Raw genomic sequence first — 461373 nt, 5'->3', positions numbered from 1 at the left:
GAGCTTGGGGCAGGTCTAACTTCAATGACCTGTGCAGACTTAGGCATTACTTGCTTTGCCGCTTCAATTTGCTGACTCAGCTTATATGGCGTTTGGTCTTGTGGCTCAACATACAAAACATCTTTATAAATGGCTTGTTCAAGTTGAGGTGTAATTGCATAGAGTAGACCAGTAATTGCTGCGACCAATATAAATGGTGCAATAAAAATACCAGCGTAAATATGAATTAAACGGTAAAGACTACGCCAGAAGGATGAGTGGTTAAGCATCAGAAGATAATGTCTAGCAGATTTTGGGCTGGATTATAACGACTTATTTCTTTTGATGTTGATTGACTTGTAAGCGCTATTAAATTATTTGAACAGCGCTTAGGCAGAGTGTTTAGCTTAATAATTGGACAGTTTTTATTGTTTGGTAAATTTGGCGCTTTTTTTGCTTAGTATTTAAGATCTTATCTACCAATTCTTGAGCCTAATTCTATTATTAAGTTTTCTTAAAACTCTAATATATTTACATCTCCATACTCCAAATTTTATGTCTTAAATGGCTTTGAAAAAAGTTTAAAAATTAGACTTGCAATATATAGTGGCTTTGTGCCACTATATATTCATCGAAGGTCATCAGACAAAAAGAGGATGATATGGCTATCCAGCTTTTAGATGCGGCAAGAAACGAAATTCCAGTGAAATTTACGCAGTTTTCTGGTGGCGAGCGTCATGTTCAAATTGATGAGACAACCTTAGGTTCACTATCTGGCAAGGTATTGGTTCGTGCACACATGGCCTCAAGTCACGATGTGATGGACTATTTACTGCTTGAAAATATATTGCTGACTCAGGGTTTAACCGTTGACCTAGAAGTTCCATATTTTCCATATGCACGTCAGGACCGTATTTGTGCAGTGGGTCAAGCGTTCTCACTTGATGTGATGACCAAATTACTCAACATCAACGCAGACAAAAAAGCGGGCAAACAAGGCCAGATCACTGTTTGGGACTGCCATAGTGAAGTCACTACAGCATTACTTGCTGCCAATACGTCTTTTAGCGAAGTTGTAAATGTGAGTTCAGTCGAGATCATCAAAAAGAGTGAAGCGCTGAGTGCACTTTTAAAAGATGAAAAAACAGTGCTGATTTGCCCAGACAAAGGCGCAAAAGCACGTACACAAATGGTTGCAGACGCTTTTAACCGCGAGCGCAAACAACCCATCACTATTGTTCAGTGTGATAAAAAACGTGACCCAGTGACTGGCAAAATTTTAGGTACACATTTACATGCGACTGATTTATCGGGTCTAACTGCGGTCATTACCGATGACATTTGTGACGGTGGTGCAACCTTTATTGGTATTGCCAAAGAACTCCGTCGTCTCAATTGCCATAAGGTCGTTCTATACGTGACCCACGGTATTTTTAGTAAAGGAATTGAAGTTTTTGATGGACTGCTTGACCAGCTATTTACCTCGGACAGCTTTCCACAACAACCAACAGACAAAATTTCAGTAATTGCTTTTGCAGCAAAATAAAGAGAATAAAGATGACGATTAAACTTAATCCATTAAACGCTATCGATTTTTATAAAGCTGATCACAGACGTCAGTATCCGGCAGGTACAGAGTACGTGTATGCAAACTTTACGCCGCGTTCATCTCGACTCGCAAAAATGTTGCCGGACTTCGACGATAAAGTTGTGTTCTTTGGGCTTCAGGGTTTTATCAAACACTTTTTAATCGATACGTGGAATGAAGGCTTTTTCAAACAACCTAAAGACAAAGTAGTAGCTGCATATAAACGCCGTATGGATAGTTCATTAGGTGAAGGCGCAGTACCGGTTGATCACATTGAAGCGTTACATGACTTGGGTTATTTACCATTACGCATTAAAGCATTGCCAGAAGGTAGCCGTGTCAATATGCGTGTACCCGTGCTTACCGTCATTAATACCGATCCACGTTTCTTTTGGCTGACCAACTATATTGAAACTGTGTTAAGTGCTGAGCTTTGGAAAAGTTGTACTACAGCCACCATTGCTTATGAGTACAAACGTTTATTAACCCAATATGCCGTAAAAACTGGCGCACCACTTGATTTTGTACCTGTGCAAGGACACGATTTTAGTAGCCGTGGCATGAGCGGAATTTATGATGCTGCGCAATCTGGTGTAGGTCACTTAACCAGCTTCATTGGTACAGACTCAGTTGCTTCAATTGATTATGCCGAAGAATATTACAACGCAACTGGCGTGATTGGGGTTTCTGTACCAGCGACCGAACACAGTGTGATGTGTATGGGCACAGAAAACAGTGAGCTAGACACATTTAAGCGTTTAATCTGTGAGCTTTATCCGTCTGGTGTTGTCAGTGTTGTATCTGACACTTGGGATTTTTGGCGAGTGATTACCGAGTTTACGGTGGCGTTAAAATCTGAAATTTTGGCGAGACAACCCAATGCTTTAGGCTTGGCTAAATTGGTTTTCCGTCCAGACTCTGGTGACCCTGTTAAAATTATTTGCGGTGACCCAGACGCCGAAGTCGGCAGTCCCGCCTACAAAGGTGCGGTTGAATGCTTATGGGACGTGTTTGGTGGAATAACCACAGACCAAGGCTATAAAGTACTCAATGACCGTGTCGGTTTAATTTACGGCGACTCGATTACTCTAGACCGTGCACAGCGTATTTTGGAAGGGTTGGAAGCCAAAGGTTTTGCATCAAACAACTTAGTATTTGGGATCGGCAGCTTTACCTATAACTACTTAACTCGCGATACCTTTGGGTTTGCTGTAAAAGCGACTTGGGGTCAGGTAAATGGAGTAGGCCGAGAGCTGTTTAAAGACCCAATTACTGACTCAGGTGTAAAAAAATCTGCGAAAGGTCTTTTGCGCATCGAAGAAAGTGAAAATGGCTTTACCTTGTTTGATGAACAAACAGCGGAACAAGAGCAAGGCGGGGCGCTAAAAACCGTCTTTGAAAATGGTAAACTTCAATATGAGTGGACTTTGGATCAAATTCGTGAGCGTTTATCCATCGCATAACTGAGTTTAGATGAGTCGTTACATGGGTATCGGCTCATCATTTTTATTGAGAGGCTGAACGTGACTATTCAAACTGAACAAGAATTTCTTGCCAGTTATGATCGCCGAGATTATGACGCACCTTTACTCACGGTCGATATGGCTATTTTCTCGGTGTTGAATGGTCAGTTGCAGGTATTACTCATTAAGCGCCCTAACTTTCCAGCCAAAGATCAATGGGCTTTACCAGGTGGTTTTGCTGATTTAACCCATGACCAAGACTTGATGGCAACGGCATATCGCAAGCTGGTCGAAAAAACAGGAATTGCTTCACCATACTTGGAACAAGTTGCTTCTGTCGGTAACGCGAAACGTGATCCGCGTGGTTGGGCCGTGACCATTTTGTATTTTGCTTTAATCGATTTTAATGCCTACCAACATCAAGCGTTGGCTGAATACAGTGAATGGGTATCTGTTGCAAAAGCACAAGATTTAGCATTAGCTTTTGATCATAACGAATTACTCAATTTGGCATTAGAGCGTTTAACCAATAAAACCCGCTATACCGCATTGCCAGCGAGCCTGATGCCTGAATTATTTACGCTGACTGAGCTACAAACCATTTATGAAATTATTCTTGGGCAATCTTTAGATAAAAAAGCGTTTAGACGCCGTATGATAGAAGCAGGTGCAGTTGAAGAAACCAATCACAGTAAAATTGTGGGCAAACGACCAGCTCAGCTTTACCGTTATGCACTCGATTCTTTTGATTTTATCTTTCCTCGCTCACTCGAATTACCCAGAAATAAAGAGGGTGAAGATAAGCAAAACAATGAGCTTTCTGACTAGCGCATATTGAGGCACTTTTGATTTATAATGCCGCGCTTATGATTGATGTCATGTTTTGATCAGCACTTTGCCTATGTCACACGTTTCTCCCTGCTTCCAACAAAATCGGTTTTTTGTGTTGGTGGAATATCTTACTTCACTGCATGAAATTTATCCTGTGAAACATGAGTTTGCAGGATATCCAGCTGCAATGACATTGGCAGATCGCGTACATTCAGATCATGATATCGCGCCACTTGAAGCCAGCAAAAGTTACCCAGACTCAATCGATAAAGTCTTACACTTTTCAGGTAAGGCGCGAGACATACAAGACTTTGAGCAATTTTTAGAACAAGCTCAAGCAGCCAATATTCAAAACTTGTTATTGCTTACAGGCGATAAACTCAAAGAACACCATAATGGTCGAGATGGACAGCCTCGTAGTCGTTACTTAGAGTCAGTAAACGCCGTAATGGCTGCCAAGCAGCATGGTGGTTTCCGTATTGGGGTTGCTTTTAACCCATTTAAATATGTCGAAGCTGAGCGTGATGCACAGTACTTAAAACTACATAAGAAAATTAAAGCAGGTGCTGACTTTATCATTACCCAATTGGGCTATGACATTGAAGCCTTAAAACAAGCCAAATCATTTTTAACCAAGAACAATTATTCACAGCAAATACTGGCTTGTGTCATGCCTCTGACTTTAGGCCGTGCCAATTTTATGGTAAAGCATAAAGTCGCAGGTATTGTGATTACCCCACACATGCTAAAAGTCTTGGCAGAAGAAAAACAGGCAGGACATACAGACCGTGTTTATTTACGCTGCGCTTTACAAATTTTAATATGTAAACATTTAGGGTTTGCAGGAATTCACTTATCTGCCTGTCATAAGCCAGAAGAGCAAATGCTGCTTGAAAGCTACATTGAGCAATACAGACATCTGGAGCTTAAAGCTTTAGAAGAGCTTTGGAATTCACTTTGGCAAGTCACGACTGGCAAAGAGTTTTCACCTGAAATTACTCGTTTTTCACGTCAGCCAACGTCTAAACAATTAATTAAATATCGCCAGCTACATGTTATGCATGAAGCAATGTTTGGATCAAAAATTGCGAAAGGCGTTGGACGGTTTATTTTTAAAGCGTCTTTTTGGGAAAATGCTTTGGTCGCCAAAGTCTTACTTAAAACAGAAGTATTGAGTAAACATAGCCTAGTGGGATGTGAAAGCTGTGGTCAGTGCCGCTTAGGTGATACTTTATATATTTGCCCTGAAACTTGTCCAAAGGGCTTGGCCAACGGTCCATGTGGCGGTACAACTTTAGACCGCTGTGAATTTGGTGACCGTGAATGTATTCATTCCGTTAAAGCAAGACTTGCCAAAGCTGTTGAACAAACCGAAATATTAAAAGAAAAACTGATTCCAACTGTGCCTATTGAAACTAGGGGAACCAGTTCTTGGAAAAATTGGTATTTAGCGACTGAGGCTTAAGTTTTAAAACTTCCTTGATTTGATTTTGTTAAAAAATCAATACATATGCTAAAGCACGGCGATAATTTAAAAATAACAATCGTTTGTCTTAATTATGTTCAATCAAGATGATTATCGAGGAGTATACTTAAAGCAAATCTTTTGCGTTAAAAGAAAGGCTGTCTCGATGAAAAAGTTGGTTGCTGTACTTACTGTAATTGTTGTTTTAACTGGATGCGTTTACGACCCTGTTAATTACGACAAAATACACGACCAAGAGTTTCAAGACCACCTCAGGCAAAACGGTTAGCAATAAAAAACCCACTCAATGAGTGGGTTTTAGTTTTTAAAAAGCGCACTGCGCCATTTGTGTCCCAAACAGATTCATATCTTCACACAAAAACTCTCACAACATCCTGAGTTCGCAAGCCAGTTTGCAGCCGAAGCGGAAAGTTACGATCAACTCGCAGCATGTATAGCTGTAAAACTTAGCGATCCAGCTCAGGTTAAATAGCGGGAACAGTATCCAAGCAAGTTGGGTTCAAAAGCTCATTGCGGAGGCAGCTTTTAGAGGCGGTTTTTTTTTAATTCCGTGTTTATTTATATGAATTAGCTAAAAGTATATATTGTATTTATAAGTTAACTTATTGTTTACTTCATTAGAAAAATATTCCTTCTTAGAAGTTAATAAAATGAAAAATTATTTAATAGGGTTAGTTACTGCTTTAGGTTTAACTGCATGTGTGGCATTACCAAACATCGATTATTCACAGCAAAAAGTTGAACGGTTTAATCCAGTTAAGAATTGGATTAGTGTAGATTCTGCTTCAGTTAAAGATATACCTAATGGTAATGAAATCTTTAATTTGAAAGGGGGGAGCGAAGTTTATGTGTTCAGATATCAAGATGAATGGGCATTAATAAATCCAAATTCTAATAGACAACAGTGGATTGATACTAAGTATTTATGTAGTTTTTCTGGTTGTTATACTCCACCCATTGTTTATAGAAACACTAAAAGGGGGCTGGATAACAGGCAACCTATTTACTCAGTTCAACAACATGAACCTAAAAGATATAGCAATACCAAGATTAGAAGCACATCTACTAACACTCGTACTTCAAGAAGCTATAGTCAAACGACCAATAGTTCTTGTTATTGTACTTCGGGTACATATTGTGTTGGGCCTAGAGGTGGACATTATTGCCTTAATAGCACCGGTTCTAAAAGATACCTTCCACGATAAATAGAGTAAACTTTGGAAAGCCTCGCTAAATAGAGCTTATTTTCGGACATAGTCTTTAAAAAAATATTAGATATTCTAAAAGATTAAGTTTGTTTTTGATATGATAAAGAAATCATTTTAGGTTTAAATCATGCTTAAAAGTTTAATTATTTTTACTTTATTTTTTTCTTTAATTAGTTGCGCCACAACTAAAAATGAAATTTTTCTAGATCGTATTTTAGGATTAAAGACTAAGTCTATTCTGTATAATGGGAAAGAGTATAATTACATTGATAAAGGGGGAATTTCCTTCAACCCTTGGCTGCAATTACCGACTATTAAATATAACCATACTCTTTTAGGAAATAAAAGTTCAAGCTTGATAGCACTTATTTTAATAGATACAGAAGGTAAAGTTGAGAAGGTAGAAATCGTTAAAAGTTCTGGATTTACTGAAATAGACAATGCAACAATAGAACAAGTAGTAAATACTGCAAAATCAAAAGTATGGACTATAAAAGGTAAGCCTATCAGATTTGCGACTTATCAACGATTTGTATTTTATCCATTTTAGAGTGCCTGAAAGATCACCTTTAATTCGATTTTTATTTGATTAGCTTAGGACTCTTTAATAGGCATCTTTATGACCTGTAAAGTCGGTTTCTAACATCTCAGTTGAAAAGATACGCTGTTACCAAAAGCTAAACAAGTTTATTTAGTAGTAGATTAAACATGAAAAGAATAAGATACGGAGTAATAGTTTTTTTATTAAAATTATATAAAATTTACGTATTCCACTATTTTGTAATGAGCGCATTAATTTTATGAATAGAATATTATTATCTTTTATAAGTTTATTGATTATTAGTCCAGTGTACAGTGCTGATGATTTTTTCGAAAAAAAACCTTCTATTTTAATTGCTAAAGATGAAGAGGCTCAAAATACTAAAAGTGGTGAGAGTGTTGTTTTTTTTGAGTCAGTAATGCAACAAAAAATAGATCGTACAAATCAACTTTTTAGAAGGGCTGAGCGAGATAAAGATGTTCTATTCCAAACGTCAAATATGACTGATTATGATAAATCACAATATTACAGAGAAAATAAGTTTGCTAATTATAGAGGTTATTCTCCATACATTGAATCTACACCTAATAGAAAAGTAATTTCAGAAGAAGAATATGAACAGCTAATGGAGCAAAAAAGAAAAGAGAGAAAAGTTGATCGAAGCCTTTGGTACCTATTAGATAAGTAATTTCAGAAGAGGAATTTCAATAGTTAAAAGCGCAATAGGAAAACTAGAAAATTAATATTTTTACGGAAAAATATAGCTATTGCCTACCAAATCAAAAAATAGATATGTTATAGAAAGGATGGGATGGGTATTAAGCTCAAAGGAAGCACTTAACCGATCTTTTTAAAATTTGATGGATTTCGTTAAATAGGTAGACGATGATCGCACTTTTAGAAAAGGATTTCAGCCCATCTGAGTTTACATTGTTTTCTGAAATATTATGGAAACTTGGCTCAGGAAAAGGGCAATATAATTTACGTGAAAATATCATTGCAGATATTGCCATCTTGTTGCGGGCTGATTTTGCCGCGTCTTATATTTGGGATTCAACACATAATTTATCGAAAGAAGGTGTGATATGGAAAATCGATCCAAAAGCGATGGAGGATTATGAGTGTATTTGGCAATTTAATGACCCCATTACTGCACAGCTTCATAAGCTCCAGAAACCGACATTTGTAAACGAAGTCATGCCTCTCGCAGACCTGAAAAAACAGGCTATTACAATGAGTTTTTAAAAACCTATGGTTTGTATCACGGTATAAATATTTATTTTGTCCGAAATGGTATGGATATTGGTGATTTGCGAATTTGGCGTGCGCAAGACGCTGACATATTTGGTGAGCGTGAAAAAAGAATATTAAATCTGCTTGAACCTTATTTTACCCAAGCCTTACCACTAGATTTATCAACACAATATGGTCTGACTCCACGTGAACAAGAAGTGGTTCATTTAGTCTCTAAAGGTTTAAGTGATAAAGAGGTGGCAAGTTTACTTGGTATTGGTTTTACCACATTAAGAACCCATCTGAATAATTCTATGAGAAAAATAGGCTGCAATAATCGTACTGAAATGGCTTTACTCATTCAACATTAAAGCAAAGCAATCCTCAATTTTGAGGATACGAATTATCGAGCAATTTGTACTAAGTTCTTAAGATCACAACTTAAATGGATTTTAAGTCACCATGTCAAATGCAGTTGAAAAAAATAATTGGATTGAGTCACAGGGTTTAGCAAATGCTTCAGTAGATGCCATCACTAAACTGATTCATGAAAGAAAAGTATCTTGTGAAGAACTTGTGCATCATTACTTCGACACTATTGAAAAACAACAGTCTTTAAATACTTTTATTAGCACAGATAAAGCTTCAGCAATTCAACAAGCTCAATATTGGGATAAATATCTACTGAGTGGAAAACCATGTCCAGCTTTAATGGGTATTTTAATTGCGGTTAAAGATAATATTCATGTTGCTGGTTTCTCAAATAGTGCAGGCACACCAGCTTTAGCTGATTTTAAGCCTCAAAGTTCCGCACCGATTATTCAAAAGCTCATTGACCACGGCGCAATCATTGTTGGTAAAACCAATATGCACGAATTGGCCTTTGGGGTAACAGGTTATAATACTGCTATGCACATTGAAGGTGTCGTGGGTACACGAAATGCCGTAAACCCATTACACATTGCTGGTGGATCTTCTTCTGGTAGTGCTGTGGCTGTTGCCGCTGGTATGGTTCCAATTGCGATTGGTACAGATACAGGTGCTTCGATTCGTTTGCCAAGTGCCTTAAATGGTTGTGTCGGCTTTCGTCCAACGGTAGGAAGATACTCACAAGACAGTATTACTCCAATTTCACATACTCGCGATACCGCTGGCCCGATTGCACACACAGTATCTGACATTATCTTAATTGATCAGCTTATTACTCAAGAGCCAGAGAAAGAACCATTACAGCCTCATCAAATTAGGCTCGGCATCAATCCATATTTTTGGAATCATTTAGATGAAGATGTTCATGAACAGGCACATATTGCACTTGGACTTTTAAAAGAGGCAGGAGTCGAAATTATTAATGTCGATATGCCGAATTTAGAACAGCTCAATCATGCTATTTCATTTCCAGTGGTCGTCTATGAAGGCAAATATGACCTTATTCAATATTTGAAAGATCATCATATAAATTTAACTATTGAAACTGTAGTTGATCAGATCTCAAGCCCAGATGTTCAGGCAATTTTTAAACAGAATATTCTTCCCCAATTAATTCAAGATCAGACGGGGCAACCTGTTTCTGTTTTACCTTTCTATGAAAAGGCCATCAGTGAAGCTCGGCCTCAATTGCTTGAACTCTACCAAAACACATTTAAAGCGCATAACTTACATGCTTTATTACTGCCAACATCACCGATTGTTGCACCGCTAGCAAATGAACAATCCAATTCAATTGAAAATTTCCAGACACTCATTCGAAATACAGATCCCGGCAGTAATATCGGATTACCAGGGCTGAGTTTGCCGATTGGAAAGGGAGCGAAATCCAAACTACCAGTTGGATTAGAAATTGATGGTTTACCTCATCAAGATGGTGAAATACTTGCGATTGGAGGGACTTTAGAAAAAATATTTAAGGTTTTAAATAAGTAAAAAACAAATTGATAATTCTCTATTTTCTAAATAAAAAAGAGTTAAAAGTAACTCTTTTTTAGATTAGTTTTATTTTTGAATGATGCTTGGTTTCTTAAAAATAAGTTGGATTGGTTCGGAAAATTTTTATGTTATTTTATTTAATATTGTTAATCATAAATACATCTTTAATAAGCTATGCTTTACTATGGTTGATAAATCTTCATATTTATATTTTATGCTTCTATAAATATTATAAAAATTCTCGAAGAATTTCTTTAAATTACATATTACTTTAATTAAATCAACATAAGCTATACAAAGTAAAAGCCAATTTTTAATATTAATGCAATAATTTTTTCTATCAATTAATCATTTTTATATAAATAATTTTAATTGTAAGTTGTTGATTTTACTTGTTTAGATTAATTTTTAAAAAAAGGTTTTATAATTACATTTTTTAAAAAATATAAAATTACATAATTTTTAAACATATTTTTTATAGCATGCAGTGTATTGGCGTAAATAGAAAAAATATATGTCAAAACGGTCAATGATATTTAATCGACTTAACAATCATAATTTGCACCAAATTTTACGCTGTCACGATTCATTAAATAAACCAAGTGAAAAGTTACGTAAAAAAGACGCCAATATTTTATTGGGGTAAATAAAAAATCGAATATTACAAATACACGGAATGAATATGGATAACGTCGCTCAGCTAGAAACTGACACTAATTTCCAAAGTCGAAAGAAAATAACTTGGGGTGTTTTTAGTGTCCTGCTGTTATTTTTAATCGCAGGCATTATATATTATTTTTTTGTATACCGATTTTATCAATCTACTGATAATGCTTATGTGCAAGCAGATGTCACTTGGGTCATGCCAAAGATTTCAGGTGAAGTAATTGAGTTATTAATTAACGATAATCAGGTTGTAAAGAAAGGGGAAACTTTAGCGGTATTAGATCACCGCGATTACCAAGCCCGTTATGATCAGGCGAGTTCTGTCGTGAGCTTAAAAGAGGCGGCGCTTGGTGTACAACAACAAAATGAAAAGTCTGCAAAATCTTCCATTACTGAAGCAAATAGTGGGGTAGTGGCAGCACAAGCTGATTTAACTCGTTTAAGAAAAGATTTTGAACGTTATCAAGATTTACTAAAAGATGGCGTGATTACTCGTCAAAACTTTGAAGGCATTCAATCTCAGTATTTAACGGCTCAAGCGCAACTCAGCAAAGCACAAGCTGCCGTAAATGCAGCAGAAGCTCAGTTGGGGAGCTTACAAGCCAACCGAGCGCAGCTTTTAGCAGATATTCAAAGTGCTCATGCAAACCTGAACCTGTATCAGGTCGATCTGGCTTCATCAAAAGTAGTCAGTCCTGTAGACGGCAAAATCGGTAGTCTTGCAATTCAGAAAGGCTCACGTGTTTCTCCGCAAACTCGCTTAATGGCGATCATTCCTGAAAATAGTTTGTATGTACAAGCAAACTTCAAAGAAACTCAAATTGAAAAAATGCATATTGGTCAGAAAGTTGAACTCAAACTTGATGCCTACCCAAGCCTAACCTATAGCGGAAAAATTGAGAGTTTTTCTCCAGCTTCAGGCGCGACTTTCTCACTCATGCCACCAGACAATGCCACTGGAAACTTTAACAAGGTTGTACAACGTATTCCTGTACGTATTGCCATAGATTCAAGCCCGCATATCGATTTGATAAAACCTGGAATGTCAGTCAGCGCTACCGTTGATTTAAGAACTTAATAATAAAATTTTAGGTAATAACAAATGTATAAGCACCTTGAAGCCGAGTGGAAGTTTCCCGCAAAAACGGCGTGGGCAATTTTTGCTGCCATGATTTTTGGCAACTTTATGGCGATTCTTGATATTCAGATTGTGGCGAGTTCGTTAAACGAAGTTCAAGCCGGCATGAGTGCAAGTCGCTATGAAGTGACTTGGGTGCAAACGGTTTATTTAATTGCCGAAATTATTGCAATTCCAATGTCGAGTATTGTCTCGCGGGTGCTATCGACACGGGTGTATTACACCATGTGTGCAATTGGCTTCACGGTCAGTTCATTACTTTGCGCATTGGCATGGAACTTAGAAAGTTTATTGGTTTTTCGTGGTATTCAAGGTTTTATGGGCGGCGGAATGATTCCGACCTCCATGACGGCGTTGTACTTACTGTTTCCTGAAGAAAAACGTTCATTGCCTTTGGTGATGTTTGGGATGATTAGTACTTTGGGGCCGGCCATCGGCCCAACCATTGGCGGCTGGCTCACCAATAATTTCTCTTGGCACTGGATGTTCCTGATTAATATTATTCCGGGCATTATCATTGCTACGGTGATCTATTCGGGTCCAAATATTGACCGTGCGAACCATTCACTCATCAAAAGTATGGACTGGTTTAGCCTGATTGGTATGGCGATGTTTTTGGGTGGGCTTGAATATTTCCTTGATGAAGGTGCGCGGCATGACTGGCTTGCCGACGCAGGCGTTCGAGTTGCATTTATGATCTGTGTTGTGGGCGGCATGATTTTCTTCTCAAGAAGTTTCACCCAGCCTAAGCCTTTGCTCGATTTATCCGTATTTAAGAATAAAAACTTTACCTTAAGTGCCATCACGACTTTTGTGATCGGCATGGCGCTCTATGGCTTGGGCTACATGATTCCCGTGTTTCTTGGGCAAGTCCGCGAAATGAACAGTAGCCAAATTGGTCACGTCATGATGGTGACAGGCATTGTCATGTTCTGCTTTGCGCCGTTTCTTGCGTGGCTGATTCCCAATTTTGATACCCGAAAAACTGTATTTGTCGGAATGATTCTGGCTGGTTTTGGTGTATGGCTCAATTCGCACCTCAGCATTCACAGCGATTATGACTTTATGTTTTGGCCGCAAATTTACCGTGGTATTGGTCTCATGATCTGCCTGATTGTGGTGTCGCATTTAGCCATGAGTACTTTGCCACTCAGCAAAGTGGCTGATGCCAGCGGTATTTATAACCTGATGCGTAATATCGGCGGCGCGGTTGGATTGGCGCTGATTAACTCATCATTAGATTGGCTCACTGCGCTACATGTCACTCAGATTAATCAGTCGATGACGCCGCAGAATTGGATTTTTACAGAACGACTCGATCAGCTCACGGCGCAATATCAAGAAGTCGGTGCAAATGCCCAGCAAATCGCACTCAGTGTGATTTATCGCGACATTCATTTTCAGGCACTGACATCGAGTTTTAATGATTTATTACGCATGCTCGCAATCATTATGTTTGTGACCGCCTTTTTAACCATCTTTATGGATCGGGGGAAGAAAATGAATATGTAGCGATTTAGAAATAAAGAGCAACTTTCAAAGAATGAAAAACAATAGGGCATATCAAAACATATCCCTTCATAGAAAAAGAACATTGAGATGAGTTTTCTAAAATCGGTTGATGAGATCGGGGAACTCGCAAATTAGAGGTGGAAGGTTAAAGGATTATGATTAATACAACGTATAAATTGATTTCAAAATTGAACCTGAAAAACACGACTTATGGTCAATATTTTGAAAAAGAGCAAATCGATACTGAGCGATTAAAAGTGATGTATTCCATTTACGAACAGTATTATGAAAATACGAGATTTTCTATTTTCGTAGATGATTTCCAAAATAAAAGCGGTGCAATCTTAATTTTTGATTCACAAACAAATGAGATTGTGGGCTTCTCTACCGTTGTGGTGCAGCATTTTTACTTAAACGGGAAGGACTACACCGTATTATTTAGCGGTGATACGGTCATTTTGAAGAAGTTTTGGGGTACGCGTAGTCTACAAAGTACCATGCTCAAACTCATGATCAAGTTAAGAGTGAAATATCCATTTAATGAACTCTATTGGCTCTTAATTTCTAAAGGCTATAAGACCTACCTGCTTCTTGCCAATAATTACTATGTGTATTACCCAAATATTAAAGATGAAAACCAACATCTTTCAGAGGTCGTCGAACACTACTGTGAGAAATTCTTTGGGGAGTACTATGACCGTGAAGCTGGCTTACTCAACTTTGGTGATGACTATCAACCATTAAAAGGCGAAGTCGCACCAATTACTGCCGAAATGAGAGAAAAGAACCCGAATATTCATTTCTTTGAGCAGTTGAATCCGACATGGAAAGCAGGTACAGAACTGCCATGTATTGGTCGATTAGGCTGGAAAGATATTGCCCGTTTCCCAGTGAAGCTCATTACTAAACCTACAAGTAAGGGGAAATTTGAAGCCTGTGTAACGTCTAAAACAAAACGTAGAGAGGCCATCCAATGAAATCTAATGAATGGCTAACTTTGGGTTCGCATCTGATTTTAAAAAAATGGTGTGATGCATCTGACCGTAATTTTCAAAAACAGTTTAACGCCTTAGAAGCGACACAACGTCAAATTTTGCATTCGATTTTACAGACCTCTACGTTTGCGAAAGATAAAAAAGTTCAAAACTATGAGCAGTTTGTAAAATCATTCCCTGCGACACGTTATGGCGCATGGCGAGAAGACATACAACGTTACCGTGATCAAAAGCTGTCATTGTCTAGCAGTAAACTGGTTCGTTTTCAGCCGACCAGTGGTTCGAGTGAACAAATCAAGTTTATTCCATATACCAAGCTTTTTTTAGATGAGCTTGACCATGCGATTGCGCCGTGGATGGCGAGTTTATACCGTAAATGCCCACAGTTGAGTTCGGGCACACATTACTGGTCGGTGTCATGGTTACCTGAAAGCCAGCGTGAAGTTTTAAAAGACAAAAACCTAAATGATGATAGTGCGCTACTCGGTGTAGGTAAGCGAATTTTGTCTAAGTTTACCCAAGCGGTTCCAAGTAATGTTGCCTTTGCTGCCAATGCTGATGACGCACTGTTTGCCACTCTTTGCTATTTGGTCGCGAACCGTAACTTAGCCATGATTTCGGTGTGGAGTCCAACGTTTGCGTTGCAATTGCTGGAACGTTTGGAGTCACTACAACAAGATGTGATTGAGGTTTTACAAAGTGGTTTATGGGGACATCGTCAGGCTTCATTAAAAGAAGTCACTGCACCGCATAGCCCTGAAAGTGCTCAAGCCTTAAGTGATGCTTCAAACGGCGAACAGATCGACTTTAAAAAGCTCTGGCCAAAGTTAAGTCTGGTTTCGAGTTGGGATACCGCAGGTTCAAAAGCTTGGGCCGAAAAATTACAAGAGAAGTTACCCAGTGTTCAGTTTGAAGGCAAAGGGCTATGGGCGACGGAAGGTGTAGTGACTATTCCCTATAACGACCAATACCCACTGGCGTATCAAAGTCACTTCTACGAATTTGAATATTTAGAAGGCGAGAAGCAAGGGCAAATCATTCCCTCGTGGCAGCTTAAACAAGGTGATGTGGTCAGCCCGCTGATTACTTCTGGTAATGGCTTACTTCGTTATTGTCTGGATGACTGCTTAAGAGTGACTGGCTTTATAGAGCAAATCCCGTGTTTTGAGTTTCAAGGCCGCCGTTTTGGTGTCGATCTGGTCGGTGAAAAACTTGCACCTGAAACTGCTCAGCAATTATTGTCGCAGTTAAATGAAACTGAATCGAAAGCGATTTCCTTACTGGCGATTGATACCCAACAACAAGTTAAACCATTTTATTGCGTGCTATTTGAAGGTGAAATTCATCACAGCATTAACGATGAATATATCGACAGTATCTTGCGTCAAAACTTCCATTATGAACTTGCTCGTAACTTAGGGCAGCTTGATCAACCTCAAATTCGCCAAGCCAATAATGGTTGGAATGCCTATAAAAAACTGGTCATGTTTGATGGCATTATCGAAGGTAATATCAAGCCTGAGCCACTCAAAAAAGTCACCCTCAATAGTTTGGAACAACTATGAAAGGGATGAAGCCATTTAATACTCGGTTTTTAACACTTCGACACGTCTTATATCTAGGTGTGTTGTTGGTGTCGAATACGCATGCCATGACTTTAGACGAGGCTTTGTCTGCCAGTTTAAGGCATGAAAGTCAGCTTGAAGTGAGCCGTTTAAGCGTGAACCAGTCCACTGCAATGCTTGAACAGGCAAAACAGCGCGATGGACTTAAAGTCAATTTAGTCGGCCAACTGGACTATGAAAGAATAGATACGCCTTCACACGTCCTGTTTCCAACCGAAGGAAACCGTAAAGGTCGAAGTTTACAATTGCAGGCAGATTATCCGATCTATACGTCTGGCAGACACCGTTTAGGAATTGATGTTGCCGAAAACCAGCTTTCTGCACAAAACCAAGGTTTGTCAGATCAAAGATCGGAAACTATTTTAAACACTGTGATGGTCTATACCGACGTATTAAAAAAGAAAGCGATTTTAGAACTCAGACAAAAGACCATGTCAAATCTGCAACGGTCTTTATATGAGTCAAAGCGCCGTTTCGACGTAGGAATGATTACCCGTGCGGATTTGGCTCAGGTTTTGGCACAAGTCGCGCAAGGCCAAGCCGATATTACACAAGCTCAATCTAACCTGACCGTAAGCGAAGCACAGTTTTACCTAGTGACAGGTGTAACGCCTGAAAACCTTGCTGCCATTAAACAACTACCTGCTATTCCCACGAGCTTAGATGAAATTTTGGCGCAAACCAGAAACCATCCCGCTTTAATGCGCAGTAAATACGAAAAGCAGGCCGCAGAGAAACAATATGCTTTAACTAAGCGGGAACTGTGGCCAACGGTGATGCTCACCAGCCGTGCCGGAAAACAAGATGAAGCGAGCTATATCGGTTCCGAAAGTAATAACTATATGGTTGGGGTACAACTCAATGTACCGCTCTATGACGACGGCTTAAATCGGGCCAATGTTAAAAAAGCACAGGCCGATATAGATTTGGCTAACCAAAAAACGCGAAGTCTTGAACTGGATTTAAATAAGCGTACACGCACGACCTATGCACAGCTTCAAACCATTCGACAAAATAAAGAAGCACTGGCAAATGCCATAGAAGCAGCGTCTATTGCCTTTGTCTACACGCGTAAAGAGTTCGATGTTGGCACCAAAACCACGTTTGATTTGCTCAATACTGAACAAAAGTTACTCGATGCAGAAACCCAAAAAACCGTGAATGACCAAGACGAAGTCGTGTTTGTCTATCAGCTACTCGACCAAATGGGGCGTTTAAATAACTTAGTTCCCGTACAGACCGCACAACAGGTGAATAATGAATAAAACAAATCCACCACTTGCTGACAATACGCTGATTACCCGTGAAGCAACTTTGGCAGATGATCAGGCTTTAAGAGATTTAATCGCTGTACCGATGACCACCAAAGGCATACAAATTAGCTTTCAGCGCGAACCGAGTTATTTTAGAGCGTCCGACATTGTCTATCGACATAAATTACATGTGTTGATTGAAGACACCGAGAGTCAAAAAAATGTCGCTTGTTATAGTAATGGTTACCGCCCATGTTATGTCGATCGGAACGTTCAAAACTTACGGTATGCGGGTGATTTACGGGTAGATCACAACTATCGGGGTAAATCACTGGTGAAGGTTTTGGCGAAGCATGTAAAACAGAGCATGCATGAACCGAACTATAGTCAAATGATTATTTTTGATGATAACCATGCCGCGCGCGCTGCCATCCAAACAGGCAAAACGGGAATGCCTGATTATTATGATGAAGGGCTTATCGAGACATTAAGCCTGACGAGTACAGGCACAAAACGAAAAATCACCGCTTTTTTAAAGCAGAGTTCTCAGCAGAGTGACATTCAAGAAATCCGTACATGTATTGCTGAAGCTCAGCATGTGGAAGCCATGAACCAGTTTATTGCCGACATGGCAGAGTTTTATAACTTTATTCCTGCCTATAACTTTGAAGAACTGGCTCAAGGTCATCGGTATTTTTCAGGAATAAAACTTTCAGACTTTTCACTTTACTTTAAGGGTGAAAAACTGGTGGGCATGTTTGGTTTATGGGATCAGCACAGTATTAAGCAAACCAAAATTTTGCATTACAGTTCAGCCATTAGCGTGCTTAGACCTATTTATAACTTGTTGACTCCGCTAACTAAAGGCATGCGTTTGCCTAAACTGGGCGACTCTATTAAATACCATGTGCTGCATACGCTGATGTGCCATCCACAAGATTTAGCTTTGCATCATAAAATGCTCGAAGATGCCTATAACAAATCAAAACAGCAGGGCGTTGGTGTGGTGAGCTTTACGCTTTCCCATAAAGACCCGCGCTATCAGTTAAACCAGTTTTATAAAGGCGAACGCTTAACAGGAATGCATGGTTTTATTAGTTATGAAGGCGACCCACGACCACATTTTGATAAAAACTTGATTCCATATTTAGAGGTTGGACGTATTTAATTTAACGCTTGAAGTGATACTTTGAATGAAGCCCACGGAAGTGGGTTTTGTCATTTTGAATATGAGTACCAAAGTTGAAGGTCAGTTTATAAAAGAAAACTTAGCAATAATTTATAATATAATTATTTAATTTTTAATGGAAAAGTATTTTAATTTTTATTGATGCGTAGTCACTAAACGTACATATAGCGCAACTACTATACAAATCGAAATTTATTAACATGGTAGTTAAGTGATGAAAAAAAGTTTATTGGGCGGCCTTATTCTGTCTTTATGTACAACTCCAGCTTTTGCACTAAATATTTTATTGGTTAACGATGACGGTCTAACCAGCAATGTCAAAGCACTCTATGATGAATTAAAAGCAAATGGTCATAACGTGCTTGTGTCTGTACCGTGTTCACCACAAAGTGGTCGTGGTGGCGCAATCGTGATGTACAGCTCAACGACGATTACCGCGGATAACGATAAGCAAATTGCGGCTGAAAACGGTTGTCACAACGGCGCTGCACCAATTGGTGCACCTGCTGCGGGGACGTTTACCAAAGCGGGGTATACCAATGGTGACTGGAACTACACGCATGGCACACCAGTCATGGCAACAATTTATGGACTAGATGTGGTTGCACCAAAACGCTGGGGTAAAGCGCCAGACTTAGTTTTATCTGGCCCGAATGAAGGACAAAATGTCGGAAAAGTCGTTGTGCACTCTGGCACGATTGGCAATGTCCAGTTTTCAGCAGGACGCGGGATTCCATCTATTGCCTTAAGCGCCGATACCAACACGGTAGATGATAAGACTTTAAACAACCCTAACTCTGCGATTGTGGCAAAGCAAACCGTAGTGTTATTAAAAGAATTACAAGCTAAGGCTGGTAAGGGCCAATTGTTGCCAAAAGGCATCACGCTTAATGTTAATTTCCCTAAAAATTTAACTACCAGCACACCTTTTGCATTTTCAAAAATTGGGACGTATGACTTATATAAGTTGAAATTCCAAGTGACGAAAGACAATAAAGGCAATAACCAATTTGGCCTAGGAATTGATGCGGCACCTTCGGCTCCAACAGCCGCTCAAATGTCGGATGAAAGCGCCGTAATGCAAAGCAAAATTGCTGTGACTGCCATGCAAGTGGCTTACGATCAGCGACCAGCAGCTCAAGAATGGCTCAAAATTCGTTTAAAAAGCCTATTTAACAAGTAAGGGGAAAGACCATGAAACGTTGTTTGTTGGTTTTACTTCTTGGGCTTGGCTTGGCGGCTTGTAATGACAATGATCATGATGACCAAGTCTCGACTGAAAAACCTGCACTGGCTCCGAGCTTAGATGTCGGCACTTATATTATTAGTACCGAAACTGATCAAGAATTACCTATGGCGGGTAAATACTATTCTGGCGCAGATGGGACTAAATTATTGGTTTTAGATGATGATGAAAACCGTGCCAAAATTGTGATGAGCTACGACGCAAAAACAAAAGCTTGGCGAAGCAATCAGTCTAATCAAGCCCTGACAGTTGAATTGGCACATTATGAAAAAATTGATGATCAAAAACTTTTGCTTAATCAATTGGTCGGCAATTACGATTTATCTTTCCCAGATGGAACAACGGTAAATGCCGAGGTGAATGCACAAGGCAAAATTATCTCGAAAGATCCAAATTGTGTGTTTACAGGTGTTATTACTGAAAATGCCTTAGCGAATACAGCAAATTATCAACTGACCGATAATAAATGTGATGCGCTAAAAAATAACTCGAAAGGTTATGTTGTGGTAGATGAAGACTTAGAGCCTATGAGTTTTAGACTTGTATCTGACATGGTTGCATCAAAAGACATTTGGGCATTTGCACAATCTTAAACACAAAAGACAACGGATTCATTTCGTTGTCTTTTCATCCCAACCTATCTTGCGCCGTTGAAACAATTAACATGGTTTGAAGATAATAATCTACACGTGATTGATTATTTTCTTTATGTGAGTTATGCGCATTAAAGGCTGCGTCATGAAGTTTTACGACTCGAGCGATCGGATTCGAACTACAACGAATTAAATATTCTTCGCGTGTTTCACTTTCTCGTTTAGTTAATGCATCAACGGCATCACGGACTTGTTTTCCAAATAAACTTTCGATTTTGGCTAGCGTAAGAGGTGTGTCTTCAACGCTATCGTGTAGAAGGGCGGTAATAATATAAACTTCTGAAAATCGATGCTCAATTAATGAGTTGACCACACCTTTAATATGGTAATCAAAGTAATCATGAGAACCATACTTTTGGCTTTGATGCGATTCTTTTGACAATCTCTCTGCTAATTCAACTTTATTTTGAGTCATTTTTTGCTCTTATCACTTTAAGTATATGACATGGCCTAATTTGTGAAATGGATCGCTTAAATAACAAGTTTATACTGAATACTTAAATTAGGCATACTCGTTTTAAGATTACCCATGACCAAATTTTGATAAAATCCTGATTCAGTAGCTAGATTTTGGTCGTATTTAAGCCTGAGATAGGTTCGCTGTAAGTGATTAATGCGCAAAAAGTCTTTTTAGAAGAAATTTACTTATTTTAATTAATGAAAAAAATTAACAATAAATGGGATTTATAAATAGAATAAAGTTTTCTAAAGTCAAATAAAAAAAATTCCTGTAAAGGCCTTTTTATAAGACAAAATAGATATAGCTAATGATAAAATAACGTACTAGTTCATCAACATTTAGAACTTTAAAACAATTTGTTAACACTATAATTTAGAAATATTCTGGAAAACTTATGGAAATTTTTGAACTTGTCAAAAAAAACTTATCGGCCTTTATTGCTTCATTTGCTGTCTCTTTCCCAGCTTGCTTATTCCTTGTAAATCAATATGTGAGTGCTCCTCAAGTTGAATCGTTAAAATTGGCTAATGCAAGTTTGCAAACATCCTATAATCTATTGCAAAAAGACTATGAAGATAAAAAAAGTGAATCCAAAAGCTTAGATGAGACAAAAGATATTCTAACTACTAACTTAAATAAGAGTAATAGTGAGCTAACAGTAAATCATTACAATGTGCAGAATTTAAACAATAAAATTCAAGAATTGAATAATGAAAAAGATACTTTGAACTTAAAATTAGACCAAGCCTATGCTGATAACCGAAAGTTGCTGGTACATCTTAAAAACTATCAGGAAAATGCTGATATTCTCCAAAAAATTAGTAATCTTGAATTAAAGAAACAAAATGCTAGAAATGGCCATTCAAGGTCAGTTTTTGATAATAAGACAGATCAAGAAATCAGAGCAGATAACGAAGTAATAGCTAAAGAATATCAACAGCAAATACTCAATTTGCAAGATAAGTTAAAGTGTGTGAATCAGTCCTAAAAATACGCCCTTAAGGGCGTATTTTTATAAGGAGAATATTATTTTTCTAATAAATATTTCTTATTAGGTATTTATAATAACTTTTTACAAGAACAATTAAGTCCTTAGGTTTTGAAATTTTAAACTTTAACTTAATGATATAAGGGTAGACTAAAAATATTACTTAAGAATATCCTTAATTATGTAATTAAATGAAAAACAATAATTATTTAAATAAATTCTAGCCAATTTTACATTGACACTTCAAATATTGGAGATTACCATTTGCGGGCTGGCCTACATTGCCAGTCGGTTGTCGCAGACCGATTCACACCCGTATCAGGATTATTTCTCTGAGGAATAATTTTGTGCGGCCTTCTCGTTCCCTCCCGTAGCGGTAGGACGGGAGAGGGACACCCTCGGGTGTGCTGGTTGTGTGACCAGTCTGCGAACCCTCTTTCGTTCTGCCACCATAATTTTAATGTTTTGGCAGAACTCCATATATAAGGAGTTGGCTTTGCACATCCATTATTTCTTGGCAGTCCTTGCCAAAAGCTATAACAACACAGCTTAAAACATTTAACGCAGCTTGATCATCCAAAGGTTTTCAAGCTTTAAGTCATTTCGACTAAAAACTTAGCAACAATTAAAACTTGAGATGTGCTGTGCACAGTCTTTACGGCTTTGCTATGCCTTTTTTCCCAAAAAAAAGTATCTCTTTTATATACAACAATAATTTTTTATAACGGTAAAAATATGCCACATTCAGATCTTCCATTTCGTGCTTTAGGTGTGCTTCATACGGCAAGATACTTATTTAACAAATACGGTTTTCACAACGTTGGAATTGACCGAATTATAGAGACAGCAAAAATCCCGAAAGCCACGTTTTATAACTACTTTCACTCAAAAGAACGTCTTATTGAAATGAGTCTTACCTTTCAAAAAGATGGCCTTAAACAAGAGGTCATTTCAATTATCTATGTTCAAAAAGAATTAAGCGTAATTGAAAAGCTCCGCAAAATTTATTACTTACACACCGACTTAGATGGACTTTACCATTTGCCGTTTAAAGCGATTTTTGAAATTGCTAAAACAAACCCAAAAGCTTATGGAGCCGTAATTGACTATCGAAACTGGCTCATTAATGAAATCTATAATTTGCTTTTAAAAAGCAATGAAAATGCCTCAAAACAAGATGCGCACATGTTTTTGTTTGTGATTGATGGGGCAATGGTTCAACTTTTAGACCCAAACAAACCAGATGAACGGAAAAGATTGCTTGAGTATTTTTTATTGGGGTTAGGAAACACCTTTATTCCTGAAATAGCTAAACAAGAGCACCTTTGAATTCTTTATTTTTTATATTGAAATATACAGAAGGTTCTGTATACTTTGCCAACACAATATATATTAATAATATTTTAAGGAGTAGAATATGGATAATATTAATCAATTTTTATATTCAAAAACAGCAGCTTCAGAAGAATTTCTAGGAATTAACTATAAAAATTCTTTTTTAGATTTAAAAAGTACATTCGAAAAAAATGGTTTCTTACATTATCAGGCAGCAGAGATTGATTCCGATTCAAAAAGAGTAATCTTTGATGAGTTTCAAATGTTAGAAAAAGATCAATTTGCGCCCTCAGACACCCAACGTTTTCGCCGATATGGAAATGCTTTAATATTGCCATGGGAAAAAGAGCTAAAACCAATTTGGTTACCTCCTGTAGTCAATGATAAAGGTGAATATTTATCAGGATACGACCAAGGCGATAACAACCCTGAACATAGCGCTATAAGATACTTTAATGCTTTAAGTGAAGATGTAAAAAATACTAAATATTTAAACCAATTGGTTATAGATGATTATAATTTAACATTTGGGTTGAGTAATCATTATCTTCCATTATATGTGGGCGTGCATTTTGTCAAACTAACATCTAGTTCAAGTAATATCTTAGGAATTAGTTCACCTGATTGTTTTCATCAAGATGGCGAACCTTTTACTTTTGCTCACTTAATTTATCGCAGTAATAATATTATTGGTGGGGATAATTATATTGCTCATCCTAGTGAAAGAAATAAAAGTTTGAAAGATGTTAATGCAGAAAATATTTATAGTAGTTTTACATTAAAAAATATTTCTGATAGTTTTGCGGTCCATGATTCTTCTGTATGCCACTATGTATCTCCAATTAAAAAAATTGAAACCCATCAAGATGATTTAATTGGTGAAAGATGGATAATTTTAATTGATTATTCTTTAACGAAACAAAAAATATGATAAATAGCCTTATATTTTCATTACTCCCTATCTTGTTAGCGCTAGTCTCAGGATGGGGAGTGGGACAAGCCGCAAATAGTAATACTAGAGATAAGTTAGTCAGCTATATATCTTTCTTAGTTTGGTTGCTTTTAATATCTATAGGATTTCAATTTGGTAGTATTCTTTTTGATAAGCAGTTAGGAACTAAAGTAATTTTAGAATCTTTTGTTTATTCTACAATAATTACTTTAGTTACTTTTATCTTCTTATTTAAAAGAGTTAAGAATATAAATATCCATAAAAAATCTTTATCTGAGATTTTTAAACCTATTAAAGAGTGTTTAATAGCAATCACTATGGTTGTTATTGGAATGTTCTTATATCTTTTATTGCCCAAAGGTTGGAGCAGTGAAACTATAAGTAGTATTCTTTTATATATTTTAATTTTTTTAGTGGGTATAGATTTATCAACTATTAAAATACAATCTTTAACGATTAACCACTTTAAGGTTCCACTCGTTACAATATTTTCACTATTTATTGCGGCTTATTTAACAACATTTATTTTAGGAAAATCTTTTTTTGAACTTGTCGTTTTAGGAAGTGGCTTTGGATGGTTCTCTCTATCGGGACCATTAGTAGGAAAAATCTTAGGACCAGAGCAGGGTACTTTTGCTTTACTTACTGATTTAATCAGAGAGTTCTATGCCATAGGGTTGTTATATCTTCTTGGAAGAAATTATCCGAATCCTGTGATTGGGGTGTGTGGTGCTACCGCTATGGATTCAACCCTTCCATTTGTAAAAAATAATTGCTCACAATTAGATGTTCAAATTGCTATTTTTAGTGGTTTTATCTTAACAGTACTAGCGCCATTTTTTATCATATTCTTTTCAATATTCATTTAAAAAATATGATAAAAATTAGATAGATATTTACTAAATTTCAATTAGTTTGTAAAAAAATAGCCAGTAGTTAGACGATAGAAATTGTCTCTGCTGGCTAAATTTTTGAGTCAATAAAGTTATAACGATAGAAAATATTGATACTTTTCAATTTATCTCTAAAATGAACTACAAAAAATGTAGCCTAACTCTCCCTTAATTTCTATATAAATATTTTCCATAAATTAGCAACCATAGGATGTTTCGCATCTTGAATAAGTTCTCATTTGCTTTTAACAACAGAGACACATGCTGTCTTAAACCGCTATAAAATTCTGCTTGGTGATTTTATAATACACAGCAATAACGAAAGTTTAAGCAGCGTACTAATAAGTAAGATTCAATAGGTACAGCGGTTTTTATAGACAATAAACATAGAAAATTGAGTACTGGATGCCAAATCAATTTGAAACACATACTTCAGATGCGGGAACTACGATTAATTTAAAAATGAATGGTGAGAATTTAGAAAATTTAATGATTTGGGACCGTGTAATAGTAACTACATATGACATTTTCTTTGTATGTATCGCTTTTGAAGCATATATAGAAAATGAAGGGATTCAAACATTTATTGTACTACTATTATTTTTATTATTTCTTTTCTATAAGCACTATGAATATAGAAAAAATAAACGATGGGCTAAGAATGCCGAGGAAACATTTTTTATTTCCAAAAATAATCTTCGCATTTCCAAAGACTGCCTTGGGAAAAATTTGTTAACAAAGGATATTAATACTCAGAAGATTATAGAGATTGTCTACAGACCTTGGAGTGGTGGAGCGTATCCACCTTTTTTGCCAGAGTTCCATCAAGGTACTATTCACTTAATTGGATATAATGATGGTTGTTCATTTGGTATTAATCTTAACAAAGAAGAAGCGGAGGCATTTATTACCGAATTGCGTTCATTAATTATGCAATATCAAGAACCTCGACATTTTATTTTTGCCCCGCATCTGCATTTGGCAAAAGATTGAGTTGAACTAATTGAGAAAAAATATGAAAGACATTGAAGTTTTAGAGATCAATGAAATTGGTGATTATGAAGAAAGCTTATCACTACTGTTAGAAGATTCTGTAAATAACTGAGCTTCAATAGGTTTTCTAGCTCCTATAGAAAAGAACGAAGCCTTAAATTATTGGCATGAGGTCAACAATAAATTAGAGCAAGGTAATAGTCGCCTATGGATTGCTATTTAAGAAGTAAAGATTGGGCAGCTATATTTTTTAGGTATTTGGGTACTCTAGATATAGTAAGTTTATTAATGGCTAACAATAAATCTTGATCAATGCTATTGAAGCCATATGTGTGACAAATATTCGTACAAAGATAGTTGAATAATTGAGCCGTAACTTCAGCATCTGCTTCTGCACGATGAGCTGTGCCATTAAACTTAATATTGAAAAAGTCTGCCATTGCCCCAAGTCGATAACTGGGTTGATGAGGTAAAATACGGCGAGCAAGTTTCAAAGAACAAATGAGTCCAGTGTGTGATGGACTTAACTCCTGTCGAATACTTTCTGCTTTTAGGAATTTCTCATCAAATCCTGCATTGTGAGCAAGTAAAGGATCTGTTCCAATAAAGTCCAATAGAGAAGGAATGACTTCTTCCACAGAAGGAGCATGGTTAACCATATCTTGAGTAATACCAGTCAACTTTGTGATGTAGTATGGAACATTTACACCACAGTTTATTAATGAAACAAAACGTTCTGTGATTTCACCTTCTACAATACGTAAAGCCGCGACTTCTGTAATACGATCGCCAGCCTCAGGGCTGACTCCTGTAGTCTCGAAGTCAAGTACAATGATTGGTGAAACATTCATAAAACGCTTTCTCTATTAGAAATTGAGTATTAAAAGCACAACACTTTTCATCATAATAATAGCTCTAAGTCAAAGATATCACTATACGAAAGGTGATTCGAACATCAATTTAGGCGCTTTTCGGCCAAGCACATGGTCTGTTTAAGCTGTTTACGATTAAAACCTAAAAACTCAATCACATTTCTAAAAAGTGCTGGTGCTTTAGCAATCGGAGTATTGATTTTAGGTACAACGGTCATATCTTTACGCCGTTCTATGCTTTCAACTACACCCGAAATAACCTCTTCAATAGATATATATTTCCAAATACCCGAGTTACCTTTCCACACAGCTTTACCTGCTGGGTCATTTTGAATATTGTCCATTAATGGTGTTTTAAAGAAAGTTGGGTGAAGGCTGCCAACGCCTATATTTAAATATTTTAATTCCAGACGAAGGCTATCGCATAAAGCCCAAACACCAGCTTTACTCGAAGTGTAGTGCGTGTTTAACGGGGAGTGGACGAAAGCGGCCATTGAAGACACCGCCAGTAAATATCCTTGAGTTTGTTTTACATACGGTATAGCTGCACGGAAAGTACGAAATACCCCTGTAAGGTTAATATCGATGGTTCGCTCAAAAGTTTCAGGAGCCATATGTTCTAGTGCTTCTGTTGTAGCTATGCCTGCATTTGCAATCACCACATCAATTTTACCGAAGTGTTGAGCTGCATTTGACATCGCCATTTCTAGGCTTTCCAAAGAACGGACATCGGCAGCCCAGCCTGCGGCAATGCTTTGCCCACCTAGCTGTTTTGCCTGACTTTCAACTTTGTTAAGGTCTAAATCTAGGAGTGCTAGTTTTGCGCCTTTCGCTTGTAATGCTTGGGCAATCGCAAGTCCTAGTCCACCTGTTGAACCTGTAATTACGACAACTTTATCTTTTAATTTGTATTTAGACATATAAGATTTCCAGACATTTTAATAATTGAGCTTTAAGCTAATGGATTATTTCTGGGCGTGTTCAGATTCAGTTTCGAGTTGTTGAAGTAAACCCTGCAATTTCTTGTGGCGTACTACCAGTGCATCACTAGCTGCACTAAAGATTCCGCGTAATAACGAAAACGGAACCCAACGCACTGGAGCAAAAATACGTGGCTGTCGGCGCTGTACACCTTTTACAATTGCTTGCGCCATATATTCCGGAGAAATAGGCTTGCGTAACCATGCCGGAAATCCTGCTTCAATCATCTTCGTTACAGTTGCGTTTCCTCCAAAGGCAACTTTAGCGATCGGTGTTGCTGTCCAGCCTGGATAGACAACACTGGCTGTTGCGCCGGTATATGCAATCTCTGTACGGAGACAGCGTCCGAGCATTTCTACTGCCGCTTTTGAAGCCGCATATGGAGCGTTTGCCATTCCATTGACGAAGCAATAAACAGAAGAGGTTATGAGGATTTGTCCTTTATTACGGGTCACCTCTGGTAAGGCAGCACGGACTGTGCGCCAGACACCAAGTAAATCAACTTCAACAATCTTATCGAACTCAGCTTCATCACAGCTAGCAATTGTCGAAGCACCATCACGCCATGAGATACCTGCATTGGCAAAAGCTATATCAAGGTGTCCAAAGTGTTTTATTGTTTTCTGGACTACATCTTTTGTGGCTACTGCATCAGTAACGTCTAGCGCTAATGGTAATACACGAGATGCCTCAAATTCAGATGCAAGTTTATCTACAGTTTCCTGTTGCATATCGGTGAGTACCAAGTTTGCACCTAATGCATAAAATTCACGGGCTGTTGCTGCACCAATCCCTCCAGCGGCTCCTGTAATTAAAACAACTTTTTTGTTCAGGTCATATTTCATGGTCTTTCTCCAAATGTTTTAAATTTACTGTTACTTGACTGGAACGATGCGTTTAAGAAAGTCGATCTGATCACTCACAACACGCTCAAAAGCTTCACCAACGTAAATTTCAAAATGACCATCGGCGTAGTGTTTAACTTCATGATTGGGTGTATGGCTCGCATGACGCAATGTTGTTTTTGAGGGCGCCACCGAGTCGGTATCACAGACACAAAACAACACGGGCGCTTGAATACGTGATGTCTTACGGCCCGGGTAATAGCGTATGATGTCGAGTACAAAACGTGCAGCGACATAGTTTGGAATATTTGATCCTGAAGGCATGAGTGCGAGATAGCCTGAATAAGCGTCAGGTGCATTCATTAATGCTGTATGTCCTGATGGAGCTGCAAGAGGCACCATGACTGGCTTTGCGCCGAGCATTGATCCAATCTTGTCTTTTAAAGCAAGTCCCGTGAGCTTGAGGGTAGTTATCGGATTCATGGCCATGCTGGATGAGAAACCATCAGTGAAGGGGCATTGTGATATAACAGCAGCAAGTCGATTATCGTCAGCAGCTGTTGCCAGCACATGACCTCCACCGAAAGAAGTTCCCCATATAACTACGCGGTTTGGATCAATTTTGTCTAGGCTACGTGCATAGGCAATGGCGGCTTTCCAGTCTTCAAGCTGACTTTTTATATCTAGTAATTGTCGAGGTTGTCCTTCGCTATCACCAAAATAGCGATAATCAAACACTAAACAAGCATAACCCTCTGCCACAAAGCGCTCTGCAAAAGCGGTTAAACGCATTCTACGAGTACCACCCAGACCGTGCGCCATCACAATAATTGGTGTAGTGGCCTCGGTCGCTGGACGATATAAATAGGCACTGCATTCCATGCCATTTGAATCAAACTGAACATCAAGTGGTGCTTGGGGCACATTATTTAGACTTTTACCCATCGTATTTTTCTCAATATTTGCTATAACGCTATCTTCTGAAAAATAACGAGATTGGGCTTGATGAAAGCTGCCATATTGCTTGACACTTTGCGCCAAAATTTGGATTGAGCAGGTGTTTTTAGTTATTTGCTTTTGTTTAAAAGCTTTAAGTACACTAATTGATATTTGGCGCCAAATTAGAACTATACGGAATGAATGGATTGAATAAGCCGTTGTATAGAAGAAGGATTTCTGAAATCTATGTTCATTTATTATTTGAATATCTGGAAAAACTAGGACATGACCCAGAAAAGGTGCTGGGTGAGCCTTGGCCTAAAGCAGATTCAAATCATTTAGAAGGCGTAGATATTGACCATTGGGAAAATCTTCTCATTATTGCTAAAGATTATTTAAATGACCCTTTCATTGGTTTACATGTGGGTCAAACCATTACAGCTCAGCATCTAGGTGTTTTAGGGTCAGTATTTCTTGCCTGTGAAAATCTGGGAGCGGTTTTAGAAAGGTTTGAACGATATCAGCGGCTTGTCTATGATGTTTATCCAGCCACTGTTCACATTCATACTGAATATGTAGAGCTTTCATGGGATACAAAAGGTGAGCAAGTCGGCCCTTTATCGGATGAAACTGGCCGTACCGTTATAGTTCAGTTTTGCCGTAGTCTCATTAGAGGAAAAGAAAGACTCAAAGAAATACATTTTATTCATGAACAGCCTGAAAATGTTCAGCCTTATGAGGAGTATTTTGGTTGTCCTGTGCTTTTTGAGCAACCCGTGGCACTTATGCGTTTTGATAAGGAAATCTTAAGTCTACCGCTTAAAAACTCCGACGCCGCCTTAGTCGCCATACTAGAAAAACATGCCGACAAATTACTGGCAAGCCTGCCACATATTGATGAAATTACAGATCAAGTTCGTAAACAGATTGCTTACTTACTTCATCAAGGTGAGCCAACTATTGAACAGCTTGCAGAGCGCTTAAATTATTCACGTAGAACCTTACAACGCCGTTTAACCGAAGCAGGGACGAATTTTCGAAAAGAATTAAATACTGTCCGTTACGAATTAGCAAAATCGTATTTAAAAGATCCAAGACTACAAATTGTGGAAATAGCATTGCTGTTAGGTTATGCCGAGCACAGCCCATTTACACGGGCTTATAAAGAGTGGTCGGGTAAAACACCACAACAAGCCCGCGAGGAAATGAATAACTGAGGGTAGAACCTCTTAAAATAAGATGTGCATATGTTTTGAGTGTTCATTCATCGTTTAATACACATTCAAAATTACTTGGGTTTTCTTTACATCTTACTTTTTTCAAAAAATTCATCATTTTAGGGTCATAGATACCCGCCTTGGTTAGCTGTATACGTGCCTCACGCATCATTTTCATATAATTTAATTGTTCATTTTTAGGAATATCCATCCAATATTTTGAAGGAATATCACTTTCATATTTAGCAATAATGCCAAACGTTCTATTTAATTGGCTTGCTACCCAAGTGCGCGACTTTTGTCCAAAACCTGCTGGAAACTGGTCTTTACGAATAATGAAGTTTGCTGAAATTTGAGTCAAAGGAAAACGAACAATTGCCCCTTTCTCACCTAAACCTTTGTAGAGTTCAAAAGGTTTAAATGCAACAATAGGAGCGGGCACAATATCAATTTCATGGTTATTAAACTTCGCACCGGCATTGGTCACATCTACAGATACAGCCTGACCTCCAACATGTTGCACAAGCTTGGGTTGGGCTTCATCATATTTAAATACCCCAATTTTTTTACCAGCAGCCTTTGCGAGTGTATTGATGCTTCGATCATTTACAAATAAATATGCAGGGCCAATTGTGCCTAAACCTGCAATTTCGTAAGGGCCTACCACCATATTTTTTGCGGCCATAGGTGAAGACAACAGCTTATAAGCATTAATCGCCGTTTTCATATTTGTTAATGCGCCAACTGCATCTAAAGATCCTGTATATTTATTAAACTGGCGGCCACGTAAACCACTAATAATAGCGCCATCACATTTGCCAACTTTTAAATCTTCAGCCGCAACGCGTTCATCAACATACGCTTTTAAAGATAGATCTGCTCCCCAATTTTTGGCTTCAAGTGCATAGTCTTTGGCTAAAGCGAAAGCGTCTCCCGATTTACCAATTGGGTCAAACACACACACGACTTGTTGCTTGGCATAAAGAGTTGTTGTTAAACATGTGCTTGCAATAAGTAAAATAGTTTTAAAACGATCCATATTTAATTATCCATTTTTTAAATTATAAAAATTATTTTATAAATCTAGGTTAGATGAGATATGACATTTAAATAAGAATTTAAAGAGAAAAGGTCAAAAGACAGCCTTGGTTCAGGAAGTCATTTAATGATTTATTAGAATGTTTATTGTCCGATTTGCGGAAAAAAAACTCATAAATCGGTATTTTCTCTATTCTTTTTATATCCTTAAATAAACTTAAAAATTAGTTTATCCATTCCACAATGGAGATTAATTTATGGAAATCTTAAAAACAAAAATTGTAATTATGGACTCAGGGCTAACGAACTTCCCTAACAGTGAAATAGAGATTTTTGCGAGTAGTGCAAGGCATCGTATAGGCCTATCTAAGTGTATCAAGAGTAACAAAACTGTAGTCAATGGATAGACCTCAGTACTCAAAGACTTGATGCAAACAGATCAACAAGAAGATTAGAAAACGATTATTAGAATTTAAATGATTTTTGGAGTTAATAATGAGATTTAGAAAAGGATTTTTAGCACTTAGCCTAGGTTTACTCTTTATAAACTTAGGATGTGCAAACAATGATAGTGATGACAATAATGCTGCCGCAAGTATTTATATTAATGGAAAAATTTATACTGCCAAAGATAAAGATTCCCTTCAACAAGCTATCGCAATTGCCCATGACGGAACCATCCTAAAAGTAGGTAGTAATGAAGAAATTAAAAAAATTGCAGACAACAATACACAAGTTGTCGATCTAGAAAATAAAGTTCTAATGCCAGGTTTAATCGATAGTCATATTCATGCTTTAGCTTCTGGTGTAGAGGCGATATTAGCCACTATGGATAGCGGCGATACCACCATAGATATTGCTAAAGTTGAAGCAAAACTTAAACAAGCCAGTCTCGATGGTACGGGAGTTGCTGGAGATGTTCTATTTTTAAATGGTTTGTCATCAGAATATTGGGAATTGGCCGACCAACTCTCAAATGTATTTAATAATAATGAATGGAAAGATCGTCCCATTGCATTAATTGGTAGTGACCACCATACGGCATGGGTAAACCAAGCACTTCTAAAGAAAGCTGGTATAGATGCAAACTTCATTCAGCAATTAAGCCCAGATGACCAGCAAAATGTTGCACATAATGAAAACTTTGAACCAACTGGATTTGTGATTGATTCTGGCTGGGATATGGTGAGTGATAAAATTCCATCTGTATCACATGATCTGCTTTATAAAGGCTCTAAAGAAGCAGTCAAATACTATAACAGTTTGGGGCTCACTGCGTGGATGGACATCGCTGCAAACGCCAGTCCGAATAAGGGAATTACCAATATTAAAAATACAGAGGAAACCATAGGGATGATTCCAATGTATAAAGAATTATCTCAAAAAGGAGAGTTAACAGCACGAGTTTCTGGGTTACATGTCATTAATTCAAAAAGTACGCCGCAAGTTTTTAACATTATTGAGTCAATCAATAGTAAATACAAAAACATAGATAACTTTAATTTAGTCGGTGTGAAAGTATTTGCTGATGGTGTATTAGAGATTCCAGCCCAATCAGCTGCATTACTTGGTCGGTACTCTAATAGTAACAAGCAAGGCACTTTATTATTTGACCCAAATACTTTTAAGTTAGTTGTTGATGAAGCGGATAAGCGAAATATGATTGTTCATATTCATGCTGTTGGGGATAGAGCTGTACAGGAGTCTTTAAATGCCTTTGAGTACGCTCGTTCAAAGCGTCAAAGCAATGTCCCTCATAGCATTACTCACCTTCAGCTCGTAGACCCTAAAGACTATAAGCGCTTTAAACAAAACAATGTGATTGCTTCTATGCAATTGGCATGGGCCTATGAAGACAGTTTTAACAGAGAACTGGTAAAACCTTATATCGATGCAACTTCTTATAAGGGTATGTATCCTGCACATTCGTTGTTAGTTAACGGCGCAACCATTGCGGGTGCAAGTGATGCACCAGTTTCAACAGCCAATCCTTTTGTTGCTATGGCGACAGCAATTACCAGAAAAGGTAATGAAGGAGATGTTTTAAACCCAGCAGAAGCCATTGATCGAGATACAGTATTTAAGGCTTATACGATTAATTCGGCAAAAGCGCTTTATTTAGATAAAAGCATCGGCACGCTCGAACCGGGCAAAAAAGCCGATATGATTTTAGTAGATAGAGACATTTTTAAAGTTTCACCTGAACAGTTGGCTGAAACAAAAGTGGTATGGACCATTTTTAATGGAAAGAAAGTTTATCAACAATAAACTCGTTATTTAGAGTTTGAGGTGAGCTGAAGAAAAATCAGCTCACTTGCTGGCCCGTTTTATACAGCTGTATTTATATTTCCTGCTATTAAAAATCAATAATTTGCTTAAAACTATTCGACCTCTTAAAAATTTTTACTCAGTAAAGAAAAAATGAGTAACATGAAACCTTAGAAGATTTATCACACATAACATCTATGAAGAAAAACTCAAAGCTTGACCAAGATAGGCTCTTTATTAAATTGTTATTTAAGTCCACCTCTGAAGTGACGGAGGATGAAATTGAGTACTACCGAAAATATCCCGATCAGATCGATCAAGTCACAGCTCCTCTAAACATTCATAAAATATTCTTGTGGGCTGGTGCTTTATTGGGCGTTATCGTGGTGGCTATAGCTAAATTTCTTAAATTTTCTGGCACCTTAGATTTCCTATCTGAAGGCGTATTAGAGTTTGTTATAGATATTATTTATGAAACGGGCATTGCCTTAATTGGCGCAGCCGCGACAGCCTTTATGCTGGGTGTTTTATTGAATAAGCAACAAGAAAATGCCACAAAATGGCGTGAAGAAATTCGTAGAAGAGTAAAAGAGAGTGAAGAATAAATTTATAACTCAGCGTTTTACTTATCCATCAAAATTTTTATGGTGAAAGTGCTTTTTGAGCCATGATTGCTATAGTGAATAGAACCTTTAAGCGCAACCACGATCGCATGTACAACAGCTAATCCCAAACCTGTGCCACCAAACTCTTTATTTCTTGACTCTTCTAATCGAAAAAAGGGTTTAAACAGATCGTCTTGGAACTCAGTTGCAATACCGGGGCCTTCATCTTCAATTTTTAAGATCCAGTTGTCTGTAACCACTTCTGAAGAGATTTTAAGTTTTCCTGCATTTGAATAACGAATTGAGTTATCAATTAACGCAATTAAGACTTGCTCAATACGGCGGCGGTCACAAAATACCGGCAGCTCTGTTAAATCAAGTTCTGGCACTAAGTTCGCTTGTTCTAAGCGGTCTTCAAAGGCCTTGAGAACTTTTTCAATCACAGATTTAAAGTCTAATAACTCATAATTTAATCTTAACTGTTGATTCTCAACTAAACTTATCGTTCGTAAGTCTTCAACTAAATGAGATAAACCTTCAACTTGATTTAAAAGACTTTTAAATAGAATTTCATCAGGCTTAAAAACGCCGTCGATGATGCCTTGCAGGCGGCCTTGTAAAATTGTGATTGGAGTTCTTAATTCATGAGCGATGGCAGCATTCCAAACTTGCGCATTTTTAACTGATACTTCTAGCTTTTGCGCCATATCATTAAAATTATGTAAAAGTTCGGACATTTCAGCTGAATGAATTCTGTTGTCGTAAGCTCTGGCAGAGAGATCACCCTGACTAATTTTGTTTGCTGCTTCGGCTAAGAAATTAATGGGTAGAATAAAACGTTTTGCGAGGTGCATGCCGATCACGAGTGAAATCATACAACCACACAAGATGACGGTAGACAACCAAATCCAATCTATGAAATGAAAATTTGTCCAATCCTCTTGTAGGGAATCTAAAGTGAGCCAACCTTTTTCAATGGCATAGTTATAAATTAGGTAGCCTAGCAACATAGAAAACAGAGTAACGCTTAAATTAACAATACTGAAAGCAATAAAAAGCTGCTTGCTGATTCCTAACTTATTTTTCATAAAATATTTCCTAGCCATATTTTTAATATTATTTAGATATCATCTTTTACAGCTAGTGGATTATCGAGTCGATATCCTACACCACGCACATTAATTAACATGTGGAGTATTCCTTGTTCCTCCAATTTTTTTCTAAGCTTACTTACATGGCTGTCTACGGTTCGTTCTAGGGCATCGCTATCGTTCATGCAATGATTCATGAGCTCACCGCGTGTAAAAACTTTATGGGGCTGGTCAATCATGAATGAAATAATTTTATATTCAGTCAGCGTCAAATTAAGCAATATTTTCTTATTTTGAGCGTGAATATAAACACCATGAGTATCGGTATCAATTTCAATATCTTTGTAGACCTTATTTTTGTTAAATGGCTTGTTTGTTAACTGAGTACGTCTTAAGACTGCCTGAACTCTAGCGATCACTTCATTTGGGTTAAATGGTTTAACAACAAAGTCATCTGCACCAACTCGTAATGCCATGACCTTATCAATATCTTGATCTAGTGCAGTGAGCATAATGACAGGTGTTTGAGCTTTCTGGCGTATTTTATTCAGTACTTCCCATCCGTTTAATTCGGGTAATTTAATATCGAGTAAAATTAAATCAATGGGTTGACTAGCGTGCAATTCAATAGCTTGCTTTCCATTCATGGCACGCAAAACACTCATTCCTTCACGTTTCAAATAATTTTCAATAATGTCACCAATATCATAATCATCCTCTACAACAAGAATAACTTTATCGCGACAATCAAAAGAAAAAGAATGATCAAACATAGAAATTTGGCTATATAAAATGCTTCAACTCATCATACGCTAAATTATCTCTATTTCTCCACAGTTACTCCACACTTTAGTGACGATCGCTACACACTCATCAAAAATAATGTCAGCATCAAAAACTCACTTGGTCTGGACAGTATGCAAAAGCATCTTTTACTTCCTTTATTTTTATCTATTGGGCTGGTATTACAGGGGTGTGGTTCACAAGAAACGGCTCAAGCTGAGCCACCGCCAGCTAAAGTTAGTGTATTAAACATCCAACCACAATCGGTTAATTTTAGTGAAAATCTCCCTGCACGTGTACAGGCATTTCGTACTGCTGAAATACGTCCGCAAGTCGGAGGAATTATTGAAAGAGTTTTATTTAAACAAGGTAGTGAAGTTAGAGCAGGGCAAGCTTTATATAAAATTAATTCAGAGACTTTTGAAGCCGACGTAAATAGTAATAGAGCTTCACTTAATAAAGCTGAGGCAGAGGTTGCGAGACTGAAAGTTCAGTTAGACCGTTACGAACAACTCTTACCAAGTAATGCAATTAGTAAGCAAGAAGTGAGTAATGCTCAAGCTCAATATCGTCAGGCGCTCGCTGATGTCGCGCAAATGAAAGCGTTACTTACTAGACAAAAGTTGAATCTGCAATATGCCACTGTACGAGCGCCGATCTCAGGTCGTATTGGACAATCTTTTGTCACTGAAGGGGCATTGGTTGGTCAAGGCGATACAAATACCATGGCAACCATTCAACAGATTGATAAAGTCTATGTCGATGTAAAACAATCGATTAGTGAATATGAGCGTCTACAAGCTGCCTTAAAAAGTGGTGAGTTATCTGCAAACAGTGAGAAAACGGTTCGTATTTCTAATAGCCACGGACAAGAATATAACGTCACAGCAAAAATGTTGTTTGAAGATATTAACGTTGACCCTGAAACAGGTGATGTGACCTTCCGTATTGAAGTAAATAATACCGAGAGAAAACTACTTCCTGGTATGTATGTGCGAGTCAATATTGACCGAGCTTCTATTCCACAAGCCTTGTTAGTTCCAGCTCAAGCGATTCAGCGCAATATCAATGGTGAGCCACAGGTCTATGTGATTAATGCCAAAGGCTCGGCTGAGATTCGTCCTATCGAAATTGGACAGCAATATGAACAGTACTATATCGCCAACAAAGGTTTGAAAGTCGGTGACAAAGTCGTTGTTGAAGGTATGGAGCGTATCCAGCCAAATCAAAAACTGGCAATGACGACGTGGAAAAAGCCTGCATCAGAAAATAGTGCTTCAAATGTAGAAACAAAACCGTCTACAAATCAAGGAGCTCAACCATGATGTCTCAATTTTTTATTCGACGTCCTGTTTTTGCATGGGTGATCGCAATTTTCATTATATTGTTTGGGTTACTTAGTATTCCAAAATTGCCGATTGCTCGTTTCCCTAGCGTAGCGCCTCCTCAAGTGAACATTGGTGCGACGTATCCGGGAGCAACAGCAAAGACTATTAACGATAGTGTTGTTACCTTAATTGAGCGAGAGTTATCGGGTGTAAAAAACTTACTTTACTATAGTGCGACAACCGATACTTCGGGCACAGCAGAAATTTCTGCAACCTTTAAACCCGGTACAGATGTCGAAATGGCTCAGGTTGATGTTCAGAATAAAATCAAGGCTGTTGAAGCACGCTTACCACAGATTGTGCGGCAGCAAGGTTTACAGGTTGAGGCATCATCTTCAGGCTTCTTGATGCTGGTCGGTATTAACTCTCCGAATGGCCAATATTCAGAAGTAGACTTAAGTGATTATCTGGTTCGAAATGTCGTAGAAGAGCTAAAACGTGTTGAAGGCGTTGGTAAAGTCCAATCTTTCGGTGCAGAGAAAGCCCTACGCATTTGGGTCGATCCAAATAAATTGGTTTCTTATGGTTTATCAATTAGTGATGTAAACAATGCAATTCGTGAAAATAATGTTGAAATTGCACCGGGGCGCCTAGGCGATTTACCTGCCAATAAAGGTCAACTGATTACGATTCCATTGTCAGCGCAAGGTCAGCTATCAAGTGTTGAGCAATTTAGGAATATCAGCTTAAAAAGCAAAACGAACGGAAGTGTAATTCGTCTGTCCGATGTTGCAAATGTTGAAATCGGATCACAAGCCTACAACTTCGCTATTTTAGAGAATGGTAAACCCGCTACAGCTGCCGCAATCCAGTTAAGCCCGGGTGCGAACGCCGTAAAAACAGCAGAAGGTGTTAGAGCAAAAATTGAAGAATTAAAGTTGAACTTACCAGAGGGCATGCAGTTTAGTATTCCTTACGACACCGCGCCGTTTGTTAAAATTTCAATTGAAAAGGTAATTCATACATTACTTGAAGCGATGGTTCTGGTTTTCATTGTGATGTATTTATTTTTGCACAATGTACGCTATACGCTTATTCCAGCGATTGTTGCACCGATTGCTTTACTCGGTACTTTTACCGTGATGCTGCTTGCCGGCTTCTCAATTAACGTACTCACCATGTTCGGTATGGTGCTCGCCATCGGGATTATTGTCGACGATGCGATTGTTGTCGTTGAAAACGTCGAAAGGATTATGGCGACTGAAGGATTAAATCCGAAAGAAGCGACATCTAAAGCAATGAAAGAGATTACCAGTCCTATTATTGGTATTACCTTAGTGTTGTCTGCTGTGTTTTTACCAATGGCTTTTGCAAGTGGTTCGGTCGGGATCATTTATAAACAATTTACGCTGACCATGTCCGTGTCTATTTTATTCTCGGCTTTATTGGCGCTCATTTTAACACCTGCACTTTGTGCCACTATTTTAAAACCAATTGATGGTCATCATCAGAAGAAAGGTTTCTTTGCATGGTTTGACCGTAGCTTTGATAAAGTGACGAAAAAGTATGAACTGATACTCCTTAAAATCATCAAACATACAGTTCCAGTCATGATGATCTTTGTGGTGATTACAGGCATTACCTTTGCAGGAATGAAGTACTGGCCAACAGCATTTATGCCAGAGGAAGATCAAGGCTGGTTTATGACGTCTTTCCAATTACCATCAGATGCAACGGCAGAACGTACTCGAAATGTAGTGAATCAATTTGAAAATTCGCTTAAAGACAAACCCGATGTCAAAAGTAATACGACGATTATGGGATGGGGTTTTAGCGGTGCAGGACAAAACGTAGGTGTTGCATTCACGACCTTAAAAGATTTCAACGAGCGTACTTCTTCGGCAACTGAAATGACAAATGCAGTCAATGCATCAATGGCGAATAGTTCGGAAGGTGAAACAATGGCGGTACTTCCACCTGCTATTGATGAACTGGGTACATTCTCTGGCTTTAGTTTACGTTTACAAGATCGTGCGAACTTAGGTATGCCTGCATTATTGGCTGCCCAAGACCAACTTATGCAGATGGCTGCCAAGAACAAAAAGTTCTATATGGTGTGGAATGAAGGTTTACCACAAGGCGACAATATTTCTTTAAAAATTGACCGTGAAAAGCTTAATACCCTTGGTGTTAAATTCTCAGACGTTTCAGACATCATTTCAACCTCAATGGGTTCAATGTATATCAATGACTTCCCGAATCAGGGTCGTATGCAACAAGTGATTGTGCAAGTTGAAGCTAAATCACGTATGCAACTCAAAGATATCTTGAACTTGAAAGTGATGGGTTCGAGTGGTCAATTGGTTTCTTTGTCTGAAGTAGTAACGCCTCAATGGAACAAAGCACCGCAACAATATAATCGTTACAACGGACGACCGTCTTTAAGTATTGCCGGCATTCCTAACTTCGACACATCTTCGGGTGAGGCAATGCGTGAAATGGAACAGTTGATTGCTCAGTTGCCTAAAGGTATTGGCTATGAATGGACTGGTATTTCTCTACAAGAAAAGCAGTCTGAATCTCAAATGGCCTTTTTACTTGGTTTATCAATGTTAGTGGTGTTTCTTGTATTGGCTGCACTCTATGAAAGCTGGGCGATTCCACTATCTGTGATGTTGGTTGTTCCACTTGGTATTTTCGGTGCAATCATTGCCATTATGTCGAGAGGTCTAATGAATGATGTGTTCTTCAAAATTGGACTCATTACGATTATTGGTCTATCCGCAAAGAATGCCATCTTGATTGTTGAGTTTGCAAAGATGCTCAAAGAGGAAGGAATGAGTTTGATTGAAGCTACAGTTGCAGCAGCCAAACTTCGCTTACGACCAATCTTGATGACTTCTCTTGCTTTTACATGTGGTGTGATTCCTCTCGTAATTGCAACTGGTGCAAGTTCTGAGACTCAACATGCTTTAGGTACTGGTGTATTTGGGGGCATGATCTCGGCAACGATTCTGGCTATTTTCTTTGTTCCCGTGTTCTTTATCTTCATTTTGGGCGTCGTGGAAAAGCTAACTTCTAAGAAAAAAATCTCATCTTAAGTTAAATGCGTCAGGGGAAATACTCAATTTCCTCTGATGCGTCCTATGCTCAACTCATTTTATTATTTGGAGAATACTATGTCGAAAGCGGCAATCGTATCTCGTGGACTCGTTGTTTCTGCACTTTCTGTTGCACTCGTCGCATGTGTAAATATGCAAGCACCACAGCCGACAGCGATTTCTCATATTCCTCAAAATTTTGCTCAGAATTCTTTAGGAACCACCATTGCTGAGAAAAGTTATAAAGAGTTTATTTCTGACCCTAAATTATTACAGGTCATTGAAATCGGCCTAAACAATAATCGGGATTTACGGACTGCTACGCTGAATATTGAGCGCGTACAGCAACAATACCAAATCACAAAAAATAGCCAGCTCCCGACCATTGGCGTAACGGGAAATGCAGTACGGCAGGTTAGCCCATCGATTAACCCCAATAACCCAGTTTCTACATTTCAAGTGGGTTTAGGAATGACTGCCTATGAGCTAGACTTTTGGGGACGTGTTCAAAATTTAAAAGATGCTGCATTAAATAACTATCTTGCAACTCAAAGCGCGAAAGAAGCTGTGCAAATTGGTTTAATCAGTAACATCACGCAGGTCTGGTTAAATTATGCTTTTGCACAAGCCAATTTAAACCTTGCTGAACAGACCTTAAAAGCACAAGTCGAAGCTTATAACCTAAACAAGAAGCGCTTTGATGTCGGTATCGACAGTGAAGTTCCATTAAAACAAGCACAAATTTCGGTAGAGACTGCTAGAAACGATGTCGCAACTTATAAGACCCAAATTCTACAGGCAAAAAATCTACTGGATTTGTTAGCTGGTTCTCCTGTTCCTCAAAACTTACTTCCAAATGATTCAATTAAAAATATTACCCTTGAGAAGAATTTTGCAGCGGGTTTACCAAGTGATTTGTTAAATCATCGTCCTGATCTTAAAGCGGCTGAATATAGCTTACGAGCGGCAGGGGCAAATATTGGTGCTGCGAAGGCGCGAATGTTCCCAACCATAAGCCTTACTGGTTCTACGGGTTATGCCTCTACTGAACTTAAAGATTTATTTAAGTCGGGTAATTTTGCATGGTCAGTTGGACCAAGCGTTGATCTACCAATTTTTGATTGGGGAACAAGAAAGGCGGGTATCAAAATTGCTGAAATAGACCAAAAAATTGCTTTATCAGAATATGAAAAAACTATTCAAACAGCCTTTAAAGAAGTGAATGATGCTCTTGCTACACATGCACATATTGAAGAACGCCTAGATGCGCAGCGCCGTTTAGTCTCTGCTACAGCTGCAACATATAAACTCTCAATGGCACGTTATAAAGCTGGGGTTGATAGTTATTTTACGGTTTTGGATGCACAACGTTCTGCGTATGCAGCACAGCAAGGGTTACTTGCACTTGAACAAGTCAAATTAAATAATCAGATTGAAATTTATAAAGTTTTAGGAGGGGGATTATCTAAAGAATCATAATATTTTTAATTCATATTTCTAGTTGAAGCTTGTTCCAATCTCTTAAATCAGCGCAAATGAAAAAAGAGTGTCTTCAACTAGAAAACTTAAAAAAACAAAATGATTATTCACATTTACTTAAGACTTTCCTTAATTATGTAATTAAATGAAAAACAATAATTAATTAAATAATTTCTAGCCAATTTCACATTGACACCTTAATTATTGAAGATTACCATTTGCCTGCTGGCCACATTGCCAGTCGGTCGTCGCGGACCGATTTTTTCGACCACATCAGGATTATTTCTTCTGAGGAATAGTTTTGTGTGAGCATCTCCTCGTTCCCTCCCGTTGCGGTAGGACGGGAGAGGGACACCTTCGGGTGTGCTGGAGTCGAAACCAGTCCGCGAACCCTTTCTCGTTCTGCCACCATAATTCCTATTAATGTCTGGCAGAACTCCCAATAAAAAGGAGTTGGCTTTGCACATCCATTATTTCTTGGCTCTCGATGCCAAAAGCTATAACGATACAACTTAAATCATCTTTAAACAGTCTGACGAGCTTTAAGCTTTTCGGGCTTTAAGTTATTACGGCTCAAAAAACTTGCATTAACAATAAAACTTGAGATGTGCCAAGCACAGTCTTACGGCTTTGCTATGCCTTTTTTTCTCCCAGAAAAGTATCTCTTTTAGAAACAACAAGAATTTATAACGGTAAAACTATGTCAAATTTAGAAATCTCTTCCAAAAAATTACAGGTTATTCGTACGGCGATACACTTATTTACCACCCATGGTTTTCACACGGCGGGAATAGACCTGATTGCCAAAGAATCCAAAATACCAAAAGGCACCTTGTACAACTACTTTCACTCAAAAGAGCGCCTGATTGAAATGTGTATCGCCTTTCAAAAGAGACTGCTTAAAGAAGAAGTACTGTCAATTATTTACTCAAACCGCTACCGCACCTCAAACGATAAACTCAAAGAAATTGTTCGTTTACATGTCTGTTCTAATAGCCTCTATCACTTATTACTCAAAGCCATATTTGAAATTAAACTCGTTTATTCGCAAGGTTACCGCATGGCGGTTGAATATCGAAAATGGTTACTTCATGAGATTTTTGATCTGGTTTTTAGTCTAGAAACTTCTGCAATAAAACCCGATGCCAACATGGTGTTAAACCTAATTGATGGCTTGATGATGCAGTTTCTAAGCTCGAACAGTTTAGAAGAAAGGGATGTGATGTTAGAGCAGTTTTTTAAAACAAATACCTGAATATAAAAGAATAATTTAAAAATATGGTGTGATGAGTAGACAATAAGCGCCGTGCGATAAATCAAAAAATAATCTTTTGACTTTGTGGGGATAATATTGTTATTTTGTTTTACGTTATTCGTAAATTAATTATGAATAACGTAATTAAAATGAGAATAATTTAAAGCGCAACATGGAGAAGGGATGACCATGAAAGAAGTTGCATTAAGTGATTTGATCAATCAGCAAAAAGTTGGACGTTATCAAAAATTTATTTTGTTCACATGTTTATTGCTGATGATTATGGATGGGTATGACATTCAGTCTATGGCTTACGCAGCCCCAATGATTATTGAAGAATGGGGTGTTCATAAAACCATGCTAGGTGTTGTGTTTAGCGCCAGTTTATTTGGTTTATTTGTCGGATCATTTTTATTAAGTTCACTTTCCGATCGTTTTGGCCGCCGTCCAATATTACTGATCTCAACCTTTATGTTCTCCATATTGATGCTGGTAACACCACATGTCGGCAACATTGAGCAATTGACTGCAATCCGCTTTATTACAGGAATTTTTTTAGGAGGTATCATGCCAAACGTTATGGCTTATAGCTCCGAAATTGTTCCATATAAATCTCGTATTTTTACCATGATGGTTATTTCTTGCGGCTATACGGTCGGGGCAATGTTGGGAGGAGGCATATCCGCCTTATTAGTTCCTTGGGGAGGATGGCAGGCGATTTTCTATTTTGGCGGTATTGTTCCTTTAATTATTTTCTTTATTACATTCTTTAAGCTGCCAGAGTCTTTATATTTCTTAAGTGAAAATAGTAAAAATACGCCCAAAATTTTGTTTTGGTTAAAGAAATTTTATCCTGCATTAACCTTCAATTCAGAGATGAAAATCATCAATACGACTGAAGTTCAGGTTAAGAAGTCACCGCTTGAGTTATTTAAAAATAAGCGTGCGTTTTTTACCTATTCCATCTGGATTATCAGTATTTTAAACATGATCAGTCTCTATTTTCTGGCGAACTGGCTACCTACTTTGTCTAAAGAGTCTGGGCTGTCATTAAATCAGGCACTCATGATCGGCTCTACTCTACAATTAGGCGGTACGATTGGTAGTGTTGTGATGGGCCTTAAAATCGATAAGACTGGATTCTATAAAGTATTAATTCCTATTTTTTTGGTTGCAGTGATTAGTGTTGCTGTAATTGGCTATGCTGTTAGCCATATCGTTTTATTATTTGTCATCATTTTTATTGCTGGCTTTGCGATTGTGGGCGGGCAACCTGCCATTAATGCGCTATCTGCGAGTTATTACCCAGTTTCACTTCGTACCACTGGTGTGGGCTGGAGTATTGGCATTGCCCGTTTAGGTTCGGTCATTGGTCCGTTATTTGGTGGTTATCTTTCTCAATTTTTGGTCATTACCCATTTATTTGTGATTGCTGCAATACCTTCGTTGTTCGTTATTATCATGCTGGTGATTCAGGCCAAGTATCGGTCATAAGGTTATCTATATAAATAAAAATTATAGAGATAATGGCTGCAAATAAGCTGATTAGATATATTCCTAATCAGCTTATTTTCATATGTTTATGCAGGACTATAAAATTTTATTTCGCCTTTGGATGGCTTAAAACTTTGGATAAAAAATTAATTTGGTCCTCTAAAATTTTTGTTTGCCATGTTCCGCTGTAAAAATCAAAATGATCAATTGGGTATTCAAGCAATTTAGCCTCTCCATTTGCTAAGTTTGCTGACTTGCGAGCAGCTTCAGGTGGAGTGACTTGATCATTTGAACCTACTTGTACCAATAAAGGGCAATTTATTTTATGGGCGAAATTAATCGGTCGATTTCTTGCAACTTCTAAAGCAGTTCGCGCACATACTTCATTCCGCCACGTTGGCCCAGCCATTGCTTTATATGAGACCTCTGAGCCAGGTGTGCTAATGATTGCCGTTGTGCCAGGTTGCCCCACAATTGGAATAACATGTGCTTCTTGACCTAACAGTGAGCGGGCTACGTCTTTTAAACCGTGAGCTACAGCAACTGTTAATTGCTTAAACCCACCGTAACGTAAGATCTGGGTAAGGGCAGCTAGGCCATCTGTAGCTGGATTCATAGATATTACAGCTGAGATTTTTGGATCTTGAGCTGCAACGACCATCACATGTCCACCAGAATAAGACGTGCCCCAAAGTGCTATACGGTGTTTATCTACATTGGGTAGGCCTCGTACAGCTGCGATTGCTGCATGATAGTCTTCACGTTGATTTTTATAGGAAACATTCTGTCTTGGAAAACCATCAGATTCTCCAAAACTACGATAATCAAATATAAATGTATCAAAGCCTGCTTTGCTAAATGGCTCTGCAAAATGTAATAACCCTGTATCTTTTGTACCTCCGAAGCCATTTCCCATGATAATGCAGGGGCGCCCTCGAGAGCTTTTATACTTATCGGATGTGGTCGGGATATACCAAGCCGAACATGTAATTCCTTTACTGGTAAATTTAATATTTTCCATAATGTTTACCTAATATATTGAGTCTCTTATTTAGTTTTTACTTAAATAAGAGACCTTAATTTTGAGGGTAGTATTAAGCTTTGATCTTCAATTCATCTGAGTTTGACTCTGGAACAACTGCCAATTTTTTCTTAGGCAACAGAGCAGTGAACTGTAATGCTTTATCAACCACAGGACCTTTATTGAGTCTTTCTAAATCAAACTCATAATCATGTTTAAATTGCCATGATCCTTCGGTTCCAGCCATTGGGAACTGTGCTAAACCACGTTGAACATATCCTGGACTCAAATCAATAAAGGGAACTCGCTTCATGTCTTTATTAACAATCACTGGCGTAAATGTTCCGTATTTATTCTCATCCATATAGTCAAGTAGACGGCAGAAGTATTGCCAAACTAGATCTACTTTTAAGGTCCATGCAATGTTGGTATAACCAAATGCAAAGGCAAAATTTGGGATATCAGACAGCATCATAGATTTATAAATGGTGGTATCTGGATAATCGATTTTCTTACCATCAACAGTGAGTTGAATCTTACTGAATGCCAGCATGTTTAAACCTGTTGCAGTAATAATAATATCTGCTTCAAGTGTTTTACCTGACTTCAGTAAGATTCCATCTTTAGTGAATCGGTCAATATGATCGGTTACAACAGAAGCTTTACCGGAAGAAATTGCTTTAAACATGTCTCCATCTGGTACAACACATAAGCGTTCATCCCATGGATTGTATTTTGGTGAGAAATGAGTTGCGACATCAAAACCTTTAGGCAGTCTGCGTTTTACATCTGCAATGAGTAGGCGACGCATGACCTTTGGAAAACGATGACTTAGTTTGTAAATTCCGCGACTGATTGCAATATTTTTCTTGCGAATAATTTCATAGGCGCGTTGAGGCGAGAGAACTTTATTTAAAGCCAGTGCAATAGGGTCGACTCCTGGCATAGCAACCACATAGCCAGGTGATCTTTGAAGCATAGTAATATGCTCAACGTCTTTTGCCATAGCTGGAATTAAAGTTACCGCTGTAGCACCACTACCAATTACGACAACTTTTTTACCTGAATAGTCGAGATTTTCTGGCCAGTGTTGAGGATGAACGATTTGACCTTTGAAATCCTTACTTCCCTGAAACTCAGGCGAATAACCATTATTATAATCGTAGTAACCTGTGCCCATTAGTAGGAAGCGCGAACGTAAGGTGACTAAATTTTTTTGGTCTTTTAGTTTGACTTTAACAGTCCAAATGCCTTCACTTGATGAGAATTCTGCACTCGTGACATAGCTGTTAAATTGAATATGTTGGTCAATACCATTTTCAGTCACAGTTTCTTGCAAATAATCACAAATCATTTGCGCGCTACCGAAAGTCCTTTTTTCGGTCCATGGTTTAAAGCCAAAAGCAAAAGACTGCATATCTGAATCGGAGCGGATGCCAGGGTAGCGGAACAGGCTCCAAGTACCACCGATTTTTTCTCGACCTTCAAGAATTAGGAAAGTCGAATTAGGACGATATTTCTTTAAATGGTACGCTGCACTTATACCAGCAATTCCTGCACCAATAATGAGAACTTCTGCATCTAAAGGTTGAGTAAAACCAGTGTTCTTGTTCATGATATTCACCCTGCTAATTTTTGAGCCATTGCATGCGTTATGTTTGCAGCAGCTTCAATGCCAGACTCTACAGCACCTTCAATCCCACCCATGGTCATCGTTGCGATATCACCACCAGCAAAATGAATATTTCCATGAGGTTTACGTATGAGGGGAGCAGCACCTGTTAAATTACCAGGGCGATGATGTACCCAAGTTCCTTGTGCGAAAGGATCTGTGGCCCAGTTGTGTGACGCAACTTCAAGTACTTCAATCTCTGGACTAAACATCTGTAAAGCTTTTTGAACAGCTTCAACATCATTCACATCAATAGTTGATTCATCAGAAATGAAACATACTAAAAGTGAATCATCTCCATGTTCATATTCAACACGAACGGTATTAATTGGGTTTTGCCCAACAGGAGCGAATGCAACAAAAGGCTCGATTTTTCCACGTACACGTGCCCATAATTTAGCGGTACGCATTGGATGTTTTGCATCAATCATGTCCTGAACAGGTTTATTAACCTCAGGTGTAATTTTGATATCAGATAAAACATTTAATGGAACAGCAATCAGAGCTTTTTTTGTCACAATCTTTTCACCAGATTGCGTAGTAATTACAACTTGATTACCTTGATCATCTATCGCTGCAACTGGCGTAGTAAGTCGCAATTCAGCACCTGAATCATTGTAAATCGCTCTTACCAGTTTTTGTGTGCCGCCTGCAATTGGCCAAGACCCTGCAACTTCAAAGAAGGCTCCCCAATTTCCAAAATATGTAGCTGCCCAGAATAAGATTTGAGCGACACCTTGTTCATCCCAAGAATAAACGAGAGTCGATAACAATCCATCTAAAACGTCACGTTCATAAGTTGATAAATTTAAGGCATCAAGACGATCTCTTAACGTTTGTTTTTCAATCTCACTGGTATCAATAGCATTTACATCATATGGAAGAGGGAACCACTGACGAGCATCATTAAAGAAAAGTGTCAGTAATGGTTCAGCAACAGCTGCATATTCAGCTTGAGTACCCGTATGTAATTTTCCGTCAGCAAACCAAACCGTTTTATCAACTTCTGTAGGAGGATTTAAGCCAATGCCGTAGCGTTGTAGTTCTCTCCAAATATAAGGTTGAGTCCAGTGTGCGTAACCGCCACCAAATTCAACTTGTCGACCAAATGCTTCACCCGTAAAAGTTCGCCCACCAATACGGTCACGCGCTTCTAATAATACAACCGTATGTCCAGCATTACTTAAATCGCGCGCTGCAACGACACCTGCACACCCAGCCCCAATCACGGCTATATCGTAATCATATTTGTTCATAGTACACTCTCCACGATTTCAGCACGTGGCGTACCTACGCGTTCAAGTGCAGTATAGAAAGATTCTGGTTCAGCCCAATCTTCTGGGGCAAAAGTCCCGCTACGCTTACCAGTTTCATCAAGAGCTAACACCATAAATGCTGCACAAGCTGTACCTGTAATCGATGCCATATCTTTAAATAAATATGAATCTTGTTTTGCTGTGCCCGTACGTCGAATTGCGACAGCAGGTCTACCATTTTTTGTTCCAGATACTCTTGCTAATAACCCGCCTTTATATTGATAAGTTTGCCCAACAGCAGATTTTGTAAGAAACTCAACCATTGCAGCGAATGTAGATTCTTTACGTTTAACTTGGCCCATCATGCCACTGATAGCAGCTTTCCATCCTTTAACCGATCCAAGTCTGTTGTTAAGTAAATCTTCTAGAAAGTCGACGCCTTCTTTAACGGTCATTTCACCACTGTGAACAGCTAAGCCAACACCTCGACCTAATCCATTAAATGGCGCTGGATCAAGACCGCCCAAACAGCGGATACGTTGAGCATTTGGATATTTACGCGGTAAAGTGACTGGCTCTGGATGAGCAGTTTCATATAAAAGGGTATCACTATTACCGCCAAGTGGTGCGTATCCAACTTCGACGAAGGTTTCATGATTTACACGTTTTCCACCTTCCCAAGTCAAACAATCTCCTGCGGTAATATGAAGAAAATGTTCAAGTACGGCACGACCAATCCCAGGACGTTCATCACCTACAAGCCAGCAACAATCAATATTTTCAACGGTATCTAACTGATTTGCTGCATCAACAACTAATACATTTGCCATGCCTGGTGAAGCACCACAACCTACATATATTGGAATACCAGCTGCTTTCGCTTTTTCATGAAGAGTAAGTGCATGTTCAGTACTTTCAACGTCATCATCAAAATCTAAATAGGGAACTTTTGCTTCTAGACATGCTTCAATAACAGGCGCTGAGGTTCGAATATATGGACCAGCTCCGAGTACGACTAAAGCCGCACCATTAACGACAGCTTGTAGCTTTTCCTTGTCATACAAATCTAAATGTTGTGTAGTTGCCAGACCTTTAGGAAGTTTTTCAATAAGATTTGAAAGCAATTCAGGACGAATGTCACATAGTACAAGTTCCCAATCACCTTCTGCCTTAGCAAAACGTTCGATCGCTAATCGACACATTTCACCCGCTGCACCAATAAATACAATACGACGACTCATTTGAATTCTCCTTAGAATCGGCAACCCATGCCGATTACAACTTTATTTATTTCCATAGTTCCAAAATTCCCTGGAACGATCGTTCATGACGCTTCACTTAGATCAAAATTAGATCGAAGAGAGACGCTGTGAATTATTTTTAAAACAATAATTACACTCTGTCAATGACGTTGTGTAATTATTGTTTTAAAGAAAAAAATATTGTTAGTACTTCTTTGCTTAACGAGTGCAATTAAATTAAGAATAATTTTTATGTTAATAATTTAGATAAATCAGATGGTTATGATTTATTTTTGAAATTGTTTTTAAGCACTAAATATAAATATTTACTAAGGGCGAAATTCAATAAATATGATGATTTCAATGAATTAACTTGTTTGCTCAAGATTGATTGTTCTACACTTACGTTGTGTCAACGAAGATAAAGATATTTATGACTACACAACGAAGACGCCCCAAACACGATCCGAAAGAGTCGGAGCGAGAAATTTTAAATGCTGCTGAAAAATTTTTAAGTGAGCATCCTTTTCGTGAATTAAATGTTGATGAGGTTATGAAACTTACTGGGCTTAAGCGTCCAGCTTTTTATGTTCATTTTCGTGATAAATACGATTTAGCTTTACGTGTTGTAGAGGATATTAGTCAGGAGTTATTTACATTAGCCAATCATTGGTTAAAGGGAAATAATTTTCCTGAAGATTCTCTTCAAGCATTAGAAGGGATAGTCAATGTTTATCAGAAACATGGGGCTGTTTTAAGAGCTTTATCAGATGCTGCGGTAGCGGATGCGAGAGTTGAGCAAATTTATCGAACTTTGATACAGGATTTTATAACTGCCACAGCTCGACACATATATGAAGAACAGGAGGTTGGCCGTATCACTAGAGATATGAATGTTGAAGAAACCGCACGGGCACTTGTATGGTTAGAAGAACGGTATTTATCCGAAGCATTTGGTCGCTCAACCCAATCAGATCCAAAAGTTGTTGTTCAGGTGTTGCATAACATTTGGCTTTCTACACTTTATGGAACTTATTAAAATTAAAATATACGATAAATTTTGAATGTTTAAAGGGATTTTTCATTCATTATTTAATTCATATAACGACTTATATATTTGATATTAAAAATATAATATTTTTTCACTATCAATTTTTCTAATCTCTTTTTTTGAAAATAATCAAAGCTAAGCATAATTTGTGCTATTAATTACACCATGTCATTGACACTATGTAATTAATAGCACAATATATATTCAGCTCTAGTGTTTTTACGTAATGCTAAAGAACAAATTACATTTTCTCAGGGAAGAGATTATGTGATGGGTTTGCAATGAATCTCTATCTTTTCAAAAGATGGAAAATTGAAGTGTTGCGTATGGGAGCTAAGAAAAATCGAATATCAAAGGAAGGAGCATTAGATGAATAATATTCCACATGCAAATAAGTCATTCTGGTTAGCCCACTCAGGCGAATACATTCCTTCACCACCTCTTAAAGGTAGCATCGATGTAGATGTGGTGATTATTGGAGGAGGGTTTACTGGATTATCTACCGCCTATCACATAAAAAAAGCCGACTCTGCTGCATCAGTGGCTGTTCTTGAAGGCGAATGTGTGGCATTTGGTGCCTCAGGCCGTACATCTGGTTGGGTTGTTCCAGTTCCAGTACTTGATCCCACTACTGCAAAAGTACTTTATGGCAAAGAAAGATTAACTGAGCTTCAAAATTTCGCATGGAATGGTCTGGACTATGTACAGGACCTCATCAAACGCGAAAATATGGATAGCGATTTTGAAATGCCAGGTGTGACATTTACGACACTTCGCGGCCATGAAAAACGATTAGAGCAATTTACTCAATATTGGCACGATCAACCTCGCTCAAAAGACAGTGTCTATATGGATCGAGCTACGGTAAGTGAAGCGCTAAATAGCGATGCATTTTCTGGTGGATGCCGAATGCCACATTCTGGGCAAGTCAATCCTGTAAAGCACTCTCGAGAGCTCAAGCGAATAGCTGAAGCGGCGGGCGCACAAATTTTTGAGCAAACGCCAGTACTGGATATCGAAGATAAGGAAAAGTTCTTTATTCTCAAAACCCCAGAAGGTGAGGTTAGAGCGAAACATATTGTATTGGGAACAAATGGTTTTACCCATTTATTGCAACCAGAATTGGGGCTTAAACGCGCACAACTTCCAATGTTTGTATATCAGTTAATTACTGAACCTTTAACTGATGAAGATTGGAAAGCACTTGGTTGGAAACATCGTGGTCAGTTTTATGACAAAACAACTTATTGTCCTCCAACCTGTAGAACGACTGTAGATGGAAGATTGCAATTTAACCTATGTGATATTTACGTGGGTGAAGGGCGCTCTATGGACGAAGCTCAGAAAGTGCAATTTTATGATGCCGCTGAGCGAATGTATAAAAAGGTATTTCCTGCATTTCAGAAATTAAAAATTGCTCAACGTTGGAGTGGCGCTTGTTCTATTCCTTTTGACGTAAGGTCTCAAGTGGGCACACTCCATAATGGTCGTATTTCTTATGCCTATGGATACAGTGGTGCGGGCGTAATGATGTCACAAAATTATGGTCGAATTTTAGCTGATCTTGCATTGCAACGTAAAACGGATCTTACCGAGCATTGGTTTGTTGCCAATGGAGAAAAAGGACACGCTAAATTTAAACGTTTCCCATTAATTCCGGGTCTCATCGCTGCGCTACGTACTTATTTCGAATACGAACGAGTATCTGCACTTTCTAGGAGAAGACGCCTTGGACTCGATTAAACAATATGATGATGGACACGTATTTACAGCGTGGGTTGCATTAATCGGTACGGTAATGGCTGCCACTTGCTTACTTTGTTTTCTTGCAGTTACAGGGTTTGATTTACATCAAATATTTAAACCTGAATTTGCATTAACTTTGTCGGCAAAGGACCAAGCCCTTTTCAGAACCTCAATGATTTCTGATTGTTTTGGGTTTTATCTTCCTTTTCTGGCTGTGGGCGTATATCTGTGGCGAAAGTTGCGCTCTTCAGGAGGGTTGTTGTCCGATATCGCTATTTTATTCCTTGTCATTTCAACCATGTTAGGTATAGCAGGAGCTGTTTTACAGGCCTCTGTATTAGGGCCACTTGCTGAAACATATATGTCTGGGAATGAAATGGCTAAACAGGCGGCGGGCACTGTGTGGGCAACCATTTCGCAAGGCTCTCAAAATGGCTTATGGCCAATGGAAGGACCGACAATCGGTTTCTGGGCAATAGTTAACGGACTACTTCTGAGAAAAAACAAATCCGCATTAGGTTTCCCATTGGTTTTGGTTGGGTTGGGATATTTTGGATTTGCTGCGCTTCTTTTCTCAGGCTTTCCTAAAGCGGCCTTACTCCTTGAACTGTTCTTATTGCCAGTACAGGTCCTGTGGCTAAGTCTTTTTGGTTTGGGTTTATTAAGAAAATAGATGTAAAGAATTTTAGAGCCATGTTGTGAAATATGGCTCTAAAAATAAAAAACTATCCTAAGGATTTAGGGAAATAACAACGAAAAAGGATATAGGTATGAATGGAATGCCAACTAATAGGACAAATCCGATTTTAATAGGAATGCTTGGCGTATTTGTGAGTAACATTGGTCACGCTTCAGCCTTGGAACAATCAGGCCAATCTATCTTGCCATTTCTAGAAAACGGTAATTATGCAGAAGCAAATTTATTTGCAGTCGATTCATCTGTTTCTGGCATAATCAACGATAGAGCAGATCTGGTACGAGATCATCAAAGTCGTGATACAGGCGATATTGCAGAAAGTACGCAGTTCTATACAGCTGCACTAAAGTTACAACTCACAGATCGTTTAAGTTTTGGTGTGTTATACGATCAGCCTTTTAGTGCTGACATTAAATATCCGGCACGTTCTAATAATAGTTATTTTGATAATGATGTTAGTCATCAAGGTACATTCGTAAAAGCCGATACTCAAAATTTAAGTATGATTGTGGGTTACTCACCAGTTGAACATTTTCAGATTTACGGTGGGCCAGTTTATCAAACAGTAAAGGCTAACCTAGGTCTTAGAGGCAATGCCTATACTCAGGCTTTTAATGGCTATAATGCTAAATTTAAACAAGAAGGCGAAGTCGGTTGGTTGTTAGGAGGAAGTTATCAATTACCCGATCTTGCATTAAAAGCAGCGGTAACCTATCGGTCCAAAATTAAATATAAATTTCAAGTAGATGAAGATATTTATGGTCAACCATTACAACTTGTTGAAAATGAGAAAACCAAACTAGAGACTCCAGCATCATTAAATATTGATTTTCAAACAGGTATTTCTGAACAATCACTTGTTTATATGAATTTAAGATGGGTGAATTGGAAAGAGTTTGAAACACGTCCTCCGCAATATGGCGCTCTATCTGAAATTATTATGAAAGAGGTAACTGGTGGAACTTATACCCAAGGTTTTAAGCTCGATTCTTATCAAAAAGATCAATATAGTGCGACTGTCGGTCTCGCACATCAATTTACAGAAAAATGGGGTGCTTCATCAGATGTAAGTTGGGACTCTGGTACAGGTGACCCTGCGTCAACAATGGGACCCATAAAAGGTTCATGGTCGCTTGGTTTAGGTGTCCAATTTAACCCTGCTAAAAACTACTTTATAGCCGGCGGAATAAAATATTATTGGTTAGGTGATACAAAAACCGAAGATGGAACTTATTACTTGCCAATAGAAGGAATTAAACCATTCGCAGAACAGGCAGATTTTAAAGACAATCATGCAATTGCTTATGGTTTAAAATTTGGATATCGGTTTTAAATTTAAATGGAGTAGTTGAATTTAACTGCTCCATTTATTTATTCCTTGATACATGCCGCTCTGCTTCAAGCAAAATCTGATTCACTGTTGTGCCAAGCTAGTCAATCAAATCTTCACAGTTCTAGATATTTTTTCAAATATTGACCTGTTAAAGATTTTTCTGCAGAGAGTAGGGAGCCGACTGTTCCAGAAAACACCAATTCACCACCTTTGTCACCAGCCAAGGGACCAATGTCAATAATCCAATCTGCTTGACTAATAATGTCTAAATTATGTTCGATAACGATGATCGTATTGCCTTTTTCAACTAAATTATTTAACAAACTAATCAATTTTTCAGTATCTGAAGGATGTAAGCCTGTACTCGGTTCATCTAATACAAAAATATTATCCGTTTCATTAAGTTCTTTTGAGAGTTTTAATCTTTGGCGCTCACCACCAGAGAACGTATTTAAGCGTTGGCCAATTGCAATATAGTCTAACCCTAAGCTTACCAATGAATTAAATTGCTGCTGTAAATTACGATCTTCAAAAAATTGACTTGCTTCTGTAACAGTCATTTTCAAGATTTCAGCAATGTTTTTACCTTTATAATGATACTTTAACACCTCAGGGGAATATCCTGAGCCATGACAAAGGTCGCAAGTCATTTCAACATCATCTAAAAATGCGAGTTCAATTTTCTCCATACCTGATCCTTTGCACTGAGGACAGGCACCTTCGCTGTTAAAACTAAAGAGCTTAGTACTTACTTTATTGGCTTTCGCAAAGAGTTGACGAATCGGATCAAGAAGATCTAGATAGGTCAGTAAGTTTGATCGAATACTTGCAGTAATTGCAGATTGATTAATGACTTTTGTTTCGGGGTATTGTTGCGGTAAAACTTTACTGATTAATGTACTTTTTCCAGAACCTGCAACGCCTGTAATAACGGTTAGGCAGTTCTTGGGAATATCGACATCAATATTTTTCAGATTAAATAAATGCGCATTTTTAATTGAAATCCATTCATTACCCATACGTGGTTCTTTCTTATAGATATTTGGCCTTCTAAAAAACTGGCCTGTTAAACCTGATGAGTGCTTTAACTCTTCGAAAGTCCCTTGGTAAATAATTTGACCGCCGTTGATACCAGAAAGAGGGCCCATATCAATGACATGATCAGCTGTTCTAATCAGATCGGGGTCATGTTCAACGAGTAAAACACTATTTCCTTTATCTCTAATCTTTTGAATAATTTTAATAATATTATCTAAATCTTTTGGATGAAGACCAATACTTGGCTCGTCAAAAATATAGAGTAGATCAACTAAACTATTACCCAAATGCTTAACCATCTTGATTCGTTGTGATTCACCACCAGATAATGTATTGCTCACACGATTAAGACTTAAATAACTGAGACCAACCAAATTTAAGTTATTCAGCTTATTGATAATTTCATGCAGAACAGTTTCAAATTTTTCACTTTTTATCGATTCTATAAACTCTAAAAGCGTTGAGACAGATAGAGCTGTACATTCAGCAATATTTTTACCGTTAATCTTACAAGATAAAGATTTCTGATTAAGCCGTTGTCCCTTACATAAAGAGCATTCTTTGGTGGTAATAATATCCTCAAGTTTATTCCGATAACGATTTCTTTCCTGCGCTTCACCTTTTAAAAAGTTCCGTTCAAATCTGGTCACTAGACCTTCATAAAGTGCCGTTTTTCTCCATTTACTTGTTGGATTTAAAGGCTTGTGCTGAGGAGCATACAACAATAATTCCCATTCTTTTTCACTATAATCTTTTAACTTTTTATCTAAATCAAAGTAACCTGAATCTGCATATCGGGTCCAACGCCATGCAGTGGGTTGATAGGTAGGAAAATTGATAGCACCTTCTTCATTTAAGGATTTATCTAAATCTAATATTTTATGAATATCAATTGTTTGCTCTAAACCAATACCTTCGCATTGTGGGCACATGCCATTTGGGTGATTAAAAGAAAAAACATTCGAATATCCTACAAACGGTTCTCCCATACGTGAAAATAACAAGCGAAGATTGGCATAAATATCTGTAATTGTTGCAACGGTTGAGCGAATGTTACCCGTTAAAGGCTTTTGATTAATAATGACAGGTACATTTAAATTCTCAATTTTATCAACGTCAGCAACCCCAAAATGTTGTAAACGATTGCGCACAAAACTATCTTGTGTTTCATTGATTTGTCTTTGAGCTTCTGCGCCAATAGTTTCGAAAACTAAAGAAGATTTACCTGAACCAGAGACTCCAGTAAACACAACGATTTCATGTTTAGGAATCTTTAATGAAATATTTTTAAGATTATTTTGTCTGGCTCCGTAAATATTTATTGTTCTTTTAGTCATGTGTAATCACTTGAATTTAGGGATTTATGGTAAAGGTAAAATAAAATTTATGAAAAGGATGTATATGTTTCTTAAATAAATAGTTTAAATATTTAACTTATAGGGCTTAGTTGTTAGTACGCTGTCTAGAGAATTATTGAATAGATATTTTTTACTAAAAAGGTCTTAAGAGTAGACTAAATTTTTCTAGGAGAGTGGTGGTAGTCCACCACTTATTAAAATGCTAAGGCTAGGATTCTGATAGCTACGATTTTTGTTTGTTTTTTTGGCGTAAGACATACAAATATAAGTTTTCTACTTTTTCACGTGCCCATGGTGTGGTACGTAAGAATCGTAATGATGATTTAACACTTGGATCTATACAAAAACATCTAATTTCAATTTTACGACTTAAGCCTTCAAATCCACCGTAGTAATCCAATAATTCATCCAAAATGTCAGCAAGTTTTTTGCCGTGTAAAGGGTCATTGGCGGCGTTCATAATAAATCAACAATATTTTGGGAGTCCATTATTATAACCTGAGCTAGTTGGAAAGTGAGAGGAATTGCGGAAACACATCCCGAAGCGTATTAGGTTGTAATTGATTATCGAAACTGGCTGATTTCAGTTTTTAGACTTAAACAAGCCAGATAAAGGGAAGATTTCTGGAATATTTTTTAATGCCTTAGTGTGAGTATTTGAAATACTGGCAGCCAGTAGTAGTCACAAAATATAGCTCGTAAAGGTGATGTGCAGTTCACTAGGGTAAATATAAAAATGCAATTACAACTTATCGGAAGTTATCTAGAGAATTATTCTGGCGAAGATTAGAAATAGAGTTAAATCAATTTAAGCCGTTAAGAGTACCAAGGTTTAGTAAGTTGCTTGAGCAACAAATACAGTTGGGAAAGCTTTTAACAATTCAGTGTAATGAAGCATAGATAGATGGCGTAGTAACAATGCAGAGTAGCCAGAGCCTTATATATGGTAGGTTTCCAAATATTCTATTTAACATAATATACATTATACGAACAGCTATATAATTCGGTAATAAGCCCTTAGTACTACGCTTTATTTAAACTCTAATAGTTATTTTTTCTCGTGCTAGCGCTTAAGCAATGCTGTACGTCGATGACAGCTTTAAAGGATGTTTATTTTCCTAAGATAATTTTTATCAAGAATAAAGACTTCATCATCCAAATAAAATTTAAGTAAATGGTGATCTTCATCTGATTTGAATCTTACTATGCTTTTTCTCTAGCTCATATTTCAACTTGATATAGTTTGATGTTGAAAATATCGTGCATGTTTGACTGCATAAAAATTTAAAGAAATCTTAGAAGCTAAAATTATCTTTCTTTTAGTGTCCCCGTATATTTAAATACTGAAAGTATGTGATGAATTTCAATTTATAAGATATAACTTCCACATATTTAACTAATAAGGTGAATTTAACTAATAAATTTAAATAAAAAGTATAATTAATCACATTTTAAATTAAATAAGTATCTTATATCTCTGTAATAGCCTTGTAATACAACACCTAAAATCTCAATATATAATTTACATATTATTTAAATATTAAATTATATATCATTTAGTCCTTTAATTCTATTCTGTTGTTATATTGAACTATTGTTTTTATATTTGATTAAATATCAATAACTTAAGTTGGTATGATTAATTTTACGTCATTATGATTATTATATTTATTAATATGGTTTAATAAATTTTAACCATTACATTATTTAAAACAATTAATGTGATTTATATCACGCGAAAATTAATAATTTTTTATTGAATTAAACTTAATTATTGTTTTTAAATTAAAAATATTGTATCAAATATATAAACTATTTTATAAATAGGCATATAAAATGAAAAATAATATTTTTAAACTTCTTATTCTGATGGTTGTTTCCACTTCCCCACTATTTTGTTATGCAAATAACACAATAATGATAAGAGGAAATATTGTTGAAGATACATGTTCAACACAACATAGCGAAATAGAATGTGTTGAGGTAAACAATTTAAATATTAAACTTGATAGTGAATATTTAAATAGAGATAGTCTTTTTAAGTTGGCTCAACATACTGAGAAAATGGATACTAGCATTGAAAGCATAGGTTCAAATCACAAAGTCGTACTTATCAACTATCATTAACTTATTACCCATATCATTGAGGCTATTCCTGCAATAAGCTCAAAATTAAAGAGTGATTTGTCGAACTCATCGCATATCTTGATGAAATAGATGAATCGCTCTTTTTCTATAAAAAATGACTATTTGTTTATTTCTTCTGTATACATATGCATAATTTATTCTATATAATTGTATTCTAAGAATTTAAGCTTATTTTTCACATAATTTGTTCAATTCTTTTCTATTTACATAGTGTTCTTATGTAACTTGCTTATCTTCATAGCTTTTCTTTTTCATAAAACAAAAAACTTTCATAAACAGCTATATAAGCTGTATTTACCCACTCTGCATTCTAAATAAAAAAATGTGGCTCAATTAAAATTATGAAAAAATAATGTGATCTAGTTTGCATTTTGTTTAAGAAGTGTTAATATCGCCGCATTACTTTTCAAGATGTCAAACACTGGAAAAGTAAGGAATTAAAACTTTTATCCAGACTTTTGAGAAAACACTATGAAAAAACTTGCTTTGATCGCTGCTCTTTCGGTTGTAGGGATTGCGAATGCTCAAGCTGCTGATGGTACAATTACAATTAATGGTTTAGTTACAGACAAAACTTGTGACATCGTTACCCCTGCTGGTAAAGACTTCACAGTTACTCTTCCAACTGTTTCTAAACAAACTTTAGCTGTTGCTGGGGATGTTGCTGGTCGTACTCCTTTCCAAATCAACTTAGCTAACTGTTCACAAGGTAAAGTAGCTACTTACTTCGAACCAGGTGCAACTGTTGACTTCAATACTGGTCGTTTACTTAACCAAGACGCTACTGGTGCTAAAAACGTTAACGTTCAACTTTTAGGTAGCAACAATAACTTCATCCCAGTACTTGCTGCGGGTGCAAACGGTGCTCAAGCTAACTCTCAATGGGTTGACGTAGCTGAAGGCGCAAGTGCTGACCTTAACTACTATGCTGAATACTATGCAACTGGCGCTTCTACTGCTGGTAAAGTAACTACTTCTGTTCAATACACAATTATCTATCAATAATTAATTGATAGCGGGGTTTCTATGTCCGCATGGAAACCCTGTTTTTTTGTGTACCGCTTTCCCGAATCTTTCTTGGTTGAGAACTCGAAAAATGAAATTGAACAGTTATAATTTTTTGTTAGGTTTGGCATTTGCTTCAGCAGTTGTCGCACCTGCTACTCAAGCAGAAATTGTAATTCATGGCACTCGTGTAATTTATCCGTCGGATGCTAGAGAAGTTACGCTACAAGTTAGCAATAACGGTTCAAAGCCAGCACTTGTCCAAGCTTGGATTGACGAAGGTGACCCAAAAAGTACACCGGACCAATCAAAAGTTCCTTTTATGATTGCTCCACCAATTTCTCGTGTTGAAGCAACGAAAAGTCAGACCCTTCGTATTACTGCTTTGCCAAATGCTTCTCAACTAAATCAGAAGCAAGAAACGGTTTTGTGGTTGAATATTTTAGATATTCCGCCTAGACCAACTTCAAAAAGTGAAGATACGACTCCTGATAATTTCCTGCAACTTGCAATTCGTTCACGGATTAAATTCTTCTATCGTCCATCATCGATTAAAGAAGACGCGAATTTAGCATCAGATAAGCTTCAATGGATTAAATCTGGTCAAAGTTTAACGGTAAAAAATCCTACCCCTTTTCATATCACGCTGACTTCTGTTTACCAAAAGGCTGGTGATAAAAAAGTTGATTTATTACCTCAAGGGCTAATGATTAAGCCTTTTTCTGAAGCGTCAGTTCAACTTAAGAATGGCAATCTTCAAGATATGAGTTTTATTAATGTCAATGACTACGGTGGTCGAGTCGAACACCCAATAAAACTTCAGTAATCAGATTTATCTTTTTAATAAATTTAAGCACCTATATGTGTAGGCGGACTTAGCTATGCCAAAAAAAAGGCAAGAATCTTATAAATTATTAAAACGCCATATTTGTTACTACTTGGCTTCTGGTGTTGTCACAATGACAATGCCTGTATTCGTGCATGCTGAAGAAACAACTACGAGTGCTCCAGTAGAGGCTGAATTTGATTCTGCTTTTTTAATTGGAGATGCTCAAAAAGTTGACATTTCTCGTTTTAAATATGGTAACCCTGTTTTACCGGGCGAATACAACGTTGATCTATATGTAAACGGTCAATGGTTCGGTAAACGCCGCATGGTCTTTAAAGCCTTAGACCCAAATAAAAATGCAGTAACTTGCTTTACAGGAATGAACCTCCTCGAGTACGGCGTTAAACAAGACGTTTTGTCTAAGCACACGACCCTTCAAAAAGAAAATAATAGTTGTTATAAAATTGAAGAGTGGGTTGAAAATGCATTTTATGAATTTGATACTTCTCGTTTACGTGTAGATATTTCTATTCCACAAGTTGCATTGCAAAAAAATGCGCAAGGCTATGTCGACCCAAGCGTATGGGATCGAGGCATTAATGCTGGTTTTCTATCTTATAGTGGTAGTGCCTACAAAACATTTAATCAGTCTGGTGACCGAAGCGAAACTACAAACGCATTTATGGGCGTTACAGCTGGTTTAAATGTTGCTGGTTGGCAATTACGTCATAATGGTCAATGGCAATGGCAAGATACCCCTGCTGAAAATCAATCAAAATCGAATTATCAAGAAACAAGTACATACTTACAAAGAGCTTTCCCTAAATACCGTGGTGTTTTAACGCTAGGTGATAGTTTTACCAACGGCGAAGTATTTGACTCTATTGGTTATCGCGGTATTGATTTCTCAAGCGATGATCGCATGCTACCAAATAGTATGTTGGGCTACGCCCCTCGTATTCGTGGTAATGCAAAAACTAATGCAAAGGTTGAAGTTCGTCAACAAGGCCAACTTATTTATCAAACAACGGTTGCACCAGGTAACTTTGAGATTAATGACCTTTACCCTACTGGTTTTGGTGGGGAAATTGAAGTTTCTATTATTGAAGCAAATGGCCAAATACAAAAATTCTCGGTTCCCTATGCTTCAGTTGTACAAATGTTGCGCCCAGGTGTAAACCGTTACTCTTTAACTGTAGGTCAGTTCCGAGATCAAGATATTGATATTAATCCTTGGGTTGTTCAAGGGAAATATCAACAAGGGATTAACAACTACCTAACAGGTTACACAGGTATCCAAGCAACGGAAAACTATGCTGCTGTCTTATTAGGTGCTGCTTTTGCTACACCAATTGGTGCCGTCGCGTTAGATGTTACCCACTCAGAAGCTGACTTTGAAAAGCAGTCATCACAATCTGGGCAAAGTTTCCGTTTAAGTTATAGTAAGTTAATTTCTCCGACCAACACAAACTTAACCCTTGCTGCGTATCGCTACTCAACAGAAAACTTCTATAAATTACGTGATGCTCTGCTTATTCGCGATTTAGAAGAAAAAGGCGTAAATACCTATGCTGCTGCGGGTCATCAGCGTAGTGAATTCCAAATTACTTTAAACCAAGGTCTTCCTGAAGGTTGGGGTAACTTCTATGTAGTGGGTTCGTGGGTTGACTATTGGAACCGTAGTGAAAGTACTAAACAGTACCAAATTGGTTATAGCAATAACTATCATGGCTTAACTTATGGTTTGTCTGCAATTAACCGTAAAGTTGAGTACGGTTCAAATGATACGTCTCATGATACTGAATATTTAATGACGCTTTCATTCCCAATTAACTTTAAGAAGAACTCAGTTAACGTCAACGTTACTGCTTCTGAAGACAGCCGTACTGTTGGCGCAAGCGGAATGGTTGGTGATCGCTTTAGTTATGGTGCCTCTGTGTCACATCAGGACTATGCAAATCCATCATTTAACGCAAATGGACGTTACCGTACTAACTATGCAACTGTTGGCGGCTCTTATAGTATTGCTGACTCTTACCAACAAGCAATGGTTAGCTTAAGTGGTAGTGTGGTTGCACATTCAGACGGTATTTTATTTGGACCTGAGCAAGGCCAAACAATGGTATTAGTGCATGCACCTGATGCAGCTGGAGCAAAAGTGAATAATACCGTTGGCTTAAGCGTAAATAAGGCTGGTTATGCGGTTATTCCGTATGTAACACCTTATCGTCTAAACGATATTACGCTTGACCCACAAGAGATGTCGAGCCAAGTAGAGCTTGAAGAAACAAGTCAACGTATTGCACCTTTTGCTGGCGCAATTGCTAAAGTAGATTTTACAACCAAGACAGGTTATGCAGTTTACATTAATAGTAAAACTGCTGATGGCAAAAGTTTACCGTTTGCAGCTCAAGTCTTTAACCAAAAAGATGAAGCTGTAGGTATTGTTGCACAAGGTAGTATGATTTACTTACGTACTCCACTCGCTCAAGATCGTCTCTATGTGAAATGGGGCGATGAAAGCAATGAGCGTTGTTCGGTTGAGTACAACATCAGTAATCAGTTGCAAAATAAGCAACAAAGCATGGTAATGACTGAGGCTATCTGCAAATGAAAAAATTACTCTTAAATAGTGGTGCTTTAGTTGTATTAGGTTTTTGTATTAATACAGAGGTTCAAGCGGCATGTACGACTAGTCTCGGTTTCAGGACAATTGATGTTGCGATGCAAGTTGGACGAGTTGTAGTTCGCCCAAGTGATCCTGTAGGTAAAGTTTTGGTTAAATCACTTTTTGAGATCAGACCAGATCCTTATACCACCTATACCTGTAGTCTTTCCGACATGTTGACGGCTCAGTTATTACAAAGTTACCCACTGAGTGTACTTGGTGATAGCATCTATTCAACTAATATTCCAGGGATAGGCATCCGTCTCTATCGAGAAGCGTTTAATGCCGGAAATTTCTCTGGTTATTATCCTTATACTCGTCGTGTCCCATCAACCAACTTTCGTCTTGCGGAAGGTTATTTTGTTGTAGAAATTGTAAAAACAGCTGAAAATACTGGATCAGGAACTTTAGTCCCTGGTGTTTATAGTAGTTATTATGCTGGAAACCGACGTGATCGCCCTTTTTTAACCAGTACAGTTAATGCTAATGCAATTACTATTGCATCTTCTTCTTGTGAATGGCGTGGGGCTATTAATAAGCAGGTACAGCTGCCAACAGTTACAAAAGCTGGGTTTAAAGGTGTTGGCTCAACTCAAGGAGATCAATCCTTCGAACTAAATATTCTCTGTAATGGTGGTATCAACCCAACAGGTTATGAAGAGAAAAACCTCATTAGCTTAAGTTTTGATTATCAACAAGATGGCACTAACACCCAAGTTTTAAAAAACCTTGAACCAAATGCAACTAAAGCAAATGGTGTTGGGGTTCAACTTGTATGGAATTATCAAAATAAGAATCAAGTTATTGGTCTAGGTAATAAACTAGAACTGGGAACTGTGAAATCAAATCAAACCATTCAATATGATGTTCCTTTAACAGCGCGTTACTATCAAACTGCAGCCAATGTTACACCTGGTAAAGTGCGTGCAATGGCTACTGTAACTATTGAATATGATTAATCATATTCAATAGTCTGTAAACTTAATAATTTCAAATATTTAAATATTAATAATAAATTTTACTTTATCACTACTTTCTAAAAACTTAATACTTAACTTAATAGGAATATTTATGAAAAAAATAGGTATAGTTGCTGTTAGTGCAGTGACATTATGTTGGGCTATGTATGAGGTATCTTCTGATAATACCAATACAATAACGCATAGCGAATCTAGCCAAAAAGTAGCATCTAAAAAATTTTCATCAACTGCAAAGGATGAAAAATTAGCACCTCAAATGCTTTTGGCTCAAACTACCTCCCTTAATTCTTCTGCCCCAGTCTGTAAATACAATTTTGATGTGACTCAGGAAGATCTCGATCTATGGAATAAAGAATACCCTGATTTTCCTATGAAAATATTCCCATTGATAACTGGTCAAAAATTTGGTTTTAAAGTAGAACCTACGCCAGAAAGTCAGTATGGCTACGTAGATTATGTAGCTACAAGTAAAGTAGATAGTCTGAATTCGGTTAATGAAATTGGTGATTTAACGATACCTCATACAGGTATTATTGCATTTGAAATGGAACTTAAAATTCCAACATCAACTCTTGGAAGTTCATCACTTGGAAATTCTACTTATTACTCCGCTAGCATTGGATTTAGTGGGGTAACAAATAATGGTTATACAGTTAGATCTGGCTATTGGTTTGATATGGGTGGGTATGATCCAGATTTTGGTGAGAATCCTGCTAGATTAAAATATTATGTAGCTTATCGACTTAGTGATAATAGTGGGCCTAACAATCCATATTATAAAGGTCAAAATATGACAAATAATTCAAATGAATACCAAAGATTAGGGATGTATATTAATCAGAACACTAAGCAGGTTGGCTTTATTGTAAATGGTGTTGATCACGGGTATCAATCTACTTTACCTGCTCCACTAGAGAATATACGTTTTTCTGTCTCAAGTAGTATAGGAATATATTCTAATCAATTATTTGGACAAGAGTTGTCGAACGAACTCATTACTGACCGTAATGCGCTACAGTTTAGCTACCCTCAGGGTACAACAGACATGTGTGGTAATGCCATTTAAGATATAAAACTATAAGTCGTAAAAAAGGGCTGAATCACAGCCCTTTTTTTATTTCATTTAGAAATGAATAACTGTACGGATTGATTTGCCTTCGTGCATTAAATCAAAAGCGGTATTAATGTCTTGTAGAGGCATAGTATGCGTTACAAAAGGCTCAAGTTGAATTTCACCTTTCATTGCATCTTCGACCATTTTAGGAAGTTGTGAACGGCCTTTTACACCACCAAAAGCAGTACCCAGCCATTTACGGCCTGTAACTAGCTGGAATGGACGAGTTGAAATCTCTTGACCTGCACCCGCAACACCAATAATAACGGATTGTCCCCAACCACGATGTGCACACTCTAGAGCCGAACGCATAACATTGACGTTACCAATACATTCAAACGAATGATCTACACCCCAACCTGTCATTTCTACAATGACTTGTTGAATTGGCTTATCGTAATCTTTAGGGTTTAAGAAATCTGTAGCACCAAACTGCTTAGCGAGTTCAAATTTATCTGGGTTGGTGTCTACCACAATAATTTGCCCTGCTTTCGCTTGACGTGCACCTTGTACAACAGCTAAACCAATACCGCCTAGACCAAATACGGCAACAGAATCACCTTCTTGTACTTTTGCTGTGTTATGCACGGCGCCAATACCAGTCGTCACGCCACATCCAAGTAAACAAACTTGTTCGTGATTCGCTTCAGGATTGATTTTAGCTAAAGAGACTTCCGCAACTACTGTATATTCACTAAAGGTTGAACAACCCATGTAGTGGTAAATCGGTTCACCATTGTAAGAAAAACGTGTGGTTCCATCTGGCATTACACCTTTTCCTTGGGTTGCACGTACTGCAACACACAAGTTGGTTTTTCCAGATTTACAGAATAAGCATTCTTTACATTCAGCTGTATAAAGTGGAATCACATGGTCACCAGGTTTAACGCTTGTTACGCCCTCACCCACTTCAACCACAACACCTGCGCCTTCATGACCTAAGATAGCAGGAAAAACACCTTCTGGATCATCGCCAGATAATGTAAAAGCATCGGTATGACAAACGCCCGTATGGGTAATTTTTATTAAAACTTCACCCGCTTGAGGCGGTGCAACATCAACTTCAACAATTTCTAAAGGTTTTCCTGGGGCAAAGGCGACAGCTGCACGAGATTTCATCTTTGGGTTTCCTTTAAATCATTCGGTATTTATAGTCGAGCAAAATAGATTATGTAACAGTAATACAAGAGCTTAATTTTGCTTAAATTAAAATTGGCTTTCATGACAATCCATCACAGCATAGCCAGTCAAGTACGTCTAAGCAAGCCTACATTTAAAAAAGAAGAAAACCTCTTACTTGAAGAGGTTTCTTATCAAATCACTTATCTTATAAGCAGCTTATGTTTACTTAGAGGTAAATATCTGGTGGATATGGCGTGTTATCACTAATTGACGAATACAACGTATTTTCAACAAAGAAGCCATTTGGAGCTTGATTAGTATCAATGGTAATCGAATCAAACATGACTTGTGGATAGGCCCAGATAAATTGCTTCATTAAACCTAAAGAAACATTGTTTTTCATGTCACCAAAAATTCTTTGCCAGATGGGTGTTCGATATGGCTTGGTTTTATCAAATCCATAAATATAAGCAATCGATGCATCAGGAACGAATCCTGATAGATAAACCACTTTATTTGCGGGATAACCTAGACCTTGTATAGGGATTTGGGAAACAGCCTGATGTGCCAAGTCTAAGCGAGCTTCTAATAGCCAGTCATAGGCTTCTGTCATCATATAATCAAAATTTGGATATGAATAATGCTCACTTGGATAGTTAATATAAGTGGCTAAAGTCTGAATCGGAGATTGAATAGAAGGAAAGAAAATAAGGGGACTAACTTTGGCAGTGGAGTATTTTGCTTTGATAACGGTACGAATGTCTTGACAGGTTTGTCCTAATTTATTTCTAAGCCACGTTTTAAACTCATCATAAGGCGTGCCTGTTTTATTCATTGCTTCATAAATTGTGCCTAGATCGGGCGCATATAAACCTGTATCAGCATTAAATGCCAGTTTAGTTGGATAGTCATATACACAAGGTAGATTTGTGCCAGTGTTATACCACCACCAAGGCTCACCAATCTGCATGTTTACATCACATCCCCCTGCAACCATTGCATCTGCAAACTCAATAAAGACTTTATGTAGATATGCCAATGCATTTTTGTCACTTAAACTAAAGAAATAACTGGGAGGCTCGTAACCTGTACGACCTAAGTTATTATTCCAGTCACGCTGTGCCCAATATTCATTGGCCCCCAAGGAATACATTTCAAAGCTTACCCCAAAGATGGGTTGCATACTTGCGCTATGTAATGCCTGAGCATATTTCTCATGCCATTTACGGGTACATGAGTTAACAACTGTCTCACCTGTTACCAATGTATCTGGTATTTGCCATTTATTAATATCGCTTTTCCATGTCATTTCCGGATAATGCGACATACCACAATAGTGATTCACCAAACCTTGATATCCCAAAGCAGCCATATTATTGACGAGGCGCTGCGGATTTAAATCGTAATGGTCGTCATAGCTTGTACAGATACCATAATTATGCGGAGGTACAACAACGCGGCTCAAATTTAACTTTGCATTTGTTCCAGTCACGACTGAGTTGGTCAGACGAATGTAACCATCTTTTGGTTGGCTTAAAGGCGTGGCGGATTGGCTATTGTAGTCACTGGTAAATCCTGAAAATGAAATTCGCTGAATATTGGTTACCGGAAAGCTATCTGTAGCAGAAAAACCAGCTTTTACTGAATCCCAATTAATATGAATATGCGCCGTGCGAGATGAAGGATTATTTGCATAATTAAATAAGACAACATAAGCAACTTTATCTACGCCATTGTCTTGATAGTACACTGTTAAAGTCGGCGTTAAACTGCTGTTGTTAAGAACAGGCATAGAAGCCGATAATTCAATATCAAAATCCCAAATTACCCCTGCATAGCTGTATTTAGTTTCATAAGCTAAAAATTTATGATCTTTAGTGTCATAAGAATCCCAAGTAATTCCTACTAGATCATTTGTCATACGCGATCTAAAAGATGCTTCAAAACCATTGCCATAATTGGTAATGGCGAAAGACATTGTTTGTGGACCGTCTATTCTCCAATAAATAGGACTAAATCGATCAATAAGTGTATTTTGAGTGATTGGATGGGGTGATGAATTAGAATTATTTTGCACATTTTGTCGATTAATTATCATGTCGTCATTCTCTTAATGTATTAAGAGGTTTCATATTAAATAATTCTTCTTCTTTTATTGTTCGGATAAGTAACAAGGACGTTTAAATTATTTACAGTTAATATTTTTTATAAAGATCAAAATAATATTAAAGAAGAAAACCTAATATTATCCTGAAATATTTTTGCACTATGGAGATAATAAATGTCAAGTTTTATGCAGCCTATATACTTTAGGGCGTTGTTTGTATTTACTCCTCTTGTGATTGCACTAACAGGTTGCAGTGAAGCTTTACATTCCCAAAGAGTGACACCAATAAAGCTATCTTCAGAAAATATCGCTTATCCAGACGTTGATACTTTTTTAGGAGAAAAGTTACAGCCTCATGAAGAAGCCTTAGCCCAGAACATAGCTCAAGTCATTGAAAAGTCAATTCGTGAACAATATACGGCGGGAAATGCTTTACGTGATGCACATCCTAAAGCACATGGGTGTGTTCGAGCCGAGTTTCATGTCTCAAAAAATATACCTGCTCAGCTTGCTAAAGGAGTTTTTATTCCAGATCAAAGTTATCAAGCATGGATTCGCTTTTCCAATGCTTCTAAGGATGCCTCTAGTGCCGACATTGACAAAGATGCACGTGGCATAGCGATAAAACTTTTAGGTGTATCTGGGCAGAAAATTTTAGAAAGTGAAAAGCAAGCAACTACCCAAGACTTTATTATGATTAATCATCCGGTCTTTTTTGCCAACGATGCTAAACGATATCTTTCATTTATGGATGATGTGAATAGCCACAATATGATCCGAAAACTTCATATTCCGTTTGCCTTAGGTTTTAAAGGAACAATGAATGCACTCGGAGCACGTAACTCACAAATTGCAAATCCACTCTATGCGCGTTATTGGTCTATGGTTCCTTATCAATTAGGACTTGGTAGTGATCGACAAGCAGTTAAATATTCAGTTCGTGCTTGTTCAGTGACACCAAATAATCTACCTAAAAACCCTAGTCATGATTTTTTAAGAGAGGCTTTAAAGACTACTTTGCAACAAACAGATGCATGTATGGAATTCCTTATTCAGCCACGAACCTCAAATAAATTGTTAGTAGAAGATTCAATGACAGAATGGGATGAGAATGCAGCTCCTTTTTATCAAGTAGCCACTATTCATATACCAAAGCAGGACTTTGATACGCCTGAGCAAAATAAATTCTGTGAAAATCTGTCTTTTACGCCGTGGCATGCCCTTCCTGAGCATAAACCCTTGGGTGCAGTAAATAGAATGCGTAAAATCATTTATGAAAACATAAGTAGAGTTCGACATGATATGAATTCAGCGCCTAGGCAAGAACCTTAAATACTTTATCTATCTTGGTATGAAAGTTAAAAAATATTTTAAAGATGGCAGTTTTCAAATGTTCTTGCCTTGGAGGCACCTTTTACTTAATAGATTCTTTACTTGTATCTATGGTGATTCGATCAATAAAGTCTGCTAACCATAAAATAAAGTCATCTTCACTTTTATGTTTTGGAATCAAGCTCATATCTAATTTAATGGGTAACTCATTTTTTACACTCACAACTGTACCTTCAAAATTTACAAAGTTATATAAAAATTTTAATTCTGTACCAGTAATGGCTTTTTTAATTTCTATAATGAGATTATTTAAGTTTTTAAAGTGATTGTTTGAAGACTTACTTTTAATATTTTTATTAATTTTTTCTGCTAATAATAAGTATTTTGGCATTTCTATCTCCTTATTAAATTAATTATTAATAGAATTTAAGTATAAGTTTAAAGTTATAAAAATAAGTATTTAATTTTAATTAAATTGTTTCTATTTTTTTAATTTTTATTGGTAAATTCTGCCGAATCTAACTATTTATTCTTTTAAAATGTGATTTAGTTTGATTATTTTTCTGATTAAAACAGTAGGTTTTTTAATACCAACTGCCGCACTCAGATTTAATTTGTATTAAATAGGCTCAATATACTTAAATTATTAAGCCTATTTAATTTTTAATATTACTTAAGATGGAAAGTAGGCTAAATCTTAAGTAAGCTTTTGGAAACTTTTCATTTTATGAATCTTTCCGCATTTTCTACATTCTTTAATTTCGTCATGGGCAATATCAAAATCATATTCCCAGATGTGAATACAGAAAATTTGTCTAAGATTGCTGAGCATAGACACCTCCTTATAAAAAACCAACTCATTAGCAAGTTCTTTAGGAATGTACTTCGCTTATTTTGATGAATTTTCCTCTTTAGCTTTCTCATCCTTGTGTTTACAGCAATAACCGAAAACAGCACCAGCACTAAAGAAAAATATAGCTTTGAACATCGGTATCTCCAAAAGTTAGTTAGGTAAATTTAAAATTAACATTGAAAGATGTATCTGTTTTTAGGCCATTCAGACTGATTCTGTGCGTTATGCAAACTTTTGTGACAGGTTATAACAATATATTTTATAAAAATAAGGCGGGGTGAATTAAAAAACCGCCCCAGAAGGCGGTTGCTGAATTTACAGCGACATATAGAAGTGTAGTGGACGATCACTTCTATATTTTTTATAAACTTATTTTTCTTCTTTTATAATTTTAGTAAAAGCATCTGATTTGAAATAATTAATAATCATCTCACCATCATCACCTGTGGCGGGTGACACTTTAGGAGTTTCGTCATAGTTAAATTTAAAGTCTGGCGGAATAAATTTTGAGATGGGTGGAAGTTTAGCCTCTCCTCCTGTCGTAATTCTTTCAATAAAGCCTGCGAGCCAGAGTATATACTCATCTTTATTTTTATATTTAGGCATGAGGCTCATGTCCAACTTAATCGCACATTCCTCTAGCGGCTTAGTTAAGCACTCCTCAAAATCTATAAAATTATATTTAAGTTTAAATTTGGTACCTTTAATTTCATTACGAATAGTACTCACTAAATGATTTAAGTTCTCTGCTGAGCTTTCAGAAAATAATTTTTTGTCCTCAATCTTTTTGTACACGTTCTCAGCGATGATTAAATATTGTGGCATTTCTATTTTCTCCCTTTTATTGTCAAGCTACTCACTCAGCCTTTTAAGGAAGTATGATAGATATCATGTTTTCTAATGTAATTGTTGTGCTGCCAATTGTAAGTAATGTGTTTTTGTGAAACCTGCAAGCATAACCATCCGAAAAAAATAAAATTAATGCAAACAGAGTCACATTTTTTTGAAAATTTATTTTAATCAAAAAATAATTTTAGCTCATCTAAAGTTGGAAGCTGGGAATAAGATTGATCTGCATCTATTGTATTTGCCCAGTTTGTCTTTGAAATCATACAAAAATTGAGCTTTTTTAGCACAGTAATATCTTCATCTAATAAACCCAATGGAATCCACATAAAATGAGTAGTTCCCACTAAGTTGGGTACTGACGATCCGCATTTACTACAAAATGATGATGTGAAGCCTGTTTCTTTTTTATAAGTCCGAATCAACTCAAAACCTGATAGCCATTCAAATTTATCCTTACTCACTAAAGTGGCTGCATTTGCTCCTGTTCCAGTTTGTTTACGGCATAGACTACAGTGGCAATGATAGACCGTGTTTATTTCATTGTTTATAGAAAATTTGACTTCATTGCATAGACAAGAACCCACATGACTCATCTCGAGCATCCTGTGAAAAATAATATCGAATATAGCATTTGGCTTAATAGTGTTAAATTTAACTTTCAAATTTTAAATAGATATCTTTTCTTTAAGAAGGTCTATAAAAATAAGGAATTGCTAGAGTTGAGGGTTGGCAGAATGCACTTATACTGTTTAATATGAATTTTGACATATAAATTGAATATAAAAATGCTGTGATGTATTTATCTTGGATGCGACTTAAAAGCTTACATGATTAATCAACTCTATCAGCAGTACAGTAGTATGGCATTAAATGCTTGGGGCTTTACACATACACCTTCGTATAACGGTACATACGACCCTGATGAGAATGAAATAGTGACGAAAAGATTTAATTGGTTGAATGATGAGCAAGCTACAGAAAAAACTAAACAAGGATTAACTGCTTTTGTGGCATTAGATGATGCCTTTATCAGTATCGCTTCTCGTATGTACTTGATTAGAAATGCAAAAGAAAAAATCGATTTACAATATTATATTTGGACAAATGATTTTGTTGGAAACTTAATGCTGCACGAGTTGTTAACGGCGGCAGATCGTGGTGTAAAAGTTCGGTTGCTCATTGATGATCAAAATGGAATAAAGCTTGATGGTGTTCTAAGAAGCCTTCTCCACCACCCTAATTTCGAAATTCGTTTATTTAACCCATACAAATTTAGATACTTAAGAATTTTAGACTATATTTTTCGGTTCAAAAAAGTAAACCATCGTATGCATAATAAATTAATTATTGCTGATGGCGTGATTGCAGTAACAGGCGGCCGAAATATCAGTAGTGAGTATTTTGACGCAAGCAGTAAGTTTCAGTTTACAGATTTAGATATTTTATTTTATGGGCATACGGTACAGCACGCTCAAGCGGTTTTTAATGATTTTTGGCAAAGTGAGCTAAGCCAAAACGCAACTGAGCTGATCGGAACTTGTGCTGTCCACCACCTGCAATCTTTACGAGAGCATTATCATGACCTGCTTCATGAAAATGAACATCATACTCAAACCGAAGATAAACTTTACAATGCGCAAAGTTATTTAAAAGAACTTTTAGAACACTATCCAATTCAATGGTCAAAAGCATATTTTGTTGCAGATTCGCCTAAAAAAATCTTAGGGCAAGCCTCTAAAGAAGAGATGCTGTATGGGCAAGTCATGGCCATTATGGGGGAACCAAAGCAGCATATCGAATTAGCTTCAGCTTATTTCGTTCCTACACAGCAAGGAGCTTACTATTTAAACCAGCTAAAGGTACAAGGAGTTAAAGTCAGGGTTTTAACCAATTCTTTTGCTGCAAATGACGTGGCAATTGTGCATGCTTTCTATAGTCAATATCGAGTTGAAATGCTAAAAAGCGGTGTAGAACTATTTGAGTTTAAGCCATTTTTGGAACGTAGACGTAGAACATGGTATGAGGTAGTGACCGGAAGCGTTATTCCCGCAAAAGGTAAAAATAAATCAAGTTTACATGCCAAATTTTTTGATGTAGACGGTAAAGTATTTATTGGTTCATTTAATTTTGACCCACGTTCGACTTTTTTAAATACTGAGGTTGGCCTTGTGATTGAATCGAGTCAATTACAGGCTCAAGTTTCGGTTATGCTCGATCAGCACCTACCACAAGTTGCTTATCAACTTAAGTTAAATAGTGAAGGAAAAATCATTTGGTTAGATTATCAGTCGGATGGGAAAATTGTTGAATATGAAAAAGACCCGGATACGAGCCTGTTCCAACGCACAATGATTAGAGCGGTTTCATATTTACCCGTTGAATGGATGATGTAGGAGCGCTCTAGCTCTGCTTATAAAATTCCAATCTCTTTAAAGAATTTTTGATAAGCCTCTGCTTTTTTCTCTAGTGCCAATGGATAAGCTCTAGAAGAAGATGGTAAGCGATATAAATTAATATCCCGCCCTGCAAAGTAAGTCGACGTAGATGTCCCTATAAGCGGTTTTTCAGTGTTTTCTGGTAAAACAGAAATTAAAGTGTCAGTGGCTTTATCGCCTGTAGTCATAATGGTCTGACAGAGCGGGATCTGCTGAAGCAGTACAGCAAGATCTGTTGGCGTTACGATTTCAAGAAATTTATCGGCGGCATTCCCCTTTAATCGCTTAATTTGGTAAGCCGTGTCAAAAATCGCAATACCAGTTTCAATTAAGAAGTTTCGGATACGTTCTTCATTAAAGTTTTTTTGGTTTTCACTTAAAAAGTAAGTTTTGTCTTGAAAAAAGATCAAACCAAAAATTCGCCACATATCATTTTGGAAATTCGGATAGTAAAAATCCATCTTCCATTTATTACGTGGTGGTGGAAAGCTACCTAACATTAATAAACGGGCATTCTCTGGCAAAAATGGTTCAAGTGGATGTGTTTCTATCTCGATTATCATAAAAAATCAGTAGTTACTTAAAAAATTTATAATTAAATTAACCTATTTTTGAGTTAATCACGAGTCATGAAATGCAATTTCTCTTAATTAAAGCGTTAATGGGAAGAATTAACTCTTACTGAAAAACATTGAGGTGATACCTCTGTAGGAATCACCTCAATAATTTATAACGTGTAAGTGAGCTGGTGAACTCAAACTTATTAAGAGTTCAAGACTTTAAAAACCTTACCTGTTCTTGGATGAGCAAAACTGTTATCCGGATCTAAATTAATGACTTTATCCGAAATCACAATTTTAGAAAGTGGCAACCAATTTTGCTCTATTCCAGCTTCGACAAAGTTTTTTTCATAAATATTTTCATAAATTTGTTCAACAACGATTTCCATACCACACATACTTTTGGCACTTACTTCTTTTAAAATATGGCGCTTTGACATTCTAGTCTCCATTTTTTTATTATCCGCATCGATAATAATAAGGACTCCACTGATACAATATGTAAATTTTAATAATGAAAGTGTTTTTTTTGTTTTAATCACATTTTTGTAATAATTAAATGAATAGTTGAGTAATAATTTAATTTAAATCTTATCTTTAAGTTAATCTATACAAAATAATTATATGTCTTAATAAATATTAAAGGGCTCATTAACTGAACCCTTTTTATTTAATCTTAAACTTGTACAGCATTATCCACTGAACCGTCATCTTGATTTTTAGCACTGTCTTTACTAATCACTGAGTCAGTATCGCTATCTGTGTTAAAACTCTTACTGTTTTTCTGCTTTTTCTTGTACATACACATCCCAATCGCAATACCTGTTCCTATCACTAAAATTGACTTTAACATTTTGCACCTCTTCGATTGACGGAGTAACTTTTGAGAAATCAGCTTAAATTAATAGCACATAATTTGTTATTTAACGGCGTTCATTTGCTCCGCTTTTGTAAGGTATTTAATTTTTATGTTAATTGAAGAGCGTAATAGTTAAAAAAATAAATTTTGATACAAAGCAAAAAGCCTATTCTGTTTTTGAATAGGCTTTTTACTGTATTTCAGGATTAAGCAGTATTATGAATTGCTTTAAGCAATCTTATTATCTTTAAATACACTACAAATGTATTTAATGCTGAACTTTTAGTCAAGATAGGATTGAGGGGGTTTACCAATAATTAGTGATTATTGTGATGAGTATCACGTTTGTATTAGGTGGGATAAGAAAAAACCCATTTCTACTTCTCATAAAGAAATGGGTAATGTGAAAACCACAAAAGACCTGAAATACTAAATGTTCTTACATTCAGTAAGGTAGAGTGTAATGAATGCATTAGGTGGTTAACAATTAATCTATTTGCATTTTCTTTAGTCATTTCGGTCAATAAAAAAATACCATGAAATGATTAATTTCAGTATATTTAAGTCTTTGGACTTATTTTTCAAGAATTTTAGAAAGCACGTTTAGCCAGTTCGTAAAACATAGATTTTCAATAAGTTTGCTTGAGTAAGCTCTCTGTTGCATGCGATTAATAAGTTTATGTAGCCCCATAACATCATCAAGCTCTGTACCAATCAGTGCGCCGTCAAAGTCAGAACCAAAACCTACGTATTCTTCGCCCAAATGATCTATCAAATACTCTAAATGATCTAAAATTACATCTATAGATGTATCCGCATTTCGTTGTCCATCCGAACGTAAAAAAGCAACGTCGAAATTCACCCCGACCATACCTTTGCTTTCTCGAATTGCTTTAAACTGGTGGTCAGTTAAATTGCGTGCTTGGGGACATAACGCATGCACATTGGAGTGTGTTGCTACAATTGGCTGCTGCAATATATCAACCGTATTCCAAAAAGCTTTCTCATTCATATGTGAAACATCAATCACCATCTTTTTATCGGCACAGCGTCTTATAAAATCTTTGCCATCACTCGTGAGACCTGCTCCTGTGTCGGGTGAATGAGGAAACTTAGCATTTAAACCATGCCCAAAGCGGCTAGGTCTATTCCAGAGTGGGCCAATACTACGCAAACCCCTACCATAAAACACATCGAGTAAATCCGGATTTTGCTGTAAAGCTTCAGCACCTTCCATATGCAATACAATGCCTAATTTCTGCGTATCTACACAACTCTGAATATCCTGAACGGATGTGCAAATTTCAATATTTTTAGAGCGCTCAGCGAGTTGGTGAGCTAAATCGAGTTGTTCCAAGCAAATTTGTTCAATTTGCTGTTGGGTAAAATCAGCAGCATTTGGATCAAAGAGTTTATTAGGATGATGCTGTTGAACATAGCTATATGGCGGTAAAAAAATAGCAAACATTCCCCCGACAAAACCAGCTGCTTGACAGCGTTTTAAATCGAGATGGCCCGCTAAACGGTCATGAATAAAAGCATGTACAGGATCTGGATGATCACTTAGCCATAGACGCGTTAAAGCATCATTATGCCCATCAAAAACTGGAATATGGCTAGGCTTCATGAGTATCCCTATTGATTGCTATATATCGGTAATCGTGTGGACCGGAATATTTTGTGTAGCGCTTAAAGATCTAGAGTTTCGACTATTACGGAACACGAGTTGTTGCAGAGGTGCAGCCAAATGGCTTTCTGAACGTGCTTCTTCAATCATTTGATGATACGGCGATTTCCCACATACAGGATCGGCATTAGCCGCATCTCCAGTCAACATATAGGCCTGACAGCGACATCCGCCAAAGTCTCGATCTTTATCTGGGCAGCTACGACATCCTTCTGGCATCCATGCATCACCACGGAAATGGTTAAATCCAGTTGATTTGTACCAGATATCAGACAATTTGTGTTCACGGATGTTTGGAAACGAAATTGGCAACTGTCGTGCTGCATGGCAAGGCAGTGCCATACCGTCTGGAGCGACCGTAAAGAAGATTTTACCCCAGCCATTCATACAGGCTTTTGGACGTTCTTCATAATAATCAGGCACTACAAAAATGAGTTTGCAAGGATGATTTTGCGCTTTTAATTTTTCTCGATATTCATTGGTAATCCGTTCTGCACGGGTCAGTTGCTCTTGTGTTGGTAATAAACCTTGGCGGTTTAGAAAAGCCCAGCCGTAAAACTGACAAATTGCCAACTCGACTGTGTCTGCATTCAGCTCTAGGCAAAGCTCAATGATTTGTTCAATCTGGTCAATGTTATGTCGATGAATAACAAAGTTAAGTACCATTGGATAATCATATTTCTTAACCAGTCGACACATTTCATACTTTTGTTCAAAAGCATGCTTTGAACCTGCTAAGGCATCATTTACAACAGGGTCACTGGCTTGGAAGCTCACTTGAATGTGATCTAGCCCCGCTTGCTTTAAATCAGCAATACGTTGTTCGGTAAGGCCCATACCTGAGGTAATGAGGTTGGTATAAAACCCTTGTTGATGGGCATGTGCAACAAGCTGTTCTAAATCCTGACGTACCAATGGTTCACCGCCAGAAAACCCCAGTTGAACAGCACCCATCTGACGTGCCTGATCAAAAACATCAAACCACTCTTGGGTGGTTAGCTCATTTTTATGCTGAGCATAATCTAATGGGTTTGAGCAATATGGGCATTGTAGCGGACAACGATAAGTTAACTCCGCTAATAACCATAAAGGCAGGCCAACACCTTCTGTCATACTAAATCAATCCAGTGTTGCTGCTTGGCAACGAGCATGTAATCCACTACATCTTGATCAATCTCAGCAATTTCACCAAATTTTTGCTTTAACTGAGCAATAATTGCAGAAACATTTTGCTGCCCATCAATATATTGTCCGATTGCCCCTGCACTTTCATTTAACTTGATCATGCCTTCAGGATATAAAATCACAAAACCATTTTGAGCTGGCTCGAACTGAAAACGGTAACCCTGTCGCCATGTTGGCACAAGGTTTAAATCAAACTGCTCTTTATTCATTTAAATAGTCCTTTGTGCCAAACTCGTTTGCTCGTCACAGTGTGATATGGTGCTTCGTTGTGAACATATGCCAAAGTTAAAGCATCTAAAATGCTCCATAAAATATCCAGCTTAAACTGCAATATTTCAAGCATTCGTTCTTGTTGCTCAAAAGTTGTAAATGAATCAAGCGTAATTGTTAAACCATGTTCAACGTCACGGCGTGCCTGACTTAAACGAGAACGGAAATACTCATAACCTTTATCATCAATCCATGGATAGTGTTGTGGCCATGAATCAAGTCGTGACTGATGAATTTGTGGAGCAAAAAGTTCAGTTAAAGAACTGCTTGCTGCTTCACGCCATGAAGCACGGCGTGCAAAGTTCACATATGCATCTACTGCAAAGCGAACACCCGGTAATACCAGTTCTTCAGAAATAACTTGTTCACGACTCAAGCCCACAGCTTCGGCTAAGCGTAACCATGCTTCTCGACCACCGCCATCTGGATATTCACCATCTTGATCGATCATGCGTTGAATCCATTCTTGACGGACTCGCTGGTCGGGGCAATTTGCCATAATTGCCGCATCTTTAAGCGGAATATTAATTTGATAGTAATATCGGTTTGCAACCCAAGCCTGAATTTGTTGCTGGGTGGCTTTACCTTCATACATCATCACATGGAATGGATGATAGATATGATAATACTGGCCTTTATCGATAATGGCTTGTTGGAATTGTTCGGTCGTTAAAGCTTCAGGTGTTTGAGTCATGTTTCACCTTAGAGTTCAATCTGCATGCCGTCATAGGCAACTTCTACACCATTTGCTTTAAGCTCAGCAAACTGGCTAGAGTTTTCATTTAAAATTGGATTGGTATTGTTAATATGAATCAGCACTTTTTTAGGTGTACTCAGCTGATTTAAATAAGACAGTGAACCACCTTCACCACTAATATATAAATGCCCCATTTCTCGGCCAGTTTTAGTTCCAACCCCTGTTTGCTGCATTTCATCGTCTGTCCAAAGCGTACCATCAATCATAACGCAATCTGAACTCTGCATGATCTGCATGATTTGATCGTCAATTTTTCCAAGACCCGGTGCATAGAACAACTGTTTTTGTGTTTTATGATCTTTGATAATTAAAGCAATATTGTCACCGTCATATGGGTCGTTTCGATGCGGTGAATATGGTGGCGCAGCACTTTTAATAATTAAAGGCAAAAATTCTAAATTTTCGAAACCATCAATTTTAAAAGCTTGTTTAGGATTGATTTCATTGTATTGAAGACCGCCATTCCAGTGTTTGAGCATATTAAAAACTGGAAAGCCGCTCGTTAAATCTTGGTGGACCATTTCTGTACACCATACATTCATTGGACAACCTTCACGTAAGGTTAAAAGTCCCGTCGTATGGTCTAATTGACTGTCCATTAAAATAACGCTCGTTATTCCTGTATCACGCAATTTACGCGCTGGTTGAGCTGCTTTAAATTCGAATAGTTGCTGACGGATATCAGGTGATGCGTTTAATAAAACCCAGTCTGTCCCATTTTCAGAAACAGCAATTGATGATTGAGTACGAGCTTTGGCTTGGATTGTACCTGTGCGTACACCATGACAATTCGGGCAATTACAATTCCACTGCGGGAACCCGCCTCCGGCAGCTGAACCTAAAACATAAATATACATAAAATTAATATCTTATTAGAAAGAGATAAGCCCTAGAACAAGACTAGGGCTTATGACATATTTGGATGAAACTGATTAACGCGCTTCGAAGTACATCGTAACTTCAAAACCAATGCGTAAATCAGTAAAAGCTGGTTTAGTCCATTGCATAAATTATCTCCGGTTCATATTAATCTCGTGAAATGAATCACTTGATTAAATCTTATAAGGTCATTAAAAATTTATTCTAAATAAAAAATTCGGGTTTGTAGACCACCCCTAGCCAAGATATTGTTCGATAATTGTGTTTTTTGTCCAAATTTTAATATTTCGAACATATTTGCTTATGGGAGGTTTCATCAAACATTCATACTAAAAGCGTATTTTTTATCCGTCTTAATTGATCAAATGATAAAAAAATGAAAAATTTAACAATACTTTTTAAAGTAACAACACTTTCTCTGGCAGTAGCGTTATTGGCGGGATGTAATGACGATGATGATAATGACACCGCACCACCTGCTCAAAGAAGCAATCAAACCGTAAATATTTTAGCTTTTAATGACTTTCACGGAAATCTTGAGCCGCCTAAGCGTTATATTGAGGCACCAAATCCAAATGATGCTGCTCAATCTGTTCGTATTCCTGTGGGTGGAGTGAGTTACTTTGCCGATGCGATTAAAAAACTTAAAGCAGAAAATCCAAATAATGCTGTGGTTTCGGCAGGCGACTTAATTAGCGCCTCTCCGCTCACTTCTTCTTTATTTTTAGATGAGCCGACCATTGAAGTGATGAATGATATTCAAATTGACTTTAATGCTGTAGGTAACCATGAATTTGACCGTGGTACAGATGAATTACGCCGTTTAAAGAACGGTGGATGTCAGCAATATACAAGTACTGCACCTTGCCAAATTAATAAAAACTTTAGCGGTGCAAAATTTGATTTCCTTGCAGCTAACGTAGCAATGAAAAATGATGCAAGCAAAACGATCTTTCCTGCCTATAAAGTCAAAACTTATGGTGGAATTCCAGTTGCATTTATTGGTTTAACCCTTAAAGCAACACCAAGTATTGTTTCAGCTGCTGGCATTAAAGATGTTGAGTTTCGTGATGAAGCAGATACGGTAAATGCTTTGATTCCTGAGTTACAAAAACAAGGAATTGAAGCGATTGTAGTGGTTGTACATGAAGGTGCAGCACCAAGTACGAAGTTTAATGAAAAAACATGTGATGGCTTAAGCGGCCCGATTTTAGGAATTTTGGATAAGCTTAATCCGGCAGTGGATATTGTTGTTTCAGGCCATACACACCAATCTTATATTTGTGACTATTCTACAAAAAATCCCGCAAAACCATTCTTACTTACTTCGGCTGGACAATATGGCACGCTCATTACTGACATCAAGGTTGAGCTAGATGGTAAAACTGGTGATGTGATTAAGAAGGATGCTAAACAAGTTCCTATACAAAGTGAGGCCTATACGTCTGGCACAACCACGGTAAGCCTTACCGATCTCTATCAAAAATTTAGTAAAACCCCAAGCATTGAAGCCATTTTAGATAAGTACCGCCAAGCGGTGACCACCATTTCAAGCCGCGTGGTTGGAACTGCAACAGCAGTAGTAAGTCGTACTCAAGTTGAAAGTGGTGAAAGCCCGCTTGGTATTATGATTGCTGATGCTCAACAAGCGGCTGCCTTAAAAGCAAGTAACCAAGGCTCTGACTTTACCTTAATGAACCCAGGTGGTGTCCGTGCCGACCTACTCATTAACAGTAGTAACCAGATTACATTTGGCGATGTTTTTGCAGTGCAACCTTTTGGTAACTCTATTGTGACTCTGAGCTTAACTGGCAAACAAATTCGAGATGTAATTGAACAGCAATGGTCTGGTGCAAATGTAAACTCACCTAGAATTTTACAGCCGTCTAAAGAATTAACTTATCAATATGCGGCAAATGTGACTGTTTCGCCACGAGCAAGTAACATCATGGTTGCTGGTTCACCATTGGTTGACAGTAAGGTATACCGCGTGACGGTAAATAGCTTTTTGGCAGATGGTGGTGACAACTTTACGGTATTAAAAGAAGGCCAAAACCGTGTAGGTGGTGGTCAAGATATTGATGCCCTTGAAAGCTATGTCGCTAAGACTTCACCTTTAATTATTCCAGCGACTACTCGAATTAAAGTCATCAAATAGCAAATTTAATAAAAAAAGGACAGTTTAGGCTGTCCTTTTTTCTCTCTAAACTTTTTATTCTGTATAGAGATTAAGTTCAATACTACTGATATTAGTTCCTGTATTCGCAAAAATAACATCTATGACCTCATGCAGTAGTTCTTTCACTTTTTCATGTTCATAGCTAGTTGCTTCTGCGGTTTTAAGACAAATCAAGTTACAGCTCATTTTATCTTTTCTGATTTTGTAGATACTTTTGCTTTTTCCTAAGAATATTCTTTTGATGAGCTTGCGATTTTCAAATTCAGATAAAATACGATAAATCGTTCCGAGCGTTATTTTATGTTCATTTTTAATTTGTGCATAAATACTCACAGCGCTTAAGCCTTGTGGATTTTGATTTAAAATTTCAAAAACCTGTATTCTCGATTTTTTTATGGGTAGTCCATTTAATAATGATTTTGAAGTTGCCGTCATGATTAATTAGCCTTAATAGTTAAAAGTATAGAAATTCTTAAAATTATTTTGTCTATACTGCCTTGAAAATTATGGATATCTGTTAATTAAAAAAGCAAAGCCTATTCCCCTACGAATAGGCTTTGCACTTCGTTTTAGCTTAGAAACTATAAGTCGCTTTTACAAAGTAATTGCGGCCATAGAGTTTGGTGTTAAAGGTTTTGTTTTTATCTTCAAGGTCAACATCTGTCAGGTTTTTTACGCCATAGTCCAATGTTAAACGTGGTGAAAGTGGTGACGTAAATGTCACATCGTAAGTGGTATAAGTTGGTAACTCTTTAGTTGCGGAGTACATTTGCTTACCCACATAGCTTACACCTGCATTTACACGGAAGTCTTCAACGGGTGCCCAAGAAATTGAACCATTAGCCAGCCATTCTGGTCGTTCAGTTAAATCTTTACCTGTGGTTTTATTTTTTGCATCTAAGTAAGTAGCGTTTGCCTTAACACCTAAATTATCCGTGAAATCATAACCACCTGTAAGCTCAACTCCTTTGAGTTCTGCACGGCTTACATTAGTCCAGATTTTTCTAAAATCACCTACTAAACGTGGGTCTCCATTACTTAAAGTAATGGCTTCAATCAGATTCTTCACATCATTTTGGAAAACGGTAACACCCGCATTCCAGTTTGGACGAGTCACAATTAATGATGCTTCGTAGTTGGTGCTTTCTTCTGGTTCTAAGTCGGGATTGCCTCGAATATGGCAACTACCTCCACATGAAATCATTGAGTAGTTAATGTCTAACTGAGCTGGAGCCGGAACTTTATAAGCTTGGCCTACACCACCTTTTAAGACTACACCTTCAGCGAGTTGATAAGCTAAATAGGCTTTACCAGTCGATTTGCCATCAAAGTCATCAAAGTCGTCGTAACGACCACCTAAAGTTAAGGTCAGCGCATCGTTAATATGGGTATCGTTTTGAACGAATACACCGTAACTTTTTTGCTGGTTTTTCCCTGTACCGATATAACTCACAACGTCTGTAATTTTTTGATCTTTATAATCAAAACCAGCTGTGGCGTTATTCATGAGCCAGTCAAAGTTTGCGAAAGCACGGCCAATTAAATTTTCTTGCTTATAATTACGATTTTGTGGCGCATCATATTCACTGTCGTAGTCAGAAATTTTAGCTGTTTCTTTTCCAATATAAGCTTCTGTTTTACCCCAACCCCATTTACCACGGTGAGCAATTCCCACATTGGTTCGTTTCATTTCTGATTCTTGAATTGAAGTTGCCGCATCTTGGGTCAGTGGGCGTTTATCGTTGTTATAGCCCAAATCTAGGTCTAAAGTTTGTTGGTCATTAATATTCCAACTTAAAGTACCATTTACGTTTTTAGTATCTTTTTCTACAAAGTAAGCGCCATCTGGATCTGGTTTACCATTTCGATACCACGCATCGCGGTTATAAGCATCTCCAGCCAAAGTAAAACTTACATTGTCGGTTAAACCACCATATAAGTTAAATCCATAACGGAATTGATCTTTACCATTCCCACGGTCTGCTCGGTTATATTGCCCAAAGACCGAACCATGAAGCTGCCCGTCTTCGGCTTTTTTGGTAATAATATTAATTACGCCACCCATGGCATCTGCCCCATAGAGCGATGACATTGGCCCGCGAATGACCTCAACACGTTCAATACTATTTAAAGGAATTGCACTCCAGTCAAAGTCATTACCACGCCACATGGCACCATTAGATGACATGCGCTTACCGTTAAGTAGGATGAGTGTGTAGTTTCCCGATGTGTTGAGCATTCCTCGTATAACGATTTTATCTTGCCCACTATTGTAGTTATAAACCCCAGCTTGTTTTTGTAAAACATCAGCAAGGCTCAGCGCCGCACTACGTTCAATCTCTTCACTCGTGATCACACTAATGGATGCGGGTGCTTTATCTACGTCTTGTTCTTTTAATGCAGCAGAAACCACAATCGTTTTAAGTTTTTGAACTGGTTCACTATTACCCTGCTGTTCAATATCTGTATTTGCTTGAACGGCGAAAGGAAGTAGTGTTGAGATGGCGACCACCAGCGCCTTTTTCGTTAACGTCATTTCTCGGCCCTTATTCTGGATAATGATTAACACATGATAATTATTATCATTTATGATGTGCCGAGCATCATATACGCATGACTTTTACTGTTCAAGATAAAAATAATTATTAGTTATATAATGATAATCATTATTGTTTGTAGTTTAAAAAAGCGTTACCATTACACTTTAGTGTGCCTAAAAACCTATTTAAAACAATCTCAAAGTAGACATAACAATGCTCTCTCGTTTTTTTATCTACCACCCTATCTTTGTTTGTGTCATTGCAATCACTATTCTTATTTTTGGTTTTTTTGCCACTTTAGCCATGCCTGTCGAACGCTATCCAAACCTTGCACCGCCCGGTGTAACGGTTGTTGCAAACTATCGTGGTGCAGCTGCTGATACAGTCGAAGAAAGTGTGACCCAAATTTTAGAACAACAAATAAAAGGTCTGGATAATTTGCTTTACTTTACGTCACATAGTGAATCGTCCGGAACGAGCAGCATTGATATTCATTTTAAAATTGGCACAGATATCGATAAAGCGCAGCTCCAAGTACAAAACCGAATTAATGGTGCTTTAAACCGTTTACCTGAGGAAGTTCAAAGACAAGGCGTTAACATATGGAAAACCACGGGCGATATGCTACTTATTGTGGGGCTATATGATGAAACTGGTAAAACCAGCAATATTGATTTGTCTGATTATATGGTGAATCACTTTGAACAACCTTTAAGTCAGTTGCAAGGCATTGGGGAAGTTAATGTTTTTGGTTCAAGCTATGCCATGCGCATTTGGTTAAATCCAAATCAGCTTAGAAATTATCAACTTGTGCCGAGTGATATTGAAAAGGCCCTAGAAGATTATAATACCCAGATTGCTGCGGGTTCGATTGGTGCAATGCCCTCTGCTTCTGACCAAAATATTTATGCAAAAGTAAAAGCAGGTTCACGTTTAAAAACAATAGATGACTTTAAATCGGTAGTGGTTAAAGCAAATGTTGACGGTAGCCTTGTTTATTTAAAAGATGTCGCGAGAGTTGAATTAGGGGCAGAAAATTATGAAAGTATTAATACGCTTAATGGCTACCCATCGGCAGGTTTAGGAATTTCTCTAAGCCCTGATGCCAATGCAATTGAGACTTCTGCTCTTATTAAAGAAAAAATGGCTCAGCTTAGCCAGCATTTACCAGCTGGATATAAAATCGTTTATCCACGAGACAATACACCATTTATTGAAGAGTCAATTAAGCAGGTCATGATCACTTTGCTTGAAGCAATCGTGCTTGTTGTTATTGTGATGTATCTCTTTTTACAAAATTGGCGTGCAACTCTTATTCCAACCATTACGGTTCCCATCGTCATAAGTGGCACATTTGTAGTGTTGTATTTATTTGGGATGAGCATTAACACACTTACGCTATTTGCTCTAGTTTTAGCGATTGGGTTATTGGTTGATGACACCATTGTAGTCGTGGAAAATGTTGAACGTCTCATGCACGAACAACAGCTAAGTGTACGTGAAGCTTGTTTGATGTCGATGCAAGAGATTAGCGGCGCATTGGTGGGTATTACGCTGGTCTTAACCGCGGTATTTATTCCAATGGCTTTTTTTAGTGGTTCGACGGGTATGATTTACCGTCAGTTCTCTATTACATTAGCAGCAGCCATGTTGTTATCGCTATTTGTAGCCATGACCATCACGCCAGCAATGTGCGCAGTTCTATTAAAAAAACATAATAAAAAACCAAAATGGGGACAAATGCTTGAGCTTGCTCTTCAAAAAGTCAGATCAGCTTTTAGTTTTTTATCTGTTCGTTTAATCCAATTCAAAGTATTTTCCAGTCTATTGGTTGTGGGCATCGCGGTTATTCTATTTATGATTTATCGCAGTTTGCCTACAAGCTTTATTCCAAATGAAGATCAAGGATTACTTGCTGTTCCCTATAGTTTGCATAACAGTGCTTCAATGAGCCAAACCGAAGAAATTGGAAGACTCGTCAATAATTATTTCTTTGAACACGAAGGCAAAAATATTAATACCGTACTGGTCGTGAATGGACAAAACTTTTCAGGGAGCGGTCCAAATTTAGGTATGGCCTTTGTTTCGCTTAAACATTGGAATGAGCGTAAAGGAGAAGCCAATACGGCGAGTACTATTCGTGAACGTGCCCAAGCATATTTACAAAAAAACTTGCCAGCTAAAGTCATGGTAGGAATGCCACCAAGTGTATCTGGTTTAGGTCAGTCTGATGCTTTAGAACTTTGGCTTAGAGATGTAAATGGTCAAGGGCGCGATGAATTAATTAAACAATATAAAGCCTTAGAAAAAGAATCTCGAAATTATTCGGCCTTTGAAAATCTAAGTCCTCTTGTTAGTGAAGATAAAGCCGAAGTATTTATTCAACTCGATCAAAATAAAGCCAAAATGTTAGGAATTGACCAACAAGCAATTCGTTCAACACTATCGACGGCTTGGGGTGGAAACTATGTTGGCGATTTTGTTGAACGAGGTCGAATTAAGAGAATCATTATGCAAGGTGATTCAGAGTTTCGTTCTAAACCCGAAGATTTAGCATATTGGCATGTGCGTAATAACTCAGGTGGCATGCTTTCTCTCGCCCATTTTGCACAAAGTCAATGGACTGGTGGCCCAGAAGCTCTTACCCGATTTATGGGACTGGCTGCCATTCAACTTGAAGCAAATGTAAGTTCTGGCTTTAGCTCAGGTCAGGCAATGCAACAGTTAAATGATATGGTCAGTAAACAGTCTGGTATAGATGTCGCATGGAGCGGTCTTTCTTTACAAGAGCAACAATCTAGCCGCCAAGCAATTTATTTATATCTCATTTCTATTTTGTTTATTTTCTTATGTTTGGCTGCCTTATATGAAAGCTGGAAAGTTCCTTTTATTATTTTATTAGGGCTTCCTCTAGGCATTACAGGCACTATTATTTTTGCTTGGATTTTTAAGCTACCTAACGATGTTTATTTTCAAATTGCTCTATTAACAGGTATTGGCTTATCTTGTAAAAATGCGATTCTCATTGTTGAGTTTGCGACTCAAGCACTCAAACAAGGGAAAAGTAAAATCGATGCGGCAAGTGAAGCTTTAAAGCTACGCTTACGTCCGATTTTGATGACATCCCTTGCCTTTGGTGCGGGCGTGGTTCCTTTGATTTTTGCAACTGGTGCAGGCGCTGCGAGCAGATATGAAATTGGAATGAGTGTATTTGGTAGTGTCGTGTTTGGTACATTACTGGTACCGTTATTTACTGTGTTCTTCTTTGTTGTGGTTCATAGTTTACCGAGTTTTCAGTGGTCAATAAGCAAACCATGGTTGAGTAGAACTTTAAGATTTAACAGCCGTATTAAAAAGGACAATACATCCTTTTAAAGCTTAGAACAAAAAAAGCAGATATTAAATCTGCTTTTTTTGTTCTTTCAATTTAAGCGACTAGCTTCTCAATCCAAACTTCTAGGGTTGGTTGTTCAGCTAAATCTTCAAAACTCACCTGTGCACCGTAAGCCTGCCATTTACCCACTAATGTCATGAGGCGTACCGAGTCAAGCCCAAGCATGAGCAAATCATCATTTAACTGAATGTCTGATGCAGGAATCTGAAGCTGTTCACTCACCGCCAAAACAATACCTTCTTGAGTGAGTGGTGATGCCGCTTGTTCAAGCGCCCAAGCTCGTGTGACTTGCTGAGTTGTCATGACTTGCCCACAACGTGTACTTGCGTATTTTAAAGCCATATCGTGTTCTTCACGGCTAAAGTCAGCGAGCGCGTCTCCACATAAAAATGGCTGGATATTTAGCATAAAGGCTTCTGCGGCACTCATGAGGCAGCCAATATGGGCATAAACACCACAAATGATGAGCTGGTCGCGGTTTGACTCACGCATGAGTTGTTCAAGTGGAGAAAACTTAAATGCGCTATAACGCCATTTTGTTAAGACAGTATCATTTTTTTGAGGAGAAATTTCCGGCAAAATTTGGGTAATATATGGGTCATCTTTTAAACCAGTTCCCCAAAAGTCCGTTAATAACTGGCGATGTTCAGGTGTCTGATTACCAGGCTGTGCAGTATAGACCACAGGAATATTAAACTTACGCGCAGTTTCAATCAGTTCTTTGGTATTTTTAATGAGCTCTGGAATAGGCGCTTGAGTTTGATCATAAAAATCTAAAAAATATTGCTGCATATCATGTACCAATAAAACGGCGCGATTGGTATGCAACTGCCAATGTGTTTTATTCGCTGTAAATTCATGCGCTTGTGGCATGTTGTAACTGGCAATTTTAGGAATACTCATCAAATTTTTCCTTTTTTATCTTTAAGCAAGAATATTAGTGTTGGTTTCAAATTGTTGACGTAATCTTTTTTTGTCGATTTTTCCAAAGGCTGTATATGGAAATTGCTCGATAAATTCGACTCGATCGGGAATTTTGTAGGTAGCAAGTCCATAATCTTTCAGATGTTGACGAACTGACATTGCAAGACGAATTGGGCTTGGGTCATCACTTTGTGCTTGCCATGCAATAAAGGCACAGCTTTTTTCCCCCATAATCTCATCAGGCATAGCAACTAGTGCTGCTAGGCGAATTTGTGGATGAGTTAATAACGCTTGTTCAACCTCCTCAGTCGCAATTTTTTCACCAGCGCGATTGATTTGTTCTTTTGAACGCCCTTCCACAACAATGCATCCATCTTCGCGAATACGCACTAAATCGCCTGTTCGATAAAAACCATCTGGGGTGAAAGAACGTGCATTGTGCTCTGGTGCTTGATAATAGCCGCGAATGGTATAAGGCCCACGAGTCAGCAAATGCCCTACTTCTCCAGCGTCTACTGGCTGATCGTTATCATCCAGCACCAAGATTTCATCATCTTGCGAGATTTTTAGACCTTGGGTATGGATAATTTGCTCTTTCGTCATGTCAAAACGGGTGTAGTTCACCAGTCCTTCTGCCATGCCAAAAACTTGTTGTAGATTGACTTGGAACTCATCAATTAGGCGTGAGGCAACGGCATCGGGTAAACGTGCTCCTCCGACTTGCAAGCAACGAAGAATCGACAATATTGGATCTTGATCTTTCGCTGCTTTATCCATCCATGGTCGAACCAAAGCAGGAACCAAACAAGCATCAGTCACACCGTGTTTTTTGATTAATGAAAAAGCAGTTTCAGGGCTTGGATCAGTTCCTAAAACCACAGCACCACCCGAATAAAAAATGCCTAAAGAACCAGCCGAACTCATTGAAAAATTATGCGCCGCTGGCAAAACCATGAGTAAGCGTGATGACTGATTGAGACGACAGATTTTTGCGCTTTCGCGTACGCTATATAAGTAGTCGTCATGGGTACGTGGAATTAGTTTAGGAACACCAGTACTTCCACCTGAAAGTTGTAAGAAAGCAACCTGATCTGCCGTAGTTGGCGAAATCACCTCATCTGAAATATGGTTTTCTTTTAATAGATCTTGAACCGCTACAAATTTATCGGCATTTCCAAGGACAAATACATGTTGTAAGCAAGGAGCAGTTTGCTGAAGCTTTTCGGCAAGCTCTCGGTAGTCAAATTTTTGTGCTCCAAAATCAGCACAGAAATAAGCTTTTGCTTGAGTTTGTTTAAAAAAACTACTAAGTTCTGCAAAGCGATGTGCAGGTAAAGACATTACAGGTAAAGCACCAAGCCGAATCAGTGCAAAAAATAAAATATAGAACTGATAGTGATTCGGCATTTGTACAACTGCTTTATCACCCGCTCTTAGTCCATATTGATATAGATGACTTGTACAGCAATCGACTAAATAATCAAATTCAGTGTAATTTAGGGCCTTATCACCATCATATACCGCAATATTTTGTGGGTATTTTTGAGCACTTTCACGCAAGAAATCACTCAAGTTTTGTCCAAACCAATAACCTTTTTTACGGTAAATCTCAGCAAACTCTGCTGGATAAGGCACGGCGCCATCTAGATAAACCTGTGTTGTCATGTGTTTGGTCCTTGTATTGGCAATTGATTGGGTGAAATCTGGAATCCATCCAGTACAGTACGAAATTTAGCGGCAGTTTCAGCATGTTCAGCTTGCGGACGAGACGCTTCCACAATTCCTGCACCAGCAAATAAACGGGCAATATTCTGATAAATTCGGGCACAGCGAACAGTCACCGACCATTCACCATTACCTTGTTCATCTGCCCAGCCCATAGTTCCTGCAAATAATTCACGGTTAAATGGTTCAAGTTGCTGAATTAGTTCTTTCGCAATTGGACTAGGCTCCCCACAAATTGCAGGTGTTGGGTGTAAACGTTCAATTAAGTCAAAAACATGTGTATCGGCTTGCTTAAGTTCGCCGGTAATATGTGATGCCAAGTGCCAGAGACGTTTGGTACGAATGAGGGATGGTTGTTTAGGTACTTTTAACTGCTTACAAAAAGGTGTGAGCTCATCGGCAATCATTTCGATGACGAGTGCATGCTCATGTTGATCTTTTTGTGAAGCCAGTAATGCTCTGGCATTGTTTTGGTCTAGGGTTGGGTCGTCATCACGAGCCAATGTACCAGCAACCGGTTTACTCCAGATTTTTGTATTTTGCTTTGCAATTAAAAGTTCGGGACTTGCACCGACAAACCATCCTTCACTTTGAGGATGCCTCGCAACTGCATAGTTATAACCTTCGGGATTATGCTTAGCTAAGTTATAAAATAAGTCCGAGACAGGAATATTTTGTTCAAACTCAAGTTGTAAAATACGAGCAAGTACTGCTTTATCAAGTTTTTTTGCTTGCATTTGTTGAACTAAATACTCAACTTGCTGTTGGTAATGTTCACCTAAAGGGAAATAATCCGCCTTTTCTAAAGATAAAGAACCAAAATCAATATCGGATTGTGCATAGAGTACTTTCTGATAGATTTTTGCATTTTGCATGAGCATTAAATTGACATCGGCTGCCGAGCAAAATGGTAGTCCACCCATAATTTTGACGTCTTTATAACCGTCATTTATTGCAAGCTGTAATTGAGCTCGCGCTTCATCTAACCAATCTTTTAAAAGGCTATTTTTTGTGACTTGAATATCTCGTAATTTTTGATGACTATTGATGGTGTATTCTGGCGTTGTGAAAATAAAACCTGCGTCATTTCCACAATTTAAAATTTCTTGTGCTAATGCAACGCGGCTTTCAGTAAAATTTTCTCGTTGGATAAAATACGGATGCTGTGCCGACATCTCGCAACTCCTTATACAGTTATTTTGTTGTAATGAATGGATGTTTAAACGCCTAAAGTGGCTCCTCCATCAACCACAATTTCTTGCATGGTAATTTGTGCAGCCTGATCAGAAAGTAAAAAACTCACCGTATTGGCAATATCTTCAGGTTGGGCTAATTTTCTTAAGGGAATGCCTGTACGGTATTGGCTTAAATCTCCATCGATTACCGCAGGCGGAGGCGAATTATCTGTCCAAAGCTGCTGCTGCATTTGAGTTAGCGTAGAGCCTGGTGAAACAATATTAAGCCTTACCTGGTGAGGTGCGATTTCAAGCGCAAGATTACGGCAGTAATGGCTCAATGCAGCTTTTGTCGTTGCATACATGCCAAGTTGTATACGTGGCATTCGTGAGCTATTCGAGCTAATCGTGACAATACTTCCCTGCTTTTTTTCACAAAAATGCTTGGCCAGTTGTTGACTAATCGCAATAGGTGCCATGACATTTACTGCGAAAAGTGTTTGCCAGTCTTCTGTGTTTGCTTCAAGCATAGAACGCATAATCAAAACGCCCGCCGCATTCACTAAACCTGTCACGCTATATTTGTTTAAAATATTGTTAATGAGCTTTGCTGTTGTTTCTTGATCAGTAATATCTTGCTGAAAGCCTTGCCAAAGCGATATTTCACGTTCTTCTAGCTTTTGAGTGATTTCCCATTGTTCTGGGTTTTCCTGTCGGTCGATGCCGATCACTTGATACCCTTGCTGCAATAATTTTTTTGCAATAGCAGCTCCAATACCTCTTGCAGCACCTGTGACTACGATGGTAGAGCTCATGTTTTACTCCAATTTGACTCGAATATTAAATTGCGCCACATAATTGCAAATAATTATCATTATTATCAAGTGCGATAAATATCAAACATAAGATTACAATCTAAATCAAGTTATTTATTAACCATAAATCCAGATTAAATTATTGTTTTTAAATAATATTAATAAAACTCATCTTTTTTTATTGATTATAATGATAATTGTTTTCATTTACTAATGAGAATCATTCTGATAATTTGACCGCGCTTTCTTGTCGAGATGGACTCAAAATGAAGCCATTTTCTCAGCCCTTACATCCCCTATTTCAACAAATCAATGTTGGGAGTGAAGTCTGGTGGAATACCGTAAAAAAACTAGGTAGCCCGCTGGTCAACCTACAAAAAAATAAAGCGCTATGTACCTTTATTTGGCGTAGTTCTGAACTCAAAGAAAGCCTTTTTGTTTATATCGATATCTATTCACAAAGCCCTTCTATCTATCAAAAGTGGAATCGTTTTAGCCGTATAGCTGGGACAGATGTGTACTTTTTTGAAATAGAACTGCCTCTAGCTTGGGCGGGTAGTTATGTTGTAGTTACTGCTAGTGAGGAAGCCCCAGAAACAGATTGTGCAGCAAAGCGACGCGCATGGTGGCAAACCCAGCTTAAACAGAGTGCTCAAATTGATCCATTCAATCAACATCGGTTTTACACGGGACATCTGGCTCGATATATCAATCAAATTCAACTTGAAAACACGAAATCTTTAATAGCCGATTGCCCGATTACAAAAACATTTCAATGGTCAAGTCGCTTATGCCAGCAGGACTATTTGGTCGACATTTTTATTAGTCATCAATCAACTCAAGAAGACTTGCCACTCATCATTTTGCTTGATGGCCAAATCTGGAGCCGAGAGCTTTCGATTATTCCCGATCTTCAGCATTTAACTGATTCAAATAAGATTCGTCCAGCAGTTTATGTTTTTGTTCATAGTTTAAATAGTCAACAACGCCAACAAGATTATGGTTGTCATGATGCGTTTAGTCAGGCGCTGGTTGATGAACTTATTGAAACGCTTCTAAAAGAATATTCCTTTATTTCTAAAACAGACATTACGTTATGTGGTCAAAGTTTAGGTGGATTATGCGCTTTACATAGCACTTTGTTGTTCCCGACCATTTTTACTTCCCTGATTTTGCAATCTGGATCTTATTGGTGGTCAGATTTTTCAAACAGTATTTTAGGGCAAAAACATAAAGGTAATATTTTAGAACTGCTTCAAAACCTATCTCATCCATTATCAAAAACAACTCAAATTTATATCAGTGCCGGCACGTATGAAACCGATATGCGGGACGATGCCCTTCAGCTTTATCAACAATTGCAATCATTCAATCAAGTGAGTTTTCACACTTTTCAGGGCGGACATGATGCCGTGAACTGGCGTACCGACTTGCTTAAGGCATTGCAAAAAACTCTTTCACTATAACCATTTGTTTCATCAAGGATAACAATATCATGAGCAACTTACAGGAAAACTATATTAATCCTTTCGATAACGAAAGTTTGTCTTTTCAGGTTTTAAAAAATCAACAAGGTGAGTTCAGTTTATGGCCTGCTCAACATCAAGTGCCGTCGGGGTGGGATGTTCAGCATGGACCAGATACGCGGGCTTCGTGTATTGCATATGTAGAAAAGCACTGGCTTGCAATTAACCCCTTTCAACAAGCGTAAAGGAGTATTGTCATGAATCAGGCATTAAATAATGAATTTACTCCGGACCTTTCACAACCCGCTCGTTTTGAATTGGCCTCTATTCAGCTCGGTATTTTTCTTGCCGATCATTTAAGTTCAATTGAAGACTTATATACCATTGCACATTGTTTGGAACTACCAAAAACTGTCGATATCCCCACATTTAAAAAAGCAATTCAAATCGGCTTAAATGAAGCCGATACGGTCATTGCTTCGTACTCATCTGACCCGTCTCAACCGTTTATTGAGCTTAATAACCAAGTTCAGTTTCAAATTGAAGAATTTGATTTTTGTCATTTAACGCCAAAAAAAGCTCAGCAACGTTTATGGGACTGGATGCCATCAGATCGTCAATGTGCTAAATCACTTAAAGCGGGTGAATCTCAACTGTTCCGTCAGGTGTTGTTTACGACCCATGACAAAGTGTATTGGTACCAACGTTATCACCACATCATGCTTGATGGTTTTAGCATGATTAACCTAACCAAACGTATTGTTGAACTCTATCAACAATTACAAGAAGAAAAAGACCTTTCGATTTCTCCGTTCATTGGCGTCAATGAAGTTATTTCTGAGCGTCAGGCTTATGAAAATAGCCATCAATTTAAAATAGACCAAGCTTTCTGGATGGCATATTGTGAAGATTTACCTAGTCCAGTTAGTTTAAGTACTCATCATTTAGCGGCAAAAACCACAGCGACGTTTATTAAGCATCAGCTGCGTTTTTCGACAGGAATTTTAGAGCAGATTCAAGCTTTAGCGGCGCAATCCAAATTAGCTTTGAATGACATGATGATGTCATTGTCATTACATTATATTTACAAAATGACCGATAAAGCTGCTTTGGTTAACGGTATTCCATTTATGCGCCGTTTAGGTTCAAAAGCGATTCGCTCAACCTTACCTACGGTAAATGTCTTGCCTGTGAAGTTTAAAGTTGCTGAAAAAGACAGTTGGGTGAGCTTAGCTCAACATGTACAAGAGCAATTACGAGAAATTCGTCCGCATCAGAAATACGATGCAGAACAAATTTTAAGAGATTTAAATAGTATCGATATTCATGAACGAATGTACGGTCCTATTTTAAATTATAAAGCTTTTGACCAAGACTTGGTTTTAGATGGTGAAAAGGTCAAAACACACCATATTTCTACAGGACCAATTGATGATTTTGAGTTTTCCTTTATTGTTCAAAATCATGAACTCATTATCGAACTACGTGCGGATTCGCAGCGTTATACACAAGATGAGCTATTTAACCATGGTCAACGCCTAACGTTATTGCTCGAACAAGCCTTGATTCGTCCAGAACAGCCATGTAGCAATTTTAATATTACAACATCACAAGAGCTTGCTGCCCTGACCCAAAGTGGTATTGGTCCGCGTGTTAGTCACCCTGAAAAATATAATAATGTTTTAGATATTTTTTATGAGCAAGTGAAAAAATATCCTGAACGTACCGCCATTGTGAGTGGTGAACGTCCAAACCTTCAGCATCTCAGTTTTGCTGAGCTTGCTGTAAAAGTGAATCAACTGACTCGTTTTTTACAAGAAAATGGAGCCAAAAAGCAAACTGTCATTGCTGGAGCTATTCCTCGTTCAATTGACTCAGTTGTGGTGATGTTATCCGTATTAAACTCTGGTGCGAGTTTCTTGCCTCTCGATTTAGATTACCCAATCGATCGTATGCAGATGATGTGTGAAGATGCCAATCCATTATTTGTATTAACTACACAAGCACTTGCACAGCAACTACCACAAAATATTCAACAGCTATATCTTGATCATGAAGATGTTCAAACACAAATTCGCAAGCAAGATGCGAGTGATATTCCTACCGAAAATCGTAAATTTGATTTTCAAGATGTCGCGTATGTAATTTTTACTTCAGGAAGTACTGGTCGTCCTAAGGGAGTAATGAATACACATGGTTCTTTACGCAACCTCATTTTGTCGCATAAACCAACTATTTACTGGCCTGTATTAGAAGCTGTAAATCAGCGTTTCCCTGAGCGTCCGTTACGTGCAGCGCATACACACTCTTTCTCATTTGACTCATCTTGGTTGCAAGTTTTCTGGATGTTATGGGGCCAAGAGCTACATATTTTTGATGAAAACATGCGTCGTGATGCATTTGGCTTAGTGCAAGAAATTCAACAACGACAAATCGATACACTCGATTTACCGCCATCTTTTTGTGCGCAAATGATGACGAATGGTTTATTTGCTGAAAATCAACATCAACCAAGTCTTATTTTGATTGGTGGTGAAGCTGCACCGTTAGCTTTATGGCAGCAGCTGAATGCTCAGCCAGAACTTTTTGCTCATAACTTGTATGGCCCAACAGAATATACGGTTGATACTTTCCGAGCAGAATTAAAGCAAACAGCTCGCCCTGTCATTGGTAACCCTATTGGTAATACACAGGCCTACGTACTAGATCGCTACTTGCAACGATGCCCAACAGGCGTGATTGGTGAACTTTATATTTCTGGCTTTGGGATCGCCAATGGTTATTTAGGTCGAGCTGACTTAAGTGCTGCCCGTTTTGTAGCGAATCCATTTGAACATGGACAGCGCATGTACCGCACAGGTGATTTAGTCCGCTGGAATAGCGCGGGTAAACTTGAATTTATGGGGCGTTGTGATGACCAGATTAAAATTCGTGGTTATCGAGTTGAAATTGGTGAAGTTGAAAATGCGCTTTCGATTTTAGCCAATGTTGAAAGCGCAGTCGTGATTGCAGAACCGATTAATAACAGTCATCGTTTACTCGGTTATTGTGTGGTCAAAGACATTGAACTCGATGAAAAAACCAGTGAGCAATTAAGTCAGCAATATTTAAGTCAGTTACGTCAAAACTTACCTGAATATATGGTGCCTTCTGCCCTGACTGTTATGTCCGAATTTCCACGAAATGTAAGTGGCAAAGTCGATAAAAAAGCACTGCCAAAGCCTCAAATTCGTACCCATAGCCGAATGGCCGAAACGTCTGAACAACAACTTTTATGTCAAATTACTGCATCTGTTCTTAAGCTTGACGCAATTGGAATTGATGACGACTTCTTTATGACAGGTGGCGATAGTATTTCGGCCATTATGCTTTGTACTCAATTACGCCAACGTGGTTACGGCTTAAGACCAAGTGATGTATTCCAATGTAAAACAGTTGCCGCTATGGCACCGCAACTCACCCGTTTAGATGAACAACAAACGGCTGTTTCAAAACCGTTATTTTCAGCAGACCTAGAACAAAAGGTTCAAGAAAAATATGGAAAAAACAGCACTATTTTACCTTTGCTACCTTTGCAAAAAGGCATGCTATTTTTATCTCAAGTAGAAAATCAATCGAACTATAATGCCTTTACTCGTCTTAGTTTAAATGGAGACATTGATCCGGTACGTTTACAGCAAGCGTTGATTACCGTATTAAAACGTCACCCACAATTAGGCGGACATTTTGATAGTGAATTAGCTGAAGAACCTGTTTTTATCTATTCATTACATCCTACTCAAGCTTGGCCAGTTCAGTTTTGCTCAGTCACTCCCGATCTGCTTGAGCAAACCATTCAAGAAGTATTGCAGCAACCGATTCATCTCGACCAATCCTATGGCTTAATTCGGGCAACCTTAATTCAACATGCTCCTGAACAGTCAGAACTATTGATTATGGTGCATCATCTGTTAACAGATGGTTGGTCAACTCCGCTGTTTTTACAAGACTTTATTAAAGCCTATCAGCAAACTAATCAACAATTGCCTGGGCTTGAATATAGTTATGAACAGGTAATTAAAGCTTTATCTGGACGTGACCATGAAACATCAAAAGTAATTTGGCAACGTGATTTAGCAGATTTACAGCCACTTATTTTATTTAATCAAGCACAGCAAGCTGTACAGGAAACTTCATATCGTTTAAGTGCTGAGTTGGGTGCGAAACTTCAACACAAATTACGCCAGCAAGGCATCACGCTCAATGTCTTCATGCAAATGATTTGGGCAATGACTTTAAATATTTATGCTCATCGTGAAGATATTGTGTTTGGCACACCTGTTTCAGGGCGTTCAGCACCTATCAATGGCTTAGATCAGCAGATCGGATTGTTTTTAAATACGATTCCAGTGCGTGTAAAGCTCAACATGCAACAAACACTTTGGGAACAATTGACTCAGTTACAGCAATTGCATGTTGAACATTTAGAGCATGATGGTTTGGGTCTGGGCGCAATTCAGCAATTAGTGGGGCAAGGCAATCTTTTCGATAGTTTGTTGGTCGTAGAAAACTACCCAGATAACCAGTATTTACAGCAAAAACTTGGCGATGCTACTATTTCCAAACTCACAAATCGTGGTTATAGCCATTACCCGCTTGCTTTGTTGGTTATTCCTGATCATCAAATTGAGCTATTGCTCGAACAGCGTGGTGTAATTGATCAACCAGAGCATTTCTTAGAGCGAATGGTTCAATTGATTGAAATTGCATTAAATGAACCAGAGACTTCTCTAGCTCATTATCGCTTACAACTGGCCGAAGAACGCGATTTAATCCAGAAAACAAATCAAACCCAATACTATGTTCGTCAGAGCACATTACAACAATTACTCAGAGAACAAGCTCGAATTACGCCTGAACAAACGGCGTTATCTGATGAAAATCATCAGCTCAGTTTTAGTGAAGTACGTTTGCAAGTTTCTGCATTAGCGCAGCAATTACAAAGTGCAGGTGTACAGGCTGGAGATATTGTTGCGGTTGCCCTATCAAGATCAGTCAAACTGAGTATTGCTATTTTAGCGGTGATTGAAGCAGGTGCAGCTTATTTACCTATTGATTTACAACATCCGTCTGAACGCATCAAATTTATGTTGCAGGATGCCAAATCTAAACTTGTGATTGGTGAACAAAAAGATCTAGCTGCTATTGCCCCTCCATCAATAGCCACCTTTGCTTTTAATGAATTGTTTGATGAAACAAAGGTTGATTTAAGTAGCTATAAAACGACAGTTATTACCCCACAGCATCCGGCCTATTTAATCTATACATCGGGTACAACAGGCCAGCCAAAAGGTGTCATGGTTTCTCACCAAGCCATTGTGAACCGTATTTTATGGATGCAATCAGAGTATCCACTGACAGCAACCGATACGATTTTACAAAAAACGCCATGTACTTTCGATGTCTCTGTATGGGAGTTTTTCTGGTCATATTTAATAGGTGCACGATTGGTTATGGCACCAGTAGATGCACACCGTGACCCATTGGCATTATTAAGCCTCATTCAAAAATATCAGGTAACAACATTACATTTTGTACCGTCGATGTTGGCCGTTTTTGAAAATGCTGCTACCGAAATTTTGTCATCTGCTCAGCGTCAAAGTTTACCAATCCGCCGAGTGTTCTGTAGTGGTGAGGCATTACCAACGGCTTTAGCAAAATCATTTACCGAGCACTTTAGCTGTGAGCTACATAATTTATATGGCCCAACGGAAGCTGCGGTAGATGTGAGTTATATGGACGCAACACTGGGATTACATCCTGAAGAAAGTAGCGTCGCAATTGGTTATCCAGTCTGGAATACCCAGCTTTATATTTTAGATCAATACTTACGCCCTGTTCCTATTGGAGTGGACGGTGAGCTTTATTTAGCAGGTCATCAATTGGCAATGGGTTATTTGCATCGAGCAGACTTAACAGCAACACGTTTTGTGGCAAACCCATTCGCAGCAGGTCAACGCATGTACCGCACTGGTGATATTGCCCGATGGCATGCAGACGGCAGTATTCAATATGTGGGCCGTGCTGATGATCAGCTAAAAATACGTGGGCAACGTATTGAACTGGGTGAAATTGAACAGCAATTACGCTTAATCAGCGGTCTTGATGTGGTTGTACATCCTATTTCTTCTGAGCAAAATAAAGCTGATGTTCAATTGGTTGCTTACTTGCAAACAACAACACCTGTAAACGTCGACCAGTTAAAGAAACAATTGGCAAAACAGCTTCCTACATATATGGTGCCTACACACTATGTGTCAGTTGAGAAATTCCCATTAAGTCATAATGGTAAGCTGGACCGTAAAGCGCTGCCGCAACCACAACTTACTCATTCAGATACAGAAAAACGGTACGCCACCACTGCTTTTGAACATGAACTGACACGTATTTTCCAACAAGTTTTAAACACCGATCAAAATATTGGCGTGAACGAAGATTTCTTTGCGATTGGTGGACATTCCATTTTGGTGATGAAGCTTGCAATTGAAATCCGAAAAGTATTTAAGCGGACCATTTCAATTGGTCAGTTGATGAGTCATGTCACGATTCAACGTTTAGCAGCTTTACTGCTTACACAAGAACGTTTGGCAGAAGTTGAACAAACTGGCATGCAACCTATTTTACCCATCCGTTCTGGCTCTGGGCATCCATTGTTCTGTTTCTACCCAGGTTCTGGTTCAGCATGGCAATATACGGTTCTGAATCGTTATCTGCATTCTGATTTGCCTATTATCGGTTTGCAGTCTCCTCGACCAGATGGCCTATTGGCAAATAGCAATGACATGGACGAACTGGTTGAAAAACAACTTGAGATTATTCGCAAGCAACAACCAACAGGCCCTTATACTTTATTAGGTTATTCACTTGGCGGTACAGTGGCTTATGCGGTTGCAGCGAAGCTCACTGAACAAGGTGAAAAAGTTGATTATCTCGGCTTATTGGACACTTACCCTGCTGAAATTCATCAGTGGTTAGATTTGTCGGTAGAGGAAATGAATGCTGAAGCTGAACAAGAACAGCTTCAATTCTTCAATGATATTTTAGCCGATGCAGATACGGCATTAAATGAAGAAACTCGTCGTTTACAAGAGGATATTTTTGCAAACTATCGCGATGCCGTCCGTTTATTAAAACCCTATAAAATGCCGCACTTTGATGGTGAACTACACTTAGTTGTCGCTGAAAAAGACTTGCTGCCGTATATCCAACCAGAACAACAATGGTCACCTTTAGTTAAAAAACTCCATATTGTTCGACTGAGTGAAGCGGACCATACCGATATATTGTCTCCGCAGCAGCTTGAAACACTTGGTCCGATTTTAAACCGCATGATTTGTCAGGCACGCGGTTTAGAGGAGCATACGCCATGAGCTTCAAATCTATATTGACCGATTTTAGTCTTTTAAAACGTAATGCTCATTTCCGACATGTATTTATTGCTCGCACATTGTCATTGTTAACGATTGGCATGTTGGTCGTAGCTATTCCAAAACAAGTCTATGACATTACGGGTAGTTCGTTAAATGTTGCTGTTGCAATGGCTTTTGAAGGCATTGCCATGTTTATTGGCTTGTTACTTGGTGGTTTGCTGTCAGATCGCAAAGATCGAAAATGGCTGATTTTATTGGCACGTGGTGTGTGTGGCTTAGGCTTTGCTGGCCTCGCCATCAACGCCATGTTTGAGCATCCATCGCTGTATGCCATTTATTTTCTCTCAGCATGGGACGGTTTCTTTGGTGCACTGGGTGTAACCGCAATGATGGCGATTATGCCTGTGATTGTAGGACGCGAAAATATTGTACAAGCCCGTGCGATCAGTATGGTATCCGTACGGCTTGCAACCGTTATTTCACCAGCAATCGGCGGTATTTTAATTGCTGCTAGTGGTGTTACGACCGTGTATTGGGTGTCAACCGTGGGTACTTTACTCACTGTATTTTTATTAATGGGCCTACCTGCGCTTAAACCACCACATGCATCAAATGGCGAAAGTCCTCTTCGCCAATTAGCTCAAGGGTTTAAATTTGTTTTTAAAAATAAAGTAGTCGGTAGCACCATTTTAATTGGCACATTGCTTAGTTTTAGCAGTGCTATTCGAATTATTTTTCCACAAATGGCAGATGAAATTTTTCACGGCGGTGCATTCGAACTCGGGCTTATGTATACGGCAGTACCTTTAGGCTCGACTTTAGGTGCTTTACTCAGTGGCTGGACAACACGTTTACTCAGACCCGGCTTGGTCATGCTCTATACGTGTTTAGGTGTTTTTAGTTGCATGATTATGATTGGACTTTCACCTTGGCTCATCGTGACTTTACCCATTTTATGTGTTTTCGGATATTTGATGTCGATTGCCAACTTGCTTCAATACAGCATTGTACAAGGACATACTCCTGATGAATATCTAGGACGTATTAACGCAATTTGGCTCGCACAAGATGCATTAGGCGATTCGATTGCCACTACAACTTTAGGTCTCTTAACTCGGTTTTTACCAATATCAGGAAGTATCCTCTTCTTTGGCATACTAAGCTTTGCAGTAGGATTTATGTTCCTATTCAACTCTCAAGATATGCGTGAAACAGGATTCCAAGATCCTAAGTTACAAGAAAATTAAATCCTAAATAAAAAGAAGGCAATTTGTTGCCTTCTTTTGCTTTAAGCAAAATTTCGTGCCTGAAAAACCCAAGTCATAATATGGTCTTGTTCTACAGCCCAGCCACCTTGATATTGTTCTAAGAGTTGATAGCGCTGTTGAATTTCCGGCAAAAAAGTTAGCGTTAATGTTTGATTTTTAAAATTAATATCGACTATAGATGCTTCTAAGAAATCGATATATTGCTTTGCAGTGGGATAAACCGCTTTATATAGACTTTCTTTTACAGAGAAAATTAAGCTCACATAGCGGGCAAAATCAAAAAACTCTGCCGCTTTACCTTTCCATAAATCAAACTCAGATGGCGTTAAAATAAGATGTGCACTCTCTTGAGCAAATTCTGAGGTCACCCAATGCTCGATATCAATTCCCAAATAAAGTGCGCTATTAGATAGCCCAACAATTAACTTATTTTGTGAATGACTAATGCTCCCCAAAACATGAGATGGCCAGATGGGTAAATGTTCATGCATAGAAGTTATTGGCTGATCTAAACCGAAATGATGATTTAAAACAGCCTGAGCTAAAACCCTGCCACATAAGTACTCATTTTTACGTTCGACACGCGCTTGAGCAATTTTTAGTGGATGCTCTAATTGTTGGTCTATATGCAAATGCGTTGTTTGTGATAAATCTAGCCGATAACAAAATAGCTCTGATGTAAAAAAAATAGGGTTCGAAATTTCATAAATTGATTTACTGATTTGTTCAGAAATGTATAGATAATGACTCACTGTATTCGACTTCAAAATAAATATTTTTAATGAGTTATCTCCTATCTTAACTTACTTACTGCAATTCTATAAATAATTATATTTATCATTTGATAATAATTATTATTTACTTATACTGTTGGGTAAATTTTGACTTTAATTTACTTATAAACATCGATTATGAAACTTATAGGACTTTTTTTGACCCTGTTGGGAGCGGTCAGTATCTATTGTAGTCATAGCAACCAAAATTTGTTGTCTCAACATCTTCCTACTTTCTTTAAGTATTTGGGTCTAGTGCTATTAGGCATTGGATTTATTGCGCTCTTTGCAAGCTTGCCAAAAGTGGTTGCTGCTTTTTGTTGGTTCATGCTTATCATTTTTGCGTGGTCTTTCCTCCCTTTTATGGCGCTTTTTAAACGGAAACTGATTTCATGAAAGCTAAAATTCAGTCTCCGATCCAGCCAGACTGGTGGAGTAAAACGTTTGCAGGTGGTGTTTTAGGTCTAAGTCTTTCTATCGCTATTGGTAATTTAATTGTTTTATTAGGCCAACCTTATGTTGCCATGGATTTATTGGTGCAAGTAGGTATGTGGAGTGTTCCTTGGTTTTGGATGCCTATTATGTTTGGCAGTTATTTTTTTACGACTGGACGAAAAGCGCTTATCTATTTATTCATTGCGAATGCCCTAGTGTATAGCTGTATTTTTGTATTGCGGGGTTAAACATGAAAGTACGTTCAGATATCATGAAATTAGCAAAAAGCATGCATACTTGGGTGGGTGTATGTGCTGGGATTTTACTTTTTATCTGTTTCTTTGCTGGTGGGCTCAGCATGTTTCAGCACCATATTAGTAAGTGGGCTACCCCAACACAGCAAGTTTTACCGAAAGTCTCACCTGATCAATATAATGAACTCATTCAAAAAATACAGACTGCCTATCCTGCTGCGCAAAAGAACTTCACACTAAATTTATCGTCCAATGAATTTCACTATGCACCCATTACGTGGAGCGAACATGAACGTGGAGATGGCTTTAATGCTGCTCAAACCACGTGGATGGCAAGCTTAGATAACAACGGTGAGTTAATCGTTGCTCAAGAAAACTTATCTAAGGCAGGTTGGCTAATTGAACAGTTGCATGAAACAGCAGGTATACCGGGCATGGCAGGCCATCACGGACTAGGCCTGTATGTAATGGGTGTTGTTTCGATTTTATATTTTCTTGCCCTGCTTTCAGGAGTAATCATTCTGTTACCAACCTTGGTAAAGGATTATTTTGCTATTCGTCCTGGCAAAAATAAAAAGCGTTTTTGGTTAGATGCGCATAACGTGATTGGAATTACCAGCTTACCTTTCCACATCATTATTAGTATTAGCGTTATTGTCTTTGCTTTTCATGACTTTTTTTATGATGCGATTGGACAACTTGCACTCAAAGGACAGCCTGTTTTTCAGCGTTCTCCCCCTGCGCTTATTCAACCTAAACAAACACAGATTGATGTACAGCAAATATTAGCCCAAGCTAAAAAAGTAGCGCCTGAATATTCTGTTGACTATATCCAGTTCAGTGGCCTAGACAAACCTGAAAAAGCCAATGCACGTATTGCCCTGTATAGCTCAGATCAGATGTTGCGCGGTGCGAATCATGACTTTATGCGTATGAATCCATATGCAGTTGAGCACTTTAATCATAAAGGTATTAACACACAGACTGATGCTGGAAATAAGTTAATCAACGCCATGTTTAGTCTACATTTTGGAAGTTTTGGTGGTACGGGCGTACGCTGGATTTATTTTGTGTTAGGTGTTGGTGGCGCTTTCTTGTTTTATACAGGTAACATTCTTTGGGTTGAAACTCGTGCACGTAAGCAAAAGCGTGCTGAAGACCCTGTTCCTGTTCAACGTAAAGATGTAGTGTTCCTTGCGAACTTAACTATAGGTGCATGTTTAGGGTGTGTTTTAGCAGTCGTGGGCACAATGTTGGCCAGTCGTTGGCTTTTCGCAGCGCTTAAAATTGAAAGCATGAATCACCTCTTTATGTATGGTTATTATGCGATTTTCCTACTGAGTTTGATTTATACCTTTGTGATTGGCTATGCAAAAGCTTTACCACAACTGCTGTTAACCTTGGTTTTAGTGTTATTTGCGATTCCGCTTACATCCCTTTTAGCCTACTTCATTCCTCAAAGTGGCTTATGGGTACATGGTGGAGAAATCTTAGTAGTTGATTTCTTAGCTATCATTTTTGCTTTCGCTTTCTGGCGTTTTTATCAACAAGCCCAAGATCGCCGAAAATCTGCTCCAACTGGCAGTTTATGGGCTAGCTAACAACCATAAATCAACATGGCTGAAATAATGTTTGTAATATGAAAAATTATAAAACCCACATTGTTTCGGTTAGTTGTTTAATTTCCTGAATATCATGACTCACATAAATCATTGGAATTTTTATTTCCTCTTTTACTTTCTGAAAAAAAGGAATAATTTCAGCTTTATGATTTGCATCTAGTGCTGATAACGGCTCATCAAGGAGTAACAGCTTAGGTGAATATAACAATGCTCGACCTAGTGCCACGCGCTGTTTTTCCCCACCTGATAGTTTGATAGGCATGCGTTGTAATAAGTGCCCTAACTTTAATAACTCAATAATATAATCTGCTTCAAAGTGACGTTCTTGTTGGGTAAGGTACTTAAGGCCGAATAATAAGTTTTGCTTTACCGTTTTATGCGGAAAAAGCTGAGCATCTTGAAAAACTAATCCTACATGCCGCTTTTGGGTACTCAAGTTAATGTTTTGATCTGAATCAAACCACGTTTGGTCCTGTATCCTAATGAGCCCACTACGCGGAGTGTTCAGGCCTGCAATGGCATGTAAAATCGATGTTTTACCTGACCCAGAGGCACCAAATAGCCCAATAACAGCAGCATCTGACTGGAAACTAGGTTCAATATGAAATTGACCCATGTGTAGCTGAAAACGGCAATCAATCAACATAATTCTACCGCCCTAAACGCTTTTTTTGATAACGATGAAACCACTGTGCAAACCACAACGCTAAAAAAGCCACACTTAATGATAAAACAATAAGCCGTTGAATAGCGGCCTCTGTATCGGGTTGTTGCATTAGACTATACATGGCTAAAGGTAAAGTACGTGTTTCATTTGAAATATTACCCACAAAGGTAATGGTCGCACCAAACTCACCTAAGCTACGGCAAAAACATAAAATAGCACCAATTAAAATACCACTGCTGGCAAGAGGCAAAGTGACATGAAAAAAAGCCCCTAAGGATGAGGCACCTAATGTCTTTGCTGCCATTTCTAAACGCTGATCGACCAGTTCAATCGCTAGTCGAATAGATTGCACCAATAACGGAAAACCCATTACTGCCGAAGCAAGAACGGCACCTTTCCAGTTAAATGCAAAATCAATTCCGAGCGGTGCCAAATATTGCCCAACAACACCGCGGCTCCCAAAAACTTGTAAAAGCAAATAACCAGGCACCACTGGCGGTAACACCAAAGGTAAAAACACCAATGTTTCAATGAATGACTTCCCCCAGAACTCTTTACGTGCCAAAAACCATCCCACACAAATTGCAGGAATAATACTGACCACAAGACAACTTGCTGCTACCTTACAAGAAAGTTGTAGCACGCTGAGCTCTTCTGGAGTTAAAGAGAACATCATGATTTAACTGAAGCCAATATGCTAAAGCCATATTTTTTAAAAACAGCTTTGGCTTGATTGCTCTGTAAAAATTGATAGAACTTTATTGAGCTTGGATTCTGTTTAACTATCCCTACAGGATAAATAATTGGTGAATGTGTATTTTCCGGAAATACGCCCGCTACTTTTACGTCTTTACTAATCGCTGCATCAGTTGCATAGACAATCCCAACCTGACATTCACCACGCGCAACAAAGTTTAGCGCTGCTCGAACATCTTCTGTTTCAACTAACTTTGGCTCAATATGGCTCCACCAACCTAGGTTAGTAAAAGCTTGTTTAGCATATTTGCCTACAGGCACACTTTTGGTATCCCCTGTACAAATCTTGCCTGTAAACACTCTATTGGGATCGGTCGTTTTATCTAGTTTTACATTTAGTGACTGCCCTTTAGGAGTAATTAGAACCAAACGGTTGCCTAGTAAATTTATACGATCATTTGCTGCAACTAATTTTTTGTTTTGCAGATAATCCATCCACTGGGTATCTGCTGAAATAAATACATCCGTTGGTGCTCCAGCTTCAATTTGTTTAGCTAATGTCGATGAGCCTGCATATGAAGTTTTAACTTCTACTTTATTTTGTTTTTCATAAATTTTTTCTAAATCGTTAATCGCATTGGTTAAGCTCGCTGCTGCATAAACGGTAACCGATTCAGCTTTGGCTGGAAGATTAAAGACTAATCCTATGCTGAGCACCGAACAGACTAAAGCCAACTTTTTTATCTTCGTATCACTTACCATTATATTTACCTTTTTGTCGTTTTTTGCAGCGATATATACCCAAGAATATAGCGATAAGCATAGACGATGAAAAGTAGAAATTATTTATAAAGATGGATATTTTTTCTGAGCAAATGAAAACTATTGTTAGATAAAACTGATACGCGCTTAAATTCTTTGATTTATAAAGTATTTCTCATCTTATTTCTTTAAAAAGCTACTCATAATTTGATAGTCATGTTCTAAGGCTTGTCGAGCATTGATTTCCATTTGGCGATAATGTTGTAAAACTTTCTGGCCTAAAGCTGTAACAGCTGCCCCACCACCATGTGTTCCACCCGTTTGAGTTTCAACTAAAGCTGTTTCAAAGCACTGATTCATGGTGTCTACCAACTGCCACGCACGGCGGTAGCTCATATTCATAGATTTTGCGGCTTGTGAGATCGAACCAGTTTTCTCAATTGCTTCAAGTAAGTCTGCCTTACCCGGACCAAACGCAATGTTCTGCTCTAAAAGAATTCTAATCTGTAATTTTAAGTTTTGTTCTTTCATAGACTTAGTTCACAAAAGTTTATTTTATGCTCGCGAACATTATAGGGAAGTTTAACAACCTAAGACATATACAAATTTAAATCTCGATTAGCTCTTAAAAATAGTCTTATTAAAAAATCAAAACTGCACAAAGTGGATAAAGATCTGGAAAAAACGGATAGAGGCCAAAGCCTAATCGCGGTTCAATCAGTTAAAAGCTGAATGAATAGGATTGAGCAAATGACCTCATCTAATTTAAAACAATGGAATGATTTTGTAGATGGATGTATCGACTTCCGTCCTAACGATGGCGTGTTTCGTATTGCACGCAATATGTTTACTGAGCCTGAACTATTTGACTTGGAAATGGAACTGATTTTTGAAAAGGTTTGGATTTATGCATGTCACGAAAGTGAGATTCCAAACAATCATGATTTCCTAACAGTTCAAATTGGCCGCCAACCGATTATTGTGAGCCGTGATGGTAAAGGCGAATTACACGCGATGGTCAATGCTTGTGAGCATCGTGGAGCGACTTTAACCCGTGTTGCTAAAGGCAACCAGTCAACCTTTACATGTCCGTTCCACGCATGGTGCTACAAATCAGATGGCCGCTTGGTTAAAGTCAAAGCACCAGGCGAATATTGTGAAGATTTTGATAAATCAAGCCGAGGCTTAAAACAAGGCCGTATTGCCAGCTATCGTGGATTTGTATTTGTAAGCCTTGATACTCAAGCAACAGATACTCTAGAAGACTTTTTAGGCGATGCAAAACTGTTCCTTGATTTAATGGTTAATCAGTCGCCAACAGGTGAGCTCGAAGTACTTCAAGGTAAGTCAGCTTATACCTTTGCAGGTAACTGGAAGCTACAAAATGAAAATGGCTTAGATGGCTACCATGTCAGCACTGTTCACTATAACTACGTCTCTACAGTTCAACACCGTCAGCAAGTCAATGCATCAAAAGGTGAAGAACTCGACACACTTGACTACAGTAAGTTAGGTGCAGGTGACTCAGAAACTGACGATGGCTGGTTTAGTTTTAAAAATGGCCATAGTGTTTTATTTAGTGACATGCCAAATCCAACAGTTCGTCCGGGTTACAGCACGGTTATGCCATATATGGTCGAAAAATATGGCGACAAATATGCTGAATGGGCAATGCATCGTTTAAGAAACTTGAACTTGTACCCTAGTCTATTCTTTATGGACCAAATTAGTTCTCAACTTCGTATTGTTCGGCCTGTGGCTTGGAATAAAACTGAAGTCATCAGCCAATGTATTGGCGTTAAAGGTGAATCTGCTGAAGCACGCAGTAACCGTATTCGCCAGTTTGAAGACTTCTTTAATGTATCAGGCCTTGGTACACCAGATGATTTAGTTGAATTCCGTGAACAGCAAAAAGGTTTTCAGGCACGGCTGGAACGTTGGAGCGATATTTCGCGTGGTTGTCAGTCTTGGGAATATGGCGCGACCAAAAATTCACAAGATTTAGGCATTCAACCCGTCATTACTGGCCGTGAGTTTACCCATGAAGGACTCTATGTAAACCAGCATGGACATTGGCAACGTCTAATGCTCGATGGCTTAAATAAGAAAGCCTTGAAAATGCAGGATATTACTTTTGAAAACAATACTGTAATGGATGAGGTGTAACCATGTCACAAGAACTAAATTTTGCTGTATCTCAGTTTTTGTACAAAAAAGCAGAACTTTGTGATGCTTATGACTGGGATGCCTACCTAGAACTTTACGATGAAGATAGTGAATATCATATTCCACAGTGGATTGATGACCATAACTATGTTCAAGATCCAAATCAGGGCCTGTCTTATATTTATTATGCGGACCGTACTGGACTCGAAGACCGTGTATTCCGTATTCGTACAGGTAAAGCAGCGTCTGCAACACCGTTACCACGTACTTTGCACAGCATAAACAACATCCGAGTTAAAACATTGGATGATGGATTAATTGAAGCAAAAGTTGCATGGCAAACACTCTATAACCGTCAAGGATTAGAAGGCTGTTTTTACGGACATGCTACTTATCTTTTACGCCAAACAGCAGATAGTTTCCGTATTCGTCGTCAGCACAGCATTTTGCTTAATGACAAAATTGATTCCGTTTTAGACTTCTATCACGTTTAAGGGGAATGAAAATGGGACATTCAGTTGCACTTAACTTTGCCGATGGCAAAACCTTTTTCATTTCGGTAAATAACGACGAATTGTTGCTTGATGCAGCAGTTCGTCAGGGAATTAACCTGCCGTTAGACTGCCGCGAAGGTGTTTGTGGTACCTGTCAGGGACAATGTGAAACTGGGATTTATGAACAAGAATATGTCGATGAAGATGCATTAAGTGAACGTGATTTGGCCGAGCGAAAAATGTTAGCTTGCCAAACAAGAGTGAAATCCGATGCAGCTTTTTATTTCGATCATGATTCTGCTATCTGTAACGCTGGTGATACTTTAAAAATTGAAACCAAAGTGACCGCTGTTGAGCTGGTTTCTGAAACGACTGCAATTTTGCATCTTGATGCAAGCAGTCATGCTGCCCAACTTCAGTTTTTACCGGGTCAATATGCTCGTTTGCAAATTCCAGATACCGAAGACTGGCGCTCATATTCATTTGCAAACAGACCAAACGCAACCAATCAATTGCAATTCTTAATTCGTCTCTTGCCAGACGGTGTGATGAGTAATTACTTACGTGATCGTTGTCAGGTTGGACAAACCCTACTCATTGAAGCCCCACTTGGTAGTTTCTATTTACGTGAAGTACAGCGACCACTGGTTTTTGTAGCTGGTGGAACAGGATTATCAGCTTTCTTGGGAATGTTAGATAACTTAGTTGAGCAGCCTAACTCACCTGCCGTTCAGTTGTATTACGGCGTAAATAATGAAACCGACTTGTGTGAACAACAGCGTTTACATGCCTATGCAGAACAGCTTCCAAACTTTAGTTATCACCCGATTGTGACTAAAGCAACCGAAGCTTGGCAAGGTAAAGCCGGCTATATTCATGAGCACTTAAATAAAGATCAATTGGCCGAGCAGGCTTTTGATATGTATTTATGTGGCCCACCGCCGATGATTGAAGCTGTTAAAAATTGGTTAGATGAACAATCTTTGCAAAACTACCGTATTTACAGCGAGAAGTTTTTACAGAGTAATACATCACGTTGAAGTATAAATAATTTAAAAACCACTAAAACCTGAAATGATTCAATATACTCTGTAGGGGGTATATTGAATTTTTGCATTTAAATTAAAAGTTTTTATATATCAATAATATAAAATAATAAATTCCGACAAAATAAATTGACCAGCTCACTCGGATTTGCTATAAATTTTGATAGATCTTAAGGAATAAGATCATGATGAGATTAACTTATAGCACCATTTATATCCCCCTATTCTATTTCTCGAATTTACTAAATTAATGGACAAAATCCGATGTAAAAATTTGAGAAAATCATATTAACTAGCGGTTAAATTGGTCTGTATTTTGCTTATATCTCATTGTAATTTGCGAGTAACTTAATTTTTTAAGTGCCGTATTTACTTGCTGTGCAGCGAAGTTTTAAAGCTCTTGCAATACAAGTAAATACAGGAGTGAGCCAAAAGGGATAAATATGAACCAAGCCAACTCCCCAGAACTCAGTGGGCGTCATTTTCAAAATGAGTCTATCTTTACCAATCATAATCTGGTGTTTGATCACCACGATTTAAGCGAAACTTGCCGAAATGTAGGCCAAATTTTTAAACCGCATAATCTTAAAATCTCTCAGCAGAAGCGAGATTTCAGTGCAACCATGCACCATGTTAAAACAGGCGCACTGTCTATTAGTCGCTTGGAATATGGTGCGGATGTCATTATTGAACCAGATCATCTTGATAACTTTTACCTCATTCAAATTCCAACTCAAGGCTATGCAGAAATCGAGTTTGGTTCACAAAAGTTTATTTCTTATTCTCAAGTTGCTTCTCTTATTTCTCCACAGCAATCTTTACGTATGCGCTGGCATGCAAACTCACCACAGCTCATTCTAAAAGTGTCAAAGGATGATTTTACTTACCATTGTCGTCAACATATTGCTGATTCAGAAAATAACTTACTCATTTTCGACCCCAAATTAGATTTTTCTACCCAAGGTGGAGCCTATTTTTTACAGCTGGTTAGAACCTTGATGGATGCTTTGGCTTGTGAACAACATCCGCTTCATCATCCTTTAGCCTTTAAACAATTTGAGTCAAATCTATTTAATGCGCTCATTTATGGTCAACCCAATAATGCATTACATAAAATAGATCAGTATAAAGAAAAAACTGTCTCTCCTTATTTTGTGAAGCGTACAGAAGCCTACATAAAAGAACATTTACATGAGCCGCTTAACGTCGAAATTCTGGCCGAGCATGCAGGCGTGAGTGTAAGAACCCTTTTTACTGGTTTTAAAAACTATTTGGGTACTACCCCAATGTCTTATTTAAAAGAATTACGCTTTGAACAGGCTCATTTAGAGCTGATGCATAATGAAAATCTGTCGGTTACTGACGTTGCATTTAAATGGGGATTTACTCACTTAGGTCGTTTTTCTCAAGAATATAAACGCCGTTATGGTGAGTTACCTTCGTCTACTCGCCGTTCTGGTCACATTGAAGGTTCAGGCTTAATTACTTCAATTTTTTCTTAAACTAAAATAGATAAAAGCCTTTTATATTTATTGATATAAAAGGCTTTTTTATGACTTAGAAATGATGAACATAACGAACTTGTAGTCGCGTACCTTCTGGTCGGTTTTCAGCATCTTGCTCAAAATATGCATTTGCAACCAAGTGATCATTTTTAGAAAAACTATACATCGCACCCGGACCAATCGCCCAAACTTGTTCACGTCTACCTTTGACTTTTTCACCATCGACTTCGGTATCAGTGACTTGTTTTAGCCAATAGCCATTTAGTCCTAAGCGAAACTGTTCAGTAATGGCATAGTCTGTTGCGAAGTTTGCATGAATTGCTTGCCCAGCTTGCATATCATTTGCTCCAGCAAAAGCATAGCTTGGGTCATCATTTTTAAAGTTATAGAGATAATGGATACGTGTGGATGCAGTCCATTTAGGATTAAACCAGTACGTTGCAGCCCAATAAGGGTCAAATGAAACAGCATTATTACTGGGGTTAATATCTTTTTGCCGATCATATTCGCCCGTAGGTAAATTCACCTGAAACTCAAAACGATGTACAAACTTCGGTCCTTGCGCGCCCATGACTGGATCGAACTGAATAAAAGGTCCGATCATAATGTCCCCAAAGCCACTTTGAGCCTTAATTGCAGCATTATTCAAGCCATCATCCATATCCATTTTGCTGACAAAAGGAATTAAAAAATTCATGCCTAGACTGGCTTTATCTTTTACTCGGACATTCGATAAATAACTAATCTGCTCAACCAGTACTTGATAATTTAAATCTGTTTTAGGTAAACCTAATTTTTGTCCATTGGCATCGACCAGTTTATTGCTATCATAATTTTGAAAATAGGTTTGAGCATACCAGCCAGGTCCTGCGGGTAATCCGCCATCGAGAAAGCTGGTCATACCTAAGTTTACGGTCGGTAAATCATAGGCATGTGTAACCAATGGCAAACCCAACAATGTCCCTGCTAAAAAGCCATGTTTAATTAAAGTGCTTTTCATCTTCTTATTTCCTATAAAAAAATCACGACCGGATTGATCGTGATTGTGGTGAATTAATGTGCTAATTCTGGATGCTCTGCGGCAATCCGATACTTTCCTGCGTGGAATACCAATGGTTCACCTTGGCGCTGTTGGTACTGTTCAATTTGACCAATAAAAATCAGGTGATCTCCACCTTCATACTGATTTACATTGCGGCAAACCAAGGTTGCGAGTGCATCGGTCAAAATTGGAACACCTGCATTGCATTGTTGATGCGCTACACCTGCAAATTTATCTTCAGCGCCTCGAGCGAAATGCCCTGAAAGCTGATGATGTTCTTGGGCCAACATGTGAATGGCAAAATATTCAGCTTCTACAAAATCAGACAAACTTGGCGCTGTTTTTGAAAGGCTCCATAAAATTAATGGCGGGTCTAAAGACAGTGATGAAAATGAATTGGCTGTCATTCCTATTTTCCGACCGTCTTTACCACGGGTTGTAATCACGGTAACGCCAGTTGCAAACTGACCAAGTAAATTACGAATTTCTCTTGGGTTTTCAGCATTAATGGTTTGTAAACCTTGAGTTTCAATTGTGTCCATTTTTAATTCTCCCTTTGATATTTTGACCTTAAGCCACTTTTGCTGCGGTTTTTGAGGCCATGAATGCCTGAGCCTTATCTGCATCAAACCACCAAGGGGCAAAAGAGCGCGGGTCATCAAAGTTATTGGCCATAATTGAAGCAATGCTCTGGTTTTGGCTTGCGGCTGCTAATAGCTCAACCACATGCGGTTGTGGTGGTACTAACAGGCTATTGGTCCAAGCCACGACTTTTTCTGCATAAGCCCAATAACGCTCAAAGGTTTGAACCATCCATTGTTCGCTAAAGCTTTGATTATCATTGGCTAAAATGGCATCGAAATAGATTTTGCTACACTTAGCAGCATTGTTTGAGCCCTGACCTGTAATCGGATCATTCACCACTAAGGCATCTGCCATTCCAAAAATTTTCTTACCAGACGGTAATGTCAAAATTGGTTTGCGTACTGTCGGTGGGAAACGCCCTGCTAAATATCCACCAGCATCGGTTAACTCAACATTTGTGCAACGTTCATATTCCCAAGGCACAAATTTCTTCAGTAAGTCCAAACTGCACTGCAAATGCTGCTCAGGTGTTTTGACATCTTGCCAGCAGTCCATTGGCCCATTTGGAATTCCTTCAAACACCATGATGTCGCAAGGTCCATTCACGGTAAGTGCCGGAAATGAAAAATACTCACCGACTTCAGGAATAATATTAAAAGTCACACGAGAGTAAGGTGAAATGGGCTTCATGTTTTTGACATAGGTCAATGCCAAAGCGCGCTGTGGTTTATCAAAGACACTGCGTGCATCATCACGTTCAAACTGTTTAACGACTTCACCTTTACCAGCCGCAAGTAATACAAGCTCGTAGTCGTTCGCGAGTTGTTCTAACTCTTCTATACCTACATCTTGAATGACTAATCGACCACCACGGCGTTCAAATTCTTCCATCCAATATGGCATTTTGACGCGTTGATCGACCGATTGAGCGTAGCGCTCTAGACGAGCACTCCATTCAAATGCTTTACCACCATTTTCAGGATTGACTAAAGCCAGCCCAATACCTTCTACCGCTGGACATTGTTCTTCCCAAAAATTTAAACCTAAGTCACGTTCAGTTTGTAAAGCGGTATGAAACATACACTGGCTTGACATGACTTTACCTTGACGGATTTCATCGGCAGTTCGGTTGGTGATCATGGTCACGTCGTAACCTGTTTCTAATAAGCCCAGACCAAGCTGTAAACCAGACTGTCCTGCTCCAACAATTGCAATACGGCGCATAATCTTCTCCATAATTTTCTCAATATGCTTTTAAAACGCTGTGCTATTCGGCTAAACGTGGAATAGCGGGCTGTGATCCTTCAGGGCCCATTACTGAATAGCCACCGTCGACTGTGTAATCTGCTCCGGTGACAAAACTCGCAGCTGGTGACAATAAAAACAAAACCACATTGGCGACTTCTTCGGGATGACCCAATCGGCCTAGTAAGTGGTAATCGGCTGCGACGCTATCGGCCTTTTCACGGTTATTACCGCTGACTTCTGCAATGACACGTGACCATGTCCACCCCGGAGAAACTGAATTGACGCGAATACCATCGGCAGCAAAATCCATTGCCATGCTTTGTGTGAGTTGACGTATCGCGGCTTTAGACACTGGATATAACCAGCGTCCTGTTTGTGCCACTTTGGCCGAAATGGAAGTAAAGTTAACGATTGAACCTTGCTGCTTTTTCAGGTCATGGTATAAAACACGGCTCAGCTCAACTGTAGAGACCAAATTAATATCGAGTGCTTGTAACCAGTCCTGACGTGAAGATTTAAAACCGTCATCTAAATATGTACATGCCAAATTCACCAAGTAACTCACTTCACCTAAATGTTGGTGAATATCTGCCACAGCTTGTTGAATAGCCGCATCACTGGTTAAATCGGTTTGAATAAACATCACGCCATGATTAAAGCTTTCTGCAATCGCCTTGCCTTTGGCATCAATATCTAAAATAGCGACATGAGCACCCGCACTCACCAAAGCTTGTACAACAGCTTTACCAATAAGTGTTGCGCCGCCGCTCACCACAGCAACTTTTCCTTTTAAATCTATATTCATTGCAGATACTCCTTAATTGACTGGCTTGCCTTCACTACTTGACCAAGATGGCATCAAAGTATTTGAAGGAAGATCTTCATCAAGAAGTTTTCGTGCTGTCTCGACACCTGCAACTGGTAAGCCTGTTGGGTCTAATAAACCAATTTGAACGAGTACCGACGCTTGGTCCCAGTAAATATGCTCATGACACAGCTTTGAGCCTCTAAACTGAATTACACCTAACATTGGAATTTCTACATATTTACCAGTCGGTTTTACACCCGGTAATAACCAGTCAATTTCTGCGTCGTGGGTAAAGCTCATAATGAATTCGTCGACCACTTGCGTTGAGCCAACCGTACGAGAGATCGAAGTGATCTTCATATCTTTCGGGTTTCGATGAACAAAGTGATATTGATAAAAACGAGCAAGCTGGCTTTGGCCTACACCGCCAGTCAAGGTTGGAATATGGTTGACATAAGGTTCTGCGACCATCGTTGCCATAGTTGCGGGGACGTCACGCGTATCAAACTCATGACGAATATGCTCTTCCCATAAGGCAACTAAGTCATATTTCGGTCCAATCGTGTCATGTAGTGCGGTTACTGTACGCTCGTGGGCAAAACGTGCTGAAGGTTTGTGGTAATGATTGCTTTTTGGGCGCGCAAAAGCATGGTCAACACCTTCGTATACATAGGCTTGTACATTTGAATATTGGTTAGCTGCATCGACAATTGCTTGCCTCGCATCTGGCGGTGTAAATTGGTCCAGTTCTGCAATATGTAAAACCAAGCGCCCTTTTACGTTGGCTAGCTCATCTAACGCTTTTTCAATGCCTACACCGTAATAACCTACGGCACATGCCACTTCCGAAAGTCGACAACCTGCCAAATAAGCAAGCTTTCCACCCAAACAGTACCCCACCACACCGAGGCCTGTAGAGGTGTCACATTCCGGTCGAGTCTTTAAAAAAGCTAAGCTGTCTTGAATATCTTCAACACCGAGGTTTTCGTCATATTGCTGATAAAGTTCAAAAGCTTTTTGAAAATCTTCTGGTGTGTAACCCAGTTCAATATTCGGTGCTACACGCCAAAATAAATCAGGAACCAAAACGGTATAGCCTTCTTCTGCAAGAAAAGCTGCTTTTTCTCGCATTGCTGCATTCACCCCAAAAATTTCCTGACACAGCACCACTCCAGGTCCTTTTCCTGTTTCGGGTGTTGCTAGATATGCACTGAACTGCTTTCCAGATGCAGTTTTAATTTGAATGGTTTGACCAGCCATAGTGTCAACTCCTGACATTGTTATGGCTTTATCTTCTATCCAAATTTTTTTTTAGACTGTCCAAAAGCTGCGAGCATTATCCAATCTCTGCGTAATTATCAAAATCAATCAAACTGGATAAAAAATTAAAAACAAAGAAACATCTATATTTCAAAAACTTAAATAAAAAAATAAATTAATACTTTTTATCTAATTTGGAAAATATGGATGAAGATTAGGACTTATTGGATAGTGAGAATTGGCTAAAAATAGTTCAATCAAAGGCACAGGTTTTGTAACGAACACATTGAATTACTCAGGGAATTAAATAATTTTAAGAAGGAATACATATGAAAACGATAGATGCAAACACGATTATCAACCGCGAGAAACTGTCTCCATTACAATGGATGGTTTTTATCCTAGGCTTTTTTGTCTTCTTCTGTGATGGCCTAGACACAGGAATTATTGGTTTTATTGCTCCAGCTTTACTAGATGACTGGGGTATTACCAAGCCTCAACTCGCTCCTGTTTTAAGTGCTGCCTTAGTCGGTATGTCGATTGGTGCAATTATTTCCGGGCTTTTGTCTGATAAGTTTGGGCGTAAAGGCGTTATTGTTTTTACAAGCCTTTTATTTTCAATATTTACCATTTTGTGCGGTTTTGCCAATTCAACTCAAGACTTAATGATTTATCGCTTTATTACAGGTGTTGGTTTAGGCGCAGCCATGCCAAACATCAGTACCATTGTCTCTGAATATATGCCTGTAAAACGTAAAGCATTTCTTACAGGTCTTGCTGGGTGTGGTTTTATGTTGGGTATTTCTTGTGGCGGTGTGTTGTCAGCTTATCTATTAGAAAGCTATGGCTGGGCTAAAGTGATTATTATTGGTGGAAGCATTCCCCTCATTTTAGTGGTTGCTTTGTTGCTTAAATTACCTGAATCAACTCAATACTTAATTACACGTCATCAACAAGATAAAGCTCAGCGTATTTTAGAAAGTATTCAAGGCCATTCTTTTCAAGAACCGGTAAAACTCGTTTTAACTCAGGCTGAAACTGCCTCAGATGAAAATCCAGTTAAAATCGTTTTAGGAAAATACCTGTGGGGTTCAAGCATGCTTTGGCTCTGCTGCTTTACCAGTCTGTTGGTGTTCTATCTTTTAACAAGCTGGATGCCAACAATTTTAAAAACGGCAGGTTTTAGTACCCAACAGTTTAGTTTAATTGCCGCGATTTTCCCTTTTGGTGGTGTAATTGGCGCAACCATTATGGGATGGTACATGGATAAACTGAACCCAACCACAGTGATTAAATATTCATATCTCATCGCTTTCGGCCTATTTATTGTTGCAGGTCTAGTAAGCTCAAATATTTTCTTGTTAGGTCTTACTATCTTCCTAATTGGTGCATTACTCGCTGGTGCACAGTCTTCATTACTGCCTCTTGCAGCTATGTTCTATCCAGCAGTATGCCGCGCGGTTGGCGTTTCATGGATGCATGGTATTGGTCGTATCGGTGCAATTTTAGGGGCTTTCTTTGGCTCGCTCATTTTCACTTTCAACCTAAGCTTAAGCGGTATTTTCTTTATTCTCGCTTTACCAACCTTCATCTCATTTATTGCACTTAGCTTGAAAGTGATTTATGAGAAATCTAAAAATAAACAAGTGTTAAAACTCGAAGAAAGTCTATAAATATTAATCAATAAATAAAAAAACTGATTTAGTTGCCTAAATCAGTTTTTTTATTGCGAAAAATTAAATATCAGAAAATTTTGCCCTTGGTCTCACTTGGATTTTCTCCGAACTCTTCACGATATTCTTGAGAGAAACGACTTAAATGGTTAAAGCCCCAGTCATAGGCAAGCTTTGAAATAGAAATCTTTCTATCTGCTCCTGTTGTACTCAATATCTTATAAATTTGTTGAAGGCGATATTTTTTCAAATACGACATTGGGCTGGTGCCATAGTACTGTTGAAATTCGTCATATAATTTTGATTTTGAAACCCCAGCCAGACGTTGCAAATCTTCTGCACAGATTTCTTCATGTGCATGTTCAATAATAAAATTACGAACCTTACGGATATACGCTGGCTCATCTTGATGTGAGAGTGACTTTAAGGCTTCAGAGTAGTTATTTTCTTGAGACAACAATAATGCTTTAATTACAAAATTTTCATAGTCTTCAGATAGCATTTGCAAACCATAAAAATTGCTATATTGCGATTTTAACTGTACAAAATTTTGAATGTTCTTCCACCATGCACCAATCAGTTGCTCCGAGTCTAAGTGCATTTCAGGATTAAAAATAATGGGCGTCTCTATGGGTTTATTGAGTAGATCCGCAAGAACAATCTGCATACTCCGCTCAGGAATAACCACCTGAAATTTTCTGCAATCTTTATCAATAATCAAATCTTGCTGATCGTTATTTGAAACAATAAGGCCTCTATTTTCATCAGATTGATAATGAGCACCACGAATGTTGAGAGCTTGTCGACCTTGTATAGGCAAACTAATGCTATAGGCTTTTAAATTTGAGATGTTAATGGCAACGTTTGCACCATAACTGATTGTACCGATCGCCATTTTTTTAGTAGGCAAACGCATTCCGTCATAGTGAAAATCGAGAGTGTCTTTGTAAATTGTGTCTAGACGGTGTTCACCACAAATTGTGGACATCAAATTCTGCGCAAATTCAGCTTTGCGTGAATAATGATTGAGTTCCATCTGTTGGCTGAGTGATATCATATCCTTTTCACCTAGCTAAAAACTTATTGCTAAAAAAGCAACTTGTATGCCAATTAATATCCGTAAATTGGCGAGTTTTCCTGAAAAATATCTAATCAAGAAAGAGAGTAAAGATTACTTTCTCATACTCTATTAGATTTTAAAAATGGAAATAAGTTAAATACCTTTAAAGTATAATTTCATACTTTAACAAACTTATTTTATTAGATTTTTTATAAACAAATACAGTAGAGATAAATCATTATTTTGAACAGTAGACTATGGTAAATTTTAATGAATAAAAAAACCGCCTATTCAAAATAAGCGGCTTTTATAAAACACTTAAATTATTGGGCGGTATAACCACCATCCATAACCACAGCTTGGCCTGTTACCCCACCAGCTTTACTACTCGCAAGGAAGATTGCATAGTCAGCAATTTCTTCAACAGACAATAAACGTTTTTGAGGAACCATTGCCAAAATTACATCTTCAAGTGCGCTGTCTAAACTCACATTACGCGTTTTAGCCAAATCAGCAATTTGCCCACGAACCAATGGTGTATCTACATACCCCGGACATAAAGCATTTACCGTAATTCCATCGCGTGCACATTCCAAAGCCGCAACTTTTGTTAGGCCAATCACGCCGTGTTTCGCGCTGTTATAACCTGCCTTTCCAGCGAAACCAATTAGGCCATTAATTGAAGCCATGTTAATAATACGACCAGATTTTTGAGCTTTCATGATTGGAAAAACGTGTTTAATACCAATAAATGCCCCTGTTAACATGACCTGAACTAGCTTTTGAAAAACAGCCGTTGGAAACTCTTCAATAGGCGCAACATGTTGAAAACCAGCATTATTAATTAAGATATCAACTGTACCAAAAGTCTTTTGAGTGAGCTCAATGGCTTGTTTATAAGCATCTTCATCGGTTACATCACATGGTGCAGATAATGCTTCAAAACCTTGCTCTTTAAGTGAGTTCGCCGTCTCTTGGCACTTTTCAGCATTCATATCTGAAATAACAACTTTTGCCCCTTCTTGAGCAAATTTCTTAGCAATCTCTAGACCGATACCGCTTGCAGAACCTGTAATAAAAGCCACTTTACCGTCTAAAAGTTTAGTCATCTATTTACTCCTTAATACTTATAACGTGCTGATTTAAACAATACCCGTTACGGTAAAGACCGTAATCACCACAAATACCGCTAATGTTTTAATTACCGTAACTGCAAAAATATCTTTATACGATTGTTTATGGGTTAAACCAGTAACAGCGAGTAAAGTAATAACAGCACCATTGTGCGGTAAGGTGTCCATACCACCTGAGGCCATCGCAACCACACGATGCATAACTTCTGGTGGAATACCCGCAGCTAAAATCGCGGCGTTATAGTGTTCAGCCATTGCACTTAAAGCGATACTCATACCACCAGATGCTGAACCGGTAATACCAGCTAAAACGGTTGTCGTCACAGCCCCATTCACTAAAGGATTTGTGAACGTACTACTCATTGCATGACTAATCATGGCAAAGCCCGGTAATGACGCAATAATTGCACCGAAACCATACTCAGAAGCTGTATTCATCACAGCTAAAAGTGAGCCACCAATACTGGCATTAATGCCCTCTTTAAAGTTCGTCACTACACGCTGATAATCAAACAAAATGGCAGAAATAATCCCGACAATAAGTGCAAGACCAACCGCCCAGATCGCACCAGTTTTTGCAACATCTACAGTGTAATCAGCTAAACCGACAGTGGCAAAATCAAAGCCATTTGGATACCACTCTTTAATTGCTTTAGACAAATATTTGTTCATTACTGCAACAAGAATAAGTGGTACAAACGCTAAAAATTGACGAGCCGTACTCCCATTATTTTGCAGAGTCATATCGGCTTCAATTTCTTGAGGCTGCGTATTATCTACTCCAAAGCCTGAGAACCCTTCCCCAGCTTTTACAGCAGCACGGCGACGCCATTCTAAATAGCTCAAACCCATGCATAGAACGAAAATAGCACCAATAATACCTAGAAATGGTGCAGCATAAATATTGGTACCAAAGAATGTGGTCGGAATTACGTTTTGGATTTGCGGTGTACCCGGTAATGCATCCATGGTAAACGTAAATGCACCCAGCGCGATGGTTCCCGGAATTAAGCGTTTTGGAATATTCGCTTGTCTAAAAAGCTGGTTGGCAAAAGGATAAATTGCGAATACAGCAACAAAAAGACTCACACCGCTATACGTTAAAATTGCACCTAAGAGTACAACGGTTAAAATTGCTTTTTTCGCCCCAATCCATCTCACAATAGTTCGCGCAATAGACTCGGCAATTCCAGACATTTCAACGACTTTACCGAAAATTGCCCCGAGCAAAAATACCAGAAAGTAATCTTTAATAAAGTTCACCATTTTGGGCATAAATACACCCGAATAAAACGGTAAAACATTGGCTGGATTAATGAGTAGAACAGCAAGTAAGGCACAAATTGGTGCCATAAGAATGACTGAAAAGCCCTTGTAAGCTGTATACATTAACAGCCCAAGCGAAAGTAGAATTACAAATAATTCCCACATATATTCTTTCTCCCTAAAGAATAGATATTAGGTTCAATAAAATTACCAAAAGATATTTAGGTTATCCCAAACCTATAATGATAAAGATCACAATATCTATGAGTGGTAATAGGTAAATGAGCTTAAAAATAAAATATCACTAAAATATTCAAAAACAATGTAAATTATTTAAATTTTAAAAAAATTATAAAATACAATTACTTGTGTTATTTAATTGGTAAAATTTAATTATTTAAAAACTACTATTGTTTTATAAAACTTATTAATTGTTGAGTAAACCAAATTAATATGACTATATTATTTAATAAAGATAATTAAATAATATATTTTTTAAAATAATTTAATGAATATTTCCTTAAGTGAGTTGGTAATCTATTAGTAGTTAAGAAAAACCCACTTAATGACGAGTGGGTTTAATTAAAATCTAATATTGCTTGTTTCCTTTAGACAAAAGATCTTACTGTCTTATTTCATTCGAGTTAGTCTTAAATTAAAGTCAGATGGAAGTAAAATTCGATATTCTATCTCTGTCCCTGGTTTGACTTCTGTTTCTTGAGAAGTGGCAATATTCGGGCACATTCCCCCACCAGTTTCTAATCTAAAGATATAATATTTAGGCTCAAGATAAATTGTAGCGATTTCGTTTGAACGAATTGAGAATACTTTCTCGTTGTTAACATACATATCATGACTACAGCCAGATCCTAAAAAACCTTTATCTCTTAAAAAAGTAACTTTTGCTTGTTCAGGAGTGTGTTTCTTTAAATAGTTCTGATTGTATACTCTCTCATTAGGTACTGGCTTGGCTGTATTTGAAGCAACTGGAGCTGTTGAACACCCCATCAAGCTGAGAACTAGTCCTAAAAAAATAATCTTTTTCATGAAATTATCCATTTTAATAATGAGTAAAATTTAACAGTTCAGAAAACGAAAAATCACCTAAAGGTGGCTTTAAACTTAATGATATTTTAGTTTTGTTAGTACCTTGGCTTATATCTCTTATTTCCTCCACTAGTAATACAATAGTGTCCACCTTTTGGCCCCACACAATAATCAACTACAGCACAAGAACAATCAGTGTGGTAATATTTTTTAGATTTTTTACTTTCTGAATGATGATATTGTGATTTTAAAGCCTGATAATTATGAGATTTGGATGTTTTAGTCTTTTGTTTAAAACAATCTTCAGTTTCACACAAAAGTTTCTGAGAGATCCATTGAGGGGAAGTTGAATTTAAAGAAATACGTACCCAATTTCCTTTTTTTTCATAAATATCAACTTTTTCACCACGTCCAAGTTTTGCTACAACATTACCATTAGGTTTATCTCTAATATTAAGTGTATTGGTATTAATATATTTTGATTCTATAGCTTCTTCAACTGAACTTTGTGCTTCCTCATTGTTTGAGTTATTTCTTGAAGTATGGTCATTACTTGAACCAAAAATTCCTAATGCTATTAATCCGGCCGCACCCCAGCCTAAAGTTGATTTTTTCATGTTTTACCATTTATTTTGTATTTTTCTTACCTTAACAGAGTGTAATTAAAAATAAAAATAGGCCTATATAATCAATGGTCTAATGGTAATAAATATTAAACCACTATAAGGCAGTTTAATTATCCTCAAAACACTATAAAAAGTGTTTACTCTTCTTCATTTGTTGTCTTTTTTCCTAAGCATGTGTTTTCGATACTGTCACCAAATTTAAGAATCGGGGGTAGTTCATTTTCATCATAGGTTTCTGGAATTGGCCATTCATATGTAAGTTTAGCAATCCGATTCGCCTCTTTCTTATTATAAAAACTCTTTTCTACTTTTATATATCCAAGCAGATAATCAAGAGGTATACCATCTTGCCTAAAAAGCATATATGTAAATGCATATGTAATGCCTCATTTTTCAGACATTGCATAAGCAACATTTATTAATAATAAATATGTAAGTAATAGAATTAAAATCTTCTTCATCTATTTAATTAACTCTATATCCAATCTTACTTAAAAATATAAGCCCTCTAAAGAGGGCTTATATTTTTAAGTAAAAAACTATTCTAATTCAGATCCTATCGTGGATTAAATTTGATATTGATCAGCTTTAAGATTTGGTTGATCTACAAGCAATTCAATAAAAGATGGAATTGATGTAGTGTTAAGCAAATACGGGTTAAACTCATCGATATGATGATCAAAAAAGAAATCTTTTATTTTCGTATTTATAGGAGCAAATTTCATACTCCATTGTTTAAATAACCGCTTCTCGGATGGTTTCAAAAAGATGATTTCACAGTTCTGATGTCTTGAATCTTTCAAAATTGAATTATAAAATAGCGATTCGACTAGTTCTTTCTCACCTTCTAAGTACTGCAAGAAATACCCATTACCATAGTAAAGCACTCCCGTAATATCATTAAAAGAGTTGAATTTGACTGCTTCGGTGAGAATATCAATTAAATCTTGTTTTACTTGACTATGTTCACTATTGGTTTTACTTGCATACATAAAGCCTATTAAACTCATAGCGATAACTCGAAGATAAATTTCAGATGGGCATTCTGACAGCTACACACCACGCTTACAACCTGACCTATTTGAAACCTTGTATTTCAAGAGTAAAGATTATTATCATTTTGAAAATGACAAACTTTAACAACCTGAAATCTTTTGTAAATTAATACCAACCTAACAAAGTAAGCAGAAAATATTAATTTAATTAAAATCAAGAATAGTCTTTAATTTGTGGATATCTGATGGAGAACTATGAAATTATTCTTCAAGACGAACATCATAAACAACTTAAGATTGTCAAAGTTCAAGATGTACGTTTTGATGTAAATACAATTAACAATAGTTATCAATGGTTATGGGTATTTGATCATAGTTCAGAGTTTTTTCCATTTGAGTTATGGACCAGCTCGACAATGCAACTATTCATCAAAAGATAAAACTAGATAATCAAGTTTTTAAAATTATCAAGATTTTGACAAAGAAAACTAAAGTCAGGTCTTCCTAATATATAGCTGTACGAATAAAATAGAAGCTTAGGAAATGGGCATTCTTTAAGATTTTTAATCCATTATATGAAAATACAACTCTTATTATCTCTAATGATTATTAGCCTTACGTCTTGTATTGGAAAGCCTACTATAGCGACCAATGTAGAATCTCTATTCAACCTTTACTTATCACAGGCAATATGAGAAGTAATATTTCAATAATGGCTTCAGCACATGGAAAGCTTATAGTAGATAAAAAAGGATGTATCAGGCTTGGCGATAAAATAGCTCCACTAATTATTTGGCCCTATGGCAGCAAATTAGAAAACTTAGGAAATGGCAAATTTAAAATTACCATTAGGAAATAAATATTATTATGAACAATAAATACCCATGCTTATGCTGTGGTTATTTAACCAGAGATGAGCCACCTAATGGTAGTTACGATATCTGCCCAGTGTGTTTCTGGGAGGATGATCCAGTTCAGTCAGAAGATTATGAATTTTCAGGTGGAGCAAATGTTCCATCTTTAAATGAATCTCGTAAAAATTTTAAGGAATATGGAGCTATCGAAGAACGATTTATTCGATATGTAAGACTACCTTATGAAAATGAAATGATTGAAGAATAAATAATGAAAAACGATTTTGAAAGCAAATGGAATAGTAACTTTCTCAATAAAGTTCCTATTCCTTACCTATTTAAATACTATTTTCCAGATAGTTAGCTTCGTCTGCACAGCTTCGCTGATTCAAAAAGATATACTGATAATTCTACTCAAATGGACATATTACTTAAACATCAAAATCAGATTATTGATGACTGTTTAAGTTCTGGCTCATCCATTTTTATAGTCTCAGGAAACTCTTTTATAGATAAGTCACAAGTGCCAATCTATGATCAAGTTTCTAAGCTTAATTATGATTTTACCACTGTAACTCCTATAAACTTACATAAAGCTGATCCAGAACATTTTGATGATGGTGAAAATAATGTCTTATATTTCACTCCTATGTTCACTGGAATAATATGGGAAACTAATATTCATAACGATCTATTAATCAAAATTGCTAATGATGAGACCCGTGCTTTTTTTATTTCTTTTGAGAAAAATATAATTATCGCGCCTTATGACGGCGGTTTAGATCTTATTATTGAAGATTGCTATTTAAAAAATGATATAAAAAAGAAATATAGTAAACTACTTTCAAAAAGAGATGATGGATTTTAAAACTAAATTATAAAGTAGTATCTATATTTCTTTAGCGCACCTCAATGAAGCGGCTTTTAAGTCATTATCAGCTTTGTAAATCATATTTAAACTAGAAGCACTTAAAATTGTTCTAGCTTCGATTAGATCTTTATTCAGAATTTTAACTTCTAGAGTCATACCATTTTCAATGTAAATCATATTATTTGCATACTTAACTTTGTTGAATACAACATGTCCACTACTATCATCACAAAGTATCCCATTGCCATCTGAGTCAAGTTTTATAGTTGATATGCTTGGGCTGATTGAAATCGTCCATATACCTGACACTGGAGGTTGTAAAGGCTGCAATTCGCTAAATTTATTATTAGTCATTTGAGTAGTTGGGCTTACACACCCACTCAATATAAGGGGTGCAACCACTAAGCTAAGCATAATTCTATTCATTAACTTTATCCTTATATATTTTCATTTATCTTTTAAATTAAATTTTAAGATTTTAGAATTCACAAATTATCTTAATTGAATTAATAACCACTTTATGTCGAGATAGAGTTTTTGAAAAATAATATTTATTTAATCTGGATTATTCAATAGAATGTGTGGGTAACGTCTTGATAAGAAAATAAAATATGAGGTGGTTTAAATTTGTATTGTATCCTCTGGGCATGTTTGTACTATGGCAAATCATTTTTATCATCGAACAGCTCTCTTTTGAATTTTTAAATGCACCACAAATTCTTGTAGGTATAATAGCGCTGATCATAAATTGTAGTATGCAAATTTTGATTGGGTATAAAATTCCCCAATTAGCACCGAAATATAAATTTGTAGCGAGTGCTACATACATCATCTTTTTCACTTTTTTATTAGCAATTTATTCAACAACTATTTTATTAGAAGGTTTAAAAGTTGCTCCTCAAGTAATTTGGCTAGGTCATTTATTTTTCCATGTAGTTGGAATGGCTCTATATTTTGCGAATAACACAGATGAATTCTGTTGGGAAAATTTACTAAAGTAGTTCAATATCTTGTCTACTCATTGTTTATTCTTGATTAATTAAGTGGATGAACATTCCCTTTTCATAATTTTTTTCAAAAAACATCATATTAGACAAATTTTCGTATAAATTACCCTTCTAGGTGAGCTGAGCAATCTAAAGGAATGAAATGACGCTTAAACAATTAAAAGCTTTTTTAGCTCTTGCGCGTACACTCAACTATGCCAATGCCTCTTTAGAGCTACATTTAAGTCAATCAGCTTTAAGTCTCAGCATCAAAAGCTTAGAAGAAGAGTTAGGCGGTAAATTATTTAACCGTAACACACGTCGCGTTGAGCTTACCCAAGAAGGTAAATCCCTCATTCCCTATGCTAAAAAATTACTCGCCAATTGGGATGAAATGGAAAATGATGTCAAACAACGTTTTAAACTCAACCGTGGAACCTTAAGTATCGCCTCAATGCCCTTTGTGACTCATGCAATTTTGCCTGAGGTGATTCATCAATTTTTAGAACTTCATCCCAACCTGAACTTTTCAATTCAAGATATTCCAAATGAAACTATTATAGAAAAAGTACAAGATGGTATTTTTGAACTTGGCATCTGCTTCGAACCAGATCTCACCGAAGGTTTAGAATTCAAGCCATTGTTTGAAGAAGATTTCTTGGCTCTATTACCTAAAACTCATCCTCTTGCTCAATCATCTTCTATTACATGGCAAGAGCTTTGTTCAAATCCATTCGTCACATTACAAAAGCCTTCAATTGTGCGATATTTAGTTGAGCAAAATTGTTTGCGAAATAATATGACTCTTGATTTGAAAGTCGAATGCCATCAAATTTCATCACTTTCAAGTTTTGTGGCTTACGGAATTGGGGTAAGTGCGATTCCAAGACACTTTGCAAAACATATTGATAAAGAACATAACGTGTTGATTGAGTTAAAGGATGAATCGATTCATAAGACTGTAGGAATTGTTTATAAAAAGAACTTTGAAATTTCAAATATTTCGACTCAATTTATTGAGGCTTTGGTTCAATATAAATTTTAAAAAATTAAAGACTGTATTTTAGGACGAGCTAAGCTCAAGGCTAATTTAATTTTTTAATTGTTATAATTTTCAATATATTAATGAGAATTTTTAAAAGTTTAAACATTATATGTGTCTGATCTTTTGTAGGCAGTTTGAAACCATTCATTGATTATACTTATTAATCCTTTAAAAAAATTAACTTCTATAACGCAAAATGTGATGCTAAAACTAAGATGACTAAGGGATATAGGATAACAATAGAATGAATAAAGTTTATGCCAATGCAGAGGCAGCACTAAAAGATGTTATTGCAGACAATCAAACACTTGCCGTAGGCGGTTTTGGTCTATGTGGAATTCCGGAAAAACTGATTGTTGCAGTTAAGCAAAGTGGTGTGACTGGTCTCACTTGTATTTCAAATAACGCAGGTGTAGATGATTTTGGTTTAGGTATTTTGCTTCAAACCAAACAAATCAAAAAAATGATTTCTTCTTATGTTGGAGAAAACAAAGAATTCGAGCGTCAGTATTTAAATGGTGAACTTGAGGTAGAACTTACCCCGCAAGGCACTTTAGCTGAAAAGTTACGTGCTGGCGGTGCAGGAATTCCTGCGTTTTATACGCAAACTGGTGTCGGTACCCTCATTGCGGAAGGTAAAGAAGAACGTATCTTTAATGGCAAAAACTACATTTTAGAAGAATCTTTAACAGCAGATGTTGCTCTTGTTAAAGCCTATAAGGCAGACAAGGCTGGTAACTTAGTATTCCGCAAAACTGCTCAAAATTTTAACCCTGAATGTGCGATGGCTGGAAAAATTACAATTGCAGAAGTTGAACAGGTCGTTGAAATTGGTGAATTGGATCCAGATGAGATCCATTTAGCAGGTATCTATGTAAATCGCATTGTACTGAATGCATCCCCTGAAAAACGTATTGAGCATAAAACTTTAAGCACGGAGGCAGTATAAAATGGCTTGGTCACGCAATGAAATGGCACAACGTGCTGCACAAGAACTTGAAGATGGTTTTTATGTCAATTTAGGTATTGGCTTACCTACTCTAGTTGCTAACTATATTCCTGAAAATATTAATGTTTGGCTTCAATCTGAAAATGGCTTATTAGGGATTGGCGAGTTTCCGACTGAAGAAACTGTTGATGCCGATTTAATTAATGCTGGTAAACAAACAGTCACTGCTCGCCCAGGGGCTGCATTTTTCTCAAGCTCTGAATCTTTTGCCATGATTCGTGGTGGCCATGTCAACATCGCAATTTTAGGTGCCATGGAAGTTTCCGAAAATGGTGACTTAGCCAACTGGATGATTCCAGGTAAGAAAGTCAAAGGTATGGGCGGCGCGATGGACTTAGTTGTTGGTGTCCAAAAAGTTGTGGTTCTTATGGAACACTGTGCAAAAGACGGTACACCAAAAATTGTAAAGAGCTGTAGTTTACCTTTAACAGGTAAAGGTGTTGTGCACCGCGTAATTACTGACTTAGGTGTAATGGACATTACGCCACAAGGTGTAGAGCTAATTGAACTTGCTAAAGATGTCACGCTTGAACAAATTCAAGCTGCTACAGGCGTGGAATTTTACAAAACCTTAGTCGCGTAAATTTTAATTTTTAGTTACCCATATAAGACTTAAGCTAGAAAGTGAGCTTGAGTCTTAACCCTTTTAAGCACCGGATGTGCTGTCAATGAATAAGAACGAGAAGGATTTTTCAGCTATGGAAAAACAGCAAGGAATTTTTGAAAGATTTGCTCTTCGGATTAGTGACTGGTCTGAAAAATGGTTTCCAGATTCATATATTTTTGCACTACTCGGCGTCATTATTGTGTCTATTGCCGCTTTGGGTATTGGTGCCCCAATTCACGATGTAGCGACTTCATTTGGTAATGGTTTCTGGAGTCTTATTCCCTTTACCCTGCAAATGACCATGCTGATTATTGTGGGTTATGTCGTTTCTGTATCTAAGCCAATAAAATTCCTGATTCAAAAAATGGCGCGTATTCCAAATTCTGGGCGTGGTGCTATTGTTCTGGTGGCAACTGTCAGCTTATTAATTTCGCTAGTCAATTGGGCAGTAAGTACCATTCTTACCGCACTTTTAGTGATTGCATTAGCGAAACGTAAAGAGCTGAACATGGATTACCGTGCTGCTGCGGCAGCTGCAATTATTGGTATGGGTGCCACTTGGGCACTTGGGATCAGCTCTTCTGCTGCACAGCTTCAAGCAAATAAAAGTAGTTTACCTGAGTCAATTTACAATCTGACTGGCGTTATTCCATTTACCGAAACCATTTTTCTTTGGCAATCAATTGCAATGACGATTATTTTGGTCATTGTCTCAATTGCAATCGCGTATTGGTCTGCACCAAAAGGTAATAACGTTAAAACGATTGAAAGTTTTGATGTGCAATTTGAAGAGGAGAAACCACATGAAGAGAAATCTACCCGTCCAGGTGACTGGTTAGAAAACTCGCCTATTTTAACAATTATTGTGGTGGCCTTAGGTTTAATCTGGATGTTCTTTGAATTTTCAAAAAGTAATCCAATTATTGCTATTTCAAGCTTAAACACATACAACTTTGTCTTTTTAATGCTTGGTCTGGCGTTACACGGAACACCACGAAATTTCTTAAATGCCGTTGCAAAAGCAGTTCCAGCTGTATCGGGAATTTTAATTCAGTTTCCACTTTACGGAAGCATTGCCTTTATTATGACGCAAGCTTTAAACAGTCAAGATTTATCGCTATCGCATTATGTTGCCGAGTTTTTCGTCTCTATCGCCTCAAAAGAAACCTTTGCGATTGTGATGGGAATTTACTCTGCCATCTTGGGATTCTTTGTACCTTCTGGCGGTGGAAAATGGATTATTGAAGCTCCATATGTCATGCAAGCAGCAAATGATTTAAAAGTTCATTTGGGCTGGTCTGTACAAATTTATAATGCAGCCGAGGCTTTACCAAATTTAATCAATCCATTTTTCATGCTACCAATGCTTGGCATTTTAAAATTAAAAGCAAAAGATGTGATTGGTTTTACAGTTACTCAGCTCGTCGTGCACTTTCCCTTAGTTTTATTTTTATTGTGGTTTTTTGGAAGAACGCTTAGCTACACCCCACCCACTTTTTAATTTACTGGCGCCTTTAGTTTCGGCTAAAGGCAAATTTAGCAAATACATTAATAAGAGATATTAAGATGAGTTCAATTGTTATAGTTTCAGGTAGCCGTACGGCAATGGGCGGTTTTCAAGGTAGTTTATCCTCATTATCTGCACCAGAACTTGGCGCCGCTGTAATCCGTGAATCGATTCAACGTGCTGGTGTTGCACCTGAACAAGTAGATGAAGTTATTTTTGGTTGTGTGTTGAGTGCAGGTATCGGTCAAGGTCCTGCTCGTCAGGCGATGCGTAAAGCTGGTGTACCTGATCATGTCGGTGCAGTGACTATTAATAAACTGTGTGGCTCTGCCATGAAAGCGGTGTTAATGGCTTCAGACACTTTAAAAGCAGGCAGTGCCAATATTATTGTTGCAGGTGGTATGGAATCTATGACCAATGCGCCTTATATTCTGCCGAAAGCTCGCAGTGGTTACCGTATGGGTCACGGTGAAATTAAGGACCATATGTTTTTAGATGGGCTTGAAGATGCAGAAACAGGCCGCTTAATGGGTTCTTTTGCTCAAGACATGGCAAATACCAAAGGTTTTACACGTGAGCAAATGGATAACTTTGCGATTTCTTCATTGAAAAAAGCGCAAACTGCCATTACCGAAGGTTACTTCAAAGAAGAAATTGTTCCTGTTGAAGTAAAAACCCGTAAAGGTGTCGAAGTTATTGATCAAGATGAGCAACCATTAAAAGCTAATCTTGAGAAGATTCCAACATTGCGCCCAGCTTTTAGTAAAGATGGGACAATTACAGCTGCAAACTCAAGTTCAATTTCTGATGGTGCTGCTGCATTAGTACTTACCACGGAAGAATATGCTCAAAGCCATGGTTTAAATACTTTAGCAAAAATTGTGGCAACTTCTACTCATTCACAGCATCCAAGCGAATTTACCATTGCTCCGATTAGTGCGATCCAAAAAGTGCTTGAGCGTGCTGGTTGGTCTGTGGATGAGGTAGATGCTTGGGAAATTAATGAAGCTTTTGCAATGGTAGCCATGGCACCAATTCATGAACTCGGTATTGATGAAGCAAAAGTTAACGTACACGGCGGAGCTTGTGCTTTAGGACACCCAATTGGCGCAACTGGCTCAAGAATTATCCTTTCTCTTATTTATGCTTTAAAACGTCTAGGTAAAAAGAAAGGTGTCGCTGCATTATGTATTGGTGGTGGTGAAGCTACAGCTGTCGCAATTGAAATCTAAAATCAAACTACATAGAAGATGTAAGAATTTTTCTTACATCTTCTTTTTTAGACTTTAAAAAGTTCATAACAGGTTTGGCGGAACCATTTATGACTACTTTTATGATGGCAAGACATATGCCAATGCTGTTTAACATCATAGGTTGGGAAGTCTAGAGGTGCTGGTAAAATCTGTAAGTTTTCTCTGACCAACAAGACTTGGCTCAAATAATACGGCACTGTTGCGATCGCATCTGTTTCTTGAACAACTAAGCCTACCCCTAGATAGCTTGGTAAGCGAATTAAAATATTTCTATCTAATCCTTTGTTCTGTAATTCATTTTTAATATGGTAGTGCCCAATACCCGCATCAATATCAATATGATATTCACGCATATAATCTTCTAAAGTAAAATTTTGCGGATTTAAACGAGGATGGCTCTTAGAACTAATCACAACATAATGTTGTTTAAAAAACTTTTGTTGATAAAAGCCTTCTTCTAGTTGAGGTAAAAAGCCAATTGCAAGGTCAATTTCACCATTTGCCATTTGATAACTGGTTTCTGGCGTAATTGGTCGAATGTTTAACCGAATTAAAGGCGCCTTCTCTTTCAAATAGTTGGTTAATTGCGGTAATAAGACCAGATGAGATACATCTGTCATCGCAATCGTAAAAAGTTGGTCCGAGGTAAGCGGGTCAAAGTTCACACTAAAGTTATTAATACTTTCAACTTTATCAATCACCTCACTAATGAGCGGAAAGATTTCTTTAGCCAATTCGGTTGGAATCATCTCATTACCAACACGAATAAAAAGAGGATCATTAAAATGCTGTCGGATTTTGTTCAGTCCATTACTAACACTCGGTTGTGTAAGGCCAATCGCATCAGCAGCCATTGAAACGCTTTTAAACCGATAAATATGATAAAAAATATTTAGTAATCTACTATCTAGATCAAACAAAATTGTCTCCGTCTGGATCAAATAATCCATTCAAAAAGGACTGAAAACAGGTATAGCACAGATAAAAATGCTAAACCTGTTTTTTAAATTATTGATGTATCGTCTAAATTAACAAAGAATCTAGACCATCGGCAATGCTTTATAAAGCCTTTCATCATAAAGACAAAAGCATAGTCTCTTTATTTGGTTACTTTGTATATAAATCTAGTGAATACAGCTCATATCATTATAAATCTTTTAAAATTTAATCATGCTGAATTTGAAAGCCTTTCCAGATTTGCTGGACTGATTTGTTATCACTCAAATTATTTTTAAAAATATAAATATCTTGGGGAAGACAATACTCATGATGATCTAACATGACGAGTTTTCCGGTAGCAAGATCATCCTCTACATTGATTTTTGGAATCCATGCGACCCCTAAACCTTGTAATACGAGCTCTTTCAAATTGGTTGCATTATCAGTCTCGTATAAAGTTTTATAGATCAATTTACCTTCGATCAGTTGATCTACTAACTTTCGTAAATACGCATGTTTACTATAAGCCAGTAATGAAAAATTACTCTGAATTGTATGCTTAGGTGTGTGGTCTGCTTCAGTAGCTGACACAGGAACAATCTCTGTTTCAGCAATCTTGATGCCACTTAAAATATCATCACCCACACGATTAATATTAGATCGGTCTGCATAACAAATCATAAAGTCACAGGCACCTTCTTTTAAAAGAGATAAGCCTTCACCACTATTCGTCGCGACAATTTCGATTTTTAAATCACGCATAAACGTTGGGAATTTTTTTAAGAAAGTTGTTAAAAAACCTGATGCTAATGAATGGACTACACAAAAACGAATCGTAGATTCAGTTTCATTTTTAATATTTTTAATCAGCTTAGCGGTCTCTTCCACCTGCTTCTCAATATTTTTAGACATCACCAGCATAATTCGCCCGATGTCGGTAAATTCAATATTATTTTTATTATTTCTAATAATAACTTCAGCTCCAATCATCTCTTCTATTTGCTGAATTCTACGTGTAAAAGCGGACTGGCTAATAAATCGTTTTTCTGCTGCTTTTGAAATAGAACGCTCTCGCTCTAACGTCAAAAGATCTTCTACCCAACGTACTTCTAAGTTCATTTTATGCATTCCCTTTTTATATTTATGTCCTTAATTTGTCTTGTTGGGAAGCTGACTAAATAGCTGAATAGATGAATGAAAAATATAAAACATGGGATTACCTGCAAAAATGCGATGGAAGAATGGCAAAGCCAAACGATAAAAAGTAAGTATTTAATAATTCTGACATAGAAAAGAGCGTAAGAGAATAAAAGACTTTGATTTAACTCTACAACTCATACAAATATAAAATTTTTATGATAAAAATTATTTTAAATCAATAATTAAATTGTCCATAACCAAAGTAAATGAAGAGTTCAATCTTAATAAAAAATAAGAATAATCCAAGGATTTCTTTATGTTTTAATTTTGATAAAAAAAGTCCGCACCTTGGGGAAGAATACGGACTGTAAAACTAAAATATTACTATCTTGCTCATTTCAGGATTTAAGCTCTCTGACCTAATGTATACATTCAAATCAGAAGATATATTTGCAGTATACTTCAACTAAATAAACCTGACTATTCTACTAAAGTATCTACCCAAAATTTGAATTGAAACAAACTTCTAATATTCACCAATGAGGTAATATAGCTTTCTTGAAATTTCAACCATCATATTAGAAGTATATTGTGTAATTTCAAAAACTTGCTTTTTCTGAGGATTAAATACCATATTATCTTTTTCATCGCTAAAAAAGATATATGTGGTGTATTTATCAATTTGATGGATATGCTCTTTTAAGCTTACTTTTTCCCCAGAATTGGGATCATAGGCGATAAACTTCATTCTCATGAATTTTGTCTCTATACATACAGTCTTTTATCTAAAGTTTGATAAAATTTAGATAAAACAATATTTTGATGGATAATATAAAATAGTTAAACTGAGTAATCCTGACTATTTATAAGATACTGCTACGATACTATTAGCCTTGTTTACAGAGGTTTCCGCAGAAGCAATAGACTGCTCTGCTTCTTTAAGCAGACGAGAAGTTTTAGACTCGCTCTTCTCTTCACCATGAAAAAGTACATAGTATGTAAAACTACCCAAAATAATTAATGCAGCTGTGACTTTTAACATAAACTTAAAACTAAGATTTTTTCGTATTATAGTGATTTTTATGTGAAATGCATCACATTTTTATATAAATTTGTTAGATAAGCTACACTTCAAATGTTATTATACGCGTAAATTTACTTGATATTTCACTTAAATTAATAAGTCTAAAATTTGCTATTCAGTTATTTTTTAAATTGCATATCCATTTCTTTCATCATAGAACTTTTTATTTTTAATTTTTCTAAAAAGTAAGCCATTAATTTACAAAATAAAATTTAGATATAATTCATAAAGAAAAAATTTTTTCTATTTTCGGTTTGGAAAAGGGAAAACCTGTTATGCAAAAAATGCATAATTAACTTGATAAATGCATTAGAAGTGAAGCATTTCGAAAACTAATATGAATTATCTCCTCTACTAATTCGAAGTTTAATGATGAACGCTGAAATTACCACCCGTATCGAGAAGGATCTTATTGGTTATAGAGAAATCAATAATAATGATTATTACGGAGTTCAAACATTACGTGCTCTAGAAAACTTTAACTTAACACAAAGCAGAGTTGGAAATTTTCCTCATTTAATTAAAGCATTAGCAATGGTAAAGCTTGCTTGTGCTGAAGCTAACTATAATCTTAAAAGCTTAGATCAAACTAAATTTGAAGCAATTGAATACAGCTGTAATCAACTTATTCGCGGTAATTTTCACGACCAGTTTCCGATTGATATGATGCAAGGTGGTGCTGGTACTTCAACCAATATGAATGCAAATGAAGTATTGGCGAATGTTGCTTTAGAATATATGGGACATTCAAAAGGTCAGTATCAATATTTACATCCAAATAATGACATTAACATGTCACAGTCAACAAATGACGTGTACCCTACTGCGATTCGTTTAGGTTTGTTATTAAGCTTAGATGAACTAAATCTTCCTTTTAATAACTTAATTTTAAGTTTCCGCAACAAGTCTCAAGAATTTGCTCATATCTTAAAAATGGGTCGTACCCAGTTGCAAGATGCTGTGCCAATGACATTAGGTCAAGAGTTTGGTGCTTTTGCGGTAACTTTACAAAAAGACCTTGAGCAAATTAATACGCTTATTCCAAATGTTTTGGCTTATATGAACCTTGGCGGAACAGCGATTGGTACAGGAATTACTACTGAATATAGTTACCGTGAACTTGCGATTCAAGCACTTGCAAAAATCTCTGGTAAAAAAATTAAGTCATCTCCTGATCTAATCGAAGCAACTTCGGATATGGGCGATTTTGTTCTTTTATCTGGTTTATTAAAACGTACCGCAACTAAACTTTCAAAAATTGCCAATGACTTGCGTTTACTTTCAAGCGGTCCACGTACTGGTATCAATGAAATTAACTTGGAAGCACGTCAACCAGGTAGTTCGATCATGCCGGGTAAAGTAAACCCAGTTATTCCTGAAGCAATGAACCTTGCTTGCTTCCAGATTATTGCAAATGATTTGGCTGTAACGTTAGCGGCTGAAGCAGGTCAACTCCAGTTAAATGCAATGGAACCTCTTATCGCTTTCAAACTATTTGAATCTATGGATTTGCTTGGTAATGCGATGGCCATGTTCCAAAGTAAATGTATTGATACGATTACGGCGAATCCTGAGCACTGTAAAGCTTTAGTTGAAAACTCAATTGGGATTGTGACTGCACTTAACCCATATTTGGGTTATGAAACTACAACTCGTATTGCTAAAACTGCAAATGAAACTGGACAAAGTGTATTGGCTTTAGTTCAAAATGAAGGTTTATTATCAGCACAAGTGCTTGATGAAATCTTGTCGATTAATAATATGGTTAAACCAAAAATGTCGGCTTAATTCCTGAAATAAAAAAGGAGCTTTTATAAGCTCCTTTTTTATTTGTTCTATACTTTAAAAACTGAAAGTTGTAGAGAACTGAGCTGTACGTGGATTACCTAAGAATAAATAGTCATCCCCCATAAATGCGCCCACATCACGCCAATATTTCTTATTAAATAAGTTATCAATATTGAATCTAAAAGTTGTGTCATGCCCAGCAAAACTTGTTTTATAGGCAGCACCAATATTAAAGACGCTATAGCCACCTACTTTTGCTGTTCCCTCTTTGTTTGCATACTTACTACTACTATATTGCATACCGCTGAGTAATCTTAACCCTTCAACTGAAGGTACTTTATAAGATAACTGTGCAGTTGCGCGTACCTTTGGTACATTTTGAGTTTGATGACCTTTGTAGCTGTCACTATCAATATCAACAAGACGAGATTTGGTATAGGTAATGCCAGAGCTTACATCGAGTGTATCAGTTAAGGTACCAGTTAAACCTAATTCAATACCTTGGTTGTGCTGTTCACCTTGCTCAACAAATTCTAATTTTCCTTCAGAATTTGTAGTCGTATATTGATTATCTTGTTTTAAATCAAAAATAGCTGCTGTTAATAAAAAGTTGCGTATTTGTTGCTTAACACCAAGTTCATATTGTTCAGAATTTCTAGGTGATAGGACTTGATAAGCATTCGCTTCTGCATACCATGGAGCTTCACCACCATCTGATAATCCTTTGGCATATGAAGCATAAAGATTAGTTTTAGCAGTTGGGCTATACATAAGCGCTAATTGCGGCAAGAACTTATTTAAATCTGTATCTCGGCTTTGCTGCCCATCTGGCTGATAGGCTTGCTCATCAAGATGAATAAATTTCCCACCCAATAAAGTTGACCACTGATCATTAAATTGAACTCGGTCAGATACAGTAAATGTAGTTTGATCACTCTCTAGAGCTTTGTAACGATCGCCTGGACTTTCCAATGAAGGATTGTAGTCGACCGTATCTTCATAAATATTGCCTGTTCCTACCGCTACATTTAGTGGTGTATGGTGCTTTAAGGTTTTATATGTACGTTGTAATTCGAAAGCTACTTGATGCTGAATATTGCCAGTGTTGAATTGACCATTTAACCCAGCAGCAAACTGGTTAGTAATACGTGTATCATCTGGGCTGCGGAAATCGTAAATATCATAATTACCGTGTTTATCAAAAGTATTGCCTAAACCAGTAACTTCACAAATATCGTTATAACATCCCCATGGGAAAGCACTATTATCATCAATCACAACACGACTTTGTGATGCACTTAAGCTACCATTCCATTGATCATTAAATGCATATTGATATTTTAAACTCGCATTTACACTGTTATTTACAACCGGTTTACTCCAAGACTGATAACCCAATAAACGGTCTTGATCTACATTTGTTGGTACTTCTTGCCCATTAAGCAGTTGATAACCCGGTACAGAACGTTGACTTTGATGCTGAGCTTCAACATCAAACAGTAAATTAGAGCGATCATTAATTTTCCAGTCTAAAGCAACCGAACCAAACTCACGCTTACCATTTGCATGATCAACGTTTGGGTGAATACTTTCATGCGCTAAATTGACTCGATAGCCAAAGTTATCATTTAAAAAGCCACCTACATCCGTTGCCAGTGTATAGCCACCTTCTGAATTTGCATCGACCTTAATAGTTTTAACATCGGCAGGTCTTTTCGTTACATAGTTGACTACACCACCTGGAGTCGACATGCCACTTTGAATCGCAGAAATACCTTTTAATATTTCAACTTGCTCTTTATTTTCTAAAGCTACATTTTGCTCGCCACGTATGGTATGGCCATTAATGAGATAACTTGTGCCTAAATCGAGTGCAAAGCCACGAGCCATAAAATTAGGATAATAACCAATTGCAGCGTAGCCATCCCCTAACGATGAATCATTTTTAATAACATCAGTCAGTGTTTTTGCATGTTGATCTGCTAGGCGCTCAGAGGTAATAGTCGTAATAGATGCAGGAACTTTCTTTACATCGCCTGTTTGAAAACCAGATAAATTAACTTTTTTTGATGTATATAGAGCATCACTATTTTGTGTGGCGTTCACAGTAATGGTTGGGAGCTGCGAAACCTCCGCTTCATTTGCATAAACAACAGATGCTATAAGTGCAATAGATGAAGCCAATGCTGTTTTAGAGCATGTTATGAAGTGAAGATTTAACGTGTGTCTGTCCATTGAATAACGACCTGCTCATAGCGTACATAATATAAGTGTGCTAAAAATCGGAGGTGTTCCCTATTTTTGGCCCCGAAAGAATACAGTGACAAATATCCAGAAACAACAGATTATATAATTTTTAGATCAAGTAAATTTTGTGTAATAAAGCGTCATCATTATATGAATTTCATTTATTTTCTTTGAAATTGGGACTATAACTTTTTAAGTATTACCAAATAATCAAAATGAAACTAAGCTCAGAAATAGGTCTAGACCAAGGAGGAATACAATAACAAATATGCTGGATAAATTAGATGTTTGATTTTAAATAAAGTTTATGGTGCAGTGATCATTTAATTAAATTAAGGAAATGTTCGATAATCGATAAAAATATCTTTAAATCGAACAAAAGATCATAGAATCACTAGAATGGAAATTTAAAATTATAAAAAATGAATGGAGAGAAATTCTAAGAAAGTACTCAGGATTGAGTGATAGCTAAAAATTCATTCTATTTCCTGTTCAATACATCTGAAAATTTCTATTTTTTTCTGCTAACTGACGGAATATCTATGACATATACTAAGGAAGAAAAGAGCAGCAGAATACGAGGGATTGTAGGCGCAGCTTCAGGTAATTTGGTTGAATGGTTCGACTTTTATATCTATGCAGTATTTGCTGCTTATTTTACTCAAGCTCTGACTGCACCAGACATGGATAGTACGACCAAGTCTATTTATGTATGGGGTGTATTTGCAGCAAGCTTTTTTATGCGTCCTATTGGTAGCTGGATATTTGGGCGCATTGCAGACCGGCACGGTCGAAAAAAATCAATGATTGTCTCTATTTGCCTCATGGCTTTGAGCTCTTTTCTATTTGCAGCCCTACCAACTTATGACCAAGTTGGCCTATTTGCCCCTTTTCTTTTGCTAGTCGTGCGCTTGCTTCAAGGCTTATCGGTGGGTGGTGAATATGGTGCAGTCGCAACATATATGAGTGAATTAGGCTTAAAGGGTCAACGTGGTTTTTATTCCTCTTTCCAATATGTCACCCTCTCTGGTGGTCAATTACTTGCCAGCTTACTTGGCGTAATTTTATTAACGTTTTTGAGTGAGGACCAATTGCTTAATGGCGGTTGGCGTATTCCATTTGTTATTGGTGGTATTGCAGCAATTTTATCTTTGCTCGCACGTAGTCGTTTAGAAGAAACACTTTCTCATCAAGATAGTGAACGCAAAGAGTCTGGTAGCTTAAGAGAGCTGTTTAAAAAGCATTGGAAAACTTTTTTATTGGTGGTCGGATACACCTCTGCTGGTTCATTAACATTTTATGTAGAAACTGTTTATTCAAAAACCTATTTAACTAATTTAGGGATGGATGGAAAAACCGTTGGTTATATCATGACCTTCGCGCTATTTGTCTATATGTGTGCTCAACCTGTATTTGGTTCTATTTCGGATCGTATTGGGCGACGTTCTTCAATGCTGGCATTTAGCTTATTATCTGCGATTTTTATCTATCCAGTGATGGCAATTGGGATGCCTAATTATATAGATTCGCCGATCATCATTACCTTGCTACTCATTTTTATGATGATGATTTTGAGTTTCTATACATCTATTAGTGGCCTAGTCAAAGCTGAGATGTTCCCACCTCACGTACGCGCACTCGGGGTAGGATTTTCATATGCAGTAGGTAATGCTATTTTTGGTGGTTCTGCACCTTCGGTTGCTTTGCAATTCAAAGCTGCTGGAATTGAAAATACCTTCTTTATATATGTCATTGTCATGCTGATTATCTGTTTCTTGTGTAGCCTTGCGCTTCCGAAAAAACCAGACTATTTAGAACATGATCATTGATTAAATGAGATGCCTTCTGTCCCAAGCAGAAGGCATTTTTTAGCACCTAGCAAATTCTTTTAAAAAAGCCCACGGAAAAATTCCTTTATCATGCCCATCACTAAAACAAATTTGGGCACCGTAGCCTTGATCGAACATAGCTGTCACTTCAATATTTTGATGCTCTATTTTAATTTGCTTAATTCGCTTCGCTCGGCAAAAGCCACATGGACAAATTTCCCTTAAATTTTGATGACTCAGAGATACGCTTAAACCATCAGTCCATATAAAGTGAACCTGTTTGGTTATCGTATCCACACGAATATCAGGTCTGGTTTGCATATTTCACCTCATCAATTTGATTTAAACCAATACGAATCGCTTTTCGTACTTCTGGATCTGAGTCACTTTGATGTTGTTCCAATAACTTCTGAGCTTCTGCCGTACCAATTTCACCGAGTGCTAAAGCGACCTCTTTACGTAAATTGCTAATTTCATGATTAAAGTTATCAGAAAAATGAGCAACTGCCAGACGCGACTTGAGTAACCCTAAGCTTCGAACTGCGGCAATACGTACTTGCCAATATAAGTCAGATAAAGCATGAATTAAGGGAGTTTCGAGCTGAACGATATGTAATTTTCCAATCGTAAGTGCAGCTTCAACTCTTAGTTGCCAACTTTCCGAAGTTAAAGAATGTTGAAGCGCTTGGATAACATCAGCTGTTATGTTCTGACTATAAGCCAAACCACCTGTTGCAATGCGGCGGACTTCATCGTCAGTATCTGTTTCAGCAGTTTTTGCCAATATGGTAATCGCTTGGTCTTGTTGTAACCAACTTAATGCACTGACTGCCTCACGGCGCACAAGAGCATCTTCATGCTGTACCAAAGCAGATATCTCTGTAAATAATTGCTGTGGTCGTAAAGGTTTTAAAGCACGTAAAATTGCGCTAAGAGCAAAAGTATCCGTATGCTTTAAATAAGGTGCAAGGATCTGGGCTGATGCCGCATTTTTGACTTCGCTTAAGCTTTGGCTGGCAGCTTGTGTCACATTCACATCTGTATCAAATAAGGCTTGAGCCAATACTTGCAAACTGGTTGGATCTTCCCAACTTTCTAACTTTTTTGCCGCCTCTTCACGAACTAAAGCTGAAGAATCGTGTTGTAGCGCTGCATGCAACCAAGGAAGCAAATCCGGATTTTCTTCATCACCAATATTCATTAAAGCGACAAAGCGAATTTTTTCATCTGCGTGATTAAGCTGTGCAAGAAATTCCTGATTATATTCATCGAGGTCATCTAAAGCTTGATAATAAAAACTCATTCGTATTCCTTAATTTGTGATTTCTTTCCAAGCCCTAATGGATTTAAACGGCTTAACTCTTCTTGTTGAGTAGCTTCTTTTAAAGTCTGGATACAATGCTTTTTAATGGCTGTAAATTCACTACTTGTTACAAGCTCAACGTCTCTTGGGCGTTCAAACTTAAGCGGAATTTCTTCAATAATTCGCCCCGGTCGATGGCTCATAATCAACACTCGATCGGCTAAAAAAAGTGCCTCATCAATATCGTGGGTAATAAATAAAACTGAAGTTTGAATTTCTTGCCAAATTTCGAGTAATAGCATTTGCATTTTTAAACGAGTTTGAGCATCTAACGCACCAAAAGGCTCATCCATTAATAAAATACGAGGTTGATTAATCAGTACTCTCGCAATTTCAACCCGTTGCTGCATGCCGCCAGAGAGTTCAGCTGGAAATTTATGTTCAAAACCTTTAAGTCCGACCAGATCAATCATTTTCTTAGCTTGTTCAATACGCTTTTGTTTGGCGATGCCTTTCATTTTCAGACCAAAAGCAATATTTTCAAGCACGCTTTTCCATGGAAATAAGGTATGTTGTTGAAACACCAAACCTCTGTCTGGATGCGGTTCAAGGATAGATTCATTATCAACCGTTAAAGTCCCAGAACTAATGGGTAAGTGCCCTGCCAAAGCACCTAATAATGTTGATTTTCCACAACCAGATGGGCCAAGTAGACAAATAAACTCACCCGGTTGTATTTCGAAACTAACTCGATCTAATGCCTGGAAACGATTTTTAGCTTGCCCTAAATGTAGCGATAGATTTTGAATACGCACATGGCCTTGTGTAATTGACATTTTAAGATTTCCTCAGTTGATACCATGGAGTAAATCGGTTTCCAATCACACGTACCAATGTACTGCTAAACATACCTAACGCTCCGATCAGCACCATACCAACCACAATATTGCTATAGTTTTGCAAGGTGAAAGATTCCCACGTGAAGTATCCAATTCCGTGTTGACCCGAAATCATTTCCGCAGTCACTAAACAGAACCAACAAGTGCCCATTCCAATAGATAAACCCGTAATAATGTTCGGTAATGCGCCCGGAATAATGACTTCATAAATGATGGCGAGATCAGAAGCACCTAGACTTTTCGCAGATGCAACGAGTCTTGGGTCAACTGCACCAACGCCATGTACGGTGTTTAATAAAATTGGAAATAAAGCCCCAATAAACGTAATAAAAATCATAGAAGCTTCTGAGGATGGAAAAATCAGAATCGCTAAAGGAATCCATGCAACTGCTGGGATTGGACGTAATACTTCTAATGGCGGCATTAGAAATGCAGCAAGTTTTTGATAACGTCCTGCCAACAAACCAATTCCTACACCAATTAGAGCTGCCAATATAAAACCAACTACTACGCGAAAAACACTAGATTCAACATGTTCAAATGCAGTGCTGAGTTGAAAGAAAGCCCAAAGCGCATGAATGACATCTAATGGTGTCGGGACATTGCTAAAGTTCACAATGCCTAAATTTATTTTAAACTGAGCAAGTCCTTGCCAAATGACTATCCAAAAAGCTATAGATGTAAAAGCAATGGCATAGTTTTTTAAATGCGCCGGATATAACCTCAATTGTTGGAAAAATTTAATCAAAAATGTACTTTGGTTTTTAGGTTTTGTTTGGACTAAACTACTCATTCGTCACCTCCTGCTCATTAGGTAAGACAACACATCAGCTCTGTGTTACAAGCTGAATAGCTTTAAAGTCATATACTTTTCCGCCTTGTTGTTTAGCCCATTTTTCAGCATCATCTTTTAATAAAAAGGCCTGAATTTGTCCTGTTTTATCTGTGGCATACCATGCCAAATTAGCAAGTAACTTAATGTCGGACTGATGATCTTGGCTATAAACTACGCGCACTGTTTTTCCAGCGGCTTGAATTTTCTTTAAATCAGAAAAAGCATGCTCAGGTGTTTCATAGCTACGCACTTTTTCTTCACCCTTTACCCAAATTTGAGTTACCCGATTAAATGTTTTGATGGGTTGGCCCGTTAAAGCGTCATTGGCAACCAAAGGTGATTTTGCATAGTCAGCCAATTGCTGGCTGTAATTAAGTCCAGATGCCTGAAATGCATCCTTAATATATTGGTCATCAATAAATTTATTCACATCAAGCGTACCGTCGTTTTTGCCTAAAACTTTTAAGGTGTCTATCGCAATTTGAGTCGCTTTTCGATATTCAGGTTTCCACGTTAAGTCACGAGTTTGTAGACCTAGTGGACCATGAAATAAATAGACAACTTCGGCAGGAATACCGGTTTTTTCGGCAATAAGCTCACTATATTTTTCGGGTTGTTCTCGAATCAGGCGATTTGCTTCAATGGTTGCCTGTAAGTAAGCCTTTATAACTTCTGGATGCTGCTGTGCATAATCCTTGCTCGCAAGTGAACCATGAAATGTGGGTGATTTTGCTTGTGAACCATCATAGATTTTTTTAGCAAAACCTTGGTAAGCAAATAACTCTCCAAAAGGTACGAAGTCAGCATGCGCAGCAATCTTATGACTTTTTAATGCAGGTCCCGCCACTTCTGGCGCCTGAGCAATCACTTTAATATCTTTATCAAGTTGCCAGCCCTCTGCTTGAATCGCTCGCAATAATAGTCCGTGAGCAGTTGAGGCAAAAGGTACAGAAATAGTCTGCCCCTTTAGCTCTTTAAGTGAAGTTACTTTTGAGTCAATTGGAACAACAATCGCATTACCGCTACCATTAATACTGCCCGACAAAGGCGCTAAAAATATGCTTTCTTTTCCAGCTTTTTTAAATGCCGCTAAATTATTAACAGCAGGAAAGTCAGCCATTGCTCCCAAATCTAGTCGACCAGCCACCATCTCACTGGTCAGTGGTGCACCAGAGGTAAAGTTTTTCCATTGAATGTCATATTTAACATTCTTGTATTCACCATCTTTAGGTAAATATTTTGGTAATAAATTCAATTCACGAATGAGCAACCCACCTGTTGCACAGTTAATGGTGGTGTCTTGCGTGCCAATGGCGACACGCACAGTTTCTGTTTTACTGCCGCACCCCAAAGTGCCAAGTACAATGGCACTAATTAAGCTACTGAGTAATAGTTTTTTATTGATCAATTTATTTTGTCTCATATTGAGTATTCCAAATTAATTATTTGAGTAGGTATGGGATATTTACTTTGACTGCATCCGTTGGGCAGTCCTTTTCACATGGCATGCAGTACCAACATTCATCAAACTGCATGAAAGCTTTTTGAGTTGTGGGATCGATCGCCAATAAGTCCATTGGACAAACATCTACACAGACGGTGCATCCTTTATCAGCAATACATTTATCTTCATCGATAATGACGGGTGCGATAGTACGGTGTTGAACTTCTCTAAAAATAAAAGCCATGTTTTAAATTCCTGATTTATTTAGTCTGCAAGAGCAACGTCTTTTTGAATACGTAAATGGTCATAAGACACAGCTTCATCTTGGTTAATCGGAACCACATAAGGCTCGATTGGCTTTTTGAAACTGACCATGTTGCCCTGTTCATCTTTTTTCAAATGCGTGTGACAGAACCAATCCGAGTTATTTTTTTGAGGGAAATCTGCTCTATAGTGGTACAGTCCCCAACGGCTTTCTTCCCTAAACAGTGAAGCTCTAGCAGCCATTTCCGCGCAGTCTCGAATAAAAGAAACTTCAGCAGCACGCATCAATTCATGCGGGTTTCTTGCAGAGATTCGCTTAATATCCTGTTTAATTTCTTCAAAACGTTTGAGCCCAATTTCCATTTTTTGGCGAGTTTTAGGCGGTTGCAAATAGTCATTTACAAAACGGCGCAGCTTATATTCCACTTGTTCGGCTGGTAAACCTTCTGAACAATCCAGTGGCGCAAATATTCGAGCTTTTTCTGCGTCTATTTCCTTTTGGTTTAATTCGCTATCTTCAATTGCATTCACATATTGCGCGGCATTTACACCCGCAAACCATCCGTAGGTAAATGCACCAAGCATATAGTTATGAGGTACAGCCGCCATATCGCCAGCACTGTATAAGCCTTTAACCGAAGTCTCGGCTTTTTCATTGACCCATACACCAGAAGCACTGTGTCCGCTACAGAAACCTATTTCCGAAATATGCATTTCCACCATATCTTGACGGTAATTAGTTCCTCGGCCCTCATGGAAACGACCACGGCTTGGGCGTTCATTGGTATGCAAGATTTCTTCGATGGTTTGAATGGTTTCTTCAGCCAAATGATCTACTTTTAAATAAACAGGACCATTACCACTTTCCAGTTCTTGGTAAAACTCCCACATCATTTGACCACTCCAGTAGTCACATTCAATGAAACGTTCACCTTTACTGTTAGCGGTATAACCTCCTAAAGGACCGGTCACATAGGCACAAGCTGGGCCGTTATAGTCTTTAATCAATGGATTAATCTGGAAGCATTCTAAGTTGGCAAGTTCAGCACCTGCATGGTATGCCATTGCATAGCCATCACCTGCATTGGTTGGGTTTTCATAAGTACCCATTAAGTAGCCAGAAGATGGCAAACCTAAACGCCCTGCGGCACCACAACATAAAATGGCAGCTTTCGTTTTAATGACATAAAAGTCACCACTACGACAGTCAAAACCAAGTACACCATTGATTGCACCTTCTTCATTTTTTAAAAGCTTCGTAGTGACAATCCGATTATTAATTTTGACTTGAGCACGCTTTAACTGACGATATAAAACTTTTTTAACGTCATGGCCTTCGGGCATGGGTAAAACATATGCCCCCATGTGATGTACTTTTTTTACTGCAAATTCGCCAGTCTCATCTTTTTCAAACTTAATGCCCCATTGATCGAGCTGTTGAATAGTTTTGAAACTATGCTTTGCATATGCATAGACAGTGGTTTGGTTAACCACTCCATCATTGGCAATGGTAATTTCTTTGGTGTATTGCTCAGGTGTTGCATAGCCGGGAATAACAGCATTATTCAGCCCGTCCATTCCCATTGAAATCGCCCCACTGCGTTTTACATTCGCTTTTTCAATGAGCAAGACTTTTAAATTCGAGTTTTCTTGTTTTGCTTTAATCGCAGCCATTGGTCCAGCAGTTCCACCACCAATAACCACAATATCAAACTCAAGATATTTAGTTTCCATTGTAAAATCCTTATTTTTATCTGAGTTATTAACGATGAATACGTAAACGGTACTGAAAGGTATCGCCCGAGAAATAGAGATATTCATAGTCAATCGGTTGGCCATTTGCATCGTGAGTCAAACGTTCAACCCGTAATACTGGAGTTCCGATTTCAACTTGCAACAAAGCCGCTAATTCTTCATCCGCTACCGTGGCATCAATACTTAAATCCGCATGTCCCAAAGGGATGTCACACTCTTGTTCTAATGCCTTGAAAATATCGGTTGTACGTAAATCAATCGCTTTTTCTTTCAGCTTTAAACCAATATGTTCTGGCAAATAAGTCAACTCATAAGACACTGGCTGACGGTTTAGCAAACGAACACGTTGAATTTCATATACATTGGCTTTAACAGGTAACTTTAATTTGGGCACAACGTGCATTGGGATCTGCTTAAGCTCGGCCGAGATGACACGGTTTAAAATTTCGTGACCAGCAGATGACATTGCTTCTGCAAAACCCTGCAAACTTGAAATGTTCTGGAATGTTTTTGGCTTACTTACAAAGGTCCCTTTACCTGGCACCTTAAAAATATAGCCTTCCAACTGTAATTGGTTGAGTGCTTGGCGAACTGTGATTCGGCTTACACCGAACTGTTCAGCAAACTCATTTTCAGATGGAATTTGGCTCAGCACGGCATATTCCCCATTTACGATTTTGTTCAGGATGAGTTCCCTTAACTGATCGTAAAGAGGTTTATGATTTTTGGGATCTTGAGGTAGCTGGCTCACAATGCACAACCTGTTATAACAACTTGAGCAAATAATGTTTAAAATGTTTCAGCTTTGGAAATAATTTAAAGCGATAACTTTAGTTGAAAAAATAATTTCAATTCATATCAATGAATTAATGAATAGTTATCTATAAAAGTTGAATCATTATCATAAAAAATACATTTGTGTTTGTTATGCTATAAAACATACTCCGTTATGCCATAAACGTAAAAATTACTATTATTTTTTAGGGGATAATATGCAAAAAAAACAACAAAGTAACCCTGATGATTCAGTGGAGCAGGTCACCTTCTGGCAAGCCTTTTTATTTTGGCTCAAGCTTGGTTTTATTAGTTTTGGGGGGCCAGCTGGACAAATTGCTGTAATGCATCAGGAACTCGTTGAACGAAAGCGCTGGATATCTGAAAAAAGATTTTTACACGCACTTAACTATTGCATGTTGTTACCCGGCCCTGAAGCACAGCAATTAGCAACCTACATTGGTTGGCTTATGCATAGAACTGCTGGAGGATTAGTTGCAGGTATTCTATTTGTATTGCCCTCGTTATTTATTTTAATTGGACTATCTTGGGTTTACATAAAATTTGGAGATGTTCCCGTTATTGCCGGTATTTTCTATGGAATTAAGCCTGCCGTCACCGCAATTGTCTTTCATGCAACGTACCGTATAGGTAGCCGATCGCTTAAAAATAAATTTTTATGGTTCGTCGCAATTGCAGCATTTCTTGCCATTTTTGTCTTAAAGCTTCCTTTCCCACTTATTGTGCTATCAGCTGGTATCGCTGGCTATTTAGCGAGTAAAAAGTACCCAGAACTATTTTCCTCAACGGTTGGACATAAAACCAGTCAAAAAGATTATGGTCCGGCATTTATTGATGATAATACTCCAACACCAGCACATGCCAAATTTCATTGGTTAGGCTTATTAAAACTTATTTTAATTGCTATCGGGTTATGGTTATTACCAATTTTAGCTTTAGGCGCATATTTTGGATGGCATCATTCTTATACTCAAATGGCATGGTTTTTTACTAAAGCTGCGTTACTCACTTTTGGTGGGGCTTACGCGGTTTTACCTTATGTCTATCAAGGGGCTGTAAATCATTTCGGTTGGCTTTCACCTACTCAAATGATTGACGGATTGGCTTTAGGGGAAACCACACCCGGCCCACTGATTATGGTGGTTGCCTTTGTTGGTTTTTTAGGAGGTGTCAATCATTCATTACTTGGGCCCGAGCATCTATTTTTTGCTGGAGCATTAGGCGCTGTCATTGTGACTTGGTTTACCTTCCTCTTCTCATTTGTATTTATTTTTGCTGGTGCACCCATTATTGAATCTACACATAATGAAATTAAGTTTACGGCGCCACTCACGGCAATTACCGCGGCTGTGGTCGGTGTCATTTTAAATTTAGCATTATTTTTTAGTTATCACGTATTATGGCCACACGGTTTTTCTGGTCACTTTGATGTTATCGCAGCCCTCATTACCGTGGCTGCATTTATTGCTTTATTCCGCTTTAACATTAACGTGTTGTATGTCATTTTTGCATCAGCACTGATTGGTTTAGGTGTTTATCTTTTATAAAAATGAGTCATGAGCCCTTTAACGTAACTGTGAAGGACTCATGCCATAAAACTGTTTAAAGCGATGACTTAAATGACTCGCTGAACTAAAACCACATACTAGGGCAATATCTTGTAAAGAAAGTTGAGATGACTGAATGAGCCCTTTTGCCTTAGTTAAGCGTCTTTGCATGACATATTGATGAGGCGCCATATTCATGGACTGTTTAAACATATGAGCAAAATGGTATTCGCTTAAATTCACAACATTTGCCAAGTCTGACAAAGTCAATGCTTGGTCTAAATGCCCTTCAATCCAGTCTTGAATATATTTGAGTTTATGAGGTGCCAGTCCACCTTTAATGACAGGCTGCTGCCACTTAACATTGCTATATCTTCGAATTAAATGATTTAGCAATAAACTGGCGGTTGTACTCATTTGTAAATGGTTTGCTGAATCATTCCAATCACAATCTAGCAAGAAAAACTGATATAGCGCTCGAATCTTTTCATCATCATTAAACACAACTTCATTTAGTTCAATTTGATTGGGCTCTTTGTCCCATATTTTTTCAGCAACATCACGCAAATGTTGGTCGGTATAATACAAGTGAACAAATTTAAGCCCGCCTCGTATATCCCAAGTCGACTCCTGATGTTCAGGCAACAAGCAAAAACGACCCGGCCCACCGCCATTTTTCCAACCAGCAGGTGTTTTTTGATAGCTTTCATAGCCATCTTGAATATAAAGACTTAAAGTATGGTGATCGCTACAGACACTTACACGATCTTGTTCATTAGACCAAAATGCAAGTTGCATATTTTCATCAAGCACCACAGTTTCGTGAAGCTTGGCTTTAGATTGCTGTAGCTGTTCTAAAGTTTGATAGGCCATGCAAAATTAAAACGAATATCATTGAGCTTAAGTTAACCATATTCAGCAAAATTCAGCTAGTTTAGATCTATAAAAAACGCAAGATCTTGCATGTACAACACAAGAATATATACGTGAAAAATTAAGCATTCCTAGATACTTAAGCTTGGTAATCGAGGATGAAGTTATGAATATTTTACTCTATGTTGCGGTGGTGTTGATTTGGGGAACAACATGGATTGGAATTGCCGTTCAAAGCCATTATGCAACACCCGTTGTCGCGATTTTATGGCGTTTTGCCATTTCAGCCTTATTACTTTGGGTTGTTTTACTATTTTCAGGAAAATTACAGCGAATTGCTTTAAAAGACCACTTGTTTTGTATGCTGCAAGGCCTTTGCGTTTTTGGTCTAAACTTTATTTGTTTTTATACCGCCGTTAAATATGTAAATAGCGGTTTAGAGTCCGTTATTTTTTCGATGGCTGTTTTCTTTAATGCCATTAATGCGCTTATCTTTTTTAAGCAAAAACCTTCGCCAAACTTTGCTCCAGCTGCACTTTTAGGACTTGGTGGTATTGTTCTACTCTTTTGGCATGACCTGATTAATAGCCAGTTTAATACGCAGTTATTAATGGGTATTGGACTATGTGCAATAGGCACTTACGGTTTTTCTTTAGGGAATATGATTAGTGTTAGACACCAAAAACGTGGCCTAAATATTTTTTCAACAAATTGCTATGCTATGACTTATGGGGCATTGGTGATGTTAAGTCTAGCTTTATTTACTGGCCAAAACTTAATGCCGCCGATGAATTTACCATTTTTAAGTTCGGTACTTTACTTGGCTGTATTTGGTACGGTTATTGGGTTCTCTGCTTATTTTTATTTGGTTGGGCGAATTGGTGCAGCAAAAGCAGCCTATAGCACATTGCTCTTTCCGTTAGTCGCTTTAACCGTTTCTACCTTCTTTGAAGGATATGAGTGGACTTTAAATGCATTATTTGGAATTTTATTAATTTTACTTGGCAACTACTTAATGTTTAGTAAATTTGAAATTGGAAAAAAGTTATTTAACAGTCAAAAAAGTTGTGAGAAGCAGGCCTAAAAGCCTGCTTTTTTTATAAATCATGATTAATTTTAGCAGCCCGTTTTCAACATCAGCTCGAAATCTTTTAAAGCCGCAGCTGCCGTAGCTAAAGGTGCAGAGGCTCCTCCACTTACCACAAGTTCGCCCATTTCTTTCGTTAACACCCGAATGCATTTATTAGAACCTTGCAGGTGAGCAAAAGGATGATTTGCTGGAACTAATCTTAATTCAACACCTGTTTGAATTTGCTGATTCTTAATATGAATAAAACCAACCAGACGAGGAACTACATTTTCTTTTTTCCAATCACGTATATGATCGGCTGTGACATGACTGATTCCTTGTTTTGGAATATCTTGAATTTTTATATCAGCTTCCAAAACAGTATTTGCCAGTATGGTAATTTTTGCAGCGGTATCCCACCCATCCACATCGAAAGAACTGTTCGGTTCCGCAATACCTTTTGCTTGAGCTTTTTCAAGAGATTCTGCAAACGAACATTCATGTTGCAACATATCATTCAAAATAAAATTTGTAGTTCCAGTAAAAACACCTTCTATTTCTAAAATTTGACAACCAGCCAAGTTATATTCAAACAAATCAACAGTCGGTAAAGCCGCGGCTGTCGCACCGCTAAAAAATAATTTTTTATTGTGTTGATGAGCCAAGTTAATTAATTTTTTACCTTCTACGACTAACGCACCTTTAGATACTGCAATCGCATTCATGCTATGTGTTAAAGCATAATTTAAATAAAATAGGCCCTTTCCACCTGTCACATAGTCACTTGGGCCAGTCTCAATAATGACATCCGCCTGAACCTGTTCTAAAAACCTTTGCTCAGTTAAACCAGATTGATATTGTGTTTTGTCTAGGAACTTTGAAGCTTGTAAACCATCTTGGTTAATTAAACCTGATGATGAGTTGCAGACACCCACTAAACGGGCATCAATTTGATATTTTTGTTTATAGTATGTCGATCGATTAAAAAGAAGCTCTGCAATTTGTTGCCCAATCCGTCCAAAACCACAAATTGCCACGTTAACTCGCTTCATTTCACTTTCTCAAAAATTTAAATGGTTTAAATCAATTTTCCCAAGATAATTTTAACATCTCGTCGTTTGAAATTTGATATTTATACAAAGGGTTAAAATACTATATTACTTAGATATTTGTTAGATTAACTATCTTAATGACCATATAAATTGCGACAGCAAAAACCATTAAAGCAAAGACTTTTTGCACAATTGCAGACGGAATAAAACGAATAGCTCTGCGCCCTAATAACATACCAACTGCACATGCGAGCGCAAACGCACTAGTAATGTCTACTGGATAGTGAAAACCCTCTGCAATATGCATCACAATACTCATTCCACTAATGAGAAAAATAATCATAAGTGACGTTGCAACAATACTATGCATATCCAAATTTGTGACTTTTCTAAGCGCCGGTACAATTACAAAGCCGCCACCAACCCCTAGCATGCCTGTTAAAAGACCAGCAATAATTCCGATGCTTGCAAGAACGCTTCCCGTTTTAAAATTCCAGATAAAGCGTCCCGTACTTGGGTTGACCTGACACGGCGGGTTATGAAAGTCTGATACTCGGTTACTAATAAGTCGATAGCCTACTGTAAACATGACTAAGCTAAACATTAACATGAGCCAGACAGGTGAAATCGCGTTGGCTATTAAAATTCCGATATGTGCCATTGGAGCACCAATTAAGGCAATCCAGATCGCAGCACGATAACGAACTATCTTTTTAAATAAGCCTTCAATGGTTCCAATGAATGTAGATAGCGCAACCGCCAACAACCCAATCGGCGCAGCTTGAGCCACGCTCCAGCCTTGACTGGTCATGAGCGCGGGTACAGCAAGAATACCGCCCCCTGCGCCAGTAAGACCAAGTAAAAAGCCAATCACGATGCCTTCAACGACAAGTAATAACATATCAAAAGCCTAAAATTGCATATACATCATTTGCAGTAGACTGCTGGTTAATGAGTGAATAGATCTCGTCTTCTTGCGAAGCTTTAGTCGCTTCTCAAGGTAAAGCGTTGCTTTACTTAACCTCTTCCACTCGAGCATAGCTCTCGCCTTCTTACGAAGCTTCAACCGCTTCTCAGGACAAAGGTTGCTTTGTTTATCCTCTTAACTCGAACATAGTTCTCGTCTTGCGCTCGGGTAAAGCGTTGCTTTACTTATCCTCGCTCAGGTTTGACCATCCACTCGCGGCCCTTGAGCATGCCTTGCCAGTAAATCGGCGGTAAAATCTGTTCTTTAAGTAACCATGCCAAACGAGATGGTTTTTGCCCATCAATCACCCATTTTGGAAAACTAGGAAGTAGTTTGCCGCCGTAACCAAACTCAGCCAGAACGATTTTTCCACGCTCAACGGTAAGTGGACATGAACCATAGCCGTTGTACTCGCAGAAATTCTGCTCACCATTCAGTTGTGCGAGAACATTTACAGCAACGATTGGGGCTTGTGCCCGTGCCGCAGCAGCAGTCTTGGCATTAGGCGCATTCATCACATCACCTAAAGCGAAAATATTGGCATGTTGTGTGTGTTGTAAGGTTTGAGGATTCACACTCACCCAGCCTGCTTCATCAGTAAGCGTACTTGCACGAATAAAGTCTGGCGCTTGTTGTGGTGGAACAACATGCAACATATCGAAATCAGTCTCGACCAATGCTGCATTTTCATCGTTCACCACCTTAAACCATGCTTTTTTTGCAGACCCATCTACTTTGACAAGTTGATGGTTAAAATGTAGTTCTGAACCATATTTTTCGACATATTGCATTAGTGCAGGTACATATTCCTTCACACCAAATAAAACACCGCCTGAGTTATAAAAATGGATAGAGATATCTTTGAGTTTGCCTTGCTTTAACCAGTAGTCAGCTGAAAGGTACATTGCTTTTTGAGGAGCACCTGCACATTTAATCGGCATAGGCGGTTGGGTAAAGATTGCCTTTCCACCGTTTAGCTGTTGCACCAGTTCCCATGTATACGGCGCTAAATCATAACGATAGTTAGACGTCACCCCATTTTTACCTAAGGTTTCGACTAAACCTTCAATTCCATGCCAATTCAGTTTTAAACCGGGACAGACGACCAAAGCTTTATATTGAATGGGTTGGCATCCTTCCAAAATAACCTGATTATGCTCAGGGTCGAATCCGGCAACTGCTGCTTTCATCCATTTTACTTTTGAAGGAATCACACTTGCCATTGAGCGTGCGGTTACTTGGGGTTTAAAGATACCACCACCGACCATGGTCCAACCCGGTTGATAGTAATGAGTGTCTGCCAGATCAATAATGACAATATCTAAATGAGGTTCACGAGACAGTAAGCTCGATGCTACAGAAATTCCTGCTGCTCCAGCGCCCACAATCACAACGCTATAACAAGGAATTGTCGCTGGTTCATGATCACGTTTTAAAATACGTGGCACCAACCCTTTCAAGTTAAAACCAAGTTTGTTACCCGACTCTACTAAAAGCGCTGCATCTTTTGGAGCAACTTCAGCCAAAGCCCACAAACTGACTGCACGCATACCAGAGCGACAATATGCTAAAACGGGCTTCTGAGCACTTTGATAAAGCTGTTTGAAATCAGCAACTTGCAGATCGGTAATTTTACCACTGGTCACAGGCTGATAAATTACGTTTAAGCCATATTGCTGAGCTGCTTCTTTAATTTCAATCACATTAGGTTGGTCTGCACCTTCTCCATCTGGGCGGTTACATATCAGAGTTTTTACTCCCTGATCTGCAATTTTTGCGATATCGTCGGCAGTAATCTGTCCAGCAACATAAAAATCTTGATTAACTTGTTTAAGTTCCATATTGCCACCTTTTTATGATTGTGAAGTTGAGCCACAGGCCTGATTCGCAGGTAGCGCTTTATCAATTTGTTTTGGATATGGAAGATTCAAATTATTCATCAACTTAATAAAATCTTCACGCGAGCGATTCTGCCCTAGACGTGAATTATTTAAGCGTTCATAACCAATCGTTGAAGACAAACGTCCCTTATAGTCGTGTCCTGGATACACAATAGTGTCATCAGGTAAACTGAAAAGTTGTTTATGAATACTGTCATACAGTATGCTTGCATTACCTTGCTGGAAGTCAGTTCGACCGCATCCATCAATTAATAATGCATCACCTGTGAAAACCATATTTCCTACCAGATAACTTGTACAAGCATTGGTATGACCTGGTGTATAGCGTGCTTCAATACTGAGATTGCCCAGTTTAAGCATGCAACCATCTGTGATTAAAATATCTCCGCAATTTACATCTGAGTTTCGATGTAAAACCGATTTGCAATGGAAACGTTCACGAAGTAAATTTGCAGCGGTAATGTGATCTGCATGAACATGTGTATCTAAGGTATAGATGAGCGTAAATTGATGCTGCTCTAACTCTTCTGCATAAATCTCTATATCTGATGCAACTGGGTCAATTAAAACAGCCTCTTGTGTTTCTTCACATCCAAGCATATATGTATAAGTCGAACTTTCTTTTTCAAAAAACTGCTTAAAGAACATGATTTATACCTTAATAATTTATTTCTTTCCTATATTTTGCAAATAAGATGCCAATTATTTAAAATTAAATAATAAATATAAAAATCAAATATTTATAATATTAATTAAAATTAAAGTTGGGAAACCTATTGAACTTGATGTTCCTTTGAAACTCAAGTATGTTTCAATGAAACGATTATGAAACACAGACAATGGCAAAGTTAAATTTTGAGTCAGAACAAGATTTTTTTATTTTATTTGAGCAGTTAAAAGCTTTATTCCCAAATGCCAGTCTGTTTTTAGCAGACACATCTACTCAAGCAATTCACTATAAATTTAATACAGACGACATTTCTGTTGAGAGCATGGCAGCGCTTACTCAAGACCATCACAATCAATATCTCGAAATCAATACTCCTAAAATGAGAAAGCGATTTATCTATCAGGAAAATGATATTTACATCGCAGAGCATCGCATTATCGGGAAATTGCATATTTTACAGCCCGTTAGCATAGAGAATGATATGGCGGATCAAGTAGAGCTAACAAAACAGTTGCAAGACTTAAGCAAGATCTTTAATAGTTGCTCACCAGAAATGGCCCGTATGTTTTCAATCATTCATAGAGTGGCGATTACTGAATTTCCAGTGCTCGTCCGCGGCGAATCTGGTAGCGGCAAAGAACTTGTAGCACAAGCAATTCATGATTATAGCCAACGTAAAAATAAGATTTTTGTAGCGATTAACTGTGCAGCTTTAAATTCTAATATCTTAGAAAGTGAACTATTTGGGCATGTGAAAGGTGCTTTTACAGGAGCAATTCGTGACCATAAAGGCGTGTTTGAACGTGCCGCAGGCGGAACACTGTTTCTGGATGAAATTGCCGAGATTCCTTTAGAGCTTCAGGCTAAATTATTACGGGTGTTAGAAACAGGTGAATTTACTCCCGTAGGTGGTGAAAAACCGATTCAAGCCAATGTCCGAATTATTACCGCAACACATAAAGCTTTACGCGAAGAGGCTAAGGCTGGGCATTTCCGCCATGATCTACTCTACCGTTTGCGTGTGATTCCAATTTTTATACCCCCACTCAGAGAGCGAAAAGTCGATATTCCACTCATTGTCGATCAAATTTTAAAAGAAAGCTCAACTCAACTCGACACAATGCCTCGTCACGTCAATCAAAAAGCAATGCAAGTTCTATTAAATTATGATTGGCCAGGAAATGTTCGTGAGCTTAAAAATACATTGCTTTATGCTTTAACTATGGCAAATGGTAAAGATGAAATTGAAGTTGAAGATTTACCAAATGAACTCTTAAATGCCGATGATTACGTTAAATTACCCGAGACAAATACAGAGCTTAGTCCTGAAAATGTGCAAGCAGCTTTAGAAAAATATAACCATAACTTGAATATGGTCGCGAATATTTTTGGAATTAGCCGTACTACGCTTTGGCGATATAGACAAAAACATAAGCTTTAGGTAGGTATTTATCTGATCTAAGGCGTATCATATTGCACTTGGTTAGGTTCGTTAGTTCAAAGGCGTTATATGATTGTTCGTGATAAAAGCAATGTATTTAGACTCTTATTTGCTTGGAAAGGAACAGTTCTACCCAAGGTTTTGCCAGCGCTGAGTTTTGTTGTTCTTATTTCTGCCTGTGTAGTTTGGCTTTCTTATTATCACTGGATTCAAATTCCTACCGTACCCGCAATTGGTTTTACGATCTTTGGTGTGATCCTTTCCATTTGTACTGGTTTTCGCAATAACGCGTGTTATGACCGTTGGTGGGAAGGCCGCAAACTTTGGGGCGCTTTAATTGCAAATGCGAGACATATTGTCAGAGATAGCCATGTTCTATCCAAAGAACAACGTGAACATTTAATTCATCAAGTTTTAATTTTTACTAATTTACTGCGTGATCGGCTGCGACAGCAAACGGCCGAGCCAACAAAATTTCTTGAACATGCCTATTTGAGCAATTCTTCACTTGATCACTTAAATGAACATATTAATGCACCCCAGTTTGTGCTCGAAAATATTCAAAAAGATTTAGTCAAAGCTCTAAAAGACGGAGAAATTAGTGACATTATCTATGGCACATTGACGCGTCATATTGTTGAACTAGGCAATATCCAAGCAGGTTGTGACCGAATTGCCGGGACACCTTTACCCTACTCTTATTCAGTACTTTTACACCGTGCCGTTTACTGTTTTTGTTTCATATTACCGTTTAGTCTTGAAGCAGCTTTAGGCATTTGGACACCACTTATTGTCGGCTTAATCGCTTATATGTTTTTAGGTTTAGATGCCTTAAGTGCTCAAATTGAAGAACCTTTTGGTTTGCAAGAAAATGATTTACCACTAGATTCAATTGTACGTTTGATTGAACGTGAGTCTCTAAGTTCTTTAGGGCAGCCATTACCCCCTATTATTGAAGCTCAAAACAACAATTTACTTTAATAAAAAAAGAGCGAATCATCGCTCTTTTTTATAGGCTTGAGTATCTATTTATGGATGTACAATAATCTTAACGGCTGATTCATTGTTATGAATTAAGGTCTCAAAACCTTGTGAAATCAAATCATCAAGTTGAATACGCTGCGTAATAAAAGGTTCCAGATTTATTTTACCTTCTTCAACCAGTTTAATGGTTTCTTGATGGTCATTTACGTAGGCAATTGTGCCGCGTACATCAAGCTCTTTCATTACCACACTGTGCACATTAATTGATGCCGGATGGCTCCAAATCGAAACAATAACAATAACGCCTGTTGGTTTCACTGCTGCAACCAACGTATCTAACACCTTGTTAACGCTACTACATTCAAAGGCAACATCGACGCCATTGCCATTGGTAATTTTCATGACCTCAGAAACAACATCAACTTCTGATGGGTCTAAAATATAATCTGCAACACCCGACTCTTTGGCTTTTTCTTTACGTTTTGCACTTAACTCGGTAATTATGACCTTAAGACCTTTGGCTTTTAAAATTGCCGAAAGCAACAAACCAATGGGACCTGCACCACCAACAAGTGCAATATCACCAGCCTTTGCACCACTGCGCACATAGGTATGATGACCTACAGATAACGGTTCAATTAGTGCCGCCTGATCTAGCGGAATTTTATTGGAAATTGGATGCACCCAACGGCGTTTAACCGCAATTTTCTCCGATAAACCACCGCCACGTCCGCCTAAACCAATAAAGTTCATATTTTTGGAAAGATGGTAATTATCTCCCGGTCCAGTCGGTACATCATCGGCCACAATATAAGGCTCTACGACTACATGCTGACCAATTTCAATATCATTAACACCTTCACCTACGGCATAGACCACACCAGAAAACTCATGTCCCATGGTAATCGGCGCAGATTCTCCTGAAATAGGATGTGGATGTCCACATGGTGGAATAAAAATTGGTCCTTCCATAAACTCATGTAAATCTGTACCACAAATTCCGCACCAAGCTACCTTAATACCTACAGTGCCGGGAGTAACTTCTGGTTCAGGGATATCTTCAATGCGAATATCGCCTCTGTCATAAAAACGCGCTGCTTTCATTATTATCTCCCTCAAATCAGGATGTTGTTTTAGCGATAGACTATTCCGCCGTCCGTTAAAATGGATTGACCCGTTATATAGTCCGAATCTTCACTTGCCAGAAAAGCAACTAATGCGGCTACATCGTCTGGTGTTTGGGCTCTACTTAAAGCAATACCTTCCACATACTTTTTATAAGTTTCACCAATTGCGGCACCGGTAATTTCAGCAAAACGTTTATCGATTTCAACCCACATGTCAGTTCCGACAATTCCGGGACAATATCCATTTACCGTAATACCGTGACTGGCATATTCTTTTGCCGCAGCTTGGGTAAGTGCTCGTACCGCAAATTTAGTTGCCGAGTAAATACCGAGTAAAGCAAACCCATCGTGGCCTGCAATTGAGCAAGCATTTATGATTTTACCTTTATGATGGCGTTGCTTAAATTTTGCAGCAGCAGCCTGTATTCCCCACAGCACTCCACCAATATTGATATCAACAATTTTTTGAAATTCGTCGGGTGTGATATCCGCAATCGCCTGAACCTGTGCAATTCCAGCGTTATTAATCATGACATCAAACCCGCCAAGACTTTCTTCAGCATGATTTATAGCGGCATAGACTTGCTCGCGGTCACTGACATCGGCAATAAATGTACTCGCATTTACACCTAAAGCCTGAATTTCCTGCTGCATATCATTCAGTCGATCTTGTTTCATATCAACTAATGCAATATGTGCTCCTTCTTGCGCCAAGCGCAGGGCAATCCCACGGCCAATGCCTTGAGCTGCCCCTGTCACTAGTACAACTTTATCTTTTAGTCCCTTAACCATGTTCAACTCCTGTAAATGCAGAATTTCTACATATGAATCGCTCGTTGCATTGAAGCCAAAATGGATTCATGCATGGCTTCTGATAAGGTTGGATGCGGGAAAATCACTTGAGCTAAACTTTCATCAGTTGCTTCTAGATATTTCGCAATGGCAAATCCTTGGATATGTTCGGTCACTTCATGGCCGACCATATGTGCACCAAGTAATTCACCCGTTTCTGCATGTACCACCGTTTTAACGAAACCTGACGCATCTCCAATTGCTAAAGCTTTACCATTTGCAGTTAAAGAAAACTTACCGATTCGTATAGGTAGATTCTTAGCTTTTGCTGCGTTTTCCGTTAAACCAATACTCGCCACTTGTGGATGCGTAAAAATACATCCCGGAATCTGGCTACGATCGAGTGAATGGACGTTTGCTACACCAGCAATTTTCTCAACACATATCATGGCTTCATGGCTTGCTTTGTGGGCAAGACACGGCGCTCCGGCAAGGTCACCAATCGCATAAAGCCCCGCTACATTGGTTTTACAATAGTCATCAATTGCCACAAAACCTTGTGGATTGAGTTCTACACCTAAACGTTCCAGTCCTAATCCCATGGTATTAGGCTGTACACCAATTGCCGAAAGCACACGGTCAAAAACAAGCGTTTGAACGTCATTTGCCGTTTCAATCACACAGTGAACTTGCCCATTTTCAATTTGAATACTTTGAACAACAGCATCGGTTAAGACTTTCATTCCTTTTTGTTCAAACTGTTTTCTGACAAATTGAGCAACTTCTGCATCTTCGGTTGGTAAAATTTGCTTGGCTAAATCAATAAGAGTGACCTGACACCCCAAATCTTGATAAAGGCTAGCAAACTCACTACCAATTGCACCCGAGCCTACAACTAATAAGCTTTTTGGTAATTGCTCTGGTACAAGCGCTTCTTTATAACTCCACACATATGTTCCATCGACAGGAAGCTGAGGAACGTGTCTAGCTTTAGCTCCAGTTGCCAAAATAATATGTGGCGCACTCAAAGCCTGACTGTTACCTTGAGCATCGGTCACTTCAATTTTTTCTTTAGCCGTAAGCTGAGCACGACCATTAAAAACCGTCACCTGATTCTTTTTAAGTAAGTAATCGATGCCTTGTACCAGCTGTGCTGAAACTTGTCGGCTATGCTGCACAAGCTTTTGAATATCAAAATCGAGTTGGGATACCTGAAAACCAAACTGTCCAGCATGTTTAAACTGGGTTGCTAGCTCTGCTCCTGCAAGCAAAGCTTTGGTTGGAATACAGCCCCAATTTAGGCAAATTCCGCCTAAATGTTGCTCTTCTACAATTGCGGTTTTTAACCCGAGCTGGGCTGCACAAATTGCAGCCACATACCCACCCGGTCCCGCGCCAATCACAATTAAATCAAATTGAGTTTCTGACATGCGGGTTCTCCTACACCAAAATTAAAGCAGGATTTTCAACAAACTGCTTAAAGCTGGCCAAGAATTTCGCCCCAACTGCACCATCAATAACTCGGTGATCACATGACAATGTCGCTGTGACAATCTCACGAACCACTACATTGCCATTTTCAACAACAGCTCGATATTCAGAAGCACCTAATGCCATAATTGCACCTTGCGGTGGGTTGATAATCGCATCGAACTGTTTAATGCCTAACATTCCTAAATTTGAAATGCTAAAACTACCGCCCTGAAACTCGTCTGGTTGTAACTTGCCAGTCTTGGCACGCGTTGCCAAATCACGCATGTCGTCGGAAATTTGTGCTAAAGACTTCTGATTTGCTGCTTTTACAATGGGTGTAATTAAACCGTTTGGAATAGCCACGGCCACCGAAATATCCGCTTGAGAGAACTGTAAAATTGATTGAGTCGCCTCATCAAATTGAACATTCACCTCAGGCACTTTAATCAAAGCCGCAGCAGCAGCTTTAATTAGCATGTCATTAATAGAAAGTTTGACTTGTGGAACGGTCTCATTAATCTGTTTACGTAAATTTTGCAAAGCCTCTACGTTTAGATCGACCACTAAGCGGAAATGCGGTGCATTACGTTTTGCAGCCTGTAGCCGTGAAGCAATCGCTTTACGCATACCATTCATCGCGACAGTCGTAATAGTCGATTGTTGTTGAACAGCACATTGAGTCGATGGTTCATTTACCGACGTTGGGTTATTACGATAGTAAACCGCTTCAACATCTTCTTTACAGACACGGCCACGAGTACCTGAAACACGACAGTCATTTAGGTTAATGCCCCATTGTTTTGCTAAACGGCGTGCCACAGGTGTCGCTAAAACTTGGCTATCATCAGCAGTAGATTTAACTACTTTAGCTTGAGTTTGCTGCTTAATATCAGGCCATTGACCACCAGCAGCCTGTACAGCCTTCTGGATGTCTTGAATACTAATGCGGCCTTCACGACCAGAACCTGTGACTTTTGCCAAGTTTACATTGTGCTTTTCTGCAAGCTTTAACGCATGTGGTGTTGCAAACAAATCATCAGATGTTTGATAGCCTTGTAATGACTCAGGTACAGCATAGTCACCTTTAGCGACCTTTGCAGGAGCTGAAGTGCTTGCAACCACAGACTGTGGTTGATCCGCTTTTTCAGCAACAGGTGCAGATGTTTCCGCTTTACTTTGCTCCGAAGGTGCTTCCGGGGCTTTAGCTGCTGAACCACCTAGTGATGCAATAAAAGTTTCAATTTCTGCATCAGAAACTTGGCTTTCAGCACATACAGCAATAAGACCACCGACAGGTAAAGTATCACCATCTTTTGCTAAAATTTTACGGAGAGTTCCAGCAAAAGGCGCTTCTAATACATTGACGATTTTTGTGGTTTCAATTTCACAAATTTCATCGCCCTTATTAAAGCTATCGCCTTCTTTAATCAACCATTGGGCAATCGTGCCTTCTTCCATGGATAATCCCCATTTCGGGATCTCCAGCGTTTTAATTTCGCTCATCCTAAGCCTCCAATGTTTTTCGCACAGCTTGCTCAATACGCTCTACACTTGGAATCCATTCTTTTTCTAAAACTGGAGAGAATGGAACAGGCGTATGTGGTGGCGTTACAAGCTCAACAGGTGCTTTCAAATAGTGGAAACCTTTTTGTGCGACCAGCGCAGCAACATCATGCCCAAAACCACAGCGTGCCGCTGATTCATCCACAATAACCACACGCCCAGTTGATGCAACAGACTCTAAAATTCCTTCTTCATCCAGAGGTGAAATTGTACGAGGGTCGACCACTTCAACCGAAATACCATCTTTTGCCAGTTTATCCGCTACTTCATTGGCACGGTGTACCATCAGGCCTAAAGCAATAATGGTCACATCTGTCCCTTCACGGGTGTAATTTGCTACACCAAAAGGAATGGTATAGGCATCATCTGGAACTTCACCTTTAATGTCGTAGAGCATTTTATGCTCACAGAACACTACAGGGTCATCATCACGAATAGCCTGAATTAGTAGCCCTTTCACGTCGTATGGGCTAGATGGAACCACAACTTTTAAGCCCGGAACTGCAGCAAATACGTTATATGGTGACTGCGAATGCTGAGCTGCCGCAGAAAAACCTGCACCAATCATGCCGCGTACCACCATTGGCGCTTTTGCTTTGCCACCAAACATATAACGGAACTTTGCAGCTTGGTTATAAAGCATGTCATGACAAACGCCATAGAAGTCCATAAACATTAAGTCGGCAACAGGACGTAAACCTGTTGCTGCAGCACCAGCAGCCATACCAATAATTGCTGATTCAGTAATTGGCGTATCAATAACACGCTCTGAACCAAACTCTGTCCATAAACCTTTAGTTACACCCAGCACACCACCGAAGCCTTCAAGCTCATTCTCTTCGGTATTTTTACCGCCATGACCACCACGCACATCTTCCCCCACCACAAACACAGTTGGGTCACGGCGCATTTCTGATTCAATAGCTTCTTTAATCGCATTACGAAAACTTTTATTTGGCATCTTTACTATTCCTTTAGTAAGAGACATAGACGTCGGTAAGGAGTTGTTCTGGTTTTGGATATGCCGCAGCGCGAGCTTTAGCAACTGCATCATCAACGTTCGCCTTAGACATTGCATCAATCTCGTCTAATTTGGCTTCATCAATTTTGCCTTTAACTTTTTCTCGGAAAATTTTTAAAGGGTCTTTATTTTCTTTAACGAAGTCGACTTCCTCTTTTGAGCGAATAAGCCCTGGGTCACCTTCAAAATGTCCATAAAAACGGTTAGTAATGGTTTCAATGACGCTTGGACCTTCGCCACGGCGTGCACGTTCAATCGCAGTTTGAGCGGCCTCATAGACTGCAAAGAAATCGGTACCATCGACTTTAACGGCTGGTAAACCAAACCCTGCTGCACGTCCTGCAATGTCTTTACTTCCGACGGCGTAATCATGGCCAGTACCCTCACCAAAACCGTTATTTTCAAAGACAAAAATAACTGGAAGTTTAAGCACAACTGCCATATTCATTGCTTCGAAAGTAAGACCTTGGTTTGAACCTCCATCCCCTGTAAAAGACAGCCCGACACCACCAGTCTTTAAGGTTTTTGCTGTCAATGCTGCACCAATTGCCAACGGAGGCCCGCCACCCACAATCCCGTTGGCACCGAGCATACCTTTATCTAAATCGGCAATATGCATAGAACCGCCTTTTCCACGGCACAGGCCATCATCTTTACCGAAAATTTCCAGCATCATGGCGTGAATATCACAGCCTTTTGCAATACAGTGTCCATGTCCACGGTGTGTCGAAGTGATATAGTCTTTGTCGGTTAGGTTTTCACAAATCCCGACTGCTACCGCCTCTTCACCACTATATAAGTGAATAAAACCTGGAATATCACCATTGGTATTTTCTTCGTGAAGTCGATCCTCAAATTCACGAATATCACGCATGCTTTTATATGCTGCGAGTAATTGCTCTTCCGTTAATTGCATATCCTTTTCCTTTATTATCTTGATTATTTAAAACCAACCAAGTTTCAGCAAAAAATATATTTCGCTATAAATAATAAAGCTCAAATCAAATTAATATTCTATTAGACTAAAAAGTTTTAAATAAATTTAATGGTTATTAATTTTTTATTTTCAAAAACTTAACTAGCAAAAATAAATTTAAAATTTTTTTATAATTTTCAACAAGGTATAGAACAAACCTTTAACCAACCTTTATTATTTTAGAATATTAGCCACACCCTGTGCTTTAATTAATTTTGATTATTAAAATGATTTAAATAAATCTACAATTTAAAGAAACAGGAGTTTAAGAAAGTTTTAAATAAAATGGAATTAATAATATGGATTTTAAAAGACAAGTGGAAATTGGCATTAAATTGCGGGGAGCTGATAAAGTGGCTCGCATTCCTATTAAAGTTTTACCAACAGAAGAATTACCGACTAAACCAGACTGGATTAGAGCAAAAATAACCGATTTTGAAGAAATCAAACGTATAAAAAATTTGCTGCGCCAACAGAAATTACATAGTGTTTGCGAAGAAGCAGCATGTCCAAACTTACCCGAATGTTTTGGTGGAGGTACGGCAACATTTATGATTATGGGAGACATCTGTACCAGACGTTGTCCATTCTGTGATGTCGCTCATGGCCGCCCAAAACCCTTAGACGAAGATGAACCTAAACATTTGGCAGAGACGGTCGCAAACTTAAACTTAAAATATGTCGTGATTACCTCTGTAGACCGTGATGATCTACATGATGGTGGCGCCGCTCATTTTGTAAAGTGCATTGAAGAAATTAGAAAACGCTGCCCAGAAACTTTGATTGAAATTTTAGTGCCAGATTTTCGCGGACGTTTAGAGACAGCTCTTTCGACTTTGAGCTTATCTCCTCCTGATGTATTTAATCATAATATTGAAACTGTTCCGCGTTTATATAAAACAATGCGCCCAGGTTCAGACTATCAGCACTCATTAGAGTTACTAAAGCGCTTTAAAGCATATTGTCCTGACATCAAAACCAAATCCGGTTTAATGGTTGGGTTAGGAGAAATTGAAGCAGAAGTTATTGCTCTACTCAATGACTTAAAAGATTATCAAGTAGATCTGATTACCATTGGGCAATACTTGCAGCCTTCAAAGTCACATGCGCCTATTCATCGGTTTGTAAATTTACAAGAATTTGAAAGATACACACAACATGGTAAACGGTTAAGTTTTAAAAATATCTGGAGTGCACCTATGGTCCGTTCTAGCTACTTTGCTGATCGGCAATATTTTGGAGAATCTGTACCAAAGCCTTTTAGTCGACAAGATGTCCTATCGTAACGATCAGGCAATTAACAAAACTTATCCAATAGGATAATGGTCAAGACTTATAAAAGTATTTAAGGTAAGGAGATAACGAGGAAATAGTCACAATAAGAAAGTTATACCTGTTGAGCGGCTACGGATACGCCATTTCAATGATAAAGGAATTTCGATATGGATATGTCAGAACAATTATCATCGCCTTTTATAGATACTACGCCGTCTTTATTCCGGCCAGAAAAGTCATCTCATTCTCAACAATTAGGAAAAAAGCCACCTGTTGACCTTGAAGCGGCTCCGTTATTTGACCTCACCGAAGAATGGGAACATTCATTATTCGGGCGTTCTATTCATGAGTGTCACCGGAATTTAATGCATATTGCTGAAGATGCCGATATGGCAATCGGCGTGACCGACCCACATGGTACGCTACTTTGGACATGGAGTAGCCATCCCATGCGTTCATCGGCAGAACAGGTTCATTTTGTTGAAGGTGGTCAATGGTCTACTCAAGCAGTAGGACAAAATGCAATTGGTTTAGCACTAAACACCCATTCAGCTAACTGCGTTTACTCACACGAAAACCAAATGAATAGCGTCAGAGACTGGGTCTGCTATGCAGCACCAATTACCGATACAAATACAGGCCAATTTTACGGCATTATGAATTTATCGACTAAATCTCATAAGCATAATTCTCTTGGTCTTTTAGCTGTTGAGCGATGTGCCGATATTGTAAAACAAGCCATTCAACTTCATCAAAAAAATATTTTATATATTAAGGCCTTTGGAACACCAAAAATTCAATATAACCAACACAGCCTGACATTAACTCAACGTCAAATTGAAATTCTATGCATTCTCACGCTTTGTCCCGAAGGAATTAACCTTGAAGAGCTTCACTATGCTTTATATGGCGACCGGCCAGTAAGTACCACCACTTTAAAAGCAGAACTTTCTCAACTCAGAAACTTGATTCCCGATGTAATTGAGTCACGCCCTTACAGACTTAATTGTGAAATCCAATGTGATTTTTTAATGGCAGAACAAGCCTTAAATTTAGGCTTCACAGCAACAACATTAACGCTCTATAGAGGGAGTTTTTTAGCTAAATCGGAAAGTCCATTTTTGTGTGCATGGAGAGACTGTTTTGATGCTCGCTTAAGTCATGTGATTTACCAGATTGAAGATGTTGACCAATTATTACGGGTAGTCAGCCGTGTTCCAGACCGTGTAGATGCTGTTGAGCGTTTGCTTGAATTATTACCCGAAGAAACGCCTTATCGAACAAAGCTGTTAAAATTACTCGAATAAAATAAAAGGGAGAATATCCATACGATATTCTCCCTTTTTAAGGTGAGATCAAGCAGAGGCTTGAAGCTGTACCTTATAGCAATCATCTAAAGCTAATTCATAATATCGCAGCCCTTCTTCAGCAGCATGAAATGCTTTTCGCTGCCAGTCAGGACGATCATTACATAAACGCTTAATCAGCTCCATGGCTTCATAAGGATGCAGATCATCATAGTGGGCATGAGCACGTAACCAAGCCAAAGAACGTTTATCAATCGTTACTTCAGGATGATTAGTATAGGTATGAATCCCCTTATAGACTTGAATGGACCAATCTCCGGTTGCCCATTCAATTGCCAAATTTGTTGCAGCAAGGCATTCTGCTAAATTACCCCGATGACTCATATTCCATAAGAAATGGTTCACCGCATTCATAGCAGCAGGTGGTCTTACGTTATCAAGCTCATTAACAGTTAAGCCAAAACCTCCAGCCCAATCGCGATACCATTTTAAGTGTCGCTCTTCTACCTTAATATTTTGGATTAACCAATCTCGTGCTTCTGTAACTCCGGGTTCAGAGAACATGGTGGCTTTGGCTAATGCTCCAGCCATATATGACGGGAAATGGGCGACTAAAGGATAGAAATTAAGTAAAGCATAACGGAAACTATTTAGGCTCAATCCCCCATTGGCCATTTCTGAAAAAAACGGATGTTTACTTACCCGTTCTTTCGCTGGTAGCAGGTCATCCCAGAACTGCTGTGACCATCCATTATGCGGTGTAATTTCTAAATGCATTCCATATTGATTTAGAGCAGTCATTGCTAATTTTCCTATTTATATGACAGCAATCATCTGTATTTCACGCTACAAGTCTATCCGAAAATGATAAAGATACAATCGTTAATCGACCATTTGTAACTTTTTTCGATGGATTGTAACTCTTTAGATAATTGTTACGCTAATCATTGAAATGTCGTGATTTTTATCACACTTAACGCAGATAAAAATCATTACTTTTTTAAAAAAACTGTATTATTATTTTGAATAATCCACACATTATATAATCAATATTTTTAGATGGAACTTTACTAAAATAAGTCTCATTTTATGACAACTTCCAATATAGAGAGCATTAATTATGAAGTTGCAGGGTTCCAATATATTGGGACAAGAACAAATAGATTTATTAACCACACGAGGATTAAACTTCGTATGGTTTCCAAAGCAGCTTGAAACGATTTATCGTTTTCAATACCAAAACGGTGCTGCCTATGAGTTCCGCTATAGAGCGCCTATTATTTTAATATTATATATATTTTTAAGCTTTGGTATATATCAAGTATTGCCAACTGAGCAAGTTTTACCCTGGTTTAGTTATTATTCTTGGGTAGGTGTAATTATTTTTCTTGCCTGGATTTTATCGTTTATTAAAAAATTAAATCAGTATTTTGATTATTATGTAGGAATTGGCTCAGCTTTAGCGGTAGCAATTACTTTTATTTTAATTAACGTTATAGAAAATGGCCAAGAGAACGTTCTTTTTCATGCAGCCATGATGTATGCGATTGTAATTATCTATGGTGCAGTGGGTATGCGTTTTTATACCGCCATATTTGCTGGATGGATTGGAGGACTTGTTGGAATTTTGGCAAGTAACTACTTAAATGGGGTGATCGACTGGACTTTCTTGAACCGAACTTACACCTTCAGTAGCTTCTTGGGAATGACCCTCGCCTATGCAACTGACCGCCAACATCGAGAAAACTACTTACAAAACTGCATGATCGAGCTGAATCGCATTGAGCTGATGCAGCAAGCACAGCAATTATCTTTGCTTTCCCAGCAAGATGCACTTACTGGTTTAGCCAATCGACGCTATCTAGACGAAACACTGGATAACGAATGGCGCCGTGCTTTACGACATGAAACACCCCTTACGATCATGATGGTCGATATCGACTATTTTAAATCTTACAATGATACCTTGGGACATCTAAAGGGCGATGAATGCTTAAAAGAAATCGCAATTGCTATTTCTTCGATTGCTGCTCGCAGTGGTGATTTAGTTGCTCGTTATGGTGGTGAAGAGTTTTTACTGCTATTTCCAATGACAAACGCTCAGCAAGCCTTGATCCAAGTCGAACGTTTAATGAATGCCATTAATAAAATTGCAATTAAGCACCCATGTAGTGAGGTATCACCAAATGTCACCATTAGTGTTGGAGTTGCAACCACAATCCCACGTCTAAATGATTCAATTTCTGCTTTTGTAGCCCGTGCTGATCATGCTTTGTATAAAGCGAAAACTAATGGACGTAATCAATATAAAATTGCTGTAAACGAAGAACAAATTGTAGATTTAACTTAAAAAGTCAGACTTGTATTCAAAATAATTTTTGACTAATTATTATCTTTTAGTTTCTTTTATCGCTTCTTCTTCAATTAAAATGAATAGAAATACACAATTAGCTTTTCCATCCGTGGTAAAGCTAAAACTTAATTTAGAACTCTTAAGTAGGAAATTTTCTTTTATTTAAATTTAAACCATTTGTTAAAATGACTTATATAAAATTAGCTCCTTTCTATACATCAAGATATTATTTTTAGTTAGTAAAAATTACTAACCACAGCTAATCTAATATAGAAAAAATTAAGTTCATTAGAGCTCACCTTTCAACTTCTTCCAAAATCTTATTAAAAAATAAAATAATGAATTTTGATCTTCTCTTTGCGGTGTAGTGGAAATAGCTTCAGCTGAAAATGGTAAAATCGACACAATATTCTCATGTATTGTTTCATAATTTGGATAGGCTTCCTTTTTTATTATTTCTATAATTTTTTGTATTTCATCAATAGATAAATTTAAAAACCTCTTAATTTCTTGAGCTGTTTTTGATTCAATAGATAATAAAGCACAAACTCTAGTAACATTAACAATCTGCTCTGCATGAATATTTTTAAAGTTTGGATAACAAACAAGCTTATAAATAATTTTTGTTTCTAAATGATTTTTAGATACCCTATTTTCTTTATTAATTATACGTTCTTGATGTCCGATTTTAAAATATTCATTCTTCTCAACCTCTTGCAAAATATTTAGAAGTTCTTGATATCTTATAGGTCTCTTCAAACCATACTGATAGCCCTTTAAGAGCTCAGGATTATTACTTAATACAATCTTAATTTTTTTAGGAATAAGTATATTGGTATAGCCACTATCTAAATCAATAATATGTATATCTGGATTATCTTCACTATATATCCAATTCCCCAAAAGATGAGATGACAAAGATAAGTCATGAATAACTTTTATCATTGCCTGTAAATTTTTAGGCAATAGCCTATCCTTTGACATACAGCCAATTCTATATGTGCTCTGCTTCATTGATATTTCCCCAATTTCAATGATGACGTTGAAAACTATTTGTTTAAAGTAATAAAAATTTAAATATGTAATAACTTATATAAAAGTAATTTGAATCAAATTAACTTTAAGAGATAAATATAAATATCTGGTGAAGTAAAAAAATTAATAAGATTTAATTTCCAACTTCTACAGATAAATATATTCAAAATAAATCGCACGATATTATATTTACATAGAGATTATAAAACAAGAAATAATTTAAAGTTAATCAAACTCAAGAATATAAAAATTTAAACCCCCATATTAAAGTTAAATATAGGGATTTATTTAATCAAGTCAAAAATTATGACTATGGTTCAATTGGAGAAAATGGCGGAATAACGTCTGCATTTTGAGCGCGATGGCGTAGAAAATGGTCCATTAACACAATCGCTAACATTGCTTCAGCAATCGGTGTCGCACGTACACCCACGCATGGGTCATGACGACCTTTAGTCAATACATCGGTATCTTCACGATTCAAATTAATCGTTTTACCCGGTGTGGTAATGCTAGCTGTTGGTTTTAGTGCAATAGCAACTCGAATGGACTGACCACTTGAGATACCACCTAAAATCCCGCCAGCATGATTCGCCAAAAAACCATTACTGGTCAATTCATCACGTGTTTCATGACCAAACTGTCCAGCAACCGCAAAACCATCACCAATTTCAACACCTTTAACCGCATTAATACTCATCATTGCATGAGCAATGTCAGCATCTAAACGGTCAAAAACAGGCTCACCCCAACCTACAGGAACTTTTTCAGCTAAAATTTCTAGCTTCGCACCACAGCTTGTTCCCTGTTCACGCAAAGAAGTCACCAAAGCTTCAAAACGTGAAACAGCGTCTACATCACCGCAGAAAAATGGATTATTCGGAACTTCATTCCAATCCAGTTTTTCAGCAACTTCATTGCCTATTTGAGTAACATGACCACGAATCAAGACACCAAATTTTTCTGCTAAATATTTTTTAGCAATTGCGCCTGCTGCAACACGCATAGCTGTTTCACGAGCACTTGAACGGCCACCGCCCCGATAGTCACGAAAACCGTATTTTTGCGTATATGTATAGTCGGCATGGCCAGGTCTAAAAGTTTGGGCAATATTGCCATAATCTTTCGATTTTTGATCAGTATTCTCAATCAATAAACCAATTGGCGTACCTGTCGTTTTACCTTCGAAAACACCCGAAATGATTTTAACCTGATCAGGCTCTTTGCGTTGAGTCGCAAATTTAGAAGTACCCGGTTTACGACGGTCTAGGTCTTTTTGTAAGTCTTCTTCAGACAGCTCAAGGCCCGGTGGCACACCATCAACAATTGCCATTAAGCCAACGCCATGAGATTCGCCACAAGTAGTTACACGAAAGAGTTGTCCAATACTATTCCCTGCCATATGCCCAACTCCTTATATTTGCTCTTCAAATAGTTTTCTATAACGGCGACATTGTTCAGCAGTCAAAGCAAAAATACCTGAACCACCTTTTTGGAAAGTGAGCCAGTTGAAATCAATCGTATTAAAGTTCTGACGCATTGACCATTCAGAATTACCAACTTCAATGACAATAAGGCCATCTTCAGTTAAGTAATCTGCCGCTTGTGCAAGCATTTTGCGAACTAAGTCTAAACCATCTTGACCTGCTGCCAATGCAAGTTCAGGTTCATGTAAAAATTCTTCTGGTAAGTCAGCCATATCTTCAGCATCAACGTACGGTGGGTTACTTACAATTAAATCGTACTGGTTTTCAGCTGGAATCTTTGCAAATAAATCAGATTCAAGTAATGCAACTTGATATTGCTTATTGTGGTGTTCTGTATTAATTGAAGCAACTTCTAAAGCCTCTTTAGAAATGTCAGTTGCATCTATTTCAGCATCTGGATATGCATAAGCCAAAGCAATTGCAATACATCCAGAACCTGTACACATATCTAAGATACGTTGTGGCGTTTTAGGTTTTGCATTTTCTGGCAAATTATTGAGAGCTTCGCGCATTTGACCATTTTCATCTAAACAATATGGTGCAAAACGTTGCTCAATTAATTCTGCAATTGGTGAACGAGGAATGAGTACACGTTCATCTACATAGAATGGCTTATTAAAGAAATAAGCAAGGTTTAATAGGTAAGATGTTGGAATACGGTCATTGATACGACGCTCCAACAAACTTAAGAATTCTGCTTTCTCACTTGGTAAAAGTTTAGCATCTAGAATTTCTGCGTCTGCTGACCATTCAAGAGATAAGGTTTGTAAAACTAATGCAGAGCTTTCTGCAAAATAATCTTCAGTACCTTGTCCTAAATGTGCATCATGTTGACGTAATGCTGATACCCCAAAACGAATAAAATCTCGAATTGTTGATAAATTTTCAGCCGCTTCCTGTAAATTTTCAGGGCTAATCGTCGGTCGCTCCACTTAGGCGTCTCCAAAGGCAAATTTTGCAAAGTGACTATTCTACTGAGTGAGGTACAGCAAAGCAACGCTTTGCCTTGTGAACAGGAGTTTTACACGCCTATCTCTAACAATCACACATTAAAATCAGAATACTTTGTTTTAATTAAGAAATAATGAACTTTTAACTAGAGATCAATTTAACTTTTTAAAATAAAAAAAGCGGCCTTTACATACTGACCGCTTTTCGAGTTTAGTTAGCTTAAAGCTTAAGCTTTTCGGCAACGTAGTCAGAATCTTTATCTCCACGCCCCGACAGATTTACCACAATCATGGTTTCTTTCGACAGTTTTGGCGCTTCACGAATTGCCCATGCGACAGCGTGTGAGCTTTCAAGCGCTGGAACAATGCCTTCAACACGAGAAAGTGTCATAAAAGCATCTAAACATTCTTGGTCAGTTGCAGTGCTATATTCAACACGTCCTAAATCTTTTAAAAAACTGTGTTGTGGTCCAACACCTGGGTAGTCTAATCCTGAAGCAATAGAATGCACGGGTAAAGGTACACCAGCTTCATTTTCAAGCACATAACACGCCATACCATGAATTTGACTTGGCTTACCTAAAGTTAGCGTTGCTGAATGCATATTGGTTTCTAAACCATGTCCAGCTGGTTCAACCCCGACCAGTTTTACATCTGAGTCATTTAAAAATGCAGTAAATGCACCTATTGCATTTGAACCACCGCCGACACATGCCACAACATAATCAGGGCTTTTCCCAAAACGCTGATGCGTTTGTGCTTTAATTTCATTGCCAATAATCGATTGGAAATCACGAACCATTTTAGGAAATGGATGCGGGCCTACGACAGAACCAATGGCATATATAAAGTTTTTTGGATCTTTTAAATATTCTTCAAATGCACTATCTACAGCATCTTTTAACGTGGCTGTACCACGTGTTACTGCAACCAAATCAGCACCCAAAATTTTCATTTTGACCACATTTGGATGTTCTTTTTCAATATCTACTTGACCCATGTGAATTTCACAGGGAATGCCTACTAATGCACAAGCGGTTGCCAAAGCAACGCCATGCTGACCAGCACCTGTTTCAGCAATAACTTTCTTTTTACCCATATATTTAGCAAGTAAAGCTTCGCCTAAGCAGTGATTGATTTTGTGAGCACCTGTGTGGTTCAAGTCTTCACGCTTTAAATAAATTTGTGCACCACCTAACTGTTCAGAAAGACGTTTCGCGTGAAATAAAGGGCTTGGGCGGCCTACATAATTTGAAAAGAGGTCTGATAGTTCATCTTGAAATTCAGAAGTATGGCGAATTTCTTCATAAGCAACATTAATCTCATCCATTGCTTCTTTTAAATGCGGCGGAATAAACTGTCCGCCATATTCACCAAAAAATCCTTGTTCATTCGGCAAAGCAATACCGTTAATTTGATGTTGCATATCATCCCTCTTTTTTAAATTATTAAAGTTATTAAGTTTATCGAGAAAGGTAACGCGTCAAATCCTCAATGCCTTTTAGAGTCATTGGATACATATGATTTTCAAAAATCTCTTTAATCCAACCAATGGTTTGAGTGTAATGCCAATACCCTTCTGTTTCAGGGTTTAACCAAGCTGTTTTATCAAAATGTTGACGTAGGCGGCGTAACCAAACTTCACCTGTTTCATCATTCATATATTCAACCGAACCACCCACCGATTTCAGCTCATAAGGTGCCATACTGGCATCACCTACTACAATTACGCGATAGTCGCGTCCATAGGTATGAAACAGATCCCATGTATTCATACGCGTAGCTGTACGGCGATGGTTATCTTTCCAAACATAGTCATAGAGACAATTATGGAAATAAAAGTACTCAAGTGTTTTAAACTCAGTTTTAGCGGCACTAAAGAGTTTTTCGCATTGGGCAATGTGAGCATCCATCGAACCGCCTACATCGAACAACATCAGCACTTTTATTCGGTTTCGACGCTCAGGTACCATTTGAACATCAAGAATACCTTGCTTGGCTGTTTCACGGATTGTACCGTCAACATCCAACTCTTCAGCTGCACCTTGACGGGCAAATTTACGCAAACGGCGCAAAGCAATTTGCATCTGACGAGTACCAAGAACTTGGTCATCATCTAAATTTTGATATTTACGCTGTTCCCAGACTTTAACCGCCGAACGTTTACGCCCTGGTCCACCAATTCTGACGCCCTCTGGATGATCTCCAAAGGCCCCAAAAGGTGAGGTTCCCCCTGTGCCAACCATACGGTTGCCACCCTGATGTTTTTTATGCTGTTCGCGTAACCGCTCTTCCAGCATTTTCATCAGTTCTTCTAAGGAACCTGCTTTTTGGAGTTCAACTCGTTGTTCAGGAGTTAAATGCTTTTCTAAAAGTTCTAAATCAAACCAGTCTTTTGGCAACTTATGAACTTGCTTGAGTAACTCGTCCAGATCAAAGGTTTCAATGCCATCAAAATAATCTTTCATGGCACGATCAAACTTGTCAAAAAAGCGTTCATCTTTAACTAAAATTGTTTTAGCAAGTTGATAAAACTCTTCTTGATCAGCAAAAACCAAGCCTTCACTCACAGCACGATTTAAGTCAATAAGCTCACGAGTTGTAACTGGAACACCGTATTTACGTAAGGTGTAAAATAACCGCACAAACATGGGTTATTCCCTCCTTTAACGTCGAGACATGAAAGCCAAACGTTCGAGGAGTTGCACATCCTGCTCGTTTTTGATCAGCGCACCATATAAAGGTGGAATCGCTTTTGATGTATCGCGATTGCGTAATACATCTTCAGGCATATCATCTGCCATGAGCAAGCTTAACCAATCAATTAATTCAGAAGTTGATGGTGGTTTCTTTAAATTAGGAATTTCACGTAGTTTAAAGAAAACCTGTAAAGCTTCGTTGACCAGTGTTGCAGAAATATTCGGGAAATGAACATCGATAATTTCTCGCATGGTCACTTCATCTGGAAACTCAATGTAGTGAAAGAAACAACGACGCAAGAAAGCATCTGGTAACTCTTTTTCATTATTCGAGGTAATAATGACGATTGGGCGTTGTGTTGCCGTAATGGTTTCACTCGTTTCGTAAACATAGAAAGACATTTTATCGAGTTCATGCAACAAGTCATTTGGAAACTCGATATCGGCTTTGTCAATTTCATCAATTAACAAGACACAACGCTCTTCACTTGTGAAAGCTTCCCACAATTTACCGGGTTTAATATAGTTCTTAATATCGTAAACGCGATCATCACCTAACTGGCTGTCTCGTAAACGAGAAACAGCATCATATTCATACAACCCTTGCTGTGCTTTGGTTGTCGATTTGATATGCCAAGTAATGAGTTTTAAACCCAAACTTTCTGCTACTTGTTCAGCGAGTAAAGTTTTGCCCGTACCCGGTTCACCTTTAACCAGTAAAGGCTTTTGTAAAGCACGAGCTGCTTTTACAGCGAGCTTAAGACTGTCAGTCGCGATATATTGATCTGTACCAGTAAAATGTTGGGTATCAGCAGACATGTAAAGACCTTATTTTTCTATTTCAATGGTTAGATGGAACGCATGCTTTTGTTTGTTGAATATTTTGACCAACAATAACCAACAACCAAACCTAGACCAACTACAAACAGAATTAAAGATAAATTTGACCAAATTAGAGGGCTATCTTTGGTTAAAACACCAAATAGTAGTCCAAAAATAGCAGGTGCTACCGATGCATTTGGCCCTTCAGACACTGTTGGGGTAACTAAAATAGCAAATACAACAAGCCAGCTAATTGCACCAAAAGTTGTAGGAAGACGACGCATTAATCGCCACCAACACCATAAAGCAATAATAGCGCCTATTCCATAAGCTGTTAAAGCAATAGCATCTTCAGGAATAACATCCAAAAAAGAGAATAATTGATTCATTATTCCAGTTTGATTTTCACGCACCACGTAAGCCCTCTGGTTCAACCGCATTTGGATTAATTAACCCTTCTGGCGGCATCTGAATAAAGAAACCTTTTGTTTGTAATGAGTCTAAAACATGTAAAACATTAGCACGCGCCAATTTACGTGTTGGAGCTAATTCTAAATGCATGACAAACGTTGCACGACCAAACGCTTGTAAAACAGCTTCAGGAACATTTTCAAACGGATCAGCTTGTTCCGCATCGTCAGGATAGTTTGGACGAGCAATATACATGTACATTTCATCTTTTTTGCTCGATCTATAAATATCACAGTGCATTTCAAATCAACTCTTGAACTAAGGACAGCATACATGAAAAAAAACGACTCACACACGCAGGTTTGTTTACGCATCAGTCGTTTTTTTAATTCTTAGGAAATATTAACCTACAACCTTGATTAAGGTCGATAATAACTTTGTTCCAAACAAAAGCTAGTTTCCATATAAAACAAATAAACATTTGATTTTAAACAGTAATTATAATTATTGGTTTTAATAAAATAAAAACAGTTTTAGAAAAAATAAGAAAACGTTCGTTACTGAGTAATTTTTGTGATCTGTTTTTAACACTTCCATCCTTTAATACCATGAAATTTATCATATTAAAGTTAGGTATTTCCTTTTTCAAATTCACACTTGAGTAAAACTTCTAACTACTTAATACACATTAGCAGACATTACTTAACTGGTTTAAATGCTAGTTATGTTTTAATAATAATTATCTTAATAATAGATGTGGAGGATGAACTTATGCCTCGCGGTGATAAAACAGCTTACACAGCAAAGCAAAAACGTAAGGCTAAACATATTGTTGAGAGTGAAGTAGACCAAGGTCATTCCCAAGAAGAAGCTGAACGAATTGCATGGTCCACTGTCAATAAACAAGATGGTGGCGGTAAGAAAAAGTCTCATTAATACAAACTTTGAATACTTCTTTAGCCCAAGCTAAAGAAGTATTTTTATCAAAATTAGTTAAAGATATTTAGAAAATTCGAGAACTCTTTATATAGTCAAGACTTACTTGATTTAAAGCATTCAAAATAGCGCTATCATCTTGGCTTAATAGAGCTTCATTGAGGCACTCCATGTAACCTATGAGCGTAGTCTTAGAGATGTTGGCAAATTCAGATGTTACTGCTTCATCTTCATATAAAATTACGTAACTACGTGCAAAACCATAGATTAAATAGACGGCTGCTTTTTCTTTTATATTTTGAGATTCTTTAAGAGACTGTTCACAAGCATTTTTTAAATCTTTAAATGCATCTGTACCAGTAGATTGATTTTTGAAAGATAAAAGTATTGTTTGGAAGTTCATATCTATATTCCACTCAAAAAGTAAAGCTACAGAAGATGATAAAACCTGTCAAATAAAATCATGATTAACATAGGTTTAAATGTAAACAAATTTATTTTTACTTTTCCTAGATCACGAAAAAACATGCAAAAAACCACCCTGTTTTTAAGGGTGGTTTATTTAAAATGCAGCAATAATTAGAAGCTTATTTCTATCGTTATTGTAGTACCAGAGTGTTCAATATTGGTTGAAACATTAAAGCCTCTTCCCCTAAGTTCCTCTTCTACTGAGGTTAGATGATCAGGACTTACAGCATCAACAGGAAACTGGAAAGTTGCTTTTCGCTTCCCCTCCTTAGATTCAGACTCAGTACTAATTAAAATTTTTTCTAATATGGCCTCTTGATTGATTTTAAAATTTTTAGCATTTTGACGCGCTTGTTCAGCACTAAAGTTATTAAGCATATTTATCTCTCTAATTATTAATTTATCTAAGTTTATAGCATAAAAAGCCTATATAAGTTTTAATGTTATGTAGTGAATTTCAATCACAAATATAAGCCTATTGATTAAATATCTTTTCTATCCATTCAACAAATTTTCTGGCATTTCTATTTTTAAAATCCTCCTTATTTGGAATGTAGTAACACAGCTCTGATTGAACTGATTTAGTTTTAAGTTGTTGTATAAGATTTGCTTTAATGAATCTCTGGGCAAGTGTAGAAGAACAAAATACGAGTCCATTAGCCGCTAATGCCTCATGTATGCCAAAAATTTCCTGATCAAATTTCTTAATTGTTATTTTAGTTTGATCCCATCCATTCGCCTCAAGCCAATTTTCTAATGGTGGGCTTGGTAATGCTTTATTTTTCCATTCCGTAGTGAATAGCGTTATTGGCCCACTCGTATATTTGGAAAGATCAAGTTTGGATGAACCAAATACATTAAAAGACTCATATTTAAGAACATCTTTAGAAGGTACTGAAGATACCTTCCCATATCGAATAGGCAATGTATATAAATGACTTTCTAAAGCTTCACCTGTAGAAAATTCAACTGAGATCTCAGGATGTAATTGATAAAATTCATTTATTGAAGGGATTAACAGCATTGCTGCTAATGAAGAAGTAGTTGCGACTCTGAGTGTATTTCCATTTATTGTTATTTCATCTAGCGCATTTTCAATTTTACGAAATCCTTCAGAAATAGCTACAGCCAGTCTATCACCTGTGGTTGTAAGCGTTATTTTTCTTACTTGTCGATGAAATAAATCAACATTTAATCTGCTTTCAAGATTGGCAATATGATGGGAAATTGCAGTCGGCGTTAGCGAAAGCTCTTCAGCAGCCAATTTAAAACTCCCCAACCGAGCAGCTGATTCAAATGCCTTAAGTGCTTGCAAAGAGACCTGCATACTTTTTCCTAAATTATACTTATAGGTGATTTAAAATCATCTATAGCTGTAATTTTCTCGTTTGTCTACTTCTCTTTTAAAACACAAAATGAGTTAACTCCTAACCCTTATGTGGAATTCGTGATGTCTAAGATGTTACACATTGATGCAAGCGTACGAGCTGCAACTAACCCCAATCCAAATCATAATTCTATTTCAAAAAATATTGCCAACCGATTAGTCAGCTCATGGAAAAATAAACGACCGATGGATGAGTATATTTATCGTGATGTGGGAATGAATCCGCCCCCATTTATTACTCAGAACTGGATTGATGCCGTATTCACACCCGAAAATAAAAGAACTCGAGCTCAATGTGATGTCTTATCAATATCAGATCAATTAATAGCTGAAGTTTCGAGCTCAGATATTATTTTAATTTCGTCTCCTATGTACAATTACGGTATGCCGGCTCAACTTAAAGCATGGTTTGACCAAGTAATTCGAATTAATAAGACATTTGATTTTGACCTTACTCGAAGAGACTTTCCTTTAAAACCTATTTTATCTGGAAAAATTTTAATTATTATCACCTCTAGTGGGGAGTTTGGTTTTGAGAAAGATGGTATTCGTCACAACATGAATCATCTGGTACCTCATCTTCGCACACTCAGTAAATATTTAGGCATAGAAAAAATTTATGAAATTGCTTCAGAATATCAAGAGTTTGGTGATAAACGACATATAGAATCATTAGAACATGCTTTTCAAAAAGCTGAAGAACTTGGAGCTGAACTTGCAGGTTCGTACATAGAAAATCCGTAAAATATGAATCCTTAATTTTTAAAATTTAATAACGTACTAACATTTTAATTGACCTATATCATTAAAAATAAAAAGCCTACCCAATTGGGTAGGCTTTTTTATTTCTGCACCGAAACAAAATTATAGTTATATATTATCTATGTTGAAATTGTTTTTCTTGCATCCAAGAATATACAGACCTGTATGTTTAATCAATTGAATTTTTCTCACTGAATCGGTTAATTTAATTCATTATCAATTTTACAAATTAAAACCTATTCAGTTCATCACCTTTATTCGCTTAAAAACGATTTGATTATTTAATATAACTAATATAATTATTTATTTTATTAACTATTAATATTAAATATCTATTATTTTTAAATAAAAATAATCAATTTAAACTATTTCCTATTCTTAATTAAAAAAGCCCATCACGAAGATGAGCTTTTTTAATTTTAACTATCACATCATTTTAAATAGATAGACTTTCTTTTTCTTCTTGAAATAACTGAATTAATGGTTGCGTTAATAGCTCGTAACGCCAGCCTAATAAATAATCCGGTAAATCTTGCTCGTCCCCTTGAGAAAGAACATGCTGATGAATGGCATTTAGCCATTTTTTTCTAAGTAATACTTCTTTAGGAATAGAAGTTTCACTTATTGCATGGGCAAGCACCATATCCATTTTATGTAGAGTTTCTTTAGACGTTACTTTAAAAGGTTTGCCAATTCGTGTTGGCCATTCACTTTCATTCGGTAAATCTTTAAGTAATTCTAAAATAGTTTTTCCATATTCACGAACTACATTTGGACGAATATCTTTAACTTGCGAGAGCTGGAAATTATTACGTGGATTCTTTTCAACCATATCAATCATGGTTGAGTTTCTAAGAATAAAACTGCGTGGCTGATTTGTTGCTTTAACAATGTATTCACGCCATTCACTTAAATTTTGCAGTTGCATCAATTGACGGCGCGAGTGACGATAATTACCCACATCGGTATAGAGCAACTCTGTAGGCGTTTCACTAATAATTTCTTTCGTTAAACTACTACAATCTTCAAGAACATAGTCATAAAGCCCTTTTTGCTTAAGCTGTTCTTGAATATGATGAGCTAACTTCATTATATAGAGAACATCATTGGCCGCATAACAAAGTTGCTGAGGCGATAAAGGTCGAGCCAACCAATCAGATCTTGTTTGATCTTTTTCAATATCAATGTCGAGACAAAGCTTCAAAGCACCTTGGTAACTTACTTGCAGCCCATGGCCTAAGAAAGAAAGCCCTACTTGAGTATCAAACACATTAAGCAGATCTTCTTGATCAGCGTAATGATAGATTAAATCGATGTCTTCCCCACATGCATGAAAAATGTTTTGCTGAGCGAGAAATATTTTTTTCCAAAACTGACTTAGATCTAATGAAACACCATCCAACAGATAGACATTACCATTTACATTGACTTGGCATACCCCAAGTTTAGGCCAGAGTGTGTCAACCTTAATAAATTCTGTATCAAGTCCATATATCGAACATTGATCCATTTTTTGAAGAACATCAACCAATTCGGTTTGCTGTTGGATAAACTGAAACATGCTTTCTCAAGTAAATGCAAAGAGTGCTTAGAACTCTGGTATATATAACATAGAAGTAGAAAATTACCACTTAAACCTTTATGAATACTCTATTTTTGAACAATTTTTCGAAAATAGATAATTTTTTAATCTTTTATTTATATTTTTAAAGTTAACTCCCCATTTTCATTCTTTAAAATCTCTAAGATCATTTTCATGATGTTGGAATTTCATATTTTATTTAAACAATTTTTTAATAAGACACAAAATAATATTGGCCTTTTATAGCTAAATTAATAAATTTAATTCATTTTTATAGCACAGCAATGAAATAAGCATCGGAATGCTTATTTCATTCTCATACGATTATGAACGGCCTGACTTAAAGTATGGCTATCCACATACTCAAGTTCACCACCTTGTGGTACACCTTGAGCAATACGTGTCATTTGTATAGGCAAGTGTTTAGTCGCCTCTACCAAATAATGAGCGGTCGCCTGCCCCTCTACAGTTGCATTTGTTGCCAGAATCACTTCTTCAATAGTGCCTTGACTTAGACGCTGAATCAGATAAGGAATACCAATTTCTTCTGGACCAATGCCGTCTAAGGGAGAAAGATGCCCGCCTAAAACATGATATTTACCACGGAAACTACCACTTTGCTCAATCGCCATTACATCTGCTGGTGATTCAACCACACACAATAGTTGATCTTCTCGCTCAGTTGAGGCGCAAATATCACAAATTTCATGTTCAGTTAAAGAATGGCAAATGCTGCACTCATGAATATAACTTGAAGCTTCATGTAAAGCATGAGCTAATGCGAAAGCACCTTCTCGATTTTTCATCAAAAGATGTAATGCCATACGTTGAGCCGACTTCGGACCAACGCTAGGCAATATACGTAAAGCTTGAACGAGTTGTTCAAATCTATCACTAAACACAGAGTTTCCTTAGAACATACCCGCTAGGCCAGGTGGCAAGCCCATACCAGAATTTGCTTTTTGCATTTTTTCTTCTGAAATAACTTCTACTTGACGTACCGCATCATTTACCGCGGCTGCAATCAAATCTTCAATCATATCTGGTTCATCTTGAAGTAATTCAGGGTTAATTTCGATACGTTTTACAAGATAGCGCCCATTCATGGTTACTTTAACCAAACCACCACCAGCTTCTGCTTGGATTTCAGTTTGAGCAAGCTCTTCTTTAGCCTTTTTTATATTTGTTTCCATATCTTTTTGCATGCGCTGCGCTTGCTGCATGAGCATATTGATATTCATAACTTTACTCCGTATCTCTATCAAATCTTTAAAGTATTATTCGTTATCTGGTAATACTTTATAAAAACTTAATCTCATTGAACCAACCCATGCGATTAAAATCCATACAGATTAGTGCATTGAACTCAAATTAATCCGTAATTCTGACACAATAGAGTAATGTTTTCTATCAGTATCTCTAGGTCTCTTTCACGTAGCTATATGAATAGAGTAATTAACCTTAGGTACATTTCATGAATGCAATGTTATAGATTTAAAGCATTATAAAAATTTAGGTCACTATTGAGAGGCCTGCAACCCTTTATCAATTGTTTTATATTCACTTAAGGGAACTTTCTTAAAAGAGGTATTTGCTTCTTGAATAGATTTATCTGCTTCTTGCACAGACTTTTCTGCGTTGTTAATCAATAAGGTAGTTTCATTCGCTGGGTGCTGATGCGGTTTAGTCAGTAATTTGTAGCCAACCACCCCAATTACCCCCACCACAACAATAATAGCAATAGGCTTAAGCATTTTAAAACTCACATTTCTTTTAATTAAATTTAGAGTCTTTATACCTTGTGCTCTTAGTCATAATTTAAACAAAAATGTAGGTTTTTTATTGCATTTCTGAAATTTGCGTAACATTAAAATATAAAACCACCTCGCTTAAAGAGATGGTTTTATGAACAAAAAAAGAGTTAATTGATTAGATCCAGACCACGTGAGATATCACGGATAATATCATTGATATCTTCTAAGCCTACTGATACACGTATTAAACCCTCTTGGATGCCAGCCGCAGCTTTAGCTTCAGCAGAAAGTTTGCCATGTGTAGTCGTTGCAGGATGTGTAATTGTTGACTTCACGTCGCCCAAGTTGCCCGTAATTGAAATAAACTTAGTATTATCAATGACCGTCCAAGCGCCTTCACGTTCGCCTTTAACAACGAAAGAAACAATCCCACCAAAACCAGTTTGCTGTTTAGCGGCAAGTTCATGGCCTTCTTGAGTTGGTAAACCAGCGTAGTAGACTTTTTCTACTTTTTCATGAGTAGATAACCATTCTGCAAGAATTTGAGCACTCTCACAGTGTGCTTTCATACGCAAACGTAAAGTCTCTAAACCTTTTAAGAAAACCCATGCATTAAATGGACTCATTGATGGGCCTAGTGTACGAACCACACCAAAAACTTCTTCCAATAACTGATGATTACCAACAACGGCGCCACCTAATGCACGTCCTTGCCCATCTAAATATTTAGTTGCAGAGTAAATTACAAGGTCTGCCCCAAACTTTAATGGTTGCTGTAAAACAGGTGTACAGAAGCTGTTATCAACAGCAAGTAATGCACCATTCGCATGAGCAATATCTGCAAGCGCTTGAATATCTGCGATCTCGGCCAGAGGATTAGACGGCGACTCAACAAATAAAAGTTTAGTTTCTGGACGTACTGCGTTTTTCCAATCGTCCAAATCACATAAATCGACAAATGTAATATCTACGCCAAACTTGGCAATATATTTTTCAAACAAGGCAACAACTGAACCAAAAACTGCTCTTGAGCAAATAACATGATCACCGGCTTTTAAATACGCCATAGTAACTGACAAAATCGCGCCCATTCCAGAGCTTGTCGCAACAGCACGTTCAGCACCATCTAAAGCTGCTAAACGTTTTTCGAACATCGATACAGTCGGATTGGTAAAACGAGAATAGATATTTCCTTGAACTTGACCAGAAAATTTTGCTGCAGCTTCTTCTGCATTTTCATATACAAAAGATGATGTCAAAAAAATCGGTTCGCCATGTTCACCTTCAAAACTACGAGTATGTCCGGTACGAATGGCTAAGGTATCAAGTTGGTATTCTAAATCATCAGACTGGTTCATTAAATGTTCGCCTTTACTGGTCATGTACTAAAAACTATCATCATTTTGAGTGTCTAATGTATTTAAGGTCAAGGTAAACCTTAAAATTATCGCTTAGACTTTATTCAATTTTTAGTAAATAGTTGGAAAAGCAAGATGAAACGCTTAAAGTCCCTTGTCTCTGAACAAAGTCAAATCAAGCACCTTTCTGCTCGACTATTTCACCCAAAAACATTAGTTCTATCGCAAAGCACGCCCTATGAAGTGATTGGTGAATTCAATCAAACCCGTATTCGCTATTACGCCGCAACACAAAAACAATTTAAAGAACCTTTAGTATTTGTTGCTCCACTCGCCATTAATATGGCGATTTATGATTTATACCCTTACCGTTCGCTGATTAAATACTTCCAAAATGCTGGCTTCGATGTCTATCTAGTAGATTGGGGCCGTTTAAAATTTAAAGATAGACATCTTAACTTTTTATCATTTATTGAAGATTTTATTCCTAAAGCGATTGAACTCATCCGAACACATTCAAAAAGTGAGCAAATCTCGCTACATGGATGGAGTATGGCTGGCATATTCGTCACTTTATATGCTGCACTTAACCAACCCAACCATATTAAAAACCTGATTGTTCTTGGTAGTCCAATAGATAGTTATGCCTCTGGTTATATTGGCAAACTCTATCGAACCATGAATCATTTTATTGGTCGCAATAAGAAAATTCAGGACCGTATTTATTCGGGATTGCCAAAACGTCTGATTCATAGCCCCGGAATTTTAAATTCGTTAGGGTTTAAAATTCTTGATCCTAAAGGCTGGTTTGAGGGACATATTCAATTACTAAAAAATTTGGACGATCTACAATTTGTACAAGAGCACGCAACATTAAGTAGCTTTTTAAATAATATGATTGATTACCCAGGTGGGATTAATCAGGATATGTTGTTTAATGTGTGGCTACAAAATCCGTTAAAACGTGGTTTTATTCAGTTAAAAGATAAAAAAATCGAATTAAAAAATATAGATTGCTCTCTTTTAGTTGGCGCGGGTCGTAGTGATCAGTTAGTGACTGCTGATGCAGCTTCTCCATTAAGTCAATTGACTAATAGCCAAGATGTCACATTTACTCTTATTCCTGGCGGTCATTTAGGCCTAATGTCGAGTCAGGCAAGTGCTCTGGAGTTTTGGCCAAAAATGGCAAAATGGCTAACCGAACGTTCAACACAAATTTAAAGATAAGGTTATGAGTCAATCTGTTGCATTTATTGGTTTAAGTGCAATGGACTACCCTATGGCGGCACATTTATCAAAAAAACTTCGACTGTCTAGATATGGAATCGAAAAATCGAAAAGGTCAAAGAACATGCAGCAGACTATGGCACAAAGTCTGTCCTACTAGTGCATGCGGTATAAGCAGATATTATCTTTTTATGTTTACCGACAAGCGCTTTAGAAGACTATTTAACCCACCACACAAACTAAATATGAAACCAGATATGCTCTAATTTAAAATATTAAATTAATATAATTCGAAATAATTTTATTAAAAAAAAGCCCATTTCAATTTTAGAAATGGGCTACTAAAACAAAAAACTATCAAACGCAGCAATTAAGCACCCTATAATAGAAGTTTAAATATGTAAAATCAATACATCTTTCATTTGAATTGTAAACTCAGATTAATTATGAATTATTTATATTCTACAAAATAAAAGAAAAAGCTCATTTCCGTCTAAATTAAAATGAGCCTAGTGAATTCCACTTAATCCTGAAATACAAAATGTGATAATTATCACGTTTTGTATTTTTATAATGTCATCGATATATCTCTTTTTCATTGACCCAATTTCAAACTCAAGCCGTCTATTTAGCAAATGAAAAAGCGCTAAAATTTTATCTTTTCCTAAAATTTTTTTATATTATCAACTCAAGTACAACTCGGTTTTTGTCTTATCAATATGATTTAGATTGAATTAAATGTTAATCAAATTTTAAAAACATATATATAATTTTGTTTAAGTTTATGTTTTTATTTGATTTTTATAAATTATTGATATGTAAAGTTTTTATTTATTTTGTGAACAAATTATCAACCAAAATGACACTTGAGTAATTAATAGTCATTGAAATATTGGTAATAAACCTTATATTGAATACAGGTTCATACCTTTAACTGAGGAAACGCTCATGAATAAATTTATGGTTGCAGTCTTTACTGGCATGGTAAGTATTGCTGGTTTAAGTGTTCAAGCTGCAACACCTGAGCAAGAATGTCAGAAATTGCAAGACGATTATAATTTGATTTATGCATCAAAAGGCTTTTGCTTTAAAGATCCTGATGCTAAAGAAAAATATGGTAATGAAAACTGTCATACGACAAAACCAAAGTTTTCTGACAAAGAGCAACAACGTCTTGATGCTATTAAAGAGCGTCAGAAAGAATTGAAATGTAAGTAATTTTTAAAGGAATAATACATGGCATACGATGATCAAAATATCTTCGCAAAAATTTTACGTGATGAACTTCCAGCGATAAAAATCTATGAAGATGATCAAGTTCTAGCTTTTATGGATATTATGCCTCAAGCCGATGGTCATACATTAGTTATTCCAAAAACACCTGCTGTTACACTCCTTGATTTACCTCCAGAAGCAGCTGCATATACCATACAAATCGTTCAGAAGATTGCGAAGGCAATGGAAAAAGCCCTCAATTTAGAAGGTATTGTCTTAATGCAACTTTCTGGAGCAGCGGCAGGACAAACTGTTCCGCATGTTCATTTTCATCTTATTCCTACAAATGTGCATCAACTTGGACGTCATGCTGTAGAGTTAGGAGACCAAGAAAAAATTAAAGCATTAGCTGAGAAAATTAAAGCAGCTCTTTGATTTTTAATTTATTAAAGCGGAGTTTTGACTCCGTTTTTTTTCGTCTAAAAACTATATAAAAACTAAAATAATTAATTTATTTCTAAATTTTAATCGTCATAAAACTGTCATTTAGTTTTCACGCCCCTGTCATAAAGTTTGCCGATACTGCTTAGCAAGTTGGTGAGCTTTTGTAACTTTTTGTACATAAGTCAACTACAAAATAAATAGTTAACTAGGCATACGCCATTTTTAAAACTTTTGGAGAAATCTCAATGAAGAAATTGCTACTCGCTGCCGCAGTTGCAACTTTGAGCATAAACGCGGTGCAAGCAGCGCCAACTTTGTATGGCAAACTAAATGTTTCTATTAACCAAGTTGACAATAAAAATTTCGATGGAAAAAGTGACGTTACCGAAATTAACTCAAACTCTTCTCGCATTGGGGTAAAAGGCGAAGAGAAATTAACTGACAAGTTATCTGCGGTTTATTTGGCTGAATGGGCAATTTCTACTGATGGTTCAGGTTCTGATACTGATCTTAGTGCGCGTAACCGTTTTATCGGTTTAAAAACTGAAGGTGTTGGTACATTAAAAGTAGGTAAGTATGATTCTTACTTCAAAACTGCTGCTGGTGGTAACCAAGACATCTTTAATGACGATACACGTTTAGATATTACCAACATCATGTACGGCGAAAACCGTTTAGACAACGTAGTTGGTTTTGAATTAGACCCTAAATTATTAGCTGGTTTAACTTTCAACATCATGGCTCAAACTGGTGAAAGCACCTCTGATAGCAAACAAGGTGAAACTGGTAAAGACAGCAAAAATGACAGCTTTGACTCAGTATCAACTGCGCTTGGTTATGAAAACAAAGACATTGGTTTAGCAGTAGCTGCTGCTGGTGACTTTGGTATTAAAGGTAAATATGCTGCTTACGGTCTGAAAGATGTTTATACAGATGCTTACCGTGTGACTGGTTCTTATGACATCGCAAAATCAGGTTTTGTTGTAGGTGCTTTATGGCAACATGCTGAACCTACTGATGATTTGACTGCATATGGTCAATCATATAAATCAGATGGTTCAATCGATAAAGCTGGTAAAGCTTACCGTGGTTTAGAGGAACAAGCATATGCAGTAACAGCTGCTTATAAAATTCCTAACACTAAACTAAAAGTAAAAGCAGAATATGCTTCTGCTGAAACACAAGTAAGTGGTCAATCAGATCGTAAAATTGATTTGTATGGTTTAGGTCTTGATTACCAAATCAATAAACAAGCTCGCTTTTACGGTATCGTTGCTCAACAAAAACGCGACTGGTTAAATGATGACGACAAGCAAACTGTTGTAGGTACTGGTATCGAATATAACTTCTAATTAGTTATCTTTGATTCATATCTAAAATAAAAGGGCTAATGCCCTTTTATTTTATTATGCAGATTTAAAAAGCCGATATTTTTATACCGGCTTTTTTAACTTTGTATCTTACTTTAAGAAACCACTTACAAGATTCATGACGTTTTGAATGTCTTGATTTGCTTCTTGATGATCGGTACTGTCACCTTGAGGTGTTAATGAGTCAATGACCTGAGGTAAGACAGAAGCAATTGCACCGTAAACTTGCTCTTTTGGCGCTTGGGATTGCTGAGCAACTTGCTCAATGTCGGCTGGATTAAACAAACTCTGTAATTGTTGAGTCGGAACTTCGCTATTACTTTGATTTGGATCAACCCAGCTTTGAACCTGACTACCTAAACCCGCACCTTTCAACTTTTCTAAAGCTGCTTGTAAACCACCTTGTTGTTGAACCCAGCCTAAGATTAGAGGCACAACTGCAATTAATAAGCTTTGTACACCGCCACCTGTTTGAGGTGTGTTGTTATTATTTCCAGTCACTTGACCTAATACAGAACCTAGTACGCCTCCAAGACCACCTTGAGTACCAGATGAAGTATTACCGCCCATTTGTCCTAATACTGAACCTAAAATTCCACCTAAACCACCTTGTCCTGACGCTTGCTGATTCCCACCTAAAGCTTGCTTAGCCAAAACTTCTACAATGTTGCTTAAATTTGTCATGTGTAACTCTTATGTATGGTTTATACATGAGCATACGCGGATTCTTGTTAAGACAGCAAAAGCCAAATTGTTAAATTTTGAAAGAGATTGAGTGCTCTTTTACCAGCGGAATTTATTCCAGTTCTCTGGGTTTGCCCAGAACTTTGAATTAAACCAATCTGGAACATGCTTATAGGTCAAAATGTTAAATTGCCATAAAGCAAAATCACTATCATGTGAAGTTTTATCAATGAGTTGCGTAAAACCTAAAGAACGTAATAACTGTTCATCACTGCGTTTGCTTACGACAACAATTCGTTTTGCTAATAAATCACGTAGTTTTACTAATAATTGTGACTTTTGTACTTCAGTTATGGACTGCATTTCATCAGTATCAAACAATACAAAACCCAAGTCATAACGCTGAGTAAAAGGCAGACTTAAAAGCTCAGTTACGGTAAAATAGTGCCATTGAATTGCGTTATTCTGGTCAATTTTCTGGCCAATACAAAGTGCAGTATGAATGGGCTGTTCGTTTGATAAATCGTCTAGCATAGAAGTGATGACATTTTGTTCAGCCATAACTGCAACCCTTAATTGAAAGATGTGAGTTTAAACTTTATGGAACTACAAGGCATTTGCCATAAAATGCATGCAGGCCTAAAAGATGCTAGTGTAACTGATCAACAGACAACCAAGGCAAATGTTGAATACAAATTTGTATTAGACCGTTCAGAAATTGATCTTCCTTTTAATTTAGGACAAGAACTAGAAATCGAATGGACAGGTAATATTTATTGCACTTCTTGTGGCACTAAAACACCCAAGTCTTATTCTCAAGGCCACTGCTTTAAATGTTTTAAAACCAAAGCAGAATGCGACCTATGCATTATGAAACCTGAAACATGCCACTACCATTTAGGTACGTGTCGTGAAGATGACTTTGCCCACAATGTTTGTTTCCAACCTCATATTGTGTATTTGGCGAATTCGAGTGCTCTCAAAGTAGGTATTACGCGTGTTAGCCATATGCCAGGTCGCTGGTTAGATCAGGGCGCAACACAAGCCTTACCTATTTTAAAGGTAGGATCACGCCGTTTATCTGGTCAGCTTGAAACCATGTTTGGTTCTATGGTTGCTGACAAAACTGATTGGCGCAAACTCCTTAAGGGTGAAGCTGAACCTTTAAATATGGTTGAACAACGTGACCAGTTAATTGAAGAGTTCGCACCTAAAATTCAAACTATACGTGAGGAATTCAGTCAAAACCTTGAATTTAACGAAACAGTTGAGTTGCTCGAAGATGAGTTACCACGTGAGTTTGTTTACCCGGTTGAACACTATCCTGAAAAAATTAAATCGTTAAATTTGGATAAAACTCCAAAAATTCGCGGTGTATTACAAGGTATTAAAGGTCAATATTTAATTCTTGATATTGGTGTTATTAATATCCGTAAATATACAGGTTACGAGTTAATCGTACGTGCCTAAGTAAGTTTTAAAGCCCCTAAAATGGGGCTTTTTAATTAATATGATTAAGTTAATCTGTTCCGAAATAACCAAGCGGCTAAAGGTAAAGTGACCAGTCCAAGTATAATCATTGGAATAAAGTTGTATTTCACTTGTGCAAAGCTTGCACCCTCTAGATAAACCCGCTGTACCAGATTAATTCCAAACCTTAAGGGATTTGCGTAGGTTGCTATTTCGAGTGCTTTAGGCATATTTTCTACTGGTGTAAGTAACCCTGAAAGCAGCATCAAAGGCATAATCAATAAAAATGTAAAAAGCATAGCCTGTTGCATATTTAAAGATAATGCTGAAATTGATAAGCCTACCCCGACTACGGCCACATTAAAACTCAACAAACCAAAATAAAGCAGCCCAATAGAGCCATTCATTGGAATTTTAAACCAGAAAAAAATGATTAATAAAATAATGGTTGATTGCATCAATCCGACAAAAATTGGTGGCAAAGCCTTACCAATCATAATTTGTAATGGCGTATAGGGTGTAACTAACAATTGATCGAATGTTGCCTGTTCACGTTCACGTGCTACAGATAAAGCCGATAGAAGTAATGTCTGCATCATACTTAATGCCGCAATTAATGAAGGCATTAAACTCCATCGAGATTCTTGATTTGGGTTGTACCATGTTCTGGTTTCAATACTAACAGGTAAGCCTGAATTAAATTTTTGCTGATTAAACTGATTAATAATTTTATTTACATAAGAACCTGCCACTACAGCTGTGGAGGAATTCCTACCATCAATAATCACCTGTATGACAGAGCTCTGGTTATTATTTAATTTACTCTCAAAGTCTGAAGGTATTGTAATCACGACTAATGCTTTACGGCTATCAATGACCTGTTTGATTTGGTCGGTATATTCAAGCGTTGCAACGCGCTTAAAAATACCAGAACCTTCCAGTTTTGAAATCAGCTCATGTGAAACCTGTCCATTACTCTGATCTAAAATTGCATAATCAACATGGTTAACGTCATACGTAGCAGCATAACCAAATAAAAGTGCTTGCATCAGTGCCGGTACAAACAGAATGGCTCTATTTGCAGGATCACTAAAAATAGTCAAGAATTCTTTTTTGACTAAAAAACTTAAATGTTTCAGCCAAATCAACAGTTGCTGCCACATAACTTTATCTCAACCGTTTTTTGAGTGAAAAGTTTACGGCACATATCAAAACAACGATATATCCCAATAAAATACCGCATTCTTTAAACCATAACTTCCAATCATCACCTCCCATAAATAAGGTTTTAATTAAAATCATAAAATGCGTAGCAGGAAGTAACTGACTCACAATTTGCACAACCAACGGTAAATTGCGTGTATCAAAAACAAAACCTGAAAGCATGAGTGCGGGCATAAAACTTGCCAGTAAGGCAATTTGGCTCGCCTGAAATTGGCTTTGAGCAAAGCCTGATATGGTTAAACCCAGTAATAAAGAAACAATTAAATATAAAAATGAAGCCGATAAAATTGAGAATAATGACCCGCGCATGGGCACTTCAAAAATAAAATGCGCGGCAATAATACAAATAATAATATCAATCATGCCGACCACAACGTAGGGAATGAGCTTTGCTAATACAATTTCAAATGGCCGTACAGGGGTAACAAATAAGGCTTCCAATGTTCCCCTTTCCCTTTCACGGGCAATTAGCAACCCAGTTAAAAATACGCCAATTAAAGTTAAAATTAACACCATTAAACCAGGCACTAAAAACCAAGTGCTATTACCAGACTCATTGAACCATATGCGTTGTTCAATATTAATAGTGCTTGAAGATGCTAATATTGCGTTTCGATCAATCTCTATAGACGACGCCGTTGCCAAAGCGCCTGCAACATAACCTTCTAATGCTGTTGCTATGGTAGTTGATGTACCATTCAATAATAATTGAACTTTTGCCGTACCGCGCTGAGCTTGATTGGCGAAATCTGAAGGGACATGCAAAATTGCATCAATTTCTCCGTCTCGTATAGCTTGTTCCGCTTCAGGCAAATTATAAAATTGCTGACTAGTTAAATATCGAGAACCACTTAAACCAGCTAAAGCCTGAGTTGCCTGTGGTGAAGATTGATCTACTACAACACCGACTCTTGCCTGATTTAAGTCAAAAGAAAGTCCATAACCAAATAGTAAAATTAAGACGATAGGTAGAACTAGACCAATTGCGAGACTGCTTTTATCACGAATGAGCTGCTTAGTTTCTTTACGAATTAACGCTGTTAATCGATGCCAAATTGCAAACTGACTCATTGTAGACCTCCTAAACAGCATGCCTTAACGCACGTGCTTGCTCCACAATTGCTATAAAAGCCTCGTTCATATCACCAATATATTTATCTTTACTTGCTAATTCTCGGACTTGTTGGGGTGAACCTAAGGCTAATAACTTTCCGGCATCCTGTATGGCAATGCGGTCACAATATTCCGCCTCTTCCATAAAATGAGTCGTAACAATGATCGTGATGCCTTGATTTGCGAGCTCACCGATGCTGTACCAAAATGAACGCCGTGCAAGCGGATCAATTCCGCTAGTAGGTTCATCTAAAAATAAAATTTCCGGTTCATGCAGTAATGCAGCAGCCATAGATAGCCGTTGTTTATAACCGCCCGGTAAATCACCGCTTTTAATATGAGACTTTAAGTCATATTGCTGTAATGCTTTATCAATTTGTTGTTTTAACTTTTCACCCGATAAACCATAGGCTCCACCAAAAAATTTGAGGTTCTCTAAAACAGTTAAATTACTATACAGTGCAAATTTTTGAGAGACATAACCCACCTTAGCCCTCGCTTCAGCTCGAGCGGTGCGTAAATTTTTACCAGCAACTTCCAAATAACCACTACTTGCTGGTAGCAATCCACACAACATTCGAAATGTGGTCGTTTTACCCGCCCCATTTGGCCCAAGTAATCCAAAGATTTCACCACGCTGTACATCAAATGATGTGTTAGCGACAGCAGTAAAATTTCCAAAAGTTCTCACTAAATCTTTGACTACGATGACAGGTTGGTCTGATTTCAACTCATGATTTTTGAGTAAGTTAAAATTTTGCTCAGAAGTTAATATATGCTTTCGTTGCTTTTGAACCTGCTGTAACAACATCATAAAAGCATCTTCAAGCTCAGGTTCTCGCGTACTTGCTATTAGCTCTAGAGGTAAAGCTTCGGCTGATAGTTCTTTTTGGCGACTAATAAAACGTACTTGTTCACCTTTTGGAACAGCATCAATAATTTCTAGATGATGATCAAATAATTTAGCTTGTACAGTCCGTGATTTAATATTTGCAGGAGGTTTTACTTGCCATGTTTGCCCACGTGCTATTTCTTTTAATTGTTCTGGAGAACCCTGCTTTAAAATTTTACCCTCATGCATGATATACACTTGAGCACATTTTTCTGCTTCATCCATATAAGCAGTGCTTATGATTACGCTTAAGTTTTCTTCCTGAACAAGCTGTTCAATAATGATCCATAAATCTCGTCTTGATAAAGGGTCCACTCCAACGCTTGGCTCATCAAGTAAAAGTAACTCTGGGGAGCGAACTAAGGTACATGCGAGTCCTAATTTTTGTTTCATCCCACCAGAAAGTTGGCCTGCTAGGCGTTGAGTGAATTGAGTAAGATCCGTTATTTCCAATAACCGCTTAAACCTTTTCCCCCGTACATCCTTTGAAACGCCGTGTAAGTCAGCATATAAATCTAAATTTTCCTGTACGCTTAAATCCTCATAGAGTCCAAAGCGTTGTGGCATATAGCTAATACGCTCTTGTACAGCTTGTGGATTTTTACTTACGTCAATTCCAAGTACATTTAATGAACCCGAAGTGGCTTTATATAATCCAGCTATTAACCGCAATAAAGTTGTTTTCCCCGAACCATCTGGTCCAACTAAAGCAGTAAGTTCTCCTTTATTAATTTGCATATTCAAATGATCAATTGCAGTAAGATCTGCTGACTTTTTACTCACAGCTTTAAAAGTCATGACTAAATCATGGACAGAAACCACCATATTTTCATTGGTCATGGGTTTTCTCACCTGAAGCAAGTGGAATTTTTACCGTAACAGGCTGCCCCATTTTTAATCGATCATTTGGATCATTTACATACACTCGAACTTCATAAACCAGTGTTGTTCTAATTTCTTCGGTTTGTACGGTTTTTGGTGTGAACTCAGCCACTGAAGATATATAGCCAATTTTTCCATTAATGGGCTGATGAGGATAAGAGTCACGAATGACTTGGGCAGTACCACCCAACTTAATGGAACTTAGGTCTTGTTCATTTACATACACACGAATCCATTTGGGATCGGTCAAAGCCAATGTATAAACGGCCTTTTGCGCAGTTGTCATATCGCCAACTTCTTGTAGACGTGCTCGAACTACTGCATTTACAGGAGATTTTAGTTCAGTCTGGGTAAGGTTATAGTTAATTAAATCTAAATTAGCCTGCGTGACTTCATATTGTGCCTTGGTCGCTTCACGATCTTCTTGTCTAGTACCTTTAATTAATAATTCTAAACTGGCCTGTCTTTCTCGAACCGCTGCTTGCGCACTTTGCTGATTACTTTTGGCATAGTCCAACTCTTGTTGGCTAATCGCCCGTCCATCTGTACTACTCACCAAAACTTGTAAACGCTGTAAGTTTTTATCTGTTTTATCTAACTCTGCTTGAGCAGAAGCGAGTTGTGCTCTTGCTTGGGTAATTTCTTCAGGACGAGCCCCTACTTCTTGTTTAATAATTGTCTCTTTTTGGGCTTTGAGCTGTGCTTGTGCTTGTTTTGCCTGAATTTGTAATGCATCGCTATTAAGGGTCGCTAGTAACTGGCCTGTTTGAACTTTATCGCCTTCTTGGACTAAAAGTTTCTGAATACGCCCCGACTGTTCAAATGCAAGTGAAACTTGGCGGATATCAACATTCCCATATAAAGTTAAAAAACTATCTGATTGTTTTTTATTATTATAATTCCACGCCCAAAAGCCGATGAGACCCACAGCCATAATAACTAGAACACCGGCAATCACTTTTTTATTCATCTTATTAGCCTTCTTATTAAATTCAAATTTTCTTAGTTTAAATTCAATTTAAATTTAAATTACCTTAATCTTTGGTTAAAAGATATACTTTTATGGTGAATTAAAATTAGGTTTAAATATGTCCAGATCTAGACGAAGTGATGGTGACTTAACAAAATCTAAAATTATTGAGGCAGCAGGACCTTTAATTGCCCAATATGGTTTTGCAAAGACAGCGAACAAAACAATTGCCCAAGCTGCAAATGTTGATTTGGCTGCTATCAATTATCACTTTGATGGCCGAGATGGTTTATATCAAGCCGTTTTATTAGAAGCTCACGCCCACTATCTAAATGAAAAATACCTACTAGAGCTTGTTGAGAGTGCTCACTCTCCAGAAAAAAAATTAAGCTTATTACTTGAGACTTTATTGCTTAAATTAACTGAAAAAGATGTCTGGCATGGCAAAGTCTTTATTCGTGAACTGTTTTCGCCTTCTGAACATTTATTAAGTTTTATTGAATTTGCAGGAATGAGAAAATTTTTTCTCATTCGTAAGTTAATTAGCCAAGTGGCCGGCTTAGATGAAAATGATCCAGCTGTTTTACCGTGTATTTTAAGTGTTATGACGCCTTGCATGATGCTGATTATTGCAGGACCGAATGCTCAAGCACCTGAGCCTCTCAAGAATATCGCCCAGATGCCATTACATGATTTAGTTGAACATTTTAAGAAGTTTTCATTGGCTGGTTTAAAAGCAATTAGCCCTTCAAATCTTAAAAGTTAACTATTTAAACATTGCAAAATTGCCCTTACTGGATCTTCTGTATTTCCAGAAATAAGCTGTTTATGCATGGTTAAATGTTGCATCACTTGAATTTGAGCTTTTTCAATATTCATCAATTTTTCTATTTCAGCTGCTAAATTTTCTGGTGTTGCATCAGCCTGAATTAGCTCTTCAATGATTTTTTTACCCGCAATAATATTCGGTAAAGAATAGTAAGGAATTTTCACCAAAAACTTAGCAATTAAATAGGTCAACCAATGCAACTTATAAAAAGTGACCATCGGTCTATGCATTAACATTGCTTCTAATGTCGCAGTTCCAGAGGCTAGCGCGATAATATCACTTGCATTCATGACCATACGGCCAACTTTAGACTCGCTATCTGTATTTTCTAAAATATGAATGCAAGCTTTTAAATGAGGCGCTAATTGTTCAACACCCTGCTCAATCTGTTGCTTACGGGCATCATTAATTGCTGGAATTAAAAATTGGATGTCTCGATATTTTGTATGCAAAATATTAGCAGCACCCAGCAGCATAGGAAGGAGTCGCTCTACTTCACCTTTTCGACTACCCGGTAACAAAGCGATATATTTTTGATTTTCATTAAGACCTAATTGCTGTTTAGCAATTTGAATTGGATTTTCTAACGGTAATTGTTTAGCTAGCGGATGACCTACAAATGCTGCTGGAACTTCATATCGTTCATAGAAAACTTTTTCAAAAGGAAATAAACAAAGAACTAAATCTATACTCTGCTTAATGCCATGAACACGCCCTTGGCGCCACGCCCAAACTGATGGGCTCACATATTGAACTGTTTTTATTGGAAGATTCTTTTCTTTAATACTTTTAGAAAGTCTAAGGTTAAAATCTGGCGCATCAATACCAATAAAAATATCAACGGGATTTTGAGTCCATTGACTGATTAGACCATCCCGCACGGCGAATAATTTTTTTAAGTCTTTTAATACCTCAACAATCCCCATCACAGACAGAGTTTCCATTGGGTAATAACTGTTAAAACCTTCAGCAATCATTTGAGGACCGCCGATTCCCTCAAATTCAGCATCGATTCCTTGTTCTCGAAAACTACGCATGAGCTTAACGCCAAGCGTATCTCCTGAAACTTCCCCAACTACAATGCCTATTTTAAGTTTTCGGTTTGCCAAGGCGATTTACCCAAGAATTTGAAATAACGCATTCTAGCATAGAGGTTTATCAATCTTGAACTTGATCAATACGTACTCACAAAAAGTAGCCATAGCCTACATTATCTAAAATTACATTCATTCACGATCTTTTAATCCAAATTAACAATGCAATTTGAATTGTAGCTTACATTTACAAACAATAGAATAAATGAGAATTATTTACATTATCCTTAACACTATGAATATCCCACCTCGACCATTTAAGCTATCAGTCATCGCCTGCGCAATTTGTTATGCGAACTTGACCTATGCTCAAGACACAGATGTCCAAGCTTTACAGACGATCCAAGTTAAAGCATCAAATGCCGAGCAGTCATCTGAACAAACCAAAGCATACAATGTTAAAAATTCGAGTAGCGCAACCAAGCTTAATATTGAGGCTAAAGAAACTCCTCAGACCATTAATGTGGTTACTCGTCAGCAAATTGAAGATTTCGGACTTAACAGTACCCGAGATGTTTTAAAAAATACTCCCGGTGTAACCGTCTCTAATCAAGAAACTGAGCGAACTACTTATATGGCTCGCGGCTTTGAGATCTCAAATATATTAACTGACGGCGTGGGTTTTCCCCTCTCAGGTTATAACTATAACAATACGAATCCTGATACTTATTTCTATGATCGTGTAGAAGTCGTTAAAGGTGCTGATTCTTTAACTAATGCCTTCGGTGATCCAAGCGCAACAATCAATAATATTAGAAAACGCCCGACTCAAGAACTCCAAGCAAGTGGCGGTGTAAGTTATGGTTCTTGGGATACGCAGCGTTATGAAGCTGACGTATCGGGCTCAATTGTCCCGAGTGGAAAAGTACGTGGCCGTATCATGGGCTATGAGCAAACCGGTGATTCTTACCTTGATCGATATTCGTCAGAGAGAAATGGTTTCGCAGGTATTATTGAAGCTGATTTAACAGATAGTACTTTACTTACCGCAGGTTATAGCCAAGAACAAAATAAACCCAATGCAAACAACTGGGGTGCTCTGCCTTTGTTAGATGCCAATGGCAAACAAATTTCGTATGACCGCTCATATAATCCCAACCCCGATTGGGCACATTGGGATAATGAAACACAAAATGCTTTTGTCGAGTTAAAGCAAAAAATTAATGAGCAATGGGCAGCAAAGCTAACCTATAACTATCTTGATACCAAGCATAATAGTCGTCTTCTTTATTATTATGGTTATCCAAAAGCTGATGGATCAGGTGTTTCTCTAACCCCTTGGGGTGGTCAAGAGCACCAAGAAAAACATGCTGTCGATTTTAATCTCGAAGGAACATATAAACTTTTCAATCGAGAACATGAGGCATCTTTAGGCTATAGCTATGTACGTAGTCATCAGCAAGATAAACAATCTACAGGAACGATTAACGATAGTAACGTTATAAAATCAACCACTACAGATTGGGCAAGTTGGACACCGCAATCTATAACTTGGTCGGATTTTACGGAAGCCGCAAACTATACGCAAAATATTGATTCAATCTACGCCGCTACACGTTTACATCTCAATGAAGATTTAAAACTTTTACTGGGTGCCAACTATGTTAAAGCTGAAAGTAAAGGCGAAAGCTATGGTTCCCCCATGTCATATCGTGAGAGTAAAGTCTCGCCATATGTTGGACTAACCTATAACTTTACACCTGAATATACGGGTTATATGAGTTACACCTCAATTTTCCGTCCTCAAACTGGTATTGATAAAGATACCAATCAAGCTTTAAAACCTATTGAGGGTAAAAGCTATGAAATGGGCATAAAAAGTTCATGGTTAGATGACCGTTTAACAGGAACACTTTCAGTATTTAAAACTGAACAAAATAATTACCCTCTACGCAGCTCTGATGGAAATCCACTTAATCGAAAAGTACCAACGAGTGATTTAGAGTCACAAGGTGTAGAAGTCGGTCTATCTGGTCAAATCACAGATAACGTGAATCTTTCTTTCGGCTATGCCCAATTTAGTATTAAAGATATTAAGAATGGCGGCGAAGCAAGAACTTATAACCCGAACCAGACACTTAACCTGCTAACTACCTACACACCACCAGTTTTACCGAAGCTGAAAGTTGGTGCAGGCTTACACTGGCAAGATGGGATAAAGCTATATGATTCAACTGTTAACAGTACGATCAAACAAGATGCATATGCTTTAGTCAATTTAATGGCAAGCTATGAAGTCAATGATCATATTACGCTTCAAGCAAATGGTAATAATATTTTCGATAAGAAGTATTTATATAGCTTCCCTAATGGCCAAGGATTTTATGGTCCTTCTGCCAACTATACAGTTGCTGTAAAGTTTAAATATTAATATCGTAGCCAATCCCAATTTAGGGATTGGCTTTACTTATTATTTTTTGTGTATGTGTCAGTAAAGATGTCCAAAACTGTAAATCTCCCAATGTCATATCGTATAAAAGTTTTCTATCGATTCTTGCTAGTTTTCGGTATGGGCTTTGCCTGTATGGCATATTTAAGTCTTGGACTCATTGGAATTTTCCTTTTGACCCTCGACAAAGCTGAAGCTATATATCTCGCTGCATTTATAGCAATTTTATTTTATGTCATCTTTGTAATCGTTGGTTTCTGTGTTCAATCACTTTTGAAACTCACTGGGCTATCAATTGTTCTATGTGCCCTTTTCTTTTTTGTGACACGTATGGTGGGTTATGCATAAGGGTATACGTCAATCTATGGCATGGCTACACTCATGGACTGGCTTAATATTTGGATGGCTCGTATTTGCCATTTTCTTAATGGGGAGTTTGTCCTATTACCGCCATGAAATTACTTTATGGATGCAGCCTGCACTTGCGCAATATGAAGTAAAACAAGATATTGCCATTAAAACAGCCTATCAATACTTACAAGAACACGCTCCAGACGCCAAATCTTGGTACTTAACTGTTGCTACCACAAAAAGCCCGGTAAACACCATGTATTGGGAAAAACCTGATGGAGGTTATGGCAATGTCACACTTGATGCTAACACGGGAAAAGAACTTCAACTTTCGGCAACTGAAGGTGGCGACTTTTTTTACCGCTTCCATTACCAGCTTTTTGGCATTCCAATAATAGTTGGGCGATTAGTCGTATGTCTTGCCGCATTTATTATGCTCATTGCTTTGATTTCAGGCATTATTACCCACAAAAAAATATTCACCGACTTTTTTACTTTACGTACATTTAAGTCTCAGCGTTCATGGCTAGACTTTCACAATATTTCTTCAGTCGTTGCACTGCCCTTCTTTTTAACCATTACATTTACAGGCTTAGCTATTTTCTTTTATTTATATCTGCCTTGGGGAATGCAAAAGATTTACCCTGAAAACCCTTATCAATATTTTACCGAAATCCGTACAAAGACTGTACTTGAGAATCAATCAATTCAGCCTGCTCAAAACTTAGCTATTGATAAGCTATTGAACCAAGTTCAACAAAGTTGGGGTAATCAACCTTTATCAACAATAAGTGTAAAAAATCCGAATACCAATCAGGCGCAAATTACATTTATTCAGCAAGAAGATCACTCAATCACTCGTAATCAAGCTCAAATTACATTAAATGCTTCAACTGGCAAAGTCTTAGAAGACACACGTAATAATAGTCCTATTGCAACGTTAAATGCGGGTGTCTATGGACTACATATGGCAACATTTGCTCAGCCTTTACTTCGTTTAGGATTCTTTTTCTCAGGTATTTTAGGCTGTGTAATGATTGCCTCTGGTTTGTTACTGTGGAGTCTTAAACGACAAATTCAAAATAAGAATAGTAAGTTTCATTTCGGGCACTATTTAGTTGACCGTTTAAATGTTGCAGCGTTTGTTGGCTTACCTTGTGCAACTGTCGCCTATTTAAGCGCCAATCGATTATTTACAGTCACTTCAACTACAATAAATTATGAAATCTATAGTTTTTTCTTAGTCTGGCTCATCAGCTTAATCATTGCTTTATTCACTAAAAAGCAGCATTTATGGCGAACTCAACTTTGCATTTTTATTATGCTGTGTATTGCACTTCCCATCTTAAATCTAATTTATTTGCTTAAACATGAGTATGTTCAAAGTCTCAGAGATTATTGGACCTTTGCACGTGTAGATGTATTTTTGTGGATCTTTGCAGCTTTAGCAATTTTTATATTCTTCAAAATTCAACCTATTCAACATAAAGCTGTAGAAAAGATTCAAAAAAAGCTGAATAAATTAAATACTGAGGTGAGCTCATGATTTTTATAGCTTTCATCTTAATTTTATTAGGAATGTATTTGTTATTTATGGCCAGCGAAAAATATCGATCGCCCAAATCAACAGGTCATTTCAAATCATTAGCTCAAAAATATTACCCTCAATTTAAAATAGCTGCATTCATATTATTTGTTTTATGTGCATTTATTCTTATTCACCACTATAACTTTTCAATTGGTTTTGTCAGTTGGTGGATCTTTGCAACGCCATTAACTTTTGTCCTGATACTTTTACTTAATCCGCTAAAGTCATCAAAATAATCATTTTCTTTAAAAAAGATTAAATATAGTACAAGCTAAGCAAAATTTTAGTTGCTTAGCTTTTTTTTGCATAAGTAAATCATTATTCATGACAACTGTTTATCTCTAAAAGGAATAAGATATCTGCGTTTCGTGATAAGTGGCGATAAAGATGTCTGGTGCTTTTGAATTTATCTTAGCGGGTATGTTAGTTGGTTTCTGTGTAGGGATTACAGGAGTTGGTGGTGGATCATTAATGACACCAATTTTAATTGGTCTTTTTAGAATTGAACCTCATATCGCAATTGGTACCGATTTACTTTATGCCGCAATCTCAAAATTTTGTGGATCAATGGTTCACGCTAGAAAACTCAATATTGTCTGGCCAATTGTATTATGGCTAGCTGTAGGCAGTATTCCTGCATCTTTCGCTACCACTTGGGTACTTGAACATTTTTTAAGTCAGTCAACACACTATAAAGCTGTACTCACCATGGTATTAGGCTTTATGTTGACCTTAACTGGTGTTTCTATCATTTTCCGTTCTCGTATTGAAAAATTCTTCAATAAATTCAGAAGTAAAGAAGTCACTCAAACTGAGACTGAGCATTTAGCTATTCATAAAAAACGTAGCTTTATTGTGGTTATGGGTATCATTTTAGGTGTATTCGTAACACTTTCATCTGTCGGTGCAGGTGCATTTGGGATTATGGCCCTTGTGATCATGTTCCCGAACTTGCCAATGATTCGAATTATTGGTTCAGATGTGGTACATGCAGTATTACTGACCTTAGTGGCCGGCCTTGGACACATGAGTGCTGGTAACGTCGACTTTACACTTCTTATGTGGTTATTGGTGGGTTCAATTCCAGCGATTATTGTAGGTACGCTCATTAGTTCTCGTATGCCAGAACGTTTAATCCGAAAAATTTTAGGGATTACCCTATTTGCCCTCGGTGTTAACTTTATGGTTCACCCAGTCAAAGCAAAACCGAAAGCACCTGTGGTACAACAAGCTGTGGTTGCTGAAAAAACAAGCAACTCAGCTGAAAGATAGCAAAATCAATAAGATTTTTCCAAACTGAAATACCATGCGATGTAGTATTTTCATAATTATTTCATGGTATATTCAGTACACAAAACAACCTTTAGTATGATCGAACCAGTGACAGCAATGACTACACATTTAAATTCCGTTTCAAAGCCAGATATCGACGACGTTAATATTAAAAGCATTCAAACTCTTGTAACACCAAATGAGCTTAAATCAGAACTTCCTTTATCTGATGTTGCTTCACAAACTGTTCTAAAAGGCCGCGAAACTATTCGTAATATTTTAGATGGTTCAGATAAGCGTCTGTTTGTCGTTATTGGTCCTTGCTCTATTCATGATCCAAAAGCTGCTCACGAATATGCCGATCGTTTAAAAGCACTAAGCGAAAAGGTTAAAGATACTCTATATCTAGTGATGCGTGTTTATTTTGAAAAACCACGTACGACAATTGGGTGGAAAGGTCTAATTAATGACCCTGACATGAATGACTCGTTTAATATTGAAAAAGGTTTACGTATTGGTCGTAAGCTTTTACTTGAGTTAAATGAAAAAGGTTTGCCATGTGCAACTGAAGCACTTGACCCAAACTCTCCACAATACTATCAAGACTTAATTTCATGGTCTGCAATTGGTGCACGTACAACCGAAAGCCAAACTCACCGTGAAATGTCTTCTGGCCTATCATCACCAGTAGGTTTTAAAAATGGTACTGACGGTGGTTTAACTGTTGCGACCAATGCGATGCAGTCTGTTAAATATGGTCATAGCTTCTTAGGTCTTAATGAAGACGGACAAGTTTCGATTATCAATACAAGCGGTAACCCTTACGCACACGTCGTATTACGTGGTGGTAATGGTAAGCCTAACTATGACGCTGGCTCTGTTGAAGAAGCAGAAAATGCTTTAGCGAAAGCAAAAGTTAGCACTAAAATCATGATTGATGCGAGCCACGCGAACTCAAATAAAGACCCGTACTTACAGCCACTTGTTCTTAAAAACATTACTGAACAAATTTTAGATGGTAATAAGTCAATTGTTGGTCTTATGGTTGAAAGTCACTTAAAAGGCGGCCGCCAAGATATTCCTGAAAATCTTTGTGATCTCGAATATGGTAAATCAGTGACTGATGGCTGTATTGACTGGGAAACGACTGAAAAAACATTACTTGAAATGCATGAAGCTTTAAAAGACGTTTTACCAAATCGTTAATTCATCTTTTTAAGAAGATCAATTAAGCCCTCATTTTTGAGGGCTTTTTTATTTTTCGAAATTCAACATTAAACTAAATAGAAATAACTCACCACAAAAGCAAAAAGCAGCACGGTTTCGCTAAGCTCAATCGCTGCCCCGACTGTATCACCTGTAATACCGCCAATTCTTTTAATAAACAGATGTCTTAAATAAACCAGACTGATCAAAAAGCCAATTACGGCGATGAGCCCTTGCCATTCCCAATATAAAGCCAATAACAAAACTATCGCAGCTATTATCCATGAAGTGGTTTTTGGTAAATGATCAGTCAACGAACGACCTAAACCTTTTTCGCGAACATATGGGGTAGTTAAAAACAAAATAGACGGCACAACACGTCCAAGTATAGGAACAAAAACTAAAAATAACGTTTGATGCTGTTCAATCAACACATAAATCAGTACAAACTTGAGCAAACAAATAATAACTAAACTTAGTACTCCAATTGGGCCACAACTTGGATCTTTCATGATTTGTAAAGTACGTAGTTTATCTCCGAAACCACCTACCCACGCATCTGCCGTGTCTGCCAGCCCGTCTAAATGCAATCCACCTGTCAGCCAAATCCATAAAGTCATTATGATAGCAGCAAGCAAAAGAACAGGTAATTTGGCTAAAAGACATGAGACAAGAAAAAGAATACCACCAATAATGAGCCCAACCAGCGGATAGAACAAAATAGCCCGACCATTTTCTTGCGCCGTCGGCATTGTCTTTAGCTCAATAGGCAGAACAGTTAAAAATTGCAATGCAATCCAAAAAGGTGTCATAACCAACTCTCTAACTGATCTATATTTAAAAATAAATTTGATTATGAAGAAATAAAAATGGGAATAGCAATCCCTATTCCCATTAAAGACTTCAAAAACTGAAAATCTATTGCATTTGATAGCACTGTTTCAATTTAATGTAGTCGTAGTAAAAACTAGTTGGTGTATAACGCGCATAGTTACATGTAGACTTAAATAAAGTTTCTTTTTCGTTATAAAGCATTTTTACCAAAGTATTGCCTTGGCTATTTTGGTAAATATCCCACTGAACATTTGCCGCCATAGGTGAAACTACTTCACCACGCCATGCGCTGGTTGAGTAATTATAAGTCTGACGTAGTGGTAAAGGCTGCATCATATTATGTAAATCTAGGCTGGTTGCCAAAGGAATAATAATTTCAGCATGGGCAAACCGTAAAACTGCTTTGTAAGGCTGAGCTTTATTCACCACGGCGTCAACTTGTTGGAATAGGTCCTGTTTAAGTCCTTGAGCAATTTCACTTGTGACTTGATTTGACTCTGTAAAACTTGGACCTTTTTCGTAAAAATCGTTTGCATCATTAAATTCAGCATAGAATTTCGCAGCATCTAACGGCATATATTTATCAAAATCGATACCTTTTAACTCATCTTTCATGCCACCAGAAATTGAATAGAGCTCATAAATATAAGCTGCTGCATCAACTGCGCTGGTAATTGTATTTTTACCCTTACCTTTTTCTGTAATTCGCTCACCTTTTGGTGAAGTTACGGTAAAGGATCCGGTATTGCTAAAGCTATAACCTGTTGTACCCAGTTTTTTAATAAAGTCTGTTTTAAAAATCGGATTAAGTACAGTTTGGGCAGTTTTTTCAGCTGCTGTATTTTTTGATAACTCATCTAACTTTTGGGCTAAATCTTTATTATTTTCTTCAAAATCCTGATAGGCCTGACTAGCATCATAAATTTTTTGTTGACTAGCACTCAATGGTTGAGTCAAGTCTTCATCTGCATTCAAACTATGAAAATAGAGTTTAAAACGATCAACGCCACCATCTTCAACAGTTGGAACGCTTGCACTCGATAAACTAGTATAAGACGTTGGTACAATTTTATCTTTAAGTTGCGGTTGTTGTTGAATGAGTTCAGCCGTGAAGAATTTAGCACTATCAACCGCACGATCGACCCCAGAACTTTGTACCAATATAGATGCTTGCGAATTTAAAAGACTTGGTAAGCGTTGTAATAAACGATCTGCAATGCCACGGTGTTCTAAAATACCAGTCATGGTTTCATTTCCATAACCGTACTGGCGAATTCCTTCCACACCATAGCCTAATAAGATATTGGCTTTCATCATTGCTTCTAAATCAGCGCCTAATTGTTCACCTAATGGTGTTAAGGCATTTTCTGTTTTTGCCTGTTTCCATAAATTATAAAGTGCCAAATCATATTTTAAACTTGAAAGGCCTCTTGAACCGTGACGTGCCACTAACTCTGTAAAAACCGGCTGGAATCCATTGGGTGCTTGTTCGTAGTTTTTTATTTCTTGTTGTGGTTGGTAAGGAGTTTTTGTTTGATAATATTTTGATGTGTTTGTTGGAGCAGTTGTTTGAACATCTTGATCATCATTATTGTTACAAGCTGCAAGTAATAATGATGCTGCGAGCATAGTTGTTTTAAATAAAGTATTCATAAGTCAGGTGTGTGATTAATAAGAAATGCCAATAGCTTAGTTTTTAGCAATGACAGTTCTATTACATAGACTTAAATATCTTTATAAAAATAATAACTTACAAGTGTATAAGAATATAAAACTACTATCTAAATATAAAAGTTAACTGTCCATCTGCTTCAGAAAATTCAAGAGAATATAATTTCCCAAGTTCTGCCGGCATTTTAAGTAAATCGTCTAAAGGCTGTTGTCTGGCTAAACAAGCCAATAGCTTAATCACACCGCCATGAGTAACAACTAAAGCATGCTGTAAGTTTTGCTTTTGCATATGCTTCAGCAAATCTTGAAAGCCTTTAAGAACCCTTATTTGAAACTGGTTTAATGTTTCTGCGCGAGGTGGACAATATTGACTTGGTTTTTGCCAAAAGTTTGCCAGTAATTCGGGTGAGGTTTCATAAATTTGCTGAGTTGAGACGCCTTCCCAGTCACCAAAATACATTTCCTTTAAGTCATGATTTAGAAGTAAAGGGAGCTCATTTGTCTTTGCAAATTGCTCAGCAAAACAAGCACAACGTTTTAATGATGAACTTACAATGACCTCCCATGGATGATTTTCCACTTGCTCAATGGTTGACTGCATTTGCTGCCAACCTTTGGCTGTTAACTCATCATCTAAATGACCACGTAAAGTATGGCTATATTGGCTTTCGCCATGTCTCAGCAAATCAATGCTAAATTTACTCAATTTTATTCCCGCTTACAGCAGCTTGCTCAAAGGTAGCCATTTGGTTGTGTAATACACAAGCCATTTTAACTAATGACAAGGCAGTGCCAGCACCACTACCCTCACCTAACCGTAAATTCATTTTTAAAATTGGCTCAGCATTAAGTTCTTGTAAAATACGTTGGTGGCCATATTCTGCCGATTGATGGCCAAAAAGCATCCAGTCACGCACTTTAGAATTCATTCGTACTGCGCATAAAGCAGCGACCGAACTAATAAAACCATCCACAATGATAGGTAAACCCACCTGCGCACAGCGGATATAAGCACCTGTAATTGCCGCAATTTCCAATCCACCAACTGCACACAAAGTTTTGAATGCATCACCAGTAACATGTTTATGATGAAGTTCAATTGCCTTTTCAATTACTTCAATTTTATGTCTTAACTGATCGGCACCAATTCCTGTCCCAACTCCAGTCAGTTGTTCAGCCGTATCATTTAATAAAAGACATGCTAAGGCAGAAGCAGAACAGGTATTTCCAATTCCCATTTCACCTGCAATATAAATATCTGCACCTTTAGATTTGGCCGTGTCTACACTGTTTTTACCTAACTCTAAAGCAGCACGAGATTCATCTGCATTCATTGCGGCTTGTTTTGCAAAATTTGCCGTACCAGCACGAATACAATGACGTTCAACGCCTACGTATTCGTATGCTTCACCGACTGTACCGCAATCAATGACCTGCAAATGAGCTTGATGATATTTGGCAATGACACTAATTGCTGCACCACCAGTCGTGAAGTTTTGTAGCATTTGACGGGTAACGGCTTGTGGATATGCAGAGATATTTTCTTCAACCACGCCATGGTCGCCAGCAAAAATGGTGATCCATGGATGGTTAACATGTGGATGTGCATTTGACTGTAAACTAGCAAGTTTAACTGCTATCAGTTCTAAATCACCTAAGGAACCAGTAGGTTTAGTGAGTTGGAGTTGATGTTGCTCTGCTTGTTGTTTTGCTTCCAAATTCGGCTGCTGTACAGACTCTAACCACCAGTTCATTTTATTTCTCACCTTTTAAAATCATTGGAAAACCAGCTACACAAAACACAACCTTATCTGCAATTTGCCCTAAAGCTTGATGTAGCCTTCCTGCTTCATCGATAAAACGGCGGCTAATCTCACCGAGTGGCACAATGCCTAAACCCGTTTCATTACTTACTAAAATGATTTCTGACTGAAGTGTGGGTAAAACTCTTAACAGCTGCTCACACTCAAATTGTTGAACGTTTTGTTCTTCTAAAAGTAACAAATTGGTTAGCCAAAGCGTTAAACAATCCACCAGAATAATTTGGTTAGGTCGATCAATTTCTTGCAGAGTTTTTGCTAAAAATAATGGTTCTTCAACCAAAGACCAGTGAGAAGGACGCTGATTTTGATGATGTGTTATTCGGCTTTGCATTTCAGGATCAAGCGCTTGTGCCGTTGCAACATAAGTGACAGCTAATTGCCTATCTATTGCCGTTTGCTCAGCCAATCGACTTTTCCCGGAACGGGCTCCACCCAAAATCAGTTGCAACATGGATCACCTAAAAACAAATGCTGATGCGGATATAACTGACCTTGTAAAGTTTGAGCTTGATAATAACCAAACGTTAAATGCACAACTTTAAGGTCAAATTCAGCCTGTTTATATTGTACAGGTAATTCAGAAATTTTTCGTAAAATCAAATCACTACTATAGTCTTTTTTATACAATCCCAAGGTGATGTGTGGACAATAATCTAAAGCCGCAATTTCATTAGAAACTAAACCTAACTTTTGGCGTATCTGAAATAAGATATTTTCGGTGTCTCCTATTTCTACAAATAGAGCACTACTAAAGCTATCGATTGAACCAATTTTTAAATAAAACGGAGCAAAATCTTCTTTTTTTAAGATTTCTCTTTGCTGCTCAAATTCACTCAAACTGAAGTCATCACTATAGACTCTGGTTTCGTGGTCTAAAAATCCACATATAAACAGCGTGATATGATATTGACGACTATTAGGTTCTAATAAGAATTCTGAAAAATGCGCGCGCAAGGCATCTAAATAATCAACTATTTTTTGATCATTAATTTCTAAATACCACAATGCATAATTTTGCCGTCCAAGATGCCATTCGGGATAATCCCGTATAGATGTTGGCATCATGAACGTCGAGGGTTTTAGCAACACAGCTTTAATTCAAAATCATTCAATTTTTGTATTAAAGCATGTTTGCCTTTCAGTTGTAGAGCATAATTAAAAGAATTTAGGCATATTGAGTAGGCGCTTTCTTTGAGTTGGTAGTATTCATGTTTAAAGGATGTTTGCCTTGTTCAGAAAATAAATATTGAACTAATTTCATTAACTCAACTTCAAGTTGTCCTTTTTGAGCAGCACTCATATCCAGTTTTTGAACTTGCTCGTGTAAATGTTTAATTGCATCAGTCTCTTCAATTTCTAAAAATTGAATCGCATAGGCATAACCTAAGGCAGCGCCTTTTAATAGGTTTTTATAAGGCAAATCATGAATAATATTTACCTCAATTGATGCAATTACTCTTTCATTATGAGTTAATTTTCGTAATGGATCTCTCGCCACTCTTTGACAAGGGTCTTTAAATGCATATTCACATGAGTCTAGAAAGCTTTGTGCCATGCGGTCCAGATCTTTTGCATAATTAGGTAATACAATTGTAAGCCCTTGCTTTACTTCTCTAATTAAGTTTTCTGCAAATGCTTTAACTGAATGATCTCCCATTGCGACGCCAATAGAACCATAACCCAGCAAAGAAGCATACCAAGCAAGCATGGCATGTACGCCGTTCCATAGACGATTTTTAATTAATTGGATCTCAGTAATCTGCCCAACCAAAACAACTTGACGCAACTTTTCGAGTAAAGGGCTGCCTTTTTCTACATAAATTGGCATATCCGTTTCGCTATGAAACAGAATTAGGTCCATGCTTTGTAATATATGACCTGGTTGGAAATTACGGCGCATGTTATCAACATATAAAGAGGCCTGATTTTGCTGATCTTGGGACAGTTTATTGCAATCTTCAATTTCGACTTGTTCTTCATACTCCACATCTTCTAAATGCTGCTCAAGAAAATTATGCTTAATACGAAGTTGGCGATATAAATTTTGATTAGATAGCTTTGAAACCATACGGTTTACAACGGTGTCGCAAAAGTAATGTTCTTTTAAAATATGCTCAGTTACGTCTTCATCATTGGTTAACTCTAGTAGAGCTTCTCTAAGATGCTTCATAACCAAATATTTCGCACCGACTTTATTTAAAATAATTAGAAAAGTTAGTGGTTCAATACATGCTTCAAGTGGTGAGTTAAAACGTGCATATAGTCCTTTTGCAATTATTTTTGCTTCAACTTCGATGGCCTGTTCGGGTAAACAAAGTGCGATCAAACTTGAATGGGTATACATCTCCAACATTTGTTGTTCATTTTCAGAATCAACAATGGTCATATTCTCAATACGTTCATCATAAGAAAATTGCCCATAGCGAATACTATAAGTTCCAAACGCATTCACTGCTTCGCGAAAAAGGCTATTTCTTGTAGAAGCAATAATTCTCTTTGGTTTTGTATATCCATCCCAATGTGACAAGATCTGCGCTATATAACCACCGCCAATAGCACCGAAACCATGTATCCCAACAGTAAGCTGATTCAGACTTTGCGGAAAAGATTCTTGTATCTCTGGCATATCCATAACAGGGATAAATTGGTCGAGATCGGTTAAAAAGTCATACATCTGATCATAATAAAAATGCGCTTTTTCCAGCATTTCGTTATTTGGTTCTTTAATATCTTTTAATAAAATCGTTAAACCTTTTGAAGTGTGAGCTGAAGTTAAACCATTTTCAGAATCTTCAAACATAAGACACTGGTTAGCGTCCAAGTGAAGTTGACTAGCAGCTTTTAAAAAAATTTCTGGATGCGGCTTTCCTTGCTCTACTTCATCACCACAGGTAATCACATCAAAAAATTTATAAACATTCGCATTAATTAAATATTCTTCGGCAATTGCCCTACGGCTTGAAGTCGCAACGGCCATTCTTAAACCCGATTTTCGTAAACGTTCTAAAACCTGAACTAAACCTTTTTTGATAGGCACGCCGTGTTTTCGAATATGTTCGAGTTCCATCTCATCAGCTTTTTTTCTAATTTCTTTATATGGAACATTTACACCATATAGACGTTGTGCCAATTGCTCAGCAGTAGTTGCACTTAAACCTAAACATTGCATTAAATATTCGTGAGAAAACTCCTGCCCAATGAGTTCTTGAGATGCCTGTTGCAATGTTTGAAACCGTAATCTCTCAGTGTCAAACATTGTCCCATCCATATCGAAGATAGCTCCATGAACAGGTTTTCCATGAAAAATAAGCACGTTTTTACCTCTTTTTTGATCATGTTTTATTCAGGGTATACAAAAAAATGCCTAAAAAGGCAGGATGTTAATAAATGAAACATTAGTGGTTATTTTTTAATCAAAAATATAATCCATCTGTTACTCAATAGAGTTAAAAGACGAAAAGAGTTGAAATAGATAAATAAGTATGAAATTGAGTTTAGATACAAAAACAACAGGCCATCCTCGCCTGTTGCTTTTGATTAGTTCTTTTTGTTGCGCTGATAATGTTTATTTTTATTAGTTCCATTTACCGCTAGATGAACCTGCCTGTTTTTATAATATCTTGCAGGCGCTCACATACCAGAAGTCAACTCATCTTTCAGCGTTATTGTTATTGGAGTCGCTGGTATAACTCAAGATTTCTTAGAGTATTAGAATAAACTAATAGAAAATAAGTTTGATATCACAAAAAATTTCCTCCTCTTTATTGGAATTACAACTGCACTCTCATTAACAATAATGATAATCATTTTCATTAAATCCTTCAAGCTTTTTTTTTAATTTTATTAGTGCTGATCTCTTTTCATGAAAAATAAGGAACAATGTACATTGAGCAATATACCCAACAAAGTATTTTCTAAAAGTAGATAAAAATGATGATTAGCTTTTAGAGTAAGCTTCTAAACTTTTATTATTGATCAAGTACATCAACAAATTGAGCATTTAAAAGTTGAGCTAAGTCTTTAGGATTTAAGCCAATATCAAGCCCTCTTTTTCCACCACTTACATAAATTTTATTAAAGTTTTGAGCTGATGCATCAATGACAGTTTTTAATCGTTTCTTTTGACCTAAAGGACTAATCCCTCCTACTAAATATCCTGTTAAACGCTCAGCATCTTTAGGATTAGCCATCTGTAATTTTTTACATCCAAACGCCGTAGCGACTTTTTTTAAATTCAATTGGTGATTCACTGGCAAGACTGCAACGAAATAATTTTTATCGTCACTTACCATTAGAGTTTTAAATACTTCGTTTACATCTAAATCTAATTTTTCGGCTGCTTCTAATCCAAAACTTTTGGCATTTGAATCATGTTCATATTCATGAATAGAAAATTCGATTTTATTACTTTTTAATAATCTGCAGGCAGGAGTCATAATAAGTAGTGTTATTGATGGAATTGTTTCGATTATAGGTTTTCTAGAAAAATTTTTAAATTTGCTTAGGCTATTTACAAGAATTACATAAAAATTCAATCAGCAACTGAATAAAAAATAATCTCAACTTGATATTCACTGCTCGACTCCATATATTTTATTTAGATTTGAAGTCTGAGCTGACAATTTTATGAGTTACAAACACAACAATCTGATGGCGATGCGTCACCGTTTTTGGGATGAATCTTCAGATTCTGTATTAAATGAAAAGCAGTTTTTGCAACAGACGTTAATTGAACAAGGTATTTTTAATAACGCAACTCTTGATGATGTTAAGTACTTCTTTTATACCCTGCCTAGCATCATCATTGTAAAAGCTCATGCGCTTGGTTTCATGCATAATTCAGTCAAACAGATGTTATTGCAACATATTCAGAGTAACCGTCTTCATTTGATGCAAAAATCTGAATTAAAGATTCAATTTAAAATGTAATCCATTTTGTTATCAAAGATCTGTTTTATCTTAGTTTTACTCATCTGAACGGTCTTAATTTCTTAAATTTCCAAATTGCTTAGGCTATTTAAGAATTATTGGAATAAAGATGACCATTTCGGCCTATCATTCAGTCTGAGAGAACTATTTTAATACGCTCAAAACATGTAATATTCGTTACAATTTTAGATCACCAGCGTTTGGCTGCATGATGCGCATAGGATTCTATTTTCATGTCAAATCAGAAAGATAAGCTTAAGAGTTTAAAAACTTCTTCCATGGATCGACGCTTATCAATCGCGAAAGCTTCTTTACTTGCGGGAACGCGTTGGGCAACTGCAAGTGCCTCTTCTTTATTTTCTAATGAAGAAGAAAAAGAAAAGAAACGCAAAAAAGCGATGAGCGAACAAGCTAATTATCTGGTTTCTGAAATAGGTAAACTTAAGGGTTCTATTGTTAAAATTGGCCAAATGATGGCTCTTTATGGTGAACACTTTTTACCGGAAGAGATTACACAAGCTTTAAATACTCTAAATAACCAAACCGTTGCCTTAGATTGGCCTGCAATTAAGCCACATCTACAAGAGCAATTGGGTGCTAAATTAAATGATTTAACAATTGATCATGAGCCAATTGGTACTGCCTCTCTCGCACAAGTACACCGTGCAACGCGTAAATCAGATGGCTTAGAATTAGTTTTAAAAATTCAATATCCCGGTGTTGCGAACGCAATTGATTCAGATATGAGCTTGTTTAAAAACATGCTTAAACTGACACGTATGGTGCCACAAACCCGTGAATTTGATCAGTGGTTTGATGAAGTGCGTGAAATGATGCATCGCGAAGTTGACTATGATGTTGAAGCTGCCACTACCCGTCGCTTCGGTGAGCGCTTAAAAGATGACGAGCGTTATATTGTTCCGACAATTGTAGATGAATATTGTACCAATCAAGTACTGTGCATGACGTTCGAACGCGGTGTTCCAATTAACAGCCCTGTTATGTTGTCTTTGCCTCAAGAGCGTCGTAATCAGCTTGGTGAAGCTTCACTAGAAATTGCAGTTCGTGAAATTTTTGAATGGGGTGAAATGCAGACTGACCCTAACTTTGGCAATTACCTTGTACGTTTAGGGAATGGCCAAGATGTTCAAGATAAGATTGTATTATTAGATTTTGGCGCTATCCGTCAGTTTGATGAACACTTACTATCAGTTGCACGTAATTTGATTCAAGCAGGTTATCATCATGATAAACATGCGATGGTACAAGCAATGACTGGATATGAGTTTTTTGAGGCTATGCCCGAAAGCATTAAACCAGGCATGGCGGATGTCTTTTTAATCGCGACAGAGGCATTTAGTACCCCTGCAAATAATCCAGATATGCCTGCTGGCCTTATGGATGAACATGAACGTTATGACTGGAAGAAAAGTCAGTTACATAGCCGTGTTATGCAGCAAGCAAGTAAATCGATGGCGTCACGTTATTTCTCAGTTCCTCCAAAAGAATTTATGTTTATTAGCCGTAAATTTATTGGAGCCTATACATTTATGACGGTGATTGATGCAAAAACAAATGTACGACGTATGATTCGTAACTTTGCTTAATTTAATGAAGGGCTAGAATGATTCCATGTCATTCTAGTCAATACCTCACTACTCACCCAACAATAAAATTATTTTAAATATATAAAATCAAAAACTTACAATCTACTTACTTTCTATCTACCATTTATCTACTCATTTTTCGAATGTCAGTAACGACATAGTTTTTTACTATGAGGCGTGTCAGCATAAAACAATAACAACGTGTTAGGACACCATAATCATGACAAGTATGATCAATAAAGCTCAGGGTTTGGGTTTATCGCTGATCACCAGATTGGCTGGAAGCGATGTACTTGATCAACTCAAGTTGCGTAAATTTGTTGAAAAATCTCTGTACCAAGGTTCAAAAGCTGGTTTCAGAGCATTGAGCCAAACTCAAAAAGCATTTAAACCGAAACAGATCTCTCAACAACGCTTGCCCCGACAACAAAAAACTCTGTTTGATTTAAGCCTAACTGAAGAACAACAAATGACCTCTGACGCAATGTCTCAATTTGCTCAAGAGGTTTTATTAGGATTAGCACATGATGCTGACCAGAATGCTCAGTTTCCAGAAAGCCTTTGGCAATATGTTGAAGACCTAGGTCTTAACTACTATGCACTTCCTGAAGCATTAGGCGGTGTAGCAGCTGAACAAAATATTGTAAGTAACTTATTGATTGCTGAAAAACTAGCTGAAGGTGATTTTAGCCTTACAGCAGGATTACTCAGTACATTTAGCGTCATTAATGCAATTACACGTTGGGGTTCTGCAGAAGTTCAGTCAATGTACCTACCATGTTTTGCAGAAGACTCAGACATTACAGCAACCTTTGCAGTACAAGAAGCCACACCTGCATTTAATCCTTACGTATTAAAAACCAAAGCTTTACTTGAAAATGATCAATTCTTTATTGATGGCGAAAAAACGCTAGTTATTTTAGGTGACTTGGCTGACGTATTTTTAGTAAGTGCAGACTTTAATGGTAAGCCAGACGTATTTGTTGTGCAGTGCAACGAAACTATTTCAATAAAAAACAGTCCAGCCATGGGTCTTAAAGCCACAGAAACAGCAACTTTACGCTTTAATCACACTCCTGCTCTACGATTAGGTGCAACAGACTTTGATTACACTGCTTTTTTAGATTTAGGGAATTTAATGTGGTGCGCAATGGCTGTGGGCACCTGTGAAGCTGTAAAAGCTTACTGTATTAAATATGCCAATGAACGAACTGCATTTGGTGAGCCAATTTCTCATCGACAAAGTGTCGCTTTCATGATTGCAGATATGGCAATTGAAATTGATGCAATGCGTATGCTGATTTTAAATGCAGCAAGCCTTGCCGAATCAGGTAAGCCATTTCATCGCGAAGCTTATCTGGCTCAACTCCTCTGTGCTGAAAAATCCATGAAAATTGGTACAGATGGGGTACAAATTCTTGGTGGACATGGTTTTACAAAAGAACACCCTGTTGAACGTTGGTACCGTGATTTACGGGCTACGGCAATTTTACAATCTGGCTTACATGCTTAAATGATCAATCAGAGGATACTTTAATGAATTTACAAAATCCTAAAAAATTCAAGATGATGATTGATCAAGCACATGATGTTGCGATCAATGTTTTACGCCCTATTTCTCGTAAATATGATAAAGCTGAGCATGCTTACCCTAAAGAACTCGATATGCTCGCTTCTCTCATTGATGGCATGAATGAAGGTGGCGAAGGTATTAATGCTGGAGCAGCAGGTGCTGGAAAACGTGGCGATACAGACAATGAAGGTATTCGTAACGGAACCAATATGTCGACCGCTCTTGGGATTATCGAGATGTGTTATGGCGATACAGGCTTATTGTTAAGCATGCCACGTCAGGGTCTTGGGAACTCAGCCATTGCTGCTGTGGCCAATGATGAGCAGTTAGAGCGCTTCAAAGGAACATGGGCAGCAATGGCCATTACAGAGCCAGGTTGTGGCTCTGACTCTGCCGCTATTCGCACCACTGCCACCAAAGATGGTAATGACTATATTTTAAATGGCGAAAAGATTTTTGTAACCTCTGGCGAACGTGCAGATTCGGTTGTCGTTTGGGCTACACTTGATCGCAAAGTTGGGCGTGCAGCTATTAAATCATTTGTAGTACCCAAAGGTACGCCTGGAATGAAGGTTGAACGACTTGAACATAAATTGGGAATTAAAGCTTCAGACACAGCAGTAATTAGTTTTATTGACTGCCGTGTACCAGCCGAAAATCTTTTAGGGAACGCTGAAGTCGACGTTGCAAAAGGTTTTGCCGGAGTGATGGAAACTTTTGATAATACTCGTCCTCTAGTTGCTGCAATGGCAATCGGTTGTGCTAAAGCTTCACTCGAACGAATTAAAGAAATATTTAAAGATCAACTCGATCCCAACTATTCCACCCCTTATCTACACACTTCTAATCTTGCAGCGCAAATCTATCGTATGGAAGCTGAGTGGGAAGCTGCTCGCCTGCTTATGTTAAAAGCGACATGGATGGCCGATAACAAAAAGCCAAATTCTAAAGAAGCTTCTATTGCGAAAGCCAAAGCTGGCCGTGTAGGGAACGAGATTACTTTAAAATGTGTCGAACTGGCCGCAAGCGTTGGCTATAACGAAGATGAGTTACTTGAGAAATGGGCACGTGATTCGAAAATTCTCGATATCTTTGAAGGTACTCAACAAATCCAGCAATTAATTATTGCCCGCCGAGAACTGGGTAAATCTTCTAGCGAACTAAAATAAGAATTAAGGGAAGTTTTTCCCTTCTTCTATTATCCTTTTATGTCAAAACTTAAAAGCCCTCTAGTTGTTAGACTAGAGGGCTTCGTATTTCAGGAATTAATATTTTTATTTATTCGGTAGTTGTATTATCTAACGCTTTATCAACTACACCAAATTTCTTAAAGATTTTTGCACGTCGCTTTGAAGAAATATTTGCTTTGTTTAAATCTCCTTTATAGTGATCAAAAACCCGCTTATCCATTATTTTAAACCACAATGAAGGAATTAATGCCGGTAATAACATACTTGCATAACCGCTTGGTAACTCTGGTGCCTCATCAAAATGACGTAATGCTTGGAATGGACGAGTTGGGTATGCATGATGATCTGAATGACGCTGCAACTGGTACAAGAATAAGTTCGTGACTACGTTATTGTTGTTCCAGCTATGTTCAGGCATTGTACGCTCATAATTACCATCAGCTTTTTTCTGACGTAATAAACCATAGTGCTCAATATAGTTAATAATTTCGAAAAGACTAATACCATAAAAAGCTTGAGTTGCTAAATATGGAATTGTACTTTTACCAAAGATTCCAACCATAGCACCATGAAAAGCAGCACTCATGCCCCAGCCTTGTAATAATTCATTATCTGAAGACCAGAATTCTTTACCTTTACGTTTTAAACGATTTTTTTCAATTTCTATTGCAGATTTAAAAGAACCAACAACGGTACGTGGCCAGAACTCATAGAATGTTTCACCCATACGTGATGAAGCTGGATCTTCTGGTGTTGCTGCACGCTTATGATGACCGTAAGGATGCTCAATACGGAAATGATTATAGCCTGTAGGAACTAAAGCAAGATGAGACAGAATATGGTCTATACGGTCATGCTTATGACTTAACTCATGGGCTGTATTAATTGCAATACCATTGATTGCGCCCATTGAGATACCTAGTAAAATCTTATCAATAAAAGATGTCGTTTTACGGCTTGTTAAATAACATGCGTAAACATTTGCAGCATACTGAAGAGGAATAAAGCTTTTCACAAGACGTGAATAATATGGATCTTTTTCTAAAAGCTTAATTTCTTCATCTGTCGGATTTCGCGCATCTTTTCCAATAATCGTATCAATTGCCGGAATCACGACATGTAATAAAAGTGGACCACCTAAAGCAAAGACTTTCTTTAATGGACGTGGACCAAAGTGATAACCTGCTAAAATACCTAAACCAATAGCAGGTAAAGCAGGACTAATCATCCATAATAAGCGTTTGCGATCTATTTCACGCATAGACGCAGGCACTGGCATAAGTTCTTGCTGAACATTTACTGGTGCATTCATAGTTATATTTCCTTTTTCTATATGTCTATATAGTTAAAGAAATAGTGTTTAGTTAACAGTAGTAACCGTCCAAAAAACCTATGTTAAAGTCTTTGGCATTTTCTTCCACTTTTCTGTCCTAAAAACACATGTTGATCTATTCCTATAGCTCACTATAATTTTATTAAAATAATGATTGATCATTTAAATATGGATGCACTAAGTAAATTTTTTGATGATATTCACCTTAATAAGTCTGAATACATCTATTTAAAAGCGCAAGGAGAATGGGCTTTTAAAACACAAGATCAATCTGCTCTACTTGCTTATATTGTTTTAACTGGTTCAGTCTATATTCAACTTAACGCTTCAGAAAAAATTATTGCAACCGCTGGTGATATTATTTTAATTCCTTCGGGGAAATCACATAGTGCAACTGACTCAAAATCAACAGCGAGTAAGCTAGTAGATTCTCTGGATATTACTTCGCTTTTTAATGGTCATAGACAAGACGCTATTGAGTTTGGTACTTCATCTCCAGATAATACATTGTTGCTATGTTTACGCTGCCAAATCGATACTCATATGGCTGGGCCACTTATTAATGCCCTGCCGTCCATCATGCATATTCAACATGAAAACCAAACTAACCCACCTGAATGGTTACAAATTGGACTTTATTTTCTAGCAATCGAAACTCAAAAAATTCGGCCGGGTCACGACAAAATTATTGATCATCTCGTCAGTATTCTGCTTATTGAATGCATTCGTGATCATATTCAACAAATGACAGACCAACAAAACTGGTTAGGTGCCCTAACACATCCTGAGCTGAGTAACGCACTCTCTGCTATTCACAGCCAACCTGAAATCACATGGACAGTAGAATCTTTAGCGGAACAATGCTGTATGTCACGTTCTAAATTTGCAAACTTATTTAGCAGTATTATTGGTGAACCACCTCTGACTTATTTGCAGCATTATCGTTTTCGTTTAGCAAGTCAGTATTTACGCACAAGTAACTTATCAATTCAGCAAATATCAAATAAGGTCGGCTACTCATCCGAAACAGCTTTTAGTCAGGCATTCAAACGAATTTTTGATTTATCTCCTAAACAATATAGACAGCAATATATTGGACACAGCTTAGATTAACTGCCAATAAAAAAAGCGCCGAGACGCTTTTTTTATTGAATCAAATTATTATTTAATTTTCGCATGTGATTTTAAATATTGACTGTAATCTTCTAATATTTGTTGACCACGCGATTGACGATAAAGTTGTTTTAACTGCTGTAACTGATCAGCTGGAATAGCATTTGCAGCAGATGAGTTTACATTTGAAACTGCAACAACAACCAGCTCATTTGGTAAGTTCGCTGTTGTAACAGACCACATACCTGGCTTAGGTGTAGCTGCGCTAAATGCCGCGCGCTCAATTTCACGCTTTAATCCTTGTGAACGACTAAATACGCCAGCCGATTCAAATGCTACTTTGTTTTTAGCAACAACTTGATCTGCTGGTTGAGTTTTAAATTCAGCCAACATTGTAGCAATTTTTGCTTGAACAACTTTACGCGCTTTTTCATCGATAACTTTTGCTTTCGCTTCATTCATCGCTTGTGCTAAAGGTTTTACACCAGCAGCATGATAATCACGTACTTTAACCCATACCGTATCACCATTTGCTAACTGAATATTAGACGATGCATTACGGTCACCATTTTTCACGTCATCATTAAACAATTTAATTTTAACGTTCGGATCACTTAAATATGGATTTTTTGTAGCTAAAGTTACGCCATTTAATGATTCAACTTTTGTACCTTTTACTTCTTGCACAACAGCTTCTAAAGAATCATTACCAACAATCGTTTCATTTAAACTATTTACGGTATCTGAATAAACAGTCGCAACTTTATTCTTTTCAACCTCAGCAATTAAACGCGCCTTCTCTGCTTCAAATGAAGGGATTTGATTAGCTTGAGTTTCTGCCTCAATAATATGATAACCATATTGTGTTTTTACTGGTTGAGAAATTTGTCCATTTTTTAAGCTCACTACAGTTTTATCAAATGCATCGGAAAAAACACCTGGTGCATATGCTTCAACTAAACCGCCTTTAGTTTTTGAACTTGGGTCTTCAGAGAACTGAGATGCAGCTTGTGCAAATGTAAGGCCGCCTTGAATTTTCGCATATACTTCTTTAGCAAGTTTTTGAGCTGCTGCATCATCACGAGCATCTGTAGTAATTAAAATATGCTTCACCGTACGTTTAGCATCTTTTTTCTGAGTCTCAACGAACTTGCTATATGCTTGCTGAAGTTCAGCTTCGGTTGCAGGAGCTGGTTTAGCCATTAATGATGGCGACACAACCACATAATCCACATCAACAGAAGCTTGTTGTTTAAACTCATTTTGGTGTTTGTTGTAATAATCTGTGGCTTCTTGATTAGAGGCAGTTAAACCAGTTTTATAACCATCTAATTTAATACTAGCCAAATGCAATGTACGTTGTTCAGTTTGCAAATTCGCAATTTGCATTAAATCAACTTTACTTACTAAAGAATAATCAGAAAAAGTTGAAGTAAGCATTTTTAAAGCATGATCTTGGCGAAGGCTAGATATTAAGCCCTGACTTGTCATACCAATAGAACGTAAATAATTTTCATAGAGTTTTTGCGAGAATTGTCCATTCTCTTGCAAACTAGGCTGCTGAGCTAACATTTGCTCAATTTGACTATCACTTAGTGAAATACCCAATTTTTCAGCTTGTTGAATTAATAAATTACGTGACACTAAAATATCGAGTGCTTTAGCCTGAATAACAGGCAAATTAAGTAAACTTTCATCACCTTTAACTGCAGCTAAATATTGTTCTTTGTAAGACTGAGTTAAAGTTTCAAGATCTTTTTTAGATATTTCTTGGCCATTTACTGTTTTCGCAACATCAGCCTTGTTTCCCCTATTAAAATATCCTTCAATACCTACAAGTGCTAAAGGGGTCAAAAACAAAATTAGAAGGACTTTGCCGAGCCAACCCTTAATGACTGTACGAAACGATTCCATAAGTATTCCAATATTTTATTTCGAGGAGAATTTTAACTGAAAAACCACAATCAATGAATGAGCAATATTGGTCATTTCAGATTTTTAATAAAAAACGCGCCTATATTGGCGCGTTTAATCATCTTAAAAGATTAAGCTACTGAATCTTTAAGACCTTTACCAGCTTTGAAGCTAGGTACTTTTGTTGCTTTAATTTGAAGCTCTTCACCAGTTTTAGGGTTACGACCAGTACGTGCAGCACGTTCTTTAACACTGAAAGTACCAAAACCAACTAAAGTTACTGTGTCACCTTTTTTAAGTGCTTCAGTAATTGACGCAATCGTCGCATCGAGTGCCTTGCCTGCATCAGTCTTAGATACTCCCCCTTTTTCAGCAATTGCATCGATTAATTCTGATTTATTCATGAATAAAACATCCTCTTAATATCGTTTGTTTAAGGTCCAAGGCTATAGTTTAAAAGGCCATGACGCCTTTATAGCAATGCTTTGGGGGAAAACGCAATACTAGAGCAGGGCTTTTAGCAAAAATAAATGCTAAAAAACTGTTATATATTTGCTAAATCCCAACATTTTTTTACTTTTTATTCAATTTTGCTTTCAACTGCTCGTTTTCTTCTATTAAAGCATCCACCTTAATATGAAGCTGTACCAAAAGCTGTTCAATGTGCTGTAAATCCTTCGGAGTCACCAATCCAATCCTGTTTAAAGAATGATTAACACTGGTATCAAGAATTTTTTCTACTTTATCTCTTGTTTCAGATACAGATTCTTTTGCTTTTTCTGTGACCTTACCAACCGTAGTATCTGCCAAGTCTCCGGTTTTAGATTCCAGCTCTTCACCTACCTTGACCAAAGAATCAAATAGCTTGTTGCCTTCTTCTTCTGCACGTGAAAAAGCCCCTAGCCCTGCTAACCAAATTTGCTTAGTGTACTTTCTAAAGTCTAAAGCCGATTTTCTTGAACTTCTTGATTTCAATTTACTTTTTTCTTCTGACTCTTCTGTCTGGGTATCTATATTTGCATTATCCATTGATCTAAGCTCCTAATCAGATGAGAGAGATGATGACTGATTTGACCACAAAATATTTCTATAATATCAAAGTAAAGACTTGATCCATTTACAAAACTGTTCTACAAAGCAAGTAAGTCATGTAAATATATTTAACAGGACATTTATTAAAGTTTGAGATAGGATGTCCCATTCTTGAATTAATTGCTATTTCTAAGGATAAACTTTTATGAGTGAAACGCAACAAAGACAAAAACATCACCGTCTGTTGCTGAATATTGTTCTAATTATTTTAGAAACTTTCTTTTCATTTATACTCACCCACGATGGTGTTCTTCGCTTGCAAGCGAAAAAGTTTATTTCAAACAAAACAACGATTCGTATCAATAGCTATCTTCCTTTTTTTAACTTTTATGTTCAGTTTACAGAAAAAGGTTTGTTGTTCGATATCCACTCTTTTGATCGACGTGTTGATCTGGAAATCAATAGTACGCTTATCGATCTGATTAAGATCTTCGCTTTTTCAAACCAGCGTAGTCTTAACAACATGCGTATAGATGGCGATGAAGAAACGAAAAAAGAACTATTAGATTTAATTTCTCATCTTACCTTGCCTAAACTTTTAGCTGACTGGAAGCAATGGTTTAATTCACCTGATGATGAAGCTGAAGCGCTTGCTTCACGTAAACGAATTGCCCCATTACTTGAAAAAATTGATCAGCAACGTTCAGAAATCAATTCACTTCATGTGGAAATTAAACAATATCAAAATCGAATCACTCGCTTACAGCAGCGTCAACGTAATATTAACTTCTCCTTTGGTATAATTAGCCTGATATTTATTGTTTATTTCATATATAATTTATGGGTTGCTTAAATTATTTTTCCATTTTGTTCCTGCACTTGAATTAAAAATAAAAAAACTTGACTATTTTAGTCGGGATTCATAAAATCCTATTATCTAGTCTTAACATGTGTATCGAATCATGCGCCTTACAACTCGCGGTCGCTACGCAGTGACTGCTCTACTTGATTTAGCTTTGCAGCCAACTGAACAAACGATCACGCTCGCCGAAATTGCCGCTCGCCAATCCATTTCAGTTGCTTATTTAGAACAGTTATTCGCAAAACTTAAGCGTCATGGGTTAGTTTCTAGTGTTCGTGGTGCAAATGGTGGTTATCATTTGGCTCGAAATGCTGATGAAATTACTGTGTTAGAAATTATTGAAGCCGTAAATGAAACTGTTGATGCAACACGCTGCGACCACAAGGCTAACTGCCAAAATGGTGCAATGTGTCTCACCCACGATTTATGGCAAGAACTCTCTCATCATATTGCCGACTATTTAGCAAAAATCTCTCTTGCCGACCTCATTAGCCGAGACAACGTTCAAACTGTTGCATTGCGCCAAAATGTGAGCGGCACAGATTCAGCTCTTTTATCGGGTACAGGTATTTGATATGAAACGTCCAATTTATCTTGATTACGCAGCAACCACTCCAGTAGATCCGCAAGTTGCAGAACGTATGATGGAGTGTTTAACTTTCGACGGTACCTTTGGTAATGCTGCATCTCGTTCGCATGCTTATGGCTGGCAGGCAGAAGAAAAAGTTGAATATGCACGTGAGCAAGTCGCAAATTTAATTAAAGCTGACCCACGTGAAATCGTTTGGACTTCTGGTGCAACTGAATCAGATAACCTTGCCCTAAAAGGTGTAGCACAATTTTATGCATCTAAAGGCAAGCACATCATCACAAGTAAAATTGAACACAAAGCTGTTCTAGATCCTTGTCGTGAATTAGAAGAACAAGGTTTTGAAATTACTTATTTAGAACCAGAACCACGAACAGGTTTAATTACCCCTGAAATGGTAAAAGCTGCCCTTCGTCCTGATACTGTCCTTGTTTCTTTAATGATGGTAAATAACGAAATCGGTACAGTTACAGATGTAGCAGCGATTGGTGAGTTAACACGTGCCAATAAAACCTTCTTTCATGTAGATGCGGCTCAAGCTGCTGGTAAAGTTGAAATCGATCTCTCTACCATGAAAATTGATCTTATGAGTTTCTCTGCTCATAAAATTTATGGTCCAAAAGGTATCGGTGCATTATATGTACGTCGTAGCCCACGTGTTCGCTTAAAAGCGCAAATTCATGGCGGTGGTCATGAACGTGGTATGCGTTCTGGTACTTTAGCAACTCACCAAATTGTTGGTATGGGTGAAGCTTTTGAAATTGCTGGCAAAACAATGCACGCAGAACAAGAGCGCATTCGCAAATTACGTGACAAACTTTGGAATGGTTTACAAGGCCTTGAACAGGTTTTCTTAAATGGCCATCCTACTCAAAACGTTGCTAACTACTTAAATGTCAGCTTTAACTTTGTTGAAGGTGAATCTTTAATGATGGCACTTAAAGATGCAGCCGTATCAAGTGGTTCTGCTTGTACTTCTGCAACATTAGAGCCTTCATATGTTCTTCGCGCATTAGGTTTATCTGATGAGCTAGCACACAGCTCAATCCGCTTCAGTTTTGGTAAATACACGACTGAAGAAGATATTGATCATGTGCTTACAATTACCAAAGCCGCTGTTGAGAAATTACGTGAACTTTCTCCGCTTTGGGACATGTATAAAGAAGGTATTGATCTTTCTACAGTTGAATGGGCTGAACACTAATTCATTGAAATTAGTGTTTTTACCCTCATATTAATATTAGGCTGACCCCGAGGTTTGGAGAAGCGAAATGGCTTATAGTGAAAAGGTAATTGATCATTACGAAAATCCTCGTAATGTTGGTGTTTTAGACAAAAACTCTGAAAATGTAGGTACAGGCATGGTGGGTGCACCTGCATGTGGCGACGTGATGCGTTTACAAATTCAAGTAAACGATAGCGGTGTAATTGAAGAAGCACGCTTTAAAACTTACGGCTGTGGTTCTGCAATTGCATCAAGCTCACTCGTAACTGAATGGTTAAAAGGCAAGACACTTGATGAAGCTCAAGCAATCAAGAATATTGATATCGCAACAGAGCTTGCTCTTCCACCAGTAAAAGTTCACTGCTCTGTACTAGCTGAAGATGCAATTAAAGCTGCGATTGAAGATTATCGCACTAAAAAATCAAAAGCTTAATTTGTTACTACTGTAAACGTTGGAGTTTTCATGATTCATTTAACTGAAAATGCTGCGACTCATATTAGCAATTACCTTAAGAACCGAGGTAAGGGTGAAGGCATTCGCGTGGGTGTGAAAACTTCTGGTTGTTCCGGATTGGCTTACGTTCTTGAATTTGTTGATTCTGTCGATGAACATGACGAAGTTTTCGATCAATTTGGCGTTAAGGTATTTGTAGATCCAAAAAGTCTTGTGTATTTAGAAGGCTTAGAAATGGACTATGTTAAAAATGGCCTTAATGAAGGGTTCGAATTTAACAATCCCAATAAAAAAGGTGAATGTGGTTGCGGTGAGTCTTTCACTGTATAACCCTTCTCCTTCCATCTCTCATTAAAACAGTGTCTTTTTATAGCACTGTTTTAATGTATTTAATTAACGTGGACCTCCTTTCTAATGAATCATTTTGAGTTGTTCAATTTACCCGTAGAACTCGATATCGATTTGGCGAGCTTAAAATCTAGCTTCTTGAATTTGCAGCAGCAATATCATCCTGATAAAGCAGAAGATAAAAATCAGGCTTTGATCAAGTCAAGTGAAATCAATCAAGCTTTTAAAATACTATCGCAAATAGACAGCCGCGCAGCTTATCTTTTAGCATTAAAAAAGCAAGACCATCACCTTGATCAATCTATTAGTGATTTTGAGTTCTTACAATCAGCTTTAGAACTTCGTGAACAACTTGATGAAGCAACTTCACCAGAGCATCTAAGCACACTTAAACAAGAAGTGTTTCAGTGGATAGAGAGTTTAGTTCGCGAATTTAAGATTGATTACACAGATGAAGACTGGGGTGAAGCTCGAGATACTGTACGTAAATTACGTTTCTTTCAGCGCGTTCTTAACGATATTGAAAAAGCAGAAGATCAAATGTTGGATGACGAAGACAACTTTGATTTAGACGACGATTTTTAATTTTGCTTTTTCCAAATTATTTTCAAGGGATTTAACTCATGGCACTTTTGCAAATTGCTGAACCGGGTCAATCCAGTGCCCCACATCAACACCGCATTGCGATTGGTATCGACCTAGGAACGACACATTCTTTAGTTGCGACAGTGTTATCAGGCAAACCTAAAGTACTCAATGACGAAAAAGAAAGAAGACTTCTTCCTTCTATTGTGCACTACGGAAATGATGCAATTCACTATGGTGAAGAAGCAAAGCCTTTTCTTATTGCTGACCCTAAAAATACAATTGTTTCTGTGAAACGCTTTATGGGTCGTTCAAAAGCAGATATCAAATTTCAGCATCCCTATGAATTAATCGGTTCTGAAAATGAGATGCCAGCTTTTGAAACACGTGCTGGTCGTAAAACCCCTGTTGAAATTTCGGCTGAAATTTTAAAACAATTAAAAGACCGTGCTGAAACTAGTTTGCAGAATCCAGTAAATGGAGCAGTCATTACTGTTCCTGCCTATTTCGATGAAGCTCAGCGACAAGCAACTCGGGATGCTGCACAGCTTGCGGGATTAAATGTATTACGTTTATTAAATGAACCAACCGCTGCTGCTGTCGCTTATGGTTTAGACCAAGAAACTAATTTAGCAACAGATCATAACTATGTAATTTATGATCTAGGTGGTGGTACTTTCGATGTATCAATCTTGCGTTTCTCACAAGGTGTCTTTGAAGTATTAGCAACAGGCGGCCACACTGCTTTAGGTGGTGATGATTTAGATCGTCTCATTGTTAAATGGGCTAAAAAGCAGTTAGATATTGATACTCTCAGTGATGAAGCATATGCAGTATTTATTGTTGCTGCTCGTCAAGCGAAAGAACAGCTATCTACACAAGAATCAGTTCAGTTAAAATTACTTGAAAATGTATTAACACTGGACCGTCCAACTTTTGAAAGTATTATCCAAGTTGCTTTAGATAAAACAATTAGTGTCTGCAAACGTGTTTTACGTGATGCAAAACTTGAATTATCAGATATTCAAAATGTTGTTTTAGTGGGTGGCTCTACCCGTTCGTATGCTGTTCAGCAAGCAGTTCGTAATGTATTTAATCAAGAACCTCTTTGCACGATCAACCCTGATGAAGTGGTTGCAATTGGTGCTTCGATTACTGCCAACCAATTAATTGGAAATAGTCAAGACGGCTCATTACTTTTAGATGTAACTCCACTTTCACTTGGATTAGAAACCATGGGTGGACTAGTAGAACGTCTTATTTCACGTAACACTGCTATTCCAGTTGCTCGTCGTCAGGAATTCACAACTTATCAAGATGGCCAAACTGCCATGCTTATTCATGTGGTTCAAGGTGAAAGAGATTTGGTAGAACATTGTCGTTCATTAGGAAAATTTGTCCTTCATGGCATTCCTCCAATGACTGCAGGTCAAGCACGCATTGAAGTTACCTTTCAAGTCGATGCGGATGGCCTACTCACTGTTTCGGCGCGTGAAACGACTTCAAATGTACAGGCTCAAATCGATATTAAACCATCTTATGGCTTATCTGAATCTGACACTGAACGCTTATTAATTGAAGGTTTCAAACACGCAGAAGAAGATAAAAATCTGCGTCATCTAAAAGAAACCAAGGTTGAGGCTCAACGTGAGCTTGAAGCTTTAGAACAAGCTCTCAAAGTTGATGCTGATTTACTTAATGATGAGCAGCTTGAAGCACTTAAAACCGCTGAAAATCTTTTGAAAGCGCAACTTGAAGGCAATGATATTCAAGCGATTGAAAAAGCTGTAGAACAACTTAAAGTACATAGTGATGCTTTTGCCGCACTACGTATGAATCGACATATTGACCACGCCTTAAAAGGTACAAAACTTGAAGATTGGTCAAATTCAAACTAAAGGTATAGGTGATCAATATGCCCCGTATTAAAGTACTTCCTCATGCTCAGTTTTGCCCTGAAGGCGCAGAATTTGAAGTCGAACAAAATGCAAATCTTTGTCAAAGTTTGCTTGATCGAGGAATTAAAATAGAACATGCTTGTGACATGTCGTGTGCTTGCACAACCTGCCATGTAGTCGTTCGCAAAGGCTTTGACAGTCTAGAAGAAATGGATGATGTTGAAGCAGATCTTTTAGATCGCGCTTGGGGACTTGAGCCAGATTCTCGACTCTCATGCCAAGTAAAAATTGTTGATGAAGATTTAGAAATTGAGATTCCTAAATATACAATCAACCATGCTTCAGAAAATCATTAATCGAGTTATTAAAAAAGCTGCTTTAAAAGCAGCTTTTTTTTGCTTTATATTTTAAGCTTGATTTTGTTGATCAATTTCAACAGGTTTAACTTCATCTTCAAGTCTTAATTGTGCAATACCTTGAGTATTAATCAAAGTTTGTTGAACTTTAATTCGTTGAATCATTTTCTCAAGTACTTCTACTAATTCTGGATATTCATAGTTTTGTACTTCTTCTAAATTAAGTACTAAATGGAAACCTTTATACTCATAATCAAACCATTGCTGATGATCTGACTTATTCCCTGTGTATTTCTCCATCACCTGCCATGTCTTCACAGCACCTTGAATACCTTTTAAGTAAATTGGCGTTTTTGGAGCACAAAGGAAATCACTTTTTATTAATTGATAAGTATCATCTGAAATTAAAATTTCATCTATTTCAGCCGCGTATTGTAACCGAGCTGCCAAATTCACATCACGACCAACAATGGTATAAGCCATGCGATGTGTTGCCCCATAATTTCCTACGTGGCAATAACCGGTACTAATTCCCATACGAATGTGTAAGGCTGAATAGCCCATTTTTTTCCAACGTTCACGCAACAATTTCATTTGCTGTCGCATAGCGATTGCCATTTCTACACAAGCTTTAGCATCTTGCTCTACGCCTTGAGAATTCGGATCGCCAAAAAATATGAGGATGGCATCTCCCATAAATTTATCGACAGTAGCTTCATACTGCTTCGCAATTTCCGTCATATGGCTTAAATAATCATTAAGCAAAAATGCTAAATCATCAGGAATTAAAGTTTCTGATAATTCTGTAAAGCCTTGAATATCCGAAAAGAACACAGTCATTTTTTTACGTTTATATTCAATTTTTGCTTCCGCTTCACCGCGCATAATAGACTGCCACAACTGCAGTGGTGCATAACGACTTAACTGATTAGCAAAAGCAATATAACGCGTCATTTGATCATAGTAATGTTGACGTTGCTGACTAATTTTTTTAACCCAACGATGTTGGTAATAATTTCCAATGGTAATAAACATAACCAAACCTAAGAGTGTAATTACAGTTAACTCTTGGCTAGTAGGCTCAAAATATGTATAAAAACCAAATAGGAAAAAAGTACTTAAATAAAAAATAATCGCGCCGAGCAAACTAGTCAAACAAATGACTGCGAAAGAAATACGACTATTGATTGCTGAATAAAATAATGCAAAAAGTGCAATAAATGTAGGGACCAAATTAAGATGCAGACCTGCTAAGGTAACTGCTACAACAATTGCATCAATTGCAAAAAAAACGCTTTTTTGAGTTTTCTTATCAAATTGGTATTGAAGCCAGTGTTCTAACTTCGAGCTAATAAAAAGCAAAAATAGGAATAAAGGTGGAACGTAGATCTGATAATTTGTATTAGGTGAGGTAAAAGCATAGATCACTAAAATTAAGGACAGAATTGAATATCCCATCAAGCGATGAAAATATGCAAACTGTTTAGGCTCTCTATCGATAAACCTCTCTAATTGCACCCTGTCCTCCACACCTCAATGTAGCCACATTCGTATAAATGTGGCATTGCATTGATTTAATCCATGCGCCAATCAAAAGGCATATCACCTTGACCACGTAAAGCAAGCATAAGAGTTTGACGCATATGAGCCAGTACATCATTTGTGTATGGAACTGCAGGTGTGCCCCAAACTGGCTTAGGCCATGCAACATCATTTTGATAACGGACGACATGATGGAAATGCAACTGAGGTACCATATTACCTAGAGCTGCAACATTCATTTTATCTGCACGGAATACTCGAGATAGTTGGCTAGACAACCAGCTTGATTCACGTAAAAACTGTTCTTGATCAGCTTGACTCAATTCATATAATTCTGTGATTCCCGGCACACGAGGGATTAAAATCAGCCACGGGAATTGCATATCATTCATTAAACGACATGTTGAAAGCGGGAAATCGCCTACAAAAAAAGTATCTTGAGCAAGTTGTGGATGCAAACTAAACATATCTTTTATAAATGACAATAAACAATAATGGCTAATACTATCACATCAGTTTTGATGTGAGTATTGCTAGTGTCTGGTTTGATTACAAATAACAATGATTTTATGCACTTATTCCTCTTCTGATCCGAGAAATCGTGCATAAAATTCTGATATCACCTTACAAAAAATTTGTATTGAATAAAAATCACTTTAAAACACTATTTAAGCATGTAATTCGTTTAATAATTTTGCCAATAAATCATTAATAAATTGAATGCGTTTTTCTGGTTCCTCAAGCTGAACCATAACTTTTAAACGCTGTCCGCCCTCCATTCGATAATAGGTCGGATGCTTTTGCATGAGTTGAATAATGCTAATTGCCTGAACTGGTGTATCAGGCGAGAATTCAATATTGCCACCTTGTGTATTAATATCGATTTTGGTAATACCCAATTGCTCTGCTTTCAAGCGTATTTGATGGACAGTAAACAAATGCTTAACCGATTGTGGCGGAACTCCGAAACGATCAATGAGTTCCATACGGATATTATCGAGTTTTTCTTGCGTATCTGTATTACTAATACGCTTATAGAATAATAAGCGCTGATGCACATCTCCTAAATACTCATCAGGAATAAGTGCAGGAATATGTAAATTAATTTCTGCAGTCAATGACAAAGGCGCATCGAAGTTCGGTGTTTTGCCTTGCTGAATTGCCTTAGTAGCCTTCTCCAGCATTTCCATATACAAGCTATATCCAATTGCCTGCATTGAACCGCTTTGTTGCTCACCTAAAAGCTCACCTGCACCGCGAATTTCTAAATCTTCTGTCGCTAGCATAAAGCCAGCCCCCAGAGTTGAGGCACGCTGGATTGCATCTAAACGCTTTTCTGCATCACCTTTTAAATGTTTTATAGAGGGAACTAACAAATAAGCATAGGCTTGGTGATGTGATCGTCCCACACGCCCACGTAATTGGTGTAATTGAGCCAAACCAAGTTTGTCGGCCCTTTCTATCAAAATTGTGTTGGCATTTGGAACATCAATCCCGGTTTCAATAATCGTTGAGCATACCAACACATTAAACTCTTTGTGATAGAACTGCTGCATGACTTGTTCGAGCTCTCTTTCCCTCATTTGTCCATGAGCGACTGCTACACGAGCTTCAGGTACAAGAGTACGAATGTTTTCAGCAGCTCTTTCGATCGTATCGACTTCATTGTGTAAGAAATATACTTGGCCACCACGTAGTAACTCACGCAAAATAGCTTCTTTAATAGAAGCTTCTGTATGTTCTTGCACAAATGTTTTAACGGCTAAACGACGGGCTGGCGGCGTAGCAATGATAGATAGATCACGCATTCCCGAAAAAGCCATATTTAGAGTTCGTGGAATAGGTGTTGCGGTAAGGGTCAACATATCCACGTCTGCACGTAATGCTTTGATACGCTCTTTATCACGTACCCCAAATCGATGTTCTTCATCGACCACCATTAGACCCAAGTCTTTAAACTGCACATTTTCTTGTAAAAGTTTATGGGTTCCGATCACAATATCGACTTTACCGGCAATTAAATCTTCAATATTTTTTGTATGGGTTTTATTTGAGCCAAAGCGTGACAACACTTCTATACGCACAGGCCAATCAGCAAAACGATCTTTAAAAGATTCATAATGTTGTTGTGCAAGTAAAGTTGTAGGCACTAAAACAGCAACTTGCTTACCGTTTTGCACAGCAACAAAAGCAGCTCGCATGGCTACTTCAGTCTTACCGAAACCAACATCACCACAAACAAGTCGATCCATAGGTCTAGCTTGTTGCATATCGTGAAGCGTGGCTTCAATAGCATTCGCCTGATCGAGTGTTTCTTCGTAGGCAAATCCACTAGCAAATTGCATATAAAGCGATTGATCGACCTCAAAACCAAATCCAGGTTTTGACTGACGTCGTGCTTGTATATGTAATAATTCGGCTGCAACATCATGAATTTGTTCTAAAGCTTTGCGTTTAGCTTTACTCCATGCATCACTTCCGATTTTATGAAGTGGAGCTAAATCTGGATCTCCGCCACTATAGCGACTGATAAGATGCAAATTAGTTACAGGTACATAAACTTTTGCCCCTTCAGCATAATTGAGTTGTAAGAATTCATAGTCTTGCCCTTCAATTGCTAAAGTAACTAATCCTGCATAACGTCCTACACCATGATCAATATGTACAACTGGGGCATCAATACTTAGTTCGGTCAAACTACGAATTAAGAACTCTTCAGAAACTTCTTGCTGACGTTTACGACGACGCTGAACGACCCGATGCTCATATAATTGATTTTCAGAAATAACCGACAATTGGTCTGTTAAAAGTAATCCACGGTCTAGCGGTGCATTTGTAATAGCAATCGCAAACTGACTGGTTTGAAATTGTTCAAAACTATCTACACCAGGAATATCACCTAAACTGGCACGCAAACCATCTCTTAAGCTTTCACGTCGGCCTGCACTTTCTGCAACCAATAAAACCGGATGATTTGCTTCATCAATATATTTTTTGACTACTGAAAAGGGTTTTTCTTTTTTCGGATCGACCGCTAACTTCGGTGGCTGTTCCACTTTAAGGTTTAATGCACCGATCTTTTCTTCAACCGTTTCGGCGCTTACCAGCATACGCGGAAACTGATTTAAAGCACTAAGCAAATGGTTTGGAGCAATAAATAACTCTTCAGGAGGAAGAATTGGTTGATCTACGTTATGGCGTCTATCTTCATAACGACGAATAACTTCTTTCCAAAAGTTGGTTAAATCTGAATCTACATCGTTAGTTGTAATTACAATGCAATTCTTTGGTAAGTACGTTGTAAGTGTACTTTGCGATTGCATTTGTGCTTTATCAAAAAATAACGGTAAATAAAATTCAATTCCTGGAGAAGCAATTCCCTCTAGGACATCTTGATAAATCGGGTTTTTCTTAGGATTTGCCGTAGGGAAAAGTTCAGAATACCGATCTCTAAAAATTGAACGAGCTTCTTTTAACGGGAATTCTTTTGCAGGTAAAACTGTAAAACTTTTTAAAGCTGTAGTCGTTCTTTGCGTTTCTGGATCAAAGAATTTTAATGTATCAATTTCATCATCAAACAGATCAATACGAATAGGTGCTTCTTGCCCTGACGCAAAAATATCCATAATACTGCCACGTACAGCAAATTCACCATGATCGTAAACAGTATCAACCAAATGATAACCAGCTTGTACTAAACGTAACTTCTGTTGCTCTAAATCGAATTTTTGCCCAACATGAATATCAAAATGTTCACCTAGAACCCATGAATACGGTGCAACTCTTTGGGCTAAAGTACTTGCTGAAAGGAGCAATACACCCTTCTGAGGCATATTAGATAAAATTGCGAGACGTTCTGAAACAATATCTTGATGAGGTGACAAACGATCATACGGTAAGATTTCCCAATCAGGAAAAATTGTAGGTTTTATGCCATAAAATTCAAGTTCACTTTCTAATTGAGCAACATGTTGGTTATTTCTGGCAACCACCACAAGTAAAGATGAATGCTGAACAGCAATTTCTTTAAATAATAAGGCAGCAGATGAACCTAATAACGACCCCACCCAACGCTTTTCACCGGCTTTGAGCTGTTGTAAATTCAATTGAGAGATTTCTTGTTGAAACATGTATATGGCTTTTATCAGCTAAGAAGATATGAGCCTAATAGTAGCATGATGTTTTTAGTGAATTGAGTTATTTTTTTGAAAATCAAACTACTAGTTAGCTTTACTTTTTATATTTTTTAATCAATCAACTATGATTATTTATCACGCAAAAACAAAACGTAATATTGATTTAATATTTGTATAATCGCTTTAAGTTGAAGTAGCTTCTCTTGTGTATTTCCCAATCTTTCCACATAGCGTTGGGTTGCGATTTCTAGATCAATCTTTTCATTAATTTGTGGAGTAATGAGGAATAATTTCTGAAGATTATCAAAATTTTGTAATTTACGATTTGAGAAATACTCAATATGTTCTGACCATTTCTCATTAATCCCTACGTCTTTAATGATAGGTCCTTGTTCAGAATCAAATTTTAATTGATTCTCTTGCAAGTAAATTTGTTCTGGCGTTTCTTTTGAGCCTTGAAAAAGCTGCGTTATCTTCTTAAACATTTCATCACATCATATTAATTTTAAATTCAAGTAATGGAAGTAATTGTGTTACTTCCATTATTTAAGCCTTTTAGTTTAATGACTACTCATCGCCTAAATCATCAAGAAAATCGACAGTAGGTACAAAAAATAGAGTACCAGTCTGGGCAGTACTAAAGTCAAGCAACCGATCGAGATTACCCTGCTCATTCCCTAAAAACATATTTTCAAGCATTTGTTTTGTTGTGCTAAATTTACGCGAGTACCCAATAAAAAATGTGCCATATTCATTTCTAGAAGGATTTGAAAAAGGCATATTTGCTCGCATAATTTTAAGTTCATTGCCTTCTGCATCATGAGCTTTACTTACAACATTATGAGCAGTTAAAGGTTTTTCATCATCGCTGAGCTCAACATCATTGAACTTTTTACGGCCAATCACTTTTTCTTGCTCTTCATCGCTCAACCCACGCCACTTTTCCATGTCGTGCGTATATTTTTGAATAAAAGCATAACTTCCCCCGATAAAATCAGGATCTTCATTACCCACTAGTGCCCACTCTGCTGCAATAACGGGTTCCGGGTTTTCAGTCCCATCCACAAAGCCAATAATTGCCCGCCCATCAAAATAACGAAAACCATGAACTTCATCAATGGGATACGTTACCTTACCGAGCTGCTGATTGATTATATTACCCAGCTCATAACATAAAGTCTGACGATCAGCACGAATATGGAAAAATAAGTCTCCCGGAGTTGAGACAGCCGTATATTTCGGGCCTCTAATTTCTTGAAATGGTTGTAATTCTTGAGGCTTCGCTTGCTCTGGAAATAAGATATCCCATGCATTTGAACTAAAACCTAACGTAGCATTAAATTTACTTTCTGGATAACGATTAAAGAGACTTCTAGTTAATGCTGAAAAATTAGCAGCAAAATCTTTTACTTTTTCTATTACAGAATCACCTTGAGCTAATCCCAATACAATAAATAATGCATTTTCACCAGGAGCGCTCGTTACAGGCTGAATTCTCATACATTCCATAAAATATGCCTTTTAGGTATTTAATCTCGTTAATTTAGCATATTCACTTTCTTTTCATACATCCTGTAATAAAATCTATGTTCATAAGAGTTTAAGTAAAGCTCCTTAAACCCTTACTAAAATTAATCTTAATCAACGTCCATATTGCTTCTTTAAATATTTTACGATTTGAGCAGACTCAAACATCTTAACTCCAGTATTTGGGTCTACCAAATAAGGTACCTGCATTTTGCCTTGCATAAGAGGTAACAATTTTTCTCTTTTTCCACCTTTTAACGGTACATATTTACCCGGTTTTAAACGAAAAATAGCTGGGCCTTGATCTTGCCATCTTTCTTTTGCAACATTATGCAGAATATAAGGAAGCTCAAGCTCACAGAGTAGACTTCTTACAATTCGCGAATAAGGACTTGCCTCAAAACTCCATAACTCAAGCTTTTGCTCAGGCGCAGCTCTATCAATGATTTTTTTGTTTATCCAAACGCCCCGAGCACCATTTAATATAGTCCCTAAAAATGCTACATACGGCATGTTAGGGTAACTCGAAAATTTCTGAGGCGTCTTTCCTGTTTTACCGTAGTGTTTAAATAAATGATGAATAATGTCTTGTGACTCATATAGCTTATCACCAGTATTTTCATCAATTAGAAAAGGAAATTTTAATTTGCCACCAGTCTCTTTAACAATAGAACGATACTTCAACCCACCTTTAGGACATGGATAAATTTCAACATCCAGATTTAGCAATGTAATCACTTCACGAACACGACGGCAAAATGGCGAACCTTCAAATTCATATAGTTTCAAAGCTTTTACAGGTTGCTGAGGAAAAGCAGTGCCAGTTACACCCCTACCACCTTCAGTGATTGCAGATACAACTGCCTGTAATACTTTAATTTGATGATTCGCCATCATGCGTTCCTTTGTATGAGAGAGTTAGACTAATTTTTCTTTTGCAATCACAATTCCATTATTATCAGCATAGATAAAATCACCCGATTGAATTGTGACACCACCAAAATACAAAGTGGTGTCTACTTCGCCAATGCCTTTACGATTACTTTTTTGCGGAATTGCAGCCAATGCGTGCACGCCTAAATCTAAAGTTGCAAGTGCATCAACATCCCGCACACAGCCATAAATTACCACACCATTCCAGTTATTTTTAACTGCTGATTCAGCAATCATGTCTCCCATGAGTGCACAGCGCATAGAGGCGCCGCCATCTACCACCAATACTTTCTCTGTACCATCTGTTGCCAATAACTCTTTTACACGTGAGTTATCTTCAAAGCACTTTACTGTTACAACCTGTCCCCCGAAAGTTTTACGTGCGCCATAGCTTTGAAAGAACTTACCATCCATGGACGGAATTACGACTTGTAAGTCTTTCTCAGGGTTATCATCTAATAAATCACATGTTACAAATGGTACTGTCGACACTTTTTTCTCCCTTATCGAGTTTTCTGTATGCTCAGATTATCATAACGTTTGAATGCTTCAATTTGCGTTAGCGCCGCTACGACCATGGTATGAGCCAATTGCTCCGCAGTTACAGGCTTATATTTGAATGGTTTTTGTAATTTATTCTCAATAAATTTAAATAGACTCTGCCCCAAATCCTCTATAAACCGCACCTCACTGCGCTTACCAATAAGTAAAGAGGGTCTAAAAATAGATAATTTTTCGAGCTCTAGACTCTCAATATAATCTTCTAATTGTCCTTTTACTTTATTGTAGAAAATGGGTGAGTTCGAATTTGCACCAAGAGCGCTCACTAATAAAAGATGAATATGTTTATCTTGTACCAAATCCGCCAAATGAGCATTGATTTCATAATCTACCGCGTAGAAACCCTGCTTTGAGCCCGCATTTTTTAATGTTGTTCCCAGACAGCTAAATGCATGGGTATGACCATTCACATCTTCATCATTCAACATTAAGAAATCTTCCATGATGAATTGATTAACTTTGTCATATGTATTAAATACTTGAGATTCTTTTCTAACCACCAACGTAATGGCTTCAAATTCTGGAGCCTGCTGGAGCTTTTCTACAAGTTCTAATCCGACTAACCCTGTTGCGCCAAGCACAATCGCTTTTTTCTTACTTGCTGTCATTTTTTATCCATCCCTATTTGGCTTTGCTTTAAATTTAACCTTTTCTTACCGTTTTAACAGCCCCTAAAACAGCTTAAAACGTTCTCAAGGCTTGACTTCACGGTGTTGATTCATCACAATATGGCACTTGTTTACGGGCTGGTGATGGTTACACCAGTTTACTGGATTGACCACAGCCCGCCCAGACCAACTTATTTTCAAGGAGTGCAAGAGTGGCAAACTCTGCTCAAGCTAAAAAACGTGCGCGTCAAAACGTTACTGCACGTAAACACAACGCAAGCTTGCGTTCTATGGTTCGTACATACATCAAACGTACTTTAAGTGCAATTGCTGGTGGTGATCATGCTGTTGCTACAGAAGCTTACCAAAAAGCTGTTCCTGTAATCGACCGTATGGCTGATAAAGGCATCATCCACAAAAATAAAGCTGCTCGTCATAAGAGCCGTTTAAATGCTCAAGTTAAAGCGTTAGCTAACTAATTGAAGCATGTAAAAAAAGCCCACTAGGGCTTTTTTTATTATCTATCGTTTTTGAGCTTATAGCGTTTTTCGAAATTTGGCTACATTTAGCTCATAGGCCTTACCTCTCCAAATCCATTTTAATTTGCAATTTGGAAATTCTTCGCCTTCAAACCATACAAATATGCCTTCCATCATTTCAGGCCAATCTTCTTTCTTAATTTTATTTTCACCAGAAATCACAGCAACAATTGCAGCAATAATAGTGTCATGACTTACAGCCAAACTAAGTCCGCCTTGAGTTTTAGGATTCGTATGGTAAATAAGCTCTAGTACATCTAAAACACCTGTAATTGGATGCTTCATGCCAGGTAATGCATTATTTACAAAACTATTAATAAAACCTAAAGCACCCTGCTTTTTAAAATAAGGAGCAGCTTGTTGTATGTCTAATACAAAACTGCCTGGCTCAACAAGTAATCCTTGTTCAACAATTTCAATCGTATGCGTATTAGATTCGGGACTTACATCATCAGCCCCTTCAATCATGAGCGCAGCCGTATCGACACAACGTTGTATTGGACTTGAAATACAGTGTTGAATAACACGATCTGTATTTTTGATTAAATAGTTACCCCATGCCTGCGCAAGCTCACGCCCTTGAGGAGTAAGTTGGAGATCATATCCAGCTAAGCCCTGCCCATCCACAAGCTCTCTTAGAGAATGGCGCGTAAATAAGGTCACAGGAGTTGAAGCATCGGGCAATAAATCAATTGCTTCAAACATACTTTTAGGCAATAAATCGAGTGCCATTGTTATCTTGTCATCTTTTTTCAATACTTTGCCACTATAACATGTCTGGCATAACTCTCAATCTATAACACCTGATTGGGCTAATGCTTCAAATGCTATTTTTTTGCTTTCCTGATCACGAAATGCGATAAAGCCCTTATTTAAAACCGTATGCCTCTGGTTATATTCAAAAGGTTTCCCATCAAGCGTAAGTAAACCACCGCCTATACTCTCTAACAAACCTTGCCCGGAACTTGTGTCCCATTCAGAGGTTGGATGAAAGCGTGGGTAAATATCTATTTCACCTTCTAACATCATGCAAAATTTATAGGCACTTCCTGCTTCTCGACGAATAATGCTATGTTTTTCTTCGATAGGTTGAATAAATTTTTGATATTTTGGATTTTTACTGCCATGACTCAGTCCTATTTGTATAGGCGCATCTGGTGAAGGCGAAGTTATTTGATATTGGTACCATTGTTTTTGAGTGAAACTATATTTAAAAGGCAAATCTTGTAGATATCCTAAGTACACGACCTGTTCACACGGCACAGCAATAACTGAAAAGATCGTCTCTTTACCCTTAATCAAACTTAGGTTTATCGTAAACTCATCACGTTCATGTATAAATTCTTTAGTTCCGTCAAGAGGATCTAACATCCAGCATGTGGCCCAGTCATGCCGCGCACTATAATCACTTTCTTCCGACAAAACTGGCAACTCTGGAGTAATTTCTGCCAAGTGTTTTAATAAAAAAAGGTTCACTTTTAAATCTGCTTGAGTTACAGGTGAATCGTCTTGTTTTTCATGAATAGTGAACTCATAACCCGCAGAATAATTTTGATATTCTTGTAATAAAATCTGGCTGGCTTGTTCCAAAACTGGAAGAAGCTGATTAATCAAAGTATCTTGTGGGCGCGTAGTTGTTATAAACATAAATATGCTCTACATAGTTTCATTTCTATTATAGGTGAATTATGAACAATTCAATATTCGCTAACAGTTTGATTTACTAAAAATCTATCTTAGTCATTAGATGATTGCCGCTTTCTGGGCATGCTATATAGTTAACATGAATAATAATGAGGTTTTAAAATGGCCTTTATTCCGTACAAAAAATAATCTATAAGTTATGAAAAATAAACAACTTAAATCAGATTTATCCATTTCCTTTTCATGTATTTCTTGTTATGTTCAATCACACAATAACAAGATGGAAGAAAGTGCACATGATGCTATATGGATATCATTTTTCGACAATAGAACATAATTGGGAAGAACTTACGCCCTTAAATGAGTTCCTACAAACATTTGCAGATGATGATGGTGATGTTTCAACAAGAGATAAAGAATCTCTCAAAGAAATCATTGCGAAATCAGATACAGCTTTGGCTTTAGCAAGAGAAATGGGTTGGGATGGCAGTTATACAGGGTGTCCTTATCTATTCTGGTTACCAAGTAAAAATAGTCAGTCTTTTGAATATGGCTTTGTGTTTAAACAAACATCAGACAATACAACTTTTGTGATTTCACCCATTGAGTTGAGCTATCTAGCTCAAGATTCTCAAGTTCGGACCTTAAGTAAAACGATTGAATAAGCAATATAGGTTATTGATTCAATTTTGACATCAATAACCTCATCTTGATTTTATTATTATTCAAACATGCTTAACTGTGGCGTAGGTTTTATAATTTTTTCTTTTGGTACATGAGAGCATTCAAACTCTTCAACTGGAAAACCTTCTATAAAACTTGAAATATCAGATGACTCCAAACTCAACCACTCTTCTAGTCGGTCATGTGGGATCACAATTACTGATCTTTTGACATCTCCAGGCTCGTGAAAATCCTTCATCATAGGATGGTCTATGGCATCCATAGTTAACATGCTTGCAGAACGAATAACAGTTTCATTGATTTTGCAGATTTCATAGATTGCTGCAATAAAAAAAGCTTGCCCATCTTTACGGCGTACACCCCACCGCTCAGGTTTATCATTTATATATTTACTTTCATAGAATTCTGTCACCGGAATCACACCAAACTTACATTTAAGTGCAGCTTCTTGAAAACTCGGTTTTTGGAAAATCGTTTCATGACGAGCATTGTAGGTATGCTTTGCTATATTCGTATCTTCTGCCCATTTTGGAACCAAGCCAAACATGACTTCACGCCACTCAAGACCTTGGGGTGATTTGAATAATAGCGGCATTGTACCCGCAGGATAAACCTCTTCGGCATAGCTAAAGCCGACCACAGGCAATTTAAGTTGCTGTAATTGGGCAAGAGTTAAAGGTTTAAAGTTGGCACACATAGCAAAGATAAACTACTGTATTTTTCATTCTCTTATTTTATAAGCATTTACCCGATAAACCAAATAAAAAGGCACTTGAAAGTGCCTTTAGCGACATAACTTTACGCTTATGAAACGTGTTGAATCCCTTGGGGAATGGCTTGTAATAGACGTTTAGTATAATCATGCTGAGGATGCGCATATAGCTCATCTGAATTGGCTATTTCTACAACCTCCCCATGATTCATGACCATGACTTGATCAGAGATATATTTCACAACCGATAAGTCATGTGAAATAAAGATATAACTGAGCTCAAACTCATCTTGTAGGTCTTGTAATAAGTTAAGTACTTGTGCCTGTACAGACACATCTAGCGCCGAGACAGATTCATCACAAATCAGAATTTCAGGCTTTAAGGTTAAACAACGTGCAATCGCAATACGTTGACGTTGCCCTCCCGAAAATTCATGTGGATATCGATAATAAGCTTGCTCAGGTAAATTCACTCGCTCAAGTAGTTCAAGTGCAATTTTTTTACGCTCAGTATCATCTTTACCAATGTTATGGATCTGCATGGGTTCTAATAAAATCTGTCCAACCGTAAAGCGTGGATTAAGAGAGGCATACGGGTTTTGAAAAATAATCTGGATTTTTCGTTGATATTTAGCAAACTCTTTTTCAGTTAATGAAAGAATATCTTTTCCTTCAATAAAAGCCTGCCCGCCAGATGCTTGATGTAACCGCATAAGTAATAGACCTACCGTCGTTTTACCCGACCCTGATTCGCCGACTAAACCTAAAGTCTTTCCTTTAGCAAGTTTAAAAGAAACTCCTTTTACGGCCTGAAACTCGTCTTTACCAAATAATCCTTTACGGCTATAAAAGCTTTTTTTCAGATCTTTTACTTCTAAAATAATTTTCTCATCGCCATTTAAGCCACGTTTGCGCTGTGGAATGTCCGAAGCATCAAAACTTTGCTCAACCAAGACATTATCTTCTTGGCGCATAAAATCACTCGTCACAGGCAGTCGATAAGGACGCTGTGATATTTGTGGACGACAGTAAAGTAATGCTCGGGTATATACATCTTGAGGCTGTTCAAGAACCTCTTCAGCAACGCCTTGCTCTCTAATCTCGCCATGACGCATCACAATGACTTTATCTGCAATTTCACCAACCAACGCTAAATCGTGAGTAATAAAAAGCATCGACATTTGACGGCGCTTACGCAATGACTCGAGTAAATCAATAATCTGCTTTTGAATCGTGACATCAAGTGCCGTAGTCGGCTCATCGGCAATGAGCAGTTTAGGCTCACACGCAATTGCCATAGCAATCATGACACGTTGCTGTTGCCCCCCTGAAAGTTGATTAGGATAGGCATCAATCTTGGTTTCTGGTGAAGGAATACCTACTTCTTTAAGCAACTCCAAAACACGCTGGCGAGCCTGTTTACGGCTCAACCCCATGTGCAAACACAACACTTCTGCAATTTGGTTGCCAACCGTAAAAACAGGGTTTAATGATGACATCGGCTCCTGAAAAATCATGGCAATATCTTTACCACAGATTTTACGCATCTCTGCACGAGATAAACTGAGTAGATCCGTGCCTTCAAATATAATTTTACTTTGATCATCAATTTTGCTTTGTCCAACAGGTAACAATCCCATCGTAGCCAACGAAGTAACCGATTTGCCGCTACCCGACTCACCGACTAAAGCGACAGTCGTATTCGCTGGAATATCAAAAGAAATGCCTTTTACGGTTTCAATATATTGCTTATCTTCACCTTTAAAACTTACTCGTAAATTTTTAACCTGAAGCAACGGTTCATTCTTATTTTCTTGTTCTATCATTTGGACCTTCCTTTTATTTTAGCTTTGGGTCTAACGCATCACGAAGTGCATCAGTAAACATTGAAAATGCCGTAACCAAAACAGCCATTGCGACAGAGGCTGCGACAAGCTGCCACCATTTACCTAAAAGAAGTTCACTTTGTGCTTCATTTAACATGCTGCCCCAAGACACCACGCCGACTGGCACCCCAAAACCCAAGAAACTCAAAATGACTTCAGATTTAATAAAAGACACCACCAAAATTGACATTTGAACCAAAGCAATATGGCTGACATTTGGAAAAATATGAATGAACATACGGCGGAAGTGTCCAACGCCAATTGCTTTAGCAGCAAGAACGTACTCACGTGCAGTATGCTTCATATATTCGGCACGAATTAAGCGGTAAACCCCTGTCCAGCCCGTTAAGCCTAAAATTAGGACAATAGATAAAATGCCTTTTTGTTGAAGTACGGCAGCAATAGCAAGCACTAATAATAAATATGGAATTGAGGTAAAAATGTTATAAAACCAGTTGAGAATATCATCCACCCAACCACCAAAATATCCAGAAATTGCGCCTAAAAGCGTACCGATACCTACCGCAAGTAAGGCAGATATCACCCCAACAATAATTGATGTTTCAGCACCTTTAATGGTCTTTTTAAGGACGTCTTGTCCCCATTTGTCAGCTCCAAATATAAGTGTGCTTTTAAGTTCACTTTGCTGATCAAGTAAATGTCCTCCCAGTTGCTGATCAATTGCTTTCATATCATCACCTAATGGGTCAGCTACACCATAATAATCAATTGCACTTCCCGCACTCTTTTCTTGTTTAATTTCAGCCTTGAGTTGGTGAATTACATCTTTTAAAGGATCAACTGGATTTATCGGTAACTCTTCTTCAATCGCTGCTGCATTTTGCCCTGTTTCTGTTGTCTTATCTGCTCCTATAAATGTAGGTGGCGCGTAACTCACTGCAACTTCTTTGTTCCAGTCAGATGCAATCACCCCAGTCATTGATAGAGCCAAGATAATAAAATAAAGCAATACAATCACTAGTGATGACATTGCGATCTTATCGGCCCGAAGACGTCGCATGGCAAGTTTCCACAGGCCAGATGAATGAGCTGCGGCTTTTGTTTGTTGTTTTCTTTTTGATAAAACGCTCAGCATAGCCCACCTACTTCAACTGTACACGTGGATCAACCACTTTGTAGACCAAATCGGCAATCAGGTTAAAAATCATGGTTGCAGCAGCAATGTAAACTGTAATGGCCTTAATAACAGGAAAATCACTTCGCTCAACTGCGATAATGACCTCTCGACCAATACCCGGAATACCAAAAAAACGTTCAATTAAAAATGCACCTATGAGTAATGCAGGTAAACTTGACATCACATCGGTAATAATAGGAATTGAAGCGTTCCGCAGTACATGTACACCTAAAATTCGGCTTTCACCTACACCTTTAGCACGTGCTGTTCGAACGTAGTCCTGATTAATTTCATCAAGCACAAAACTACGATACAAACGTAAGGTCGGTGCAATACTCACCACCAACATGATTAAAATTGGAAGCAAGGCAAATTTAAATAAATTTTCGGTAAAGGTGTCGCTCCAGCCCTGCACAGGAAACCAACTTAGCTGATAAGCCAAAACATATTGAAAAACAATAATGTAAACTAAAATACTGATCGACATCGCGATGGTACATAGCATCATCACCATACGGTCGGTTAGAGATCCGCGTACCGCTGCAACAGCCAATGCCAAAATAATTGAAATGATTGTCTGTAAAATAGTGAGCGGAATTAAAAGCGTGAGCGAGGGCCCTAATCGGGTCAAAATAATTTGGGAAACAGGTTCCCCCGTACTCCAACTTGCGCCATAGTCAAAAGTCAGTATTTGTTTAATAAAAATCCAGAGCTGTACATAATAAGGCTGATCGACTCCTAGCTGTTTACGAATATTTTCGATCTGCTCAGGATTAGACATCTTGCCCGCTAAAATATAAGCAGGATCGCCACCTACCCAGTTAAAAAGAATAAAAATAAGTAAGACTACCCCCAACATAGTTGGAATCATCTGCCATAAACGCCGAATAACATATGCCAGCATAGTGATAATTCCTTATTTAACCCGTTGTCCGGTAATTTCATTAAAGAACGCTTTGTTATCAGGTTCACGGCCAAGGAAATCTTTAACTAATTCAGCTGCGGGTTTTTGGCTACCTTGTGACAAAATGGTTTGACGGTAACGCTGTCCAACTTGCGGGTTATTAAGGTTGTCCCCATAGGCAGAAAGCATGTCTAAAGCTAAAACCTCAGACCACATATAGCCGTAATAACCTGCCTGATAGCCGCCCATCAAATGCCCGAACTGCCCAGGAAACTCTGTTGTTGGCACATACCCTAAAGCTGTAGCAGCTTCCATTTTTTGCCAATTTTCCAAAGGTTTTACTTTTAATGCATCGGCAGTATGCAATGACATATCGTACTGTGCATAAAGAGTCTGACGTGCATAACGCAAGCCACGACCATAGTTATGTACAGCTTTTAAACGAGAAATTAACTCATCATCAACACGTGGACATGCTGGATCACAGTAATCAGCCACTTTAGATAAAGTCTCTTTACGGCGTGCCCACTCTTCATACATTTGAGACGGCGCTTCTACGAAATCACGCTCTACAGAGGTTCCAGACTGACTGGCATAACGTGTATTTGACAAAATGCCATGTAAAGCATGACCAAACTCATGAACAAAAGTTTCAAGTTCATCACTGTTTAAACCTTTACGGTTAAAATTAGTGACCAATGCTGAAACGGGTAATCGATTGGTTAAAGTGCTGCCGCCGTATACTCCCCAAACAGCTGCGTGACCATATTTCCCTTCACGAGGAAATTTATCCATATATAAGCCGCCAAGGAGCTTTCCTGTTTTTTTGTCAACCACATCGTAATATTCAACTTCACCCTGCCATGCTTTAACTTTGACAGGTTTAAAATCAATACCATATAGATCAGATGAAATGGCAAATAACCATTTTTGAGCAGCTAAAGTGGGGAAATAATCACGAAGTTTTTCCTGATCAATCTGATATTTATTCTTACGAAGTTTTTCACTCCAGTAAGCTTCACTCCAACGTGTGATCTCGGTTTTTTCTAATGGGGTTTTTAAGGTTTGTGCTTTAAATTCACGGAGTTCTTCTACTTCTTTACGTTCAAGTGGCGCTACTGTTTTTTGGACTTCTGCTAAAAATTGATTTACAGTCTCAGGCGTTTTAGCCATACGGTCTTTTAAAACCCAATCTGCATAACTTGCTTTTCCAAATAACTGCGCAAGCTCATAACGCAAATCAATTGCTTGTTTGAGTAGTTTTAAATTTTGCTCAGTACCACGTCGAGTAAAGGCAATTTGATATCTTTTCCGAGCATCATCATTATCTGCCAACTCCATAAAGGGACGATATTCAGGATATTCAAAACCTAATAAATAGTTGCCTTTAGCATTTTTCTTTAAAGCTGAAATATAACTTTGGGGTAAACCCTTCATCTCTTCAGGAGTAAACTCAAGTTTCTCCGGATTATCGCGGACATTACGCGCATATTCTTGTTCGAGCTTAGTTAACTCATCCAGAATAGCCTTCATTCTTGCGCGTTTTACAGGTTCAAGCTGAACGCCTGTGTCTTCAAATTGGCTCAAAATATCTTGACGGTATTTTTGGTCAATTGGGTCTGTTGCTTGTGTATTTTTAATTAGATTATATAGCTTCGGGTTCTGAAATATATCAGTGTGAAACTGATTAATTTTGATTTCACAGTCTTCTGCTGCCTTACGTAACTTTGCATCTGGATCTACGTTACTATATAGACTTATCGGACCTGAGAAATCTTCAAAATGCGCAAAAATTTTATCCCATTTTGCCAATATAGGTGCTGCTTCTGCATTATCTTTCACAGGCGTTTTTTCAAAAATAGTAATCTGTTGCTGAATCTTTTTTAAATTAGCATCACACCATGCTGGGAGTTGTTGTGCTTTAAGTAATGGCAAAGTAGGACGTGTTGTCTCTGCCGTTGCAAACTGACTTATACCTATGGTCAACATACACAAAGTTGTCATTTTCAGTGCATTATTTTTCATCATATCTCCAATTTTTTTCATTTAATGATTAGATTTAGTATGTGTATCGAGATCAAAATACATCCACTCAGCATGTAAAATTGGATGCTTCTTATATCCAATGATTTGTGGTTGAGCCAACATATTTCGGTAGCGTGCATAAGAGACTTGCACTGGCATATATACTTCTAATAAACGTGTCATTTTTCGATAAAGTGCATCTCTCTCAGGGCCAGCTTGCATTTGTTGTGTCTGACGATACAACTGATCGAACTCTGGTATCGAACCACATGACCAGTTCGTCATATGCGTATTGGGACCATAAAAATTCTGCATAAAATTATCGCCATCAGGATAATCTGCTATCCATGCAGAAGACCCAAACATTCCTTCACACTGTTTTTGCGCACGAATGAGGTCTGCAAAAAGCATGGGTTTAAAGACCATGCGAATATTTAAACTATCAAAGTTCTTTTTCCAGAGCTCAGCACTTTGCTGCCCAATACTGTCACTGCGCGCCATATATTCAATGACAAGAGGCTTCCCGTTTGGTTGTGTACGCCAACCTGAGGCATCTTTTTTATAGTGATATCGATCTAATAGTAAATTTGCTGCTTTCACAGAATATGGCGTACTACTTCTATACTGTGGATCGTTACCCACTACCCCTGGTGGAACTGGAAAATCCAAACGCTGAGCATCATCATTTCTTACTAATTTAATTTCTTGATCTATTGAACGAGACATTGCAATAGCACGGCGTAAAGCAATTTTTTCTTTACTCATTCCCCCAACGACCGGATTTTTAAGGTTCCAATAGATATAGCTAATTTCAGGATCAACAATACGAGATAAATGCACACCTTCTTTGGCAAGCTCAGGTCTTAATTTACCGTCTTTAACTGCTTTGGCGACCAACTGTCCTTCAAGCTGAAATATATCAATTTCACCACGCTGAAATGCCAGCCATCGTGATTGGTTTTCTTCCATAACCTGAATATCAATTGTGCCGATTTGCGGCATTTTTTTACCCTTAAGGCGTTTCACAATTGCCTCATCTTCAGGACTACTCGCTATAAAGTTCCAAGTAAAGCCGCGAAAGTCAGGGTTCGCTTTTAAAACAATCCTCGAAGCTGGTACCCATTTACTGAGTATATAAGGTCCAGTCCCTACAGGATGCCCCATGACATAACCTGCTTTATCTTTATACTTTTCGATGACTTCACGTGCCACCGCACCTGTTGGGTCATGTGCCAGTAATAAAGGAAAGTTATAGTCTGGCTTAACTAAACGAATCACCAAAGTGTATCTATCTGGCGTTTGTAAGCCACTCACCTTTTGATCATAGTTAAATTTTCCGGTTTTATTGGCTGCTTTTATTAATGCATCCATACCTTCAATTTTGTTCTCTAACAACCAGCTATTTGGAGAGCGTAAATTTGGGTCCAATAAGCGTTTAAAAGAATACGCATAATCGTTGGCTGTTAATTCTCGGGGTTTACCTTTAAAAACAGGGTCTGGCGTAAAATAAATACCCTTTTTAATGTGAATGGTATAGGTCAGACCATCGGCACTAATTTCCGGCATAGCAGTTGCTATTTGCGGAACGAGTTTTGCGGGCCTTGCTAAATAGTCATAGGTATATAAAGTTTCAAATATCGAAGTAGTTACATGCGCCGAATATAAATCATGGATATAAGCTGGGTCGAAACCTGTTTCAGCTGTCGGGAATACATAACGTAAAACTTTATTTGGATCGGCTGGGCTTTTTGCAAATATAGTCGTAGATCCAATTAATGCTATGCTGGCAAATAACAAACCGACACTACAATGCTTGAGCTGTTTTATTAAATTTTCAGTCATATTTATCTTTATCTAAAATTATTTTTTAACAGGGGTAATATCAAGATATTGCCAGTTTGTATTCATCATTGGATGGGGTTTAAACCCTTGAACTTGTGGTCGTATCAACCAATTACGAATTCGAGTTACATGAATAATCCATGGATTATCAGCTTCAATCTGGCGGTTAAGTTTTTCGTAATATGGTAGACGTTGTTGCGGTGGTAAATGAGTGGCTTGATTATAAAGAGCATCATAAGTTTTAGACTGGTAACACGCATGGTTTCCCTGACCCGCGTTTGGACCATACAGTAATTGCGCAAAATTATCTCCTTCAGGGTAGTCAGCAATCCATGCCCCGCTCCACATCATATATTTACATTGAGTTGCGGCTTTCAAGTTATCTGCAAAATTACTTACTTTAAAATCAGCACGGATGCCTATTGCATCCAGATTTTTTTTCCAGAGTTCTGAATGAATAACTGATGCTGAGCTATTTTCAGTATTAATTTTTAAAACTAAAGGTTTGCCGTTTGGCAATTTTCGGTAGCCATCAGGCCCTTTTTTATAACCATAATAATCAAGTAATTTATTTGCCAATAAGGGATTGTACCCTACGCTACTTCTGTACTTGGGGTTATATCCATTTACGCCTTCTGGTATGAACATTTCTGCTCTAACAGCTTGGCCTTTATAAGCCTGTCGTATACTTTCTTTTTGATCATAAGACAAAGTAATGGCTCTACGAAGAGCAATCTTTTCTGGACTAAAACCACCAATGACTGGATCACGCATGTTCATCATCGTATAGGTCATTTCAGGTTCTTTATTAGGAAAATGCTTAATTCCTTTTTTTTGAAAAGACGCTTTAAGTTGACCTCTATCCAAAGCTTGAGGAACAGCATCGGCTGTAAGTCTATCAAAATCCAGTTGGCCAGACTGGAAAGCTAACCATCGTGACTGTTGTTCTTCAATAATACTAACTACAACCTTACCAATTTGGGGCATCTTCTTACCGCTCATTTCTTTAATAAGCTGGTTATCCCAAGGTGTTCCTGTTGATTTGAAATTCCAGATAAAACCCCGATAATCAGGATTGGCAACTAATTCGACCTTACTTCTTGGTACATATTTACTTAACATGTAAGGTCCAGTACCAACCGGATGCATACCGATACCATCACCGTAGTAATCAACAACCTCTTTGGCAACACCACCAAAAGTAATATAGGCAAGAATATAAGGGAAATTAAAGTCTTGGCGAGTTAAGGTAAATTGTAGAGTATATCGGTCAAGTGCTTTGATCCCAGCAATTGGAGTAGCATAATTAAACTTTCCAGTTTTCTTTGCTTGAGCTACAACTGCATCAGCTCCGACTAATTTGCCATTAAGAAAAGAAACTGCCGGTGCTCTATTTTTAGGGTCCAAAATACGTTTAATTGTATAAACATAATCTTCAGCCACCAGTTCACGGCGTTTACCTTTAAAGGCAGGGTCATCGGTGAAATAAATACCCGGCTTAATTTTAAATGTATAAACTTTACCATCTTGGTCTACCTTAGGCAGGCTTTCAGCCGTATAAGGAGCTAACTGTACTGGACTTGCTAAATAATCATATTTCAGCAAAGGTTCAAAAATTGTTTCTGCAATACTAGCACTATAAAAATTGTTGGTTTTAACCATGTCAAAACCATCATCTGGGGCTTCATAGGCAACATGCAATATTTTGTTTGGTTGTGCAGGCGTTTGGGCGAAAGCACAAGAAACTGATGTAATAGCCAGACTTAAAATGGCGAGCTTAAAAATTTTTAATTTCAAGTTCCTACCTACTTAACTAATTTTTTAAAGATATTATCCTTTTGAGTAACATCTAAATCCGAATAAGAAAAGTTCTTTCTCAATCGACTACTTTCTTCTTTGTAAATTATTAACCTTTCTATTCAATCTTTTATTTGATCGAATGGAAAACATCATACTGAAATTAGAAAGCTGTAACTATCTAATATAAAGCGAATTTCATGCCATATTTTATGATCAAGAATAATTCATATAGAAATATTTAAAATTTACATTTTAATTAGGCACTTAAAACTTCTGGGACTATATAAATAAAAGTAAGTTTTTGCCAAATATTATATTTATATAACTTATCCATGATTAGCCTATAATGCACAATTAAAAGTCATGAATGTTTCATTCTAGTTCATAATTTTTTTATAGAGTAAGCAAATAACATTAGCTCAAATCAATAATTTATATCAAAAAAATATAATTTAAAAGAAATGTTACATTATACAATTACATTTCAAAAAGTTCTAAAAAGATACAAAAGTAAAAAACCAATACATGAACAATCCAATAATGATTATTTTTTATACAAATAATTTTGGAACTTTTAGCCAACATAAAAAAAATTACCAAATGGAAAATTTTTTCACTGGATAGAAAACCCTAAAACCTCCTCATAAACATAATAAAATCAATATATATCAATATTTTGCATAAACTAAAAAAAGAAAAATATATAGTTGGCACTTGCTTTGCTTAAAGACTTTTCAGCAATATCGCTAACTACAACAAAAAGGGATCAAATCCACGATGAAAAAAAAATACAATGTTCGATCTCAGGTAACCCCCAAGATTGGCAAAACAATTCTTAAATTAAGCACCCTTAGTTTAAGCATGATGTGTCTTACCATGGCACAAGCAGCAGAAACAGAACAATCAAACAATGATGATAAACCCGTCAAAGTTGTAAAAGTTGCTGTGACAGGCTCTTCAATCAAGGGAGTTGCAGCTCAAAGTGCTTCACCAATTACTATCGTAAAAGTTGACGAAATTTTAAAACAAGGGGTAACTACAACTGAAGAAGCTTTAGCCAAAATTAGTGCAAACCAATCTAATTTTGTTACTGCCAGTAACGTGGGTGCAAGTAAAACAGCTGGTTCAGCGGCAAACTTGAGAGCCTTAGGTGCCAATAAAACACTTGTTTTACTTAATGGTCGTCGATTAGCTGCAAATGCATATGACAGTGGCGTCACAAACTTAAATATTATTCCACTCGCAATGTTAGACCGAATCGAGGTTTTACGAGATGGCGCCTCTTCCATTTATGGAACAGATGCAATTGGCGGGGTAATTAACTTTATTACCAAAAAGCAATTTACTGGACTTAACCTGACCGCTGGTTATCAAAAACCAGAACAAAAAGGCGGTGAACAGCAAGACTACAGCATCTTTGGTGGCTTCGGTGATTTAGACGAAAATGGCTATAACGTTTTTGGTGTTGTGGACTATCGCAAAGGTGATGATGTCATGGCCAAAGACCGTAAAGTTAGTCGGCGTGGAGGGATATTACCCGAATTAGGTGTTAATAGAACCAGTAGTGGTTCATTCCCTGCCAATGTCCCAGGTTTAGGTAACCCTTACGCATCCACTGGTTGTGGTAATAACCCTCTTAATAGTATCGATGATGGAACTTGTCGATATAACAGTCAAGCTGTGATTGGAATTGTTCCAAAAACAGAAGACATCTCAGCTATGGGCCGAGCTACATTTAAACTAAATGATAATTTTAACGCGATTGCAGAATATTTATATGCAAGAAGTGAAGTCACTACTTCAGTTGCACCAGATGTATTTTTTGATCTGACGCTTGACTCTAGTAGTAAATATTATCCAGGAAATGGCATAACTCCAGCTTTAGAAGGCGCGAAGGGAACTATCCCTCTATATCTGCGTTCACAATCGGGTAATCGTATAAGTAACAGTATTAACCAATCACATAGATTGTTTGCTGGTATTGAGGGTGAAACTCATGGTTGGGATATTAATTCAGGCGTTACCTATGCGCATAGTAGTGCATCGGATGCTATCGTAAGTGGCTATTTGAACTTTGATAAAACACAAGAAGCTTTAAATAATGGTATTTTAAATCCATTCGGACCACAAAACCCTGAAGATGCTAATGTATGGAATGAGTTAGGAGTTGAAGGTAAATACTTAAAAGCCAACCTAGATACAACTACCGTTGATTTCACTGCAAGCCGACCTATATTTAAATTACCAGCTGGAGACGTTGGTTTTGCGGTTGGAGCAAGCTATCGTTATGAAGATTGGACTTCAAAAGTCGTTACTGATGTTGCCCGAGTGGCGCCTAGTACAGGTGTCGATCCTGATGAACCAGTAAATACTGGCGATCGTAATATTAAATCGGTATTTACCGAATTTCATATCCCACTTCTTAAAACTTTAGAAGCTCAAATTGCTGCTCGTTATGATGACTACAATGATTTTGGTGATACGTTTAATCCAAAATTTGCACTTCGTTGGGAACCTATTAAACAGTTAATGTTCCGTACAACTTATAGTACAGGTTTCAGAGCTCCAACACTTTGGGAGGTTAATGGTCCAAATTCGATAACTAATACAGGTGCATCATATGATGATCCAGTACTTTGCACAGGTGGCGAAGTACAATCAGGAGGAAAAAAAGAACGCGATTGTAATATGCAATTCGACAGACAAAATGGAGGGAATAAAACTCTAGATCCAGAAGAGTCAAAGTCTTTTACTGCAGGTTTAGTGTTTGAACCAATTAAAAATTTAGCCTTCACTCTTGATTACTTCAATATTGAAGTCGACAAGCAAATTGCTACACTTTCGGAAACTGCTATTTTTAATGACCCTGTGAAATATGCAGACAAATTTGTACGTAATCCTGATGGCTCATTAGATTATATTATTACAACACAACAAAATTTAGGTGGAATTAAAACTTCTGGTTTCGACGTCGGCTTGAGTTGGGTTTCTCCAATGACTGCTACAGGTCGATTCGGTTTCAACATTGATGGTACATATATAACAGACTACAAATACCAAGCCGAGCCAGATGGAGAATGGATAGGTGTTGCTGGGTCATATAGCGGCTTAGACTATCAATCTATTATTCTGCGTTGGAAACATACTGCAAACCTAAATTGGAATTATGAAAACTGGGCTTTAAATCTGCAACAAAACTTCTCTCGTGGGTACCAAGATCAAAACTCTAATGACCAAAACCATAGAGTCAGCGACTATACAACATACAACATTTCAGGCACTTATAAAGGCTTTAAAAATCTAGAAGTGACCGCTGGTATTAAAAATATTTTTGATGAAGACCCTCCTGCTTCTAATGTAATTGATAACTTTCAAATGGGATATGACCCACGTTACGCAGATCCTTTAGGGCGTACGTACTTTGTACGAGGTACATATAAGTTCTAAATGGTTGTTCTGCAAACATGACTTTAAACATCGTGTTTGCAGACCGAATACTCACCCTTAGTCAAACATTAATTTAAGAATTGTTTGTCTCAAGTTTCAGGAGTAACTATGGGCATGACTTTTACAGACATAGAAAATAAATCTGCAAAGCGCCTTATTGGTATTGCCGCAGTACTTTTTCTGCATCTTATTGTTGCCTATATTCTGATGTCAGGTTTAGCAAACAATATTCAAAAACCAGCAGAAAAACCTGTGGAATTACAAATTATTCAAGATATTAAGCCACCTCCTCCCCCTAAACCAGAGGAGCCAAAACCTAAAGAAAAACCGCCTGAGCCACCTAAAATGGTAGAAAAAGTTGCCAAAGTTCCTGAGCCGCCTAAACAAGTAGAGAAAGTAGCGACACCGGTACAAAAAACGACACCAGTAGCTCAACCAACTAAAGTTGCTACTCCAGCTCCTGCTGCACCTAGCACCCCATCACCAAGCCCTGTTGCCGCACCAGCTCCAGTGGCAGCTGCCCCAGCTCCTAAACCAGCTGGCGTAACTCGCGGTGTTTCAGAAGGTTCTGCTGGATGTGAAAAACCGGAATATCCTCGTGAAGCACTGATGAATGAAGAACAAGGTACGGTGCGTATACGTGTTTTGGTTGATACTTCAGGCAAAGTCATTGATGCCAAAGTAAAAAAATCAAGTGGCAGCAAAACTTTAGATAAAGCAGCAACTAAAGCTTACAGCTTATGTACATTCAAACCAGCAATGAAAGATGGCGTGCCTCAGCAAGACTGGTATGAAATTGAATATCCATTCGTAATTGAATAAACAATTGAATTAGTAAGAAATTAAAAAATATTGGAGATAATATGATGAAAAAATCAACTCAACCGCTAGTACGTTTCGCTTCTGCAAGTTTAATCGCAGCTTGCTCATTACTTCCATTAAACTCGGTTTTTGCAGAAGAAACGAGTAATACTCCTGTGGCAACCGCAACTACTGAAGCGACTTCAAATGCAAATACTCCAACTCCACCACCGAAACCAGCAACAAGCGAAACTGTTAAAAACCCTTATGGTCTAGAAGCGCTTTGGCGTGAAGGAGACTTAGTCGCTAAATCTACCTTATTTATATTAGTACTGATGTCTATTGGCACGTGGTACATCATTATTTCAAAATTCTTACAACAAGCTAAAGTAAAAAGACAAGGTAAAGAGGCAGAGAAAAGTTTTTGGGAAGCAACTTCACTAGATAATGCAGCTGATAATTTAGAACAAAGTAGCGCATATCGCTTCATTGCAGAAAAAGGCATTAACTCAACTAAATCGCACGGCGGCTCTTTACTTGAGCGAATCGATTTTAATACATGGGTGAGCATATCAATTCAACGCGCAATTGAAAAAATACAAAATCATTTAGGTGGTGGTTTAGCTTTCTTAGCAACAGTTGGATCAACGGCACCCTTTGTTGGTCTTTTTGGTACGGTTTGGGGAATTTATCACGCATTAACTGCCATCGGAATTTCAGGTCAGGCATCTATTGATAAAGTTGCTGGTCCTGTCGGTGAAGCTCTAATTATGACAGCTATTGGTCTTGCAGTCGCAGTACCCGCTGTACTTGGTTACAACTGGCTGACTCGCCGTAATAAAGCCGTTATGGAAAATGTTCGTTCGTTTGGTTCAGATTTACACGCAGTTTTATTAAGCGGAGAAATTAGTACCAATAATTCGGTTAACCGCAGCATTAAATAACGAGGAGCAAACGTTATGGGTATGAGTGTGGGTTCTGAAGATGACGATGAAATGATTGGCGCAATTAATACGACGCCTCTAGTTGATGTCATGTTGGTTTTACTTATTATTTTCTTAATTACGATTCCGGTAGTTACACATACGGTTCCAGTGAAACTACCGGAAGAAAAAAATACGCCATATGCCACCACACCTGAAAATATTCAACTTTCCGTGAACAAGAAAGGAGATATTTTCTGGAATGAAAGCTATGTGCCTAATAAAGAAATATTGCTATTAAAGCTTCAAGCAGTTGCACAAAAAAGGCCTCAGCCAGAAGTTCATATTCGTGGAGACCAGCTTACTCATTTTGAGGCGATAGATCAGGTCATTAGTACGACCAAACAAGCTGGTATTGGCAAAATTGCATTTGTTACTACCCCACCAGCCTCCCAGTAATTATTTTAAGGAGAATTTTATGGGTATGAATGTCGGTTCAAATAATGATGACGATGTGATGTTAGAAGTTAACATGACGCCTCTTATTGATGTCATGTTGGTACTTATTATTATGTTCATTATTACCATCCCTGCACCAAACAATGCGATTAATATTAATTTGCCAAACGGCACACCGCCTCCAACAAATGAAAAGCCACCTGAAGTGATTGATGTAAGAATTGATGCAGCAGGTAAAGTGTTTTGGAATAACCAGCAAGTTACTGACCGCACAGCACTAGAGACTTTATTTCAAGGTGTGGTGGCCAAAAAAGATCAAGACCAGATCAAACTTAAACCAGATCAAATGGCTGAATATAAAAATGTAGCGATGGTCATGGCTACGGCGCAGCGTTTAGGTGTCACCAAAATTGGAATTGTGAGTAATAATTAAGTCATACATTTAATTTATTCTTTCAAATAAAAAAGCCTCCGAAGAGGCTTTTTTTATGACAGGTTAAAATTAGTCACCTGTATAACCTTTTAACTTTAAACGAGCAGCATGAAGTAACGGCTCAGTATAACCAGAAGGCTGTTCACAACCTTTAAAGATCAGGTCAGAAGCCGCTTGGAAAGCAATGTTGGTTTCAAAGTTAGCTGCCATTGGTTTGTACAATGGATCATTCGCGTTTTGTTCATCAACAATTTTTGCCATGCGTTTAAGCACTTCTTCAACTTGTTCACGAGTCACAATACCGTGACGTAACCAGTTTGCAACGTGTTGAGAAGAAATACGTAATGTTGCACGGTCTTCCATTAAGCCCACATTGTTAATGTCAGGAACTTTCGAACACCCCACGCCTAAGTCAACCCAACGAACAACGTAACCTAAAATACCTTGGCAGTTATTTTCAAGCTCATTGTTGATTTCTTCTGCTGACCAGTTTGTTTCTGGTGCAAACGGAGGAGTCAACAAGTCATCTAATGACAACATTTCTTCAGCTTTCAACTGATCTTGACGTGCTTTAACATTCACTTGATGGTAATGCATCGCATGAAGCACTGCACCTGCCGGAGATGGAACCCAAGCACATGAAGCACCCGCATTTGGATGTGCAGCTTTAGTTGCTAACATATCTTTCATGCTATCTGGTTTTGGCCACATGCCTTTACCAATTTGTGCTTTACCTTGTAAACCACATTTTAAACCAATTGCAACGTTACGGTTTTCGTAAGCAGCAATCCATTTTTGTGTTTTTACAGCTTCTTTACGCACAACTGGCGCAGCTTCCATTGACGTATGAATCTCATCGCCAGTACGGTCCATAAAGCCAGTATTAATAAAGATCGTACGGTCTTTAGCAGCAGCAATACAGTTTTTCAAGTTTACAGATGTACGGCGCTCTTCATCCATAATACCGATTTTTAACGATTTAGGTGGTAAACCAATTGCTTGTTCAGCACGTTCAAATAACTCTACAGCAAACGCAACTTCTTCTGGACCATGCATTTTTGGTTTAACAATATACATAGAACCTTTACGAGAGTTCTTGTTTTCGTTTTCACTACGAATGTCCGCAACTGACAACAATGGCGTTACCAATGCATCCATAATACCTTCGAAAATCTCTTCACCATCTACCAAAATAGCTGGGTTAGTCATTAAGTGACCTACGTTACGAAGTAACATAAGTGAACGACCATGAAGTTTCGTTGTACCACCAATTAAGTTTTTAATTTCGCGATCTTTATTTAAATCACGAACAATTGTTTTACCATTTTTCTCGATAGATTCTTGAAGCGTACCTTTCATTAAACCTAACCAGTTACGGTAACCTTCAACTTTTTCTTCAGCATCTACTGCCGCAACAGAATCTTCTAAATCCTGGATAGTAGTTACAGCCGCTTCGAATGTTAAGTCTTTAACACCCGCTAAATCAGTTTGACCAATTGGGCTAGATGCATCAATTTCGATAATGACATGAAGGCCATTACTTAAAAGAACAACTTCTGTAGGGTTCGCTTCTTCACCGTTGAAACCAACGAACTGAGCTTCATGAGCTAAACCTGTTTTTGAACCATCTTTCAAAGTCACAACAAGTTTGTTTTGCTCAATCGCATATTTTGTCGCATCTGCATGTGAACCTTGTGCAAGTGGGAAAACTTCATTTAAGAAGTTTTTAGCGAACTCAATCACTTTTGCACCACGTACAGGATTATATCCTTTGCCTTTTTCAGCTCCGCCTTCTTCAGAAATTACATCAAAACCGTAAAGTGCATCATATAAAGAGCCCCAACGCGCATTTGCTGCATTTAAGCTATAACGTGCATTACGTACAGGTACAACTAACTGTGGACCTGCTAATAATGCGATTTCTTCATCAACGTTTTCAGTTGTAATTTGAAAATCTTCAACTTCTGGCAATAAATAACCAATTTCAGTTAAGAACGCCTTATAAGCACCTAATTCAAATTTATTGTTGCGGTGCCACTCATCAATTTTTGCTTGTAATTCATCACGCTTAGCCAATAATGCTTTATTTTTTGGGCTAAGATCGACAACAACTTGCTCAAAGTTCTTCCAGTAAGTTTCACTATCTAAACCAGAACCTGGTAAAGCTTCATTTTCGATAAAATCGTAAAGTTCTTTAGCAATCGCTAACTTGCCTTTTTGAATACGTGCAGTCATTGTCTTTCCTGAAGTTGCTACTTTTTATACCAAGAGAATCCTAGTATACCGATTTAAATTAAGCTGAATACTAATATCACATTCCTAAATAGTAAGCATTTTCCCTTGTAAAACTATTGACAAAGATAAATTTTTCTATATAGAAAATATTAAAATTCTAACTAGGATTCCCAACAATTTATTCAATATTTAAAGATACTGAAACTAGACTTTTTGTTAACAGACAAAAAATTCCACTATCTTATTTTTCTAAAGCGTATTTAGTTATATCAAACTTTACAGTGTGAAAAAGCACTATTTAACTAAATTTATCAATTTTTGTTGTAAAAAAAGCGCCCTATTTAGAGCGCTTTTCATATCTATTTTTTATGCGTTTTTAGTATCATCAATATGACGATGTTCAGAATGTAAATATTCATCAGATTGCATTTCTAACAAACGTGAACGAGTACGCTCAATTTCAAACGCTAACTTTTCACCTTGATAAATATCAATAATACTATCTTGAGAAGTTAACAGTAATTTTACTCCACGATCATAAAATTCATCGACTAAATAAATAAAACGACGTGTACCTTCAGATAAGAAATCTGTTAAATGAGGAACATTACTCACCAGAACCGTATTATAGATATTCGCAATTTCAATAAAATCTGCTGGGCTACGTGGTTTAAAGCACAGTTCAGAAAATTCACACCACAACACATCTTCTGTATGGCCTAGCGTCTCAACAATACGATTATTGATTACAATTGGCTCTTGAGAATGAGTTTGTGTATGAGTTAGTGCGTTAAAACGTTCTGACATCCAGTTTTGAACTTCATTACTTAATGGCGATTTAAATAATTGAGCTTGTTTTAATACACGTAAACGATAGTCCACACCTGCATCTACATTTAAAACAGTGCAGTTCTTTTTAACCATTTCAATTGTTGGTAAAAAGCGATCACGATGAATACCGTTTTTATATAGACCGTCTGGTGCGATATTGGATGTTGCAATTAATGTCACACCACGAACAAACAATTTTTGGAATAAATCACTGAGAATCATTGCATCAGTTACATTTGATACAAAGAACTCATCAAAACAAATAACGACTGCATCTTTATAAATTTGGTCAGCCACAATTTCAAGTGGATTGCGTTGGCCTGAAAGCTTATTTAGCTCTTTATGAACATGTTGCATGAAATGATGAAAATGCATACGTGTTTTACGGCGAAACGGCACTGACTCATAAAATTGATCCATGAGCCAAGTTTTTCCACGACCTACTCCACCCCACATATAAACACCTTTAGGTGAGGTTTGGCGGCGAAAACGACGGAAAGCTTTTTTAGAGGCTTTATAACGGTTTAAAAGTTCTTTCCATACACGATCTAATTCTTGCACTGCCTGTGCTTGCGCTTCATCTGCCATAAACTGGCCTGAAGCTAAAGCCTCAGCATAGCGTTCTGCTGGGGAAGAAGGTGAGAATGCAGTACTATGAGAAGATTTTAAATTTAACATATCGTTTTATTTCAATTTTAACTGATAGGAGTATAGCGAACATTTTGTTCAACCACATTAGCTTTTAGCATCAAGAATTACGACGATGACTCTTTGCCATATTGTCGAGGACTCTGCCCAAACCATCGTTTAAATGCATGATTAAATGCCGCTGGTTCAGAATAACCGAGCAATTCAGCAATAACTTCTATTGAGTATTCCCTATATTCCATAAGCTTTAATGCCTTATTCTTGATAATTTGTTCACGAATTTGCTTATAACTCGTATTTAACTGTTGCAGTTGATGCCTTAATGTCCTTTCAGGCATTTTCAATGCAAAAGCAGTTTCCGCCATGCTCGGGATAATTCCTTGTTGCAACTCAAGATAATCTTGCACACATTGTATGATATGTGGAGTTTGATGATCTTGTTGATTTAATCTTGTTATTTCTGTAATACATTTTGATTCATAAATACGATGTGTAATGATATCCGCAGAAGGGATTTTGATTTCAAGTACATCCTTACTTAGGCTAAATGCTGCATATTTACCATTAAAGTGCACATCCTCACCATAGTATGCGAAATAGCGAGATAAAATATCTGAGTCCGTTGGTTTTTCAAATGGAAGTTCTATACGCATAGTGGGCATTTCTAATCCCATCATTGTATAAATATCTTGAATAAATTTATAAGTTCCTGAAACTTCACATTGTGCCCGCAACTGTCCAACTTGGGTTTTCAAATCAACAGGCAAATAATTTAAGATGGTGCGCTCATCCGTTTCACAAAGCCCTAAAGCACCAAATAAATGAGTAAGCCTTTGATATTTTATCCCTTTACTTAATGCAGTTTGAACATCATTACTTGTTACAAGCAACATCAGCAAGGGTCCGTAACCAGCTAGAGCATAATGCTGGCCAATAAATAAGCCCTTCTCAGGTTCAACATTTTCACTAATAATTTGTTGAATATCCCATTCTAGACGATCATGAATTGTGGAACTCGGATCTAAAGCATCAACCTTGATTCCAATACCAGCCAAACGTGAGTCGACATCAATGCCAGCATTGCGCATTCCTTGAATTAAATACATTAAACCAAGTATCGACCGTTTCATTCTTCTATCAATTTCCCTAGACTCAAATGTTTTACTATAAAGAAGAAAGAAAATTAATTGCCGAATCTATCAATTTTCACGTCGATCCAATCATGTTTAAACTGATTAAAAAACGTTAGTCTTCCATGCAATCCTCTTTTCAGCTTATGCAGGGTTTCCAATGCTAAACACAAAGCAAGATGCTATTCAAAAAAATAAAATCGCTATTATTGGTGCTGGATTTGGTGGTCTAGCAATGGCTATCCGTTTACTCCAAAATCAACAGCAAGACTTTGTTATTTTAGAAAAATCAAACGACGTCGGTGGAACTTGGCGCGAAAATCGCTACCCTGGTGCGGCATGTGATGTTCAATCTCATATGTATTCCCTCTCTTTTGCACCCAAAACTGACTGGTCAAAACGTTACGCTGAAGCACCAGAGATTTTTGAATATATTCAAGATATTACAAAAAAATATAAGATTAAAAATTACTGTAAGTTTAACCATGAGGTAACCCATGTCCAATATGATGAAATGCGTCATGTGTGGACTCTAGATTTTAAAAATCAACCTTCGCTCGAAGCTCAATTTGTAGTTTTTGCATCAGGCCCTTTGCATATCCCGCAAATACCTCATATTCAGGGCATCGAAAAATTCAAAGGAAAAGTTTTTCACTCTTCACAGTGGGAACATGACTACAACTTAAATGGTAAATCAGTCGCATCGATTGGTACGGGTGGTAGTGCAATTCAATATATTCCAGAAATAGCTAGAGATGTTAAGCAGCTCTATGTATTCCAAAGAACCGCAGCATGGGTAATCCCTCGAGATGAGCGCAAATACTCAAATTTGAGTAAAGCATTGTTCAAATCTTCTAATATTTATCGCCAAATTCATCGTAGTCGTCTTTATTGGAGTAATGAGTCGCGCGTTGTACCCATTGTTCAACCCCAAATTATGAAATATGGCCAGAAGTTGGCAGAAGCGTTCATTCGCTTCCAAGTAAAAGATAAAGAGTTAGCTAAGAAACTCACACCAGACTTTGTGATGGGATGTAAACGGATTCTTATTTCAAATAAATACTTCCCTACATTTAATCGTAAAAATGTTGAGTTAGTGACGGATGGCATCCAAGAGATTAAAGAAAACAGTATTATTACTAAAGATGGAAAAGAACGGCCTATTGATTGTTTAATTTACGGTACAGGTTTTATTACTGACCCACGTATTTACTTGAAACATTTCACTTGTATTGGACGTAATCAAATCGAGTTAAAACAGGCATGGAAAAATGGTGCAGAAAGTTATTATGGCATTATGACTAAAAACTTTCCGAATCTATTCCAATTAGTCGGTCCTAATACAGTATTAGGTCATAATTCGGTTATTTTTATGATTGAATCTCAAGTAAATTACATTTTACAACTTATTCAACTCGTAGAAAAATCTGGGCAAAAAGCGATTGAGATCAAACCAGAAGTTCAAGATGCATTTAACGAGCGGGTTCAAACCCAGCTTCAAGGGACTGTATGGCAAGCTGGAGGCTGTAATAGCTGGTATCAATCTGCCGATGGAAAAAACTTTTCGCTATGGCCAACTTATACATGGAAGTACTGGTTAGAAACACGCAAAGTTAATTCTAAAGATTACTTACTCTTAAATAAAAGCTCACAGAGCTATGCAGCTTAAAATGTTCCAGACATAATAGGTGGGTTAAAACAATCCACCTATTATTATATGCAATCTTTTTATCTCATCATTCAAATTTTTTTAGCACTTACTTCCGGCTATTTTTTAGCGCCCAAACTATCTTTAAATATCCAAAAGTTTATATTTAAAATACTGCCCTATTTTTCTTATATTCTCTTGGCAAGTGTCGCTTTAGAGTTAACACTCGCACTGGACCAAATTGAGAATCCTTCTGCCATACTTCCACCAGCTATTATTATTGCACTTACTACATCTTTTGGTTCTTTTTTTACCTGTTTATTGGCTTATACAATTTTTGATAAACAAAGTGTGAAAGGCAAAATCTCACTTCAACTCTTTGTAAATGCTTTAAAGAATATTGCAAAGGCTTTTTTTGCCTTAGGCGTCGGTGTTCTATTAGGAGCTATTACCACTCAATTCAATTCACATATCTCATTTAATAGTTGGTATTTATTATTACTGTTTATTTTCTTAATTGGTATTGAACTTGCCTTCACTCATTTCAACCGTACGTGGCTAAGCTGGAAGATTTTAATTGTACCTTTGGCTGCATTTATCGGCTCATGTATCGCAGGCTTCATCAACTACTTTTTGCTTAACAAGCATTTTGCATTGAATGAAACATTAGCATTAGCCCAAGGTTATGGCTGGTATTCAATGTCAGGTATCTTGTTTACACAATTACACTCGGCAGAACTAGGTGGCATTGCATTATTAACTGATTTATTTAGAGAGATCGTTGCTATATTTTTAATGTATACCATGGGATGGCGCTTTCCACGTCCTGCCATCTCAAGTGCTGGCGCAACCTCAATGGATGTTACATTAGCCATGGTAAAACAGTCATGTGGTACACATTATGTACCACATGCCATGATGAGTGGCTTATTATTAAGCCTACTCGCTCCGCTATTAATTAGCTTATTCCTAAATTTTTAAGCAATTGAAGCAAGAATAGACTTCAACATTTCTGTTGGATTTTCTGCTTTAGTAATCGGTCGACCAATGACCAAGTGCGTAGAACCATCAAGCATAGCTTGCTTCGGAGTCACAATACGTTTTTGGTCGTCCGCATTTGAACCTTCCGGACGAATACCAGGGGTTACTAAAGAGAAGTCTTGTCCAATCAACTCACGAAGAATTTTAGCTTCTTGTGCAGAACAAACCACACCATCTAAGCCACTTTCTTTAGTAAGTTTAGCTAAGCGTTTTACATGCTCTACTGGCTCAACATCTAAACCAATATCTTTTAAATCTTCACGTCCCATTGAAGTTAATACAGTAACCGCAATTAATTGAGTTTGATAGTTACCTGCTTTTAAACGCTCTACACAAGTTTCCATCATTTTACGACCACCGGAAGCATGGACGTTGACCATCCACACTCCTAAATCAGCAGCTGCACAAACAGCCTGAGCGGTAGTATTTGGGATATCATGAAATTTAAGATCAAGAAAAACTTCAAAATTTTGTTCCTGAAGTTTTTTTACAACAGATGGACCTTCATGAGTAAAAAGCTCTTTACCCACTTTTACACGACATAAAGTAGGATCAAGTTGTTCAACAATTTTTAAAGCGTCATATTGGCTTTTTGCATCTAACGCAACAATGATACTCAAGAGACTTTCTTCCATCACATAAAAACAGCATCATTATAATAGACAAATTATCAAGGAATAAAGGAATGTATAAGGAAGGCTTTCAAATTTAGAGATATTAATGCAACGGACACTTATTTTTAGAACAATAAAAAGAAGAAAATGCGAATAAATTGAGAAATATACTACTCTTTACTCGTGAATAAAGAGTAGTGTTCGAATTATAACGGAGTAGAATTTTTATCTTGGGGATAAACATCTAAAACGGTTTTTTCATGTCTTACATTTGCAGCGGCTTCTGCTGCTGCCAATTGAGCACTTTGAATCTGTTCTTTTCTCAAATGGTCAATATCTTTACGAAGACGTTTAATTTCCCAGCTTTTTTGAAACACTCTGAAAACTTGTACACCTAACAAAAGACCGACCACCGTTCCAAGTACTAATGTGAGTAGTAATAATAAGCCTAAACGCATAGCTGGAACTTGGGTAAATAACAAATCAACAGAAAGCTCTGTTGGATTTTGCAATACTAGTGCTAAAGAATAACCAAACACAACAATAAGCAATGCAATTAAAAGATAACGCATAGGCACCCCGCTTATAAATTTTTATTTATTTACCGGATTCATTGACTGCATCACGCAGCGCTTTACCCGGTTTGAAATGTGGAACAGCTTTGGCTGCCACTTCTACTGATCTTCCTGTTTTAGGATTGCGACCAACTCTTGGATCACGGTGGTGTAAAGCAAAGCTACCAAAACCACGGATTTCAATTCGATTATCAGTTGATAGTGCTTCTATCATTTGATCAATCATAATTTTAACCGCTTCTTCCACCAAAGGTTCAGCTAAGTGTGGGTTTTTTAGCGCAATGCGTTCAATCAAATCAGACTTATTAAGAGCTTCAGTAGTCATCTACGACCTCGTTATTTATTGCTACTCTATGTCGTCTGATAATAACCTGTTTAAATACAAAACGGTAGCGCAGTATGTTGAATACTACGCTACCGTTTACAGTAATTTGTATAAAAAGTACAATTCCGTTACATGAAACCGTACTTTGTTAACTTATTACTTCATTTGTGCTTTGATCAAGTCACCAATAGTCTTAGGACCATTTTCTTGACTTGTTGTTGCTGTACGCAAGCTAGCAACTGCTTCTTTCTCTTCAGCTTCGTCTTTTGCTTTAACAGACAAGTTGATAGAGCGAGATTTACGGTCAACGTTGATGATTTTCGCTTCAACTTCTTGACCAACTTCTAAGAATTTAGTTGCATCTTCAACGCGGTCACGGTTGATTTCAGAAGCTTTAAGAGTAGCTTCTACTTCGTCAGCTAACTTAACAGTTGCGCCACGAGCATCAACTGCAGTTACAGTACCTTTAACTAAAGCACCGCGTTCGTTAGCAGCTAAGAAATCATTGAACGGATCGCTGTTCAATTGCTTGATACCAAGGCTGATACGGTTACCTTCAGCGTCTACAGACAAGATAACAGCTTCAACAGTGTCACCTTTCTTGTAACGACGGATAGCTTCTTCGCCTTGCTCGTTCCAAGAAATATCAGACAAGTGTACTAAACCGTCGATACCGCCATTTAAGCCGATGAAGATACCAAAATCAGTGATAGACTTGATAGTACCAGATACTTTTTCGCCTTTCTCATGAGCTTTAGCAAACTCTTCCCATGGGTTAGCACGAGTTTGTTTGATACCAAGACTGATACGACGACGTTCTTCGTCAACTTCAAGAACCATAACATCAACTTCATCACCAATCTGAACAACTTTAGATGGGTGGATGTTTTTGTTAGTGTGGTCCATTTCAGAAACGTGAACTAAACCTTCAACACCTTCAGCGATTTCAGCGAAACAACCGTAGTCAGTTAAGTTAGTTACACGAGCTTTAACGATAGAACCTTTAGGGTAACGGCTCATGATCGCTAACCATGGATCTTCGCCTAATTGTTTAAGGCCTAAAGATACGCGGTTACGCTCACGGTCAAATTTAAGTACTTTAACAGTAACTTCTTGACCAACTTCAACAACTTCTGAAGGGTGCTTGATACGTTTCCAAGCCATATCTGTGATATGGAGAAGACCATCAATACCGCCAAGATCAACGAATGCGCCGTAATCAGTAAGGTTCTTGATTGTACCTGTAACTGTTTGACCTTCTTCAAGTTGAGCAAGTAATGCTTCACGGTCAGCAGAAGATTCAGCTTCCATAACAGCACGACGAGATACAACAACGTTATTACGTTTAGCATCAAGTTTGATTACTTTAAACTCTAACTCTTTACCTTCAAGGTGAGTAGTGTCACGGATAGGACGAGTGTCAACTAATGAACCTGGTAAGAATGCACGAACAGGACCGATGTCAACAGTGAAACCGCCTTTAACTTTACCAGAGATAACACCAGTAACGATTTCGCCATCTTCAAAGATTTTTTCAAGTTTAGTCCAAGTTTCAGCACGCTTAGCTTTTTCACGTGATAAAACTGTTTGACCCATACCGTTGTCAAGAGCTTCAACAACTACGTCAACAGTATCACCAACCTGAACTTCAAGTTCACGTTGTTCATTTAAAAATTCAGCACGGTCAACAATGCCTTCAGACTTTAGGCCAGTGTCAACAGTTACCCAGTCGCTATCGATGTTTACAACAACACCTTGGATGACTGCACCCTTTTCAACGTTGAGGTTTAATTCACTTTCTTCAAAGAGGGCTGCAAAAGATTCGGTCATGATATACCTGATAAATTCCGCGGTCTTGGATCAGACAAGGCCGGTTTAGTTAAGTATCAACATAGTCTTTATAGACTGATCAAGCTATGCGTCAACTGATAATTCTATTTGCTAAATGGTACGGCTATTTACATACTCAACCATCAACTTAAATACCTGATCGATCGTTAATTCCGAACTATCAATAATGTAAGCATCATCGGCTGGCTTGAGCGGAGCAACTTCTCGCTCCATATCTCTTTTGTCACGCGCCTGTATATTAGCTAAAATGTCGTTTATTTTAGCATCTAGGCCCATACCCTGCAACTGTTTTACTCTTCGCTCCGCACGCGACTCAGCGGAAGCTGTCAGATAAATCTTCGCATTGGCTTCTGGAAAAATAGCAGTTGCCATGTCACGACCATCTGCAACCAAACCAGGATCTTGTGCAAAGGCTCTTTGGCGCTCAAATAATGCCTGTCTAAGTTCTGGAATTGCCGCAACTTTCGATGCATATTCACCAACCCGCTCTGTACGAATTGTTTGAGATACATCTTCGCCATCTAGAAAAACCAAGATCCCTGCTGTGGAAGTTTCAAATTTAATATCTAGGTGACGTGCATATTGAATACATTCATCAAGCTGACTGTCTAATTTCTCTAATAAATCGTGTTTATGTAATGACAACCCCAATAAACGATATAAGGCACCCGAATCGAGTAAATGATATTGATAATGTGCTGCAAGTTTTGCTGCCAATGTTCCTTTACCCGAACCACTCGGACCATCAATAGTAATAATTTGAACTGTCATTGAACTCTCACTAAGAAGCAATTGCTTTAGCTAATCTCGAAAAGCCTAGTGTAATGGCTAGTTTTAGCTGTGCAAGGATTAATTTACTTACCACTGGAGCTTTTGCCGTTAACTCGATGCGGTATGTAACTAAAGTTATATATGGGGTAATTTCAGAAAACTCGATTCGACCTAAATGATGTTTAATCAAAGGATTGTCTATTAGTTTATATTCAATGCTTTTATTTTCTTCAAGCAATGTAATTTCTTCTTTAAGTGGCTTGATTGGACCAAATCCCATACGACGAACGGAGCCTAAACCATCAGGTCTTTTAGAATCTGCTGAGTCTTTCACACGTATCACTTGTAAAGGTGCAAAAGCAGTATTGTAAGTTGCATGTTTAGAGAGCAAGTTAAATACATCACCAATAGGAGCATTAAATTCTTTTTTTACGGTAATTACATTACGCATTGAATAGTCCTTATTACATAGAATCATGGCATTAAAACCGCGTTAGTTTGCCATAAGAGCATGTTATTTTTTAATCATTTAAGGACGTTTTTTGTTGTTTTTCTTGTTTCTTTTGCTCGCGTCTTTGTTTAAAAAAATGACTGAGTTGTTGAGCACATTTTTCTTGCAAACAACCTTGTTGAAAGGTAAATCTGTGATTGTAATAACCATGTTGTAGTAACTGACGAGCACTTACCAATGAACCTGCTTTAGGCTCTGTAGTACCAAAAACCACATGTTTGATTCTCGCATGGACTAATGCGCCTACACACATAGTGCATGGCTCAAGAGTGACATATAAAGTCGCATCTTCGGGTAATCGATAATTTTCTAATGATAAGCATGCTGCGCGAATAGCTTGAATTTCTGCATGTGCAGTTGGATCTAACAAACTAATTGGAGCATTATAGCCTGATCCAATCACTTGATTTTGGCTTACCACAACTGCTCCAACAGGGATCTCACCCTGCTGAGCGGCTAATTCAGCTTGCTCGTAAGCAAGCTGCATCCAATATTCATCACTATATTCAGTCATGTATTTTAGATGATTACGCCGTGTTGTCTAAGTAACGCATTCCAGCTATCTATTGAAGTAACTGGCGGACAATCAGCCAATATACCTCTTAGACTTAAGTCTTCACACGGTTTCCATTCTGGTGATAAATCTTTATCAACCAAGCGTGCACGAACTCCTTCTACAAAGTCAGGGTGACGAATTTTCCATTCAGAAATTTGAGCTTCTAGATCAAAAACCTCATCCCAAGAATGTATTTGTTTACCCCATTGCCACAGCAACCAAGTGATTGCAGCAGTACTAGGAGATCCCTTTTGCAAGTTCTCACTGGCTTGGCGAAGCCAATCACTGCTTGCATCACGCAAGCTCACAATAGCTTGATAATCTTGTTCAAAGTTAAAACCACGGCAAACGCTATGAATCACATCTAGTGAATTTTGTAATGGGCCGGCCGCAACAGGACGATGCAAACTATTTAAAGTATCGTCAATGGCACGGAAATCCCCTGCAGGATAATGAGCCCAATTAATATTTAAAACTTTTTGCAAAACATTATCACGCTGTGCTTCACAAATATGTGTTGCCCAACCAATGCTATATGCGCCAGCGGCTGTCATGATTGAACCAGTTAAACCAGTAAACAACCCTATTGGGCCACGATCTGCTAAGAAACGGCTCGCCCCCACATCTGGATATAAACCAATATTAATCTCAGGCATTGCCAAACGAGAATATGGGGTTACTAGACGAAATGGTGCTGCCATAAACAAGCCCAAACCACCACCCATAACGTAGCCTTCTCCCCAAACAACCACGGGTTTAGCATAATTATGTAGGAGTAAGTCTAAAGCGTATTCTTGCTGAAAAAACTTATTCGCAGTGTCTACTTCTTGATTTATAACAAGTTGACGCAACTTTCTAACGTCACCGCCTGCACAAAAAGCTTTTGGTGTAGTTGAATCCAACCAAATTGCTTTAACGCTCTCATCATCACGAAAATCTTCAAATACACGTAATAATGCCGTTACGATCGACTCATCTAAAGCATGTAATGATTTAGGACGATTCAGACGTACTATACGCCAGCCGTTCTTTGCTTCTTCAACCACCAAGTCCGGGTGATAGTTATTTACATTGGGAGAGTTCATCATGCGTCCAATTGCCAGTCTATGGGCTCAATGCCATGTTGTTTCAAATATTGATTTGTTTTTGAAAACACTTTGCATCCAAAGAAACCACCTCTGTTTGCAGCAAGAGGCGAAGGATGTGCGGCGGTTAAAACCAAGTGTTTGTCTCTATTTATACGTTGTCCTTTGCGCTGTGCATAAGCACCCCACAAAATAAATACTATATGTTCTCTTTGCTCATTCAGAACATCAATGACTTCATCAGTAAATGCTTCCCAACCTTGCTTTTGATGTGAAGTCGGCTGCCCAGCTTCAACGGTAAGTACACTGTTGAGTAAAAGCACACCTTGTTTAGCCCATTTCGTCAAATCGCCATGGCGAGGAGCAGGAATTCCCAAATCTGTATGTAATTCATGGAAAATATTACGTAAAGATGGAGGTAATGGGATACCTTTTTGAACAGAGAAACTTAATCCATTCGCTTGATTCGGCCCATGATATGGATCTTGTCCCAGAATAACGACCTTCACATTAGCCAATGGCGTTATATTTAGAGCACTAAAGATTTGCTTACTCGGTGGATAAATTATTTTTTGTGCTTGTTTCTCTTGAAATAAGAAATCGCGCAAATTATCCATTTGAGGACTTAATAAAAACGGCGCTAAAGATATTTTCCAGCTTTCTTCTAATTGAACTTTACTGAGTTTATCTTGCTGTTGCTCAGTTAATTGCATTAATGTCATCCTAGATCAATTTTCAATTCTACAAATAGAGTAATTCGATTTACACTTCGACTTGCAAATCAACTTGAGGGTTATTAAATTTCATCCCTTTTTTCAAGTCTTCATACATTTGCGGATTTGACCACTCTATCTGAATTTGTTCTGAAAAAACAATTCCATCAAGGCTTAAAATACCCATTTGTTCGTTTTGAATATCTTCAATAAAGCTTTGAGCATATCCAGTATCGGTCTCATGAACAATAACTGAATAAACCTCAACATCACCTTCCCCATTTTGAGTGATGGTTGATTGCAAAACTTGCTGTGCTAGATAAAAGAAAATACGAGAGAACTGTTCAGCCGATGGTGAAACAGGTAAAGAAATCCAGCGAGCACTGAAAGTCTGACAAGCATCAATATATTGAGAATCATCTTTTTCCCAAAAACAGATTGCATGATCAAAGCTATCAAAAAGTTCTTTTATTACTCCTTTTAAAAGCCCAAAATCATAAACCATTTGCCCATGATCTAATTTCGAAGCTTTAAGCAATAATTCGACTTTATAGCTATGTCCATGAATTGATCGCTTACAACGATCCGATGTACAGTTACGTACAACATGTGCATTTTCAAACTTAAATAACTTACGAATTAACATGTGCCAAATCGATCATTCCTTCTAGGAACATTATTATAAAGCAAAAGACAAAAACTTCGCACCACTTTTCAATTAGAAACAATTAGCGAAAAGTATGATAAGACTTGTGAAGAAATATTGAAGATAAACATATGGAAAATTTATATTTGTTCTATTATGCCCATTAGAAAAACTCATAACAACAACTTTCCAACATCACAACAAAAACAAATAAATTTTAATTTTTCAACTAGTTAAATGGCGACATATTTCTAGAATAGACATAAACTTGCTTATCATTACGCATTAACGCGCTTGTAAATTGTCTTTTTCTATTATTTAGCATGACCTCAATTTGTGCTTGAAAAAAACTCGACTTTACATCCAACAAGCTATTCACATCAGTTCTCTTTTGAGTATCGACTGTTGAAAAAGCATTCAATTGCCACAATTCATCAACATTTTGAAAGAATTTTAAATTTTGTTGGCGCAATTGAATTTCTTTTTCTATCGCACCTAAATCTAATTTTTGATCAATACTCGCTAAGACTAATGGCGAAGCCGTATTAATATTCACTTTTGTATTTTCAGGTAAGGCAGAAATATAAGGAGCGATTAAATCATATTTTTTGCCTTCAAAACCTCTTACTAATTTTAACTCTTCAATACGATGAAATTTAGCATTTGAAACTAAGTAACCAGGATCAAGGCCTTCATAATAACTGCTTTCTGCTCCCATAGGCCCAGATGGTTCTTCATCTGGATCTTGCCAATCGATAACAGCTTGACTTAGCTCTGCTGGCAAGCCTACGCGTACAAGTAACCGCTCAAACCAGCTTTTAGCAGCTTCATTTACCTTGCCTTCATTGGTCGTTAAATTGTTTAGATTAAATTTCCCTGACTCATCTATTAAACGCCCTGATACTGTTCCATCTTCTATTGGAAAGGGAGGCATTGGCTGTGCCCATGTTTCTTTTAAATGATCAACGCCACCGGCGTTGTTTGCATCTTGAATTAATAATTCAGAAAAAAAAGCCTCTGCACTTTTGGCATAGAGTAATGACTGATTTTGACGCATCAAATAACCAGTATTTTCCATTGTATTGGTTTGATGCTTTGCTATAGAGGCAGCTAAAATTGTAGCTAGAGCAACCATAATTAGAATGGTGAGCAAAGCGACGCCTTGCTGGCTTTTTTTATAATGTAACATTATTGCCCTCCTTGCTTTAAGAGCGATAAGTCTCCTTGATTTAAGCTATAAATCCACTCATAACTTACGCCCGCAACCGTGAGTTGTATTTTTATTCCTTTCGGTAACTTTCTAAACTCTTCAGGCTTTGTAGGATCAATATTAATTTCTGGCCACTTTGTCACTTCTTGTGGCGTGAGCACCATAATTTGAAATTGATCAACTTGGCTTAACAGCGTACTTGATAATGGCTGCTCTCTGTTTGAAGTATTTAAATTGCTATATTTAAGACGATAAAGCTTTTTTTGATCAGGATCATATCGATATTCGATACGCTCAAAAGGTGATAACCCTTGTTTTAAGGGATCAGTAACACCAGCCTTGCTAAAGTCAAGAACTTGGTTATCGAGCTCTAAGGCTGGACGTAATTGCCCGCCTTGATTAGCCGATAAAGGTATAATTTGCAACGTATCACGTAAAATTTGTTGATAAGCATCTTGTAATTCAAATAGTTGCATTTCATGCTGCGCATTACGATCACGGACTTTTAATAAATAATCAAAAATCTTCCAACCCAACAAAGATAGAACAGCAAAAATTGCAATTGCGACTAAAAGCTCAACTAAAGTAAATCCTGAGCGAGGATTAACAAAGCGAAGCTTTGTCTGAGCGCAAGACGAAGAGCTTTGCTCGGAGTAACCCCTCATCATCTGCTCTGATCGTGCCGCAAGATGAGAAACAGTATTTCGAGGGCAGGTATATTTATTTTTTATCATTATTTTGCTTTCATTGGATAGTTAAAAAATACCAAGTGGGTAATTCCATTTTGTACTTTCCCCTTGTCAGAATCATATAAGCTAATTTGCAAATCTACTTTCTGAACATTCGGGCTAACTGTGGATTGCGCAGATTTATCAATCTGCCAAGTTTCACCTTGAGAAGTAACCTGCTTACTTTGAGTACCTTGAAGCCATTCTTGATTTATCTCCATTAAGGCGACTTCATTCATTGCCACGAACTGAGCTTTTGTTCTAAGAATTGCATTTGAGGTAGATTGGGTATATTGCATGGCCACTTTAGTTAACGCGACAGCAGCTACTGCAAAAATTGCTAAAGCTACCATTACTTCTAATAGAGTAAAGCCTTTAGATTTCATTTATTTTACCCAAATGATCAATTTGTATTTCTGAGCCAATTGGTTTTTGTTCAAAGTAAAACTGTATTTTAACTGTTTTAGCTTCACCATTTCCAAACCAGATTAACTGAGGCGCCTGTCCTCCTATTAAATCTGTATTAGTAGCTTTTGAATAGTTCTGACCATCTAGAGGCTGTATTGTAAAATAGACATGTTTAGGCAATTGGCGCGTAGTAAATTCTGAGTATTTCTGCCAACGGTTTTTTAAATCTTGGACCTGTAATTTACTCTGATCGTGGTACTCATAGAGTTCATAGGAAAATGGAGAAACGTCTGTCTCACTAAGCGTAGATAAAGCTAAAACCCGAGACTGATCAAGCGACTCTTTACCGATTTTATGCGCATCAAGCAGAAATAATTCTCTTGCTTGCATTGCTTTCTTTTGGTCAACCCCACCTATATTGAGTACAACGAGAGAAGTCATAATCGTCATAATAACAATCACCACCATCACTTCAATGAGGGTAAAACCTTTTTGTGATTTAGACGGTGATTGGGATTTCATATTGACCTATTTAAGCATATTGTTCGACAGCTTGTTTAGGTAAGGCTAATGCCTGATCAATATAAGCCACTCTTAAAGTGTCTCTTGAACCTAAATACCGTTGATAAAAACTTGAATTGAGAATAGCTGCCGCACCATGAGTTAATGACCAAATAGAGGCCAGATAATCTCGTGTAGGCATATTGCTTTGAATAGATTCTAAATAGTGATCCGTCATGCGAATGATAATTCGCAATCGCTGTTTACGCACCTGATAAAGCTCATTAAAAAGATGATGTACACCTTGAGCTGTAATCGAAAGTTTTTCTTCAATTTGATGAAATAAAACTGTCCGCTCAGGATGATGCAAATGATGCAACATAAAAAAAGCCAAATGTTCTGGAAAGGCCTTTTCAGTATCTTGAACCATTTCGAGTAACATACGCTCATTACGAATAATCAATAGCATGTACAACTCATCTTTACTTTGAAAGTGTTTGTACAAAGTTCCTTTTGCTAAATCAAGCTCAGCAGCCAAGACATCAAGTGTCATTCCAGCTTCGCCATTTTCTAGCAATAATTGCTCCGCAACCTGAAATATTAATACTTCTCTTGCTCGGAACTGAGCCTGACGATCCATCTTCACGCAATTACTCTCTTATATAGTTTCTATAACTTAAATCGCTTTTAGCAAGTTCTCAAAATTTTGTGAGGTGATCATTGCAATTTCCTCAACCGATTTATCATATACATCGCTGAGCGCTTTGGCTACATAAGGCACATATTTTGGTTCATTTGTTTTGCCACGATATGGTACAGGTGCTAAATAAGGACTATCTGTTTCAATTAAAAGACGATCTAGGGGAACTTGTTTAGCTACATCACGCAAGTCCTGTGCGTTTTTAAATGACACAATACCTGAAAAAGAAATGTAATAACCACAATCAAGCACAGCCTTGGCCGTTTCCCAATCTTCAGTAAAACAATGCAAAATCCCATGCGTGGAGTTTTCAGCACGAATAATATCTACCGTATCATGCTTTGCTGAACGCGTATGAACGACAACTGGTTTTTTTACAACTTTCGAAGCTTGGATATGTCTTGCAAAACATGCTTTTTGCTCTTCAACAAAATCGGTACTGTGATAATAGTCCAGTCCAGTTTCACCTAGCGCCCATACTTTTTCCGACTGTGCCAATCCAATCAAATGCTCGGTCGTGGCACGTGCCATTGTATCTACATCCTCACAAGGATGGACACCTATCGTATAACCAACGTCTTCATGTCTCTTTGCAATTTCTGCTAGTGCAATGTGGTCATCAAGATCAACGGATATTGCCATAAATTTAGACACACCTTCTGCTCGCGCTGCTGCGAGCGCAAGGTCTAGATCGCCGTTATAAGGCGTTAAATCTAACATCGTTAAATGGCAATGCGTATCAACAAACACTTTTTCATCCTATTTGATTACATGGTATAACTTGGACGGTCTAGAGACATACTACCAGCCAAAACTCTTTCTGCCTCAGCTTTATAGTAAACGCCCTTATCTCCACTTAACTGAATAGCAAAACCCTGAGGTTTAAATCCGCTTTGCTTATGTGATATCCAAATCACCTTTCCAGTAAGAGGAATTTTTTGAGATTGCTCTGGTAGCGTTGCTAGAATAAAAATCTCTTGTCCCATTTTTACTTTTTGTTTTGATGGTACAAATAGACCTCCACCTTGCACATATCCCATATAGCTTGCTTGCAAAGTAGCTCTATCAGGAATATTTACCTGAATAATCCCCCCCATTTGCGGCTGCATATTTTTCCCCTTAAATATTCATTAACGTTATAAACAATTGATCTATAATAAGTTGACTCTGTACATTTTGCTCAACTAGCTTTTTTGCTTGTTGTAATTCACTATAAATATTAAATAAGTTTTCCAAATCGTAATATGAACTTAATTGATCAAAATTTAAATCTGTATTTTTCTGTGGTTGATTTAGCTTGACACAAATCAAATCTCCCAACAAGTACTCAAAAAGTACGATAAAATCATTAAAACTTAATTCTTTTTGCCATTTTCCAGAGAAAAATAAAGGCATATTTTTTTGAGCAACAACTTTTAGCCAATCATTTAAGAAAGTCTGTCGTTTCGTAAACCAATCACTTTTTGCAATTTCTATTGCTTGTAAAGGCATGTCATTGGATAAACCAAGTAATAAATCTGGTTGTATTTCTGCAATCTCAGATAAATGCTCATTCAAATATGAAGTAGCCTGTTCATATGAAATGCGATCTAGAGCGAAATGCTGCAATCGGCTACGAATAGTGGCAGGTAATTTAAGGTAGTGATCAGCCAATAAAATTAAAACAACACGCTCACCTGGTTCTTCTAGGGTTTTTAATAGCGCATTTGAAGATGCCAAGTTAAGAGCTTCAGCAGGTTCAATAAGAATAACGCGCCAGCCCTCTCCTGTTTGTTGCACAAAAGGCAGTAGATCTCGAATCTTTTCGATTTTTATTTTTGCATTTTGCTTTTTATTTTCTTCATCTGTTGTGATATGAACATAATTTGGATGAGTATCCGATTTTAACCATTGGCAACTGCTACACTCACCACAAGCACCATGAGGCTGCTTATTGAGACAAAGCACCCACGCCAAAAAATGCTTAGCAAAAGCATGTTTCCCACAGCCTTCCTTGCCATAGAATAATAGGCCATGTCCAATATTGGGAAACCTTGTTGTTAAGGTATCCCACGTTGTTTTCTGCCAAGGATAAACCTTTGAAGTTACATTCGGATTCATTAAAAATTAACGCTTATTCAAAAGATTCGACAGGCATATTATTTAAGCGATCAAGATCAGCTTGAGTGTCCACACCAGGAGGTAAATTTGCTTGAGCAACAGCAATCGCAATACGATGTCCATTTTCTAAAACACGTAATTGTTCAAGACTTTCTAATTTTTCAAGCTTACCCATATCCCAGGTCACATATTCTTGCAATAAGCTCACTCGATACGCATATAAACCTAAATGACGAAATGCTTGTGTATGTAAAGTCGGTTCATCATGCTTAGCCCCATCCCGATCATAAGGAATAGTTGCCCGGCTAAAATATAAAGCTTCATTTTGTTTAGACATAACTACTTTTACAATGCTATCGCGCTGAAATTCATCTAAGGTATGAATAGACTCGCACAATGTCGACATTGAACAATTTGGTTTATCAACCAAAAGTTTTGCAACTTGTTGAACAAGCTGAGCTGGCAATAAAGGTTCATCCCCTTGAACATTTACAATAATATCATTTGCATCCCAGCCTTTAATACGAGCAACTTCGCTTAATCGATCTGTTCCTGATGGATGATCAGGACTTGTGAGAACAACATCTACACCATCTGCACGGCAAATCTCAGCAATACGTTCATCATCTGTAGCCACACATAGATCATCAAAGCCTTCGACTTTTTTTGCTTGATCCACCACACGTAAAATCATAGGACGGTCATGAATAAGCAACAATGGTTTACCTGGCAAACGCGAACTTGAGAAGCGTGCTGGAATGACGATGTGTTTCATTTTTTATTCCTAGGATAATTGGATATCAAGTTTCTGCAATTGCTGTTTTAAAACCTGATAACACTCTACAGACAAGATAGCTTTAACAGGAACAACCCAAATAGGCCGTTTAAATTCAGGATATTTTTTAAGCAGTGGCAATAATTTAACTGCATCTTTTTCAGTTGTAATAAGTGGCAGTTCATCATCAAAAATTAAATCATTGATTGAGTAATCATGATGATCACGAAACGCATGTTCTTGAAATTGTTTCAAACCTAAATCTTTAAGTGTCTGATAAAAACGCTGTGGAAAGCCAATACCTACTACAGCATGATAATTACTTTGAGGATTAAAACCATGTTCGACCTTTGACGAAGGATTGAGTAAATATGGCTGTCCAGTCTCAAGATGCATATTTAATTCTGTAGTTGGTTTATATGCATGTTCAATTACTGTTCCAGTTTCTAAACGCTCAACTGGCTCTCTCAAATATCCTTCAGGTAATAGTTTTTGGTTTCCTAAACCACGATTTTGGTCGAGTACAATCCACTCGATTTGTCGTCCCAAAGCCCAATGCTGTAAGCCATCATCACTAATAATTAAATCCACTTGTGTTGAGGCAATTAGTAGCTCTATTGCTGTCTGTCTATTAGGACCTACTGCCATAGGTACACTTGTCGATTGAACAATTAATGCAGGCTCATCTCCAACCTGAGCCGCTTGAGCGCCCGAAGTAACCAACATAGGAAAAGGACCAGCTCCACCATATCCACGACTAATTACCCCAACTTTGACATTATGCTGTTGTAGATAATTCACCAGTTGTATTAATAATGGAGTTTTTCCACTTCCACCCACAGTAATATTTCCAATTACCATGACAGGCACAGGCGCTTTATAGACTTTCTTTAAACCCGCCGTATAAAAATTACGATTTAATAGAAACCCAGCACGATACAAACAAGATAATGGACGCAAAGCAATCAACCAACGCGATTGCTTATTCCATGCATTTTGGATCAGCTGGGCCAATGACATGCTTAGTTATCCTCAAAATTACGCTGATGTAATTGATAATAAGCACCATGTTTTTCAAGAAGCTCTTTATGAGTACCTTGCTCAACGATTTGCCCTTGATCCATCACTACAATACGATCAGCATTTTCAATTGTTGATAAACGGTGTGCAATAACGATCGTTGTACGGTCTTGCATCGCTTCATCAAATGCTTGCTGAATAAAATGTTCAGATTCATTATCGAGAGCACTTGTAGCTTCATCTAAAATTAGAATTGGAGCATCCTTTAAAATTGCTCGAGCAATTGCAATTCGCTGACGCTGACCACCTGAAAGGTTTAGACCTTGTGCACCTAAAATAGTGTCATAACCATTTGGTAAATTCATAATGAAGTCATGCGCATATGCTGCTTTTGCCGCTGCATAGATTTTTTCATCTGATGCACCTTCCAACTGACCATATGCGATATTTTCGCGAACAGTACGGTTAAACAATATAACTTGCTGATTTACCATTGCAATTTGTGTGCGCAAACAAGAAAGTTCAATATCATTAATTGGCAAATTATCTAAATAAATTTGTCCACTCGATACTTCTTGGAAACGTACCAACATGTTGACTAATGAACTTTTACCCGCCCCTGAACGACCAACCAAAGCCACAGTTTGACCTGGACGAATATCTAAAGAAAAATCTTTAATAGCTGCTACGCCATCAGCATAATTTAATGTCACCTGATCAAAACGGATCGCCCCATTTAATTTAGGTTTCAATTGGCCATCGTTTTGCTCTTCAGGTAAATCTAGTAGTTCAAAAACAGAATGAGCTGCTGCTAAACCGCGTTGTAACTTTTCATTAACATCAGTTAAGCTTTTAACTGGTTTTGCCAACAGACCAGCTGCTGTAAGGTAAGCCACAAATTCACCAGCACTTGTAGTGCCTAAAATCTGAGGGCGTAAAGCCAACCATACAATAAGAGCCATAGCACAAGCCATTACCACTTGAACAACTGGACTATTCAGGTTTTGTACAATCACCATTTTTAAACCGCGTTTTAAGTTCTCTTCCGATGATTTATAGAAACGTTTTTGCTCAGATTCTTCACCAGCAAAACTTTTTACTACAGCATTACCATTAATACTTTCTTGAACAACATGGTTCACATCACCCATCGTGTCTTGAACCTGTAACGAAAGCTTTCGCATACGTTTCGAAGCTTTACGTACTAAGACGCCAATCACGGGTAAAAACACAAAAACGCATAAGGTAAGACGCCAATTGGTATAAAACAGATAACCTAGTAGCCCAAGAGTAATCATCCCATCTCTAACAATGGTTCTTAATGATTCAGAAGAAGCAGCTGTCAGCTGTTCAACGTTATACATAATTTTGGCAGTAATATGACCAGATGAATTATCTAAGTAATATTGTGCTGGGAGCTTTAAAAGTTTCGCATAGACTTCCTGACGAATACTAAAAACCAAACTACGTGAAATCACCGCAGTATAGTAGCCGCCCATAAATAGGCCCAAGCCACGGAAGAATACTAATAAAATAATTAATAACGGGAACCAATCCAAATCTGCTCTACTGCTGTTTTGGATTGCATCAATAATAAATTTAATCAATTTAGCAACGGAAACTTCTGTTGCTGAGTTAATACCGAACCCGATAAGTACTAATAAGGCCACGCCCCAATAAGGTTTTAAATAGGCAAGGAGACGCGTATAAACCTTAAAATCTTGATTCACTCAGAAAAACCTCTAGAAGGAACTTTGGTACTAATATTGATGTTAACAAAACCGAGTCGTCCTGCTACATCCATAACGCGAATTACATCCTGATGAGACGCTTTGGCATCCGCAGCAATGATGAACATAAAATCACGGTGCTCTTGAGCAACCTGCTTGATTGCAGTACTCAGATCAGCAACATCTTTAGAAGAAAGTGCTTGACCATTCACAGCATAATGACCAGCAGAGTCTACCACGACTTCAATTTTATGATCGTACTGTTTTGGTGGAACACCTTGTGCATCTGGTAAAGTTAAATTGATGCGACTTGGCTGATTAAAAGTGGTCGACAGCAATAAAAAAACTAGAATGAACAACAAACAATCAATCATAGGCGTTAAATTGATATGAATGTCTTCAACCTGAGAACGTTTAAATTTCATCTGGCTTCTACCTTTTAACCAACACGGCGGTGTTCAGCTACAGACGAAGAACGCTTATAGAACAATGAGGCATGAAATAAGGTCGATTGCTGTTCTAATTCGGCAATATAATCTTGCACCACTCTTTGAAAATAGCGATAAGCAATTAAAGCAGGAATTGCAATTAACATCCCTACAGCTGTGGTAATTAATGCTTTAGAGATACCGGGAATCATTAAACTTGGACTACCAGCTGATCCAAAATCAATAACAAGAAATGACTCAATAATTCCTACTACAGTACCAAGCAAACCAAGCAACGGCGCTACCGCACTTAGAGTGCCCAAAAAATTAATATTTTTTTCTAAATAAGAAATTTCTTGAGAAGCCGCTACTTCCATTTGCGCACGAGCAAATTGCTCACCATGCTCGCGGTGCTCAAAACCTGCTTTTAAAATGTGTCCCAATGCGCTACTTTGCGCGTCTACATTTTGTTCTAAACTTTCCACGATATCTTCAGCTCTCAAAGAGCCCTTACCATTTAATGCTTCGGGTAGAACTTGTGAACGTCTTAACCGAACAAAACGTTCAATACTGATCGCAACAGTTAAAATCGAGCATAGAATTAAAGGCAGCATCAACCAGCCACCCGCTCTCACAAGTTCCCACATATGTTCTTCCCCAAGAATATAAAATTAGAAATACATGACCCAACTGCAAATTATTCTGGCAAACAAATATTTAAAATGCCATCTAACTCATCTAAGGTGTGATAATGAATAACAAGTTTACCCTTACCTTTTTGGTTATGATCAATTTTTACATTAGCGCCAAAACGCTCTGATAATTTTTGTGTCAATTGCTCAATATCTGGTGCTACAGGCGCTTTTTCCTTTTCCTGTTTAGGCTCACTTCTATCACGCACCAATTGCTCTGTTTGACGAACTGACAATCCTTTATCAATTACAATTTTAGCAACTTCTAATTGATCTTTCCCTTTTAACGTCAAGATAGCTCGTGCATGTCCCATATCAAGCTGGCCTTGCTGCATGAAATCTTTGATATCATCAGCTAAACTCAATAGACGCAATAAATTACTGACAGTAGTACGTGCTTTACCTACTGTGTCAGCAATTTCCTGATGACTTAAACCAAATTCATCATGAAAACGCTGTAGAGCTAGTGCTTGATCAATTGGATTTAAATCTTGACGTTGAATGTTTTCAATTAACGCTAATGCAATTGCAACCTGATCATTTAAATCACGAACAATTGCGGGAATTTCAGTTAAGCCCGCAAGTTGCGCTGCACGCCAACGACGCTCACCTGCAATGATTTCATATGGATGCGTTTCATCATCAACTGGACGAATTACAATAGGCTGCATCACCCCATGTTTTTCAATAGAAGATGCTAACTCTTGTAAATCGTGCTCATGAATAAAACGACGTGGTTGATATTCACCGCGTTTTAGTAAATTAACATCAATTTGCTTTAACTGTCCATGATCTAGTGCCTGTGCTTCCAGTTGTAATTTTTCTTTTTGAATTGAACCAAGTAATGCATCTAAACCACGTCCTTTAGCCAATCCGCGTTTTTTGATGCTCATACTTTACTTCCTTTCTTCACTTTACTTCTCTTTAACATCTCAGCTGCAAGATTTAAATATGCAACCGCACCTTTAGAACTTTTTTCGAAATAGATAACAGGTAAACCATGTGCTGGTGCTTCTGCTAAGCGAACATTACGGGGAACAACAGTATCATAAAGTTTTTTGCCGAAATACTGTTCAAGCTCTGCAGAAACATCACGTGTTAAAGCATTTCGCGCATCGTACATTGTACGTAATACACCAATAATTTCTAAATCAGGATTGAGTGCTTTTTGAATACGATCAATAGTCTGAGTTAGATCAGCCAAACCCTCTAACGCATAATACTCACATTGCATTGGAATAATTACACTATCTACAGCCGCCAAAGCATTGACAGTAATCAAACTCAAGCTTGGAGCACAATCCACAATGATATAGTCAAATGAGTTTCTGATTTCATTCAAAGCATTCTTTAGAATGAATTCACGACCTTCCTGCTCTGCAATAGCAAGCTCTACACCTGAAAGCTCACGATTAGAGCCTAGAACTTTATATCCAACTTCTGCTTTTTGAATGGCTGTTTCAATTGGAACTTCGCCAAGAAGAACATCTGTAATTGAATACAAAAGATCGTTCTTTTGAATACCAGACCCCATCGTAGCATTACCTTGTGAGTCCATATCTACAAGTAACACACGTTTCTTTAATACAGCTAGAGACGCTGCAAGATTTACTGCAGTCGTTGTTTTACCAACACCACCCTTTTGGTTTGCAATCGCAATAATTTGAGCCATGGTAACCTTAATACTTTTTATTTAGATACGTTGAAGTAAAAGTAAATGACGTTGTTCATCAAGTCTTGGTACGCGCAGTTCAATCACTTTACATGAAAAGTCCTGCTTGAGCTGCTCAATTTCCTCAACTGGCACTACACCTTTCATCGCTGCGATTATACTGCTCTGATGAAGATATGGCTGAGCTGCATCTACAAAGTCCGTTAAAGAAGCAAAAGCTCGACTTGTTATGACGTCAAACTGGCCAAGCTCATCAATTGTATCTTGATTCTCAACACGTGTTTGTACTGCCACAACGTTACTCAATTTAAGATCAGCAATAAATTGCTTCAAAAAACGAATTTTTTTACCATTAGAATCTAAAAGAACACATTGGCGTTGAGGCTGACAAAGAGCAATAATCATGCCAGGCATACCACCACCTGTACCCACATCAAGTAGTCTACCTTCAGGTAAGTCATTTAAAATACTTAGACTATCCAACAAATGCTTCACTAACATTTCTTTCGGATCACGAATTGCTGTCAGATTATATGCTTTATTCCAAAGTACCAAAGCATCTTGATACTTTAACAATAATCCCAAAGCTTCATCGCTAAGCGATAAACCTAATTTTTGACTACCCTGTTGTAACTCTTGAAAAAACGGATGCATAAACAGATAACATCTAAGTAAAATTTAAAACAAAGTATACCCATTTATGCATCGTGGAACACTAGTTAACGATTAGGGATTACACACTTAATCGTAGAAGCCTTCACGAATTTGCAAATCTAGCTCCATTAAACGCTCAGGCGTTCCCACATCTACCCATGCACCTTTAAGCTTTTCACCAGATATTTTTTGATTGTGCATTGCTTGCTTCAACAGTGGAGCTAAAGGACGTTTACCCGGTTCCAATCCATCAAAAAGCTTAGGATGGATAACAGAGACACCACTAAAAGTCAGGTTTTCACCCTTCACATCTTGATCGAATGTAAAGGCGCGTCCATCCAATAACGTAAAGTCGCCTTCAGGATGTTGTTTAGGGTTATCAACCAATACAATATGTGCTAAATCATCATTTAACTTAATATGACGTAGTGCTTCAAAATCCATCGTGGTCCATACATCTCCATTCACCAGAATAAATGGATCAGTTCCAAGCAGTGGCAAAGCATTAATAATTCCACCAGCTGTTTCTAGACCTTCATCCTCTCGTGTCCAACGGATATCCACACCAAATTGAGAACCGTCGCCTAAGCTACTGATGAGCTTGTCGGCCAACCATGCAGAATTGATGACGATTTCGGTCACACCAATTTTCTTAAGTTTTTCAATATGCCACACAATAAGCGGCTTACCGCCTACCTCAAGCAGAGGCTTTGGGGTATATAGCGTGAGTGGACGCATACGATTACCCAAGCCAGCAGCAAGAATCATTGCTTTCATTATGCTGCTACCTCGTAGTTACCATATTTCTCAATGAATTTAGGCATGACAATGTCATTTATGAATAACATAAACTCATCAAGTTCAGCATAACCACGGCTTTCTTCGATCAAATACCACATGACACGTGGTAAATCTTTTAAATAACCAGATTTACCATCGCGTTCAAACAGACGCACAAAAATGCCCAGAATTTTAATATGGCGCTGAATAGCCATTAAATCTGCATCACGTTTAAACTGTTCAAAACTGCGGTTCTGTTTAGCAGACTCTGGTAGTAAGTCATAAAAGACTCTAAACCATTGATATACACGCTCTGCATTCCACTGAACATATGCATCGCGAGTAATCGAGATTAGGTCATAAGTATCGGCACCAACCACGGCATCCTGAAAGTCAATCACACCAAGTTCTGGTTCATCTGCAATTTTCATCAAATTACGACTGTGAAAATCGCGATGTACAATCACTTGTGGCTGAGCCAATGCAGTTTTTGCCAATAGATCGAAAGCATCATCAATCACCTGTTGCTGCTTCGCATCTGGAACAATCTGCAAAGATGGTAGCATCCAGTCGGTTAATAGCTTCATTTCCGTTAACAGTTTTTCATAGGAGTATGCAGGAAATTGCTCATGACCATCCACAGACTGCAAATGAATCAGCTGTTTAAAACTTTGTTCATAGTATTGATCAACTGTTTCTTCATTTAATAATGTCGACAATAGCACATCACCAAAATCTTCCAATAACAGAAAACCTTGAGCTAAATCTTTGGCGACGATCTGCGGTACGCGTACACCATGGCCTGCAAAAAATTCGTCAATGGTCACAAACGGAACACAGTCTTCTTTTTCTGGAGGGGCATCCATGAGCATATACGTTTTATTTTGTAACTGGATACGCGCATAACGGCGGAAGCTTGCATCACCTGCCAAAAAAGCGATCTTAAATTGATCATTTTCAAGAACAGATGTAAGCCATGTATATATCAATTGTTCACGTTGTGTATTCATTTGCAATAAAATCTAAAACAAGCTGAGATTTTTGAAGGGTTAAGTGTAGCCACTTATAAACTTTTTCTCTATGATGCGACAATAATTAATTGTGAATTAGCATACTTGGTTAATGAGACAATGAAGCATCAGTTTAAATTTAATCCTTTAGCGACAGCTATTTTTACGCTCTTATGTGGCTCCATACAATCAAGTTATGCTGAGTCAGCTGATGTTGTCTCCAATATAGACAATAATCAACTTAAAGCGAGCATCAAAGAAGCCTACCCGGGTCAAGAATTCTTTCAACAGTATTATGTTGATAAATCTGCACCTGAGGCACAGCTTCGTGACAATAAATATTTAAGCTCGGCATTTTGCCAGGGTACGTGGGTTACACCGATTAACCCAGAGACCAAAGCTGTAGATGCCGACAAGACGACTTCTGTCGTTACGGCTAATTATGGACATTATAATCCGGCGGGTGACTCTGTTTTAGAAGGAGACGTCGTTATTGATCAGGAAGGACGCACGGTACGTGCTGACAAGGTTACGATTGATAAGACTCAAACCTTTGCACACGCACAAGGCCGAGTACAACTGGCTCAAGGCGGGTTACTTTCACAGAGTGACGAAATTAATTACAACCTAAAAAACCAGACTGGTAATTTAGAAAATAGTTTTTATATTTCTGAACAGCAACATGCTCATGGTCACGCAGGGAAAATCGAAAGAACATCACCAAATGTCATGGTTCTTAACGATGCTACCTACACGACTTGTCCACCGGGGCAAAAGCCGGGTTGGAAAATTCAGGCAAATAAAATTGAGCTAAATCAGGAAACTGGGCGTGGTGTAACTCACGGTACAAAACTGTATGTTAAAGATGTTCCAGTTTTAGCTATTCCCTACTTTAACTTCCCGATTGATGATCGCAGAACTACAGGTATTCTCAACCCTCAGTTTGGTTTTTCAAACGATGGTGGTGTCGAGCTTTCTGTTCCGGTTTATTTAAACCTTGCACCAAACTATGATCTCACACTTACCCCGCGTTATTTAGCAGACCGCGGTGCAATGTTAAAAGGTGACTTCCGCTATTTAACTGATGGCTTTGGTGCTGGTGAAATATGGGGTGGCATGTTGCCATCTGACAAAGAATATGATGATAAAGATCGTAAAGATTTCCATTTTTTACATAATTGGGAGATCAACGATCAATGGTCGACCAATCTAGAATATAACTATGCTTCAGATAAAGACTATTTCTCTGATTTAGATAGTAATCCTAACTCTAAAACAGATCTTAACTTACGTAGAGCATGGGAACTTAACTACCAACACGGTATTCCGGGCTTAAAAGCTCAGCTTAAAGTTGAAGATTTCCAGACACTTGATCCTGAAGTTAAGGATGCAGACAAACCCTATGCACGTTTGCCGCAATTCTTATTGAATTACGTCACGGGTAATCCATTAGGCTTACAATACGAATTCAATAACGATACTGCATACTTCAAGAAATCAATTAATGATGATTCTGCTCAGGAAAGTAGTGGTACACGTATCTACAACCAGTTTGCAACGCGCTATAACTACCGTACACCAGCAGCATTTGCGATCCCTGAAGTTTCCGTTCGTTCTATTCAAACATTTTATGATAAAGACACTCAGTTAAATAACCCTGGCGGTTCTGAAAACAAATCAGTCGTTGTGCCTCAGTTTACTTTAGATACTGGGCTAAACTTTGAACGTGAGGGCAAGTACTTACAAACACTTACGCCACGTGCTTTCTACGCATATGCTCCATACAAAAATCAAGATGGCTACCCTAACTTTGATTCGACAAGTGCGTCAATTAGTTATGATCAGTTATTTAACCCATATCGCTTTTATGGTCATGACCGCCTAGAAGACAATAACTTTTTATCATTAGGTGTAAGTTACAGCCTCTTCGATACTGTAGGTTTAGAACGTTTACGGGCAAGTGTTGGTCAAAGTTACTATTTCGAAGATCGTCGTGTTACTTTGACGCAACCACAAGATGAAATTGACACCGAGCGTAAAACTGGCCCTGTTGTGAGTCTATCTAGCCAACTTAATCAAAACTTCACGATTGCTGCTAACTCAGCATGGATGTCAAATGGTGATAACGCTCAGCGTGATTTCCAAGTTTATTACACTGGAGATAAAGGAAATCTTTATAACTTAGGTTATTTCTATCGCAAGAAGATTACAGGCCGCCAAGATACTTACGATCAAGTTGTTGCATCGTTTATACAACCAATTAAAGACAATTGGCGTATTATGGGCCACGTACAATATGACATGGACAATGATGTTGCCCGTGAACTCTTGTTAGGTGTTAACTATGAGTCATGTTGCTGGGGTATTTCTGTCTATGGCCGTTCATACTATAACGATCTAGACGATCCAAAAACTTCAAATGTTAGTGAAAAACGCGCGATCATGGCTGAAATTACCCTAAAAGGTTTAGGTGGTTTAAACAATAAACTCGCGTCTTTACTTGAAAATCGCGTTTTAGGTTTTAACAAAATTAATCAATCTTGGACACAACGTTAATGAAGACAAAGCATCTTAAACAGTTTTTTAAAGCAACTACCCTTGCTGCCCTAATCTCTTCATCAATGCATAGTTTTGCCCAACCCGCTGATGAAGTTGTGGCAATTGTGGACAATAGCGTAATTTTAAAAAGCGATCTTCAACAAGGGATGGCTGAAGCCGCTCACGAACTTCAGGCACAAAAAAAAGAGGTTCCACCTCAGCAATATTTGCAATTTCAGGTGTTAGATCAACTCATCTTGCGTCAGGCACAACTTGAACAAGTTAAAAAATATGGTATCAAACCTGACGAAAAAAGCTTAAATGAAGCCGTCTTAAAAGTAGCAAGTCAATCTGGCACTAAGAGTTTAGAAGCCTTCCAGCAAAAGTTAGATGCTATGGCCCCAGGGACTTATGAAAGTTTACGCGGACGAATCGCAGAGGATTTAGCGATTAGTCGTTTGCGCCAACAACAAGTCATGTCTCGTATTAAAATTAGTGATCAAGATGTAGAGAACTTCTTAAAGTCACCTCAGGGACAAGCTGCATTAGGCAACCAAGCACATGTAATTCACATGCGTATTGCTGGTGATAATCCGCAGGAAGTTCAATCAGTAGCTCAACAAGTGCGTTCAAAGCTTGCGCAAAGTAATGATATAAACGCATTGAAAAAACTTTCAACTGCAAATGTAAAAGTTGAGGGTGCTGACATGGGATTCCGCCCACTTTCAGACATTCCTGCCGAACTTGCAGCACGTATTACCCCATTACAAGAAGGTCAAACAACTGACTTAATCTCAGTACGTGATGGTGTACATGTTTTAAAGCTCCTTGAACGTAAACAAAATGAGCAAAAAGCATTAGTGCCTCAATATCAAACTCGCCATATTCTTATTCAACCTTCTGAAGTGGTTAGCCTTGATAATGCCAAGCAAATTATTGACAACATCTATAAGCGCTTAAAAGCTGGCGATGATTTTGCAACTCTTGCAGCTACCTATTCAAATGATACAGGTTCTGCGCGTGATGGCGGCAGTTTAGGCTGGGTAACTCCAGGTATGATGGTGCCTGAATTTGACAAAAAAATGCAGGAAATTCCTGTAGGTGAAATCAGCGAACCTTTTCAAACTCAATTCGGTTGGCATATCTTACAAGTAACTGAAAAACGCGAAAAAGATATGACTCATGAATATCAAGAGCGTATGGCACGTCAAATTTTAGGTGAACGTCAATTTAACACTGAAATTGATAGTTGGTTACGTGAAGTACGTGCAAATGCTTATGTAGAAATTAAAGATCCAAGCTTAGACAAAAAGAACTTACAAAAGTAAGACTTTTTCTCTTCATTAAAACCTGTGTTTATCACAGGTTTTTTTATAAATAAAATTCACTTAATAAAAAACCGGTTATTTACATAACCGGTTTTTTTAAATTAAACCCTGACGGGAATTATTTATAACGATCAACCATTTTCTCTAAAGAAATTGGGCGAATCTTGTCAGCATTTCCAGCTGTACCAAACGCTTCATAACGATCAATACAAATTTGCTTCATTGAATCTACAGTTTTAGCAAAGTATTTACGTGGATCGAACTCAGCTGGGTTTTCGGCCATAAACTGACGAATTGCACCAGTAGATGCTAAACGTAAGTCTGTATCGATATTAATCTTACGTACACCATGTTTAATTGCTTCTACAAGCTGTTCAACAGGCACACCATAAGTCTCTTTAATATCTCCACCAAACTCGTTGATTACTTTCAACCACTCTTGCGGTACAGAACTTGAACCATGCATTACAAGGTGAGTATTTGGTAATGCTGCATGAATTTCTTTGATGCGGTCAATTGCCAAGATATCGCCTGTAGGTGGACGCGTAAATTTATACGCACCGTGTGAAGTACCTACTGCAATTGCTAGTGCATCAACATTTGTATCAGCAACGAACTGAGTCGCTTCTTCAACAGAAGTCAAAAGTTGTGAGTGGTCAAGTACGCCTTCCGCACCAACACCATCCTCTTCACCAGCCATGCCAGTTTCAAGGCTACCTAAACAGCCAATTTCACCTTCGACAGAAACACCACATGCATGTGCTAAAGCAACAACATTACGAGTTACATCAACGTTGTATTCGTAAGATGTAGGTGTCTTACCATCTACACCTAATGAACCGTCCATCATTACTGAGCTAAAGCCAAGCTGAATTGAACGCTGACAAATATCAGGGCTTGTCCCATGGTCTTGGTGCATTACCACTGGAATATGTGGCCATTCTTCAATTGCAGCCAAAATAAGATGGCGTAAGAATGGAGCGCCTGCATATTTGCGAGCTCCAGCTGATGCTTGAACAATTACAGGTGAATTGGTTGCATCTGCGGCAAGCATGATTGCGCGCATTTGTTCTAAGTTATTTACGTTAAATGCTGGTACGCCGTAGTTATGTTCAGCAGCGTGATCCAAGAGCTGGCGCATTGAAATGAGTGCCATAATATCCTCCCAGGTAGTGCGGGTTATTCTACCCTTTCATTTATTTCAATTCAGCAACAAATCACAGTATTTCAAAAAAAATCCCCGCATATGCAGGGATTTTTTAACAAAAAACAACAAATTAATGTGTTTCTGAAGCAGCAGCCTCACTTGATGCACTACCTTCAACCACATCGGTATTCTTTTCATCTAAAACTGGCTTATCAATCGCATCAATCGCGGCTTGTTGCTCAGGCGTTACTTTGTCAGAAACAGCAGTAGAGGCTGCCGATTCTTGTCCAGCCTGCGATGCCTCATCTTTCTTAGCACAAGCAGTTAGCATCATCGGTACAATTAACAGAGCAGCAAATGTAAGCTTTAAATTCATCACTATTGTCCACAGTTGGTGATTTAATGCTCATTATTTTATTGCAGATATATGACAGTTTAATGACTTATCAATGAAAAAGAGATTGGTGGCCCAATCCCTTCTTCTTTTCAGATAACAGTATTAAGCACGCTCAAGTAGTACAGCAACAGCTGGCAAAGTCTTCCCTTCAACAAACTCAAGGAATGCACCGCCACCTGTAGAAATATAACCAATTTGATCAGCAACATTATACTTATCAATCGCAGCTAAAGTATCTCCACCACCAGCAATAGAGAAACCAGCAGATTGGGCAACTGCAAGAGAAAGTGCTTTAGTACCTTCACCAAATTGATCAACTTCAAATACGCCTACAGGGCCATTCCACAGAATCGTTTTTGATGTTGTTAAAATATTAGCAAATGCTTTAGCAGTTTCTGGACCAACATCCAAAATCATATCATTTGCAGTAACGTCTTCTACTTTCTTCACAACAGCTTGTGCTGCTGCTAAAGAACCCAAGAAATCTTCAAAATTAATTTGCGATGCATCGGCAACCACTACATCTGTAGGAAGTGGAACACTTACTTTGGCAGCAATTTGTTTTGCAGTTTCAACTAAGTCTGCTTCATATAATGATTTACCAACATTAAAACCAGCAGCTGCTAAGAATGTATTTGCAATCCCACCACCAACGATAAGTTGATCACAAATACTAGAAAGAGAGTTTAGAACATCAAGTTTAGTTGAAACTTTAGAACCTGCAACAATTGCAACCATAGGCTTTTCAGGAGTTTGCATTGCACGACCTAATGCATCTAATTCAGCTGCCAATAAAGGACCAGCTGCCGCAACAGGTGCAAAACGAGCAACACCTTCGGTAGATGCTTCTGCGCGATGAGCAGTACCAAATGCATCCATTACAAATACATCGCATAATGCAGCATATTTTTGTGCAAGCTCTGGATTATTTTTCTTTTCACCATGGTTAAAGCGTACATTTTCAAGCAATACCACTTGACCAGCTTCGACCTCAACACCATCTAGATAATCTGTTAATAACTTAACTTCTTGACCTAATACTTCTGTCAAATAAGCAGCGACTGGCGCAAGTGATTGTTCTGGCTTTGGTTCACCTTCAACAGGACGACCTAGATGCGAAAATACCATCACAGCTGCGCCTTTTTCTAAAGCAGCTTTAATTGTTGGTAACGCCGCGCGTAAACGAGCATCGCTAGTAATCACACCATTTTTGACAGGAACGTTTAAATCTTCACGAATAAGGACACGTTTACCTGTTAAGTTAAGGTCAGTCATGCGCTGAAAATTCATGTAAAGCTCTCTTTATGATTTTAAAAACGCGCCAATTTTAAATGATTACATCAAAAAAGGTTAGTTTTTTTGCATAAAAGCTGTAGAAAGCCCGAGTTTTGATTATGATAGAGATAGTCATTTGATATTTCATCCATTATGTCTATTCATCCAGATCCACAAATCAATCGTTTAAATGTTTTAGGGGAACCTTTAGCAAGTTGTTGTTTCGACCCTATTACTGGCTATTTTAGAAATGGCTTTTGTCACACAGCAGTAACAGACCTTGGTCAGCATACCGTATGTGCGCAAATGACCTCTGATTTCTTAAATTTTTCACAAAAAATAGGTAATGATCTTATTACCCCTTTACCAGAAGTAGATTTTCCTGGCCTAAAACCCGGTGATTTCTGGTGTATCTGTGTAACGCGTTGGGTAGAAGCTTATCAAGCGGGTCAAGCCCCTCCTATCAAAATACATGCATGTCACCAAGCTGTATTAAGCTATGTACCTTTAGATGTTTTAATGGAATTTGCAGTGTAATGGTTCAGCCACAAATTATTTTGGCATCAAGCAGTCAAACGCGTAAAGCCTTAATGGATCGCTTAGGGATTAAATATATCTGTGTTAGTCCAGATATTGATGAAAGTCCTCGTGATGAAACCCATGCTGATGAACTTGCAAAAAGATTGGCTTTCACAAAAGCTCAAGTAATTGCTGCACAAAACCCACATGCAATTATTATTGGCTCTGATCAAGTCGCATGGCGAGAACATGCCCCTAGTGACTTTATTGGTAAACCGATGACCACTGAAAATGCAAAAGTACAGTTAGCCGAAAACTCAGGTCGAACTGTCTTCTTTAGTACTGCACTCAGTGTGCAATGGCATGATGGGAATTTTGAGCAAACGCTTGTTGAACACTACCAAGTTAAATTTAGGACCTTAACTCAAGCTGAAATTGAACGATATGTCGCATTAGATCAACCCCTCCATTGCGCTGGTAGCTTTAAATGTGAAAGTTTAGGAATCAGTTTGTTTGAAAAAATGATAGGTCAAGACCAGACGACACTCATGGGTTTACCAATGATTCAGCTTTGCCATATTTTAAGGCAGCTTGGTCTACAAATTCCTTAATTTTAGATATTTTTATAAATAGGTTATTTCCATGACTCAACCTTTAACAGTTTTAGGTGATATTACTGCCGAACAATTTTTAGCAGAATATTGGCAGAAAAAACCTTTACTCGTGCGTAACGGGTTGCCAGAAATTGTCGGTCTTTTAGAACCCCAAGATGTGCAAGAACTTGCTTTAGAGGAACATGCAAGTGCTCGACTCATTCGTCAAAAAGATAGAAATCCAAATGAGTGGCACGTCAAGTCTTCACCTTTAACCAAAGGTGACTTTCAAAAGTTACCAAAATTATGGACGCTTTTAGTACAAGCTGTAGACCACTATTCTTTTGACCTTTCTGAACTTTGGAAAAAATTTCCATTTATTCCACAATGGCGCCGTGACGACATTATGGTTTCCTACGCTCCTAAAGGTGGTTCAGTAGGAAAACATTTTGATTTTTATGATGTATTTTTAGTTCAAGGCCATGGACACAGACGCTGGCAACTAGGACAAATGTGTGATGTAAATACTGCATTTGTACCAAATCAGCCATTAAAACTTTTACCAGAAATAGACGTGCAATTTGATGAGATTTTAGCACCTGGCGATTTGCTCTATGTTCCACCGGGAATGGCTCATTATGGCGTTGCCGAAGATGATTGCCTAACTTTCTCATTTGGCTTTCGCATGCCTAATGTTGCCGGGATGATGGAACGTATTAGTGATCAATTTTCAGCTAATACTTTATTGCAAAATCCTGTTATAGATGTGGCACGTAAACAAATAAGTCAAATCGGTGAAATTAATACAACTGAACTGAGCTATCTAAAGGACTTAGTTTTGGCGCAATTAAAAGATTCATCAGCACTTGATGCCGCTATCATGTCTTACATGAGTGAACCTAAATATCCGGATAATATTCCAGAAGCTGATGAAATCGAAGGCGATGACTTAAAAGAAATTTTACATGAAGGATATGAAGTTCTTTTAGAGCCAGCCTCTCGACTACTTTATACAGAACAAAACGGAACCTTAAACTTTTGGGGGAATGGTGAAGCGCTATTTATAGCTGAGTCCTTTGAGCAAAAATTAAAAGCAATTGCCAATGGAGAAAGTCTTCCATTCGATAGCCAATTTAATGATGATGAAATACTAAAAAACGTTGCTCACTTGTTAAATGAATCTATTCTGATGCTTTTACCTCCTGCTGAGTGACTTTTGTAATAGAAAGTAGACTTTTTCATGAAAGTGGAAAAGTCTACTTTTCAAATTAGCTACCAAACTCAAAATACACTTCATCATTATTCGTTAAATGCACCCCAAGCTCTCAAATAGGCGTGGGAAATGTTATTAAAACTAAAGCAAAATTGAAATGAAAATAAAAACCAAAAAGTCTAACTCTAAATTCTAAGAAACAGCCTATCTCTTACTTACTCTTTCCTTAAAATTTAAACGCCGCGGTTTAAAAAAATAATATCTTTTTTCTATCAATAACAAACAATACCTTGTAAAATTAAAGATCCAGATTCTCATTAATACAGATCACAGTTCAAGCGAATAGCAATTCATTTGTGAGAGGCTAAAAAAATATGTCGAAAAAAGATGACATTATTAACACCGCATTAAGACTTTTTAACTCATATAGCTATAATTCTATAGGTGTGGATCGCATCATTAATGAATCTGGCGTTGCAAAAATGACTTTTTACAAGCATTTTCCATCAAAAGAAAAATTAATTGAAGAATGCTTACTTTTACGAAATACGCTTTTGCAAAACTCTCTTACCTCTGCTTTATCAAAACATGATGAGTTAGACCCTCTCGCGAGAATTAAAGCAGTATTTTTATGGTATTCCGACTGGTTTAATAGCGAAGACTTTAATGGCTGCATGTTTCAAAAAGCATTGGAAGAAGTTTTAAAACAATATCCATCAACTCATCAACCTGCCACTTTATATAAAGCTTGGCTGACCCAGCTCATGCAGAATCTTCTTAACCAGTATGAAGTAAAAGAACCAGGACCTTTATCTTTATTACTTGTTAATATATTGGAAGGTATGACCATTCAAGCACAGGTCGAACATGGTTCTATAAAAATTTATGATTATTGGAATCGAGTTGAAAAATTAATCGACTTCGAAAGAGCTGCTTAAAAATAAAGCGTGATATTCTTCTTCTTATATTAATATTCTTCTTATCTATCACGCTGCGTCTGAAAGTCATTTTGGTTCAAAATTAGACGTTTTTTTGGACCCTACCGAACCAAAATATACAGACCTGTCTGTACAAAACAGATTATATATTTAAAAAATAAAAACTCAATCTTTTTTTATGAATGATTCAAAGATAAATTAGATTTAACTATTTATAGGGACGAAATAACCATTATTTTATGTTGACTTCAATTCACTTATACTTAACAATTAAACTTATAACACAATGCAACACTTTAGACACAAAAGAAATACAAACAACTGTTTTTAATTAAAAATACTACTTATTTATCAATTCCCCTTATATTGCTTTTCAACAAAAACAATTGGATTGATTAGTTTTGCTACATTCATTTCCGCAAGATCAATCTATACTATGCCCGCTATATTGATATAGGTATAAAGTATGAAAGATGGACTCCAAATTGAAGAAATGAAAAATGCGGCTGATTCAGTCGTTGGAATTCTAAAATCTTTGGCTAATACAGATCGTTTATTAATTTTATGTCACTTAGCTTACGAGGAGCTAAATGTCTCACAAATTGAAGAGAAAACCCAAATTACACAGCCCACACTTTCACAACAGCTTATGATGTTACGTAAAAGTGATGTTGTATCAACTCGTCGTGATGGTAAGCAAATTTTTTATTCTATTAAGGATGACAATATGCATTCAATTTTAAATACACTTCACCAACTGTACTGTGCAAGTAAATAATATCTTTGAATTATAAATTTATAATAATATTAGTAATTTCCTGAAATATGCGATTTTTCAGCTTGAAAGCTTAGAGTCTAGTCCAAGCACAAAGTTTTGAAAATTCGCGTAGCTTTTCCCAAGTCTCACCGATACCATTTAATCTGTTATCAACTCATTTCTCTTACGTTCATTCAGTGTCTTCACCGTTTTTTGATATAATTCATTTTCTTCACGAACAATTAACAAGCAAAGCCTCCGTTAAAAAATATTAAAATTTAAAATTAACCAGAACTAAAACAATGATTTAATATTACCACCTATCATAAAAGCCTCTAGACAGTATAAAAAAGCTTAAGATTCCCATAACTTAAGTATAAAATACTCCGCTTGTTCAACCTTTAGCCATGAATAGGTTAATAAGGTCTTTATATGCTTGAATTCCTTTCTCGATTAAGCTTGGTAGCCAAGATTATTATCGCCATTATTTTAGGTATTGGCGTTGCATTACTATTTCCAGACATTACGCCATATTTAAGTTTATTTGGTGAGCTTTTCATTAAAGCCTTAAAATCGGTTGCCCCTATTTTAGTTTTTGTATTGGTACTTTCCTCTATTGCCAACTTTCAGGTGGGCCATAGTGCAAATTTACGTCCAATCATGATTTTATATGTGGTCGGCATGTTGCTTGCTGCTTTCACAGCTGTGATCGTCAGCCTTTCTTTTCCTAGCACTTTGTTCCTCAACACAGTTTCTCATAATGATTTGCAAGCTCCAGGAAGTTTAGCTGACATTTTGAAAAACTTGCTTTTAAGCTTTATTGCCAACCCTGTTCAAGCCATTAGTGAGGCTAACTTTATTGGTATTTTAGCTTGGGCAATTGGCCTTGGTTTAGCGATGCGTCATAGCTCAGACACCACTAAACAAGTCATGCAGGATGTTGCACATGCTGTAAGCGCTATTATTCACAAAGTAATTGCTTTTGCACCGGTGGGTATTTTCGGTTTAGTTGCAGTGACTTTTGCAGATGCTGGTCTCGCAACCCTTGAAAGCTATGCGCAATTATTAGTAGTACTGTTAGGTACGATGTTCTTTGTCGCTTTAGTTATCAATCCAATTCTTGTCGCACTTACTATACGTGGGAACCCATACCCTCTCGTATTTAAATGCCTTAAAGAAAGTGGGATTACTGCCTTCTTCACACGAAGCTCAGCAGCCAACATCCCAGTTAACTTAGATTTGGCAGAGCGCTTAGGTGTTAATCCATCTACAGCAAGCGTGTCTATTCCGTTAGGTGCAACAGTAAATATGGCAGGTGCAGCAGTTACAATTACTGTTCTTACACTAGCAACTGTTCATACACTTGGAATTCATGTTGATTTTGCAACGATGCTCATCTTATCAGTTGTTGCTACAGTTTCAGCATGTGGTGCTTCTGGTGTAGCTGGCGGCTCTTTGCTTCTGATTCCAGTTGCTTGTAGTTTATTTGGTGTTTCTACCGAAATTGCTATGCAAGTTGTAGCTATTGGTATGATTATTAGTGTATTGCAAGACTCTACAGAAACAGCGCTTAACTCGTCTACGGATGTTTTATTTACCGCAGCTGTAGATATTCGTTCCAAACAAGCTTCATAAACGAAATGCCATTTCAACGTCTACCAAACTGGTTCCAACTTGGAGCCTTTTTACTGGCATTTAATGCCGGAATGATTAATGTTTTAGGGCTTATTACCCTTTTACATCAATCTATTTCACATATGACTGGCAACGTTAGTATGTTAGCTATGAGTTTGGTAGAGTGGCAACCAGAGCATATCATTTTCTTGTTTCTGGTGATTATTTGTTATGTTTGCGGTTCATTTTATAGTGGTTTTATTTTAGGCAGCAGCCATTTTCGACTAGGTCGTCGTTATGGCTTACCTTTGAGTCTTGTTGCCTTATTCATTTTTCTTTGTTGGCTATTACTTCCTTATTTTCCACGCTATGGATTATTATGGGCTTGTACAGCGATGGGCCTACAAAATGCAATGGTTAGCCATTATAAAGGAACCATTATTCGAACTACCCACCTATCTGGTGTTTTAACAGATATTGGTTTAGCACTTGGATATAAAGCCAGAGGCTTACCTATAGAAAACCGACGTATAGTTTTACACTTACTTATTTTTACGGGTTTTCTGCTTGGTGGAATTCTTGCAGCACTAGTACATCCACATTTAAAGTTACAATCATTTTTATTGCCAGCAACTTTAAGCTTAGTCTTAAGTATTTCTTACTGGGTAGTTTACTTTTATAGCCCTTCAACTTCACATAAGGATTAGGTCATGGTTAAAAATGCCTTACAAGCACAGCTACTCAAAGCTGGGTTAGTAGATAATAAAAAAGCAAAAAAACTAACAAAACAAGCTCACCATGAGCAACGTATCGGTCAAAGCGATGAGCCGGAAATCAAAGCGAATATTGAAAAAGCCCAACAAGAAAAGTTAGCGAAAGATCAAGCTTTAAACTTAGAAAAACAGCAACAACTTGAGGAAAAAGCCCTCAAAGCATCAATCATTCAAATGATTAAACATCATAAAATTTCAAATACTGATGGTGATAGTGTTTATCAATTTATTGATGAGGGTAAAATCAAGAAGGTATATATTTCTCAGCAAATATATAATGCTCTTGTATCAGGCAGTTTACTGATTGCTAAAGATCAAAATCAATATGCGTACTTGCCTAAAGCATTAGCTGAAAAAATTGATCAGAAGATGAAAGGTTTTATTTTATTGAATAATGCTGAGTCCAATGAACAGACTACAGATGAAGAAGATCCTTATGCAGCGTATGTTATTCCTGATGATTTAATGTGGTAATACATACAAGGGCCTTTATGATACAAATCTAAAGGCCTTTTTCGATTTGGATTAAAACGTATTAATTTAACAAATGTTCAAAATACTAAGAAAAAATACTTAAAGAATAAATTCCTTCACCACTTTATCTATTAATCCCGATATAATAAATCATAATTTTTTAAGTCCTCGCGACATTCTTGAAGTTTTCTTCAGGTATCCAAATTTCACGTCATGTACTAATGAGTGACGTATAACGCAATCAGTTCTGTGTATTTTTCATACTCAAAAGATCGAAAAACCTAATCGATATTGATCTAGCTGACTCTTTTGTAAAATTAATTGCAAAGACTTAATTAAGTGGCTTTTGTCTTAAAGGTAGTAATTCATGCTGAAGTGGTTTGAAAAACTTGTAGATCCCTACCCAACAAAAGGTCTGGATGAACCTTTACCAACTCGTTTTTTTGCATTTGTCTGGCAAGCGACGGAAGGCTTACGCCCTTATTTATTCTTACTTATTCTTTTTACAGCTGGTGCTGCAAGCTTTGAGGCCTTACTTTTTTCAAAGATTGGACAACTCGTAGATTGGTTAAGCAAAAGTCATCCTGCAACTTTTTTCAGTCAACATGCAACTGATCTACTGATTTTGATTGGTGTTTTATTTGCCAATATCTTTTTCGTAAATATTCAATCTATTGTTAAACATCAGATTTTATATAGTACTTTTCCAATGCGTTTGCGTTGGCGTTTTCATAATCTTTTATTAAAACAAAGCTTAGATTTTTTCCATAATGACTTTGCAGGAAGACTTTCTGCAAAAGTTATGCAAACTGCGCTGGCAATCCGTGAGTTCTGGATTATTTTGGGCGACATGTTGGCGTATGTCACTATTTACTTTATTACCATTAGCATTGTTCTTGGGGCTATTTCACCCATTCTGCTAATACCACTTTTAGTTTGGCTAACTTTATTTCTATTAAGTGCTTGGTTCTTTATTCCGCGTTTAAGTAAAGTTTCACAGCAACAAGCCGATGCCAGAGCAGTGATGACTGGTCGCATTACCGATGCGTATACCAATATTCAAACTGTTAAATTGTTTGCTCACGCGGGACGTGAGAGTCAATATGCAAAAGCGTCAATGAAAGAGTTTATGACAACAGTCTATGCTCAGATGCGTTTAGGCACTCTTTTTGAAATAAGTATCAACATGCTATCCGCCGTTTTATTTATTGGCGTTATTGGCACTTCAGTTTGGCTATGGACTGAAGGTTTAGCAGCATTAGGTGTAATTGCAGCGACTACTGCTATGATTTTAAAGCTAAATAGTATGGCTGAATTCATGATGTGGCATATGTCTGCATTATTTGAAAATGTCGGAACCATTCAAGATGGTATGCAAACACTAGGTAAAAAAATCAATATTCAAGACAAACCAGATGCAAAAACTCTTGAAGTTCCCCAAGGCGAGATTGTATTTAAAGATGTAAGTTTTGCTTATAACAATAAAAATGTGATTGATCACTTCAACTTGCATATTAAAGCAGGTGAAAAGATAGGAATTGTGGGACGCTCTGGAGCAGGAAAATCCACCCTTATTCAGTTACTTTTACATTTTTATCATCTTAAAGACGGTGCAATTTTAATTGATGGGCAAAATATTGAAAATGTGACGCAAGATAGTCTAAGAGCGAATATTGCCTTAGTAACCCAAGATACGTCTTTATTACATCGCTCAGTTGCTGAAAATATTAAATATGGCCGTCCAGACGCTTCTGATGTGGACATGGAAAATGCTGTAAATAAAGCAAAAGCAGCCGAATTTATACCACAATTGGTTGATTTAAAAGGTCGTAATGGTTACGACGCCCAAGTAGGTGAACGTGGTGTAAAACTTTCTGGTGGTCAAAGACAACGTATTGCTATTGCACGCGTATTCTTAAAAGATGCCCCTATTCTTATTTTAGATGAAGCGACCAGTGCACTAGATTCAGAAGTTGAAGCAGCGATTCAATCCAGTTTAAATGACCTTATGGTTGATAAAACGGTTATTGCAATTGCCCATCGATTATCTACTATTGCACAAATGGACCGTTTAATTGTTCTTGATGAAGGTCGAATTGCTGAGCAAGGTACACATGAAGAGTTAATTGCTCAAAATGGAATATATGCACAATTATGGAAACGTCAAACAGGTGGTTTCTTGTTTGAACAAAAAGTTTTACAGGGTCAAGATTAATGCTTTATTTAGAAGATTTGAAAATTGGTGATCGTTTCATTAGCCGTGAATATGAAATCACCTTAGATGAAATCAAAAAATTTGCAAATTCCTATGATCCTCAAACATTTCACACAGATGAAGAGCAAGCTAAACATGACCCTATTTTTCAGGGGATTGCTGCCAGTGGTTGGCATACGTCAGCCATTACGATGCGTTTATGGACAGAATGCATGCCAATTCATGGCGGTCTAATAGGTTCAGAATCTAGTTTACGGTGGCCACGCCCCACTCGGCCTGGTGATAGAATTCATGTTGAAGCTGAAATTTCGGCTATCACCCCATCCAAAACAAAATTAGATCGTGGTATTGTAAGTTACGTTACGCAAGCCTTAAATCAACACGGGGATGTTTTACTTATTTCAACAACAAAAATTGTTGTCTTTAAAAAAAATGTTTAAAAATGGTTGATATGATTGTCTAACAGTTTTTATAAACTCAGATTATATTTCATGACAAGATGTGTAAGAAATGCATGTAAAAAATTGATGAGAGCAATGGAACGCATATGAAAATTACCTCAGCTCGTCAAGATCAGGGTATACCGGGTGTCTATGGCTTATTGCTATTAGATGTCGTTTCACGTTGGGGATACAACGACGAAACGTTATTTGCTCCATTTCATCTTACTAGCGAGCAACTGGCTGACCCTGACTATCGTATTTCTACACCTGTAGCAAATGAGCTCGTTAAACACGCGCTTAATCTAACTGGTGAAACTACTTTGGGTTACCATCTTGGTACTCAAATGCGTATTTCAATTCATGGCTTCATTGGCTATGCCATTATGACAGCCAAAGATATTACAGAAGCAATTGCCCTTGCTGCACGTTTTATCCAGCTACGTTTACCTTTTTTACAATTATATTTTTCTACGTTCGGGCCAAAAGCCACATTACAGTTACAATGTGATATTGAACTTGAGCCTTTACGTACGGAAATCGTTTTAGGTTTAACGATTGGTATCATGAGCATGGCGAAAGCAATGACAGGTATCGAAGATTTAGCTGGTGATGTAGATTTAGATTTCCCGGAACCAGAAGGTTTTGACAAATATAGAAATAAACTTAGCAGCACCATTCGCTTTAATCAGCCGCATTTAATTTCTAGTTTTGATAAAAAATATTTAGGTCTTAAATTAATTAATTCAGACCCAATCGCCAGTCAAGTTGCCATTAACCAATGTGAAGCTGAACTTTCTGCTTTAGGTGAGCGCCGTCGTTTGGCAATGCGTGTTCGTGACATTTTAAGTAATTCTGAACAACATTATTTAAGCATCGAAAATGTAGCCGAATGTCTACATATGTCAGATCGCACACTTAAACGGCAATTGGCAGCAGAAGGAACTTCATTTTCCACATTAGTGGATGAAGTGCGTTATCGACATGCGACATCTTTACTTTCCCGTACAGATTATAGTCTTGAACAAATTGCTGATGAACTTGGCTATTCGGACGTTGCAAACTTTAGCCGTGCTTTTAAACGCTGGAGCGGCCGTAGTCCAAGCAACTGGCGTAAAGACCCATACTTATAATTTTTAAAACTATTGGAACAAGCTTAAGGAGTTACCATGAATCATCCTTCGGAACTGAAGTATGCACGTACACATGAGTGGGTAAAAATTGAAGGTGATCTTGTTATTACAGGGATTACCGATCATGCACAAGATGAACTTGGCGATTTGGTTTACGTTGAAACTCCAGAAGTTGGGAGTCAAGTTACTGCTGGCGAACAAGCTGGTGTGGTTGAATCAGTAAAAACTGCTTCTGATATCCATGCTCCTGTTTCAGGCACTGTAGTAGAAGTAAATACTGATCTTGAAGATGATCCTGATTTTGTAAATGATGATCCATACGGTAAAGGTTGGATTTATAAAATTAAACCAGACAATATTGCAGACGTTGAAAAACTTTTAACAAATGCAGAATATGAAGCGGGCTTATAAAAGTTAGCTATAGCTTTTCATATTTAATAAAAACCAGTTTAGTCTTAAACTGGTTTTTCTTTATCTATTCAAAATCAGCTTTACGAATCGGTGACCTATATGACAAAACTTGTTGTATTCTCTGGCGCTGGCATGAGTGCCGAAAGTGGAATTAGCACTTTTCGTGACAGTAATGGTCTATGGGAAAATTACGACATCCAGCAAGTTGCCACACCTGAAGCATGGCAAAAGAACCCTGCTCTAGTTCAACGCTTTTACAATGAACGACGCAAAAATATTTTAGAGTCTCAACCTAATTCAGCTCATCAATATATTGCAAAGTTACAAGACTATTTTGACGTACAAGTTATTACTCAAAACATTGATGATTTACATGAACGTGCCGGAAGTACCAAAGTTTTACATTTGCATGGAAACATTCGCTTAGCAAAAAGTTCGGGCCCAAATGCACAATTCACAACTCAGTTTTATGACATTAACGGTTGGAAATTAGACTTAGAACATGACCTGTGTCCAGATGGTTACCCCCTTCGTCCACATGTTGTTTGGTTTGGTGAAGCTGTACCTGCTTATGAAGAAGCAATTAGAGTCGTGCAAAGTGCAGATATTTTTATTGTAATCGGCTCCACATTAAGCGTATATCCGGTTGCGGGTTTAGTGCATGAAATTGCAGCTCAATGTAAAGCTTACTATATAGATCCCAAAGCAGATCATGGTCGTGTTCCTCAACAATACGAATTATTAAAGATGTCAGCGACTCAAGGAATGCATGAACTTTTTGAAAATTTAAATAATTAATTGCTATTTTTAAGGGCTAAATAAATTTAATTTGAATAAAAATTACTATTTTTTAGATAAAATTTTTTAACATTGTTCTAATTTTGCTCAATAAAACTTTCTCACTTAAGCACGTTGTAACTAAATTTAGAGTTATTTTTTTAAAAATATTTTTATTTTCCACAAAATCTTTAAAAAATAAATATTAAAAAATTATAAGCTAATGATTAATATTATAATTTTTCTGTTAAAAAACCCACTTATTTTAACTTACACAAAGATACAAAAGTACAATATAAAAATAACAGAGCAAAAAAAATCTTTTGTGGTTGAATCTCAACCTCTTGAATGCCGTACAAGAAAACAGCGACCTGGATTAGGTTACAATCACGGATTATGGATATAAGGACACACATCCATCATGAGTTATTTTGATCCCACCCTCATCATGTTTATGGTGTACATCGTAGCAATGGTACTTATTGGCTTATTTGCCTACCGTGCTACAAGCGACTTCTCAGATTATATTCTCGGTGGTCGTAGTTTAGGCAGTTTCGTTACTGCGTTATCCGCAGGCGCATCAGACATGAGTGGTTGGCTACTCATGGGTTTACCAGGAGCAATTTATCTTTCTGGTTTATCTGAAGCGTGGATTGCAATTGGTCTTATTATCGGTGCTTGGCTTAACTGGCTACTGGTTGCTGGTCGATTACGCGTTCATACTGAAATCCAAAATAATGCATTAACTTTGCCAGATTATTTTACAAGCCGTTTTGATGACCAGAAAAAAATACTTCGTATATTTTCAGCGGTTATTATTTTAGTTTTCTTCGCTATTTACTGTGCTTCAGGCATGGTAGCGGGTGCCCGTTTATTTGAAAATTTATTCGGCATGTCTTACAACACAGCAATTTGGCTCAGTGCTATTGCAACCATCAGTTATGTTTGTATCGGTGGATTCTTGGCAATTAGCTGGACTGATACATTCCAAGCTGGATTGATGATTTTCGCTCTGTTGTTAACACCAATCGTGACTTACCTTGCGATCGGCGATACAACTCATTTTGTTACCCTGATTGAAACTGCTCGTCCACATGCGTTTAATATCATCTCAGATTTCGGTGTGGTAGCGGTTTTATCTTCCATGGCGTGGGGACTCGGTTACTTTGGTCAACCACACATTCTTGTACGTTTCATGGCAGCCGATTCAGTGAAATCTATTCCTGCTGCTCGTCGTATCGGTATGACATGGATGATTTTATGCTTAATGGGTGCTGTAGGGGCTGGTTTCTTCGGTATTGCTTATTTTGAGCAACACCCTGAATTAGCAGCAGTTGTGAGCAAAAATCCTGAAACTGTATTTATGGAATTGACTAAAATCTTATTCAACCCATGGATCGTTGGTATCATTTTGGCTGCAATTTTAGCTGCGGTTATGAGCACATTAAGCTGTCAACTTTTGGTATGTTCAAGTGCTTTAACTGAGGATTTATACAAAGGTTTCCTTCGTAAAAATGCATCTCAAAAAGAACTTGTATGGGTTGGCCGTGTCATGGTTCTTGCCATTGCCCTTCTTGCAATTTTTCTTGCAGGGAACCCAGACAGTAAGGTTCTTGGTCTTGTTGCTTATGCATGGGCTGGCTTCGGAGCTGCGTTTGGTCCGCTTATCATCTTGTCATTGTTCTGGAAACGTATGAATCTACAAGGTGCTTTAGCAGGTATGATCGTTGGTGCGGTTGTGGTTATCGGTTGGAAAAATCTTTTCGCAAGCACAGGTGTTTACGAAATCATTCCAGGCTTTATCCTTGCATTCATCAGCATCATTGTGGTTAGTCTTTTAACTAAAGCGCCAAATGCAACAGTAACTGGACGCTTTGAAAAAGCAGATGAACTCTACAAAGAAAGTGTTTAAATCATTGAAATAAATAAAGGGGCTTTAGCCCCTTTATTTATTTTTGGTTTTAATTTTAATTTTTGAAGTATCTTTCACTACCTGCATGACTGGATAACTCCGAGTTTCTTTCACCCCCGGTAACTGCCATAACACCTGCCCCGCAATACGTCTAAATTCTTCCATACTGCCACTTCGTAATTTAATTAAAAAGTCGAAGCCTCCGCTTACCATGTGGCATTCAACAATTTCTGGATAGTGCACTACAGCATCAATAAACTCATCTAAAACATTAGGCGTGGTTTTATCTAGTAATACCTCAACAAACACCAAAAAATTTGCATTTAATTTGACTGGATTTAATTTTGCTTCATAACCCAAAATGAATTCATCTTTTGTCAGCTTTTGAACTCGAGCCATTACAGCAGTTGGAGATAAATTCACAAGTTCGGCTAATTTACTGTTAGAAATACGCCCATCTGTTTGAAGAATATCCAAAATTTTCAAATCAGTGCGATCAAGGCTTAATAATGGGCCATTCATCTGAATTTTCCTCTAAAAAATGGGGCAAATATAGTGAGTTATTCGGTGTTTCTTCTGTAATGATAAATTATCTAAACCTCTCTACTCAAGATCTTTGTAAGAGAGTCGGTTGGCGGAAACAGATATGAACACAATGGATACTTTTCATCAAATGGATAAATCTCACCAAGGCTATATCACCGAATTCAACGATAAAAGTGAGTTTGAACAACGCATCAATACAGCTTGGCGACGTGCTGAACCGGAAGCTGTAGAAGAGCTATTACAAGCTGCCGCGGTATCTGATGATTTAGATCATAAAATTTATGACCTTGCTTTTAATCTTGCCCATAACTTACGTGAACGTAAGACCTCTTCGGGTAAAGCTGGTATTGTTCAAGGGTTATTACAAGAATTCTCTCTTTCTTCACAAGAAGGCGTGGCGCTCATGTGTCTAGCCGAAGCGTTGCTTCGTATTCCAGACTCAGCAACACGTGATTTACTCATTCGAGATAAGATCAATCAAGGCAACTGGAAAGAACATGTTGGCCAAAGCAGCTTAATGTTTGTAAATGCTGCGGCATGGGGCCTCATGTTAACTGGTAAGCTCATGGAAACTCCAAAGCAAACCAGTCTTTCAAGTGTACTTACCGGTCTTTTAGCACGTAGTGGCCGCGGCATTATTCGTAAAGCCGTTGACGTTGCAATGCGTATGATGGGTGAGCAATTTGTAACTGGTGAAACCATTGAAGAAGCTGTAGACCATGCGAAAGTACTCGAAGACAAAGGTTTCCGCTATTCTTACGACATGTTGGGAGAAGCAGCCTTAACCGAACATGATGCTGACCGTTACTTTAACGATTATACGCAAGCCATTCATGCAATTGGTAAAGCATCTAACGGTAAAGGCGTTTATGATGGCCCAGGCATCTCAATTAAGCTTTCTGCTTTACACCCTCGCTATCAACGTGCGCAAATTGAACGTGTTCATCAAGAACTTTACGGCAAAGTATTTGAACTCGCTCTTTTAGCTAAAAAGTACAATATTGGTTTAAATATCGATGCAGAAGAATCAGAACGTTTAGAAATTTCGCTTGAGTTACTTGAACGTCTTTGCTTCGAGCCAGAACTTGCAAACTGGAAAGGCATTGGCTTCGTTATTCAGGCTTACCAAAAACGCTGTTTCTTTGTGGTTGATTATATTATTGACCTTGCTAAACGCAGCCAAAAGCGCCTCATGATCCGTCTTGTGAAAGGTGCGTATTGGGATAGCGAAATTAAGAAAGCTCAAATCGAAGGTATGGATGACTACCCTGTCTTCACGCGTAAAGTACATACAGACTTATCTTACATTGCTTGTGCTAAAAAATTACTTGCTGCGCCAGAGTTTATCTATCCTCAATTTGCAACTCATAATGCTCAAACATTGGCAACGATCTATCATTTAGCAGATCCAAGCAAATATTATGCAGGTCAATATGAATTCCAATGCTTACACGGCATGGGTGAACCGCTTTATGAACAAGTTGTTGGTCCACGCGAGCAAAATAAATTAGGCGTACCTTGCCGTATTTATGCTCCTGTTGGTAACCATGAAACGTTGCTAGCTTATTTAGTTCGTCGTTTACTCGAAAATGGCGCGAACACGTCATTTGTTAACCGTATTGCCGATAAAACACTTAAAGTTGAAGATCTGATTCAGTCTCCAATTTATGATATTCGTAATGCAGCTAAGCTTGAAGGTTCAGTTGGTTTAAAACATCCATCAATTCCACTACCTTTGGATATGTACGGATCACTCCGTAAAAACTCTAAAGGATATGATTTAGCAAATGATGCGCCACTTGAAGCTTTAGACAGCACAGCTCAACAGCTCCGTAATCGAGTTTGGCAAAGCCATCCATTATTGGCAAATAACGATTCATTAGAGCAAGGTCATTCCGTTGCAATTACAAACCCAGCACAAAATGAAGAAATTGTTGGTTATGTACAAGAAGCTGATCTTAAGCATGTCGAAATTGCACTTAGCTCAGCTGAACAAGCACAATCAGAATGGTCAAATACACCTAAAGAACAGCGTGCTCAATACTTAAAACGTGCAGCTGACTTGATGGAAAGCCGCATTCAAGAGTTGATGGTTTTACTCTGCCGTGAGAGCGGGAAAACTTATGCCAATGCGATTGCAGAAGTTCGTGAAGCTGTAGACTTCTTACGTTACTACGCAACTCAAGTTGAGAATCTTCCTGCAAATACAACAATTCAGCCTTTAGGTACTGTACTTTGTATTAGCCCATGGAACTTCCCTCTTGCAATTTTCTCTGGCCAAATTGCTGCAGCATTAGTGAGTGGTAACTGTGTTATTGCTAAACCTGCTGAACAAACCCCATTGATCGCAGCTCAAGCAGTTCAGATTTTATGGGAAGCTGGTATTCCACATGGTGCTGTACAGCTACTTCCAGGCCGCGGTGAAACAGTCGGTGCTCAGCTTAGCCAAGATAGCCGTATTGATGGCATCATGTTTACTGGCTCGACTGAAGTTGCAAAAATTTTGCAAAAGACCGTTGCGAAACGTTTAGCCGATAATGGTCAATCTATTCCTCTCATTGCAGAGACTGGCGGTCAAAACGCCATGATTGTGGATTCATCAGCATTAACTGAACAAGTTGTACTTGATGTGGTAAGTTCTGCTTTTGATAGCGCGGGTCAGCGTTGCTCTGCTTTACGTATTTTATGTGTGCAAGAAGACAGTGCTGCAAGTGTTATTAAAATGCTTAAAGGTGCAATGCAACAGTTGATCGTAGGTAATCCTGCGATTTTGAAAACTGACATTGGTCCTGTTATTGATGACGAAGCAAAACAGACAATTGACCAGCACATCCAAAAAATGAAATCTAAAGGCTACCCTGTACATCAGTTGATGTTTGGTGCAACAAGCCAGAATGAATTAGATAAAGGAACTTTTATTGTACCAACGGCAATTGAGTTACCTAATCTTGATGATTTGCAACGTGAAGTCTTTGGTCCAGTTTTACACATCATTACCTATAAGTATGGTGAGCTTGAACAACTCATTTCACGAATTAATGCTAAAGGCTATGGTTTAACAATGGGTCTACATACCCGTATTGATGAAACCATCCAAACCGTCATTCAGCATGCTGAAGTTGGTAACCTCTATATCAACCGTAACATTGTCGGCGCTGTGGTTGGTGTTCAACCATTCGGTGGTGAAGGTTTATCGGGCACAGGTCCAAAAGCTGGCGGTCCGCTTTACATGTATCGCTTAATGCAGCAATGTTCAAACAAAGTATTGGCAACACCATTTGCTATGAAAGCTGAGCAAACTGCTTTTGAAGGCTTTAACCGTGAGGTTTATCAGAGCTTACAAAATTGGGCGAAACAGCATTTACCGCAAGCAAATCGTGATATAGAACCATTTGGTGTGGGTAAATTCTATGAGTTACAAGGCCCTACTGGGGAAAGTAACCAATATATTATTTTGCCGCGCCATCGTGTGCTTTCAATTGCAGACACTGAACAAAATCAATTGCATCAGTTGCTCGCAATTTTTGCAGTGGGTAGCCAAGCAGCAGTAATGCCTAATAGTCCATTATTGGCAAAATACAAACAAACTTTGCCAAAAGATGTGCTTGCAGCAATTACTACGGTTAAAAATATTACATCAGATGATTTTGATGCAGTTTTACATCATGGTAACCGTGAAGAAATCTTCTCATTACAACAAGAAGTTGCTACGCGTTCTGGCGCAATTGTTGGTATTACCCATGTTGAGCCGAATGAGAATATTCCACTTGAACGTTTAGTAATTGAACGTGCAATTAGTGTGAATACAGCTGCAGCTGGTGGTAATGCAAGCTTAATGACAATGACTGATTAATCGATAATTTTTCTGAAAAAGCCCAAATCTCAGTATTTGGGCTTTTTTATTTAATAAAGTAATCTATTCTTAAATATATAAATTTTATTAATTCGAGATTTTCATAATGGTCTTTTTAGAACCAGAACAATATCAACAAAGATGCGCTCAACTTTTTAATTCGTATAAAAAAGATATTTCCTCACTTCTACCTTTTGCCAAAATTGAGCACATAGGTTCATCTGCAATACCTAATGCAATTTCAAAAGGTGATCTAGATATTTACATTGAAGTTAAACCTGAACATTTTGAATTCGCAATAGCTCAGTTAAAAACACTTAATTTTATAGAGAAACAAAATACACTAAGGACAGATGAGCTTTGTATGCTCGAATCACTCAACAACGATGATGTGGCATTTCAAATTGTAGTAACGGATTCAGTATTCACATTTTTCTTAACATTTAGAAATAAGCTTATGGATTCTCCAGCTCTAGTCAACGAATATAACCAATTAAAATTAAAGTGTAGCCATTTAGACCATGATCAATATAGAACAATAAAAGCAGATTTTATTAATCGCGTTTTGAAACATCCTTAATTTTAACGTTAGTCTTGCTTATTGATATCTAGCTAAAATTGGCTCCTGTAACCCCGTTTTTTTTGATACCATTCACTATTTGATTCTGTCTAAATTTTCTTTGTCTATGACCTCTTCTTATCATCAACAACTTCAAACTAAAATTGACCGCATTACTGCACAATTTTCTGAATTTACTCCACCTACATTAGAAGTGTTTGAGTCCCCTGAACAACATTTCCGTATGCGTGCTGAGTTTCGTATCTGGCATATAGAAAATGACATGTTCTATGCCATGTTTGAACGTAACGATGATGACAAGCAGAAAACAGTTGTACGCATTGATGAGTTTCCCATTGCAGACCAAAGCATTAATGATTTAATGCCAAAACTTCTGGAAGAACTCAAAGCAGAACCTAAGCTTTCTAACCGTATATTTGAAGCCGATTTTCTTGCAACGCTTAGCGGTGAAATGTTAGTTACATTAATCTATCACCGTAAACTAGATCAGGAATGGGAACAAGCAGCTAAAGCGCTTGCTGAAAAGTTAGACATTAAAATTATGGGCCGTAGTCGTGGCCAGAAAATTATTATTGGCGATGACTTTGTCGTTGAAGAGTTTGAACTTTTAAATCGTTCATTTAAATACAAACAAATTGAAAGTAGCTTTACTCAGCCAAATGCACAAGTTTGCAAAAAAATGCTGCAATGGGCATGTGATGCGGCAGAAGGATCGAAAAAGCATTTATTAGAGCTGTACTGTGGTAACGGTAACTTTACTCTTCCGCTTTCTTTAAAGTTTGAACGCATTTTGGCAACAGAACTTGCAAAATCTTCCGTTTATGCGGCTCAATGGAACATCGAGCAAAATCAGATTGATAATATTCAAGTAGCCCGTCTTTCAGCTGAAGAGTTCACTCAAGCTTATCAAGGTGAGCGCGAATTCCGCCGTCTACAAGAAGCGAATATTGATATTCAGAGTTATGATTTTGATACCGTATTTGTTGATCCACCACGTGCAGGAATTGATGACGAAACTTTGAAATTATTACAGGGTTTTGAACGTATTATTTATATTTCATGCAACCCAGATACACTGTATGAGAACTTAAAAATATTAGGTTTAACTCACCGTATTACTAAGTTTGCATTGTTCGATCAATTCCCTTACACGCATCATGTTGAGTCAGGTGTATTACTTGAGAAGATTTAAACAAAATCTTTCATTGTAAAGTTTTAAATAAGGAGGTTTTGTACCTCCTTATTTTTTAACATTTTATTAGTTAAGTATTTAAATTTTCAAAAAATATCAAGTCATCTATTCGTCATAATTTCGTTTAACTCGAGCATTCCTATCGAAAATTCTTGAGTTCAATTGGTGGATTTATCACTTATGGAGACTTGTATTTTATTTTAAATTGGCTATATTTCGAGCTATGTTAGGTTGTATATGAAGGCTCTATGAGTTTTTGGCAAAAGCTGTTCTTAGCAGATCAACAGCATAACGAGCATAAAAACCAAACTGCTTGTGTTGAAAATGACTGCTCATGTAAAACAAATGAACAACTTCTAAGTGCTCTTGCACTAGCAACAGATGAAGATGTCATTAAGGGAATAAAGAAAGTACTTATTTCCCGTGGTTATAGCCGAAAAGAGTTAAATGAACTCACTCAAAAACCATCTATTCACTAATAAAAAAGCCAGTCTTGTACTGGCTTTTTTATATTTCACTTTACTCGACAATCTGTTTGTTCAACCGAACCCACTATTGGCCCCATTTCAAATAATTGATCATTACGCTTGTTTTTTTGAATATATAAACTAGAAATTGAACCATCAAGATATAAAGCCTGCTCTACCTTAAGATTTCTTTGAAAGAACTGAGCAAACTTGTAGAAACTCACGCTATTTTTCGATATTACAAAGTAGAGTTTATTATTTCGAATACCAACACCATTACGAATCTTATTCGATTGAGAGTCAGGTAAAAAAAGGGAGTTTATCTTCCCATCAATAACCAACATCGGGCCAGATTGTGTCGCATACTCAACGTTGAAATCGCGTCGACTATATTGCTGCGTTGTTAAAATAAAGGCCTGTTTTTTATTCCAACCTAGCACACCATTTGGCTGTAAAAAGAAATTTCCCAATCCTTTATTTTCATTTAATGGCTGAATTACTTTAGCTTGTTCAACATACAGCCCTACTGGAGAAAATCCCGGATGAAACATCCCTGCATTCATTGCAAAAGAAAGACGCTCACATTGCTTTAAATGTTCTTGAATATTGTTAAAGCTTTTATAATACTGTTGATTATGAGGGTTCCTTAAAAATAAGCGTAATTGTTTTAAATCGCTAATTGAAACCACATCATAATCATCACCTTCTGCTGTCTTCACTTGCTGGTGTTCTATAGCATAAACAGACTGTATCAAAAGCCCATATATCGTTAAGCACCACATCAACCATTTCATTTAACATCACCTGACATGACATTTTTCCTTCATATTAAGTCACTAAATTATATATAAGAAATATGAATAGATTGGATATGCATCAAACTCATTCATTCGACGTAATCAATACACTCCAAATTGCTGATATTGGTTATAATGTTTAGCAGCTTTTCAATAAAAGCCATTTACACTTTATTGGATCAGCGTAAGCATGCAGCAACCGAATAAACGCTACCCTTTAGGGGCTCACCTCATCGTAAAGCATCTCGGCTATAGCCATCATGGTATATATGCTGGGAGAGGTCGCGTTATCCATTATTCTGGCTTAGCACATTTCATTAAAAAACGGCCGATTGAGATCACGTCAATAGATGCATTTTCGCATGGCAAAAAAATTCACGTTCGCTCTTATGACATGCCACGCTATAAAGGAAAAGCAGTTGTACGTCGGATGCGTTCACGTATGCATGAAAACCACTACCATTTGATTATTAATAACTGTGAACATTTATGTAGTTGGGCAATTACTGGCATTGAAAGCAGCACTCAAGTTGAGCGTATGATGCACCGATTAACCACCATCGGTTATGTCAGTTCAATCATGAGCTATATGAATGGTATGATGCTTACTGTTGCAACAACATGTTTTGCTCTTGTTCTTTATATAAAAAAGAAATTACGTGATCAGGCAAAAATGAAGGTCCCTACTTATCAATTTTTAAGAGAAAAGTCTGAAAAAAGGAACATTGACCCTTCCGTACCTTTAGTATTTATAGATCCAGATAAAAAAGAACCAATTTAATAAATAAGCCCTCAAAAATGAGGGCTTTTTAGAAATTTAAAACTTATTTTTTAGCTGCATTCGCTACAGTTGCTTCAGTCGTAATGTTTACAGTGATCTTATCACCAACATTCGGCACATAGTTTCCTAGACCAAACTCAGAACGCTTGAATGAAGTTGTAGCATTGAAACCAATCGCTGGAACTTTTGCCATTGGGTGTTCGCCTTGCTTGTTTAAAACAGCGTCAAGTACGACAGGCTTAGTTACACCTTTAACAGTTAAGTCGCCAGTAATTTTAAAGTGTTTTTTGTCTTTAGTTTCAACTTTAGTACTTTTAAAAGTAATGTTTGGATATTTAGCTGCATTAAACCAAGCTTCCTCTTGGAACTCTTTATCTAAAGCAGGAACATTTGTATTTACGCTGCTTAAAGGAATAGTCACATTTACAGATGAATTTGCTGGTTTAGCATTATCAACTTTAATTACACCTTGGATATCCGAGAAGTTAGCGCTTGGCGTAGAGAAACCAAAGTGATTCCACGAGAAAACAGTAGCTGTATGTGTTGGATCAATTTTGTAGTCCACTGGCGCAGCTAAAGTAACTGAACTAGCCAATGCCACTGCCAAACCGAAGCTTAATGTTTTAAGATGCATTTTTCGTATCCTTTATTGATATAGTCGTTAGTGTATACATCAAGTAATTTAATTCACCATTCTTTATAAAACGATATGTTTCATCCATGCAACAATAAAAGCGTTACAGTTGTTATTAAAAACCAATATTATAGGTTATTCAGCACCCATTACGTTGCTTCTGAAATTTCTAAATCATTTCATTTTTACTTAGATTTAATTGATTAATAATAAGGTAAAACATGGCTAATACTGCTCAAGCACAAAGTACTTCAACTCCATATCGAGTAACTCTTACCGACCCTTCGGGACATCAATGGTTTGCAGATGAACCAACTGATAAAGGTGGGCAAGATACTGCACCAAACCCAGTTCAAATCTTGCTCTCTGCTTTAGGTGCTTGCACTACCATCACATTAGAGATGTATGCGAATCTTAAAGGAATTAAGATTGACCATGTTCAAGTGGACTTAGCATTAAATCCAAATGGTGAACCAGAGAAAGGCCAAAATAATATTGAACGCAAAATCACACTCAAAGGTGAATTCACGGAAGACCAACACAAGCGCTTATTAAAAGTTGCTGAAAACTGCCCTATTCATAAGTTACTGACATCTCAAATCAATATTCAAACTGAACTTAGCATTTAACTTCTCAAATAAAAAAGCGCTCTAGATAGAGCGCTTTTTTACACTACTTCAATATTTAAGCAGTTAATTCTTTTACCGCTGCAACAACAGCTTCAGTTGTAATACCAAAGAATTGGAACAAGTCTTTTGCTGGTGCAGACTCACCATAAGTAGTCATACCAATTACTTTGCCATCAAGACCAACAAACTTCCACCAGTAGTCAACATGAGCAGCTTCTACTGCAACACGTGCACGGATTTGAGCTGGTAATACAGCTTCACGATATGCAGCATCTTGTTTCATAAATTCTTCTGCACATGGCATAGAAACTACACGTACACCGTCAAGTTGAGCATAAGCTTCCATTGCTAAAGAAACTTCCGAACCAGTTGCAATAATAATTGCTTTTAATTCGCCTTTTTCTTGAGCAAGAACGTAACCACCTTTTGCAACATTTTGAATTTGTTCTTCAGAACGTGTTTGGAATGGTAAGTTTTGACGAGAGAAAATAAGTGCTGTAGGGCCATCTTTACGCTCTAAAGCAGATTTCCATGCAGTAGCAGTTTCTACAGTATCAGCAGGACGCCATGTATTTAGGTTAGGCGTACCACGCAAAGAAGCAATTTGTTCAATTGGTTGATGAGTTGGACCATCTTCACCCAAACCAATTGAGTCATGTGTATAAACATGAATTACACGTTGTTTCATCAATGCAGACATACGTACTGCATTACGCGCATATTCCATAAACATTAAGAATGTAGCAACGTATGGAACAAAACCGCCATGCAATGCAACGCCATTGGCAATTGCAGTCATACCGAACTCACGTACGCCATAATATACATAGTTACCAGCTGGGTTTTCTTGAATGCCTTGGCAACCTTTCCAAAGCGTTAAGTTAGAACCCGCTAAGTCAGCAGAACCACCTAGTAATTCAGGCAATAAAGGACCAAATGCTTGTAATGTATTTTGGCTCGCTTTACGTGTTGCGATGGTTTCACCTTTCGCATTTGTTTCACGAATGAAAGCATCTGCTTGCACTGCAAACTCTGCTGGTAAATCACCGCTAATACGACGAAGTAACTCAGCTGCTTCAGTTGGATATTTTGCTTGATACTGTGCAAATACCGCATTCCAAGCTGCTTCAGATTCAGAACCTTTTGCTTTCGCATCCCATGCAGCATATACATCAGCAGGAATAACAAATGCTTCTTCTTTCCAGCCTAATGCTTCACGAGTTAAAGTAATCTCGTCTTTACCTAATGGCGCACCATGACAGTCTTCTTTACCTTGCTTATTTGGTGAACCTAAACCAATAATGGTTTTACACATAATAATGGTTGGTTTTTGAGTTTCAGCTTTTGCTTCGATTGTTGCTTGACGAATCGCATCAGCATCATGTCCATCTACACGAAGAACTTGCCAACCATAGGCTTTAAAACGCTCTTCTGTATCATCGCTAAACCAGCCTTCTACTTCACCATCAATTGAAATGCCATTGTCATCATAATAAGCAATCAATTTACCAAGCTGTAAAGTACCTGCTAAAGAACATACTTCGTGAGAAATACCTTCCATTAAACAGCCATCGCCCAAGAAACAATAAGTAAAGTGATCAACTACTTTTAAATCATCTTTATTGAACTGAGCAGCCAAAGTCTTTTCTGCCAATGCAAAACCAACAGCGTTTGCAATACCTTGACCTAAAGGACCAGTCGTAGTTTCGATACCTGGTGCATAACCATATTCAGGGTGGCCAGGAGTTTTTGAATGTAATTGACGGAACTGTTTTAAATCTTCAATTGAAAGATCATAACCTGTTAAATGAAGCAAAGCATATTGCAACATTGAACCATGGCCGTTTGATAAAACGAAACGGTCGCGGTTTGCCCATTGTGGGTTAGTTGGGTTGTGATTTAAAAACTCGCGCCAGACGACGTCAGCAATATCTGCCATCCCCATTGGAGCACCAGGATGCCCTGAGTTTGCCTGTTGCACAGCATCCATTGCCAATACACGAATTGCATTTGCAATACGACGTTCGTTTAAAGGGGTCGTCATAAGATCAGAATCCAATTTTAATAGATTGATGAAAAGAAGAAGATGAATAACAATTCAATGCCGCTATATTGTCTTAAAAAAATGGCTGAGGGTAAACCCCAACACGCTATATTTCTTTATTTTTAACCGTTTCTTGGTTACACAAAAATCATTTGGACCTTTAAGTTATACAAAACAGTACTCATTTTCTTAAATGCTGATCCCCTATACGAACAGACCGTTCTATTAGACTTTGATATATAGACAAAATATTTTGAAATTTCTATCTAGACCGATCATGTTTCTTTTCTTTAAAATCCGACTTGCCACATATAATTTTTTTGTTAAGTCATATGTCTAAAAATCACACTAAAAAAACATTATTAAAATACCAATACTTTAAATAAACACTGTTTATATCAATTTTACTAATACACTTATCAATTAAAACACAGTATAAATGAAACAAATTCATGCTTTTTGGTCACTATGAACTGGTCCTCAAGCTCAAGTCGATGTAACATATTATGTCTTTTGAAATAACCAAGATAGGACTTTCATGCGCGAGTACGCTGTTTTTACCTCGGAATCTGTAAGCGAAGGTCATCCCGATAAAATGGCCGACCAAATTAGCGACGCTATTTTGGATGCAATCTTAAAAGAAGACCCATACGCACGTGTTGCTTGTGAAACACTGGTAAAAACAGGCGCTGTTGTACTTGCTGGTGAAGTAACAACGACTGCTAATATTGATGTTGAAGCTGTTGTTCGTAATACCGTTAACGGTATTGGATATCACCACTCTGATCTTGGCTTTGATGGATCAACATGTGCTGTAATCAATATGATTGGTAAACAATCACCAGAAATTGCACAAGGTGTAGACCGTCAAAAACCTGAAGATCAAGGTGCGGGTGACCAAGGTTTGATGTTTGGTTATGCAAGTCGTGAAACAGACGTGTTAATGCCTGCCCCGATTTCTTATGCTCACCGTTTAATGGAACGTCAGGCTGAACTTCGTCGCTCAGGCGCACTTCCATGGTTACGCCCAGATGCAAAAAGCCAAGTTACTTTTGCATATGAAAATGGCAAACCTGTCCGTTTAGACGCAGTCGTTTTGTCTACTCAACATGATCCTGAAATTACTCAAAGTCAGCTTAAAGAAGCTGTTATTGAAGAGATTATCAAGCCGATCATTCCTGCTGAAATGTTCCATGCTGCGACTAAATTCCATATTAACCCAACGGGTATGTTCGTTATTGGCGGCCCTGTAGGTGACTGTGGTTTAACAGGCCGTAAAATTATTGTTGATACATACGGTGGTATGGCTCGTCACGGCGGTGGTGCTTTCTCTGGAAAAGATCCATCTAAAGTTGACCGTTCTGCTGCATATGCGGGCCGTTATGTTGCAAAAAATATTGTAGCGGCTGGTCTTGCTGACAAATGTGAAATTCAGGTGAGTTATGCAATTGGTGTAGCAGAACCTACTTCAATTTCAATTAATACCTTTGGTACAGCAAAAGTTTCTGATGAGTTGATTATTCAGCTTGTACGTGATCATTTCGATTTAAGACCGTTTGGTATTACTCGTATGTTGGATCTTATTCAACCAATGTATAAACAAACTGCGGCTTATGGTCATTTTGGTCGTGAAGGATCAGATTCTGCATTTACATGGGAAAAAACTGATAAAGTTGAAGCCCTTAAAGATGCTGCTGGCCTCTAATATAAAGTCGTAAAAAAGCCCGCCAATGAGCGGGCTTTTTTATAGTTCAAATTTCATAATAAGTAGGGTTTACTCTTCTAGCAACTATCCTTGATAGCCATATCACTTGTAGCTCTGATCAAAATTTATTGTCTTGTCGTTTATCATCCTGATTTAGCACATCAAGTAATGTTGACTGCATTGGAGTATCTTGATGGTTCTGGACATAAATATGGACAACTTTAAATACGACGACAACCGCTAAACAAGCCATCACACAAAACATCCATAAACCATACGGGCTTCGAATATGTTGCGAACCACAATATGGACATGATTTATCAGTTGATGCCACGACTTTGTCGCAACACGCACAATGGTATTGATATAGCATAGGTAACCCTCCTTCCCTCATTTCAACCGTTGTTGTTTTAATAGGTTTGCTACATTTTTAATTTATACATCCTTTATATTTATCCTATGTGAAATGAAAAGATAATTCAATCTGAATGAACAATTGAGTCAATTTAAAAATATTATTAAAATACAAAAAGATAAGTTAAATATTATTTTTTTGCCACTATTTTTCTTATTTTGATATTTTGCCGAATTTGTTAAAATAAATGAATAATCTCCCATTCTAGGCAAATGCATGTCACATACACAGCTCATTAATAAGGGTGGCTTTCGCGAAAGAGCCAACCGAAGCCGAGGTTATCAACAATCTGAAAACAAGCAAACCTCTCTACCTTCGAATAAATATCAACCGCAGCCGAAAGCTCAAGAAGAAACTAAATTAGAAATGGAAGATATTGATTCCACTACTTCGGTTTGCCAGAATAAAGAATAATTTAAACATAAAAAAAGCTTAAACTTTATGGGTTTAAGCTTTTTCATAGCACACTTATTAATTTAATCTTTATTTTTATGCTCTATTTTTTTGTGGTCTGGGGTAACGTCTCGCGCTTCACCGTCAATAATGTTTGAATCATGGTATTGGCCTTGACCGCCACCCTGCTGATTCTGCATATCTTGCATTTGACGCATTAAATCAGCAAATGGGTTTTGTCCCGCAGCATTACCACCCATGCCACCCATCATTTTATTCATCATAGCTTGTTGGCGTTTTGCAAGAGTTCTCATCGCTATATTACGAAATGCGGTTTGAACACCAGGAATCAAAATTAAAACAGCCAAAACATCAGATACAAGACCTGGTAACATTAATAAGAAACCTGCGAACGCATAAGCAAGTTTTTTAGTTACTGTTGGGTCACTACCTAGCTGACCTGTCATCTGCATTTGCTGTAATTGAGGCATAATACCCGCCGTACTTCTGCGAATAAGCCCAAAACCAATAAAGAAAGCAATAATGAACCAAAAGAACACATACCAGCCACTGATGAACTGTGCTACGCCAATCCATACGGCAATTTCAACAATCGCACCCAGAACTACAATAAGAAGTAAATTCATGTAAAACTTTATCTATCTCAAAAAGAAAATTCATTGCAGTTTTATTTGACCTAACCTTATTTAAGTTACATATAAAGATTAGGCATTCCTCTTAGCTTTGATCGTTTTGTCTAATATCAAAGAATTAACAAAAACTATCGCCTCTCTAAGAGTCTGCAATACTAGAGTACATTTGATTTTAACTCGATAAAAACAAACATGCTTTCTTATTAATGAGTGCTGTATCGACTTTATCAAGTGCCACTTTAATCAGATTTGAATTTTTTTACTTTATTTAAGTGAAAACCCCTTCAAAAAAGGAGAATCGCTAGCCAAATAAAGTCTTATCCGCTAAGCAAAATTAGAAGCATTTCTTTGTTTATACTTTATTTTTAGAAGGGTTTAAAAGTAATACCTATCTGTAGACCTTCCTAGTTAGCTTACATTTCACCTATCTAAAGCCAGATTTATTCAAGTTAAAATTAATTAAGAGTATTCCAAACTAAACTTAATCAGACTTATGTATAAAAAAGCGCTTTTCTTTGCAATTGGTACCGCATTTTTATCAGCCTGTTCTTCCCACATGGTAGAACAGCCTCAAACACATTTTATTCCCACCAATAAAAATTCAGAAGAAATTAAATCACTGTTTGATCAGGCACTGACCACGGGTGTTTTGGTGATTAAGCGAGAAAAAGCTGAAGAAGTGTATGGTAATGATCTTAAGAGAGCATCTACCGAATATGTTCCCGCTTCTACCTTTAAAATGTTAAATGCTTTAATTGGACTTGAGCATCATAAGGCAACTACAACTGAAGTGTTTAAATGGGATGGACAAAAACGCTTATTTCCTGATTGGGAAAAGACATGACACTAGGCGATGCGATGAAAGCTTCGGCTATTCCAGTCTATCAAGAATTAGCGAGACGAATTGGTCTAGATCTTATGTCTAAAGAGGTGAAACGAATTGGTTTCGGTAATGCTAACATCGGTTCAAAAGTAGATAATTTTTGGCTTGTTGGCCCACTAAAAATCACACCTCAACAAGAAGCCCAGTTTGCTTATCAATTGGCCCATAAAACCCTGCCATTTAGCAAAAATGTACAAGAACAAGTTCAATCAATGATGTTCATAGAGGAAAAAAATGGAAATAAAATATATGCAAAAAGTGGTTGGGGTTGGGATGTTGAACCACAAGTTGGTTGGTTAACCGGCTGGGTCGTTCAACCTCAAGGAGAAATTGTGGCATTCTCACTTAATTTAGAAATGAAAAAAGGAACACCTAGCTCTATTCGCAAAGAGATTGCTTATAAAAGTTTAGAACAACTGGGTATCTTATAAGTCAAGCTCTATAGCCCAATCATAGACTGGGCTATTTCTTTAATGTTAAAGGTGAACTTAAGGTATTAGCCATCAATTGGATGTAACGGCGTATTTAAATTTAACTGATAAAAAGCAGCATCGAGCCATTGTCCAAACTTAAAACCAACTTGTTTAAAAGTACCTGCATGAATAAAGCCCATCTTTTCATGTAAACCTATACTGGCCTGATTGGTCGCATCAATACAACCAATCAACACGTGTAGCTCGGCTTCTTGAGCACGTTTAATCAACTCTTGCATTAAAATTTTGCTTAGCCCACTACCACGATGTTCATGATGAATATAAATGCTATGTTCAACAGTATATTTATAGGCAGGAAAAGCCCTAAAAGTACCCCAGCTCGCAAAACCCAATAATTTGTCTGTCTCATCAACAATGCCAATCACGGGAAAACCATTTTGTCTTTTTACTGAGAACCAATTTTTCATTGACTCTTCTGAGCGCGGTAAATAGTCATATAGAGCGGTTGAATTGATAATTGCCTCATTCAGAATCTCTAATATAGCCATCGAATGTTCTGCTTCATTACAATCAATTAAACGAAAATTAGAATTGAGGGAATAGATCATAAAGATTCCTTAACGGCAGATACAAGTTGATTAGAGACGACTAAAATATAGCGAGCGACTTGAGATGAATTATTGCTGTATATAACAGGCTGGTTGAGTTGCATTGCCAAGCAATCTCCTGTGCTTAAAGCATAAGAAGATTCACCTAATTGAATATCAATTTCCCCTTCAACTACCCAAAGTTGCTGTTGTACTACTTTTGAGGTTTCACTAATTTCATAAGTAATTCGTGACTGAGCTGGAAATTCAATTTCAACAATTTGAAATGGTGATTTCCAATTTGGCGGTGAAACCTGACGGCGAATATAGCCTGTTTCTGGGTCTTTCCATTCTGATTGTTGACTACGTCGAACGATGGGCTGAGGTGTTTGATTATCCTGTTGGTTAGCGAATAGTTGAATCAAAGGTACATCTAAACCATTTGCTAGTTTTTCAAGAACAACTGCGGTTGGACTCGCCTCACCTCTTTCAATTAAAGAAATTGCAGAGCGACTTACCTGGCATCGTGTAGCAAGAACATCGAGGGTATATCCACGGGCTAAACGTAGTTCTCGTACCTGTTGTGCGATGCGAATATTAATATCGTCCATACACCCACAAACTTAACTTCCAAAATTATAGACAAATATTCCACTAAACTAGAATCTTGTCAATTATTAAAGAATTTTATATTTTTTAGAAATCTTAAAACCTATTCTTCGTAGTAATCCAACTAGAATCTAATGAAAAAACGAAAAATAACCATTCATAAGTAACTTGCTTAAATAACTTATGCAGATCATATTTTGGTATGTAACAATACCTTTAAATTATTTATGTAAGCCTTCGCATGTCTTTGATTATTGGGATTGACCCTGGTTCACGCTTAACAGGTTATGGAATCATTGAAAAAGATGGTAGCAAACTACGTTTTATCGATGCCGGTACTATCAGAACAGAAACCACAGAAATGCCCGAACGCTTAAAACGAATCTTTGCGGGTATTGAACGTATTGTTAAATTTCATGGTCCAACGGAAGCTGCCGTTGAGCAAGTATTTATGGCTCAAAACCCCGATTCAGCCCTAAAACTTGGACAAGCTCGTGGTGCAGCGATAGCCGCTTTGGTCAATTTAGACTTACAAGTTGCAGAATATACTGCGCGCCAAATTAAACAATCCGTTGTAGGCTATGGAGCCGCGGATAAAGAACAAGTACAAATGATGGTCATGCGATTACTTAACCTGACCATTAAGCCTCAAGCAGATGCGGCAGATGCACTAGCAGCAGCAATTTGCCATGCGCATGCATCTGGAAGCATGAGTAAACTGTCTGTCTTGAATGCCTTAGGTGGAATGGCTCGTGGACGCAGCCGCTCTAGCAGTCGTAGACGTTAAAGCTTTATAAGTTCACTACTTGAGTAATGACCTGATTCATTTCAAAAGCCTGTAAACCACGCATACCCTGCTTGGCAAGTTGGTCGCCAGCCTGAGCATGCAGGGTAACAATTTCATGTAATGCAATTGCCTTATGGAGTTGTGCTTTTAGACTTGCAATCATTCCTGCTAGCACATCTCCCATCCCTCCGGTTCCCATACCGGCATTACCTTGCGTACAAATATAAAGATCATCTTCTAATATCAGACTTCCTGCTCCTTTAAGCACCCACTGCCCTGCATATTTTTGTTGTAGGGCATAAATTGCAGAGATTCGATCATTCTCAATCTGAGTAGTGGAACACTCAAGTAGTGTGGCAGCTTCTCCCGGATGAGGTGTCGCATAAACATTTGCTCCCAATTTTTCCGGTTGCCTTGCTAGAAACCATAATGCATCTGCATCTAGAACAATTTCTAGATGTTCACTTTGATTTAACAAATTAAACCATTGTTGGTAGATTTGCTTTGCCCAATCATCGCGTCCCAACCCCATTCCAAAACATACTGCATCAACCTGAGATAAAGTATCTTTAATGGAGATTTCATCTAAGCTATTAATATCGCGGAGCATAATATTGGGTGAACGAGACAAAATAGCCTGATAATGCTTTTGATGACAAATCACTGTAACTTTACCTGCTCCTGCATGAAAAGCAGCCTCGGCAGCCATAATTACAGCACCGCCCATTTGTTCATGTCCACCCACCACCAAAATATGTCCATAACTCCCTTTATGACCAAAGGCCATACGCTTGGGAAGTTTAATATGTTTTGATGTTAAATAAGCTAACGGTTTCAGCTCTTGGTCTACAGGAATTAAGTCAATTAAATGAAGCTTTCCTGCATATTCTTTACCTTGACCTGTAAACAATCCAACTTTAAGTCCTAAAACTGTAAATGTATGATCTGCTCGAATTGCACATGGTAAAGCCTGTCCTGTGTTGGCATTTAAACCACTAGGAAGATCAATCGCGATTTTTAAGCCAGTCTGAGTATTAAATTGCTGAATCACTTGTTGCCAGTCTGCATTCAACTCCCGATTTAAACCAATACCAAACAGTGCATCAATATGACCATCAAAATGCTTTGCAAGTTCAAAACTTTGATGAATCTGTACCAGTTGATCTTTTGCAAATTGCACAGCTTGATGTAAATCTACTGAAGTCCCCACTTCAGCCGCAAATATTTCAACATTCCAACCCGCTTGCTTCAAATAAGCTGCTATAAAATAACCATCACCTGCGTTATTGCCCTGCCCACACCAAACAGCAATATTCCTAATTTTCTGCTCAGTAAAAATCGAAATAAGTTGTTGAGCAATTGTCCAAGCTGCTTGTTGCATTAAACCTAATGATGAGTTTTGCGCCGCAAACCAGCGTTGCTCCCATGCTTGAATATCATCGCTATGGTAAACTACCGTCTGCATATTATTATCCTCTTTCGTTTTGGTTTATGACATCTTCTGATACATCACGCATTGCAGTGCAACAACTTGATCTTCATGAATTAAAAGCATGGATCAAGGCTCAAGCATTAGACTTGGGTTTTGCTGATTGTGTCATTGCAAAACCAGATGCTCAAGAGCAAATGCCTCGTTTTTTAGAGTATCTTGAACGCGGCTATCATGCAGATATGACCTATTTAGAAGAAAATCTAGAAAAACGAGCCGACCCTACATTATTAGTACCGGGCACAAAAAGTATTATTTGCGTTCGCATGAACTATCTGGTCGAGTCGCCAAAACCTCGATATGTACCTTTCGAACCTAACTCTGCCATCATCGCCCGTTATGCACGTGGCCGTGACTACCATAAGGTGATGCGCGGTAGATTGAAAACCCTAGCCACTCGAATTCGTGAAAAAGTAGGCGATTTTGAATCACGTCCTTTTGCCGATTCAGCACCTATTTTTGAAAAATCATTGGCTGAAAGCGCTGGCATGGGGTGGACAGGTAAACATACTTTGCTCATTCACAAAAAGTCGGGTTCTTTTTTTGTATTAGGCGAGCTATTTACATCATTAGATTTACCTTTTGATGGACCTGCAACAGCACATTGTGGTTCTTGTAGTGCATGTATTGATATTTGTCCTACGCAAGCCATTGTAGAACCTTATATGCTGGATGCTAGGCGATGTATTGCATATTTAACCATCGAATATAAAGGAATTATTGCTGAAGAATTACGTGCTGGTATTGGTAATCGAATTTTTGGTTGTGATGATTGTCAATTGATTTGCCCATGGAATAGTTTTGCGAAAACTGCTTCTATTAACGATTTTAATCCTCGGCATGGCTTAGACAATATTAATCTACTCGATATCTGGCAATGGGATGAAACTACTTTTTTGGCAAATACGGAAGGCAGTCCAATTCGTCGGACAGGTTATCAATCATTTAAACGTAATATTGCCATTGGTTTAGGTAATGCGCCCTACTCAACGGAAATTGTAGCTCAACTACAAAATGGCAAAGTTTTGCATGATGAGGTTGTTAATGTGCATATTGATTGGGCAATTGAACAACAACTCAACCAACTTAAGCTATCAAATTAAAAAAATGATGTTTTTTGCCCTATAGCTTTAATACGAATTCTGTATGATTATGTGTAGTGAATTAATGCCATCATCATGGATATGACAATGACTCTACGTAATGATTGGAATCGTGAAGAAATCCAAGCTTTATATGAACAACCCTTTTTGGATTTAGTTTTCAAGGCTCAGCAAGTACATCGTGAGCACTTCACTGCCAACGCGATTCAGGTCAGCACCCTTTTATCTATTAAAACGGGTAAATGCCCTGAAGATTGCAAGTACTGCTCACAATCCGCACATTACGAATCAAAATTAGAAGCAGAAAAACGTATTGCTGTAGAAAAAGTAATTAGCGAAGCTAAAGCTGCAAAAGAATCAGGTTCTTCACGTTTTTGTATGGGCGCAGCTTGGCGTAACCCACATGAACGCGATATGCCTTATGTTTTAGAAATGGTGCGTGAAGTAAAAGCTTTAGGTTTGGAAACCTGTATGACTTTAGGTATGCTTAACCAATCTCAAGCAGAGCGCCTACAAGTTGCTGGTTTAGATTATTATAATCACAACCTAGATACATCTCGAGAGTACTACTCTCACATCATTAGCACGCGTACTTTTGATGATCGTTTAAATACTCTAGATTATGTTCGCCAAGCTGGCATGAAAGTTTGTAGTGGCGGCATTGTAGGACTAGGCGAAAGCCGTGATGACCGTGTTGGTTTATTACATGAATTAGCTACCCTACCAATTCATCCTGAATCTGTGCCAATTAACATGCTTGTTCCAATTGAAGGAACGCCGTTAGCAGATGTTGAAAAGCTTGATGTAATTGAATGGATCCGCACTATTGCAGTTGCGCGCATTATTATGCCGCATAGCTATATTCGTTTATCTGCTGGTCGCGAGTCATTAAGTGATTCAGATCAAGCATTAGCATTTATGGCAGGTGCAAACTCATTATTCTCTGGTGATAAATTACTCACCACACCAAATGCAGGTGAAGGTAAAGACCAAGCATTGTTTAATAAACTTGGCTTAACTGCAGAAAAACCAAAACCAACAGTTGCTGACTTATCTGTAAATGCTATGAGCGCATAACGTAAGACAGTAAAATAAAAAGCCCTGATTTTTCAGGGCTTTTTATTTAAACAGAAGTAACTAAAATTCCATAAGTGGCATTAAGAAAAGTCCCCACTCGAATAATATCTTTTCCTGCTACATGCGTTACAGACAACTCTTGGCTCAATACATCAAAATTAAAGGAATCGAAAACATCCTGATGGTTTAAAAGCCAAGTTACTGTATCTGCTATATTATCATCCGCTATATAAGTTAAAGCCTTAAAGTCTTTACTCATAAATTACTCTTAAAAAATAAATTTTATGAATTTTATATGAGTTGACTCTACCTTAAAAGAGAAACTAAGCTGCTTTAGGATTCACTAAAGAACGACCAGACAATAAGCTTGACAAGGCTTGTGGTGAAAATTCCAAAGAAAGTACATGATTCTTGAGATTAACCGAATGCTTACTGATCAGTGGAAGTAACCCTTCTTCTGTTTCAAAGACATATTCATCTGCAATATTTAAGATACCCTCAAGATTAGTTGTACTCGAAGCAAGATCGTGACTAAAGATGTCATAAATCGTTTGTAAGTTAAACGATGTTTGCTGCTCCGTTGGGTGCTTAATCAGATAATCCTTTAAAAACAAAACTAGTTTATGAGCAAAGAAAAAGTAATTAGGTTTATAGCTATACTTCATACTATTCATGGAACGGAACTCCAGATTATCTTTTATTGAATTACAACTAAAACAGTAGGAATTGAATCTTAAAAAATTCTTAAAAAATAAATATATTCACAAGATAAATTAAAAAATAATTTTTATATAAAAAACAATAAGTTAAATAAAAATCACAAACCATTCCTAGCTTAAATATTTCAAAAATAAATTAATTCAATAAAATACAAGTACTTAAATATTGCTCATTTTTTAATTTTATTTTAAATAATAAATAACAACATATTTTACCAAATGATAAAAATATATATTTTTAAATATCCATTAATAAAAATTATTTATCAAAATATATATAAATATAATGTTTTTCTTGTTTTTTAGTTGAAAAGTGATATATTTCCTTCGCCTTACTTAAGCAGAATAAACTTGCTGAAAAGTAATGGATTTTATTTTAAAAGGCTATTCTGGGGATTTTATGAAAAAATTTATTTTTATGGCGGCGGTTTCTCTCTTAAATATGACAAATGCACAAGCGGCAGATGGCACAATTACTATTAACGGTCTTGTCACGGATAATACTTGTACTATTGATACTGGAGATAAAAATTTAACAATCAATCTGCCTACAGTTTCATCTCAAACCTTAAAAAATGCAGGTGATGTAGCCGGTCGTACTCCATTTCAGATTAATTTAATGAACTGTACCTCTGCTGGCAAAGTTGCAACTTATTTTGAGCCGGGTGCTACCGTTGATTTTAATACTGGGCGTTTATTAAACCAAGCAACCTCGGGCGGGGCAACAAATGTGAATATTCAGTTGCTAGGTAGTAATAACGCTGTAATCCCTGTACTCGCTACAAGCACAAATGGAACTCAGACCAATTCACAATGGGTGAATGTTTCGGCAGGTGGTGATGCTGACCTGAACTATTACGCTGAATATTATGCTACAGGTGCTTCTACTGCGGGTACGGTAACGTCACAAGTAAAATACACCATTATTTATCAATAAAATTGGAGCTTCTATTGTTAAATAGAAGCTATCTCCTATCTATTATTCATCACTGAGAATATGACTCATGCTTTTTCGTGGTCGTAAGTTTTTTTGGGGATTAGTTTGCCTACAGGTAGCACTATCTACCACAGGTCATACTGAAATTGTTTTACATGGAACTCGTGTTATTTATCCATCAAATGCACGTGAGATCACATTACAACTGAGTAATAACGGTACAGCCCCCTCTCTTGTTCAAGCTTGGATCGATGATGGAAATGCAAAGTCGACTCCTGATGAAGCAAATGTGCCCTTCATTATTACACCACCAATTTCACGTGTAGAGGCAACTAAGGGCCAAACTTTAAGAATTACAGCTCTACCTAATGCTTCCCAATTGAGTCAGCAACAAGAATCAATTTTTTGGCTTAATGTGTTAGATATTCCCCCTAAACCCGAAGGAAAAGCTCAACAAGACCAAACCACCTCTATTTCTAATAATTTTTTACAGCTTGCTGTTCGCTCACGAATTAAGTTTTTTTATCGCCCTATAAATCTAAAAGAAAATATTGATCAACTCACTGAGAAAGTTCAATGGAAAATGAATGATCAATATCTAGTAGTGAAGAATCCGACCCCCTTCTTTCTTACTATTAGCTCTATTTTTCAAGGAAGTGAAGGTCATAAAACAGACTTATTACAACAAGGTTTAATGGTTGCGCCTTTTTCAGAAGATAAAATAAAACTAAAAAATAAAAATTTAGCAGATATGAGCTTTGTATATATCAATGATTATGGTGGAAGAGTTGAGCACCCAATAAAGTTCTAATCTTACTGAATGATTTAAGAAAACCTAAATACCTATCATGAATAGGCTCTAAAACTATGTCTAAATGGTTTACACCTTATATATGTTTAAAAAGCCCTTTTACTTGTTATGTGGCCTCAAGTATGGCGGTATTTACGCCTTTGGCTGCATATGCTGAGAATAATGTTGATATTTCAGGTTTCTCAAAAGCAGAGTTTGATAGTAATTTTTTAGTAGGTAATGCGCAAAAAATTGATATTGGTCGTTTCAAATATGGAAATCCAATACTACCTGGTGAATATAGCTTAGATGTCTATATTAACGGGCAATGGCTAGGAAAAAGACGTATGCGCTTTAACGCTCAGACTCCTAACGCAAATGCCGAAACCTGTTTCACAGAAGCCATGTTACTAGAATATGGCGTAAAAGCTGATGTGCTTAGCCAACATTCTCATGCATCCTCTCTTTCTTGCGATGCACTAGGTCATTGGATAGATAATGCTTTTTATTTATTTGATAACTCTCGTTTAAGAATTGATATTTCTATACCACAAGCCGTATTAGAAAAAAATGCACAAGGCTATATCGATCCATATCTATGGGATAGAGGTATTAATGCAGCTTTTTTGACATATAACGCGACTGCTTATCGAATAGTTAATGAAAAATATGAAAGCACTTATGCCTTTATGGGAGCAAATTTTGGAGCAAATTTAGCGAGTTGGCAATTTCGCCATAATGGACAATGGAAATGGCAAGACCATACTGATTTTCAATCTGATAATTCTTCTTATACTTCCACAAATACATATATACAAAAAGCATTTCCAAAAATTCGGGGTGTTCTGACTTTAGGAGATTATTTTACTAATAGTGATTTTATCGATTCTTTACCGTATCGCGGGGTAAATATTTCAAGTGATGACCGAATGCTTCCAAACAGTATGCTCGGTTACGCCCCTAGAGTGAGAGGTTATGCAAAAACCAATGCGAAAGTCGAGGTGAGACAACAAGGTAATTTAATTTATCAGACTACCGTACCACCCGGAAACTTTGAAATTAATGATCTTTACCCAACCGGATTTGGAGGTGAGCTACAAGTTTCAGTAATTGAATCTAATGGAGTCATTCAAAAATTCTCTATTCCCTATGCTTCTGTCGTCGAAATGCTACGTCCGCAAATGAGTCGATACTCTTTCACTTTTGGTCAGTTTCGAGATTCAAACCTGAGCCTAAATCCGTGGCTAATTCAGAGCAAATATCAGCGAGGAATTAATAATTACCTCACCACTTACGGTGCAGTTCAAGCGACCAAACAGTATTTGTCGTTATTACTAGGTACAGCTTTTTCAACACCCATTGGTGCTATTTCTTTTGATGCCACTCAGTCAAAAGCTGAGTTCAATCATCAGCCCAAAATGGCAGGACAAAGTTATCGTTTAAGTTACAGTAGATTATTTTCTCCAACAAATACTAATTTAACATTAGTGACTTATCGCTATTCAACAGAAAACTACCTCAAATTGCGTGATGCAATTTTAATTCAAGATTTACAACAACAAAATATTGATAGCTTTTCCGTAGGTAAACAAAAAAGTGAATTCCAGATTACTTTAAATCAAGTTCTTCCCAAGCAATGGGGAAATTTTTATTTAGTGGGTTCATGGATAAACTATTGGAATCATTCCACAAACAATAAGCAGTTCCAATTAGGTTATAGCAATCAATTTAAAGATTTAACTTATAGTTTATCTGCAATTACTAGCGAGATTGATGAAGGAACTACTCGCGCGAGTCGAGATACACAGTACCTTGCTTCTTTATCTTTTCCATTAGATTTTAAGAAAAACTCTCTGACTTTTAATAGTGTTATTGGTGAGGATAGTCAAACTTTAAGCTTCAGTGGCTTTACAGGAAATCGCTTAAATTACGGCGCATCAATTTCCTCTCAGGATCATAATCAAACCAACATAAATATTAATGGTACCTATAAAACAAACTATACAACATTAGGTGCTTCATTAAGTCACGCAGATTCATACCAACAAGAAATGCTTAACTTCAGTGGCAATGTTGTTGCACATTCTCAAGGAGTTCTATTTGGGCCAGATCAGGCTCAAACCATGGTAGTGGTCTATGCACCAGATGCGACTGGAGCACAAGTCGCTAATACACCAGGACTCAGTATTAACAAAAAGGGATATGCAGTTATTCCGTATGTTACGCCTTACCGTATGAATGACATCAGTCTTGACCCACAAGACATGTCCAGCCAAGTTGAACTTGCTGAAAGCAGTTTACGAATTGCCCCCTATGCGGGCTCGATTAGTAAAGTTCAATTCTCAACAAAAAAAGGTTATGCACTTTTTATTAGTACGACAATGTTAGATGGCTCACATTTGCCTTTTGCTGCACAAGTTTATAACCAGAATAATGAAGAAATAGGGATTGTCGCGCAAGGCAGTCGCATTTATTTAAGAACACCCTTAACCCATGACCGTTTATATGTGAAGTGGGGCGAAACGAGTACTGAAAAATGCGAAATTGAATACGATATAGCGGATCAAATAACACATAAAAACCAACCAATGATTATGACAAAGGCAGTCTGTAAATGAATAATATTTTAAAAAAAATTGGATTTTTGGCAGTGAGCCTATTTGCTTATAGCCATACAAATGCAAATTGTAATTTAAGTAAAGGATTTACTACCGTCGATATTCCAATGACTATAGGTAAAATCGTAGTAAAACCAAACGATCCAATAGGAACGATCTTACAAAAAAATACTTTTACAATTTCACCCAATAATTCAACTGCAACATGTAATCGTGCAAGTGATCAAATTATTGCAGCTCTTCCCTTAAATTATCCTATTAGTCCTATCGGTAATAATATTTATGCGACTAATATTCCCGGTATTGGTATTCGTCTTTACCGCGAAGCTTCCGATGCTTCAGATTTTTCAGGCTATTATCCCTATAGACGCACATTAACCCCAAACACGCCATATACACTTTCCCCAGGGTATTTCGTGATGGAGGTTATTAAAACTGCTGCAACTACTGGTTCTGGTGCATTAGTCGCTGGTCGTTACAGCACCTATTATGTATCAGGACAACAGAACCGCCCATTTTTAACAACAACCGTATTAAGTAATAGCCCTATTCTTATTGCGTCCTCATCTTGTGAAATTCAAAATGGTGTAGATACACCGGTTCAACTTCCAACAGTGATGAAATCAGGCTTTAAAACTATTGGTTCAACCCAAGGAGAACAGAGTTTTAATCTATCAATCTTATGTAATGGTGGCGAAAACAACTCTGGTATAGCCACAAGTAACATGATTAGTTTAAGTTTTGATTATAATTCTGATATCTCAAATAATCAGGTGATTAACAATAGTGCCGCGAATTCAATCAGAGCTAACGGTATAGGTGTTGAACTATTATGGAATATGAATGGAGCAAATAAGCCGATTCAAAAAGCAACTAAGCTAAATATAGGTATGGTGAGTTCCAACCAGACTATAGAATATGATATTCCCTTAACTGCACGTTACTATCAGACTGCCGCCAATGTAACCTCAGGTGAGGTTAAAGCCACAGCAACTGTGACCATTCAATATGATTAGCCTCCATCTATAAAAACACTAAAATTTAAAAAGCTTGAGGCTACTCAATAAAGTCAAAAATATTAATATTTTTGACTTTGTAGTTATATTAAAAAATCACATAAAAAAATGCTCATAAGCAAAAATAGCAAATGAGCATTAGTGATAACCACTTAACCTGAAATACAAATTGTGGGAAATAGATCACAATTTGCATGGGTATAATTTCAAAATTTGGCTTAAAGATCAAGTCTTTTTTTTATCAAAAATTTAAAAAAATGCAATAAGATATTGTTTTTACAAAATTAAAAAAATAAATTTAATCTATAAAAACTATTTTATAGTGTTTCTAAAGAATTATTATTCTATTAATTAATAAAAACTTAACTTTAAGTATATGTAAAAAAAGTTCATACAATTTATAAAATTAATATTCATTTTAATTTCATAATGTTAGATCAAAAAGTCAGAATTTGAATTATGTAGAATTACATAATTAATAATAAAAAAAACATAAATAAATTTAGAAATCCCCTTCAATTGCAAATAATATCTTTTAGACTTTTTATCAGAACGTAACATGCTCATTTTTTGGAAAATATTATGTATCTTATTACTAAGTCTAGGCGCTACAAGTATAGGTTTTGCGATTAGTAAAATTGATCTTTTTCTTTTTTGTATAGGTTTACTTTTATTAACCTCATTTATCTTAGCTTTAAAGCAAGCACGTGAAGATGCAGGTTTCTTTCCTGATAATTAAAATATGAACAAGAGTAACAACAGAAATTTAAGTTAGAAATGAATCTATTTGGAATAAAGCTGCCTCCTAGTAATTAAAAAAACTTACAAAATCGACTACCGACTGTTTGAATAAAACAGCTCTAGACTAATAAATTATCTAGCTCTCTTATTTTTTAAGATTTATATTTTATAAGGCTCGAAGCAACTCACAAGAAAGTCCATCACCACTCGTATTGCTGGCCTATGCCGTAAATCTTCATGTGTTACTAACCAGATTTCCGCGCTCATAGGATAATCATCTTGTAACCTTACTAGGTTACTGAGTGCTCCTAAAAAATCGGGTAAGACAGCTAAACCGACCTCCCCACATGCGGCTCTCCACTGCAACTCAGGATGGTTTGTAACCATTATAGGTTCTTTATTGCCTAATCTTTCTTTTAATTTTTGTTGTTTTTGACCATGTACGCCTCCTACCTCTACACTAATCCACTCATAGCTTTCAGGATCAGTGGAAGCTAAATAATTTGGAGCAGCATATATCCCAAAAGGAATTTCACCTACTTTGCGAGCAACTAAATTCTCATCCTTAGGACGCCCAAATCTTACCGCAATATCAGCTTCACTATGCTGTAAAGAAACATAATGAACATCTCCCAGTACACGTAATTTTAACTGAGGATAATGACGATAAAATCTTCCCAGATGAGGCATGATGAGGTGTGCAGCAGTTAAGGGAGGCATACTAATAGAAACACTCCCCATCACTTCTTGCTGTCCAGCCTGAGTTAAACGTTCAATAGAAAAAGTTTCTTCCATCATACGAGCAACCACTTGAGCAAGACGTTCCCCATCAGGGGTGAGAATGTAAGTCCGTGGTCTACGGTCAACTAATTTAAGTTTTAAATTTTGTTCTAGCTGGGCAATTCTTCTAGATACTGTTGCATGATCTACACCTAATTTTCTTGCGGCAGCTGACAGTGACTTCTCTTCGGTAAAAACTGAAAAGTAATGTAAATTTTCCCAATCGATCATTGTGCAAATTTTCACATAAGAAGTGTATTAATACGGAATTGTACACCTTTATAGAATTATCCAGAATAAAACCTTTCTTAATGGGAGCCTGTCCATGAACAGAACGGTGGCTTATGCCTATGCTGGCGTTGTATTAACGATGTTTTTTTGGGGATCAGCATTTAATGCCATGTCTTATATAATTCATCATATGCCTCCGCTATCTGCTGCATCTGAACGGTTTTCAATTGCAAGCCTAGGCTTACTTCTGATCTTTTCAATAACAGGAAAATTAAGATGGGCAGCCTTAACTCAAAATTTATTTATCTATCTTATTATTGGGGTTATCGGTATCGCGGGATTCAACATAGGTTGTTTTTATGGCTTACAGACTACATCTGCCGTAAATGGTGCTTTAATTATGGCAACTACACCATTAATGACCCTATTAATGACAATTGTTTTAGATGGTGAAAAACTTACCCCGAGTAAATTTTTAGGTGTTTTATTTGGCTTAAGTGGCGTTTTACTGGTTATTAGTCAGGGACATATAACCACTTTACTTCACCTCAAAATAGACATTGGAGATCTATTTATATTATTAGGGGCTTTTGGATTTTGCTTAGCAAATGTTTTATCTCGCCGCTATGTAAAAAATGCCACACCACTAGAAACAACAACTTTTTCTATGATGTTCGGTGCAATAACACTTAGCGTGTTGAGTATGATATTTGAAGACCCTCTTACAGCCATCGCCTCTGCACCTGTAAATGCGCATTTGGCCATGGGCTACGTCATTATCTGCTCTACCATGATTGCTTATTTATTTTGGTTTAATGGCATACAAAAGTTAGGAGCTGGACGCGCTTCCGTCTTTTTTAACTTTGTACCCGTGTTCAGTATGCTGATCGCCCTACTTACAGGTCAGTCTCTTAATAGCTGGCAATTAGTAGGAACGGCTTTAGTCATGCTAGGTGTAATGAGTAGTGGAGGTTTTATAAAAATTAAAAGCACGCCTCTTGTAGTGAAACATTGTTCAAAATAGGAAATATGCTGCTACATTAAAAATTCTATATTTATCATGGAGCAGCATTTTTCAAATATAAAATAGAAAAATTATTTACCTAATAACTTCTTTAATTTTATAAGTTTTATTTCTACTAATATCTTTTTACATTTTTTATTATTTATCACAAAAGCTCATCTTAATTATTCCGTTGTAACAAATAATGTATGTTTCTTTAAAACTTAATAAAAGATTGCCATATATAGTTTTAAAATAACCAACGGAGATATTAAAATGAAGCTGGATTTCACAACAATTGAAAAGCAAGCTAAATTGCTACAAGAAGAGCAAGAAAAATTAGGGCAACAAGATCAAGACTTTCAAGTTGCTTTAGATAAGCACAGAGAATCTTTAAAGAATTTATTTAAAGAGCTTTTCTCTGATCATGAAATTAAAACTGAAAATGGAGGTCATTTTTGTGTAACTTTTGGAGATTTTAAAATTTCTTTATTGATTGAAACTGCTAAATTTGAAAATGGTGTTCCTGTAAAATTAAATTCGGTAAACCCCGTTATTATTAAATGTAAAAAAGATAAGCCGATTGCGAAAGCTCAGTTTACTGATGCAACACAATATCTAGATAACCATTTAGAAGCTCCAAACTATCAGTACTATTATAAACAAGATGATAAAACCCAACTGGTTCAATTTTCTGAACTTCCAAATTTTTTTCAAACGATATTAGACACCAATGTATAAAGTCAGGCCCTCGATAGAGGGCTTTTATATATATTATTTTTTTATCATATAAATCTATTAAAAATAAAATCGGCCTAATTATTTTTTTCTATTTATCTATGAAATATTTAAGTAACTTTTAGCTCCCACAGCTTCAAAAACTATTTGATTCTTTTTAAAATTACTTGTATATACATGTTTGTATTTGTTTGTACAAATGCACACTTAATAAAAATATAGAGCGGACTCTTAAAGGACAAGGAGAGTGAAATGGACTCATCGGCTGGGAAACCAAATCGTAGTTTTATTGAAAACCGAAGCATTGACTTTATTCCAGAAAATGAAAGACATGGCGGAGTATTTGCTCAATTCACCCTCTGGTTTGGTGCCAACTTACAAATCACGGCTATTGTGACGGGTGCACTAGCAGTTGTATTAGGTGGTGATGTTTTTTGGTCGATTATTGGTTTATTGGTGGGACAGTGTTTTGGTGCTGCTGTCATGGCTCTCCATGCTGCTCAAGGTCCTAAACTTGGCCTTCCCCAAATGATTTCAAGTCGTGTGCAATTTGGGGTATATGGTGCGTGTATACCGATCATACTCGTTTGTCTCATGTACATTGGTTTTACCGCAACTGGTGAAGTACTCGCGGGTAAAGCCATTGCCCATCTAGCACATGTCAGTAATACAACTGGCATCTTAATTTATGCTTGCTTTATTATCTTATTTGCAACGATCGGATATCGTTTAATTCATTTGGTAGGCAAAGTAGCCAGTATCATTGGTTTAATTGCTTTTATTATTATTCTGACTCAAATTTTAGCACTTTCTGACTTTTCAGAACTCTTAGCAATACGTCATTTCAGTTGGTCTTCATTCTTGTTAGCAGTTTCACTTTCTGCTTCTTGGCAAATCTCTTTTGGGCCTTATGTTGCAGACTACTCTCGCTATCTTCCAACCAAAACATCTTCATCTCGTGTTTTTTGGGCCGTCGGCTTAGGTTCTTTAATTGGCTCACAAATTTCCATGACCTTAGGCGTTTTGATTGCTCAGGTTGCAAACGGGAATTTTGTTGGAAATGAAGTGCAATATGTTGTAGGTATGAACCCAATTGCCCTCGTGGTGACCTTTTTATATTTTAGTATCGCTTTTGGCAAAGTTACTCTGACAACCTTAAATGCTTACGGTAGTTTTATGTGCATTGCTACGATTTGGAATAGTTTCAAATCGACAAATCAAATCTCAAAAATAACAAGATTATTCATTGTTCTTGCCATGGTGGTGATCTCGACCTTTATTGCAATTATAGGCGAGCACACTTTCTTAAGTGCCTTTAAGGCATTTATTTTGTTTTTACTCACCTTTTTTATTCCTTGGAGTGCCATTAATCTTGTTGATTACTATTTTATCTCTAAAGAAGAATGTGATGTAGATGCACTCTATGATCCAAATGGTAAATATGGCCGTTGGAATCGGATTGGTATTACCTGCTACTTCCTAGGTATTTTGATTCAACTTCCATTTATTGATAGTAAATTCTACACAGGTCAAATCGCAGCAATGTTAGGGGGAATCGATTTATCATGGCTTGTAGGACTTATCTCTACTGCCTTGATTTACTACATTTTCGCCAAAAAAGCTCAACTAAAGTTGTCAAAGCAATTAGTCATTGACCAAATCAAATAGCAAAACTAAATAAGCTATCAAAGTCGAATACCTTGATAGCTTACTGCTGTAATTTGAAGGCTATTCTTGTAGTGCTTTACTCTGTGCTGAAATAGGTAGCCCAAATAATTTATCAAAGCACCAATTAAAGATAAAAGTGTAGATCGGAATAATGATAATAAAGGCCAGATCTAACCAAAAGGCAGCAATGAGTGAAATATCCATCCACCATGCAATAAGAGGAATCAAAAATAAAACTAAGGTAAGTTGAAAACCGATAGCGTGCCCAACCCTACGCTTAACCGTACGGATATTACTGCTTTGTCTAGCTTCCCATTTCTCATACAAAATATTGTAGATAAAATTCCAAGTTACAGCGATGGTCGTAATCATGACAGAGAGTGGTCCTGTATGTTCCACACTATCACCTGCCAAAATAGCTAACCCTACTGATGAAATAATCATTCCAATGACTTCATAAAAAGAAACATAGACAATTCGACGTTTTACACCTTGCATAATCAACAAACTCTGCTTCATTCTTTATATTTTAATTTCAGTCAAAATCATATATAAAGTTAATAGCTTTCAGTTCAACTGATATCAAAATGAATTTTAACAGTGAAAATATTGTACTCTTCATCACAGTACTAGATACGGGGTCTTTCTCTGCGGCTGCCCGTAAACTAAATCGAGTCCCTTCAGCCGTAAGTATGGCCGTTGCCAATCTAGAAGCAGAATTGGGTTATATCTTATTTGAACGTACCCCTCGCAAAGTTATTCCAACCGCTACAGCATTAGCTTTGGAACCTCAGGCACGAATTATTTCTGAACAGCTTAGGCTATTTAGCACTCATGCCCATGAGCTTTCTTTAGGGCTTGAAAGTAAATTACGTATTGGTGTGGTCTCAGATGTAAATACCAAATTATTATTCTATTCAATAAAAAAATTAGCTGATAAATTCCCCTTACTTAATATTGAGGTTATTACGGCCCCTCAAGATGACATCGTCAATTTACTTTATACGGAAGAAATTAGTCTTTGCTTAGCTGGCTCAGACCTAAATATAAAAATGCGTGAAAATCTGCAATTGGTCATGACTGAAACAGTAGTTGCCACTATTTCATCTAGTCATAGTCTTGTCCAAGAAAAAACAAAGCAGCTGTCTATTGAAGAGTTAATCAATATTAGACAAATTGTAGTGGCGAGTAGTGACCATGAAATGACAGATTCCCGTTCAATTATTGGTGCAATGTACTGGAAAACGAATAGTCTCCAAACAGCAATTAATATGGTTGAAGCAGGGCTTGGTTGGGGGAATTTCCCTTTATCATTAGTACAAGAAAAAATCGATCAAGGTCATTTAGTTCTTTTAGATTTTAAAAATACTAAAAATCACTTACCTCTCTCCATTTACTTAATTTGGCTTCAAGATCGCCCCCTATCTAAAGCAGCTCGAGAACTCATCCAAATTATTCAAGAAAATTTATAACTTTTATGCTTTAGTTCTGAGCACACCTGATCTCTTTTTATAGTTTTATTTCTGGTTATATACTTACTTTAAAAATTGAACTTAGTGTTCTGCCCTATTTTTCTCAATATTACAGAAAGCAAAAAGCCTACTTAAAAAAGCAGGCTTTTTACTGTATTTCAGGACTAAGCAATAGTTTTTTATTTTGGAAAAATACATTTATACTTTATTAAAACCTAGCATTTTAGTCAAGAATAAAATTAATAAAATACAATCATTTGTACTCTATGTGAAGACTATCACGTTTTAAGTTTTATATAGAAAACACATGAGTAAAAGAAAGAAATTTCGATAATAAAAACTCCCAACTTTTCCACTAAAATTGCTAATTTTTTAATCAGATAGATTATAAATAGATTTATTATTTTTAAATAATTTGAATTTTAATACTCTATGTATAATTCTACGTTCCTATTTAGTCTTCTAAGAATTGAAGAAATTCCTTAATCAACAGTAAAATAAAATTAATCCTGTAAATATTATCATTTTTTATTCTTGCTCTTAGAGTATTAATTATGTGTTCTAACTTAACCATTCGAACAAATTTTTTAACTTTTATTCATAAATTTATTACAGTTTTTATTAAATTATAAAGAAATATTCTCATTATATAAATAGGTCTCAATATCCCAAGAGAGTTAGTAACTCTATAAATATAATTTTCTGAATTATTTTTATTATAAACTCCTTCATAGACATTATTTAAATAATATCGATCGAAATTTATAAATTGTGCGTAATATATTCACAAATCAGCTTATCCTCTACTATTTTCAGTAAGCTTACTTAACCTAATATTTTCAGCATTATTCAAACAACCTCTCGTTATGGTTATATTTTAAGCAATTTGTAGTTTAAAAGAATTAATGTTTGAACCACATAGCCAATTAAAACTATATCAATATAAACTTCTGGCTGGAGTAAGTTCTAATTGATCGATAAATAACTTAGTTCACTTTACTCGTGAAGTACTCATGCGCTAGAATCACGTTCGCTTGTAATATTTAACCAAAATAACACAATATTTTTTGAGACTACTAGGTGTCTACTTTAGAAAATGACTTGTGTTTAATTAAAAAATTGATTAGTATTGCACGCACTGAAAAGCCTTGAGATTAAAAGCTTTTCTGACTTATAGGGCCTATAGCTCAGTTGGTTAGAGCAGCGGACTCATAATCCGTTGGTCCACAGTTCAAGTCTGTGTGGGCCCACCAAATACAAACCCCATAAACCAAAAAGTTTATGGGGTTTTTTAATATGTATTCAAACAAAATATGGTTCACCGTTATAAATAATACTTAAAATTTAATTATCAAATTTTAAAATATATTTTTATTTCCAAACTTTAACTTTTTTTAAAATAATTTTTCTTCTTGTGCTGAATATTTCTATTCCATCAATTAAGCTAAGATTTGCTTGCGCTTAAGTTCTGTATGTTCTAATTGAGCATCCCAAAATTTTTCCCATAAATCACAATACTCTAAGCATAACCTTTCGATATAGTTATAATCTTCTTCTGTGCAAGCTTGCATCAAGACATACCATAAATCTTCTTCATGATCATCATCTGCGGCTTCGGCACTTTCATCTTCAGAAATACCATGTACATGATAATAACCACCACCTTCAACCTCTAAACCTACGGCTTTCGTCGCTTTACGTAAAGGTGGACTATAAAGAATGACCTCTTCTTCTGCGACTGCCAATAAAGCTGAAACAGCTTTATAGTCATCATAAGCATTTTCTAAAAATACTCTAACCTGATCTGCAATTTTAGTCGGCTGATAAGTCAGACGATCTTCTTCCGTAATACCGAAATCATTTAATACGTCTTCAAATAAAGGATAGTGAGCATATTCAGGATTTCCCTGATAATAACCATCTTTGTCTAAACCTGGACGAAATCCAAACTCATCAAAAATATTTAGGCTTAAAAGAAAACGCGGAAACATTTTCGCGCCAGCATGCAATCTTGGCTCTAATTGTTTAGTCTGAAACTGAGCCATGAGCAATGCGTCGGTAAAGGTTTGCACAATTGCATGGCGATATTCCAAGTGAATTTTTTTTAAATTTTCTTTATTAATTTCTCCATTATTTAAAATCTCAATTGCAGGATGATGTGACACTGCATGTTTAGCAATTTTTGCTCTTAAACTAGTCAAAAAGTCTGAATTTTTTTGCCATAGTTCGGCTGAAATGCTTTGCTTCATTCCTGCGAGTGCTTTCTTTCTTGGATTATTAAAATTTTCAAATTTCTTAGGCATATTCACTCTCGTTAAACTTATTGAAGCCTGATCGTTTTTTACATATTTTATTATAAAAACAATGACTTAAATTAATATTTAAACATGTTCCCTCTTCAATCAATATTAGAATTAAAATCTTACGAAATCAAATATAAAATTAAAAAAAACTTTAGTTAATGATAATCATTATCACAATATAAACTTGAATCAAATCCCTTTTTTTATTATGATAATTGCTATTAAAATTTTAATTTTTTAGATTAAGTTATAATTAGTTCGAACTATATGGAATAGTAATGTCAAAAAAAGAAGATATTATAAATACTGCTTTAAATTTATTTAATCAGATTGGCTACAATGCTACTGGTGTGGACCGTATTATTGCTGAATCTAATGTTGCAAAGATGACATTTTATAAATATTTTCCTTCAAAGGAAAATTTAATTATGGAGTGTTTGCAACATCGAAATGTAAATATTCAAAACTCAATTAATGAACAATTAAGTTTACGTCAAGATGCTAACCCACTTGAGAAAATTCATATTATTTTTAATTGGTATATTGAATGGATCAATAGTGAAACATTTAATGGGTGTTTATTTAAAAAAGCATTTATTGAAGTATCTAAACAATATACTTCAATTCGTGAACCATTTTACGAATATACGAAGTGGCTGACGAATTTATTAAAAGAACAGCTCACTCTATTAGGTATAGAAAACCCTACCCCACTTACTCACATCATTATTTCTATTATTGATGGGATGATTATTGATGGAACAACAGATAAGACACTGATTAATGCTGAAAAAATTTGGCAATATATTAAATATTTAATTAATGAAGAGATACCTCAGCCGGTATCTTAAATATTAAAATTATCTAAGTCTATTATTTTAATATTAGGTTTGAAAGAAAAATAAAAAGAACTTTTTAAACCTTCTATAGCTTAGATAAGCTTAATTTTTAATGCTCTACTTTAGCTTTCATAATTTCTCTAGGCTTTTTTACAAACTCATATTAGAATCCTGAAAATTTATCACCTTGCACTGATCTATGAAAAAATTTCTAGGTAACTCTATCTTTAAAGCCGCTGGTTGGACCTATAATGTAGATCCAGAAATTCTTGAGAAAAAACAAGTTATTATTGGCTTTGAACATACCTCAAACCTAGATGCAGTGCTATCTATTGCTCTCTTCCAAATTTTAGACATCAAGATTCATACTTTAATAAAGAAGGAACTTTTTAAGGGTCCTCTTAAACCAATTTTAGAAAAACTTGGTGGCATTCCCGTTGACCGTAAAGCGAGGAAAGATATTGTTTCTCAAATGGTTGAGCAATTTCAGAACCATGAAACTTTTAACTTGGTTATTGCTCCGGAAGCTACTCGTGCAAAAGATGGCTCTGAACGCAAACCTATCCGTACAGGTTTTTGGCATATTGCGAAAGCAGCTAATGTTCCGATTGTACTCATGTATGCCAATGCGCGAAGCAAACAAGGCGGGATTCTAGGCAAAATTTACCCAACAGACTTACAAAAAGATTTGGAAACCATTAAAGAGCTATATGCGCAATTTGACATAGACGTCAAAATTAACTAAATCAAATTGGACTTGATTCGGCCTAATCTCACTCATTAGGCCAGAAGCTTATTATTCTGATTCAATTGGCTAACAAAACGCAGGGCAACAGTTTTCAACAAAACCAAGCCTATGCTAATATTCCAGCACTTTTGCATTTTCTTTTTTTGGAGTTCACGTCCATGGCGGGTCATTCTAAATGGGCCAATATTAAGCATCGTAAAGCGAAACAAGATGCAAGTCGCGGTAAAGTTTTTACTAAATATATTCGTGAAATTGTGACTGCTGCCAAACTTGGCGGTGGAGATGCTGCTAGTAACCCTCGTCTGCGTGCAGTAGTTGAAAAAGCTCTTTCAGTTAACATGACACGTGACACCATCAACCGTGCCATCCAACGTGGTGCCGGCGGTGAAGATAATGATGATTTAAAAGAAGTAACTTACGAAGGTTATGGTGTTGGCGGTGTTGCTGTTCTTGTTGAAACAATGACAGACAACTTAAACCGTACAGTACCAGATGTACGTCACTGTTTTAGTAAAACAAATGGTAACTTAGGTACAGCCGGTTCTGTCGCTTACCTATTTACTAAACGTGGTGAAATCACTTTTGAAGATGTGTCTTTAGAAGACAAGATCATGGAAGTTGCTTTAGAAGCTGGCGCTGAAGATATTGAAATTTCTGAAGATCAAATTTTGGTCATCACTTCACCAGAAACTTTTGGTGAAGTTCAAGATGCTCTTACTGCTGCTGGTTTAAAATCTGACAACGCAGAAGTGGTTATGAGTCCATCAACCAAAGCTGAAATTAATGATGTTGATCAAGCAAAACAAATTCTTAAAATGATTGATATGTTTGAAGACCTTGATGATGTGCAAAACGTTTATACTAACGTTGAGTTCACAGATGAAGTTTTGGCTCAACTTGATGCCTAAATCAAACATTTGAATTAAAAAAACGCACCCAATGGTGCGTTTTTTTATAGTTTATTGAGTAAGTTATAACAGTTAAAAACTTTATATTCTTTAATCACAAAGCTGGAATGCAAAGCAACTACGTTGTCAATTTTTCCAATACGTCTTAATAAAATTTCACTGTAGTCATCCATGTTGCGCGCTACAAGTTCCAAAATAAAATCGGCACTTTGCCCTGTCACTAGAAATGCATTGGTCACTTCTGGAATTGCTTCTATTTCTGAAAGAAATTTATCAAATGTTTCAGTGTCATGTTTACTCAATGAAACTTGCAATAAAATATGCAAGGTAAATCCGAGTTTACTAAAATTAATTTCCCTTTTGAGCTGCCCCATAACGTTGGCTTCAATTAGATGCTTAATCCGGCGATGCACGGAACTGACTGACAGATTGATCCGTTCTGAAAGTTCATTCAAATTTAAGTCTTCATGAGACAAAATTTCTAGAATTTGTTTATCAAAACGGTCCAACTCCATTGTTATCTCCAGCCAGAATTTTACAGTGAGGACAGTATACCCTATACAACTCCACTGCATTTAAAATACAAAGGTTTAAAAATAGCTAAAACGTTTATTTCTTTTACACATTTTATTGCAGTCATGCATTTTAACCGTGCAAATAGTGGAGCATATGGCGCATTTTAGAGAGTCAATTTCACACTCTCATTTATTTTTTTCAATATTGGCTCTTACTCACACTACTATTTGAAGATAAGCCAATGATAATCATAGATATTTGACTATTTTTCTAAATTCTTAAAGTTGGCATTATTATTGTTATGTATTTGCAGGAAATTTTTTATCCATGTCGGGGAGCTCCTGTGAATAAGATCAAAACATTAGTACTAGCTATGAGTACTTTAGGCGTAACTAGCGTGACAATGTCTGTACACGCAGCCACAGATGCTGAAGTTAATGCATTACGTAATGAAGTAAATGATTTAAAACAACTCGTCCAAAAACTATCTGATCAACAAAAAACAGCTTTATCAGTCAGTGCTCCAGCTGCGCCGCCTGTAATACCAGCTCCTTCTACCACTCCTGCATCAAAACCAGGTTGGATGGCTATGGCTGATGGGCAAACCCAAGTTAAGCTTTATGGTAATGTCCGGGTAGATGCGACCTATGACTTTAAAGGTTCAAATGGAAGCATATCAAATGCAGCGAACTACCCTTTAAACAAAGATGATCCAAGACAAGATTCATTAAATGTATCTGCTGCAACTTCACGAATTGGTTTAGATATTACTCGACCTACTCAATATGGAGATTTAACCGGTAAAATTGAAGCCGATTTTATGGGGGGAAATGGCGACAATGGCAATGGTACATTCCGTGTTCGCCATGCCTATATGTCTTTAGGCAAATGGTTAGCCGGTCAAACGACCTCACCTTTTGTAAATACTGATACATCGCCAGAAACACTGGATTTTACTGGTGCAGTTGGAACAGGTACTACGCGTACGGTACAGGTTCGTTACACTCAACCGATTAATGCCCAACAGAAAATATTAGTTGCTTTAGAAGGTGGTGATGTTGAAAAAGTGAGTAATGCTGCTGGTGGAAGCCGCTTTCCTGCATTAACGACACGATATGACTTCAAAACTGCAGACAATAAAGGACTATTTCAATTACATGGTCTTGCCCATGAAAACCGTGTAGCACCCAAAGATAGCGCTTCTGAAGAAAAATTTGGTTGGGGTCTAGGCATTGGTGGTAAATATGATTTAACTCCTCAAGATAGCTTGGTGGCTAATTACTATCATGTTAAAGGAGATGGCCGCTATTTATCTTATAGCAATTCTGCTTATGCCTATGACACAACAACACAGGACATTAATTTAGGTGAATTTGATAGTGCTGTTATTGGCTATCAACGAAAATGGAGTCCGATTCTCCGCTCTACTTTTGCAATAGGCGGTATTCAATATAAAGATGATAGCGTCTATGCCAACAGCAATTTAACCAGTACCAGCTATAACAAAGAAATTTATAATGCCTTAGTTAACTTAATCTGGAATCCAGTTAAAAATATTGATTTAGGTGCAGAATATACATATGGCCAGCGAGAAACTTTCGCGGGTGATAAGGGTGATTACTCGCGGATCAACTTATTGGCAAAATATAATTTCTAAAAATTAGATGTAAAAAAAGAGCCTTTAAAAAGGCTCTTTTTTTATTAACAGTATTAGTGCATAGCTTGAATTTTTTCTAAGAAAAGTTTAGCGCGCTCGTGACGAGCATCTAAATTTTCAAAAAATTCATGGGTTGGGCAGTCTTCTAAAATCTTACCTTCATCCATAAAAATTAAACGGTTAGATACTCTTTTAGCAAAACCCATTTCATGTGTAACACACATCATGGTCATGCCTTCATGTGCAAGTTGCACCATCACTTCAAGTACCTCACCGACCATTTCTGGATCAAGTGCAGAAGTTGGCTCATCAAACAACATACAGATTGGGTCCATGGACAAACCACGCGCAATTGCTACACGCTGCTGCTGCCCACCAGACAATTGACCCGGAAACTTATCTTTATGCGCAAGCAAACCTACACGCTCTAAATATTTCAGACCTTTTGCACGCGCATCGGCAACTGAACGTTTTAACACTTTAACTTGAGCAATTGTTAGATTTTCCAAAACAGTCATGTGCGGAAAAAGTTCAAAGTGTTGAAAGACCATTCCCACTCGTGAACGGAATTTAGCAAGATCTGTTTTTGGGTCTTTCAGAGAAACACCATCAACAATAATATCGCCTTGCTGAAATGGTTCTAACGCATTTACTGTTTTAATGAGTGTTGATTTTCCTGAACCAGACGGTCCGCAAACAACAACGACATCACCTTTTTCAATACTCGTCGTGCAATCTGTTAAAACCTGAAAATCACCATACCATTTAGAGATATGTTGGATGTCTATCATTGGCATTTAAAATCTCCAATTAGCGAATGATGGCAATTTTTTTCTGTAAGCGTTTGACTAATTGCGACAGCACAAACGAACTACAGAAGTACACTACAGCGACGATCAAATAGAATGTTGCTTTCGTTTCAGGACCATAAGTATTAGCTAATGTATCTGCACGACCTAAAAAGTCCGGTGCACTAATTACATAAACTAATGAGATGTCCTGAAATAAAATAATTGTTTGAGTTAACAATACTGGGAGCATATTGCGAAAGGCTTGAGGTAAAACCACATAGCGCATTGATTGACCATAGGTAAAACCTAGCGCATAACCTGCATTTACCTGACCTCTTGAAATAGACTGTATCCCTGAACGTACAATTTCCGAGAAAAATGCAGCCTCAAAAATAGCAAAAGTCACAACACTCGAGAACAACGGTCCCCAATATGTATCCGATTGAAACTCAAATATTTTTGGCAATAAAAAGTAGAAAATAAAGATGACCTGAATTAATGGAATACCACGAAACAGATCGACATAAAATTTTGCGAAATTACTTGCGATGGCATTGCTTGATAAACGCATCATTGCCAATGGGGTCCCGATTAGGATACCGCCCAGCATCGCCAATACAGTCACAGTAAGGGTAAAAACAAAACCTTCTTTGAGTGCCGCGATCACGTCAGGATTATGTAATAAAGAAAAATCCATAATTACTTCCCTCCCGAACCTAAGCCAGGTACAGCCATTCGTTTCTCAATCCATGCCATGATAAATTTAATGCTATACGTAATGATTAAATAAACAGGTGTAGAGAGAATAAGAATAATGATGTCCTGAGAAGTTTCTTCGCGCATGGTTTTTGTATAAGCGAAGAAGTTCAAAACACTCAAAGCATATAAAACAGCTGAGTTTTTGAAAACGTTCATTGCTTCAGAAGTAATCGTTGGCCAAACAGTGCGATATGCAACAGGTAAAATGACATAACGATAGCTTTGCGCAGTGGTAAAACCTACTGCGGAAGCAGCAAATTTTTGTCCTGTTGAAACAGTATTAATACCGGCACGTATGTGCTCAGATACACGCGCAGCCGTGTAGAGACCTAATGCAAAAACACCAATAACCGCAGGTTGCTGATTTAAAATATTTTTCCACCATCCACCAGCAACTACATCCCCACTACCTGCACTTAAGCTGTCCGGTAAAAATTCCGGAAAAACAAATGCCCAGAAGAATAGCTGCACAATAAGTGGAATATTACGGAAAATTTCAACGTAACAATTGCCAATAAATGCGAGAGGTTTGCTGGGTAATGTACGAATTACCCCTAGGAGAGAACCTAATAAAAATGCGATAAGAAAGGCTATAACAGCTGTCCAAACCATAGTAAAGACGCCTGAACCTAACATTTGTAACCATGTGGGCGCTTCTGCATGAGCATTGTAGCTTGAGCTACCAATTACTCTACAGACTGATTCTGCCCATGCGGCTTTATCGACACCATATTCATTAGACTCCGCACAGAATATAGTCCAGTTTAGCGAGCCGACTGACATGTTTGCCCCTTAAATGAATATCTTTAGGAAAATAGACCGCTTAAGCAAGTGAGCTTTCACTTGCTTAAGTAAATTTAGGACAAAAAGATCTTGTTAGATCCCTACATCTGTTGGGTGAGCTTTTAATTTTTTATAAGATGAACTTTGTGGCATGTTCAAATTTGTATTTTTTGGTGGAATTGGCGATAAGAACCACTTCTTATATAAAGCGTCCATTTGACCAGTTTTCCATAAATTATTTACAGTACGGTCAGCAATAGCTTTAAATTTCGTATCACCTTTAGCAAGCATAATGCCATAAGGCTCTGATGAAAGGACCGGACCAACAATCGCAAAAGCTTTAGGTGTAGAAGACTTAGCTACCAAGCCAGCTAAAATATTATCATCCATAACAAAAGCAGCAGCGCGACCTGATGCCATCATGGCAAAAGAGTCAGCATGATCTTTACCATAAATATTCTGAACATTAATTGCCTGACCTTTCTCATTCATCTTAATGTATTTATCAGATGTGGTGCCTTGAGTGGTAACAACTGCCTTACCATTTAAATCTGCCAAACTCTTAATACCAGAGTTTGCTTTAACTGCCATACGTACTTCTGTCGCATAGTAGTTTGTTGAGAAACCAACTTGTTCTTGGCGTTGTTTAGAGTTTGTGGTCGTACCACATTCCATATCGATATTGCCTGCTAACAGCTCAGGAATACGCGTTGATGACGTTACTGCCTTGTACTCAACTTTTAGCCCAGGCATTTTCAATTCTTTTTTAATGTCATTTGCAAACTGGTTACAGATATCGACTGCATAACCTACTGGTTTACCTGCAACAACATATGAAATTGGGTCAGAAGATTCTCGGTGGCCAATGACGATTTTTCCGGTACTTTTAATTTTAGCTAATGTATCTGCTGCCTGAATTTGAGAAGTAGCACCAACCGTACAAAGCATAACTGTTGAAATAATGAGAGAGGTTGCAGAACGTTTCATAAGAACTCCTTGAGGATCATTCTCTCTATTTATCTATAGAATCATTCATATAGAGCAATAGAGTGATTTATTATTAAATTGCAATTATCGCGCCAACTTTTCTAAGTAGGACACATCCATTTGCTTCACTTATTTTATTCAATCTGTTTTGCAGAATTAATACCTTTAAAACTGCTCACATGTTTCTACTTTAATCTATGTTTTAATCTTCTGTCTATTATTAAGCTCATCTATTTACACTTAAATGTGGCAATTATTGATTACAATGTAAACACATGCACAATAAAGTGGCTTAACTTCAGCTAAAAACTGTTTTTAGAAAAATTATATTTTGTGAAAAATCATAAAAATTAAAATTATTAAAGATTTAGCTAAATATTAAATTCATATTGTAAAAAGCAGCTTAAATATCAAAATAATATATACAAATGGTTTAATAAAAATCATTTAGAAAATTGATAGTAATATTTAGTTAAATGAGTGAACTGAGAAATATTACAAAAATGCCCTGAGAAAATCAGGGCATTTTATAAAATTTAAATTCCTCGCCAATCTACGCGCGCGTTTCTTTCGGTTTGATATATTCTTAAAACATATTGGCCTAGAGGTAAATCAAGCAAATATTTTTGATAGTTGTTCCATTCCTCAGAAACTTCTTCAGCTTCTTCCCGCTCCCATGGCGTGCCTTTCACTTCTAAGAGTGGGGCAAGCATCGAACAGACTGAAATATCAGCAAGACTTAATCGATCTCCTACCATGTAGCGCGCTTGATTTTCTATTAAATAGTGGTTTAATTCATTGATGAGTTCGTCCATCTTTTCTTTGGACTGCCCCACCAACTCCTCTTCAAGCTTATAGTTTTTCTTTACGAGTGTTTTGAGAAAAGGTTTGGATATTTTTTCAAACTGACGTAAATAGCCTTGCTCACCCATCATAATTTCTAAAGCATGGTCCCCTTGGGCTAAATTATGTGCTAATGCCCAACGGCGCACATGTATACCTAGCTCATCAGCCAAACTATCAATTTTAAGGGTTTGTTGTCTAAGTTGCTCATCGCGGCGTAAAAGCGCGTGTTCTGGGTAGGTATCATCCAGATAAAGTGCAATTTTGGTTGATTCAGCGATCCATTGATGGTCATCTTTCAAAATTGGCAGTAAATTTTGCCCTGTTTTGAGTTGTGCAAAAGCACGATGAAACCCTGGAATCAAGTTATGAGCCACATAATCAAGTTCTTTATGGTCTAACAACCAGCGAGCTTTTTCACAATAATGGGACAAAGGAAACTGATACAAAACCCGCATAAAATCTCCACGTTTATTTTTATTTGACTATTTGTACAAAAATGGTCGATGGTAAGTAGATACTTTAAAAGCTATTTTTATTTAAAACAATGGATATTGTGCTCATTTTTTGCTGACAGTCGGGTCTAGTTTTTTATATCTTTTTTTACCGTACTTATTGCTCTTTTTCATATTAAAATTAATTTTATTATTAATTTTTCGCATGAAAAATTAAGTTATTGATTTATATTAATTTTCAATATCTTTATTTCTCTATTAAAAATCAAAAAAATTGCTTTGCACTTTATTTCATAAGCTGTGCATAAGTCCTCGTTTAGTGGAAAAATATTTCTTTTGTAAGGTAATGACAGCAATACAAGGTGTCATTATGTCTAATTCTCTATCTAAAACGACGGCATACGTCCAAATCATTCAAAATGATCAACAAGCCATTAACGCTGCTTATCAAGTGGCGGATTATGCTTTAGAGGGTCGTAATACACGTGATCAACAACGCTTGTTACCTCATGAGCAAATCGAAAGCTTTAGCCAAAAAGGCTTAGGTGGTATTCGCATTGCAAAAAAATATGGTGGAGCTTTCGTTTCCAATAAAACATTAGCACACGTTTTCCGTATTTTGAGTAAAGGCGATGCGAATGTGGGTCAAATTCCACAAAATCAGATTAGCCTTTTAAACCTGATTGAAATCATGGGTACAGAACAACAAAAACAATTTATCTTTTCAGAAATATTAGCTGGGAAACGTCTGGCTAACGGTGGCCCAGAGCGTAATACACATGACTCAAAAACACTAAAAACCACGCTTACCATTGAAAACGGTAAATACATTTTAAACGGTGAAAAATTTTATTCGACTGGAACAAGTTTTGCGCATTGGCTCGCAATTAAAGCGGTTCATCCCGAAGGTCATATTGTTTTAATCATTGTTAACCGAGAAGCTCAAGGTATTGAAGTCATTAATGACTGGAATGGTTTTGGGCAACGTACGACAGCGAGTGGTACAGTTAAATTAAATCAAGTTGAAGTTAATCCGGAACTCATTTTTGATGAACGCTTATTGACACAAACCCCTACCTATCGCGGTGCTTATTCTCAGTTATTACAAGTTGCTATTGATGTCGGGATTGCAGAAGCTGCATTTGATGACACGTTATCAACTATTCATAAAGCACGCCCAATTATTGATGCAAATGTTGAAAAAGCCAGCTTTGAACATTACACCCTGCAAGAAGTAGGTAAGTTAAATATTTTGCTCGATGCTGCAATTTTACTGCTTGATGAAGCTGCTGAATATTTAGATGAACTTGACCAACTTGAAAATGTGACTGACGAACAGGTAGCAAAAGCTTCGATCTTGGTTGCCGAAGCGAAAGTCTATGCCAATGATGCGGCTCTACAAATCTCTGAAAAATTATTAGAACTGGGCGGTAGCCGTTCAAGTTTAAGCCAACATAATTTAGATCAACATTGGCGAAATGCCCGTGTACATACTTTACACGACCCTGTTCGCTGGAAATTACATGCCATTGGCAATTATTACCTTAATGGTCATTTCCCTGCCCGCCATGCCTGGATTTAAGGAGAAATTGTCATGACTTCATATCAATCGGTTCAAACCAAACAAACATCGGCATCAGGCCAAGCACATATTATTCAAAATGATGCGGAAGCTTTAGAAATTGCAAAACAATTTGCTGAGCAATTTAAAAAAACTGCAGTTGAGCGAGACTCTAAGCGAATTCTACCGTATACCGAAATCGATGCTTTGAGCCAGTCTGGTCTTTGGGCAATTACAGTGCCAAAGCAATATGGCGGTGCTGAAGTTTCAAGTCATACTGTTGCTAAAGTGATTGCACTTTTAAGCGGTGCAGATGGTTCAATCGGACAAATTCCACAAAACCATTTCTATGCTTTAGAAGTGTTACGTAATACAGGCACAGAAGCTCAAAAACAACGTTTATATGGCGAAGTATTAAATGGCACTCGCTTCGGTAATGCACTTGCTGAGTTTAAAACTAAAACTTCAACTCATAAACAAACTAATATCCGTCCACATAAACATGGGTATTTGATTCAGGGTGAAAAGTTTTACTGCACAGGAAGTTTATTTGCTCACCGTATTCCAACCTTAGTTTTAGATGATGCAGGCCGAGAGTATTTAGCCTTTGTAAAAAGTGGTTCACAAGGATTAAAACTTGTTGATGACTGGTCTGGCTTTGGGCAGAAAACCACAGGTAGCGGTACGGTTAAATTCGATCAGGTTTTTGTAGATGCAGATGATGTTATTCCTTTTGATACTGCATTTTTACAACCAACCTTAGTTGGTCCTTTTGCGCAAATTATGCATGCATCGATTGAGGTAGGCATTGCACGCGCAGCCTTTGAAGAAAGCTTGCAAAGAGTGCATCAAGCGCGCCCATGGATTGATTCAAATGTAGAAACTGCAAATCAAGATCCTTTGACAATTTATGAGCTAGGACGCATTGCCGTAGATATACGGGCAAGTGAAGTGTTATTAAAACAAGCGGCTCAATCAATTGATGCCGCAAAAATTGAAACCACACCTGAAAGCATTGCAAAAGCTTCAATTGATGTGGCCAAAGTGCGTGCTCATAGTACTGATATCGCACTCAAAGCATCGTCTAAGCTGATTGAACTTGCAGGAAGCCGTGGTAGTCAGTCACAAGATGGTCTAGACCGTTTCTGGCGCAATGCCCGTGTACATACGTTACATGATGCCGCACGATGGAAATATTACTTTATTGGTAACTATGTTCTTAACGGTGTTCTACCACCTCGTCGGGGGACATTGTAATGACAAATTTCAAAGCAAAAGAAATTTTACTCAATGCCTTTGATATGAACTGTGTTGGTCATATCAATCATGGCTTATGGACACATCCACGTGATGAATCACACCGCTTTAATGAACTGAGCTATTGGACAGAACAAGCCAAAACTCTAGAAAGTGGTTTATTTGATGGTTTATTTATTGCGGACATTACAGGTGTCTATGACGTCTATCAAAATGGTATTGAGCTGACTTTAAAAGAGTCCATTCAGCTTCCAAGCCATGACCCGTCTACACTCATTTCAGCAATGGCAGCAGTCACTCAAAACTTAAGTTTTGGAGTCACTGTGAACTTAAGCTATGAGCATCCGTATCAATTTGCCCGCCGTTTTGCGAGTCTTGACCATTTAACTCAAGGTCGTATTGGCTGGAATATCGTTACGGGTTATCTAGATAGTGCTGAACGCTTAATTGGTCAAAAAGGTTTAAAAGACCACGATGCTCGCTATGAACAAGCCGAAGAATTTTTAGAACTTTGCTATAAATATTGGGAAGGTTCATGGGAAAACGACGCCGTTAAAAAAGATAAATTACAGCGTGTTTTTACAGACCCATCTAAAGTTCACACCATTCACCACCACGGCAAATATTATCAGAGTGAAGGTGTGTTTCAGGTGTCGCCTTCTGTGCAACGCACCCCAACACTGTTCCAAGCTGGTGCTTCACCCAAAGGAATGCAGTTCGCTACTCGCCATGCTGAGTGTGTATTTATTGGCGGCGACAAACCCGACAAAATACGCGAACAAGTGAAAAAGATTCGTGCTCTTGCAGAACAACAAGGCCGTTCAGCGGATGACATTAAAGTCTTTGTCGGTATAACCGTTGTTGTTGCCGAAACACATGATCTCGCTGTACAGAAACTTAATGAATATCGTCAGTATGCAAGTCCTGAAGCTGGCTTAGCGCATTATGCGAGCTCAACTGGTATTGACCTAAGTAAGTTTGCCGATGATGAAGCGATTCCTTACCAAAAAAGTAACAGCATTGTTTCGATTACCGAAAAATTTAAAGAGCAACAAATCACGAAAAATGACTTAAAAGCTCAGCATGTTTTAGGTGGTCGTTATCCCCTCATCGTGGGTAATGGCGAAGAAGTTGCTGAATACTTAATTCATCTTTTAGATGAAACCGATATTGACGGCTTTAATTTGACACGTACTGTCGCGCCGGAGTCTCACCACGACTTTATTCGCTTGGTCATTCCTGAGCTACAACAACGTGGTCGCTATAAAACTGCATATAAAACGGGTTCACTGCGGAACAAAATCTTTAATCGGGGTGACCAATTACCAGAACAACACCCTGTTCAAGCCTTCCGATGTAGTCCCTATAACAACAGCAAAAACTTAACAAAAATTGAAGAAATAACTGCCTAAATTTGGAGATAGACATGGCTCAAACAGCCTCTAAAAAATGGCTAGGCGTAGGCTTAGTCGTTGTAGTCCTTTTTGTTGCTTTATTCTTTTGGAATAAACACCGTCAAAGTGGCTCAAATGAACTTGTGATTGGTATTAGCCCCCCATTTGCAAAAACTTTACAAGCTGCCGCCGATGAAGCAAAGCAACAGGGTTTAAATGTAAAACTGGTTGAGTTTTCTGACTGGAATACACCAAACATTACTTTAAATCATGGGGATATTGATGCGAACTTTTTCCAGCATCAACCCTTCTTAGACAATGCAATTAAAGAAACTGGCTTTAAATTAAAGGCATTTGCAGTAGGTGCAGCATCACATGTGGGACTTTATTCAAAGAAGTACAAAAGCTTAGATGAATTGCCACAAAATGCACGTGTAGTCATTCCAAATGACCCAGTGAACCAAGGTCGTGCCCTACTACTTTTACAACAAGCTAAATTAATTACGCTTAAAGATTCAAACAATCATTTATCTGCACTTAAGGATGTGGTTTCAAACCCTAAAAACTTGCAATTCATCGAGGTTGAAGGACCACAAACTGCTCGTGCAATTGATGATGTTGACTTGGCTTTTGGCTATCCACATTACTTACGTTTAGCAAAAACAGCTGACCCTAATAGTGCGCTTTTACTTGATGACAATACCAATAAACGTTATGCAATTTTGTTTGTAGTGCGTGATGACTATCAGGACAAGGGCGATAAATTAAAGAAATTTGTTGATATTTATCAGAACTCACCAAAAGTTAAAGCTGTATTAGATGCTGAGATTGGGCCAAAACTTTGGTTCCCTGGCTGGAAGTAATAACGGAAAGATTATGGCTATTCAGTTCAAACAACATAAGCCTTGGTTACTCGGAACTACGATTTTAATCGTAGTTCTGGGCCTCATCGGTTACTGTTATATTAAAAATAAACAAGCCGATGATGTTTTAACTATTGGCATTAGCCCACCTTATGCTGAACTGCTACAAAGCGTGGCCGATGAAGTTGAAAAGCAAGGCGTTCATGTCAAGCTTGTTGAATTTTCTGATTGGCGAGCACCAAATGTTGCCGTACAAAACGGCGATATTGATGCAAACTTCTTCCAGCAAAGCGTATTTCTACGTAATGCTGTAAAAGAAACGGGTTATGACTTACATGCATTTGCCGTGGGCTCAGGAAGTCATGTGGGTTTATATTCAAAAAAATATAAATCACTTAAAGACTTACCTTCACAAGCACGTGTTGCTATTCCAAACGATCCCGTCAATTTAGCCCGTGCTTTAATTTTATTGCACCGTGCAGGTTTAATTCAGCTTAAAGACATTAATAATGAACTTTCAACCACTCAAGACATTACTGCTAATCCTAAACAGCTGAGCTTTGTTGAAGTTGAAGGCCCTCAAACCGCACATGCATATAACGATGTCGATTTAATTTTCGGCTTCCCCCACTACTTAAAAATGGCAAAGGTAACCGACCCACATAGTGCATTATTTTTAGATCCAATCGATAAAAAATATGCCATTTTGTTTGTGACCCGTCGCGATTATCAAGACAAAAACCAAAAACTCGCAACCTTCGTTAAAGCTTTCCAGAACTCAAAACAAGCGCAGAATATTCTGGATAAAGACTTTGGCCAAGGTATGTGGTTTCAAGGCTGGAAATAAGGAGAATGACAATGGTGAGTTTTGGATCACAAGTTGATTTTTCTCTACCTCATATCAAAATTCGTGGTTTAAATAAGTTTTACCAATCGCAAGATCAAAAACTGCATGCTTTAAAAGAAATTAACCTTGATGTTCCCCAAGGTAAGATTTTAGGCATTATTGGTAAAAGTGGTGCAGGAAAATCTTCCTTACTTCGTACATTAAATGGTTTAGAACAAGTAAATACTGGTAGCATTCATATTCATCAACAAAACATTGCTGAATTGAGCCATTCCGAGCTTATTCAAACCCGTCAAAGAATTGGAATGATTTTTCAACATTTCAATTTAATGTCTGCAAAAACGGTCTGGGAAAATGTGGCATTGCCTTTAAAAGTTTCCAATTACAACAAAGCAGATATCAACCAACGTGTAAATGAGGTTCTAGCTCTCGTAGGTCTTGCAGATAAATCTAACTATTATCCATCACAACTTTCTGGCGGACAAAAGCAACGTGTTGGTATTGCACGCGCACTTGTTCACCACCCAGAAATTTTACTGTGTGACGAGGCAACCTCAGCACTTGATCCAGAAAGTACCGCTACTATTTTGGCTTTACTTAAAAAGATTAATCAGGAACTCGGTCTAACCATTGTACTCATTACTCATGAAATGCAGGTCATTCGAGAAATTTGTGATCAAGTCGTGGTAATTGACCAAGGTGAAATTGTTGAGGCTGGGCAAGTCTGGTCTGTATTTTCACGACCAGAGCAACAAATTACTCAAGAATTGTTAAACCTTGAGCAGATCACGCTGCCTTTTAAAATCAGTCCTCTACCCGATGAAGATTCGACTCATATTATTGTAAAACTGAAATATGAGGCTGAAGCCCAACAGGTTCCGGATATTCAAGAACTACTTGCTAGATTTAAAGCACCCGTCAATTTATATCAAAGTCAGGTCGATACTATTCAAGGCCACATTATTGGCTCACTTTTAGTCGGTATTCCTAACGTAGAAATTGATCTTTCATCTATACGACAAGATGCATCAACCGCAATTGCACAATTTGAGGTACTTGGCTATGCACGACCAGCTCATTGATTTATTAATTACTGGAACTGTAGATACCTTACTCATGGTAGGTGCATCTGCTTTCATTGCTTTCTTAATTGGCTTACCTATTGCTGTTGTTTTAGTTAGCACTTCTGAGCACGGCATTCACCCGTCACAAAAGGTTAATCAAGCTTTGGGTTGGGTCATTAACATTACTCGCTCAGTACCTTTTCTTATTTTAATGGTTGCACTCATTCCACTTACTCGCTGGATTGTAGGCACAAGTTACGGTGTATGGGCAGCTATTGTTCCATTGACCATTGCGGCAATTCCTTTCTTTGCCCGTATTGCAGAAGTCAGCTTACGTGAAGTAGATCAAGGCTTAATTGAAGCAGCACAAGCAATGGGTTGTAATCGCAAGCAAATTATTTGGCATGTGCTTTTACCAGAGGCTTTGCCGGGTATTGTAGCGGGCTTTACCGTAACTATTGTGACCATGATTAACTCCTCTGCGATTGCTGGTGCTATTGGTGCAGGTGGTCTAGGAGACATTGCTTATCGTTATGGCTATCAACGTTTTGATATGCAAATTATGTTGGCTGTGATTTTTGTATTAATTGTTTTGGTGATGTTAATACAAGCCACAGGCGATGCATTAGTCCAGCAACTTGATAAACGTAAAGTTTAAACTTAACAGAACCCTGCTCTAGCCATGACTTTGTCATGGCTTTCATGTAAAATCAGCCACAATTTTTAATTTACACATTTGTGAGTGGTTTTCATGGGTTTTAATTGCGGTATTGTTGGTCTGCCAAACGTAGGGAAATCTACCCTTTTCAATGCATTAACGAAAGCAGCAATTGCAGCGGAAAACTTCCCTTTTTGTACCATTGAACCAAACACAGGTATTGTTCCTGTACCAGATCCACGTTTAGACAAACTTGCTGCGATTGTTAAACCTCAGCGTATTTTGCCAACCACCATGGAATTTGTGGACATTGCAGGTCTTGTTGCTGGTGCATCAAAAGGTGAAGGCTTAGGTAACCAATTCCTTGCTAACATCCGTGAAACTGATGCAATCGCTCATGTTGTACGTTGTTTCGAAGATGAAAACGTGATTCACGTAAATGGTAAAATTGATCCATTAGACGACATCGCAACTATCAATACAGAGCTTGCACTTGCAGACCTTGAAACTGTTGCTAAAGCAATTTTACGTTTAACTAAAGTTGCTAAAGGCGGTGATAAAGAAGCTGTAGCAACGAAAGCAGTTTTAGAAAAAATCCAACCTTTACTTGACGAAGGTAAACCAGCTCGCGCGGCTGATTTGTCTGATGACGAACGTAAATTAGTTCGTGGTTTTGGTTTAATGACTTTAAAACCAACCATGTATATTGCAAACGTTGCAGAAGATGGTTTTGAAAACAACCCACATTTAGAAGCAGTTAAAAAACTTGCGGCTGAAGAAAACGCAATTGTTGTTCCTCTTTGCAACCAGATCGAAGCTGAAATTTCATTATTAGAAGATGAAGATCGTGCTGAATTCTTAGAAGCAATGGGCATGGAAGAACCTGGCTTAAATGTGGTTATTCGTGCAGGTTATGCGCTTTTAGGTTTACAAACTTATTTCACTGCCGGTGTACAAGAAGTACGTGCTTGGACAGTAAAAGTTGGCGCAACCGCTCCTCAAGCGGCTGGCGTAATTCATACTGACTTCGAAAAAGGCTTTATCCGTGCTGAAGTTGTTGCATATGATGACTTCGTACAATACAACGGTGAAAACGGCGCTAAAGAAGCTGGTAAATGGCGTTTAGAAGGTAAAACTTACGTTGTTCAAGACGGCGATGTAATGCACTTCCGTTTTAACGTATAAGTTAAAGCTCAAAAAAAGCCCCATCATATTGGGGCTTTTTTATGTTTAATGACTTAAATCCATCGCCTCTCGTTTACTGCGCGCCTCTTGTAAAATACGCGCATGCAAAGGTTTTCTAAAACCTAGCATAAATATAAATTCTGCCAATACAAATAACGGCCCAATCGCAAGTCCAATTACATCATCAACAAAGGCAGGTTTTTTCTTTTCAAAATAATGCCCAACAAACTGAAAGACCCACCCCACCACAAAAAAACCAATACTTGCCGTTAACCATTCTCCCAAAGATAACTGCGCAATTTGGCTCGCCAGTGGATACACAGCAACTAAAAGAATCAGCATGAGTAAACCAAAAACTTTATCTAAAATGAAATAATAAATTGAACTCGCTGCAATCAACACTATAGCTAATGACAGTTTAAAATCGCCAATATCGACTCCAGCTCTCGCAGTTAAACATAAAATTGAAAACACGATGAGTGGAATACCAATAAAATGCGTCAAAATATTTTTATGATTTAAGTGATAAGCCGCATATTTGCTAAGCTGTTGCTCCAGATTTGACATGAGTTGTTCCCTATTCATCAACATATAGTCATACTGTACAAATAAGGAAAACTTAAAGTTGTCAGCTATTTGACAAAGTAATGATTTTTTTCATGGATGGCCCAATATTGGACATTATTTATATTAATCGATTAAAAGAAAACACATGGTTTAGTGCGCTACCAGAAACATTCCAAAACTTTATTCTAGAGCACGGTAAGCAAATAACCTTTGAAAAAAATAGCTATATTTTTCGTGCCCAAGATGTGTTTGATGGCATTTATACCGTGCTTGAAGGCTCAATTAGCTTGGGCTATGTCGACGTAAATGGTAATGAAGCGCTTTCTGCAATTGCTGAGCCAATTATGTGGTTTGGTGAAATATCCCTGATTGACCACGAACCGCGCTCACACGATGCGATTGCTTTGAAAAAAAGTACGGTTTTGCATATTCCGGCGAAGCCCTTAAATGAGCTACTCAAAGAAAACCCTTATTACTGGTACTATTTTGCACGTTTAACAAGTCAAAAACTCCGATATGTTTTCTTAGAGCAGATTGCTATACAAACACGTAGTATTTCTCAAAGGCTTGCTCAACGTCTTCTTTTTATTTTAGGAGGTTACGGCAATCATATTCTCATTCAAGATCATCATATTCATATTTCTCAAGAACAATTGGCAAATATGCTGACCACATCCAGACAGACAATCAATCATGAGTTGAGCCTGCTCGAAAAACAGAAAATCATCAAAATTGCTTTTAGAAAAATTGAGATTTTAGATATTGAGAAATTGAAAGTGGTTGCTCAAGCCCAAGCATAATTCTTATAAAAGCTGCTATATGATAAAAACTTAAAACTAAATTAAAAAAATAGATAACGCTGCAAAACAACACATTGTTCAAACTCTATTTCACAAAATAAATGTTTTAAAGCAGATATTTTCACCTTACACTCAAGCTGAGCAATAATACTCAACAAGGCGCTGATTAACATGAAAAAATTATCAACAATTCTAACAGCAGGCGTATTGGCTATGTTAAGTGTTTCGGCATTTGCATGTCCAAAAGGAACTCAATTACAAGGCGGCACAGGACCAAATCATAAAGGCGGAAAATGTGTTGCTGCACACGGCAAAGCAACTGTTAAAAAAGAAGCAGTAAAAGCAAAACAAGATGTTAAAAAAGATATGACTGAACAAAAGCATGATGCCATGATGAAATCTATGCATGCTCAACATGAATCACAGCAAATGACTCATCAAATGAAACAAGATGCAGTGAAAACTGCAAACACAGCTAAAGCCGCGACGAAGCCGTAATTCACATTCACTCATTATCGTTTAAAAGCAAAAAAGCGAGATTGATCATCTCGCTTTTTTATATTTATAAATTTTTATTTTGGAGAGGTATTTCCAAGATTTGGCGTATCGATCGCATCCTTACATTGCGCTTTATCTCGCTCATAATCTGCTTGTTTCTTAGCAACTGAATCATTATTTTCAAGCGTTTCGCGTGCCCATACATCTAGACTCGTTAAAGCTTTACGACAAAGTGCATATTTCCCTTCTGTCACAGAATCAGTCATTTTTACATTAATACGCCAATCCGTACTCAATTGACGTAAAGGTTTACGAACTTTGTCATCAATTTGACTCAGCTGCTTTTCATAAACCAAATGCTCAACCGTATTAATCAATGTCCATGCTTTTTGAGCATAAACAGTTGCGTCATTGGTTAGTTTAGGTGCTGGCTTAATTTCTACTTTTTTTTCTGCCTCATGATTACCATTGTCACAGCCCTGCAATGTAAAAATACCTGCACTCAACATGGCGATATAAACTAAACGAATCTTTGCATTGAACATAGCAAACTGCCGATTAAACATTTCGGCACTATGCTATTAAATTCGGCTACAATACTCAATCTTTCAAGTATTTTTATCATTTGGTTTATTGCCAAGGTGTATTGTGTCCGAACAACAATTGATGCCTGCCCAAACGGCAACTTTTTGGCAAGGCGCCAAAGATAGCCAAGCTATCGTACTCACCTATTTACCCGTTTCTTTTGCCTTTGGCGTTTCTGCATCTCAGTTTGGTTTTACACCATGGGAAGCTTTTTTCCTATCTTGTTCAATGTATGCCGGAGCCAGCCAGTTCTTGGTTGTCGCGCTTTTGGCAAGCGGTTCATCTATCTGGTTAACGGCATTAACAGTCATTGCATTGGACATTCGCCATGTACTTTATGGACCTGCTTTATATAACCTTATTCCGAGCAAATTAAATCTTAAAAAAACAGCGGTATGGGCATGGGGCTTAACCGATGAAGTTTTTGCCAGTGGAATGATTCAACTTTCACAGCGCCGTCAGCAATGGTCTGAGTCTTGGATGCTAGGCTTAAGCCTATTTAGTTGGATGGCTTGGGCAACTGGCTCATTGCTAGGCGGATTATTTGCAGATCAAGTGTCTCATCTTCCAAAGTTTTTACAAGCAGCCTTAGACTTCTTATTACCTGCTTTATTTTTAAGTTTTTTATTAGCAGCATTTGAGCGAAAGCATAGCTTTGTAGTTGCTATATCTTTAGTTGTTTCAGCGTTGTCCTGCTATTGGATTAACCTATCTGCAGCTATTTTTATTGGTATTTTTTCAGGCATTTTAGCCGGCTTGTTTAAACATTATGTGCTGAAACAACAAGAAGAGGTCGAAGTTTAAAATGAATCTAGAGATTATTCTGGTTGGCATAATTGTTGGTATTGCTAATTTTTCCTCACGTTTTGGACCATTCTTTGTTATACAGAAGCTACAAGGTACACAGCAAAGACGCGGTTCAGTCTGGCTAAAAATTGCGTTGGGAAGCATTGGCATATCTGCAATTAGCGCCATGCTTGTGGTTGCCACTCTTCCACCACTTCTTGAAAATCCAGATAAAAGCCTAGCTATGCTTATCGGCTTTTTAGTGCTAGCAGCTCTTTATTTTAAATTTAAGAAAATCGTACCGGCAACGTTAACTGCCGCAATTGTTTATGGACTGATCTATACTTATTTACCTTTATAAATAGATAAACTGATCTTGCTTATATAAAATAAATCACGGCCAAAGGTGTAGTCCTCTGGCATAAAAACCTAAATTTTTGAACTGATTAAAAAGATAACTTCATCTACTTAATAGAGATAAAAATGTCACAAGTTAAAATTTATGCAAATGAACAAACGATTATGCAGTATCGAGAACTACTTTCTCATGCAATCCATCAAGCTTTAATTCAAGAGTTGAAATATCCAGTTGAGAAAAGATTTCAGCGTTTTATCAGTCTTAAACCTGGAAACTTTATCTATCCTTCTGACCGCAGCCAGCACTACATTATTATCGAACTCTCAATGTTTGCGGGACGTAGCCCAGCCACTAAGAAACAACTTATTCAAACTTTATTTCGCAATATTGAAGAACAATGCAAGATAGCTCCGCAAGATATTGAAATTACGATTTTTGAAACCCCTAAAGAAAATTGGGGCATACGCGGTAAAAACGCAGATGAGATGCTTTTAAACTATCAGGTTAATATCTAAAAAGTGCCCTCTTAATTGTCCGACAAAATTAATCTTTTTATGTGTGATAAAGCTTAACTCCATCAGAAGTTCTGCTATGCTTAAAAAAATAATTTTGTCAGGATGATTCGCATGAGCGTGACACTCGGTACCCCACTTCAATCTTCTGCATTTAAAGTTTTATTGTTAGGTTCAGGAGAACTTGGCAAAGAAGTTGTAATTTCTTTACAACGCCTTGGTGTAGAAGTACATGCAGCCGACCGTTATGATCATGCGCCAGCCATGCAAGTTGCACATTTTTCTTATGTGCTCAACATGGCTAATCCAACTGAGTTAAAACAGCTCATCGAAAAAATTAAACCGAATTTAATTGTTCCAGAAATTGAAGCCATCGCGACAGAAGTTTTGCTTGAAATTGAAGCGAGCCAAACTACAACTGTTATTCCTTCTGCTAAAGCTGTAAACCTAACCATGAATCGTGAAGGCATTCGTCGTCTTGCGGCTGAAGAACTTGGTTTACCGACCTCTGCTTACCGCTTTGCTGACTCACTAGAAAGCTTCCGCGCTGCTTCTGATGATATTGGCTATCCAAACTTTGTAAAACCTGTAATGTCATCTTCGGGTAAAGGTCAGTCTCGTGTAAAAAGTTTCGATGAAGTCGATGCTGCTTGGGAATATGCGATGCAAGGTGGTCGTGTTAACCAAGGTACGGTCATTATTGAGTCTCAAATTGATTTTGATTTTGAAATTACATTACTTACCGTGCGTGCAAAAAATCCTGAAACTGGTGAAATCGAAACTCACTATTGTGACCCAATTGGTCACCGTCAAGATGCTGGTGATTATGTAGAAAGCTGGCAACCTCAACCGATGACTGCGGCTGCACTTGAAGAAGCAAAAAGAATTGCGAATAAAGTGACAACAGCGCTTGGCGGCTGTGGTATTTTTGGTGTAGAACTGTTTATTAAAGGCGACAAGGTCTGGTTTAGTGAAGTTTCGCCTCGCCCACATGATACTGGTCTAGTTACTTTAGCATCACAATTTCAAAGTGAATTTGAATTGCATGCTCGTGCAATTTTAGGATTACCTGTAAACACAGCTCGCCATAGTGTTGCTGCGAGTGCAGTCATTTATGCTGGAGTCGATGCCAACAACTTAAGTTACAGCGGCTTAAATACGGCATTAGCCGACCCAAATACTGACTTACGCCTGTTTGGTAAACCAGAGGGTTTCAAACGACGTCGTATGGGTGTGGCAACTGCTCGCGCAGAAAATACTGATCTTGCTCGTACTTTAGCGAAAGAAACCGCTGATCAAGTAAGCGTAAAAACCAACTCTTAATATTTACTTATTGGTAGACCCATTTTCATGATCAATACATCGCCATTGCTGAACTACGTTACAAGCCATCATGATATTAAAGCCATTAATCAATGGCGAACGGATGTAGAAAAGCAATTGCAGGATTCATATGAAAATGGGCAATCTATTCGAGAAGTGATTAAAGCACGCTCAGACCTCGTTGATGAAGCACTAATCTTTCTGTGGAAACATGCCGAACTTGATCAGACAGGTCTAGGTCTTTTTGCTGTAGGTGGTTATGGGCGCCGTGAAATGTTGCCCTATTCCGATGTTGATATCATGATTTTATCGGAACATGAAATTAACGAAGAAAATGAAAAACGTATTTCTACATTTATTTCCTCTTTGTGGGATGTTGGTAATTTCAAACCCGGTATTAGCGTTCGCACCATTCAAAGCTGTGTTGAACAGGCAGCGACAGATCTAACAGTTGCAACGACACTCATTGAAGCTCGTTTAATTACCGGTAATAGTCAACTTGCGAAATGGCCGCGTCGTATTGTTTCGCAAACGTGGACAGACAAAACATTTTTTGATGCAAAAATGGCTGAACAAGCTAAGCGTTACCACCAACACAACAATACTGAAAGCAACTTAGAACCTGACATTAAAAATGCGCCTGGCGGCATTCGTGATATTAACCAGATTGGTTGGATTGCTAAGCGTCATTTCCGCGTAAACCGCATTTATGACTTAGTTCATTTAGGTTTTATTTCAGAATTTGAATTAAACGTTTTAGAAGAAGCAGAAAGTTTTCTTTGGGAAATTCGTCACCATTTACATCGCTTAGCGAAGCGTGATGAAAACCGTCTTTTGTTCGATCATCAAAGAGATATTGCCGCTCAATTTGGTTATGTGCGTCAAGAAGGTCAACCTGTAAATTACGGCGTTGAACAGTTCATGAAGCGTTATTACCGTACAGCTCAACAGGTTTCAACGCTTAATGAAATGTTGTTGGCATATTTTAGCGAATCGGTCATTACTCCGCGCTTACCAAATTATGAACGTAAAATTGAAGAAGTTAATAATCATTTTAAAATCGTTGATAACAAGCTTGCCGTACAGCACCACAAAATATTCGCAGAACACCCAAGTGCTATTTTAGAATTGTTCTATATTTTGGCTAATCGACCAGATATTGAAGGCATTCGCGCACGTACTTTACGCCTACTTATTCTTGCTGCAAAACGTATCAATCAAAACTATCGAGATAATCCTGAGCATCAAGCCCTATTTATGTCGATTATTCGCTCACCTTATCGTCTATACGATACTTTGGTTGCGATGAAACGATATGGAGTTCTAGGAAACTATATTCCAGCATTTGGCCAAATTATGGGTCTTATGCAATATGACCTATTCCATATCTATACAGTTGATGCACACACCCTATTATTACTGCGCAATTTAAACCGCTTTAAAGAACCTGAATTCGCTAAAGAGTTCCCTGTAGTAAGTTCTGTTTTCCAACGTCTTGCACGTCAAGATATTGTATTTATTGCTGCATTATTTCATGACATTGCCAAAGGCCGCGGTGGAGACCATAGTGAACTTGGTGCAGAAGACGCAATCGAGTTTGGACGTGCGCATGGCTTTACAGAGCGTGAATGCAAATTAATTGCATGGCTCATCCACAACCATTTGCTTATGTCACTGACAGCTCAGAAAAAAGATATTTCAGATCCAGATGTGGTTAAAGATTTTGCCGAAAAACTTGGCGATATGGAGCATCTTGATTATTTATATACTTTAACAGTTGCAGATATTAATGCGACAAATCCAAAACTGTGGAACACATGGCGTGCTTCGCTTATGCGTCAACTTTATACGCATGCCCGTGATGTCATTCGTACAGGTTTAAGCCGTCCTGTTGACTATCAAATGCTAATTGAAGACACCAAATTTGCAGCAAGTGAATTATTGGTAAATAACTTCTCATTGGCAGACGTTGAAAAAGTATGGCAAGAACTGGGCGATGAATACTTCATTAAAGAATCGGCAGATGAAATTGCATGGCACACTCAAGCAATTTTGAAACACGGCGATAACCCAGAGCCATTAGTTCTGTTACGTGCTCACCGTAAAGCTGCGCAAGATGCCGTGCAAATCTTTATATACACGCGTGACCAACCCAACCTTTTTGCCACCACCGTTGCAGTTTTAGACCGCATGAACCTAGACGTTCAAGATGCAAAAATTATCACAGCAAGTACCGCATTTAGCTTAGATACCTATGTTGTGCTCGATCGCTTTGGTACATTGCTAACCGACCCTGAACGCGAAGAAACAGTTAAAACTGCATTGGTGAAGGCGCTTAGTCAGCCAGACCAATATCCGGGACTTATGCAACGCCGCATTCCACGTCAACTACGTCATTTCGATATTGAAAATACAGTTGACGTTACATTGAATGAAGCGTTACAGCAAAACATGGTTGAAATTTCAACACTCGATCACCCCGGCCTACTTGCACGTGTAGGTGGCTTATTTATGATGCAAGGTTTAGACATCCATTCAGCTAGAATTGCAACTTTAGGTGAACGTGCAGAAGATATTTTCTTTGTCACGAAAAAAGATGGAAAACCGTTAAATAACGAAGAGGTTAAACTCTTCTCGGAAAAGCTTAAAGCTGCATTAGATGAAGCATCTAATCAAATTTGTCAGCACTGAAACTCAACTACTTGGTAACTGTTTAATGAACTCTAGCTTGTCGTTATTGCACCCATATCCATTTGAAAAGTTAAACCAACTTTTTAAGGATACTACTCCTGCTAACCTTCCCTTGATTCCTCTATCAATTGGTGAACCAAAGCACCCAGCACCAGAGTTTGTTAAACAGGCAATTATTGACAACTTCAATCACCTCTCAACTTATCCAAATAGCAAAGGCTTACCTGAGCTTCGCCAAAGTATTGCAGACTGGCTCACTAAGCGCTTTAAACTTAATAGCATTAGTGCTGAAAACCACATTTTGCCAGTGTCTGGTACGCGTGAAGGGATTTTCTCATTTGTTCAGGCGCTCATTAACCGTGAAGACGCACCGTATGTGGTCATGCCGAATCCGTTTTATCAAATTTACGAAGGAGCAGCTCTACTTGCTGGCGCAAAACCTTATTTCATCAATTGCACCGAAGAAAATGGTTACTTAGGTGATTTTGATGCAGTGCCAGCCGAAGTATGGGAAAAAACAGCCCTTCTTTTTGTATGTACGCCGGGCAACCCAACTGGTACGGTGCTTTCTAAAGAACAATTCAAAAAGTTAATTGCCTTATCTGATCAATATAATTTTGTTATTGCTTCTGATGAATGCTATTCAGAACTTTGGTTCGAGCAAGCACCTACAGGTTTATTAGAAGTTTGTGCAGAACTTGGTCGTGATGACTATAAAAACTGTGTGGTATTTCATTCACTGTCTAAACGCTCAAACTTGCCGGGATTACGCTCAGGTTTTGTAGCGGGTGATGCAGTATTATTAAAACCATATTTGCAGTACCGTACCTATCATGGCGCAGCAATGCCTGTTCAACATCAGCTTGCATCTATTGCGGCATGGAATGATGAAAACCATGTTGAAGAAAACCGTAAGCAATATCGTGCAAAGTTTGATTTATTCCAAAACGAACTAGGTCACTTATTACCTCTGCAAAAGCCAGATGCAGGTTTCTATTACTGGTTAAAAGTTGATAACGATGAAACTTTTGCCAAGATGTTGATGGAAAAAGCCCACATTAAAGTTTTACCGGGTCGTTATTTATCTCGTGATACAGATCAAGGTAACCCTGGCGAGAATCATGTGCGTATGGCTTTAGTCGCCGATTTAGCACAATGTGAAGAAGTGGTTAAGCGCTTAAAAGCAATTCTTTAAATATAGATAAGCTGTATAGCCTTCACTATTTAGGTTGAAGGCTATACAACCGACATTAACTATAAGCAAGGAGTAAGACTGCAAAAAATATAAAAGCCAGACTAGAACAATAATATAATCCTATGGCTGAACGTTTAATCTGCTCTAGAACCCGATTTTGAAGTAATAGACGAACTAACAATAAGTTCCAAACAAGCACGACTCCAGTCATCCACGTACTCATCAGCAATTTTTGAACCAGACTAAATTGATGTTGAATAAGCAACATCAAGCTACTATAAAACATAATATTTTTGGGATTAAGCAGACTAGATTGTATACCCAACATTAAGCTCTTAATTTTATCCTGCTGCTCATACTCTTGATCAATCAACTCATTTTTTTCAGTAACAAAAGTTAAAGTACCAGACTGAGCAGCTCTAAAACAAAGATAACTCAAATAAACCAAATACCCAGCCCCAAGCCATTTAAGTACTAAAAGAATGGTCGTACTCAAACTTCCAAGCAACATAAATCCAAACATACACGCCATTAAGATTAAGGCATTACCAAATGTAATTCCTGCAATGACACCATATGTATAGCGCGAGCCCTTTTGCAAAAGACTGGTGAGAATAAGAAAGAAGTCAGGTCCCGGAGATAACAGTGCTAAAAAGTGAGTAAAGGCGATAACTAAAAAAGCTTCCATAAGGGTTTCATCTGTAAACAATATGGAATAGCTTAAAAATAGAGAAAAATAATTTCTTGTAAATTATTGCGCGGCAGCAAGTTGATACTGTCGAGGAGTAATCCCTGTATGAGCTTTGAAAGCTTTATGAAAATGGCTCTGATCACTAAAGCCTAAATTCACTGCTAACTCTACGAGTGGAATACCTTGTTTTAATTGTGCTCTGGCCTGATTAATCTTTAGATTAATTTGAAATGCATGAGGTGTTAAACCAACATTGGCTTTAAATAGACGAATGATCGCATACCGACTAAGACCCACCTGCTGTGCAAGCTCTTCTAGAGAAATGAATCGTTCTGATGATTTAATAATATGAATTAAGTTCAAGAAGTCTTCGTACAAATATTGAGTTTTCTGTATTTCTTCTAAAACAAAATGAGGTAGTAACAACTGAGTAAGGCAATAGATAAGCGACTGTTCTTTTTCAAGAATCAATTTTTGAGCGTCAAATAAAGTTTCATTCATATCAGTAAAAGCCTGATACAAAGTTTCATCTTTAATAATCAGAGGTCTATGCTGGGGCAAATTTAAATCAAAGCCCTCTTTTTGAAATTCAGTGTACCATTGATTAAGCCACGATATATCCAGATGTAGCATCTGGTAACTCCAAGCCTGATCTGGCAATGGATTACAAGAATGTTCAATGTGGGCAGGTACAATGACTAACGTACCAGCAGAAATCTTTTGTGCTGTACCAAATGAACTTTGAAAAACGCTATTCCCTTCATCTATAGCTCCAATAGAAAATGTTGGATGGCTATGAGACTTATAACATGTTCGACTAAAACAAGATCTTCTGGTTTCAACATAAGTCATTCGCCCATCTTGCCAAAACTCAAAAGCTTGAGGAATAGCGTTCATTGAATTCATTAACTCGCTAATGCTTTTTCAATATCAGCTTCTAATGCTTCCGGCTTAGTCGTAGGAGCATAACGATTAAGCACGGCGCCATCTCTCCCTACCAAAAATTTAGTAAAGTTCCATTTAATCGTGCTACTGCCTAAAATCCCTTTAGCTTCACGTGTCAAAAATCTAAAAATCACGTGGGCTTCTGGCCCTTTTACATCTACTTTCGCAAACATCGGGAATTTCACCCCATAGTTGCGCTGGCAGAACGTACCGATTTCTTTATTGCTACCCGGATCTTGCCCACCAAACTGGTTGCAGGGAAACCCTAAAACTTCCAAGCCTTGATCTTTATATTTTTCATAAAGCTTTTCAAGACCAGCAAATTGTGGTGTAAAACCACATTTACTTGCAGTATTTACAATTAGTAAAACTTTACCTTTGTAATCAGCTAATTGCTTAACTTCACCCTCTAACAGTTCAGCTTCAAACTGATAAATATTACTCATGGATAGGTTTCCTCATCATTTTTTTCTTGTGATTTCAGTTGTAATGATGCCGAGTTTACACAATAGCGCAAACCAGTCGGCTGTGGTCCATCTTCAAAAACATGCCCTAAATGGGCTTCGCAATCATGACAAACAATTTCTGTTCTGACCATACCATGCGATAAATCGTCATGTTCTTCAATTGCAGTTGGCTCAATCGGTTTAAAGAAGCTAGGCCAGCCACAACCACTGTCATATTTAGTATCTGATGAGAACAATTCTGCGCCGCAGCAACGGCAGACATAGGTACCATGTTGCTTAGTATTCCAATATTGCCCCGTAAATGCAGGTTCAGTGCCCTTTTGTCGTGTAATCCGATACTCTTCTGGTGATAACTCTCTTTGCCATTCCCGGTCTGTTTTATTGACTTTTCCCATGACATGCACCTTTATTCTGATGTAAACATTTCTGATGATTGAGTTTTATATTTACGCCATTCATCACAAAAACTCTAGTCTCTGAACGTAAAATTTGTTGGAATTTAATCACTAAGCAATAGAAAGCAAAAGGTAAGCAAAATTCAAAATCAAAAGTAAGCAAAATTATGTTTTATTTTCTTCCAAGTAAGCAAAGATGGTGATATTCTTGTTTGGCACGGTTGTATAGGACAAAACATGTCTCAGAAAAAAAGTGTGCTTTTCCAGCAACTATTACCAGTTATCAAACAGTATCAGCAATCGGGCTTTACCCATGAAAAAATTGTTGAATTACTAAAAGATCAACACGATCTGAATTTGGTAACAGTTAAAACATTTAAAAGTTATTTATACCGATATGCAAAAGTGAATCCAGCTATGTCTAAAAATACTGCTACCCTCCAATCTATACCAACTTCTCGAGAAATAAAGAAATCATCGAAGCTTGAGCATGTTTGTTATGACATTCGCGGACCAGTATTACGAGCCGCCAATGAAATGGAAGAGCAAGGACATAAAATCATCAAGCTAAATATCGGCAACCCTGCTCCATTTGGCTTTGAAGCACCACAAGAAATTATTAATGACGTTGCTTTAAATCTACCAAATGCAATTGGTTATGTTGATTCAAAAGGTATCTTCCCTGCTCGTAAAGCAATTTGTCAGTATTACCAACAAAAAGGCATTCTAAATATGCACGTGAATGACGTGTATATTGGCAACGGTGTTTCTGAACTCATTGTTATGGCAATGCAAGGCCTGCTTGATGATGGCGACGAAATGTTGATTCCAATGCCGGATTATCCGCTTTGGACAGCAGCTGTTAATCTTTCAGGTGGTACAGCAATCCATTATAAATGCGATGAAGAAAATAGCTGGTATCCAGATATTGCTGACATTGAAAGCAAGATTACATCGAATACTCGCGGTATTGTCATCATTAACCCGAACAACCCTACTGGTTCAGTCTATCCACGTCATATTCTTGAACAGATTGTTGTGCTTGCGAAAAAATACGATCTAATTTTATTTGCTGATGAAATTTACGACAAAATTATTTATGACGGTATTGAACATGTTTCAGTAGCTTCATTAGCAGGTGATCAGCTTTGCGTATCTTTTAATGGTTTATCAAAAGCTTATCGTATTGCAGGTTTCCGTTCAGGCTGGATGGCAATTACTGGCGATAAAAGCCGTGCTGCTGACTATATCGAAGGTTTAGATATGTTGGCCTCTATGCGCCTCTGTGCAAACGTTCAAGCTCAATATGCGATTCAAACTGCTCTAGGCGGCTATCAATCAATTAATGACCTGATTCGTCCGGGTGGCCGTTTATATGAACAACGTAATATTGCTTGGGAAATGCTCAATGAGATTCCAGGGGTAAGCTGCGTAAAACCAGATGGAGCAATGTACTGTTTCCCTCGCCTTGATCCAAACATCTATCCAATTGAAGATGACGAAAAGTTAATGCTTGATTTGTTACGTGCAGAAAAAGTTTTATTGGTGCAAGGTACAGGCTTTAATTGGCCAACTCCAGATCATTTCCGCGTGGTTTTCTTACCTGCTGAAAATGAGTTACGAGAAGCAATTACTCGTTTAGGTCGTTTCTTAGCCAACCGTCGTTAAAAAAATGCATATTAAAAAAGGCATCTTAAATTAGATGCCTTTTTTAATAATTCTGTTTTATGACTTTGAAAAAAGAATGATCAACAACACTCTCATCTGCTTACCGACTCAAAAACAAAACTTTGAAATTAAAAACTTTTTCTTAAAAATTTAATTCTTTTAACCTTTAAATTCGCTTTAATAATTTATTTATATATTTTTTACCATACGTTTAAATTTATACGTAATTTCACAATTACTCTAATCTTTATTATGCAAAAAATGCATGGATCTATATTTTTTTGCATTTCACACTGCTTCAAAATCGAGCAACAATCCCCTTCCATAACAACATCACCATATTCGATTCGGTTAAAACAGATACAGGTATCTAGGAAGATAAAATCGGTAGAACGACCGGACTGAACTAACAAGGAAAGCTTTCAATCATTCAAATCCCATCAAAGAATGATTGAATCAAATGGATAGAGGTTCATATGAAGCAAAAGAAATTGCTCAAGTATATTGTTATAGCTATTTTACTTGGTGTACTGACAGGTTGGATTTGTCATCACTTTTACAATGAAGGTGAACAACTCAAACAGATCGCTTCTTATTTCAGCATCGGCACAGACATCTTTTTACGTCTCATCAAGATGATTATTGCACCATTGGTATTTGCCACAATTGTTTCAGGCATTGTATCAATGGGGAAATCAACATCAATCGGCAGTATCACACTCAAGTCAATGACTTGGTTTATTACTGCTTCGTTTGTATCGCTTGCCATCGGCATGGGCTTAGCAAACTTTTTCCAACCTGGCGCAGCTCTAGACTTAGCATTACCAACAGCTCAACAACTTAGTGGCGCTTCTCTCCCAGCGACCACTGGCTTTACGCTGCAATCATTCATAAGTCATGTGTTTCCACGCAGCATTGCAGAAGCAATGGCAAATAACGATATTTTACAAGTTCTTGTTTTTTCTATTTTCTTTGGTTCAGCGCTCGCTTTTGTAAATCAAGGCAAAGAAAAAGACTCAGTTATTATTCGTTTGACTGAAGAACTTAGCAAAATCATGTTCCGTATCACCGATTACGTCATGATGTTTGCACCTTTTGCAGTATTTGCTGCAATTGCTTCAGCAATTACAGTACAAGGTTTAGGCTTAATTGTTGACTACGGTATTTTAATCGCCGAGTTCTATTTCGGTCTTCTGTTACTTTGGATTGTTTTGTTCTCTGTTGGTGCAATCGTACTTAAAAAAGATATTTTTCGCTTAGGCAAATTAATTCGTGAACCTGTAACGCTTGCTTTTGCTACAGCTTCAAGCGAGTCTGCTTATCCTAAAGTAATGGATGCACTCAACAAATTTGGTGTACCTAAAAAAGTGACAAGCTTCGTATTACCGCTGGGTTATTCATTTAACTTAGATGGCTCAATGATGTACACCACGTTTGCAGTACTCTTTATTGCCCAAGCTTACAACATCGATCTTAGCTTCACTCAACAAATCTTAATTCTGTTAACTCTTATGGTAACAAGTAAAGGTATTGCAGGTGTATCACGAGCTTCAATTGTGGTTATTTCAGCAACACTCACCATGTTCCATTTACCTGAAGCTGGCATTCTCTTATTGCTTGGTATCGATCAGTTCCTTGATATGGGTCGTACTGCAACAAACGTAGTAGGTAACAGTATTGCTACCGCAGTTGTTGCTAAGCTTGAAGGCGAAAAAGTAGCTGATACTGAAGAATTACCTGAACCTGTATTAATTAAATCAACTCAAGAACAAACGCCCGCTTAAGTTTCTCTTTTCTCCCACTCTCCCAACTTAAGAGCAATTTTATATGACCTTATAAAATTGCTCTTCTTTTTATTCTAAAATTAAACAATAAAAATTTATGTGTATTTCCATTTTAAATAATGAACTAAATAATGAGTTTTAACTCCTATTAAATTTTCTTAAAACAAACCTTAAAAAGAGAATAAAAATCACCCAAACAGAATTTATATTCTTAGTAATAAATATCAAGCGATTAAATTTTAATTCATTCTTTCATCTCTTAATTATATTAAACCATTGAAATTATTGTTTAGTTTATCTATAAAAAATTTATATAATTTTATTAACAATAAATAATTATTATAATCAATACTATATAAATACCAAATGGTAAATAAAACCCAATCATACCCATTATTTTTAAATTTTATAATAATAAAAAAATCATTTGCTTCCTTTATATTAAAAAACAAACAAATCGAGATAAATTAGAAAAACTTAATAGATTTTTTATTTTATTCATGTTATTTATTAACGCTAAATAAAAGCAATGACTAAGCAATTGTTGATGAAACAAAATGCTATTCAGGGATGCTTTTTATTCAAACAAGTTACGAATATGTTTTACATGGTATGTATTTTGCTTAGGAAAAGCAGACATCTTCGACAAACTTTTTTTACTTTCGTCACTTCATAAGGATATTTTCGATGTTGACTAAAACTGTTAAATCTTTAGGTTTAGCGATGGGCTTATTGGCCTGCTCTCTCCCACTTTACGCAAAAAATAATGTAGTTGTTGTTGCCACTGGCGGTACTATCGCAGGTGCTGGCGCCAGTTCAGCAAATAGTGCAACTTACACTGCTGCTAAAGTTCCAGTAGATGCATTAATTAACGCAGTTCCACAAATCAAAGATTTGGCGAATGTCACTGGTATTCAGGCATTACAGGTTGCTTCTGAAAGTATTACTGACAAGGAATTATTACAAATTGCTCGTCAAGTAAATGAGCTGGTAAAAAAACCATCTGTTAATGGTGTGGTGATTACTCACGGTACAGATACTTTAGAAGAAACAGCATTTTTCTTAAATCTGGTTGTTCACACGGATAAACCGATTGTTATTGTTGGTTCAATGCGTCCTTCAACTGCTCTTTCAGCAGATGGCCCTCTTAACCTTTATAGTGCAGTCGCTTTAGCAGCTTCTGATGATGCAAAAAATAAAGGCGTTATGGTGCTTATGAACGACTCTATTTTTGCAGCGCGTGATGTCACTAAAGGTATTAACATTCATACAAATGCTTTTGTTAGCCAATGGGGCGCTTTAGGTACATTAGTTGAAGGCAAGCCATACTGGTTCAGACAGTCTGTCAAACGTTTTACAAATGCTTCTGAATTTAATATCGAGAATATTAAAGGTGATGCACTTCCTCTGGTACAAATCGTTTACGGCTCAGACTCTATGCTTCCAGATGCTTATGAAGCATATGCAAAAGCTGGCGCTAAAGCGATTATCCATGCAGGTACGGGTAACGGTTCAGTTGCGAACTATATCGTTCCAACTTTACAAAATCTTCACGACAAGAACGGTATTCAAATTATCCGTTCATCACGTGTACCACAAGGTTTCGTATTACGTAATGCAGAACAACCTGATGATAAATATGGTTGGGTAGCTGCTCATGACTTAAACCCACAAAAAGCACGTCTTCTTACTGCATTAGCTCTTACTAAGACTAATGACGCTAAAGAAATTCAACGTATGTTCTGGCAGTACTAAGTTTCAACCTGCTCAAACCTTGGGGTTTGAGCAGGTCATATTTTATAAAAATAATGACGTTTATGTTAAATCTGTACAATAGATGTTCAACTCATTCTTCTTAAATAATAAAATCCTTAACAGTTTGCCAAAATATTAACCATTTCCTTTTAACTTTGCGTGTTAAACTATGCTTCGGTCGCATTAAGGATTGGTTTATGCAGTTTGTTCATCTAGGTATTTATACAGAATTTTCGATTACAGAGTCGATAGTTCGCATACCTGACTTGGTCAATGCTGCGGTTAAAGACCAAATGCCTGCGTTGGCATTAACTGACCTCTCTAACCTTCATGCGGCAGTTAAGTTTTATAATTCTTGTTTAAAAAAAGGAATTAAGCCGCTTTTAGGTAGCACAATTCGCCTTGATGATGCTCAACATCGTGCAACTCTACTTGCGATGAGTGACGTTGGATGGAAAAGCCTCACCGAAATCGTTTCACGCGGTTTCATTGAAGGACAACAGCTCAGTATTCCATGTGTACAAAAAGAATGGGTACTTGAACAGCATCAAGATATTATCGTTTTACTTGGCCAGCATAGTGATGTCGGTCAGATGCTTTGCTCATCTAATCCTCAAAAAGCTGCTCCCCTTTTAGAAGCATGGCTCGAAAAGTTTGGTAACCGTGTTTATCTTGCATTAACACGTACTGAACGTCCTGGTGAAGAAGACTTTATTCAAGAAGCAGCTAAACTTGCTGCAAAATATAATATTGGTGTAGTTGCACATAATGATGTGCACTTTGTAGAAAAAGAAGATTTCGAGGCACACGAAGCTCGTGTTTGTATTGCTGATGGTTATGTACTAGCAGATAATCGGCGTCCACGCATATATAGCCCTGAGCAATACTTTAAGACCTCAGATGAAATGATCGAATTGTTTTCCGATATTCCTAGTGCTATCGAGAACACCTATCATATTGCTAAACGCTGCAACGTTAAACTACAACTCGGCACTTACTTTTTACCTGATTACCCAATTCCAGATGGTTTTACCATCGACACTTATTTTGAACACTTATCTAAAGTAGGTTTAGAAGAACGCCTAAATTATCTTTACCCTGTTGAAAAACGTGGCGAGGACTGGCCAGAGATTCGTAAGCCTTACGATGAACGAATTGAGTATGAAGTCGGGATTATCCTAAAAATGGGTTTCCCTGGATACTTCCTTATCGTCATGGACTTTATTCAATGGGCAAAAAATAATGGTGTTCCTGTAGGGCCAGGCCGTGGTTCAGGCGCGGGTTCTTTAGTTGCATATAGCTTAAAAATTACAGACCTTGACCCACTTCGTTACGATCTACTTTTCGAACGTTTCTTGAACCCGGAACGTGTGTCAATGCCCGACTTTGACGTCGATTTCTGTATTGCTGGTCGTGACCGCGTCATCGATTACGTATCACGTACTTATGGTCGCGAAGCCGTTTCACAAATTGCAACTTTCGGAACCATGGCAGCAAAAGGTGCCATCCGTGATGTTGCGCGTGTATTAGGTAAATCTTATGGTTTAGCTGACCGTATTTCAAAAATGGTACCTACCAAACCGCTCGGTGTGGACTTAGCTACCGCTATTGATATGGAACCTCAACTTAAAGATATTGTCACCAACCCGTCTAATCCAGATAACGAAGATGCCAGCGAAATCTGGGAAATGGCATTAAAATTAGAAGGTATAACCCGAAATACAGGTAAACATGCCGGAGGTGTCGTTATTGCACCAGGTAAAATTACCGATTTCTCAGCTGTACTTTGTGATGCAGATGGAACAAACCGTGTTGCTCAATATGATAAAGATGATGTAGAAGCAGCTGGTCTGGTCAAATTTGACTTCTTGGGCTTACGTAACTTAACCGTTATTGAAGACGCGATTCAAAATATTAATAAAAACCGCGACAGTAATGATCAGCTCAATATTTTGCATGTTCCTTTAGACGACGCAAAAGCATACTCTGTCTTTGCCGATGCAAATACGACAGCGGTATTCCAGTTTGAATCCGTCGGCATGAAACGGATGCTTAAAGAAGCACGTCCAAGTAAATTCGAAGAAATTATTGCGTTCGTATCACTGTATCGTCCAGGCCCGATGGACCTGATTCCTGACTTTATTCACCGTATGCATGGTGGAGATTTTGAATATCTTCATCCTCTTTTAGAAGGTGTATTAGAACCAACTTACGGGATTATGGTTTATCAGGAACAAGTTATGCAAGCTGCACAGATCTGTGCAGGTTATACGCTAGGCGGTGCAGACTTATTACGCCGTGCGATGGGTAAAAAGAAACCCGAGGAAATGGTCAAACAGCGCCAAATTTTCTTAAAAGGTGCTGCTGAAAAAGGGATTGATGAAAGTACAGCCAACCATATCTTTGACTATATGGAAAAGTTTGCAGGCTATGGTTTTAACAAATCTCACGCTGCTGCTTATGCGCTAGTTGCCTACCATACTGCGTGGTTAAAAGCTCATTACCCTGCTGAATTTATGGCAGCCGTAATGACATCGGAAATGCAAAACACCGACAGTGTTGTATTTTTGATTGACGACTGTCGAAATAATGATCTTGAGGTTTTACCACCATCGATCAATATGTCGACTTATCATTTCCATGCAAGTAACGATAAAACCATTGTTTACGGTTTGGGCGCAATTAAAGGTGTCGGCGAACAAGCAATGCAGTCAGTCATTGACTCACGTCGACAATATGGCCCTTATACAGATCTATTCGATTTTTGCCATCGTATTGATTTGAAAAAAATCAATAAGCGTACTCTTGAAGCTTTAATCCGTGCAGGTGCACTCGATTGCTTAGGGATTGAACGTGCAAGCTTAATGGCACAATTGCCTGAAGCGGTTCAAGCCGCTGAACAAGCTCGAAGTAACCGTGAAAGCGGTATTATGGATTTATTTGGTGAAGTTGAAGAAGTTCAGCGTAAGCCAGCTAAACCTGTTAAACCGTGGAGTGATGAGGTTCGTCTTAAAGGCGAAAAAGATACACTTGGGTTATATCTAACGGGCCATCCAATTGATGTTTACCGACAAGAACTCAAAGCTTTTATTCCTGTAAAACTAAATGAAATTACAGCCACACGTCGTGGCGTTACTACAGTTTATGCAGGTTTGGTTATTGATGTCGCAAACTTCCCTAACCGAGTTGTTATTGTACTTGATGATGGTACAGGACGTATTGAAGTCAGCTGTAACCATGAGCGCTTCCAACGTTTTAAAGATATCATTCAAGTTGAACGTGTTGTAGTTTTCGAAGGCGAAATCTATGAGCGAGAAGGCTTTGATCGTCCAATGGGGCGTTTAACCAAAGCGTTCACCTTAAATGAAATAAGACAAAAACGTGCTAACAGTATTCAAATCAAATTAACAGAAGAGTTCATGCAACCAACATTGGCAAAAGATCTGCAAAATATAATTTTGCCATTTTGCAATGTAGATATGCATCAGCATATCGCTCTACAGTTACAGATTGACCAACCCTATGCTCAAGCCGAGCTTCAGTTTGGTCCGCAATGGAAAGTCGCTCCTCTAGACGAATTACTTGCTAAACTCAGAGATTATTTTGGTAAAGATAATATTTATATTGAGTATCAAGTAAAGTCGAAAGCAGCTAAAGCAGCAGACCCTGTTCGTCCACATGCCGTTGCCTCACCTCCTGCGGGTATGTCTATGGACGATGCATTGGATTTATACCAAAGCGAAGTTTCTCAATATTCGTAATTTCTGGAAATCTTATGAGTTCGTTTGACCACACCACCGTGTCAAAACAATTAGCACAAGTGCGTATTGTCATGGTAAATACGACTTTACCTGCCAATATTGGTAGTGCTTTACGTGCCATGAAAACAATGGGACTAATTAAATTAGTTCTCGTAGCACCTAAAACATATCCTCATCCAGATATACAAGCACTTGCCGCTGGTGCTCAAGATTTATTTGAACATCTTGAGATTGTAGACACCTTAGAAGATGCGATTAAAGATTGCCATTTGGTCTTTGGAACAAGTGCACGTAGTCGCACCATTCCTTGGCCTTTACTTGATGTGCGACCTGCAGCTAAAGAAGCTATTAAAGCAACCACTCAAGGACAACAAATTGCTATTGTTTTTGGCCGTGAAGACCGTGGTTTAACTAACGAAGAATTAGCACTGGCAAATTATCATTTAACGATTCCTGTAAATCCGGACTATGGCGTGTTGAATGTTGCGCAAGCCATTCAAGTCGTATGTTACGAGCTACGAATGTCTGCTCTGGAACAAGAGAAAGTCGATCAAACTGTAGATGAAATGCCATTAGTGCAAGGCCAAAGCATGCAATGGGATGAGCCTTTGGTGACTCAGCAACAAATGGAAGAGTTTTATCCTCATCTAGAAAAAATGCTGACTGAAATTGAATTTTTAGATCCAGAAAATCCACGTTTATTGCCTTTACGCTTGCGTCGTCTGTTTGGTCGTATACAATTAGATCGTATGGAATATCATTTACTTCGCGGTATTTTTAGTCGTGTGCAAGCTTTAACGAGTGGTAAATGGAAAAAAGCATTATCTGACAAGGAGGATCAACCCAATGCTTAAACAGCTTAAAGAAGATATAAAGGCTGTATTTGCGCGTGATCCTGCTGCCCGCAATACACTCGAAGTTCTTACGACCTATCCTGGTATTCATGCAATTATGATGCATCGTGTTGCACATGAATTATGGCAAAAAGATTGTAAAGGTGCAGCTCGCCTACTTTCATCATTTAGCCGTTTTGCGACAGGAATCGAAATTCACCCTGGTGCTAAAATCGGCAAGCGTTTTTTTATCGATCATGGCATGGGTGTGGTGATTGGTGAAACTGCTGAAATTGGTGACGATGTTACGCTTTATCATGGGGTTACTTTAGGTGGTACAACCTGGAAAACTGGTAAACGCCATCCAACTTTAGAAGACGGTGTGGTCGTTGGTGCAGGTGCAAAAATTTTGGGTCCATTTACGGTAGGTAAAGGTGCCAAGGTCGGTTCAAATGCCGTGGTGACTAAAGCTGTTCCTGCTGGAGTGACTGCTGTAGGAAACCCTGCTCGCTATATCTATAAAGATGCTGACAAAAATAACGATAAAGATGAAGCACGTCGCCGTGATTATGCACAAAGTATTGGTTTTGCCCCATATGCGACAACTGCTGATCAATCAGACCCTATTTTAGAAGGTATGCGCGTTTTACTTGATCGTATTCAGCACAATGAAACACGTATGAATAATTTATGCCAGCGTTTATCGGAGCTAGACCCTAGCTTCAAAAAAGAAAGCCAAGATGAACAACCTTTTAGTGATGAAGAGCTAAAAATTCTTGAAGAAGTGCGTCGTGAATGTGGTGCACAAAACAAGATATCAAAAACGTAATATTCTTGATTCATAATGTAACACGCTTACCCTTGCATGTCGGTTTAGCTTTTCCTAGACTTACCAGTACCAAATCTGACTTTACTAAAATGAACGGAAGATCCTATGAATTTTAAGCCTTTGGCATATATCATCCTTGCGACCTCAAGTTTAACTGCTTGTACAATGGCACCCGTAAAAGAACAAAAAATTGAGCCTTTTGTTTTCAAGGAACCAGAGCTTACTCCTCCTTTTTATGCACTAAATCCTTTTAACTATGATCAACCGCCAGCATTTGAAGTTGCGTTAAAAGAAGCTGCTGCACAGCCGGTAACGAAAATGGTGGTTAATCGTCAAGATGACCCAACCAAACAGCTTACTCTCGACACCAATAAATTGATTGTTCCGACAGTAAATAATTCACAGCGTTCAATGAAATATGCTGTTTTAGCTGGTCAGAATGAAATTGACGTGACTACAATTGATGACTTCTTACAGTTAGTAGAAGGTAAAGCACGTCACTACCCACCTCGCTTTACTGACCGCCAAGAACGTAAAGGCTTCGAAAGTAAACTTAAAGAAGTAACACAGCAACTCGATACACTTGCTGCAGACCCAAATGCATCATTTGATATTTTACTTCGCGCTTTTAAAGCAAGCGTTCTTGCACGTAACCTTGATTTGGGTACTGTTCATACCACCAGATCTTTAGAATATGCTCAAAGACTTTTAAAAATTAGTCCAGATGACGCTGAAACAAACTTCTGGTTTGGTTTTGGTTTATCTGAAGGTGGTGGCCAACGTGAAGCTATTCCATATTTAGATAAAGCAATTAAAGGTAATGTTCAAGAAGCGTATCTAGCTGCTGCAAATAACTATATTGCGATGGAGCAAAAGAAAAATGCGATTCAGACGCTTAAAAATTATAAAGTTAAATATCCAGATGAATCGGAAATTGCTGATCGTTTAATTCAAGAAATTGAAAAACAAGGCCGTTGGAATGTTTGGCAAGTTTTGACTAACCCTGCAATGTCTGCAACTACGCCTAGTGTAGCGCCTACAAAATAAGCTTAATTAGATAAAAAAGGGCTGTTTTGACAGCCCTTTTTTGTATTTGATCATTTGAAAAACATTTTAAAATTTGTATGATCTACCTACCATTGAGCCACTATATTTTGACCATAATGTTTTCAATAAAAAGAAGCAAAACAGTATTGACGGTCATACTACTCGGTTCAATTCTGAGTGGATGTCAGGTCGTAAATGTTAAACAGCAAGCTTTGAATGTGACTATCGCAAATGAGCGTAATAGCATTCTTACACAAGATAAACTTAGCGAAGCCAGTCTGAACGTTTTATCAATGTCTGGTCAAGAAGCTAAAGTTTGTACTGACACGCCTGACACCTGTGTAAATCAACTCAAAAATCTACCACAAGTTTTAGATGAACAATTCTTATCTGCTGCAAGTGAAATGTATCTGGCAAAAGCCATGTCCTTGTCAGATACCTCTGATTGTAAAATAAGTAGATTTAGCAAGCATAAGTCAGAAGAAGAGCAAAAGAATATTCAGAATAAGTATGATGATTGCTTAGACCAGCAATTAAATTTACTGGATAAAAGTATTCGCTATAGTTATGCCTATCTATTTTCAACAAAACGTCAGCCCACTGACCGTATTTTTGATAATAGACAAGTTCAGATTCGAGACTTTTACAATCAAGCCATTGCTAAAATGGTGAGTGTTTATGACTTACGCTATCCTAAAAAAGATGTCGTAGAGCCTCAAATACATATTGGTAAAAGTATCTATTCAATTGATTTCGAATTTCACCGGCAACTTGCTGGACAAAAATTAGAAAAATTAATTTCTAGTTATAATTTAAACTTCTCGGGGTTAAGAACGATTAACCGTCGTGATGGTTTTGGTTCTGAATTTGTTGCGGTTTTTCCGAGTTCTGGAAAAGAAGATATTAATGAATATATTTTAGACCCGCTTAAATACAATTATAAAAATGGTGTTAACCCAAATATTCATCATGCACGTTATTTGGCTGCAACTATTGTCGCTGAACCAAAACACGCGACCACTGTTGAAGAAATTATTAATAATTCTGAATTTGTGATTCGGGTTTATGATCCATACCGGACCGATAATATTAATGTGGCAGGAAAACAATATCCTCTAGCTGCTAACTTTTCAGCGCCTTATGGCCTATGGTTAGCCGAAAATAATTTAGGGGTCGCAGCCTATTTAACTTTGATTGATCGCGATCAGCACTTGACCATGCCGCATCTCTACATGCTTGAACCGTATAATCCAAACAAGAAAATTATTGTATTAGTACATGGTTTGGCAAGTAGTCCCGAAGCGTGGATTGCTCTCACCAATGATGTTATGGGCGATACGGTTTTAAGAGATAATTATCAAGTTTGGCAAGTTTTCTATTCGACCAACATGCCAATTTTGGAAAGTCGTTTCCAGATCTATGCACTGCTCAAACAAGCTTTTAGTTCGCTAAACCCAAGCGACCCTGCTGCACATGATGCTGTTCTTGTTGGACATAGCATGGGAGGTATTATTAGCCGTTTACTAGTCAGTGATGGAGATATTACTAAACCTGCTTTAGAGTTGATGACGATTCGTCAGCAAAACCGCTTTAAGAAACATCCAATGGTGACTGAACGATTGCAAATGCATTCAATTAATAATTTTGATCGCGCAATTTTCTTGGCTTCCCCTCATCGAGGTACAGATTATGCAGATCGCTGGTTTACCTTAGCAGCGCGTAAAATTATTCGTTTACCGGGTGCATTTTTGTCAGCTGTAGCGACTTCGCTTACTACTGAAAATTTAGATGTTAAAGATTTCTTGAGTAATATTGATAATGGTCTGATTCAAAATGGACCGAGCGATCTAAGTCATCAATCTAAATTTATGGAACTCACAAAAGATATTAATCCACATCAAGGATTAGTTTTCCACTCTATTATGGGTAACATCACCAAGAGTGATGATCCAAATGTGATTACAGATGGTATTGTTCCTTATAAGAGTGCTCACTTAGAAGGTGCAAAATCTGAGAAAGTTCTTCCAGGTGGTCATTCAATTCAGCTCACACCGCAAGCTGTATTGGAACTACGTCGTATTTTACGAGAACATTTAGTCGAACATGGTTTATATAAACCATAGAATAAAAAAAGCCAAAGAATAATCTTTGGCTTTTTTGTTTGAGCTAAATCTTACTGCCCAGAACGAATGATGTAATCAAACGCAGAGAGTGATGCTTTAGCACCTTCACCTGTGGCAATAATAATTTGCTTGTAAGGCACAGTCGTACAGTCACCCGCAGCAAACACACCTTGCACGTTGGTTTCGTTGCGGTCATTCACAATGATTTCGCCACGGTTGGTTAACTCAACTTCACTGTCTTTTAAGAAGTCAGTGTTTGGGAGTAAACCAATCTGTACAAAGATCCCTGCAAGTTCTACTACATGCTCTTCATTAGTGGCACGGTCTTTATATTTAAGACCAGTCACTTGTGAACCATCACCTAATACTTCTGTACTTAAGGCATTCATAATCACAGTTGTGTTTGGCAAGCTATGCAATTTGTTTTGCAACACTTGGTCTGCACGAAGTTTTGTATCGAACTCAACCAGAGTCACATGCTCAACAATCCCTGCAAGGTCAATTGCAGCTTCAACACCTGAGTTACCACCACCAATCACCGCAACACGTTTGCCTTTGAATAACGGACCATCACAGTGTGGGCAGTATGCGACACCACGGGTACGGTATTCTTGTTCACCCGGTACATTCATCTCTCTCCAGCGTGCACCTGTTGAAAGGATCACTGTTTTCGATTCAAGTTTCGCACCGTTTTCAAGTTCAACCGCAACCAAGCCATTTTCAGTTTGGTTGGCACCTGTGATTTTGCTGACACGTTGCAGGTTCATGATATCGACATCGTATTCACGAACATGGGATTCCATCTCGGCAGCAAACTTAGGACCTTGAGTCTTTTGCACAGACGTGAAGTTTTCAATGTCCATGGTATCCATGACCTGACCACCGAAGCGTTCAGCCACGATACCGGTGTTAATGCCTTTACGTGCAGCATAGATTGCAGCAGTTGCACCCGCAGGACCACCACCAATCACCAACACATCAAAAGCATCTTTGGCATTCAGGGCTGCTGCATCTTTTTCAGCTGAGTTGGTATCAAGTTTCGCTACAATCTCTTCAAGGGTCATACGACCTTGACCAATGTGTTCGTTGTCTTGGAACACCATTGGAACTGCCATGATTTTGCGTTGTTCCACTTCGTCTTGGAAGAATGAACCATCAATCATGGTTGCTGTAGTGTTCGGGTTATAAATGGCAATCAGGTTAAGCGCCTGTACTACGTCCGGACAGTTATGACAGCTTAATGATACAAACACATCAAAGTTTGCTTTGAGGTTTAAGCCTTTAATCTGGTTAAGCACTTCATTTGACACTTTAGGTGCATAACCAGAAACCTGTAACAGTGCCAAGATCAAAGACGTAAACTCATGGCCCATTGGTAAGCCAGCAAAGAACACACGAGGTTGTTCACCTGCTTTAGCCACACCAAAGCTTGGACGACGTGTATTGTTGCCATCAAAACGGGCAGTGACTTGGTCAGATAGTTCCGCAATTTCAGTCACTAACTCTTTAATTTGAGCCGCTTTGTCTGACTCATCTAAAGCAGCCACTAATTCGATTGGACTTTCTAAACGTTCTAAGTAAGCTTTTAATTGAGTTTTAATGTTTTGATCTAACATCTGTTTTTTACTCCAATGCATCTAAATTCTTTCAATAGATGCATAGTACGTGAAAACACAAAATAGGTAAAACAGTATGTTTTTATAGATTTGATCGGTTTTTTAGATTTTATTATTATTTACTTGAATCAAAAAAACCGACCTGAACTCATCCAGCGCAGGTCGGCAAACTGGTTAAACTAGAGTAAGACCACGCCAAATACCGCCCCAGCAATCAGGACATGCAAAGGATGAACTTTCTTAATTAAAGATAATAAAGTTGCAATCACCACCATAATAATCAGTAAAGTATTGATTGCCGCTGCCTCAGAAATAATCCACGCACTGGCCAGCACCGTACCCACAGTGACAGGTTGTAAGGCAAGCTGTAAAACACGGCGCCATTTTTTATCTTTAAATTTTGACCAGCCTCTCATCACAAACACAGTAATAATTGATGAAGGTAAAAATTTAGCTGTAGAGGTTACCAGTAGACCTGATAACCCTGCTACATGCCATCCTACCAACGGTACAATCATCATGTTTGGACCAGGAGCTGCTTGAGCCATGGCAAATAATGCACTAAATTCTTGTGCCGTCATCCAATGATGAATATCAACGACTTGGCGTTGCATTTCAGGCAAAATTGTATTGCCGCCACCAAATGCAATAAGAGACAACTGAGTAAAAATGATCGCTAAAGTAAGTAGAACTGCGCCCATTACACACGTCTCCAAATAATAGTTGAATAAAGTGCCAACAAAATCAGCATGGTCAAAAGCAAGGAGATTTTTAGAAAAGCAATGCTAACAATTGCTGCCACCACAACACACATCGCTATTGGATTACGTAATAATGGTTTTAACATTTTTAAGCCAGTTGCAACCAGAAGCCCAGCTGCTGCTGCTCCTAATCCTTCAAAAAGATGCTTAACCATGAGGTTATCTTGGAACTGCTCGTAGACATAATGTAAAAGTACAACAATTACCGTAGGCGCAAAGATTAAACCAATCAGAGAGCTAACTGCACCACGGACACCCCGAAACTCCATGCCAATCGCGACAGATAAATTAATGATATTGCCGCCTGGTAAAAATTGGCATAGACCCAGTAACTCAGTGAATTTTTCCGGACTTAGCCACTGCCTCTGCTCTACAACGACTTTACGCGCCAAAGGCAGCACACCACCAAATCCAATTAAACCTAATGTTAAAAAACCTAAAAATAACTCTGTGCAGGTCGGTACGCTCTCCTTCTGCACGGCAATCTCAACATGGTTCATTTTTCGTTACTTTTCACTTTATCTGACCAGCATAGAATGCTACTTTTACGATATATCTACAAATGCTTTTATTTTCATTAACCATACCCTAAAGGTATTCCTATGTTAGATTTACATAAGCTTCATGCCTTTGTAGTGGTAGTAGAAGAAAGAAATATCACACATGCCGCAAACCGATTATTTATTCAACAACCACCTTTAACGCGTTTACTTAAAAAACTTGAAGAAGAACTTGGCACACAGTTACTTATTCGCCAGCCTCGTGGTATTGAACCCACAGAAGCAGGTTTAGCCTTATTTAAAGAAGCACAACTTTTATTAGAACATGCCAGACATATTCCAAAATTAGTTCAAGACGTCAGCCAAGGTAAAACCGGGCAACTCAATATTGGTTTTACAAGTTCCGCAGGCTTGCATCCGCTCATTTCACTAGTCTTGCGTTCATATCGGGAAATATATCCTGCTGTACAAACCAAATTGGAGGAAGCAGGTAGTCAAAAGCAACTAGATTGGTTAATTTCGGAAAAACTTGATATTGCTTTTCTAAGAGCACCGATCAGCCGTGATATTGGATTAAAGCATCTTCATATATTAGATGAGTCAATGGTTGTTGCATTACCTATAGGACATCCACTTACACAAAAAGAGAAAATTAGTTTAAGTGATTTGTCAGATGAGAATTTTGTTTTATACCGCCGCTCTTCAGGGCAAGGTTTATATGACAATATTTTATATAGCTGCTATCAAGCAGGTTTTAGTCCTCGCATTATTCAGGAAGCCCCTCGTCCTACCGCAACATTAAATTTAGTGGCTGCTGGAATTGGCATCACAATTGTGCCAGCCTCAATGCATAACTTTTGGGACCATGAAATTGTGTATCGCGAGTTTGATGATTCAATAAAATTGAATGCCCCTATTTACTTGATTACAAGAGAAAATGAAAATTCAGCTAAAGTTTCAAACTTTATTGAACTCATGCAAAAACTATTACCGACAATGACTTGAGTTTAAAAGCTGGGTAATAAAAAGTGCCTATCTAAAGACACTTTAATAAAATCTTGATCAAATAAATTTTGTTATATTTCTTAAGCGTAATATTTTTTCTTTAACCAAAGCGAAACCGAAACCAATGAAATCAGCACAGGAACTTCAACCAATGGTCCAATCACTGTGGTAAATGCTACAGGTGATGCTAAACCAAAAGTTGCAATGGCAACAGCTAAAGCCAACTCAAAGTTATTACCTGCCGCAGTAAATGAAATTGCTGCTGTTTGAGGATAGTTATTTCCCAGCCGTTTACTCATAAAAAAGCTGATAAAGAACATCATCACAAAGTAAATCGTCAGTGGAATCGCAATTCGCAGTACATCTAAAGGTAAGCTCACCACATCGCCACCTTTTAGGCTAAACATCGCCACAATGGTAAAAAGTAAAGCGATTAAACTAAGCGGGCTGATCTTTGGTAAAAATTTAGTTTGATACCAATCTAACCCTTTTGATTTAACTAAAACCAAACGAGTTAAAAATCCCATTAAAAATGGAATACCTAAATACACTAAAACAGCATGCGTGATGGTCCAAAAATCGATATTAATGACTTGTCCTGCCACGCCAAAATAAGGCGGCAAGAAAGTTAAGAAAAGCCATGCATAAGTACTAAAGAACAAAATCTGGAAAATACTGTTAAAAGCAACCAACGCTGCAACATATTGGTTATCACCACAAGCCAAGCCATTCCAGACCAATACCATTGCAATACAACGTGCCAAGCCAATTAGAATGAGACCTGTCATATATTCCGGATAGCTATGCAAAAAAACAATCGCAAGAATAAACATTAAAACTGGAGCAATAATCCAATTTTGTACCAACGATAAAGTTAAGGTTTTCTTATCTCTAAATACTTCTGGTAACGCAGCGTAATCAACCTTTGCTAAAGGTGGATACATCATCAAAATTAAGCCGATTGCGATTGGAATATTAACGTTATCTACACTTAATTCATTTAAAGACACAGATGCTTGAGGAAAGAAAACTCCAATAGATAAACCTAAAGCCATTGCTATAAAAATCCATAGCGTCAGGTTCCGATCTAAAAAGGAAAGCCCTTGTTTGGTCATGTTCTACTCGTAGAAAGAATTGATTAATTTTGCTCAATACACACAAATGACTAATATACGTATACTAAGAAAATCCGAATTTTTAAGACAGAAATCTAGGAAGATTAATCACAGCAAGTTGTAGTGATGAAAGGCTGAACTTGTTGCTTTACTCTTGTCTCACTCGCATCATTTTCTATAACCTTTAAAATATCTAAAGCCCATAGAGGCAAATCAGGATTTAAGCTGTAATAGACCCACTGGCCTTTTCTTTCATCCAGCAATACGCCATGAGTTCTTAATAAGGCTAAGTGCCTAGAGATTTTCGGTTGACTCAACTCAAGCTGTTCTGTTAGCTCACAAACACAAATATTTTGTTTGTTTAGAACTAATTTAAGAATATTTAACCGAGTTTGGTCTGATAGACATTTAAAGAAATCGACTTGGTTGATCATATCTTCAACAGAATATATTCGTTATTGCAAATATACGGATATCCATATATAAATGCAATATCTTAATTTGACAATAAATTTACTATGACTGAATTAGTGAAGATCTACCATAACCCTGCATGTGGCACGTCACGCAATACTTTGGCACTCATTCGTCATGCCGGGCTTGAACCTCTCGTTATTGAATATTTAAAAACACCACCAAGTAAAGATGAGCTAATCCAACTCATTAAGGATTCAAACTTAACTGTACGTGAGGCAATCCGTAAAAATGTTGATCCCTATAAAGATTTAGAGATAGAACAAAACCATTGGACCGATGAACAGTTAATTGATTTTATGGTTCAGTACCCAATTTTAATTAATCGTCCATTTGTGGTTACACCAAAAGGCACACGACTTTGCCGCCCTTCTGAAGTGGTGCTCGACATTTTAGATTCAAAAAAATTAGGCTATTTTGCAAAAGAAGATGGCGAAGTGATTATTGACGAACAAGGTCGTCGTATAAAGTAATTGAAGATATTTATTAATATAAAAAGCTAAATGGCATGGAACCATTTAGCTTTTTTGAATGAAACGGATTAAAAATAGGATTTGATAAAAGGAAGCAGTTGCTCTCCTATTACCATGCCTAATAATCCGACTAACGCAACAAGAGGTGGAGCTGGTGACTTAACATTTAAAACGTAATATAAGACACCAACGAGCAACCCTACAGCCAAAGATAACAAGTACATTTTCATCGTACATACCTTAAGGAAGCAAGCCATTTAACGAAGCAGGTTCCCAAACTGTTTTATTTAAAATGCAAAACAAGAACATCCGAGTGCACCCCAGAAAGATTTTTTATCTTTATCATTTATAGGAACATCAAGCATCCATGAGTGGCTATGCCCATGCATGCCACAACTGCTAGCACATTCACACAATGCACTTTGTGACTGTAATGATTGATTCGAAGGTGCATTACGATTTTCGGATAAACGCCACTGACCACCAAAGCGTTTTACTGGCGACCATGTTGGAGATGCTGGTGGTGACGGCGGATCATCTTGCTTAAACTCAGCCCCTGCATATACCACTTTTCCGCCTAAAACAGTGAGTACAGACTCAATCCACTGGATGTCTTCTGCTTCAACCTTGAAGTAGTCATCGGACAATACGACCAGATCAGCAAGCTCACCTGCTGTGAGTGATCCTTTAACATCTTTTTCACCTGAGAACCAAGCCGAACCTTTAGTCCAGAGTTTGAGTGCTGTCTGACGGTCTAATAGATTTTTTTCATCATAGAGTGGCAAACCACCGACTGTTTTACCCGTACTTAGCCAATACAAACACACCCAAGGGTTATAGGATGCAACACGAGTCGCATCTGTCCCCGCACCCACAGGAACACCAAGTTCTAACATTTTCTTAACTGGTGGCGTTGCCTGAGCAGCCTCGGCACCATAGCGTTTCACGAAAATCTCACCTTGATATGCCATACGGTGTTGAATGGCGATACCACCACCCAATGCACCAATACGTTCGATATTACGCTCAGATACAGTTTCGGCATGGTCAATAATAAATCGAGTTGCAAATGGCTGTTTTGAATTGACGCGCTCAAATACATTGAGCAGACGATTAATACTTTCATCATAGGTTGCATGAATACGGAATGGCCATTTCTTTTCAGCCAAGTGCTCTACAATTGCTTCGAGTTCGCCTTCCATTTTTTCCGGTAAATCCGGACGTGGCTCATAGAAATCTTCAAAGTCACCTGCCGACCAAGTCAGGTTCTCACCTGCTCCATTCATTCTAAATAGCTCATCACCATCGCCCGGAAATGTCATTTCTGTCCAACGGCGATAATCATCAAGCTCTTGGCCTGCCTTCTGAGCAAATAGGTTATAAGCAATTCGCACTGTCATTTGATTTTGATCGTGCAATTGCTTAATTACGTCATAATCTTCAGGGTAGTTTTGACCACCACCACCTGCATCAATTGCTGAAGTAATACCTAATCGGTTCAACTCACGCATGAAATGACGAGTTGAATTGACTTGATCTTCAACTGGCAATTTCGGCGCTTTACCTAAGGTCGAATATAAAATCATAGCGGATGGAGTTGCCAGCAATAGACCAGTTGGCTCACCCTTTTCATCTCTTACAATCTTGCCACCCGGCGGGTCTGGCGTGTCTTTATTAAAGCCTAATACATCAAGCGCAGCTCGGTTCAACAAGGCACTGGCGTATAAATGTAAAACGAATACAGGAGTATCTGGCGCAGCTTTATTAATTTCTTCTAAAGTCGGTAAACGCTTTTCGGCAAACTGGAATTCAGTCCAACCACCAACCACACGAACCCATTGTGGAGCTGGCGTATTATCGGCTTGTTCTTTGAGTAAGCGTAATGCATCTGCAACGGATGGCACACCTTCCCAGCGCAGTTCCATATTGTAATTTAGGCCACCACGAATAATATGCAGATGACTGTCATTTAGACCCGGTATAACGCGACGACCATTTAAGTCTACGACTTTGCTTGTAGGTGTTGCGAGCTTCATAACCTCATCATTTGTGCCTGTGCGTACGACTTTACCGTCTGCAATCGCAATTGCTTGTACTTCGGGGTTCTGAGGATCTAGTGTTGTGATTTTACCGTTTATGAGTATGAGGTTTATTTCGGTCATTCTGAACTCCATTCTTGTGAATTATCGTTCTAAAAAATAAAGGTATAGCAACATATATATTTCATTATTCTTTTTGATTTTACACGACGGAGTCTGACCGTTTTACATCCAATAAGAGTAGTTAATTCTGTTACTTTTCTTTCGGGAAAAGTAACCAAAACCATTGCCATCTGCAAAACTCGTTCAATTACAATCTTTTCAGATTTTGTCCTGCCTCGAACAGTTGCAGATGGCTTTTCCACTTATCCAATATAGTCAAAAATCGAATAAATCAACTTAAATATTGAAATACCCTTAACTCAACTATTTCTTATTTTGCAGGAACTGGTGCAAGTACTTCGTGTTTTGATGTTGTACGTTCAGGCGCCTTATGTACCATCGTATAGGCATAGTCCACACCCATACCATAAGCACCAGAATGCTCGCGTACAATTGCCATAACTGCATCATACGTATCACGGTGTGCCCAATCACGTTGCCATTCGAGTAAGACTTGTTGCCAAGTTACTGGAACAACACCTGCTTGAATCATGCGTTGCATGGCATAGTCATGTGCCTCTTTCGATGTACCACCAGAAGCATCTGCGACCATGTAAATTTCGTAATCACCTTCAAGCATGGCACCAAAAGCAAAAGTGTTATTGCACACTTCAGTCCACAAACCTGAAACAATCACTTTTTTACGATTATTTTTTGCAAGCGAATCACGTACTTTTTGGTCATCCCATGAATTCATTGAAGTACGTTCTAGTAATGGAGCATCTGGAAATACATCTAAAAGTTCTGGATAGGTATGACCAGAGAAGCTTTCAGTTTCAACCGTGGTAATAGTGACAGGAATATTGAATGTTTTAGCTGCTTTTGCTAATCCTACAGTATTATTCTTTAATACTTGGCGATCTATTGACTGTACCCCAAAAGCCATTTGTGGCTGATGATCAATAAAAATAACCTGACAATTTGTTGGTGAAAGTTGTTCTAAAAGTGACTTATTCATGGGTAAACTCCATTATTCCTTATGAGTAATGCATTAAAATTGCTTACTGGTCATTATCAAAACAGATAAAAATGTAAAAGCATAGACAGCAAATCAGCACGAATCTGTATGCTGTACGAATACAATAAAATCAATGATTGCTTTTTAATTTTTATAGTTTAATCATTGATATATATTTTTTAACTTTTGCTTATCCATGGATCGATTAGACTGTATTTCCACTTTTGTAAGTGTCGTAGAACATGGGAATTTTAGTAGCGCAGCCAGAGCACTCGACATCTCACGTGACTTGGTTGCCAAACGTGTTTGCTACCTCGAAAATGACCTAAAAACTACACTGTTAACTCGAACCACAAGACAGATGAACCTCACCTCTTGTGGAGAAAAGTTTTATCAGCATAGCAAAGTCATTTTAAGTGAGTTTGAATGGGCTGCCTACGAAATTAGCTATAATCAGCAGTACCCAGAAGGCGAACTCAAGCTCAATACACCAATGTCTTTTAGCAATATTTTTCTTCAAAATATCATTTCAGATTTTATTGAGAAATATCCCAGCATCAAAATTGATTTATTCATGACTGATCAACTACTAGACATGAATAATAATAAATTTGATTTAACCATTCGCGTAGATGGCTCTCCTCCAAACTTAGCAAATAGTAAAATTTTAAATACCTATCAGCGCTATCTATATGCGACACCTGAGTATTTCAATCAGCATGGATTACCAGACTCATTAGAAGAACTTAAAGAACATAAGTTTCTGATTTACTATCAAGATAGTCGACATAAGAAATTGATTTTCCAAAAAGATCAAAAAGAAGTCTCTTTTAATTGCTTCCCAGTGATGACCTGTAATAATGGTGAATTATTATTAGATATGTGTCTAAAAGATCACGGTATCGTCTTTCTTCCAGAGTTTATTGCAGAGCCTTACTATAAAGAAGGTAAATTACAGAAATGTTTGGAGGACTATACCAGTCAACCACTTCACTTATATGTGACATGGCCAAACCGTAAAATTTTATCGAAGAAAGTAAAACTATTTATTGATTTTTTAACGCATCAGATCATGCCCGTAAAATAAGTGAACTGGGCCTTTTCGATAAGAATTGGCCCACTATTTTTTAGTTAGTTTAAATGGTTTCAATCTTCTTATTTTTAAATAAATTTAATAAATTTTGCTCTACTGTTGCTGTGCTGTCTTCTTCAATAAATGTCGTCGCGTAGTGTTCTAAATGCTCTTCCATCAATTGAGTGGCTCGTTTTTCATCACCTTGCTCAATGGCATTTAAAATTGCACGATGTTCATCTGCCGAACAATTATTATGTTTGGGAATTTCATATAACCCAATTAATAACGAAGTCCTTGCAATAAGCGTCTGCAAATAACTGGTCATAATTGTATTTTGATTTGCTTCAATCAGCTTTAAATGAAATTGACCTGATAGCTTAATCCACTCGGCCCAATTGCCAGCTAAACGCTCATGAGACTCTTGATCGACTAAACCTCGAAGCTCACTAAAATCTAGGTGATGTGACTTTTGAGCTAGCTTTTTTACAGTGGCGATTTCAAGCATGCTGCGTGCTTCAAAGACCTCTTTTGTTTCATGAGCACTATGTTTTGCGATGAGTGCTCCACGATTGGGCTGAATTTCGATGACCTTATCATGTGCAAGTTTGACAAAAACACGTCTTAACACTCCTCGCGTTACACCGAATGCTTCACACAAAGGTGCTTCAACTAAACGTGCGCCAGGGGCAAGTTGTCGATTTAAAATAGCATCTACAATAGCGTTATATATATGGTCATCAATTTCATCATTGCTCATTTCTACGGCTTTTTTTGGTGCATTCGATGGCATTGATTTCTCCATTTTTCATTAATGCTCCCTCTTTTTAGAACTTTATCTATTTTGAATAGTGTAAGTTTAACTTAAGCGTTTGGAAATATTTCTCTCATTCCCACAACAAATACACTGAACTGAATAATTCAATATTAGATCTCTAAATATCCATTTATACACCTAAATTTACTTAATTTTTATAAAAAATTAAGCACTTCTCATTTTATAAATCTGTCTCTTCATATCCAAAATTCATACCAGTTTAAATAACTCATAAGCGCTACTTCCTAAATTTGGCATAACTTTTGCTCAATTAAAATTGTGCACAATTTAAATATCATATTGTACACAATTTTAATTTCATTCTTTTAGACAGAAAAACAATGCTGCTGAAAGTGCCTCCATCTTAAGGAAGTGAGTTTTCAAGATGAATAATACCGAAGCAATAATTAAACCTTCTTATGATGCAAAACTGACAAATCAAGACTTAGCTCCTTTAAAAAAGCAAACATGGGGCGCTTATAATATTTTTGCTTTCTGGATGTCTGATGTTCATAGCGTCGGCGGTTATGTCATGGCTGGAAGCCTTTTTGCACTAGGGCTCAATAGCTGGCAGGTACTTTTATCTTTACTGATCGGCATTGCCATAGTTCAGTTTTTTACAAATCTCATTGCCAAGTCGAGCCAACAAACTGGCACGCCCTATCCTGTTATTTGCCGCGCTACCTTTGGCGTGCTTGGTGCAAATATTCCTGCCGTTATTCGCGGTCTAATTGCTGTTGCATGGTATGGCATTCAAACCTATTTGGCTTCAAGTGCTTTCTTATTGGTCATTTTAAAGTTCTTTCCAGAATGGTCGGTCTATGCCGATGTTTCGACTTATGGCTTTCTTGGACTTTCCTATTTAGGATGGGTTGGCTTCATGTTGCTTTGGCTACTGCAAGCGATTGTTTTTTGGTCTGGCATGGACAGCATTCGTAAATTCATTGACTGGGCAGGTCCAGCTGTCTACGTAGTGATGTTTGCGATGGCAGTCTGGCTCATCTGGAAAGCTGGATGGCAGAATATTGATTTAAACTTGAGCGGTGTTCAATACGACGGTTTTGCGGTTGTACCAGTCATGATTGGTGCTATTGCGCTTGTTGTTTCATATTTTTCAGGGCCGATGCTGAATTTTGGCGACTTCTCTCGTTATGGTAAAAGCTTTAACGCGATTAAAATGGGGAACTTTCTTGGGCTACCGATTAATTTCTTAGGCTTTTCTTTACTTACTGTAGTTTGTATTGCAGCAACACTTCCAGTGTATGGCAAGCTCATTACAGACCCTGTCGAGATGGTCGGTAAACTTGATAATACTTTTGTGGTGATTCTAGGTAGTTTGACCTTAATGATTGCCACCATCGGGATTAATATTGTTGCTAACTTTGTATCACCTGCCTTTGATTTTTCTAATGTTTCACCGAGCAAAATTAGCTGGCGCATGGGTGGAATGATTGCAGCAGTGGGTTCGATTTTTATCACTCCATGGAATTTGTTTAATAACCCTCAAGTGATCCATTACACCATTGATATTTTAGGTGCATTTATCGGTCCACTTTTTGGTGTATTGCTAGCCGATTTTTACCTCGTTAAAAAACAGAAAATCGTGGTAGATGATTTATATACATTAGATACCAAAGGTTTGTATTGGTACAAAAATGGTTATAACCACTCTGCCTTTTATGCCTTAATTCCAGCTTCATTAATTCCTATTTTATGTGTGCTGTTACCACAATTATCTGCTCTTGCTAATTTCACATGGTTTATTGGGATGGGATTCGGTTTTGTGATTTACCGATTTCTTAACCAACCGATTGCCCATGCTAAATCGGCAATGACTAAGGTAAAAGTACAATGAAAATTAAAATTATTAATCCTAATACTACTCAAAGCATGACTGACAAAATTGCAGCATCAGCAAAGATAGTCGCAAATTCTGATACTCAAATTATTGCTGTGAGTCCTCAAATGGGCCCAGCAACGATTGAAAGTTATTATGATGAAGCCCTAAGTGCAGTAGGTGTGCTGGAGGAAATTCGCCAAGGTGAACTTCTAGGTGTAAATGCTTATGTTATTGCGTGTTTTGGTGACCCTGCCCTTTATGCTGCCCGTGAAATGACTTCAGCACCTGTGATTGGGATTGCAGAAGCAGCGATGCGAACTGCAAGTTATGTAAGTACTGGTTTTAGTGTGGTCACAACCTTACAACGCACAGTAAATATGAGTTGGCATCTGGTTCATCGCTATGGGGCTACACCATTTTGCAAAAATGTTCGAGCTTGTGACATTGCAGTTGAAGAATTGGAGCTTCCTGACTCAGATGCTTATCGAACCATACGAGATGAGTGCAAAAAAGCACTAGTAGAAGATAAAAGCGATGCGATTGTTTTGGGCTGTGCAGGTATGAGTGATTTATGTCTAAAGCTACAAAACGAATTGGGAGTGATTGTTATTGACGGCGTTGCAGCAGCAGTTAAACAAGCTGAAATGTTAGTTCATTTAAATTTAAAAACCAGCAAAGTTGGTGATTGGGCCTCACCTCCTGTAAAGAGTTACACAGGCATATTGTCGGGGTTTGGAATGCGCTAAAGCGTTATTGTTTCAATTCCAACTCAAAACGCTGCGTTGGAATTGAAACGGCTGAAAACTAAAGAATTAAACTTCAGCTAACTCTGGCTGTTGTTCATTTTTATAAAATGGCACATCACCGTTAATAGTTGCACGGTGCATGATGCGATGAGCATCGCCATAATCAAATAATGCTTTATGTTGTGTGCAACGGTTATCCCAAATCGCGATATCACCATCTTGCCACTTCCAGCGTAAATGAAATTGCTCTTGGGTCGCATGTTCAAACAAGAAATTAAGCAGCTGCTCACTTTCTTGTTCAGGTAACTCATTAATTCGAGTGGTAAAACCCTCGCTTACAAACAACAAAGGCTCACCTGTAACCGGATGGGTACGCACCACTGGGTGAACCACTGGTGGGTTACGCTTAAATGTTTGCAAAAGCTTTTCACGTTCTTCTTCGTTATGGGCAAAACGTTCAAGTGGAAAAGACTTACGAATATCGTGTGTTGCAGTTAAGCCACGTAATTTTTGCTGTAACTCAAGCGGAAGCCCTTTAAAAGCTGCGGTATTGCTCGACCACAACGTGTCACCCCCTACAGGTGGAATTTTAATGGCTTGCAACACACAACCTAAAGGTGGATTTTTACTAAAAGTCACATCTGTGTGCCAAAGTTCATTGTCACGCAAATCTTGTTTCCAGCTATCGAGCACCATCACTTCAGGTACATCTTCAATTGAAGGATAAATTGGGTGCACATGTAAGCTGCCAAAACTGCGTGCCAAGTCTGCTTGTGCTTGCGGTGCTAATTGTTGCTTTCGAAAAAAAATGACCTGATGATCAAGCAAAGCCTGCTGGATTTGTTGCGTTGTCTGTTCATTTAACGCATTCAAATCAATATCGTGAATAATTGCGCCAATGGTAGGCTTGATCACTTCAATATTTAAGTTTGCTACTTCTGTATTCATCTTCTTTACTACAACTGCTGACCATACCAAGGAGAAAACTGTTTTTGTAACCAACGTAAAAACAGCTCAAAACTAACTGCGACAATCGCAATCACAATAATGCCCAAAATCACCGTATCGGTAATTAAGAACTGTGCTGCCGATTGCACCATAAAACCAATACCACGATCTGCTGCAACCAACTCTGCTGCAACTAATGTTGACCAACCTACCCCAAGACCAATACGAATACCGGTAATAATATGAGGTAAAGCTGTTGGTAAAATGACATGCCAAAATACTTGTGTCTGACTTGCTCCTAGCGACAGTGCAGCACGTTCACGATTAAGCTGATGGCTTAACACACCATGCGCACTACTAATGATGACAGGCGCCAAAATCGAGAAGAAAATCAAAAGCACTTTTGTGGTTTCGCCAATACCGAACCAAATTACGAGTAAGGGTAAATAAGCTAACGGCGGAATTGGACGTAATAATTCAACCAAAGGATCTAGAACAGCACGAACCCATTTGTTCAGGCCCATCCATAAGCCCAGTGGTACGCCAATCACCACGGCAGCAATCAAAGCCAAAAACACACGAGAGATACTGGCTGCCAAGTGTTGCCACAAAGTAGCCTTCATAAAGCCTTCTTGGCTGACCGATATAAATTTTTGCCAGACTGCTTGTGGGCTCGGTAAAAACAGTTCAGGTACGACATGCAAAGCAGTAATGAGGAACCAGAGCGCAACAACGCTTCCTACACTAATTATGCTAACTGCCAAAGTGCGATGCTTCTCAAAAAATGACGATAGAAATGAAGCATTTTCTGTTTGTACATCTGGCTTAAGTTTTAGCCCTGCTTTGTCATATTCATAGACGTTATCTTTAGTACTCATGTGGTTAACGCCTCCTTACCGCTTTGTTTTTGTGCCCTTAAGCTTTCAAACAGCTGCTCTCTGAGCTGAATAAATTGAGGGTCCGATTTAATTGAGCGAATAGACTCGCCCTGACGATATCGATTAGCAAAATCGAGATGTAGAGTTTCTACAATTTTGCCTGGATGCGCTGTCATCAGAACTAACTGATTGCTGAGCAATAATGCTTCTTCAATGTCATGAGTAATTAAAAAGAAACTTTTATTTTGTTGAATCCATAAATCGAGCACTAACTGCTGCATGTTTTCACGCGTAAAAGCATCTAATGCCGCAAAAGGTTCATCTAATAAAATAAACGGCGCGTGGCTGATCAAAGCTCTGGCAATACCAACACGTTGTTTCATACCACCGGAAAGTTCCCAAATATTAGCTTTTTCAACGTGACTTAAACCTACAATTTTTAAAATTGCGTTCACTTGAGCTTCGATATCCGCGCGCTTTAAACCTTTTAACTGCAAAGCGAAGCCAACATTATCTGCAACATTCAACCAAGGAAGGAGTGCATGATCCTGAAACACGACAGCGCGGGTTACATCTGGTCCATTTACTACTTCATGATTTACAAGCACATCACCTAAACTCGGCTTTTGAAACCCTGCCAAGATATTAAGCAAAGTTGTTTTGCCACAACCTGACTCGCCCAAAATCACGGTTAAAGAACCTTCTTCAATCGTTAGGTTAATGTCTTGTAAAACTGGCTTTTGCTGTTTAGGAAAAGTCAGATGAATATGTTTGGCTTCTAGTACACTCATGACAACTCCTTAAGGCTGCAAAAATGAAGAATTCACATTGCCTTTATAATCGGCTTTAAGTTGATCGACCTTGCCCTGACCTTTTAAGAACTTCGCTGTATCAAAAATATTTTGCGCAAATTCACCATCTAACGTTTGTTTTTGCTGAGCGTGGTCTAGGTAAATATTTCCACTTAATAAAAGCGGGATATCTTTTGGATCAGAACCTGTGAGCTGCGCAATTTTTTGCACGTTATCGGCATCTTTAACGTAAGCAGCTGGATCTTGATTATATTTTTCAAGCTGCTCAAGCGTAGTTTTAACAAAAGCTTTTAAGAAATCAGGATTTTTCTCTGCAAAGTCTTTTCGTACAACCCATAAGTCATAAGTTGGAGCACCCCACTCACCGACTTGTTTTGAGTCAGTTAAAACCGTACCAGATGCTTTGGCTTTACTTAAAGCAGGTTCCCACACATATGCTGCATCAATATCACCACGTTCCCAAGCAGCTGAAATTTCAGGTGGGCGCAAGTTAATAATTTTTACTTTGTCTTCTGGAATGTTCCAATGTTTAAGTGCAGACAAAAGACTGTAATGTGTAGTTGAAACAAACGGTACAGCAATGGTTTTGCCAATTAAATCTTGAGGAGTTTTAATGCCTGATTTATTACTCACTACGAGTGCTTCAGACGCACCAAGTTTTGAAGTAATTAAGAATACTTCAATCGGTAAATCACGGCTTGCCGCGGCAGCAAGTGGGCTTGAGCCAATATTGCCAAGTACAACATCACCTGAAGCAAGTGCGTTTACAACATCTGAACCCGCATCAAATTTTTTCCATTGAATATTACGTTGGCTATGTTTTTCATATTCCCCATTGGCCTGCGCAACTTTGCTTGGGTCCACCCCTGTTTGGTAGGCAATCACGACAGGTTTGCTGTCGCGAACTGAAGCACTTGTATTATTGTCTTTCTTATTTTGCCATACGATAAATGCAACAATTGCTACAACCACAATTGCCGTGATAATCAACGGTTTGGTCTTTGTGCTCATAATTTCATGATCTTTCAATAATATAAGCTCATGGTATGCAGCTGGCTTTATAATGAAAAATAAAAAAATATGAGTTGCTTATCTATTTTTGATAAATAACTTTTTCATATAAGTTTTTATCTTTTGGTAAAAAGCAAATATCAACCAAACTTACAGGTTAGCCATAAAATTAAAATACTTATATATCAATAATTAAAAAGGATATTCAAAAAACACATGATGAGAAAAACCTGACACACCTACTCTAATTATCTTATCCTACTCATTTCATCATTTTTATTTTTGCTTATCGCATCCAGAGTTTTGCATCTCATTAATTTTCATTCTTTTATATAAAGTACAGATTTTATTATCTTTTTATCTTAAATCTTCTGCAAATATTAAGATTTGGACAAATCTTTTTCTGGTTTATACATGAGGCAAATTTAATTTTTATTTTTATTTTTAAGAGGAGAAATAATCCCTTGTTTAAACGTCCCACAACTTTCAAAAAAATATTCATCGCGACGACTTTGATTACATTCAGCCTCTCAAGTCATGCAGCCCTTACTTTTGGTAATGCTGAAGAAGGTCAACTTAAAGTGAGTGGTACTGTCCGAGCTAAATATGTTTATGATTTTGACTCTGATCCCACTACCAGTAAATTTTCCTTTAATGACGCGGTCTTATGGCTAGATTACAACTCCCCGAAATGGATAGGTCGCCTAGATTATCGGGTTTATGAATATTACGGGCGTTTAGGCGATGCCAATTGGCTTACCGATGCGTGGTTGGGTTATAAAATTAATGACAAAAGTAAAATTATTGCTGGCTTAAACCCAGTTCCTTTTGGCTTGGGTCGCTTTTGGGGAAATACTTATTATTTAGGCATTGCCAATAGTGCAGGTTGGGAAGATGTACATAACCTTGGGGTGAAATATGATTTCAATGATGGAATCAATGAAGCACAACTCGCCTTTTATCCTACCGATGGTGGAACCTATAGAGGTAAAAGCAAAGACTCGAGTCGATTTAGTATCAATCCTGTCAATGCGGATGACTCAGTACCACAAGGCACCAATACCAAAGAAAAGAACTCGATTGTTGTTCGCGGTGCTCATACCTTTAAAAATGTCTTAGGCCAAGAAAATTTCTCTACCCAACTGGGCGCCTCTCTTTGGTACTCCACCATTGAAAATAAACGTTCAGGGCAAGATGGCGATCGCCAAGTCTATTCAGTTTTTAGCAATACCAATTACAATCAATGGAATTTACAGCTTTTGGCTGGTTATCAAGACATTGATAATGCCGATGCCCAATATAAAGACCATCTAACTTTGGGTGGTTTCGATTATTCATTTAACTCTGCAACCAAAGGTCAGATTTATTCAGCAGAACTGAGCTATCTATTCCCTCAGCAGTTTGGTCCAATTACCTCTGTTCGCCCTTACCTCAACTATAGTTCTTATCGAAAAGAGCAAGATGGCTTTAAAGATTCAACTCGTTTTATTCCCGGCATTGCCTTTAACTATCAAAAATTGACAGTACAAGCCGAGTTGCTGATGGGTAAACACGATCCATATCTAGGAGATAGCGAAGGTCTAGCGGCTGGTGGAAGCAATGATAAATGGAATAAAAAAGCTTTTGTAATTTTTGCTTATTACTTCTAATTCTTAAAACAAAGGCCAACAGATGTTGGCCTTTATTTTATTTAGAGATTTATTTTCACTCTAATCAATTACCGGTGAATTGTTGAGAGGAAGTTCTGTTTTATCTTCATCAATCACATCAACATCTTGGGCGGTAGGCTCAAACTTAATCAGTAGCCCAATCACAATTAAAGGAATAAATGCAAAGATAGAAATAATTAGGTAAACATCGGTTTTATAGCCCGCCATCCAAATCGGTAAAACAAACAAAGCAATGGCTTGAGCAACCCCCGTTACCGCACGGTTAAAGCCGACACCAACGCCACGAATCGAAGCTGGATAAGCCATGGTTGGATACACCATCATTTGTGCCCCAGGTCCAAAGCCTTCGGCAAAAAGCCATAAACCGAGCATGCCAATTGCGGTATAGAGTAAAAAGCTATTACCAGGTTCACCAATTAATGCTAAGGCAATGAGGGCTATAAACTGGAGTAAAAAGCCTGTAAGCAACACATGACGAGATTTAAATCTACTGGCAACAAATACGCCTAACAGTCCTCCCGTAAATGCAAATAGTAAATTGAGTCCGAGCGTGGTGGTAATGGTCGTCAAAACATCGGTATGAAAGAAACGCGTTAAAATAGAAGGCAAAAAGAAGGCAATGGTCGTGTACTGAAATGCCACCGAAATGTGAATCACAATTGCCACAATCGTTCTTGGCAAATAGGTTTTATTAAATAAAACTGCGAAACCCTCGCGCTTTTTCTTTTCAGCGGTTCTTTCTACTTTTTCAACTGTAGCGACTGCATGAATTGCATAGGACTCTTGGAGAACTTTAGCTGCGCCTTTTAAATCGCCTTGGTTTGCAAGCCAAATGGGTGACTCAGTTAAATATTTACCGCGAATAAAAATAATGAGTAACGCTGGCACTGCTCCGAAAATTAAAGATGCTCGCCATAACCAGTTGCTATGCTCAGGGGGTAAAAGAAAATAAAGCGCTAGAACTAGACCAAAACAGACCGAAGAAGCGGCGTACCACATTGGGCACCATGCAGCTAAACGCGCTGCCTTGTTGCTACTACCGTTAAACTTGGAAAACTCAGATAAGTATGACATTGCCACAGGCAAATCAATCCCAACACTAATTCCCATAATAAATCGAGCTAAAATCAATACCCATACATTCGGTGCAAAGCCTGCGACAATTGCAGCAATGACAAACAGCACCATGTCCGCCATAAAGACCCGATAACGGCCAATTTTATCGGTTAGCCAACCACCAATCAGGTTACCCACAATGGTTCCGCAGACAATTGCTGAAGCCACCACGCCAGTCATGACAGGGCTTAAAGAAAACTCTGAGATAACTTGCTCAATACCAAAGGACAGCGTTGTTAAATCATAGGCATCAATAAACACCCCAATTAGTGCCAACCAAATAACTTTATTCGATTTACCCTTCCCTGCAAATTTTGAAATTAATTGTGAAACATCATCGGGAGATTTAATTTCATAACGGTGGTTATGATCGAGTTCTTGTGTGCTCACTTAATAATTCCTGTATTTTAATCACAGAAACAAAATAATAATTATTCACATCATATAAAAACAAATTAATCTGATGTTTTAATCTTAATTATAGAATTATCTTTTCATTATTAACTCATCAATAAAACCGATATAAAAATAAAAGCTGGCATTTAACCAGCTTTTATTTAAAGGTTTTCCAAAATATTAACTCGCCTCAGCAAGTTTTAACTCTTTTAGATTGCGATATTTTGCACCGCGGTGATTTTCGGGTAAATATGGCCCGGCACCAAATAGTTTTTCTCTTAATGTTCCTGGTGCATATGAGGTTTGATATACCCCTCGTTTTTGCAACTCTGGCACAATAAACTCAACCACATCGGCAAAGGTTTGATGAGCCAAAATATAGGCAAGGTTAAAGCCATCAATATCGGTATCTTCAACCCATTGTTGTAAAGCATCTGAAACGGTTTCTGCCGAACCCACCAATACTGGTCCATTACCACCTAAGCTGTTCCAGTTTGCAATTTCTTCAATGGTCCAAACACGCTCTGGATCTGCATTTACATAAGAGTCTAATAAAGATTGAATGGCGTTGGTTTGAATATATTCAACTTTATCGGTCGGCTGATATTGTGAAAAATCAACACCCGACCAGCCAGACAGCAATGTTAAAGCGCCATCATAGCTTCCATAGCTTTGATATTCTTTAAACTTAGCCTGTGCTTTTGCATCGGTTTCATCAGTGACAATCGACAAAAGTGCATAAATTTTAACTGAGTACGGGTCTCGGCCTTCTTGAGCTAGTTTTTGGCGAATGCCCTGTACCACTTTTTTAGTGGCAATTTTAGACGGCGCTGCTATGAATACGCACTCAGCATTTTGACTGGCAAACTTCTGGCCGCGTGATGACGCGCCTGCTTGGTAGAGTACTGGCGTTCGCTGCGGTGATGGTTCACAAATATGGATACCCGGTACAGTAAAGTATTTACCCTCGTGCTGAATTGGATGCACTTTTTTATGGTCAGCAAAAATACCGCTTTCACGGTCACGAAGTACCGAACCTTCTTCCCAAGAACCTTCCCAAAGTTTGTAAAGGACTTCTAAGTACTCATCAGCAATATCATAACGATTGTCATGATTAACCTGAGTTTTTAGGCCCAAGTTTTTCGAACCACTTTCCAAATAAGAGGTCACGATATTCCAACCAACTCGCCCTTTGGTTAAATGGTCTAGCGTGCTAATACGTCTAGCAAAAGGATAAGGATGTTCAAAAGAAATCGAAGTCGTGACACCAAAACCCAAGTGCTTTGTGACTGCCGCCATCGCCGGCACAATCTGTAGCGGATCATTGACTGGAACTTGTACTGCACCGGTTAAGGCATGTTCAGCACTTTGATGATAAACGTCATAAATACCAAGCACATCTGCAATAAAAATACCGTCAAAAAAACCACGCTCAAGAATTTGAGCTAAATCTGTCCAATATTCTAAATCTTTATATTCAACAGATCGATCTTGAGGATGCCTCCATAATCCAGGAGATTGGTGGGCAATACAATTCATTTCAAAAGCATTAAAACTAATTTTCTTAGTCATAAAATATTCGCCAGCATTTTATTTAATTTTTATACTAAAGCAATTTTTAGGTTTTCTTTATAATATAAACCCCAAACAAAATATGATTTTATTCTAATAGGTTTTTACAATTTATTTTAAGAAATAAAATAATATTAAGCCACTAAAAATAGCAGCTTAATATCTAAAACTATAGTTTATTGTTTAGCAGCATTCCCTATTCGCCATTGATACGGCGGCAATGTGCCGTTTACACTAAAATCACCCACAATTCGATTTTTAAATACTCTCGGGTTATGGGAAGATAAAGTTCGTACATTACGCCAGTATCGATCTAGGCCTAAATCTTTGTCTGTTGCAGAAGCACCTAAAGCATCAAATAAAATTGTAGAAGCATTTAAAATTAGATCGGTAATGACCGTTTGAGACTGTGCACTTTCAAGCTCGGCAAGTGCATTTTGCTCTTCTTCCAGCTGCTCATTGTTTTGAAATGCAGCCAAATAAGTACGTTGTAAGCTTTGTGCGACTTTTTCAACAATCGCTCCTGCACTGTAAGCTGCACCACGAATTTGGCCTACGACTTGTAAAATTTGCGGATCCTGTTTTACAAATTGGGCATTCGCATGCGTATAGTTTCGAGTACGTTTAGCAACAGCTTGAGAAACATCATAGGTTGCAGCACGCCCTAGGCCAGTAATAATTGCCAATTGAACCAGTTGATAGTAAGCCGCTGAATATTTAAAACGGTCATCATCAGGTAAAATTTCAGTTTCGTCGACCAATACGTCATGGAAATATGCTGTACCACTCGCGGTAAGTTGCTGACCAAAGCCATTCCAGTCATCAACAATTTCGACACCTTCATCTTCACGGCGAACAACGACTGAGCCAGATTCACCCTTTAAATCTGTTACACCAACATCCACCCAGTCTGCATATAGGCTACCAGTGGTGTAATATTTTTTACCTTTAACGCGAATTCTTCCTTCACTGTCTCGATATAAATGAGTTTCGAACTGATCAATTGACTCTTTCCCGCCTTCAGACCAGGCACTGCCTACTGTTTCCCCATTTGCAATTCGGCTAAGCCAACGCTGTTGAAACGCTTTGTCTTTACTTACCAACACATCTTCAGTGAAACCAAAATGCACACGCAAAGCTTGCGGTAAGTTTGAGTCTGCCTCTGCAAGTTCAATAAGTAATGCAAATAGTTCAGGAATGGTTGCATCAAAGCCACCATGAGCTTTGGGAAGTCTTAATCGTGTAAAGCCAATATCTTTGAGCCACTGAAGTTGTTCATAAGGCAAAATATGCTGCTGCTCACGGATTAAAGCCCCTTCTTTAATACGGGCAAAAGTTGGTCTGAAGTTTTTTGCTAATTCATCATAACGTTCAGAAGGTCCTTGTCCCCACACCCGAGAAATGATTGAAGCCTGACTAAGTGCAGCATGCGTTAGTGAACCGAGATGATGCTCAAAATTTAAATTTGTCATTTATGTAAAACCAATATTGCTTTGCTTTTACCATAAAATATTTATTTCACATGAAAACGATTATTTTTTTATAACTGTATTCATTCTTTATATAACGCCAGAAAACACCTGCCAACACTAAGCTAACTCTTTCTTATGAAGACTATACTGACTTTGCAATAAGGTTTGCATATATTCTGAATAGACAGATAATTTCTCGAAAATATGCTCTGAATAGAACATATCATCAATTAAATGTGTCATTTGAGGTGTTGTGAAGGTATCGCACAACCCTACAAGCTCCGCATTCATTTGGGCAAATTGTGCACATAATTTCACATAAGTTTCATCTTTATTTTTAAATAATAATTTCTTCATTTCTAAGTCTTTTATATCTTTTAAATCATCGCTTTGTTTGGGATTAATCCAATAAATTTTGACTTTTAAGAACTGTTCCAACTCTTTTAAATGTTCTAAATCTAGGTCTAAGCCTGTAATTAAAAAAACCGTTGAGAGATCACTTCGACACAGTGCTTTGATTAAGCTTAAATAAATAAACTCAACTTCATTAAGCTCTGCAAGTTCCACATCTATATAAATTTTTAGACTTTCTAAAACTTCATCTACTTTAAAGAGTACTTTCTTTTCAGCTTGGTAATATTTATTAAGAATAGAAAGCACAGGCACAGTTGCAGGCGTTGTATAAATAGCGGCTTTGTTTAAGTTAGCAAAAATAAATGGTGAAAATAGATAAGCCACACTGCTTTGCTGTGGCTCAATATGAGATTGAATTAAATATATAGTTTCAGATTTAGAAAAGTCTCTGAGTACTTTTGCTCTTAATAAAGTGGCTTCAAAATTAACATAGGTCTGCTCTAGCTGAGCCAAGATAGATATAGGAATAGGCTGATTTTTAATAATTTTATGCAGGACATTGAGTTGAGAAGTAATAAACATTTTTTAACATCCAAGCTATTTTAGAAGAGCTACACTTAAATCAGGTCTTTAATAACCTACGTAACAACCAGACCTCAAACAAAACCACAAGGGAATAAAAAAGAAGTAATTTATCCTGCGCTTATATAAAACCAAAGTCGCATTGATGTTGCTTATAACGATGATTTTGGCCATTCGTAAATCTTGTTCATTTATTTTGGACTTTAGGTGAATGGATATATAGCTACAGATAATTGAAAAAAAACTATAGCACACCTCACAATTGCGCCAAGCTGTTATAGTTTTATAAAAAATTTCTGTATCTACATATACAAAACTTGCGAGTGCATGATTAAGAAAACTTCTTAAGGTAGGTAGTTTTCATGAAGCAATCTATGGTGCATCGTCAGATATTTCATCAATGTTTCAATGCAACATGCATTTTTACAAATGCAACATCAAGCATAAACTTTGTTAACAGATTGAGAACAATCAATCAGTCTATTCTCTTGAAATATCAAGCAATTATATTGCTTTACCCTGTTGGCATTTTACTTGCTAAGAACATTTATCGCAGAAGTAAGTTTAATCCTCAGAATACTTTGTTGCCTGAAAATAAGTATTTAACTCTTTTAACCATCATCAGCTAGTTCACAGGGGGAAAGTATATGAGCCTCGGTCTAACCGCTCTAGAATTAGCGCGAATACAATTTGCTTTTACAGTATCCTTCCATATTATTTTTCCGGCTACTTCTATCGGTCTTGCCTGCTTTTTAGCAGTGTTAGAGTGGAAGTGGTTAAGAACCCAAAACCCGATTTATAAAGATCTATTTAAATACTGGATTAAGATCTTTGCCGTTGCCTTTGGTATGGGTGTGGTTTCGGGCGTGGTCATGAGTTATCAGTTCGGTACGAACTGGAGTGAATTTTCACGTGTCGCCGGTAGTATTACGGGACCTCTACTCACCTATGAAGTCTTGAGTGCCTTCTTCTTAGAAGCTGGTTTCTTAGGCATTATGTTATTTGGTTGGGGACGTGTTGGTCCTCGCGCCCATTTCTTCGCAACACTTATGGTTGCCATCGGAACATGTATTTCCATGTTCTGGATTTTATCTTCTAATAGCTGGATGCAGACCCCTCAAGGCTTTGCAATCGAAAACGGTATTATTGTACCAAAAGACTGGTTTGCAATTGTCTTTAACCCATCCTTCCCTTACCGCTTTGCCCACATGGGTGCGGCTGCCTTCTTGGTTTCATCATTATTGGTGGTCGGAACCTCTGCATGGCATTTAGTAAAAGGCCGCCGTGATGAATTGGTGAAAAAATCATTTTCGATGGGTCTTTGGATGGTGCTTGTGACTTCATGTTTACAAGTAGTGATTGGCGATAACCACGGGTTAAATACTCGTGAACATCAACCTGCCAAAATTGCTGCAATGGAGGGCCACTGGGAAACCAATCATAATGAGCCTATGCCACTATTGCTATTTGCAATTCCAGATATGAAAGAGGAACGTAACCACTTTGAAGTGGGTGTTCCTTATTTAGGTAGTTTAATTTTAACGCATAGCTTAGATGGACAAGTCACGGGTTTAAAAGATTTCGTACCTGAAGACCGTCCAAATTCCACCATCATTTTCTGGAGTTTCCGTGTAATGGTGGGGCTTGGTGTACTTATGGTCACCCTGTCACTCATTGCGCTTTGGCTACGTAAACGCGGAAAACTCTATGAAACCTCATGGTTTCATAAATTTGCCTTAATGATGGGTCCGGCGGGTTATGTTGCAATGCTTGCTGGTTGGATTACTACCGAAGTAGGCCGTCAACCGTGGGTGGTATATGGCATTATGCGAACTAAAGACGGTCTATCGCATACGGTTTCCGCAGAACAAGTCGGCCTGAGTCTCTTTATTTTTGTAGTGGTGTATACCATCGTTTTTGGTAGCGGTATTTACTACACCTTAAAACTGATTAATAAAGGCCCTGTATTTATCGATACGCCAAATATTGAATCTGGTGGCGTTGGGCACTTTAAAACACCAATGCGTCCACTTAGTGCAGTCGATGAAAATATTGACAGCAAACAAAACTCTGGGGAGAACCGTCATGATTGATCTTTCTTTAATATGGGTCGGTATTATCGGTTTAGGTGTGATGATTTACGTGGTCATGGATGGCTTCGACTTAGGGATCGGGATTATGTTCCCATTCATTAAGAACAGCCAAGAACGTGATGTAATGATGAATACCGTCGCCCCTGTCTGGGATGGTAATGAAACATGGATGGTACTCGGTGGTGCGGGTCTATATGCAGCATTTCCACTGGTCTATTCAACGGTTTTATCAGCGTTATATTTACCGATTATTTTCATGGTGATTGCCCTAATTTTCCGTGGCGTTGCTTTTGAATTCCGTTTTAAAGCTCATCGTACCAAGCATCTTTGGGACTTGGCTTTTATTTGGGGTTCAGTTTTAACCAGCTTCCTACAAGGGATTATTTTAGGTGCTTATATTCAAGGGATTAAAACTGAAAATGGTATTTATGCAGGTGGCTCTCTGGACTGGTTAACACCGTTTACCATCTTTACAGGTATTGGTGTAGTTGCGATGTATGCAACTTTAGGATGTGGCTGGCTCATTTTAAAAACTGAAAAAGGCTTGCAGCAACGCATGTATGAGCTTATGCCAAAGCTCATTATTGCACTGCTCATTATTTTTGGTGGCGTGAGTTTATATACGCCGTTAACTCATCCTGAAATTGCAGATCGCTGGTTCTCTTTACCAAACCTTTACTATTTTAGCCCAGTTCCTATTTTGGTCTTATTATTTGTTGGTCTGATTTTATCAGCTTGTAAGAAGCAAGATCATGACCTCAAACCATTTGCGTATACATTGGCGCTGGTTTTCCTTGCATTTACAGGCTTCGTCATTAGTTTATGGCCCTATATTATTCCGCCATCAGTGACTATTTGGCAGGCCGCGGCACCTCACTCAAGCCAGATGTTTGCTTTAGTCGGCGCTCTTATTTTAATCCCGATCATTATTGCTTACACCATTGTGTCTTATTGGGTATTTAGAGACAAAGTTCGTGTAGGTGATGAAGGTTATCATTAAGTATGGAGGGTTTTATGAAAAAGTCATCCGTTAAACTTAATCAAACTCAATGGTTTATTCTGTTATGGCTGGGCGGTTTTTTAGCCTTAGCTGTGATTGCAGGATTGTTTAAAGTGATATTGATTTATGCCGCCCCGTACTTAAAGTAAATCTATCGTTCTAAACAAATGCCGTTTGTAGATTCTGCAAACGGCATTTATTATTGAGTAAGCGCTTCTTTTATTTTGTCATTTTTGGCAGCCAATACATGTATAAATCAGAACAACTTGCCCATAGTATTCGCCAACTCATTGAGAGCGGCACTTTAAATGCGCATGAAAAACTACCTTCATTAAGAGATCAGGTACAACGCTCTGGCTTTAGTTTAATGACTGTAATGAATGCTTACCAAGAACTTGAATCTCAAGGGCTCATTTATTCAAAAGAAAAATCGGGTTATTTCGTTGCCGAGCAAATTGCTCTTAAACCTTTAGAACAGTATTCGGTTGTTTCACTTAACTCTAAAATTGAAATTAATTCTTTAGTTTTTAAATATCTCAAATCGATTCAACATGAATCTGTCATACCTTTTGGCTCAGCTTTTCCAGACAGTCAGCTTTTAACAGCACCCAAACTCATCCAAATTATGGGACAGCTTGCGCGTCAAAGACAAAGCTACGATCAAACCACAAGCCTACCTCCGGGTAATTTAGCGTTAAGAAAACTGATTGCTCAGCGCTACTGTATGCAAGGCATACAGACCGACCCCGATGACATTGTCATTACATCTGGTGGATTAGATGCACTGAACCTTTCTTTGCAAGCAGTTGCTCAGCCGGGCGATTATATTTTATTACAACAAAACGTATTTTATGGCGCTTGGCAGGCAGCAGAACGTTTAGGCCTAAAAGTCATTACGATTCCTGAACATCCGCAACATGGTTTTGATCTAGAGGCTTTTGAACAGGTTATTCAAACCTATCCTATCAAGGTGTGTTGGCTCATGCTAAATAGCCATAACCCAATTGGTTTTACCGTTAGCGATGACATTAAATATAAAATTGCCAAGTTACTTCACGAACACCAAATTTATTTGATTGAAGATGATGTCTATGAAGAGCTTTTTTATGGCGGCCAAAAACCACTTTCAATGAAGTATTTTGACCAGCAAAATCTGGTACTGCACTGCTCTTCTTTTTCTAAAACTTTAGGTGCAGGTTTTCGGGTCGGTTGGGTCTATGCAGGTAAATTTTCGGACCATATTCAACACTTACAGCTCATGAGTACCATTTCAGTAAATGCACTCATTCAAAATGCATTGGTTGAGTTTTTGTCTCATCATCATTATGAAAAGCACTTGCGTACACTTAGGCTTTCCCTTGAACGTTATAAAAAGCAGTTTTATCACTACTTAAAGCAGCATTTACCGAGCTCTTGCGAAGTGTATTACTACCCAAGTGGCTATTTTCTATGGGTCAAACTTCCTAGTACGCTAGACAGTATGCAAGTTTATGAAGCGTTGATTCAGCAAGATATTGGCGTTGCGCCAAGCCCTTTGTTTAGTGTTTTACCTGCACAGCAGCATTATTTGAGAATTAACTGTTCTTTTGAATGGAACACTAAAATTCAAAATGCATTAGATCAGGTTATCAAAACCATTCAACAAAGAGTTGAAGCAAGTCTCTAAAGAAATGCTTCGACCTAAGCACAATTTTATAGTCTTTATTTTGTGTTAACTTTATAGTTCAAATCTATATTTTTAAGGGAAACAGGTTCAAAGGATTAATATGGAAATTGATGAAGAACTCACCCTTAAAAAAATACAGATTTTTTTAGCTTTTATGCGCTGCGGTAACTTGTCTAAAACAGCCACAGAAATGCAGTTGAGTAATGTCAGTGTTCATAAAGCTCTGCATTCCTTAGAAAGTGCTTTACGTTGTCCTCTTTTTAAAAATGAAGGACGCAATCTCATTCCTTTAAAAAGTGCTTATGTATTTGAAGAACGTGCACAAAAAATCGTACAAGACATTTTTATTACCGTAAATAAAACCAGAGAAGCCGCTGGCTTTGCAGCCAAGGTTTTACATTTAGGGTCTCTTTATTCTTTGACGGTAAATACGATTCCAAATGTGATTAGTGGTCTCAAACTCAGACGTAGTGAGCTTGATATTCAACTATTACTCAGCTCAAATCAGGACTTAGTGAAAAAGCTGAAAGCCACGGAGCTGGATGCGATTATCGTGGCTTTAAATGAAACCACTCAAGATGATGACTTTGAAATTTTGCCGATGTTTTCAGATGACATTTTTTTGGCCGTCAATAAAGATTCAAAATATGCCGATTTTAAAGATATTGATTTAAGCCTTTTAAAAGAAGAAACTTTTTTAACTTTAACTAAGGGTTTTGCAACTCATAACGACAGCGACATTATTTTTAAAAAAGCAGGTTTTTCACCAAAAGTTGCTTTACAGGTCAATGATATTTTTACCTTAATTAGTATGGTCAGCTCAGGTGTCGGTTTTGCTCTACTACCCGGCCGTATTTCTGCAGTTTATGAAAGTTCAGTAAAACTTATTCCACTAAAACAGCAATATCATATGCAACAAGAAATTGGCTTGGTCTTTCTAAAGAGTAAAGAGCGCGATCCAAACTTACTTGCTCTGATTGCTGAATGTCGAATGTTTGCCTCTAATTTTAAAAGATAAAAATAAGGGCCGTTGTATTAGTTAACAACAGCCCTTTTGTTTGAGCACTAAAATACGTATCAGCCTACCAAAGCTTTAACCGCAAAGAACAAAACAGTCGGCCCCATTAAGCAGCCAAGACCTGTATGGAACGTTGCTGTAAGCGCACCGTAAGGCACTAAACGTCGGTCTGTTGCTGCTAAACCAGCTGATACACCACTTACTGTTCCAGCCAAACCACCAAAGATCATGGCAGAACGTGGATTGTCTAATCCCATAAATTTTGCTGTAAGCGGTGTTGAAACCATTACACAAATTGCTTTCACCAGCCCCGTTGCAATTGAAAGCGCCATGACCTCAGAACTTGCTCCAATAGCAGCACCCGTAACTGGTCCCACAATGTAGGTCACTGCACCCGCACCAATTGTGGTAATACTCACCGCGTCACGATAGCCAAAAATCCATGCAAACATACAACCGACAATAAATGGCAAAATGGTTCCGAGAAATAAAGAGAAGGCGCCAATAAATCCGGCTTTTTTCGCCTCAGTCGCCTGTACCTCAAATGCAGTTGCGACAATGGTAAAGTCACGAAGCATTGCACCGCCCATAAGCCCGACACCGGTAAAGAGTGCAAGATCGGTAATCCCTTTTTCACCGCCTGTCATTTTTCCGCCAAACCATGCCAAGATTAAACCAATTACAATCGCAATTGCTGAAGCATGCACTCGTCCATTGGTTAAATATTTAGATAGCTTGGTCGACAACCACATAATTAAAGCAATTAAGGCGAAAGCTGTAATTAAACCTAAATGGGTTAAGTCTTTTAATAATAATTCAACCATGAACTTTGCCTCCAATGCGGTTTAATGTGGTGTCTTCTTCCTTCGGTAAAGGGCTTGCTTTGTTGTAGCGGCTTAAGCCCGCAATGGTGAGTGTACAAACGATAACTGAAACTACCGCCGCAAAAAGTGCCATATGTCCACTAGATAATGCTGTAACCACATTTTGTTGTGCAGCCATAGCAACAACAACAGGAATGTACATGGTGCCCCAGAATGAAACGCCTTTTTCGGTTTCAACTGTCATAACACCACGTTTTTCCATCCATAACCGTATGCAAATGAGTAAAATCATGGCGATACCCACGCCACCAACGTTGGATTTTACACCCAATAAAACGCCCAACAGATCGCCAACAATCACACCTACCAAGGTGCAAAGTGCGAGTAAACCAACTCCATATATAATCATGACAATCCCTCATATCCTTGGATCATTTATGCTTTTGTAAATCAGAATCAAAAAGATCAATAACTCTGCTGTTCTTTTTGCATTGCCATCTGAATAGTGTCTATGCGTGTGCCTTGAAGTGACAACACGGTTCCTTCTTTAAATGTTCGGCGTGCAAGTGTAGTAAGCACCGTTCCCGGCAAAGCTTCGATCTGTAACCTCACACCTCGCTCCCATGCAGCTTGGATGGTACTTTCCCAATCTACAGTTCGACTCATATTAAAAGCCAAGTCATCACCAATCAGTTCTGGTCTGCTAAGCGTACGAGCCGTTGTACCACTTAAATAACGTATTTTAGGCTGCTTTAAAGTCACTCCCTCCATAGACGCTGCAAGTTGTTTTGCTTGCTGACTTAATAATTCACAGTGCGATGGCACCGATACATCTAATTTTTTTGCCACCACGCCTTGTTGCCTTGCCAAAACAGCAACTTGGTTCATAGCTTTAAAACTTCCTGAAATAACGATCTGGTTATGTGCATTAATATTTGCGACAAACACCTCTGGCGCTATTTCATAAATCTGTTTGATCCATGTTTCAACAGCTGCACGGTCTGTACCAATCAGAGCAGTCATACCATAGCCAGTTGGATAGGCGTTTTGCATAAGTTCACCTCGATAGGCAACTAAACGAACGGCATCCTTAAAGGCTAAAACTCCTGCTACAACCGCAGCCGACCATGCACCAATTGATAAACCTGCTACATAATCTGGTGTTAAGTTTTCCGCTGTTAATAAGGCTGAACTCACCACGCCTGAAATCAGCAAACAAAGCTGTACTGCACGTGTCGATTGCAATGCAGCCGGACTATCTAACATCAAGACATCTTCTTTGAGTGCATCCGATGCACGCTCAAGGTATTCTTTAACCAGTGCGGTTGGAGGTAAGTCGTGCAACATATTGCTTCGTTGCACACCTTGTCCCGGATATACCCAAATTGAAGCCATGATATCTATTCCCTAATTCCATGGGTTTTCTACTAAAACAGCACCGTCAGGACGTTTTAATAGAACTTTTCCACTGTTCCCAGCCCATTCTTTTAAAGCCAAACCACCTTGTGGTAGTTGCAGCTGTATATCCACATTGAGCCCTGCTTGCTGAAAATTTTCGAGTAGCTCAATTGCCTGCTTTTTGGCAAAAGGTTGTTCAGCTCGAATCAATAAATCTATGTCACTTTGCTCGGTTACTGTTCTAATGCCCGTTGCCAACTCAAAGCCGAAACTTCCTGTATATCCCCAACATCCGGAAAAGTTTTTCATAATGTTAGAAATGCTCTGTAAACGTTCTGCCAAGTGCTCAAACTGCTGCGTATCTATATCTACATGAGTCAATGCTTCGGGTTTAAGCTGTTTGCTAATTGCAGACTGTGGCATTTGAGCTGCATAACGTTGATGACGAAATTGCCCTCTTACACCCACAGCCACCTGATCTACAGGAGTAATTGCACGTCGAACCACAACAGGATCACCTCGTTGCAATACCACTCTCACCCAATGCGGAGCATCATCGGCCAAGCAATCGACCGTCATGCCCCACAACAAATCATGGGCTTCGAGCTTAAGTTTCATGACCATTGCTCACGCAATAATTCACGGACTTTTTTAGACATTTGACGGTTTTGGCCGTGAAGTCTTTGTTCCAACCCTCTAGATTGATCAGCATTAATTTCTTTAAACGCTTGAGCGATCACCTGCTTCGCTGACAAAAGATCATCGGTTGTCGGTTGCTCAGGGTTTTCGACAGATAACAGTTCAGATAACAAACCTAGAGTTGCATAACTTTCAATGTCATAAGCCATTGGCGGAATGCTTGATGCCAATTGCTCTAACTCATCAACCGACCGCAAGGTAACGCGTGCAGCAGATTCCTTACCCATTGCATGCACCATAACACCTGAATCTTTTAAGGCAATAATACGATTGGCTTGGTATCCATGCGCCAAGAAAGCACCCGACATCGACTTACCAACCAATAAACTGACAATAGGATGACCTGCTAATCTGGCTCTAGCATAGCTATCTACTGCACTCGCTAAAGCTTGATGAATACCCAATAATTCTTCACGGCGCCCATAGGCCTGACTTGGAACATCAACCAGACATAAAATACCGCGTTTAGTTTCAGCATGTGCATCGGCCTGAATCACTTCATCAACTGCTTTTGCTAAACTCCAGCCTTCTAGCAGTCCAACTTCACCTTGTCTTGACCGTGGGAACAGATTATTACTGTCTTGGACAACGGCAATCACACGTACTTCTTGCTGATCAATCTGGCCATCAGCCACCCAAACCGAAGCTGGAAAACCTTCAACTGTCTTAAAGCCTTGCGTGAGTGCTTTAAACCAATGTGCACCACGAGTAGATGCTTTTAATGTATCAACGGCGATATTCATGCTTGCTCTCCTTGATACAAAACTTGAACTTGTGCTGGGGTAATCTGCTCAGCAGTATCGACTTGTTGTAGCTTCGCTAAATAGAATGAGTAGTTTGAACTACGATGCTGCTGAGGCATACCTTGAGTTAAATAATCGATGACTTGCTCACGAATTTTCTGGCGTTCATCGTCAACATAAGCATCTGCCAAACCACTAGCAAAACGCTGATTACCACCAGTAATACTCCATATAAATGGACGATCTTTGGCGTTATATTCTTGTACACCAGCTTCTTGTTCAATCACTTGCGGGCCATTTAAGCCTAAACGTCCTTCTTGTGTCATTACAATATAGCTACATAGTCCAGCTGCAATTGACATACCGCCGAAACACCCTACACTACCTGCGACTACTGCAATCACAGGTTGATACTGACGTAAGTTCACAATTGCAGCCTGAATCTCAGCAATTGCAGCCAAACCTAAATTTGCTTCTTGTAAGCGAACACCGCCCGTTTCCAACAGTAAAATTGCCGCTGTTGGAATACCTTTTAGATTATCTTCAATCGCAAGTTCTAAGGCACCCGCAATTTTGGCACCGCCTACCTCACCTAAACTTCCACCTTGAAATAAGCCTTCAATAGAAATTAAAACCACTGGGTGTTCTTGAATCGATCCTTTTGCAATCACTACACCATCATCGGCTTGTGGCACGATATTTTGCTTAACGAGCCAAGGCGACATAACACGTGAAAATGGGTCGAGTAACTCTCGAAAAGTTCCTTCATCTAATAGCGCTTTGGCGCGTTCTCTTGCACTCAGCTCAATAAAATCTTGTTTATTTAACAAACTCTGAATATCAGTCATGAGCAATCTCCTCCAATGCTTGTTCTAGACGTAAGCGAACGACACCGGGAGTTGCACCAAAGTCATGAATATCAATGTTGACCGCTGGCGGTATTTGAGCAGTAAAAATCCGTTCAAAAAGATTGTGCCAACGTGCTGCACTGCCATCTACCGAAGTCACTACCTGAATAGAAGCTTTTCCTGTTTCGCCGGGTTCCATCAAAATTTCCAAATCACCCGAGCCTACACATCCTACTAGTGCTCTTTTTGCAGGTGGCTCTGTGGCCAAAAATTCAAAATGAAGTGTTTCCATAATCAAAATCCCTTTTTATTTTTCACAGATGACTGCTGAGCACGATCTATAAACAAGGTTGCTGCTAACAAATCTGCGACACCACCAGCAGAAGCTTTCATCCTAAGCAGGTCAATCTCTAAAAGATGCAAAGCACGTCGACCTTCCAAGCTTGAGCTGCCGCCCAAATCAAGTACTTGCTGAGCACCTTGTTGCATACGCTTTAAACCAGATGTTCCAGAGCGATAAAGCACACAGGTATCGGTCAGATCAGTCATCATCGCAAGTAAGGCATCTAAGCGAGCGAACTCTTCTTTCATTGGTTTACTACGACTTTGGTAAAGCTGCTTTAAACCAAAATTTACGATGGTTGGAAAACCTTGTTGAGCCTGTTCTTTTGCACCGAAGATGCCTAATTTCTTTTGGACTTGCTGACCATGACTCAAAGCCTGCTTTGGAATAAAGCAATCTTCAAGCTGAGCAATCTGGCCTGCTAACTGACATAGTTCAACAGCCGATAAATATTGTTGATTACTGCGCGCCAATGCTGCTGCCGTAACCATTAAACCCAATGCCCAAATTGCACCACGATGTGTGTTGACACCATCTGTTGCCAACATCATAGTCTTTTCACCTTGGCGACCAATTTCTCCAATGTCTTCACGCAAAGCTAAACAGACTTTTCCATGATGCTTTGCAGCTTGCGCCATCGCATCAAACATAGGCCCTAAACTTTTCGCAGAGCGCTCCATTAATTCCAAAGTCAGGTCATCATGTGCACCACTGCCACGGCGATCTACCAAAGCTGGTTTAGGCGTCAGATTAACCTCATCAATCAAAGCCTCGACCGCCATGTCTGCCAAAAGCTGACTATCGCTGAGCGTTTGATATTGAATTTGTGCCATCATTACCAACTCCTAAATTTTGCAGGGGGTTGATATAAACCATCTGACCATGTCACCAAGTCGGCAATATTTTTTGCAGCTAAAAGCTCACGTGTTGCATCGGTGCGGCGAATACCTAAATCTTCAGGGAATACCACCAAGCCTTCGCTTCTTAAACGTGCTGTTGTTTTAGGGTCTTGAGTTAAACCAATACTGGTCACACCTGCCACCGCAGCGATCATGGCTTGGCGCTCTTCTTGGCTGCTTGCTTTATATAGATAAGCAATGCCTTCTTCGGTGAGTAAATGGGTCACATCATCGCCATAAATCATGATCGGTGCTAAAGGCAAACCTGCGGTTTTAGCCACTTCAACCGCATCAAGACATTCTACAAAAGTTGGCTTGCCACCCTCTTGGAAGGTTTCCACCATTTGAACAACTAACTTTTTACCACGTGCCAAATAAGTTTCGGTTTCATTGGCACCTTGCAAACGCATATCTAACCATGCAGGTGTATCGTGACGACGTCCACGTGGATCATGCCCCATATTTGGTGCTCCACCAAAACCAGCTAAACGACCTTTGGTGACAGTCGAAGAATGGCCCATGCCATCAACTTGCAAAGTTGCACCGATAAATAGGTCAACGGCGTACTGACCCGCGAGCTGACACATCATACGGTTGGAACGTAAAGCACCATCACGACCTGTAAAGAACACATCGGGACGAGCTGCAACATATTTTTCCATACCGAGTTCGGTACCAAAACAATGCACGCTTTCAACCCAACCTGTTTCAATCGCTGGAATTAATGTTGGATGCGGATTTAGTGTCCAGTTTCGGCAGATTTTTCCTTTTAAACCTAAAGATTCACCATAGGTCGGTAAAATCAATTCAATTGCCGCAGTGTTAAAACCAATACCATGGTTTAACGATTGCACATTATGTTTTTCATAAATTCCGCGAATTGCCATCATCGCCATGAGTACATGCACAGGTTTGATGTGTTTCGGGTCTCGAGTAAATAATGGTTCAATATAAAATGGCTGATCTGCAACCACCACATAATCCACCCAAGAAGCAGGAATATCGACCCGTGGTAAATCTGAGACGTCATCAACCAGTTCATTGACCTGAACAATCACGATACCGTCACTAAAAGCCGCAGGTTCAATAAGTGCTGGAGAATCTTCGGTACTTGGACCTGTATAGATATTGCCTTGACGGTCTGCCATAAAGCCCGCTGAAAGCACCACATTTGGAATGAGGTCGACCACCAAACGTGAATAGAGTTCGATATAGGTATGAATCGCACCAATTTCTAACAGCCCATCTTCAATTAACTGACTAATACGTAAACTTTGCGGGCCAGCAAAAGAAAAATCGAGCTTACGCGCGATACCTTTTTCAAATAGATCAAGATGTTCCGAACGCCCAACGCTCGGCATGATCATATGTAAATCGTGCAAAACATCTGGATTGGTTTGTGCCAAAGAGCGCGATAAAAAATCTGCCTGTTTTTGGTTATTCCCTTCGAGTACAACTCTATCACCCGGCGTAATCAGTGTTTCTAAAACTTTAATAATGTCCTGAGTTGGAATAACCACACCATCGGTATATTGGTTTGCCATCTCTAGTTTTAGTTGTTTGGCATGACGCCGCTTTGTCCATAATCGTTCTTTATTCTGAACTGAGCCTTCCATGTGTTTACCTATAGATCGCAGTTTTGTTCTGAATCTATAAAAACGCTTTATGGACTTTCGATCAATCAACCTAGATGAGCTGTTATTAACTTCAGGTTAATGATTTATTTTAAGATGGCTGAAAAAGATTTGAGAGAATAGACATATTAAATGTCTTAAATAAATAGACTTATTTAGAAAAATTGGGGCTTCAACTGTTTTGTATCAAACTGTCAGATGATAGAATCTTAAGTGTGATTATTCAGCTGCAATTACTTGATAAAAAATAGTTTATGCCAAAGAAATATTGTTATACCTACCGCCAAAAACACCTCAATATTTTCGAGTTGAGCTGTTGAAACTTCCCCATATAAAAAAACCGGAAACATCCAGATTCATCGATTAACAAATATAATTAAAGGCTCTTATGTTTCAAAATACGATGCATCGCCAAGTTCTCATTTTGGCGAGCTCTCAGTCACTTTTCCAAACTGTCTCGATCATTGTCATGACCATTGGTGGTCTAGCTGGTGCCAATATTGCAAATACCCCCACACTTGCAACGCTACCCATCGCATCTATGTTTTTGGGTACGGCCTTGATGATGTTCCCTGCCTCAATGTTGATGGCACATGTGGGACGGCGTAAGGGTTTTCTTTTCGGCGCTTTTTTAGGTGTAATTGGCGGTATTATTGCCGCCATTGGTATCTTTTATAATTCGCTTACTCTCTTAGCCTTAGGCACGTTATGTGTTGGCGCATATCAATCCTTTGCCCAGTTTTATCGTTTTGCTGCCAGTGAAGTAGCAGATGATGCGTTCCGTTCACGTGCCATTTCTTGGGTTATGGCAGGTGGAATTGTTGCAGCACTGATTGGCCCGACTTTGGCGCGCTTTGGTGGACCTTTGTTCCAGCATTTAGAATATATCGGTTCATTTTTAATTATTAGTATCATTTCACTTGTGGCAATGGGCATTTTATCTAGCCTATATATTGCCAATACAGTTGAGCAAAAGTCTGACTTTACTGCTGGTCGCCCATGGCAACAGATTGTCTTTCAACCGACCTATTTAGTTGCTCTGTTTGGTGCAGTCACAGGCTACGGCATCATGATTTTAGGTATGACCGCAACACCCATTGCCATGCGGCATTCGCATCATGAACTTGGGTCAATTACGACAGTCATTCAATTGCATGTGCTTGGTATGTTCCTACCCTCATTCTTTACTGGACATTTAATCGCTCGATTTGGTGTGCTTAAAATCATGTTTGCAGGTCTTATATTATTTGCTTGCTATATTGGTTTTTCCCTCTCGGGTATTCAGTTCGCATCTTTTGCAATTTCACTCATTTTATTAGGTGTGGGATGGAACTTTTTATTTATTGGCAGCACTTCTTTACTTACCGGAACGTATACAGCGGCTGAAAAAGCCAAGGCCCAAGCCATTAACGACATGACTGTTTTTATTGTCGGATTAATTTGTTCATTTAGTGCAGGTGCTTTACTCGATTTATTTGGCTGGAAAGCAATGAATATGGCTTTAATACCATGGCTGGTGATTGCCGCAGTTTCTCTCTTCTGGCTAAGCCAAAAAAGAGAAAAGCAGTTTGTTTAAATCTTTTTAACGCGGTTTGCTCAATAGCCATTCCAGATTTTGGCGAACCGCAGGCCACTCATGTTTTAAAATGCTATAAACATGGGTGTCGCGTAAAATATCATCTTTCACAATTTGATGGCTTCTGAGCACACCATCCAGCTTTGCTCCTAAACGAGCAATTGCAGCTTGGCTTTGAACGTTTAAAGAAGATGTACGTAACTCAACTGCAATGCAGTCTAAAGTCTCAAATGCATGAGCCAACAATAATTTTTTACATTCAGTATTTACAGGCGTACGTTGTGCAGACTTTCGATACCATGTCGAACCAATTTCTACACGGCGATGGGCTTCTTCAATATGCATTAAAGTTGTCATGCCCAGCGCTCGCCCCGTTTTTCGGTCTTCAATATAAAATGGCAGCATAGAACCAGATTTTTGCAAACCAAGACGTCTTTCAATTTCCGCAGTCATCTGTTCAGGTCTTGGCACACGGGTATACCAAAGATTATAGAGTTCCCCATCGCAAACGGCCTCTTTGAGCGCTTCAGCTTGAGTTACATCTAGCGGCTTTAAAATAACGTGTTCACCCAATAACTCAACAGGTGTAGTCAAAGACATCTTTATCTCCTCAATTGATATTAAGCTTTTATATTTTCAAAATTATTTATTTAACTCAGCCACACTGTACATTGCATTCGCTATAGTTTGATGACCAGATTTCGATAGGCCATCTGCCGCGCCTAAAATGTCTCGGCGTTCTTTGTTTTGCCCAAGTTTTGATTTTCCTTGCAGTTTGGTAATTTCAATTTCGATACCGACAATCGCCTTTAACATCGGTTCAAGATAGTCTTTTGGTGCATCGGACATTTTCCAGGGTTCAGGTTGAGAAGCTTCATGGGTGCGGGTTAAGCGAGCCACCACACCACGAACGTAACGTTCATCATCCCGAATGCTGACTTTGCCATAAGCATGCACAACCCTATAGTTCCATGTCGGCACTTGTCTGTGCTGTTCATGTTTGGATGGGTACCAGTTTGGTGAAATATAAGCATCGCCAGCTTGAAACACGACAAGTACCTCATCTCCATTTTTAATGTCCTGCCAAACAGAATTATTTCGAGACACGTGCGCATGTAGTACACCCAAGTTCCCTTCATTTGCCTGCAATTCAAATGGAAGATGATTTGCATCTAATCCATTACTTCCATGAGTAAAAAGTACTCCAAATGGATATTCTGAAATAAGAGAATGCAATACATCCAAACGGTTTTCTGCAAAATCATCAGGGATATACATGGCTAAAAACCTCGCTGTAAATATCAGGATTATTTATATTTTGTGTTGTAAATTTTCTGGTTTATGTGGATTATTAAAAAGTACCACTTTGTATTTTTTTAAGTAGACCAGAATTATGGCTAGAATGGCAAAAGTTGTTGAACTTCCGTCTATTGCAAAGATTGATAAAAACCAAGGAAAGATTACAGCTCAGCTAATACACGCTTTACGCGAAGCTGTACAAAGTGGCGATTTACAACCGGGAGACCCATTGCCTTCTTCCCGTGAACTGGCTCAAACACTTGGGGTCGCTCGCGGAACCATTATTGAAGCTTATGATCAGCTTTTAGCAGAAGGTGTTTTTGATTCTCAAGCACGAACTGGCACCTATGTGTCTCACGCTTTAGCTAAAAAAACGACGCCGCAACATGCTCAAAAAGAAACCCCATCTAGTTCAATACCTTTGACTAAATCTGCATTTTCTTATGCCAAAGTGCTTGAAGAATTTAAACCACTCCCACATGTTCCATTTGCTGTATCTGTCCCCGTTGGACGAACCAGACCGAGTGATGTCTGGCGTAAGTTCGGCAATAAATTCAGATCACGAGGTGCAGGGATTCCTTCGGGATATGGTGAGCCTCAAGGTGTGTTATCACTAAGAATTGCCATAGCTGACTATGTACGCCGATCACGTTCCGTCCACTGCGAACCTGAACAAATTGTGATTACACCCGGCATTCAACAGGCGCTCTATATATGTAGTCAGATTTTATTTGAAGCGAAAGATGAAGTCTGGATAGAAGATCCAGCATATCGGGGCACCACGGCGATTTTCGAACATGCTGTACAAAACATTCGGATGGTGCGTGTTCCTGTCGATGAAGAAGGTATTGATGTTGAAGCTGGAATTAAACTTTCTAAACATGCGCTTGCAGCATTTGTGACGCCTTCTCATCAATATCCACTCGGTATGCCCATGAGCCTAGCAAGACGTACGGCTTTATTGGCTTGGGCAAAACAGCAAAATGCATGGATTATTGAAGATGACTATGACAGTGAACTTCGTTATAACGGTCAGCCCTTCCCATCTTTACAAGGCATGGCGCCCGATCAAGTGATTTATCTGGGTACTTTTAGCAAAGTACTTTTTCCCTCCCTGAGGCTGGGCTATGCAGTGCTGCCTAAAGAACTGGTAGCACCCTTTTGTGGACTCAGGGTATTAATTGATCGACATCCGCCTGCTGCTGACCAACACGTTTTAGCTGCTTTTATTCAAGAAGGCTATTTAGAGCGGCATATTCGACGGATCCGCAATGTGTATGCAGAAGTTAGAGAACACATTATTTGCATGATTGAAAAATACATACCTCAAGAGCTTGCTTGGTTACAACCCGGTGATCAAGGCATGCATATGGTGTTATGGCTTGCTGATCACATTAATGACGTTGAAGTTGCAAGCATAGCGGTCAATGAAGGCATCGCCATTAAAGCAATTTCACCGACATTTTCAAAAGAACAGCAACGTTCGGGTTTAATTATTGGATTAAGCGACTTTGAACCAGAACTTCTGCAACAAGCCGTCAAAAAACTATCAAAGATTATTCAACAACATGACAAGCCAACTTAAACCAAGCTTACAACAGTAACCATAGATGAATGGCAAATGGTCCAATCAGCACCATTAAAATCCCTGCGATTACCATGGTTAAACTGGCAATTACACCTTCTTCGCTATTGCGCTGCTGTGCTCTGACTGTACCAAAACCATGGGCTGCATTGCCAAAGGCTGCCCCATTTGCCACATTAGAACGGATTTTAGTCATCGCTAAAATCGCATCGCCGCAAATCATACCGACCAAGCCCGTAATGACAGTAAATAATGAAACCAACGCTGCTGAACCGTGAATATCTTCCGCTAAAATCATAGCAAACGGGGTTGAAATAGAACGTGCCATTAAACTGTTGGTGACTTCAGGGCTAAAATGAAACCACTGTGCCATTTCATAGGCAGACATCACACCTACACTCATCCCCACAATAATCGCAATTGAAAGAACACCGAGGTTTTTACGAATCGTTTCCCGATAACGATAAATCGGCACAGCAAACGCAACTGTTGCAGGCCCTAATAAATTAACAATCCACTGCGTATCTTCAGCATAAGTTTGATATGAAATTCCAAAAATCGTCATCAAAATAATGGTGAGTACAGGCACACTAATCGCAGGCGATAACCAAAGTTTTGGATTTTTCTGATAGATTTTCTTTGCCACAACATAGGCTGCCAAAGTCCAGATCAGACAAAGAATTGACCAAATATTCATGTCGTTTGCTCTTTAGATATGCTTATGTTGAAGACGTTTTCTAGCCTGTAAATAAGCTTTCAAACGATTGTAATAGTGAATAGTCAGGCACGTACTGAGCATGACCGAAATGGTCCCAACCGCAATGCTCAAGACAATTTGCCAGCCTTCGGTCATAAACAAGGTTTTATATTGAACGACGGCGACCACAACAGGTATGAAAAACAGCAACAGTTCACCTAAAACAACGGTTGCTCCCATTGCTACCTGATCCATTTTGATAATTTTAAAGAACAGGCATAGAAGTAATAAAAACATACCTAAAATACCTGCGGACACAGGTACACCTAGTTTTTGATGTAAAAGATATCCGACCCACCAAAAACCAGCCAAAATCAAAATTTGTTTAACTAATGCTAAAAATGAAGGTTGTGTGGGTGTTCCAGAAGCAGATTCAGTACTCATTTTGCGAAATTAAATGGTTAACTACACCATTATGCTAGCTTGGTTAAAGCTGCTTAATATGAATTATTCATGTTAATATTATTCTAAAATGGAATAATTTATTCTTTATTATGCTCTCTCTAAAATCATTACAGTGCTTTGTTACTCTAGTCAAAGCTAAAAGCTTTACCCGTGCTGCTGAAGAGTTGTATCTGACTCAACCTACTATTAGTAAAATATTACAGCAGCTTGAAGAACAGCTTCAGGTCCAACTTTTAGTTAAACCCGATCATGGACGAAAAAGACAAATTGAATTAACTGAAATTGGAGAACGCATTTATCAACATGCGGTCGAGCTTCTTCAGGCAGAACAGAACATCTTTCTTGAAATTGAAAACTACCAACAATTAAAAACAGGAACTTTAAAACTTGGCGTTCCGCCTTTAGGTTCGCAGCTTCTGACGACTGCCCTGTTTGATTATCATCAGCAATTACCAGATATTGAATTGGCTTTTATGGAGGTTGGTTCACGCGGTATTGAGCAAGCTTTGCTTAACAATGAGTTGGACGTTGGCGTTTTATTACAGCCTTTTGATGAGCAAATCTTTAATAGCATTGAGCTATGTAACTACCCTTTAATGGTTCTTTTACGTCGGGATGCCACTTGGGCAATCCGCAAAAAAATAAATCTAGAAGAGCTACAACACCAATCATTTTTAATGTTTCCTGAAAATTTCTCTTTAAACAGTATTATTCTCGATGCCTGTAAGCAGCATGGTTTTTACCCAACCATTGCTTGCCGGACCAGCCAATGGCACCTCTTGGCAGATATGGTGCTACAACGCATGGGAATTGCGCTCTTGCCACAATATTATACCGACATGCTTGACCCTAATTTATTTGCAGCGGTACCACTCGAAAAACCAAATATTCAGTGGCACTTAGTGATGGCTTGGAAAAAAAATCTTCCTGTCTCACCAGCAGTACAGGCGTGGCTTAGTATTGTTCGTCAGCATTTTCAGCACATTAAGCCCTAACGTTGAACACTGAAATGGCTTAATTCAAAAACTGATAAAGCTTTTCCACAAAAAAGCTACCCAATCTTGGATCAGCTCACTTAGACTAGATCCAATTGTTTTATGACATGGACAATAACAATGAATAATGAATATTTTAAGCTGTACACAGATTCACAATTTCTAAGCCCCTACGCGTTTACAGTTTTTGTAGGGCTACATGAAAAACAAATTCCATTTGAAATTGCGACCATCAACTTAGACCAGCAAGGCCAGTTTGAAAAATCTTATGTAGCAAAGTCATTAACTGCCAAAGTGCCTGTACTCGAACATAACGATTTTGCGTTATCAGAATCATCTGCCATTTTGGAGTATCTTGAAGACCTCTATCCAGACACAGCTATTTATCCAAAAGATATTCAAGCACGGGCAAGAGCAAGACAAATTCAGGCATGGCTCAGATCAGATTTAGTGGCTTTAAGAACTGAACGTCCAACCGATGTTATTTTTATTCAGCCCAAGTCCACTCCACTTTCAGAAGAAGGTCAAAAAGCAGCCGAGAAACTTTTCTTTGTTGCAGAAAAACTTCTAGCGCCTCATGCCGAATTTCTTTTTGGTTCATGGAGCATTGTAGATGCTGAACTCGCGCTGATGTTACAACGCCTTATTCAAAATGGTGATGCTGTGCCAGAGCGCCTAAAAAATTATGCATTACAACAGTGGCAACGCCCAACAGTACAAAAATGGCTTGCCTTAAGACATAACTAAGCCCTTATATTTCAACCAAACATGAGATAAAAAAATGAGTGATTCAAATTATATTCCTCCAAAAGTTTGGCAATGGACTGGAGAAAAAACCGATTTAAACCAACCTACTTCAGGTGCGCGTTACGAACATACGCTTCCTGTCGGGAAACACCCGCTCCAGCTCTATTCTTTAGCAACTCCTAATGGACAGAAAGTCACCATTATGCTGGAAGAGCTTTTAGCATTGGGTCATCAAGATGCTGAATATGATGCTTGGCTCATTAAAATTGGTGAAGGACAGCAATTTGGCAGTGGTTTTGTAGAAGCTAATCCAAACTCTAAAATTCCAGCATTGGTTGACCATAGCCAGAACCCGCCATTAAGAGTGTTTGAATCTGGCTCAATTTTGCTTTACTTGGCTGAAAAGTTTAAAGCATTCATTCCGACTGATATTGCTGCACGTACTGAATGTCTTAATTGGTTATTCTGGCAAATGGGCAGCGCGCCTTACTTAGGTGGCGGCTTTGGGCATTTTTATGCCTACGCACCGGTTAAAATTGAATATGCAATTAATCGCTTTGCCATGGAAACAAAACGATTACTTGATGTGTTAGATCAGCATCTAGCAAAGCATGAATATTTGGCAGGTTCTGAATATAGCATCGCTGATATTGCAGCATTCCCTTGGTATGGTGGTCTGGTTAAAAACTGGGTCTATAACGGCGCGGAGTTTTTAGGTGTCGACCAATATAAAAATGTTCAGCGCTGGGCAGATGCGATTTTAGCGCGCCCTGCGGTTCAACGTGGTCGTATGGTCAATCGTACTTTTGGCGATTTAGAAACGCAGTTACATGAGCGCCATGATGCCAACGACTTTGAGACCAAAACGCAAGATAAAGTTTAATTGTCCTTTAAAATATTTTGCCCGCCCTCTTAGCGGGCTTTTTATTAAAATAATGAATTTAAAATTTATAATAACTATAGATTAAAACAATATAATAATATTCAACAATTTTAAAAATTCATTCCCAAAATCATTCAAATCCATTTTATTAAAAATAGATATATAAATAGATATTCATTATTTCTGCTTATATTTAAAACCGCGTAAATTGAACCTTAACAATCTGAATCGAAGATAAGGATATATTCAATGAACGCTAAATTAAATACAGAAGCTCCGCAAAGTTTTATCTCAAATGGTTCAAATACATCCTTTTCAGCCGAAGATATTCTTGCTAAAGCACAGCAATACGCACAAGACCATGAACTGAATTTTAGTGGCAGTTTATCTCCCACTGATGCATGGCAGCTTATACAAAATGGAGAGGCTGTTTTAGTTGACGTACGCACCAATGAAGAACGTAAATTTGTAGGATATGTGCCTGAAAGTATTCATGTGGCTTGGGCAACAGGCACATCATTTAACCGTAATCCACGCTTTTTAAAAGAACTTGAATCAAAAGTTGGCAAAGACAAAACCATTCTTTTGTTATGTCGTAGTGGCAACCGTTCAGCTCAAGCAGCCGAAGCCGCATTTAATGCAGGTTTTGAGCACATTTATAACGTTCTTGAAGGCTTTGAAGGCGACTTAGATGATCAGCAGCAACGTAATCAAAAAAATGGTTGGCGTATTCATCACCTCCCTTGGCAACAAGACTAAAACTTCAATAAATTTTCAGTGAATCAAGGAAAGCTTGTGACTCAATGGAACATTAATGCTGTTGTACAAGGTTTACAACAAGCAAGGCATGACTGGCGTCAGCAGCAACACAGGACCAAAGAATTTGGGGGCCGTGAACTTCCATCTAAAGAAGCTTTAAAAGCCATTTTAGATGACCTGTGCGGAATTTTATTTCCAATGCGTTTAGGCCCTGCTGACTTACGTCAAGAAACTGAAGATTCTTATATTGCCTATACTTTAAATCGGGTACTGACAGCCTTACATGCTCAAGTACAACTGGCTTTAAACTATGAAGCAAAACGTCATTTGAGTCATTCGAACACAGTCCAACAGCCAGACGAACTTGCTCAAAATATTGTGCAGGATTTTGCCAACACTTTGCCTTCTATAAGACGTCTTTTAGATGGCGATGTGCGTGCCGCTTATGAAGGTGATCCGGCAGCGCATAGTGTGGATGAGGTATTACTTTGCTATCCGGGCATATTTGCGATTATTTACCACCGTATTGCACATCAGCTCTATGCTCAAGTGCCTTTATTGTCTCGCATTATTTCCGAGTTGGCGCATTCTGCAACCGGTATTGATATTCATCCCGGTGCACAAATCGGTAAAGGATTTTTCATCGATCATGGTACAGGTGTTGTGATTGGTGAAACTAGTGTTATTGGGGAACGTGTTCGTATTTATCAAGCAGTGACACTTGGCGCTAAACGCTTTGAAACCAATGATGATGGCGCTTTGAAAAAAGACTATACACGCCATCCGATTGTTGAAGATGACGTCGTGATCTACGCAGGTGCCACTATTTTAGGCCGTATCACCATTGGCCGAGGTTCCATTATTGGGGGTAATGTCTGGCTTACACATAGTGTTGCCGCGGGGAGCCAGATTTTACAGTCGCCAAATGAGTCTTATCAAAAAAATCATATTCCCGGTTAAGAACTATAGATATTAAATAAATTGATAAGGAGACAAATAAATACTAAGAACTTAGCAAATTAATTAAATACTTATTTCTAATTTAAATATATTTTTATTTTAAAAATAGATTTCTTAATTAATAAGCTTCTTATTTTAAAAATTTATAACGCTCTTTTATTTTAAAACCAGAACTAATTCTAGCTTATATAAATCCTAGAATTTTTATTTTCAAAAAGCCAATGTAATAAGGAAAAATGATTCATGGCGAAAAATACAGACAAAGCCCAACTTGCACTTGGGGATCACGCGGCTCGCCAACTGGCCAATGCAACAAAAACAGCCCCCCAACTTTCTACGATTACTCCCCGATGGCTGACTCATTTACTTCAATGGCTTCCTGTTGAAGCGGGTATTTATCGCCTAAACCGTGTGAATAATACCGATGATATTCAGGTAGCTTGCACTCAGCGTGATGAAGCAACTTTACCTCAGACTTTTGTTGATTATGACCCAGAGCCACGCGAATACTTTTTAAATGGTGTATCTACTGTTTTAGATGTACATACACGTGTTGCCGACCTTTACAGCAGCCCACATGACCAAATTAAAGAACAGCTTCGCTTAACCATTGAAACCATTAAAGAACGTCAAGAAAGTGAGCTTATCAATAACCCTGAATATGGTTTATTGGCAAGTGTGACAGATGACCAACGTATTTCGACCTTAAATGGCCCACCTACTCCAGATGATTTTGATGATTTGCTACGTAAAGTCTGGAAAGAACCGGGATTTTTCTTAGCGCATCCTGATGCTATTGCAGCATTTGGCCGTGAATGTACACGTCGTGGCGTACCACCTCCAACGGTTAGCTTATTTGGTTCTCAGTTCATTACATGGCGCGGTATTCCACTTATTCCGTCCAATAAAATTCCGGTTGAAGATGGCAAAACTAAAATCTTGCTACTTCGTGTTGGTGAAAAGCGTCAAGGCATTGTTGGCTTGTTCCAACCAGGCCTTGCAGGAGAACAGTCGCCGGGTCTTTCAGTACGTTTTATGGGAATTAACCGTAACGCAATTGCGTCGTATCTGATCTCGTTATATTGCTCACTTGCAGTACTCACCGATGATGCGTTGGCAGTACTAGATGATGTGGAGGTGGACAAATATCATGACTACCCAGTTAACTACAAATAATCTGCAAGGTAGTCCAACAGGGCCCGAAGTGGTTGGTGTTAATCCACCAGCCAACTTCCCCGATGAATCCACGATTGCCCGTCTTGCCAATGAGTTTTTTTCAGCATTACCAAGCTCAAGCAGTTCGGCTTCTCCATCGGGACTTAATCTGGACTTACCTGTTGGAGCACCGCCGCACCCACCACAACCAGGTGAACCATTTTCTGCACTCACTGGTCGTGCGCCTAATATCGCCTTTCAGAAAAGTCTCAATCCGGAATATCCTGAGCATATTCCAAATTTGCCAGACTACCCTGAACGCCGAATTGTAGCGTCTGCGCCTGTGGTTGGTGGTGCGAATTTACCGCGCCCACCATTTGAACCACATTTGCCACAAGTTGCTCATAGTGAACCCAATGTGCCACGCATTGAACCAAGCTTACCTACTGGTGCAGGTGAATCACCTTATTATTTTTTAAATGATTTTTCTGCTCCAAGTACAGCAGAACCTTCAGTTAAAGGTGTTGAGGATAATTACTCAGTTGCGCAGTCTTTTCAGTTGCCACATGGTGACCAGCTGAAATCATTGCTGGCTGAAGATCGTTTTGCAACGAACACGCCTACCCAAAGTTCGGCAAGCTCTGCATTTTATTTTTTAGACTTGCCTCAAAGTGGACAAAGTTATAGTCATTATCAACCATCACAACCCACCTTTGTAGCAAGCAGTGCGCAACCGCTAGATATACACGCCATTCGCCGCGATTTCCCAATTTTACAAGAACGCGTCAATGGCCGCCCTCTAGTCTGGTTGGATAATGCTGCGACCACACAAAAACCGCAACGCGTGATTGACCGGATTGCTTATTTTTATCAGCATGAAAACTCAAATATTCACCGTGCTGCACATGAGTTAGCGGCTCGTGCAACCGATGCCTATGAGCATGCAAGAAATGTAGTTGCCCGATTTATTGGTGCACCCTCTTCTAAAGAAATTATCTTTGTTCGAGGAACAACCGAAGGCATTAACCTGATTGCAAAAACATGGGGTGAGCAAAATATTGGTGAAGGTGATGAAATTATTGTTTCTCACTTAGAACACCATGCCAATATTGTGCCTTGGTATCAACTCACTAAAAAAACTGGAGCGAAATTACGAGTCATTCCTGTGGATGACACGGGCCAGATTATTTTAGAAGAGTTGCCAAAACTGATTAATGAGCGCACTAAACTGCTATCGATTACTCAGGTTTCGAATGCTTTGGGAACAGTTACACCTGTTGCTGAAGTCATTAAAATTGCCCATGCCAAAGGTGTACGTGTTTTAGTTGATGGTGCTCAATCTGTTTCGCACATCCCTACCGATGTACAAGCTCTCGATGCAGACTTTTTTGTGTTTTCAGGACATAAAGTGTTTGGGCCGACGGGTATTGGTGCGGTCTATGCAAAACCAGAATTGCTAGAAAGTATGCCTGTTTGGGAAGGCGGCGGTAACATGATTCAGGATGTGACCTTCGAACAAGTAGTTTACCAACCTGCACCAAACAAGTTTGAAGCTGGAACTGGAAACATTGCCGATGCTGTTGGTTTAGGCGCTGCGCTTGAATATGTCGAAAGTCTAGGTATTCATAACATTGCTCGCTATGAACATGATCTACTCGAATATGGTCAAAATGCGCTCAGCAGTGTGTCTGGTTTACGCTTGATAGGAACCGCACATCACAAAGCCAGTGTCATGTCCTTTACTTTACAAGGCTATTCAACTGAACAAGTCGGTAAAGCTTTAAATCAACATGGTATTGCCGTACGTTCTGGGCACCACTGTGCACAGCCAATTTTACGTCGTTTTGGTGTAGAACAAACTGTACGTCCGTCTTTGGCTTTTTATAATACGACTGAAGAAATTGATTTATTGGTGTCGGTATTACATCAACTGACGCGTAATCGGCGTAGCAATTAAATTTATTAAAAAAAGACTGCTTTCGAGCGGTCTTTTTTTATAATTAATTTGCCATCATTAAAATTCAATTTTTCAATGAGGAAACTATTAAAACTCAAATAGTCCTAGCACTACATGTACTCGAGCAAAAGTCGTCTGCAACCTGCGTAGCATCAAAAAGATTCTATTTCTGTGAAATACTAGTTAAATGAAATAAGTCGACAGGTTTTGCAGATGACAATGCTTTTGCTCTTACGAAGCTTTAGACGCTTCTCAGAGCGAAACCAAAGTAAGTCCAGCCGAAGGCGACTGAAGGAATTAAAAATTTAAGCGATAATACTCTGTCGTGCTATGCAATAGTTCGCAGATGACTTTAGGTTGAGCTAAAAATTATTAGTGGTTATCACGGCGGAGTCTTACCGTTTTACCTCCAAAGAAAGCAGCTAATTCTGTTACTTTTTTTAAAAAGTAACCAAAAACTTTCTCATCCACAGAACCTGTTCTCTGTTTTCATTTTTCAAAAAATATTGCAAATACATTATCTTTATAAATTATGGGCAGGCTGTGGATGAAATTTAGCACGAGCAAATACTGGTATGAACGCCGTAAAAACTATATACAATCTAAAATCGTACTTCTGCACCCCCATTAAATACTCACGGCAATTAAACAAACAATCCCCAAATCAACCTCAATGCAATCCCAATTAACAACACTCCCATTACCCGCTCAAAGTAAACTCCAAACTCCAAAAATCGTTTACGTACAATAGGCTGTGCAAACAGTACGCTCACCACCATAAACCAGATGGCATTGACCATACACATCCATACTCCATAAAAGATTTGAACTTTCATTGGTGTGGTCGTACTTACAATCGTCGTAAAAATTGCCAGAAAAAAGATAGAGGCTTTTGGGTTTAACGCATTGGTAAGAAAACCCATCGTAAAAGCTTTAAATAAACTCGGCGTATCACTGTCTGCTTGGCCATTAATCTCAATAGTGGTATTCGGCTGGCTACGTAAACACTGCCATCCTAAATACAACAAGTAAGCTGCTCCCGCTGTTCTGATCAGTGACATGAGCCACTCACTTTGTTGAATCAAAAAGCCAATACCAACAAGTGTATAAAACACATGTACTGAAATCCCGACACCAATACCAATTGCGGTTAGACAACCAATCAAATAGCCATAACGTACACTTTGTCTTACCGTAATCACAAAATCTGGTCCCGGTAAAATCACCGCCATAAAGTGAATAAGAGCTAGCGTTAAAAACTCATGTCCATACAACTGCCACATAACAATTTAGTTTCCTGAAAATCACCTAAAAGATTGTATTGCGATTTTTTAAACGCGATAATCCAATCAAAATCCAAATAACTTTTGCCTCATGAGCACAAATCAAAGTCTGATTCTGTTAAATGAAATGGCGACTTTCGTTAAGGTTGTCGAATCGGAAAGTTTTTCTGAAACTGCCCGCCAGCTTGGTACAACACCTTCCGCTGTTAGTCGTGCGATTGCTCGATTAGAACGTGCTTTAGGCACCCGCTTACTCTATCGGACTACACGAAAACTTCGTTTAAGTGAAAGTGGGCAACAGGTCTATCAACGTTGTGTAGATATGGTGAATGCAGCCCAAGCAGTCATGGAAAGTTCAGGGCAATTTCATGTCGAACCCGAAGGCGTTATTCGCATGAGTGTTCCGAAAGCTGTGGGGCATTTTATGATTCATCCGCATTTACCTGAGTTTTTAGAGCGCTACCCGAAAATTGATATTCAAATGCTTTTAGAAGATCGCTATGTAGATCTCATTGATGATGGAGTTGATCTAGCACTTCGAATTACAGAGCAACCATCTGGGGGCCTAATGGGTCGAAAGCTGATTGATATTGATCATTTGGTTTGTGCTACACCTGAATATTTAGCAAAGCATGGCACACCGAGCCATCCTCATGATTTAAAGCAGCATGAATGTATTTACTTGGGCGAACAAGCCAGTGACTCAAAATGGAAATTTCAACAAGGAAATAAATCGATAAGTGTGGCTGTGCGTGGGCGTTATGCAGCGAACCATACAGGTGTGCGTTTGAGTGCTGCATTACAGCATTTAGGTATTGCGAGCTTACCGTACTTTGTCGCACGTCATGCTCTACAACAAGGCACATTAGTTCAGGTTTTACCAGATTGGTATTTTAAAACCTATTACAGTGGCGGGCTGTGGTTACTGTACCCACCGACACGGCATGTCCCGCCTAAATTGAGTGTGTTGATTCAATATTTGGCAGATAAATTAGCAGCAGAGCCGACTTTATTTAAGTTAAAGTAATATAAAGTCAAGGAATTAGCACGATGGAATCCTACCTTTAAATCTCTAAAGTAAGCAGCTAATTCTGTTAATTTTTTTGAAAAAAGTAACCAAAAAAAATTTCTCATCTACAGAACCTGCCCACTGTTTACATCTATAAAAAATATTGCAAAAAACATTATTTTTAAAAATTATGGGTAGGCTGTAGATGAATCCTAGCTCGAGTAAATACTATCTAGAGTCCTATTCAACCAATAAATCTTTTGGATTAATCGTATCGCCATAGACTGGTTTTAAAGTTTTTTCATAAGCTTGATGAATCACGCCTTCTTTCGCCAGTTTCTCTAAATCTTGGTTCAACCAGTCCAGTAACTCTTTGTCACCCTTTTTCACTGCTGGTGCAATTAAGTCCTGTTCACCTAAATTGGTAATGCCAACAGTGTAATTTGGATTTTCTTTAGCCCAAGCTAAAACCAGCAAGTTATCATGTGCAAGTGCAGCGCCACGACCATCTTTTAAAGCGTCAAAAGTTTCAGTGTTTTGCTCATACTTTTGTAGCTTAATTTCAGGGTGCGTCTTAGTGAAGAATGAATCAGCTGTTGTACCTTTGTTTACCAATAAAGTTTTATCTTTAAGTTGAGCCACATCAGTAATCGGATGACTTTTAGGAGAAACTACCCCCAAAGCAACTTTTAAATAAGGTTTAGCAAAATCGACCACTTCTTTACGCTCTGGCGTAACGGTAAAGTTGGCAAAAATAATATCCACTTTATTGGCTTTTAAATATTCGACACGGTTAGCCGCTTCAGTTAAAACAAACTCAACTTTGTTTTCATCACCCAGCAGATCTTTAGCGACATGCTTAGCAATCTCTACATCAAAACCCTGATTTTTACCTTGAGCATCTAAATATCCAAACGGTGGTTTATCACTAAATACGCCAATTCGTACCACGCCATTCTTTTTGATCTGTTCAATACTCGACACAGTTTGTGTGGTATCTGCCGTTTTTTCAGTAGACTGAGTTCCTTTGTCACATGCAACCAAACCCAAACTCAGTAAAGATGCAGCCAAAATATGCTTCACGTTTTGAAATGTTAATGTTGTCATTATTTCACCCTATCGTTCTTGTAAAAGTCTTATTTAAAACAGCAGCGCCTATTGGTAGACACTGCTCTAGCGATATCGAAAATTATTGGCCTACATCTAAAAACACATTCGGATTAACCGAGTCACCGTAAATTGGTTTCAAGGTTTCATCATAAATTTTATTAATTTCACCGTTTGTTCTGAGCTGCTTAATTTCAGTATTGAGCCAATTCAATAATTGGGTATTGCCCTTTTTAACCGCTGGTGCAATAAACTCTTGATCACCAATAGACTGAATACCCGCCACATAACTTGGGTTCTTCGCAGCCCACGCCAAGGCATAAGTACTGTCTTGTGAAATTGCGTCACCACGACCGTCGGTTAAGGCTTTGAAGGCATCCGAGTTTCTTTCAAACTTGAGTAAATTTACTTTCGGATAATGCTTGGTAAAGTAGGTATCTGAACTTGTGCCTTTATTTACAATTAAAGTTTTACCTTCTAATTGAGCAATGTCAGTAATCGGCTTGGCTTTAGGCGAAACAATACCAAAAGCACCTTTTAAATAAGGCTCAGCAAAATCGACAACCTCTTTACGTTCTGGTGTTACTGTAAATGTCGCGAATACAACATCGGCACGATTTGATTTTAAAAACTCCACCCGATTTGAAGCTTCAGTCACAATAAACTCAACTTTCTTTTCATCACCGAGCAAATCTTTAGTCACACGTTTTGCTAAAGCCACATCAAAGCCCTGATTATTCCCCGCACTGTCTACATAACCAAACGGCGGATCATCAGCAAAAACGGCAACGCGTAGAACTCCATTTTTTTTGACTTGCTCTAAAGAATGGTCTTCTTGACTATTACTTGCCCGTTCAGTGGATGGCGTTTTACTACATGCAGTTAACAACACCCCAGCAACAGCAAGACTGCTTAATATTTTTATTGAATTACGTTTAAACATTCACTTCCTCATGATTCAAATAATAAAAATTTAGTACGACAAAATATTTAAGAAAGCTTTCGCTCGTTCTGTTTTCGGCTGTTCAAAAAATTCTTCTGGTGAAGCCTGTTCAATAATCTTGCCCTTATCCATGAAAATAATGCGATCGGCAACCTTGCGTGCAAAGGACATCTCATGTGTCACAATCAGCATGGTCATTCCTTCATTCGCTAACTTGAGTACGACATCGAGCACTTCTCTAACCATTTCCGGGTCAAGCGCAGCGGTAATTTCATCAAGCAAAATGACTTTAGGTTGCATGACCAGTGAACGCACAATAGCGATACGTTGTTTTTGTCCACCTGAAAGCTGTCTTGGATAATCAAGTTTTCGCTCAAACAGTCCCACTCGCTTTAACAACTCATCTGCTACTTGTTCAGCTTCATCACGGTGGCGTTTTTGCACTTTGAGTGGCCCAAGCAAAATGTTGTCAATAACGTTCATATGCCCAAATAGCTCATAGTTCTGAAAAACCATGCCAATTTTTTGACGAGCGTTAGTCCAGTCCACATCTTTACCAAGCACACCTGAACCAGTTAAACGAATTTCGCCACCCTGAATCGGTTCTAAGCCGTTAATACAGCGCAATAAGGTACTTTTACCGCAGCCCGATGGACCTAAAATAACAACCACCTCTCCTTGTTCTACATCCAGATCAATGCCCTGTAAAATATGACTTTGTGCAAATGATTTCTGTAATTGTTGTATCGATAACAAAGGCATAATTACTCCCCGACCTTTTCTAAATGTGCCGCCAAACGAGATAAGGGATAGCAAATCAGAAAATACAAAATAAAAATAAAGCCATAAATCCAAAGAGAAGCACTTGGCACGGTCAATAGCGAATTTTCAATAATTTGCTGGCCAACTTTAATGACCTCAACCACACCAATCAGGACTGCCAAAGAGCTGGTTTTCACCATTCGGGTAAATAAGTTAATCGCGCCTGGTGTTACTCGTTTTAGACTTTGCGGGAAAATGACATAGACCAAGGCTTGAACATGAGTTAGTCCGAGGGCATAGGCCGAATCGCGTTGATGCTGATCAATTGAAGTAATAGCTGCACGGACCAAATCGCCCATTTCTGCAGTGCCCCACAAAACAAATACAACAACGCATACCCACATTGCTGAAAACTGCCAGTTAAACCATGTTGCAAAGCCGAAATAAAACACAAACAGCAAAACTAAAATTGGAATGATTCGAATGGCTTCTAAATACAGACGGCACAGCGATTTAACGACTATGTTTTTAGAGGTCATAATGACGCCGAAAATTGTGCCGAAAATTGCAGAGAAAAACACTGAAATAAATGCAATTTTTGCAGTTGCCCAAAGTCCCCACATTAAACGTTCGAGGTGACTCGCTTGAAATAAATAATCAAGTTCCATGGCTCACCTTCCGACTTCTGTGTTCCAGATAACTGGTTAAAATAGACACGGGCAATAAAATAATCAGATAAGCTATGATGAGTAAGAACAAAGCTTCGGTGGTTTTATAGTCCATACCAATTAAGTCTTTAGTGACAAAAAGCAGTTCAACGACAGCAATTGCACTGACCACAGAACTTTCTTTAATCAGAAATAGGCAATTTGCCCCTATTGCCGGAATTGAAATAGCCAGTGCTTGAGGGAAAATGACATACCTAAAAATTTGAATCGGTTGTAGACCAATACTTTTTGCAGAATCTATCTGCCCTTTTGCAACAGACTGCAAACCTGCTCGGAAAGCTTCAGCCATATAGCTTCCGCCTAAAAAGGTCAGTCCGATCACACCACAAGCAAAACCATCGATTTTGATACCGAGCTTTGGCAAACCGTAATACAAAAAGAACAGTTGAATTAATAAAGGGGTATTTCGAGATAACTCAATATAGAACTGGGCAATTCTATTTAGCACCCGCACGCGATATGTGATTAAAATGCTGCAAATCAGCCCTACAATAATTGCCAACATAATGCTGATAATTGAAATTTTCAGCGTGGTCAAAGTCGCAGAGAAAAATTGCGGCAACACACTATGGATATACTGCCAGTTCAAGGAAAATTCCAAAAAATAATATTAAAACGTTATAAATATTTAGCTTTCGTCAGCTATTAAATATTTGTGCAACGAGTTTATTTTTTTCCCAATTGGTCTAAAACTATTTTTATTAGATAAGCTTTTCTATAAGTTTGATATATTCGATCTGGCAATCGAAAACCTTCAAATCTGTTGAATACAACCGCTCAAAACATATTCAATAAAACAAAGATGAATAATAAAACCAATAAAAAATCGGACACCAAGGCCCGATTTTTATTAAATGATTTTCAATCTATTGCTTATTTTCTAAGTACATCACCAATGCTTGGGTCTTTATCAAAAACCGATTTGGCATATGGGCAAAGCGGAATCACTTTTACTTCTTTTTCACGAACAAAAGCCACCAAAGCATCAAGTAATTGGCGACCTACACCTTGTCCGCGATAATTTTCATTTACATCTGTGGCATCAATAATTAGCATGCCATCGCCTGCCCATGTATAAGTCATTTCACCGGCAACGGTTTCACCATCAAGTAAGCTAAAGCTGCCGTGTTTTGCATCATCTTTTTGTTGAATATTCACAATGAATTCCTCGTATTATGACTCATATTTATTTAGAAATGACTTGGTATAATCTTTATCTATAAGAACAAATCTAAGTGTAAAAAAATAGCCTGTTTTTAGCAGCGAGTCTGTATGCTTTTTAAATACAATGTTCATTTAACTTAATGAAACTCTTGTACCAGACTATTAATATGCGCTACGGCAGCAGTTCGATTTTCAACGCAAAGTTTTTCAAAAACATGTTCTAAATGTTTGTTTACCGTCCGCGGGCTAAGCTCCAAAATTTCAGCAATATCTTTATTGGTTTTCCCTAACAACAACCAATGCATGACTTCTGCCTCACGTTGAGTCAACTGTGGGCAATATTTTAAAATATCAGCCATTTCCAAAGCTGGCGTAGATGTTTTTATCTGGATAAGATAATTTTTCGCCACACTTGTGCCAGATTGCCACGGCGTAAGCAATAAAAGCTGTAATTGCTGAGATGGTGTCGAATAAGAACAGCTTGTTAATTTTTTAGGATCTTTTTCCTGTTCCAAATCTGAAAACCAAGCTTTTAAGCCTGCTTCAAAACCTCCTAATTCAGGTAAATATTGATTCAATAAATCACTGGCTTTTTGGGTTTTCCAAACAATTTTACCGTGAACATCTAGCGCAAGAATGGCTGTTTCCGTCGCATCAATCACCTGTTTTTGTTGCTGCAATAGTTTGGCATGTGCCAAATGTGTTTTTACCCTTGCTAGTACTTCTTCAATATTCAAAGGCTTGGTTACATAGTCCACCCCACCGACCTGAAAACCTCGCACTATATGCTCTGTTTCCGACAAGCCTGTCATAAAAATGACGGGAATAAACTGCGTAATCGGACTCGCTTTAAGCTGTATACAACTTTCAAAACCATCCATATGTGGCATATTGCCATCGAGTAAAATCATATCTGGTAAGCATCGGTGTGCTATTTCAATAGCACTTAATCCATCGGTTGTGACAAGCACGCGATAACCGGCCTGATCCAGACTTTCATGTAGCAAGCCTAAATTTTCTGGCACATCATCCACAATCAGAATAACAGCCTGCTCGTTTGGCGAAGCTTGCTGAAAAGAAACATGTTGCGTACTCATTGCTTATCCTGAATTAATCGTTGCGCGTGTTTTAAATCAAACTTTTGAATCGCCTGTTCAAGCTGTTCCCATAACTCATCGTGCTCCGGAAAATTTTGACGGCATTGCATTAAAGTCTGTTGAATTCCTCGAATATAACCCTGTCCAATTAAATCATTTAATTGCTGCAAGCTTTGCGGTAAATCGAGCAGATCATTATTTTCTGGTTGTGTAATTGATGTATGAACAGTAGCTTGCTCTTGCTTAAACACTTTTACATCCAGTGCTTGAACTTCATTATTTTCAAAATGAGTATCTGATTTGGAATCAATCCATAGCAAACCTAATTTGTCTCCAATTTTACTCAGCAACAAATTCAGATCGATTGGTTTTAACATAAAGTCTTCACTTAAGACTGCATCTTGTGGATTGACTTCGCGCTCGCCTGCATTGGCGGAAATAATTAAGATCGGCACATTGGTAATATTATTCTGGCGCAATAATCGTGCTGTTTCCCAGCCACCCATCAGAGGCATATTTAAATCCATCAAAATCAGATTAGGTTGAAAAATAGGTACACGTCTTAAACAGTCAATGCCCGACTCGGCTTCTTCAATCATAAATCCTAACGGTTTTAGAAAATTAGCGACTAGGCCTCGGTCTACCGCTTCATTATCGACAACCAAAATGCGCTTTCGCTCGCCTTGATAACCCGTAATTTGGTTGGAGTAAACATTAGAAATCGGATGAACCACTTCTTTTGAAGGTAAGTAAAACTTAATCTTAAATTGTGAACCCTGATTGAGCTGACTAGTCACAGATAGCTGGCCACCAAGTAAATCGACCAACAATTTTACAATTGGTAGGCCTAGCCCTGTTCCAGTAAACCCGCCTTGTACTACATTACTGCCCCGTTCAAACGGATTAAAGATTCGCTCTAAATCGACCTCAGCAATACCACATCCTGTATCTCTAATTTCAAAATAAGCCGTCTGAAAACGGTACTCGACTTTTAAAGTAATTGTGCCGCTCGTCGTAAACTTTAAAGCATTGCCCAATAAATTGATGAGCACTTGTTCTAAGCGTTTTTTGTCGGTACGGACATAGTGCGGTAGGTTCTCTCCAATTTCATAAATAAACTGTAAATTCTTCTGTTCAAACTGTGGCTGAAACATTTGAATAATTTGTTCAATAAAATTTGGGAAATGCACATCCACTACATTTAAAGAAATCTTGCCTGTTTCAATGCGTGCTAAATCTAGTAAACCATCAATCAGTGAAGTCAAATGCTGTCCACTACGGCTAATCACCCCGAGCGCCATTTTGCCTTGTTCTGAAAGCTGTTCTTGTTTTTGAAGCAATTGGCTATAGCCCAAAATACTATTTAGAGGTGTTCTTAGTTCGTGACTAATGCCAATGACATAACGGCTTTTTGCATCATTTGCCCGTTCTGCTGAAATTCTTGCATCTTGCAGGTCCTTTGAAGTGACTTCATGAGCCGCAATTTCATCAATCAATAATGCTGTTTGTTGGTGTGTTTCAATTTCAGCATTACGACGACTTTCATCGTTTAAAACGAGCCACCATGCTGCAACACTCATCAATAAAAATAAAATGGTGTAAATTTTGACAAACAGCGTAAATAGCTGAGGAACGGCCGCTGCATTAATGGTTTCTAAATAGGTTTTTTCTTGGATATAAACCAAACTTAAACTGACTGCTAAAACGATCGATAGCCCTAAAGTCAGTAATAAATATAAACTGACTCTACTATTTAAACGACTGGCCCAACGTTCTGGTAAATAGTGCCAGATGGCTTTCTTAAGTTGTACCGACCAACGTGCATCAGGTTTACATAAGTCGTGACAGCGTGCTTCGAGTGAACAGCAAAGGGAGCAAATCGTACCGTTATAGGCTGGGCAGCCCGCCATATCAGCGAGTTCATAGTCCCGTTCACACACCACACAATTTGCAACTGACGTCGCCTGAATTTTTTCGGGTTGGCGTGCAATGTAATATTTGCCTTTGGTTAAGTAAGCAATGATAGGAACACATAACATCGCACTCCCCAAAGCAATGAAACTCGCTAATCCTTTTGCCATGAGTCCGAAAAAGCCCAAATAACTCAGCATCGATAACACTGAGGCAATCAGTAAGGCGCCCACACCTACGGGGTTAATGTCATATAAGTAAGCACGGCGAAATTCAATTCCCTTTGGGCTTAGGCCTAAAGGCTTACAGATAATTAAATCGGCAACAACGGCGCCAATCCATGCCAAAGCAATATTGCTATATAATCCCAAAATGCGTTCAACCGCATGGCTAATTCCCATTTCCATCAAAACAATGGCGATAAAAACGTTAAAAAGAAGCCAGACAATTCGCCCCGGATGACTATGAGTCAAGCGGGCAAAAAAGTTGGACCATGCCAATGAGCCAGCGTAAGCATTGGTCATATTAATTTTAATTTGCGCCAAGCAAACCAGTGCTAATGTGAGAATTAAAGCAAGTTGAGGATTTGGAATAAATTGCTGATAGGCAACCCAATACAAATATGTCGGATTGTCTAGTTCAGAGACAGGAATAAACAGCTGAAAAGCCAATACCATCAGCAGCATGCCCATCAAAACTTTTAGAAAACCAAAAATAATCCAAGATGGACCACCTAAGAAAACAGCAAAACGCCATGCAGTTCTATTCTTTTCTTGTTGGGGTAAAAAACGTAAATAGTCGGCCTGCTCACCAATTTGGATCACAAATGAAAAAATAAGAGTGCACGCCGCACCAAAGTAATACAGATTAAAATCGGTCGAGTTTGAAACCGCACCAACAAAATGCAGACTACTACTTAAAATTTGTGGCTGTTTCCAAAGTACAAAAAACCACGGCAATAATAGTAATAAGAGCCAGATTGGCTGCGTGATTGCCTGAACTTTGTTAATAAAACCAATGCCTTTGACCACTAAAGGCAAAATCAATAATGCCGAAATTAAGTAACCAACAACTTGTGGAATGCCTAAAGCTAGCTCAAGTGCCATCGCCATAATGGCAGCTTCAAACGCAAGTAAAATAAAGGTAAAGCTGGCATAAATTAGAGATGTAATGGTCGAGCCAATGTAGCCAAAACCTGCACCACGAGTAAGCAAATCGACGTCTACATTATATTTTGCGGCGTAATAACTAATCGGCCAACTGGTTAAAAATATGATGGTACATACGACAATGGCTGCCCAGACTGCATTGCTAAAGCCATACTGCCAAAGCATGGTCGCCCCGATGGCTTCCATCGCCAGAAAACTAACAGTCGAAATTGCGGTATTGGTAACGGTCCAAGGTGACCATTTTCTTACTGAGGTAGGTGCATAGCGGAGCGCATAATCTTCGATACTTTCATCTGCCACCCAAATATTATATTCACGGCGTGTTTTGATCACACGTTGTGGCGCTTGTTGGGGGCGTGAAGAATCTGGCATAACACTCATGTTTTGGATAGGGCTGCATTAAACCCAGCAATCCTTATGCCAAAAGTCATTTATCATGGCGATTTTCTCGAATACGCACATATACGCAAAATAACGTATTTTCAATTTTTCCCAAAAATCACACACTCAAAACCATCAAAAAACAATGATCAATATTTGTGTTGATTGACCGAAAATGATTGGGAGATTGATGTTATGAGTGTATCTGAACATCCAAATTTGGACACTGTGCAAGGTACAGATTCACAAAAAGCAGTGAATGAAACCTTAGAAGATTATACTTTACGTTATGCTCCACACAGCTTTCGGCGCTGGAGTCCCAAAGTTGTCGCTATTACTGCACTTGGTGGTATTGCCTATCTTGCTGACTTTTCTATTGGCGCCAGTATTGGTATGTCTTATGGAACAACCAATGCTGTTTTCTCCATTTTATTTGCAGCGATTATTATCTTCTTAACCGGCATTCCTTTAGCCTACTACGCAGCGCGCTATAACATCGACCTTGATTTGATTACTCGTGGCGCAGGTTTCGGTTACATCGGTTCGGTTCTTACCAGTATCATTTTCGCCAGTTTCACATTTATTTTCTTTGCCCTTGAAGGTTCAATCATGGCGCAAGGGTTATTGCTCGGTTTAGGCATTCCGCTTTGGGCTGGCTACCTCATCTCAACCGTTATGGTCATACCGCTGGTGATTTACGGCATGAAAGCCTTGAGTAAATTACAAGTTTGGACCACTCCACTTTGGCTCATCCTGATGATTGGTCCTGTGGCATACCTAATTTACCAAGAACCAACCTTAGTCAGCCAATTTGCTACTTTTACAGGTAAAGAAGGTTTTGCAACCGTAGACATGGCCGCAATCATGTTAGGTGCTGGTATTTGTCTATCTTTGATTATGCAAATTGGTGAGCAAATTGATTACTTGCGCTTTATGCCTGCAAAAACAAAAGAAAATAGCAAAGCATGGTGGGCTGCGGTTATTTCAGCGGGTCCGGGTTGGGTGATTTTAGGCGCAATCAAACAAATTATCGGGGCATTTTTAGGGTTCTATTTACTGACTAAAATACCGGGCGTAAACAGCACTGAACCTGTTCAACAGTTTAATGCAGCATTTCATGACATGCTTCCGGGTTGGGCTGCTTTGACACTCGCAGTGATTTTAGTGGTCATTTCTCAAATTAAAATTAATGTGACCAATGCTTACTCAGGTTCCCTTGCATGGACAAGTGCCTACACTCGTATTAGCAAACATTATCCGGGTCGTATTGTGTTTGTGATGGTGAACTTGGCAATTGCACTTGCTTTAATGGAAGGCAACATGTTTGCGGTACTGGGTAAAATCTTAGGGTTCTATTCAAACTTTGCGATCGCGTGGGTTGTGGTTGTTGCAACAGACATTTCAATCAATAAATATGTTTTAAAACTTTCACCGAAAGAACCGGAATATCGCCGTGACATGCTATACAACGTGAACCCTGTCGGTATGGTGGCATTCCTTGTATCAGCAGGCGTATCGATTGCCGCATTCTTCGGCTTACTTGGTAGTTTCTTGGCGCCTTACTCACCACTTATCGCGCTTATACTTGCCTTTGTATTAACACCAATAATGGGCTTATTAACCAAAGGAAAATACTACATCAAATCACACGATGACGGTATTAAAGAGCCACGTTACGATGCTGAAGGTACACCTGTTGCCACCGTCTACCACTGCCGCGTATGTGAAGAAGGTTACGAGCGCCCCGATATTATGTTCTCTCACAAACATAACGGCACCATCTGCTCTTTATGTAAAACACTAGATGTCTAAACGCATACAAATAAAAAAGAAGCTATCAAGCTTCTTTTTTTACATCTGCTTATTCTTAGCCAATCGGGAATAATCGTTCAGGCACTACATCTTTCATGACAATGGTTGAGATGAGTCGTTGCACACTTGGAATAGCAGATAACTTTTCATCATACAACCGTTGAAAAGCAGGCAAATCTTTAGCCACCACATGCAGCAAATAGTCAGGCTCACCAAACAAGCGCTGCGCTTGAATAATTTGCGGGATATCTATTACTGCATTTTCAAACTTCTCGACTGCCTGTTTATCCCCTTCTTTAAGCGTAATAAAAACAATCGCTGAAAACTCAAATCCCACTAAATTTGGGTCGAGTTCTGCCCGATAGCCTTTAATGGCTCCCGACTCTTCTAAAGCCTTCACTCGTCTATGGCAAGGTGAAATGCTTAAACCTACTTTTTCAGCCAATTCAGTAATAGATAATCGGCCATTTAATTGCAATTCAGCAAGAATCTTTTTATCTGTACGATCCATTTAGAAAAATTTACCCCAAATGCGTGTGGTATGAGCAAATATTTAAAAGCACATTCTAAATACATGAGCATATTATTTTCAACAAGCTCGAATAAATAGGGATTTTTTCTAAACCACGAGCGAAACCTTTGGAAAATAGTTTGCCGAGATAAGCATATGGCTTTTAACATTTTTATTGCATTTTGGAGCGTCTCCATTCTTTTTATTATTACGCCAGGGGCAGACTGGGCCTATGCCATTTCGGCAGGAATTAAGGGCAAAGTCGTCGTACCGGCTGTTGCAGGTATGCTATTTGGGCACTTTATTACGATTTTATTGGTAGCGGCTGGTGTTGGTCTGCTTGTAGCAAATAACCCGACTGCTCTCATGATCCTAACAATTGCAGGTTCTGCTTATTTATTATGGATGGGGATAAACTTATTACTTACCCCTCCTACTCCGAACGAGTCTGGTTCTGAAAAAGCTCAGTCATGGTTGAGCTGGGCAACCAAAGGTGTATATGTAAGTGGGTTAAACCCGAAAGTTTTTTTACTCTTTTTAGCCCTGCTTCCTCAATTTATTGACACTACTGCTTCATGGACCGTAACCACACAGATTCTTGCCTTTGGTGTTGTTCACATGATTAGCTGCGCGATTATTTATTTAATGGTGGGTTATGGTTCAGAAGCTATTTTAAAAACCAGACCACAAGCAGCACAGTTAGTTGGCCGTTTTTCAGGTGGTTTAATGGTTGTCATCGCTACATGTTTATTGATTGGGCAAATTTAAAAGTTACTCAGCCAAAAGTTACTGGCCGCCAGTTCTGGTCAGTAACTTGATTAATAAATACGAAAAAATTTATCTCATCCGTTTCAGGTTATAAGTTACGACTCCCCAAATAACCAGTTCTTGACCGTCTTCAATGTAAATATTTTGATAATCAGGATTTTCTGCCTTTAGCCAAACTTTAGGCGGCTGAAATTGGGTATCAATCATTAAGCGCTTAACAGTGAAATCATTATCGATAAGTGCAATTACAATATCTCCCGATTTAGCGGGAATACTACGGTCCACAATAAGTGGATCATTAATATCAATTCCAGCATCGAGCATGGATAAAGAATTGGCTTTAACAATGAAAGTAGCATTTTCATTTCTAATTAAATATTCATTTAAATCGAGCGCTTGCTCAATATCATCTTGTGCAGGCGAAGGAAAACCAGCAGCAACACGTTCAGTTGCCAAAGGAATATGGTAAATTTTATCGTTATTCGGGTGGACCTGTTGTACATTAAGTTTTGAGTTAAAGTCGGTCAAGTTATTGGTTTTGACATTATTTAGTAACCAATTTTTGATAAAGTTAACTTGAGACTCGGGAACACGAATCACTTTTGTGGGTTCATTGAACTGTGCTTTACGTCCGGCATTTTCTCGTACACCGCCATGCTCGAACTCTTTTTTCTTTGGCATATTGCCTCCCTTTTCACTGTTCAAATCCTACCCAGACAATGTAACTTGAAAAAGTTACATTTTCAAGTTGACGAAATATTTTTTTTGCATAACAATAAATCCCATGATCAGATTTTAATCCATTTTGCTTTTAACAGGGATGTTTAAACTAAAATGGTAATTTGAAGAAATCAGAACCTGATTAGAACTAGTCTTTATGACTGACGGTTTTTTGATTTTTATCAAATGAGATTCTGAACACTTAACATTCTGGTTAAATTCAGTTTTTTGGTATGGAGACATGCGAAATGAAAAATCAACGTGATGCGGTTTTAGGCTATGCAAATGAGCAACATGCCTACTATATTCGCCTGATTGAAAATGATGCGGTTTTGGGTGAAAGCTACGGATTATTCTGTGAAAATCCAGAGAGTGAAGCAGCAGAAAGTATTATGACGACGTTATTCTTAAAAAAATCTTTTTGGTTAAATGGTTCTGAGTACATTGATATTGTAAAAGGGCTACAACTCCTCCCACAGTGAAGTAAATAAATTAAAAAACAAAGGAGGCAAAAGCCTCCTTTGTTTTTAAAACAGTATGCTTAAGACGTAAAACGTCCAGAGGCATCACGTTTTTGATTGCGTGAGTTTTGTCCACGACCATCATAATCGTCGTCATCACGGCTGCGGCCACGGCCTCGTCCGCTAGAGCGGCTACCACGATCGTCATCATCGTCGTCATCACGACTGCGACCTCGGCCTCGTCCGCTAGAGCGGCTACCGCGATCGTCATCATCATCGTCATCACGGCTGCGACCTCGGCCTCGACCACCTGAGC

At 37.9% G+C, this 461373-nt stretch carries 427 protein-coding genes, 1 tRNA gene and 10 pseudogenes (1 of these 438 only partly in view); 204 read left to right on the top strand and 234 right to left on the bottom strand.

Annotated elements, in window-relative coordinates; all coding sequences use genetic code 11:
* Positions 1–269 carry the 5' end (the start) of a PepSY-associated TM helix domain-containing protein gene (locus OD757_RS10460; RefSeq protein WP_263031834.1) on the bottom strand. 1075 nt of this gene lie to the left of the window's left edge, so the window shows 269 of its 1344 coding nt (coding positions 1–269); the start codon lies at positions 267–269; the stop codon falls past the left edge of the window.
* 371 nt (positions 270–640) lie between these two features.
* On the opposite strand from OD757_RS10460, the gene OD757_RS10455 reads away from it, so the two are divergent.
* The 18 genes and pseudogenes from OD757_RS10455 to OD757_RS10375 all read left to right on the top strand — a co-directional run bounded on the left by OD757_RS10455 (position 641) and on the right by OD757_RS10375 (position 20472).
* Positions 641–1525, top strand: coding sequence for a phosphoribosyltransferase family protein (locus OD757_RS10455; protein ID WP_263031833.1), 885 nt, complete (start codon positions 641–643; stop codon positions 1523–1525).
* Positions 1526–1536: 11 nt separating this feature from the next.
* Positions 1537–3030, top strand: a complete 1494-nt coding sequence (locus OD757_RS10450) for a nicotinate phosphoribosyltransferase (protein ID WP_263031832.1) — start codon at positions 1537–1539, stop codon at positions 3028–3030.
* 60 nt (positions 3031–3090) lie between these two features.
* Positions 3091–3858 (top strand): NUDIX domain-containing protein, encoded by a 768-nt coding sequence (locus OD757_RS10445; RefSeq protein ID WP_263031831.1) that lies wholly within the window; start codon positions 3091–3093, stop codon positions 3856–3858.
* A 73-nt stretch (positions 3859–3931) separates the two neighbouring features.
* Positions 3932–5326, top strand: a complete 1395-nt coding sequence (locus OD757_RS10440) for a methylenetetrahydrofolate reductase C-terminal domain-containing protein (RefSeq protein ID WP_263031830.1) — start codon at positions 3932–3934, stop codon at positions 5324–5326.
* A 340-nt stretch (positions 5327–5666) separates the two neighbouring features.
* Positions 5667–5893, top strand: a pseudogene (locus OD757_RS18315) (hypothetical protein); the annotation flags it as partial.
* A 104-nt stretch (positions 5894–5997) separates the two neighbouring features.
* Entirely contained in the window at positions 5998–6552 is a 555-nt protein-coding gene (locus tag OD757_RS10435; RefSeq protein ID WP_263031829.1) for a hypothetical protein, read from the top strand.
* 130 nt (positions 6553–6682) lie between these two features.
* Positions 6683–7105: an energy transducer TonB gene (locus tag OD757_RS10430; RefSeq protein ID WP_263031828.1), complete on the top strand. Its 423-nt coding sequence runs from the start codon at positions 6683–6685 to the stop codon at positions 7103–7105.
* Positions 7106–7355: 250 nt separating this feature from the next.
* Positions 7356–7784, top strand: a complete 429-nt coding sequence (locus tag OD757_RS10425; protein WP_263031827.1) for a hypothetical protein — start codon at positions 7356–7358, stop codon at positions 7782–7784.
* A gap of 197 nt (positions 7785–7981) precedes the next feature.
* Positions 7982–8700, top strand: a pseudogene (locus OD757_RS10420) (helix-turn-helix domain-containing protein).
* Positions 8701–8791: 91 nt separating this feature from the next.
* On the top strand, positions 8792–10252 hold the full coding sequence (gene iaaH, locus OD757_RS10415; RefSeq protein ID WP_263031826.1) for an indoleacetamide hydrolase: 1461 nt from the start codon (positions 8792–8794) through the stop codon (positions 10250–10252).
* Positions 10253–10937: 685 nt separating this feature from the next.
* Positions 10938–11999, top strand: a complete 1062-nt coding sequence (locus tag OD757_RS10410; protein WP_263031825.1) for an HlyD family secretion protein — start codon at positions 10938–10940, stop codon at positions 11997–11999.
* Between the two features lie 24 nt (positions 12000–12023).
* Entirely contained in the window at positions 12024–13571 is a 1548-nt protein-coding gene (locus OD757_RS10405; RefSeq protein WP_263031824.1) for a DHA2 family efflux MFS transporter permease subunit, read from the top strand.
* A gap of 188 nt (positions 13572–13759) precedes the next feature.
* Positions 13760–14548 carry a hypothetical protein gene (locus OD757_RS10400; protein ID WP_174730634.1) on the top strand — a complete coding sequence of 263 codons (789 nt, stop codon included), beginning with the start codon at positions 13760–13762 and terminating at the stop codon, positions 14546–14548.
* On the top strand, positions 14545–16131 hold the full coding sequence (locus OD757_RS10395) for a GH3 auxin-responsive promoter family protein (RefSeq protein ID WP_263031823.1): 1587 nt from the start codon (positions 14545–14547) through the stop codon (positions 16129–16131). Before OD757_RS10400 ends, OD757_RS10395 begins: the two co-directional genes overlap by 4 nt.
* Positions 16128–17456 (top strand): TolC family protein, encoded by a 1329-nt coding sequence (locus tag OD757_RS10390; RefSeq protein ID WP_263031822.1) that lies wholly within the window; start codon positions 16128–16130, stop codon positions 17454–17456. The genes OD757_RS10395 and OD757_RS10390 overlap by 4 nt, the downstream gene beginning before the upstream one ends.
* Positions 17449–18612, top strand: a complete 1164-nt coding sequence (locus OD757_RS10385; protein ID WP_263031821.1) for a hypothetical protein — start codon at positions 17449–17451, stop codon at positions 18610–18612. Before OD757_RS10390 ends, OD757_RS10385 begins: the two co-directional genes overlap by 8 nt.
* Positions 18613–18844: 232 nt before the next feature.
* Positions 18845–19816 (top strand): 5'/3'-nucleotidase SurE, encoded by a 972-nt coding sequence (gene surE, locus OD757_RS10380; RefSeq protein WP_078220837.1) that lies wholly within the window; start codon positions 18845–18847, stop codon positions 19814–19816.
* 11 nt (positions 19817–19827) lie between these two features.
* A complete protein-coding gene (locus OD757_RS10375; protein ID WP_263031820.1) occupies positions 19828–20472 on the top strand; it encodes a hypothetical protein in 645 nt (214 codons plus the stop codon).
* Between the two features lie 34 nt (positions 20473–20506).
* On the opposite strand, the gene OD757_RS10370 is transcribed toward OD757_RS10375, so the two are convergent.
* Positions 20507–20947, bottom strand: a complete 441-nt coding sequence (locus tag OD757_RS10370; protein ID WP_263031819.1) for an HD domain-containing protein — start codon at positions 20945–20947, stop codon at positions 20507–20509.
* Between the two features lie 439 nt (positions 20948–21386).
* Between OD757_RS10370 and OD757_RS10365 the strand changes: the two genes are divergently transcribed.
* The 6 genes and pseudogenes from OD757_RS10365 to OD757_RS10340 all read left to right on the top strand — a co-directional run.
* Positions 21387–21980, top strand: coding sequence for a hypothetical protein (locus tag OD757_RS10365; RefSeq protein ID WP_263031818.1), 594 nt, complete (start codon positions 21387–21389; stop codon positions 21978–21980).
* A gap of 735 nt (positions 21981–22715) precedes the next feature.
* Positions 22716–23309, top strand: coding sequence for a TetR/AcrR family transcriptional regulator (locus OD757_RS10360; RefSeq protein WP_263031817.1), 594 nt, complete (start codon positions 22716–22718; stop codon positions 23307–23309).
* 88 nt (positions 23310–23397) lie between these two features.
* Positions 23398–24246 (top strand): 2OG-Fe dioxygenase family protein, encoded by an 849-nt coding sequence (locus OD757_RS10355; protein ID WP_263031816.1) that lies wholly within the window; start codon positions 23398–23400, stop codon positions 24244–24246.
* Positions 24243–25136, top strand: a complete 894-nt coding sequence (locus OD757_RS10350; RefSeq protein WP_263031815.1) for a lysine exporter LysO family protein — start codon at positions 24243–24245, stop codon at positions 25134–25136. The genes OD757_RS10355 and OD757_RS10350 overlap by 4 nt, the downstream gene beginning before the upstream one ends.
* Positions 25137–25565: 429 nt before the next feature.
* Positions 25566–26153, top strand: a complete 588-nt coding sequence (locus OD757_RS10345) for a hypothetical protein (protein WP_263031814.1) — start codon at positions 25566–25568, stop codon at positions 26151–26153.
* A gap of 22 nt (positions 26154–26175) precedes the next feature.
* A pseudogene (locus OD757_RS10340) lies at positions 26176–26373 on the top strand (GNAT family N-acetyltransferase); the annotation flags it as partial.
* Here OD757_RS10340 and OD757_RS10335 read toward each other — a convergent pair.
* From OD757_RS10335 to OD757_RS10320, 4 genes are all read right to left on the bottom strand, one after another.
* On the bottom strand, positions 26369–27004 hold the full coding sequence (locus OD757_RS10335; RefSeq protein WP_263031813.1) for a PolC-type DNA polymerase III: 636 nt from the start codon (positions 27002–27004) through the stop codon (positions 26369–26371). The pseudogene OD757_RS10340 and the gene OD757_RS10335 sit on opposite strands and share 5 nt — an antisense overlap.
* 104 nt (positions 27005–27108) lie before the next feature.
* Complete coding sequence (locus tag OD757_RS10330) at positions 27109–27945, bottom strand: SDR family NAD(P)-dependent oxidoreductase (RefSeq protein WP_263031812.1); 837 nt, start codon at positions 27943–27945, stop codon at positions 27109–27111.
* A 45-nt stretch (positions 27946–27990) separates the two neighbouring features.
* Positions 27991–28851 (bottom strand): SDR family NAD(P)-dependent oxidoreductase, encoded by an 861-nt coding sequence (locus OD757_RS10325; RefSeq protein ID WP_263031811.1) that lies wholly within the window; start codon positions 28849–28851, stop codon positions 27991–27993.
* 30 nt (positions 28852–28881) lie between these two features.
* The gene (locus OD757_RS10320) at positions 28882–29796 is read right to left on the bottom strand and encodes an alpha/beta hydrolase (RefSeq protein WP_263031851.1); all 915 of its coding nucleotides are present in this window, start codon (positions 29794–29796) and stop codon (positions 28882–28884) included.
* A 191-nt stretch (positions 29797–29987) separates the two neighbouring features.
* On the opposite strand from OD757_RS10320, the gene OD757_RS10315 reads away from it, so the two are divergent.
* A complete protein-coding gene (locus tag OD757_RS10315; protein ID WP_263031810.1) occupies positions 29988–31007 on the top strand; it encodes an AraC family transcriptional regulator in 1020 nt (339 codons plus the stop codon).
* 43 nt (positions 31008–31050) lie between these two features.
* On the opposite strand, the gene adeT1 is transcribed toward OD757_RS10315, so the two are convergent.
* Complete coding sequence (gene adeT1 / locus OD757_RS10310) at positions 31051–32046, bottom strand: putative multidrug efflux protein AdeT1 (RefSeq protein ID WP_263031809.1); 996 nt, start codon at positions 32044–32046, stop codon at positions 31051–31053.
* Between the two features lie 494 nt (positions 32047–32540).
* Between adeT1 and OD757_RS10305 the strand changes: the two genes are divergently transcribed.
* On the top strand, positions 32541–34313 hold the full coding sequence (locus OD757_RS10305; protein ID WP_263031808.1) for an amidohydrolase: 1773 nt from the start codon (positions 32541–32543) through the stop codon (positions 34311–34313).
* Between the two features lie 197 nt (positions 34314–34510).
* A complete protein-coding gene (locus OD757_RS10300; RefSeq protein WP_263031807.1) occupies positions 34511–34918 on the top strand; it encodes a hypothetical protein in 408 nt (135 codons plus the stop codon).
* A 17-nt stretch (positions 34919–34935) separates the two neighbouring features.
* Here the strand turns inward: OD757_RS10300 and adeS are convergent, their stop codons facing one another.
* Both adeS and adeR read right to left on the bottom strand, forming a co-directional pair.
* Positions 34936–36006: a two-component sensor histidine kinase AdeS gene (gene adeS / locus OD757_RS10295; RefSeq protein WP_263031806.1), complete on the bottom strand. Its 1071-nt coding sequence runs from the start codon at positions 36004–36006 to the stop codon at positions 34936–34938.
* Between the two features lie 32 nt (positions 36007–36038).
* Entirely contained in the window at positions 36039–36782 is a 744-nt protein-coding gene (gene adeR, locus OD757_RS10290; RefSeq protein WP_263031805.1) for an efflux system response regulator transcription factor AdeR, read from the bottom strand.
* A gap of 144 nt (positions 36783–36926) precedes the next feature.
* Here adeR and OD757_RS10285 point away from each other — a divergent pair, with 144 nt between their 5' ends.
* The 5 genes from OD757_RS10285 (at position 36927) to OD757_RS10265 (ending at position 45449) form a co-directional block, all read left to right on the top strand.
* A complete protein-coding gene (locus OD757_RS10285) occupies positions 36927–38117 on the top strand; it encodes an efflux RND transporter periplasmic adaptor subunit (RefSeq protein WP_263031804.1) in 1191 nt (396 codons plus the stop codon).
* The gene (adeB, locus tag OD757_RS10280) at positions 38114–41221 is read left to right on the top strand and encodes a multidrug efflux RND transporter permease subunit AdeB (protein WP_263031803.1); all 3108 of its coding nucleotides are present in this window, start codon (positions 38114–38116) and stop codon (positions 41219–41221) included. The genes OD757_RS10285 and adeB overlap by 4 nt, the downstream gene beginning before the upstream one ends.
* Positions 41222–41299: 78 nt before the next feature.
* Positions 41300–42700 (top strand): multidrug efflux RND transporter AdeABC outer membrane channel subunit AdeC, encoded by a 1401-nt coding sequence (adeC, locus tag OD757_RS10275; RefSeq protein WP_263031802.1) that lies wholly within the window; start codon positions 41300–41302, stop codon positions 42698–42700.
* Between the two features lie 700 nt (positions 42701–43400).
* Positions 43401–43955: a TetR/AcrR family transcriptional regulator gene (locus tag OD757_RS10270; protein ID WP_263031801.1), complete on the top strand. Its 555-nt coding sequence runs from the start codon at positions 43401–43403 to the stop codon at positions 43953–43955.
* 189 nt (positions 43956–44144) lie between these two features.
* Positions 44145–45449 carry an MFS transporter gene (locus OD757_RS10265; RefSeq protein WP_263031850.1) on the top strand — a complete coding sequence of 435 codons (1305 nt, stop codon included), beginning with the start codon at positions 44145–44147 and terminating at the stop codon, positions 45447–45449.
* A gap of 106 nt (positions 45450–45555) precedes the next feature.
* Here the strand turns inward: OD757_RS10265 and OD757_RS10260 are convergent, their stop codons facing one another.
* From OD757_RS10260 to OD757_RS10245, 4 genes are all read right to left on the bottom strand, one after another.
* The gene (locus tag OD757_RS10260; protein ID WP_263031800.1) at positions 45556–46470 is read right to left on the bottom strand and encodes an alpha/beta hydrolase; all 915 of its coding nucleotides are present in this window, start codon (positions 46468–46470) and stop codon (positions 45556–45558) included.
* Between the two features lie 73 nt (positions 46471–46543).
* The gene (locus OD757_RS10255; protein ID WP_263031799.1) at positions 46544–48085 is read right to left on the bottom strand and encodes a flavin-containing monooxygenase; all 1542 of its coding nucleotides are present in this window, start codon (positions 48083–48085) and stop codon (positions 46544–46546) included.
* A gap of 5 nt (positions 48086–48090) precedes the next feature.
* Entirely contained in the window at positions 48091–49398 is a 1308-nt protein-coding gene (locus OD757_RS10250) for a flavin monoamine oxidase family protein (protein ID WP_263031798.1), read from the bottom strand.
* The gene (locus tag OD757_RS10245; protein WP_263031797.1) at positions 49395–50639 is read right to left on the bottom strand and encodes a saccharopine dehydrogenase family protein; all 1245 of its coding nucleotides are present in this window, start codon (positions 50637–50639) and stop codon (positions 49395–49397) included. Before OD757_RS10245 ends, OD757_RS10250 begins: the two co-directional genes overlap by 4 nt.
* Positions 50640–51072: 433 nt before the next feature.
* On the opposite strand from OD757_RS10245, the gene OD757_RS10240 reads away from it, so the two are divergent.
* From OD757_RS10240 to OD757_RS10225, 4 genes are all read left to right on the top strand, one after another.
* Entirely contained in the window at positions 51073–51678 is a 606-nt protein-coding gene (locus tag OD757_RS10240) for a TetR/AcrR family transcriptional regulator (protein WP_263031796.1), read from the top strand.
* A gap of 381 nt (positions 51679–52059) precedes the next feature.
* A complete protein-coding gene (locus tag OD757_RS10235) occupies positions 52060–53433 on the top strand; it encodes an NAD(P)/FAD-dependent oxidoreductase (protein ID WP_263031795.1) in 1374 nt (457 codons plus the stop codon).
* Positions 53420–54109, top strand: coding sequence for a DUF4386 domain-containing protein (locus OD757_RS10230; protein ID WP_263031794.1), 690 nt, complete (start codon positions 53420–53422; stop codon positions 54107–54109). Before OD757_RS10235 ends, OD757_RS10230 begins: the two co-directional genes overlap by 14 nt.
* Positions 54110–54206: 97 nt before the next feature.
* Positions 54207–55466, top strand: a complete 1260-nt coding sequence (locus OD757_RS10225; protein WP_263031793.1) for an outer membrane protein transport protein — start codon at positions 54207–54209, stop codon at positions 55464–55466.
* Positions 55467–55579: 113 nt separating this feature from the next.
* Here OD757_RS10225 and OD757_RS10220 read toward each other — a convergent pair whose 3' ends face one another.
* Positions 55580–57841, bottom strand: coding sequence for an excinuclease ABC subunit UvrA (locus tag OD757_RS10220; RefSeq protein WP_263031792.1), 2262 nt, complete (start codon positions 57839–57841; stop codon positions 55580–55582).
* A 244-nt stretch (positions 57842–58085) separates the two neighbouring features.
* Positions 58086–58322 (bottom strand): VF530 family protein, encoded by a 237-nt coding sequence (locus OD757_RS10215; protein WP_263031791.1) that lies wholly within the window; start codon positions 58320–58322, stop codon positions 58086–58088.
* A gap of 1376 nt (positions 58323–59698) precedes the next feature.
* On the opposite strand from OD757_RS10215, the gene OD757_RS10210 reads away from it, so the two are divergent.
* From OD757_RS10210 to OD757_RS10185, 6 genes are all read left to right on the top strand, one after another.
* Positions 59699–59989: a hypothetical protein gene (locus tag OD757_RS10210; RefSeq protein WP_034678399.1), complete on the top strand. Its 291-nt coding sequence runs from the start codon at positions 59699–59701 to the stop codon at positions 59987–59989.
* A 492-nt stretch (positions 59990–60481) separates the two neighbouring features.
* Positions 60482–61015: a fimbrial protein gene (locus OD757_RS10205; protein ID WP_000731819.1), complete on the top strand. Its 534-nt coding sequence runs from the start codon at positions 60482–60484 to the stop codon at positions 61013–61015.
* Between the two features lie 91 nt (positions 61016–61106).
* Complete coding sequence (locus OD757_RS10200; protein WP_009391205.1) at positions 61107–61841, top strand: molecular chaperone; 735 nt, start codon at positions 61107–61109, stop codon at positions 61839–61841.
* Positions 61842–61896: 55 nt separating this feature from the next.
* Positions 61897–64458 (top strand): fimbria/pilus outer membrane usher protein, encoded by a 2562-nt coding sequence (locus tag OD757_RS10195; protein ID WP_263031790.1) that lies wholly within the window; start codon positions 61897–61899, stop codon positions 64456–64458.
* Positions 64455–65471 carry a fimbrial protein gene (locus OD757_RS10190; protein ID WP_263031789.1) on the top strand — a complete coding sequence of 339 codons (1017 nt, stop codon included), beginning with the start codon at positions 64455–64457 and terminating at the stop codon, positions 65469–65471. The genes OD757_RS10195 and OD757_RS10190 overlap by 4 nt, the downstream gene beginning before the upstream one ends.
* 112 nt (positions 65472–65583) lie before the next feature.
* A complete protein-coding gene (locus OD757_RS10185; RefSeq protein WP_263031788.1) occupies positions 65584–66558 on the top strand; it encodes a DUF4882 domain-containing protein in 975 nt (324 codons plus the stop codon).
* 57 nt (positions 66559–66615) lie between these two features.
* On the opposite strand, the gene OD757_RS10180 is transcribed toward OD757_RS10185, so the two are convergent.
* Positions 66616–67725, bottom strand: a complete 1110-nt coding sequence (locus OD757_RS10180; RefSeq protein ID WP_033850079.1) for an S-(hydroxymethyl)glutathione dehydrogenase/class III alcohol dehydrogenase — start codon at positions 67723–67725, stop codon at positions 66616–66618.
* 229 nt (positions 67726–67954) lie between these two features.
* Complete coding sequence (locus tag OD757_RS10175) at positions 67955–69826, bottom strand: phage capsid protein (protein ID WP_263031787.1); 1872 nt, start codon at positions 69824–69826, stop codon at positions 67955–67957.
* A gap of 183 nt (positions 69827–70009) precedes the next feature.
* Here OD757_RS10175 and OD757_RS10170 point away from each other — a divergent pair, with 183 nt between their 5' ends.
* Positions 70010–71167: a catalase family protein gene (locus tag OD757_RS10170; RefSeq protein WP_263031786.1), complete on the top strand. Its 1158-nt coding sequence runs from the start codon at positions 70010–70012 to the stop codon at positions 71165–71167.
* Between the two features lie 82 nt (positions 71168–71249).
* On the opposite strand, the gene OD757_RS10165 is transcribed toward OD757_RS10170, so the two are convergent.
* The 3 genes from OD757_RS10165 to OD757_RS10155 form a co-directional block, all read right to left on the bottom strand.
* Positions 71250–71558: a hypothetical protein gene (locus OD757_RS10165; protein ID WP_263031785.1), complete on the bottom strand. Its 309-nt coding sequence runs from the start codon at positions 71556–71558 to the stop codon at positions 71250–71252.
* An 831-nt stretch (positions 71559–72389) separates the two neighbouring features.
* Positions 72390–72845 carry a hypothetical protein gene (locus OD757_RS10160; RefSeq protein WP_263031784.1) on the bottom strand — a complete coding sequence of 152 codons (456 nt, stop codon included), beginning with the start codon at positions 72843–72845 and terminating at the stop codon, positions 72390–72392.
* Between the two features lie 191 nt (positions 72846–73036).
* A complete protein-coding gene (locus OD757_RS10155; RefSeq protein ID WP_081400118.1) occupies positions 73037–73471 on the bottom strand; it encodes a GFA family protein in 435 nt (144 codons plus the stop codon).
* A 225-nt stretch (positions 73472–73696) separates the two neighbouring features.
* Here OD757_RS10155 and OD757_RS10150 point away from each other — a divergent pair, with 225 nt between their 5' ends.
* Entirely contained in the window at positions 73697–75262 is a 1566-nt protein-coding gene (locus OD757_RS10150; protein WP_204389430.1) for a phospholipase D family protein, read from the top strand.
* A gap of 17 nt (positions 75263–75279) precedes the next feature.
* Here the strand turns inward: OD757_RS10150 and OD757_RS10145 are convergent, their stop codons facing one another.
* From OD757_RS10145 to pqqA, 9 genes are all read right to left on the bottom strand, one after another.
* Positions 75280–75867 carry a uracil-DNA glycosylase family protein gene (locus OD757_RS10145; RefSeq protein WP_009391269.1) on the bottom strand — a complete coding sequence of 196 codons (588 nt, stop codon included), beginning with the start codon at positions 75865–75867 and terminating at the stop codon, positions 75280–75282.
* Positions 75868–76067: 200 nt separating this feature from the next.
* Positions 76068–76304, bottom strand: coding sequence for a hypothetical protein (locus OD757_RS10140; protein ID WP_263031783.1), 237 nt, complete (start codon positions 76302–76304; stop codon positions 76068–76070).
* A 236-nt stretch (positions 76305–76540) separates the two neighbouring features.
* Positions 76541–76717 carry a hypothetical protein gene (locus tag OD757_RS10135; protein ID WP_009391273.1) on the bottom strand — a complete coding sequence of 59 codons (177 nt, stop codon included), beginning with the start codon at positions 76715–76717 and terminating at the stop codon, positions 76541–76543.
* 580 nt (positions 76718–77297) lie between these two features.
* On the bottom strand, positions 77298–78350 hold the full coding sequence (locus OD757_RS10130) for a dipeptidase (protein ID WP_263031782.1): 1053 nt from the start codon (positions 78348–78350) through the stop codon (positions 77298–77300).
* Between the two features lie 18 nt (positions 78351–78368).
* A complete protein-coding gene (gene pqqE / locus OD757_RS10125) occupies positions 78369–79523 on the bottom strand; it encodes a pyrroloquinoline quinone biosynthesis protein PqqE (RefSeq protein ID WP_263031781.1) in 1155 nt (384 codons plus the stop codon).
* Complete coding sequence (gene pqqD, locus OD757_RS10120; RefSeq protein ID WP_049836639.1) at positions 79520–79804, bottom strand: pyrroloquinoline quinone biosynthesis peptide chaperone PqqD; 285 nt, start codon at positions 79802–79804, stop codon at positions 79520–79522. Before pqqD ends, pqqE begins: the two co-directional genes overlap by 4 nt.
* Positions 79801–80559, bottom strand: coding sequence for a pyrroloquinoline-quinone synthase PqqC (pqqC, locus tag OD757_RS10115; RefSeq protein WP_263031780.1), 759 nt, complete (start codon positions 80557–80559; stop codon positions 79801–79803). The genes pqqD and pqqC overlap by 4 nt, the downstream gene beginning before the upstream one ends.
* A gap of 8 nt (positions 80560–80567) precedes the next feature.
* The gene (gene pqqB, locus OD757_RS10110; protein WP_263031779.1) at positions 80568–81479 is read right to left on the bottom strand and encodes a pyrroloquinoline quinone biosynthesis protein PqqB; all 912 of its coding nucleotides are present in this window, start codon (positions 81477–81479) and stop codon (positions 80568–80570) included.
* A gap of 75 nt (positions 81480–81554) precedes the next feature.
* Positions 81555–81629 (bottom strand): pyrroloquinoline quinone precursor peptide PqqA, encoded by a 75-nt coding sequence (pqqA, locus tag OD757_RS10105; protein ID WP_001982218.1) that lies wholly within the window; start codon positions 81627–81629, stop codon positions 81555–81557.
* A gap of 248 nt (positions 81630–81877) precedes the next feature.
* Between pqqA and OD757_RS10100 the strand changes: the two genes are divergently transcribed.
* Positions 81878–83659, top strand: coding sequence for a bifunctional metallophosphatase/5'-nucleotidase (locus OD757_RS10100; RefSeq protein WP_263031778.1), 1782 nt, complete (start codon positions 81878–81880; stop codon positions 83657–83659).
* Positions 83660–83713: 54 nt separating this feature from the next.
* Here the strand turns inward: OD757_RS10100 and OD757_RS10095 are convergent, their stop codons facing one another.
* Together OD757_RS10095 and OD757_RS10090 are read right to left on the bottom strand one after the other, a co-directional pair.
* On the bottom strand, positions 83714–84115 hold the full coding sequence (locus tag OD757_RS10095; RefSeq protein ID WP_263031777.1) for a transcriptional repressor: 402 nt from the start codon (positions 84113–84115) through the stop codon (positions 83714–83716).
* A 139-nt stretch (positions 84116–84254) separates the two neighbouring features.
* Positions 84255–86216, bottom strand: a complete 1962-nt coding sequence (locus OD757_RS10090; RefSeq protein ID WP_263031776.1) for a TonB-dependent receptor plug domain-containing protein — start codon at positions 86214–86216, stop codon at positions 84255–84257.
* Between the two features lie 217 nt (positions 86217–86433).
* On the opposite strand from OD757_RS10090, the gene OD757_RS10085 reads away from it, so the two are divergent.
* Positions 86434–89595, top strand: coding sequence for a multidrug efflux RND transporter permease subunit (locus OD757_RS10085; protein ID WP_263031775.1), 3162 nt, complete (start codon positions 86434–86436; stop codon positions 89593–89595).
* 52 nt (positions 89596–89647) lie between these two features.
* Here OD757_RS10085 and OD757_RS10080 read toward each other — a convergent pair whose 3' ends face one another.
* From OD757_RS10080 to OD757_RS10060, 5 genes and pseudogenes are all read right to left on the bottom strand, one after another.
* Positions 89648–89836, bottom strand: coding sequence for a phosphopantetheine-binding protein (locus tag OD757_RS10080; protein WP_400198623.1), 189 nt, complete (start codon positions 89834–89836; stop codon positions 89648–89650).
* A gap of 30 nt (positions 89837–89866) precedes the next feature.
* Positions 89867–90517, bottom strand: a pseudogene (locus OD757_RS10075) (isochorismatase family protein); the annotation flags it as partial.
* Positions 90518–90538: 21 nt separating this feature from the next.
* Entirely contained in the window at positions 90539–92203 is a 1665-nt protein-coding gene (locus OD757_RS10070; protein ID WP_263031774.1) for a (2,3-dihydroxybenzoyl)adenylate synthase, read from the bottom strand.
* Entirely contained in the window at positions 92200–93438 is a 1239-nt protein-coding gene (locus OD757_RS10065) for an isochorismate synthase MenF (RefSeq protein ID WP_263031773.1), read from the bottom strand. Before OD757_RS10065 ends, OD757_RS10070 begins: the two co-directional genes overlap by 4 nt.
* A 44-nt stretch (positions 93439–93482) precedes the next feature.
* Positions 93483–94253, bottom strand: coding sequence for an SDR family oxidoreductase (locus tag OD757_RS10060; RefSeq protein WP_263031772.1), 771 nt, complete (start codon positions 94251–94253; stop codon positions 93483–93485).
* Between the two features lie 266 nt (positions 94254–94519).
* On the opposite strand from OD757_RS10060, the gene fes reads away from it, so the two are divergent.
* From fes to entS, 4 genes are read left to right on the top strand one after another with little or no spacing between them, the layout of a single operon-like run.
* Entirely contained in the window at positions 94520–95719 is a 1200-nt protein-coding gene (fes, locus tag OD757_RS10055; protein WP_263031771.1) for an enterochelin esterase, read from the top strand.
* A gap of 29 nt (positions 95720–95748) precedes the next feature.
* A complete protein-coding gene (locus tag OD757_RS10050; protein WP_013197941.1) occupies positions 95749–95964 on the top strand; it encodes an MbtH family protein in 216 nt (71 codons plus the stop codon).
* A 12-nt stretch (positions 95965–95976) separates the two neighbouring features.
* Positions 95977–103128 carry a non-ribosomal peptide synthetase gene (locus tag OD757_RS10045; RefSeq protein ID WP_263031770.1) on the top strand — a complete coding sequence of 2384 codons (7152 nt, stop codon included), beginning with the start codon at positions 95977–95979 and terminating at the stop codon, positions 103126–103128.
* Positions 103125–104375 carry an enterobactin transporter EntS gene (gene entS / locus OD757_RS10040; protein WP_263031769.1) on the top strand — a complete coding sequence of 417 codons (1251 nt, stop codon included), beginning with the start codon at positions 103125–103127 and terminating at the stop codon, positions 104373–104375. The genes OD757_RS10045 and entS overlap by 4 nt, the downstream gene beginning before the upstream one ends.
* Before the next feature lie 41 nt (positions 104376–104416).
* Here the strand turns inward: entS and OD757_RS10035 are convergent, their stop codons facing one another.
* Complete coding sequence (locus tag OD757_RS10035; RefSeq protein WP_263031768.1) at positions 104417–105148, bottom strand: 4'-phosphopantetheinyl transferase; 732 nt, start codon at positions 105146–105148, stop codon at positions 104417–104419.
* Positions 105149–105561: 413 nt separating this feature from the next.
* Between OD757_RS10035 and OD757_RS10030 the strand changes: the two genes are divergently transcribed.
* Together OD757_RS10030 and OD757_RS10025 are read left to right on the top strand one after the other, a co-directional pair.
* Positions 105562–105852, top strand: a complete 291-nt coding sequence (locus OD757_RS10030; protein ID WP_263031767.1) for a hypothetical protein — start codon at positions 105562–105564, stop codon at positions 105850–105852.
* 2 nt (positions 105853–105854) lie between these two features.
* Positions 105855–107459 (top strand): PepSY-associated TM helix domain-containing protein, encoded by a 1605-nt coding sequence (locus tag OD757_RS10025; RefSeq protein WP_263031766.1) that lies wholly within the window; start codon positions 105855–105857, stop codon positions 107457–107459.
* A 46-nt stretch (positions 107460–107505) separates the two neighbouring features.
* Here the strand turns inward: OD757_RS10025 and OD757_RS10020 are convergent, their stop codons facing one another.
* The 4 genes from OD757_RS10020 to OD757_RS10005 all read right to left on the bottom strand — a co-directional run bounded on the left by OD757_RS10020 (position 107506) and on the right by OD757_RS10005 (position 110136).
* Positions 107506–108126 carry an ATP-binding cassette domain-containing protein gene (locus tag OD757_RS10020; protein ID WP_263031765.1) on the bottom strand — a complete coding sequence of 207 codons (621 nt, stop codon included), beginning with the start codon at positions 108124–108126 and terminating at the stop codon, positions 107506–107508.
* Positions 108127–108130: 4 nt separating this feature from the next.
* A complete protein-coding gene (gene modB / locus OD757_RS10015; protein ID WP_000971591.1) occupies positions 108131–108823 on the bottom strand; it encodes a molybdate ABC transporter permease subunit in 693 nt (230 codons plus the stop codon).
* Entirely contained in the window at positions 108820–109605 is a 786-nt protein-coding gene (gene modA, locus OD757_RS10010) for a molybdate ABC transporter substrate-binding protein (protein WP_263031764.1), read from the bottom strand. Before modA ends, modB begins: the two co-directional genes overlap by 4 nt.
* Before the next feature lie 180 nt (positions 109606–109785).
* The gene (locus OD757_RS10005) at positions 109786–110136 is read right to left on the bottom strand and encodes a winged helix-turn-helix domain-containing protein (protein ID WP_263031763.1); all 351 of its coding nucleotides are present in this window, start codon (positions 110134–110136) and stop codon (positions 109786–109788) included.
* A gap of 219 nt (positions 110137–110355) precedes the next feature.
* Between OD757_RS10005 and antA the strand changes: the two genes are divergently transcribed.
* The 4 genes from antA to OD757_RS09985 all read left to right on the top strand — a co-directional run bounded on the left by antA (position 110356) and on the right by OD757_RS09985 (position 114813).
* Positions 110356–111771 (top strand): anthranilate 1,2-dioxygenase large subunit, encoded by a 1416-nt coding sequence (gene antA / locus OD757_RS10000; RefSeq protein WP_263031762.1) that lies wholly within the window; start codon positions 110356–110358, stop codon positions 111769–111771.
* A 2-nt stretch (positions 111772–111773) separates the two neighbouring features.
* Positions 111774–112265, top strand: a complete 492-nt coding sequence (antB, locus tag OD757_RS09995; protein WP_263031761.1) for an anthranilate 1,2-dioxygenase small subunit — start codon at positions 111774–111776, stop codon at positions 112263–112265.
* A 5-nt stretch (positions 112266–112270) separates the two neighbouring features.
* Positions 112271–113305 carry an anthranilate 1,2-dioxygenase electron transfer component AntC gene (antC, locus tag OD757_RS09990; RefSeq protein WP_081400442.1) on the top strand — a complete coding sequence of 345 codons (1035 nt, stop codon included), beginning with the start codon at positions 112271–112273 and terminating at the stop codon, positions 113303–113305.
* 449 nt (positions 113306–113754) lie between these two features.
* Complete coding sequence (locus tag OD757_RS09985; protein ID WP_263031760.1) at positions 113755–114813, top strand: AraC family transcriptional regulator; 1059 nt, start codon at positions 113755–113757, stop codon at positions 114811–114813.
* A gap of 55 nt (positions 114814–114868) precedes the next feature.
* Here the strand turns inward: OD757_RS09985 and OD757_RS09980 are convergent, their stop codons facing one another.
* The 5 genes from OD757_RS09980 to OD757_RS09960 are packed head-to-tail and all read right to left on the bottom strand — an operon-like array spanning position 114869 to position 119759.
* A complete protein-coding gene (locus OD757_RS09980; protein ID WP_263031759.1) occupies positions 114869–115816 on the bottom strand; it encodes a transporter in 948 nt (315 codons plus the stop codon).
* Positions 115817–115869: 53 nt separating this feature from the next.
* Complete coding sequence (locus OD757_RS09975; protein ID WP_151744241.1) at positions 115870–116400, bottom strand: flavin reductase family protein; 531 nt, start codon at positions 116398–116400, stop codon at positions 115870–115872.
* A 28-nt stretch (positions 116401–116428) separates the two neighbouring features.
* Positions 116429–117667 carry a styrene monooxygenase/indole monooxygenase family protein gene (locus OD757_RS09970; RefSeq protein WP_263031758.1) on the bottom strand — a complete coding sequence of 413 codons (1239 nt, stop codon included), beginning with the start codon at positions 117665–117667 and terminating at the stop codon, positions 116429–116431.
* 43 nt (positions 117668–117710) lie between these two features.
* Positions 117711–118496, bottom strand: a complete 786-nt coding sequence (locus tag OD757_RS09965) for an SDR family oxidoreductase (RefSeq protein WP_263031757.1) — start codon at positions 118494–118496, stop codon at positions 117711–117713.
* 12 nt (positions 118497–118508) lie between these two features.
* On the bottom strand, positions 118509–119759 hold the full coding sequence (locus OD757_RS09960) for a dienelactone hydrolase family protein (protein ID WP_263031756.1): 1251 nt from the start codon (positions 119757–119759) through the stop codon (positions 118509–118511).
* A gap of 329 nt (positions 119760–120088) precedes the next feature.
* On the opposite strand from OD757_RS09960, the gene OD757_RS09955 reads away from it, so the two are divergent.
* Positions 120089–121432, top strand: coding sequence for an MFS transporter (locus OD757_RS09955; protein WP_263031755.1), 1344 nt, complete (start codon positions 120089–120091; stop codon positions 121430–121432).
* A gap of 70 nt (positions 121433–121502) precedes the next feature.
* Here the strand turns inward: OD757_RS09955 and OD757_RS09950 are convergent, their stop codons facing one another.
* The 7 genes from OD757_RS09950 to OD757_RS09920 form a co-directional block, all read right to left on the bottom strand.
* Complete coding sequence (locus OD757_RS09950; RefSeq protein WP_263031754.1) at positions 121503–122489, bottom strand: AraC family transcriptional regulator; 987 nt, start codon at positions 122487–122489, stop codon at positions 121503–121505.
* A 326-nt stretch (positions 122490–122815) separates the two neighbouring features.
* Positions 122816–123601: a 3-hydroxybutyrate dehydrogenase gene (locus tag OD757_RS09945; protein ID WP_263031753.1), complete on the bottom strand. Its 786-nt coding sequence runs from the start codon at positions 123599–123601 to the stop codon at positions 122816–122818.
* 33 nt (positions 123602–123634) lie between these two features.
* Positions 123635–125056 carry a GntP family permease gene (locus tag OD757_RS09940; RefSeq protein ID WP_263031752.1) on the bottom strand — a complete coding sequence of 474 codons (1422 nt, stop codon included), beginning with the start codon at positions 125054–125056 and terminating at the stop codon, positions 123635–123637.
* Between the two features lie 465 nt (positions 125057–125521).
* On the bottom strand, positions 125522–125938 hold the full coding sequence (locus OD757_RS09935) for a hypothetical protein (protein ID WP_263031751.1): 417 nt from the start codon (positions 125936–125938) through the stop codon (positions 125522–125524).
* 95 nt (positions 125939–126033) lie between these two features.
* The gene (locus tag OD757_RS09930) at positions 126034–126555 is read right to left on the bottom strand and encodes an SH3 domain-containing protein (protein ID WP_263031750.1); all 522 of its coding nucleotides are present in this window, start codon (positions 126553–126555) and stop codon (positions 126034–126036) included.
* A 146-nt stretch (positions 126556–126701) separates the two neighbouring features.
* Complete coding sequence (locus OD757_RS09925; protein ID WP_263031749.1) at positions 126702–126926, bottom strand: hypothetical protein; 225 nt, start codon at positions 126924–126926, stop codon at positions 126702–126704.
* A 204-nt stretch (positions 126927–127130) separates the two neighbouring features.
* Complete coding sequence (locus tag OD757_RS09920) at positions 127131–127574, bottom strand: BLUF domain-containing protein (RefSeq protein WP_263031748.1); 444 nt, start codon at positions 127572–127574, stop codon at positions 127131–127133.
* 230 nt (positions 127575–127804) lie between these two features.
* On the opposite strand from OD757_RS09920, the pseudogene OD757_RS09915 reads away from it, so the two are divergent.
* The 3 genes and pseudogenes from OD757_RS09915 to OD757_RS09905 all read left to right on the top strand — a co-directional run bounded on the left by OD757_RS09915 (position 127805) and on the right by OD757_RS09905 (position 129281).
* Positions 127805–128067, top strand: a pseudogene (locus tag OD757_RS09915) (hypothetical protein).
* Positions 128068–128426: 359 nt separating this feature from the next.
* Positions 128427–128681, top strand: a complete 255-nt coding sequence (locus tag OD757_RS09910; RefSeq protein ID WP_263031747.1) for a CPCC family cysteine-rich protein — start codon at positions 128427–128429, stop codon at positions 128679–128681.
* A gap of 150 nt (positions 128682–128831) precedes the next feature.
* A complete protein-coding gene (locus tag OD757_RS09905; protein ID WP_263031746.1) occupies positions 128832–129281 on the top strand; it encodes a hypothetical protein in 450 nt (149 codons plus the stop codon).
* 21 nt (positions 129282–129302) lie between these two features.
* On the opposite strand, the gene OD757_RS09900 is transcribed toward OD757_RS09905, so the two are convergent.
* The gene (locus tag OD757_RS09900; RefSeq protein ID WP_263031745.1) at positions 129303–129710 is read right to left on the bottom strand and encodes a J517_1871 family lipoprotein; all 408 of its coding nucleotides are present in this window, start codon (positions 129708–129710) and stop codon (positions 129303–129305) included.
* A 185-nt stretch (positions 129711–129895) separates the two neighbouring features.
* Between OD757_RS09900 and OD757_RS09895 the strand changes: the two genes are divergently transcribed.
* The 6 genes from OD757_RS09895 to OD757_RS09870 all read left to right on the top strand — a co-directional run bounded on the left by OD757_RS09895 (position 129896) and on the right by OD757_RS09870 (position 135670).
* Complete coding sequence (locus OD757_RS09895; RefSeq protein WP_263031744.1) at positions 129896–130285, top strand: hypothetical protein; 390 nt, start codon at positions 129896–129898, stop codon at positions 130283–130285.
* Positions 130286–130433: 148 nt separating this feature from the next.
* Positions 130434–131315, top strand: a complete 882-nt coding sequence (locus tag OD757_RS09890; RefSeq protein WP_263031743.1) for a LysR family transcriptional regulator — start codon at positions 130434–130436, stop codon at positions 131313–131315.
* Between the two features lie 244 nt (positions 131316–131559).
* Positions 131560–132264: a CoA transferase subunit A gene (locus OD757_RS09885; protein ID WP_263031742.1), complete on the top strand. Its 705-nt coding sequence runs from the start codon at positions 131560–131562 to the stop codon at positions 132262–132264.
* A 1-nt stretch (position 132265) separates the two neighbouring features.
* Complete coding sequence (locus tag OD757_RS09880) at positions 132266–132907, top strand: 3-oxoacid CoA-transferase subunit B (RefSeq protein ID WP_263031741.1); 642 nt, start codon at positions 132266–132268, stop codon at positions 132905–132907.
* 115 nt (positions 132908–133022) lie between these two features.
* The gene (locus OD757_RS09875) at positions 133023–134432 is read left to right on the top strand and encodes a short-chain fatty acid transporter (RefSeq protein ID WP_263031740.1); all 1410 of its coding nucleotides are present in this window, start codon (positions 133023–133025) and stop codon (positions 134430–134432) included.
* A 65-nt stretch (positions 134433–134497) separates the two neighbouring features.
* Positions 134498–135670: a thiolase family protein gene (locus tag OD757_RS09870; protein ID WP_263031739.1), complete on the top strand. Its 1173-nt coding sequence runs from the start codon at positions 134498–134500 to the stop codon at positions 135668–135670.
* Between the two features lie 47 nt (positions 135671–135717).
* On the opposite strand, the gene OD757_RS09865 is transcribed toward OD757_RS09870, so the two are convergent.
* From OD757_RS09865 to OD757_RS09850, 4 genes are all read right to left on the bottom strand, one after another.
* On the bottom strand, positions 135718–136611 hold the full coding sequence (locus OD757_RS09865; RefSeq protein ID WP_204389647.1) for a LysR family transcriptional regulator: 894 nt from the start codon (positions 136609–136611) through the stop codon (positions 135718–135720).
* Between the two features lie 244 nt (positions 136612–136855).
* Entirely contained in the window at positions 136856–137749 is an 894-nt protein-coding gene (locus OD757_RS09860; protein WP_263031738.1) for a LysR substrate-binding domain-containing protein, read from the bottom strand.
* 547 nt (positions 137750–138296) lie between these two features.
* Positions 138297–138518: a hypothetical protein gene (locus OD757_RS09855; RefSeq protein ID WP_081399980.1), complete on the bottom strand. Its 222-nt coding sequence runs from the start codon at positions 138516–138518 to the stop codon at positions 138297–138299.
* A 111-nt stretch (positions 138519–138629) separates the two neighbouring features.
* Entirely contained in the window at positions 138630–138812 is a 183-nt protein-coding gene (locus OD757_RS09850; protein ID WP_204389645.1) for a hypothetical protein, read from the bottom strand.
* 411 nt (positions 138813–139223) lie between these two features.
* Here OD757_RS09850 and OD757_RS09845 point away from each other — a divergent pair, with 411 nt between their 5' ends.
* Positions 139224–140642, top strand: a complete 1419-nt coding sequence (locus OD757_RS09845; RefSeq protein ID WP_009393346.1) for an aspartate ammonia-lyase — start codon at positions 139224–139226, stop codon at positions 140640–140642.
* A 54-nt stretch (positions 140643–140696) separates the two neighbouring features.
* Here the strand turns inward: OD757_RS09845 and OD757_RS09840 are convergent, their stop codons facing one another.
* Entirely contained in the window at positions 140697–142877 is a 2181-nt protein-coding gene (locus OD757_RS09840; RefSeq protein WP_263031737.1) for a TonB-dependent siderophore receptor, read from the bottom strand.
* A gap of 554 nt (positions 142878–143431) precedes the next feature.
* Between OD757_RS09840 and OD757_RS09835 the strand changes: the two genes are divergently transcribed.
* Entirely contained in the window at positions 143432–144718 is a 1287-nt protein-coding gene (locus tag OD757_RS09835; RefSeq protein WP_009393348.1) for an MFS transporter, read from the top strand.
* 39 nt (positions 144719–144757) lie between these two features.
* Here OD757_RS09835 and OD757_RS09830 read toward each other — a convergent pair whose 3' ends face one another.
* The 8 genes from OD757_RS09830 to OD757_RS09795 are packed head-to-tail and all read right to left on the bottom strand — an operon-like array spanning position 144758 to position 151969.
* Positions 144758–145039: a DUF971 domain-containing protein gene (locus tag OD757_RS09830; protein WP_263031736.1), complete on the bottom strand. Its 282-nt coding sequence runs from the start codon at positions 145037–145039 to the stop codon at positions 144758–144760.
* On the bottom strand, positions 145023–146021 hold the full coding sequence (locus OD757_RS09825; RefSeq protein ID WP_263031735.1) for a HEAT repeat domain-containing protein: 999 nt from the start codon (positions 146019–146021) through the stop codon (positions 145023–145025). The genes OD757_RS09830 and OD757_RS09825 overlap by 17 nt, the downstream gene beginning before the upstream one ends.
* Entirely contained in the window at positions 146018–146857 is an 840-nt protein-coding gene (locus tag OD757_RS09820; RefSeq protein ID WP_263031734.1) for an ABC transporter ATP-binding protein, read from the bottom strand. Before OD757_RS09820 ends, OD757_RS09825 begins: the two co-directional genes overlap by 4 nt.
* 1 nt (position 146858) lies before the next feature.
* Positions 146859–147713, bottom strand: a complete 855-nt coding sequence (locus OD757_RS09815) for an ABC transporter permease (protein ID WP_263031733.1) — start codon at positions 147711–147713, stop codon at positions 146859–146861.
* Positions 147714–147747: 34 nt separating this feature from the next.
* A complete protein-coding gene (locus OD757_RS09810; protein ID WP_263031732.1) occupies positions 147748–149178 on the bottom strand; it encodes an ABC transporter substrate-binding protein in 1431 nt (476 codons plus the stop codon).
* Between the two features lie 19 nt (positions 149179–149197).
* On the bottom strand, positions 149198–149443 hold the full coding sequence (locus OD757_RS09805) for a ferredoxin family protein (protein ID WP_263031731.1): 246 nt from the start codon (positions 149441–149443) through the stop codon (positions 149198–149200).
* Positions 149444–149463: 20 nt separating this feature from the next.
* Positions 149464–151197, bottom strand: coding sequence for a fumarate reductase/succinate dehydrogenase flavoprotein subunit (locus tag OD757_RS09800; protein WP_263031730.1), 1734 nt, complete (start codon positions 151195–151197; stop codon positions 149464–149466).
* Positions 151198–151225: 28 nt separating this feature from the next.
* Positions 151226–151969, bottom strand: a complete 744-nt coding sequence (locus OD757_RS09795; RefSeq protein ID WP_000080816.1) for a GntR family transcriptional regulator — start codon at positions 151967–151969, stop codon at positions 151226–151228.
* 241 nt (positions 151970–152210) lie between these two features.
* On the opposite strand from OD757_RS09795, the gene chrA reads away from it, so the two are divergent.
* Positions 152211–153560 (top strand): chromate efflux transporter, encoded by a 1350-nt coding sequence (gene chrA, locus OD757_RS09790; RefSeq protein WP_263031729.1) that lies wholly within the window; start codon positions 152211–152213, stop codon positions 153558–153560.
* 18 nt (positions 153561–153578) lie between these two features.
* Here chrA and OD757_RS09785 read toward each other — a convergent pair whose 3' ends face one another.
* Positions 153579–154433 carry a helix-turn-helix domain-containing protein gene (locus tag OD757_RS09785; RefSeq protein ID WP_263031728.1) on the bottom strand — a complete coding sequence of 285 codons (855 nt, stop codon included), beginning with the start codon at positions 154431–154433 and terminating at the stop codon, positions 153579–153581.
* A 166-nt stretch (positions 154434–154599) separates the two neighbouring features.
* On the opposite strand from OD757_RS09785, the gene OD757_RS09780 reads away from it, so the two are divergent.
* Entirely contained in the window at positions 154600–155517 is a 918-nt protein-coding gene (locus OD757_RS09780; protein ID WP_263031727.1) for a DMT family transporter, read from the top strand.
* A 32-nt stretch (positions 155518–155549) separates the two neighbouring features.
* Here the strand turns inward: OD757_RS09780 and OD757_RS09775 are convergent, their stop codons facing one another.
* From OD757_RS09775 to OD757_RS09755, 4 genes are all read right to left on the bottom strand, one after another.
* Entirely contained in the window at positions 155550–156554 is a 1005-nt protein-coding gene (locus OD757_RS09775) for a homoserine dehydrogenase (RefSeq protein WP_263031726.1), read from the bottom strand.
* Positions 156555–156663: 109 nt separating this feature from the next.
* Positions 156664–157455: a sulfite exporter TauE/SafE family protein gene (locus OD757_RS09770; RefSeq protein ID WP_263031725.1), complete on the bottom strand. Its 792-nt coding sequence runs from the start codon at positions 157453–157455 to the stop codon at positions 156664–156666.
* Positions 157456–157706: 251 nt separating this feature from the next.
* A complete protein-coding gene (locus OD757_RS09765; protein ID WP_411267185.1) occupies positions 157707–159362 on the bottom strand; it encodes a TIGR01244 family sulfur transferase in 1656 nt (551 codons plus the stop codon).
* A 12-nt stretch (positions 159363–159374) separates the two neighbouring features.
* Positions 159375–160070, bottom strand: a complete 696-nt coding sequence (locus tag OD757_RS09755; protein ID WP_263031724.1) for an MBL fold metallo-hydrolase — start codon at positions 160068–160070, stop codon at positions 159375–159377.
* A gap of 191 nt (positions 160071–160261) precedes the next feature.
* Between OD757_RS09755 and OD757_RS09750 the strand changes: the two genes are divergently transcribed.
* Positions 160262–161533 carry a sigma-54 interaction domain-containing protein gene (locus OD757_RS09750; protein WP_263031723.1) on the top strand — a complete coding sequence of 424 codons (1272 nt, stop codon included), beginning with the start codon at positions 160262–160264 and terminating at the stop codon, positions 161531–161533.
* 69 nt (positions 161534–161602) lie between these two features.
* A complete protein-coding gene (locus tag OD757_RS09745; protein ID WP_263031722.1) occupies positions 161603–162514 on the top strand; it encodes a bestrophin family protein in 912 nt (303 codons plus the stop codon).
* A gap of 48 nt (positions 162515–162562) precedes the next feature.
* Here OD757_RS09745 and OD757_RS09740 read toward each other — a convergent pair whose 3' ends face one another.
* The 6 genes from OD757_RS09740 to OD757_RS09715 are packed head-to-tail and all read right to left on the bottom strand — an operon-like array spanning position 162563 to position 169409.
* Positions 162563–163621, bottom strand: coding sequence for a 2,3-butanediol dehydrogenase (locus OD757_RS09740; protein ID WP_263031721.1), 1059 nt, complete (start codon positions 163619–163621; stop codon positions 162563–162565).
* A gap of 29 nt (positions 163622–163650) precedes the next feature.
* A complete protein-coding gene (locus OD757_RS09735; RefSeq protein WP_263031720.1) occupies positions 163651–164436 on the bottom strand; it encodes an acetoin reductase in 786 nt (261 codons plus the stop codon).
* Between the two features lie 26 nt (positions 164437–164462).
* On the bottom strand, positions 164463–165866 hold the full coding sequence (gene lpdA / locus OD757_RS09730) for a dihydrolipoyl dehydrogenase (RefSeq protein WP_263031719.1): 1404 nt from the start codon (positions 165864–165866) through the stop codon (positions 164463–164465).
* A 10-nt stretch (positions 165867–165876) separates the two neighbouring features.
* On the bottom strand, positions 165877–167412 hold the full coding sequence (locus tag OD757_RS09725; protein ID WP_263031718.1) for a 2-oxo acid dehydrogenase subunit E2: 1536 nt from the start codon (positions 167410–167412) through the stop codon (positions 165877–165879).
* Between the two features lies 1 nt (position 167413).
* Positions 167414–168433 carry an alpha-ketoacid dehydrogenase subunit beta gene (locus OD757_RS09720; protein WP_004792520.1) on the bottom strand — a complete coding sequence of 340 codons (1020 nt, stop codon included), beginning with the start codon at positions 168431–168433 and terminating at the stop codon, positions 167414–167416.
* Between the two features lie 13 nt (positions 168434–168446).
* Entirely contained in the window at positions 168447–169409 is a 963-nt protein-coding gene (locus OD757_RS09715) for a thiamine pyrophosphate-dependent dehydrogenase E1 component subunit alpha (RefSeq protein WP_263031717.1), read from the bottom strand.
* 359 nt (positions 169410–169768) lie between these two features.
* Here OD757_RS09715 and lipA point away from each other — a divergent pair, with 359 nt between their 5' ends.
* A complete protein-coding gene (lipA, locus tag OD757_RS09710) occupies positions 169769–170755 on the top strand; it encodes a lipoyl synthase (RefSeq protein WP_263031716.1) in 987 nt (328 codons plus the stop codon).
* A gap of 156 nt (positions 170756–170911) precedes the next feature.
* Positions 170912–172051, top strand: a complete 1140-nt coding sequence (locus OD757_RS09705; RefSeq protein ID WP_263031715.1) for a transcriptional regulator — start codon at positions 170912–170914, stop codon at positions 172049–172051.
* Positions 172052–172099: 48 nt separating this feature from the next.
* Here the strand turns inward: OD757_RS09705 and OD757_RS09700 are convergent, their stop codons facing one another.
* Positions 172100–172852 carry a TenA family transcriptional regulator gene (locus OD757_RS09700; protein WP_009393398.1) on the bottom strand — a complete coding sequence of 251 codons (753 nt, stop codon included), beginning with the start codon at positions 172850–172852 and terminating at the stop codon, positions 172100–172102.
* Positions 172853–173171: 319 nt separating this feature from the next.
* Here OD757_RS09700 and OD757_RS09695 point away from each other — a divergent pair, with 319 nt between their 5' ends.
* Positions 173172–174401 carry a GGDEF domain-containing protein gene (locus OD757_RS09695; protein ID WP_009393400.1) on the top strand — a complete coding sequence of 410 codons (1230 nt, stop codon included), beginning with the start codon at positions 173172–173174 and terminating at the stop codon, positions 174399–174401.
* 291 nt (positions 174402–174692) lie between these two features.
* Here the strand turns inward: OD757_RS09695 and OD757_RS09690 are convergent, their stop codons facing one another.
* From OD757_RS09690 to OD757_RS09655, 8 genes are all read right to left on the bottom strand, one after another.
* Positions 174693–175418, bottom strand: coding sequence for a hypothetical protein (locus tag OD757_RS09690; RefSeq protein WP_263031714.1), 726 nt, complete (start codon positions 175416–175418; stop codon positions 174693–174695).
* Between the two features lie 331 nt (positions 175419–175749).
* Positions 175750–176841 carry a chorismate synthase gene (aroC, locus tag OD757_RS09685; RefSeq protein ID WP_009393354.1) on the bottom strand — a complete coding sequence of 364 codons (1092 nt, stop codon included), beginning with the start codon at positions 176839–176841 and terminating at the stop codon, positions 175750–175752.
* Positions 176842–176853: 12 nt separating this feature from the next.
* A complete protein-coding gene (gene prmB / locus OD757_RS09680) occupies positions 176854–177858 on the bottom strand; it encodes a 50S ribosomal protein L3 N(5)-glutamine methyltransferase (protein WP_174766025.1) in 1005 nt (334 codons plus the stop codon).
* Between the two features lie 238 nt (positions 177859–178096).
* Complete coding sequence (trpB, locus tag OD757_RS09675; protein ID WP_263031713.1) at positions 178097–179302, bottom strand: tryptophan synthase subunit beta; 1206 nt, start codon at positions 179300–179302, stop codon at positions 178097–178099.
* A 37-nt stretch (positions 179303–179339) separates the two neighbouring features.
* Positions 179340–180527 (bottom strand): vWA domain-containing protein, encoded by a 1188-nt coding sequence (locus OD757_RS09670; protein WP_263031712.1) that lies wholly within the window; start codon positions 180525–180527, stop codon positions 179340–179342.
* A gap of 15 nt (positions 180528–180542) precedes the next feature.
* Entirely contained in the window at positions 180543–181394 is an 852-nt protein-coding gene (locus OD757_RS09665) for an AAA family ATPase (protein WP_004642719.1), read from the bottom strand.
* A gap of 29 nt (positions 181395–181423) precedes the next feature.
* On the bottom strand, positions 181424–181810 hold the full coding sequence (locus tag OD757_RS09660) for a hypothetical protein (RefSeq protein WP_263031711.1): 387 nt from the start codon (positions 181808–181810) through the stop codon (positions 181424–181426).
* Positions 181803–182108 (bottom strand): YcgL domain-containing protein, encoded by a 306-nt coding sequence (locus tag OD757_RS09655; protein ID WP_005304960.1) that lies wholly within the window; start codon positions 182106–182108, stop codon positions 181803–181805. Before OD757_RS09655 ends, OD757_RS09660 begins: the two co-directional genes overlap by 8 nt.
* A 471-nt stretch (positions 182109–182579) precedes the next feature.
* Here OD757_RS09655 and OD757_RS09650 point away from each other — a divergent pair, with 471 nt between their 5' ends.
* Entirely contained in the window at positions 182580–182744 is a 165-nt protein-coding gene (locus OD757_RS09650) for a hypothetical protein (protein WP_009387116.1), read from the top strand.
* 67 nt (positions 182745–182811) lie between these two features.
* On the opposite strand, the gene OD757_RS09645 is transcribed toward OD757_RS09650, so the two are convergent.
* The 3 genes from OD757_RS09645 to OD757_RS09635 form a co-directional block, all read right to left on the bottom strand.
* A complete protein-coding gene (locus OD757_RS09645) occupies positions 182812–183147 on the bottom strand; it encodes a hypothetical protein (RefSeq protein WP_009387077.1) in 336 nt (111 codons plus the stop codon).
* A gap of 176 nt (positions 183148–183323) precedes the next feature.
* Positions 183324–183590: a hypothetical protein gene (locus OD757_RS09640; protein ID WP_263031710.1), complete on the bottom strand. Its 267-nt coding sequence runs from the start codon at positions 183588–183590 to the stop codon at positions 183324–183326.
* Positions 183591–183687: 97 nt separating this feature from the next.
* On the bottom strand, positions 183688–184539 hold the full coding sequence (locus OD757_RS09635; RefSeq protein ID WP_263031709.1) for a LysR family transcriptional regulator: 852 nt from the start codon (positions 184537–184539) through the stop codon (positions 183688–183690).
* A 120-nt stretch (positions 184540–184659) separates the two neighbouring features.
* Here OD757_RS09635 and OD757_RS09630 point away from each other — a divergent pair, with 120 nt between their 5' ends.
* Positions 184660–185343 carry an FMN-dependent NADH-azoreductase gene (locus OD757_RS09630; protein ID WP_263031708.1) on the top strand — a complete coding sequence of 228 codons (684 nt, stop codon included), beginning with the start codon at positions 184660–184662 and terminating at the stop codon, positions 185341–185343.
* 454 nt (positions 185344–185797) lie between these two features.
* On the opposite strand, the gene OD757_RS09625 is transcribed toward OD757_RS09630, so the two are convergent.
* From OD757_RS09625 to OD757_RS09605, 5 genes are all read right to left on the bottom strand, one after another.
* Complete coding sequence (locus OD757_RS09625; RefSeq protein WP_009387188.1) at positions 185798–186922, bottom strand: ribonuclease D; 1125 nt, start codon at positions 186920–186922, stop codon at positions 185798–185800.
* A gap of 326 nt (positions 186923–187248) precedes the next feature.
* Positions 187249–187845 (bottom strand): recombination mediator RecR, encoded by a 597-nt coding sequence (recR, locus tag OD757_RS09620; protein WP_009387101.1) that lies wholly within the window; start codon positions 187843–187845, stop codon positions 187249–187251.
* Between the two features lie 9 nt (positions 187846–187854).
* Positions 187855–188184 carry a YbaB/EbfC family nucleoid-associated protein gene (locus OD757_RS09615; protein WP_009387148.1) on the bottom strand — a complete coding sequence of 110 codons (330 nt, stop codon included), beginning with the start codon at positions 188182–188184 and terminating at the stop codon, positions 187855–187857.
* Positions 188185–188463: 279 nt separating this feature from the next.
* Positions 188464–188697: a hypothetical protein gene (locus OD757_RS09610; RefSeq protein WP_263031707.1), complete on the bottom strand. Its 234-nt coding sequence runs from the start codon at positions 188695–188697 to the stop codon at positions 188464–188466.
* Between the two features lie 167 nt (positions 188698–188864).
* Complete coding sequence (locus tag OD757_RS09605) at positions 188865–190055, bottom strand: O-succinylhomoserine sulfhydrylase (RefSeq protein WP_263031706.1); 1191 nt, start codon at positions 190053–190055, stop codon at positions 188865–188867.
* A 135-nt stretch (positions 190056–190190) separates the two neighbouring features.
* On the opposite strand from OD757_RS09605, the gene OD757_RS09600 reads away from it, so the two are divergent.
* From OD757_RS09600 to OD757_RS09580, 5 genes and pseudogenes are all read left to right on the top strand, one after another.
* Positions 190191–191276: an alpha/beta fold hydrolase gene (locus tag OD757_RS09600; protein WP_263031705.1), complete on the top strand. Its 1086-nt coding sequence runs from the start codon at positions 190191–190193 to the stop codon at positions 191274–191276.
* A 10-nt stretch (positions 191277–191286) separates the two neighbouring features.
* Positions 191287–191453 (top strand): annotated as a pseudogene (locus OD757_RS09595) (NAD(P)-binding domain-containing protein); the annotation flags it as partial.
* Positions 191454–192230: 777 nt separating this feature from the next.
* Positions 192231–192500: a YARHG domain-containing protein gene (locus OD757_RS09590; protein ID WP_004792570.1), complete on the top strand. Its 270-nt coding sequence runs from the start codon at positions 192231–192233 to the stop codon at positions 192498–192500.
* A gap of 18 nt (positions 192501–192518) precedes the next feature.
* Entirely contained in the window at positions 192519–192932 is a 414-nt protein-coding gene (locus tag OD757_RS09585) for an HIT family protein (protein ID WP_009387191.1), read from the top strand.
* A gap of 254 nt (positions 192933–193186) precedes the next feature.
* The gene (locus OD757_RS09580) at positions 193187–194293 is read left to right on the top strand and encodes a porin (RefSeq protein ID WP_263031704.1); all 1107 of its coding nucleotides are present in this window, start codon (positions 193187–193189) and stop codon (positions 194291–194293) included.
* A 108-nt stretch (positions 194294–194401) separates the two neighbouring features.
* Here OD757_RS09580 and OD757_RS09575 read toward each other — a convergent pair whose 3' ends face one another.
* Both OD757_RS09575 and OD757_RS09570 read right to left on the bottom strand, forming a co-directional pair.
* Positions 194402–194995, bottom strand: a complete 594-nt coding sequence (locus tag OD757_RS09575) for a YidB family protein (protein WP_263031703.1) — start codon at positions 194993–194995, stop codon at positions 194402–194404.
* Between the two features lie 99 nt (positions 194996–195094).
* Positions 195095–195556, bottom strand: coding sequence for a DUF6231 family protein (locus OD757_RS09570; RefSeq protein WP_263031702.1), 462 nt, complete (start codon positions 195554–195556; stop codon positions 195095–195097).
* Between the two features lie 39 nt (positions 195557–195595).
* Between OD757_RS09570 and OD757_RS09565 the strand changes: the two genes are divergently transcribed.
* The gene (locus OD757_RS09565; protein WP_263031701.1) at positions 195596–196465 is read left to right on the top strand and encodes a DUF2797 domain-containing protein; all 870 of its coding nucleotides are present in this window, start codon (positions 195596–195598) and stop codon (positions 196463–196465) included.
* Between the two features lie 44 nt (positions 196466–196509).
* On the opposite strand, the gene OD757_RS09560 is transcribed toward OD757_RS09565, so the two are convergent.
* Genes OD757_RS09560 through OD757_RS09545 form a run of 4 tightly spaced genes read right to left on the bottom strand, consistent with a single transcriptional unit; the run spans position 196510 to position 201546 of the window.
* Positions 196510–197628, bottom strand: coding sequence for an ABC transporter permease (locus OD757_RS09560; protein ID WP_263031700.1), 1119 nt, complete (start codon positions 197626–197628; stop codon positions 196510–196512).
* Positions 197629–197632: 4 nt separating this feature from the next.
* Entirely contained in the window at positions 197633–198760 is a 1128-nt protein-coding gene (locus OD757_RS09555) for an ABC transporter permease (protein WP_263031699.1), read from the bottom strand.
* A 10-nt stretch (positions 198761–198770) separates the two neighbouring features.
* On the bottom strand, positions 198771–200534 hold the full coding sequence (locus OD757_RS09550) for an ATP-binding cassette domain-containing protein (protein ID WP_263031698.1): 1764 nt from the start codon (positions 200532–200534) through the stop codon (positions 198771–198773).
* Positions 200524–201546, bottom strand: a complete 1023-nt coding sequence (locus OD757_RS09545; RefSeq protein ID WP_263031697.1) for an HlyD family efflux transporter periplasmic adaptor subunit — start codon at positions 201544–201546, stop codon at positions 200524–200526. Before OD757_RS09545 ends, OD757_RS09550 begins: the two co-directional genes overlap by 11 nt.
* A gap of 118 nt (positions 201547–201664) precedes the next feature.
* Here OD757_RS09545 and OD757_RS09540 point away from each other — a divergent pair, with 118 nt between their 5' ends.
* Positions 201665–202312: a TetR/AcrR family transcriptional regulator gene (locus tag OD757_RS09540; protein ID WP_263031696.1), complete on the top strand. Its 648-nt coding sequence runs from the start codon at positions 201665–201667 to the stop codon at positions 202310–202312.
* Here OD757_RS09540 and lpxB read toward each other — a convergent pair.
* Positions 202309–203484, bottom strand: a complete 1176-nt coding sequence (lpxB, locus tag OD757_RS09535; RefSeq protein WP_263031695.1) for a lipid-A-disaccharide synthase — start codon at positions 203482–203484, stop codon at positions 202309–202311. The two genes, OD757_RS09540 and lpxB, sit on opposite strands and share 4 nt — an antisense overlap.
* A gap of 220 nt (positions 203485–203704) precedes the next feature.
* Here lpxB and OD757_RS09530 point away from each other — a divergent pair, with 220 nt between their 5' ends.
* The 4 genes from OD757_RS09530 (at position 203705) to OD757_RS09515 (ending at position 208033) form a co-directional block, all read left to right on the top strand.
* A complete protein-coding gene (locus OD757_RS09530) occupies positions 203705–205840 on the top strand; it encodes a TonB-dependent siderophore receptor (RefSeq protein ID WP_263031694.1) in 2136 nt (711 codons plus the stop codon).
* A gap of 66 nt (positions 205841–205906) precedes the next feature.
* Positions 205907–206206 carry a hypothetical protein gene (locus OD757_RS09525; protein WP_034677209.1) on the top strand — a complete coding sequence of 100 codons (300 nt, stop codon included), beginning with the start codon at positions 205907–205909 and terminating at the stop codon, positions 206204–206206.
* Positions 206199–207755, top strand: coding sequence for a PepSY-associated TM helix domain-containing protein (locus tag OD757_RS09520; RefSeq protein WP_263031693.1), 1557 nt, complete (start codon positions 206199–206201; stop codon positions 207753–207755). Before OD757_RS09525 ends, OD757_RS09520 begins: the two co-directional genes overlap by 8 nt.
* Positions 207752–208033 carry a DUF1634 domain-containing protein gene (locus OD757_RS09515; protein ID WP_263031692.1) on the top strand — a complete coding sequence of 94 codons (282 nt, stop codon included), beginning with the start codon at positions 207752–207754 and terminating at the stop codon, positions 208031–208033. Before OD757_RS09520 ends, OD757_RS09515 begins: the two co-directional genes overlap by 4 nt.
* Here OD757_RS09515 and OD757_RS09510 read toward each other — a convergent pair.
* Positions 208008–208123, bottom strand: a pseudogene (locus OD757_RS09510) (hypothetical protein). The gene OD757_RS09515 and the pseudogene OD757_RS09510 overlap by 26 nt on opposite strands.
* A gap of 61 nt (positions 208124–208184) precedes the next feature.
* Between OD757_RS09510 and OD757_RS09505 the strand changes: the two are divergent.
* Positions 208185–209069 carry a sulfite exporter TauE/SafE family protein gene (locus tag OD757_RS09505; protein WP_263031691.1) on the top strand — a complete coding sequence of 295 codons (885 nt, stop codon included), beginning with the start codon at positions 208185–208187 and terminating at the stop codon, positions 209067–209069.
* 96 nt (positions 209070–209165) lie between these two features.
* A complete protein-coding gene (locus OD757_RS09500) occupies positions 209166–210275 on the top strand; it encodes a 3-deoxy-7-phosphoheptulonate synthase (RefSeq protein ID WP_081399974.1) in 1110 nt (369 codons plus the stop codon).
* 68 nt (positions 210276–210343) lie between these two features.
* Here the strand turns inward: OD757_RS09500 and OD757_RS09495 are convergent, their stop codons facing one another.
* The 8 genes from OD757_RS09495 to ybaK all read right to left on the bottom strand — a co-directional run bounded on the left by OD757_RS09495 (position 210344) and on the right by ybaK (position 219039).
* Positions 210344–211087, bottom strand: a complete 744-nt coding sequence (locus OD757_RS09495) for an adenosylcobinamide-GDP ribazoletransferase (RefSeq protein WP_263031690.1) — start codon at positions 211085–211087, stop codon at positions 210344–210346.
* Positions 211088–211193: 106 nt separating this feature from the next.
* Entirely contained in the window at positions 211194–212762 is a 1569-nt protein-coding gene (locus OD757_RS09490; protein WP_263031689.1) for a histidine-type phosphatase, read from the bottom strand.
* Between the two features lie 124 nt (positions 212763–212886).
* Positions 212887–213486, bottom strand: a complete 600-nt coding sequence (locus OD757_RS09485) for a histidine phosphatase family protein (RefSeq protein WP_263031688.1) — start codon at positions 213484–213486, stop codon at positions 212887–212889.
* On the bottom strand, positions 213479–214534 hold the full coding sequence (cobT, locus tag OD757_RS09480) for a nicotinate-nucleotide--dimethylbenzimidazole phosphoribosyltransferase (protein WP_263031687.1): 1056 nt from the start codon (positions 214532–214534) through the stop codon (positions 213479–213481). Before cobT ends, OD757_RS09485 begins: the two co-directional genes overlap by 8 nt.
* A gap of 1 nt (position 214535) precedes the next feature.
* Complete coding sequence (gene cobU / locus OD757_RS09475) at positions 214536–215054, bottom strand: bifunctional adenosylcobinamide kinase/adenosylcobinamide-phosphate guanylyltransferase (RefSeq protein ID WP_263031686.1); 519 nt, start codon at positions 215052–215054, stop codon at positions 214536–214538.
* Positions 215042–215668: a 2'-5' RNA ligase family protein gene (locus OD757_RS09470; protein WP_263031848.1), complete on the bottom strand. Its 627-nt coding sequence runs from the start codon at positions 215666–215668 to the stop codon at positions 215042–215044. Before OD757_RS09470 ends, cobU begins: the two co-directional genes overlap by 13 nt.
* 100 nt (positions 215669–215768) lie before the next feature.
* The gene (mtlD, locus tag OD757_RS09465) at positions 215769–217916 is read right to left on the bottom strand and encodes a bifunctional mannitol-1-phosphate dehydrogenase/phosphatase (RefSeq protein ID WP_263031685.1); all 2148 of its coding nucleotides are present in this window, start codon (positions 217914–217916) and stop codon (positions 215769–215771) included.
* A 655-nt stretch (positions 217917–218571) separates the two neighbouring features.
* Complete coding sequence (gene ybaK / locus OD757_RS09460) at positions 218572–219039, bottom strand: Cys-tRNA(Pro) deacylase (protein WP_004792620.1); 468 nt, start codon at positions 219037–219039, stop codon at positions 218572–218574.
* Between the two features lie 190 nt (positions 219040–219229).
* Here ybaK and OD757_RS09455 point away from each other — a divergent pair, with 190 nt between their 5' ends.
* From OD757_RS09455 to OD757_RS09440, 4 genes are all read left to right on the top strand, one after another.
* Complete coding sequence (locus OD757_RS09455; protein WP_263031684.1) at positions 219230–219532, top strand: hypothetical protein; 303 nt, start codon at positions 219230–219232, stop codon at positions 219530–219532.
* Positions 219533–219765: 233 nt separating this feature from the next.
* Positions 219766–221139: an ABC1 kinase family protein gene (locus OD757_RS09450; RefSeq protein ID WP_009387079.1), complete on the top strand. Its 1374-nt coding sequence runs from the start codon at positions 219766–219768 to the stop codon at positions 221137–221139.
* 229 nt (positions 221140–221368) lie between these two features.
* The gene (locus OD757_RS09445; protein ID WP_263031847.1) at positions 221369–222652 is read left to right on the top strand and encodes an acyl-CoA dehydrogenase family protein; all 1284 of its coding nucleotides are present in this window, start codon (positions 221369–221371) and stop codon (positions 222650–222652) included.
* Between the two features lie 23 nt (positions 222653–222675).
* On the top strand, positions 222676–223881 hold the full coding sequence (locus OD757_RS09440) for an acyl-CoA dehydrogenase family protein (protein WP_263031683.1): 1206 nt from the start codon (positions 222676–222678) through the stop codon (positions 223879–223881).
* A 109-nt stretch (positions 223882–223990) separates the two neighbouring features.
* Here the strand turns inward: OD757_RS09440 and OD757_RS09435 are convergent, their stop codons facing one another.
* Positions 223991–225214, bottom strand: coding sequence for an alkane 1-monooxygenase (locus OD757_RS09435; protein ID WP_263031682.1), 1224 nt, complete (start codon positions 225212–225214; stop codon positions 223991–223993).
* Between the two features lie 171 nt (positions 225215–225385).
* Between OD757_RS09435 and OD757_RS09430 the strand changes: the two genes are divergently transcribed.
* Positions 225386–226348 (top strand): AraC family transcriptional regulator, encoded by a 963-nt coding sequence (locus OD757_RS09430; RefSeq protein ID WP_263031681.1) that lies wholly within the window; start codon positions 225386–225388, stop codon positions 226346–226348.
* A 48-nt stretch (positions 226349–226396) separates the two neighbouring features.
* On the opposite strand, the gene OD757_RS09425 is transcribed toward OD757_RS09430, so the two are convergent.
* From OD757_RS09425 to OD757_RS09415, 3 genes are all read right to left on the bottom strand, one after another.
* A complete protein-coding gene (locus OD757_RS09425; protein ID WP_263031680.1) occupies positions 226397–228262 on the bottom strand; it encodes a SurA N-terminal domain-containing protein in 1866 nt (621 codons plus the stop codon).
* A 131-nt stretch (positions 228263–228393) separates the two neighbouring features.
* Positions 228394–228666: an HU family DNA-binding protein gene (locus tag OD757_RS09420; RefSeq protein ID WP_001043034.1), complete on the bottom strand. Its 273-nt coding sequence runs from the start codon at positions 228664–228666 to the stop codon at positions 228394–228396.
* Positions 228667–228835: 169 nt separating this feature from the next.
* Positions 228836–229291: a phasin family protein gene (locus OD757_RS09415; RefSeq protein ID WP_263031679.1), complete on the bottom strand. Its 456-nt coding sequence runs from the start codon at positions 229289–229291 to the stop codon at positions 228836–228838.
* Between the two features lie 208 nt (positions 229292–229499).
* Between OD757_RS09415 and OD757_RS09410 the strand changes: the two genes are divergently transcribed.
* The 8 genes from OD757_RS09410 to fdx all read left to right on the top strand — a co-directional run bounded on the left by OD757_RS09410 (position 229500) and on the right by fdx (position 235611).
* Positions 229500–230147 (top strand): hypothetical protein, encoded by a 648-nt coding sequence (locus OD757_RS09410; protein WP_263031678.1) that lies wholly within the window; start codon positions 229500–229502, stop codon positions 230145–230147.
* Between the two features lie 109 nt (positions 230148–230256).
* Positions 230257–230730 (top strand): Rrf2 family transcriptional regulator, encoded by a 474-nt coding sequence (locus tag OD757_RS09405; protein ID WP_009387115.1) that lies wholly within the window; start codon positions 230257–230259, stop codon positions 230728–230730.
* Between the two features lies 1 nt (position 230731).
* Positions 230732–231949 carry an IscS subfamily cysteine desulfurase gene (locus OD757_RS09400; RefSeq protein WP_009387124.1) on the top strand — a complete coding sequence of 406 codons (1218 nt, stop codon included), beginning with the start codon at positions 230732–230734 and terminating at the stop codon, positions 231947–231949.
* A gap of 67 nt (positions 231950–232016) precedes the next feature.
* Positions 232017–232403 carry a Fe-S cluster assembly scaffold IscU gene (gene iscU, locus OD757_RS09395; RefSeq protein ID WP_004792646.1) on the top strand — a complete coding sequence of 129 codons (387 nt, stop codon included), beginning with the start codon at positions 232017–232019 and terminating at the stop codon, positions 232401–232403.
* A gap of 30 nt (positions 232404–232433) precedes the next feature.
* Positions 232434–232754 carry an iron-sulfur cluster assembly protein IscA gene (gene iscA / locus OD757_RS09390; protein WP_009387121.1) on the top strand — a complete coding sequence of 107 codons (321 nt, stop codon included), beginning with the start codon at positions 232434–232436 and terminating at the stop codon, positions 232752–232754.
* Positions 232755–232838: 84 nt separating this feature from the next.
* Complete coding sequence (gene hscB / locus OD757_RS09385; protein WP_009387098.1) at positions 232839–233357, top strand: Fe-S protein assembly co-chaperone HscB; 519 nt, start codon at positions 232839–232841, stop codon at positions 233355–233357.
* 38 nt (positions 233358–233395) lie between these two features.
* Entirely contained in the window at positions 233396–235255 is a 1860-nt protein-coding gene (gene hscA, locus OD757_RS09380; protein WP_263031677.1) for a Fe-S protein assembly chaperone HscA, read from the top strand.
* A gap of 17 nt (positions 235256–235272) precedes the next feature.
* Positions 235273–235611: an ISC system 2Fe-2S type ferredoxin gene (fdx, locus tag OD757_RS09375; protein WP_009387062.1), complete on the top strand. Its 339-nt coding sequence runs from the start codon at positions 235273–235275 to the stop codon at positions 235609–235611.
* 51 nt (positions 235612–235662) lie between these two features.
* Here fdx and OD757_RS09370 read toward each other — a convergent pair whose 3' ends face one another.
* The 8 genes from OD757_RS09370 to OD757_RS09335 form a co-directional block, all read right to left on the bottom strand.
* On the bottom strand, positions 235663–237129 hold the full coding sequence (locus OD757_RS09370; protein ID WP_009387118.1) for an adenylate/guanylate cyclase domain-containing protein: 1467 nt from the start codon (positions 237127–237129) through the stop codon (positions 235663–235665).
* Positions 237130–237185: 56 nt separating this feature from the next.
* On the bottom strand, positions 237186–237620 hold the full coding sequence (locus OD757_RS09365) for an HIT domain-containing protein (protein WP_002117900.1): 435 nt from the start codon (positions 237618–237620) through the stop codon (positions 237186–237188).
* 201 nt (positions 237621–237821) lie between these two features.
* Positions 237822–241283 carry a transcription-repair coupling factor gene (mfd, locus tag OD757_RS09360; protein WP_263031676.1) on the bottom strand — a complete coding sequence of 1154 codons (3462 nt, stop codon included), beginning with the start codon at positions 241281–241283 and terminating at the stop codon, positions 237822–237824.
* 134 nt (positions 241284–241417) lie between these two features.
* Positions 241418–241774 carry a hypothetical protein gene (locus OD757_RS09355; RefSeq protein ID WP_263031675.1) on the bottom strand — a complete coding sequence of 119 codons (357 nt, stop codon included), beginning with the start codon at positions 241772–241774 and terminating at the stop codon, positions 241418–241420.
* Positions 241775–241856: 82 nt separating this feature from the next.
* The gene (locus OD757_RS09350) at positions 241857–242789 is read right to left on the bottom strand and encodes a Dyp-type peroxidase (RefSeq protein WP_263031846.1); all 933 of its coding nucleotides are present in this window, start codon (positions 242787–242789) and stop codon (positions 241857–241859) included.
* A 141-nt stretch (positions 242790–242930) separates the two neighbouring features.
* Entirely contained in the window at positions 242931–243713 is a 783-nt protein-coding gene (locus tag OD757_RS09345) for a glutathione S-transferase N-terminal domain-containing protein (RefSeq protein ID WP_263031674.1), read from the bottom strand.
* Positions 243714–243734: 21 nt separating this feature from the next.
* Positions 243735–244241, bottom strand: a complete 507-nt coding sequence (gene rraA / locus OD757_RS09340) for a ribonuclease E activity regulator RraA (protein WP_263031673.1) — start codon at positions 244239–244241, stop codon at positions 243735–243737.
* A gap of 11 nt (positions 244242–244252) precedes the next feature.
* A complete protein-coding gene (locus OD757_RS09335) occupies positions 244253–244918 on the bottom strand; it encodes an NADH(P)-binding protein, PF13460 family (protein ID WP_009387095.1) in 666 nt (221 codons plus the stop codon).
* A gap of 212 nt (positions 244919–245130) precedes the next feature.
* Between OD757_RS09335 and rpsT the strand changes: the two genes are divergently transcribed.
* Positions 245131–245397 (top strand): 30S ribosomal protein S20, encoded by a 267-nt coding sequence (rpsT, locus tag OD757_RS09330; protein WP_003651535.1) that lies wholly within the window; start codon positions 245131–245133, stop codon positions 245395–245397.
* Between the two features lie 57 nt (positions 245398–245454).
* On the opposite strand, the gene OD757_RS09325 is transcribed toward rpsT, so the two are convergent.
* Both OD757_RS09325 and OD757_RS09320 read right to left on the bottom strand, forming a co-directional pair.
* The gene (locus OD757_RS09325) at positions 245455–246189 is read right to left on the bottom strand and encodes a histidine phosphatase family protein (RefSeq protein WP_263031672.1); all 735 of its coding nucleotides are present in this window, start codon (positions 246187–246189) and stop codon (positions 245455–245457) included.
* 57 nt (positions 246190–246246) lie between these two features.
* Complete coding sequence (locus OD757_RS09320; protein WP_263031671.1) at positions 246247–247104, bottom strand: 3'(2'),5'-bisphosphate nucleotidase CysQ; 858 nt, start codon at positions 247102–247104, stop codon at positions 246247–246249.
* A 293-nt stretch (positions 247105–247397) separates the two neighbouring features.
* Here OD757_RS09320 and OD757_RS09315 point away from each other — a divergent pair, with 293 nt between their 5' ends.
* Positions 247398–247766, top strand: coding sequence for a hypothetical protein (locus OD757_RS09315; RefSeq protein WP_263031670.1), 369 nt, complete (start codon positions 247398–247400; stop codon positions 247764–247766).
* Between the two features lie 56 nt (positions 247767–247822).
* Here OD757_RS09315 and OD757_RS09310 read toward each other — a convergent pair whose 3' ends face one another.
* The 7 genes from OD757_RS09310 to OD757_RS09280 all read right to left on the bottom strand — a co-directional run bounded on the left by OD757_RS09310 (position 247823) and on the right by OD757_RS09280 (position 258089).
* On the bottom strand, positions 247823–248482 hold the full coding sequence (locus OD757_RS09310) for an SOS response-associated peptidase (protein WP_263031669.1): 660 nt from the start codon (positions 248480–248482) through the stop codon (positions 247823–247825).
* 107 nt (positions 248483–248589) lie between these two features.
* Positions 248590–250323, bottom strand: coding sequence for an ABC transporter ATP-binding protein (locus OD757_RS09305; protein WP_263031668.1), 1734 nt, complete (start codon positions 250321–250323; stop codon positions 248590–248592).
* Between the two features lie 13 nt (positions 250324–250336).
* Positions 250337–251479: an ABC transporter permease gene (locus OD757_RS09300; RefSeq protein ID WP_263031667.1), complete on the bottom strand. Its 1143-nt coding sequence runs from the start codon at positions 251477–251479 to the stop codon at positions 250337–250339.
* 7 nt (positions 251480–251486) lie between these two features.
* Positions 251487–252425 (bottom strand): ABC transporter permease, encoded by a 939-nt coding sequence (locus tag OD757_RS09295; protein WP_263031666.1) that lies wholly within the window; start codon positions 252423–252425, stop codon positions 251487–251489.
* Positions 252426–252437: 12 nt separating this feature from the next.
* Complete coding sequence (locus tag OD757_RS09290; protein WP_263031665.1) at positions 252438–254471, bottom strand: M3 family metallopeptidase; 2034 nt, start codon at positions 254469–254471, stop codon at positions 252438–252440.
* Entirely contained in the window at positions 254472–256292 is a 1821-nt protein-coding gene (locus OD757_RS09285) for an ABC transporter substrate-binding protein (protein WP_263031664.1), read from the bottom strand.
* 18 nt (positions 256293–256310) lie between these two features.
* Positions 256311–258089, bottom strand: coding sequence for an ABC transporter substrate-binding protein (locus OD757_RS09280; protein ID WP_263031663.1), 1779 nt, complete (start codon positions 258087–258089; stop codon positions 256311–256313).
* A 780-nt stretch (positions 258090–258869) separates the two neighbouring features.
* Here OD757_RS09280 and OD757_RS09275 point away from each other — a divergent pair.
* The 5 genes from OD757_RS09275 (at position 258870) to OD757_RS09255 (ending at position 264155) form a co-directional block, all read left to right on the top strand.
* Positions 258870–261539: a TonB-dependent receptor gene (locus OD757_RS09275; protein WP_263031662.1), complete on the top strand. Its 2670-nt coding sequence runs from the start codon at positions 258870–258872 to the stop codon at positions 261537–261539.
* A 108-nt stretch (positions 261540–261647) separates the two neighbouring features.
* Positions 261648–262361 (top strand): energy transducer TonB, encoded by a 714-nt coding sequence (locus OD757_RS09270; RefSeq protein WP_005304763.1) that lies wholly within the window; start codon positions 261648–261650, stop codon positions 262359–262361.
* A 41-nt stretch (positions 262362–262402) separates the two neighbouring features.
* Positions 262403–263284: a MotA/TolQ/ExbB proton channel family protein gene (locus OD757_RS09265; protein ID WP_262770912.1), complete on the top strand. Its 882-nt coding sequence runs from the start codon at positions 262403–262405 to the stop codon at positions 263282–263284.
* A 15-nt stretch (positions 263285–263299) separates the two neighbouring features.
* Positions 263300–263722 carry an ExbD/TolR family protein gene (locus OD757_RS09260; RefSeq protein ID WP_263031661.1) on the top strand — a complete coding sequence of 141 codons (423 nt, stop codon included), beginning with the start codon at positions 263300–263302 and terminating at the stop codon, positions 263720–263722.
* A gap of 19 nt (positions 263723–263741) precedes the next feature.
* Positions 263742–264155, top strand: coding sequence for an ExbD/TolR family protein (locus OD757_RS09255; RefSeq protein ID WP_263031660.1), 414 nt, complete (start codon positions 263742–263744; stop codon positions 264153–264155).
* Between the two features lie 69 nt (positions 264156–264224).
* Here the strand turns inward: OD757_RS09255 and OD757_RS09250 are convergent, their stop codons facing one another.
* From OD757_RS09250 to OD757_RS09240, 3 genes are all read right to left on the bottom strand, one after another.
* Positions 264225–266390 (bottom strand): malate synthase G, encoded by a 2166-nt coding sequence (locus OD757_RS09250; protein WP_263031659.1) that lies wholly within the window; start codon positions 266388–266390, stop codon positions 264225–264227.
* Between the two features lie 366 nt (positions 266391–266756).
* A complete protein-coding gene (gene zapE / locus OD757_RS09245; RefSeq protein WP_009387105.1) occupies positions 266757–267899 on the bottom strand; it encodes a cell division protein ZapE in 1143 nt (380 codons plus the stop codon).
* A 77-nt stretch (positions 267900–267976) separates the two neighbouring features.
* Positions 267977–268999, bottom strand: a complete 1023-nt coding sequence (locus tag OD757_RS09240) for an AraC family transcriptional regulator (protein WP_263031658.1) — start codon at positions 268997–268999, stop codon at positions 267977–267979.
* 160 nt (positions 269000–269159) lie between these two features.
* Here OD757_RS09240 and OD757_RS09235 point away from each other — a divergent pair, with 160 nt between their 5' ends.
* Entirely contained in the window at positions 269160–270668 is a 1509-nt protein-coding gene (locus tag OD757_RS09235; RefSeq protein WP_263031657.1) for a flavin-containing monooxygenase, read from the top strand.
* A 48-nt stretch (positions 270669–270716) separates the two neighbouring features.
* Positions 270717–271628: a lysine exporter LysO family protein gene (locus tag OD757_RS09230; RefSeq protein ID WP_263031656.1), complete on the top strand. Its 912-nt coding sequence runs from the start codon at positions 270717–270719 to the stop codon at positions 271626–271628.
* Here the strand turns inward: OD757_RS09230 and pyrF are convergent.
* From pyrF to OD757_RS09090, 28 genes are all read right to left on the bottom strand, one after another.
* A complete protein-coding gene (gene pyrF / locus OD757_RS09225) occupies positions 271625–272323 on the bottom strand; it encodes an orotidine-5'-phosphate decarboxylase (protein WP_016138293.1) in 699 nt (232 codons plus the stop codon). The two genes, OD757_RS09230 and pyrF, sit on opposite strands and share 4 nt — an antisense overlap.
* 185 nt (positions 272324–272508) lie before the next feature.
* On the bottom strand, positions 272509–272874 hold the full coding sequence (locus OD757_RS09220) for a lipopolysaccharide assembly protein LapA domain-containing protein (protein ID WP_009387088.1): 366 nt from the start codon (positions 272872–272874) through the stop codon (positions 272509–272511).
* A gap of 25 nt (positions 272875–272899) precedes the next feature.
* A complete protein-coding gene (locus OD757_RS09215) occupies positions 272900–273202 on the bottom strand; it encodes an integration host factor subunit beta (RefSeq protein WP_003651488.1) in 303 nt (100 codons plus the stop codon).
* Positions 273203–273358: 156 nt separating this feature from the next.
* On the bottom strand, positions 273359–275032 hold the full coding sequence (gene rpsA / locus OD757_RS09210) for a 30S ribosomal protein S1 (protein WP_009387126.1): 1674 nt from the start codon (positions 275030–275032) through the stop codon (positions 273359–273361).
* Between the two features lie 111 nt (positions 275033–275143).
* The gene (gene cmk, locus OD757_RS09205) at positions 275144–275824 is read right to left on the bottom strand and encodes a (d)CMP kinase (RefSeq protein WP_009387179.1); all 681 of its coding nucleotides are present in this window, start codon (positions 275822–275824) and stop codon (positions 275144–275146) included.
* A gap of 10 nt (positions 275825–275834) precedes the next feature.
* A complete protein-coding gene (locus tag OD757_RS09200; protein ID WP_263031655.1) occupies positions 275835–276275 on the bottom strand; it encodes an SRPBCC family protein in 441 nt (146 codons plus the stop codon).
* A 70-nt stretch (positions 276276–276345) separates the two neighbouring features.
* A complete protein-coding gene (gene tadA / locus OD757_RS09195) occupies positions 276346–276849 on the bottom strand; it encodes a tRNA adenosine(34) deaminase TadA (protein ID WP_009387138.1) in 504 nt (167 codons plus the stop codon).
* A 5-nt stretch (positions 276850–276854) separates the two neighbouring features.
* A complete protein-coding gene (locus tag OD757_RS09190) occupies positions 276855–277979 on the bottom strand; it encodes an enoyl-CoA hydratase/isomerase family protein (RefSeq protein ID WP_081399972.1) in 1125 nt (374 codons plus the stop codon).
* Entirely contained in the window at positions 277976–278689 is a 714-nt protein-coding gene (ung, locus tag OD757_RS09185; protein ID WP_009387114.1) for a uracil-DNA glycosylase, read from the bottom strand. The genes OD757_RS09190 and ung overlap by 4 nt, the downstream gene beginning before the upstream one ends.
* A 49-nt stretch (positions 278690–278738) precedes the next feature.
* Positions 278739–279335 (bottom strand): 6-pyruvoyl trahydropterin synthase family protein, encoded by a 597-nt coding sequence (locus tag OD757_RS09180; protein ID WP_009387142.1) that lies wholly within the window; start codon positions 279333–279335, stop codon positions 278739–278741.
* 229 nt (positions 279336–279564) lie between these two features.
* Positions 279565–280524, bottom strand: coding sequence for a type II secretion system minor pseudopilin GspK (gene gspK / locus OD757_RS09175; RefSeq protein ID WP_263031654.1), 960 nt, complete (start codon positions 280522–280524; stop codon positions 279565–279567).
* A complete protein-coding gene (gene gspJ, locus OD757_RS09170) occupies positions 280524–281279 on the bottom strand; it encodes a type II secretion system minor pseudopilin GspJ (RefSeq protein WP_263031653.1) in 756 nt (251 codons plus the stop codon). The genes gspK and gspJ overlap by 1 nt, the downstream gene beginning before the upstream one ends.
* The gene (gene gspI / locus OD757_RS09165) at positions 281279–281659 is read right to left on the bottom strand and encodes a type II secretion system minor pseudopilin GspI (protein ID WP_009387073.1); all 381 of its coding nucleotides are present in this window, start codon (positions 281657–281659) and stop codon (positions 281279–281281) included. Before gspI ends, gspJ begins: the two co-directional genes overlap by 1 nt.
* Positions 281649–282203 carry a type II secretion system protein gene (locus OD757_RS09160; RefSeq protein ID WP_263031652.1) on the bottom strand — a complete coding sequence of 185 codons (555 nt, stop codon included), beginning with the start codon at positions 282201–282203 and terminating at the stop codon, positions 281649–281651. The genes gspI and OD757_RS09160 overlap by 11 nt, the downstream gene beginning before the upstream one ends.
* A 10-nt stretch (positions 282204–282213) precedes the next feature.
* Positions 282214–282822: a TetR/AcrR family transcriptional regulator gene (locus OD757_RS09155; RefSeq protein ID WP_004642629.1), complete on the bottom strand. Its 609-nt coding sequence runs from the start codon at positions 282820–282822 to the stop codon at positions 282214–282216.
* Between the two features lie 36 nt (positions 282823–282858).
* Complete coding sequence (locus tag OD757_RS09150) at positions 282859–283632, bottom strand: TatD family hydrolase (protein ID WP_009387117.1); 774 nt, start codon at positions 283630–283632, stop codon at positions 282859–282861.
* A 17-nt stretch (positions 283633–283649) separates the two neighbouring features.
* A complete protein-coding gene (locus OD757_RS09145) occupies positions 283650–283991 on the bottom strand; it encodes a PilZ domain-containing protein (protein ID WP_009387057.1) in 342 nt (113 codons plus the stop codon).
* Between the two features lie 10 nt (positions 283992–284001).
* Positions 284002–284982 carry a DNA polymerase III subunit delta' gene (locus OD757_RS09140; protein ID WP_263031651.1) on the bottom strand — a complete coding sequence of 327 codons (981 nt, stop codon included), beginning with the start codon at positions 284980–284982 and terminating at the stop codon, positions 284002–284004.
* A 13-nt stretch (positions 284983–284995) separates the two neighbouring features.
* Entirely contained in the window at positions 284996–285757 is a 762-nt protein-coding gene (kdsB, locus tag OD757_RS09135; RefSeq protein WP_009387109.1) for a 3-deoxy-manno-octulosonate cytidylyltransferase, read from the bottom strand.
* A 9-nt stretch (positions 285758–285766) separates the two neighbouring features.
* Positions 285767–286777 carry a tetraacyldisaccharide 4'-kinase gene (gene lpxK / locus OD757_RS09130; protein ID WP_263031650.1) on the bottom strand — a complete coding sequence of 337 codons (1011 nt, stop codon included), beginning with the start codon at positions 286775–286777 and terminating at the stop codon, positions 285767–285769.
* 2 nt (positions 286778–286779) lie between these two features.
* Positions 286780–288507, bottom strand: coding sequence for a lipid A export permease/ATP-binding protein MsbA (gene msbA / locus OD757_RS09125; protein ID WP_263031649.1), 1728 nt, complete (start codon positions 288505–288507; stop codon positions 286780–286782).
* Complete coding sequence (locus tag OD757_RS09120) at positions 288504–288932, bottom strand: ExbD/TolR family protein (protein ID WP_204388699.1); 429 nt, start codon at positions 288930–288932, stop codon at positions 288504–288506. The genes msbA and OD757_RS09120 overlap by 4 nt, the downstream gene beginning before the upstream one ends.
* A 14-nt stretch (positions 288933–288946) precedes the next feature.
* Complete coding sequence (locus OD757_RS09115; protein ID WP_263031648.1) at positions 288947–289582, bottom strand: MotA/TolQ/ExbB proton channel family protein; 636 nt, start codon at positions 289580–289582, stop codon at positions 288947–288949.
* A 50-nt stretch (positions 289583–289632) separates the two neighbouring features.
* Positions 289633–290520 carry a ParB/RepB/Spo0J family partition protein gene (locus OD757_RS09110; protein WP_009387096.1) on the bottom strand — a complete coding sequence of 296 codons (888 nt, stop codon included), beginning with the start codon at positions 290518–290520 and terminating at the stop codon, positions 289633–289635.
* Positions 290517–291299: a ParA family protein gene (locus OD757_RS09105; RefSeq protein ID WP_003651453.1), complete on the bottom strand. Its 783-nt coding sequence runs from the start codon at positions 291297–291299 to the stop codon at positions 290517–290519. Before OD757_RS09105 ends, OD757_RS09110 begins: the two co-directional genes overlap by 4 nt.
* A 21-nt stretch (positions 291300–291320) precedes the next feature.
* Positions 291321–291953, bottom strand: coding sequence for a 16S rRNA (guanine(527)-N(7))-methyltransferase RsmG (gene rsmG, locus OD757_RS09100; RefSeq protein ID WP_009387190.1), 633 nt, complete (start codon positions 291951–291953; stop codon positions 291321–291323).
* 87 nt (positions 291954–292040) lie between these two features.
* Positions 292041–292730 (bottom strand): N-acetylmuramate alpha-1-phosphate uridylyltransferase MurU, encoded by a 690-nt coding sequence (murU, locus tag OD757_RS09095; protein WP_263031647.1) that lies wholly within the window; start codon positions 292728–292730, stop codon positions 292041–292043.
* Positions 292730–293743: an aminoglycoside phosphotransferase family protein gene (locus OD757_RS09090; RefSeq protein WP_263031646.1), complete on the bottom strand. Its 1014-nt coding sequence runs from the start codon at positions 293741–293743 to the stop codon at positions 292730–292732. The genes murU and OD757_RS09090 overlap by 1 nt, the downstream gene beginning before the upstream one ends.
* A gap of 120 nt (positions 293744–293863) precedes the next feature.
* On the opposite strand from OD757_RS09090, the gene OD757_RS09085 reads away from it, so the two are divergent.
* Entirely contained in the window at positions 293864–296299 is a 2436-nt protein-coding gene (locus OD757_RS09085; protein ID WP_263031645.1) for an LPS-assembly protein LptD, read from the top strand.
* A complete protein-coding gene (locus OD757_RS09080; protein ID WP_263031644.1) occupies positions 296299–297609 on the top strand; it encodes a peptidylprolyl isomerase in 1311 nt (436 codons plus the stop codon). The genes OD757_RS09085 and OD757_RS09080 overlap by 1 nt, the downstream gene beginning before the upstream one ends.
* A 118-nt stretch (positions 297610–297727) precedes the next feature.
* Here the strand turns inward: OD757_RS09080 and fba are convergent, their stop codons facing one another.
* From fba to OD757_RS09065, 3 genes are all read right to left on the bottom strand, one after another.
* The gene (gene fba, locus OD757_RS09075; protein ID WP_263031643.1) at positions 297728–298765 is read right to left on the bottom strand and encodes a class II fructose-bisphosphate aldolase; all 1038 of its coding nucleotides are present in this window, start codon (positions 298763–298765) and stop codon (positions 297728–297730) included.
* A 121-nt stretch (positions 298766–298886) separates the two neighbouring features.
* Positions 298887–299132, bottom strand: a complete 246-nt coding sequence (locus OD757_RS09070) for a hypothetical protein (protein ID WP_263031642.1) — start codon at positions 299130–299132, stop codon at positions 298887–298889.
* Between the two features lie 123 nt (positions 299133–299255).
* On the bottom strand, positions 299256–300443 hold the full coding sequence (locus tag OD757_RS09065) for a phosphoglycerate kinase (RefSeq protein WP_009387092.1): 1188 nt from the start codon (positions 300441–300443) through the stop codon (positions 299256–299258).
* Positions 300444–300581: 138 nt separating this feature from the next.
* Here OD757_RS09065 and OD757_RS09060 point away from each other — a divergent pair, with 138 nt between their 5' ends.
* From OD757_RS09060 to putP, 14 genes are all read left to right on the top strand, one after another.
* A complete protein-coding gene (locus OD757_RS09060) occupies positions 300582–300965 on the top strand; it encodes a DUF2237 family protein (protein WP_003651438.1) in 384 nt (127 codons plus the stop codon).
* On the top strand, positions 300965–301558 hold the full coding sequence (locus OD757_RS09055) for a Maf family protein (protein WP_263031641.1): 594 nt from the start codon (positions 300965–300967) through the stop codon (positions 301556–301558). The genes OD757_RS09060 and OD757_RS09055 overlap by 1 nt, the downstream gene beginning before the upstream one ends.
* 31 nt (positions 301559–301589) lie before the next feature.
* A complete protein-coding gene (locus OD757_RS09050; RefSeq protein ID WP_263031640.1) occupies positions 301590–302753 on the top strand; it encodes a cupin domain-containing protein in 1164 nt (387 codons plus the stop codon).
* A gap of 374 nt (positions 302754–303127) precedes the next feature.
* Positions 303128–303691 carry a TetR/AcrR family transcriptional regulator gene (locus OD757_RS09045; RefSeq protein ID WP_009387090.1) on the top strand — a complete coding sequence of 188 codons (564 nt, stop codon included), beginning with the start codon at positions 303128–303130 and terminating at the stop codon, positions 303689–303691.
* 466 nt (positions 303692–304157) lie between these two features.
* Positions 304158–304469, top strand: coding sequence for an ArsR/SmtB family transcription factor (locus tag OD757_RS09040; protein WP_002121379.1), 312 nt, complete (start codon positions 304158–304160; stop codon positions 304467–304469).
* 411 nt (positions 304470–304880) lie between these two features.
* Positions 304881–306083 (top strand): serine/threonine transporter SstT, encoded by a 1203-nt coding sequence (gene sstT / locus OD757_RS09035; RefSeq protein WP_263031639.1) that lies wholly within the window; start codon positions 304881–304883, stop codon positions 306081–306083.
* A 5-nt stretch (positions 306084–306088) separates the two neighbouring features.
* Positions 306089–306769 (top strand): YoaK family protein, encoded by a 681-nt coding sequence (locus OD757_RS09030; RefSeq protein WP_009387085.1) that lies wholly within the window; start codon positions 306089–306091, stop codon positions 306767–306769.
* A gap of 3 nt (positions 306770–306772) precedes the next feature.
* On the top strand, positions 306773–307309 hold the full coding sequence (locus OD757_RS09025) for a DUF2058 domain-containing protein (RefSeq protein WP_263031638.1): 537 nt from the start codon (positions 306773–306775) through the stop codon (positions 307307–307309).
* Positions 307310–307676: 367 nt separating this feature from the next.
* Entirely contained in the window at positions 307677–309524 is a 1848-nt protein-coding gene (locus tag OD757_RS09020) for an ABC transporter ATP-binding protein (protein WP_263031637.1), read from the top strand.
* Positions 309524–309964: a MaoC family dehydratase gene (locus OD757_RS09015; RefSeq protein ID WP_004792778.1), complete on the top strand. Its 441-nt coding sequence runs from the start codon at positions 309524–309526 to the stop codon at positions 309962–309964. Before OD757_RS09020 ends, OD757_RS09015 begins: the two co-directional genes overlap by 1 nt.
* Before the next feature lie 107 nt (positions 309965–310071).
* Positions 310072–311097 (top strand): AraC family transcriptional regulator, encoded by a 1026-nt coding sequence (locus tag OD757_RS09010; RefSeq protein ID WP_263031636.1) that lies wholly within the window; start codon positions 310072–310074, stop codon positions 311095–311097.
* A gap of 36 nt (positions 311098–311133) precedes the next feature.
* Positions 311134–311508 carry a glycine cleavage system protein GcvH gene (gene gcvH, locus OD757_RS09005; protein WP_003651425.1) on the top strand — a complete coding sequence of 125 codons (375 nt, stop codon included), beginning with the start codon at positions 311134–311136 and terminating at the stop codon, positions 311506–311508.
* Between the two features lie 90 nt (positions 311509–311598).
* Positions 311599–312306, top strand: coding sequence for an SIR2 family NAD-dependent protein deacylase (locus OD757_RS09000; protein ID WP_263031635.1), 708 nt, complete (start codon positions 311599–311601; stop codon positions 312304–312306).
* Positions 312307–312706: 400 nt separating this feature from the next.
* Positions 312707–314197: a sodium/proline symporter PutP gene (putP, locus tag OD757_RS08995; protein WP_263031634.1), complete on the top strand. Its 1491-nt coding sequence runs from the start codon at positions 312707–312709 to the stop codon at positions 314195–314197.
* Between the two features lie 33 nt (positions 314198–314230).
* On the opposite strand, the gene OD757_RS08990 is transcribed toward putP, so the two are convergent.
* Entirely contained in the window at positions 314231–314719 is a 489-nt protein-coding gene (locus OD757_RS08990) for an Lrp/AsnC ligand binding domain-containing protein (protein ID WP_009387072.1), read from the bottom strand.
* A 124-nt stretch (positions 314720–314843) separates the two neighbouring features.
* On the opposite strand from OD757_RS08990, the gene putA reads away from it, so the two are divergent.
* The 4 genes from putA to OD757_RS08970 all read left to right on the top strand — a co-directional run bounded on the left by putA (position 314844) and on the right by OD757_RS08970 (position 320847).
* The gene (gene putA, locus OD757_RS08985; RefSeq protein WP_263031633.1) at positions 314844–318596 is read left to right on the top strand and encodes a trifunctional transcriptional regulator/proline dehydrogenase/L-glutamate gamma-semialdehyde dehydrogenase; all 3753 of its coding nucleotides are present in this window, start codon (positions 314844–314846) and stop codon (positions 318594–318596) included.
* Between the two features lie 106 nt (positions 318597–318702).
* Positions 318703–319176, top strand: a complete 474-nt coding sequence (locus tag OD757_RS08980; RefSeq protein ID WP_263031632.1) for a GrpB family protein — start codon at positions 318703–318705, stop codon at positions 319174–319176.
* Between the two features lie 106 nt (positions 319177–319282).
* Entirely contained in the window at positions 319283–320368 is a 1086-nt protein-coding gene (gene trmA, locus OD757_RS08975) for a tRNA (uridine(54)-C5)-methyltransferase TrmA (RefSeq protein ID WP_263031631.1), read from the top strand.
* Between the two features lie 248 nt (positions 320369–320616).
* Positions 320617–320847 carry a hypothetical protein gene (locus OD757_RS08970; RefSeq protein ID WP_003651412.1) on the top strand — a complete coding sequence of 77 codons (231 nt, stop codon included), beginning with the start codon at positions 320617–320619 and terminating at the stop codon, positions 320845–320847.
* Between the two features lie 35 nt (positions 320848–320882).
* Here OD757_RS08970 and OD757_RS08965 read toward each other — a convergent pair whose 3' ends face one another.
* A complete protein-coding gene (locus OD757_RS08965) occupies positions 320883–321629 on the bottom strand; it encodes a phosphodiester glycosidase family protein (protein ID WP_263031630.1) in 747 nt (248 codons plus the stop codon).
* A gap of 193 nt (positions 321630–321822) precedes the next feature.
* Between OD757_RS08965 and OD757_RS08960 the strand changes: the two genes are divergently transcribed.
* Complete coding sequence (locus tag OD757_RS08960; protein WP_263031629.1) at positions 321823–322413, top strand: lecithin retinol acyltransferase family protein; 591 nt, start codon at positions 321823–321825, stop codon at positions 322411–322413.
* A gap of 43 nt (positions 322414–322456) precedes the next feature.
* Here OD757_RS08960 and OD757_RS08955 read toward each other — a convergent pair whose 3' ends face one another.
* Positions 322457–323047, bottom strand: coding sequence for a YceI family protein (locus OD757_RS08955; protein WP_263031628.1), 591 nt, complete (start codon positions 323045–323047; stop codon positions 322457–322459).
* Positions 323048–323268: 221 nt separating this feature from the next.
* Between OD757_RS08955 and OD757_RS08950 the strand changes: the two genes are divergently transcribed.
* Entirely contained in the window at positions 323269–323676 is a 408-nt protein-coding gene (locus OD757_RS08950; RefSeq protein WP_005304635.1) for an OsmC family protein, read from the top strand.
* Between the two features lie 55 nt (positions 323677–323731).
* Here OD757_RS08950 and tkt read toward each other — a convergent pair whose 3' ends face one another.
* On the bottom strand, positions 323732–325720 hold the full coding sequence (gene tkt, locus OD757_RS08945) for a transketolase (protein WP_263031627.1): 1989 nt from the start codon (positions 325718–325720) through the stop codon (positions 323732–323734).
* Between the two features lie 538 nt (positions 325721–326258).
* Between tkt and metK the strand changes: the two genes are divergently transcribed.
* A complete protein-coding gene (metK, locus tag OD757_RS08940; RefSeq protein ID WP_009388655.1) occupies positions 326259–327425 on the top strand; it encodes a methionine adenosyltransferase in 1167 nt (388 codons plus the stop codon).
* 118 nt (positions 327426–327543) lie between these two features.
* On the opposite strand, the gene OD757_RS08935 is transcribed toward metK, so the two are convergent.
* A complete protein-coding gene (locus OD757_RS08935) occupies positions 327544–327798 on the bottom strand; it encodes a hypothetical protein (RefSeq protein ID WP_009388653.1) in 255 nt (84 codons plus the stop codon).
* A 258-nt stretch (positions 327799–328056) separates the two neighbouring features.
* On the opposite strand from OD757_RS08935, the gene OD757_RS08930 reads away from it, so the two are divergent.
* On the top strand, positions 328057–328254 hold the full coding sequence (locus OD757_RS08930; RefSeq protein WP_263031626.1) for a hypothetical protein: 198 nt from the start codon (positions 328057–328059) through the stop codon (positions 328252–328254).
* Between the two features lie 62 nt (positions 328255–328316).
* Here OD757_RS08930 and OD757_RS08925 read toward each other — a convergent pair whose 3' ends face one another.
* On the bottom strand, positions 328317–328880 hold the full coding sequence (locus tag OD757_RS08925; protein ID WP_263031625.1) for an FxsA family protein: 564 nt from the start codon (positions 328878–328880) through the stop codon (positions 328317–328319).
* Between the two features lie 499 nt (positions 328881–329379).
* Here OD757_RS08925 and blaOXA point away from each other — a divergent pair.
* Positions 329380–330200 (top strand): annotated as a pseudogene (gene blaOXA / locus OD757_RS08920) (OXA-213 family carbapenem-hydrolyzing class D beta-lactamase).
* A 65-nt stretch (positions 330201–330265) separates the two neighbouring features.
* On the opposite strand, the gene OD757_RS08915 reads toward blaOXA, so the two are convergent.
* Both OD757_RS08915 and OD757_RS08910 read right to left on the bottom strand, forming a co-directional pair.
* Positions 330266–330811 (bottom strand): GNAT family N-acetyltransferase, encoded by a 546-nt coding sequence (locus OD757_RS08915; protein ID WP_263031624.1) that lies wholly within the window; start codon positions 330809–330811, stop codon positions 330266–330268.
* Positions 330808–331401, bottom strand: a complete 594-nt coding sequence (locus tag OD757_RS08910; protein WP_009388650.1) for a helix-turn-helix domain-containing protein — start codon at positions 331399–331401, stop codon at positions 330808–330810. Before OD757_RS08910 ends, OD757_RS08915 begins: the two co-directional genes overlap by 4 nt.
* Positions 331402–331640: 239 nt before the next feature.
* On the opposite strand from OD757_RS08910, the gene ruvC reads away from it, so the two are divergent.
* Positions 331641–332186, top strand: coding sequence for a crossover junction endodeoxyribonuclease RuvC (ruvC, locus tag OD757_RS08905; RefSeq protein WP_263031623.1), 546 nt, complete (start codon positions 331641–331643; stop codon positions 332184–332186).
* Positions 332187–332190: 4 nt separating this feature from the next.
* On the opposite strand, the gene OD757_RS08900 is transcribed toward ruvC, so the two are convergent.
* Positions 332191–333651: an NAD(P)H-hydrate dehydratase gene (locus tag OD757_RS08900; protein ID WP_263031622.1), complete on the bottom strand. Its 1461-nt coding sequence runs from the start codon at positions 333649–333651 to the stop codon at positions 332191–332193.
* 26 nt (positions 333652–333677) lie between these two features.
* Between OD757_RS08900 and queG the strand changes: the two genes are divergently transcribed.
* Together queG and bioB are read left to right on the top strand one after the other, a co-directional pair.
* The gene (queG, locus tag OD757_RS08895; RefSeq protein WP_263031621.1) at positions 333678–334778 is read left to right on the top strand and encodes a tRNA epoxyqueuosine(34) reductase QueG; all 1101 of its coding nucleotides are present in this window, start codon (positions 333678–333680) and stop codon (positions 334776–334778) included.
* An 87-nt stretch (positions 334779–334865) separates the two neighbouring features.
* A complete protein-coding gene (bioB, locus tag OD757_RS08890) occupies positions 334866–335855 on the top strand; it encodes a biotin synthase BioB (RefSeq protein ID WP_009388629.1) in 990 nt (329 codons plus the stop codon).
* Positions 335856–335901: 46 nt separating this feature from the next.
* On the opposite strand, the gene OD757_RS08885 is transcribed toward bioB, so the two are convergent.
* Both OD757_RS08885 and OD757_RS08880 read right to left on the bottom strand, forming a co-directional pair.
* Entirely contained in the window at positions 335902–336114 is a 213-nt protein-coding gene (locus OD757_RS08885; RefSeq protein WP_263031620.1) for a hypothetical protein, read from the bottom strand.
* 64 nt (positions 336115–336178) lie between these two features.
* Positions 336179–336529, bottom strand: coding sequence for a hypothetical protein (locus OD757_RS08880; protein WP_009388660.1), 351 nt, complete (start codon positions 336527–336529; stop codon positions 336179–336181).
* A 409-nt stretch (positions 336530–336938) separates the two neighbouring features.
* On the opposite strand from OD757_RS08880, the gene OD757_RS08875 reads away from it, so the two are divergent.
* The 5 genes from OD757_RS08875 to OD757_RS08855 all read left to right on the top strand — a co-directional run bounded on the left by OD757_RS08875 (position 336939) and on the right by OD757_RS08855 (position 342674).
* A complete protein-coding gene (locus OD757_RS08875) occupies positions 336939–337511 on the top strand; it encodes a fimbrial protein (protein WP_263031619.1) in 573 nt (190 codons plus the stop codon).
* 67 nt (positions 337512–337578) lie between these two features.
* Complete coding sequence (locus OD757_RS08870; protein ID WP_263031618.1) at positions 337579–338322, top strand: molecular chaperone; 744 nt, start codon at positions 337579–337581, stop codon at positions 338320–338322.
* Positions 338323–338462: 140 nt separating this feature from the next.
* Positions 338463–340919 carry a fimbria/pilus outer membrane usher protein gene (locus OD757_RS08865; protein WP_263031845.1) on the top strand — a complete coding sequence of 819 codons (2457 nt, stop codon included), beginning with the start codon at positions 338463–338465 and terminating at the stop codon, positions 340917–340919.
* The gene (locus OD757_RS08860; RefSeq protein WP_263031617.1) at positions 340916–341935 is read left to right on the top strand and encodes a fimbrial protein; all 1020 of its coding nucleotides are present in this window, start codon (positions 340916–340918) and stop codon (positions 341933–341935) included. The genes OD757_RS08865 and OD757_RS08860 overlap by 4 nt, the downstream gene beginning before the upstream one ends.
* Positions 341936–342494: 559 nt before the next feature.
* Positions 342495–342674: a hypothetical protein gene (locus OD757_RS08855; protein WP_009388160.1), complete on the top strand. Its 180-nt coding sequence runs from the start codon at positions 342495–342497 to the stop codon at positions 342672–342674.
* Positions 342675–342835: 161 nt separating this feature from the next.
* On the opposite strand, the gene OD757_RS08850 is transcribed toward OD757_RS08855, so the two are convergent.
* Positions 342836–343687 (bottom strand): LysR family transcriptional regulator, encoded by an 852-nt coding sequence (locus OD757_RS08850; RefSeq protein WP_263031616.1) that lies wholly within the window; start codon positions 343685–343687, stop codon positions 342836–342838.
* Positions 343688–343781: 94 nt separating this feature from the next.
* Between OD757_RS08850 and OD757_RS08845 the strand changes: the two genes are divergently transcribed.
* The 3 genes from OD757_RS08845 (at position 343782) to OD757_RS08835 (ending at position 347096) form a co-directional block, all read left to right on the top strand.
* Positions 343782–344711, top strand: a complete 930-nt coding sequence (locus OD757_RS08845; protein WP_263031615.1) for a DMT family transporter — start codon at positions 343782–343784, stop codon at positions 344709–344711.
* Positions 344712–344966: 255 nt separating this feature from the next.
* The gene (locus tag OD757_RS08840) at positions 344967–345431 is read left to right on the top strand and encodes a hypothetical protein (protein ID WP_263031614.1); all 465 of its coding nucleotides are present in this window, start codon (positions 344967–344969) and stop codon (positions 345429–345431) included.
* Positions 345432–345680: 249 nt separating this feature from the next.
* The gene (locus tag OD757_RS08835; RefSeq protein WP_263031613.1) at positions 345681–347096 is read left to right on the top strand and encodes a purine-cytosine permease family protein; all 1416 of its coding nucleotides are present in this window, start codon (positions 345681–345683) and stop codon (positions 347094–347096) included.
* Between the two features lie 60 nt (positions 347097–347156).
* On the opposite strand, the gene OD757_RS08830 is transcribed toward OD757_RS08835, so the two are convergent.
* On the bottom strand, positions 347157–347594 hold the full coding sequence (locus tag OD757_RS08830; RefSeq protein WP_263031844.1) for a PACE efflux transporter: 438 nt from the start codon (positions 347592–347594) through the stop codon (positions 347157–347159).
* 89 nt (positions 347595–347683) lie between these two features.
* Here OD757_RS08830 and OD757_RS08825 point away from each other — a divergent pair, with 89 nt between their 5' ends.
* Together OD757_RS08825 and OD757_RS08820 are read left to right on the top strand one after the other, a co-directional pair.
* The gene (locus tag OD757_RS08825; RefSeq protein ID WP_263031612.1) at positions 347684–348568 is read left to right on the top strand and encodes a LysR family transcriptional regulator; all 885 of its coding nucleotides are present in this window, start codon (positions 347684–347686) and stop codon (positions 348566–348568) included.
* Between the two features lie 1176 nt (positions 348569–349744).
* Positions 349745–349821 (top strand) — tRNA-Ile (locus OD757_RS08820).
* A gap of 186 nt (positions 349822–350007) precedes the next feature.
* Here OD757_RS08820 and OD757_RS08815 read toward each other — a convergent pair.
* On the bottom strand, positions 350008–350871 hold the full coding sequence (locus OD757_RS08815; RefSeq protein ID WP_263031611.1) for an iron-containing redox enzyme family protein: 864 nt from the start codon (positions 350869–350871) through the stop codon (positions 350008–350010).
* A 278-nt stretch (positions 350872–351149) separates the two neighbouring features.
* Here OD757_RS08815 and OD757_RS08810 point away from each other — a divergent pair, with 278 nt between their 5' ends.
* The 3 genes from OD757_RS08810 (at position 351150) to OD757_RS08800 (ending at position 353366) form a co-directional block, all read left to right on the top strand.
* The gene (locus tag OD757_RS08810; protein ID WP_009388282.1) at positions 351150–351722 is read left to right on the top strand and encodes a TetR/AcrR family transcriptional regulator; all 573 of its coding nucleotides are present in this window, start codon (positions 351150–351152) and stop codon (positions 351720–351722) included.
* A gap of 187 nt (positions 351723–351909) precedes the next feature.
* Positions 351910–352455: a 1-acyl-sn-glycerol-3-phosphate acyltransferase gene (locus OD757_RS08805; protein WP_263031610.1), complete on the top strand. Its 546-nt coding sequence runs from the start codon at positions 351910–351912 to the stop codon at positions 352453–352455.
* Positions 352456–352616: 161 nt separating this feature from the next.
* Positions 352617–353366: a YebC/PmpR family DNA-binding transcriptional regulator gene (locus OD757_RS08800; RefSeq protein ID WP_009388252.1), complete on the top strand. Its 750-nt coding sequence runs from the start codon at positions 352617–352619 to the stop codon at positions 353364–353366.
* A 44-nt stretch (positions 353367–353410) separates the two neighbouring features.
* Here the strand turns inward: OD757_RS08800 and OD757_RS08795 are convergent, their stop codons facing one another.
* Positions 353411–353881 carry an Lrp/AsnC family transcriptional regulator gene (locus OD757_RS08795; protein WP_009388204.1) on the bottom strand — a complete coding sequence of 157 codons (471 nt, stop codon included), beginning with the start codon at positions 353879–353881 and terminating at the stop codon, positions 353411–353413.
* A gap of 344 nt (positions 353882–354225) precedes the next feature.
* Here OD757_RS08795 and OD757_RS08790 point away from each other — a divergent pair, with 344 nt between their 5' ends.
* Positions 354226–355539 (top strand): DcaP family trimeric outer membrane transporter, encoded by a 1314-nt coding sequence (locus tag OD757_RS08790; RefSeq protein ID WP_263031609.1) that lies wholly within the window; start codon positions 354226–354228, stop codon positions 355537–355539.
* Positions 355540–355592: 53 nt separating this feature from the next.
* Here OD757_RS08790 and OD757_RS08785 read toward each other — a convergent pair whose 3' ends face one another.
* The 5 genes from OD757_RS08785 to OD757_RS08765 all read right to left on the bottom strand — a co-directional run bounded on the left by OD757_RS08785 (position 355593) and on the right by OD757_RS08765 (position 360160).
* Positions 355593–356336 (bottom strand): amino acid ABC transporter ATP-binding protein, encoded by a 744-nt coding sequence (locus tag OD757_RS08785; protein WP_009388231.1) that lies wholly within the window; start codon positions 356334–356336, stop codon positions 355593–355595.
* Positions 356337–356349: 13 nt separating this feature from the next.
* A complete protein-coding gene (locus OD757_RS08780; protein WP_263031608.1) occupies positions 356350–357027 on the bottom strand; it encodes an amino acid ABC transporter permease in 678 nt (225 codons plus the stop codon).
* A gap of 2 nt (positions 357028–357029) precedes the next feature.
* Positions 357030–357872 carry an amino acid ABC transporter permease gene (locus OD757_RS08775; RefSeq protein ID WP_263031607.1) on the bottom strand — a complete coding sequence of 281 codons (843 nt, stop codon included), beginning with the start codon at positions 357870–357872 and terminating at the stop codon, positions 357030–357032.
* A 93-nt stretch (positions 357873–357965) separates the two neighbouring features.
* Complete coding sequence (locus OD757_RS08770; RefSeq protein ID WP_263031606.1) at positions 357966–358859, bottom strand: amino acid ABC transporter substrate-binding protein; 894 nt, start codon at positions 358857–358859, stop codon at positions 357966–357968.
* Between the two features lie 536 nt (positions 358860–359395).
* Complete coding sequence (locus OD757_RS08765; RefSeq protein ID WP_263031605.1) at positions 359396–360160, bottom strand: glutathione S-transferase family protein; 765 nt, start codon at positions 360158–360160, stop codon at positions 359396–359398.
* Positions 360161–360503: 343 nt separating this feature from the next.
* Between OD757_RS08765 and OD757_RS08760 the strand changes: the two genes are divergently transcribed.
* The 8 genes from OD757_RS08760 to ychF all read left to right on the top strand — a co-directional run bounded on the left by OD757_RS08760 (position 360504) and on the right by ychF (position 368986).
* On the top strand, positions 360504–361739 hold the full coding sequence (locus OD757_RS08760; RefSeq protein ID WP_263031604.1) for an SfnB family sulfur acquisition oxidoreductase: 1236 nt from the start codon (positions 360504–360506) through the stop codon (positions 361737–361739).
* Positions 361740–361751: 12 nt separating this feature from the next.
* Positions 361752–362975, top strand: coding sequence for an SfnB family sulfur acquisition oxidoreductase (locus tag OD757_RS08755; RefSeq protein WP_263031603.1), 1224 nt, complete (start codon positions 361752–361754; stop codon positions 362973–362975).
* Positions 362975–364387, top strand: a complete 1413-nt coding sequence (locus tag OD757_RS08750) for an LLM class flavin-dependent oxidoreductase (protein WP_263031602.1) — start codon at positions 362975–362977, stop codon at positions 364385–364387. The genes OD757_RS08755 and OD757_RS08750 overlap by 1 nt, the downstream gene beginning before the upstream one ends.
* Before the next feature lie 14 nt (positions 364388–364401).
* Positions 364402–365232, top strand: a complete 831-nt coding sequence (locus OD757_RS08745) for a MetQ/NlpA family ABC transporter substrate-binding protein (RefSeq protein WP_263031601.1) — start codon at positions 364402–364404, stop codon at positions 365230–365232.
* 13 nt (positions 365233–365245) lie between these two features.
* Positions 365246–366079 (top strand): MetQ/NlpA family ABC transporter substrate-binding protein, encoded by an 834-nt coding sequence (locus OD757_RS08740; protein WP_263031600.1) that lies wholly within the window; start codon positions 365246–365248, stop codon positions 366077–366079.
* Between the two features lie 5 nt (positions 366080–366084).
* Positions 366085–367161: a methionine ABC transporter ATP-binding protein gene (locus OD757_RS08735; RefSeq protein WP_263031599.1), complete on the top strand. Its 1077-nt coding sequence runs from the start codon at positions 366085–366087 to the stop codon at positions 367159–367161.
* Positions 367142–367801, top strand: a complete 660-nt coding sequence (locus tag OD757_RS08730; RefSeq protein WP_263031598.1) for a methionine ABC transporter permease — start codon at positions 367142–367144, stop codon at positions 367799–367801. The genes OD757_RS08735 and OD757_RS08730 overlap by 20 nt, the downstream gene beginning before the upstream one ends.
* Before the next feature lie 93 nt (positions 367802–367894).
* The gene (gene ychF / locus OD757_RS08725) at positions 367895–368986 is read left to right on the top strand and encodes a redox-regulated ATPase YchF (RefSeq protein ID WP_002050104.1); all 1092 of its coding nucleotides are present in this window, start codon (positions 367895–367897) and stop codon (positions 368984–368986) included.
* Between the two features lie 45 nt (positions 368987–369031).
* Here ychF and OD757_RS08720 read toward each other — a convergent pair whose 3' ends face one another.
* Positions 369032–369553 (bottom strand): DUF962 domain-containing protein, encoded by a 522-nt coding sequence (locus OD757_RS08720; RefSeq protein ID WP_263031597.1) that lies wholly within the window; start codon positions 369551–369553, stop codon positions 369032–369034.
* Between the two features lie 92 nt (positions 369554–369645).
* On the opposite strand from OD757_RS08720, the gene OD757_RS08715 reads away from it, so the two are divergent.
* Positions 369646–370353: a Crp/Fnr family transcriptional regulator gene (locus tag OD757_RS08715; protein ID WP_263031596.1), complete on the top strand. Its 708-nt coding sequence runs from the start codon at positions 369646–369648 to the stop codon at positions 370351–370353.
* Positions 370354–370524: 171 nt separating this feature from the next.
* Positions 370525–370851: a hypothetical protein gene (locus OD757_RS08710; protein ID WP_263031595.1), complete on the top strand. Its 327-nt coding sequence runs from the start codon at positions 370525–370527 to the stop codon at positions 370849–370851.
* Positions 370852–370925: 74 nt separating this feature from the next.
* On the opposite strand, the gene OD757_RS08705 is transcribed toward OD757_RS08710, so the two are convergent.
* The gene (locus tag OD757_RS08705) at positions 370926–371396 is read right to left on the bottom strand and encodes a hypothetical protein (protein WP_174739220.1); all 471 of its coding nucleotides are present in this window, start codon (positions 371394–371396) and stop codon (positions 370926–370928) included.
* Between the two features lie 121 nt (positions 371397–371517).
* Between OD757_RS08705 and OD757_RS08700 the strand changes: the two genes are divergently transcribed.
* From OD757_RS08700 to dapC, 6 genes are all read left to right on the top strand, one after another.
* On the top strand, positions 371518–372240 hold the full coding sequence (locus tag OD757_RS08700) for an AzlC family ABC transporter permease (protein ID WP_263031843.1): 723 nt from the start codon (positions 371518–371520) through the stop codon (positions 372238–372240).
* 1 nt (position 372241) lies between these two features.
* Positions 372242–372583, top strand: a complete 342-nt coding sequence (gene ygaH, locus OD757_RS08695) for an L-valine transporter subunit YgaH (protein ID WP_263031594.1) — start codon at positions 372242–372244, stop codon at positions 372581–372583.
* Between the two features lie 122 nt (positions 372584–372705).
* Complete coding sequence (locus OD757_RS08690) at positions 372706–373095, top strand: tautomerase family protein (protein WP_009388287.1); 390 nt, start codon at positions 372706–372708, stop codon at positions 373093–373095.
* Between the two features lie 102 nt (positions 373096–373197).
* Positions 373198–374415 (top strand): formate-dependent phosphoribosylglycinamide formyltransferase, encoded by a 1218-nt coding sequence (gene purT, locus OD757_RS08685; RefSeq protein ID WP_263031593.1) that lies wholly within the window; start codon positions 373198–373200, stop codon positions 374413–374415.
* Between the two features lie 27 nt (positions 374416–374442).
* Complete coding sequence (glnD, locus tag OD757_RS08680) at positions 374443–377106, top strand: [protein-PII] uridylyltransferase (RefSeq protein WP_263031592.1); 2664 nt, start codon at positions 374443–374445, stop codon at positions 377104–377106.
* Positions 377107–377131: 25 nt separating this feature from the next.
* Positions 377132–378301 carry a succinyldiaminopimelate transaminase gene (dapC, locus tag OD757_RS08675; protein ID WP_263031842.1) on the top strand — a complete coding sequence of 390 codons (1170 nt, stop codon included), beginning with the start codon at positions 377132–377134 and terminating at the stop codon, positions 378299–378301.
* 55 nt (positions 378302–378356) lie between these two features.
* On the opposite strand, the gene OD757_RS08670 is transcribed toward dapC, so the two are convergent.
* The 4 genes from OD757_RS08670 to msrB all read right to left on the bottom strand — a co-directional run bounded on the left by OD757_RS08670 (position 378357) and on the right by msrB (position 380799).
* Complete coding sequence (locus OD757_RS08670; RefSeq protein WP_263031591.1) at positions 378357–378989, bottom strand: LysE family translocator; 633 nt, start codon at positions 378987–378989, stop codon at positions 378357–378359.
* Between the two features lie 63 nt (positions 378990–379052).
* Positions 379053–379898: an AraC family transcriptional regulator gene (locus tag OD757_RS08665; protein ID WP_263031590.1), complete on the bottom strand. Its 846-nt coding sequence runs from the start codon at positions 379896–379898 to the stop codon at positions 379053–379055.
* Positions 379898–380383, bottom strand: a complete 486-nt coding sequence (locus OD757_RS08660) for a glutathione peroxidase (RefSeq protein ID WP_009388288.1) — start codon at positions 380381–380383, stop codon at positions 379898–379900. The genes OD757_RS08665 and OD757_RS08660 overlap by 1 nt, the downstream gene beginning before the upstream one ends.
* On the bottom strand, positions 380380–380799 hold the full coding sequence (msrB, locus tag OD757_RS08655; protein ID WP_004792889.1) for a peptide-methionine (R)-S-oxide reductase MsrB: 420 nt from the start codon (positions 380797–380799) through the stop codon (positions 380380–380382). The genes OD757_RS08660 and msrB overlap by 4 nt, the downstream gene beginning before the upstream one ends.
* 237 nt (positions 380800–381036) lie before the next feature.
* On the opposite strand from msrB, the gene OD757_RS08650 reads away from it, so the two are divergent.
* The 8 genes from OD757_RS08650 to OD757_RS08615 all read left to right on the top strand — a co-directional run bounded on the left by OD757_RS08650 (position 381037) and on the right by OD757_RS08615 (position 394599).
* Positions 381037–382467, top strand: a complete 1431-nt coding sequence (locus OD757_RS08650) for a pyridoxal phosphate-dependent aminotransferase (protein WP_263031589.1) — start codon at positions 381037–381039, stop codon at positions 382465–382467.
* Between the two features lie 476 nt (positions 382468–382943).
* Positions 382944–384251, top strand: coding sequence for a dicarboxylate/amino acid:cation symporter (locus OD757_RS08645; RefSeq protein WP_263031588.1), 1308 nt, complete (start codon positions 382944–382946; stop codon positions 384249–384251).
* 687 nt (positions 384252–384938) lie between these two features.
* Positions 384939–386006 (top strand): asparaginase, encoded by a 1068-nt coding sequence (locus OD757_RS08640; protein WP_009388232.1) that lies wholly within the window; start codon positions 384939–384941, stop codon positions 386004–386006.
* A 197-nt stretch (positions 386007–386203) separates the two neighbouring features.
* Positions 386204–389767: a DNA polymerase III subunit alpha gene (dnaE, locus tag OD757_RS08635; RefSeq protein WP_263031587.1), complete on the top strand. Its 3564-nt coding sequence runs from the start codon at positions 386204–386206 to the stop codon at positions 389765–389767.
* Between the two features lie 14 nt (positions 389768–389781).
* Entirely contained in the window at positions 389782–390621 is an 840-nt protein-coding gene (locus OD757_RS08630; RefSeq protein ID WP_263031586.1) for an RNA methyltransferase, read from the top strand.
* The gene (gene cysE, locus OD757_RS08625; RefSeq protein WP_009388236.1) at positions 390614–391429 is read left to right on the top strand and encodes a serine O-acetyltransferase; all 816 of its coding nucleotides are present in this window, start codon (positions 390614–390616) and stop codon (positions 391427–391429) included. The genes OD757_RS08630 and cysE overlap by 8 nt, the downstream gene beginning before the upstream one ends.
* A gap of 105 nt (positions 391430–391534) precedes the next feature.
* Positions 391535–392476: an ABUW_2363 family tetratricopeptide repeat lipoprotein gene (locus OD757_RS08620; protein WP_263031585.1), complete on the top strand. Its 942-nt coding sequence runs from the start codon at positions 391535–391537 to the stop codon at positions 392474–392476.
* Positions 392477–392592: 116 nt separating this feature from the next.
* Positions 392593–394599, top strand: coding sequence for an esterase/lipase family protein (locus OD757_RS08615; protein ID WP_263031584.1), 2007 nt, complete (start codon positions 392593–392595; stop codon positions 394597–394599).
* A 50-nt stretch (positions 394600–394649) separates the two neighbouring features.
* On the opposite strand, the gene ahpF is transcribed toward OD757_RS08615, so the two are convergent.
* The 3 genes from ahpF to OD757_RS08600 all read right to left on the bottom strand — a co-directional run bounded on the left by ahpF (position 394650) and on the right by OD757_RS08600 (position 397476).
* A complete protein-coding gene (ahpF, locus tag OD757_RS08610; protein ID WP_263031212.1) occupies positions 394650–396215 on the bottom strand; it encodes an alkyl hydroperoxide reductase subunit F in 1566 nt (521 codons plus the stop codon).
* A gap of 179 nt (positions 396216–396394) precedes the next feature.
* The gene (locus OD757_RS08605; protein ID WP_002114296.1) at positions 396395–396916 is read right to left on the bottom strand and encodes a chromate transporter; all 522 of its coding nucleotides are present in this window, start codon (positions 396914–396916) and stop codon (positions 396395–396397) included.
* On the bottom strand, positions 396916–397476 hold the full coding sequence (locus tag OD757_RS08600) for a chromate transporter (protein WP_263031583.1): 561 nt from the start codon (positions 397474–397476) through the stop codon (positions 396916–396918). The genes OD757_RS08605 and OD757_RS08600 overlap by 1 nt, the downstream gene beginning before the upstream one ends.
* Before the next feature lie 102 nt (positions 397477–397578).
* Between OD757_RS08600 and OD757_RS08595 the strand changes: the two genes are divergently transcribed.
* Entirely contained in the window at positions 397579–398481 is a 903-nt protein-coding gene (locus tag OD757_RS08595) for a LysR family transcriptional regulator (protein WP_263031582.1), read from the top strand.
* Positions 398482–398561: 80 nt separating this feature from the next.
* On the opposite strand, the gene arsB is transcribed toward OD757_RS08595, so the two are convergent.
* Both arsB and OD757_RS08585 read right to left on the bottom strand, forming a co-directional pair.
* Complete coding sequence (arsB, locus tag OD757_RS08590) at positions 398562–399596, bottom strand: ACR3 family arsenite efflux transporter (protein WP_263031581.1); 1035 nt, start codon at positions 399594–399596, stop codon at positions 398562–398564.
* Between the two features lie 104 nt (positions 399597–399700).
* Positions 399701–400030 carry an ArsR/SmtB family transcription factor gene (locus tag OD757_RS08585; RefSeq protein WP_263031580.1) on the bottom strand — a complete coding sequence of 110 codons (330 nt, stop codon included), beginning with the start codon at positions 400028–400030 and terminating at the stop codon, positions 399701–399703.
* An 84-nt stretch (positions 400031–400114) separates the two neighbouring features.
* Between OD757_RS08585 and arsC the strand changes: the two genes are divergently transcribed.
* The gene (arsC, locus tag OD757_RS08580) at positions 400115–400543 is read left to right on the top strand and encodes an arsenate reductase (glutaredoxin) (RefSeq protein WP_263031579.1); all 429 of its coding nucleotides are present in this window, start codon (positions 400115–400117) and stop codon (positions 400541–400543) included.
* Positions 400544–400611: 68 nt separating this feature from the next.
* Here the strand turns inward: arsC and OD757_RS08575 are convergent, their stop codons facing one another.
* From OD757_RS08575 to OD757_RS08565, 3 genes are all read right to left on the bottom strand, one after another.
* Positions 400612–400773, bottom strand: a complete 162-nt coding sequence (locus OD757_RS08575) for a DUF1427 family protein (RefSeq protein ID WP_000784879.1) — start codon at positions 400771–400773, stop codon at positions 400612–400614.
* Between the two features lie 57 nt (positions 400774–400830).
* Entirely contained in the window at positions 400831–402705 is a 1875-nt protein-coding gene (locus tag OD757_RS08570; protein WP_263031578.1) for an amidohydrolase, read from the bottom strand.
* A gap of 310 nt (positions 402706–403015) precedes the next feature.
* Entirely contained in the window at positions 403016–403702 is a 687-nt protein-coding gene (locus OD757_RS08565; RefSeq protein WP_001043290.1) for a hydrolase, read from the bottom strand.
* A 196-nt stretch (positions 403703–403898) separates the two neighbouring features.
* Between OD757_RS08565 and OD757_RS08560 the strand changes: the two genes are divergently transcribed.
* Entirely contained in the window at positions 403899–404789 is an 891-nt protein-coding gene (locus OD757_RS08560) for a LysR family transcriptional regulator (protein ID WP_263031577.1), read from the top strand.
* Positions 404790–404838: 49 nt separating this feature from the next.
* Here the strand turns inward: OD757_RS08560 and OD757_RS08555 are convergent, their stop codons facing one another.
* Positions 404839–405579 carry a GntR family transcriptional regulator gene (locus OD757_RS08555; RefSeq protein WP_263031576.1) on the bottom strand — a complete coding sequence of 247 codons (741 nt, stop codon included), beginning with the start codon at positions 405577–405579 and terminating at the stop codon, positions 404839–404841.
* 397 nt (positions 405580–405976) lie between these two features.
* On the opposite strand from OD757_RS08555, the gene OD757_RS08550 reads away from it, so the two are divergent.
* Complete coding sequence (locus tag OD757_RS08550) at positions 405977–407446, top strand: NCS1 family nucleobase:cation symporter-1 (protein WP_263031575.1); 1470 nt, start codon at positions 405977–405979, stop codon at positions 407444–407446.
* Positions 407443–408177 (top strand): aspartate/glutamate racemase family protein, encoded by a 735-nt coding sequence (locus tag OD757_RS08545; protein WP_263031574.1) that lies wholly within the window; start codon positions 407443–407445, stop codon positions 408175–408177. Before OD757_RS08550 ends, OD757_RS08545 begins: the two co-directional genes overlap by 4 nt.
* A 66-nt stretch (positions 408178–408243) precedes the next feature.
* On the opposite strand, the gene tauD is transcribed toward OD757_RS08545, so the two are convergent.
* Genes tauD through tauA form a run of 4 tightly spaced genes read right to left on the bottom strand, consistent with a single transcriptional unit; the run spans position 408244 to position 411844 of the window.
* Positions 408244–409125, bottom strand: coding sequence for a taurine dioxygenase (tauD, locus tag OD757_RS08540; RefSeq protein ID WP_206261308.1), 882 nt, complete (start codon positions 409123–409125; stop codon positions 408244–408246).
* An 8-nt stretch (positions 409126–409133) separates the two neighbouring features.
* A complete protein-coding gene (gene tauC, locus OD757_RS08535; protein ID WP_032003446.1) occupies positions 409134–410003 on the bottom strand; it encodes a taurine ABC transporter permease TauC in 870 nt (289 codons plus the stop codon).
* Entirely contained in the window at positions 410000–410794 is a 795-nt protein-coding gene (locus OD757_RS08530) for a taurine ABC transporter ATP-binding protein (RefSeq protein ID WP_263031573.1), read from the bottom strand. Before OD757_RS08530 ends, tauC begins: the two co-directional genes overlap by 4 nt.
* 9 nt (positions 410795–410803) lie before the next feature.
* Positions 410804–411844 (bottom strand): taurine ABC transporter substrate-binding protein, encoded by a 1041-nt coding sequence (gene tauA, locus OD757_RS08525; protein WP_263031572.1) that lies wholly within the window; start codon positions 411842–411844, stop codon positions 410804–410806.
* A 446-nt stretch (positions 411845–412290) separates the two neighbouring features.
* Between tauA and OD757_RS08520 the strand changes: the two genes are divergently transcribed.
* Positions 412291–413475 (top strand): hypothetical protein, encoded by a 1185-nt coding sequence (locus OD757_RS08520; protein ID WP_263031571.1) that lies wholly within the window; start codon positions 412291–412293, stop codon positions 413473–413475.
* Positions 413476–413535: 60 nt separating this feature from the next.
* On the opposite strand, the gene OD757_RS08515 is transcribed toward OD757_RS08520, so the two are convergent.
* From OD757_RS08515 to OD757_RS08500, 4 genes are all read right to left on the bottom strand, one after another.
* Entirely contained in the window at positions 413536–415002 is a 1467-nt protein-coding gene (locus OD757_RS08515) for an MFS transporter (RefSeq protein WP_009388268.1), read from the bottom strand.
* Between the two features lie 186 nt (positions 415003–415188).
* Entirely contained in the window at positions 415189–416580 is a 1392-nt protein-coding gene (locus OD757_RS08510; protein WP_263031570.1) for an LLM class flavin-dependent oxidoreductase, read from the bottom strand.
* Positions 416581–416756: 176 nt separating this feature from the next.
* Positions 416757–418052, bottom strand: coding sequence for an acyl-CoA dehydrogenase family protein (locus OD757_RS08505; RefSeq protein ID WP_263031569.1), 1296 nt, complete (start codon positions 418050–418052; stop codon positions 416757–416759).
* 117 nt (positions 418053–418169) lie between these two features.
* On the bottom strand, positions 418170–418988 hold the full coding sequence (locus OD757_RS08500) for a hypothetical protein (RefSeq protein ID WP_263031568.1): 819 nt from the start codon (positions 418986–418988) through the stop codon (positions 418170–418172).
* Between the two features lie 647 nt (positions 418989–419635).
* Here OD757_RS08500 and OD757_RS08495 point away from each other — a divergent pair.
* The 5 genes from OD757_RS08495 (at position 419636) to OD757_RS08475 (ending at position 424765) form a co-directional block, all read left to right on the top strand.
* Positions 419636–421081 (top strand): cytochrome ubiquinol oxidase subunit I, encoded by a 1446-nt coding sequence (locus OD757_RS08495; RefSeq protein WP_263031567.1) that lies wholly within the window; start codon positions 419636–419638, stop codon positions 421079–421081.
* Positions 421074–422081, top strand: coding sequence for a cytochrome d ubiquinol oxidase subunit II (gene cydB, locus OD757_RS08490; protein ID WP_009388297.1), 1008 nt, complete (start codon positions 421074–421076; stop codon positions 422079–422081). Before OD757_RS08495 ends, cydB begins: the two co-directional genes overlap by 8 nt.
* Before the next feature lie 14 nt (positions 422082–422095).
* Positions 422096–422230 carry a hypothetical protein gene (locus OD757_RS08485; RefSeq protein ID WP_000749813.1) on the top strand — a complete coding sequence of 45 codons (135 nt, stop codon included), beginning with the start codon at positions 422096–422098 and terminating at the stop codon, positions 422228–422230.
* Positions 422231–422328: 98 nt separating this feature from the next.
* Positions 422329–423747, top strand: a complete 1419-nt coding sequence (locus OD757_RS08480) for a PLP-dependent aminotransferase family protein (RefSeq protein ID WP_263031566.1) — start codon at positions 422329–422331, stop codon at positions 423745–423747.
* A gap of 100 nt (positions 423748–423847) precedes the next feature.
* Positions 423848–424765, top strand: a complete 918-nt coding sequence (locus tag OD757_RS08475; protein ID WP_002114202.1) for a LysR family transcriptional regulator — start codon at positions 423848–423850, stop codon at positions 424763–424765.
* 59 nt (positions 424766–424824) lie between these two features.
* Here the strand turns inward: OD757_RS08475 and madM are convergent, their stop codons facing one another.
* The 9 genes from madM to mdcA are packed head-to-tail and all read right to left on the bottom strand — an operon-like array spanning position 424825 to position 432135.
* Positions 424825–425589: a malonate transporter subunit MadM gene (gene madM / locus OD757_RS08470; protein WP_009388184.1), complete on the bottom strand. Its 765-nt coding sequence runs from the start codon at positions 425587–425589 to the stop codon at positions 424825–424827.
* Complete coding sequence (gene madL, locus OD757_RS08465; protein WP_005132242.1) at positions 425582–425998, bottom strand: malonate transporter subunit MadL; 417 nt, start codon at positions 425996–425998, stop codon at positions 425582–425584. Before madL ends, madM begins: the two co-directional genes overlap by 8 nt.
* 56 nt (positions 425999–426054) lie before the next feature.
* Positions 426055–426984 (bottom strand): malonate decarboxylase subunit epsilon, encoded by a 930-nt coding sequence (gene mdcH / locus OD757_RS08460; RefSeq protein ID WP_263031565.1) that lies wholly within the window; start codon positions 426982–426984, stop codon positions 426055–426057.
* Between the two features lie 12 nt (positions 426985–426996).
* Positions 426997–427611: a malonate decarboxylase holo-ACP synthase gene (locus tag OD757_RS08455; protein WP_263031564.1), complete on the bottom strand. Its 615-nt coding sequence runs from the start codon at positions 427609–427611 to the stop codon at positions 426997–426999.
* Entirely contained in the window at positions 427602–428429 is an 828-nt protein-coding gene (gene mdcE, locus OD757_RS08450; RefSeq protein WP_263031563.1) for a biotin-independent malonate decarboxylase subunit gamma, read from the bottom strand. Before mdcE ends, OD757_RS08455 begins: the two co-directional genes overlap by 10 nt.
* A complete protein-coding gene (locus OD757_RS08445) occupies positions 428426–429277 on the bottom strand; it encodes a biotin-independent malonate decarboxylase subunit beta (RefSeq protein ID WP_263031562.1) in 852 nt (283 codons plus the stop codon). Before OD757_RS08445 ends, mdcE begins: the two co-directional genes overlap by 4 nt.
* On the bottom strand, positions 429270–429569 hold the full coding sequence (locus OD757_RS08440; protein WP_263031561.1) for a malonate decarboxylase subunit delta: 300 nt from the start codon (positions 429567–429569) through the stop codon (positions 429270–429272). Before OD757_RS08440 ends, OD757_RS08445 begins: the two co-directional genes overlap by 8 nt.
* 2 nt (positions 429570–429571) lie before the next feature.
* On the bottom strand, positions 429572–430456 hold the full coding sequence (locus OD757_RS08435) for a triphosphoribosyl-dephospho-CoA synthase (protein WP_263031560.1): 885 nt from the start codon (positions 430454–430456) through the stop codon (positions 429572–429574).
* Entirely contained in the window at positions 430456–432135 is a 1680-nt protein-coding gene (gene mdcA / locus OD757_RS08430; RefSeq protein ID WP_263031559.1) for a malonate decarboxylase subunit alpha, read from the bottom strand. Before mdcA ends, OD757_RS08435 begins: the two co-directional genes overlap by 1 nt.
* A 406-nt stretch (positions 432136–432541) precedes the next feature.
* Between mdcA and OD757_RS08425 the strand changes: the two genes are divergently transcribed.
* A complete protein-coding gene (locus OD757_RS08425) occupies positions 432542–433729 on the top strand; it encodes an MFS transporter (RefSeq protein WP_263031558.1) in 1188 nt (395 codons plus the stop codon).
* A 6-nt stretch (positions 433730–433735) separates the two neighbouring features.
* Here the strand turns inward: OD757_RS08425 and OD757_RS08420 are convergent, their stop codons facing one another.
* Together OD757_RS08420 and OD757_RS08415 are read right to left on the bottom strand one after the other, a co-directional pair.
* A complete protein-coding gene (locus OD757_RS08420; protein WP_263031557.1) occupies positions 433736–434329 on the bottom strand; it encodes a GNAT family N-acetyltransferase in 594 nt (197 codons plus the stop codon).
* 42 nt (positions 434330–434371) lie between these two features.
* On the bottom strand, positions 434372–435007 hold the full coding sequence (locus OD757_RS08415; RefSeq protein ID WP_263031556.1) for an FMN-binding negative transcriptional regulator: 636 nt from the start codon (positions 435005–435007) through the stop codon (positions 434372–434374).
* Between the two features lie 115 nt (positions 435008–435122).
* Here OD757_RS08415 and OD757_RS08410 point away from each other — a divergent pair, with 115 nt between their 5' ends.
* The gene (locus OD757_RS08410) at positions 435123–436613 is read left to right on the top strand and encodes a PLP-dependent aminotransferase family protein (RefSeq protein ID WP_263031555.1); all 1491 of its coding nucleotides are present in this window, start codon (positions 435123–435125) and stop codon (positions 436611–436613) included.
* 7 nt (positions 436614–436620) lie between these two features.
* Here OD757_RS08410 and OD757_RS08405 read toward each other — a convergent pair whose 3' ends face one another.
* On the bottom strand, positions 436621–437310 hold the full coding sequence (locus tag OD757_RS08405; RefSeq protein WP_263031554.1) for an LrgB family protein: 690 nt from the start codon (positions 437308–437310) through the stop codon (positions 436621–436623).
* 12 nt (positions 437311–437322) lie between these two features.
* Positions 437323–437754 (bottom strand): CidA/LrgA family protein, encoded by a 432-nt coding sequence (locus tag OD757_RS08400; RefSeq protein WP_263031553.1) that lies wholly within the window; start codon positions 437752–437754, stop codon positions 437323–437325.
* 110 nt (positions 437755–437864) lie between these two features.
* Between OD757_RS08400 and OD757_RS08395 the strand changes: the two genes are divergently transcribed.
* The 7 genes from OD757_RS08395 (at position 437865) to OD757_RS08365 (ending at position 445231) form a co-directional block, all read left to right on the top strand.
* The gene (locus tag OD757_RS08395) at positions 437865–438770 is read left to right on the top strand and encodes a LysR family transcriptional regulator (protein ID WP_263031552.1); all 906 of its coding nucleotides are present in this window, start codon (positions 437865–437867) and stop codon (positions 438768–438770) included.
* Positions 438771–438890: 120 nt separating this feature from the next.
* A complete protein-coding gene (gene yfcF / locus OD757_RS08390) occupies positions 438891–439517 on the top strand; it encodes a glutathione transferase (protein WP_263031551.1) in 627 nt (208 codons plus the stop codon).
* Between the two features lie 34 nt (positions 439518–439551).
* Positions 439552–440400, top strand: coding sequence for a glutathione-dependent disulfide-bond oxidoreductase (yghU, locus tag OD757_RS08385; RefSeq protein ID WP_009388185.1), 849 nt, complete (start codon positions 439552–439554; stop codon positions 440398–440400).
* 249 nt (positions 440401–440649) lie between these two features.
* Positions 440650–441159, top strand: a complete 510-nt coding sequence (locus OD757_RS08380; protein ID WP_263031550.1) for a rhodanese-like domain-containing protein — start codon at positions 440650–440652, stop codon at positions 441157–441159.
* A gap of 18 nt (positions 441160–441177) precedes the next feature.
* On the top strand, positions 441178–442119 hold the full coding sequence (gene epsC, locus OD757_RS08375; protein ID WP_263031549.1) for a serine O-acetyltransferase EpsC: 942 nt from the start codon (positions 441178–441180) through the stop codon (positions 442117–442119).
* Positions 442120–442362: 243 nt separating this feature from the next.
* Complete coding sequence (locus OD757_RS08370; RefSeq protein WP_239936972.1) at positions 442363–443295, top strand: family 2A encapsulin nanocompartment shell protein; 933 nt, start codon at positions 442363–442365, stop codon at positions 443293–443295.
* On the top strand, positions 443270–445231 hold the full coding sequence (locus tag OD757_RS08365; RefSeq protein ID WP_263031548.1) for a family 2A encapsulin nanocompartment cargo protein cysteine desulfurase: 1962 nt from the start codon (positions 443270–443272) through the stop codon (positions 445229–445231). Before OD757_RS08370 ends, OD757_RS08365 begins: the two co-directional genes overlap by 26 nt.
* Positions 445232–445875: 644 nt before the next feature.
* On the opposite strand, the gene OD757_RS08355 is transcribed toward OD757_RS08365, so the two are convergent.
* Entirely contained in the window at positions 445876–446514 is a 639-nt protein-coding gene (locus OD757_RS08355; RefSeq protein ID WP_263031547.1) for a LysE family translocator, read from the bottom strand.
* A gap of 91 nt (positions 446515–446605) precedes the next feature.
* On the opposite strand from OD757_RS08355, the gene OD757_RS08350 reads away from it, so the two are divergent.
* Positions 446606–447541, top strand: coding sequence for a LysR family transcriptional regulator (locus tag OD757_RS08350; RefSeq protein WP_263031546.1), 936 nt, complete (start codon positions 446606–446608; stop codon positions 447539–447541).
* A 76-nt stretch (positions 447542–447617) separates the two neighbouring features.
* Positions 447618–447721, top strand: a pseudogene (locus OD757_RS08345) (hypothetical protein).
* A 42-nt stretch (positions 447722–447763) separates the two neighbouring features.
* Here the strand turns inward: OD757_RS08345 and OD757_RS08340 are convergent.
* The 5 genes from OD757_RS08340 to OD757_RS08320 all read right to left on the bottom strand — a co-directional run bounded on the left by OD757_RS08340 (position 447764) and on the right by OD757_RS08320 (position 451652).
* Positions 447764–448630, bottom strand: a complete 867-nt coding sequence (locus OD757_RS08340) for a cysteine ABC transporter substrate-binding protein (RefSeq protein ID WP_000209985.1) — start codon at positions 448628–448630, stop codon at positions 447764–447766.
* Positions 448631–448712: 82 nt separating this feature from the next.
* On the bottom strand, positions 448713–449573 hold the full coding sequence (locus tag OD757_RS08335; protein ID WP_263031545.1) for a transporter substrate-binding domain-containing protein: 861 nt from the start codon (positions 449571–449573) through the stop codon (positions 448713–448715).
* Positions 449574–449603: 30 nt separating this feature from the next.
* Positions 449604–450335 (bottom strand): amino acid ABC transporter ATP-binding protein, encoded by a 732-nt coding sequence (locus OD757_RS08330; RefSeq protein ID WP_001130360.1) that lies wholly within the window; start codon positions 450333–450335, stop codon positions 449604–449606.
* A gap of 2 nt (positions 450336–450337) precedes the next feature.
* Positions 450338–451003: an amino acid ABC transporter permease gene (locus OD757_RS08325; protein WP_263031544.1), complete on the bottom strand. Its 666-nt coding sequence runs from the start codon at positions 451001–451003 to the stop codon at positions 450338–450340.
* Positions 450993–451652, bottom strand: a complete 660-nt coding sequence (locus OD757_RS08320; RefSeq protein ID WP_263031543.1) for an amino acid ABC transporter permease — start codon at positions 451650–451652, stop codon at positions 450993–450995. The genes OD757_RS08325 and OD757_RS08320 overlap by 11 nt, the downstream gene beginning before the upstream one ends.
* A 64-nt stretch (positions 451653–451716) precedes the next feature.
* Between OD757_RS08320 and OD757_RS08315 the strand changes: the two genes are divergently transcribed.
* Positions 451717–451830 (top strand): hypothetical protein, encoded by a 114-nt coding sequence (locus OD757_RS08315; RefSeq protein ID WP_263031542.1) that lies wholly within the window; start codon positions 451717–451719, stop codon positions 451828–451830.
* Between the two features lie 106 nt (positions 451831–451936).
* On the opposite strand, the gene OD757_RS08310 is transcribed toward OD757_RS08315, so the two are convergent.
* The 3 genes from OD757_RS08310 to OD757_RS08300 all read right to left on the bottom strand — a co-directional run bounded on the left by OD757_RS08310 (position 451937) and on the right by OD757_RS08300 (position 456785).
* Entirely contained in the window at positions 451937–452221 is a 285-nt protein-coding gene (locus tag OD757_RS08310; RefSeq protein WP_263031541.1) for a GNAT family N-acetyltransferase, read from the bottom strand.
* A 143-nt stretch (positions 452222–452364) separates the two neighbouring features.
* On the bottom strand, positions 452365–453324 hold the full coding sequence (locus OD757_RS08305; protein WP_263031540.1) for a response regulator transcription factor: 960 nt from the start codon (positions 453322–453324) through the stop codon (positions 452365–452367).
* Positions 453321–456785: an ATP-binding protein gene (locus OD757_RS08300; RefSeq protein WP_263031539.1), complete on the bottom strand. Its 3465-nt coding sequence runs from the start codon at positions 456783–456785 to the stop codon at positions 453321–453323. Before OD757_RS08300 ends, OD757_RS08305 begins: the two co-directional genes overlap by 4 nt.
* 195 nt (positions 456786–456980) lie before the next feature.
* Between OD757_RS08300 and OD757_RS08295 the strand changes: the two genes are divergently transcribed.
* Complete coding sequence (locus OD757_RS08295) at positions 456981–458597, top strand: purine-cytosine permease family protein (protein WP_263031538.1); 1617 nt, start codon at positions 456981–456983, stop codon at positions 458595–458597.
* Between the two features lie 55 nt (positions 458598–458652).
* Here the strand turns inward: OD757_RS08295 and OD757_RS08290 are convergent, their stop codons facing one another.
* Positions 458653–459108 (bottom strand): Lrp/AsnC family transcriptional regulator, encoded by a 456-nt coding sequence (locus OD757_RS08290; protein ID WP_000376211.1) that lies wholly within the window; start codon positions 459106–459108, stop codon positions 458653–458655.
* 156 nt (positions 459109–459264) lie between these two features.
* Here OD757_RS08290 and OD757_RS08285 point away from each other — a divergent pair, with 156 nt between their 5' ends.
* Positions 459265–459876 carry a LysE family translocator gene (locus OD757_RS08285; RefSeq protein WP_032056392.1) on the top strand — a complete coding sequence of 204 codons (612 nt, stop codon included), beginning with the start codon at positions 459265–459267 and terminating at the stop codon, positions 459874–459876.
* A gap of 69 nt (positions 459877–459945) precedes the next feature.
* Here the strand turns inward: OD757_RS08285 and OD757_RS08280 are convergent, their stop codons facing one another.
* The gene (locus OD757_RS08280; protein WP_009388319.1) at positions 459946–460557 is read right to left on the bottom strand and encodes a LexA family protein; all 612 of its coding nucleotides are present in this window, start codon (positions 460555–460557) and stop codon (positions 459946–459948) included.
* 287 nt (positions 460558–460844) lie between these two features.
* Between OD757_RS08280 and OD757_RS08275 the strand changes: the two genes are divergently transcribed.
* Entirely contained in the window at positions 460845–461078 is a 234-nt protein-coding gene (locus OD757_RS08275; protein ID WP_009388226.1) for a hypothetical protein, read from the top strand.
* 59 nt (positions 461079–461137) lie between these two features.
* Here OD757_RS08275 and OD757_RS08270 read toward each other — a convergent pair.
* Positions 461138–461373, bottom strand: a pseudogene (locus OD757_RS08270) (stress-induced protein); the annotation flags it as partial.

This window comes from Acinetobacter sp. AYS6, assembly GCF_025630795.1.
GTDB lineage: Bacteria > Pseudomonadota > Gammaproteobacteria > Pseudomonadales > Moraxellaceae > Acinetobacter.
The sequence above is the reverse complement of the archived record's forward strand: the minus strand, read 5'-3'. Positions and strand labels throughout refer to the sequence as shown.

Coding starts and splice junctions, on each gene's coding strand:
- OD757_RS09810 (WP_263031732.1), bottom strand. CDS start 149,178: ATGAGACAAAATAAATTGATCAATAAAAAACTATTACTCAGTAGCTTA.
- OD757_RS10430 (WP_263031828.1), top strand. CDS start 6,683: ATGCTTAAAAGTTTAATTATTTTTACTTTATTTTTTTCTTTAATTAGT.
- OD757_RS09235 (WP_263031657.1), top strand. CDS start 269,160: ATGCTAAACACAAAGCAAGATGCTATTCAAAAAAATAAAATCGCTATT.
- OD757_RS08510 (WP_263031570.1), bottom strand. CDS start 416,580: ATGACTAAGAAAATTAGTTTTAATGCTTTTGAAATGAATTGTATTGCC.
- OD757_RS09255 (WP_263031660.1), top strand. CDS start 263,742: ATGGGTATGAATGTCGGTTCAAATAATGATGACGATGTGATGTTAGAA.
- OD757_RS08480 (WP_263031566.1), top strand. CDS start 422,329: ATGTATAAATCAGAACAACTTGCCCATAGTATTCGCCAACTCATTGAG.
- OD757_RS09540 (WP_263031696.1), top strand. CDS start 201,665: ATGTCCAGATCTAGACGAAGTGATGGTGACTTAACAAAATCTAAAATT.
- OD757_RS09820 (WP_263031734.1), bottom strand. CDS start 146,857: ATGTCAATTACACAAGGCCATGTGCGTATTCAAAATCTATCGCTACAT.
- OD757_RS10255 (WP_263031799.1), bottom strand. CDS start 48,085: ATGAACAAGAACACTGGTTTTACTCAACCTTTAGATGCAGAAGTTCTC.
- OD757_RS09875 (WP_263031740.1), top strand. CDS start 133,023: ATGGAAAAACAGCAAGGAATTTTTGAAAGATTTGCTCTTCGGATTAGT.
- OD757_RS09655 (WP_005304960.1), bottom strand. CDS start 182,108: ATGCACTGTGATATTTATAGATCGAGCAAAAAAGATGAAATGTACATG.
- lpxK (WP_263031650.1), bottom strand. CDS start 286,777: ATGTCATTGGCCCAGCTGATCCAAAATGCATGGAATAAGCAATCGCGT.
- OD757_RS10390 (WP_263031822.1), top strand. CDS start 16,128: ATGAAAGGGATGAAGCCATTTAATACTCGGTTTTTAACACTTCGACAC.
- OD757_RS08585 (WP_263031580.1), bottom strand. CDS start 400,030: ATGATCAACCAAGTCGATTTCTTTAAATGTCTATCAGACCAAACTCGG.
- OD757_RS08660 (WP_009388288.1), bottom strand. CDS start 380,383: ATGAGTAATATTTATCAGTTTGAAGCTGAACTGTTAGAGGGTGAAGTT.
- OD757_RS08870 (WP_263031618.1), top strand. CDS start 337,579: ATGCTTTTTCGTGGTCGTAAGTTTTTTTGGGGATTAGTTTGCCTACAG.
- OD757_RS10130 (WP_263031782.1), bottom strand. CDS start 78,350: ATGAAGCCTAGCCATATTCCAGTTTTTGATGGGCATAATGATGCTTTA.
- OD757_RS08690 (WP_009388287.1), top strand. CDS start 372,706: ATGTCACAAGTTAAAATTTATGCAAATGAACAAACGATTATGCAGTAT.
- OD757_RS09880 (WP_263031741.1), top strand. CDS start 132,266: ATGGCTTGGTCACGCAATGAAATGGCACAACGTGCTGCACAAGAACTT.
- OD757_RS09800 (WP_263031730.1), bottom strand. CDS start 151,197: ATGGAAACTAAATATCTTGAGTTTGATATTGTGGTTATTGGTGGTGGA.
- adeS (WP_263031806.1), bottom strand. CDS start 36,006: ATGAAAAATAAGTTAGGAATCAGCAAGCAGCTTTTTATTGCTTTCAGT.
- OD757_RS09325 (WP_263031672.1), bottom strand. CDS start 246,189: ATGGCACTCGATTTATTGCCTAAAAGTATGTTTGAAGCAATTGATTTA.
- OD757_RS08840 (WP_263031614.1), top strand. CDS start 344,967: ATGAAGCTGGATTTCACAACAATTGAAAAGCAAGCTAAATTGCTACAA.
- OD757_RS09590 (WP_004792570.1), top strand. CDS start 192,231: ATGAATAAATTTATGGTTGCAGTCTTTACTGGCATGGTAAGTATTGCT.
- OD757_RS08935 (WP_009388653.1), bottom strand. CDS start 327,798: ATGCTATATCAATACCATTGTGCGTGTTGCGACAAAGTCGTGGCATCA.
- OD757_RS09160 (WP_263031652.1), bottom strand. CDS start 282,203: ATGAAATCCCAATCACCGTCTAAATCACAAAAAGGTTTTACCCTCATT.
- OD757_RS09950 (WP_263031754.1), bottom strand. CDS start 122,489: ATGATATCACTCAGCCAACAGATGGAACTCAATCATTATTCACGCAAA.
- OD757_RS08850 (WP_263031616.1), bottom strand. CDS start 343,687: ATGATCGATTGGGAAAATTTACATTACTTTTCAGTTTTTACCGAAGAG.
- pqqE (WP_263031781.1), bottom strand. CDS start 79,523: ATGACAGAAGGTGTTGGCCTGCCTTTATGGTTATTAGCGGAGTTAACT.
- msrB (WP_004792889.1), bottom strand. CDS start 380,799: ATGGGAAAAGTCAATAAAACAGACCGGGAATGGCAAAGAGAGTTATCA.
- OD757_RS10020 (WP_263031765.1), bottom strand. CDS start 108,126: ATGTTGATTGATTGCCGTTTTCAGCTACACATGGGTCAATTTCATATT.
- OD757_RS09405 (WP_009387115.1), top strand. CDS start 230,257: ATGCGCCTTACAACTCGCGGTCGCTACGCAGTGACTGCTCTACTTGAT.
- lpdA (WP_263031719.1), bottom strand. CDS start 165,866: ATGTCAGAAACTCAATTTGATTTAATTGTGATTGGCGCGGGACCGGGT.
- OD757_RS10205 (WP_000731819.1), top strand. CDS start 60,482: ATGAAAAAACTTGCTTTGATCGCTGCTCTTTCGGTTGTAGGGATTGCG.
- OD757_RS09355 (WP_263031675.1), bottom strand. CDS start 241,774: ATGTTTAAGAAGATAACGCAGCTTTTTCAAGGCTCAAAAGAAACGCCA.
- OD757_RS08550 (WP_263031575.1), top strand. CDS start 405,977: ATGAATAATACCGAAGCAATAATTAAACCTTCTTATGATGCAAAACTG.
- OD757_RS08300 (WP_263031539.1), bottom strand. CDS start 456,785: ATGAGTGTTATGCCAGATTCTTCACGCCCCCAACAAGCGCCACAACGT.
- OD757_RS09705 (WP_263031715.1), top strand. CDS start 170,912: ATGGATATGTCAGAACAATTATCATCGCCTTTTATAGATACTACGCCG.
- OD757_RS08365 (WP_263031548.1), top strand. CDS start 443,270: ATGACTACCCAGTTAACTACAAATAATCTGCAAGGTAGTCCAACAGGG.
- tauC (WP_032003446.1), bottom strand. CDS start 410,003: ATGAGTACTAAAGATAACGTCTATGAATATGACAAAGCAGGGCTAAAA.
- OD757_RS09230 (WP_263031656.1), top strand. CDS start 270,717: ATGCAATCTTTTTATCTCATCATTCAAATTTTTTTAGCACTTACTTCC.
- OD757_RS09200 (WP_263031655.1), bottom strand. CDS start 276,275: ATGCGTAATGTAATTACCGTAAAAAAAGAATTTAATGCTCCTATTGGT.
- OD757_RS08670 (WP_263031591.1), bottom strand. CDS start 378,989: ATGGAAGCTTTTTTAGTTATCGCCTTTACTCACTTTTTAGCACTGTTA.
- OD757_RS09560 (WP_263031700.1), bottom strand. CDS start 197,628: ATGTGGCAGCAACTGTTGATTTGGCTGAAACATTTAAGTTTTTTAGTC.
- OD757_RS08330 (WP_001130360.1), bottom strand. CDS start 450,335: ATGCCTTTGTTATCGATACAACAATTACAGAAATCATTTGCACAAAGT.
- cobT (WP_263031687.1), bottom strand. CDS start 214,534: ATGAACTGGTGGTTAGAGTCTGTACAGCAGCCGAATTTGGAAGCAAAA.
- OD757_RS10360 (WP_263031817.1), top strand. CDS start 22,716: ATGCCACATTCAGATCTTCCATTTCGTGCTTTAGGTGTGCTTCATACG.
- OD757_RS09965 (WP_263031757.1), bottom strand. CDS start 118,496: ATGAATATAGATTTAAAAGGAAAAGTTGCTGTGGTGAGCGGCGGCGCA.
- OD757_RS09080 (WP_263031644.1), top strand. CDS start 296,299: ATGAAGACAAAGCATCTTAAACAGTTTTTTAAAGCAACTACCCTTGCT.
- OD757_RS10350 (WP_263031815.1), top strand. CDS start 24,243: ATGATAAATAGCCTTATATTTTCATTACTCCCTATCTTGTTAGCGCTA.
- OD757_RS10045 (WP_263031770.1), top strand. CDS start 95,977: ATGAATCAGGCATTAAATAATGAATTTACTCCGGACCTTTCACAACCC.
- OD757_RS10320 (WP_263031851.1), bottom strand. CDS start 29,796: ATGGGTAAAAGTCTAAATAATGTGCCCCAAGCACCACTTGATGTTCAG.
- OD757_RS09570 (WP_263031702.1), bottom strand. CDS start 195,556: ATGGCTGAACAAAATGTCATCACTTCTATGCTAGACGATTTATCAAAC.
- OD757_RS10370 (WP_263031819.1), bottom strand. CDS start 20,947: ATGACTCAAAATAAAGTTGAATTAGCAGAGAGATTGTCAAAAGAATCG.
- OD757_RS10285 (WP_263031804.1), top strand. CDS start 36,927: ATGCAAAAGCATCTTTTACTTCCTTTATTTTTATCTATTGGGCTGGTA.
- hscA (WP_263031677.1), top strand. CDS start 233,396: ATGGCACTTTTGCAAATTGCTGAACCGGGTCAATCCAGTGCCCCACAT.
- gspK (WP_263031654.1), bottom strand. CDS start 280,524: ATGTTACATTATAAAAAAAGCCAGCAAGGCGTCGCTTTGCTCACCATT.
- OD757_RS08275 (WP_009388226.1), top strand. CDS start 460,845: ATGAAAAATCAACGTGATGCGGTTTTAGGCTATGCAAATGAGCAACAT.
- OD757_RS09120 (WP_204388699.1), bottom strand. CDS start 288,932: ATGAAATTTAAACGTTCTCAGGTTGAAGACATTCATATCAATTTAACG.
- trmA (WP_263031631.1), top strand. CDS start 319,283: ATGACCTCTTCTTATCATCAACAACTTCAAACTAAAATTGACCGCATT.
- OD757_RS09715 (WP_263031717.1), bottom strand. CDS start 169,409: ATGCAATTAACGGAAGAGCAATTACTCGCAGCATATAAAAGCATGCGT.
- OD757_RS09670 (WP_263031712.1), bottom strand. CDS start 180,527: ATGTTTGTGCGGTTATTTTACACCTTACGTAAATACGGTGTTCCAGTT.
- dapC (WP_263031842.1), top strand. CDS start 377,132: ATGAACTCTAGCTTGTCGTTATTGCACCCATATCCATTTGAAAAGTTA.
- OD757_RS08650 (WP_263031589.1), top strand. CDS start 381,037: ATGTCTCAGAAAAAAAGTGTGCTTTTCCAGCAACTATTACCAGTTATC.
- mdcA (WP_263031559.1), bottom strand. CDS start 432,135: ATGGAAGGCTCAGTTCAGAATAAAGAACGATTATGGACAAAGCGGCGT.
- dnaE (WP_263031587.1), top strand. CDS start 386,204: ATGCAGTTTGTTCATCTAGGTATTTATACAGAATTTTCGATTACAGAG.
- OD757_RS09020 (WP_263031637.1), top strand. CDS start 307,677: ATGCTGAAGTGGTTTGAAAAACTTGTAGATCCCTACCCAACAAAAGGT.
- OD757_RS10060 (WP_263031772.1), bottom strand. CDS start 94,253: ATGAGCTCTACCATCGTAGTCACAGGTGCTGCAAGAGGTATTGGAGCT.
- ung (WP_009387114.1), bottom strand. CDS start 278,689: ATGCAATTAACTGAGCAACAGCAAGATAAACTCAGTAAAGTTCAATTA.
- pqqB (WP_263031779.1), bottom strand. CDS start 81,479: ATGTATATTTATGTTTTAGGTTCAGCTGCCGGAGGCGGGTTCCCGCAG.
- ruvC (WP_263031623.1), top strand. CDS start 331,641: ATGTCTTTGATTATTGGGATTGACCCTGGTTCACGCTTAACAGGTTAT.
- OD757_RS09830 (WP_263031736.1), bottom strand. CDS start 145,039: ATGCAAACCAGACCTGATATTCGTGTGGATACGATAACCAAACAGGTT.
- adeT1 (WP_263031809.1), bottom strand. CDS start 32,046: ATGGATCGTTTTAAAACTATTTTACTTATTGCAAGCACATGTTTAACA.
- OD757_RS09155 (WP_004642629.1), bottom strand. CDS start 282,822: ATGGATCGTCAGGCTCAGTTCCGAGCAAGAGAAGTATTAATATTTCAG.
- OD757_RS09060 (WP_003651438.1), top strand. CDS start 300,582: ATGTCTATTCATCCAGATCCACAAATCAATCGTTTAAATGTTTTAGGG.
- OD757_RS08800 (WP_009388252.1), top strand. CDS start 352,617: ATGGCGGGTCATTCTAAATGGGCCAATATTAAGCATCGTAAAGCGAAA.
- OD757_RS09310 (WP_263031669.1), bottom strand. CDS start 248,482: ATGTGTGCCAACTTTAAACCTTTAACTCTTGCCCAATTACAGCAACTT.
- OD757_RS09575 (WP_263031703.1), bottom strand. CDS start 194,995: ATGACAAATTTAAGCAACATTGTAGAAGTTTTGGCTAAGCAAGCTTTA.
- OD757_RS10355 (WP_263031816.1), top strand. CDS start 23,398: ATGGATAATATTAATCAATTTTTATATTCAAAAACAGCAGCTTCAGAA.
- OD757_RS08285 (WP_032056392.1), top strand. CDS start 459,265: ATGGCTTTTAACATTTTTATTGCATTTTGGAGCGTCTCCATTCTTTTT.
- OD757_RS10315 (WP_263031810.1), top strand. CDS start 29,988: ATGAATGGATTGAATAAGCCGTTGTATAGAAGAAGGATTTCTGAAATC.
- OD757_RS09770 (WP_263031725.1), bottom strand. CDS start 157,455: ATGTTATTACTTGTCGTTGAAGGCATCGTGATTGGCTTTTTACTTGGT.
- OD757_RS08605 (WP_002114296.1), bottom strand. CDS start 396,916: ATGGGCGCAGTTCTACTTACTTTAGCGATCATTTTTACTCAGTTGTCT.
- OD757_RS08505 (WP_263031569.1), bottom strand. CDS start 418,052: ATGACAAATTTAAATTTTGAGCATCATCTCGGTTCACTAACGCATGCT.
- OD757_RS09565 (WP_263031701.1), top strand. CDS start 195,596: ATGGAACTACAAGGCATTTGCCATAAAATGCATGCAGGCCTAAAAGAT.
- OD757_RS10200 (WP_009391205.1), top strand. CDS start 61,107: ATGAAATTGAACAGTTATAATTTTTTGTTAGGTTTGGCATTTGCTTCA.
- OD757_RS10100 (WP_263031778.1), top strand. CDS start 81,878: ATGAAAAATTTAACAATACTTTTTAAAGTAACAACACTTTCTCTGGCA.
- madL (WP_005132242.1), bottom strand. CDS start 425,998: ATGATTATATATGGAGTTGGTTTACTCGCACTTTGCACCTTGGTAGGT.
- OD757_RS09345 (WP_263031674.1), bottom strand. CDS start 243,713: ATGATGGCGAATCATCAAATTAAAGTATTACAGGCAGTTGTATCTGCA.
- OD757_RS08845 (WP_263031615.1), top strand. CDS start 343,782: ATGAACAGAACGGTGGCTTATGCCTATGCTGGCGTTGTATTAACGATG.
- OD757_RS09635 (WP_263031709.1), bottom strand. CDS start 184,539: ATGCAGGTCTCTTTGCAAGCACTTAAGGCATTTGAATCAGCTGCTCGG.
- antC (WP_081400442.1), top strand. CDS start 112,271: ATGAAAATGGGACATTCAGTTGCACTTAACTTTGCCGATGGCAAAACC.
- OD757_RS10300 (WP_263031807.1), top strand. CDS start 34,511: ATGAAGAAAAACTCAAAGCTTGACCAAGATAGGCTCTTTATTAAATTG.
- trpB (WP_263031713.1), bottom strand. CDS start 179,302: ATGCAACATCAAATTAACGGTATTGCTTTGCCGAATGAACAAGGATTT.
- OD757_RS09045 (WP_009387090.1), top strand. CDS start 303,128: ATGTCGAAAAAAGATGACATTATTAACACCGCATTAAGACTTTTTAAC.
- OD757_RS10160 (WP_263031784.1), bottom strand. CDS start 72,845: ATGCCACAATATTTAATCATCGCTGAGAACGTGTACAAAAAGATTGAG.
- OD757_RS10155 (WP_081400118.1), bottom strand. CDS start 73,471: ATGCTCGAGATGAGTCATGTGGGTTCTTGTCTATGCAATGAAGTCAAA.
- OD757_RS09945 (WP_263031753.1), bottom strand. CDS start 123,601: ATGACTAAACTTTTAGACGGTAAAGTGGCTTTTATTACAGGTTCTGCA.
- iscU (WP_004792646.1), top strand. CDS start 232,017: ATGGCTTATAGTGAAAAGGTAATTGATCATTACGAAAATCCTCGTAAT.
- OD757_RS09220 (WP_009387088.1), bottom strand. CDS start 272,874: ATGCGTTATCTTTTAATTGCATTGCTTATTGTTGTGTTTGGTTATTCT.
- OD757_RS08855 (WP_009388160.1), top strand. CDS start 342,495: ATGCTCATTTTTTGGAAAATATTATGTATCTTATTACTAAGTCTAGGC.
- OD757_RS09775 (WP_263031726.1), bottom strand. CDS start 156,554: ATGAAGCGAGTTAACGTGGCAATTTGTGGTTTTGGACGGATTGGGCAA.
- OD757_RS10425 (WP_263031827.1), top strand. CDS start 7,356: ATGAATAGAATATTATTATCTTTTATAAGTTTATTGATTATTAGTCCA.
- murU (WP_263031647.1), bottom strand. CDS start 292,730: ATGAAAGCAATGATTCTTGCTGCTGGCTTGGGTAATCGTATGCGTCCA.
- OD757_RS08930 (WP_263031626.1), top strand. CDS start 328,057: ATGTCACATACACAGCTCATTAATAAGGGTGGCTTTCGCGAAAGAGCC.
- OD757_RS08715 (WP_263031596.1), top strand. CDS start 369,646: ATGGATGGCCCAATATTGGACATTATTTATATTAATCGATTAAAAGAA.
- OD757_RS08560 (WP_263031577.1), top strand. CDS start 403,899: ATGGATCGATTAGACTGTATTTCCACTTTTGTAAGTGTCGTAGAACAT.
- OD757_RS09425 (WP_263031680.1), bottom strand. CDS start 228,262: ATGGAATCGTTTCGTACAGTCATTAAGGGTTGGCTCGGCAAAGTCCTT.
- iaaH (WP_263031826.1), top strand. CDS start 8,792: ATGTCAAATGCAGTTGAAAAAAATAATTGGATTGAGTCACAGGGTTTA.
- gspI (WP_009387073.1), bottom strand. CDS start 281,659: ATGAAATCTAAAGGCTTTACTCTATTAGAAGTAATGGTAGCTTTAGCA.
- OD757_RS09920 (WP_263031748.1), bottom strand. CDS start 127,574: ATGAGTTTAATAGGCTTTATGTATGCAAGTAAAACCAATAGTGAACAT.
- OD757_RS09275 (WP_263031662.1), top strand. CDS start 258,870: ATGAAAAAAAAATACAATGTTCGATCTCAGGTAACCCCCAAGATTGGC.
- OD757_RS09445 (WP_263031847.1), top strand. CDS start 221,369: ATGATCAATAAAGCTCAGGGTTTGGGTTTATCGCTGATCACCAGATTG.
- OD757_RS08350 (WP_263031546.1), top strand. CDS start 446,606: ATGAGCACAAATCAAAGTCTGATTCTGTTAAATGAAATGGCGACTTTC.
- OD757_RS09855 (WP_081399980.1), bottom strand. CDS start 138,518: ATGAAGTTTATCGCCTATGATCCCAATTCTGGGGAAAAAGTAAGCTTA.
- OD757_RS09750 (WP_263031723.1), top strand. CDS start 160,262: ATGGCAAAGTTAAATTTTGAGTCAGAACAAGATTTTTTTATTTTATTT.
- OD757_RS09515 (WP_263031692.1), top strand. CDS start 207,752: ATGATTTTTATAGCTTTCATCTTAATTTTATTAGGAATGTATTTGTTA.
- OD757_RS08835 (WP_263031613.1), top strand. CDS start 345,681: ATGGACTCATCGGCTGGGAAACCAAATCGTAGTTTTATTGAAAACCGA.
- OD757_RS08950 (WP_005304635.1), top strand. CDS start 323,269: ATGGCTAATACTGCTCAAGCACAAAGTACTTCAACTCCATATCGAGTA.
- OD757_RS08400 (WP_263031553.1), bottom strand. CDS start 437,754: ATGAGTACTGAATCTGCTTCTGGAACACCCACACAACCTTCATTTTTA.
- OD757_RS08355 (WP_263031547.1), bottom strand. CDS start 446,514: ATGTGGCAGTTGTATGGACATGAGTTTTTAACGCTAGCTCTTATTCAC.
- OD757_RS10330 (WP_263031812.1), bottom strand. CDS start 27,945: ATGTCTAAATACAAATTAAAAGATAAAGTTGTCGTAATTACAGGTTCA.
- OD757_RS08860 (WP_263031617.1), top strand. CDS start 340,916: ATGAATAATATTTTAAAAAAAATTGGATTTTTGGCAGTGAGCCTATTT.
- ybaK (WP_004792620.1), bottom strand. CDS start 219,039: ATGACTCCTGCCTGCAGATTATTAAAAAGTAATAAAATCGAATTTTCT.
- OD757_RS08415 (WP_263031556.1), bottom strand. CDS start 435,007: ATGTATATCCCTGATGATTTTGCAGAAAACCGTTTGGATGTATTGCAT.
- OD757_RS08335 (WP_263031545.1), bottom strand. CDS start 449,573: ATGTTTAAACGTAATTCAATAAAAATATTAAGCAGTCTTGCTGTTGCT.
- gspJ (WP_263031653.1), bottom strand. CDS start 281,279: ATGATAAAAAATAAATATACCTGCCCTCGAAATACTGTTTCTCATCTT.
- cydB (WP_009388297.1), top strand. CDS start 421,074: ATGATTGATCTTTCTTTAATATGGGTCGGTATTATCGGTTTAGGTGTG.
- OD757_RS08960 (WP_263031629.1), top strand. CDS start 321,823: ATGCAGCAACCGAATAAACGCTACCCTTTAGGGGCTCACCTCATCGTA.
- OD757_RS08730 (WP_263031598.1), top strand. CDS start 367,142: ATGCACGACCAGCTCATTGATTTATTAATTACTGGAACTGTAGATACC.
- pqqC (WP_263031780.1), bottom strand. CDS start 80,559: ATGACTCAAACACCTGAAGCTTTAACGACCGAACAATTCCAACAAGCC.
- OD757_RS08445 (WP_263031562.1), bottom strand. CDS start 429,277: ATGACTGATATTCAGAGTTTGTTAAATAAACAAGATTTTATTGAGCTG.
- OD757_RS10450 (WP_263031832.1), top strand. CDS start 1,537: ATGACGATTAAACTTAATCCATTAAACGCTATCGATTTTTATAAAGCT.
- OD757_RS09835 (WP_009393348.1), top strand. CDS start 143,432: ATGACATATACTAAGGAAGAAAAGAGCAGCAGAATACGAGGGATTGTA.
- OD757_RS08290 (WP_000376211.1), bottom strand. CDS start 459,108: ATGGATCGTACAGATAAAAAGATTCTTGCTGAATTGCAATTAAATGGC.
- OD757_RS09105 (WP_003651453.1), bottom strand. CDS start 291,299: ATGGCTCAAATTATTGCGATTGCAAACCAAAAGGGTGGTGTTGGTAAA.
- OD757_RS10440 (WP_263031830.1), top strand. CDS start 3,932: ATGTCACACGTTTCTCCCTGCTTCCAACAAAATCGGTTTTTTGTGTTG.
- OD757_RS10135 (WP_009391273.1), bottom strand. CDS start 76,717: ATGTTAAAGTCAATTTTAGTGATAGGAACAGGTATTGCGATTGGGATG.
- OD757_RS09265 (WP_262770912.1), top strand. CDS start 262,403: ATGATGAAAAAATCAACTCAACCGCTAGTACGTTTCGCTTCTGCAAGT.
- OD757_RS09250 (WP_263031659.1), bottom strand. CDS start 266,390: ATGACTGCACGTATTCAAAAAGGCAAGTTAGCGATTGCTAAAGAACTT.
- OD757_RS10025 (WP_263031766.1), top strand. CDS start 105,855: ATGAAAGTACGTTCAGATATCATGAAATTAGCAAAAAGCATGCATACT.
- OD757_RS09400 (WP_009387124.1), top strand. CDS start 230,732: ATGAAACGTCCAATTTATCTTGATTACGCAGCAACCACTCCAGTAGAT.
- OD757_RS08880 (WP_009388660.1), bottom strand. CDS start 336,529: ATGAATAGTATGAAGTATAGCTATAAACCTAATTACTTTTTCTTTGCT.
- OD757_RS09600 (WP_263031705.1), top strand. CDS start 190,191: ATGAAACGCTTAAAGTCCCTTGTCTCTGAACAAAGTCAAATCAAGCAC.
- lipA (WP_263031716.1), top strand. CDS start 169,769: ATGGATTTTAAAAGACAAGTGGAAATTGGCATTAAATTGCGGGGAGCT.
- OD757_RS09420 (WP_001043034.1), bottom strand. CDS start 228,666: ATGAATAAATCAGAATTAATCGATGCAATTGCTGAAAAAGGGGGAGTA.
- OD757_RS08900 (WP_263031622.1), bottom strand. CDS start 333,651: ATGCAGACGGTAGTTTACCATAGCGATGATATTCAAGCATGGGAGCAA.
- OD757_RS09960 (WP_263031756.1), bottom strand. CDS start 119,759: ATGGCTGGTCAAACCATTCAAATTAAAACTGCATCTGGAAAGCAGTTC.
- OD757_RS09215 (WP_003651488.1), bottom strand. CDS start 273,202: ATGACTACTGAAGCTCTTAATAAGTCTGATTTGATTGAACGCATTGCG.
- OD757_RS09890 (WP_263031743.1), top strand. CDS start 130,434: ATGACGCTTAAACAATTAAAAGCTTTTTTAGCTCTTGCGCGTACACTC.
- OD757_RS09305 (WP_263031668.1), bottom strand. CDS start 250,323: ATGATAGAACAAGAAAATAAGAATGAACCGTTGCTTCAGGTTAAAAAT.
- OD757_RS09755 (WP_263031724.1), bottom strand. CDS start 160,070: ATGTTCTTTAAGCAGTTTTTTGAAAAAGAAAGTTCGACTTATACATAT.
- OD757_RS09145 (WP_009387057.1), bottom strand. CDS start 283,991: ATGCAGCCGCAAATGGGGGGGATTATTCAGGTAAATATTCCTGATAGA.
- OD757_RS09055 (WP_263031641.1), top strand. CDS start 300,965: ATGGTTCAGCCACAAATTATTTTGGCATCAAGCAGTCAAACGCGTAAA.
- OD757_RS08925 (WP_263031625.1), bottom strand. CDS start 328,880: ATGAATTTACTTCTTATTGTAGTTCTGGGTGCGATTGTTGAAATTGCC.
- OD757_RS09555 (WP_263031699.1), bottom strand. CDS start 198,760: ATGAGTCAGTTTGCAATTTGGCATCGATTAACAGCGTTAATTCGTAAA.
- mdcH (WP_263031565.1), bottom strand. CDS start 426,984: ATGGCTTCAATTTGGGTATATCCGGGACAAGGTGTGCAACGAAGCAAT.
- OD757_RS08615 (WP_263031584.1), top strand. CDS start 392,593: ATGTTTTCAATAAAAAGAAGCAAAACAGTATTGACGGTCATACTACTC.
- OD757_RS09625 (WP_009387188.1), bottom strand. CDS start 186,922: ATGTTTCAGTTTATCCAACAGCAAACCGAATTGGTTGATGTTCTTCAA.
- yfcF (WP_263031551.1), top strand. CDS start 438,891: ATGAATAATGAATATTTTAAGCTGTACACAGATTCACAATTTCTAAGC.
- cmk (WP_009387179.1), bottom strand. CDS start 275,824: ATGACAGTTCAAATTATTACTATTGATGGTCCGAGTGGTTCGGGTAAA.
- OD757_RS08875 (WP_263031619.1), top strand. CDS start 336,939: ATGGATTTTATTTTAAAAGGCTATTCTGGGGATTTTATGAAAAAATTT.
- OD757_RS10250 (WP_263031798.1), bottom strand. CDS start 49,398: ATGAACAAATATGATTACGATATAGCCGTGATTGGGGCTGGGTGTGCA.
- OD757_RS08770 (WP_263031606.1), bottom strand. CDS start 358,859: ATGAAACGTTCTGCAACCTCTCTCATTATTTCAACAGTTATGCTTTGT.
- OD757_RS09520 (WP_263031693.1), top strand. CDS start 206,199: ATGCATAAGGGTATACGTCAATCTATGGCATGGCTACACTCATGGACT.
- zapE (WP_009387105.1), bottom strand. CDS start 267,899: ATGTTAAATTTAAAATCTTCTCATAGTACTGCATTCTCACCTTCTTCC.
- OD757_RS08410 (WP_263031555.1), top strand. CDS start 435,123: ATGGCTAGAATGGCAAAAGTTGTTGAACTTCCGTCTATTGCAAAGATT.
- modA (WP_263031764.1), bottom strand. CDS start 109,605: ATGGTAAGTGATACGAAGATAAAAAAGTTGGCTTTAGTCTGTTCGGTG.
- OD757_RS10140 (WP_263031783.1), bottom strand. CDS start 76,304: ATGTCAAAGCGCCATATTTTAAAAGAAGTAAGTGCCAAAAGTATGTGT.
- OD757_RS09895 (WP_263031744.1), top strand. CDS start 129,896: ATGAGGTGGTTTAAATTTGTATTGTATCCTCTGGGCATGTTTGTACTA.
- OD757_RS09975 (WP_151744241.1), bottom strand. CDS start 116,400: ATGGACACAATTGAAACTCAAGGTTTACAAACCATTAATGCTGAAAAC.
- adeR (WP_263031805.1), bottom strand. CDS start 36,782: ATGTTTGATCATTCTTTTTCTTTTGATTGTCGCGATAAAGTTATTCTT.
- OD757_RS08705 (WP_174739220.1), bottom strand. CDS start 371,396: ATGTTCAATGCAAAGATTCGTTTAGTTTATATCGCCATGTTGAGTGCA.
- OD757_RS08640 (WP_009388232.1), top strand. CDS start 384,939: ATGTTGACTAAAACTGTTAAATCTTTAGGTTTAGCGATGGGCTTATTG.
- OD757_RS10005 (WP_263031763.1), bottom strand. CDS start 110,136: ATGAAAGAACAAAACTTAAAATTACAGATTAGAATTCTTTTAGAGCAG.
- OD757_RS09085 (WP_263031645.1), top strand. CDS start 293,864: ATGAAGCATCAGTTTAAATTTAATCCTTTAGCGACAGCTATTTTTACG.
- ychF (WP_002050104.1), top strand. CDS start 367,895: ATGGGTTTTAATTGCGGTATTGTTGGTCTGCCAAACGTAGGGAAATCT.
- OD757_RS09650 (WP_009387116.1), top strand. CDS start 182,580: ATGCCTCGCGGTGATAAAACAGCTTACACAGCAAAGCAAAAACGTAAG.
- OD757_RS09725 (WP_263031718.1), bottom strand. CDS start 167,412: ATGAGCGAAATTAAAACGCTGGAGATCCCGAAATGGGGATTATCCATG.
- OD757_RS09050 (WP_263031640.1), top strand. CDS start 301,590: ATGACTCAACCTTTAACAGTTTTAGGTGATATTACTGCCGAACAATTT.
- arsC (WP_263031579.1), top strand. CDS start 400,115: ATGACTGAATTAGTGAAGATCTACCATAACCCTGCATGTGGCACGTCA.
- OD757_RS10455 (WP_263031833.1), top strand. CDS start 641: ATGGCTATCCAGCTTTTAGATGCGGCAAGAAACGAAATTCCAGTGAAA.
- OD757_RS08325 (WP_263031544.1), bottom strand. CDS start 451,003: ATGGAACTTGATTATTTATTTCAAGCGAGTCACCTCGAACGTTTAATG.
- OD757_RS09435 (WP_263031682.1), bottom strand. CDS start 225,214: ATGAATGCACCAGTAAATGTTCAGCAAGAACTTATGCCAGTGCCTGCG.
- OD757_RS08700 (WP_263031843.1), top strand. CDS start 371,518: ATGCCTGCCCAAACGGCAACTTTTTGGCAAGGCGCCAAAGATAGCCAA.
- OD757_RS09665 (WP_004642719.1), bottom strand. CDS start 181,394: ATGTCTGCTGATACCCAACATTTTACTGGTACAGATCAATATATCGCG.
- OD757_RS09015 (WP_004792778.1), top strand. CDS start 309,524: ATGCTTTATTTAGAAGATTTGAAAATTGGTGATCGTTTCATTAGCCGT.
- OD757_RS09025 (WP_263031638.1), top strand. CDS start 306,773: ATGGTTAAAAATGCCTTACAAGCACAGCTACTCAAAGCTGGGTTAGTA.
- OD757_RS10210 (WP_034678399.1), top strand. CDS start 59,699: ATGAAAAATAATATTTTTAAACTTCTTATTCTGATGGTTGTTTCCACT.
- OD757_RS10225 (WP_263031793.1), top strand. CDS start 54,207: ATGAATGGAATGCCAACTAATAGGACAAATCCGATTTTAATAGGAATG.
- OD757_RS08740 (WP_263031600.1), top strand. CDS start 365,246: ATGGCTATTCAGTTCAAACAACATAAGCCTTGGTTACTCGGAACTACG.
- OD757_RS09610 (WP_263031707.1), bottom strand. CDS start 188,697: ATGCTTAAGCCTATTGCTATTATTGTTGTGGTGGGGGTAATTGGGGTG.
- OD757_RS09925 (WP_263031749.1), bottom strand. CDS start 126,926: ATGCTTTTTAGGCAAGATGGTATACCTCTTGATTATCTGCTTGGATAT.
- OD757_RS08295 (WP_263031538.1), top strand. CDS start 456,981: ATGAGTGTATCTGAACATCCAAATTTGGACACTGTGCAAGGTACAGAT.
- OD757_RS10305 (WP_263031808.1), top strand. CDS start 32,541: ATGAGATTTAGAAAAGGATTTTTAGCACTTAGCCTAGGTTTACTCTTT.
- OD757_RS08500 (WP_263031568.1), bottom strand. CDS start 418,988: ATGTTTATTACTTCTCAACTCAATGTCCTGCATAAAATTATTAAAAAT.
- OD757_RS09500 (WP_081399974.1), top strand. CDS start 209,166: ATGATCGAACCAGTGACAGCAATGACTACACATTTAAATTCCGTTTCA.
- mdcE (WP_263031563.1), bottom strand. CDS start 428,429: ATGAATATCGCCGTTGATACATTAAAAGCATCTACTCGTGGTGCACAT.
- OD757_RS09320 (WP_263031671.1), bottom strand. CDS start 247,104: ATGTTTATAACAACTACGCGCCCACAAGATACTTTGATTAATCAGCTT.
- OD757_RS09840 (WP_263031737.1), bottom strand. CDS start 142,877: ATGGACAGACACACGTTAAATCTTCACTTCATAACATGCTCTAAAACA.
- OD757_RS09740 (WP_263031721.1), bottom strand. CDS start 163,621: ATGAAAGCAGCGCGTTTTTATGACAGAGGCGATATTCGCATTGAAGAT.
- queG (WP_263031621.1), top strand. CDS start 333,678: ATGACATCTTCTGATACATCACGCATTGCAGTGCAACAACTTGATCTT.
- OD757_RS09605 (WP_263031706.1), bottom strand. CDS start 190,055: ATGAACCAGTCTGATGATTTAGAATACCAACTTGATACCTTAGCCATT.
- OD757_RS09495 (WP_263031690.1), bottom strand. CDS start 211,087: ATGACACCTTTTTGGATTGCATTGCAATTTTTAACTGTTCTGCCTATT.
- OD757_RS10090 (WP_263031776.1), bottom strand. CDS start 86,216: ATGACGTTAACGAAAAAGGCGCTGGTGGTCGCCATCTCAACACTACTT.
- OD757_RS08565 (WP_001043290.1), bottom strand. CDS start 403,702: ATGAATAAGTCACTTTTAGAACAACTTTCACCAACAAATTGTCAGGTT.
- OD757_RS09910 (WP_263031747.1), top strand. CDS start 128,427: ATGAACAATAAATACCCATGCTTATGCTGTGGTTATTTAACCAGAGAT.
- OD757_RS09695 (WP_009393400.1), top strand. CDS start 173,172: ATGAAGTTGCAGGGTTCCAATATATTGGGACAAGAACAAATAGATTTA.
- OD757_RS08980 (WP_263031632.1), top strand. CDS start 318,703: ATGGTCTTTTTAGAACCAGAACAATATCAACAAAGATGCGCTCAACTT.
- OD757_RS09805 (WP_263031731.1), bottom strand. CDS start 149,443: ATGGCTTTTATTTTTAGAGAAGTTCAACACCGTACTATCGCACCCGTC.
- OD757_RS08575 (WP_000784879.1), bottom strand. CDS start 400,773: ATGAAAATGTACTTGTTATCTTTGGCTGTAGGGTTGCTCGTTGGTGTC.
- OD757_RS09450 (WP_009387079.1), top strand. CDS start 219,766: ATGTCAAATCAGAAAGATAAGCTTAAGAGTTTAAAAACTTCTTCCATG.
- OD757_RS09300 (WP_263031667.1), bottom strand. CDS start 251,479: ATGCTGAGCGTTTTATCAAAAAGAAAACAACAAACAAAAGCCGCAGCT.
- madM (WP_009388184.1), bottom strand. CDS start 425,589: ATGGTTGAATTATTATTAAAAGACTTAACCCATTTAGGTTTAATTACA.
- OD757_RS08485 (WP_000749813.1), top strand. CDS start 422,096: ATGAAAAAGTCATCCGTTAAACTTAATCAAACTCAATGGTTTATTCTG.
- OD757_RS08915 (WP_263031624.1), bottom strand. CDS start 330,811: ATGATCTATTCCCTCAATTCTAATTTTCGTTTAATTGATTGTAATGAA.
- OD757_RS08555 (WP_263031576.1), bottom strand. CDS start 405,579: ATGGAGAAATCAATGCCATCGAATGCACCAAAAAAAGCCGTAGAAATG.
- OD757_RS09010 (WP_263031636.1), top strand. CDS start 310,072: ATGAAAATTACCTCAGCTCGTCAAGATCAGGGTATACCGGGTGTCTAT.
- OD757_RS10335 (WP_263031813.1), bottom strand. CDS start 27,004: ATGAATGTTTCACCAATCATTGTACTTGACTTCGAGACTACAGGAGTC.
- OD757_RS09845 (WP_009393346.1), top strand. CDS start 139,224: ATGATGAACGCTGAAATTACCACCCGTATCGAGAAGGATCTTATTGGT.
- OD757_RS08775 (WP_263031607.1), bottom strand. CDS start 357,872: ATGTCAGTCGGCTCGCTAAACTGGACTATATTCTGTGCGGAGTCTAAT.
- sstT (WP_263031639.1), top strand. CDS start 304,881: ATGCTTGAATTCCTTTCTCGATTAAGCTTGGTAGCCAAGATTATTATC.
- OD757_RS09365 (WP_002117900.1), bottom strand. CDS start 237,620: ATGTTTAGTTTGCATCCACAACTTGCTCAAGATACTTTTTTTGTAGGC.
- OD757_RS10325 (WP_263031811.1), bottom strand. CDS start 28,851: ATGAAATATGACCTGAACAAAAAAGTTGTTTTAATTACAGGAGCCGCT.
- OD757_RS09850 (WP_204389645.1), bottom strand. CDS start 138,812: ATGTTAAAAGTCACAGCTGCATTAATTATTTTGGGTAGTTTTACATAC.
- putA (WP_263031633.1), top strand. CDS start 314,844: ATGAACACAATGGATACTTTTCATCAAATGGATAAATCTCACCAAGGC.
- OD757_RS09315 (WP_263031670.1), top strand. CDS start 247,398: ATGATGCTATATGGATATCATTTTTCGACAATAGAACATAATTGGGAA.
- OD757_RS09900 (WP_263031745.1), bottom strand. CDS start 129,710: ATGAATAGAATTATGCTTAGCTTAGTGGTTGCACCCCTTATATTGAGT.
- pqqD (WP_049836639.1), bottom strand. CDS start 79,804: ATGAATAAAGAGCAGTTTGATTTAAACCTTGTGCCAACATGGCGACAG.
- OD757_RS10410 (WP_263031825.1), top strand. CDS start 10,938: ATGGATAACGTCGCTCAGCTAGAAACTGACACTAATTTCCAAAGTCGA.
- OD757_RS10260 (WP_263031800.1), bottom strand. CDS start 46,470: ATGGAAAATATTAAATTTACCAGTAAAGGAATTACATGTTCGGCTTGG.
- yghU (WP_009388185.1), top strand. CDS start 439,552: ATGAGTGATTCAAATTATATTCCTCCAAAAGTTTGGCAATGGACTGGA.
- iscA (WP_009387121.1), top strand. CDS start 232,434: ATGATTCATTTAACTGAAAATGCTGCGACTCATATTAGCAATTACCTT.
- OD757_RS08745 (WP_263031601.1), top strand. CDS start 364,402: ATGGCTCAAACAGCCTCTAAAAAATGGCTAGGCGTAGGCTTAGTCGTT.
- OD757_RS08305 (WP_263031540.1), bottom strand. CDS start 453,324: ATGAGTACGCAACATGTTTCTTTTCAGCAAGCTTCGCCAAACGAGCAG.
- OD757_RS10175 (WP_263031787.1), bottom strand. CDS start 69,826: ATGATAATTAATCGACAAAATGTGCAAAATAATTCTAATTCATCACCC.
- OD757_RS09115 (WP_263031648.1), bottom strand. CDS start 289,582: ATGTGGGAACTTGTGAGAGCGGGTGGCTGGTTGATGCTGCCTTTAATT.
- OD757_RS08830 (WP_263031844.1), bottom strand. CDS start 347,594: ATGCAAGGTGTAAAACGTCGAATTGTCTATGTTTCTTTTTATGAAGTC.
- OD757_RS08755 (WP_263031603.1), top strand. CDS start 361,752: ATGACTTCATATCAATCGGTTCAAACCAAACAAACATCGGCATCAGGC.
- OD757_RS09860 (WP_263031738.1), bottom strand. CDS start 137,749: ATGAACTTAGAAGTACGTTGGGTAGAAGATCTTTTGACGTTAGAGCGA.
- ahpF (WP_263031212.1), bottom strand. CDS start 396,215: ATGTTAGATCAAAACATTAAAACTCAATTAAAAGCTTACTTAGAACGT.
- OD757_RS08380 (WP_263031550.1), top strand. CDS start 440,650: ATGAACGCTAAATTAAATACAGAAGCTCCGCAAAGTTTTATCTCAAAT.
- OD757_RS09415 (WP_263031679.1), bottom strand. CDS start 229,291: ATGGATAATGCAAATATAGATACCCAGACAGAAGAGTCAGAAGAAAAA.
- OD757_RS10050 (WP_013197941.1), top strand. CDS start 95,749: ATGAGCAACTTACAGGAAAACTATATTAATCCTTTCGATAACGAAAGT.
- OD757_RS08435 (WP_263031560.1), bottom strand. CDS start 430,456: ATGATGGCACAAATTCAATATCAAACGCTCAGCGATAGTCAGCTTTTG.
- OD757_RS08785 (WP_009388231.1), bottom strand. CDS start 356,336: ATGCCAATGATAGACATCCAACATATCTCTAAATGGTATGGTGATTTT.
- OD757_RS09815 (WP_263031733.1), bottom strand. CDS start 147,713: ATGAGTAGTTTAGTCCAAACAAAACCTAAAAACCAAAGTACATTTTTG.
- OD757_RS10195 (WP_263031790.1), top strand. CDS start 61,897: ATGCCAAAAAAAAGGCAAGAATCTTATAAATTATTAAAACGCCATATT.
- OD757_RS10185 (WP_263031788.1), top strand. CDS start 65,584: ATGAAAAAAATAGGTATAGTTGCTGTTAGTGCAGTGACATTATGTTGG.
- OD757_RS08760 (WP_263031604.1), top strand. CDS start 360,504: ATGACAGCAATACAAGGTGTCATTATGTCTAATTCTCTATCTAAAACG.
- OD757_RS10070 (WP_263031774.1), bottom strand. CDS start 92,203: ATGACAACACAGGTTTATCTAGATGGCGCCGTGCCTTATCCAGCAGAG.
- OD757_RS08735 (WP_263031599.1), top strand. CDS start 366,085: ATGACAATGGTGAGTTTTGGATCACAAGTTGATTTTTCTCTACCTCAT.
- OD757_RS08455 (WP_263031564.1), bottom strand. CDS start 427,611: ATGGTCATGAAACTTAAGCTCGAAGCCCATGATTTGTTGTGGGGCATG.
- OD757_RS09955 (WP_263031755.1), top strand. CDS start 120,089: ATGAAAACGATAGATGCAAACACGATTATCAACCGCGAGAAACTGTCT.
- rpsA (WP_009387126.1), bottom strand. CDS start 275,032: ATGACCGAATCTTTTGCAGCCCTCTTTGAAGAAAGTGAATTAAACCTC.
- OD757_RS08750 (WP_263031602.1), top strand. CDS start 362,975: ATGACAAATTTCAAAGCAAAAGAAATTTTACTCAATGCCTTTGATATG.
- arsB (WP_263031581.1), bottom strand. CDS start 399,596: ATGACCAAACAAGGGCTTTCCTTTTTAGATCGGAACCTGACGCTATGG.
- tauD (WP_206261308.1), bottom strand. CDS start 409,125: ATGAATACAGAAGTAGCAAACTTAAATATTGAAGTGATCAAGCCTACC.
- OD757_RS08645 (WP_263031588.1), top strand. CDS start 382,944: ATGAAGCAAAAGAAATTGCTCAAGTATATTGTTATAGCTATTTTACTT.
- OD757_RS08810 (WP_009388282.1), top strand. CDS start 351,150: ATGTCAAAAAAAGAAGATATTATAAATACTGCTTTAAATTTATTTAAT.
- OD757_RS10240 (WP_263031796.1), top strand. CDS start 51,073: ATGACTACACAACGAAGACGCCCCAAACACGATCCGAAAGAGTCGGAG.
- tkt (WP_263031627.1), bottom strand. CDS start 325,720: ATGACGACCCCTTTAAACGAACGTCGTATTGCAAATGCAATTCGTGTA.
- OD757_RS10190 (WP_263031789.1), top strand. CDS start 64,455: ATGAAAAAATTACTCTTAAATAGTGGTGCTTTAGTTGTATTAGGTTTT.
- OD757_RS09530 (WP_263031694.1), top strand. CDS start 203,705: ATGAATATCCCACCTCGACCATTTAAGCTATCAGTCATCGCCTGCGCA.
- metK (WP_009388655.1), top strand. CDS start 326,259: ATGCGCGAGTACGCTGTTTTTACCTCGGAATCTGTAAGCGAAGGTCAT.
- OD757_RS09615 (WP_009387148.1), bottom strand. CDS start 188,184: ATGAATATCAATATGCTCATGCAGCAAGCGCAGCGCATGCAAAAAGAT.
- OD757_RS08600 (WP_263031583.1), bottom strand. CDS start 397,476: ATGAACCATGTTGAGATTGCCGTGCAGAAGGAGAGCGTACCGACCTGC.
- OD757_RS10215 (WP_263031791.1), bottom strand. CDS start 58,322: ATGAACGCCGCCAATGACCCTTTACACGGCAAAAAACTTGCTGACATT.
- OD757_RS10085 (WP_263031775.1), top strand. CDS start 86,434: ATGCTCTCTCGTTTTTTTATCTACCACCCTATCTTTGTTTGTGTCATT.
- OD757_RS09690 (WP_263031714.1), bottom strand. CDS start 175,418: ATGAAGCAGAGCACATATAGAATTGGCTGTATGTCAAAGGATAGGCTA.
- OD757_RS09295 (WP_263031666.1), bottom strand. CDS start 252,425: ATGCTGGCATATGTTATTCGGCGTTTATGGCAGATGATTCCAACTATG.
- OD757_RS09440 (WP_263031683.1), top strand. CDS start 222,676: ATGAATTTACAAAATCCTAAAAAATTCAAGATGATGATTGATCAAGCA.
- OD757_RS10265 (WP_263031850.1), top strand. CDS start 44,145: ATGAAAGAAGTTGCATTAAGTGATTTGATCAATCAGCAAAAAGTTGGA.
- OD757_RS08395 (WP_263031552.1), top strand. CDS start 437,865: ATGCTCTCTCTAAAATCATTACAGTGCTTTGTTACTCTAGTCAAAGCT.
- OD757_RS10165 (WP_263031785.1), bottom strand. CDS start 71,558: ATGCCAAAATACTTATTATTAGCAGAAAAAATTAATAAAAATATTAAA.
- chrA (WP_263031729.1), top strand. CDS start 152,211: ATGCAAAAAAAACAACAAAGTAACCCTGATGATTCAGTGGAGCAGGTC.
- OD757_RS10245 (WP_263031797.1), bottom strand. CDS start 50,639: ATGAGTCGTCGTATTGTATTTATTGGTGCAGCGGGTGAAATGTGTCGA.
- OD757_RS10235 (WP_263031795.1), top strand. CDS start 52,060: ATGAATAATATTCCACATGCAAATAAGTCATTCTGGTTAGCCCACTCA.
- OD757_RS10385 (WP_263031821.1), top strand. CDS start 17,449: ATGAATAAAACAAATCCACCACTTGCTGACAATACGCTGATTACCCGT.
- OD757_RS09905 (WP_263031746.1), top strand. CDS start 128,832: ATGGACATATTACTTAAACATCAAAATCAGATTATTGATGACTGTTTA.
- OD757_RS10030 (WP_263031767.1), top strand. CDS start 105,562: ATGAAAGCTAAAATTCAGTCTCCGATCCAGCCAGACTGGTGGAGTAAA.
- OD757_RS09110 (WP_009387096.1), bottom strand. CDS start 290,520: ATGAGCATCAAAAAACGCGGATTGGCTAAAGGACGTGGTTTAGATGCA.
- OD757_RS08955 (WP_263031628.1), bottom strand. CDS start 323,047: ATGCATCTTAAAACATTAAGCTTCGGTTTGGCAGTGGCATTGGCTAGT.
- OD757_RS10065 (WP_263031773.1), bottom strand. CDS start 93,438: ATGTCGGCACAGCATCCGTATTTTATCCAACGAGAAAATTTTACTGAA.
- OD757_RS08340 (WP_000209985.1), bottom strand. CDS start 448,630: ATGACAACATTAACATTTCAAAACGTGAAGCATATTTTGGCTGCATCT.
- OD757_RS09765 (WP_411267185.1), bottom strand. CDS start 159,362: ATGGAACTTAAACAAGTTAATCAAGATTTTTATGTTGCTGGACAGATT.
- OD757_RS10170 (WP_263031786.1), top strand. CDS start 70,010: ATGTCAAGTTTTATGCAGCCTATATACTTTAGGGCGTTGTTTGTATTT.
- OD757_RS09700 (WP_009393398.1), bottom strand. CDS start 172,852: ATGACTGCTCTAAATCAATATGGAATGCATTTAGAAATTACACCGCAT.
- OD757_RS09780 (WP_263031727.1), top strand. CDS start 154,600: ATGAATATTTTACTCTATGTTGCGGTGGTGTTGATTTGGGGAACAACA.
- OD757_RS09190 (WP_081399972.1), bottom strand. CDS start 277,979: ATGATGAACTCTCCCAATGTAAATAACTATCACCCGGACTTGGTGGTT.
- OD757_RS08530 (WP_263031573.1), bottom strand. CDS start 410,794: ATGAGTGTACTAGAAGCCAAACATATTCATCTGACTTTTCCTAAACAG.
- modB (WP_000971591.1), bottom strand. CDS start 108,823: ATGATGTTCTCTTTAACTCCAGAAGAGCTCAGCGTGCTACAACTTTCT.
- OD757_RS09180 (WP_009387142.1), bottom strand. CDS start 279,335: ATGTTAATTCGTAAGTTATTTAAGTTTGAAAATGCACATGTTGTACGT.
- kdsB (WP_009387109.1), bottom strand. CDS start 285,757: ATGAAACACATCGTCATTCCAGCACGCTTCTCAAGTTCGCGTTTGCCA.
- OD757_RS08805 (WP_263031610.1), top strand. CDS start 351,910: ATGAAAAAATTTCTAGGTAACTCTATCTTTAAAGCCGCTGGTTGGACC.
- OD757_RS10405 (WP_263031824.1), top strand. CDS start 12,024: ATGTATAAGCACCTTGAAGCCGAGTGGAAGTTTCCCGCAAAAACGGCG.
- OD757_RS09350 (WP_263031846.1), bottom strand. CDS start 242,789: ATGAGAATTCAGCCTGTAACGAGCGCTCCTGGTGAAAATGCATTATTT.
- OD757_RS09070 (WP_263031642.1), bottom strand. CDS start 299,132: ATGAATTTAAAGCTTACATTTGCTGCTCTGTTAATTGTACCGATGATG.
- OD757_RS09550 (WP_263031698.1), bottom strand. CDS start 200,534: ATGACCAATGAAAATATGGTGGTTTCTGTCCATGATTTAGTCATGACT.
- OD757_RS08570 (WP_263031578.1), bottom strand. CDS start 402,705: ATGACCGAAATAAACCTCATACTCATAAACGGTAAAATCACAACACTA.
- tadA (WP_009387138.1), bottom strand. CDS start 276,849: ATGACTGAATATAGTGATGAATATTGGATGCAGCTTGCTTACGAGCAA.
- OD757_RS09040 (WP_002121379.1), top strand. CDS start 304,158: ATGAAAGATGGACTCCAAATTGAAGAAATGAAAAATGCGGCTGATTCA.
- OD757_RS09260 (WP_263031661.1), top strand. CDS start 263,300: ATGGGTATGAGTGTGGGTTCTGAAGATGACGATGAAATGATTGGCGCA.
- OD757_RS08710 (WP_263031595.1), top strand. CDS start 370,525: ATGAAAAAATTATCAACAATTCTAACAGCAGGCGTATTGGCTATGTTA.
- OD757_RS09870 (WP_263031739.1), top strand. CDS start 134,498: ATGAGTTCAATTGTTATAGTTTCAGGTAGCCGTACGGCAATGGGCGGT.
- pyrF (WP_016138293.1), bottom strand. CDS start 272,323: ATGGAAGAAAGTCTCTTGAGTATCATTGTTGCGTTAGATGCAAAAAGC.
- cysE (WP_009388236.1), top strand. CDS start 390,614: ATGCTTAAACAGCTTAAAGAAGATATAAAGGCTGTATTTGCGCGTGAT.
- OD757_RS10150 (WP_204389430.1), top strand. CDS start 73,697: ATGATTAATCAACTCTATCAGCAGTACAGTAGTATGGCATTAAATGCT.
- OD757_RS09065 (WP_009387092.1), bottom strand. CDS start 300,443: ATGAATTTTCAGCGCATGACTGACCTTAACTTAACAGGTAAACGTGTC.
- OD757_RS09335 (WP_009387095.1), bottom strand. CDS start 244,918: ATGACAGCAAGTAAGAAAAAAGCGATTGTGCTTGGCGCAACAGGGTTA.
- fdx (WP_009387062.1), top strand. CDS start 235,273: ATGCCCCGTATTAAAGTACTTCCTCATGCTCAGTTTTGCCCTGAAGGC.
- OD757_RS09745 (WP_263031722.1), top strand. CDS start 161,603: ATGATTGTTCGTGATAAAAGCAATGTATTTAGACTCTTATTTGCTTGG.
- OD757_RS09720 (WP_004792520.1), bottom strand. CDS start 168,433: ATGCCAAATAAAAGTTTTCGTAATGCGATTAAAGAAGCTATTGAATCA.
- OD757_RS09640 (WP_263031710.1), bottom strand. CDS start 183,590: ATGCTTAATAACTTTAGTGCTGAACAAGCGCGTCAAAATGCTAAAAAT.
- OD757_RS10270 (WP_263031801.1), top strand. CDS start 43,401: ATGTCAAATTTAGAAATCTCTTCCAAAAAATTACAGGTTATTCGTACG.
- glnD (WP_263031592.1), top strand. CDS start 374,443: ATGATCAATACATCGCCATTGCTGAACTACGTTACAAGCCATCATGAT.
- OD757_RS09505 (WP_263031691.1), top strand. CDS start 208,185: ATGTCTGGTGCTTTTGAATTTATCTTAGCGGGTATGTTAGTTGGTTTC.
- OD757_RS09470 (WP_263031848.1), bottom strand. CDS start 215,668: ATGATGCCAACATCTATACGGGATTATCCCGAATGGCATCTTGGACGG.
- OD757_RS08795 (WP_009388204.1), bottom strand. CDS start 353,881: ATGGAGTTGGACCGTTTTGATAAACAAATTCTAGAAATTTTGTCTCAT.
- OD757_RS09455 (WP_263031684.1), top strand. CDS start 219,230: ATGAGTTACAAACACAACAATCTGATGGCGATGCGTCACCGTTTTTGG.
- aroC (WP_009393354.1), bottom strand. CDS start 176,841: ATGGCAGGGAATAGTATTGGACAACTCTTTCGTGTAACTACTTGTGGC.
- OD757_RS08990 (WP_009387072.1), bottom strand. CDS start 314,719: ATGAATGGCCCATTATTAAGCCTTGATCGCACTGATTTGAAAATTTTG.
- OD757_RS08595 (WP_263031582.1), top strand. CDS start 397,579: ATGTTAGATTTACATAAGCTTCATGCCTTTGTAGTGGTAGTAGAAGAA.
- OD757_RS09585 (WP_009387191.1), top strand. CDS start 192,519: ATGGCATACGATGATCAAAATATCTTCGCAAAAATTTTACGTGATGAA.
- OD757_RS08280 (WP_009388319.1), bottom strand. CDS start 460,557: ATGCCAAAGAAAAAAGAGTTCGAGCATGGCGGTGTACGAGAAAATGCC.
- OD757_RS08825 (WP_263031612.1), top strand. CDS start 347,684: ATGAATTTTAACAGTGAAAATATTGTACTCTTCATCACAGTACTAGAT.
- OD757_RS08440 (WP_263031561.1), bottom strand. CDS start 429,569: ATGGAAACACTTCATTTTGAATTTTTGGCCACAGAGCCACCTGCAAAA.
- OD757_RS08545 (WP_263031574.1), top strand. CDS start 407,443: ATGAAAATTAAAATTATTAATCCTAATACTACTCAAAGCATGACTGAC.
- OD757_RS08665 (WP_263031590.1), bottom strand. CDS start 379,898: ATGAATTCAATGAACGCTATTCCTCAAGCTTTTGAGTTTTGGCAAGAT.
- OD757_RS08495 (WP_263031567.1), top strand. CDS start 419,636: ATGAGCCTCGGTCTAACCGCTCTAGAATTAGCGCGAATACAATTTGCT.
- OD757_RS08765 (WP_263031605.1), bottom strand. CDS start 360,160: ATGCGGGTTTTGTATCAGTTTCCTTTGTCCCATTATTGTGAAAAAGCT.
- OD757_RS09970 (WP_263031758.1), bottom strand. CDS start 117,667: ATGCGCCGTATTGCAATTGTTGGAGCAGGACAGTCTGGTTTACAGCTT.
- OD757_RS10375 (WP_263031820.1), top strand. CDS start 19,828: ATGAAACGTTGTTTGTTGGTTTTACTTCTTGGGCTTGGCTTGGCGGCT.
- OD757_RS08780 (WP_263031608.1), bottom strand. CDS start 357,027: ATGGATTTTTCTTTATTACATAATCCTGACGTGATCGCGGCACTCAAA.
- gcvH (WP_003651425.1), top strand. CDS start 311,134: ATGAATCATCCTTCGGAACTGAAGTATGCACGTACACATGAGTGGGTA.
- fes (WP_263031771.1), top strand. CDS start 94,520: ATGAAGCCATTTTCTCAGCCCTTACATCCCCTATTTCAACAAATCAAT.
- bioB (WP_009388629.1), top strand. CDS start 334,866: ATGACTCTACGTAATGATTGGAATCGTGAAGAAATCCAAGCTTTATAT.
- OD757_RS09645 (WP_009387077.1), bottom strand. CDS start 183,147: ATGAACTTCCAAACAATACTTTTATCTTTCAAAAATCAATCTACTGGT.
- OD757_RS10395 (WP_263031823.1), top strand. CDS start 14,545: ATGAAATCTAATGAATGGCTAACTTTGGGTTCGCATCTGATTTTAAAA.
- cobU (WP_263031686.1), bottom strand. CDS start 215,054: ATGTTGCAACTGATTTTGGGTGGAGCCCGTTCCGGGAAAAGTCGATTG.
- OD757_RS09030 (WP_009387085.1), top strand. CDS start 306,089: ATGCCATTTCAACGTCTACCAAACTGGTTCCAACTTGGAGCCTTTTTA.
- OD757_RS09545 (WP_263031697.1), bottom strand. CDS start 201,546: ATGAATAAAAAAGTGATTGCCGGTGTTCTAGTTATTATGGCTGTGGGT.
- OD757_RS08630 (WP_263031586.1), top strand. CDS start 389,782: ATGAGTTCGTTTGACCACACCACCGTGTCAAAACAATTAGCACAAGTG.
- antB (WP_263031761.1), top strand. CDS start 111,774: ATGTCACAAGAACTAAATTTTGCTGTATCTCAGTTTTTGTACAAAAAA.
- antA (WP_263031762.1), top strand. CDS start 110,356: ATGACCTCATCTAATTTAAAACAATGGAATGATTTTGTAGATGGATGT.
- OD757_RS10180 (WP_033850079.1), bottom strand. CDS start 67,725: ATGAAATCTCGTGCAGCTGTCGCCTTTGCCCCAGGAAAACCTTTAGAA.
- OD757_RS09430 (WP_263031681.1), top strand. CDS start 225,386: ATGATTGATCATTTAAATATGGATGCACTAAGTAAATTTTTTGATGAT.
- OD757_RS10345 (WP_263031814.1), top strand. CDS start 25,566: ATGCCAAATCAATTTGAAACACATACTTCAGATGCGGGAACTACGATT.
- OD757_RS10145 (WP_009391269.1), bottom strand. CDS start 75,867: ATGATAATCGAGATAGAAACACATCCACTTGAACCATTTTTGCCAGAG.
- hscB (WP_009387098.1), top strand. CDS start 232,839: ATGAATCATTTTGAGTTGTTCAATTTACCCGTAGAACTCGATATCGAT.
- OD757_RS09735 (WP_263031720.1), bottom strand. CDS start 164,436: ATGGTTAAGGGACTAAAAGATAAAGTTGTACTAGTGACAGGGGCAGCT.
- OD757_RS08425 (WP_263031558.1), top strand. CDS start 432,542: ATGTTTCAAAATACGATGCATCGCCAAGTTCTCATTTTGGCGAGCTCT.
- OD757_RS08970 (WP_003651412.1), top strand. CDS start 320,617: ATGAGTTTTTGGCAAAAGCTGTTCTTAGCAGATCAACAGCATAACGAG.
- OD757_RS09580 (WP_263031704.1), top strand. CDS start 193,187: ATGAAGAAATTGCTACTCGCTGCCGCAGTTGCAACTTTGAGCATAAAC.
- OD757_RS09285 (WP_263031664.1), bottom strand. CDS start 256,292: ATGACTGAAAATTTAATAAAACAGCTCAAGCATTGTAGTGTCGGTTTG.
- OD757_RS08910 (WP_009388650.1), bottom strand. CDS start 331,401: ATGGACGATATTAATATTCGCATCGCACAACAGGTACGAGAACTACGT.
- OD757_RS09785 (WP_263031728.1), bottom strand. CDS start 154,433: ATGGCCTATCAAACTTTAGAACAGCTACAGCAATCTAAAGCCAAGCTT.
- OD757_RS09140 (WP_263031651.1), bottom strand. CDS start 284,982: ATGAATCCGAATGTAACTTCAAAGGTTTATCCTTGGCAGAAAACAACG.
- mfd (WP_263031676.1), bottom strand. CDS start 241,283: ATGTTTCAACAAGAAATCTCTCAATTGAATTTACAACAGCTCAAAGCC.
- OD757_RS08620 (WP_263031585.1), top strand. CDS start 391,535: ATGAATTTTAAGCCTTTGGCATATATCATCCTTGCGACCTCAAGTTTA.
- OD757_RS08885 (WP_263031620.1), bottom strand. CDS start 336,114: ATGAGTAAAGACTTTAAGGCTTTAACTTATATAGCGGATGATAATATA.
- OD757_RS10095 (WP_263031777.1), bottom strand. CDS start 84,115: ATGACGGCAACTTCAAAATCATTATTAAATGGACTACCCATAAAAAAA.
- OD757_RS09525 (WP_034677209.1), top strand. CDS start 205,907: ATGTCCAAAACTGTAAATCTCCCAATGTCATATCGTATAAAAGTTTTC.
- OD757_RS08420 (WP_263031557.1), bottom strand. CDS start 434,329: ATGTCTTTGACTACACCTGTTGAGTTATTGGGTGAACACGTTATTTTA.
- OD757_RS08965 (WP_263031630.1), bottom strand. CDS start 321,629: ATGAAATGGTTGATGTGGTGCTTAACGATATATGGGCTTTTGATACAG.
- OD757_RS08475 (WP_002114202.1), top strand. CDS start 423,848: ATGGAAATTGATGAAGAACTCACCCTTAAAAAAATACAGATTTTTTTA.
- entS (WP_263031769.1), top strand. CDS start 103,125: ATGAGCTTCAAATCTATATTGACCGATTTTAGTCTTTTAAAACGTAAT.
- OD757_RS09985 (WP_263031760.1), top strand. CDS start 113,755: ATGAACCAAGCCAACTCCCCAGAACTCAGTGGGCGTCATTTTCAAAAT.
- OD757_RS10365 (WP_263031818.1), top strand. CDS start 21,387: ATGGAAATTTTTGAACTTGTCAAAAAAAACTTATCGGCCTTTATTGCT.
- OD757_RS09885 (WP_263031742.1), top strand. CDS start 131,560: ATGAATAAAGTTTATGCCAATGCAGAGGCAGCACTAAAAGATGTTATT.
- OD757_RS09290 (WP_263031665.1), bottom strand. CDS start 254,471: ATGAAAAAAATTGGAGATATGATGAAAAATAATGCACTGAAAATGACA.
- OD757_RS09930 (WP_263031750.1), bottom strand. CDS start 126,555: ATGAAAAAATCAACTTTAGGCTGGGGTGCGGCCGGATTAATAGCATTA.
- fba (WP_263031643.1), bottom strand. CDS start 298,765: ATGGCACTCATTTCAATGCGCCAGCTCTTGGATCACGCTGCTGAACAT.
- OD757_RS09410 (WP_263031678.1), top strand. CDS start 229,500: ATGAGTGAAACGCAACAAAGACAAAAACATCACCGTCTGTTGCTGAAT.
- OD757_RS09940 (WP_263031752.1), bottom strand. CDS start 125,056: ATGTGGGAATTATTTGTAATTCTACTTTCGCTTGGGCTGTTAATGTAT.
- putP (WP_263031634.1), top strand. CDS start 312,707: ATGAGTTATTTTGATCCCACCCTCATCATGTTTATGGTGTACATCGTA.
- OD757_RS09090 (WP_263031646.1), bottom strand. CDS start 293,743: ATGAATACACAACGTGAACAATTGATATATACATGGCTTACATCTGTT.
- adeB (WP_263031803.1), top strand. CDS start 38,114: ATGATGTCTCAATTTTTTATTCGACGTCCTGTTTTTGCATGGGTGATC.
- OD757_RS09935 (WP_263031751.1), bottom strand. CDS start 125,938: ATGAAAAAGATTATTTTTTTAGGACTAGTTCTCAGCTTGATGGGGTGT.
- purT (WP_263031593.1), top strand. CDS start 373,198: ATGATTCGCATGAGCGTGACACTCGGTACCCCACTTCAATCTTCTGCA.
- ygaH (WP_263031594.1), top strand. CDS start 372,242: ATGAATCTAGAGATTATTCTGGTTGGCATAATTGTTGGTATTGCTAAT.
- OD757_RS09240 (WP_263031658.1), bottom strand. CDS start 268,999: ATGAAACGGTCGATACTTGGTTTAATGTATTTAATTCAAGGAATGCGC.
- adeC (WP_263031802.1), top strand. CDS start 41,300: ATGTCGAAAGCGGCAATCGTATCTCGTGGACTCGTTGTTTCTGCACTT.
- OD757_RS10220 (WP_263031792.1), bottom strand. CDS start 57,841: ATGACTAAAAGAACAATAAATATTTACGGAGCCAGACAAAATAATCTT.
- OD757_RS09825 (WP_263031735.1), bottom strand. CDS start 146,021: ATGAGTTTTTATTATCAAGCTTTAGATGACCTCGATGAATATAATCAG.
- OD757_RS09980 (WP_263031759.1), bottom strand. CDS start 115,816: ATGAAAAGCACTTTAATTAAACATGGCTTTTTAGCAGGGACATTGTTG.
- rsmG (WP_009387190.1), bottom strand. CDS start 291,953: ATGCATCCGTTTTTTCAAGAGTTACAACAGGGTAGTCAAAAATTAGGT.
- OD757_RS09270 (WP_005304763.1), top strand. CDS start 261,648: ATGGGCATGACTTTTACAGACATAGAAAATAAATCTGCAAAGCGCCTT.
- OD757_RS08370 (WP_239936972.1), top strand. CDS start 442,363: ATGGCGAAAAATACAGACAAAGCCCAACTTGCACTTGGGGATCACGCG.
- OD757_RS10435 (WP_263031829.1), top strand. CDS start 5,998: ATGAAAAATTATTTAATAGGGTTAGTTACTGCTTTAGGTTTAACTGCA.
- OD757_RS08815 (WP_263031611.1), bottom strand. CDS start 350,871: ATGCCTAAGAAATTTGAAAATTTTAATAATCCAAGAAAGAAAGCACTC.
- OD757_RS08405 (WP_263031554.1), bottom strand. CDS start 437,310: ATGAATATTTGGTCAATTCTTTGTCTGATCTGGACTTTGGCAGCCTAT.
- OD757_RS09490 (WP_263031689.1), bottom strand. CDS start 212,762: ATGAATACTTTATTTAAAACAACTATGCTCGCAGCATCATTATTACTT.
- OD757_RS08720 (WP_263031597.1), bottom strand. CDS start 369,553: ATGTCAAATCTGGAGCAACAGCTTAGCAAATATGCGGCTTATCACTTA.